The 461,373-nt window shown below is 43.8% G+C and carries 385 protein-coding genes, 3 tRNA genes, 3 rRNA genes, 14 pseudogenes and 1 riboswitch (2 of these 406 only partly in view); of the genes and pseudogenes, 188 read left to right on the top strand and 217 right to left on the bottom strand.

The window, feature by feature from the left end; translation table 11 throughout:
• From B0X70_RS02745 to B0X70_RS02735, 3 genes are all read left to right on the top strand, one after another.
• Positions 1-818 carry the final stretch of an acetyl/propionyl/methylcrotonyl-CoA carboxylase subunit alpha gene (locus B0X70_RS02745; RefSeq protein WP_418889062.1) on the top strand. It extends 955 nt beyond the left edge of the window, so only the last 818 of its 1,773 coding nucleotides appear in the window; its start codon lies beyond the left edge, outside the window; the stop codon is at positions 816-818.
• A 1,300-nt stretch (positions 819-2,118) separates the two neighbouring features.
• Entirely contained in the window at positions 2,119-3,291 is a 1,173-nt protein-coding gene (locus B0X70_RS02740) for an RtcB family protein (protein ID WP_181148295.1), read from the top strand.
• Positions 3,292-3,296: 5 nt separating this feature from the next.
• Complete coding sequence (locus B0X70_RS02735; protein ID WP_105394588.1) at positions 3,297-4,127, top strand: nucleotidyltransferase domain-containing protein; 831 nt, start codon at positions 3,297-3,299, stop codon at positions 4,125-4,127.
• A 151-nt stretch (positions 4,128-4,278) separates the two neighbouring features.
• Here the strand turns inward: B0X70_RS02735 and B0X70_RS02730 are convergent, their stop codons facing one another.
• From B0X70_RS02730 to folD, 8 genes are all read right to left on the bottom strand, one after another.
• Positions 4,279-5,445 (bottom strand): glutathionylspermidine synthase family protein, encoded by a 1,167-nt coding sequence (locus B0X70_RS02730; protein ID WP_217470835.1) that lies wholly within the window; start codon positions 5,443-5,445, stop codon positions 4,279-4,281.
• 128 nt (positions 5,446-5,573) lie between these two features.
• Positions 5,574-6,491, bottom strand: coding sequence for a DUF1190 domain-containing protein (locus B0X70_RS02725; protein ID WP_217470834.1), 918 nt, complete (start codon positions 6,489-6,491; stop codon positions 5,574-5,576).
• Positions 6,492-6,503: 12 nt separating this feature from the next.
• Positions 6,504-6,941 carry a DUF350 domain-containing protein gene (locus B0X70_RS02720; RefSeq protein WP_036811655.1) on the bottom strand — a complete coding sequence of 146 codons (438 nt, stop codon included), beginning with the start codon at positions 6,939-6,941 and terminating at the stop codon, positions 6,504-6,506.
• Positions 6,942-7,604 carry a YjfK family protein gene (locus tag B0X70_RS02715; protein WP_217470833.1) on the bottom strand — a complete coding sequence of 221 codons (663 nt, stop codon included), beginning with the start codon at positions 7,602-7,604 and terminating at the stop codon, positions 6,942-6,944.
• A 65-nt stretch (positions 7,605-7,669) separates the two neighbouring features.
• Positions 7,670-8,353 (bottom strand): PspA/IM30 family protein, encoded by a 684-nt coding sequence (locus tag B0X70_RS02710; protein ID WP_046395228.1) that lies wholly within the window; start codon positions 8,351-8,353, stop codon positions 7,670-7,672.
• A 19-nt stretch (positions 8,354-8,372) separates the two neighbouring features.
• Positions 8,373-8,789, bottom strand: a complete 417-nt coding sequence (locus B0X70_RS02705; protein WP_036811640.1) for a DUF2170 family protein — start codon at positions 8,787-8,789, stop codon at positions 8,373-8,375.
• A gap of 791 nt (positions 8,790-9,580) precedes the next feature.
• Complete coding sequence (ybcJ, locus tag B0X70_RS02700; RefSeq protein ID WP_036811637.1) at positions 9,581-9,793, bottom strand: ribosome-associated protein YbcJ; 213 nt, start codon at positions 9,791-9,793, stop codon at positions 9,581-9,583.
• A complete protein-coding gene (folD, locus tag B0X70_RS02695) occupies positions 9,793-10,668 on the bottom strand; it encodes a bifunctional methylenetetrahydrofolate dehydrogenase/methenyltetrahydrofolate cyclohydrolase FolD (protein WP_036811634.1) in 876 nt (291 codons plus the stop codon). The genes ybcJ and folD overlap by 1 nt, the downstream gene beginning before the upstream one ends.
• 196 nt (positions 10,669-10,864) lie before the next feature.
• On the opposite strand from folD, the gene B0X70_RS02690 reads away from it, so the two are divergent.
• The 6 genes and pseudogenes from B0X70_RS02690 to B0X70_RS02665 form a co-directional block, all read left to right on the top strand.
• A tRNA-Arg gene (locus B0X70_RS02690) sits at positions 10,865-10,941 on the top strand.
• 676 nt (positions 10,942-11,617) lie between these two features.
• Positions 11,618-13,174, top strand: a complete 1,557-nt coding sequence (locus B0X70_RS02685; RefSeq protein WP_217470832.1) for a type I restriction-modification system subunit M — start codon at positions 11,618-11,620, stop codon at positions 13,172-13,174.
• Positions 13,171-14,337: a restriction endonuclease subunit S gene (locus B0X70_RS02680; RefSeq protein ID WP_217470831.1), complete on the top strand. Its 1,167-nt coding sequence runs from the start codon at positions 13,171-13,173 to the stop codon at positions 14,335-14,337. The genes B0X70_RS02685 and B0X70_RS02680 overlap by 4 nt, the downstream gene beginning before the upstream one ends.
• A gap of 1 nt (position 14,338) precedes the next feature.
• A complete protein-coding gene (locus B0X70_RS02675; RefSeq protein WP_217470830.1) occupies positions 14,339-15,493 on the top strand; it encodes an AAA family ATPase in 1,155 nt (384 codons plus the stop codon).
• Positions 15,494-15,518: 25 nt separating this feature from the next.
• A complete protein-coding gene (locus tag B0X70_RS02670) occupies positions 15,519-18,635 on the top strand; it encodes a type I restriction endonuclease subunit R (RefSeq protein ID WP_217470829.1) in 3,117 nt (1,038 codons plus the stop codon).
• Positions 18,636-19,194: 559 nt separating this feature from the next.
• Positions 19,195-19,398 (top strand): annotated as a pseudogene (locus B0X70_RS02665) (helix-turn-helix domain-containing protein); the annotation flags it as partial.
• Positions 19,399-19,474: 76 nt separating this feature from the next.
• On the opposite strand, the pseudogene B0X70_RS02660 reads toward B0X70_RS02665, so the two are convergent.
• Together B0X70_RS02660 and B0X70_RS02655 are read right to left on the bottom strand one after the other, a co-directional pair.
• Positions 19,475-21,114: pseudogene (locus tag B0X70_RS02660) on the bottom strand (SIR2 family NAD-dependent protein deacylase).
• Positions 21,115-21,933: 819 nt separating this feature from the next.
• Complete coding sequence (locus B0X70_RS02655) at positions 21,934-22,806, bottom strand: phosphorothioated DNA-binding restriction endonuclease (protein ID WP_217470828.1); 873 nt, start codon at positions 22,804-22,806, stop codon at positions 21,934-21,936.
• A 616-nt stretch (positions 22,807-23,422) separates the two neighbouring features.
• On the opposite strand from B0X70_RS02655, the gene B0X70_RS02650 reads away from it, so the two are divergent.
• The 9 genes from B0X70_RS02650 (at position 23,423) to crtB (ending at position 34,268) form a co-directional block, all read left to right on the top strand.
• Complete coding sequence (locus tag B0X70_RS02650; protein WP_217470827.1) at positions 23,423-24,532, top strand: S-(hydroxymethyl)glutathione dehydrogenase/class III alcohol dehydrogenase; 1,110 nt, start codon at positions 23,423-23,425, stop codon at positions 24,530-24,532.
• Between the two features lie 120 nt (positions 24,533-24,652).
• The gene (gene fghA / locus B0X70_RS02645; RefSeq protein ID WP_036811610.1) at positions 24,653-25,501 is read left to right on the top strand and encodes an S-formylglutathione hydrolase; all 849 of its coding nucleotides are present in this window, start codon (positions 24,653-24,655) and stop codon (positions 25,499-25,501) included.
• An 808-nt stretch (positions 25,502-26,309) separates the two neighbouring features.
• Positions 26,310-26,639, top strand: a complete 330-nt coding sequence (locus tag B0X70_RS02640) for a hypothetical protein (RefSeq protein WP_036811608.1) — start codon at positions 26,310-26,312, stop codon at positions 26,637-26,639.
• Positions 26,640-26,990: 351 nt separating this feature from the next.
• Positions 26,991-28,478 carry a carotenoid oxygenase family protein gene (locus tag B0X70_RS02635; RefSeq protein ID WP_110085912.1) on the top strand — a complete coding sequence of 496 codons (1,488 nt, stop codon included), beginning with the start codon at positions 26,991-26,993 and terminating at the stop codon, positions 28,476-28,478.
• A 147-nt stretch (positions 28,479-28,625) separates the two neighbouring features.
• Positions 28,626-29,528: a polyprenyl synthetase family protein gene (locus B0X70_RS02630; protein WP_217470826.1), complete on the top strand. Its 903-nt coding sequence runs from the start codon at positions 28,626-28,628 to the stop codon at positions 29,526-29,528.
• Positions 29,529-29,550: 22 nt separating this feature from the next.
• Positions 29,551-30,582 (top strand): type 2 isopentenyl-diphosphate Delta-isomerase, encoded by a 1,032-nt coding sequence (fni, locus tag B0X70_RS02625; protein ID WP_217470825.1) that lies wholly within the window; start codon positions 29,551-29,553, stop codon positions 30,580-30,582.
• A 113-nt stretch (positions 30,583-30,695) separates the two neighbouring features.
• The gene (crtY, locus tag B0X70_RS02620) at positions 30,696-31,871 is read left to right on the top strand and encodes a lycopene beta-cyclase CrtY (protein ID WP_217470824.1); all 1,176 of its coding nucleotides are present in this window, start codon (positions 30,696-30,698) and stop codon (positions 31,869-31,871) included.
• A complete protein-coding gene (locus B0X70_RS02615; protein ID WP_217470823.1) occupies positions 31,864-33,345 on the top strand; it encodes a phytoene desaturase in 1,482 nt (493 codons plus the stop codon). Before crtY ends, B0X70_RS02615 begins: the two co-directional genes overlap by 8 nt.
• Positions 33,342-34,268 (top strand): 15-cis-phytoene synthase CrtB, encoded by a 927-nt coding sequence (gene crtB / locus B0X70_RS02610; RefSeq protein ID WP_105394573.1) that lies wholly within the window; start codon positions 33,342-33,344, stop codon positions 34,266-34,268. The genes B0X70_RS02615 and crtB overlap by 4 nt, the downstream gene beginning before the upstream one ends.
• Before the next feature lie 712 nt (positions 34,269-34,980).
• Here the strand turns inward: crtB and B0X70_RS02605 are convergent.
• From B0X70_RS02605 to B0X70_RS02575, 7 genes are all read right to left on the bottom strand, one after another.
• A complete protein-coding gene (locus tag B0X70_RS02605; RefSeq protein WP_217470822.1) occupies positions 34,981-37,461 on the bottom strand; it encodes a DEAD/DEAH box helicase in 2,481 nt (826 codons plus the stop codon).
• A gap of 11 nt (positions 37,462-37,472) precedes the next feature.
• Positions 37,473-38,399: a HamA C-terminal domain-containing protein gene (locus B0X70_RS02600; protein ID WP_217470821.1), complete on the bottom strand. Its 927-nt coding sequence runs from the start codon at positions 38,397-38,399 to the stop codon at positions 37,473-37,475.
• A gap of 28 nt (positions 38,400-38,427) precedes the next feature.
• A complete protein-coding gene (locus B0X70_RS02595) occupies positions 38,428-38,847 on the bottom strand; it encodes a hypothetical protein (protein ID WP_172909158.1) in 420 nt (139 codons plus the stop codon).
• Positions 38,840-40,873 carry an integrase gene (locus B0X70_RS02590; protein ID WP_172909157.1) on the bottom strand — a complete coding sequence of 678 codons (2,034 nt, stop codon included), beginning with the start codon at positions 40,871-40,873 and terminating at the stop codon, positions 38,840-38,842. The genes B0X70_RS02595 and B0X70_RS02590 overlap by 8 nt, the downstream gene beginning before the upstream one ends.
• Positions 40,866-42,443, bottom strand: coding sequence for a site-specific integrase (locus tag B0X70_RS02585; RefSeq protein ID WP_246593418.1), 1,578 nt, complete (start codon positions 42,441-42,443; stop codon positions 40,866-40,868). The genes B0X70_RS02590 and B0X70_RS02585 overlap by 8 nt, the downstream gene beginning before the upstream one ends.
• On the bottom strand, positions 42,430-43,719 hold the full coding sequence (locus tag B0X70_RS02580; RefSeq protein ID WP_246593417.1) for a tyrosine-type recombinase/integrase: 1,290 nt from the start codon (positions 43,717-43,719) through the stop codon (positions 42,430-42,432). The genes B0X70_RS02585 and B0X70_RS02580 overlap by 14 nt, the downstream gene beginning before the upstream one ends.
• 124 nt (positions 43,720-43,843) lie before the next feature.
• Positions 43,844-44,377 carry a single-stranded DNA-binding protein gene (locus B0X70_RS02575; RefSeq protein WP_036811562.1) on the bottom strand — a complete coding sequence of 178 codons (534 nt, stop codon included), beginning with the start codon at positions 44,375-44,377 and terminating at the stop codon, positions 43,844-43,846.
• A 236-nt stretch (positions 44,378-44,613) separates the two neighbouring features.
• Here B0X70_RS02575 and uvrA point away from each other — a divergent pair, with 236 nt between their 5' ends.
• Entirely contained in the window at positions 44,614-47,448 is a 2,835-nt protein-coding gene (gene uvrA, locus B0X70_RS02570) for an excinuclease ABC subunit UvrA (RefSeq protein WP_217470820.1), read from the top strand.
• A gap of 18 nt (positions 47,449-47,466) precedes the next feature.
• Here the strand turns inward: uvrA and B0X70_RS02565 are convergent, their stop codons facing one another.
• Together B0X70_RS02565 and B0X70_RS02560 are read right to left on the bottom strand one after the other, a co-directional pair.
• Positions 47,467-48,450: a pseudouridine-5'-phosphate glycosidase gene (locus tag B0X70_RS02565; RefSeq protein ID WP_217470819.1), complete on the bottom strand. Its 984-nt coding sequence runs from the start codon at positions 48,448-48,450 to the stop codon at positions 47,467-47,469.
• A 2-nt stretch (positions 48,451-48,452) separates the two neighbouring features.
• Entirely contained in the window at positions 48,453-49,538 is a 1,086-nt protein-coding gene (locus B0X70_RS02560) for a PfkB family carbohydrate kinase (protein ID WP_040153841.1), read from the bottom strand.
• Positions 49,539-50,197: 659 nt separating this feature from the next.
• On the opposite strand from B0X70_RS02560, the gene B0X70_RS25870 reads away from it, so the two are divergent.
• Entirely contained in the window at positions 50,198-50,323 is a 126-nt protein-coding gene (locus tag B0X70_RS25870) for a hypothetical protein (RefSeq protein ID WP_418889050.1), read from the top strand.
• Positions 50,324-50,398: 75 nt separating this feature from the next.
• Here B0X70_RS25870 and B0X70_RS02550 read toward each other — a convergent pair.
• From B0X70_RS02550 to dnaB, 4 genes and pseudogenes are all read right to left on the bottom strand, one after another.
• Positions 50,399-50,652 (bottom strand): annotated as a pseudogene (locus tag B0X70_RS02550) (cloacin immunity family protein).
• A gap of 188 nt (positions 50,653-50,840) precedes the next feature.
• Complete coding sequence (locus B0X70_RS02545; RefSeq protein ID WP_217470818.1) at positions 50,841-52,037, bottom strand: amino acid aminotransferase; 1,197 nt, start codon at positions 52,035-52,037, stop codon at positions 50,841-50,843.
• Positions 52,038-52,090: 53 nt separating this feature from the next.
• Entirely contained in the window at positions 52,091-53,170 is a 1,080-nt protein-coding gene (gene alr / locus B0X70_RS02540) for an alanine racemase (protein ID WP_217470817.1), read from the bottom strand.
• Positions 53,171-53,209: 39 nt separating this feature from the next.
• Positions 53,210-54,619 (bottom strand): replicative DNA helicase, encoded by a 1,410-nt coding sequence (gene dnaB / locus B0X70_RS02535; protein ID WP_011148449.1) that lies wholly within the window; start codon positions 54,617-54,619, stop codon positions 53,210-53,212.
• 172 nt (positions 54,620-54,791) lie between these two features.
• Here dnaB and B0X70_RS02530 point away from each other — a divergent pair, with 172 nt between their 5' ends.
• Complete coding sequence (locus tag B0X70_RS02530; RefSeq protein ID WP_217470816.1) at positions 54,792-55,775, top strand: quinone oxidoreductase; 984 nt, start codon at positions 54,792-54,794, stop codon at positions 55,773-55,775.
• A 150-nt stretch (positions 55,776-55,925) separates the two neighbouring features.
• Here the strand turns inward: B0X70_RS02530 and B0X70_RS02525 are convergent, their stop codons facing one another.
• The 5 genes from B0X70_RS02525 to B0X70_RS24965 all read right to left on the bottom strand — a co-directional run bounded on the left by B0X70_RS02525 (position 55,926) and on the right by B0X70_RS24965 (position 58,717).
• A complete protein-coding gene (locus B0X70_RS02525) occupies positions 55,926-56,303 on the bottom strand; it encodes an ASCH domain-containing protein (protein WP_217470815.1) in 378 nt (125 codons plus the stop codon).
• On the bottom strand, positions 56,281-56,670 hold the full coding sequence (locus tag B0X70_RS02520; protein WP_217470814.1) for a hypothetical protein: 390 nt from the start codon (positions 56,668-56,670) through the stop codon (positions 56,281-56,283). The genes B0X70_RS02525 and B0X70_RS02520 overlap by 23 nt, the downstream gene beginning before the upstream one ends.
• A gap of 319 nt (positions 56,671-56,989) precedes the next feature.
• Positions 56,990-58,027 (bottom strand): tRNA dihydrouridine(20/20a) synthase DusA, encoded by a 1,038-nt coding sequence (gene dusA, locus B0X70_RS02515; RefSeq protein WP_217470813.1) that lies wholly within the window; start codon positions 58,025-58,027, stop codon positions 56,990-56,992.
• 351 nt (positions 58,028-58,378) lie between these two features.
• A complete protein-coding gene (locus B0X70_RS02510) occupies positions 58,379-58,561 on the bottom strand; it encodes a helix-turn-helix domain-containing protein (protein ID WP_336246308.1) in 183 nt (60 codons plus the stop codon).
• Between the two features lie 24 nt (positions 58,562-58,585).
• Positions 58,586-58,717 (bottom strand): type II toxin-antitoxin system RelE/ParE family toxin, encoded by a 132-nt coding sequence (locus B0X70_RS24965; protein WP_256448180.1) that lies wholly within the window; start codon positions 58,715-58,717, stop codon positions 58,586-58,588.
• Positions 58,718-58,806: 89 nt separating this feature from the next.
• Here B0X70_RS24965 and B0X70_RS02500 point away from each other — a divergent pair, with 89 nt between their 5' ends.
• Positions 58,807-59,124: a helix-turn-helix domain-containing protein gene (locus B0X70_RS02500; protein ID WP_217470812.1), complete on the top strand. Its 318-nt coding sequence runs from the start codon at positions 58,807-58,809 to the stop codon at positions 59,122-59,124.
• Positions 59,125-59,271: 147 nt separating this feature from the next.
• Here the strand turns inward: B0X70_RS02500 and nadS are convergent, their stop codons facing one another.
• The 5 genes from nadS to B0X70_RS02475 form a co-directional block, all read right to left on the bottom strand.
• A complete protein-coding gene (nadS, locus tag B0X70_RS02495; protein ID WP_040154031.1) occupies positions 59,272-59,568 on the bottom strand; it encodes a NadS family protein in 297 nt (98 codons plus the stop codon).
• Between the two features lie 49 nt (positions 59,569-59,617).
• On the bottom strand, positions 59,618-59,935 hold the full coding sequence (locus B0X70_RS02490; RefSeq protein ID WP_217470811.1) for a type II toxin-antitoxin system RelE/ParE family toxin: 318 nt from the start codon (positions 59,933-59,935) through the stop codon (positions 59,618-59,620).
• 174 nt (positions 59,936-60,109) lie between these two features.
• Positions 60,110-60,688: a VOC family protein gene (locus B0X70_RS02485; RefSeq protein WP_036811542.1), complete on the bottom strand. Its 579-nt coding sequence runs from the start codon at positions 60,686-60,688 to the stop codon at positions 60,110-60,112.
• A gap of 166 nt (positions 60,689-60,854) precedes the next feature.
• Positions 60,855-61,280 carry a tail fiber assembly protein gene (locus tag B0X70_RS02480; protein WP_217470810.1) on the bottom strand — a complete coding sequence of 142 codons (426 nt, stop codon included), beginning with the start codon at positions 61,278-61,280 and terminating at the stop codon, positions 60,855-60,857.
• A 2-nt stretch (positions 61,281-61,282) separates the two neighbouring features.
• On the bottom strand, positions 61,283-62,119 hold the full coding sequence (locus tag B0X70_RS02475; protein ID WP_046396145.1) for a gp53-like domain-containing protein: 837 nt from the start codon (positions 62,117-62,119) through the stop codon (positions 61,283-61,285).
• A gap of 498 nt (positions 62,120-62,617) precedes the next feature.
• Here B0X70_RS02475 and B0X70_RS02470 point away from each other — a divergent pair, with 498 nt between their 5' ends.
• Positions 62,618-63,808 (top strand): lactate oxidase, encoded by a 1,191-nt coding sequence (locus B0X70_RS02470; RefSeq protein WP_228998671.1) that lies wholly within the window; start codon positions 62,618-62,620, stop codon positions 63,806-63,808.
• Positions 63,809-64,010: 202 nt separating this feature from the next.
• Here B0X70_RS02470 and B0X70_RS02465 read toward each other — a convergent pair whose 3' ends face one another.
• Positions 64,011-65,153: a DUF1266 domain-containing protein gene (locus B0X70_RS02465; RefSeq protein ID WP_036811537.1), complete on the bottom strand. Its 1,143-nt coding sequence runs from the start codon at positions 65,151-65,153 to the stop codon at positions 64,011-64,013.
• A gap of 219 nt (positions 65,154-65,372) precedes the next feature.
• Between B0X70_RS02465 and zur the strand changes: the two genes are divergently transcribed.
• Positions 65,373-65,885, top strand: a complete 513-nt coding sequence (gene zur / locus B0X70_RS02460; RefSeq protein ID WP_036778114.1) for a zinc uptake transcriptional repressor Zur — start codon at positions 65,373-65,375, stop codon at positions 65,883-65,885.
• Positions 65,886-66,040: 155 nt separating this feature from the next.
• Here the strand turns inward: zur and lexA are convergent, their stop codons facing one another.
• On the bottom strand, positions 66,041-66,646 hold the full coding sequence (gene lexA, locus B0X70_RS02455; protein ID WP_036778115.1) for a transcriptional repressor LexA: 606 nt from the start codon (positions 66,644-66,646) through the stop codon (positions 66,041-66,043).
• 119 nt (positions 66,647-66,765) lie between these two features.
• Positions 66,766-67,137 carry a diacylglycerol kinase gene (locus B0X70_RS02450; protein WP_040154037.1) on the bottom strand — a complete coding sequence of 124 codons (372 nt, stop codon included), beginning with the start codon at positions 67,135-67,137 and terminating at the stop codon, positions 66,766-66,768.
• A gap of 129 nt (positions 67,138-67,266) precedes the next feature.
• Here B0X70_RS02450 and plsB point away from each other — a divergent pair, with 129 nt between their 5' ends.
• Complete coding sequence (gene plsB / locus B0X70_RS02445) at positions 67,267-69,723, top strand: glycerol-3-phosphate 1-O-acyltransferase PlsB (RefSeq protein ID WP_036778119.1); 2,457 nt, start codon at positions 67,267-67,269, stop codon at positions 69,721-69,723.
• A gap of 49 nt (positions 69,724-69,772) precedes the next feature.
• Here plsB and ubiA read toward each other — a convergent pair whose 3' ends face one another.
• The 3 genes from ubiA to pgi form a co-directional block, all read right to left on the bottom strand.
• The gene (gene ubiA, locus B0X70_RS02440) at positions 69,773-70,627 is read right to left on the bottom strand and encodes a 4-hydroxybenzoate octaprenyltransferase (RefSeq protein ID WP_217470809.1); all 855 of its coding nucleotides are present in this window, start codon (positions 70,625-70,627) and stop codon (positions 69,773-69,775) included.
• Positions 70,628-70,654: 27 nt separating this feature from the next.
• Positions 70,655-71,167, bottom strand: a complete 513-nt coding sequence (gene ubiC, locus B0X70_RS02435; RefSeq protein ID WP_217470808.1) for a chorismate lyase — start codon at positions 71,165-71,167, stop codon at positions 70,655-70,657.
• A 188-nt stretch (positions 71,168-71,355) separates the two neighbouring features.
• Positions 71,356-73,002, bottom strand: a complete 1,647-nt coding sequence (gene pgi / locus B0X70_RS02430; RefSeq protein WP_217470807.1) for a glucose-6-phosphate isomerase — start codon at positions 73,000-73,002, stop codon at positions 71,356-71,358.
• A gap of 298 nt (positions 73,003-73,300) precedes the next feature.
• Here pgi and lysC point away from each other — a divergent pair, with 298 nt between their 5' ends.
• The 5 genes from lysC (at position 73,301) to B0X70_RS02405 (ending at position 79,398) form a co-directional block, all read left to right on the top strand.
• Positions 73,301-74,680, top strand: coding sequence for a lysine-sensitive aspartokinase 3 (lysC, locus tag B0X70_RS02425; RefSeq protein ID WP_217470806.1), 1,380 nt, complete (start codon positions 73,301-73,303; stop codon positions 74,678-74,680).
• Between the two features lie 656 nt (positions 74,681-75,336).
• Complete coding sequence (locus B0X70_RS25865; protein ID WP_217471658.1) at positions 75,337-75,471, top strand: phosphopantetheine-binding protein; 135 nt, start codon at positions 75,337-75,339, stop codon at positions 75,469-75,471.
• Positions 75,468-76,670 (top strand): D-alanyl-lipoteichoic acid biosynthesis protein DltD, encoded by a 1,203-nt coding sequence (locus tag B0X70_RS02415; RefSeq protein WP_217470805.1) that lies wholly within the window; start codon positions 75,468-75,470, stop codon positions 76,668-76,670. The genes B0X70_RS25865 and B0X70_RS02415 overlap by 4 nt, the downstream gene beginning before the upstream one ends.
• A gap of 143 nt (positions 76,671-76,813) precedes the next feature.
• Positions 76,814-77,938: an MBOAT family O-acyltransferase gene (locus B0X70_RS02410; RefSeq protein WP_217470804.1), complete on the top strand. Its 1,125-nt coding sequence runs from the start codon at positions 76,814-76,816 to the stop codon at positions 77,936-77,938.
• Positions 77,935-79,398 (top strand): AMP-binding protein, encoded by a 1,464-nt coding sequence (locus B0X70_RS02405; RefSeq protein ID WP_105394552.1) that lies wholly within the window; start codon positions 77,935-77,937, stop codon positions 79,396-79,398. The genes B0X70_RS02410 and B0X70_RS02405 overlap by 4 nt, the downstream gene beginning before the upstream one ends.
• 171 nt (positions 79,399-79,569) lie before the next feature.
• Here B0X70_RS02405 and B0X70_RS02400 read toward each other — a convergent pair whose 3' ends face one another.
• From B0X70_RS02400 to B0X70_RS02370, 7 genes are all read right to left on the bottom strand, one after another.
• Positions 79,570-80,607, bottom strand: coding sequence for a phosphatidylglycerol lysyltransferase domain-containing protein (locus B0X70_RS02400; protein WP_217470803.1), 1,038 nt, complete (start codon positions 80,605-80,607; stop codon positions 79,570-79,572).
• A complete protein-coding gene (locus B0X70_RS02395; protein ID WP_217470802.1) occupies positions 80,591-83,158 on the bottom strand; it encodes an aminotransferase class III-fold pyridoxal phosphate-dependent enzyme in 2,568 nt (855 codons plus the stop codon). Before B0X70_RS02395 ends, B0X70_RS02400 begins: the two co-directional genes overlap by 17 nt.
• Positions 83,159-83,247: 89 nt before the next feature.
• The gene (locus B0X70_RS02390; RefSeq protein WP_217470801.1) at positions 83,248-84,294 is read right to left on the bottom strand and encodes an acyl-CoA dehydrogenase; all 1,047 of its coding nucleotides are present in this window, start codon (positions 84,292-84,294) and stop codon (positions 83,248-83,250) included.
• A 50-nt stretch (positions 84,295-84,344) separates the two neighbouring features.
• Positions 84,345-85,241 carry a hypothetical protein gene (locus tag B0X70_RS02385; protein WP_217470800.1) on the bottom strand — a complete coding sequence of 299 codons (897 nt, stop codon included), beginning with the start codon at positions 85,239-85,241 and terminating at the stop codon, positions 84,345-84,347.
• Positions 85,242-85,287: 46 nt separating this feature from the next.
• Entirely contained in the window at positions 85,288-85,671 is a 384-nt protein-coding gene (locus B0X70_RS02380) for a membrane protein (RefSeq protein WP_036778138.1), read from the bottom strand.
• A complete protein-coding gene (locus B0X70_RS02375; protein WP_217470799.1) occupies positions 85,664-86,500 on the bottom strand; it encodes an alpha/beta fold hydrolase in 837 nt (278 codons plus the stop codon). Before B0X70_RS02375 ends, B0X70_RS02380 begins: the two co-directional genes overlap by 8 nt.
• Before the next feature lie 677 nt (positions 86,501-87,177).
• Positions 87,178-88,677: a M28 family metallopeptidase gene (locus tag B0X70_RS02370; protein WP_217470798.1), complete on the bottom strand. Its 1,500-nt coding sequence runs from the start codon at positions 88,675-88,677 to the stop codon at positions 87,178-87,180.
• Between the two features lie 620 nt (positions 88,678-89,297).
• On the opposite strand from B0X70_RS02370, the gene iclR reads away from it, so the two are divergent.
• Positions 89,298-90,128 (top strand): glyoxylate bypass operon transcriptional repressor IclR, encoded by an 831-nt coding sequence (iclR, locus tag B0X70_RS02365; RefSeq protein ID WP_036811496.1) that lies wholly within the window; start codon positions 89,298-89,300, stop codon positions 90,126-90,128.
• A 263-nt stretch (positions 90,129-90,391) separates the two neighbouring features.
• On the opposite strand, the gene B0X70_RS02360 is transcribed toward iclR, so the two are convergent.
• From B0X70_RS02360 to metA, 5 genes are all read right to left on the bottom strand, one after another.
• Positions 90,392-90,961 (bottom strand): hypothetical protein, encoded by a 570-nt coding sequence (locus tag B0X70_RS02360; protein WP_217470797.1) that lies wholly within the window; start codon positions 90,959-90,961, stop codon positions 90,392-90,394.
• A 418-nt stretch (positions 90,962-91,379) separates the two neighbouring features.
• Positions 91,380-93,137 (bottom strand): bifunctional isocitrate dehydrogenase kinase/phosphatase, encoded by a 1,758-nt coding sequence (gene aceK, locus B0X70_RS02355; RefSeq protein WP_217470796.1) that lies wholly within the window; start codon positions 93,135-93,137, stop codon positions 91,380-91,382.
• A gap of 99 nt (positions 93,138-93,236) precedes the next feature.
• Positions 93,237-94,544 (bottom strand): isocitrate lyase, encoded by a 1,308-nt coding sequence (gene aceA / locus B0X70_RS02350; RefSeq protein WP_217470795.1) that lies wholly within the window; start codon positions 94,542-94,544, stop codon positions 93,237-93,239.
• Positions 94,545-94,632: 88 nt separating this feature from the next.
• Entirely contained in the window at positions 94,633-96,231 is a 1,599-nt protein-coding gene (aceB, locus tag B0X70_RS02345; protein ID WP_040154064.1) for a malate synthase A, read from the bottom strand.
• 298 nt (positions 96,232-96,529) lie between these two features.
• Positions 96,530-97,459, bottom strand: coding sequence for a homoserine O-acetyltransferase MetA (gene metA, locus B0X70_RS02340; RefSeq protein WP_036811487.1), 930 nt, complete (start codon positions 97,457-97,459; stop codon positions 96,530-96,532).
• 404 nt (positions 97,460-97,863) lie between these two features.
• On the opposite strand from metA, the gene B0X70_RS02335 reads away from it, so the two are divergent.
• Positions 97,864-98,007 carry a hypothetical protein gene (locus tag B0X70_RS02335; protein WP_217470794.1) on the top strand — a complete coding sequence of 48 codons (144 nt, stop codon included), beginning with the start codon at positions 97,864-97,866 and terminating at the stop codon, positions 98,005-98,007.
• 80 nt (positions 98,008-98,087) lie between these two features.
• Here the strand turns inward: B0X70_RS02335 and rrf are convergent.
• The 4 genes from rrf to B0X70_RS02315 form a co-directional block, all read right to left on the bottom strand.
• Positions 98,088-98,203, bottom strand: a 5S ribosomal RNA gene (rrf, locus tag B0X70_RS02330).
• A gap of 145 nt (positions 98,204-98,348) precedes the next feature.
• A 23S ribosomal RNA gene (locus tag B0X70_RS02325) occupies positions 98,349-101,257 on the bottom strand.
• 185 nt (positions 101,258-101,442) lie between these two features.
• Positions 101,443-101,518 (bottom strand) — tRNA-Glu (locus B0X70_RS02320).
• Positions 101,519-101,600: 82 nt separating this feature from the next.
• Positions 101,601-103,145: ribosomal RNA gene (locus B0X70_RS02315) — 16S ribosomal RNA — on the bottom strand.
• The 16S, 23S and 5S rRNA genes sit together here with 1 tRNA gene alongside, the layout of an rRNA operon.
• A 585-nt stretch (positions 103,146-103,730) precedes the next feature.
• Here B0X70_RS02315 and purH point away from each other — a divergent pair.
• The gene (gene purH, locus B0X70_RS02310; RefSeq protein ID WP_217470793.1) at positions 103,731-105,320 is read left to right on the top strand and encodes a bifunctional phosphoribosylaminoimidazolecarboxamide formyltransferase/IMP cyclohydrolase; all 1,590 of its coding nucleotides are present in this window, start codon (positions 103,731-103,733) and stop codon (positions 105,318-105,320) included.
• 22 nt (positions 105,321-105,342) lie between these two features.
• A complete protein-coding gene (gene purD, locus B0X70_RS02305; protein ID WP_217470792.1) occupies positions 105,343-106,626 on the top strand; it encodes a phosphoribosylamine--glycine ligase in 1,284 nt (427 codons plus the stop codon).
• A gap of 18 nt (positions 106,627-106,644) precedes the next feature.
• On the opposite strand, the gene B0X70_RS02300 is transcribed toward purD, so the two are convergent.
• The 6 genes from B0X70_RS02300 to nudC form a co-directional block, all read right to left on the bottom strand.
• Positions 106,645-107,286 carry a DUF1481 domain-containing protein gene (locus B0X70_RS02300; RefSeq protein WP_036781115.1) on the bottom strand — a complete coding sequence of 214 codons (642 nt, stop codon included), beginning with the start codon at positions 107,284-107,286 and terminating at the stop codon, positions 106,645-106,647.
• A gap of 68 nt (positions 107,287-107,354) precedes the next feature.
• Positions 107,355-107,627, bottom strand: a complete 273-nt coding sequence (gene hupA, locus B0X70_RS02295) for a nucleoid-associated protein HU-alpha (RefSeq protein WP_012776594.1) — start codon at positions 107,625-107,627, stop codon at positions 107,355-107,357.
• 186 nt (positions 107,628-107,813) lie between these two features.
• Positions 107,814-108,404: a YjaG family protein gene (locus tag B0X70_RS02290; RefSeq protein WP_036814772.1), complete on the bottom strand. Its 591-nt coding sequence runs from the start codon at positions 108,402-108,404 to the stop codon at positions 107,814-107,816.
• 76 nt (positions 108,405-108,480) lie between these two features.
• On the bottom strand, positions 108,481-109,149 hold the full coding sequence (nfi, locus tag B0X70_RS02285) for a deoxyribonuclease V (RefSeq protein ID WP_217470791.1): 669 nt from the start codon (positions 109,147-109,149) through the stop codon (positions 108,481-108,483).
• Positions 109,150-109,153: 4 nt separating this feature from the next.
• Entirely contained in the window at positions 109,154-110,218 is a 1,065-nt protein-coding gene (hemE, locus tag B0X70_RS02280) for a uroporphyrinogen decarboxylase (RefSeq protein ID WP_217470790.1), read from the bottom strand.
• A gap of 109 nt (positions 110,219-110,327) precedes the next feature.
• A complete protein-coding gene (gene nudC / locus B0X70_RS02275) occupies positions 110,328-111,095 on the bottom strand; it encodes an NAD(+) diphosphatase (RefSeq protein ID WP_036781129.1) in 768 nt (255 codons plus the stop codon).
• Positions 111,096-111,255: 160 nt separating this feature from the next.
• Between nudC and B0X70_RS02270 the strand changes: the two genes are divergently transcribed.
• On the top strand, positions 111,256-111,918 hold the full coding sequence (locus B0X70_RS02270; RefSeq protein ID WP_217470789.1) for an HAD family hydrolase: 663 nt from the start codon (positions 111,256-111,258) through the stop codon (positions 111,916-111,918).
• A 259-nt stretch (positions 111,919-112,177) separates the two neighbouring features.
• Here the strand turns inward: B0X70_RS02270 and B0X70_RS02265 are convergent.
• Positions 112,178-112,462 (bottom strand): annotated as a pseudogene (locus B0X70_RS02265) (ISNCY family transposase); the annotation flags it as partial.
• Positions 112,463-112,517: 55 nt separating this feature from the next.
• Positions 112,518-113,492, bottom strand: a complete 975-nt coding sequence (locus B0X70_RS02260) for an Rpn family recombination-promoting nuclease/putative transposase (RefSeq protein WP_217470788.1) — start codon at positions 113,490-113,492, stop codon at positions 112,518-112,520.
• A gap of 728 nt (positions 113,493-114,220) precedes the next feature.
• Positions 114,221-114,346: riboswitch (TPP riboswitch) on the top strand.
• A 104-nt stretch (positions 114,347-114,450) separates the two neighbouring features.
• Here B0X70_RS02260 and thiC point away from each other — a divergent pair.
• The 8 genes from thiC to B0X70_RS02220 all read left to right on the top strand — a co-directional run bounded on the left by thiC (position 114,451) and on the right by B0X70_RS02220 (position 121,781).
• Entirely contained in the window at positions 114,451-116,388 is a 1,938-nt protein-coding gene (gene thiC / locus B0X70_RS02255) for a phosphomethylpyrimidine synthase ThiC (RefSeq protein WP_217470787.1), read from the top strand.
• Positions 116,372-117,022 (top strand): thiamine phosphate synthase, encoded by a 651-nt coding sequence (gene thiE, locus B0X70_RS02250; protein WP_046396163.1) that lies wholly within the window; start codon positions 116,372-116,374, stop codon positions 117,020-117,022. The genes thiC and thiE overlap by 17 nt, the downstream gene beginning before the upstream one ends.
• An 11-nt stretch (positions 117,023-117,033) precedes the next feature.
• Positions 117,034-117,783, top strand: a complete 750-nt coding sequence (locus B0X70_RS02245; RefSeq protein WP_046396162.1) for a HesA/MoeB/ThiF family protein — start codon at positions 117,034-117,036, stop codon at positions 117,781-117,783.
• Complete coding sequence (gene thiS / locus B0X70_RS02240; protein ID WP_046396161.1) at positions 117,780-117,980, top strand: sulfur carrier protein ThiS; 201 nt, start codon at positions 117,780-117,782, stop codon at positions 117,978-117,980. Before B0X70_RS02245 ends, thiS begins: the two co-directional genes overlap by 4 nt.
• A gap of 1 nt (position 117,981) precedes the next feature.
• On the top strand, positions 117,982-118,749 hold the full coding sequence (locus B0X70_RS02235) for a thiazole synthase (protein WP_036814780.1): 768 nt from the start codon (positions 117,982-117,984) through the stop codon (positions 118,747-118,749).
• On the top strand, positions 118,749-119,888 hold the full coding sequence (gene thiH, locus B0X70_RS02230; RefSeq protein ID WP_217470786.1) for a 2-iminoacetate synthase ThiH: 1,140 nt from the start codon (positions 118,749-118,751) through the stop codon (positions 119,886-119,888). The genes B0X70_RS02235 and thiH overlap by 1 nt, the downstream gene beginning before the upstream one ends.
• Before the next feature lie 618 nt (positions 119,889-120,506).
• Entirely contained in the window at positions 120,507-120,983 is a 477-nt protein-coding gene (locus tag B0X70_RS02225; protein ID WP_036814783.1) for a carbohydrate binding domain-containing protein, read from the top strand.
• 312 nt (positions 120,984-121,295) lie between these two features.
• Entirely contained in the window at positions 121,296-121,781 is a 486-nt protein-coding gene (locus B0X70_RS02220; protein WP_046396159.1) for a hypothetical protein, read from the top strand.
• A 62-nt stretch (positions 121,782-121,843) separates the two neighbouring features.
• Here the strand turns inward: B0X70_RS02220 and B0X70_RS02215 are convergent, their stop codons facing one another.
• From B0X70_RS02215 to B0X70_RS02195, 5 genes are read right to left on the bottom strand one after another with little or no spacing between them, the layout of a single operon-like run.
• A complete protein-coding gene (locus tag B0X70_RS02215) occupies positions 121,844-122,425 on the bottom strand; it encodes a DUF1349 domain-containing protein (protein WP_217470785.1) in 582 nt (193 codons plus the stop codon).
• A 14-nt stretch (positions 122,426-122,439) separates the two neighbouring features.
• A complete protein-coding gene (locus B0X70_RS02210) occupies positions 122,440-123,591 on the bottom strand; it encodes an MFS transporter (RefSeq protein ID WP_217470784.1) in 1,152 nt (383 codons plus the stop codon).
• A gap of 59 nt (positions 123,592-123,650) precedes the next feature.
• On the bottom strand, positions 123,651-124,283 hold the full coding sequence (locus B0X70_RS02205) for an HAD family hydrolase (protein WP_046396156.1): 633 nt from the start codon (positions 124,281-124,283) through the stop codon (positions 123,651-123,653).
• Positions 124,284-124,296: 13 nt separating this feature from the next.
• Positions 124,297-125,358: a zinc-dependent alcohol dehydrogenase gene (locus tag B0X70_RS02200; protein WP_217470783.1), complete on the bottom strand. Its 1,062-nt coding sequence runs from the start codon at positions 125,356-125,358 to the stop codon at positions 124,297-124,299.
• Positions 125,358-126,608 carry a class-III pyridoxal-phosphate-dependent aminotransferase gene (locus B0X70_RS02195; RefSeq protein ID WP_046396166.1) on the bottom strand — a complete coding sequence of 417 codons (1,251 nt, stop codon included), beginning with the start codon at positions 126,606-126,608 and terminating at the stop codon, positions 125,358-125,360. The genes B0X70_RS02200 and B0X70_RS02195 overlap by 1 nt, the downstream gene beginning before the upstream one ends.
• An 816-nt stretch (positions 126,609-127,424) precedes the next feature.
• Here B0X70_RS02195 and B0X70_RS02190 point away from each other — a divergent pair.
• A complete protein-coding gene (locus tag B0X70_RS02190) occupies positions 127,425-128,618 on the top strand; it encodes a multidrug effflux MFS transporter (RefSeq protein ID WP_046397178.1) in 1,194 nt (397 codons plus the stop codon).
• A 7-nt stretch (positions 128,619-128,625) separates the two neighbouring features.
• Here the strand turns inward: B0X70_RS02190 and malT are convergent, their stop codons facing one another.
• Positions 128,626-131,340: an HTH-type transcriptional regulator MalT gene (gene malT / locus B0X70_RS02185; RefSeq protein ID WP_217470782.1), complete on the bottom strand. Its 2,715-nt coding sequence runs from the start codon at positions 131,338-131,340 to the stop codon at positions 128,626-128,628.
• Between the two features lie 422 nt (positions 131,341-131,762).
• Here malT and malP point away from each other — a divergent pair, with 422 nt between their 5' ends.
• Positions 131,763-134,165 (top strand): maltodextrin phosphorylase, encoded by a 2,403-nt coding sequence (gene malP / locus B0X70_RS02180; RefSeq protein ID WP_217470781.1) that lies wholly within the window; start codon positions 131,763-131,765, stop codon positions 134,163-134,165.
• Between the two features lie 9 nt (positions 134,166-134,174).
• Positions 134,175-136,262, top strand: a complete 2,088-nt coding sequence (gene malQ, locus B0X70_RS02175; RefSeq protein ID WP_217470780.1) for a 4-alpha-glucanotransferase — start codon at positions 134,175-134,177, stop codon at positions 136,260-136,262.
• Positions 136,263-139,731: 3,469 nt separating this feature from the next.
• Here the strand turns inward: malQ and B0X70_RS02170 are convergent.
• From B0X70_RS02170 to B0X70_RS02145, 6 genes are all read right to left on the bottom strand, one after another.
• Positions 139,732-140,004, bottom strand: coding sequence for a PAAR domain-containing protein (locus tag B0X70_RS02170; protein WP_217470779.1), 273 nt, complete (start codon positions 140,002-140,004; stop codon positions 139,732-139,734).
• Between the two features lie 3 nt (positions 140,005-140,007).
• Positions 140,008-141,153 carry a DUF3396 domain-containing protein gene (locus B0X70_RS02165; protein ID WP_217471657.1) on the bottom strand — a complete coding sequence of 382 codons (1,146 nt, stop codon included), beginning with the start codon at positions 141,151-141,153 and terminating at the stop codon, positions 140,008-140,010.
• 37 nt (positions 141,154-141,190) lie between these two features.
• Positions 141,191-142,339 carry a DUF3396 domain-containing protein gene (locus B0X70_RS02160; protein WP_217470778.1) on the bottom strand — a complete coding sequence of 383 codons (1,149 nt, stop codon included), beginning with the start codon at positions 142,337-142,339 and terminating at the stop codon, positions 141,191-141,193.
• Between the two features lie 15 nt (positions 142,340-142,354).
• On the bottom strand, positions 142,355-143,713 hold the full coding sequence (locus B0X70_RS02155; protein WP_217470777.1) for a VRR-NUC domain-containing protein: 1,359 nt from the start codon (positions 143,711-143,713) through the stop codon (positions 142,355-142,357).
• A 2-nt stretch (positions 143,714-143,715) separates the two neighbouring features.
• Positions 143,716-145,830 carry a type VI secretion system tip protein TssI/VgrG gene (gene tssI / locus B0X70_RS02150; RefSeq protein ID WP_217470776.1) on the bottom strand — a complete coding sequence of 705 codons (2,115 nt, stop codon included), beginning with the start codon at positions 145,828-145,830 and terminating at the stop codon, positions 143,716-143,718.
• Between the two features lie 671 nt (positions 145,831-146,501).
• The gene (locus B0X70_RS02145; RefSeq protein WP_217470775.1) at positions 146,502-147,377 is read right to left on the bottom strand and encodes an arginase family protein; all 876 of its coding nucleotides are present in this window, start codon (positions 147,375-147,377) and stop codon (positions 146,502-146,504) included.
• A 290-nt stretch (positions 147,378-147,667) separates the two neighbouring features.
• Between B0X70_RS02145 and B0X70_RS02140 the strand changes: the two genes are divergently transcribed.
• Positions 147,668-149,683: an LTA synthase family protein gene (locus B0X70_RS02140; RefSeq protein WP_217470774.1), complete on the top strand. Its 2,016-nt coding sequence runs from the start codon at positions 147,668-147,670 to the stop codon at positions 149,681-149,683.
• Between the two features lie 55 nt (positions 149,684-149,738).
• Here B0X70_RS02140 and malG read toward each other — a convergent pair whose 3' ends face one another.
• The 3 genes from malG to malE all read right to left on the bottom strand — a co-directional run bounded on the left by malG (position 149,739) and on the right by malE (position 153,521).
• Complete coding sequence (gene malG, locus B0X70_RS02135) at positions 149,739-150,629, bottom strand: maltose ABC transporter permease MalG (RefSeq protein ID WP_105399391.1); 891 nt, start codon at positions 150,627-150,629, stop codon at positions 149,739-149,741.
• A gap of 12 nt (positions 150,630-150,641) precedes the next feature.
• Positions 150,642-152,198, bottom strand: a complete 1,557-nt coding sequence (gene malF / locus B0X70_RS02130) for a maltose ABC transporter permease MalF (protein WP_217470773.1) — start codon at positions 152,196-152,198, stop codon at positions 150,642-150,644.
• Between the two features lie 123 nt (positions 152,199-152,321).
• A complete protein-coding gene (gene malE, locus B0X70_RS02125) occupies positions 152,322-153,521 on the bottom strand; it encodes a maltose/maltodextrin ABC transporter substrate-binding protein MalE (RefSeq protein ID WP_217471656.1) in 1,200 nt (399 codons plus the stop codon).
• Between the two features lie 377 nt (positions 153,522-153,898).
• On the opposite strand from malE, the gene malK reads away from it, so the two are divergent.
• From malK to abiEi, 4 genes are all read left to right on the top strand, one after another.
• A complete protein-coding gene (malK, locus tag B0X70_RS02120) occupies positions 153,899-155,008 on the top strand; it encodes a maltose/maltodextrin ABC transporter ATP-binding protein MalK (RefSeq protein WP_036813586.1) in 1,110 nt (369 codons plus the stop codon).
• Positions 155,009-155,044: 36 nt separating this feature from the next.
• Positions 155,045-156,331: a maltoporin gene (locus B0X70_RS02115; protein WP_105396672.1), complete on the top strand. Its 1,287-nt coding sequence runs from the start codon at positions 155,045-155,047 to the stop codon at positions 156,329-156,331.
• 129 nt (positions 156,332-156,460) lie between these two features.
• Complete coding sequence (gene malM / locus B0X70_RS02110; RefSeq protein WP_217470772.1) at positions 156,461-157,393, top strand: maltose operon protein MalM; 933 nt, start codon at positions 156,461-156,463, stop codon at positions 157,391-157,393.
• 297 nt (positions 157,394-157,690) lie between these two features.
• Positions 157,691-158,224 carry a type IV toxin-antitoxin system AbiEi family antitoxin gene (gene abiEi / locus B0X70_RS02105; RefSeq protein ID WP_217470771.1) on the top strand — a complete coding sequence of 178 codons (534 nt, stop codon included), beginning with the start codon at positions 157,691-157,693 and terminating at the stop codon, positions 158,222-158,224.
• A gap of 11 nt (positions 158,225-158,235) precedes the next feature.
• On the opposite strand, the gene B0X70_RS02100 is transcribed toward abiEi, so the two are convergent.
• The 11 genes and pseudogenes from B0X70_RS02100 to B0X70_RS02050 all read right to left on the bottom strand — a co-directional run bounded on the left by B0X70_RS02100 (position 158,236) and on the right by B0X70_RS02050 (position 166,335).
• Complete coding sequence (locus B0X70_RS02100; RefSeq protein ID WP_046397724.1) at positions 158,236-158,433, bottom strand: hypothetical protein; 198 nt, start codon at positions 158,431-158,433, stop codon at positions 158,236-158,238.
• 71 nt (positions 158,434-158,504) lie between these two features.
• The gene (gene waaB, locus B0X70_RS02095) at positions 158,505-159,584 is read right to left on the bottom strand and encodes a lipopolysaccharide 1,6-galactosyltransferase (protein ID WP_217470770.1); all 1,080 of its coding nucleotides are present in this window, start codon (positions 159,582-159,584) and stop codon (positions 158,505-158,507) included.
• A gap of 10 nt (positions 159,585-159,594) precedes the next feature.
• Entirely contained in the window at positions 159,595-160,374 is a 780-nt protein-coding gene (locus B0X70_RS02090; RefSeq protein WP_105396668.1) for a PIG-L family deacetylase, read from the bottom strand.
• Between the two features lies 1 nt (position 160,375).
• Complete coding sequence (locus B0X70_RS02085; RefSeq protein ID WP_217470769.1) at positions 160,376-161,122, bottom strand: hypothetical protein; 747 nt, start codon at positions 161,120-161,122, stop codon at positions 160,376-160,378.
• Positions 161,115-161,759 (bottom strand): nucleotidyl transferase family protein, encoded by a 645-nt coding sequence (locus B0X70_RS02080; protein WP_217470768.1) that lies wholly within the window; start codon positions 161,757-161,759, stop codon positions 161,115-161,117. Before B0X70_RS02080 ends, B0X70_RS02085 begins: the two co-directional genes overlap by 8 nt.
• A 279-nt stretch (positions 161,760-162,038) precedes the next feature.
• Complete coding sequence (locus B0X70_RS02075) at positions 162,039-163,196, bottom strand: aminotransferase class V-fold PLP-dependent enzyme (protein WP_217470767.1); 1,158 nt, start codon at positions 163,194-163,196, stop codon at positions 162,039-162,041.
• On the bottom strand, positions 163,178-163,852 hold the full coding sequence (locus tag B0X70_RS02070) for a hypothetical protein (protein WP_110086721.1): 675 nt from the start codon (positions 163,850-163,852) through the stop codon (positions 163,178-163,180). Before B0X70_RS02070 ends, B0X70_RS02075 begins: the two co-directional genes overlap by 19 nt.
• Positions 163,853-163,863: 11 nt before the next feature.
• Entirely contained in the window at positions 163,864-164,742 is an 879-nt protein-coding gene (locus tag B0X70_RS02065) for a hypothetical protein (RefSeq protein WP_217470766.1), read from the bottom strand.
• A 567-nt stretch (positions 164,743-165,309) separates the two neighbouring features.
• Positions 165,310-165,610 (bottom strand): annotated as a pseudogene (locus B0X70_RS02060) (helix-turn-helix domain-containing protein).
• Between the two features lie 133 nt (positions 165,611-165,743).
• The gene (locus B0X70_RS02055; protein ID WP_217470765.1) at positions 165,744-166,025 is read right to left on the bottom strand and encodes a type II toxin-antitoxin system RelB family anti-toxin; all 282 of its coding nucleotides are present in this window, start codon (positions 166,023-166,025) and stop codon (positions 165,744-165,746) included.
• The gene (locus B0X70_RS02050; RefSeq protein ID WP_040148997.1) at positions 166,012-166,335 is read right to left on the bottom strand and encodes a type II toxin-antitoxin system RelE/ParE family toxin; all 324 of its coding nucleotides are present in this window, start codon (positions 166,333-166,335) and stop codon (positions 166,012-166,014) included. Before B0X70_RS02050 ends, B0X70_RS02055 begins: the two co-directional genes overlap by 14 nt.
• Before the next feature lie 160 nt (positions 166,336-166,495).
• On the opposite strand from B0X70_RS02050, the pseudogene B0X70_RS02045 reads away from it, so the two are divergent.
• Both B0X70_RS02045 and B0X70_RS02040 read left to right on the top strand, forming a co-directional pair.
• A pseudogene (locus B0X70_RS02045) lies at positions 166,496-166,838 on the top strand (type II toxin-antitoxin system RelE/ParE family toxin).
• A gap of 5 nt (positions 166,839-166,843) precedes the next feature.
• Positions 166,844-167,146 carry a transcriptional regulator ProR gene (locus B0X70_RS02040; protein ID WP_046397659.1) on the top strand — a complete coding sequence of 101 codons (303 nt, stop codon included), beginning with the start codon at positions 166,844-166,846 and terminating at the stop codon, positions 167,144-167,146.
• 271 nt (positions 167,147-167,417) lie between these two features.
• Here B0X70_RS02040 and rpoC read toward each other — a convergent pair whose 3' ends face one another.
• The 17 genes from rpoC to fkpA form a co-directional block, all read right to left on the bottom strand.
• The gene (gene rpoC, locus B0X70_RS02035; protein ID WP_217470764.1) at positions 167,418-171,638 is read right to left on the bottom strand and encodes a DNA-directed RNA polymerase subunit beta'; all 4,221 of its coding nucleotides are present in this window, start codon (positions 171,636-171,638) and stop codon (positions 167,418-167,420) included.
• 130 nt (positions 171,639-171,768) lie between these two features.
• Positions 171,769-175,797 (bottom strand): DNA-directed RNA polymerase subunit beta, encoded by a 4,029-nt coding sequence (gene rpoB, locus B0X70_RS02030; protein WP_036779928.1) that lies wholly within the window; start codon positions 175,795-175,797, stop codon positions 171,769-171,771.
• A gap of 339 nt (positions 175,798-176,136) precedes the next feature.
• The gene (rplL, locus tag B0X70_RS02025; protein WP_036779931.1) at positions 176,137-176,502 is read right to left on the bottom strand and encodes a 50S ribosomal protein L7/L12; all 366 of its coding nucleotides are present in this window, start codon (positions 176,500-176,502) and stop codon (positions 176,137-176,139) included.
• A 63-nt stretch (positions 176,503-176,565) separates the two neighbouring features.
• Positions 176,566-177,063 (bottom strand): 50S ribosomal protein L10, encoded by a 498-nt coding sequence (rplJ, locus tag B0X70_RS02020; protein ID WP_036779932.1) that lies wholly within the window; start codon positions 177,061-177,063, stop codon positions 176,566-176,568.
• 307 nt (positions 177,064-177,370) lie between these two features.
• Positions 177,371-178,072: a 50S ribosomal protein L1 gene (rplA, locus tag B0X70_RS02015; protein ID WP_036813538.1), complete on the bottom strand. Its 702-nt coding sequence runs from the start codon at positions 178,070-178,072 to the stop codon at positions 177,371-177,373.
• 3 nt (positions 178,073-178,075) lie between these two features.
• Positions 178,076-178,504, bottom strand: coding sequence for a 50S ribosomal protein L11 (gene rplK / locus B0X70_RS02010; RefSeq protein ID WP_036779946.1), 429 nt, complete (start codon positions 178,502-178,504; stop codon positions 178,076-178,078).
• A 160-nt stretch (positions 178,505-178,664) separates the two neighbouring features.
• Positions 178,665-179,210, bottom strand: a complete 546-nt coding sequence (nusG, locus tag B0X70_RS02005; protein ID WP_011144820.1) for a transcription termination/antitermination protein NusG — start codon at positions 179,208-179,210, stop codon at positions 178,665-178,667.
• A 1-nt stretch (position 179,211) separates the two neighbouring features.
• Complete coding sequence (gene secE, locus B0X70_RS02000) at positions 179,212-179,595, bottom strand: preprotein translocase subunit SecE (RefSeq protein ID WP_217470763.1); 384 nt, start codon at positions 179,593-179,595, stop codon at positions 179,212-179,214.
• Between the two features lie 274 nt (positions 179,596-179,869).
• Entirely contained in the window at positions 179,870-181,054 is a 1,185-nt protein-coding gene (gene tuf, locus B0X70_RS01995) for an elongation factor Tu (RefSeq protein ID WP_049584863.1), read from the bottom strand.
• Between the two features lie 71 nt (positions 181,055-181,125).
• A complete protein-coding gene (gene fusA / locus B0X70_RS01990; RefSeq protein WP_046395806.1) occupies positions 181,126-183,234 on the bottom strand; it encodes an elongation factor G in 2,109 nt (702 codons plus the stop codon).
• An 81-nt stretch (positions 183,235-183,315) separates the two neighbouring features.
• Positions 183,316-183,786: a 30S ribosomal protein S7 gene (rpsG, locus tag B0X70_RS01985; RefSeq protein WP_011144816.1), complete on the bottom strand. Its 471-nt coding sequence runs from the start codon at positions 183,784-183,786 to the stop codon at positions 183,316-183,318.
• 97 nt (positions 183,787-183,883) lie between these two features.
• Positions 183,884-184,258: a 30S ribosomal protein S12 gene (gene rpsL / locus B0X70_RS01980; protein WP_011144815.1), complete on the bottom strand. Its 375-nt coding sequence runs from the start codon at positions 184,256-184,258 to the stop codon at positions 183,884-183,886.
• 135 nt (positions 184,259-184,393) lie between these two features.
• The gene (tusB, locus tag B0X70_RS01975) at positions 184,394-184,681 is read right to left on the bottom strand and encodes a sulfurtransferase complex subunit TusB (protein WP_046395805.1); all 288 of its coding nucleotides are present in this window, start codon (positions 184,679-184,681) and stop codon (positions 184,394-184,396) included.
• A 20-nt stretch (positions 184,682-184,701) separates the two neighbouring features.
• A complete protein-coding gene (gene tusC / locus B0X70_RS01970) occupies positions 184,702-185,061 on the bottom strand; it encodes a sulfurtransferase complex subunit TusC (RefSeq protein WP_217470762.1) in 360 nt (119 codons plus the stop codon).
• Between the two features lie 9 nt (positions 185,062-185,070).
• On the bottom strand, positions 185,071-185,466 hold the full coding sequence (gene tusD, locus B0X70_RS01965; RefSeq protein ID WP_217470761.1) for a sulfurtransferase complex subunit TusD: 396 nt from the start codon (positions 185,464-185,466) through the stop codon (positions 185,071-185,073).
• On the bottom strand, positions 185,466-186,188 hold the full coding sequence (locus B0X70_RS01960; RefSeq protein ID WP_036779966.1) for a helix-turn-helix transcriptional regulator: 723 nt from the start codon (positions 186,186-186,188) through the stop codon (positions 185,466-185,468). The genes tusD and B0X70_RS01960 overlap by 1 nt, the downstream gene beginning before the upstream one ends.
• 288 nt (positions 186,189-186,476) lie before the next feature.
• Complete coding sequence (gene fkpA, locus B0X70_RS01955; protein WP_217470760.1) at positions 186,477-187,241, bottom strand: FKBP-type peptidyl-prolyl cis-trans isomerase; 765 nt, start codon at positions 187,239-187,241, stop codon at positions 186,477-186,479.
• Positions 187,242-187,553: 312 nt separating this feature from the next.
• On the opposite strand from fkpA, the gene B0X70_RS01950 reads away from it, so the two are divergent.
• Positions 187,554-187,772: a protein SlyX gene (locus B0X70_RS01950; protein ID WP_036779968.1), complete on the top strand. Its 219-nt coding sequence runs from the start codon at positions 187,554-187,556 to the stop codon at positions 187,770-187,772.
• 102 nt (positions 187,773-187,874) lie between these two features.
• Here B0X70_RS01950 and slyD read toward each other — a convergent pair whose 3' ends face one another.
• The 4 genes from slyD to kefG form a co-directional block, all read right to left on the bottom strand.
• The gene (gene slyD / locus B0X70_RS01945) at positions 187,875-188,453 is read right to left on the bottom strand and encodes a peptidylprolyl isomerase (RefSeq protein ID WP_036779972.1); all 579 of its coding nucleotides are present in this window, start codon (positions 188,451-188,453) and stop codon (positions 187,875-187,877) included.
• A gap of 88 nt (positions 188,454-188,541) precedes the next feature.
• A complete protein-coding gene (locus tag B0X70_RS01940; RefSeq protein WP_036813523.1) occupies positions 188,542-188,745 on the bottom strand; it encodes a YheV family putative zinc ribbon protein in 204 nt (67 codons plus the stop codon).
• Positions 188,729-190,573: a glutathione-regulated potassium-efflux system protein KefB gene (kefB, locus tag B0X70_RS01935; protein WP_217470759.1), complete on the bottom strand. Its 1,845-nt coding sequence runs from the start codon at positions 190,571-190,573 to the stop codon at positions 188,729-188,731. Before kefB ends, B0X70_RS01940 begins: the two co-directional genes overlap by 17 nt.
• A gap of 3 nt (positions 190,574-190,576) precedes the next feature.
• Complete coding sequence (kefG, locus tag B0X70_RS01930; protein ID WP_046395800.1) at positions 190,577-191,128, bottom strand: glutathione-regulated potassium-efflux system ancillary protein KefG; 552 nt, start codon at positions 191,126-191,128, stop codon at positions 190,577-190,579.
• A 121-nt stretch (positions 191,129-191,249) separates the two neighbouring features.
• Between kefG and B0X70_RS01925 the strand changes: the two genes are divergently transcribed.
• Positions 191,250-193,175: an ABC transporter ATP-binding protein gene (locus B0X70_RS01925; RefSeq protein ID WP_036813518.1), complete on the top strand. Its 1,926-nt coding sequence runs from the start codon at positions 191,250-191,252 to the stop codon at positions 193,173-193,175.
• 207 nt (positions 193,176-193,382) lie between these two features.
• Here the strand turns inward: B0X70_RS01925 and B0X70_RS01920 are convergent, their stop codons facing one another.
• From B0X70_RS01920 to B0X70_RS01885, 9 genes are all read right to left on the bottom strand, one after another.
• Positions 193,383-194,273: a LysR family transcriptional regulator gene (locus B0X70_RS01920; protein WP_105395786.1), complete on the bottom strand. Its 891-nt coding sequence runs from the start codon at positions 194,271-194,273 to the stop codon at positions 193,383-193,385.
• 540 nt (positions 194,274-194,813) lie between these two features.
• Positions 194,814-195,215, bottom strand: a complete 402-nt coding sequence (locus B0X70_RS01915) for a DUF1240 domain-containing protein (protein WP_217470758.1) — start codon at positions 195,213-195,215, stop codon at positions 194,814-194,816.
• A gap of 47 nt (positions 195,216-195,262) precedes the next feature.
• A complete protein-coding gene (locus tag B0X70_RS25720; RefSeq protein WP_336246318.1) occupies positions 195,263-195,523 on the bottom strand; it encodes a DUF1240 domain-containing protein in 261 nt (86 codons plus the stop codon).
• 157 nt (positions 195,524-195,680) lie between these two features.
• On the bottom strand, positions 195,681-195,974 hold the full coding sequence (locus tag B0X70_RS01905) for a DUF1240 domain-containing protein (protein ID WP_336246307.1): 294 nt from the start codon (positions 195,972-195,974) through the stop codon (positions 195,681-195,683).
• 143 nt (positions 195,975-196,117) lie between these two features.
• The gene (locus B0X70_RS25715) at positions 196,118-196,315 is read right to left on the bottom strand and encodes a DUF1240 domain-containing protein (RefSeq protein WP_336246306.1); all 198 of its coding nucleotides are present in this window, start codon (positions 196,313-196,315) and stop codon (positions 196,118-196,120) included.
• Entirely contained in the window at positions 196,312-196,518 is a 207-nt protein-coding gene (locus B0X70_RS25710) for a hypothetical protein (protein ID WP_336246305.1), read from the bottom strand. Before B0X70_RS25710 ends, B0X70_RS25715 begins: the two co-directional genes overlap by 4 nt.
• A 47-nt stretch (positions 196,519-196,565) precedes the next feature.
• Positions 196,566-196,967: a DUF1240 domain-containing protein gene (locus B0X70_RS01895; RefSeq protein ID WP_113026440.1), complete on the bottom strand. Its 402-nt coding sequence runs from the start codon at positions 196,965-196,967 to the stop codon at positions 196,566-196,568.
• A complete protein-coding gene (locus B0X70_RS01890; protein WP_246593416.1) occupies positions 196,957-197,826 on the bottom strand; it encodes a hypothetical protein in 870 nt (289 codons plus the stop codon). Before B0X70_RS01890 ends, B0X70_RS01895 begins: the two co-directional genes overlap by 11 nt.
• Positions 197,827-197,906: 80 nt before the next feature.
• Positions 197,907-198,119 carry a hypothetical protein gene (locus B0X70_RS01885; protein ID WP_036780271.1) on the bottom strand — a complete coding sequence of 71 codons (213 nt, stop codon included), beginning with the start codon at positions 198,117-198,119 and terminating at the stop codon, positions 197,907-197,909.
• A gap of 343 nt (positions 198,120-198,462) precedes the next feature.
• Between B0X70_RS01885 and B0X70_RS01880 the strand changes: the two genes are divergently transcribed.
• From B0X70_RS01880 to murP, 3 genes are all read left to right on the top strand, one after another.
• On the top strand, positions 198,463-198,942 hold the full coding sequence (locus B0X70_RS01880; protein WP_217470757.1) for an Hcp family type VI secretion system effector: 480 nt from the start codon (positions 198,463-198,465) through the stop codon (positions 198,940-198,942).
• A 285-nt stretch (positions 198,943-199,227) separates the two neighbouring features.
• The gene (gene murQ, locus B0X70_RS01875; protein ID WP_217470756.1) at positions 199,228-200,133 is read left to right on the top strand and encodes an N-acetylmuramic acid 6-phosphate etherase; all 906 of its coding nucleotides are present in this window, start codon (positions 199,228-199,230) and stop codon (positions 200,131-200,133) included.
• Positions 200,134-200,162: 29 nt separating this feature from the next.
• Positions 200,163-201,614: a PTS N-acetylmuramic acid transporter subunit IIBC gene (gene murP, locus B0X70_RS01870; protein ID WP_217470755.1), complete on the top strand. Its 1,452-nt coding sequence runs from the start codon at positions 200,163-200,165 to the stop codon at positions 201,612-201,614.
• A gap of 29 nt (positions 201,615-201,643) precedes the next feature.
• Here the strand turns inward: murP and tauD are convergent, their stop codons facing one another.
• The 5 genes from tauD to B0X70_RS01845 form a co-directional block, all read right to left on the bottom strand.
• On the bottom strand, positions 201,644-202,513 hold the full coding sequence (gene tauD / locus B0X70_RS01865) for a taurine dioxygenase (protein ID WP_217470754.1): 870 nt from the start codon (positions 202,511-202,513) through the stop codon (positions 201,644-201,646).
• On the bottom strand, positions 202,506-203,354 hold the full coding sequence (gene tauC / locus B0X70_RS01860; protein WP_217470753.1) for a taurine ABC transporter permease TauC: 849 nt from the start codon (positions 203,352-203,354) through the stop codon (positions 202,506-202,508). Before tauC ends, tauD begins: the two co-directional genes overlap by 8 nt.
• Positions 203,351-204,118: a taurine ABC transporter ATP-binding subunit gene (gene tauB, locus B0X70_RS01855; RefSeq protein WP_217470752.1), complete on the bottom strand. Its 768-nt coding sequence runs from the start codon at positions 204,116-204,118 to the stop codon at positions 203,351-203,353. Before tauB ends, tauC begins: the two co-directional genes overlap by 4 nt.
• Positions 204,105-205,124 (bottom strand): taurine ABC transporter substrate-binding protein, encoded by a 1,020-nt coding sequence (gene tauA, locus B0X70_RS01850; RefSeq protein ID WP_391528390.1) that lies wholly within the window; start codon positions 205,122-205,124, stop codon positions 204,105-204,107. The genes tauB and tauA overlap by 14 nt, the downstream gene beginning before the upstream one ends.
• Before the next feature lie 124 nt (positions 205,125-205,248).
• Complete coding sequence (locus tag B0X70_RS01845) at positions 205,249-205,857, bottom strand: LysE family translocator (protein WP_217470751.1); 609 nt, start codon at positions 205,855-205,857, stop codon at positions 205,249-205,251.
• Between the two features lie 104 nt (positions 205,858-205,961).
• Between B0X70_RS01845 and B0X70_RS01840 the strand changes: the two genes are divergently transcribed.
• Genes B0X70_RS01840 through B0X70_RS01830 form a run of 3 tightly spaced genes read left to right on the top strand, consistent with a single transcriptional unit; the run spans position 205,962 to position 208,045 of the window.
• Positions 205,962-206,942: a hydrolase gene (locus tag B0X70_RS01840; RefSeq protein WP_105398707.1), complete on the top strand. Its 981-nt coding sequence runs from the start codon at positions 205,962-205,964 to the stop codon at positions 206,940-206,942.
• A complete protein-coding gene (locus tag B0X70_RS01835) occupies positions 206,939-207,157 on the top strand; it encodes a YheU family protein (protein ID WP_036813476.1) in 219 nt (72 codons plus the stop codon). Before B0X70_RS01840 ends, B0X70_RS01835 begins: the two co-directional genes overlap by 4 nt.
• Before the next feature lie 18 nt (positions 207,158-207,175).
• Positions 207,176-208,045 (top strand): phosphoribulokinase, encoded by an 870-nt coding sequence (locus B0X70_RS01830; protein WP_036813473.1) that lies wholly within the window; start codon positions 207,176-207,178, stop codon positions 208,043-208,045.
• A 125-nt stretch (positions 208,046-208,170) separates the two neighbouring features.
• On the opposite strand, the gene B0X70_RS01825 is transcribed toward B0X70_RS01830, so the two are convergent.
• Entirely contained in the window at positions 208,171-208,578 is a 408-nt protein-coding gene (locus B0X70_RS01825) for an OsmC family protein (RefSeq protein WP_036813470.1), read from the bottom strand.
• A 318-nt stretch (positions 208,579-208,896) separates the two neighbouring features.
• On the opposite strand from B0X70_RS01825, the gene crp reads away from it, so the two are divergent.
• Entirely contained in the window at positions 208,897-209,529 is a 633-nt protein-coding gene (gene crp / locus B0X70_RS01820; protein ID WP_010848517.1) for a cAMP-activated global transcriptional regulator CRP, read from the top strand.
• Between the two features lie 49 nt (positions 209,530-209,578).
• On the opposite strand, the gene argD is transcribed toward crp, so the two are convergent.
• Both argD and B0X70_RS01810 read right to left on the bottom strand, forming a co-directional pair.
• Positions 209,579-210,790, bottom strand: coding sequence for a bifunctional acetylornithine/succinyldiaminopimelate transaminase (gene argD / locus B0X70_RS01815; RefSeq protein WP_217470750.1), 1,212 nt, complete (start codon positions 210,788-210,790; stop codon positions 209,579-209,581).
• 123 nt (positions 210,791-210,913) lie between these two features.
• Positions 210,914-211,489: an aminodeoxychorismate synthase component II gene (locus tag B0X70_RS01810; RefSeq protein ID WP_040149023.1), complete on the bottom strand. Its 576-nt coding sequence runs from the start codon at positions 211,487-211,489 to the stop codon at positions 210,914-210,916.
• A gap of 244 nt (positions 211,490-211,733) precedes the next feature.
• On the opposite strand from B0X70_RS01810, the gene B0X70_RS01805 reads away from it, so the two are divergent.
• Positions 211,734-212,084 carry a YcgJ family protein gene (locus B0X70_RS01805; protein ID WP_036780235.1) on the top strand — a complete coding sequence of 117 codons (351 nt, stop codon included), beginning with the start codon at positions 211,734-211,736 and terminating at the stop codon, positions 212,082-212,084.
• Between the two features lie 86 nt (positions 212,085-212,170).
• Here the strand turns inward: B0X70_RS01805 and ppiA are convergent, their stop codons facing one another.
• Positions 212,171-212,740 (bottom strand): peptidylprolyl isomerase A, encoded by a 570-nt coding sequence (gene ppiA, locus B0X70_RS01800; protein WP_217470749.1) that lies wholly within the window; start codon positions 212,738-212,740, stop codon positions 212,171-212,173.
• 307 nt (positions 212,741-213,047) lie between these two features.
• Between ppiA and yihA the strand changes: the two genes are divergently transcribed.
• The gene (gene yihA, locus B0X70_RS01795) at positions 213,048-213,680 is read left to right on the top strand and encodes a ribosome biogenesis GTP-binding protein YihA/YsxC (RefSeq protein WP_036813461.1); all 633 of its coding nucleotides are present in this window, start codon (positions 213,048-213,050) and stop codon (positions 213,678-213,680) included.
• Positions 213,681-213,761: 81 nt separating this feature from the next.
• On the opposite strand, the gene spfP is transcribed toward yihA, so the two are convergent.
• The gene (spfP, locus tag B0X70_RS26075) at positions 213,762-213,809 is read right to left on the bottom strand and encodes a small protein SpfP (protein ID WP_438361642.1); all 48 of its coding nucleotides are present in this window, start codon (positions 213,807-213,809) and stop codon (positions 213,762-213,764) included.
• Between the two features lie 905 nt (positions 213,810-214,714).
• On the opposite strand from spfP, the gene B0X70_RS01790 reads away from it, so the two are divergent.
• Entirely contained in the window at positions 214,715-216,016 is a 1,302-nt protein-coding gene (locus B0X70_RS01790) for an RCC1 domain-containing protein (RefSeq protein ID WP_217470748.1), read from the top strand.
• 161 nt (positions 216,017-216,177) lie between these two features.
• Positions 216,178-216,783, top strand: a complete 606-nt coding sequence (locus tag B0X70_RS01785; protein WP_217470747.1) for an RCC1 domain-containing protein — start codon at positions 216,178-216,180, stop codon at positions 216,781-216,783.
• A gap of 90 nt (positions 216,784-216,873) precedes the next feature.
• Here B0X70_RS01785 and polA read toward each other — a convergent pair whose 3' ends face one another.
• From polA to B0X70_RS01770, 3 genes are all read right to left on the bottom strand, one after another.
• Positions 216,874-219,663: a DNA polymerase I gene (polA, locus tag B0X70_RS01780; RefSeq protein WP_217470746.1), complete on the bottom strand. Its 2,790-nt coding sequence runs from the start codon at positions 219,661-219,663 to the stop codon at positions 216,874-216,876.
• Positions 219,664-220,069: 406 nt separating this feature from the next.
• Positions 220,070-220,693 (bottom strand): thiol:disulfide interchange protein DsbA, encoded by a 624-nt coding sequence (dsbA, locus tag B0X70_RS01775; RefSeq protein WP_217470745.1) that lies wholly within the window; start codon positions 220,691-220,693, stop codon positions 220,070-220,072.
• Positions 220,694-220,713: 20 nt separating this feature from the next.
• A complete protein-coding gene (locus B0X70_RS01770) occupies positions 220,714-221,706 on the bottom strand; it encodes a serine/threonine protein kinase (RefSeq protein ID WP_217470744.1) in 993 nt (330 codons plus the stop codon).
• Between the two features lie 323 nt (positions 221,707-222,029).
• On the opposite strand from B0X70_RS01770, the gene mobA reads away from it, so the two are divergent.
• Positions 222,030-222,620, top strand: a complete 591-nt coding sequence (gene mobA / locus B0X70_RS01765) for a molybdenum cofactor guanylyltransferase MobA (protein WP_217471651.1) — start codon at positions 222,030-222,032, stop codon at positions 222,618-222,620.
• Entirely contained in the window at positions 222,617-223,135 is a 519-nt protein-coding gene (gene mobB, locus B0X70_RS01760) for a molybdopterin-guanine dinucleotide biosynthesis protein MobB (protein WP_217470743.1), read from the top strand. Before mobA ends, mobB begins: the two co-directional genes overlap by 4 nt.
• Positions 223,136-223,155: 20 nt before the next feature.
• On the opposite strand, the gene B0X70_RS01755 is transcribed toward mobB, so the two are convergent.
• The 4 genes from B0X70_RS01755 to B0X70_RS01740 form a co-directional block, all read right to left on the bottom strand.
• Complete coding sequence (locus B0X70_RS01755) at positions 223,156-224,547, bottom strand: amidohydrolase family protein (RefSeq protein ID WP_105395809.1); 1,392 nt, start codon at positions 224,545-224,547, stop codon at positions 223,156-223,158.
• 314 nt (positions 224,548-224,861) lie between these two features.
• Positions 224,862-226,214, bottom strand: a complete 1,353-nt coding sequence (gene gorA, locus B0X70_RS01750) for a glutathione-disulfide reductase (protein ID WP_217470742.1) — start codon at positions 226,212-226,214, stop codon at positions 224,862-224,864.
• 110 nt (positions 226,215-226,324) lie between these two features.
• Positions 226,325-227,167 (bottom strand): 23S rRNA (adenine(2030)-N(6))-methyltransferase RlmJ, encoded by an 843-nt coding sequence (locus B0X70_RS01745; RefSeq protein ID WP_214039960.1) that lies wholly within the window; start codon positions 227,165-227,167, stop codon positions 226,325-226,327.
• A gap of 638 nt (positions 227,168-227,805) precedes the next feature.
• Positions 227,806-228,324, bottom strand: coding sequence for an Hcp family type VI secretion system effector (locus B0X70_RS01740; protein WP_036780207.1), 519 nt, complete (start codon positions 228,322-228,324; stop codon positions 227,806-227,808).
• Between the two features lie 924 nt (positions 228,325-229,248).
• Between B0X70_RS01740 and tssB the strand changes: the two genes are divergently transcribed.
• From tssB to B0X70_RS01580, 33 genes are all read left to right on the top strand, one after another.
• Positions 229,249-229,746, top strand: a complete 498-nt coding sequence (tssB, locus tag B0X70_RS01735; RefSeq protein WP_036813439.1) for a type VI secretion system contractile sheath small subunit — start codon at positions 229,249-229,251, stop codon at positions 229,744-229,746.
• Between the two features lie 23 nt (positions 229,747-229,769).
• Positions 229,770-231,248 (top strand): type VI secretion system contractile sheath large subunit, encoded by a 1,479-nt coding sequence (gene tssC, locus B0X70_RS01730; RefSeq protein WP_036813437.1) that lies wholly within the window; start codon positions 229,770-229,772, stop codon positions 231,246-231,248.
• Between the two features lie 6 nt (positions 231,249-231,254).
• Entirely contained in the window at positions 231,255-231,695 is a 441-nt protein-coding gene (tssE, locus tag B0X70_RS01725; protein ID WP_046395774.1) for a type VI secretion system baseplate subunit TssE, read from the top strand.
• Between the two features lies 1 nt (position 231,696).
• Complete coding sequence (gene tssF, locus B0X70_RS01720) at positions 231,697-233,544, top strand: type VI secretion system baseplate subunit TssF (protein WP_217470741.1); 1,848 nt, start codon at positions 231,697-231,699, stop codon at positions 233,542-233,544.
• On the top strand, positions 233,508-234,560 hold the full coding sequence (gene tssG / locus B0X70_RS01715; protein ID WP_040149039.1) for a type VI secretion system baseplate subunit TssG: 1,053 nt from the start codon (positions 233,508-233,510) through the stop codon (positions 234,558-234,560). Before tssF ends, tssG begins: the two co-directional genes overlap by 37 nt.
• Positions 234,561-234,565: 5 nt before the next feature.
• Entirely contained in the window at positions 234,566-235,852 is a 1,287-nt protein-coding gene (gene tagH, locus B0X70_RS01710) for a type VI secretion system-associated FHA domain protein TagH (RefSeq protein ID WP_046395772.1), read from the top strand.
• Positions 235,852-236,418, top strand: a complete 567-nt coding sequence (tssJ, locus tag B0X70_RS01705; protein WP_044467020.1) for a type VI secretion system lipoprotein TssJ — start codon at positions 235,852-235,854, stop codon at positions 236,416-236,418. The genes tagH and tssJ overlap by 1 nt, the downstream gene beginning before the upstream one ends.
• A 2-nt stretch (positions 236,419-236,420) precedes the next feature.
• Positions 236,421-237,773 carry a type VI secretion system baseplate subunit TssK gene (tssK, locus tag B0X70_RS01700; RefSeq protein ID WP_217470740.1) on the top strand — a complete coding sequence of 451 codons (1,353 nt, stop codon included), beginning with the start codon at positions 236,421-236,423 and terminating at the stop codon, positions 237,771-237,773.
• Between the two features lie 14 nt (positions 237,774-237,787).
• Entirely contained in the window at positions 237,788-238,543 is a 756-nt protein-coding gene (gene icmH / locus B0X70_RS01695) for a type IVB secretion system protein IcmH/DotU (protein ID WP_217471650.1), read from the top strand.
• 11 nt (positions 238,544-238,554) lie between these two features.
• Positions 238,555-241,215, top strand: coding sequence for a type VI secretion system ATPase TssH (gene tssH / locus B0X70_RS01690; RefSeq protein WP_217470739.1), 2,661 nt, complete (start codon positions 238,555-238,557; stop codon positions 241,213-241,215).
• A complete protein-coding gene (locus tag B0X70_RS01685; RefSeq protein ID WP_217470738.1) occupies positions 241,212-242,012 on the top strand; it encodes a helix-turn-helix domain-containing protein in 801 nt (266 codons plus the stop codon). The genes tssH and B0X70_RS01685 overlap by 4 nt, the downstream gene beginning before the upstream one ends.
• Positions 242,009-242,656 carry a type VI secretion system-associated protein VasI gene (gene vasI, locus B0X70_RS01680; RefSeq protein WP_046395769.1) on the top strand — a complete coding sequence of 216 codons (648 nt, stop codon included), beginning with the start codon at positions 242,009-242,011 and terminating at the stop codon, positions 242,654-242,656. The genes B0X70_RS01685 and vasI overlap by 4 nt, the downstream gene beginning before the upstream one ends.
• A gap of 5 nt (positions 242,657-242,661) precedes the next feature.
• A complete protein-coding gene (tssA, locus tag B0X70_RS01675) occupies positions 242,662-244,095 on the top strand; it encodes a type VI secretion system protein TssA (RefSeq protein ID WP_217470737.1) in 1,434 nt (477 codons plus the stop codon).
• Entirely contained in the window at positions 244,092-247,637 is a 3,546-nt protein-coding gene (tssM, locus tag B0X70_RS01670) for a type VI secretion system membrane subunit TssM (RefSeq protein WP_217470736.1), read from the top strand. Before tssA ends, tssM (B0X70_RS01670) begins: the two co-directional genes overlap by 4 nt.
• 79 nt (positions 247,638-247,716) lie before the next feature.
• Positions 247,717-249,042: a VasL domain-containing protein gene (locus B0X70_RS01665; protein ID WP_217470735.1), complete on the top strand. Its 1,326-nt coding sequence runs from the start codon at positions 247,717-247,719 to the stop codon at positions 249,040-249,042.
• Between the two features lie 21 nt (positions 249,043-249,063).
• Entirely contained in the window at positions 249,064-250,968 is a 1,905-nt protein-coding gene (locus B0X70_RS01660; RefSeq protein WP_217470734.1) for a type VI secretion system Vgr family protein, read from the top strand.
• A gap of 45 nt (positions 250,969-251,013) precedes the next feature.
• Complete coding sequence (locus B0X70_RS01655; RefSeq protein ID WP_217470733.1) at positions 251,014-251,433, top strand: DUF1795 domain-containing protein; 420 nt, start codon at positions 251,014-251,016, stop codon at positions 251,431-251,433.
• A 21-nt stretch (positions 251,434-251,454) separates the two neighbouring features.
• Entirely contained in the window at positions 251,455-255,831 is a 4,377-nt protein-coding gene (locus B0X70_RS01650; RefSeq protein ID WP_246593415.1) for a PAAR domain-containing contractile injection system baseplate protein, read from the top strand.
• Positions 255,831-256,163, top strand: coding sequence for a hypothetical protein (locus tag B0X70_RS01645; RefSeq protein WP_112896816.1), 333 nt, complete (start codon positions 255,831-255,833; stop codon positions 256,161-256,163). Before B0X70_RS01650 ends, B0X70_RS01645 begins: the two co-directional genes overlap by 1 nt.
• Positions 256,164-256,234: 71 nt before the next feature.
• Positions 256,235-256,459 (top strand): AHH domain-containing protein, encoded by a 225-nt coding sequence (locus tag B0X70_RS01640; protein ID WP_217470732.1) that lies wholly within the window; start codon positions 256,235-256,237, stop codon positions 256,457-256,459.
• Complete coding sequence (locus tag B0X70_RS24960; protein ID WP_246593414.1) at positions 256,459-256,839, top strand: Imm43 family immunity protein; 381 nt, start codon at positions 256,459-256,461, stop codon at positions 256,837-256,839. Before B0X70_RS01640 ends, B0X70_RS24960 begins: the two co-directional genes overlap by 1 nt.
• Before the next feature lie 16 nt (positions 256,840-256,855).
• The gene (locus B0X70_RS25860) at positions 256,856-257,119 is read left to right on the top strand and encodes an Imm43 family immunity protein (RefSeq protein WP_418889049.1); all 264 of its coding nucleotides are present in this window, start codon (positions 256,856-256,858) and stop codon (positions 257,117-257,119) included.
• 289 nt (positions 257,120-257,408) lie between these two features.
• Complete coding sequence (locus B0X70_RS01630; RefSeq protein WP_336246304.1) at positions 257,409-257,558, top strand: AHH domain-containing protein; 150 nt, start codon at positions 257,409-257,411, stop codon at positions 257,556-257,558.
• Positions 257,545-257,784 carry an Imm50 family immunity protein gene (locus B0X70_RS25855; protein ID WP_217471649.1) on the top strand — a complete coding sequence of 80 codons (240 nt, stop codon included), beginning with the start codon at positions 257,545-257,547 and terminating at the stop codon, positions 257,782-257,784. The genes B0X70_RS01630 and B0X70_RS25855 overlap by 14 nt, the downstream gene beginning before the upstream one ends.
• A gap of 310 nt (positions 257,785-258,094) precedes the next feature.
• Entirely contained in the window at positions 258,095-258,484 is a 390-nt protein-coding gene (locus B0X70_RS01620; protein WP_217470731.1) for an Imm50 family immunity protein, read from the top strand.
• Between the two features lie 597 nt (positions 258,485-259,081).
• Positions 259,082-259,324, top strand: a complete 243-nt coding sequence (locus B0X70_RS01615) for a hypothetical protein (RefSeq protein WP_217471812.1) — start codon at positions 259,082-259,084, stop codon at positions 259,322-259,324.
• 253 nt (positions 259,325-259,577) lie between these two features.
• On the top strand, positions 259,578-259,940 hold the full coding sequence (locus tag B0X70_RS01610; RefSeq protein ID WP_418889061.1) for a type VI secretion system domain-containing protein: 363 nt from the start codon (positions 259,578-259,580) through the stop codon (positions 259,938-259,940).
• Entirely contained in the window at positions 259,937-263,482 is a 3,546-nt protein-coding gene (gene tssM / locus B0X70_RS01605) for a type VI secretion system membrane subunit TssM (RefSeq protein WP_217470730.1), read from the top strand. The genes B0X70_RS01610 and tssM (B0X70_RS01605) overlap by 4 nt, the downstream gene beginning before the upstream one ends.
• A 79-nt stretch (positions 263,483-263,561) precedes the next feature.
• Entirely contained in the window at positions 263,562-264,905 is a 1,344-nt protein-coding gene (locus B0X70_RS01600; RefSeq protein WP_217470729.1) for a VasL domain-containing protein, read from the top strand.
• A 21-nt stretch (positions 264,906-264,926) separates the two neighbouring features.
• Positions 264,927-266,855 carry a type VI secretion system Vgr family protein gene (locus tag B0X70_RS01595; protein ID WP_217470728.1) on the top strand — a complete coding sequence of 643 codons (1,929 nt, stop codon included), beginning with the start codon at positions 264,927-264,929 and terminating at the stop codon, positions 266,853-266,855.
• Between the two features lie 62 nt (positions 266,856-266,917).
• Positions 266,918-267,370: a DcrB-related protein gene (locus B0X70_RS01590; protein WP_217470727.1), complete on the top strand. Its 453-nt coding sequence runs from the start codon at positions 266,918-266,920 to the stop codon at positions 267,368-267,370.
• A 15-nt stretch (positions 267,371-267,385) separates the two neighbouring features.
• Positions 267,386-271,969, top strand: a complete 4,584-nt coding sequence (locus B0X70_RS01585; RefSeq protein WP_217470726.1) for an RHS repeat-associated core domain-containing protein — start codon at positions 267,386-267,388, stop codon at positions 271,967-271,969.
• Between the two features lie 3 nt (positions 271,970-271,972).
• The gene (locus tag B0X70_RS01580) at positions 271,973-272,500 is read left to right on the top strand and encodes an SMI1/KNR4 family protein (RefSeq protein WP_217470723.1); all 528 of its coding nucleotides are present in this window, start codon (positions 271,973-271,975) and stop codon (positions 272,498-272,500) included.
• 264 nt (positions 272,501-272,764) lie between these two features.
• Here B0X70_RS01580 and B0X70_RS01575 read toward each other — a convergent pair whose 3' ends face one another.
• The 3 genes from B0X70_RS01575 to B0X70_RS01565 form a co-directional block, all read right to left on the bottom strand.
• Positions 272,765-272,962 carry a DUF7706 family protein gene (locus B0X70_RS01575; RefSeq protein ID WP_046397398.1) on the bottom strand — a complete coding sequence of 66 codons (198 nt, stop codon included), beginning with the start codon at positions 272,960-272,962 and terminating at the stop codon, positions 272,765-272,767.
• 14 nt (positions 272,963-272,976) lie between these two features.
• The gene (locus tag B0X70_RS01570; protein ID WP_046397397.1) at positions 272,977-273,297 is read right to left on the bottom strand and encodes a SymE family type I addiction module toxin; all 321 of its coding nucleotides are present in this window, start codon (positions 273,295-273,297) and stop codon (positions 272,977-272,979) included.
• Positions 273,298-273,375: 78 nt separating this feature from the next.
• Entirely contained in the window at positions 273,376-273,708 is a 333-nt protein-coding gene (locus tag B0X70_RS01565) for a helix-turn-helix domain-containing protein (protein ID WP_046397400.1), read from the bottom strand.
• 136 nt (positions 273,709-273,844) lie between these two features.
• On the opposite strand from B0X70_RS01565, the gene B0X70_RS01560 reads away from it, so the two are divergent.
• The 4 genes from B0X70_RS01560 to B0X70_RS01545 all read left to right on the top strand — a co-directional run bounded on the left by B0X70_RS01560 (position 273,845) and on the right by B0X70_RS01545 (position 280,459).
• Positions 273,845-276,757: a CHC2 zinc finger domain-containing protein gene (locus B0X70_RS01560; protein WP_217470725.1), complete on the top strand. Its 2,913-nt coding sequence runs from the start codon at positions 273,845-273,847 to the stop codon at positions 276,755-276,757.
• A 711-nt stretch (positions 276,758-277,468) separates the two neighbouring features.
• Entirely contained in the window at positions 277,469-278,500 is a 1,032-nt protein-coding gene (gene xerC, locus B0X70_RS01555) for a site-specific tyrosine recombinase XerC (RefSeq protein ID WP_246593513.1), read from the top strand.
• 993 nt (positions 278,501-279,493) lie between these two features.
• A complete protein-coding gene (locus B0X70_RS01550; RefSeq protein WP_228940464.1) occupies positions 279,494-279,928 on the top strand; it encodes a DNA/RNA non-specific endonuclease in 435 nt (144 codons plus the stop codon).
• Between the two features lie 3 nt (positions 279,929-279,931).
• Positions 279,932-280,459, top strand: a complete 528-nt coding sequence (locus B0X70_RS01545; RefSeq protein ID WP_217470723.1) for an SMI1/KNR4 family protein — start codon at positions 279,932-279,934, stop codon at positions 280,457-280,459.
• Positions 280,460-280,723: 264 nt separating this feature from the next.
• Here B0X70_RS01545 and B0X70_RS01540 read toward each other — a convergent pair whose 3' ends face one another.
• From B0X70_RS01540 to B0X70_RS01530, 3 genes are all read right to left on the bottom strand, one after another.
• On the bottom strand, positions 280,724-280,921 hold the full coding sequence (locus B0X70_RS01540; RefSeq protein ID WP_046397398.1) for a DUF7706 family protein: 198 nt from the start codon (positions 280,919-280,921) through the stop codon (positions 280,724-280,726).
• Positions 280,922-280,935: 14 nt separating this feature from the next.
• A complete protein-coding gene (locus B0X70_RS01535; protein WP_046397397.1) occupies positions 280,936-281,256 on the bottom strand; it encodes a SymE family type I addiction module toxin in 321 nt (106 codons plus the stop codon).
• 78 nt (positions 281,257-281,334) lie between these two features.
• Positions 281,335-281,667, bottom strand: a complete 333-nt coding sequence (locus B0X70_RS01530) for a helix-turn-helix domain-containing protein (protein WP_046397400.1) — start codon at positions 281,665-281,667, stop codon at positions 281,335-281,337.
• Between the two features lie 136 nt (positions 281,668-281,803).
• Between B0X70_RS01530 and B0X70_RS01525 the strand changes: the two genes are divergently transcribed.
• The 12 genes and pseudogenes from B0X70_RS01525 (at position 281,804) to B0X70_RS01470 (ending at position 294,309) form a co-directional block, all read left to right on the top strand.
• A complete protein-coding gene (locus tag B0X70_RS01525) occupies positions 281,804-284,716 on the top strand; it encodes a CHC2 zinc finger domain-containing protein (RefSeq protein ID WP_217470722.1) in 2,913 nt (970 codons plus the stop codon).
• Positions 284,717-285,455: 739 nt separating this feature from the next.
• Complete coding sequence (xerC, locus tag B0X70_RS01520; RefSeq protein ID WP_256448179.1) at positions 285,456-286,445, top strand: site-specific tyrosine recombinase XerC; 990 nt, start codon at positions 285,456-285,458, stop codon at positions 286,443-286,445.
• A 958-nt stretch (positions 286,446-287,403) separates the two neighbouring features.
• Positions 287,404-287,793, top strand: a complete 390-nt coding sequence (locus B0X70_RS25850) for a hypothetical protein (RefSeq protein WP_217470720.1) — start codon at positions 287,404-287,406, stop codon at positions 287,791-287,793.
• Positions 287,790-288,284 carry a hypothetical protein gene (locus B0X70_RS01510; protein ID WP_040154291.1) on the top strand — a complete coding sequence of 165 codons (495 nt, stop codon included), beginning with the start codon at positions 287,790-287,792 and terminating at the stop codon, positions 288,282-288,284. The genes B0X70_RS25850 and B0X70_RS01510 overlap by 4 nt, the downstream gene beginning before the upstream one ends.
• A 149-nt stretch (positions 288,285-288,433) precedes the next feature.
• Positions 288,434-288,616, top strand: a pseudogene (locus tag B0X70_RS26070) (RHS repeat-associated core domain-containing protein); the annotation flags it as partial.
• 18 nt (positions 288,617-288,634) lie between these two features.
• Positions 288,635-288,976, top strand: coding sequence for an HNH/ENDO VII family nuclease (locus tag B0X70_RS01500; protein WP_472853262.1), 342 nt, complete (start codon positions 288,635-288,637; stop codon positions 288,974-288,976).
• 2 nt (positions 288,977-288,978) lie between these two features.
• Positions 288,979-289,410 carry an SMI1/KNR4 family protein gene (locus B0X70_RS01495; RefSeq protein ID WP_157297593.1) on the top strand — a complete coding sequence of 144 codons (432 nt, stop codon included), beginning with the start codon at positions 288,979-288,981 and terminating at the stop codon, positions 289,408-289,410.
• 384 nt (positions 289,411-289,794) lie between these two features.
• Positions 289,795-290,457 carry an Imm43 family immunity protein gene (locus B0X70_RS01490; RefSeq protein WP_246593413.1) on the top strand — a complete coding sequence of 221 codons (663 nt, stop codon included), beginning with the start codon at positions 289,795-289,797 and terminating at the stop codon, positions 290,455-290,457.
• 288 nt (positions 290,458-290,745) lie between these two features.
• Positions 290,746-290,982: an AHH domain-containing protein gene (locus tag B0X70_RS01485; protein WP_217470718.1), complete on the top strand. Its 237-nt coding sequence runs from the start codon at positions 290,746-290,748 to the stop codon at positions 290,980-290,982.
• Between the two features lie 755 nt (positions 290,983-291,737).
• Positions 291,738-291,977: a hypothetical protein gene (locus B0X70_RS01480; protein WP_040154694.1), complete on the top strand. Its 240-nt coding sequence runs from the start codon at positions 291,738-291,740 to the stop codon at positions 291,975-291,977.
• Between the two features lie 1,711 nt (positions 291,978-293,688).
• On the top strand, positions 293,689-294,057 hold the full coding sequence (locus B0X70_RS01475) for a hypothetical protein (RefSeq protein WP_217470717.1): 369 nt from the start codon (positions 293,689-293,691) through the stop codon (positions 294,055-294,057).
• Positions 294,058-294,114: 57 nt separating this feature from the next.
• The gene (locus tag B0X70_RS01470) at positions 294,115-294,309 is read left to right on the top strand and encodes a DcrB/PsbP domain-containing protein (RefSeq protein WP_110086685.1); all 195 of its coding nucleotides are present in this window, start codon (positions 294,115-294,117) and stop codon (positions 294,307-294,309) included.
• 808 nt (positions 294,310-295,117) lie between these two features.
• Here B0X70_RS01470 and B0X70_RS01465 read toward each other — a convergent pair.
• The 3 genes and pseudogenes from B0X70_RS01465 to B0X70_RS01455 all read right to left on the bottom strand — a co-directional run.
• Positions 295,118-295,609: pseudogene (locus B0X70_RS01465) on the bottom strand (aminotransferase class I/II-fold pyridoxal phosphate-dependent enzyme); the annotation flags it as partial.
• Between the two features lie 11 nt (positions 295,610-295,620).
• Positions 295,621-296,337 (bottom strand): annotated as a pseudogene (locus B0X70_RS01460) (PTS transporter subunit EIIC); the annotation flags it as partial.
• A gap of 448 nt (positions 296,338-296,785) precedes the next feature.
• Complete coding sequence (locus B0X70_RS01455; protein WP_217470715.1) at positions 296,786-297,514, bottom strand: LuxR family transcriptional regulator; 729 nt, start codon at positions 297,512-297,514, stop codon at positions 296,786-296,788.
• 510 nt (positions 297,515-298,024) lie between these two features.
• Here B0X70_RS01455 and B0X70_RS01450 point away from each other — a divergent pair.
• The 3 genes from B0X70_RS01450 to B0X70_RS01440 all read left to right on the top strand — a co-directional run bounded on the left by B0X70_RS01450 (position 298,025) and on the right by B0X70_RS01440 (position 305,458).
• Positions 298,025-298,615, top strand: coding sequence for an inclusion body family protein (locus tag B0X70_RS01450; RefSeq protein WP_036783173.1), 591 nt, complete (start codon positions 298,025-298,027; stop codon positions 298,613-298,615).
• A gap of 667 nt (positions 298,616-299,282) precedes the next feature.
• Complete coding sequence (locus B0X70_RS01445) at positions 299,283-300,950, top strand: ShlB/FhaC/HecB family hemolysin secretion/activation protein (protein ID WP_217470714.1); 1,668 nt, start codon at positions 299,283-299,285, stop codon at positions 300,948-300,950.
• 65 nt (positions 300,951-301,015) lie between these two features.
• Positions 301,016-305,458 (top strand): hemagglutinin repeat-containing protein, encoded by a 4,443-nt coding sequence (locus B0X70_RS01440; protein ID WP_217470713.1) that lies wholly within the window; start codon positions 301,016-301,018, stop codon positions 305,456-305,458.
• Positions 305,459-306,165: 707 nt separating this feature from the next.
• On the opposite strand, the gene B0X70_RS01435 is transcribed toward B0X70_RS01440, so the two are convergent.
• The gene (locus B0X70_RS01435; protein WP_217470712.1) at positions 306,166-306,639 is read right to left on the bottom strand and encodes a hypothetical protein; all 474 of its coding nucleotides are present in this window, start codon (positions 306,637-306,639) and stop codon (positions 306,166-306,168) included.
• Entirely contained in the window at positions 306,603-306,773 is a 171-nt protein-coding gene (locus B0X70_RS01430) for a DUF2778 domain-containing protein (RefSeq protein ID WP_144408144.1), read from the bottom strand. Before B0X70_RS01430 ends, B0X70_RS01435 begins: the two co-directional genes overlap by 37 nt.
• A 228-nt stretch (positions 306,774-307,001) precedes the next feature.
• On the opposite strand from B0X70_RS01430, the gene yhjD reads away from it, so the two are divergent.
• Positions 307,002-307,994 (top strand): inner membrane protein YhjD, encoded by a 993-nt coding sequence (gene yhjD / locus B0X70_RS01425; RefSeq protein WP_217470711.1) that lies wholly within the window; start codon positions 307,002-307,004, stop codon positions 307,992-307,994.
• Between the two features lie 53 nt (positions 307,995-308,047).
• Positions 308,048-308,254 (top strand): 2-hydroxymuconate tautomerase family protein, encoded by a 207-nt coding sequence (locus B0X70_RS01420; protein WP_036814360.1) that lies wholly within the window; start codon positions 308,048-308,050, stop codon positions 308,252-308,254.
• 42 nt (positions 308,255-308,296) lie between these two features.
• Here the strand turns inward: B0X70_RS01420 and B0X70_RS01415 are convergent, their stop codons facing one another.
• Together B0X70_RS01415 and B0X70_RS01410 are read right to left on the bottom strand one after the other, a co-directional pair.
• Positions 308,297-309,787 carry an insulinase family protein gene (locus B0X70_RS01415; protein WP_217470710.1) on the bottom strand — a complete coding sequence of 497 codons (1,491 nt, stop codon included), beginning with the start codon at positions 309,785-309,787 and terminating at the stop codon, positions 308,297-308,299.
• 178 nt (positions 309,788-309,965) lie between these two features.
• Complete coding sequence (locus B0X70_RS01410; protein ID WP_036779816.1) at positions 309,966-310,673, bottom strand: HAMP domain-containing protein; 708 nt, start codon at positions 310,671-310,673, stop codon at positions 309,966-309,968.
• Between the two features lie 545 nt (positions 310,674-311,218).
• Here B0X70_RS01410 and B0X70_RS01405 point away from each other — a divergent pair.
• Entirely contained in the window at positions 311,219-312,244 is a 1,026-nt protein-coding gene (locus tag B0X70_RS01405; protein ID WP_052739564.1) for an AraC family transcriptional regulator, read from the top strand.
• Here B0X70_RS01405 and B0X70_RS01400 read toward each other — a convergent pair whose 3' ends face one another.
• From B0X70_RS01400 to dppA, 9 genes are all read right to left on the bottom strand, one after another.
• A complete protein-coding gene (locus B0X70_RS01400) occupies positions 312,245-313,888 on the bottom strand; it encodes an OPT/YSL family transporter (protein ID WP_246593412.1) in 1,644 nt (547 codons plus the stop codon).
• Between the two features lie 134 nt (positions 313,889-314,022).
• Entirely contained in the window at positions 314,023-315,543 is a 1,521-nt protein-coding gene (locus tag B0X70_RS01395) for an MFS transporter (protein WP_217470709.1), read from the bottom strand.
• A gap of 176 nt (positions 315,544-315,719) precedes the next feature.
• Positions 315,720-316,460: a tRNA-dependent cyclodipeptide synthase gene (locus B0X70_RS01390; RefSeq protein WP_217470708.1), complete on the bottom strand. Its 741-nt coding sequence runs from the start codon at positions 316,458-316,460 to the stop codon at positions 315,720-315,722.
• Positions 316,461-316,493: 33 nt separating this feature from the next.
• Positions 316,494-317,465: an isopenicillin N synthase family dioxygenase gene (locus tag B0X70_RS01385; protein ID WP_217470707.1), complete on the bottom strand. Its 972-nt coding sequence runs from the start codon at positions 317,463-317,465 to the stop codon at positions 316,494-316,496.
• 357 nt (positions 317,466-317,822) lie between these two features.
• Entirely contained in the window at positions 317,823-318,842 is a 1,020-nt protein-coding gene (dppF, locus tag B0X70_RS01380; RefSeq protein WP_036814335.1) for a dipeptide ABC transporter ATP-binding subunit DppF, read from the bottom strand.
• Complete coding sequence (gene dppD, locus B0X70_RS01375) at positions 318,839-319,819, bottom strand: dipeptide ABC transporter ATP-binding protein (RefSeq protein WP_036814330.1); 981 nt, start codon at positions 319,817-319,819, stop codon at positions 318,839-318,841. The genes dppF and dppD overlap by 4 nt, the downstream gene beginning before the upstream one ends.
• Before the next feature lie 12 nt (positions 319,820-319,831).
• Positions 319,832-320,731 (bottom strand): dipeptide ABC transporter permease DppC, encoded by a 900-nt coding sequence (gene dppC, locus B0X70_RS01370; protein WP_046395273.1) that lies wholly within the window; start codon positions 320,729-320,731, stop codon positions 319,832-319,834.
• 10 nt (positions 320,732-320,741) lie between these two features.
• The gene (gene dppB / locus B0X70_RS01365) at positions 320,742-321,761 is read right to left on the bottom strand and encodes a dipeptide ABC transporter permease DppB (protein ID WP_036814325.1); all 1,020 of its coding nucleotides are present in this window, start codon (positions 321,759-321,761) and stop codon (positions 320,742-320,744) included.
• A gap of 227 nt (positions 321,762-321,988) precedes the next feature.
• On the bottom strand, positions 321,989-323,596 hold the full coding sequence (gene dppA / locus B0X70_RS01360; RefSeq protein ID WP_040153045.1) for a dipeptide ABC transporter periplasmic-binding protein DppA: 1,608 nt from the start codon (positions 323,594-323,596) through the stop codon (positions 321,989-321,991).
• A 1,006-nt stretch (positions 323,597-324,602) separates the two neighbouring features.
• Between dppA and B0X70_RS01355 the strand changes: the two genes are divergently transcribed.
• Positions 324,603-325,985, top strand: a complete 1,383-nt coding sequence (locus B0X70_RS01355; RefSeq protein ID WP_217470706.1) for a DHA2 family efflux MFS transporter permease subunit — start codon at positions 324,603-324,605, stop codon at positions 325,983-325,985.
• Positions 325,986-326,037: 52 nt separating this feature from the next.
• Here the strand turns inward: B0X70_RS01355 and B0X70_RS01350 are convergent, their stop codons facing one another.
• From B0X70_RS01350 to B0X70_RS25700, 3 genes and pseudogenes are all read right to left on the bottom strand, one after another.
• The gene (locus B0X70_RS01350; protein ID WP_105397624.1) at positions 326,038-326,250 is read right to left on the bottom strand and encodes a hypothetical protein; all 213 of its coding nucleotides are present in this window, start codon (positions 326,248-326,250) and stop codon (positions 326,038-326,040) included.
• A gap of 1 nt (position 326,251) precedes the next feature.
• Positions 326,252-327,172 carry an EamA family transporter gene (locus B0X70_RS01345; RefSeq protein WP_217470705.1) on the bottom strand — a complete coding sequence of 307 codons (921 nt, stop codon included), beginning with the start codon at positions 327,170-327,172 and terminating at the stop codon, positions 326,252-326,254.
• A 95-nt stretch (positions 327,173-327,267) separates the two neighbouring features.
• A pseudogene (locus B0X70_RS25700) lies at positions 327,268-327,471 on the bottom strand (cysteine synthase family protein); the annotation flags it as partial.
• 728 nt (positions 327,472-328,199) lie between these two features.
• Here B0X70_RS25700 and B0X70_RS01340 point away from each other — a divergent pair.
• Both B0X70_RS01340 and B0X70_RS01335 read left to right on the top strand, forming a co-directional pair.
• Complete coding sequence (locus B0X70_RS01340; protein WP_246593411.1) at positions 328,200-328,976, top strand: tRNA-dependent cyclodipeptide synthase; 777 nt, start codon at positions 328,200-328,202, stop codon at positions 328,974-328,976.
• Positions 328,977-329,061: 85 nt separating this feature from the next.
• A complete protein-coding gene (locus B0X70_RS01335) occupies positions 329,062-330,297 on the top strand; it encodes a cytochrome P450, cyclodipeptide synthase-associated (protein WP_036814311.1) in 1,236 nt (411 codons plus the stop codon).
• Between the two features lie 401 nt (positions 330,298-330,698).
• Here the strand turns inward: B0X70_RS01335 and B0X70_RS01330 are convergent.
• From B0X70_RS01330 to glyQ, 3 genes are all read right to left on the bottom strand, one after another.
• Positions 330,699-330,775 (bottom strand) — tRNA-Pro (locus tag B0X70_RS01330).
• Positions 330,776-330,975: 200 nt separating this feature from the next.
• Positions 330,976-333,045 (bottom strand): glycine--tRNA ligase subunit beta, encoded by a 2,070-nt coding sequence (glyS, locus tag B0X70_RS01325; RefSeq protein ID WP_217470704.1) that lies wholly within the window; start codon positions 333,043-333,045, stop codon positions 330,976-330,978.
• 9 nt (positions 333,046-333,054) lie between these two features.
• Positions 333,055-333,969 (bottom strand): glycine--tRNA ligase subunit alpha, encoded by a 915-nt coding sequence (gene glyQ, locus B0X70_RS01320; RefSeq protein WP_036814305.1) that lies wholly within the window; start codon positions 333,967-333,969, stop codon positions 333,055-333,057.
• 195 nt (positions 333,970-334,164) lie between these two features.
• Between glyQ and B0X70_RS01315 the strand changes: the two genes are divergently transcribed.
• The 3 genes from B0X70_RS01315 to B0X70_RS01305 all read left to right on the top strand — a co-directional run bounded on the left by B0X70_RS01315 (position 334,165) and on the right by B0X70_RS01305 (position 337,139).
• Positions 334,165-334,722, top strand: a complete 558-nt coding sequence (locus B0X70_RS01315; protein WP_110087121.1) for a DNA-3-methyladenine glycosylase I — start codon at positions 334,165-334,167, stop codon at positions 334,720-334,722.
• A gap of 206 nt (positions 334,723-334,928) precedes the next feature.
• A complete protein-coding gene (locus tag B0X70_RS01310; protein ID WP_036814394.1) occupies positions 334,929-336,182 on the top strand; it encodes a valine--pyruvate transaminase in 1,254 nt (417 codons plus the stop codon).
• A gap of 636 nt (positions 336,183-336,818) precedes the next feature.
• A complete protein-coding gene (locus B0X70_RS01305; protein WP_036779848.1) occupies positions 336,819-337,139 on the top strand; it encodes a YceK/YidQ family lipoprotein in 321 nt (106 codons plus the stop codon).
• 62 nt (positions 337,140-337,201) lie between these two features.
• Here the strand turns inward: B0X70_RS01305 and B0X70_RS01300 are convergent, their stop codons facing one another.
• Positions 337,202-338,491 carry a YidR family protein gene (locus tag B0X70_RS01300; RefSeq protein ID WP_217470703.1) on the bottom strand — a complete coding sequence of 430 codons (1,290 nt, stop codon included), beginning with the start codon at positions 338,489-338,491 and terminating at the stop codon, positions 337,202-337,204.
• 134 nt (positions 338,492-338,625) lie between these two features.
• Between B0X70_RS01300 and B0X70_RS01295 the strand changes: the two genes are divergently transcribed.
• Positions 338,626-339,243 carry a trimeric intracellular cation channel family protein gene (locus tag B0X70_RS01295; protein WP_036779852.1) on the top strand — a complete coding sequence of 206 codons (618 nt, stop codon included), beginning with the start codon at positions 338,626-338,628 and terminating at the stop codon, positions 339,241-339,243.
• Here the strand turns inward: B0X70_RS01295 and ligB are convergent.
• The gene (ligB, locus tag B0X70_RS01290) at positions 339,237-341,129 is read right to left on the bottom strand and encodes an NAD-dependent DNA ligase LigB (protein ID WP_246593410.1); all 1,893 of its coding nucleotides are present in this window, start codon (positions 341,127-341,129) and stop codon (positions 339,237-339,239) included. The genes B0X70_RS01295 and ligB overlap by 7 nt on opposite strands.
• A gap of 87 nt (positions 341,130-341,216) precedes the next feature.
• Positions 341,217-342,101 (bottom strand): IS982 family transposase, encoded by an 885-nt coding sequence (locus B0X70_RS01285; protein ID WP_217470702.1) that lies wholly within the window; start codon positions 342,099-342,101, stop codon positions 341,217-341,219.
• A 25-nt stretch (positions 342,102-342,126) separates the two neighbouring features.
• On the opposite strand from B0X70_RS01285, the gene B0X70_RS01280 reads away from it, so the two are divergent.
• Positions 342,127-342,384, top strand: coding sequence for a type II toxin-antitoxin system RelB family anti-toxin (locus tag B0X70_RS01280; protein WP_246593409.1), 258 nt, complete (start codon positions 342,127-342,129; stop codon positions 342,382-342,384).
• A 40-nt stretch (positions 342,385-342,424) separates the two neighbouring features.
• Here B0X70_RS01280 and B0X70_RS26065 read toward each other — a convergent pair whose 3' ends face one another.
• Positions 342,425-342,610 carry an AAA family ATPase gene (locus B0X70_RS26065; protein ID WP_236548324.1) on the bottom strand — a complete coding sequence of 62 codons (186 nt, stop codon included), beginning with the start codon at positions 342,608-342,610 and terminating at the stop codon, positions 342,425-342,427.
• The gene (locus tag B0X70_RS01275; protein WP_046397878.1) at positions 342,607-342,861 is read right to left on the bottom strand and encodes a hypothetical protein; all 255 of its coding nucleotides are present in this window, start codon (positions 342,859-342,861) and stop codon (positions 342,607-342,609) included. Before B0X70_RS01275 ends, B0X70_RS26065 begins: the two co-directional genes overlap by 4 nt.
• Positions 342,862-343,298: 437 nt before the next feature.
• Between B0X70_RS01275 and relB the strand changes: the two genes are divergently transcribed.
• The 9 genes from relB to B0X70_RS24950 all read left to right on the top strand — a co-directional run bounded on the left by relB (position 343,299) and on the right by B0X70_RS24950 (position 352,639).
• Positions 343,299-343,739: a type II toxin-antitoxin system RelB family antitoxin gene (gene relB, locus B0X70_RS01270; protein ID WP_046397879.1), complete on the top strand. Its 441-nt coding sequence runs from the start codon at positions 343,299-343,301 to the stop codon at positions 343,737-343,739.
• Positions 343,739-344,011, top strand: coding sequence for a type II toxin-antitoxin system RelE/ParE family toxin (locus B0X70_RS01265; RefSeq protein WP_046397880.1), 273 nt, complete (start codon positions 343,739-343,741; stop codon positions 344,009-344,011). Before relB ends, B0X70_RS01265 begins: the two co-directional genes overlap by 1 nt.
• 503 nt (positions 344,012-344,514) lie before the next feature.
• Positions 344,515-344,835 carry a type II toxin-antitoxin system RelE/ParE family toxin gene (locus B0X70_RS01260; protein WP_217470701.1) on the top strand — a complete coding sequence of 107 codons (321 nt, stop codon included), beginning with the start codon at positions 344,515-344,517 and terminating at the stop codon, positions 344,833-344,835.
• Complete coding sequence (locus tag B0X70_RS01255) at positions 344,832-345,110, top strand: type II toxin-antitoxin system RelB family anti-toxin (protein WP_217470700.1); 279 nt, start codon at positions 344,832-344,834, stop codon at positions 345,108-345,110. The genes B0X70_RS01260 and B0X70_RS01255 overlap by 4 nt, the downstream gene beginning before the upstream one ends.
• On the top strand, positions 345,079-345,465 hold the full coding sequence (locus B0X70_RS01250; protein WP_336246303.1) for a KilA-N domain-containing protein: 387 nt from the start codon (positions 345,079-345,081) through the stop codon (positions 345,463-345,465). The genes B0X70_RS01255 and B0X70_RS01250 overlap by 32 nt, the downstream gene beginning before the upstream one ends.
• 672 nt (positions 345,466-346,137) lie before the next feature.
• Complete coding sequence (locus tag B0X70_RS01245) at positions 346,138-347,451, top strand: RCC1 domain-containing protein (RefSeq protein WP_217470699.1); 1,314 nt, start codon at positions 346,138-346,140, stop codon at positions 347,449-347,451.
• A 609-nt stretch (positions 347,452-348,060) separates the two neighbouring features.
• A complete protein-coding gene (locus tag B0X70_RS01240) occupies positions 348,061-348,756 on the top strand; it encodes an RCC1 domain-containing protein (RefSeq protein WP_217470698.1) in 696 nt (231 codons plus the stop codon).
• Between the two features lie 81 nt (positions 348,757-348,837).
• Positions 348,838-350,256, top strand: coding sequence for an RCC1 domain-containing protein (locus tag B0X70_RS01235; RefSeq protein WP_217470697.1), 1,419 nt, complete (start codon positions 348,838-348,840; stop codon positions 350,254-350,256).
• A 790-nt stretch (positions 350,257-351,046) separates the two neighbouring features.
• Entirely contained in the window at positions 351,047-352,639 is a 1,593-nt protein-coding gene (locus tag B0X70_RS24950) for an RCC1 domain-containing protein (protein WP_246593408.1), read from the top strand.
• A gap of 664 nt (positions 352,640-353,303) precedes the next feature.
• On the opposite strand, the gene B0X70_RS01225 is transcribed toward B0X70_RS24950, so the two are convergent.
• The gene (locus tag B0X70_RS01225; RefSeq protein ID WP_217471811.1) at positions 353,304-353,702 is read right to left on the bottom strand and encodes a hypothetical protein; all 399 of its coding nucleotides are present in this window, start codon (positions 353,700-353,702) and stop codon (positions 353,304-353,306) included.
• A 205-nt stretch (positions 353,703-353,907) separates the two neighbouring features.
• Here B0X70_RS01225 and B0X70_RS24945 point away from each other — a divergent pair, with 205 nt between their 5' ends.
• Positions 353,908-354,300, top strand: a complete 393-nt coding sequence (locus B0X70_RS24945; RefSeq protein ID WP_246593407.1) for a hypothetical protein — start codon at positions 353,908-353,910, stop codon at positions 354,298-354,300.
• 926 nt (positions 354,301-355,226) lie between these two features.
• The gene (locus B0X70_RS01215) at positions 355,227-356,012 is read left to right on the top strand and encodes a hypothetical protein (RefSeq protein ID WP_246593406.1); all 786 of its coding nucleotides are present in this window, start codon (positions 355,227-355,229) and stop codon (positions 356,010-356,012) included.
• 240 nt (positions 356,013-356,252) lie between these two features.
• Here B0X70_RS01215 and B0X70_RS01210 read toward each other — a convergent pair whose 3' ends face one another.
• A complete protein-coding gene (locus B0X70_RS01210) occupies positions 356,253-356,690 on the bottom strand; it encodes a type II toxin-antitoxin system HicB family antitoxin (RefSeq protein WP_217470696.1) in 438 nt (145 codons plus the stop codon).
• A 31-nt stretch (positions 356,691-356,721) separates the two neighbouring features.
• Positions 356,722-356,862, bottom strand: coding sequence for a type II toxin-antitoxin system HicA family toxin (locus B0X70_RS01205; RefSeq protein ID WP_336246302.1), 141 nt, complete (start codon positions 356,860-356,862; stop codon positions 356,722-356,724).
• 173 nt (positions 356,863-357,035) lie between these two features.
• Between B0X70_RS01205 and gmk the strand changes: the two genes are divergently transcribed.
• Genes gmk through spoT form a run of 3 tightly spaced genes read left to right on the top strand, consistent with a single transcriptional unit; the run spans position 357,036 to position 360,124 of the window.
• Positions 357,036-357,659, top strand: a complete 624-nt coding sequence (gene gmk / locus B0X70_RS01200) for a guanylate kinase (protein ID WP_046395304.1) — start codon at positions 357,036-357,038, stop codon at positions 357,657-357,659.
• 54 nt (positions 357,660-357,713) lie between these two features.
• Positions 357,714-357,989 (top strand): DNA-directed RNA polymerase subunit omega, encoded by a 276-nt coding sequence (gene rpoZ, locus B0X70_RS01195; protein ID WP_011144672.1) that lies wholly within the window; start codon positions 357,714-357,716, stop codon positions 357,987-357,989.
• Between the two features lie 17 nt (positions 357,990-358,006).
• A complete protein-coding gene (spoT, locus tag B0X70_RS01190) occupies positions 358,007-360,124 on the top strand; it encodes a bifunctional GTP diphosphokinase/guanosine-3',5'-bis pyrophosphate 3'-pyrophosphohydrolase (protein WP_036813825.1) in 2,118 nt (705 codons plus the stop codon).
• Positions 360,125-360,162: 38 nt separating this feature from the next.
• Here spoT and B0X70_RS01185 read toward each other — a convergent pair whose 3' ends face one another.
• The 12 genes from B0X70_RS01185 to B0X70_RS01130 form a co-directional block, all read right to left on the bottom strand.
• Entirely contained in the window at positions 360,163-360,549 is a 387-nt protein-coding gene (locus tag B0X70_RS01185) for a hypothetical protein (protein WP_217470694.1), read from the bottom strand.
• A 99-nt stretch (positions 360,550-360,648) separates the two neighbouring features.
• Complete coding sequence (locus B0X70_RS01180; protein WP_217470693.1) at positions 360,649-361,140, bottom strand: CaiF/GrlA family transcriptional regulator; 492 nt, start codon at positions 361,138-361,140, stop codon at positions 360,649-360,651.
• Between the two features lie 131 nt (positions 361,141-361,271).
• The gene (locus B0X70_RS01175; protein WP_217470692.1) at positions 361,272-362,633 is read right to left on the bottom strand and encodes a hypothetical protein; all 1,362 of its coding nucleotides are present in this window, start codon (positions 362,631-362,633) and stop codon (positions 361,272-361,274) included.
• A gap of 121 nt (positions 362,634-362,754) precedes the next feature.
• Positions 362,755-365,490: a fimbria/pilus outer membrane usher protein gene (locus tag B0X70_RS01170; RefSeq protein WP_246593405.1), complete on the bottom strand. Its 2,736-nt coding sequence runs from the start codon at positions 365,488-365,490 to the stop codon at positions 362,755-362,757.
• A gap of 88 nt (positions 365,491-365,578) precedes the next feature.
• Complete coding sequence (locus B0X70_RS01165; protein ID WP_040151270.1) at positions 365,579-366,373, bottom strand: fimbrial biogenesis chaperone; 795 nt, start codon at positions 366,371-366,373, stop codon at positions 365,579-365,581.
• Between the two features lie 28 nt (positions 366,374-366,401).
• A complete protein-coding gene (locus B0X70_RS01160) occupies positions 366,402-367,139 on the bottom strand; it encodes a fimbrial biogenesis chaperone (RefSeq protein ID WP_246593404.1) in 738 nt (245 codons plus the stop codon).
• A gap of 149 nt (positions 367,140-367,288) precedes the next feature.
• Positions 367,289-367,855: a fimbrial protein gene (locus tag B0X70_RS01155; protein ID WP_217470690.1), complete on the bottom strand. Its 567-nt coding sequence runs from the start codon at positions 367,853-367,855 to the stop codon at positions 367,289-367,291.
• Between the two features lie 59 nt (positions 367,856-367,914).
• Positions 367,915-368,613: a fimbrial protein gene (locus B0X70_RS01150; protein ID WP_217470689.1), complete on the bottom strand. Its 699-nt coding sequence runs from the start codon at positions 368,611-368,613 to the stop codon at positions 367,915-367,917.
• Between the two features lie 62 nt (positions 368,614-368,675).
• Positions 368,676-369,296 (bottom strand): fimbrial protein, encoded by a 621-nt coding sequence (locus B0X70_RS01145; protein WP_246593403.1) that lies wholly within the window; start codon positions 369,294-369,296, stop codon positions 368,676-368,678.
• Positions 369,280-370,026, bottom strand: a complete 747-nt coding sequence (locus B0X70_RS01140; RefSeq protein ID WP_236548202.1) for a fimbrial biogenesis chaperone — start codon at positions 370,024-370,026, stop codon at positions 369,280-369,282. Before B0X70_RS01140 ends, B0X70_RS01145 begins: the two co-directional genes overlap by 17 nt.
• A 114-nt stretch (positions 370,027-370,140) precedes the next feature.
• On the bottom strand, positions 370,141-370,767 hold the full coding sequence (locus B0X70_RS01135; protein ID WP_046395295.1) for a fimbrial protein: 627 nt from the start codon (positions 370,765-370,767) through the stop codon (positions 370,141-370,143).
• 426 nt (positions 370,768-371,193) lie between these two features.
• Complete coding sequence (locus tag B0X70_RS01130) at positions 371,194-371,760, bottom strand: tyrosine-type DNA invertase (protein WP_217470688.1); 567 nt, start codon at positions 371,758-371,760, stop codon at positions 371,194-371,196.
• A gap of 443 nt (positions 371,761-372,203) precedes the next feature.
• Here B0X70_RS01130 and recG point away from each other — a divergent pair, with 443 nt between their 5' ends.
• The 3 genes from recG (at position 372,204) to B0X70_RS01115 (ending at position 375,576) form a co-directional block, all read left to right on the top strand.
• Positions 372,204-374,285 carry an ATP-dependent DNA helicase RecG gene (gene recG / locus B0X70_RS01125; protein ID WP_217470687.1) on the top strand — a complete coding sequence of 694 codons (2,082 nt, stop codon included), beginning with the start codon at positions 372,204-372,206 and terminating at the stop codon, positions 374,283-374,285.
• Positions 374,286-374,940: 655 nt separating this feature from the next.
• On the top strand, positions 374,941-375,219 hold the full coding sequence (locus tag B0X70_RS01120; protein ID WP_214040102.1) for a hypothetical protein: 279 nt from the start codon (positions 374,941-374,943) through the stop codon (positions 375,217-375,219).
• Positions 375,220-375,315: 96 nt separating this feature from the next.
• A complete protein-coding gene (locus B0X70_RS01115) occupies positions 375,316-375,576 on the top strand; it encodes a hypothetical protein (protein ID WP_046395291.1) in 261 nt (86 codons plus the stop codon).
• A 575-nt stretch (positions 375,577-376,151) separates the two neighbouring features.
• On the opposite strand, the gene B0X70_RS01110 is transcribed toward B0X70_RS01115, so the two are convergent.
• From B0X70_RS01110 to B0X70_RS01090, 5 genes are all read right to left on the bottom strand, one after another.
• Positions 376,152-377,462, bottom strand: a complete 1,311-nt coding sequence (locus tag B0X70_RS01110; RefSeq protein ID WP_217470686.1) for an RCC1 domain-containing protein — start codon at positions 377,460-377,462, stop codon at positions 376,152-376,154.
• Positions 377,463-377,543: 81 nt separating this feature from the next.
• Positions 377,544-378,758, bottom strand: coding sequence for an RCC1 domain-containing protein (locus tag B0X70_RS01105; protein ID WP_217470685.1), 1,215 nt, complete (start codon positions 378,756-378,758; stop codon positions 377,544-377,546).
• Between the two features lie 876 nt (positions 378,759-379,634).
• Entirely contained in the window at positions 379,635-379,943 is a 309-nt protein-coding gene (locus B0X70_RS01100; RefSeq protein WP_036813791.1) for a type II toxin-antitoxin system RelE/ParE family toxin, read from the bottom strand.
• Between the two features lie 17 nt (positions 379,944-379,960).
• Positions 379,961-380,425, bottom strand: coding sequence for an antitoxin PaaA2 family protein (locus B0X70_RS01095; RefSeq protein WP_217470684.1), 465 nt, complete (start codon positions 380,423-380,425; stop codon positions 379,961-379,963).
• A 263-nt stretch (positions 380,426-380,688) separates the two neighbouring features.
• Entirely contained in the window at positions 380,689-380,892 is a 204-nt protein-coding gene (locus tag B0X70_RS01090; RefSeq protein ID WP_217471810.1) for a hypothetical protein, read from the bottom strand.
• On the opposite strand from B0X70_RS01090, the gene B0X70_RS01085 reads away from it, so the two are divergent.
• Both B0X70_RS01085 and B0X70_RS01080 read left to right on the top strand, forming a co-directional pair.
• Positions 380,867-382,036 (top strand): RNA-guided endonuclease InsQ/TnpB family protein, encoded by a 1,170-nt coding sequence (locus B0X70_RS01085; RefSeq protein ID WP_217471640.1) that lies wholly within the window; start codon positions 380,867-380,869, stop codon positions 382,034-382,036. The genes B0X70_RS01090 and B0X70_RS01085 overlap by 26 nt on opposite strands.
• Positions 382,037-382,213: 177 nt before the next feature.
• Positions 382,214-382,576: a type II toxin-antitoxin system RelE/ParE family toxin gene (locus tag B0X70_RS01080; protein ID WP_217471639.1), complete on the top strand. Its 363-nt coding sequence runs from the start codon at positions 382,214-382,216 to the stop codon at positions 382,574-382,576.
• Here B0X70_RS01080 and B0X70_RS01075 read toward each other — a convergent pair.
• Entirely contained in the window at positions 382,573-383,316 is a 744-nt protein-coding gene (locus tag B0X70_RS01075; protein ID WP_036813781.1) for a class I SAM-dependent DNA methyltransferase, read from the bottom strand. The two genes, B0X70_RS01080 and B0X70_RS01075, sit on opposite strands and share 4 nt — an antisense overlap.
• Positions 383,317-383,845: 529 nt before the next feature.
• On the opposite strand from B0X70_RS01075, the gene B0X70_RS01070 reads away from it, so the two are divergent.
• Entirely contained in the window at positions 383,846-384,139 is a 294-nt protein-coding gene (locus B0X70_RS01070; protein ID WP_217470683.1) for a HigA family addiction module antitoxin, read from the top strand.
• A gap of 55 nt (positions 384,140-384,194) precedes the next feature.
• The gene (locus tag B0X70_RS01065) at positions 384,195-384,512 is read left to right on the top strand and encodes a HigA family addiction module antitoxin (protein ID WP_217470682.1); all 318 of its coding nucleotides are present in this window, start codon (positions 384,195-384,197) and stop codon (positions 384,510-384,512) included.
• A gap of 116 nt (positions 384,513-384,628) precedes the next feature.
• Here the strand turns inward: B0X70_RS01065 and gltS are convergent, their stop codons facing one another.
• Positions 384,629-385,837, bottom strand: a complete 1,209-nt coding sequence (gltS, locus tag B0X70_RS01060; RefSeq protein ID WP_217470681.1) for a sodium/glutamate symporter — start codon at positions 385,835-385,837, stop codon at positions 384,629-384,631.
• A 242-nt stretch (positions 385,838-386,079) separates the two neighbouring features.
• On the opposite strand from gltS, the gene B0X70_RS01055 reads away from it, so the two are divergent.
• A complete protein-coding gene (locus B0X70_RS01055) occupies positions 386,080-387,465 on the top strand; it encodes a uracil-xanthine permease family protein (protein ID WP_217470680.1) in 1,386 nt (461 codons plus the stop codon).
• A gap of 86 nt (positions 387,466-387,551) precedes the next feature.
• Here B0X70_RS01055 and B0X70_RS01050 read toward each other — a convergent pair whose 3' ends face one another.
• Positions 387,552-389,093: a 4-hydroxyphenylacetate 3-hydroxylase family protein gene (locus B0X70_RS01050; protein WP_418889060.1), complete on the bottom strand. Its 1,542-nt coding sequence runs from the start codon at positions 389,091-389,093 to the stop codon at positions 387,552-387,554.
• 568 nt (positions 389,094-389,661) lie between these two features.
• Between B0X70_RS01050 and B0X70_RS01045 the strand changes: the two genes are divergently transcribed.
• Both B0X70_RS01045 and B0X70_RS01040 read left to right on the top strand, forming a co-directional pair.
• Entirely contained in the window at positions 389,662-391,371 is a 1,710-nt protein-coding gene (locus B0X70_RS01045) for an AsmA family protein (protein WP_246593401.1), read from the top strand.
• A gap of 170 nt (positions 391,372-391,541) precedes the next feature.
• Positions 391,542-391,964, top strand: coding sequence for an NUDIX domain-containing protein (locus tag B0X70_RS01040; RefSeq protein WP_036778425.1), 423 nt, complete (start codon positions 391,542-391,544; stop codon positions 391,962-391,964).
• A 58-nt stretch (positions 391,965-392,022) separates the two neighbouring features.
• Here B0X70_RS01040 and fabY read toward each other — a convergent pair whose 3' ends face one another.
• The 3 genes from fabY to yihX form a co-directional block, all read right to left on the bottom strand.
• Positions 392,023-392,940, bottom strand: coding sequence for a fatty acid biosynthesis protein FabY (gene fabY / locus B0X70_RS01035; RefSeq protein ID WP_046394769.1), 918 nt, complete (start codon positions 392,938-392,940; stop codon positions 392,023-392,025).
• A gap of 72 nt (positions 392,941-393,012) precedes the next feature.
• On the bottom strand, positions 393,013-393,450 hold the full coding sequence (dtd, locus tag B0X70_RS01030) for a D-aminoacyl-tRNA deacylase (protein WP_217470679.1): 438 nt from the start codon (positions 393,448-393,450) through the stop codon (positions 393,013-393,015).
• Between the two features lie 169 nt (positions 393,451-393,619).
• Positions 393,620-394,246 (bottom strand): glucose-1-phosphatase, encoded by a 627-nt coding sequence (yihX, locus tag B0X70_RS01025; protein ID WP_036813763.1) that lies wholly within the window; start codon positions 394,244-394,246, stop codon positions 393,620-393,622.
• Positions 394,247-394,402: 156 nt separating this feature from the next.
• Between yihX and B0X70_RS01020 the strand changes: the two genes are divergently transcribed.
• From B0X70_RS01020 to B0X70_RS01015, 3 genes are all read left to right on the top strand, one after another.
• The gene (locus tag B0X70_RS01020; RefSeq protein WP_105397653.1) at positions 394,403-395,857 is read left to right on the top strand and encodes a carbon starvation CstA family protein; all 1,455 of its coding nucleotides are present in this window, start codon (positions 394,403-394,405) and stop codon (positions 395,855-395,857) included.
• Between the two features lie 767 nt (positions 395,858-396,624).
• Positions 396,625-396,783, top strand: coding sequence for a DUF5993 family protein (locus B0X70_RS24940; protein ID WP_219847094.1), 159 nt, complete (start codon positions 396,625-396,627; stop codon positions 396,781-396,783).
• Positions 396,784-396,797: 14 nt separating this feature from the next.
• The gene (locus tag B0X70_RS01015) at positions 396,798-397,367 is read left to right on the top strand and encodes a disulfide bond formation protein B (RefSeq protein WP_217470678.1); all 570 of its coding nucleotides are present in this window, start codon (positions 396,798-396,800) and stop codon (positions 397,365-397,367) included.
• Between the two features lie 62 nt (positions 397,368-397,429).
• On the opposite strand, the gene typA is transcribed toward B0X70_RS01015, so the two are convergent.
• Positions 397,430-399,268 carry a ribosome-dependent GTPase TypA gene (gene typA, locus B0X70_RS01010; RefSeq protein WP_036778438.1) on the bottom strand — a complete coding sequence of 613 codons (1,839 nt, stop codon included), beginning with the start codon at positions 399,266-399,268 and terminating at the stop codon, positions 397,430-397,432.
• 398 nt (positions 399,269-399,666) lie between these two features.
• Here typA and glnA point away from each other — a divergent pair, with 398 nt between their 5' ends.
• The 5 genes and pseudogenes from glnA to B0X70_RS00985 form a co-directional block, all read left to right on the top strand.
• Positions 399,667-401,076: a glutamate--ammonia ligase gene (gene glnA, locus B0X70_RS01005; protein WP_217470677.1), complete on the top strand. Its 1,410-nt coding sequence runs from the start codon at positions 399,667-399,669 to the stop codon at positions 401,074-401,076.
• Positions 401,077-401,229: 153 nt separating this feature from the next.
• Complete coding sequence (gene glnL / locus B0X70_RS01000; protein WP_217470676.1) at positions 401,230-402,279, top strand: nitrogen regulation protein NR(II); 1,050 nt, start codon at positions 401,230-401,232, stop codon at positions 402,277-402,279.
• Positions 402,280-402,288: 9 nt separating this feature from the next.
• On the top strand, positions 402,289-403,758 hold the full coding sequence (glnG, locus tag B0X70_RS00995; RefSeq protein WP_217470675.1) for a nitrogen regulation protein NR(I): 1,470 nt from the start codon (positions 402,289-402,291) through the stop codon (positions 403,756-403,758).
• A gap of 174 nt (positions 403,759-403,932) precedes the next feature.
• A complete protein-coding gene (locus B0X70_RS00990; protein ID WP_217470674.1) occupies positions 403,933-405,612 on the top strand; it encodes a ShlB/FhaC/HecB family hemolysin secretion/activation protein in 1,680 nt (559 codons plus the stop codon).
• A gap of 29 nt (positions 405,613-405,641) precedes the next feature.
• Positions 405,642-406,683 (top strand): annotated as a pseudogene (locus B0X70_RS00985) (filamentous hemagglutinin N-terminal domain-containing protein); the annotation flags it as partial.
• 2,730 nt (positions 406,684-409,413) lie between these two features.
• On the opposite strand, the gene hemN reads toward B0X70_RS00985, so the two are convergent.
• Together hemN and yihI are read right to left on the bottom strand one after the other, a co-directional pair.
• Positions 409,414-410,787 carry an oxygen-independent coproporphyrinogen III oxidase gene (gene hemN, locus B0X70_RS00980; RefSeq protein ID WP_217470673.1) on the bottom strand — a complete coding sequence of 458 codons (1,374 nt, stop codon included), beginning with the start codon at positions 410,785-410,787 and terminating at the stop codon, positions 409,414-409,416.
• Between the two features lie 193 nt (positions 410,788-410,980).
• Positions 410,981-411,490 (bottom strand): Der GTPase-activating protein YihI, encoded by a 510-nt coding sequence (gene yihI / locus B0X70_RS00975; RefSeq protein ID WP_217470672.1) that lies wholly within the window; start codon positions 411,488-411,490, stop codon positions 410,981-410,983.
• A 192-nt stretch (positions 411,491-411,682) separates the two neighbouring features.
• On the opposite strand from yihI, the gene B0X70_RS00970 reads away from it, so the two are divergent.
• On the top strand, positions 411,683-413,146 hold the full coding sequence (locus B0X70_RS00970) for an ArnT family glycosyltransferase (protein ID WP_217470671.1): 1,464 nt from the start codon (positions 411,683-411,685) through the stop codon (positions 413,144-413,146).
• Positions 413,147-413,201: 55 nt separating this feature from the next.
• Here B0X70_RS00970 and B0X70_RS25555 read toward each other — a convergent pair.
• A pseudogene (locus tag B0X70_RS25555) lies at positions 413,202-413,329 on the bottom strand (amino acid ABC transporter substrate-binding protein); the annotation flags it as partial.
• Positions 413,330-413,578: 249 nt separating this feature from the next.
• Here B0X70_RS25555 and B0X70_RS00965 point away from each other — a divergent pair.
• The 5 genes and pseudogenes from B0X70_RS00965 (at position 413,579) to B0X70_RS00950 (ending at position 421,640) form a co-directional block, all read left to right on the top strand.
• Complete coding sequence (locus B0X70_RS00965) at positions 413,579-415,258, top strand: ShlB/FhaC/HecB family hemolysin secretion/activation protein (protein WP_217470670.1); 1,680 nt, start codon at positions 413,579-413,581, stop codon at positions 415,256-415,258.
• 29 nt (positions 415,259-415,287) lie between these two features.
• Complete coding sequence (locus B0X70_RS00960) at positions 415,288-420,504, top strand: DUF637 domain-containing protein (RefSeq protein ID WP_217470669.1); 5,217 nt, start codon at positions 415,288-415,290, stop codon at positions 420,502-420,504.
• Positions 420,501-420,851: a ribonuclease toxin immunity protein CdiI gene (gene cdiI, locus B0X70_RS00955; protein ID WP_217470668.1), complete on the top strand. Its 351-nt coding sequence runs from the start codon at positions 420,501-420,503 to the stop codon at positions 420,849-420,851. Before B0X70_RS00960 ends, cdiI begins: the two co-directional genes overlap by 4 nt.
• Before the next feature lie 56 nt (positions 420,852-420,907).
• A pseudogene (locus B0X70_RS25690) lies at positions 420,908-421,384 on the top strand (hypothetical protein); the annotation flags it as partial.
• Positions 421,347-421,640: a hypothetical protein gene (locus tag B0X70_RS00950; protein WP_235319498.1), complete on the top strand. Its 294-nt coding sequence runs from the start codon at positions 421,347-421,349 to the stop codon at positions 421,638-421,640. The pseudogene B0X70_RS25690 and the gene B0X70_RS00950, both read left to right, overlap by 38 nt.
• Before the next feature lie 1,130 nt (positions 421,641-422,770).
• Here the strand turns inward: B0X70_RS00950 and B0X70_RS00945 are convergent.
• The 10 genes from B0X70_RS00945 to ompR form a co-directional block, all read right to left on the bottom strand.
• Complete coding sequence (locus B0X70_RS00945; protein WP_036813701.1) at positions 422,771-423,514, bottom strand: amino acid ABC transporter permease; 744 nt, start codon at positions 423,512-423,514, stop codon at positions 422,771-422,773.
• 1 nt (position 423,515) lies between these two features.
• Positions 423,516-424,253: an amino acid ABC transporter permease gene (locus B0X70_RS00940; protein ID WP_036813699.1), complete on the bottom strand. Its 738-nt coding sequence runs from the start codon at positions 424,251-424,253 to the stop codon at positions 423,516-423,518.
• 79 nt (positions 424,254-424,332) lie between these two features.
• The gene (locus B0X70_RS00935; RefSeq protein WP_046396391.1) at positions 424,333-425,169 is read right to left on the bottom strand and encodes an ABC transporter substrate-binding protein; all 837 of its coding nucleotides are present in this window, start codon (positions 425,167-425,169) and stop codon (positions 424,333-424,335) included.
• A gap of 152 nt (positions 425,170-425,321) precedes the next feature.
• Positions 425,322-426,041 carry a phosphate signaling complex protein PhoU gene (gene phoU, locus B0X70_RS00930; protein ID WP_036813694.1) on the bottom strand — a complete coding sequence of 240 codons (720 nt, stop codon included), beginning with the start codon at positions 426,039-426,041 and terminating at the stop codon, positions 425,322-425,324.
• Between the two features lie 14 nt (positions 426,042-426,055).
• Positions 426,056-426,832 (bottom strand): phosphate ABC transporter ATP-binding protein PstB, encoded by a 777-nt coding sequence (gene pstB / locus B0X70_RS00925; protein WP_036813691.1) that lies wholly within the window; start codon positions 426,830-426,832, stop codon positions 426,056-426,058.
• Between the two features lie 26 nt (positions 426,833-426,858).
• Entirely contained in the window at positions 426,859-427,743 is an 885-nt protein-coding gene (gene pstA / locus B0X70_RS00920) for a phosphate ABC transporter permease PstA (RefSeq protein ID WP_217470667.1), read from the bottom strand.
• Between the two features lies 1 nt (position 427,744).
• Positions 427,745-428,701, bottom strand: a complete 957-nt coding sequence (gene pstC / locus B0X70_RS00915) for a phosphate ABC transporter permease PstC (RefSeq protein ID WP_105397664.1) — start codon at positions 428,699-428,701, stop codon at positions 427,745-427,747.
• A gap of 148 nt (positions 428,702-428,849) precedes the next feature.
• Complete coding sequence (pstS, locus tag B0X70_RS00910) at positions 428,850-429,890, bottom strand: phosphate ABC transporter substrate-binding protein PstS (protein ID WP_040153394.1); 1,041 nt, start codon at positions 429,888-429,890, stop codon at positions 428,850-428,852.
• Positions 429,891-430,106: 216 nt separating this feature from the next.
• Positions 430,107-431,438, bottom strand: coding sequence for a two-component system sensor histidine kinase EnvZ (gene envZ, locus B0X70_RS00905; protein ID WP_217470666.1), 1,332 nt, complete (start codon positions 431,436-431,438; stop codon positions 430,107-430,109).
• Positions 431,435-432,154 (bottom strand): osmolarity response regulator transcription factor OmpR, encoded by a 720-nt coding sequence (gene ompR / locus B0X70_RS00900; RefSeq protein WP_036813676.1) that lies wholly within the window; start codon positions 432,152-432,154, stop codon positions 431,435-431,437. The genes envZ and ompR overlap by 4 nt, the downstream gene beginning before the upstream one ends.
• A 922-nt stretch (positions 432,155-433,076) precedes the next feature.
• On the opposite strand from ompR, the gene greB reads away from it, so the two are divergent.
• A complete protein-coding gene (greB, locus tag B0X70_RS00895; protein WP_217470665.1) occupies positions 433,077-433,550 on the top strand; it encodes a transcription elongation factor GreB in 474 nt (157 codons plus the stop codon).
• A gap of 314 nt (positions 433,551-433,864) precedes the next feature.
• On the opposite strand, the gene B0X70_RS00890 is transcribed toward greB, so the two are convergent.
• Entirely contained in the window at positions 433,865-434,029 is a 165-nt protein-coding gene (locus B0X70_RS00890) for a hypothetical protein (RefSeq protein ID WP_181147758.1), read from the bottom strand.
• A gap of 548 nt (positions 434,030-434,577) precedes the next feature.
• Here B0X70_RS00890 and B0X70_RS00885 point away from each other — a divergent pair.
• The 5 genes from B0X70_RS00885 (at position 434,578) to B0X70_RS00865 (ending at position 441,699) form a co-directional block, all read left to right on the top strand.
• Positions 434,578-435,627: a 3-oxoacyl-[acyl-carrier-protein] synthase III C-terminal domain-containing protein gene (locus tag B0X70_RS00885; RefSeq protein WP_217470664.1), complete on the top strand. Its 1,050-nt coding sequence runs from the start codon at positions 434,578-434,580 to the stop codon at positions 435,625-435,627.
• Between the two features lie 611 nt (positions 435,628-436,238).
• The gene (locus tag B0X70_RS00880) at positions 436,239-438,575 is read left to right on the top strand and encodes a Tex family protein (protein ID WP_036813669.1); all 2,337 of its coding nucleotides are present in this window, start codon (positions 436,239-436,241) and stop codon (positions 438,573-438,575) included.
• Positions 438,576-438,851: 276 nt separating this feature from the next.
• Complete coding sequence (feoA, locus tag B0X70_RS00875; protein WP_036813666.1) at positions 438,852-439,085, top strand: ferrous iron transporter A; 234 nt, start codon at positions 438,852-438,854, stop codon at positions 439,083-439,085.
• Between the two features lie 52 nt (positions 439,086-439,137).
• Positions 439,138-441,450, top strand: coding sequence for a Fe(2+) transporter permease subunit FeoB (gene feoB / locus B0X70_RS00870; RefSeq protein ID WP_217470663.1), 2,313 nt, complete (start codon positions 439,138-439,140; stop codon positions 441,448-441,450).
• Positions 441,451-441,459: 9 nt separating this feature from the next.
• Positions 441,460-441,699, top strand: coding sequence for a FeoC-like transcriptional regulator (locus B0X70_RS00865; protein ID WP_036813661.1), 240 nt, complete (start codon positions 441,460-441,462; stop codon positions 441,697-441,699).
• Between the two features lie 209 nt (positions 441,700-441,908).
• Here the strand turns inward: B0X70_RS00865 and B0X70_RS00860 are convergent, their stop codons facing one another.
• The 5 genes and pseudogenes from B0X70_RS00860 to B0X70_RS00840 all read right to left on the bottom strand — a co-directional run bounded on the left by B0X70_RS00860 (position 441,909) and on the right by B0X70_RS00840 (position 448,718).
• Entirely contained in the window at positions 441,909-442,892 is a 984-nt protein-coding gene (locus B0X70_RS00860) for a putative type VI secretion system effector (protein WP_036813658.1), read from the bottom strand.
• Positions 442,889-445,531, bottom strand: coding sequence for a T6SS effector BTH_I2691 family protein (locus tag B0X70_RS00855; RefSeq protein WP_217470662.1), 2,643 nt, complete (start codon positions 445,529-445,531; stop codon positions 442,889-442,891). The genes B0X70_RS00860 and B0X70_RS00855 overlap by 4 nt, the downstream gene beginning before the upstream one ends.
• A complete protein-coding gene (locus B0X70_RS00850) occupies positions 445,531-446,565 on the bottom strand; it encodes a DUF4123 domain-containing protein (protein WP_214039762.1) in 1,035 nt (344 codons plus the stop codon). Before B0X70_RS00850 ends, B0X70_RS00855 begins: the two co-directional genes overlap by 1 nt.
• 458 nt (positions 446,566-447,023) lie before the next feature.
• A pseudogene (locus B0X70_RS00845) lies at positions 447,024-447,350 on the bottom strand (zinc ribbon domain-containing protein); the annotation flags it as partial.
• Positions 447,351-447,539: 189 nt separating this feature from the next.
• On the bottom strand, positions 447,540-448,718 hold the full coding sequence (locus B0X70_RS00840) for an MFS transporter (RefSeq protein WP_110086688.1): 1,179 nt from the start codon (positions 448,716-448,718) through the stop codon (positions 447,540-447,542).
• An 812-nt stretch (positions 448,719-449,530) separates the two neighbouring features.
• Between B0X70_RS00840 and B0X70_RS00835 the strand changes: the two genes are divergently transcribed.
• Both B0X70_RS00835 and B0X70_RS00830 read left to right on the top strand, forming a co-directional pair.
• Complete coding sequence (locus B0X70_RS00835) at positions 449,531-450,700, top strand: RNA-guided endonuclease InsQ/TnpB family protein (RefSeq protein ID WP_113027221.1); 1,170 nt, start codon at positions 449,531-449,533, stop codon at positions 450,698-450,700.
• Between the two features lie 96 nt (positions 450,701-450,796).
• On the top strand, positions 450,797-451,759 hold the full coding sequence (locus tag B0X70_RS00830) for an Abi family protein (RefSeq protein ID WP_040154174.1): 963 nt from the start codon (positions 450,797-450,799) through the stop codon (positions 451,757-451,759).
• A 147-nt stretch (positions 451,760-451,906) separates the two neighbouring features.
• Here B0X70_RS00830 and bioH read toward each other — a convergent pair whose 3' ends face one another.
• Positions 451,907-452,683 carry a pimeloyl-ACP methyl ester esterase BioH gene (bioH, locus tag B0X70_RS00825; protein WP_036815092.1) on the bottom strand — a complete coding sequence of 259 codons (777 nt, stop codon included), beginning with the start codon at positions 452,681-452,683 and terminating at the stop codon, positions 451,907-451,909.
• A gap of 39 nt (positions 452,684-452,722) precedes the next feature.
• Between bioH and gntX the strand changes: the two genes are divergently transcribed.
• From gntX to glpD, 6 genes are all read left to right on the top strand, one after another.
• Entirely contained in the window at positions 452,723-453,406 is a 684-nt protein-coding gene (gntX, locus tag B0X70_RS00820; RefSeq protein ID WP_036815094.1) for a DNA utilization protein GntX, read from the top strand.
• Between the two features lie 59 nt (positions 453,407-453,465).
• Positions 453,466-454,041, top strand: a complete 576-nt coding sequence (gene nfuA, locus B0X70_RS00815) for a Fe-S biogenesis protein NfuA (RefSeq protein ID WP_046396408.1) — start codon at positions 453,466-453,468, stop codon at positions 454,039-454,041.
• Positions 454,042-454,168: 127 nt separating this feature from the next.
• Entirely contained in the window at positions 454,169-454,504 is a 336-nt protein-coding gene (glpE, locus tag B0X70_RS00810) for a thiosulfate sulfurtransferase GlpE (protein ID WP_046396409.1), read from the top strand.
• A gap of 9 nt (positions 454,505-454,513) precedes the next feature.
• Entirely contained in the window at positions 454,514-455,362 is an 849-nt protein-coding gene (gene glpG, locus B0X70_RS00805) for a rhomboid family intramembrane serine protease GlpG (RefSeq protein WP_036815101.1), read from the top strand.
• 17 nt (positions 455,363-455,379) lie between these two features.
• Entirely contained in the window at positions 455,380-456,138 is a 759-nt protein-coding gene (locus tag B0X70_RS00800; protein WP_036815103.1) for a DeoR/GlpR family transcriptional regulator, read from the top strand.
• 232 nt (positions 456,139-456,370) lie between these two features.
• Positions 456,371-457,864, top strand: a complete 1,494-nt coding sequence (gene glpD, locus B0X70_RS00795) for a glycerol-3-phosphate dehydrogenase (RefSeq protein WP_040154172.1) — start codon at positions 456,371-456,373, stop codon at positions 457,862-457,864.
• 569 nt (positions 457,865-458,433) lie between these two features.
• Here glpD and B0X70_RS00790 read toward each other — a convergent pair.
• Positions 458,434-458,667 carry a ribbon-helix-helix protein, CopG family gene (locus B0X70_RS00790; RefSeq protein WP_229000188.1) on the bottom strand — a complete coding sequence of 78 codons (234 nt, stop codon included), beginning with the start codon at positions 458,665-458,667 and terminating at the stop codon, positions 458,434-458,436.
• Positions 458,668-459,019: 352 nt separating this feature from the next.
• Between B0X70_RS00790 and B0X70_RS00785 the strand changes: the two genes are divergently transcribed.
• The 5 genes from B0X70_RS00785 to B0X70_RS00775 all read left to right on the top strand — a co-directional run.
• Complete coding sequence (locus tag B0X70_RS00785; protein ID WP_217470661.1) at positions 459,020-459,907, top strand: alanyl-tRNA editing protein; 888 nt, start codon at positions 459,020-459,022, stop codon at positions 459,905-459,907.
• A gap of 4 nt (positions 459,908-459,911) precedes the next feature.
• Positions 459,912-460,286, top strand: a complete 375-nt coding sequence (locus B0X70_RS24930) for a LysE family translocator (RefSeq protein WP_246593400.1) — start codon at positions 459,912-459,914, stop codon at positions 460,284-460,286.
• Positions 460,287-460,293: 7 nt separating this feature from the next.
• Positions 460,294-460,545, top strand: coding sequence for a LysE family transporter (locus B0X70_RS25510; protein WP_251073237.1), 252 nt, complete (start codon positions 460,294-460,296; stop codon positions 460,543-460,545).
• Positions 460,546-460,625: 80 nt separating this feature from the next.
• Positions 460,626-460,967, top strand: a complete 342-nt coding sequence (locus B0X70_RS24925; protein WP_246593399.1) for a hypothetical protein — start codon at positions 460,626-460,628, stop codon at positions 460,965-460,967.
• 23 nt (positions 460,968-460,990) lie between these two features.
• On the top strand, positions 460,991-461,373 hold the 5' portion of the coding sequence (locus B0X70_RS00775; protein WP_246593398.1) for a TauD/TfdA family dioxygenase. The gene runs 928 nt beyond the window's last position; the window shows 383 of its 1,311 coding nt (coding positions 1-383); its start codon is at positions 460,991-460,993; its stop codon lies beyond the right edge, outside the window.

Here is a 461,373-nt window from a genome sequence, read left to right as displayed (position 1 = left end):
TTCGGATTGCAGAAGGTAAACCTTTATCCTTAACCTCAACACCGCTCCCTTTAGGCCACTCTTTTGAATTCCGCATTAACGCAGAGGATGCGGGTAAAGGATTTTTACCGACGCCCGGAACGGTGACGGTATTTTCTCCCCCTTCCGGCCCAGGCATAAGGTTGGATTCTGGTGTTGCAGCAGGTTCCACCATCCCTGACACCTTTGATTCTCTGATGGCTAAGCTGATTGTCACCGGAACAACCCGCCAACAAGCTATTGCCCGTGCGCGACGTGCATTACAGGAATTCAGGATTGAAGGTGTTGCATCAGTATTGCCTTTTCATCAAGCAGTAATGGAACATCCTGATTTTATTTCCGATGACACATTTAACGTCCATACACGTTGGATCGAAACTGACTTTATCAATGACATAAAAATATCTCCGCGTCAGGAAAACCATTATCCAGAACAGGTAACACGTACTTTTATTGAAATTAATGGCCATCGGCATGAACTGGGACTACCTGCCGAATTATTAAAAGGGCTTTCATTGCTTGATTCTGGGCAAAATTCCATCACTGAGAACAAAGGTAGTGAAACTGGGGAGGCAATAACAGCACCAAATCCCGTCTCAGCACCAATATCTGGCGTTCTACAATGCTGGTATGTGCAGGAAGGTGATGAAGTTAAACAAGGCGATGTCATTGCTGTCATGGAGGCAATGAAAATGGAAACGCAACTTACCGCACATCGTTCCGGGAAAATCGTTATCTATACAGAAGAAGGCGGTTATCAACAGGCAGGAAATGTACTGGCAAGTATTAACGATGATTAATAATAATGATAATCGCCAAATTAATCACAATTAATTAGCTCATTTGACACATAAATTCACATTACCCAACACAACATCAAATTGTGCGGATAATTTCCGCACAACTTTAATTAAGAGGTTAAATCTAAAATGCAATCAATATCGTGAAAAAGAAGATAATTACCCCCTTTATGAATAGGATAAAATAACTATTAAGGGCAGTTTTTTAATCATTTCGTTAAGATTGACAATAAGGAAAATAAGCCATCACACAATTTAACAACTGTTTATTTGTCGTACTCCGCAAATTATTAACAAAACTCTTTTTTTATCTGAAAGAAATGTTTACTAAATGTTTTTAATATCATGCTTTTCAATTTAAAATTGAGAGATTATTAAAGCCAATAATAAATAAAAAAAAATATAAGAACCAAATAAAGAATAAAAAACCGTAATTTATTTATAATTATAAAGTGATAACAGCCATATATATTTATCTAGTTAATGACAAATGGCATGATAATCCGTGACTATTTTCACATATATTTAAACAATAAGAAATCATTAATTCATTATAAATTATCGGTTATAAATAGTGTAGAGGTTTATTTTCCACACTTGGCAACACCAATAAATACACAAAAATAAAAATACAATAAAAACATATAGTTATAAATATTTTCATATCAATAGGATACAAGTAAAACTTAATAAGAATAAATAAAAACGCCATAGTCCATACACTACACACATTGATATCCCCAATAAATACATTAAATTCAGACTATTATTTTATTCTAACCATATAAATATTATTTCATCAAAAGATAATATTACTCATTTAATAATTACTCATATCCATATGATAATTATGCACATATATACATCTATTTGAATAGTATATACACTTACTATTACAACAACATCATAATATTAAATAATTTAATTGTTTTACATTTCCTTTACAATTACCAACATAATTTAAAACTATAATAAATCCATATATATTTTTACAAACACATTTTTATATAGATTAGCATCACAATTTCAACATTACTCAACAAAACAATAACTCAAATAATTGCAATTACCATTAAACAGAATACTATATTAATAGTAAAATAAAACTTTTATTTACAATATTTTCCTGATGGTCCAAAAGAAGACTAAGTTAAAAAACAAATTCAGAAGCATTGATTAAAAAGAAAAAATATTCGTTACTTTAAATTATAATAATAGTGACAGCTAAGTAACCCAGGAGAATAATGTGATAACAAACGATTACGAGTTGATAACCGCGCCAAACAGTGTACCAGTGAAAATGTGGACTCATGGTGTACCGGTAGAAGCGGAAGCGCGTGAACAACTGTTGAACACAGCAAAAATGCCTTTCATATTCAGCCACTTAGCCGTTATGCCTGATGTACATCTTGGTAAAGGTTCAACCATCGGCAGTGTCATTCCAACTCGTGGGGCGATTATTCCAGCCGCAGTAGGCGTAGATATCGGCTGTGGCATGATGGCAGTATGTACCTCATTGCATGCCAAAGATTTACCGGACAACCTATATGCTATCCGTCATGCTATTGAAATTGCCGTACCACACGGACGCACAGCAAACCGTAGTGATAAGGATAAAGGCGCTTGGCAGCAACCGCCAAAAACCGTCGATCACCATTGGAGCGTGTTGCAGACCGGATTTAAACGGTTAACCGATAAATATCCACAATTACTGAAAACTAATAACCAACAGCACTTAGGGACACTAGGTACCGGTAATCATTTCATTGAGCTGTGTTTGGATGAATCTGACCGGGTATGGGTAATGCTGCATAGTGGATCACGCGGTGTAGGAAATGCCATTGGCAATCTATTTATCACTCTCGCCCAACAGGACATGAAACAGCATATCGCTAACCTGCCTGACCGTAACCTGGCCTATTTTGAGGAAGGCAGCCGTCACTTTGCCGACTATATAGAAGCGGTCGGTTGGGCGCAAAACTTCGCCCGCCATAATCGCGAAGTCATGATGCAGCATACATTGGCAGCACTGGCGACGGTAATAACAAAGCCGTTCACTGCCATAATGGAAGCGGTAAATTGTCACCACAATTATGTGCAACAAGAGCAACACTTCGGCCAAAACGTGTTAGTCACACGTAAAGGTGCGGTCGCAGCACACCAAGGCGTCATGGGCATCATTCCTGGCTCAATGGGTGCGAAAAGCTTTATTGTACGTGGTCTGGGAAATGAACAGAGTTTTTGTTCATGCAGTCACGGCGCTGGCCGAGTATTAAGCCGCACAGCAGCGAAAAAACGCTTCACAATAGAGGATCAGAAGCGTGCCACGGCACACGTGGAATGCCGCAAGGACAGCGACGTCATCGATGAAATTCCGATGGCCTACAAAGACATTGAGGCCGTAATGGCCGCTCAGTCTTCACTAGTAGAAATCGTTCACACCCTGCGTCAAGTGGTTTGCGTAAAAGGATAATCAAGATGAAAGAAAAATTTGGTATCAGTGACATCATGAAACAACACATATGCCAAAAACTGGCGCAACTTGAGACAGAGCTGCAAATACGAATACTCTACGCCTGTGAATCAGGTAGCCGCGGTTGGGGATTTGCCTCAACAAACAGTGATTACGATGTACGTTTTATTTATGTACATACTCCATCATGGTACTTACGCGTCGATCCCTCTCGGGATGTCATTGAACTACCGATCAGCAATGAGCTAGATATCTGTGGTTGGGAACTGCGTAAAACTTTAGGGTTGCTGAAACGAGCCAACCCAACACTGATGGAGTGGGCAGACTCACCGGTAATTTACTACGAAGACGTGGAGTTTATGGCAGCGCTACGTGCCCTATTACCAGACTATTTCTCCAACAACAGAGCGCGATATCACTATCTGTCGATGGCAAAGAAAAACTTTCGTAGTTACCTGCAAGGCGAGAAAATTCGGCTGAAAAAATACCTTTATATACTACGTCCATTGCTGGCGGTACGTTGGATCGAAGCTGGTAAAGGTGTGCCACCGATGCGCTTCGACACCCTGCTAGCCGGAACTGTTACAGACGCGGCGCTGATGCAAGAGATACAGACTCTACTTGCCATCAAGCGTAACGCTGACGAAACGGAGTATAGTCCACGTTTTAAACGCATTCATAACTTTATCTGCCGCGAATTGGATGATTCAGTTACCCGCTGCGAACTCAAAGACAAAAAACATCTCCCAGATACCGAATTGGATCTACTTCTGATGCACACAGTACTTCACAATAATCATAAAGAAGAAGGAGAATACCTGTTAAAAAACGGATAAGAAATCATACATATATGACATTTCAGCGATAAAGCTGGATGTTTACAAAAAGCCAGAAAGCAGGGTCTTCCACCCTGCTCCAGAAATAAACAGATCAATTCTCTATTTTAGGCTGGAAATTTATTCAAAAAAACAGACAGTTATAGAATCATTAACCTAAAATAATATGAGGCGCAAATCGTGATGTATCCTTCGTGATCCTGCCAATATCTTCCCTGACCGATAGACCAGCAGGCGTGTCATTAACGAGCCAACTACCGATAAGAACATGGCTATCGCCAATCTTTGGCAATGGGGTATATTGCTGCACAATGTAACCCTCCTCACCGTAAGGACCCTCTACTTCTTCAACCACCTTGCCATCTTTATGAATACTAATATTTGCTCCCTCACGGCTGAATATCGGCTTCATAACGTAGTGAGTTAAGCACTTGGCTTGCGGATCATCGGCAAAATAAGCCTCAAGCAGATTTGGGTGTCCTGGAAACATCTCCCAAAGCAATGGCAAAATTGACTTATTCGAGGTGATGCATTTCCACATTGGCTCAAACCAGTTAACACCCGCCGTAACCAAGTGTTGAGCGTATTCCTCACGAAACATGAACTCCCACGGATACAGCTTGAATATAGAATCGATAATCTTGTTATTACTATCCGTAAACTTACCACACTCGCTGAGTCCAATATCTTCAATATAGACAAACTCGGCATGAATACCTGCGTCTTTGGCGCAATCAGCCAAGTAATCAACCGAACCTTTGTCTTCTTCCGTGCCCTTACAACAGGCAAAATGAAGCGTGTTGAATGGCAAAAAAGGTTTCAATTCACAGAAGCGATTAACAAGCAGTTCCTGTAGTAAGTTGAACTGATCAGCAGCATGAGGCAATTCACCACGGTTAACTTTATCTTCCAACCATAGCCAGCTAAAAAAACCATGTTCATAAATAGAGGTCGGCGTATCTGAGTTAATTTCCAATAACTTTGCCGGGTTTTTACCATCATAAGCAAAATCAAGACGACTATAGAGGCTTGGATCTCTGCGCTTCCAAGATGCGCGAACCAGTGACCGCATCGCTTCTGGAATTTGGAATCTAGCCATCAATTCATCACTGTTAACCACTTGCTCTACTGCTTGCAGACTCAACCGATGGATTTCCGCTGTCGGAGCTTCAATATGTTCTTCAATCTGCTTGAGAGTAAACTGGTAGTAACGGTCTTCCGTCCAGTACGGTTCATTATCGATTGTATGAAAACCAAACCCAAATTCTTTTGCTCGCACTTTCCAATCATGACGAGGTGTGGTTGGGATCTGAAGCATGATGTTAACCCTTGATAATGCTTATTTGAATCTTGGAAAAAATCATCGCACAAACGCTTAATTCAGCAATCATGCCTCGATGCAAGACACTGATAACAAAAAGCCTGCGAATAAAATGTCAACACCAGTTAACCACCCCAACTGTATTTAGCGGAAGATGTTGAACCAAAACCACCAGAAGATTTAGTGGTGACGATTGGCTTGCTATCATAGCCGCCAGAATAACGGGAATCGCTGCTTTTAAACCTCTGTTCCTTTTCACGTATCAAGCGTTCTCGATACATTCTCTCCCTGTGTTTACGTTCTGAATAATCGCCGATTTCATCAACGATCCCAGATGCAATATAAGCAGTTGATCGGGGGTTCAGTACAGGATTTATACCTGTAACTACATTTCCAGAATTTGCATACAAAGCGCCATGTGTATTTGCTGTAGTCTGAGAAGCTTCTTTCTCAATTGGCAGACGAACCGTCTCCAGCGGCTGCAAATAACGTCGGTTCATCTCGTACTGGATATTGCCAATATCAGAATAGGCGCCAATGACCTTGCCATCAGCAAAAAAAAGCTTACCGTACAGGTCGCTATAGCCTGATGTTGAAGTAAATAGCGGCTGGTAAAACACGTTGCGATACTTTTCAGCCGCCATATCATATCGGCTAAACTGTTCCGGCTTCACCTCCGCCATCATAAAGGCGGCCATCTTCGGTCGATAACCTACAGCCCCCGGCATTGCTTCACACTCACCATACTCAAGCTCACACATGGCTTTCTTACGAAATTTCTGCGACGTACGTTCCGCTTCACGTAATGCCGCTTGATATGTGGTTTCACACTGAGCCGCGATCGTATTCTTTGGATTATTCTGACAAGACGCCAGGTCCTTATAGACATTGATTGACAGTTCATCCGCCGATTGACCGCAACCCACGAGTGAACCCATACTGAGCACCAATGACGTGAATGAGAACCCACGCCAATATTTACGTTTACTCTCAATGTTGATGACAGTGCTGCGCATTCTGCGCTTTTTGTTCCCGTTCGTCATACGATCCCCAAATCAGTAAGTCATGCAGGCTGCGTTTAAAAGACCAACAGAAATTGACACCGACGCCAGCACAACCGCAGCAGGGACCTCATTATTCTCGATGCGAGATACAATCTTTGGCATCATAAATATGCGAACCATAAAGAAGCCAACAATCTGAGCCAACAACGCAACAACACTCCACATCACGAAATCAATAACCCCCACAGAGTTGCTTGCCGCACTTGCAATGGCGATGCTGTAACCAACCAGCGCGCCACCAAGCGATATCGCAGCGGCACTATTCTTCTCTTGCTTGATAAGTTTCCACTCATCGTGCGGAGTAATTATTGTGTAGATAAACTTGAAAACGATGAAAAAAACCAGCGCCAACCCAAAACACAAGCCAAAATTGCCTACACCATGCATAAATTGAGAGAAAGCCTGTTCTTCATTTTCCAATGTGATCATTTATGCCACCACTTTAAAATCAGTTTGGTTAAGTTGAATACCGGTGCTCAGTACCATCAATCTATCCAGGTTACTCCCTACCACTTTTTCTTCTCCTACAACTTGAAGTTCTTCTGTTCGGTTATGAGCAACCTGACGCGTATACACCATCACAAACTGATCAGTTTCAGTTATATTCCCCTCTTTAGTGTAAGTTTTCTCGGTAACAGCTACAGGCTTAACATTGTCCCACAACCGCGAGAACTGGGTGCCGTCGAGATCATATTCTCCATTTGGCGTGACGATACCGTTTTTAATGAGCGCATCCCATTGAGCTTGCGAATCTATCGGTTTAGTTTCGTAAAAATACCACAGGCTCACTTCCTTCACGCCATCATCCCCCTCCCCTTCTTGAAGTACTTGAAGATAACCTTCGTCATCGGTGTAATAACGAACCAAACGTACGTTATCACCTAAGTCGACAACACCAACGGAACATATAAGCTGAGTTGAAGCCGCATTTTCGATCGTTAGGTCAGATTCAATCAGTTTTAGCATCAACGGGTCTATCTCAAATACACCACCGATACGCAAACCTAATACTTCCGGCACCTTTGGCACCACAGGCGCAACTGTCTTGCTCCCGAATGCGCTCTTAAACGCATCTGCGATTTTGGAAAGCATAGAAATATCTCTTGATAGGAAGATCCCACTTTAAAAAGCAGGATCTTGATTTAACAACTTGGTATTTACTTGCCAAGGATACGAGCAAGTTCATCTTCCGCGGACATAGCGCTTGAAGTTATACCTGCCTCTTTAAGCTTTTTATCTAGATCGCTAGAAGTCATACTATCGTGAAGCTCTTGCTGAGCTTCGAACTGAGCCGCTTTCTCAGCCTGACGTGACTTGATGCGTTCAAGGGAATCAAGGGCGGTAGATGTTTTTGAAGAAGCGCCAACGACAGAGTTATGAGTCGCAGCTTGGGCTTTCTGCACCTGTTCAGTTGCTTTAACCAAATCAACTTGATTCTCAAGCTGAGACACCTTCTTTTTCGCTTCTTGCACATTGTGTCGGTGCGTCGCTTCAGTCTTCTGAAACGATTCAAACAACGCTTGCTCTCTTTCCAGTTCATCACGCAGGGTCGCAACTTTCTGAGCACACTCCAGAGCAAGCCCATTGTCGCCTTTACCCGCGGCAGAGCGAGCATAACCCTCGTACTCTGTGATACTGTTTTTGATATCAGCAACCTTTTTCTCTGCCATTTTTCGCTTAGCAATCATGCTAACCAGGCTTTCATCCGCACGGCGGATTTCTGCTTTTGCTTCTCGGATTTCCTGATCAAGAATCGTCAGTGCGTTGCCATCAGCGACAGATTCTGCCGCATTATTTACCGTTCCTTTAATTGCCTTAAAAAGCTTTTTCCATACATTCATTGATATTTCCCCTACACTGTTATTTTAGGAACTCAGAATACGCATCAAGAAGCTCAGTGATGTTGGTAAACAGCATAGAGACTTCGATGACAACGCTTTCTTGTTTTGATTCTGATGACAATGAACCAAAAGCGGTATAGTAAGATTGACCATCGACTTTAGTTATTCCAACTGAAGTCAAAGGAATCATTTTGTGCGTTTCTAAAATAAACTGATTTAAAGAAGCGGGATCTAAAACATTCTCTTCCGAAAACAGTAATGCCTCCACTGTAATTTGCCTGCCGCAAATCGCCAGATGTGCTTTAATTCCGTCTTCGTTAGTAATTGCAAGACATTCACCTATTTGCTCTACAGTCCAGTCGTTACCAGATTCATTAAGAGCTTTAATCACTTGATTTAATTCCAAACTATCTACTCCACTGGTTTGTTTTATCATTAAAATCAGCACATTAAGTTTAAATTATCATCAGATTATACATTTTTCAATAAGTATTACGTTAAAATAGCCCAGTATTAAACCTAAAATACTCATAAGCATGGTAAATACTAAAAACGCATAAAACCTTAAATACAGCATTACTGAACATTATTAAAACCTTATACCCTTCGCTTAGTGACCCTGTGCTATCTCAATACCTCCCGCACAAAACACCATGAGAGTATTCGCATGAAAAAACTTATCCTGAGGGATGATTAAAATCACGCTTAACTAGGTTGCTTTATAGATTTGGCGTATCACAGTAAATAAAATAGAGAATTGCAGGCTAAAATAAAAACTTCCAGTAAAATCAACCGATATTGATAAAAGTATCCCTTTTGGTTATCAACTCATTTAACCTGCTAATATTGAAACTAAAATCTTTTTCAAACTCCCATTTATCTCCGACATAAAAAAGCTTTTCTACTTAGCGCTTCTTACATTCAACAGAGATTAACCTTATGCATTAACTATCAGATTTAACCTTTATTTACCGTCATAATCTTTTCATCACCATTTAAACTATCTGTTTTCACTTCATTTGAAAACTAAGAAAGCCGATTTATACAATAAACAGAAAAGCGATGATTATAGATATTAAAAGGGTGATAAAACGTTTATATTTTTACTATTTTACATTGAGATATCTTTTAACGACAGATAGTTAGGTTCACGGACAGTAAAAGCTTATCGGAAAGACTTTACCTGCAATCTGCGGCTCCCTTCATTTTTAAGGGAGCCCGCTTTAATCATTCTTTAATATGAACAGATTTACCATTAAAGGTAACAACCTGCCCGGCTATCGCTTTATAACGTTTACGGGTTTCTATCTGACTATTAACTTCAACTAGACCTTCAGCAATAACCGCTTTAGCGCTAGCACCGCTTTCACTCCACCCTTGAAACTTCAACAGATCACACAACGCCACATAAGGGTGGCCTTCTAAATAAAAAATTTCCATCAACAACCTTCAATTGTTTCCACATCATGGTATTCCTCGCAGGCTTGCAAGGTATTCTGAATAAGTGTCGCGACTGTCATTGGGCCAACCCCTCCCGGAACCGGAGAGATCCAGCTTGCCCGCTCTGATGCAGTTTCAAAATCAACATCTCCGATGACTTTTCCATCTTCCAGACGATTAATTCCGACATCAATAACAATAGCGCCGGGTTTAATCCATTCACCGGGGATAAAGTTGGGTTTACCGACAGCCACAATGAGTAAATCCGCATGCTCCACATGATGACGTAAATCTTTAGTAAAGCGATGAGTCACCGTAGTGGTACAACCAGCTAATAACAACTCCAGGCTCATTGGACGACCAACAATATTTGAAGCGCCGATAACGACAGCATTCAGCCCATAAGTATTGATTCCACAACGCTCAAGCAACGTTGCGATACCGCGCGGCGTACAGGGACGCAACTTTGGCGCACGTTGACACAAACGACCAATATTATAGGGATGGAAGCCATCAACATCCTTATCAGGCTGGATACGTTCCAGAACTTTGACATTATCAATACCGGCAGGTAAAGGGAGCTGAACCAAAATTCCATCAATTTCTGAATCATTATTAAGCTGATCGATAAGATTCAACAACTCTGCTTCACTGGTGGTATCTGGCAGATCATAGGAACGGGAAACAAACCCGACTTCCTCACAGGCACGGCGTTTACTTGCGACATAAATCTGAGAAGCAGGATTTTCGCCGACTAAAACAACGGCAAGACCAGGAGCACGTCTTCCCGCAGCAACACGTTGTTGAACACGCACTGCGACTTCACTTCTGATTGTCTGCGCAATCGTTTTCCCATCAATAATTTTTGCTGGCATGTACGAATAAATCCATAAATCAAACATTGGGATACTGCCTATTTTGTCAGAACATGAACGTGCTGTCAGTTTTATTGATAATCAGAAAATAGCCAGATGAAGACTTATAAGCAGAAAAGCCATTGACTCAATGGGTTGTCACCGTATAATCTCTCCCCGCATCAGAGCATTACTGATGCAGCTCATCTCTCAAGATGCGCCCTTAGCTCAGCTGGATAGAGCAACGGCCTTCTAAGCCGTAGGTCACAGGTTCGAATCCTGTAGGGCGTGCCATATCAACCTTTCTCATCGTCTAGTAAAGCTCATAAAACCCCAGTAAACACAAAAAGTTAAGCTCTCCTTGTTCTCCAGAAGTCTGGTAAGGTTCTCTGAAATCTACATTGTGGGGGTATATTTGGGGTACGTTCAGGTTCAATGAAGTGAGATACCCCCTGATGAAGCTAATATTATAGGATGTGCGGAATTCAACCCTGTTCACTTTTTTTGGTTTGAGGTGAACGGTTGGATGAAGAGTAGTGATGAGCCTATTTTCAAGTCATCATCATTTAACAAAATGAATTTAAATAAAAATATTTAAAGGTGAATAGGTGAACAGTTTTACTCCTAATTCTTTAATAGGGTGAGGTAAGCGAAAAAGTTTTCTCTGGCAGGTGTTTTTCAGCTCTCCGATTTACCGAGTTAATTTATTAGCCCGGTAAATCGAGAAGACAAGCGCAGCGCATCAGTTTCTCGCCTTAAGCAAACCAAAATTAGTCTGCCATATCAAGTTGCTATGAGCAAAATATAGGACAGTATTGCCTATCAGTGTTGGAAGCAGTCCAAAATGACCCAGAGATGACGACTAAACTTGTAGCGATTCAAAATGATGAGAATGTCTTTACTCGTTATAATACTGGGATGATTATGGGCCGATGGCCATTCAAAAACGTATTAAAAGTGGAGTTTCACAATGACAAGTACCCAACAACGCGCCGAACTACAGCGTCAAATCTGGCAAATCGCCAACGATGTGAGAGGTTCAGTTGATGGCTGGGATTTCAAACAGTATGTACTAGGTACGCTGTTTTATCGCTTTATAAGTGAAAACTTTGCAAACTACATTGAAGGCGGTGATGAGAGTATCAACTATGCTGAGCTTTCAGATGATATTATCACTGACGATATTAAAGATGATGCTATTAAAACCAAAGGCTATTTTATTTACCCAAGCCAGCTGTTTGTTAATATCGCCGCAAGTGCTAATGAAAATGACAATTTAAACAAAGATTTAAATTCCATTTTCGTCGCTATTGAAAGATCAGCCAGAGGTTACCCATCTGAAGCTGAGATTAAGGGTCTTTTTGCCGATTTTGACACCACCAGTAACCGTTTAGGTAATACCGTTAAAGACAAAAACACCCGCTTAGCCGCCGTATTAAAAGGCGTGGCAGGGCTTCAATTTGGTCAGTTTGAAAATAACAAGATTGATCTGTTTGGTGATGCTTACGAGTTTTTAATCTCTAATTACGCTGCTAATGCAGGTAAATCAGGCGGTGAATTTTTTACACCACAACACGTGTCCAGGCTAATCGCTCAGCTCGCCATGCACGGGCAAACCAGCGTGAATAAAATATATGATCCCGCCGCTGGTTCGGGCTCACTGCTATTACAGGCCAAAAAACATTTTGATGCCCACATTATTGAAGACGGTTTCTTTGGTCAGGAGATTAACCATACCACCTATAACCTTGCGCGTATGAATATGTTTTTACACAACATTAACTACGACAAGTTTAATATTATGTTGGGCAACACCTTAACCGAACCACATTTTGGTGATGACAAACCGTTCGATGCCATCGTCTCTAATCCACCGTATTCGGTGAAATGGATTGGCAGTGATGATCCAACGCTAATCAACGATGAACGCTTTGCTCCCGCTGGTGTATTAGCGCCGAAGTCCAAAGCCGACTTTGCCTTTGTTCTGCACGCATTGAGTTACTTATCCAGCAAAGGCCGCGCGGCAATTGTTTGCTTCCCGGGTATTTTTTACCGTGGTGGAGCTGAGCAAAAGATCCGCCAATATCTGGTAGATAACAACTATGTTGAAACCGTGATCTCATTAGCACCTAACCTGTTTTTTGGCACGACCATTGCTGTAAATATTCTTGTGCTGTCTAAACACAAAATTGACACCACTACTCAGTTTATTGATGCAAGCACTCTGTTTAAAAAAGAAACCAATAACAACATACTTACCGACAATCATATCGAACAAATTATGCAGGTATTTGATAGCAAAGATGATATTGAACATTTGGCAAAATCAGTCAGTTTTGAAGCCATCGCCGCTAACGATTACAACCTGTCGGTGAGTAGCTATGTCGAATCTAGAGACAACCGCGAAGTAATTGATATTACAAAACTCAATGCCGAATTAAAGATCACTGTTAAAAAAATCGACCAACTGCGAGCGGATATCGATGCCATTATTGCTGATATTGAAGGCACGGAGAATAAGGCATGAGCAATATGAGCTTTATGGAAAAACTGCTTGATGGCGTTGAAGTGGAGTGGAAGACTTTGGGGGAGCTTACAGAGTATTCAAAAACTCGTATTTGCTTTGACAAACTTGATAAATCAAATTACGTGGGAGTTGATAATCTCCTACAAAATTGGGCAGGGAAAAAAGAGTCTACTTATGTGCCAACCGAAGGTAACTTAATAGAGTATCAAAGTGGTGATATTTTAATCGGAAATATTCGCCCCTACTTGAAGAAAATATGGCACGCTGATCGTATCGGTGGCACAAATGGCGATGTACTGGTTATACATCTGACTGATGAAACGATAACACCTAGGTATCTATATCAAATTTTAGCGGATGATAAATTTTTCGACTATAACATGCGGCATTCTAAAGGGGCCAAAATGCCACGCGGGAATAAAACAAAAATAATGGAATATCCAATTCCTATCCCATCTCTCAATATCCAAACCGAAATCGTCCGCATTTTGGACGCCTTTACCGAGCTTACCGCTAAGCTTACCGCTAAGCTTACCGCTGAGCTTACCGCACGCAAAAAACAATACAACTACTATCGCGACCAGTTTTTGAGTTTTGAAGAAAGTGAGGTGGAGTGGAAGACTTTGGATGAGCTTGCGAAGAATCTTGATTCAATGCGTAAACCGATAACGAGTGGTTTAAGAGAACCTGGTGAAATTCCATACTACGGAGCATCGGGCATTGTCGATTATGTTAAAGACTATATTTTTGATGGTGATTTTCTACTAGTTTCTGAAGACGGTGCAAATTTGGTTGCAAGAAATACTCCAATAGCATTCAGTATTAGTGGAAAAAGCTGGGTAAACAATCACGCACACGTACTCAAATTCGAAACATACGCTGAACGAAAATATGTTGAATATTATCTAAATAGTATTGATTTAACAGCGTATATCTCAGGTGCAGCTCAGCCTAAACTAAATAAAAAGAATTTAAATAGCATTAGTATTCCAAACCCTTCTCCTGAAGAAAAAGAACGTATCGTCTCTACCTTAGATAAATTCGACGCTTTAACTAGCTCCATTAGCGAAGGTTTGCCCCGTGAAATTGAATTGCGTCAAAAACAATATGAATATTATCGCGATCTGCTATTGAGTTTCCCCAAACCAGAGGTAGAGGCATGATATGAGTAAAACGCTAACGGAGATAGCACAGCAATTAAAAGAGGCCAATAAGAAAGTGCAACTGATCTATGCCTTTAATGGTACGGGTAAAACCCGGCTTTCGCGGGAGTTTAAACAGCTAATTGCGCCAAAAATTGATAATGATGAAAGTAGCAACAATGAAGAACTATCATTGACGCGTACTAATTTTTTGTATTACAACGCCTTTACCGAAGACTTGTTTTACTGGGATAACGACTTATCTGAGAATACCGAACCTAAACTCAAAATCCAGCCAAATTCATTTACAGATTGGGTGCTGAAAGATCAGGGGCAAGACCAAAATATCATTACTAACTTTCAACGCTATACGGATGAAAAATTAACTCCACATTTTAGTGAAAATGGTTCGGAGGTTACATTTTCTTTCGAACGTGGCAATGAAGCACCAACTGAAAATGTTAAAATATCAAAAGGCGAAGAAAGCAACTTTATCTGGAGCATATTTTACACACTAATTGAGCAAGTAATCAGCGTGCTGAATGTTGCTGAACCTGGTGAGCGAGAAACAGATCAGTTTAATCAATTGCAATACGTCTTTATTGATGATCCTGTGAGTTCGTTAGATGAAAACCATTTGATTGAGTTGGCAGTACATCTTGCTCAACTTATTAAATCTAACGAGTCTAGCGTTAAATTCATCATCACGACGCATAACCCTCTTTTCTATAACGTGCTACACAATGAGCTAAACAGCGATGATAAAAGCTATAAAAAGAAATGGTTTGAGAAATACAGGCTGACAAAGCATGAAGATGGCACATATCAGTTAGCAATCCAACCGAATGATTCACCATTCTCATATCATCTTTATCTGAAGTCAGAACTCGAAAAAGCCATCGAAAGCGGTCAAGTAAGCAAGTATCACTTCAACTTTTTAAGAAATATATTAGAAAAAACCTCTACTTTTCTTGGCTATAAAAAGTGGGGTGATTTATTGCCAAAAACCGATGATGGCAGGCCCAATCCTTATGAGGCTAGGATTATTAATATCTCTAGTCATTCAAAACATGCAGGTGAAGAGGTCGCCGAGCTTACGGAAGATGACAAGCGTGTTTTGCGCTATCTGGTTAATGAAATTAACACTATGTACCGCTTCCAACAGGCAGAAAATTAGAGTGAATCGAATTTATAGGTGAAGTATGAACGAATACAAAACTATTGCTGAATCAAATAACTTTATCGTACTGGATAAATACACCAAGGAATTGCAGCTAAATGAAACCTACCAAAGCGAAGGTGATTTAGAACGGGAATTGATCGACGATTTAGTCAACCAAGGTTATGAATATGTTTCTGGCTTAAACACGCCCCAAAACATGCTGGCCAATGTGCGTGAGCAATTGCAGATACTGAATAATGTTGATTTTTCAGCAAGTGAGTGGCAACGCTTTGTTGAACAGTACTTAGATAAGCCCAACGATAACAGCATAGATAAAACTCGTAAGATTCATAATGATTATATCCACGACTTTGTTTTTGATGATGGACATATTGAGAACATCTATCTAGTCGATAAGAAAAACATTGCCCGTAATAAAGTACAAATCATTAAACAATTCAAGCAAACAGGGGCGCAAGCGAATCGATACGATGTAACCATTTTGGTTAATGGCCTGCCATTGGTACAAGTTGAGCTTAAAAAGCGCGGAATTGCTATCCGTGAAGCCTTTAACCAAGTGCACCGTTATAGTAAAGAAAGCTTTAATACAGAAAACTCACTGTTTAAATACTTACAACTTTTTGTGATTTCAAACGGTACAGACACTCGCTATTTTGCCAATACTACCAAGCGAGATAAAAACAGTTTTGACTTCACCATGAATTGGGCCAAATCTGATAATACGCTGATTAAAGACCTAAAAGATTTCACAGCTACATTTTTTCAGAAAAATACCTTGCTAAATGTGTTAATTCATTATTCTGTATTTGATGTTAGCAATACTTTATTAGTGATGCGCCCCTATCAAATAGCGGCTACTGAACGTATTTTGTGGAAAATTAAAAGTGCGTATCAGGCTAAAAATTGGAGTAATACTGAAAGTGGAGGCTACATTTGGCATACCACGGGGTCAGGCAAAACTTTAACTAGTTTCAAAGCGGCACGTTTGGCTACTGAGTTGGATTTTATCGATAAGGTGTTTTTTGTAGTCGATCGTAAAGATCTGGATTACCAGACCATGAAAGAATATCAACGTTTTTCGCCTGACAGCGTTAATGGTTCGGAGAGTACCGCAGGGCTAAAACGGAATATTGAAAAAGATGACAATAAAATTATTGTTACTACCATTCAAAAATTTAATAACTTAATAAAAAGTGAAAGCGATTTACCAATATACAATAAACAAGTAGTGTTTATTTTTGATGAGGCACACCGCAGCCAGTTTGGTGAAGCACAAAAAAACCTAAAGAAGAAATTTAAAAAGTATTATCAATTTGGTTTTACGGGCACGCCAATTTTCCCGCAAAATGCTTTAGGAGCAGACACCACCAGTAGTGTATTTGGCCGAGAATTACATTCGTATGTGATTACCGATGCCATTCGTGATGAAAAAGTATTGAAGTTTAAAGTTGATTATAACGATGTAAGACCACAGTTTAAGTCCATTGAAACCGAACAAGACGAGAAAAAGTTAACAGCGGCAGAAAACAAGAAAGCTTTTTTACATCCCGTTCGTATTCGTGCAATTTCCCAGTATATTTTAAATAACTTCAGGCAAAAAACACATCGTCTCCAAGCTGGCGGCAAAGGCTTTAATGCCATGTTTGCGGTCAGTAGCGTAGATGCCGCCAAAGCTTATTACGAAGCATTCAAGCATTTACAAAAAGAGACTGAAGAAAATAAAGCAAATAAAAAACCGCTTAATGTCGCCACTATCTTCTCTTTCGCCGCTAATGAAGAGCAAGACGCTATTGGTGAGATTATTGATGAAAGTTTTGAGCTCACCGCAATGGACAGCAGTGCCAAAGAATTTTTAAGCGCAGCCATTGATGATTATAATGCAGCGTTCAAAATGAATTTTGGTGTAGATAGTAAAGGTTTCCAAAACTACTACAAAGACCTTGCTCAGCGAGTGAAAAATCAAGAAGTAGATTTACTGATTGTTGTTGGCATGTTCTTAACAGGATTTGATGCGCCGACATTGAATACTTTATTTGTCGATAAAAATCTGCGTTACCACGGCCTAATGCAAGCTTTTTCACGCACTAACCGTATTTATGACGCCACGAAGACCTTTGGCAATATCGTCACCTTCCGTGATTTAGAACAAGCTACGGTTGACGCTATCACTTTGTTTGGTGATAAGAACACCAAAAACGTGGTGCTGGAAAAAAGCTATAAAGAATACATGGAAGGCTTTACTGATTTAGTCACCGGCGAAGCACGTCGCGGATTTTTAGAGGTAGTGACAGAGCTACAAAGACGCTTTCCTAACCCTGATGATATTATTAAAGAGCAAGATAAAAAGGATTTTGCCAAACTATTTGGTGAATATTTGCGTGCGGAGAATGTACTGCAAAACTATGATGAGTTTGCAGGATTAAAGGCTCTACAACATGTAGATATTAGTAATCCGGAGGCTGTTGAGGCATTTAAGGCTAAATACTACCTGAGTGATGAAGATATCGCCGCGATGCAAGCGATTGAGATGCCAACTGAGCGTACTATTCAAGATTATCGCTCAACCTATAATGATACGCGTGATTGGTTACGCCGTGAAAAGTCGTCTAACGAGAAAGACAAATCTACTATTGACTGGGATGATGTCGTCTTTGAAGTGGACTTACTCAAATCGCAGGAAATTAATTTAGATTACATTCTTGAGTTGATTTTTGAAAACAATAAAAAGAATAAAAATAAGGCAGAGTTAATTGATGAAGTTCGCCGTTTAATTCGTTCCAGCCTTGGCAATCGAGCAAAAGAAAGTTTAATTGTTGACTTCATTAATCAAACTAACTTGGACGAAATTATCGACAAGGCCAGTATTATTGATGAATTTTTCAAATTTGCTCAAGCTGAACAAAAACGTGAAGCAGAAGAGTTAATTAGCTCGGAGAAATTAAATGAAGATGCGGCTAAGCGCTATATTACAGCATCATTAAAACGAGAATATGCAAGTGAAAACGGCACAGAACTCAATTCCACTCTACCTAAGTTAAGTCCACTTAACCCGGAATACAGAACGAAAAAGCAGGCTGTTTTCCAGAAAATTGCTGCATTTGTTGAGAAGTTTAAGGGGGTAGGTGGGCAAATATAGGTGTGAGCTAATATACAGAATTATTTACAGGGTCCAGTCGATCTACCACTCGCTATTATAAGCCACTTACCAACCATCTAAACACCTTGACGTTTAGATGGTTAATACGCTATTTTTCCCTCTTCCATTTGTATCATTATCTCACCTTTCCTCGGCTCACAAATTAATGCGTCTCAATAGTTTTAAACACCACAACAGATTGTAATTATTGTGAATTTTTACTATCAAAAAAATTGAGCTACGTCTTGATCTCATTTCACTTTATACGTGCAGGGTGGCTTTCACTCATACAGCTTACACCTCTAGCTATATCTAGTTGAAATATTCAGTGGATGGTTTCTCTACACCCAAACAATTAACTTATTGCAGCTACCTGACACTTAGCCTTGCACCGTTTTGCTGTGCCTGTTGGTATTTTAATGCTCGCACTACTTTTGCTAACCGTTCGCAGAACTTAAGGCGTCACTTTTGCAGGTTTACCGCTGAAAGTGACGCCGCAGCAAAAGGGCAACATGATTCTTACAGGCTCACGCCTACATCAAGCGGATATCATTGCTGTCGAGGAACAACCTTAGCGGCTGTTCCTCGTGAAGCGGGAGTCAGTTCATCTACATTAGCCAATACGCCCAGTCGGCCTTGGCCTAAAGGTGAATGGACTATTGCTAACTATCTCGAAATTCATCCCCCTGGAATTTGGCCTAGTCGGTATTTTGACATGTACGGTCAGCTTATTGAGCGAAAGGCTAGAAAAGAATTTGACTAACAATAGCTTGAATTAAAAAGATATTTTCTGGTGGGGGTACTAAGCCCCCCACCAATTGATAGTTAGAATATTTCTTTTAGTTAAGAAAAGTTAAGTCGCCTTGTTTTAATAAATCTAAACTTACATCTCCATGTATGAATAAATCAAAAGCTAAAAATAACTTTCTTAAGTCTGATTTTAAATGATCATCCTTTCCACTTCTTTTAAATAATGGAAAGGCTTCTTCTTGGATATATTTCCTTAATTCATCTTTACTTATTGATTTTATATTCTTTATTATAACCAATAATTCTTTGTTTTTTAATAAGTTCTCGTCTTTGATATCTTCAATTGATCTAAACCCAATACTTGAGTATTTTTTGTCCAGATTAACAGATTTAACTAAGTTATCTATTTTTCCATGTATCTTTATTCTTTTTTATATTTTTTCATTTCTTTTTTTGATATTTTTATATTATGGAAATCACAAGATTTTATTAACTTTGAGAAAGGAGTTCTGGCATGAAGAGGATAATCGATAAGAAATTCAATAGCTGATTTATTTGGTATTTCACTTTTATCAAAGATATAATCTTCTAAATATTCCATTTCTTTTACTCTAATATAAACAAGTTGTTTATCACCTAAAGCAACAACTAAATTTTTACCAGAATTGGCATGTTTCTCTAATTCATCCAAATCAGAAGGTGTGACTAATATACTACCTAGATTTCCTTTTTCCCCCTCTTCTAGTATAAGTTGCTTTATTACCCTTTGATATCTAAGGATATCATATGGCGGCAACCCTTCATCTATATTACTTATTTCATCATATATCTTTTTATAATTATCTGTTTCTATAGATGTATACGTTATTTGTGATTTATCATCTGTTCTATGTGTTTTTATAATATCCATTTCATCTTTTTTAAACTCAATAAAAATAATTCTTTCAGCAGATTTTCTTTTGTCTTCTTTCGGAAGTTGTGAAGAAAAATCAATCAGTAGTTTTTTTACATTTCTATCTGTTAATGAATATCCAATAAAAATTATCGAGCTTTTTATCATACTTGATAATATTTTTGCGCTAATCAGTATAGATTTACTATCATATCTTTCATAATCATAACTATTAATTACTATTGAATTAGGTAATTCTATATCTCCGTGTATCTTATATAACTCACTCCATCCAATAGTATCATCAAAAAAACCGTCATTGCCAATATACATTTTAGGTTCAACATTTTGTTCTGACAAAAGTGTTTCAATAAATGAATCGTAATTTGTTGTAATGATCATTTTTGCATTTTTTAAAAATTTCTTAAATGATTCAAGTTCATCTTTTTTAATATTTTGTTTTAATTTATTTTGTTTAAATCTTTGGCATAAAGAATACTTAAATGGTGATATATCCTCATCAAAAACTCTTTTTGATGTCAATCCTTCTAATGATATTTTCCCTGAATTAAATAATCCATTGAATTTTTTTTCAATGTAAGTTGCTGCGTCCGAATATATTTTATGATTTAAATCAGGATCATTTTGTTTTTCTTTATATTTATCCTTTATTTCCGATAAGTAATTATAAAAACCTTGACCATTGTTATCAATTTTACTCCAGTATTCTTCCAGCAACTCAGGCCATGTTGGAGAATTTTCCAAGTATCTTTTAGACATTCCAGATCCAATAAATACTATTGGATAATTTTTGAAGTTAAAAATAGAGTCAGACATTTTAAGCCCTTTTCATAAAGATCAGCCGACCACTGGTATACTGCATATAGTAAAACATACTAAATCACTTTTTCTAATATTTTGATCAGAGCTTACTTAATTTGTGAGATATGTTGGCGATTAAAAAACAAACCAATGTTATAATAATGATGATTATTAATTTATGAAATAAATTCCTGTTGCATAGTAACAATTTGTTATTTTAAGGTGCAATATATTGACTCAGAGAAAGTAATACCATAATGATACTATCAGCACAAAGTTTGACAACCTCTTTTATATGACAGACACATATATGAGTTTATCCAAGGATAACCAAACGCTAATAAAAAGTGAGTAATGAACCACCCTGAATAAGAAATAATCAAATATAAGATGTAGTTCAATGATTATTTTTATACAAAATTACTGCTGTTTCCCTTTCTCATCGATTTAAATAATGAGAAAGCTCCCATTCTTTATATTGCTGATTAACTTCTTTCACTGACATGAGTTTTATCTTGGGAATTGACAAGCTTTCGTAAATTTCAGTATGACGTTTTCTGCTTTTGGGTACGGCGAAAATAATGTGATGTATCATCTCCCATTTTATGCGTTCTTTAGCTCCGGAAAGACCACCATATCGGTAACTTTGGAGTAAAGTCCTGTTCATATATCGAGACAAACTCATACGGTTTGGATTGATGTTACAGTGGTATGAAGTTATTCAGATGGGATGGAAAAGGGCGGGAAAAATAATGTGAGGGAGTTGGAGAAAAACGCATGATATAAACATCAAAATGTCTAGATGATTATATCTGCAACACAAATCGACTTTATTTATGCCTTAAACACCTGTGTCTGGTGCCATTCAATAAATCTATCTGCCGGATAATACTGACGATTACGCGGCAGATAAAGGCTTTCGCCATCTCTGGCCCAGAACAGTTGCTCAACAACCGGGCTACGATTGACCCCATCAGAAATTTTAATCTTCAGATTCTCGTCTATGCCGATTGCACCTCTGTCAAAAGCGGAATGATGAAGTGTGCAAAGTGCCAAACCATTCTCCACTAGGCAAGGGCCACCGAACTGTTTCCATTTGATGTGGGCGGCTTCCAGACCGACCAGTGAGCCATCCAGACGTAAATCATAGCCACAAACGGCGCAGCGGTAGTGATAAGCGCGTAAAACCATACCACGAAAACGTGGATCACGGCTATTTAGCCCCTTGTTAATATCAAAACCTAGTCGCTCAGCCAGGCTTACCTGAACGCTTTCAGGGAAATGTTCATTAAGGATCTGTTGTGCCAGTTCATCAACTAGTGCAGGCTGACAGCGCAATAACTGAAAATTGGCTGAATCAAAACCTCCGGCAACCTGATGCTCAATAAGTTCTTGTTTTGGTGGCTCTTTGCTTCTCGGACGTGGTGTGCAATGTTCTGCATTTTCCAGTTCCCAGAAGCCATCTCCCCGTAAACGCCAGAAAGGCATTGAAGGATAGTGTTTTTTGCGACTGGGACCAAAATCGGTGAGTAATTGTAATAGTGGTTGGTGGATTTCATCACCGTAATTAAATAGTTGCCCATGCCCTTTTTTGTACTCAGACAACACATACAATAGCAGTAATGGCTTATGTGGTGCGCGTTGATCGCCTTTACGCCAGACGGTGAGTTTTGATATCGCTGTTTGCAGTGCTGCGGGTGAAGTCATAACTATTAGCTAAATTGGTGAATGAACTGCGATCATGCTCGCAAAAGTGAATGAGTTCAATACATAGTTGATGCTGAGTATTGAACAGTCTGTTCAGATAGGAAAAGAAAAGACCAAAATAGGTCAATTATTTATGAGGACCTTTTTTATAAATTAATTACATTTCACATATTATCCTTCAATTACAGCATACCTGATAAAACTAGAAATTTACCCCTGAGGAAGCATTGAAGTCACTCTTATTCCAGTAGACATTTCTGGCTTATTTGTGAATAACTCCCAAGAATTTCATTATCTAGCCGATACTTTGCCAGCCAGTAGAGCTATGTTGGATATTATGGAACTCGCAATGAATAGTGCAAAGTTAGGTTATTTCCCCGCAACCCGCCTTTTCCTGAAAGAACATCTATGCCCATCACGAATCACTGTTTTCCAATTATCTCTAGTAAGTTATCTTAAAAACACGTATTAATGTTAAAATTTTTGTACCATTTCTACAGAAGCGAAATCATATTTTTAACAAACTATTACAAAGATATCTTCGCTGACAACTCGCTTGACTTTATTAATCTGTATTCGTAAACACATAGCACTGTCTATTCCAAAAGGAGAGATTATGAAATCACGAGCCGCTGTTGCATTCGGACCGGACCGCCCCCTTGAAATCGTCGAAGTCGATGTGGCCCCACCCCAAGCCGGTGAAGTGCTGGTCAAAATCAGTCATACCGGCGTATGTCATACGGATGCCTTCACCCTGTCAGGGGATGATCCGGAGGGCGTTTTTCCTGTCATACTCGGGCATGAAGGCGCCGGCGTAGTCGTTGAGGTTGGTGAAGGCGTCACCAGCGTTAAACCCGGTGATCACGTTATCCCTCTTTATACCGCAGAATGCGGAGAATGCCTGTTCTGCAAATCAGGAAAAACCAATCTGTGTGTGTCCGTGCGAGCAACTCAAGGAAAAGGCGTAATGCCGGACGGCACAACCCGTTTTTCCTACAAAGGGCAGCCTATTTATCATTATATGGGATGCTCCACATTCAGCGAATACACAGTCGTAGCCGAAGTATCACTGGCAAAAATCAACCCGGAAGCAAACCATGAAGAGGTGTGCCTACTGGGTTGCGGTGTCACTACCGGCATCGGTGCCGTGCATAATACCGCTAAAGTACAGTCCGGTGATTCTGTTGCCGTCTTTGGACTCGGCGGCATTGGCCTTGCCGTAATACAAGGCGCTCGTCAGGCAAAAGCTGGCAGGATCATTGCCATTGATACAAATCCGGCAAAATTTGAGCTGGCAAGACAGTTCGGCGCGACCGACTGCCTGAATCCGAATGATTACGACAAACCTATCCAACAAGTGATCATTGAGATGACGGAATGGGGAGTGGATCATACCTTCGAGTGTATTGGTAATGTCAATGTGATGCGCGCCGCGCTCGAAAGCGCACACCGTGGTTGGGGGCAATCAGTGATTATTGGTGTGGCTGGTGCAGGACAGGAAATATCAACCCGACCATTCCAACTAGTCACCGGTCGTTCGTGGCGAGGCACCGCTTTCGGTGGTGTTAAAGGCCGCAGTCAGTTGCCTAAAATGGTAGAAGAGGCAATGAAAGGTGAAATTGAGTTAAAGCCCTTTGTGACTCACACCTTGCCGCTCGAACGCATTAATGAAGCATTCGATCTGATGCATGAGGGCAAATCCATTCGCACAGTCATCCATTACTAAGCTGTTCTAAGGGAGTTAAAAACCATTCAGTAATAGGCAGTTTTTAACAAAACAGGAAACGATAACCCCAGGTTCACCGTGAGATAAGTGAACCTGTATGTTTTACAGAGAGGAAAAAGAATGGAGAGGATTGAGCGCCACGCTTGTTTTGGGGGATGGCAGGATGTTTATCAGCATGAATCGGCCGTGCTTGGCTGTACCATGAATTTTGCAGTCTACCTTCCTCCTCAGGCTGAACATCAGAAATTACCGGTGCTGTATTGGCTCTCGGGCCTAACATGTAATGAACAGAATTTCATCACTAAAGCGGGAGCTCAACGCTATGCTGCCGAACAAGGTATTATCCTTGTCGCCCCAGATACTAGCCCTCGTGGTGAGAAAGTTGCAGATGATAGCGCTTATGATTTGGGTCAAGGAGCCGGTTTCTACCTCAACGCAACACAGGAACCTTGGGCGCCGCACTATCGCATGTATGATTATGTGGTGTCAGAGCTACCGGCACTGATCGAAACACACTTCCCAGTAACAGGCGCTCGGGCCATTAGTGGTCACTCTATGGGCGGTCATGGCGCACTGATGATCGCGCTACGCAATCCAGATCGTTACCACAGCGTATCGGCCTTTTCACCGATTGTTGCTCCTTCTCAAGTTCCTTGGGGAGAAAAAGCTTTTCGCGCTTATCTGGGCGAAGATCGTGAAACATGGAAAACCTATGACACAATCGAGCTGCTAACCAATAGCGCCAAATCATTGCATATGTTAATTGACATCGGGACCGATGACCCGTTTCTTGAAGAGCAATTACGTCCTGAGCTGTTGAAGGATGTATGCGAAAACACCGGGCATCCCTACACATTGAATCTGCGCACTGGTTATGATCATAGCTATTATTTCGTCGCCAGCTTTATCAGCGAGCATATCGCGTATCATGCCAAGGTATTGAAGGGAATTTGTTCTGATAATCAATAAATTAGATACGAGTTCAGACAAAAAGTCCCACACTAGAGGCATTAAGAAATTTTTTACCCTATTTACCTTAGGTCAATTCTGTAGAGCAGGCCGCTGGTTTGAAGTGAGTTCTCCAGCGGCATCCCATCAACCTCCTGCAACAACTTTATGAAGAATTACTTGAACAACTTAAAATGGCAGAAGAATTAGGAAACAGACTTTTCATCGGTGGCAAAATGGAAAATAAGATTCGTTATGAACAAACTGAATAATCGCCCACATCAGACATTGGAATACAAAACACCTAATGAATTATTTTTAAATCAAAAAATCATCTTATAATATTAGATAAAGTCATTTGCACTAATTATGCAAATGTACAGATTTTAATTAAGCATTAATAGATAAATTATGGTCATAAACTAATTAGATAATCGACTACGGAAAAATCAGGATGGGAAAATACCCAATGAATTATTAAATAAATACGAAATTATTTACTCACGATGTAATTATTTCGCAATTACCATGATAAATAACCAAACATTATAAATTGAAATTACCACCAATTGAAACAATAAAGCTGTTATAATACAAAACAAATATTTCGTTGTATTATAAAGAAAAAATACGAACCAAATTAAATGTCTAACGAAAATAAATTATTTATTCTTCGTGATCATCAAGATAATTTTTATTTTTTCATAGAATTCATATGATAATTATTTGTTATAGTGGCTTTAATGTGTTATTTATTTCACTCGTAAGATTTATTTTTATTTAACACATCTTAAACTACTTATATAGTTGGATAGCTAAGGAGACTGTAATGACATTGCAAGAAATTGGCAAGATGAGTCTTAAAAATTCAGGTGGATTTGTTGCCAGAATCCAATTTAGTTATATGGATGGAGATGGTGAAAAGCATTTAAGTCAGCAAGGTAATAATATTACTCTTGGATTAACAGATACTGTTGACCCTGGCGATCTTGGAGTTCCTGATGGCTCAATAGTTTTTATGCATGTATTCGTGGTATGGGGAAATGATAATGAAGCCCGTAAAGCTTTTTTATACAAAAAAGGAAGCCAAGCACTTGCCAGCTACAATATCAGTGGTACGACATTAAGCAATGATCTTGGTTTGATCGATGTCTCGTAATACATATATACCCTGCATTTTTAAACTGCCCCCTTATGTACGGATTGGTGTCCAACATTTGGGGGACAGTTCATGCTTATACTCTCTCACGCTCCGAACCTGAGAACACGTTTATCTGGCATTGCTCCTAATGTTTCAGTCACCCTTCTACATGTACACCATCACACCAAAGGTGTGTTAGTTAGTAACAGAACTCTTTTTTGTGATTTCAGTTATAAAAATTCATTTGAAAAAAAATAGTACTGTTCATCTTCAGCGCAGTACTGTTACTTTAGTATCGTTGTATCTTTTTATAGAGCTCCAGTATTAAATCATTACCTATTATTCGGTTGTAAATATAGAGGTGAAGGCTTGAGCGATTTTGTATTCTCGAAAAACCATATGAATCCCTTTCAATCTCAGTTGGAGGAACTTGATTCAAAATTAGTTCCTATTGAGGGAAAGGTTCCTTCAGAGTTAAAAGGTACTTTCTTTAGAATTGGTCCCGGTCGCCTGCATAGAGGAGACGAATATTATAATCATCCATTTGATGGGGATGGGATGATATTTAAAGTAACGTTCAGTGATAATGGGATATTCTATAGAAACAGACATGTGTTAACAAAGGAATACTTAGAAGAGGAAGAAGCTCAAAGGTTACTTTATCGCTCCGTTGGAACCGTCCCCAGAAAACTAAAACTCAGGATGAGATTTTTTATTATTAAAAATCCGGCAAATACAAATATTGTGTATCACTCTCATAAACTTCTGGCGTTATGGGAAGGAGGAATGCCACATTTAATTAATCCGGTAACTCTTGAGACAATTTCAAAATATGACTTTTCTGGAAAGTTAAAAGCACGATTTTCTTTCCTTCCCAAACTTAACCTTCGTGAAGTACCATTTACAGCACATCCTAAAAAAATACCAAACGATGATAATTTATATGGATTTGGTGTGACATATGGTATTGGATCTAAGTTGACGCTATACAAAATAGACAGTGCCGGCGACATGACGGTTATACGCAACATTCCGCTTAAGAAAAGGTATTTAATTCATGATTTCATAGTGACAAAAAATTACTTTTTATTTTTTTTAGGTGGGCCGCATATAAATCTTAAGTTGAGGAATGTAATTGGCAATGAAAGCATCCTTGCATCCATGAATTCACGTGAAAGTGAAGATGGCCGGGTTCTTTTAGTTTCAAGAGAATGCCATGATGCGAAATTCTATGATGCAGTTCCTGGATTTATTTTTCATTTCGCAAATGGTTATGAAGATGCCGATGGGAATGTGATTTTCGACGCTTCATTTTGGAAGTCATTCCCAGTATTTACACAGAATATATTTAAAAATAATAGTTCAGAACTTTGTCGTTTTACTTTATGCACTGCATCCGGGAATGTTGATAAAGAAATTTTATTCAAGGGGAATACTGATTTCCCAGCCATAAACCCGACAGTCTGTGGTAGACAGCACAGATATGCCTGGTTCGTTTGTTGGGGGGATTCTGAAAGTGAAGGGAGATCAATAATTAAATTTGATTGTTTTGATAAGAGTGTATTAAGCCACAGTTTTGATAATGATTTGCCGGAAGAACCTGTTTTTGTAGCCAAACCGGGTTCTGTTAAAGAAGATGATGGTTGGCTTATTTTTAAGGTTTATGTCGAAAAATTGCACTGTACAGATGTCGTAGTTTTAAATGCTGATGATCTCTCAATGGCGTGCAGATTACGTTTGCCGCACCATATTCCTATGGGAATGCATCACTGCTGGATAAATGAAGTTATGCTATACCCTATGGATTTCAAGATGCATCGCGACGGCAAGGGAGTGAATCCCCGGGAGCATAGATAACTATGTGACCGGGGTGAGCGAGTGCAGCCAACAAAGAAGCAACTTGAAAGATGACGGGTATATAAGCCTGAAGCCTATTGTAATATAAGCTTATTATTGTTTTTCAAATGGCTTAGTGAAATTATTTACGTGATTCGGGAAATATTTATGAACGTCAGTACCGCACGAGCTATGAATTACGAAGAGACATTAATGGAGCTACAGAGTGCGCTACAACAGCACCTAGAACGGGTACTTCCTTCTGGAGCACCAGATGATAAAGTCTGCGCGGCCATGCGAGAAAGTACACTGGCGCCTGGAAAACGTATCCGCCCCCTCTTATTGCTACTCATAGTCCTAGATCTTGGAGAAAACCCCTGGAAGACTGACTTTCTACAGTTGGCATCTGCAATTGAAATAGTGCATGCCGCCTCATTAATTTTAGACGATCTTCCCTGTATGGATAATGCTGAGTATCGGCGCGGACGCCCGGCTATTCATCGGCAGTATGGTGAAAGTGTAGCGATCCTAGCGGCTGTAGCCTTGTTGAGCCGGGCTTTTGGCCTCATTGTAGAAACAAACCTTTCTGAACACGATAAATCCGCTGCTGTCGCCATACTTTCCCATGCGGTTGGTTTAAACGGTCTTGTCCAAGGACAGTTTCGCGATCTGAACAACACATTATGTGCTGGTAATTATCATGCCATTGCTACCACCAACGATTTAAAAACGGGTTTGCTTTTCGACACAACATTTCAGTTAGCGGCAATTGCTGTGAATGCGCCTGATATAACTCGTCAGGCATTGCGTCATGTATCACAACATCTGGGACAGGCGTTTCAATTACTGGATGACTTGAGCGATGACCTGAATAATACAGGGAAAGATATGTATCAGGATAAGGAAAAGTTAACAATGGTTACGCTACTTGGAAAATCTAAAGTGCATAAACACTTACGCAGGCACATCAGATATATTGATAAATATTTGGCGATAGTGTATCGCAGAAATTTAGCTTCACAATATTTTATACGACACTGGTTTGATAAAAATATTGCGATGTTTAATTAATTTCAACCTTGGCCCGAAAAAAATGAAAAAGATCGATCACACTCAGCGTAAGAATGAGCATCTGGATATTATATTCCGTCCTCCTCAAACTGAGCTCCAAGTAAGAACGGGGTTTGCTGAGTGGCGATTTCAGCATTGCGCTCTGCCAGAATTGGATCTGGACAGTATAGATCTTAAGTATTCCCTCTTTGGGAAAATTTTGCAGGCGCCACTGTTCATAAGCTCTATGACTGGAGGGGTTCATCGTGCTCATGCGATTAATCATCATCTTGCAGAGGCAGCTCAAGTATTGGGAATTTCAATGGGGGTTGGGTCGCAACGTGTTGCTCTTGAAAATGAAGCAAACGATGGGCTTAATCGCTCACTACGCCAGATAGCTCCTGATATTCTCCTTTTCGCTAATCTCGGGGCAGCCCAAATTCGTGGCGAACGCGGGTTTAATTATGCTCTGCGAGCAGTACAGATGATTGAAGCCGATGCTCTAATTATCCATCTGAATCCGCTACAAGAGGCGCTGCAACAGGAAGGAGACCGTAACTGGCGCCATATTCTATATGCTATTGAACAACTCGTAACAAAACTTGGGGTTCCTATAATTGTTAAAGAAGTAGGTTCAGGTTTATCGCTTCCTGTCGCACGCCAATTGGCAGAAGCTGGAGTCAGTATGCTGGATATAGCCGGGGCTGGGGGAACCAGTTGGGCAGCGGTTGAAGCAGAACGAGCATCCACACCGTATCACCGCGCATTAGCAATGGCATTTGCTGACTGGGGAATTCCGACCGCGACAGCACTGCGTGAAATACGCGAAGCACTCCCAAATATGCCACTGATCGCCTCTGGCGGTATCAGAAATGGTGTTGATGCCGCCAAAGCTTATTGCATGGGGGCACAATTGGTCGGCCAAGCCGCTGCCGTCATACATAGCGCCGCCCTCTCCACAGATGCAGTTATAGAACATTTCCAATTAATTATTGAGCAGATAAAAGTCGCCTGCTTTTGCACAGGGAGCGCCGATATTGCCGCGCTGCGTACAGCTGTTTTGCTACCAACATGAGTCTTTCCGCTATGACTGAATATCTTTGATCTCTTTCAACAAACACGAATTTCCGTGATGTATATGACTCTTGGTGAGGTTAATAACTTTGTGATTGTCGGAGGATCAACAAAATGATGTACGACTGGGATCTGATTTTGGTGGGAGGAGGATTGGCCAACGGGCTGATCGCAATGCGTTTCCAGCAGTGTAAACCACATCTGCGAGTGTTGCTTATTGAAAACACAGAAACAATAGGAGGCAATCACACGTGGTCATTTCATCAACATGATCTTACTGAGGCGGAACATGAGTGGATAGCACCGCTGATCACCTATCACTGGTCAGGTTACGACGTCATTTTTCCAGCATTTCAACGCACATTGCCACATTCATATTTCAGTATCACATCCCAACACTTTGCAAACATACTCCATGCGTATTTGGGCGAGCGTATACAGACTCGTGTATTGGTACAGGAGCTAACTCCACAGAAAGTCTACTTACAGGACGGCACATCTCTAAGTGCCGGCGCAGTCATTGATGGGAGAGGCTGGCGACCAGGACCATTTATGGGGAGTGGCGCCCAGGCATTTTTTGGTCAGGAATGGGAGCTGGAAGAGGCGCACTCTTTAACCCACCCGATTTTAATGGATACCAGTGTGGGGCAGGATACAGGTTATCGATTTATCTATGTCCTGCCGTTCTCCTCAACTCGTCTGCTGATAGAGGACACTCATTACGTTGATCGGGGGCCACCTGATAAAACCTTGTCGCAAGCAACTATCGCAGAGTACGCGAAGAAGCATGGCTGGAAACTGGGTAAACTCATTCGAGAAGAGAGCGGTTGTCTTCCAATTACACTTACGGGAGATTTTACCTCTTTCTGGGCACAACTAGCAGGACAGCCCACCTGTGGGTTGCGTGCAGCTCTGTTTCACCCCACAACAGGCTACTCTCTGCCACACGCCATTCGGTTGGCAGATCGTATTGTCGCTCTGCCGGAGCTTACCGATACCTCCTTATTTATTACCCTCAAGGATTACGCACGACAGCAGTGGCAACATCAGCGCTTTTTCCGTCTTCTAAATCGCATGCTCTTCCTAGCTGGAGCTCCACAACAACGTTGGCAGGTAATGCAACGTTTCTATCAACTTTCCCCAGATCTGATTGCACGTTTCTATGCGGAGCAACTTAATTCCGTCGATAAGGCCCGGATTCTCATAGGGAAACCACCAGTGCCGATAAAGGATGCCTTAAAGGCAATGTTTAAACAACACAAGAAGCTTCAGGATTTTTATCATGATTAAAGCGCTGGTAATTGGTGCTGGTTTTGGTGGGCTGGCACTAGCAATAAGGCTCCAGTCTGCGGGAATTCCGACATGTATTTTGGAGCAACGGGATAAACCAGGTGGACGCGCTTATGTTTATAAGGAACAGGGGTTCACCTTCGATGCCGGCCCCACCGTAATCACCGCTCCCAATGTCATTGAAGAATTGTTTACACAGGCTGGTAAACGTATGACTGATTACGTCGATTTACTTCCCGTTCGCCCTTTTTATCGGCTCTGTTGGGAGTCGGGTAAGATATTTGATTACGACAACGATCAGCAACATCTGGAAGCACAAATCCATACATTCAATCCAAGAGATGTTAACGGGTATCGACGCTTTCTGGATTATTCCCGGGAAGCCTTTAATGAAGGCTACCTGAAACTTGGAACGGCGCCCTTCCTCTCTTTTCGCGACATGTTGAGCGCGGCTCCACAGTTGATACGTCTACACGCATGGCGTAGTGTTTATAGTCAGGTGGCACGCTTTATCAAGGATGAAAGCCTGCGCCAGGCATTTTCATTTCACTCGCTACTGATAGGAGGCAACCCCTTTGCTGTATCTTCTCTCTATACTTTGATCCACGCGCTGGAACGAGAATGGGGAGTTTGGTTTCCGCGTGGAGGAACCAGCGCCTTGGTTGAGGCAATGGTGAAATTGTTTACTGACATTGGTGGCAAAATTGAGCTTAATGCAAAGGTAAAACGCTTCACCACCCATGCCAATCGGGTCACAGGTGTACAATTAACTGATGGACGAAATATGACATGTGACGTTGTGGCCTCAAATGCCGATGTTATTCATACCTATAAGCACCTGCTGGGTCATCATCCGGTCGGAATAGCCCGCGCCCGAACACTAGTGCGTAAACGAATGAGCAACTCACTGTTCGTGCTTTATTTCGGTCTGAACCATCACCACGCTCAATTAGCCCATCATACAGTTTGCTTTGGTCCACGCTATAAGGAACTCATCGAAGATATTTTTTACCATGACCGACTGGCGGAGGATTTTTCACTCTATCTCCATGCCCCCTCTGTTACTGATCCATCCCTTGCTCCCCGAGGATGCGCAAGTTACTACGTTCTGGCCCCTGTACCACACTTGGGGACAGCTAATTTAAACTGGGATATAGAGGGGCCACGCTTACGTGACCGTATTTTCGCGTATCTGGAAAAGCACTATATGCCCGGTCTGCTCAAGCAGTTAGTCGTTCATCGTATTTTTACCCCATTTGATTTTCGTGACCAACTAAATGCCCATCTAGGTTCGGCTTTCTCCTTTGAACCGTTGCTGACACAAAGCGCCTGGTTCCGACCACACAATCGGGACAGCCGCATTGATAATCTGTACCTCGTCGGCGCAGGCACGCATCCTGGAGCAGGTATTCCCGGCGTGATTGGATCAGCAAAAACCACAGCCACATTGATGTTAGAGGATATCGTTAGATGAATCCCGCGTTACTTAAACACGTTACTCAGATAATGGAGCAAGGCTCAAAAAGTTTTGCCAGTGTCACCCGACTTTTCGATACAGCAACACGACACAGCACAATGATGCTGTACGCCTGGTGCCGTCATTGTGATGATATAATAGACGGGCAAGAACTGGGGAAACAAATAAGCAGTGTTGATAAGTATAGCACCCGCGAGAAACTTCAAATGCTGCAATACCTGACGAGGCAGGCTTATGACGGTTTGCCAATGACCGAACCTGCTTTTGCAGCCTTTCAGATAGTAGCTCTGAGTAATGAAATCCCTCAGCAACAAGCCTTCGAACATCTGGAAGGATTCGCAATGGATGTACTCTGTGAGCCTTACAGAACGTTGGATGATACTCTGAGATATTGCTACCATGTCGCGGGAGTGGTTGGGCTGATGATGGCAAGGGTTATGGGGATTCGCGAGGCGAGTGTGCTGGATAGGGCCTGCGATCTAGGAATTGCTTTTCAGTTAACTAACATTGCTCGGGATATTATTGAGGATGCGAAGGCTGGTCGTTGCTATCTTCCGCTAGAATGGCTTTACCAAGAAGGGCTAATGCCAGACACACTTATTTATACCGAAAACCGTCCTGCGCTAGCTCGGGTGGCATCCCGATTGATTGTAGAAGCGGAGTCTTATTATACCTCCGCTCTAACAGGACTTGTTGGTTTACCTTTGCGTTCAGCCTGGGTCATAGCTTCTGCTCATGGTATCTATCGTGAAATCGGCATTAAAGTGCAACAAGCAGGAGTACGGGCCTGGGAATGCAGACAAAGAACTAACCGTGGAGAGAAGGTTACCTTATTAATGGCTGGCGCAATGCAGGCGCTTATGTCTCGGGTGGCAATAACAACGCCTCGCGATCCCAAATTGTGGCAGCGACCTCATTAAAAATTAACTCCACTTATGGTAAAAGAATCTGTTTATGTAAAACAAGAGTGGCTGGCGCAAAGTAGGTTATTTCCCCGCAACCAGCCTTTTCCTGACATGCTGCACTCCCCTCCCTCTTTCGAAGTGCAAACCCATTACTGAGTAAGAATTTTAGTCAGGCTCTCAATAGGCACTCCAACAGCCTATGATTATCACAGAAAAACATAATAACCATTTGTTTTATAAAGAAAAATATCGAACTCAGAACGGTTGTTCTTACCTAATACTAAAGATATAACCATAACAAATTGTTTTATAATTAATTTTTTAATAAATCATGATAAATGTAAAATATATTGTTAATTTATAAGGAAAATCAATCTGAATTTTTTACAAATAATCTAAATATCAAACATCTTTATTCACATCGCATGCAGTACTAGATCAGAATTATTTTTTAGCTAAGCTTCAGATCCGCTAAGTGCCTTTTTATAATCCGATACTTTATAGGGCTAGACTCCAGCATTTTTAGACGCTCGGCTCCATAAACTTTGCAGGAGCAGTTTTATTTTCATCGCTCTAAGCTACATGTAATGGTCCAAAAAAGTGGGCCATTACATTCTGATACTTAGAAAATAATCAGTTCAATTTAAGGGTGGGTTTTCTTGATCACGAGCCACTATCACAGCCTAATTTTATATAATCATTCAAAAAATTAATGGGTTAATTCATATCAAGATAAATGTTCCACCTGCTTCCGTTCCCAATAATTTAATTTTGATAAAACTTTACCGAGATCTAACGATCTCTGATTGTTATGAAGGGCGCTAATTTTTATAGCGGTCTCTCTGGGAACACCTCTATCTGAAAGAAATCTAGCCATAGGTGTATACATGCCGAGTTCTATGTTCATTATAATACTTGATTCATTACTACCCATATCTGCTACCGGCTTCAATAACATGGGTAAACCGAAGCTAACATGCTTTGTTAATTTCTCTATTTCACCATCAATTTTATCATCAATTCCATCTGCATCAGCTCCAAATCTATCCAACAAGATAGATTGTAATGTCTTCTCTCGTACCCAGTTCTCTGCACCTTTAGCTATCCCATACATGTATTTTGGATCGTCAATATTCCCAAAGAATTTCGTGAAATAGTAAGGAAAATTTTTACTAAGAATTTCCATCCATTCAAGAAAATTCTGACACATTCCAGATTGATATGGCGTTAAAACCAAAGGGTTATTTATGTGATTATATATAACATATAACTTATCTAAGTCCAATGGATCCCAATACCGATTAGATAAAACGACTTCCTTCGGGATTGATATCTTTTCTAAGCTAGCCTTGGTTGCCGAAATTAAAGAATCATCAATGCTGATACCAACATCGCGCAACCTTGAAACAGCCTTATCACCGTGTCGATATAACATTTGCCTAATGTGAGTTATTAAAGCTTTTGAAGGGGCATCTTCTACAATATCTGCGTTAGATAAAGAGTCACCAATAAAGTCCGAATTTCTGTCATAAATCTCATGATATCCGGTACTTATATCCTTATATTCATCAGGGAACATTGAGTTTTCTTCATTCTGACTAGAGCCTGCAAAAGAACTTTCATCAAGAACAATGGTTCGACCAATAAAATCAGTCAATAACCTTCCTGCTCGCCCACGTAAATTTGCAAACTCATAACTAGATAAAGATACGGACTCACCACGCTTCCTTGTGAACAGATGCGGGTTTCTCACAACAACATTCTTTGCTGGCAAGTTGACTCCTTGCATTAAAGTTGTTGTGCAAAACAGCTGCTTTATTAGTTTTTCTGAAGTTGCATGTTCTATGCTTTTCCGTACATGCATTGGGGTTTTACCTGTATGGTAAGCTACCCCAGACTCAACTATAGATGCCAATTCATATTTATTATGTACAGAGTCCCTGAAGTATTTACCTAAGCTATCAAGACTTTGATTTTTCTGTGAGTTTCGAAAAATAGAATATGCTTTTGCAGATTTTCTTGCTTGATTCGAGGTGGGAGAAAATATAACACTCACATCATCATTTAATTCAGAAAGGATTCGATGAAGATATTCGTTAAATTTTTCAGTATATGAAACTTGCCCAAACCCATTAATATGAAACGTATTTTGAATGGCAAACTGCAAGGGAGTATCGAATAATGGAGAATACTGATTGAATATATATTTATCATTCTTTTTTGATACAGAATAAGTCAAACTCAAAACAGGGGGAGCTTCAGTAGATTTTTCAGAGGATGGTTCCCCGAATATTTGAAACCCTAAATTTCCTATATTTTTCAGCCGAGGGCCACTAAGGATTATTTTATCAACTTCAATATCATTCCTCACATCAATTAAAACATCATATAGGATTTTCGAACGACCTTCGCCTTCATTTGCTACTCGCTCAATATTTTGTATTTCATCTACAACGAGCAAATCAATACTACTAATAGCATCTTCTGAAAATAAAATTATAGCTCTTTCTTGTGTCACAACATAAATAAATTTATCTAAATCACTCACATATGAATTGAGGATTTCGATATCATTTTGATGATGAGTCTTTAGTAACTTAGCAAGATCTGAAGAAACCTGACTAATCAAACTTAATGTGGGAACAACATATATAATACGACTAGCTCCTTTGACAATTAAATCAATAATCTTTAAATAAATTAAAAAAGACTTCCCTGCTGATGTTGGAGCAGATATTCCGATTAACTTATTTTCATCAATATTTTTCCAGATATCAGTTTGGAAAGAAGTTAATGTATAACTTTTCTTATTGACCGTAACTTGATTTTTCAAGTCATGAGCTAATATTCTTATTTTATCAAAATAACTAGATAGTGGAGAATAAACACCTGTTTCCTTCAGGTTAGTATCTAACATCATACTACTTGGAGAGAATCCAATTTCAGATAGTATAGGTGTAATTATTTGCCTTAAGTTGTCTTTAATCTCAGTTTCAGAATGCGTCCACAAAACAGATACTGCAATTATAGACAATTGACGACTAAAATCGGTTATTTCACCGTTAGAAATCTCCTTCAATAAATTCAATGCAGACAAGCACAATTGATATGGCACAGTCTTTCTCTCTGAATTAATCAATTTAAGTTGACAAGCAAAGTTATGATGCTCAATTTCTAGTAGCTGTCGTATAATAGTTCGGTATGACATTGAAATTCCCTTTAAAATTTAGCAAGTAGTTGGTCTAGCGACCATGTTGGAAAAACTATATAGTGTATTCTGTCAATCACGACATCTCTTCTCAAACTATATAAATTTTCATCTACATTGTTCCATCGACTAGTCAAACATTCTTTAATTTTTTCCAAAATTTCTTCTTGGGAAGGTGCGTCAATTTTTTGATTTTCTTCGTAAGCGATCAAGCAGACCAATTCAAATCTTGGGTTTAATATTTTTCCATCTTTTAAAGATTTCGCAATTTTTTGTAATTCAGGTTCAATAAAATCATCATGTTGGTATAAAACTAATTCATTATCTATATTCTCGAACGAATCAATAATACTTTTAACGGATGCTTCTAATGCCTTGTTAAAACTATATTTAGATTCGTAGCATTTAGATTCACCTAAAATAAACAACTGTTGATGACTATCTTCTCGAAAATGAATAGCATCAGCTCCGTGCCTCTCAATGCCTGGATTTGTAGTAATAGACATCTTTCTTAACAATGGTGGAGCTTTAAAGAAGTGTTGAATGAAGTTAAATAAAAGTAGTTCTCCATATTGCCCTTGTGGATGTCCTTTCCTAAATTTTAGGTCTGCAACTTCAGCAATATAAGCTGCTGTGTTTTGATAGTCATCATTTCTTTTAGACAGCTCATCATCGAAAATTTCTTTATATTTTGACTTTGAGTAGACCCAATTGGTTGCTGTACTTTTTAATTCTCTTATAAACCCACCCCTTAATTCTTTAATATCTACATATTTTATGGCTACCCCCCTGTGCGAAGCAGCTCTAGGTGATGATATTTTTTGCTCAAACCAAAACATTTGGTTGAATAGAGATTCCGTATTTGTCAATAGGTGATCAAACTTCAAGATATTGCTCCTCACTACATCCCACCATACATTACCTGTTAAATGGCTCATTACGCAACTCTAATATAGAACCTACTAATTACCGAGTTTCTTTATCCGAACGTTCACGATCAATTTTAGGCATTGCCATATTAAGCTGCGATTCCTTCATTCCATGCTTGTAAGCGTTATATTGCCAAACAACAAACAGTTGCTTGTATTTACGATTCTGCTCTTTCAACTCTGCTAATTCAGCCTCTAAATTTGCGATACGCGATGCCGCTGCATTTAAACTAGCAGGACGAGGCTTTTTAGGTGCTTTCCCTTTTAATGCATCCTTTTTTGTCTGATACGCGGTCGTAATAGCATCATGAGCATTAAGTGATTGCCTGGTTGGTAACTTTCCAATTAGTGGTTGTGCTTCAGAGCAGATCGCTGACCACGTAAGTTTAGAATCTTCCCAACCGCGAATAAGATTTACGATCGCTGCGATGTCTTTTTTGCTGAGATGTTTAGCCAAAACCGCCTCCAAGCATTTTCGTCAAATCTTCTAGTATCGAAGCTTCTTCTTTATTATCAGGACTATTCTTACTAATTATTTCTAAAGTTTTTTTCTTGGCAACACGACGTAATTGACTGAAGTCATTACCTCGCAATTTTACCTGCGCGCCATCTTTGATCTCTGGATTTTCCAAAATGCTTACAAGTTCACGCAACCTAGTTGCCGTTTTCTGATGATATGTCATCCATCTGTCAGCTCCCATATCTCCTTCTTCAACCGCCTTTTCAGCATTGAATAGCAGTTTTTGAGTTCTCTCCAGCCGTTCTTTCATACGATCCAGTTTGTCAGAATCGCCTTTAACACAAATTTGCTCAGTACAATTAATACAATCCCGATATTTTTCACAGGGACTCATTGTGTAATCGTGGACGCAGAAACCATATTCGGTTATGTGAGCAGCAGCTTGTTCCAGCGTGTTAAATTCTTGAGCTGTTACTGGCAGGTGTTTCTCGACCTTTCCAACAGGACCAAACATTGTTTTTGATGTATCAATACGCTCTGCCATTGCGACCATTTCATACTCAGTCATGTGATTGTAAGTACGGTTTTGTTTTACATCAGCTCGCCCTGACCACTTAGCAATTTCAAGATTTGAAAGACCACCACGTTGCCCAATGGTATTAAGTAAATGTCTGGCCTGATGTGATGTCACCTTCAAGCGCTCCCCCGTCTCGGAAACATACCCATGGCGATCAAATATGCTTCTATGTACCCCTTCTAATGATTTTCTTGGACTTAAATCATTATTGAAGAAGCTATGCATTGGCTTCATTATTTCGACTGGGGACTTAGATCTGTTGCCGTGAAATTGATTTTTGTTAAGCGCAAACAATGCATTGTTGTACTTAATACCTTTGTCTTTATCAAACCACGGAAAATCCTTAGGTAACCGCTCTTTGACATGTAGCCAAAGGCTGTTCAGAGTATGAACACCATCTTTCATTTCTAACTTTCTTCCGAATAAACCTGATCTACAGTTTTTAACAGTGTCACTTGCCAACCCTAATGCTTGGCATGCTTGCTTCATAGTTAGCGGAGTATCATCAGATATATTAGGACAGTCTTTGTGACGGTAAAATTTGTTAGGATTTTTCTCTATCCATTCAGCTAGTTTTCGAGCTTCTAAAGAAAGTTTCTTTGCTCGCTTGACCGCGATCTTTGCAACCTCTGCCATGACAGAGGGTATCCATTTAATGTCTCCCTCATACCCTTTTTCTGCGAAAAATCGCCAACCGTAACGTTCAACACCCTTTTTATCTTTCTCTATCACTTCACAGTCCACAGGCAAGGCAAGCACCTCAGAAATACGAGAAGGTGCTGACATTAACATTGCGAATACGGATGTTGTGAAAATGTCTCGGTCATCAACCGGTTGATTGGCAAATATTTCAGCCAACGCATTTAGCGCAATTTCATTTGGGAGTTTTTTCTCTCTTGCGATTTTCGCTTCTTTGCCCGTTTTAATTGTGTCAGCCGGACGAGGAATGGGACTGTTCCACGTTTTTAAATTGGCAGGAATTAAGTGATTAACAGAAACAAACTCTGCCAACCTTTCGATTTCTCTTCCGCAATGGTAAGCAGCACCCGCTGAATAATACTGTTTCGCTAATACGACAGCTTCATCTAAGCAGGTAATAGATAAGCCTGCAATTAACGCGTTTCCATTTACCTGAATTAGAGCAGACTCAAGTACTCGTAACGCTTTGAGCTCATTTTTTGTCCCGGTGGGATTATGGCCCTGTTGATAACGAAAATACGCTTTTCCAAACTCAACAAAATCCTTACTCATCAATTGTTCAGGCTTTGGTTTACGAGTAGTCACACCCAGCTTGGCGAATACAGCAACTTTTGGCCAGACACAGGCATTCCACTCCAAGTCAGAGCCAAATACAGTAAGTTCGTCACGACATTTTGCTATAAAGGCGTTCAAGTTGGCCTCTCCGGTTAATTCAGTTTTTGGTTTAAACTGAAAGATATCAGCCATTTTCTAATACCTCTTGCTTTTCTAGCTCTGTCCGCCGTTTCTCGCACTGTAAGATAACGCCAGCCACGGCGACTATACTTCTGTCGAGTACTGCTGCAACTTCAATATCGCCAGTGATCTCTTTAACTCGTTCCCTGTCATCAAGTAGATCCTGATATACCTCATTATGTGGGCCGTCTAGCCAAGGCTGGAAATGAATACATGTATAACAGGGGATGGGAACATTAGCCCCACAAAATCCATGCTCACCACATGTGCCAACACCTTTGCCAATACCTGTGCGAATGCGGCTACTGGGATCATCACCACGTTTAGCGTCTTTTTCTGAATCAACCAAAACACCAGCAAATGCTTGGGCATAGGGCGCTAATTGAAATCCAACAGCCTCATCAAGTCTCTCCACATGCTCAGGGATATTTTTGACGTATACACCAGCATTTTGAGTATCTCTGTGATCCAAAAGTTCTGCAATGACCAACTCACCAAATCCCTCACGAGCTGCTCTGGTTCCAGTGGTGTACCTGAATCGTCGAGCATTAATAAACAGGTTTTCACCTGTTCGCTCGGACTTAACTCCAGACGCTTCTGCTACAAACTGAAGTGTATCTGTCACTTCAACAGCAGAAATATGGAGTTTGTCACTGGTAAGCAATGATCTGTATTCAGCCGGAGAGATAACTCGAAGTGCCACGTTATGATCAGGAAACAGAGGCACTTGTTGCCGGTCTTGTTCTTGTAATTGAAACCCCAGCTTTTTTTCGATTAGCGAAACTGCATTCTTAGCTTGAGCAGACAGAATCGCCCACAATTCCTGAGTAATAGCAAAGGGCTTAAACTCGGCCCTAAAACCTTCACCATGCTTACCTCTGGGGACATTAAGCACATAGAAGGGTTCTCCTTTGTTGTTCGTACCACAAAGGACATCAATAACTCTTAGATGGGAAACCTGGATTGGCCGACGACCAGTATTGCTAGTTGTCAGTGAGATAGCCAATTCGGAAAGTGTTATCAGATCTAGCTCATACACTTTTACAGCACCTTCGTTGAACGCCTGCAACTCATTGTCAGTTAACGGTCCTTGAGTGGGATCTTTACGCTTTACTGCATCTCCCTTCCGGTTGCCTTTGATTTTCCAGCCATCAAGCAATTGAATAATATCTTCGCTTACACCAAAGTATCCAAGCTTATGCCATCTCCTCAAAAAACCTCTGATGGTTCCTAAATACCACTCTGTTGCTTTGGTCAGTGAAGCACGGTAATTGATTAGTACCGTGTCAGTAATTTCATCAGCACCAGTTTCTCGAAGCATGTGCTGAAATCGTTCGATGACATTTTTGGTATGACTAGCTGAAAGGTTTGAAGCATAAAAACCTAAGGTTTTGAGACAACCCTTAAGTATTTCTCCTGATAGCTTTTCATGTATAACCGCCAGATTAGTGGACGTGTTTTTGTCTAACCTCCATACGGACTCATCAAGGTTAAAATGATAACCTCGCGCTTTCGCTGGAATATCTACTACCTCATTACTTTGATTAGTAGTGACTGATACAGATAACTTATTCGCCGTCACCTTTCAACTCCTTAGGTAAGCGAATTCCGCTACTTGCTTGCAGGGCTAAAGCAGCTTTATTTGCCTGCTCCTGTTTAAATCGTTTGTTGTAGTGCGCAGCAGAGCCTGAACCGGGCTTCCAACCCATTAAATACGAGCGAATTTGTTCCTGTCTTTCTTCGCCCAGCGGAGTACCCATCGAGTCCATTTGCTCTGAAAATTTTCGATTCCATGTATGACGTAACATATGACCTGTGAGAGCATACAACTGCGGAGATACAGCTTTGACGACCAATAAGACTTTATGATAACCAGATTTAGATATCGGCTGACCTACCGTAGGACCTGATTTATGTGTCACGAAGAGGAAACTATTCCTTTTTGCGTTCGGAACCTTGCGGCGATCTTTCGTAACATAATCATACAGTTCTTTACTCAAGGTTTCGGCCATCGGAATGGTTCTCTCAAGTGTTTTCGCATTAGGTTCCTTGATACGATGATCATCCGCTTCGTCTGCTCGCCTAACCACTTTTACTTGGTGTTTAGAAAAATCGATATCTTCAATCTTCAGATTGAGTAACTCTCCCCCTCTAAGACCTAAATGATAAAGCATCAAAACCATTAGTCGGTTACGGCTTTGTACTTCAACACAAAATGGATTGTGTTGGGAGTCAATCCTGAGCACTTCAAATAAGGCTTCAACTTGAATATCATCCAGTGAACGATCTTTATCTTGATTGCGACTTTTCTTCGACGGACGTCTTGATTTTATTTGTGCTTCTATCTTATCTATCAGATTGGATTCATTTGCATCTGGCTTTGAAATTATATGGTTTGCAAACCAGCTAAAATACTCCGCAATAGTGGTCAAGCGCATATATTGGGTCACAGATTCAACAATGCCCCTGGTTTCCTCCAATTCATCCAAACTGAACATGTTCAAAACTGTCTCATCAACAGGCTTGGTCAAAAATTGGCGCTGAGTAAAATCTCGCAAATCATCCAGTTCATGTATTTCAAAAAACTGTCGGTTCAACACGCGGTCTTCAAGATTAATTACCCGTCGTTCCAAAAATCGGAGAAAAACAACTAAATTATTAGCTGCCGATACAATAGATGAATAAGAGTAGGATTTACTGTTACGCAACTGGGTGGTGAGAAATAAATTTGGGTAATGCAGTGGCAAGCCACTTGCGCGATCTATAACCAAGCAGTATCGCTCACCACTATTCATCAAAAATGTCGTTGTTCCATAATCTGTACTCATGACGACCTCTATTTCTTTACGCTTTTTCAAGGTACACCATATACAAAATATGAACAACTTATTTTTTACATAAAAATTTCATTATAAAAATAAAAAGCCCTTATAAATAAGGGCATTGATTTAATTTCTTTACACTTTCACTCTTAGGTGAACTCTAGAACGGAATATCGTCATCAAAATCCATTGGCGGCTCACTGCTTTGTGGAGCAGAGGATTGAGCTGGGCGCGAAGGAGCGCCGCCACCGCTGAACTGCTGAGATTGTTGCTGTGGTTGTGGCTGCTGTGGCTGTCCCCAACCGCCGCCTTGCGGTTGGCTATCCTGGAAATTACCACCACCAGCACGACCACCCAACATTTGCATGGTTCCGCCCATGTTTACCACTACTTCTGTGGTGTAACGCTCTTGACCGTTCTGATCCTGCCATTTGCGGGTTTGCAGAGAACCTTCAATATAAACCTGTGAACCTTTACGCAGGTATTCACCCGCCACTTCCGCCAGTTTGCCAAACAAAACAACCCGGTGCCATTCAGTCTTCTCTTTCATCTCGCCGGTCTGTTTATCGCGCCAGCTTTCAGAAGTCGCCAGAGTAATGTTAGTCACTGCACCGCCGTTTGGCATATAGCGGACTTCCGGGTCTTGCCCCAGGTTACCGATTAAAATAACTTTGTTTATGCCTCTGCTGGCCATTGGGAATACTCCTGATGAAATGAATTTCTACAATTATTAAGCAACACAGTTTAACATGCGATACTAAAAATGAAACGCAGCCGCTTTAGAACGAACTTTGCGAAGCTCACCGTAATTTAATTCCGTACTTATTACATTATTTCACTTAAATACTGTATATCTAATCAGTCAACTCTGTGTAATAATAACTCACTTATTATTATTTATGCACGTATGAATAACCCGGGAAATGGTTCATGGATAACATCGAAGTTCGGGGCGCACGTACCCACAATCTCAAAAATATCAATCTGATAATCCCCCGAGACAAGCTGATAGTTATCACCGGTTTGTCCGGTTCAGGTAAGTCTTCTCTAGCATTTGATACGCTTTATGCCGAGGGGCAGCGTCGTTATGTGGAATCGCTTTCAGCTTATGCGCGTCAGTTTCTGTCACTGATGGAGAAACCTGATGTTGACCATATTGAAGGATTATCCCCGGCTATTTCTATTGAGCAGAAATCTACTTCCCATAACCCACGTTCAACTGTGGGGACTATTACCGAAATTCATGATTATCTGCGTTTGTTGTTTGCCCGTGTAGGTGAACCACGTTGCCCAGATCACGATATTCCATTGACGGCACAGACTGTTAGTCAGATGGTAGATAATGTGCTAACTCTGCCAGAAGGTCATCGCCTGATGTTACTGGCGCCGATCGTGAAAGAGCGAAAAGGCGAACACACTAAGTTACTAGATAATCTGGCAGCACAAGGTTATATCCGCGCCCGTATTGATGGTGAAGTCTGTGATCTATCCGATCCGCCGAAATTAGAATTACAGAAAAAACATACGATTGAAGTGGTCATTGATCGCTTTAAAGTTCGTGCCGATCTGGCACAACGCCTGGCCGAATCTTTTGAAACAGCGCTGGAACTTTCAGGTGGTACCGCTATTGTCGCCAATATCGATGATAATACAGCCGAGGAGCTGATTTTCTCTGCTAACTTTGCGTGTCCTGCATGTGGCTATAGCATGAGTGAGCTGGAACCTCGCCTATTCTCTTTTAACAACCCAGCCGGGGCTTGCCCGACTTGTGATGGTTTAGGTATTCAGCAATTTTTTGATCCCGATAGAGTCATTCAGAATGGTGATATCTCCCTGGCTGGTGGTGCAATTCGTGGCTGGGATCGCCGTAATTTTTACTATTTCCAGATGCTACGTTCATTGGCAGAACATTATAAATTCGATATCGAAGCACCCTTCAATTCCCTCAGCGCCAATATTCAGAAAGTGGTGTTGTACGGTTCCGGTAAACAATCCATCGAATTTAAATACACCAATGACCGTGGCGATACCACGGTACGCAATCACCCATTTGAGGGTGTACTGCATAATATGGAACGCCGTTATAAAGAGACGGAATCCACCGCTGTCCGGGAGGAGCTGGCGAAATATATTAGTAACCGCTCGTGTATTTCCTGCCACGGAACCCGCTTACGTAAAGAAGCCCGCTACGTATTTATTGAGAATACCACTCTCCCGGAGATCTCAGATTTCAGTATCGGCCATGCGATGGATTTTTTTCAAAACATGAAACTCAGTGGTCAACGTGCGCAAATTGCTGAAAAAGTACTGAAAGAGATCCGCGACCGTCTGAAATTCTTGGTTAATGTTGGTCTGAATTATCTGACTCTCTCTCGTTCTGCCGAAACTCTGTCCGGTGGCGAAGCTCAACGTATCCGCCTTGCCAGCCAGATTGGCGCCGGTTTAGTGGGAGTGATGTATGTACTTGATGAACCTTCTATCGGGTTACATCAGCGGGATAATGAACGCTTGCTGGAAACGCTAATCCACTTACGCAATCTGGGAAATACCGTGATTGTGGTTGAACACGATGAGGATGCCATCCGGGCTGCCGACCATATCATTGATATCGGTCCCGGTGCCGGCGTGCACGGTGGTGAAATCGTCGCGGAGGGCACAGTTAAAGATATTATGGTGAGCAAAGATTCACTAACAGGTCAATTCCTGAGTGGAAAGCGTGAAATTGCCATCCCAGAGAAGCGTATCCCGGCAGATCCAAAAAAGATGCTGAAACTGATTGGAGCAAAAGGTAATAACCTGAAAAATGTGACGTTCAATCTGCCAGTTGGGTTATTTACTTGTATTACCGGGGTTTCTGGTTCCGGTAAATCAACGCTAATTAATGATACTCTGTTCCCCATCGCCCAACGCCAGTTAAATGGCGCGACCAATATCACTCCTGCCCCTTATATCGATATTCAAGGGCTAGAGCATTTCGATAAAGTGATTGATATTGACCAGAGTCCGATTGGCCGAACTCCCCGCTCTAACCCGGCAACTTATACCGGCGTATTCACACCAGTCCGTGAATTGTTCGCTGGCGTACCTGAATCACGCGCCCGTGGTTACACACCTGGACGATTCAGTTTTAACGTTAAAGGTGGGCGCTGTGAAGCTTGCCAAGGTGATGGCGTTATTAAGGTAGAAATGCACTTCTTGCCTGATATTTATGTCCCTTGTGATCAATGCAAAGGTAAGCGTTATAACCGTGAAACACTGGAAGTAAAATATAAGGGCAAGAATATCAATGAAGTATTGAATATGACGATCGAAGAAGCTCGTGAATTCTTTGATGCAGTTCCTGCCCTAGCCCGTAAACTGCAAACCCTCATGGACGTTGGCCTTTCTTACATCCGTCTGGGTCAATCAGCAACAACGCTATCAGGTGGTGAAGCGCAGCGAGTAAAGCTGGCGCGTGAGCTATCCAAGCGCGGAACCGGGCAGACGTTATATATTCTTGATGAGCCAACAACAGGTTTGCATTTTGCTGATATTCAGCAACTATTAGCGGTTCTGCATCAGTTACGCGATCAAGGGAATACCATTGTGGTTATTGAACATAACCTTGATGTAATTAAAACCGCTGACTGGATCGTGGATCTTGGCCCGGAAGGAGGTAGCGGTGGCGGCGAGATTCTGATTTCGGGTACACCAGAAGAGGTCGCCAAATGTGAGAAATCACATACTGCACGTTTCCTGAAACCTCTATTAAAGAAACAAGCATAATCGGCAAACAGGGGCGATTTAAGCCCCTTTTTCCTGTGTTCTGTTTCCTGTTCTCTGTTTTCTGTAACGACTGCTTTCCCAATAACAACAGGCAATTTTTGCCGCCAGTTCAGCGTTATTAAGTACCAACTGAATATTGGCAGACAAGCTATCTCCCCCAGTTAACTCAGCCACTCTGGATAACAAAAACGGCGTACACGCCTTTCCATTTACTTTCTGTTCTATGGATTCGTGCACCGCCTGTTCGATAGCAGCATTGATCTCCGCTTCCGGCATAGCGTATGGCTCAGGGATAGGATTGGCAATCACCAAACCTCCCTGTAATCCAGTATCCCATTTTACTGCCATCGCCTGAGCTATCTGTTCTGGGGAGTCCAGACGAATATTGACGGGAAATGGGCTAGTACGACAGAAAAACGCCGGTAAAGAGTGAGTCTGATAGCCAATTAATGGTACGCCATGAGTTTCAAGATATTCTGTTGTCAGGCCAAGATCCAGAATAGATTTAGCGCCAGCACAGACTACTGCGACACTGGTTTTCGCTAATTCCTGTAAATCCGCCGAAATATCAAAAGTCTGTTCCGCTCCCCGGTGCACACCGCCAATACCGCCGGTAGCGAAGATTCTAATCCCGGCCATTGCCGCAATAATCATGGTAGAAGCTACCGTCGTCGCGCCATTTTTTCCAGCCGCGATAACAAAGGGTAAATCACGACGACTAACTTTAGTTATCTTGTCACCTTCTCTACCCAAAAATTCGATCTCTTCATGAGATAGTCCTGTTTTCATCATCCCATTGATAACAGCAATTGTTGCAGGAATAGCGCCATTTTCCCTGATTTTCCGCTCAACTTGCAGCGCAGTCTTTACATTTTGCGGGTAAGGCATTCCATGAGCAATAATGGTAGATTCCAACGCCACAACCGGTCGGTTATGCTCTAAAGCCTCTGTAACTTCCGGGGAAATATCCAAATATTTATTGCTAATAGCATGATTTTTCATGATTATAATTCCAACAGTTTTTGGACACTGCCATTTGACAGATTTGGATTATTGGTAAATTCGCAAGAGAGCGTGAGCGCAGAGCACCCCTGAGCAAAGCGAACACTTTCTGCCAGCGTCATATTTTCTAGCCAGCAGTTCACTAATCCGGCCATCATGGCATCTCCGGCACCTGTTACATTGACAATCTTGATACTGATGGGAAGTGACCAGCCTGCCACACCATCGCTTTCACTAAAGTAGACACCCTCTACGCCCATGCTGAGTACCAACCGCTGCACACCTTGATCGTGAAACCACCGCGCCACTGCCGGAACATCGGTAGGTTGGGTGATTTTCATTCCACTCAGTGCTTCCGCCTCCAGACAATTAGGTTTTAAGGTGTGAATATAGGAAAGCCAGTTTTTAATCTTAGGCGCTTTAAATGCGGATACTGTATCCACAAATACCGGCACCGTTCCAGCGTTAGTCAACAACCAAACCAAAGCTTCTTCAGATAAATTGCAATCAATAACCAGTACACCGGCATGCCGAATAAGATCATAATGATTCGCTAGCAACGATGGCGTCAATTTTTCCAAAATATGCATATCATTGATGGCAACCAACATCTCACCACCGTCATCTAATAAGGAGACATATGTCGAGGTATTTTCACCATAAAGTTTATAGCAGTAGTCGACATTAACCCCTGCGCATCTGGCCTGATCCAGTAAAGTGCTACCATAGAAATCATCGCCAACAACAGAAATAAGATGGCACTCTTTACCTAATAATGCGATATTTTGGGCAATATTTCTTCCTACACCACCCGGGGTACATTTTATTTTTCCTGGGTTAGAATCTTGATAAATAAGTTTATCCGATGCATAACCGCAAACATCCATATTAATAGAACCAACCGTCACCACATAATTATGATCAGATAAAATATAACCTTTCCCTTTTATATATCCCTTATTCATTAAATTCATAATATGGCCAGCAACACCAGAGCGACTTATACCTAAAATATCGGCAATTTCCTGCTGTGGGATCAACGGATCTCGTCTCAGAAGTTGTAATATTTGTTTTTCCCGATTCGTCATTTTTGGACACTTGTTTGTTCTTAAACACGCGTTTGTTTTATGTGTTAAAGGAAAAATAGTAAAGTGGGATTTTTTACTTTACAACGAAGTTGGGAGAACGATCGTAAGAGTATATGACTGGATTATCAGCCCTATTTTATGTGATAACCATCAAGTTAAATCCTGCTAAACAATCCTTTTTGCTGCATATTAATAATCAACCGGTATTTTGTGCCAGAAATAAATTCAATAAAACAAAGCATTAAGTAAAGCCTTATCGAAAGCTAACAAATGTTTGGATATACCTTGAAATGGTGAAGATTACTTTTCACCATCTGAAACATGTTTCATGAAAAATTGATCTGTTTCACATTAAAAAACATACTTCATAACCGTAAATATCCACGAATAAATTATATACGCTGCAATTAGAATAATTCTCACATTAGATTCCATCTTATAAAGAACAAATATAAATATTTATAACGCTATTATTCTTATAAACAAAAATGCTTATAAACCTCTTGCTCATATAAATAAAAATGTTTATTTTCAAATTAAACAAACAGGAGGAGGCAGTGAAGCAAAGCGAATTTCTCCGGTAGCTTAAAGCTCAAGGAACAGAATTTAAAGATGGGACTAACCACTTGAAAGTTTTCTTGAACGGTAAGCAAACCACGATGTCAAGGCACCCTAGTAAAGAAATTCCAGAACCGCTGAGGAAATTAGGTCACAGCACTAAAATTGACACTATCGCGAATGCGTTAAATGCCTTGGGTAAACATCTGGAACTTGTCGCCATTTAAACATCGCTATCAAATAGTCTTAAACCTTGCCACAGCAAGGTTTAAGTAAATGACTAAATTTAAATTACGGCCTCATTACCATTTATCTCGATAGTCAAATGATATTTGATACCAATATTTATCTGTTTCAATTTTATTTTTAAAATATGATTCAAGTGTTGGCACCCATTATTTTTTACATCGAATGCACCATTATTAATATTATCTTCAATAGGAAGCCCTAATTTTTCTATTATTGAACCATCATCTCCCAAATCTCTAGAATATTCCTCACCAATAAACTCTTCCGTTTTTTTATCAAACCACGCAATATTTAACTTTAATCCCATAACTTACCTCATAAAAATTTTTAATGCTACGTTCTGATCAGCCGTTGCTAATTACGCGCCACATTAAATTAATATTAGGAAGGAAAATAAGCGCACCATAAATAGCGCGCTTCAAGGATGTATTTACTGCTATTTTACAAATTTATCGATCATTATCATCGATAGCAGATTATTTACATCAGAATTTATTACTTATTTACCGCCGCAAATGTCTCAGCAACACGTGCAACATTACGGTGATTAACACCCGGTATACAGACTCGGCCATTACCGACCAGATAAACAGCAAATTCTTTGCGTAAGCGATCCACCTGCCGCTGGCTAAAACCGGTATAGCTGAACATCCCGCGCTGTTTCAGAAAATAATCAAAATTTTTCTCTGGTAGTGCGGTTTTCAAAGCATCCACCAGCACCGTACGCATTTCCAAAATACGCAAGCGCATATGTTCAACTTCTGTCAACCATTGTGCCTTCAAAGCAGGATCAATCAGTACTTTCGCCACAACCTGCGCACCAAAATTCGGTGGGCTAGAGTAGACGCGACGCACACCCGCTTTCAACTGCCCTAATACCCGCTCTTTGGTCTGTTCATCATCGCAAATGACAGACAAACCACCCACTCGCTCACCATACATAGAAAATATCTTGGAGAAAGAGTTACTCACCAGACAAGGCAAACCAGCGTTCGCCATTGCACGAATGGCATAAGCATCTTTTTCCATACCACCCGCAAGTCCCTGATAAGCAATATCAAGGAATGGCAGTAATTCTCTCTCTTTAACAATCTGAACAACTTGATCCCATTGATCATCGGTCAGATCCGATCCAGTTGGGTTATGGCAACAAGGGTGCATCACAATAATGCTTTTTGCCGGCAATTTCCTGAATGTTTCCAGCATTTCATCGAATTTTACCCCTTTAGTCTGTGTATCAAAATAAGGGTAATAGTTCACCTTAATACCAGCCCCCGCAAAAATAGCCGCATGGTTTTCCCAAGTTGGATCACTGCACCACACTTCTGAATCAGGGAAATAGCGACTCAAAAAGTCAGCTCCAATTTTAAGAGCGCCAGAACCGCCTAATGATTGAATCGTTGCCACTATCCGTTGTTTCAACACCGGATGATCTTTACCAAATAACAGTTCCTGAACCGCAAGACGATATGATTCCAATCCCTCCATTGGTAGATAAAGAGAAGCAGTCTGTGACAACGCTCTAAGTTGTTCTTCCGCGGTAGCCACCGCCTGCAATTGCGGAGTCACACCCTGCTCATCGTAATACAGCCCGATGCTCAGATTAACTTTTTCCGCACGAGGATCTTTTTGAAATTCTTCAGCCAGCGAAAGAATAGGATCACCAGCATAAGCATCAACATTCTGGAACATCAGGCTCTACTCCTTATCAGTCAGTTATTTAATAAACCATATAATCTACAACATCATTCGTCCAGATATTCCATCACCACTCTGGAAGTAAGCTTAGTCACCAGCTCATAAGTAATGATACCAGTGCATTCAGCAATCCGTTCCACCGGCAGTACATCTCCCCAGAGCACCACTTCATCACCCACTTTATCTGTCGCATCAGGCCCCAAATCAACCGAGATCATATCCATCGAAACTCGGCCAGCAATCGGCACTTCACGGCCATTAATATATATTGGCGTTCCCGAAGGCGCACTGCGCGGATAACCATCACCATAACCGATAGCCACAACCCCAAGACAAGTATCACGTTCACTGACCCAGGTCCCACCATAGCCAACCGACTCGCCAGCGTTATGCTTACGAACAGCAATTAAGCTCGATTTTAAGGTCATCGCGGGGATCAGGTTAAAATCCACGGCCGTTTTATCAGACAATGGCGATACACCATACATCATCAGCCCAGGACGCACCCAATCTTGATGAACTTCCGGCCACAACAAGATACCTCCCGATGCATCAATAGATTTTTCTCCCGGTTTGTCCGCACAGAAAGCCTGAAAACAAGCTATCTGCTGGCTAGTTGTATCTACCATTGGCTCATCAGCCCTGCCGAAATGGCTGACAATATTGACGGGCTGCTGTACATTTTTACAACGACTTAGCCGTTGATAAAATTCTTCGGCATCTTCCGGCCGTACACCTAAGCGATGCATCCCGCTATCTAGTTTCATCCACACTTTTACCGGATGGGATAACTTAGCCTGCTCCAGTGCTTCCAACTGTTCAATGCTGTGAACCACAGTTTCAATATAGTTAGCAACCAGTACTGGCAGGTCAGACGCATCAAAGCATCCTTCCAGTAACAGAATCGGTTTGACGATACCACCATGACGCAACGTCAATGCTTCACCAATTCGCGCTACACCGAAACAATCGGCGTCGTCCAGCGTATGTGCTGTCTCCAGTAAACCGTGGCCATAAGCGTTTGCTTTCACAACTGCAATCAGGTTGCTTTTAGGAGCGAGCTCCCTTACCCGTTGCAAGTTATGTCGCAGAGCGCGGCGGTCAATAATTGCGGTTGCCGCTTTCATTCTATTCCTTAAATTTATTAATTCTTTGGTGGTTAATACTTATTCGTCGTCATAACTTGGTCCGGCATAGTTATCAAACCGCGACCATTGACCATTAAACGTTAGGCGAACTGTACCAATTGGGCCGTTACGCTGCTTACCAAGAATGATTTCAGCCACACCTTTCATGTCGCTATTCTCATGGTAAACCTCGTCACGATAGATAAACATAATGAGGTCGGCATCCTGCTCAATAGAGCCGGATTCACGTAAATCAGAATTAACCGGGCGCTTATCTGCCCGCTGTTCAAGGCTACGGTTGAGCTGAGAAAGTGCAACCACCGGCACTTGAAGCTCTTTAGCCAAGGCTTTTAGTGAACGGGAAATCTCCGCAATTTCCAAAGTACGATTATCGGATAAGGCCGGAACCCGCATTAATTGCAGGTAGTCGATCATGATCAGACTTAATCCACCATTTTCGCGGAAGACGCGCCGAGCCCGGGAACGGACTTCGGTAGGCGTCAGGCCAGACGAATCATCAATATACATATTGCGTTTTTCCAGCAATATGCCCATCGTACTGGAGATCCGCGCCCAATCTTCATCATCAAGCTGACCGGTACGGATACGGGTTTGATCCACCCGTGAAAGGGACGCCAGCATACGCATCATGATCTGGTTGCCGGGCATCTCAAGACTAAAGATCAAAACAGGCTTATCCTGCATCATGGCTGCGTTTTCACACAGGTTCATGGCAAAAGTGGTTTTACCCATAGAAGGACGCGCAGCCACAATGATCAAGTCTGATTTTTGTAAGCCTGCGGTTTTCTTATCCAAATCCTGATAACCGGTTGAAACACCGGTTACACCATCATGAGGGCGTTGATAGAGCTGCTCGATACGCTCGACGGTTTCTTCAAGGATCTGTTCTATTCCTTTCGGCCCTTCATCTTTACTGGCACGATTTTCAGCGATCTGGAACACCCGTGATTCGGCCAGATCCAATAATTCTTCGCTGCTTCTTCCTTGAGGATCATAACCCGCATCTGCAATTTCATTTGCAACAGCGATCATCTCGCGGACAACAGCACGTTCGCGGACAATATCCGCATAAGCATTAATGTTCGCTGCACTTGGCGTATTTTTAGATAATTCAGCCAGATAAGCAAAACCCCCTACATTATTTAGCTCCCCGCTCTGTTCAAGGGATTCCGATAATGTAATCAGGTCGATAGGATTGCCCATCTCCAGCAACCGCTGCATTTCAGCAAAAATGCGCCGATGTGGACGGCTGAAAAAATCATTGCTAGTAACACGTTCGGAAACATTATCCCAACGTTCGTTATCTAGCATTAAGCCACCTAACACAGACTGCTCTGCTTCCAAAGAGTGCGGCGGAAGTTTCAGCCCTTCCATTTGGCGATCTTTTGGTTCAGCCATTTTGTTGTGAGTTGATTTTTTTCCCGCCATGAATCCTGCAATAATCCACTGATAAATTTACAACAGCACAGAGTATACGCTATGAAGTGCCTTGAGTAATTACATATAGTTTGTAATTATTTCTGGCACATTAAAGCCTGTTTACAATGAATTCAACTACTACGTGCACACACATTCCCCCTTATATTGATGAGGTTGAGTCATGGCAAAACATATCGAATTTTCCTCTATTGGCAGCCCCGAGGTCCTGCAATATTGTGAATTCACCCCCAAAGCTCCTGCTGACGATGAAGTACAAGTAGAAAATAGAGCGATTGGAATCAATTATATCGACACTTACATTCGTAGCGGGCTATACCCGCCGGCACAACTACCAAGCGGCTTGGGCACTGAGGCCGCAGGCGTAGTGACCAAAGTGGGTTCTGCTGTGACTACCATAAAAGTGGGTGACCGTGTAGTTTACGCGCAATCAACTTTAGGCGCTTACAGTGAGGTGCATAATGTCGCGGAAAACAGAGTCGCTGTTCTGCCGGATACCATCTCCTTCGAACAAGCTGCGGCTTCTTTTCTAAAAGGGCTGACAGTCTACTATCTTCTACACCGTACCTACAAAATCCAGTCAGGCGAACCCTTTTTATTTCATGCCGCCGCCGGTGGAGTTGGGCTAATTGCCTGCCAATGGGCAAAAGCTTTGGGTGCAAAACTGATTGGAACAGTCGGCTCTGAAGAAAAAGTACAACGCGCTAAAGAGGCCGGCGCATGGCAAGTTATTAACTATAACCGTGAAAATATTGTCGAACGAATTTATGAAATCACCAACGGTGAAAAAGTCGGTGTAGTTTATGATTCTGTTGGTAAATCGACCTGGCTGAACTCGCTGGATTGTCTGAAACGCCACGGATTAATGGTTAGCTTTGGCAATGCATCCGGGCCAGTTACCGGTGTTGATTTGGGGATTTTAAATCAGAAAGGCTCACTGTTTGTTACCCGCCCTTCTATCGCCGGCTATATTTCAACGCGCGAAGAGTTGGATGAGGCGAGCAAAGAATTATTTGATCTGATTGCCAACGGCAAAATTAATGTGGACGTACCAGAAAATCAGAAGTTCCCGCTAAGTGAAGCGACAAAGGCACATCAGATTCTGGAAAGTCGGGCAACGCAAGGATCAAGTTTACTGATCCCTTAACAGTAAGATGAACGGGTTATTAACTAAGCCTGCAAGTCTAATACCTCATTATGCCGCTATTGCCTGCACGAATAACCTTAGACCGGAGGGCAATGCTGGCTGAATATATGAAAGATAAAACAATACCCCTCTTGGTAGGGGTATCACACCTCAGGCAGATAAATAACGATAAGATTGAGGCGCTGTTATCCCTTGACCAAACACATTTAAAGGCAGAGGTTTATCGTATTTTTTAACATTACCAATACTGATTGCGATAGCCTTCTCCCTTCCTTCAAAATAACTATCAAAAAAATCCTTTGTTGTACCTGCAAATTGATGAGTCATTTCCCATACAACGGAAGGAGCGTCAGAAATAATATCTTCAATTTCAAACTCGCCAACAACCATACCTATCGGCATAGTTGCATATATAACAACGGATTGAACCTGATTATTTTTAAAGGCAACTTTCCTAAATTCAAATTTCTTTGAACCATCAAGTATTCTATCAACATACTCTGGTTTAATTGATAATAAAACTTTCATTGGCTTCGCTCAGTTTGATAATATTATTAAATTGATCATCAGTCAATCTCATGATTCCCCAATAATCACTTTTATTTAAACCGACTTCGTTAATGAGTCTATCACGAATAATCCTTTTAGGTAAAGCCACATTATAAGTAAATCTTACTATGTATGGATACTGCCGTCTTCTATATATTTCAGTTAATTCATTTACACTAAAGACACTAAATTTACTACAATAATCAATATAGCTTTCTAGCGTTGGGAACTCATTAATAACCCTGACTTCTTCAACAACGCAAAGTGAACTAATCACAGATTTATATCGTGCTAGACCTTGTTTATCAGCCGTTCTATATATAACAATAATATCCCCTCTCTTCATATGAAGGACATCTTTCATTGCACATATATATATTTTATGAATACTATTGTTGCTATATACTTACTATCAGCAAGAATCACGTAAACTGGGATATTATTGCCAAGAGCAGTTGTTCAGATTCTAATATAACAAAATGAATTTATTCGAACAGCATCACAATATTTCGCAAAGATATATGGATATCTATTTTTGTCCGATAATGAAAAACTAACTCGAAAAAACAGATTAAAGCACAGTAAAAAATCACGCAATATCCATAAATATTTTAGTGCTCAATTCTCATATATGACTGTGCCTTTAACAGTAAAATGAGCGGATATTACATCCGCTCAGTCACCATAGCTAACGCCTGTTCCACGACAGAAACATCCGCGCCCGGTTTATGTGCATTTTCACTAAGATGACGACGCCATTGACGTGCCCCCGGAATCCCCTGGAAAATACCTAAAATATGGCGGGTAATATGCCCCAGATATGTTCCTTTTGATAGTTCTTGCTCTATATAAGGATAAAGTGCTTTAACCACCGCAACGGTATCAACTACCGGCATTGAAACATCAAACAATTCATGATCAACCTGTGTCAAAATAGACGGGTTCTGATAAGCCTCTCGCCCAACCATAATTCCATCTACATATTGTAAATGCTGTTTCGCTTCTTCCAGCGATTTAATACCGCCATTGATAGCAATCGTTAATTGAGGAAAATCCTTTTTCAATTGATAAACTCGTGGGTAATCCAGCGGGGGAATCTCACGGTTCTCCTTTGGGCTTAAACCAGAAATCCAAGCTTTACGGGCATGAATGGTAAATATATTGCAACCACTGCGTTGCATAACAACATCAATAAAATCACATAGGAATTGGTAACTGTCCTGTTCATCAATACCGATACGGGTTTTAACTGTCACCGGCACATTAACCACATCCTGCATGGCTTTGACGCAATCAGCGACCAGTTTAGCTTCCCCCATCAGGCACGCACCAAAACGGCCATTTTGCACCCGGTCAGAAGGACAACCGACGTTTAGGTTAATTTCATCATAGCCACGTTCCTGTGCAATCTTCGCACAATGCGCCAACGCCTGCGGATCACTGCCACCCAATTGTAATGCTATCGGATGTTCTTCTTCGCTGTATGCCAGATAATCGCCTTTACCATGAATAATCGCCCCGGTTGTCACCATTTCGGTATATAACAGCGTTTGCTGACTTAATAAACGATGGAAATAACGGCAATGGCGATCTGTCCAGTCCAACATAGGAGCTACGGAGAAACGGTTAGGACTATATTTGACTGTTTCTCTATCTTTCTCGCTGAATTTAAACGTTTTTTGAATTTCTTTACTTTGGTGCATTGCTATACTTTTTTAGATTATTTTGGCATTCTCAGTACCCCATAAATAAGGGAATATACTGCGGAGAATGATATTAAATTACGGCCTACTATAGCATAGTGAAACGTCCCCGTACTGATGACACTATTAGGTATCGTTGACAATTGACGTTAAGAAGTATCACAGGTGATTTAATGTAGAGCCGTACAATTTGCTATCAGGAATATTTTGGGGAAACGCAGAGTACGTTGACTTTAGCGTAATTATTTCAGCTAAAGGGATAAACGGGACCAAAGTCCCATTCCTTTTACTGATATTGAACGTTGAAGTTAATAACCGCGCCACGCGCTGCCGCATAACGTTCCAAGGTCTTCATACTTGCGCCAAGAGGATTTTTTCAAGCCGATTGATACCTGATGGTTTGATACCGATTTTATCTGCCAGCTCAGTCTTTGACATGCCAGAACGTTCACGCATCTCAAACAATATCTGTATCAGTTCCAATTCCTTGTCGGCCTCCTTATACGCAGCGATAGACTCCGCGTCATTCAACATCAACTCCTTCAATTCGTTCAGGTTTCATTTGAACTCCTTAAGCCTCGTATGGGCTGTCTTGATGGCTGCTGCCGGGGTTTTGTCGGTCTTCTTCACGAATGCATGTAGCAGATAGATATTCTGACCTCTTGCAAACGCATACAGTGACCGGGCAATGTCTTTATCTCCTACCCTTTCGAAGGAAAAGATGGATAAAATTCGTGAACGATTGAAAATCGCAGAAGACCATGCCAGAGGAACATAATATGAACCACAATATCGAAGTCAGTATCGGTAACATTTATGCCGATCTCGGTACGGCAGATGCCGAAGAAATGCAAGTCAAAGCACAACTTGCTACCACCATCGGCAACATCATTAAAAGCCGCCGCCTAACACAGGAAAAAGCCGCACAATTGTTAGGCATGACTCAACCCCGCTTATCTAACATGCTACGTGGGCAGCTCCGGGGGATCAGCGAGGCAAAAATGCTAGATTACCTGAATCGACTAGGGCGGGACGTTCAGATTGTGATCGGGAAACCACGCCGAACACCCGGTAACCTTAAAGTCGTTTTTTCTTAATACAACTTTCACAATAGCCCAATCTTCTGGGCTATTTTTATCTGTCGTGCATATACTCAAGCTCAGTTCTTGTCAACAGATCTGACTGGTACCGAACCTTTTACTACAGCCCTTTTTCGTACAGTTCCTAATCCTGCTGTCGCTCAATTAAATCATTTTAAGCTGGTTGATAATAAAAGGATTCGCCTGAAGCAACAACAACAGTTTTCTTGATGCGCCAGTGGGATAACGGCGTTGGCTTTCCCAACTTTTCACCAAGTCATAACTTACCCCGACCGCCACAGCAAAATCTTGCTGCTTCAAGCCGGTAGCTTCGCGTATTGCTTTAACATCAATCTCGGTGAAAGTATGAACATGTTCTGGTTTCGGTGTCAGCTCACCCTTCTCAATTTTCACCATTTCTTCTGCACTAGCCAGCAGATCGGCAAATATTTCATCTTTCATGCGATTTCTCCGCCCTTTGGCGCGGGAGTTACTCCCATAAATAATGCAACTAATTCAGCCTATCCGAAAGTTGCTTAAGCATTTTTTTCTGCTCATCAGTCAAATTATCTTGCTCATTCTTCGGATAGACCAACGCCAGATAAATTCGACCTTTACTGGTAACATTATAATAAATAACTCTAACTCCCCCACGTTTGCCCATCCCCGAACGACTCCAACGAATCTTACGAAATCCCCCCGTATTCGCAATGGTATCTCCAGCATCAGGATCATTAATTAGCGTTTCTTGAAACTCCCGATATTCATCATCGGGTAACAATTCTAGTCGCCGCTTACTGAAGCCTTGCAGCTCAATAAAAGTAAACATCGTGCTCCCGGTCTGATTATTATCCTTTCATCCATAGTAAGTGTACCCAGTACACAAATCAAGCCATATTGGCGTACAAGGTACACTTTTATTAACTCAGATACCTCACTACACTTGTAACGACACTATCTACTGTTCCAGCCAGCAGATCGACAAATAATTATTCAGCACTACTTAATCAGTGCCAATATCATCATGGCCTTCTTCAAATTCCCATTGAATATTATATTTGTCGATAAAATAAAAATATCTTATCTTGCCCATAATCTCGCAAGTTTCTTGTTTTAAAACAGAGTTTTTTTCATCCTCCTCGTTAAAGAACATAAATTCATCACTGGTAATTTCATCTATTTTGTATGGCTTATATAATGGTGATGAATTTATCAATCTTACATCAGGAAAGTTTTTTATATATTCAAATACACTATCTATATTTTGTATTCTAAGACAAATATGCCCAATACCACCAATATCATTAGCTTCCTTTATTTCAACCCTTTTTTCTCCCGTCGGATGATGATATTCCATTAACTCAATAAAAACCCTAGCTCCAGGAATTTCCAAAAATGCCATTGATACATCAATCTGTTCAGGGTTATCAATAAAACCCGCTGACTTTGCAAAACCCTTATTTTTAAAATGAGGAAAGAATTGTCTTGGTATTGCCCCAAATAGATTTTTATAAAAGTCTATTGCTGCCATCATATCATCTACAACAATATTAATATGACCTAACCCTTTAAAGTCTATCATTATTTTCTCCATTATTTTATATAGAATATAATCTCATATAAAATAAAGAATAATAAAATTAGCCTACAGAAGATAATCAACAATTAAGATTTAAATTGGAAGCCAGAGATACCCCCAAAAAATCAAACAGGTCAATTTTGGGGGTGGATTAAAAAATCGCGTCTATTTATCCCTTAGGTTTTTCCGGCCAATCAATATCCATTGCCTGTGAAACATCTATCCGATTAAGTATTACTCTGTATTCTTTCCATGCCAATAAAGCTATTTTCTCTTCCTCAGTTGCAATACCTAAATCAACAGCGTCTTGCAGTGGTGCAATTTGATTGGTTGCCTCAGCAATAAGTTGTTGTTTTTGGAATTCAGCATGTTGCCGTAATTCATCTTTCGTTGGCGGGGGAATATCTGCCCACTCCGGCAAACCGTTTTTATTTGCTACACGGTGTTTCCCTTCTGGAGCATGATTAGCAGCATATTCCTGATAAATATCATGACTGACTTCTATAATATCATCAGGCAATGAACCAGCAGCAATATAATTTTGTTCCAATTCTACCGGGTAGAAAGCATTCGTTTTTGCACTGTAATAATACATAATTAATATCCTATCGCTATCCAAAAGAATGGGCTATCCCATTTGGCATTTACCCAAGAATTTAATAAATCGAAAGATGAATTATCAATTACATTTACATAGCCAACAGATGCCCCCATAAAACCCATTTTACTTTGAATAGAATTAATATTGACGGCATAATGCGTATTGGAAAAACTAATTGGCAATTGAATACGTTCTATACGGCCAGCATCAATGACCTTAGTACGCCCCCATTGGTAAATAACGCCTGTATCTCCACATTTCCACCAACCATTAACCGCTTTACTGGCAGTATTCCTATTACCTTTGGCATTAACTTGGTTATCTACTTCTTCTTTTGTGTACACCCCAATATCCACAGCATCCAGATCAATATTCTCAGATAATTCCTTACCATTCACTTGCCGAATGTTGGGCACTCTGCTATTAATATTTTCACCAAGCGAATTTACTATTTTCTGAGCAAGCTTTTGCGTAACAGCTAATATGTCACTATCACCAAGTACATCTGTAAGTTGAATAACACCTTTTTGTGTTAATGAAGCACTTGGAATTTCTATTAAAGCTTTTTTCTCTAAAGCTGTATTTAATTGGGCAGTGAGCTTATCTATATCACCGTCATCCAAAACATCATCACCACATTGTGTATAAATAAAATTAGCCACCACTGATGATATGGTTGACGATTGACGCAAGACCTTATTTAATAAATCAATGGAAATAACATTGGGAAGAATTCCCATATTCAATTCCTGACTCTCTTCATATTCTTCCTGAGAAACAATATTCGCATCTGGACTAATAGAAAAGGCTTTAAAGTCATTCTTATTACTCATGAGTTCTCCTTAAGGAAAAAACTTATGTTTTCATTAAATAAGACTTTGAGATAATGAAAATTAAAATATCCACCTGTTCATCGCATATAATTTTAGAATGCATTTCAATAATAGCCTTTTTCTGATAATGAATGATGAAATATTTTTATAACTTAGTGAAATTAACTATTTTATTATAATTAATAAAGATAACAATTAAATATTTTAAGCCAAATTTATACCCAAGCCGCTCATTTACATTCAGCATCCACGCCCCCTCTGTTTGAACTATTCTCCAAAAACTCAGGTAAGCAAATAAAATAAGCCATTTTACTTTAATCTGAGTTTTGTGATGTTGCTCTCACAACAAAGAATCGCCAGTTCCAATAGGCTTTGTCAGCTTATAAAAACATTCTTCAGGATTTATTAGCTTGAATTATCCAGAATAGGTCTATTCTTAATATGTGGACAAATTCTATTGTCAATACTTATTAAACCTACTAAGTAAGGGAAAATTATATGCCATCAAGAAGAGACGTCATAGTTGGAGGATTAAGTCTTGCTGCTGCCGGTACGCTATCCGCTGTATCCTCAGCCAACGCCGCAACTGCTAACATAAAACTGACAGGAGCCTACAAAACAAATAGTTCAGAAAAATCCCTTGATATTATTAATCTTTATGATCTGGAAGAAGAAGCGCGTAAATTGATTCCTGCGCCCCAATTTGGCTATATCAGCGGCGGTTCAGGTGATGAATGGACTCTACGTGAAAACACCAGAGCCTTCGACGATTTCCAAATTATTCCCCGCTATCTCGCCGGAGTAAAAGAGCCTGACACCACAACCGAGTTGCTCGGTAGTAAAGTGGATATGCCTATTTTCATTCCCCCAATGGCAGCACATGGGCTAACTCATACTACTGCTGAATTGGGCACAGCAAGAGGCGCCGCCAATGCCGGCACACTATTTACCGCACAAACTCTAGCCAATTCACCTCTTGAAGAGATAGCAAAAGTGAGTAATGGCCCTAAATGGTTCCAAATTTATTTTACCAAAGATATGGGCATTAACCGCGAAATGATACGCCGAGCCAAAGCGATGGGAGCAACCGCAATCGTCTTTACGGTCGATTTAGAGTGGAGTGGTAATAGAGAAACCGATAAACGTAATAAATTTGTTTTCCCACATTCATTACCATTTCCGAATATTCCAGGCGTTCCCGCAGGAGCAACCTTAGCAGAGATTACAGCGCTCTTTAAACGGGATCTTGATTTTAATGACCTGGAGTTCCTTGCCAAAGAATCAAGTCTGCCAATCATCGTAAAAGGTATTCAATCTGCCGAAAATGCTAAAGAATGTGTTGACCACGGCGCCGCAGCAATTCAAGTTTCTAATCACGGTGGCCGGCAGTTGGATACTGTCCCGGCAGCAATCGCTTCATTACCGCACATTATTGAAGCTGTCGGATCTAAAATCCCAGTCTATTTAGATGGCGGCATCCGCCGTGGTACCCATGTGTTTAAGGCTCTCGCATTAGGCGCCAAAGCTGTCGCTATCGGTAGGCCCATTTTATATGCGCTGGCATTAGGTGGAGCACCAGGAGTCACTTCTGTTTTAAACCTACTTAAAGATGAGCTAAAACTCTGCATGAAGTTGGCAGGATGTGCGGCCATTAAAGATATAGAGAGAAAATTTATTAATTTGATTTAACCCATTAACTAATAAAGCAAATATTGGCCCCGTTTCATTTGAAACAGGTGATTTCAGGAAACGGGGTAAATTATGTTGCCTTTAGAAATAATGGATACCATAACGAAAAAATCCGTTCTCTCACTTATTACACCATATTTCCTATATTAATTATTTATTTCCCTTTGAAATGTTCTTCAAAGGGAAACATTTCATGTAAATATTAATGGAGTACACGAGACGCTGACAGCTCAGTAATATCAAATTCATAACTTTGTTGCTCTTCCATGTTACTGCGTAAAACATCTTCTACTAATGCAGAAAAACCTGTCATCATCTGCTTTTCCATCATGACGCCTTTTGGCTCAGGCCACGGCAAACTAGCAATTGGCCAGTCACAATGTGACTTATAATAATTAAATTGTTCCAACCGCTCTTTAGACCGATCAAAATCATTACTCCAGTAAGCATTGCCCAGCCGAAAATTTGTATAAAATTCATCAAAACTACCGAAGATTTCATAAACATAATCAGCGGTTTTCAGCATATTTTTCCATGCCATTTCTTCACTGATATAACCGGCGCAAAAACAGTTACGACTTAAAACAATCGCAAGCCACAAATCAAACCCCCACACTAATGCAGGAGGGCGTCGATTAATAGGTTTGGCACATTTATGAATATAGTCAGGTGTTACTTCAACTAATTTGGCCAGCACTTTAAACATTTTCCCATCACTAAGAGCGGCATCAATCGCAAAATGTTTTGAATGCACCCCCTCCCACAAACCCGTTAGCATTTTCATATACCCTTCTTCATCAATAATTCCCCAGTCGCTATATAATTGGGATTGATGCTCTTGGGTCAGAGATAATGGAAGCAGACAGTAACGATAGTTATCATGGGCAACCCGTGACTGTAGGGGATAATGCTCTAGAGTTTCACTCCAAAAACCTAGCCAATAGTCACTAACAATATTTAACCGTAATGCCTGACGCTTCTCTTCTGGTAAAAGAGATAAACCTGCTTGTTGATAATAACGCCGTTGTTCCCATTCAGGCCGCTTAACAATGCGATAAATAATAACAGAAAGCAACATTACACCTAATAATGCTACACCTCCTACTTGTGCCAGAAGTAAATAATCGGCATCAGGGACAGATACATTACCTATTATAAATAAAACAATTGCTACAGATAATACAATACCCATACATACTGCAATTACAAATAAAATATTAATCAATGCATATAATGCTCTTAGAAAAGGTAACTTTCTTTTTTCACAGATAATATGCTTCATTACCTGATAGCCTTTAACTGGGAACTGTCTATAATGAGGCTGATTTTGTAAAAGCTCTTTCATCACAAATGCTTCCTTTCCGAAAATTATCTGTCATATACGATAATTCTTGTCTGTATTATCATAAACTTCAAGAAAACATTATTTTTGCTATTGAGTACCAATTTAGCCAAATTAACTCCATCAGGGGACAATCACAATGAACTTTACTGGATAATATTTTCTATTGAAGAAACATGATAACATCACAATATTATCATCGTACTGGTTGTAAGAGGCGCAATGAAATTGATTAATCAAAAAAAGTTACTGGAACAGGCCGAAGTTATTTGCCAGGCTCGTGGAGTCCGCTTTACTCCGCAGCGGCTTGAGGTTTTGCGTCTCATTTCAGAACAGCCAGGGGCAATCAGCGCTTATGATTTACTGGATTTGCTACGGGAAGCAGAGCCGCAGGCCAAACCGCCTACCGTATACCGAGCACTGGAATTTCTGCTGGAACAGGGGTTTATTCATAAAATAGAATCCACCAACAGTTATGTCCTATGTCACCATATCGAACAACCAAGTCACACTTCAGCGATGTTTATTTGTGACCGTTGTGGTTCTGTTACGGAACGAGATGGTGGAACCGTCGAATCCGCCATCCAACAACTAGCAAAAACAGCCGGGTTCAGTTTACGCCATACCATTATCGAAGCACATGGCTTATGCTCATCCTGTGAAGAGATCGAATCCTGCACTAAACGAGATGAATGCCAGCATGACCACCGCATTGAAGTAAAAAGAAACAGATAGTAAGTAAATACTTACTTTTGGTACAGAGCCAGACTGAAATAAACAACCGCAGAATCACGTTTAAGATAATCACAACGATAAATTCAACAACATGATTCTGCCGGAATATTGCAATTCTTTAACAATCTCAAAAACAACAATTTGATATTTTATTATCAAGACCAGTTGCCGCTACGAATCACCCCAACCGCCAATCCTTCAATTGTCAGGCTCTGCTCACGCAAATCCACCACAATTGGCTTAAATTCAGGGTTTTCTGCCAGCAATTCAACTCTGTTTCCAGTCTGTTTAAAACGTTTTACCGTCACTTCATCTTCAATGCGAGCAACAATAATCTGCCCATTACGAACATCTTGTGTTTTATGCACGGCCAACAGATCACCATCCATAATCCCAACATCTTTCATAGACATGCCGCTGACCCGCAACAGGAAATCTGCACTTGGCTTAAACAGTGCCGGATCAACCTGATAATGACTTTCAATATGCTCCTGTGCCAACAGTGGTTCACCTGCGGCGACACGGCCAATTAACGGTAAACCAGATTCTTCAACCAGCAAACGGATACCTCTAGATGCCCCAGCGACAATCTCTATCACCCCTTTACGAGCCAATGCTTTCAAATGCTCTTCAGCCGCGTTAGGTGAACGAAAACCAAGACGTGCTGCAATTTCAGCACGCGTCGGCGGCATCCCCGTTTGCGAAATATGGTCACGCACCAAGTCATAAACTTGCTGCTGCCTTGCGGTAAGTGCTTTCATTTCGTCCCCTGTTTGTTTATACAGTCAATATGTGAGTATATACAGCTAAATAACGATTGGGAACCTACCAGGGTAGAAAATTAGCCAATTATAATATAATACCTAACTATTAAACTAAATCAGGCCATAAAATAGCGCCAAAGGATGGTCCCCCAGACAATTAACGACAGAATCATTGTTAGAAAGACAGCCGCCGATCCCATATCTTTCGCGCGACCGGACAGTTCATGGAACTCACTGCCAATACGGTCAACCACGGCTTCAATAGCACTATTCAAGATTTCCATAATCAACACCAGCATCACGGAACCAATCAGTAAAATGCGTTCAATTGCGCCGATATCCAGATAAAATGCAACCATCATAGCCAATATCGCTAAAACTATTTCCTGACGGAAAGCCGCCTCATTTTTCCATGTTGCCCGAATGCCCTTCACCGAATATACGATCGCTTTAATGATACGGGTCAAGCCCTTGGATTGATTCGCCATAAATTATTCACACCAAATGTAAGGTTATTTGACACTTTCCCCTTTTATTATTGTCTTAACACAACAGATCTCAACATCTGTTTCTGGTATGCTGGCAACGTGTTGCTAACAAGAGGCTTCAAGATATTTATGTCAAGTTGGCGTAAAATATATTATAAATTATTGAATTTACCACTAAAAATACTGGTAAAGAGCAAACTTATCCCCACAGATCCTATTACCGAATTGCGACTTGATACGACACGCCCGATTCTGTACGTGCTGCCGTATCATTCCAAAGCAGACTTACTGGCATTACGTCAGCAATGTCTTGAACAGGATCTGCCGGACCCATTAAATTCACTGGAGATTGGTGACACTGAACTTCCTAGCTATGTATTTATCGATAATGGCCCACGTGTATTCCGCTATTGTGCGCCAAAGCAGGAATCCGTGAAAATTTTCCATGATTACCTAGATCTTCATCGCAATAATCCAAATCTGGATATCCAACTGCTGCCAGTTTCTGTCATGTTCGGCCGTTCCCCGGGACGCGAAGGGCAGAGCGCTCCACATTTGCGGCTACTCAATGGTATCCAAAAATTCTTTGCCATTCTCTGGCTAGGCCGAGATAGTTTTGTGCGCTTTTCAAACACAGTATCTCTACGCTATATGGCAACTGAGCATGGCACTGACAAGACGATTGCCCATAAGCTGGCTCGCGTGGCACGAATGCACTATTCACGTCAACGCCTGGCAGCCGTTGGGCCACGCCTGCCGGTTCGTCAAGAGTTGTTTAACAAGTTACTGGCATCGAAAGCAATAGAAAAGGCGGTCTCCGATGAGGCCCGCAGCAAGAAAATCTCACATGAGAAAGCCCGACAAAATGCCATTAATATGATGGAAGAGATTGCGGCGGATTTCTCTTATGAAACGGTACGGCTGTCAGGCCGCGTACTGGGTTGGACCTGGAATCGCCTGTATCAAGGGATCAATGTTCACAATGCTGAACGCATCCGCCGTCTGGCACAGGATGGCCACGAACTGGTTTATGCGCCCTGCCACCGTAGCCACATGGATTATTTGCTGCTCTCCTATGTGCTCTATCATCAAGGCTTGGTGCCGCCCCACATCGCCGCTGGCATCAACCTGAATTTTTGGCCGGCAGGGCCAATATTCCGCCGCCTTGGCGCATTTTTCATCCGCCGCACTTTCAAGGGTAATAAACTCTACGCCACGATATTCCGGGAATATCTAGGTGAGTTATTTGCCCGAGGTTATTCTGTTGAATACTTTATGGAAGGCGGTCGCTCCAGGACTGGTCGTTTACTCGATCCCAAAACGGGTACGCTGTCCATGACGTTACAGGCGCTGTTGAGAGGCGAATCACGCCCAATTACCATTATTCCGATCTATATCGGCTACGAACATGTGATGGAAGTTTCCACCTATGCCAAAGAGCTGCGTGGCGCAACCAAAGAGAAAGAGGGCTTTTTCCAGATGATACGCGGTTTGCGCAAACTTCGTAATCTGGGGCAAGGCTACGTCAACTTTGGCGAACCCATCCCGTTGATCCAATACCTTAACAACCATGTTCCTAGCTGGCGCGATTCTATTGATCCAATAGAATTCCATCGTCCCGAATGGTTCAATCCGACAGTCAGTCAACTGTCTGAAAAGATTATGGTAAGCATTAACAACACTGCGGCGGCTAACGCGATCAACTTATGTTCAACTGCCCTGCTTTCGTCACGTCAGCGAGCACTAACTCGTGAGCAACTGCTTGAGCAACTGGATTGTTATATACAGCTCATGAGCAACGCGCCCTACGCTGCCGATGTCACTGTACCAAAGAAAACCGCAGAGGAGTTGTTAGAACACGCTCTGCAAATGGATAAGTTCGAGGTAGACAAAGACAGTATGGGTGACATTATCATTCTGCCGCGTGATCGGGCAGTTTTGATGACCTACTACCGCAACAATATTCAACATCTCTTAGTACTGCCATCGCTGATTGCCTGCATCGTGATTCATCATCGCCGCATCAGCCGCGAAGCGTTGTTAAACCAGGTCGCGATCATTTATCCACTCCTTAAAGCCGAGCTGTTTATGCGTTATAGCAAAGCAGAATTGCCAGAAGTGGTTAATACACTGATCAACGAACTGACCCGCCAGTGCCTTATCTGCAACAAGGAGCATGGCATGCTGGTGCTTAATCCAGCACGTATCCGCCCCCTGCAATTACTGGCAGCCGGTGTCCGTGAAACACTGCAACGTTATGCCATCACCCTCTCTTTACTGAACGCCAACCCAATAATCAGCCGGGGAGCGCTGGAAAAAGAGAGTCGGATGTTAGCGCAACGTCTGTCGGTATTGCATGGCATCAACGCACCTGAATTCTTTGATAAGGCGGTATTTACTACGTCGGTAAATACACTACGTGAAGAAGGTTATATCAGTGACAGTGGCAATGCGATTACAGCAAATACCCACGATCTGTATCAGGTATTGGGTGAACTGATGTCACCTGAGATTCGTCTTACGATCGAGAGTGTTAGTTTGCCGCCAGAGCATAACGATACCGAAGAGAGTGCCAAGGAAGGATAATCTTCTTAAATACTGGTGATAATGGTTATTCACATTATCACCAGATATTTCAGACATAGCTGAAAAAAATGCCAAGGAATAGCACCAGACCTACATAGTTATTATTGAGGAATGCCTGGAAACACAGTGTTCTTTCCCGGCCGACGATCAGTTTCTGCTGATAAATAAATAGCGTACCCGCAAGCAACAGTGACCAATAGTAGATACCGCCCAGATTCATCATATAACCCACCAGCGCTAGCACCAGTAACATAGCGAGTTGCAATAACCCTATAATCAATTTATCGAAACGACCAAACAGGATAGCTGTGGACTTAACGCCAATTTTTAAATCATCGTTTCGATCGACCATCGCATATTGTGTATCATAAATAACCGACCAGAAGATATTAACCAGGAATAATAACCAACACTCTAATGGTAAAGACTCACTAACCGCAGCAAATCCCATAGGAATAGCCCAACCGTAAGCTGCCCCTAGCACAAACTGAGGAAGATGACTAAACCGTTTAACAAAGGGGTAAAACCAAGCCAGAGCCAACCCAACAACTGACAACCCGATCGCCATTTTATTCAAGGTCAGCACCAGCCCAAAAGAGATCAGCGCCAGCACGGCAAACAGGAGCTTACTCTCTTTCTCACTGATGGACCCACTCGGCAGAGGACGTGCTTTTGTACGTTCTACGTAACCATCAAATTTTCTGTCAGCAAAATCATTGATTACACATCCCGCTGCACGCATCAGAAATACACCGGCAGTAAAGACCAATAATATGTGCATATCCGGAATCCCTTTCCCGGCCATCCACAAGGCCCAGAAAGTCGGCCACAACAACAATAATGCACCTATAGGCTTATCAATACGCATTAAACGGCAATAGGCCAGCCATTTACTTTGCGCCATACTTCCCGCCACTTCGGTTTCCCCCTTTTAAATTTTACCTTTATATACAGGTGATTCAGGTAAAAAGACTTCGGTTAATAATAATGGCTTGCCTGATAACCTTAGCAATGATCGTCTTGCCCAACGGTTTACCTGCTGCCCCACATGAATATAGTCCCGCGTCAATTTATTACCACTAAAAAGATATCGCCCCAGTGGGACTGTTCCTAAATCAACCAAACTTTCATCAGGGCCGGTTAATGTCGCTTCCGGGATTAACGTCCGCCCCAATAGCCAAGGGATATTATCGCCACACAGCACGATCTCACGCAGCCAATATCTTTGACTCGTTGGCAAACACTCACTTTCATCAGAAAGTTGTTCGGCGGTAATAAAACATTCTCTGAATGGTATGATACACACACGATTACAATATTGCTCAAAACGGCGAGTCATTGAGCCCAATTCCATCAACCAATCTAAAATCTCATCAGACAAAATGGGCGAATCCACCGAAAGCCATTGAATAGGCGCCGTTGTTAATATTGAGTCAGTTGACATACGATTTTCCATTAGGACAAATTTCTTTTATCCGGAAGTACAATTGATAACCGCTGAGAATACCACGTTGTAGGTATACAGAATAAAAAGTTATAACAAATTATATAAATATTATTGAGTAAAAATAAGCGAATTATGATGAACATAATTCGCTCATATCAATTAACTTTCTGATTCAGAGTAAGTGATTAACGCCATGCTTTAAAACGATTAATCAATCCATTTGTTGAACTATCGTGGCTGATAACTTCTTCACTATCCTCAAGCTCCGGTAAAATACGGTTAGCCAATTGCTTACCTAATTCAACTCCCCACTGATCAAAAGTAAAGATGTTGAGAATCGCCCCTTGTACAAATATCTTATGTTCATACATGGCAATCAACGCCCCCAAACTAAATGGGGCAATTTCACGTAACAGAATAGAATTAGTCGGGCGATTTCCTTCAAACACTTTAAATGGCGCAACATGTTCAACTTCAACCGCACCTTTACCGCTAGCAACAAATTCAACATCCACCTGCTCACGAGATTTACCAAAGGCTAATGCTTCCGTCTGAGCAAAGAAGTTAGATAACAATTTGTTGTGATGGTCGCTCAATAGGTTATGGCTGATGGCTGGCGCAATAAAATCGCAGGGAATCAATTTAGTTCCCTGATGAATAAGCTGATAGAACGCGTGCTGACCATTCGTTCCAGGTTCTCCCCAGATGATTGGGCCAGTTTGGTAATCTACTGGATGACCATTGCGATCGATATATTTACCGTTAGATTCCATATTGCCTTGCTGAAAATAGGCAGCAAAGCGATGCATATACTGATCGTATGGCAGAATCGCTTCAGTTTCCGAGCCAAAGAAATTGTTGTACCAAACACCAATTAACGCCAGCAATACAGGAATATTCTGCTCAAATGGGGTATTGGCAAAGTGCTGATCCATTGCGTGCGCCCCACTAAGCAACTGTTCAAAATTTTCAAACCCGACAGAGAGTGCAATAGATAAACCAATCGCTGACCACAATGAATAACGGCCGCCAACCCAATCCCAAAACTCAAACATATTTTTGGTATCAATACCAAATCGCTTAACTTCCTGCTCATTTGTAGAAAGTGCCGCAAAATGCTTTGCAATATGTCCTTCATCACCCGCACTTTTTAGGAACCAGTCACGGGCAGAGTGAGCATTGGTCATCGTTTCCTGAGTAGTGAACGTCTTGGAAGCAATGAGAAATAGCGTCGTTTCTGGGTTAAGCGCTTTCAAGGTCTCCGCAATATGGGTTCCATCAACATTAGAAACAAAATGCATATTCAAGTGATTCTTATAAGGTTTCAGCGCTTCCGTCACCATATAAGGGCCAAGATCTGAACCACCGATACCGATATTCACCACATCAGTAATCACCTTACCGGTATAACCTCTCCACTCGCCATTAATCACGCGCTCACTGAAATCTTTCATTTTTGCCAACACCGCGTTGACCTGCTGCATAACATCTTCCCCGTCAACCACAATCGGGGTATTACTGCGATTACGTAGTGCAATATGCAATACAGCGCGATCCTCAGTACGATTAATTTTCTCACCAGAAAACATACTCCGAATAGCCCCGGCAACATCCGTCTCTTTAGCAAGCGCCTGTAATTTTTCTAATGTCTCCGTTGTGATGCGATTTTTTGAAAAATCTACCAGAATCTGGTCATCGAATGTCGCTGAGAACTTAGCAAAACGATTTGGGTCCTGTTCAAACAATTCACGTATGTGAATATCCTTTATCTGCGCAAAATGCTGTTCTAACGCTTTCCAAGCTGAGGTTTGACTAGGATTAATATTTTTCATAGCTATGCTCTCTATCAACTGACTGTAATTAATTGGGAGTAAAGAAAGATTGTAACCTGTAATTCTATGATTCGAGCCTCTTTTCCTTTAATCACTGATATTGGTCAAAACGATTAGGTTTTTCTAGTTCTATTTGCTGAGGTATACAAAAAATAATTACTGTTCTCTACTATCCTCAATTTATTTTATGATTCTTATCGCGTCATGAAAGATATTGATGTCACTCTTCACCCCGTTGACTCAAACCCGTTAACCCGATATTTCTAAAAGACTATCCAGTTAACAGAAGGTTATCGCAATGAGTGCTGTTTCATCCCAATGCCCAGAAATTGGCGGGCATGTAGTCGCAAAATTTGGTGGTACCAGCGTGGCAAATTTCGATGCCATGAATAACAGTGCAGATATCGTACTGGCAAATAAAGCAGTACGTGTAGTTGTGCTGTCTGCGTCCGCCGGTATAACCAACTTATTAGTTGCATTAGCGGCAGGCTGCGATGCAGATAAGCGGGTTGACTATTTGAAACAGATCCACGCCATTCAATACGCAATAATTGATCGCTTGCATGAATCCGATGCGATTCGTCAAGAGATTAATCGTCTACTGGAAAATATTAAAACCCTTGCTGAAACCGCGTCTCTGGCAACCTCTGCGGCTCTGACAGATGAATTAGTCAGCCACGGTGAACTGATGTCCACACGATTGTTTACCGAATTGCTTCGCCAACGCGGTAAAGATGCCGAATGGTTTGATATACGCAAAGTGATGTATACCGATGATCATTTTGGCCGTGCTGAACCAAACCATGAACAACTTCAATCGTTGGCAACAGAACATCTCTTACTACGTCTAAAAAATACCCTGGTTGTCACCCAAGGCTTTATTGGTCGTGAAGAGAACGGTCGTACCACTACACTGGGGCGCGGTGGCAGCGATTATACTGCGGCGCTCTTGGGAGAAGCCCTTGGCCTGAAACGCGTTGATATCTGGACAGATGTTCCGGGCATTTACACCACTGATCCACGAGTTGTTCCAACCGCCCAACGAATTGATCAGATTGCCTTTGATGAAGCGGCGGAAATGGCAACATTTGGCGCCAAAATTCTACATCCGGCAACGCTGTTTCCTGCTATTCGCTGTGGCATTCCAGTATTTGTCGGCTCTAGTAAAAACCCACAGGCCGGCGGTACGCTGGTCTGTGATACCACAGAAGCCCCACCACAGTTCCGCGCTATTACCCTGCGCCAGAAACAGACGTTACTGACATTACACAGCCTGAAAATGCTACACGCACAGGGATTTTTGGCCGAAATATTTACTATTCTGTCACGTCATAATATCTCGGTGGATTTGATCACCACCTCGGAAGTCAATGTGGCATTAACACTCGACACCACTGGCTCCACCAGCACGAATGGCAGCCTGCTGACCAATGCGCTTATGACGGAGCTTTCGACGCTGTGTCGGGTTGAAGTGGAAGAAGATCTGGCGCTGGTGGCAATTATTGGTAATCAGCTTTCTCAAACCAACGGATTAGGAAAAAAGGTTTTTAGTGTGCTGGAAAGATTCAATCTCCGCATGATCAGTCATGGCGCCAGTAACCATAACCTGTGCTTGCTTGTTCAAGGCAAAGATGCAGAACAAATTGTTCAAATCCTTCATCAGCGTTTGTTTGAATAAGTATAGTTTTTCAGGTAATTGATATCCTTCTCAGTCAGAAGACTGAGGGGATATTACGGTAAGTCCATCATTTGACTTAAAAATTAATTGTGTAGGAATATCTGTTTTTCATAATAGCGAGACTTCCGTTTTCTTCATTATTGTTTTTACTTCATTCTGGCAAGATCAGAAAAAGTTTCTTTTAATTTTTACCATTTATTTTTAAATAGCTTTCTGCTGCAAATCTCCGTGTGAATTAGTTAGCATTTTCACTTACATATTTAACTATATTGAGGGACAGTAAATCATAGGATATTTTAAAAAAACGTTATTTTTCTCATTTATTAGGGAAATTATACGTAGAACAATTATATTATCTTGATAAAGAAAGGGCTATCAATTAGTATGCATAACGATTAAAACTGAAACATCGATATTCCATACTGTTTAATAACATATGTAAAATCAATCAAATTAACTGAAAAAACAACAGTTATATTAGCAAGCAAATGTGTTCTAGCTTGTGCGGTAGCTATCATGAATATCAATAAATCATACAAATACAATCTTAGTATAAAAGGATAATATATGGAACTTGAACAGCAAGTATTATCGATAGTCAACAAAATTGCCAGAAAAAATGTTGAATTAGATGATGAACTTTTAAAAAAAATCTAATAGATTCAATCACTACTGTCGATCTCATCCTGGAATTACAAGCAGAATTCGATTGCCACATATCAGCAACTGACGCTGAATCTATTCTCGAAACCCCTAAATCAATCATCAACTATTTAAACAGCTTAAAATGATGTTAAAAAAGATATCTATTAATATTTCAGCATTATTATTCGCAGCAATTATTTTTTCATCGATTATAGTATTTATTAATAGTTTCAATTCGAAAATAGTAGAATACAAATATATTAAAGACGATAATAAATCAACCAACTATCTGCCTACTATTACAGATCAACACAATGCTATTGACTTCTCAAAAGAAAAATCACTTGAATATGGGTTTAAAAATAATCATGTCATTTTATTTGGATCATCTGAATTAACAAACAGAACGCATAAATTTATGTCCTATAATTTCTTAACAAAAAATTTAAATATTCCGACAATCGGCGTTGGTAAAGCGCACTTTGAATTATTAGCAATTTATGGTTATTTATCAGCTTATCAAGAATATTTAAATAAGGATAGCAGAATAGTCATTATCCTATCACCAGGATGGTTTGAAAAAACAGATCTTCTGCCACAAGCATACAATTCTCATTTTCCATCCTATATCGCAAATAAACTCGCAAGTGATGAAAATACAAAAAATATATTTTCCAACTATCTCAATGAAAACAAAAATGACTTTAAAAATTTAAACTCCACCCAATTAAAATTAATTTATAAAGACAATATAGTCTTATCATCAGTTACAAATGCTTTAAATTATATATCAAACGCAAGAGTAAACATCCAAAATATAATAAATGACAATCATAAAATTAAAGCTGAAAATATTTATGTATCTCATGAATATCCTTTAATGAAAAAACAATTTAAAATTGCCAATACCGAAGTTCAATGGCAAGATCTAGCTAATGATGCTAAAAATATTGAACTTAACAATATGAGTAAAGAGACACAATGGGTAAATAAAAAATACTATGAAAAGTATGTAAAGGATAAAAAGATTAAAAAAGCATTCCCTAATGGAGTCAATTACAGCAAAGAAATGCACGCCCTTGACCACTTATTGAATTTATTAGCGAAATATAATGTCGATGCTCTATTTATTATGCAGCCATTAAACCCTTATGTATACACAGATACCAATAACTTTAATCCCGTTGAAAATATTATATCAGAGAAAATAAAATCTCATGGCATGGGGTATTTAAATCTTATTGAAGAGCAATATCAACCAGGAGTATTAACTGATATTATGCATATGGGGGAATATGGTTGGTTATTAACTGATAAGGCTATTGTGGAACATTTTGCGAAATGAAATATTTTATAAAGGCTTTTTTATTATATCTTTTTCTAATGCTTACCTTATTTTATCATTCTGATTCTATCGTCAATGGTAGCAGTGAAGTTAAAGTAAAATATGAATATCAGCAATTTTAGAATAAATAAGGCATAAAAAACATGTTTGCAAATTTTAACTTTTTCATTTATCTATTTTCAGCCTCATTTATTTTTTCCTTATTTTTTCTATTTTTTAATAAAAAAATAAATTCTAAAATTGCATTAAGTGTATTTTCTATTATTTGCTGGTGTATTATTTTCAGATATAAAATTTATATACCTATAGCGTTATCTGTTTATTTCTATTTAATAACTTTAATTTTCAAAAAGAATATAATTAATAAATTAGTATCTTCTCTGCTAATCATTTTACCTTTATTTTTAGTTAAATTAAATTTGGAATTTAGTCATCTACTCGGAGTTATCGGTTTATCCTTTTTTACATTCAGGGCTATAGATGTCATTTTATTCTCCAGTAAACAGCAAAAAATAGTAATTTACGAATATTTTGCTTATTTATTCTTACCATTAGTTTGGCTGGCTGGCCCTATGTATAGATGGAACAGCTTCAAACGTGATTTACTTGAATTACAAGTGCCAGTTTCTTTAGATAAATGGTTTTCCGGTGCCGGACAAATACTATATGGTGTAGTTCAGAAATTTTTATTCGCCGCCATTATCTATAACGTCTTTTTATCTGACTATATTAATAAAGACACTATTGAATCATACTTAATCGTTGCTATAAGTTATAGTTTTTACTTATATTTTGATTTTGCAGGTTATACCAATATGGCTTGTGGCGCAGGCAAGCTATTTGGCATAAACTTACCTATTAATTTCCATTATCCAATTTTAGCCAAAAACCCACAGGACTTTTGGCGTAGATTTCATATTAGTTTATCTGAATGGTTAAGAGACGTCATCTTTATGCCATTATATAAGATGCTAATGGAGAAAGAATTTTTCAAAAACCATAGACTTCTTGCCCAGAATATCAGTATTTTTATCACATTATTTTGTATGGGTATTTGGAATGGGCTAGAGCTTAATTATATTATAAGTGGTGCTTTATTTGGTTTTTACTCTGTAATGCATAATTGTTTAATTAATTACACCAGAGATAAAGAAAACCTCACTAATATCTTAGATACAAAACTCATCTCTTTCTTTGGCAGACTGATAACTTTAACTTTAATTTGTTTCTCTTTATATATATTTAGTGGATACAGTTTTATAAAATGAAATATCTCAACGAATATAGCGAATCAAACTTTGACCTATTGATTAACGATAGAATAATAGCACCTTCTCATCCAGACAATCCCGCCATTGTAGGTTCAGATCAAGTCATTTATTGGCGCGATTTATATGATGAAATTAAAAAGTGGCATTCTAAATATTTAGAACTAAATTTAAACCGCAACACGCCATTGATCTTATACGGACATAAAGAAGCTAATTTTTTAGTTTCAATTTATGCATGTATAACCTATAAGATCCCATTTATTCCAATCGATATAATTTATCCAACGCAACGTTTGTTAGAAATTGCATCACTATCCAACACGCCTTATTACTACGATGTTATTAGCAATACATTCAAAACGACAAACGTTGATTATATTGAGTTTGATGAAGACAGTGTTGCCTATATAATGTTTACATCCGGTAGCACAGGAAAACCTAAAGGCGTCGTCATTGGACGTGAAAGCGTTTATGATCTTATGCGATGGATGTACAATGATTTCAAGCTTGGTGAAAAACCTGTTTTCATGAATCAAGCACTATTTAATTTTGATTTATCCATGTATGAAACATTTGGTACATTGGTATACGGTGGTACATGTATTTGCATTTCTCAAGAAACAACCACTGATTCTGAAAAATTCTATCAAGCTTTAAATTATTATCAGCCAACGGTATGGGTTTCCACACCTTCTTTTTCTTATAAGCAGTTATTATCTCAGGATTTCAATTCCTCCTTTTTAAAAAATCTAAAACATTTCCTATTTTGTGGCGAAATTCTAAGTAAAAATCTCGTTAAGCATTTAAGGAAAAGATTTCCATCTGCCATTATCTATAATACTTATGGTCCCACAGAAGCTACCGTGGCAACAACGTTAATTGAAATTAGCGATCAACATCTCCATTCGGAAATGGAATTATTGCCAATTGGAGAATCAAGATCAGGCTCGACTCTGACATTGGAAAATGATGAAATTGTTATCTCTGGCGCTCATGTAATGAGAAAATATATTGGCGCCAAAGCGGAAGATAATAATAGATTGACAATTAATCAAGATGGGATGAGAAGTTTCCGAACCGGAGATATCGGCAAATTAATTGATAATATCTGGTATTGCTTTGGCAGGGAAGATAATCAAATAAAACTAAATGGATATCGTATTGAGCTACATGAAATTGAAGAAAGGCTGATGAATCTTCCTATCGTTGATAGCGCTGTTGTTTTGCCATTAAAAAAAGAAGATGGTTCTATTGTTCGCTTGGTTGCTTTCTGTAAATTCAAAACCATTATTGATAAGGAAAATTTAGTTAACCTTCTTAAAAAGAATTTACCTTCCTATATGATACCCAGTGAATTTATCAATATTGATAACTTTCCAGTCACCAATAACAGTAAAGTTGATACAAAATCTTTACTGTCAAGATATAACAATAATGAATGTGAAATTATAAAATAATTGACATAAAGCCGAAAATAAAAAGAAAAGCAATTTCAAATATAGACGCTCAGTAAAATAGATTTACCATATAAAACATATCAATAAGCGAGCAATTATACCCTATGACAGGTGATCAGCGCAGTATTTTTATCCCCGACTGATCACCTGTTACCTAACATTAAGAAAAGGCTAAATACTATTAGTCGTTCGCAATGTTGACCATAATGCTTTCATAGCTTTTCCTCGGGGGAAAGCAATATATTCCGGTTCAATTAACGATGGCCGCCAGCTCATTTTATATTGACGTTGCGAAGCCGCAGGATAAACAATACCGCCTTTTGATGACAACCATTTGGCAACTTTATAAAAGATCGCTGAGTCATTAATGTATCCCTCCTCGCCGAACTCCACCAAAGGGGTGAAGCCCAAATGCAAGTAGGAAACTATCCCCTCTTTCAGGAAGTCATTAATCGCAGTTTCATTAATAAATTGCATCGTGCCGTCGGGTATATCCGGTTTTTTTCGAGATAGGTTATGAAACCATCCCGATGTCTCCCCCCAAGTATAGCTATAAACAATATATGCCTGAATTTGTTCTCCCTGTGCTGCAACATAGACTCTGTGCTCGCCTGAACTCACTTCTACGGTGTTGAAATCAATCACCAATTTTTTCAGGGCCTTCGCATGTTTTTCTTTCAACCAAAGCTGATTAATATGTTCTAGTTGTGGTTTAAATCGATAATATTCCTCTTGCGAGCAGATCTCTCGAACGGAAATCCCCGCTCTTCTGGATTTACTGATTTTATTTCTAAGCTGCTGAAACCGTTTGCCTTGCATATTATATCCATCAAGACTCAATGAATAACTCGCGCCAAGCTGGTTCACAGAAAAGCCATTATTTTTCAACAATACAAAATCACTCTCATCACCGTGCAGAAAAACCGGGAAAGCCCGCTTTTCTTTGGTGAAGTTGAGAAAAGAGTGCAAAAGTGCAGCTCGTTCTTCTCCAGGAGCCAAAATACCACCTACACACATATGCAGATTTTTGTCCTGAAAGAAACCAATAGCCCCCTTTTGATTAGTAAACCAATACGTTTCACTATTGAACAACAGGCTACTCAACGGGTGCTTTGCATAGCAAAGCATTTTTCTGAGATGACTGTTGCCAAGAACATCCTGAGCGTTCCCGGTGGCAATTATCTGAGGAGCATCAAGCAACATACTCATAACGCTCACCTTGATTATTTCGGGAATACTGGACAGGAATGAACCCATGCTTCCTTGCGATATCCCGAATCGCCAATGCATCATTATAATCAATAGATTTACCGATGCTTTGATGAACACTCACCCCTTCAAGCGCCACAGCGATAGTTTCTGATAAGCAGGCAAGATTTACCCCCGCAGGTACATCGATCACGTTGCAATCGCTATAAGTCACTTTCTCAGGCTGATAGACCAATCCCCCCTCGTAAATTTGATGATTGCCATCCCGAATGAAATCGAAAGGTCTGGCCGCATCAAAAACGATAGCGGAATCTTTTAAGTAATGCGTATTCAAGAAAGGCTTACCTTCACTCGTTGCCGAAACGATAAAATCCGCCTGACTCAAGAAGTGCTCATAACTCTCTATCGCCTCTAAACCAAAAGTATCAACGACTTCAAGAACTTGCTGATGTAATACTTGAGCATCTGTCACCCCCGGATTTTGTTTAAACAGCCATTTTCTCATCTTATCCATGACCGAATCCGGCTGGATAACATCATGTGTTCTTAACACTGCGGAAAGAAGCGCTTTGGTCAGTTCAGAGAGCAAGATGCGCGCTTTATTAGGACGGCTAACCAAAATAATCCGACCAAAGTTATGGGCTAAACCCGTGACTGAAAGCCTGCCTACCGAGCCTCTAGCGCCCACTACCGCCAAGGTTTGCTGAGATGCATTTTCCGTCAACATTGAGCGTATCCCCTCAATCACCGCCACCGCTGTCAGAGAGTTGCCATTAGTCAATATCCTGCCCTGCCGATTATTCACCAAACTATGACCACCGTTAGTAATAACCGAGGTGTAAGCCCCTAAACCGACGATTTCAGCGCCATTTCTCTCCGCCACATCAAGATATTCCTTCATCAATACCGCCCGTTCTTTCGCCGATAATGCCATCATATCTTCGGGACTGATAGGTGAGAAAAGGAGCATACCATTCGCATATGCCGCTGAACTTTCGACACCAAACTCAATAGCGACATCAGGATTAAAATCAATCGAGGAAACCTGCATGATCCAGTCACTGAGCTGTTTCTGCTGCTCCAGCGTGTAATTCTCCTTTATTGACAGGCAATAAGTGTGAGCAAGCTCATTGACCGAAGTAGTATGCATCAAGAAAGCGAATTTCTTACCCTCCGCCAATCCAGAGACAGGCGCTTTAATCTGAGCAATATTATTGTTTCTTGAAATGGGATAACTCACCGAAGGCGGCGGGAGATTCGCAACAGGTACGTCTATCAAGTGTGAAAAAAGAATGTCATATCGTCCATTCTGAACCAGTTGACATACCTCATCAAAAGCCGTGAAAAACGTCTTGATATCCTCTTTGGAAACGTTAAGCGGTGGTTCAAAACGTACAGAACAAGGGCGAGACATTAACGGCATGGTGAAAAGGCCATAATATTTCAATAAGAAACTACAAATGATATAAGCCAGACCACCGCTTCTTTGACTGAAATTGATAAAGATATTGGAAGCCGCTTTGCTGTCCTGTATTTCAAGACCACGCATCAACCCAGCCCCTTGCCAGTAAAAATGCTCCGGGTATTTAGCAGACAATTGTTCAAGACATTCATCAACATAGCGGCTGACTTCTTGAATATGGGTTAACGCTTTACCATCATCTTTAGTCAGATGCTCGATAACAGCAATCCCCATCGTCGCCGCCAGAACGTTATTGGCAAAAGTAGAGCTATGTTTCCTATCAAACTCGGATAAATAAAGCTCATGTGAATACAACATCGCGCCAATCGGCGAGATACCTGCTCCTAACGCCTTGGAAAACAGGATCACATCCGGTTTCAAAGCATAGAGCGTGGCTGCACAGAATGACCCAAGCCTACCGATACCCGTCTGAACTTCATCAAATACTGACAATGTGCCATTCCCTTTACACAGTGCCAAAATCTTGGACAAGGTATCTGGTGGAATAACTTTCATTCCGCCTTCTCCTTGCACCGGTTCAATGATAAATGCGGCAAACTCCCGGCTCTCCAGCTTTCTTTTTATTTCATCTAAATCTTCACTATCAACCTGCTCATATAATTTATCATCGTAAATGAAATCAGCCTTAAACCGATGTGATCCTGTAGCGGATAATGCCGAATAAGTTTTACCATGAAAACTGCGATGCAAACTTAAAATACGCTTTCTGCCAGTAAACAAACGGGTAAATTTAATCGCAGCTTCTACTGTTTCAGCGCCGCTGTTAGTAAAAGTACAGTGGGTATATTTTTCCTTATCTATTTGCTCTGCAAGCATTTCAGCTAATAGCCGTACCTTTTTGTGAATATTGGGCTGAAAGAAGATAGGTTCTTTATTTTCAGTGAATCTATTAATTTCAGCGATAGCGAAATCAGGATTATGCCCAAATGGCAGTGCGCCATATTGAGCCAAAAAATCCTTAACAACCTGGCCATCCGATAATGTAAGCCGATTATCTTGAGCAGACTTAATGTCCAATTCAAGGCCCACAGAGCTTAATAAATTCTCACGATATTGATTAACAAACATAGTTTTCTCTCTTTTTTTAGGTGCACAAAGTCATGCTGTAAACAGCATGAAAAAATCCTTGAGCTATAAATAGGTGATTATAAAAGTAATTAATCTTGTTGCATGATCTGGTTAATCATTTGGAATTCTCCTATCGGATGAAATTTGAATAACTGTACTGCCAAATAGAAATTCATAATTTCTGGTGTTGTCATTACCTTAACCCCACCGCAACATCGGAATATGAAACCGGCAGTTTCCTCAAGGATCTTTTCCAAGGTATAACGTAACGCGAGAATCTTATGGACGGCATGTTCATCCTGGCTAGCATAAAAGGCAATAATCAACATCTGACCGAGAATAACATTAATCTTATAATCAGCTTGAGTCAGGGTATATTTAATTGGCCGCTGTTCTACTACCTTCTCAGGAATAAACCGAGTAAGTCCATCAAGAATTCCAGAATAAGTATTAGCGGCAAAATAATTAAATAGTGATAAACCGCAGGAAAGCACCATCTGTTGTTCAATCCCCTTATAATGGGAAAGTCGTTTAGGTGATACTTCGGCATCTAAGAATTTGATTTCTTGATTATCACTTTCAGTCAAAATTCCCAATTTCCAAAAAGGAATAACCTTGGAGTTCTGCGCCGATTTAGAAATCAGCACAACTCTCATCTCATCGTCATTATCGGTATCGCAGACTGATAACACATAATAGTCAGCAATCGAAGATAGAGAACAAGGTTTTTTCGAACCATTAACAAACAGCTTTCCCTCTTTTGAATGCATTTTAAGTGATGGTGTAAAAATATTCATTCCAGGTAGTCCTTCTGCAAAAGCAGAAGCAACCAACGCTTTTGATGCCATAACTTCATTCAATAATACGTTGCTGTCTTCGAATATGTCAGGAAACTTACTGCAAGCCAGCACAATATGATTATGCATTGTTAAGGCAATCCCAACAGCGGGAAGCCACGCAGAAGCTTCACGGATAGTATTACCCACTTGATGAAGTCCATCTATACTGGATTGAGCCATCAAACGCAGGCATTGTGAGGCGGCCTCAGAACCCAATAACAATCTTTTCAATCTATCTGGTGTCAAATGTTGGTATTTCCCGCTATTCTTCCTGAGTTCTTCAACAATATTTGTCATTTTTAATTCTCCTTTGCCTATTCAAACAACCTGCTGAATAAGGCCAATATCTACGCTAAGCCCATGTATTTAAGGCGTGACTGCTGCATCTGTTCAACCAAAGAATGAGATAGTTCAAGGCGAGATTCCACCGTAGAATCGGACAACAACACCCCAGGCGCTAATTCATAACCTTCAATCAAGCGCAAATGGTTCTGCATACCCCGTTGATAGAACATTTCACGCTCCACAAACAAGTCATCAACAGATACCTGGTTCCATAACGCCAATCCTTCTTCTATACACTCAAGAGCCGATGGCTTTAGAGAATTATCATTTTCAAGCGCCATCTTGACGATATTTGCACACACCGTCAGATGTCTTAATTCATCAGCATTCGCTCTGGCCTGTGTCTCAGCCGCCGTAATATCAAAGGGACGCCACTTGATTTCGCTGAGTTCCGAAGTTGGCGCAAGTACGCCTTCCAAAACGACAGTAATAATCAACACACCTGCAATATAATCATTTTTCAATACCACCCATTTGTCGAAATAGGTTCTTAATGTCTCCAACATATTGGTCATTTTTCCTCGTAAGAGGCTTTCCATCTTTCCGGCCACATTGTCGATGTTCGCAAAGCCTATTCTGACCAGATGTTCTCTGAATAATTTAGCATGTCTGCCTTCATCAAATATCTGAGTCAGCATATAATCGAAGTTGATATTGTCAGGTGCCTTATCTGCAAGTAACAATAACGCTTTCGTTGCTTCATATTCCGAAATCGATTTAAAAGAAAGCTCCCGGATCAGAGACTCCCGTAAATCACCCGGCAAATAGGTTAATTTAGGATCATTGGCATAATGGCTTCTTTTTCTTTGCTCAACACTTATCTGTTCAGTGAACCACTCATCCAAACCCCAATCTTTTGCCTGCATTTCTATTTCCGATGCCTGTTTAATTAAACTCATAAATAAATGCCCCTCCAAGTAAGTTATCTCTTTACAATGATTTATTTCAATGAACAGTTGGTTGTTTAAATATATTAATAGATAACTTAGGAAAATTTCCCAGTACACCACGATCCAGACAGATATGGACAAATAGTGCAATAACGCTGTAATTGTCCTTAAAGAACCAGATCCAAAGCAAACTAATCACACTGAGTGTGAATAAATTGTGGCAGATATTATAAATGGTATAAAAAGCTGAAGGTGGAGTTTCTTTTTTATTCAACAAACTCCAGATCCGCCCTGGGTAATAACCAATAATATCAATCAGAAAAAACAACAAAATAAATTGCCACCAATTTATATAACTTTCAAGCTGCCAGGTCAGAAATAAACTGATAAAAAACAATCCTAGAAATTCCCAACGCAGAATTTTCAATGTATTAATCATCTCTATTCTCCATTATTTCTCTTTTCATGATTGCAATAAGATCTCCTGGCTGTTTAATCCAGGCGCTGTGAGGATTACCTTTGAAAGATAAAGTTATTTCCCTAACTTCTGCGTTAGGTATAAGACTTGCTAGTACTTGAGTAGACTTTAACGGAGCCCAATTATCTCCTTTAAAACAGATATAAACAGCCTTGGATAAATTTTTATTCTCCTTACCCTTATAAGCACGGACATGATCATAATTTCCCGCACAAGCGGTTCTGGCCCAATCCCGCATTAATCCCTTAGCTTCTCTTATGCCAAAACCAATCTTTTTCCCGGGGAGATAACCATATAACGCAGTCAGAATGTTAAAAATAATGGCTGCTGTTATTATCTGTACCCTCCCCATTCCCTGCCAATTCTTATACCATACGTTCCCGGTTGCCACACAAAACAGAGAAAATGGCCTGTCAGTCGAGCAGGCAAAGAGCGTCGCAATATGCCCCCCGAGACTGTGACCAAAAACAATAGGAATTTTATTGCTATTTAATTCAATAGCCTTATCTAACATTGCCGGCAGATAATCTCGCAATAGATCGGAATAATCATAGTCATTTTCTCGACTTGGTTTAGGTTGACTGTCTCCATAGCCTGGCATATCAGCAGTGACAACCTGAAAACCCTCTTTTACCAATTGTTGTATTAAAGTTTCATATTTCCTGATTTCCACACCAATAGCAGGTAACAATATAATAACTCTGCCATCACTATCTCCCCGATAAACTTTATAATTACAGAGAAAATTACCAGCCACTTTAAAGTAATTACCGTTAATATTATTTTTCATATCTATATGCTCTCAACAACTACATCACACTCCAGTGACTGACATTGGCGATAGATCCGCCAAAAAAATTTATATTTTAAATGCGATCGGTGTCAAATAATTGTCCATCTCGCCAAGCTACTAGTGATTTTTTAATTTGTTATTAACCAATACAAAATCCCCTTATACTTTCTTAGTAATAGGCTATAGATAAATCAAGGAACATATATTATTTTATAAATTATTTGCTGGAAAAATTATTTTACACATCAAAAAAATTTAGTTTTAAATGTAAATCATACCATTTAAATATTAATAAATAAGTTATTAATCAATAATAAAATATCAATTTTAAATGTATTGAATCTATATGAAACAATATTGATAGAAAGCTATAACCACATAAAATCACAAACAGTTAATAGTAAGAAGAGATAATCTTAGTTTAAATAATACATAAGAACAATGAAATTTATTGATGAATCAATTCAAAAATATATTCGAAAAATTATTTCCTAACATTACTTTAATAAGTTAATTTATATTATTTTTATCTATATTTTACATGATGATATAATTAATGTTCATTAATTATATCATTACTACTATTTAATTAACGAAATTAACCAGCCATTCTATTCTTTTACTCAATAACTGGTTTTATATTAGTTTTAATTATAACGAATAATTTTATATATTTAAGTTATTCGTTTCCAAAGACTGACTATACCAGCACCTAAAATAAGTATTGGCAGCAGGGCGAGAATACCGCCCACTATAGGAGCCTGCAATCCGATAGAAACAAGGTATATAATCGGAACATAGAGAATAGATGTAATATAGGTACAGATAATTAATAAAATCAATGCAACGCTAAATTTATTGAATTCCCGCAACATCAAGTCCGTTAATAAAAACAATAAAACAGGTAATGTGACAAGATAAGATGCGGTAGGTACAATTAATGCGACGATAAGGCTAAGTAATCCAGCAACTATCCTTAACATGCTCCGAATATTTGATACCGTTTGGGGTGAAGATGAAAACCATATATTTCTTATCGCTAATGAGATAGAGAATAAAAATGTTAAAATACCTGTAACGAAAGCGGTAAATACAGACATGATAATCAGCCCAATATAGGGTACAGGAAAGTAAACTGCATCTACACTTTCTTTAAATAAGTTAATCTCATCTTTTACCGCGAAATGCACTCCCAAATCCCGAATCGTTCGCTGATATCGCCACAAAGTTCCAAGGTTAAGATTCTCAACAGTATCACTCATACGGTGGTAATGCTCGTAACCCAAGATGGTAGCAAAATTCATCCCAGTAAACCCTCTATCCAGAAAGACGCTAAAATCTGTGTTATTCTGCAACATCTGGTACACGATAGGGCTAAATGAAAAAGCTACCGGCTTATAAGCATTCCGATTCCATTCTGAAACAAGCGCAAGATTTTTTGCCGATGTCTCAAATAAGAGTGGCACGCCATTATTCCCTCGAGCATCAAAATTAAAAACAACATCTATTGGTTGAGTAGCAATTTCATTAATATTCTTAACAAAGTGATGCACGCCAAGTAATCCCAACTCTTCAGCATCAGAGAATAAGAATATAACGTTGTTTTTTATATCTTCTCTTTCAGCAAGATCCCGCATTAACTGGAGTACCGAAGCGACGGCCATACCATTATCGCTGGCTCCTGGCGCAGTTCTAACACTGTCATAATGCGAAATGAATAATAAGGTTCCTTTTGGCGAAGGAACCTCCAACTTTGCGATAAGATTCGTTCCAGTTAATTCCGATTGATCCTCCACTTGTTTCGCAAAATTGCCTGTATTTATCCTGGCAAACTCTTTATCAAAAGCTCGGCGTTGTTGACTATTGAAGCCTGAATATATTCTCTTCTGCCGAGAGGCCAAATCATCCACCGAGTAATGAAATGTATGTTCAGTAACGTTATATCCCATATTATTCATTTCGTTAATCAGGTAAGCCCGAATTAACGCTTGCCGTGTTGAAGCCGCAGGATGAGGTTCCGCAGCAATAACACCAAGTGTTCTCATCACATTCTTAAACCCACTCTCTTTGAAATATTCAACAGGAACTTTATCAGGAAGTACCAAACCGATACCCTGAATAATCGCTACAATTAAAGTTGTTAGAAAACAGATAATCAAAAAAATGCGTTTCATTAAATTCTCCCATTCCGAAAAAATAGTAACAAAATATTATCCTTGATATAATTAATAATATTTTCTCATGTTTTTACAATTCAAATGAAAATATAAAAAATTAATTAAAATAATTACGACCAATTTAAAACAATATAAAACATTATTTTTAACAATAACAGACGCTCTTTTATAATTATATAATCAAAAAATAGTTAGATAAAAACCATATTACCTATAAATTCCCCAAGGTATTATTCACACATTCTCCCTGCTTAAATACGACTAATATCATTAGCTAATTTCTAAAAAGATCGCTTATTCCATTCTACAAAGATTACCCAAGTAACAGGAATTCCAGTTTATATATAGAAAGTATTCGCAAACTTTAGCAGTTTATATCGTGCCGAACCAACAATATCAGCTCGTTATATTTATAGATAGTAAACCATTACCATATTAATAATATTGTATATTTACAGTGAATTAACTATCATAACGATTCTAGGCAAAATTTTGAGATTTCTTCAAATCTCAATGATAGGTAGCATTTTCCACACATCGGATGAGTGTTTTTCAGGTTTATCGTCCATAATGAGAAATGAAAATGAATTCCATCTTATTATTCAGAGGGTATTTCGATGAGCACTGCCGTTACCAGTAAAAAAACAAAAAAAACTAAGATTACGGCGAATAATGCTGTTGCTAACGGGCAAGTACAGTCATTAAGTCGCGGTCTGACGCTTTTGGAATATATTTCCGAGTCACCCGGTGGTATCGCCTTGACTGATTTAGCCCAACAAGCCGGATTACCAAATTCCACCACTCACCGACTTTTGACCACTTTGCAACAGCACGGTTTTGTCCGTCAGATTGGCGATTTAGGGTTGTGGGTTATCGGTTCACACACTTTTATTGTCGGCAGCAGTTTCTTACAGAGCCGAAATTTATTGGCACTCATTCACCCGATTCTCCGCCGCTTGATGGAAGATTCCGGTGAAACGGTTAATTTAGCGATTCTTGATCACAGTGAATATGAAGCGGTTATTGTCGATCAGGTACAGTGTAATGCATTGATGAGAATGTCCGCCCCTATCGGAGGTAAATTGCCGATGCATGCTTCCGGAGCTGGCAAAGCATTTCTTTCAACATTGTCAGATAACCAACTGGTTCAATTACTACATAAGAAAGGACTTCATTCTTACACACAACATACCAAGACAACCCCTTCAAGTTTAAAAGAAAATCTGGAACAAGCACGTAAACAAGGATATTCGTTCGATGATGAAGAGCATGCTTTAGGTCTGCGCTGTATTGCTGCCTGTATTTATGATGAGCATCACCAAGCCTTTGCGGCTATTTCCATTTCCGGCCCAGTCTCACGGATCACTGATGATCGAATCACTGAACTTGGTGCTTTGGTGATCCGGGCAGCAAAAGAGATCAGTAAAGAATATGGCGGGATTCGTTAATTCTTTTTCTTAAATTATCATATGATTCTCAGGGCATTAATTTTTTCGTGCCCTGTCTTTTCAGACCAATAAATTCAACTTAATTTATCATCCCTCTGAAAATATTATCGTCAATATAATAGAATAACAACGAAATTATTTAACCAGTTTAGAAATAACATCAATGACAAATAAGATAAAGAATCCGAAAATAATTATATTTCCGGATTCTTACATATATAAGAATTAGTTAATGGGACACTAATCGATGAGTATCATCCTGATTAAATCGCTTTTGATAAATTCCAAGTACCTGTTCCATTGCCCCGGTTAGAAAGACGTGAAGTATATACATTATATACCGCGCCAGCAGCAGTAGCATTGAAACAAGTATCGAGAAATCCTCCACTTACGTTATTATAACCATTCAGAAAACGGATAACATCACCTTCACGAACTTTGCCATCATATCCACTGGTTGTATCTGAAAAAATATACCATGTCAGAGTATCAACTGGACGCGCAGCTTTATCCGCCGTATAAACATTATAAAGTTCAGGTGACGGCGCATGACCATTAGTGCCGAGATATCCCCCATTATTCTGGTAAAGATTGAAAAGAAACACAGTATCACCACTGTAAACCTCTGTCCCTATGGCTTTTCCGCTCGTAGACAAAATTTGCCATGTCCCCGTACCTGTACCCGGAGCGCGGTTCGGCGAAGCAGCCGTGTATACGTTATATTTTGCGCCTTGCGCGGTTGCATAACCATTAGTGTCCAGATAACCACCATTTCCATTATTATAGTTGTTTTTAATATGAATTTTATCACCGTATAAAATTACACTAGCCATGATTATATCCTTAAATACTTTCGCGAAGTTATATGTATGTTATATGAGAATTTTCATGTATTTAATTTAGAGTCAAAAATATCAATTCTTTTTATAACCGCTAGCCGTGGCTAAAAATCCTTGATTCCCAAACTCTATAAAATTATAGAACTTCCACAAATAAGTGGATCTATTCTTATTTCTTAAAGAAATCATTAAATATATGTTTTTAATTCACATTCCAATTATGCCTTCATAATAAGAAATATATTTCATATTGAATCCCAAGTTTATTTTTATTAGGAATATTCATACCCCGCACAAGAACAAATAGGGATTAATTTATATTTAATTTAGAGAAATAATTTAATGAGGATAATAATATTAGCTATTGGTGAAAATGGCGATCGCTAACAGCAATCGCCAATTCCCAATAAAATCAGGCTGGAACTTTAGCAATAGAGTAAGTTTCTATCTCAGTACGTTGACTAAACCGCTGTTTGCGGCGATACGCAAACACATCTTCCACATGACCATTTCTAATCCGTTCCTGTAACGCCCGCCAGTAGTCTGCTTTAAATAAATCACTATGCATCTCTTCAAAATAACGACGAATATGATTGTCAGTGCAAAGAAAATGTCGGAATTCCTCAGGAAAAACATCATTTGCCGCCACGCTGTACCACGGTTCACCAGCAAGTTCATCTTCTGGATAACGCGGTGGCGGTATATCCCGGAAATTAACCTCTGTCATATAACAGATTTCATCATAGTCGTAGAACACCACTCGTCCATGTCGTGTCACACCAAAGTTTTTGAACAGCATATCGCCAGGGAAAATATTCGCCGCTGCAAGTTGTTTAATTGCATTACCGTACTCTTCGATAGCATCTTTCAGCTTCTGCTCTTCTACCTGTTCCATATAGATATTTAACGGTGTCATCCGCCGTTCCATATACAGATGTTTAATCAGGATTTTATCACCCAAATCTTCTAGCTTTTCCGGCACTTCTTTCTGTAACTCTTCCATTAGTTCAGGACTAATGCGGGCTTTATCAATAACGAAATTTTCAAATTCCTGCGTGTCGGCCATTCTCCCCACCCGGTCATGCTCCTTGACCAGACGGTAACACTCCTGTACCCGCTCCTGCGTCACCTCTTTCTGCGGCGCAAATCTATCTTTAATCACCTTAAAGACGCGATCAAATGAAGGCGAAGTGAATACCAACATCACCATCCCTTTAACTCCGGGGGCAATCATAAATTTCTCTTTGGAGAAGGTAATAAACGCCAGATATTCCCGGTAATATTCTGTTTTACCATGCTTTTGGCAGCCGATTGCCATATAAAGTTCAGACGTTGATTTGGCGGGCAGAATTTCTCTCAACCACTCAACTAAAGCCGCAGGCAAAGGCGCATAAACCATAAAATAGGAACGGGCGAAACCAAATACAATGCTGGCATCAGCATAATCAGTCAGGCAGGTATCGATAAATATCCCGCCAGATTCATTATGATGGATCGGCAACAAGAAAGGGTAAACTTGACTTCCCATGCGGATCTTACCTACCAGCCAAGCCGCTTTGTTACGATAAAACAGTTCATTAGCTATCTGGAAAGTTGCCTGTAATAATTCTTCGACTGGAAATGTTTGTTGTAGATAGTCCGTAATATAATGAACATCTCTCGCTAAATTTTCCCAAGGCAAACGTAGCGGCAGATCATTAAGGATTGTCCGTAACATTGAGGCAAGATCGCCATTAGGGAAAAAATCACGCGACAACGGACGGGGAATGTCCCGGAATCTCCGGGCAGGCTGAGAAGTAAAAATAAATAATTTATCCGGTGTCAGATTACGATGCTCAAACAGACGGCAATAAACAGAATTAAAAAAACTCTCGGCAATTTCAAACCGGGGATAATCCGGCAATAAACTGGTATAAACAACTTTTACTTTGCCAATGTACTCTTCATCATATCCGAAAGCGCCATGTATGCATTTAAGCTGCTCAACCACCAACCCAACATGATGATCATAAAGATTGATGCGCTTTTTCATCGCTTGCTGAACAGCGAGCCAGTCCGCCTGTTCAAAGCGTTGTTGTGCACCTGAAGTCACTTCCAGAAAGCGACCATATTGTGCATCGAATCCCTGTAAAATAGTCTGCGCTATCAGATGTGCCGAATCTATCCCCATCGCAACTCCTCAATATATTCAGCCTGCAATCGGCAGGCTGAATAGAATCAGAAATATACCCGTCATCTTTCAAATTGAAATCCATAGGGTATAGAACAATCAGAACTGCTGCTCTTCTGTGGAACCTGTCAATGCGGTTACTGACGATGTTCCCCCTTGAATAATCGTTGTGACTTTATCGAAATAACCTGTGCCAACTTCCTGCTGATGAGAAGAAAAAGTATAACCACGGTTAATTGATTCAAACTCTCTTTCCTGTACTTTCTCCACATAATGTTTCATGCCTTCACCCTGCGCGTAAGCATGCGCCAAGTCGAACATGTTGAACCACATACTGTGGATACCCGCCAGAGTAATAAATTGGAATTTATACCCCATTGCTGACAGTTCATCCTGGAAACGTGCAATCGTCTTATCATCCAGATTCTTTTTCCAATTGAACGATGGAGAACAGTTGTAAGCTAGCAATTTACCGGGATATTTAGCATGAATCGCCTCAGCAAAACGACGGGCCATTTCAATATCAGGTGTTGATGTTTCACACCATATCAAGTCAGCATACGGCGCATAAGCCAAACCACGACTAATCGCTTGATCGATCCCCGCACTGGTGCGGAAGAACCCTTCAAAAGTCCGCTCGCCAGTAATGAATTCACTGTCATAAGCGTCACTGTCAGAAGTTAACAGATCGGCCGCATCAGCATCCGTACGAGCAATCAACAGGGTAGGCACGCCAGAAACATCCGCCGCCAAACGCGCAGCGACCAATTTTTGAATAGCCTCTTGTGTCGGAACCAGAACTTTACCGCCCATGTGACCACATTTTTTCACCGCAGCAAGTTGATCTTCAAAGTGAACAGCCGCAGCACCCGCTTCAATCATGGCTTTCATCAATTCAAAAGCATTCAGAACACCACCAAATCCTGCTTCCGCATCCGCCACAATTGGCAGAAAATAATCGATATATTCCTGATTATCAGCATCAATACCATTTGCCCACTGAATTTGATCTGCCCGACGGAAACTGTTGTTAATACGTTTTACCACCGCCGGGACTGAATCCACCGGATACAGGGACTGATCAGGATACATACTGGATGCCGTGTTAGCATCAGCCGCAACCTGCCACCCAGAAAGATAAATCGCCTCAATACCCGCCTTTGCCTGCTGTAATGCTTGCCCGCCAGTCAATGCCCCCAATGAGTTGACATAGCCTTTCTTAGCTTTGCCATGTAGCAGTTCCCACAGCTTTTTAGCGCCAAACTGTGCCAGTGTATGTTCTGGATTAACCGAACCACGCAATTTAACTACATCTTCCGCACTGTACGGGCGAATAATTCCATTCCAACGGTCACTTTTCCATTCTTGTTCCAGTTGAGCGATTTGTTGAGTTCTGGAGATTGTCATAACTTCTACTTCCTACCTTTAGTTAAATTAATCGGATAATGGTGTTTTGTTATTATTCGTTTCTTAAATTTTTCTAATGGGATTGGCTCTAATCAAGCAATTGATATCCCGGCAACGTCAGGAAATCTATCAACTCGTCCTGAGTGGTAATGCGCTCCATCAACTTGGCCGCATCGCTAAATCGCCCTTGGCTGAAACGTGTTTCTCCAACCTCTTGCTTAATAACCTCCATTTCCTCTGCCAACATTTGACTGAACAAACTTTTTGTCACTTTTTTACCGTTGGATAATGACTTTTCGTGATGAATCCACTGCCAAATGGATGTCCGGGAAATTTCGGCTGTCGCAGCATCTTCCATCAAACCATAGATAGGCACGCATCCATTTCCTGAAATCCACGCTTCAATGTACTGAACGGCTACACGAATATTGGCTCGCATACCTTCTTCAGTACGATCGCCTGGGCAAGGTTCCAGCAATTGAACCGCGGTAATCGGTGCATCTTCTTCACGGAAGATATCTAACTGGTTTTGCCGCTCCGCCAAGACCTTATCGAAAACCTCCACCACCGTGTCGGCAAGACCTGGATGGGCAATCCATGTACCATCATGACCATTACGTGCTTCCAGCTCTTTATCCGCCCGGACTTTATCTAGTACCCAGTTGTTGCGTTCAATATCTTTACTGGGGATAAAAGCAGCCATTCCCCCCATCGCAAATGCTCCGCGCTTATGGCAGGTTTTGATCAACAGACGGGAATAAGCGTTGAGGAAAGGTTGATCCATCGTGACAGATTGACGATCAGGCAGAACCCGATCACTATGATTTTTCAGTGTTTTAATGTAGCTGAAAATGTAATCCCAACGGCCACAATTAAGGCCAACGATATGGTGCCGAAGATGATAAAGAATCTCATCCATCTGGAATACAGCAGGCAGAGTTTCAATCAATACCGTTGCTTTGATTGTGCCCCTCGGTAATTCAAAACGATCTTCGGCAAAACTGAATACATCACTCCACCACTGAGCTTCATGGTAGGACTGAATTTTTGGTAAATAGAAATAGGGGCCGCTTCCCTTTGCCAACAATTGTTTATGGTTGTGGTAAAAATAGAGCGCAAAATCAAACAATCCACCGGCGATTGGCTCATGCTGATAAAGAACATGTTTTTCCGGTAAATGAAGTCCTCTTACCCGTGCGATCAGAACAGCCGGGTCAGGTTGCAATTGATACTGCTTACCTTGCTCATTAACATAAGAAATTGTGCCATTAACCGCATCACGCAGGTTGATTTGCCCTTCAATCACCTTATCCCAAGCCGGCGCTAAGGAATCTTCGAAATCCGCCATGAAAACTTTTACGTTAGCATTCAAGGCGTTGATAACCATTTTCCGTTCTACTGGTCCAGTGATTTCTACTCTGCGATCACGGAGATCCGCCGGAATATTTTGAATTTCCCACTCACTCTCGCGAATGGAACTGGTTTCCGAAATAAAATCAGGCAATTCACCATCATCAATTTTCTTTTGCCAAATATCCCGATCGACTAACAATTTTTTCCGTGCATCAGTAAACCGAACAACCAGATCTTTCAGAAAATCTACTGCCTCAGGTATCAAAATCTCCTGCTCTGCCGCTCCAAATCGTTTAATAAACGATAATTCAGTCGCTAAAGTTTGCTGCGTCATTCATCTATCCTCATTTTAAAGCCACCTGAATAAGAGTAATAGATATTTAAAATAAATCAAAAACGATTTCCATTTTTTTAAAAATTTATTTTTATCCAATAAAAAACAATTAGTTATAAAGAAAATTACCTATTTTAAATTAGAGAAATTGATTCCATAAATCATAAGATCATTTGGTTAAGTTTTTGTTATATAAGATAAACTACAAAAAGTGCGATATTTTGATAGGTACTAATGACAGGAGATCAGAAAAAATCAGAAGGGTTAAATGGCTGAATTTCAGCCATTTATAAAGATATTAATCCAATGTTGGATTCATGTAGGTAAGATCATATGGCGTGATCTGGTACACATAATAATTTAGCCAGTTGGAAAATAATAAATGCCCGTGACTACGCCATGATGCCAGTGGTTTTCTTTCTGGATTATTATCTGGAAAATAATTTATTGGGATCTTTGGCTCCAAACCTGCTGCTAAATCGCGTAAATATTCACTCGCCAGCGTTCCGGCATCATATTCAGGATGCCCAGTGACAAATACCATACGCTTATCTTTACTCGCCAGTAAATACACCCCCGCATCCTCAGAATTGCAAAGAATATCCAGATCAGTATGTTCACGAATAACCTGCTCAGGAAAATCTGCATAGCGAGAATGAGGCGCAAAAAAAGATTCATCAAAGCCGCGAGTCAATAATGCTAAAGGCTCCAAAGTAGAATGATAATAAACACCGGATAGTTTTACTTCTCTGGTAAGCTTCGGTAAGTCATACAAAATATTCAAAGCTGCTTGCACAGCCCAACAAATAAATAGAGTAGAAGTGACATGCTCCTTCGCCCAACGAATTATTCTCTCTATCTGCTCCCAATATGCCACATCTTCGAATTCAACTAATCCTAATGGCGCACCAGTAACAATTAAGCCATCAAAATTTTGATGTTTTATCCGTTCGAAATCACAATAAAAGTTATTCAAGTGCTCAGCGGGCGTATTCCTGCACTTCCGGTTATCTACTCTCAGTAGCTGGATATCTACCTGTAAAGGCGTGTTGGATAATAATCTTAGAAATTGATTTTCAGTCTCAATTTTCTTTGGCATCAGGTTAAGCAGCAATACCTTTAGTGGACGTATATTTTGAATATTCGCACGGGTAGATGTCATTACGAACACATTCTCATTTCGTAAAAAATTCACTGCGGGTAATTCATCCGGTATACAAATTGGCATGCTATGACCTCGATTCTTTATCCATTTACACGTTTAGACTTCCAGACAGCTAAATCTAACTAAGTATTAACAGAATGTCGAGGCTTTACAAGTAAGCTGAAATTATTTCATTTTTGGTCATATTTCGATATTCAATATATAAATAATTAATATTTTTTAATATTATAAAAATGAAATAATTTCAATTTATTTTATAACAAAAGACATCAAACTAACATTAATTAAATATTTAAAATAAATCACCTAAAATTCAATGATATTATTGCTAAGAATCTAATAATTCAACATAAAATGACGCAATATATAAATAATTCAATTTCAAAACTATAAATATAAAAACAATATATTCTAATAAAGAAACAAAATTATTTTATGAATCGATAATGTATTAAAGTAATTTCGGGATGCAAAGTATCGAGGGCAACATAGCCACAGCAACCGCAGGAATGGCTCACAAGGGAATCAATCCGAAACTACCAGCCGCAGATGGTAAAAACGCTGGAGATAAAGGGATGATTAACAAAAGCAAATTTCGACAAGCATCGTAACGTTTATGGAGCCAAAGCAGCGGCTGTCTTACAAACGCAAAAACCCCCAGCTTACGCTGAGGGTTTCCACTGTATTTAAAGCCTGGCAGTGTCCTACTCTCACATGGGGAGACCCCACACTACCATCGGCGCTACGGCGTTTCACTGCTGAGTTCGGCATGGGGTCAGGTGGGACCGCCGCGCTATCGCCGCCAGGCATATTCCGTTTTATTCCAACCCTTGTCTGACTCTCCGTCAACACAACCATTGGAACCAATCTCTGAACAAGCTGAAATCTGTCTCTCTTCTGTCTTCCGACTTCTGTTTGCTGTCTTCCGACACCAAAACCCCTTCGGCGTTGTAAGGTTAAGCCGCTCGGTTCATTAGTACTGGTCAGCTCAACGCATCGCTGCGCTTACACACCCAGCCTATCCACGTCTTCGTCTTAAACGTTCCTTCCGTGACTCTAAGTCAAGGGAAGACTCATCTCAAGGCAAGTTTCCCGCTTAGATGCTTTCAGCGGTTATCTCTCCCGCACTTAGCTACCGGGCGATGCCATTGGCATGACAACCCGTACACCAGCGGTGCGTCCACTCCGGTCCTCTCGTACTAGGAGCAGCCCCTTTCAATCTTCCTGCGCCCACGGCAGATAGGGACCGAACTGTCTCACGACGTTCTAAACCCAGCTCGCGTACCACTTTAAATGGCGAACAGCCATACCCTTGGGACCTACTTCAGCCCCAGGATGTGATGAGCCGACATCGAGGTGCCAAACACCGCCGTCGATATGAACTCTTGGGCGGTATCAGCCTGTTATCCCCGGAGTACCTTTTATCCGTTGAGCGATGGCCCTTCCATTCAGAACCACCGGATCACTAAGACCTACTTTCGTACCTGCTCGAGCCGTCACTCTCGCAGTTAAGCTGGCTTATGCCTTTGCACTAACCTCACGATGTCCGACCGTGATTAGCCAACCTTCGTGCTCCTCCGTTACGCTTTGGGAGGAGACCGCCCCAGTCAAACTACCCGCCAGACACTGTCCTCAGCCCGGATAACGGGCTTAAGTGAGAACATCGAGCATTCAAGGGTGGTATTTCAAGGATGGCTCCATGCAGACTGGCGTCCGCACTTCCAGGCCTCCCACCTATCCTACACATCAAGGCTCCATGTTCAGTGTCAAGCTATAGTAAAGGTTCACGGGGTCTTTCCGTCTTGCCGCGGGGACACTGCATCTTCACAGCGAGTTCAATTTCACTGAGTCTCGGGTGGAGACAGCCTGGCCATCATTACGCCATTCGTGCAGGTCGGAACTTACCCGACAAGGAATTTCGCTACCTTAGGACCGTTATAGTTACGGCCGCCGTTTACTGGGGCTTCGATCAAGAGCCTCGCCTTGCGGCTAACCCCATCAATTAACCTTCCAGCACCGGGCAGGCGTCACACCGTATACGTCCACTTACGTGTTTGCACAGTGCTGTGTTTTTAATAAACAGTTGCAGCCAGCTGGTCTCTGCGACTGGCTTCGGCTCCGGAGGCAAACTCCTTCACCTGCCGCCAGCGTGCCTTCTCCCGAAGTTACGGCACCATTTTGCCTAGTTCCTTCACCCGAGTTCTCTCAAGCGCCTGAGTATTCTCTACCTGACCACCTGTGTCGGTTTGGGGTACGATTCAATGTCACCTGATGCTTAGAGGCTTTTCCTGGAAGCCGGGCATCAACCACTTCACTGCCGTAGCAGCTCGTCATCACGCCTCAGTGTTACAGAAGAGCGGATTTGCCTGCTCCTCCCACCTACACGCTTAAACCGGGACGACCGTCGCCCGGATGGCCTAGCCTTCTCCGTCCCCCCTTCGCAGTCACATTCAGTACAGGAATATTAACCTGTTTCCCATCAGCTACGCCGTTCGGCCTCGCCTTAGGGGTCGACTCACCCTGCCCCGATTAACGTTGGACAGGAACCCTTGGTCTTCCGGCGAGCGGGTTTTTCACCCGCTTTATCGTTACTTATGTCAGCATTCGCACTTCTGATACCTCCAGCGGGCCTCACAGCGCCACCTTCAACGGCTTACAGAACGCTCCCCTACCCAATGACACCTGAATGTCATTGCCGCAGCTTCGGCGCATGGTTTAGCCCCGTTACATCTTCCGCGCAGGCCGACTCGACCAGTGAGCTATTACGCTTTCTTTCAATGATGGCTGCTTCTAAGCCAACATCCTGGCTGTCTGGGCCTTCCCACATCGTTTCCCACTTAACCATGACTTTGGGACCTTAGCTGGCGGTCTGGGTTGTTTCCCTCTTCACGACGGACGTTAGCACCCGCCGTGTGTCTCCCGTGATAACATTCTTCGGTATTCGCAGTTTGCATCGGGTTGGTAAGCCGGGATGGCCCCCTAGCCGAAACAGTGCTCTACCCCCGAAGATGACTTCACGAGGCGCTACCTAAATAGCTTTCGGGGAGAACCAGCTATCTCCCGGTTTGATTGGCCTTTCACCCCCAGCCACAGGTCATCCGCTAATTTTTCAACATTAGTCGGTTCGGTCCTCCAGTTAGTGTTACCCAACCTTCAACCTGCCCATGGCTAGCTCACCGGGTTTCGGGTCTATACCCTGCAACTACTTCGCCCAGTTAAGACTCGGTTTCCCTGCGGCTCCCCTATGCGGTTAACCTTGCTACAGAATATAAGTCGCTGACCCATTATACAAAAGGTACGCAGTCACCCCTATAAATAGAGGCTCCCACTGCTTGTACGTACACGGTTTCAGGTTCTCTTTCACTCCCCTCGCCGGGGTTCTTTTCGCCTTTCCCTCACGGTACTGGTTCACTATCGGTCAGTCAGGAGTATTTAGCCTTGGAGGATGGTCCCCCCATCTTCAGACAGGATTTCTCGTGTCCCGCCTTACTCGTCGAACTCACAGCCATGCCACCTTCGAGTACGGGGCTGTCACCCTCTCTCGCCGGCCTTTCCAGACCGTTCCTCTGATGCTATGGCTGATGCTGGTTCTGGGCTGCTCCCCGTTCGCTCGCCGCTACTGGGGGAATCTCGGTTGATTTCTTTTCCTCGGGGTACTGAGATGTTTCAGTTCCCCCGGTTCGCCTCATTAACCTATGGATTCAGTTAATGATAGTGCAACGCATTGCACTGGGTTTCCCCATTCGGACATCGCCGGCTATATCGCTTCATATCAGCTTACCGACGCTTTTCGCAGATTAGCACGTCCTTCATCGCCTCTGACTGCCTAGGCATCCACCGTGTACGCTTATTCGCTTAACCTCACAACCCGAAAAAGTCTCGGATTGCTCAGCTTGAGAGACGCCTCAATAATACCTTGTCGATATTACTGAGTGTTTCAATTTTTCAGCTTGTTCCAGATTGTTAAAGAGCTTATATCGCTAAACAGATTCCTAAAATCCGCTTAAAGACACATCGACAACGCCTTTCACCCGTTATCCTGCAAGTGGCGTCCCCTAGGGGATTCGAACCCCTGTTACCGCCGTGAAAGGGCGGTGTCCTAGGCCTCTAGACGAAGGGGACCCTATGGTCGGCTTCGCAGACTCCCTTGCTCTCGACTTTCATCAGACAATCTGTGTGAGCACTGCACTTAACCTATCTCAGGTAAGGAGGTGATCCAACCGCAGGTTCCCCTACGGTTACCTTGTTACGACTTCACCCCAGTCATGAGCCACAAAGTGGTCAGCGCCCTCCTCGCGGTTAAGCTACCGACTTCTTTTGCAACCCACTCCCATGGTGTGACGGGCGGTGTGTACAAGGCCCGGGAACGTATTCACCGTAGCATGCTGATCTACGATTACTAGCGATTCCGACTTCATGGAGTCGAGTTGCAGACTCCAATCCGGACTACGACAGACTTTGTGTGTTCCGCTTGCTCTCGCGAGGTCGCTTCACTTTGTATCCGCCATTGTAGCACGTGTGTAGCCCTACTCGTAAGGGCCATGATGACTTGACGTCATCCCCACCTTCCTCCGGTTTATCACCGGCAGTCTCCTTTGAGTTCCCACCTCGACGTGCTGGCAACAAAGGATAAGGGTTGCGCTCGTTGCGGGACTTAACCCAACATTTCACAACACGAGCTGACGACAGCCATGCAGCACCTGTCTCTCAGTTCCCGAAGGCACTTCGCTGTCTCCAGCAAATTCTGAGGATGTCAAGAGTAGGTAAGGTTCTTCGCGTTGCATCGAATTAAACCACATGCTCCACCGCTTGTGCGGGCCCCCGTCAATTCATTTGAGTTTTAACCTTGCGGCCGTACTCCCCAGGCGGTCGATTTAACGCGTTAGCTTCGGAAGCCACAGCTCAAGGCCACAACCTCCAAATCGACATCGTTTACAGCGTGGACTACCAGGGTATCTAATCCTGTTTGCTCCCCACGCTTTCGCACCTGAGCGTCAGTCTTCGTCCAGGGGGCCGCCTTCGCCACCGGTATTCCTCCACATCTCTACGCATTTCACCGCTACACATGGAATTCTACCCCCCTCTACGAGACTCCAGTCAACCAGTCTTAGATGCCATTCCCAGGTTGAGCCCGGGGATTTCACATCTAACTTAATTGACCGCCTGCGTGCGCTTTACGCCCAGTCATTCCGATTAACGCTCGCACCCTCCGTATTACCGCGGCTGCTGGCACGGAGTTAGCCGGTGCTTCTTCTGCGGGTAACGTCAAAATCCAACTCTGTTCAAGCTAAATTCTTCCTCCCCGCTGAAAGTACTTTACAACCCGAAGGCCTTCTTCATACACGCGGCATGGCTGCATCAGGCTTGCGCCCATTGTGCAATATTCCCCACTGCTGCCTCCCGTAGGAGTCTGGGCCGTGTCTCAGTCCCAGTGTGGCTGGTCATCCTCTCAGACCAGCTAGAGATCGTCGCCTAGGTAGGCCATTACCCTACCTACCAGCTAATCCCATCTGGGTTCATCCGACGGCGTGAGGCCCTTTCAGGTCCCCCACTTTGGTCTTGCGACATTATGCGGTATTAGCCACCGTTTCCAGTGGTTATCCCCCGCCCTCGGGCAGATCCCCAGACATTACTCACCCGTCCGCCGCTCGTCAGCAAAAGCGCAAGCGCTTTCCTGTTACCGCCCGACTTGCATGTGTTAGGCCTGCCGCCAGCGTTCAATCTGAGCCATGATCAAACTCTTCAATTGAAAGCTTGATGCTCAAAGAATTCTGACTAATTAGTTCGTAATGAATTAACTGTTGTTCACTCTTCAAGACTTTAAAACATATTTTTTGTGATACGGTCTTGTGAGTGCCCACACAGATTGTCTGATTAATTGTTAAAGAGCAGGCTGAATCAAAAAATAACATTCTCGTTCAGCCGGGCTGCGTATATTACGCTTTTCGCCCGCAGAGTCAAGCGCTTATTCGCTTTCTCTCTGCCTGACCTCACAATGTTTATCAGCGTTGTGTCGGTCAGTGGTGGCGCATTATAGGGAGTTCTCTGGCGCTGGCAATAATTATTTTGAAAAAAATTGATCGTTTGATTAATTCCACAGCAACACCCCGCCTTATACCTACTTACCAACAGATTTATCCACAAATGGCTAGTTGGATGAAAATTTATCGAGCATCACGCAAACGTTTTCGTTACAATCCGTTGGTTAAAATCATCAAGCGATTTTATCTGACTATATTGAAATGTTATTGCAGTGCCCATTTTTTATGTCCTGATATAGTGGGTTCTTCCCAATAACATGTTACTGCCTTACAAAATCCAAGGGATCAAATCAATGCAACAGCTTCGTCCAATCCGTCGTGCCCTGCTTAGTGTTTCCGATAAATCAGGGGTTGTTGAATTTGCAAAAGCCTTATCTCAACGCGGTGTCGAATTGCTTTCCACTGGTGGCACAGCTCGTTTACTCGCTGAATCAGATCTAAAGGTTACTGAAGTTTCAGATTACACCGGCTTTCCTGAAATGATGGATGGCCGTGTTAAGACGTTGCATCCTAAAGTACATGGCGGAATCCTTGGCCGCCGTGGACAAGATGATGAAATCATGGCACAACACCAAATCTCACCGATCGATATGGTGGTTGTGAATCTATATCCATTCGCCCAGACCGTAGCTAAACCCGATTGCACTTTAGCAGATGCTGTTGAAAACATTGATATCGGCGGCCCAACTATGGTTCGTTCTGCGGCTAAGAACCATAAAGATGTAGCAATTGTGGTTAATAGTAATGATTATGAAAAAATCATTGAAGAGATGGATAACAATCAGGGGTCATTAACACAATCGACCCGCTTCGATTTAGCCATTAAGGCTTTTGAGCACACCGCCGCTTATGACAGCATGATTGCTAACTATTTTGGCAAGCTGGTTCCTCCTTATTATGGCGATACTACTCAGCCATCAGGACGTTTCCCCCGTACTCTGAATTTGAATTTTATTAAAAAACAAGATATGCGCTACGGTGAGAACAGTCATCAGGATGCTGCCTTCTATATAGAAGAAAATCTCTCTGAATCATCTATTGCAACTGCAACTCAGTTACAAGGTAAAGCTCTTTCCTATAATAACATTGCAGATACAGATGCAGCCCTGGAATGCGTTAAAGAATTCACCGAGTCCGCATGCGTTATTGTTAAGCATGCTAACCCCTGCGGTGTAGCCATTGGGAAAGATATTCACGAAGCTTATGATCGCGCATTCAAAACAGATCCAACCTCCGCTTTCGGCGGTATTATTGCTTTCAACCGTGAACTTGATGCTAAGACCGCACAAACCATTATCGACCGCCAATTTGTAGAGGTGATTATCGCCCCCTCAGTGGATGAAGAGGCATTGCCGATATTGGCTACTAAGCAAAATGTCCGCGTTCTGGTATGTGGTGAATGGGAAACCCGAATTGCTGGCCTTGATTTTAAACGAGTTAACGGAGGTCTACTGGTACAAGATCGCGATCTTGGAATGGTAGCAGCAACTAACTTACGTGTAGTTTCCAAACGTCAACCTACTGAGCAAGAAATGAAAGATGCTCTGTTCTGCTGGAAGGTTGCTAAATTTGTCAAATCCAATGCCATTGTTTACGCAAAAAATGATATGACCATCGGTATTGGCGCAGGCCAAATGAGCCGTGTCTATTCCGCAAAAATTGCAGGGATCAAAGCAGCCGATGAAAGCTTGGAAGTTCAGGGATGTGCAATGGCGTCTGACGCATTTTTCCCATTCCGTGACGGTATTGATGCCGCCGCAGTTGTCGGCGTGAGTTGCATTATCCAACCCGGCGGTTCAATCCGTGACGACGAAGTGATTGCCGCGGCTGATGAACACGGTATTGCTATGATTTTCACCGGCATGCGCCACTTTCGCCACTAATCAATAAGCAGGAGTTAATCTGATGAATATTTTAATTGTTGGTAGCGGTGGACGCGAACATGCTCTGGCATGGAAAGCAGCCCAATCTCCTTTAGCTGATAAAGTCTATGTCGCTCCAGGAAATGCGGGAACGGCTCTAGAAAGCAATCTCGAAAATATTGACATCTCAGCGACAGATATCAACGGTTTGTTGGTATTTGCACAAAGCCATGATATTGGGCTGACTATCGTTGGTCCTGAAGCGCCACTGGTAATAGGTATTGTCGATGCATTCCAAAAAGCCGGGTTAACTATTTTTGGCCCAACTCAAGCGGCCGCTCAATTAGAAGGTTCAAAAGCCTTCACCAAAGATTTTCTGGCTCGCCATCAAATCCCAACTGCGGCTTATCAGAATTTTACAGAAATCGAACCGGCTCTTAACTACTTGGATAAAATCGGCGTCCCTATTGTTATAAAAGCTGACGGGCTGGCTGCGGGTAAAGGTGTGATTGTTGCGATGACACTGGAAGAAGCCCAATCCGCCATCAAAGATATGCTAGCAGGAAATGCGTTTGGTGATGCAGGCCACCGTATTGTTATTGAAGAATTTTTAACGGGTGAAGAAGCTAGTTTTATCGTTATGGTCGATGGCAAGAATGTTATTCCAATGGCGACCAGTCAGGATCATAAACGCATAGGTGACGGTGACACGGGTCCAAATACCGGCGGTATGGGAGCCTATTCTCCCGCTGCGGTCGTCACCGATGAAATCCACCAGCGTATTATGGAAGAGATTATTTATCCTACCGTTAATGGTATGGCTGCTGAGGGGCATGTCTATACCGGTTTTCTTTATGCCGGCTTGATGATCAACGAAAATGGCGAACCAAAAGTCATTGAATTTAACTGTCGCTTTGGCGATCCGGAAACTCAACCCATCATGATGCGCATGCGTTCTGATCTTGTTGAACTCTGTCTAGCTGGCGCAAAAGGAGAGCTTGCGAGTAAAACTTCTCATTGGGATGAACGCCCTGCTCTGGGCGTGGTACTCGCTGCCGGCGGGTATCCTGCTGATTATCACAAAGGGGATATTATTCATGGCTTGCCCCAACAAGAAAATGAAAGTAGCAAGGTTTTCCATGCAGGTACGGCAGTGAAAGGTAGTGAAGTTATTACCGCCGGTGGACGCGTTCTGTGTGTTACAGCATTGGGTGAAACCATTATAGATGCACAGAAAAATGCCTACCAACAAGCAGAAGAGATTGAATGGAATAACTGTTTTTACCGTAAGGATATCGGATATCGAGCAATTAACCGATTGAAGTAATCATAAAACTGACGAAGATCAGAGGCTGTCCTTCGTCGGTTCCCAACGACAAAAGTCATTATTGGCTACCAACAATAATTCTCGGCCAACAGGCGCTTCCAACCAAGCAATGGTTAATTGGCCGTAGCTGCTTTTTTCGCGCTGTTCAAGCCATGACCTCGCGTAAGGTTCAAACTCTACAGAAATCGTTTCACCTGCACAGGTAGTAACTTTACCGTTATTCCAGTGCCCTTGCATCAAACGTACATTTCCCACGATCAACGCGTCACTTAATTCAAGCGTTCGTTTAGCGTCAAACTGCATACGAACAATATCATCGCTGGAGAGGAGTTCACGCCGCGCTTTCGACTGCTTTTGCATAAAAATCACCTCACCGGATTTATCCAAACGAAGTTGTTCAGACAGTGGATTTTTATCACTCAAAATTTCACGACGAATTTGGCGCAAATCGCCCTGTTTATATTCATAAAAAGTCACGACGGTATTGTCATTACGGTAGGGGCTGTAAACACTCATCAGCACCCGAGGTTTACTATCCTGATCGTTGAGACGCCACAAGCGGACAACGCCATCATCTGCAATGAATCCACTTGCGCTGAAAGAAGGTTGTTTAGGTTGATTGGTACAGGCGCTGAGCGCGAAGACGAATCCTAGTGTCATCAGCCCCTGACGAACCAACAAAAGGGGATAAATAATACCCCTTCTATTTTTTCTTTTTTGCAATGAAATTATTTAACTGCGTCTTTCAAAGCCTTACCAGCAGAGAAAGCAGGTACGTTTGCAGCCGCGATTGTAATTTCTTTACCGGTTTGCGGGTTACGACCCGTACGTTCTGCACGATGGTTAACTTTGAAAGTCCCAAAACCTACCAGTTGTACTGAATCACCCGCTTTCAGGGATTCGGTGATTGCATTCAAAGTTGATTCCAGAGCAGCCTTTGCCTGAGCTTTAGTCAGGTCTGTGCTTTCTGCGATTGCATCAACTAATTCAGTCTTATTCATAGATTATCCTTACAGTGTGTTTATCGTTTGCAAAGCATCGAGTGCGACGGATATGCCGAATGACAGCACCCCTGCATACACGCACCGATAGCCACTTCTTTTCACCCCCCAAATGTAGAACAGAGTGGGGGCAAAAGTGAAGCCTTTGAACATGGCATTTAAAGCATTAAATCACGTTTTTTCACTTTACTGCGTTAAATTTATGCCAATGTTGCTCGTTCCTGACTCCCGGAGGTCAGCTTTCAATCCTTTAATCAACTCAATATCCCGCTCTTCGCAGCTAACCAATAAGCGATAAATTTCCCATTGGATATCCCACTCTTGTTCAATAGCAGGTAACATTTTCAGTTCTTCATCGGTCATTTCTTTCCCGGCCTGAGTCATTTCAAGCATAGCAACGGTGCGAATTGAAATTTCACTCACTGCAATTGCATGCTCCAATGTTTCACCACTCAGACGAGCATGAACAGTTTCCCCTAATGCAATACATGCATCAATTGCCGGGTACACACCGTAAATATCGTAATCATCCGCTGAGGGAATAGCTTGTTCCAACTTTTCCAACTGATTATCAAAATTCACTTTGGCATCTTTTACAACTAATATTTCCCACACCAAATCCAGAATACGGCGGTAAATAGCCGGTTCTGCAAACGCTGTCTGAAGACAGAACATCTGGTAATTTGGATACATCCGTTCGCACAGACTTGCCATAAAGGTCAGATGCTGCCAGCTTTCAAGTTTTTCCAGCCGTAAATGTATCGGGTTTCGTAACATTAGTTTTTACTCATTATGCACAATTTGCTCCGCAGTTTACCTGAAATTCAAGAATATCCACACGCTTACACCGAATTTAAGGATTTTTCTGTGTCATTTGTTCAAAAAATGGCCTATTTGAGGCTGCGCCATCTGCCCAACGGGTTGTTTCAGGCAGACGATAGCCTTTCATACAACGTTCCACCCATAGCAATGCACTATCAAGACTGATTCGGTGCCCTGTAGAAATATACAACGGATTACAACGTTTTTTACTCCGCCATACCCAACCAATCTGCTCTTCTTTATCAATCAAAGGTTGACAACTGCCGGGCTGTTCTCCCAATAGTTCACTTTCACCACATAAACGACGTTTTGCCACACCAATTGTAGGTACATTTGCTAATAAACCAAAATGGCTGGCAACACCTAAACGGCGTGGATGAGCAATGCCATGACCATCCACCATCACCAGATCAGGTATGTGTTTCAACAACTGCCAGGCAGCCATTAATGCAGGGTATTCACGGAAAGAGAGTAAACCGGGAATATAAGGCAGAGTAGTTTCAATTCGGGCTATCTGATATTCCACCAGTTCAAGGGCAGGATAAGAGAGAACCGCTATCGCCGCCCGAGTGATCGTCCCTTGCTGTTCAAAGCCCACATCAGCGCCAGCAATCAATTTAGGTGGGGGAAAATCATCATAACGAATAACCTGTTGAGCCTTTGCTATTTGCTCCTGGCGTAGCGCTTTCGTATTAATCATATGCTTACTGATGATATTTAGTTGAAAGGTTATGTACAGCCTCAACAAATACACCTGCGTGTTCCGGCAGTACATCCTGATGGATACCATGACCAAGGTTAAAGACATGACCAGAACCCGCGCCAAAACCTTGCAAAATTGTCGAAACTTCCTGTTCAATGCGCTCTGGAGAAGCGTATAACATGGATGGGTCCATGTTGCCCTGCAAAGCAACTTTATTTCCCACACGACGACGTGCATCGGCAATATCTGTCGTCCAATCCAGACCAAGCGCATCACAACCGGTTTCAGCCATTGCTTCCAGCCATTGTCCGCCACCTTTAGTAAACAGTGTCACCGGCACACGACGACCTTCATTTTCACGGATCAGGCCATCAACAATCTTGTGCATATAATGCAAGGAAAATTCCCGATAATCCCGCCCCGTCAGCACTCCGCCCCAAGTATCAAAAACCATTACAGACTGAGCGCCTGCTTTAATCTGAGCATTGAGATAAAGAATAACGCTGTCTGCCAGCTTATCCAGCAATAGATGCATTACGGCAGGTTCGACATACATCATTTTTTTGATTTTAGTGAATGTCTTACTGCTGCCACCTTCCACCATATAAGTCGCCAGTGTCCACGGACTACCGGAAAAGCCAATTAGAGGAACCTGCCCCGCCAGTGCCTTACGAATCGCACGTACTGCATCCATCACATAACCCAGCTTCATTTCCGGATCAGGCACCGACAGTTTTTCCACATCGGCGCGATTTAAAATGGGAGATTTAAAACGCGGACCTTCACCTGCTTCAAAATAGAGTTCCAGTCCCATAGCATCAGGAATGGTGAGAATATCAGAGAAGAGAATCGCTGCATCTAGCGGATAGCGCCGTAAAGGTTGCAAAGTGACTTCGCAGGCAAGTTCCGTATTTTTACATAGAGAAATAAAATCACCGGCTTCAGCACGGGTAGCTTGATACTCAGGCAAATAACGACCAGCCTGTCTCATCATCCAAACAGGTGTAACATCAACGGGTTGACGTAATAAAGCTCGCAAATAACGGTCGTTTTTCAGCTCATTCATGGCAGGCTCCATCTATTTATTGGCCGCAATATAATCTGACTACAATTGATTAGGCGTCATTGTAACATGACAGGTAGATCTCTCCCGTTGAATTGCGCCAAACTGTAGATTACGCATTTCGGCACAGAACAATCGTATCTTCAATCAACCGACGAGCAATAGTATTGGGTGGTGGAATCAATGGCAGTTGCTCATAGTGATACCAATCCGCACTAATCAGCTCTTTCGGATCATGACAGATCTCCCCACTGTCATAATCAGCCAGAAATGCCATCATCAATGAATGAGGAAAAGGCCACGGTTGAGAAGCCACATAACGTAAGTTGCGAATTTTAATATTACTCTCTTCCATCACTTCACGAGCCACAGCTTCTTCCAGTGTTTCACCGACTTCAACAAATCCCGCAAGTACGGTGTAAATGCCTCCACGATGGCGTTGATGTTGAGCCAACAAAATATGATCATCCCGACGAATACCGACAATAATACAAGGCGCTATCTGCGGATAATAACGTTCGTGGCAGTGATGACACAGACAAGCCCATTCACTGACACAATGGTACATTTTATTACCGCAATAACCACAATATTGGTGAGAGCGATAAAACTCCGCCAATTGCACTCCTCGGCCAGCTAATTGAAACAAGCCACGATCATCTTTAACAATCTGCCGTAAAGAAACCATATTTGCAGCCATTTTCTGACGAATAAGCCAAACTTTCTCACCTTGCCACTCACCAATAGGCAAGGCTATTTTTTCTTGTAGTGACCATTGAGTTGCCATTCCAAAAGGTAATTCGCCTTTAGGGAGCCAAATACGATTTTCATCGCTGATAACCCACCAGCCACGTTCTGTACCTGTAATTTGTTGTTGCATCATCACTATGACATCTTAATTTTAATATCTGTATAAATCATACACTTTTTAATCAAAAAAGCGTGCTTTATTATTATCGTCAAGATCGTATTGCCCGCTTTGACAGTAATCGGCATTATTCTCAACTATTAATATTCTTTGGCCCGAGGAGCACAACACCATGCCACAACTGCTTGCCGTGTTTGATCTGGATGACACCTTAATTTCCGGTGATTCCAGCGCTATATGGACCGAGTTTTTATGGGAAAAAGGCATCATTACCGATCCAAGCTTTATTGAAGCAGATAAAAAAATGATGGCTGATTACGGCGCAGGCTCACTGGATATGAGTGGTTATCTAGCATTTAGTCTGCAAACACTGCATCAAATTCCACAAGAACAAGTTGATCTTTGGCTGACTGAATTTGTTAACGAAAAAATTAAACCGCGATTTTATCCACAAGCCAAAGCCCTAATTACAGAATATCAACAGCAACAAATTCCAATCATTATTATCTCAGCTACTGTCTCTTTTATTGTAAAAAAGATTGCTACTGAACTGGGTATTCACACGGTACTGGGCATTGATATGGTAATGGAAAATGGCTGTTATACCGGCAAAATAGATGGCATTGCGACTTTTCGTGAAGGTAAAGTAAAACGGATAAAACAGTGGCTGGAACAGCAAAATAGCCATCCTGAAATTATCCGCTTTTACAGTGATTCAATTAATGATCTCCCAATGTGTCGGTTTGCCGATGAAGTCATTACGATCAATGCCGATGCCCGTTTAAAAGCCGAAGCACAACAATATGGCTGGAAACAATTAACCTGGTCACTGTAAATGCTTTCGATCAGTAATGGGTTTATGGTTTCCATAATCCCATCTATACCCGTTATCTTTCAACAGGCAACCCAATTGCTGGGGAGAATATTGCAATAAAATTGAGGTCTTGACGAAACAAAGCAAGTCATTTTGTTTCCGCAAACAACCCACCTAATCGCGTTCCCTATGCTCTTAAGGTGTCATTTCGCTCCCTATAAATAAAAACAAAAATGCCGATCTTGAATATCGGCATTTTACTGTAAAAGAGAAGATTAATTTAATGCTTTAACGCTTCAATTTTATCCCGGCTTAGTCCGGTACTGGTGACAATAATATCCAAACTCACGCCATGCCGTAATAAGGCACGAGCCGTTTCCACTTTACCTTTCTCTCGGCCTAGCTCAATACCTTCTTCTCGACCTAGTTCAATACCACGCTCAAGCCCTTTTTGTTCAAGCTGTTCTGCAATAGTCATCAACATCGTTTCATGCTCCGGAGATTGTTCAATCAGTTGATGGACAAATTGGGAGAGATCCAGCGTATGCCCACTCAGTAAAAATAAAAACAAAAATGCCGATCTTGAATATCGGCATTTTGCTGTAAAAGAGAAGATGAATTTAATGCTTTAACGCTTCAATTCTATCCCGGCTCAGTCCGGTACTGGTGACAATAATGTCTAAACTCACGCCATGCCGTAATAAGGCACGAGCCGTTTCCACTTTACCTTTCTCTCGGCCTAGTTCAATACCTTCCTCTCGACCTAGCTCAATACCTTTCTCTCGGCCTAGCTCAATACCTTCTTCTCGGCCTAGTTCAATACCACGCTCAAGCCCTTTTTGTTCAAGCTGTTCTGCAATAGTCATCAACATCGTTTCATGCTCCGGAGATTGTTCAATCAGTTGATGGACAAATTGGGAGAGATCCAGCGTATGCCCATTCAGTAAAATATAGCGTAACACCACATTGCGCTGTTCGGTTGTATTATACCCTGCATTCAAGAGTTCCACCAATTGGAGGAGCCATTCCTGCATATCCCGGCAGCGGATGTGTTTTTGCACCAGTTCCATCAGGGCAACGCCTTTATGCGTCAGGATCTCTTCATCGCTGAGCGCACTGACGTCCACCAACGGAAACGCCTGATGGTATAAACGGGCAGCCTGTTCAGGGAGCGTAAAACAATCCAGCCACCGGTTTGAGTAAGGATATGGCCGAACCTCCCCATGATAAAACAGCAGCGGCGCCACCAAAGGGAGTTCAGCATGGCCTTTTTTCAGGTGAGCCGCCATAGCTGACATGGCATAATGCATCAGCCGCCAGGCCATCAGCGGGTCAGGGGTGGACTGATGCTCAATCAGACAATAGATATAGCCCTGTCCCCGGACCGTTTCAACCGAGTACAGCACATCACTGTGCAGTTGACGTAAATGCCGATCCACAAAACTGCCGGACTCCAGTTTCAATGTGGCTAAATCACACAACAACTGAACCTCTTCGGGCAGATAAAGGGATAAAAACTCTTTGGCCGTTTCAGGCTGCGTTAAAAAATGCTTGAATAACGAATCATGGTGAGGCTGTTTTTCTTTCTTTGCCACAATCTGTTTCTCTGTCTTTATCAGTTAGTCATTACCACTCATTGTCAAGGTATAGTATTTCTACCAAGTTACAAAAAACATTGTCTCAGATTTCCTCAGGCAAATCTTTATCGAATGCATTAATAGAAGAGCCTAAAGAATAAAATATCAGAAAATAAAAAACGATCAAATATTATATTTACAACAACTACTTTATGAAATCCATTCATTTAAATGAATTTTTAACTTGCATTCGCATAATAACCTCCCTCATCAAAATATCGATTACTTATATGTCCGTTAATCTTGGATGTTCAGATCGAAAAAATTGGACTGAATTCCCGCCAGATGATCTATTATCTCTTTTGTATCCAAAAATTTTTTCAATGCAGTATTAAACCGTAATCTAATTTCTTCCTCATAAATATCGAAATATATATTAGACATTTTATATAAAATTTGACAAATACAGTTAGGTACAAAATAGGCATGAAATATATCGAACATTGGTCCACCATCTTCATGAAACAACCCAACCCGACAATGGTAATTTAACTTTAACCACTTTAGATGAATCAAAGTTTTTCATGCCTTATTTCCTTAACAAGTTGTAGTTAAAAAATTAATAAACATGACAAATCGATCACAAAACAATCAGCAACATAGCTAAAAAAAATTAACCTGGTCACTGTAAATACTTTCAATCAGTAAGGGTTGTAGTTTTCATAATCCCTTCTATACTACTGTTTGCTTTCTTGTCGGAGTGCCTAGCGTAAGCTGTTTTATCGCAGCATACACAGGCTGAGACCGTTAATTCGGGATCCGCGGAACCTGATCGGGTTAATACCCGCGAAGGGAACAAGAGTAATCAACCGCTGTTAGCCCACCCAATTTTTTACGGGCCTGTCCAGCCATCAACCATTACTCCCTGCGAGCTCCAGACAAGCAACTTTCCCAATAACACAGTTAGGAATTTGCTATGTCTCATAATACTTTTATCCCTACAACCGATATTTCACCAAAACCCAATCCGGCACGCCCGCGTAAAGCTCAACGCGATGCCGCTCAGGAATTTATTAATTCTATTCAGGGCGTGACGTTCCCAAATTCACGACGAATTTATCTTCAAGGTTCCCGTGACGATATCCAAGTTCCAATGCGCGAAATTCAGTTATCGCCCACGTTAATTGGCGGAACCAAAGAAGAGCCTCAGTATGAGGAAAATGAAGCCATTCCGGTTTATGATACTTCCGGCGCTTATGGCGATCCTGATGCCAAACTGGATGTACATGTAGGGTTAACCAAGCTACGCCAACCGTGGATCGATGAACGCCAAGATACTGAACCTGTTGCCGCCCTCGGCTCCGATTTTACTCAGCAACGCCTGGCGGATGCCGGTCTCGATCATTTACGTTTCAATCATCGCCCCCATCCATTAAAAGCCCATGAAGGCAAATGCGTTACTCAACTGCACTATGCCCGCAAAGGCATCATCACACCGGAAATGGAATTTATCGCACTGCGGGAAAATATGGGGCGCGAACGTATCCACGGTGATGTGCTACGCCAACAACATGCTGGACAAAGTTTTGGCGCTCAGTTGCCGGAAAATATCACACCAGAATTTGTCCGTCAGGAAGTCGCAGCCGGTCGGGCTATTATTCCTGCCAATATTAATCACCCTGAATCAGAACCGATGATTATTGGCCGCAATTTTCTGGTTAAGGTTAACGCTAATATCGGTAATTCTTCCGTCACCTCTTCTATTGAGGAAGAAGTAGAAAAGTTAATCTGGTCTACTCGCTGGGGCGCAGATACGGTCATGGATCTCTCCACAGGCCGTTATATCCACGAAACCCGCGAATGGATCTTACGTAATAGCCCGGTACCTATCGGCACAGTCCCTATTTATCAGGCGCTGGAGAAAGTCAATGGCGTCGCGGAAAATCTCACCTGGGAAATGTTCCGTGATACCTTGCTGGAACAAGCGGAACAAGGAGTTGATTACTTCACCATTCATGCCGGTGTATTACTGCGCTATGTACCGATGACAGCCAAACGCCTCACCGGGATTGTCTCCCGCGGTGGTTCAATTATGGCGAAATGGTGTCTGTCTCATCATCAAGAAAACTTCCTCTACCAACATTTCCATGAAATTTGTGAAATCTGCGCCGCTTATGATGTTTCCCTATCATTGGGAGACGGTCTGCGCCCCGGTTCTATTCAGGATGCTAATGATGAAGCGCAGTTTGCAGAACTGCACACATTAGGTGAACTGACCAAAATTGCCTGGGAATATGATGTTCAGGTGATGATAGAAGGTCCTGGGCATATTCCTATGCAGATGATCCGCCGCAATATAACGGAAGAATTAGAGCATTGTCACGAAGCCCCTTTCTATACTCTTGGCCCACTGACAACAGATATTGCACCGGGTTATGACCATTTTACTTCCGGTATCGGCGCAGCCATGATTGGCTGGTTTGGCTGCGCCATGCTCTGTTATGTGACGCCAAAAGAGCATCTCGGTTTGCCAAACAAAGACGATGTTAAACAAGGGCTGATTACCTACAAAATCGCTGCTCATGCCGCCGATCTCGCCAAAGGTCATCCCGGCGCACAAATCCGCGATAACGCGATGTCCAAAGCACGTTTTGAATTTCGTTGGGAAGATCAATTTAATCTGGCGCTCGATCCCGATACTGCTCGCGCCTATCACGATGAAACTTTGCCACAAGCGTCCGGAAAAATTGCGCATTTCTGTTCTATGTGTGGACCTAAATTCTGCTCTATGAAGATTTCTCAGGAAGTACGCGATTACGCCGCAGGTATGGAACAGATGTCTGAAGCATTCCGCGCCCACGGTGGCGAGTTGTATCACAGCGTAGAGGATGTATCCCATGAACAATCTGCCTAACGCGCCATTTGCCCCAACTGAATACAAATTGGGCCTATATCCCGTCGTGGATTCGCTAGAGTGGATTTCCCGTTTGTTAAAAGCAGGCGTCACCACAATTCAGTTGAGAATTAAAGATCGACCAGAAGATCAGGTGGAAGAAGATATTCAGCAAGCCATTATGCTCAGTCGCCAATACAACGCTCGTTTGTTTATCAACGACTACTGGCGACTGGCAATAAAGCACGGCGCTTATGGTGTCCATCTTGGGCAGGAAGATTTAGTTATCGCTGATCTGAACGCCATCCAAACAGCGGGATTGCGGTTAGGAATCTCTACCCACGATGAACAAGAGCTGACTCGAGCAAAATCCCTGCGTCCATCTTATATCGCTCTCGGCCATATTTTCCCAACCACGACCAAAGAGATGCCATCTTCCCCGCAAGGACTGGCAGCCCTGAAACGGCAGGTAGAAAGCACGCCAGACTATCCCACTGTCGCCATCGGAGGCATCTCTCTTGAACGCGTACCGGATGTCATTGCAACGGGAGTCGGCAGTGTGGCACTGGTTAGTGCCATTACCAAAGCAAAAGATTGGCGTCAGGCAACCGCACAACTGCTTCATCTGGTTGAAGGCGTTGAATTGAAGGGATAGAGGAGGTTCTTATGTTAAATGATCAAGAATTTATGCGTTACAGCCGACAACTGTTACTCGAAGATATCGGCCCGGAAGGGCAGGAAAAACTGAAATCCAGCCGCGTACTGATTGTCGGACTGGGAGGGCTAGGCGCTCCCGCTTCTCTCTATCTGGCCGGGGCAGGTGTGGGAACAATTTATCTCGCTGATGATGACCAATTGCACATTTCCAATTTACAACGGCAAATACTTTACCGCACCGAAGAGATCCCTGCCGCAAAAGCTGAACTTGCAGCCAATCAACTCAATGCATTGAATCCGCTGATAAGAACAATGGTCCTTAATCAACGACAGGACCTGGAATCTCTGACAACAATCGTGAAGCAAGTCGATCTGGTTCTCGATTGCTGTGACAACATGACAACCCGCCACGCTATCAATGCCGCTTGTGTGGCAACACGAAAGCCATTGATTAGCGGCAGTGCTGTCGGTTTTAGCGGCCAACTTATGGTATTTGAACCCCCTTATCTTCATGGCTGCTATAGCTGTCTCTACCCTGAACAGGAAGAACCACTACGAAATTGCCGGACTGCGGGTGTATTAGGTCCGGTAGTCGGTATCATCGGCACATTACAGGCATTGGAAGCCATCAAAATGTTAACCGGGCTTCCTTCCCCGTTAAGCGGCAAGCTCCGACTGTTTGATGGTAAACAGCAAAGCTGGAGCACACTACAACTTAACCCGTCGCAACAATGCCCGATTTGCAGAGATATTGCATGAAAATTACGGTAAACGACCAGCCGATGGAGCTTATGGCTCCTCTGGCTATACAGCAATTGCTAGAACAACTTAAACAAACACAACCGGGAATGGCACTGGCTATTAATCAAACCATTATTCCGCGTTCAGAGTGGAATACGCATCAGATCAATGATGGAGACAATATCCTTTTATTTCAGGCTATTGCTGGAGGTTGATATGTTAAAAATTGCTGATACGACTTTTCATTCCCGCCTATTTACCGGTACAGGCAAATTCGCCAACGCAAATGTAATGACTCAAGCTATAGCCGCCTCCGGCAGTCAGCTTGTCACGATGGCAATGAAACGCATTGATTTGCAAAGCGGTAATGACGCTATTTTGGCGCCATTGCAAAAACTTGGCGTCAAATTGCTGCCAAATACTTCTGGGGCCAAAACCGCAGAAGAGGCTCTGTTTGCCGCCCGTCTGGCCCGTGAAGCACTGGCAACCAACTGGATCAAACTGGAGATCCACCCGGATGTGAAATACTTATTGCCTGACCCGGTTGAAACACTCAAAGGCGCGGAAATGTTGGTCAAAGATGGGTTTGTCGTTCTGCCCTATTGCAGTGCTGATCCCGTTTTGTGTAAACGTCTGGAAGAGGTGGGTTGCGCGGCGGTCATGCCTTTAGGCGCGCCGATCGGCTCTAATCAAGGGCTACTAACGCGAGATTTCCTGCAAATTATTATTGAGCAAGCACAAGTGCCGGTGGTTATTGATGCCGGCATCGGCGCACCAAGCCATGCGCTGGAAGCGATTGAACTAGGAGCTGATGCCGTATTAGTCAACACCGCAATTGCCGTTGCACGAGATCCCATAAAAATGGCTCAAGCTTTTAAAATGGCGATTGAAGCAGGCGAATTATCCTCTCAAGCTGGTCTGGCAAGTCCAAAACAACATGCTGTTGCATCCAGTCCGCTGACTGATTTCCTGAGAGTGTTGTGATGACAAATCATCTTACAAACAGCCATTTTAGTTACCGCTGGCAGCAGTTGGACTGGGATGACATTACCCTTCGCATTAATAGCAAAACCGCGCAGGATGTTGAACGAGCATTAAGCAGCAACAAATTAAATCTGGACGATTTCATGGCTTTGCTCTCTCCGGCTGCGAAATCCTATATCGAACCACTGGCACAACGGGCACAGAAACTGACTCGTCAACGCTTCGGTAACACCGTCGGTTTTTATGTACCGCTTTATCTCTCCAATTTGTGTGCCAATGACTGCACCTATTGCGGGTTCTCAATGAGTAACCGCATCAAACGCAAGACACTGAATAAAGATGAAATTATTGCCGAATGTCAGGCGATTAAAGCGCTGGGCTTCGACAATCTGTTATTAGTCACCGGAGAACATCAGGGCAAGGTCGGTATGGATTATTTCCGCCGCTATCTGCCACTTATCCGCGAATATTTCAGCTCAATAATGATGGAAGTCCAGCCTATGACACAGGAAGAGTACTCAGAATTAAAAACGCTGGGGCTAGATGGTGTGATGGTTTATCAGGAAACCTATCATGAGCCAACTTACCTGTTGCATCATCTACGGGGTAAGAAACGGGATTTTCACTGGCGACTACAAACACCCGATCGTCTTGGTCGGGCAAAAATCGATAAAATCGGTTTAGGAGCGCTAATTGGCCTCTCTAATCATTGGCGGACAGACTGCTATATGGTGGCGGAGCATTTATTCTTTCTACAACGTACATATTGGCAGAGCCGTTACTCTATTTCATTCCCACGTTTGCGACCTTGTGCTGGAGGCATTGAGCCTGCATCGCTGATGAGTGAAGCAGAACTGGTACAACTGATTTGTGCTTTTCGTTTATTGGCGCCAGATGTTGAGCTTTCTATTTCTACCCGCGAATCTCCATTCTTCCGCGATCATGTCATACCACTAGCGATTAATAATGTTAGTGCCGGTTCTAAAACCCAACCCGGTGGTTACGCAGATAATAGCCGCGAAGAATTGGAACAATTTATGCCGCATGATAACCGTTCTGTTTATCAGGTCGCGGAAGTATTAATTAAAGCCGGGTTACAACCTGTCTGGAAAGATTGGGATGGTTATTTAGGCCGATAATTTAATTTTCTCTCTTCTCAAATAATTCGATTTTAAGTAAAAGCCCTTAATAGGTAATAACTCCAGAAAAATAGGATTTAATATAGAAAACTGTCTGGTGCTAATACCAGACAGTAATATAACTCGATGAGATAAACAATAAAACAACTCTCATTTAAAATATATTTTCTGAATTTTGAATAAGAACTTCCCAATCGAATTCGCCTACTATTTCAACACAATCACTTTGCGCAAACTTAAATTTAACCTTTAATATACAAATAAATTACTTATCAAGATACAAATTATCCACATAAAGAAAAAAATCGTACATCTTAATATTCATTAAATAGGCAATACATTCTTCATAGACAGATTAATTACCTATTTCCAGAATGGAATTCAACATTAAACTCCAATTAATACCGAAAAATAGCGATAAAACTAAATAAAATACACCACACATATTGAAATTCACCCTAATTTATTCCATATTTTTATTAATTTACACAAATTACAATTCACCACCAACAAAAAATACAATTGAGTATTATCCCATTATTGATAAAGTGCCCCCCCGAAAAACAAAGCGCTGAAAGAAATTAAACTCATTTCTATCTATTTAAAAAGGACTAATATATGAACGTACAAGAAATCCTGAATAATGAAGATTATTCTGATAGCAAGAAAAACTCTCATAAAGAACTGGTAAACGGCTCATTCGAAGAAGGATATAACGGCTGGAGAATCCCAGCTCCTGAATCAGTAGAAATCTTATCTGAAAATGGCGTGCACTTTATCAGAATCCAAAGCGTTACCGGTTCAGGCGTCATTGATCAAATTATCGAAGGATTAGAACCTAACACTAAATATAAACTAACCGGTACAGCTCGCGTATCAGCAGAATGGGCCTCATCAGCTTATTTTGGTTTACAGAGCCATACCGATGGCCCCAACTCTTTTGCTGTAAACAGCACCGATTTTACAACAGGTTCGGTAGAATTAAGTACAGATCAAAAGGGACTTTTACGCGTTTATTTATTGAAAGACCAAGTTGGCCCTCGCCCAGACGGAGAAACCGCTGACTTTACCGGTTTTATTTTAGAGAAAGCCTAAGCATTTAACTTCGATATATTTTAACATTTTAAACACCCAGAGTTCACTGCTCTGGGTGTTTAAATATAGGTTGAAAAAATAAACTTAAAAATTACAAAGTGATATTTTAACTAGAATATAGCTCAATTATTTAAAAATAAATCCCCATCGTAATAATTTCGTCACCTCATTTATTTTCACACTAATTATCACAGACATAATATTCAATTGAAAAACACCATTGAATATTTCCCCATTATTGCTAAAGTACTTACAGAAAAAATTATTAAGAAAAATAAAATTCAATCGTTATTCATTTAACAGGACTCATATATGGATATGAAGAAAATATTAAATCGCACAGATTATTCTGATACAAAAAACGCTAATAAAGAACTGGTTAATGGCTCATTTGATGAAGGATATAAAGGCTGGAGAATTCCAGCCCCTGAAACTGTAGAAATTTTATCCGAGAATGGGGTTAATTTTCTTAGCATCCAAAGCTATTCCAGCTCTGGCGTCATTGATCAAATTATAACAGGATTAGAACCTAACGTTAGATATAGACTGACGGGTACAGCACGCTTATCGATAAAAAAAATACCACAAAGGGCATTGCCAGCTTATTTTGGTTTACAGAATCGCACATTTGGCCCCGAATCCTTTGTTGTAAATAGCTTCAATTTTACGACCGGTTCAGTTGAATTAAACACAGATGAAGAGGGACTTTTACGTGTTTACATACTGAAAGAACAATTTGTAGAACTTCCAGAAGAAGCAACTGCTGACTTTACCGGTTTTATTCTAGAAAGAGTTTAAACATCTGACTTGATATATAACACCCGAAGCATATTGCTCCGGGTGCTTTAAAGCATGTCTGGCTAACTTAAATCATGCAATGGTTTTTTTATTGGCGGTGCCAATTGGAAATCAGAAAACCTCACCTGTAATCCGTGCCGTTCTGGAGAACAACACATTGCACCAACAAAGACGGGTTGTTTATCTTCAAAAAAAGGAGCCAACCTCAACAATGGCCACCGTAAACCATCAGTGGAATATTGCAATCTTAAATACCCCTCTTCACGAGTCAAACGTAACCAGAATTTACTAGAATCACCGGGAAATACGCCCATAGACCAATCAGAATGATGACGTGTCAGCACACTACCAATCGTGGCATGACCATCAGAATATTCAATTCCGCCTTTCAGCCAATGTTTCTCATCGACTAATAGCATGACTCCTGCTTGATCGTATAAATGTTCAAAACAGCCTTCAATACAGAGTTGAAAGGTGAAATCATTCTCAACATAACGCCCAAAAACATGGCCATTATGACGTTCAAAGCCATACCATGTTTTCTGCCAAAAGTCGGTCTTATGATCTGTGGTGACATTAAGCCAATCAATGCCACATTGCCAATCGGATGGTTCATTAAGCCAATGATATTGTGACAAACTCATAGGAATTTCCTCTATTATCTTCCGCTCGAATTAATCAATTTATATCCTGCAAATAAGGAGATAGAGAGTAAAGCAATACAAGCAAAAGCGCCGTGTAATGTCACAATATGCGCTAATCCACCAATGATTGCAGGTCCCAGCAAAATCCCTGAATATCCCATTGTAGAAACCGCGGCAACCGCCAGCGAATCAGGCATAATTTTCTGTTGACCAGAAGCGGTAAAAAGCATTGGCGCTATATTGGATAATCCGGCGCCTATCATCAGGAAAGAGAGTCCTAATATCATTGCGGTTGATGCTGAGTAAATAAGAATAAACCCAACAGTCGCCAATAAAGCACTGCTGATAAAAACTCGTTGATGTCCATAAAGGGCAATAATCTTATCACCCATAAAGCGGCCCGATGTCATAGCAATAGCAAACAGGGTATAACCGATACCAGCCTGATGACTACTGATATTATGTACGCTGGTTAATAATATACCGCTCCAGTCCAGCATTGATCCTTCCATGATATAAGCGACAAAACAGAGAAAGCCCAATAAAATCACGATCCCATGAGGCACAGCAAAGAATGGCGTATTACCCGCTTCGGCTTCGTTCAATAACCCGCCCCATACCGGCAATAGCAATAAAATAATCAGTAATACCGCCATTACCATCACCTGGAGAGGAGATATTCCCAGAGACAATAATGCACTCACCGATCCTGCGCCGGCGATCCCGCCCAAACTAAATAACGCGTGAAAGCCAGACATAATTGGCCGCTGAGCCATTTTCTCGACCATGACGGCATGGATATTGACCACAACATCCATTGCCCCAATACCTGCACCAAAGACAAATAAAACGCAAGCCAGTGTCAACGGTGTCGGTAATACACTTAACCCTGGCAACATCACTAGCACGACCAAAGCACATAAAGTGAAAATGTTCCGGCAACCGAAACGTGCGGCTAACATGCCCGCTATTGGCATCATGATGAAAGAACCAATGCCGAATGCCAACATTAGAAGCCCCATAGCGCCATTATCAAGTTGTAACCGTTCTTTAGCTAAAGGAATAAGGGGAGCCCAACTTGCAAGACTAAAACCAGCAATAAAAAAAGCGGCGCGCGTCGCCATAATGGGTTGTTTTACCAAAGAGATAATATTTTGATCAGACAACTCATGTTCCTTCTATGTCAATAAAATGCCCTCCGCTATCACTAACGGAGAGCATTAAGTTACCCAAAATTAATTTTAGAAAATTGCGGAATATCGGTCAGCGCCCCAATAATACGAGTTGCCTGTTGATACTGTTCCGCAACCGATAAAGCATGGGGCCAAGCATACACATAGGGAATACCTGCCTGCGTTGCTGCTGTAATACCCAAATCGGTATCTTCAATCACTAATGTTTGATGAACATCCATAGACTTCAATTTCAACATAGCAAGATAGGGATCTGGATGAGGTTTCGTCCTCGCAACATCATCACCAGAGATTAAAGCCGGGCTTTCATTCAACTCCAGTAATCCAATATTCGCCAAACAGACTTCCCGCGGCGCAGTAGAAACAAAGCCAAAAGGGATACGGTGCTGTTGTAAGGCCGCTATCAACCTGGAAATCCCTGGACGAAGGTAACTTTTAGACAGCTTATCTTTGTAAACAGAGACGATTTGGGCAGTGATCTCTTGCTGTTGCTGAGCTGGCACCCCAATGTAATCTAACGTTTCCTCCAGACTCAGGCCAATAAGTTGCTGTGGTTGTACATGCTGTGTGTAATCAGGAGCCAAATCACAAAGAACATCAAAGTGCAGTTGTTCACTGTCAACAATGACTCCATCGATATCAAAAATCACATTAAATCTATCCATGTGAAACATTCCATTATTTTAGATCGGAAATACGGATCAGCACTTTACAGTTCGGAGTAAACAGTGGTTTTTGGCTTTTGCACGCAATATCACAACCCACAGTGAGAAAAGCCTGCAAGTAATCATTAAAATCAAAAATTTGGCTGACCAGACGACCGGCTGGAATAACACCATCACGGATCATGGTATAAGCACGCTCAAAACTGTTATTCAGAGAATCAATGGAACCAATCACGGAAAGGCTCTTATCAGCAATTTTCAAGATATCAAGATTGGCATGCTTATCTTTAAGCGCGACATTCAACAATTTTCCGCCAGGCGCCAAATGGTCAAAAATGTATTCGGTTAACTGGCCGGTCGTATCCACACATAGATCGATAAGCGCTAATTTATCACCATATTGTTGCGCCAATGCCTCATCAAAATCAGTATACAGCTCACATTCCGGCGGCAGATTTTCTTTGGCAAATTGAACACGACTTTCGTTTTTCTCGACCATGAAAGCCTTAACGCCTTTGGCATGTAAAGCCCAAATGTAGAGCATTCCCATTGGGCCTGCGCCAGCGACCGCCGCACGAATATTAGTATGAGTAATGCCCAGTTTATCAACCCCGGTCAGTGTGCAACTGAGTGGCTCAGTCAATGATGCCTCTTCCATACTGACATGATCATCCAGCTTTATCAGTGAACTCTCTTTAGCCAGATACTGTTCAGCAAATGCCCCGTCATAGGAAACCCCCGCTTCGGTTCCCAATTTTTTCTCACAATGATTTGGACTACCTGTCTGGCACATCCGACAATGCCCACAGGAATAGGTCGGATTGATGACAACACGGTCCCCCACATTAAAATGAGTGACACTCTTCCCTATTTGCGCAACAACTCCCGTTGTTTCATGGCCCAGAGTGGTTCCCGGAATAGCAACAGGATAAGATCCGGTGATAATCCCAACATCCGTACCACAAACGCCACACACCGCAATATCAACGACAACATCATCAGACTCAACACAGCGTAACGGTTCAATATCCTGGATTTGCACATCCCACACCCGATTAAATTTAAGTGCTTTCATTACGCTACCTCCTTGTTGTCAAACATATTTAATGTCATATCAGCAAAAGTCAGATCAAGTTTATGCAGAATTTCGTTTAAATGCTCCTGAGTACAAATTAGCGGTGGACGAACTTTAAGCGCACGACCTTTACCATAACGAGAACCACGGATGATCAAGTTATGCGAGTTCGCTATTGCAATCGCTTGTGCCGCAAATTCCGGTGATGGCGTATCAAAGCCAAACATATAACCGACTCCCCTAACACCGGTAATCTCTGGGTATTTATGCTGTAATGCTAATAAGCCATCACGTAAATAAGCTTCATGACGTTGCACATTCTCCAGAACCTGTTCGTCTTCGATAATATCGATAATTTCGTTGAGAGCTGTTAATGAAAGAGGGTTAGCGCCTGATGTACTGGAATGTTCGAATGACTCTAATACATCCAATGAACTCCGCATCAGCACGCCACCGGTAGGAATACCTATGCCACCAGCGCCCTTAGCGAAAACAATAATATCTGGCTCTAATTCTTTGGCATAACCGGTTGAAGCAAAAAATGTCCCGGTACGGCCAAATCCAGTCTGTACTTCATCTGCAATAATAATAATGTCATGTTTATGGCAGATGTCTCTGATCTTACGGTAAAAATCGACAGGGAAAACGTTATTCCCGCCGTTTCCTTGAATAGGCTCAATAATAAGACAAGCAATATTGTCATTTGAACCTAATTGAATAAATTGCTCCAAGTCAAAATATTGATTGGGTTCTGTATTCGGTTCAAATTCTGACATGACACTCGCAGGGGTTGGAACTTTTAAAGAACCATCAATGTTGACATGGAAATCTTTAATTCTAAAAGCATTGCCCGAAATTTGCGCCGTGGCTAAAGATTGGCCATGATGAGCCAGAAAGAAAGAGATAACTCCTGAACGCCCTGTTGCTTTTTGCGCGATACGAATTGCACATTCAACTGCCCCAGAACCGGAAACATCACGCAACCATATTCTATTAATTCCTTCAGGAGTATGTTTAACTAATTTAGCCAAAATATATTGGGACATTTCATGGGTATAAGCTGAACTTAGATGTGTACATCTATCGATCTGCTGTTTTAATTTTTCTGCTATTCTACGATTAGTGTACCCAAGTGGAAGGTTAAATGTTCCAGAGGCCGCATCGATATACTTTTCACCATCAATTTCCAGATAAGGGCCGTTCCCAACAAAACGAGAAAGCATATCTTCAAACCGTTTGCTATTTTCCATCATTTCATTACCTTAATTAATCATTTCTAACTATAAGAAAGCACAATAATCTTCAACAGGTAAGAGAATATTTACTAAAAATTAACTTAGATCAACAAAGAACATATAAAAACCCAAAAAACATTTAAAAAATTAAAGTATTTTATATAAAATACATTATTATTTTGAATGATTGATTAATGACATGCAGAACTGCTGATCTATCGGGTTATGACAAGAAATTCTGTTAAAAATCCTGCAAAACTGTACCGGAAATCTCTCACTTTACGACTTTTGCTCTGAAGATAAGGGCATTTCTATCTCTCGTGGCTATTTTCTGACAGGTGATAAGATGTAATAAAAAATTCTCTATTATTTCTGATTTGTCTGAAACGGTGTATTTTTTCTACACCGAATATAGCCAGACTCTTGACTGATATTCATAATATCGAGTACAGAACGCACTGATATTTCGGCGCGATATTATTTGTCTGCATTTATAATATTTTGACATTAAAAATAATTAAATATTACTATCAGGTATAGCCTTTTGATGTGATGTATCAGGTATTTTTTTCCTATATAAAATTCTTTTAAAAATACCCACACAAGCTGGTTGGTTTACACCAGTGAATAGCTCGTATAAAGTTCAGTCTTTAAAAAAAGTAAAGGGTTCAGTCTGTGGGTGATCCTTGAACATCCCTATCGCTAGCTTGAAATGACTTGCCAGTAGATTTCTGGTGTATCCAAGATCTTTGGTCGCACTAAAGAATGAATTCCACTGAGCCTATTCACCAATAAAACCACCACCATTATTGAAATATCAAAAGAACACACATGCAAAATTATATTCTTCTTCTACTTAGCCTGGCACTTTTTGGACCTTTGGGTGTCGATGTATTCTTGCCTACAGTCCCTGCCATCGCCGAGGATTTTAAAGTTAACAATGAAGTTATTCAGTCGACGATTTCTTTGTTTTTATTAATTATGGGGCTAGGCCAGTTAATCGCCGGACCACTGGTAGATAAATTCGGCCGTCGGCCAGTGGCCCTAACGGGTATTACCTTATATATCATCGGTTCTGTGATCGCAGCGCTTTCTACTTTTCCCGAAATTTTTATTGCCGCGCGAATTATTCAAGGATGCGCAGTCTGCTGTACCAGTGTCGTCTGCGTTAGCGGTGTGCGTGATCGCCTAAACGGTGATGAGGCGGCCAAAGCCTATGGATTTATTAACGGTACGCTAAATATTGTTCCGGCTCTCGCCCCATTACTTGGCGGTATTTTGGCCGAAATTTTCAACTGGCGGGCGCCATTTTGGTTTTTGACTTGCTACTCGGTTATTACACTACTGATCATTGCCGCCTGGTTACCAGAAACGCGCCCCGCTAACACTAAGACTGTTCACGGGCTACCACTGAAACAATACTTTCAAATTCTCAGTAATGCCCAGTTTATGCATTTTGCCCTGGTTAACGCCGGCGTTATGGGCATAGTCATTACCTATGTGTCATTTGCCCCTACCGTGCTGATGACCGAGGGCCATGTATCACCGCTAGCCTTTTCATTGATTTTTGGCGGCAACGGACTCTGGGCGATGATCGCCTTCCTAACCGTAAACAAAATCATCCATCGAATTGGTCGCCCTGGCTGCCTGCTATTAGGAGCAATTCTGATGGCGCTGGCTAGCCTGTCTCTATTTTCTGGCATGCATCTGCCGACTGTCGCCAGCCAGCACTGGCTAAGCTACATGTTACCGGTTGCTTTCGCTTGTACAGGTATGGCATTTGCTATGGGGCCTGCGACCAGTTATGCGCTAGAACCTTATTCTGATGAAGCCGGTGTCGCTTCTGCACTGATAGGATTCGTCCAGATGGCTGTCGGCTCCTCTCTCTCACTCATCGCGATGGTATTGCCATTTTCGCTCAAACAGTCACTAGTGTTAATCATGCTACTCGGTACCGCGCTAACCCTGTCAGCACACCTACGCAGTCGTAACCTGAAAGGGCGGGTAGTTTCGCTAGAATCTTAAATATCTGTCACACACCTAACCCCATCATCTGCATCAGTTGCTGTGCTTGCTGAATCGCCTCCTGGCGATTCGCAATTCCTAGCTTCTGATACAGATTCCGTATATGCGTCTTGATAGTTGTCGTCGCCACATCCAACTCTGCGGCAATCTGATCATTACTGTAGCCTGAGTAAATCAACCCCAACACCTGCCACTCACGCTGTGTGAGCGGGCTATTGCGAATAAGCTCAGGAACATCGGGATGTGTTAGCAACTGTGTGACAAAACTTTCATCAAAATGGGCGAATTTATGACGATGTTGACGATTAATATCCCGCAAAATGCGCTGCGCCCGATGCAACTCCAGCTCAGACAAGGTATTGAGCTGAATAAGCTGACGTAGCTGTTGAGCCATCAACTCGCCTTCAATGACAAAATGGCTAATAAATCCGGTACGGTTAGCCAAAGACAATGCCTCAATGAGTACACTCTGTGCTTCGCTTTTGCGTCCGATATGCCAGTAAAGCAAGTTACACAACAATAAATTACGATTCAGATCGCTGATTAATTGCAATTCTCTCGCATGTTGATTCAGTGTATCCAAAATGGACTCAGCTTCATCATACAAACCAAGCAGAATCTGAGCACGAGCAATATTGCGCCACTGGCCCTGATTAAAATGATTACTGACGCTTTCTGGCCGCTCAGTCTGTGCCAACCACTGAATAGCGGCGCTTTTGTCGTCCATACTCTGCCAAATGATGACTCGCAGCTTGTCAGTATTCGTGCGCCAATCTCTATGATATTGCCCATTATTTAGCAGGTTTTCACAACGCGCCAGATAACGGCGGGCATTATCAATATCTCCTCTGGTCAGAGAACATTTAGACAACTGGGTCAGACACTGCAACTGCTGCTGAGGTTGGAAGTTAGACAACACCTCCAGCCCACGACGCGCAGCCTCTTCGGCTTCATCAAGACGAGACCAGCACCACAAAAGCTGTGAACGGATACGCAACAAAAATTCATGCATTGGCAACTGCTCCAAATGCTGTTCACGGATCAATTCAAACGCCTTGCTCTGCGTTTCATAAGCCGTCTGCAAATATCCCTGAGCCAATAAAATCTCACTTTGCTGCAACAGCGCCCACAACGCATAGTGATGAACATGGAAACGACGCGCCAACTGCTCGGTTTGTTGCATCCGCGCTAATGCATCAGCCAACTCACCTCTACAATGTAATACTTCCCCTTCCACGGAAGTCGCAACAATACGACTGTATTCATTCTGAGGAAGCAGTGCCGCCAAAGCTTGTTTCGCCAACTTATCAGCCATCTCCGGCTTACCACTGTTCATCGCCACCTGAGCCCGTAGCGCGTCGAATTCAGCTAACAGATCCGGCTCAATAGAAATTTGTTTCTGTTGCAACGCCTGTTCCGCCTGATTCAACAGTGTATTGACCTCTGAATAACGATGTTGGCTTTGAGCCAGCCAAGCCTGGAGCAACACCAGACGCGGACTCTCCAATAGCTGCTCATAAGGCAACGCATTCATACACTCTTCCAACAGAGATAACTCACTGTGGTTAAATAGCGACCAAGCATGCTGCAACAAAATATCGCGTAACATGGCAGTATCACCCGCCGCCAAGGCATGATGAATCGCCTCGCCCGGATACCCTTGCGCCAGCCAACCTTCTGCGGCCGCGCGATGCAACTCCGGCAATTGCAACGCCATTTCCCATTGACAGCGTTGACGTAGAAATGAAGCAAAAAGCGGATGAAAACGAAACCATTCGCCAGAATCATCCATACGCTGAATAAACAGCCCCTGACGTTCGGTTTCCTCAAGGCGCTGCTGACCATTCTCTTCACCGGTTAGACGAACAATCAAACCATCATTCATGGAACGTAGGATAGAACTGCGCAACAAAAATTCACGCGTCGAACTATCCACCTGATTAAGTACCTCATCCACCAAATAATCGGAAAGATGGCTGGCGTTAATGCCCGACAAACGCTTAGCCGACAGTTCAGCGGCATCACACGACTGCCGCGCTGACAGCGCAATAAGCTGGAGCGCCGTCGCCCAACCCGCGACTTCATTGCATAGGCGCTTACAATCGTCAGCGTCAAGGGATGTGGTTAAACGCTTATCAAAAAATTGCTGTGTTTCTTGATAATCAAAAGCCAGTTGCTGGCTGTCAATTTCCAGCAATTGCTCACGCACCCGCAGATTAGCAATCCCAAGAGAAGGCAGATTACGCGATAAGATAGTTAATGTCAGATTCTCAGGCTGGTGACGCAGGAAAAACCGCATCGCCTCATGAATAATGCTATTGACAATCAGATGATAATCATCAATCACCAGAAAAATGGGTCGCCGCCATTCATTAAGTTCAATAAATAATTGAGCGAAAAGCGCGGGTAAATTGGCATATTGATGTTTTTGGGCCAACACTTCACTTTTAACACAGTGTCCCTGCGTAGCCTGCTGCAACGCCGCGATAAGATAGCTGGCAAAACGTTCCGGCTGATTATCGCTCTCATCCAAAGAATACCATCCCAGATTATCCTGCCCGGCGGCCCACTGAGAGACCAATGTAGTTTTGCCGTAACCTGCGGGACTCGTTACTAGCACAAGACGATAGTTAAACGACTCATTCAATCTGACTAACAGGCGCTTACGCAAGACTGTATTATTCAGACGAACGGGACGACTCAGTTTTGATGGGATAAGCATTAATTTCCGTGCCCAAAGAAGCGATAAGTAAAACCAGCGCCGGAACCATGTGTAATGTTATTAGAAATTTATTTCACGGTCCGTAATGACGTCATTAATCAGCCCAACCAAATTTAGTGAAATAGATGACTTTTGCAAATATGTTTACGAACCCCATAGTATTAAGTTGCGTGCCCTATCACATTCTTGAACAACAAATTCCATTTTCTACAGATAAGTTATGGAAGCGATTAGCAAATTACCTTAATCGATCCGCTGGAAAAAAATGAACTCAATAAATGCAAAAATGATACGCAATATAGTTACTGGCTACGCCCTTCTACTCCTCCCTGACTAATACCTCTCCAGGATGATGCTTTAGATCCTGAGAGCATTCAGCATAGTGCTTAAATTTCCCTTTTCAGCTACAGGATGAAGACTCCATGCAACAGCCCAGATTAGATAAAGCCCAGTTTCAGGCTGCGCTGACACGTCAATGGCAGCGCTTTGGCCTCGGTTCAGCACAGGAAATGACCCAGCATCAGTGGTGGCAAGCCGTTAGCGCGGCCCTGTCAGAGCTGTTGCCCGCATGCCCTGTCATCGATCATTCCGACCAACAACGCCATGTGAACTACATCTCGATGGAGTTTCTGATTGGCCGTTTGACCGCAAACAATCTGCTTAACCTTGGTTGGTATGAAGACGTTCAGGCTTACCTGGCAGAAGAAAATATTATTCTCAGCGATCTTCTGGAACAAGAAACCGACCCCGCTTTAGGTAACGGCGGATTGGGACGGCTCGCCGCCTGTTTTCTTGACTCTATGGCAACCGTCGGTCAGCCGGCAATTGGCTATGGTCTGAATTATCAATACGGCCTGTTCCGCCAATCCTTTGAACAAGGGCAACAAATTGAAGCACCAGACAATTGGGAACGAGAATCCTATCCCTGGTTCCGCCATAACACTCAGTTAGATGTTGAAGTGAATTTCGGTGGCAAAATCGTCATAACCGATGATGGACGCGAAATCTGGGCGCCTGACTTTACCTTGATTGGAGAAGCCTGGGATCTACCCGTCATTGGTTACCGTAATGGCATTACCCAACCATTGCGCCTGTGGCAAGCAACCCATGCCGAGCCATTTGATCTCGACAAATTCAACGCTGGGCAATTTCTGGCCGCGGAACAGCAAGGTGTTGAAGCCGCTAAGCTAACGAAAGTTCTCTATCCGAATGATAATCATCAAGAAGGCAAACGCCTGCGCCTGATGCAACAATATTTCCAGTGTGCCTGCTCCGTCGCAGATATCCTGCGTCGCCATCAGCTGGCGGGCCGCAAAATGGAAGATCTGCCTAAGCATGAAGTGATCCAGCTTAACGATACCCATCCAACGATCGCCATCCCTGAAATGATGCGCATTCTACTGGATAAACACCAGATGAGTTGGGAAACGGCATGGGAGATAACCAGCCATACTTTCGCCTATACCAACCATACCCTGATGCCAGAAGGTTTGGAATGTTGGGACGAGGATCTAGTCAGCCACCTGCTGCCACGCCATTACAGCATCATTAAAGAAATTAACTACCGGTTTAAAAAGTTGGTGGACAAAAACTGGCCCGGCGAGCAAGCCGTATGGGAAAAATTAGCCGTACATTATAACCATCAGATACGCATGGCGAATCTTTGCGTTGTCGCGGGCTTTGCCGTAAACGGGGTAGCCGCGCTGCACTCACAGCTCATCGTTAAGGATCTGTTTCCTGAATACCATCAACTATGGCCGAATAAGTTTCTCAACGTGACAAATGGCGTTACCCCGCGTCGCTGGATCAAACAGTGTAACCCGGCACTGTCAGGATTACTTGACCGTACGCTTAATCGCGAATGGGTTAACGATCTTGATGCTCTTAAAACACTTGAACCCTATGCAGATGACGCCGCTTTCCGCGAAGAGTACCGAGCTATCAAACAAGACAACAAGATCCTGCTATCCAATTATGTCAATAAAGTGATGGGGCTTAAGCTAGATCCAAGCGCCATTTTTGATGTGCAAATTAAACGCTTGCATGAATATAAGCGTCAGCATCTGAACCTGTTGCATATCCTATCGCTCTATAAACAAATTCAGGAAAACCCGGCGCTGGATATCGTGCCGCGCGTGTTCCTGTTTGGCGCAAAAGCCGCGCCTGGCTACTATTTGGCAAAAAATATTATCTCTGCCATCAATCAGGCGGCGGAAAAAATCAATAATGATCCTATCGTACGAGATCGCATTAAGATCGCTTTTATCCCCGATTACAAAGTTTCTGTCGCAGAACTCATGATCCCGGCTGCCGATGTTTCAGAACAAATCTCCACTGCCGGTAAAGAAGCTTCCGGTACCGGCAACATGAAACTGGCGCTAAATGGCGCCCTGACCATCGGAACACTAGATGGAGCGAATGTCGAAATTGCCGAACAGGTCGGGGATAACCATATCTTCATTTTCGGGCATACCGTAGAAGAAGTGAAAGCCTTAAAAGCTGCCGGTTACGACCCGCTGAAACTACTCAAGGAAGATCAGCATCTGGACAACATCCTCAAGGCGCTGGCTAGCGGCGAGTTCAGCTATAGCGACAAACGAGCCTTCGATATGCTGCTACATAGTCTGATTGAAGGTGGCGATCCTTATCTGGTATTAGCTGATTTTGCCTCCTATTGTGACGCGCATAAACGAATCGATACCTTGTACCGCGATACTCAAAGCTGGATACGCAGCGCCATTCTAAATACCGCCCGGATGGGAATGTTCAGCTCTGACCGGACAATCCGTGATTATCAACAACGCATCTGGCAAGCAAAGAGATAAGGAAAAATCATGGAGGAAAAAAGCCTCGATCATTTAGCGACCGAGGCTGGCATTGTCGCCAGCTACATTAATGCTTATGGCAAACCGCAAGCGATTCCGGCAGAAACCCGACACTACTTGTTGGATGCGATAAGTGAAAATAAACCGGCCAGCGAGCCGGTTTCCCCCTTGCCGACAGTAAAAGTTTTTACTCAAGGCGAGCGCTTCACCATCACCCTGAAAGATGAAGAGCACTACCAATGGCAGATACAGACAGAACAAGGAGAGGAATTTCAGGGGCATTGCCGCCACATATTGACGCTACCTGATACGCTTGCTCTGGGCTACCATCACCTCACTTTGACACAAGAAAACCAATGCTGGTCTATGCGGATTATCGTGGCGCCCAAACGCTGCTACGAACCAGATGCCCTGCAAAGAAGAGAAAAACTTTGGGGCGCCTGTGTGCAACTCTACACTCTGCGATCAGAAAACAATTGGGGAATCGGCGATTTTGGCGACCTGAAACACATGCTGAAAGAGATAGCAGCACGCGGAGGCGCTTTCATCGGGTTGAACCCATTGCATGCATTGCACCCAGCCATGCCAGAAAGCGCCAGCCCCTATAGCCCCTCTTCACGCAACTGGCTTAACGTGATTTACATTGACGTTAATCAGGTTGAAGATTTCAAACTCAGTGAAGAGGCACAGAGTTGGTGGCAATCACCAGAGACTCAACGCACGTTACAGTATTCCCGCGGCACAAAATGGGTGGATTACACCACAGTGATGGCGTTGAAAATGGCGGCACTGCGTCTGGCACATCAACAATTCAGCACACGCCCAGAACATGATTCATCAAAAACCGCTTTCCGCCAATTTGTCATTCAGGGTGATGAATGTCTCTACTATCAAGCCGCTTATGACGCTCTGCATTGCCGACTATATGCCGAAGACAACTCCTATTGGGGCTGGCCGGTATGGCCGGAAAAGTACCGCGATCCGCACAACGAAGCCGTACAAACATTTTGCCAGTCTCACCCGCAGGAAGTGGAATTTTTCCTCTGGTTACAGTGGCTGGCCGATACTCAACTTGCAGACTGCTTTGCACAAAGCCAAACAAGCGGCATGCCGATTGGGCTTTATCGTGATTTGGCCGTTGGCGTAGCGGAAGGCGGATCGGAAACCTGGTGCAACCGAGTTGTCTACTGCACTAAAGCATCAGTGGGAGCGCCACCGGATGCTCTTGGACCACTGGGTCAAAACTGGGGCCTCCCCCCGATGAATCCTCATGTTTTGCAAGCCCAGGCTTACCAACCGTTCATTCAACTGCTACGCACAAATATGACCTATTGCGGCGCGCTACGCATTGACCACGTGATGTCGATGCTCAGACTCTGGTGGATTCCCTACGGTGAAACCGCCGACAAAGGAGCATATGTACACTACCCGGTTGATGATCTGATGGCGATTCTGGCATTAGAAAGCCAACGCCATCGCTGTCTGGTTATTGGTGAAGATTTGGGAATTGTACCGGAAGAGATTGTCGGCAAACTGCGCGACAGCGGAGTCTATTCTTATAAAGTGCTCTACTTTGAGCGTCATGGCAATGGAGAATACCGTGCGCCTGAGGATTACCCGATACAAGCAATGGCGACCATCACCACCCATGATTTACCGACCTTGCGTGGATTTTGGCAAAGCAACGATTTGACACTTGGGGAATCACTCAAGTTATATCCTGATAAAGACCTGCTTCAAGGGTTACATACTGACCGTCAAGCGAGCAAACAAGGGTTATTAGAAGGCTTACATCGCTACGGCTGTATCCCGGAACATATCGGTGACATGGCAAAAGAGGTAGACATGTCACCGATAATAAACCAAGGGCTACATCGTTATATCGCCCACAGTGCCTGCGCACTACTGGGCCTACAACCCGAAGATTGGCTGGATATGGACAAACCGGTCAATATTCCAGGTACGGTAATGGAATATCCTAACTGGCGACGTAAACTGAATACCACATTGGAAACCCTGTTTGGTGATGATCATGTCAATCAATTGCTGAAAGATGTAGATAAATGTCGTAAAAAAGCGGGAATAGCCAGAGGTTAAATGCCGTAACGTCTATTTCTCCTCCGAAAGCATTATCCTGTCCAGTTTAAAGGATGGTTTTAATCTATAAACCATCCTTTATATTGCTGACTGTTAACACCTTGATTACCAACGTTGAGTTTTCATCAATGATAAAACAGGCATTCAGAAAAGCCTTTTTTATCTGTCAGTGTGGTTTTAAAAGCTGGATAAAGAGGCCAAGCGTACCCCGGAAAAAACAGATAAAAACTTTAATCATCAAAAGTAAAAAGCAGTGATTAAGGCTTTTTTAAAGTGGGTAAAAAATCCAATACCATACTGATATTAGAAGAGAAAACATTAGAAAAAACAGGTTTTAGATTGATTAAATAAGGCGAAAAAAAATAACAGCGTTAAACCGATAACAAGAATATATCTTAGCAAAACATTTAACAGTATTAACAGCATTAAACGCATTAAACGCATTAAACGCATTAAACGCATTAAACGCATTAAACGCATTAAACGCATTAAACGCATTAAACGCATTAAACGCATTAAACGCATTAAACCTATTTTATTAAATAAAAGATTTTTCCTGACTGCAACAAGTTTACGAAAAATAAGAGACTATAATTGTAGAAAACCGAGCGGCATTTAGATTAACCCCTAAAAAGCACGAGTATTTAGTAACATTAAAAATGATTAAAGAAATCGGCGTTAATCTTAATACCGTTAGCTATCTGCCACCCTCATTGGTTTTAAACCTAAAAATCAAATATAGAAAAAGGAGAAAACAGAAAACTTAAATATCAGTTTAATGAAAATAAGAACGTTAAATACGATTCATAAAATGTAAAAACCATTAAACCTACCACAGTTAATCAATAAAAATCATTTATTAAGCAGATTTAAAATTAAAAAAAACAGCCTGTAAGAATGAGAACCACAGTTCAAGTTTATCATATTTTTAATATTATTTTTTTACTTACATTTCCATTTTACCGGTGATTAACCAGATAAGGATTAAGAAAATGAGCACTTCATTAATGCCAACTTTTTAAAAGGTATAGCGTGACTAAAAACAGCCTCTTCTTTACTATGTTTAAACATTTATCAGCAATACTATTACATTTAGTCGAAATTCACTAACCATTAACCGAGAGTTGAAAAGCAATAATCACGTAAAATAACATTAATGGAATAGATTAACGCTCAAGTATTTTCTCACCATCATTTTACGAACAAATCAATAAAAAATGTGATAAAAAAGAGATAAAACGATTAATCTAGCCGGATTTAAATGCTAGAAAAGAGTTATCCTAAAAAGCATTAATGGTGTTTTTATACTATCAAACTATTGATTAGTGATTTATAAAGAAAAGATAAAGGGTGATGATTTACAAAAAACGCAGAATTGCCAGTAAAACAGTATTGGTAAAACAATGTGGGTAAAATTATGTCGATAAAACCATGTCGATAAAATAATATATATAAAACAATGTCAGTTAAAATAAATCGGATATGATTAACGTTCATTTAAACGTAAAACCACGATATATCATAATGCTTAAATTTCGCAAAAAGCATATAGACAAAAGATAAAAAACGGTTAAAACCAGATACCGATTAAAATCATACGTTAAAAAAATAACTTTTAATCCCAGTTTAAAACCTGCTCTGGTTTTACGGGTATTTCAATTAAAGGCTTTATACCCTATGAATTTCAAGTTGCATCGCGGCGGAATCCCCGGGAGCATAGATAACTATGTGACCGGGGTGAGTAAGTGCAGCCAACAAAGAAGCAACTTGAAAGATCACGGGTATATAAACCATCCTTCATATCGCTGACTGTTAACACCTTAATTACCACCACTGAGTTTTCATCAATGATAAAACCGGTATTCAGAAAAGCCTTTTTTATCTGGTCAGTGTGGTTTTAAAAGCTGGAAAAGAGGCCAAACTAACCACGAAAAAACAGGTAAAAACTTTAATCATCAAAAGTAAAAAGAATTGATTAAGGATTTTTAAAAGCGGGTAAAAAATCCGATGGCATTCGGACATTGGAAGAGAAAACATCAGGAAAAACGGGTTTTAAACTGATTAAAAAAGGTGAAAAGATGACAGTGCTAACCTAATAACAATAATATATCCTATCAATCAGAGACCATAATTGTAGAAAACCGAGCGGCCTTTAGATTAACCCCAGAAAAGCAAGAATGTTTAGCAACATTAAAAATGATTAAAGAAATGGGCGTTAATCTTAATACCGTTATCAGTTCTGCCACCCTCACTGGTTTTAAACCTAAAAGATAAAATACAGAAAAAGGAGAAAACAGAAAACCTAAATATCAGTTTAATGAAAATAAGAACGTTAAATACGGTTCAGTAAATGTAAAAACCTTTCGTCATGGCCGATTTATAATTAAAAACAAACACCCCCTCAGAATGAAAACCGCTGTATAAGCTTATCATATTTTCAACATTACTTTTTTAACTTACATTTCCCTTTTACCGGTGATTAATCAACTAAGGATTAAAAATAGGTAGCCCATTAATGTCAGCTTTTTAAAAGGTATAGAGTGACTAAAAACAACCTATTCCCTGCTATGTTTAATCCACTTATCGGTAAATTGGTAATACTACACTCCACTTATTTTACATTTGCCTAACCCGCTATGACTATTTAAAAAGACAAACAGGGAGAGGTTAAATACTTCATTCAACAGACTGATTTAACCAATAAAATAAAAATCTTCAGTAGCGTGATTAATTACATTAAGTCTAAATCCACTAATCATTAACCGAGAGTTGAAAAGCAATAATCACGTAAAATAACATTAATAGAATAGATTAACGCTCAAATATTTTCTCACCACCATTCTACGAAAAAATCAATAAAAAATGCGATAAAGAAGAGATAAAACGATTAATTTAGCCGAATTTAAATGCCAAAAAAGGCGTTATCCTAAAAAACATTAACGGTGTTTTTATACTATCAAGCTATTGATTAGTGATTTATAGAGAAAAGATAAAGGGTGATGATTTACAAAAAACGCAGAATTGCCAGTAAAGCAATACGGGTAAAACAGTATTGGTAAAACAATGTGGGTAAAACTATATCGATAAAACTATGTCGATAAAACCATATCTATAAAACAATGTCAGTTAAAATAAATCGGATATGATTAACGTTCATTTAAACGTAAAACCACGATATATCATAATGTTTAAATCTCGCAAAAAGCTAATATCCAAAAGATAAAAAAAACGATTAAAACCAGATACCGATTAAAATCATACGTTAAAAAAATAACTTTTAATCCCAGTTTAAAACCTGCTCTGGTTTTACGGGTATTTCAATTAAAGGCTTTATACCCTATGGATTTCAAGTTACATCGCGGCGGCCAGGGAGCGAATCCCCGGGAGCATAGGTAACTATGTGACCGGGGTGAGTGAGTGCAGCCAACAAAGAGGCAGCTTGAAAGATGACGGGTATAGCATTGGAGAGTTATGACCGTACCTGTAATCGACAAGCGCCGGTCGGACAACCACAATTAACAAGGTGTCCCTCCAGCGCGACAGGTATTCCTTGTATATTGAACAAGTTAGAACCTTCCGCAATCGCGCCGGTTTGTTTACAGGCGGGACAAAACACCGGGGCACCTTTACAGGCAACCGAGAGTTGTTGGTTTACCAAATCGGAACCATTTAAAACCTCGCCTCCGGTTGTTGTGGTATCGCCTTTAAGGATGATTTTTTTACTTTCCACGATACTGCGCATTATTTACTCCGCTATATTTTCCGTTTCTCGTATTAAATGCCAAACGGTTGTGCCCGTCTCTGCACCTTCAACATCAAAAGACATCGCTCCCTGAGCAAAGAAGTACTGTTTGCCCGGCAGGCTATCGGTTCGCCAGATACCGCTAACCAAAGCGGGTTCGCCGCCTCTCAAAGGGGTCACTTGCAGCGGACCTCGGTCATAACGGGCATACCAGGCTTGTGTGGAAATATCATCAAAATGACCTTCACCATAAAAATGCAGGGAATCACCTTCTCCCGGAACAAAACGTATCGGACGTATCAGTTGGTTAATGGCAAAATAACTCTCCGGGACACTGCCCGGGAGCGGCGTTAAGTCCGGGTATTGACCGGCCCGGATTATCAGACCATTGGAATAAGAACTAATCACCACATCCCGGTAGGGGCGCAGCACCTGACGTATCCAGTACTCCCCACCCAGCCGGTTTACAAAGCGTTTGGAAAGTAAGGTGATCCAGTTAATGCCCCGGATGGAATGTTCATACTGTAATACCGCAGTATGAACCGCAGAATTGACTTGCAGGGAGGGGTAACGTTGCGCCAACTGGTACTCTAAGGGAAAGTAGCCATAGAAGTCGTTGGGTAAGACCAGACAGTAGCCACAGTCCCCACTGTCCGGTTCGAGTTGGTCACATAGAAACTCCAGCCAAGCCATAAACCGGGTCATTCCATCCTGTCCTTTCAGATAATCCCAGGGCAGCACCAGACTCAGATAGGAGCTACCATCGTCACCATCAATTTCTCGGGAATCCAGATAACGCATCAGATAGCGAGGGGCTTCATAGATATTTTTAGCATCACTGACGACCCAACTAGAAGGCTGATTTTTTTTCTGATTAAGAATGCCCTCTTCCACTTTAGCAATATTTTCCGGTGAATATTTTCTTAACCCTTTCAGCTCATGACGGTGAAAACGCAGGTAGGTACCAAACTCTTCGCAAAAGCACCGGTAGCAGGCCAGAATGCGTTGCTTTTTCTCTTGAGTGTAGCCCTGTTTAAAAAACAGGGTAATTGAGATACCCAGGCGGGAAACAGTCAGCCCATCGGCATTACTAAAAAGAAAAGAGGTCAGTTGTGATCTCAACTGTGCAAAGTCATCTGAAATTTCCATCATTTTCTCGGTTAGTTGTAAGGCAGTAGATAATCTGTTATTCCCACATATTTGCCGCTTCTCGTATCAGATGCCAGAGGGTTGTGCCCGGTTTTGTACCTGGAACATCAAAAGACATCGCCCCCTGAGCAAAGAAGTACTGCTTGCCCGGCAGGCTATCGGTTTGCCAGATCCCGCTGACCAGTGCAGGGTGGTTGCCTCTCAAAGGGGTCACTTGCAGCGGTCCCCGGTCATAACGGGCATACCAGGCTTGCGTGGAAATATCATCGAAATGACCCTCTCCATAAAAATGCAGTGAATCACCTTCTCCCGGAACAAAACGTATCGGACGTATCAACTGGTTAATGGCAAAATAACTCTCCGGGACACTGCCCGGCAGTGGCGTTAAGTCCGGGTATTGACCGGCCCGGATAATCAGGCCATTGGAATAAGAAGTAATCACCACATCCCGGTAGGGGCGCAGCACCTGACGTATCCAGTATTCCCCACCCAGTCGGTTTACAAAGCGTTTGGACAGCAGGGTGATCCAGTTAATGCTTCGGATGGAATGGGCATAATCGTCCAGCGTGGTGTGAACAGTGGAGTTGACTTGCAGGGCAGGGTAGCGCAGGGCCAGTTGATACTCCAAAGGGAAATAATCATAGTAGTCTTTAGGTAAGACTAGACAGTAACCACAATCTCCCCAGTCAGGTTCAAGCTGTTCACACAGAAAGTCCAGCCAGGCCATAAACCGGGTCATGCCCTCTTGTTCTTTTAGATAATAATCCCAGGGCAGAACCAGACTCAGGTAGGAGCTACTATCGTCACCATCATCCTCATCAGAATCCAAATAACGCATCAGATAATGAGGCGCTTCATCTTCGTTTTTAGCATCACTGACGACCCAACCACAAGGCTGATTTTTTTTCCTAGCGAGAATGCCTTCCTCTATTTTAATAATATTTTCTGGAGAATATTTGCTTAACCCCTTTAATGAATGACTATGAAAACGCAGATGAGTACCAAACTCTTCGCGAAAGCGGTTATAACAGGCCAGAATGCGCAGTTTTTTCTCCTGAGTATAGCCCTGTTTAAAAAACAGGGTAATTGAGAGACCCAGGCGAGAAACAGTCAGTTCATCGGCATTGCTAAAAAGAAAAGAGGTCAGTTGTGATCTCAGTTGGGCAAAGTAATCTACAGTTTCCATCATTTTCTCCGTTAATTATGAAGCGGTGGCGAGTGTCACACTCGCCAATATTGCCAGGACGGCAGCTAACGCGGCGGCGCTGACTGCGGCAGCGGCAGCTAAAATTTCCACCAGTGCAATCAGCGCGGCAGCGACGGCAAGGGTGACAAGGATAACAACGGCAACGCCGGCAATAATCACCACCACTTCCAGCATGCCTTCACCCACCTCTTTCAATATCTGCATCCAGCTAATGTTTTTAAGCTCTTCCAAGGTGATATCTGAGCCCTGTTGCACCGTCTGCCAGCGGGCTTTTATCTCACTCTCCGTCCAGGTTACGATTTTCCCTGTTTGTGCACTGACCCAGGAAAAAGCGTAGCTGATTTGATGAGTGACCGGATCAATAATCTCTTCACACACCCACTTGCCGGCTTGATTTAACCAGGTACCAAACTGGGCAAGGAGTTCGCGGGTACTGTCGCGGACATAATTCAACCCGTTTTCGGCCAGACCCGCCACTTCCTGTCCGAGGATAACCCAGTCTTCATAGCTGGGTAAGAAAGACCAGCGGGAAGTACTGAGAAGCGGTGGATTTTTTGTCAGCGGCTGCGGAATAGTCCCCGGCACACCCTCTGCGGGCGGGGTGGGTAAAGCTTCCTCATCAGGCGGCGAACCCGGCGGTAGCGGGGCCAGTGGGATGGGATTTTTATAGTGTTGGGAGCCGGGTTGATAATGTTTTCGCCATGCTTCATCATACTGTTTTTGCTCTTCGGTGCGGTTATCGTCGATGCGCATCACCCCAAAGCGAGAGCGGGTCGCAATCCGGATATAATCTTTTTCTTGATCTTCACTAAGCTTATCCCCCGGAAATTTCACTTCAATCAACATCTTTAGATTATCGGGGTGTACGGAGCCATCGAAGTAGGTGGCATTTCTGCCCGGCCAGCGGAGGACTTCATCTTTAACCAGAATAATATCGGGACGGCGAATGCGTAAAACACCAAATTTCTCTGCGTCTTCGGCAGAAGGCCGGGCAAACGGATTACTGGATTGCGGTAAATTATCGCCATAACGCTGCTTAGAGTCTTGGCTAGTTGCCAGCATGGGTAAGGGGACATCTTGCTCTCCTCGGATAGCAAACACCACTTCCGCTTTATAAGACCACAGAAAATCATGCTTAAGCTCCTCAACCTTAATCAACCCACTCATAATAATTTGATTAAGAAAGCGAATGACTCCCTGTTTGGTGATAATCATTGCCGGCAGACGCAGGGCATATTCGGCTTTTCTCGCCAGATAACAGGGATCTTCATCGGCGGGAAAGACGCCTATTTCCATCGTACAGTTAATTGAGGTGACAGCCGGGCACATCTTGCCACTGTTGGATATTGCCATACTTATTCCTCCGTAAATTCCATCACATGCTCTACCGGTGTGTTATCACTGGCCTGATATAAGGTTTGCTTCGGTTTCGGTGGGGCTTCCGGCGAACTCAGTTGTAGATTTTCTTCGGCCTCACTCCGTACAGTCATCGTTCTGCCCAGCGCATCGGTTTTACCGGAAAGGGTCTGACCGCCAGCGGTGGTAATGGTATAGCGGGTATGCGCCAGGGGTTTACCGCTCTGTTCACTGAGCAAGGTATAGCGAGCGGAGTAGTCAAACAGCGCGCCGGCGGATTTTCTTCCTGTCACATGGTCAGTCATGGTGATGCTGACCCCTTCGATACGAATATTGCCCATCGGGTCAATAACTATCTGCCCGCCCGCGTTCCCAATGATGATTTGCCCGCTTTCCGAGTGCACAGTGATATGTTTACCCACGGTAATTTGTTGGTTATCTTCGATGTTTAATTGATGGCTTTTACCAACGGAAACGACTTGTTGGCCTTTAATGGTCACTGTTTGATTTTGACCGACTTCAAGCGTCTGGCAGCCCTGCACCGCTTCATCATCCTCGTTTTTAATTATCGCCGCGCGGTTATGCGCCACTTCTGTTTGCTGGTCATGGCCTATCTGCGTGGTTTTATCCCAGAGGATCTGCGTTTTCATATTCCGTTGAGCATGAATAAACACTTCCTCGCTGCCTCTTTCATCCTCAAAACGCAGTTCATTAAATCCCTGTCCTCCGCGAGTCCGGGTTTTAAAGGTGGTACGGGTTTTCTCCAGCGGTAAATCAAGCGGCGGACGGTTGAGGCCATTGTAGGTACACCTCGTCACAATCGGGCGGTCGATATCGCCGTTGAGATAGCTGACGATCACCTCCTGCCCGACGCGCGGTATCGCCATAAAACCGAAACCGTTGCCGTTCCAGCCCTGGGCCACCCGTACCCAGCAAGACGCGAGGTCGTCCGCTTTATCGTAACGGTTCCAGTGGAAATGAATCCGTATCGCGCCGTGTTCGTTCACATAAATCTCTTCGCTTCCCGGCCCGACTACCGTGGCGACTTCATCACCGTCCGCCAGCGGTTTGTAGCGGTAAGGGGGCCGCCAGTCCTTGTTTCCTGGAATAAAGGCGACTTCGTTTGTCAGGGTGGTTCCTTCGCCGCCGTCGTCCGACGCGACAGGTTGCTGCCCGTAATGCGTGACAGACAGCACCTGCCAGCGGTCGTTCATGGCCTCTATGGGATGGGATTGCAGGGTAAAAATTTTGCCCGGACGCAGCCGGATACAGTTGGTTTTGGCGGTGCCGACTTTGCTGTAGTTTCGTAACTGTTCCAGCCGCAGTTGGGTAAACGGTTTTGCTTCCTCGTCCCACTGGAAACGGCCGTAACTTTCAAACACCGAGTTGTGTCCGCTATCGTCGGATTGCGTCTGATGCTCGAGCGAATATTTGGGGTTAAGAAAGTTATGGTCTTTCTGGACCGTGCCGTTCGAGCACAGGTATTCGCCATAACTCCACTGGTACGCGGTGGTATCTGTCTCGTCCGTTTCAGGGTGCGTATTGTAAGTCAGTTCGATATCCGCCTGCATGCCCAGGCGGCAATCACAGAACAACGTCTGTTTTTCCTCAAACCAGAAGGTAATGCCCTCTTCCGCCGCCAGCCGACACCAAAAATCATAGGCGGATTCGCGTTTTTGCGTGGTGTATTCCCGTTCGACATGGCGTTTATAGAGCGTATCGCGGGTAAATAAAATACGATGCTCTTTAAGCAGGATCGTTAAGATTTCCGGTACGGACTTCCGATGGAAAATACGGCTGTCCTGATTGAGCGTCATCAGCCACATTGTGGGGCGGACAGTGAAAATATAAAAAGTCCGGCGGCCATCGGTATTATCCTGTTCAGCCCCGGTTATCAAGCCATTAATGGTCCGTTCGGTGACGCCATTGCGGGTAATGGTCAGTGACGCGCTGTCCCCCAGTTGTTCATTCAGGGGAATGTCATCACGTGAGCTCACCACTTTTAACGTCAGGCGATAAAGCTGTGACAGCTCTTCCTGTAAAGTAAATTGCGCTACCTGAAAGGTGGTTTGGGGCAGCGCGCCAATTCGGCAGGTGAAAACTAATCCATCCATATTTGAAACCCTACATAATTGAGCCATTATCCTGAGATGGGGATAACGCAAGAAGCCATTAAACGAGCCATTACAGCGGCTCTTTTAAATAGCGCCGGTCTGTTCCGCGGTAAAAAAATGACAGCGTAAAATAGCCATCATTTAATACGTGGCGTTAGAGAGAACAACAGACCGCTTCCAACTGAGTAGGATGGAGTGGAGACAGATAACAGATAACAGATAACAGATAACAGAGAATTTCGCTCTCTAAATATTATGACCACAAGATCACGATATTTATCAGATGAACATGAAGAAAATGTGATTAATGTCACGCAAAATGGCTAATTAATCGCCATCCATATACGGAATGAATAAAAATCGCCGTAAATTTTCATCTGATGCAGAGGCAATATAAAACCCCAAAAGCGTCAAGATATTAATCCGGTATATTGGAACTGGCGACAAATAAGCTTTCATCTTGGCAGTACACGCATTTTTTCATTCCAGGCTGTTGTTGTAACGAAAACGCCTTCGTGAACTCTTTCACATACTTAAGTCACTGCCACATTTTATTGCTCCTTAAAGCACCAGTCCGCGCCGATTTTGGGGTTAAGGTCAATATCCACTTCGATGACTTTTCGTATAAAGCCGCCGATATTGACCCCAGATAAAACAATTCGATATTTCAACTAATCTGAACGCCCTATTAAAGGAAGCTGTTCCAGCATATCTTTAAGATTCATAGCATCCCAAGGAAGGTGTTCTGCAATCCCAAGCCCAACCACTTTAGCCCGAGAGGCTGCCTTTTGGATCAGAGCCAGCACATCGGGAATGTTAAGTTTACCTTTGGCGATACCACCGAAATCATGCTCACAGGCACCCGGACGAGCGAATAATACGGAACGGAAGTTATTTTCATCCAGTACATCCAAATCGATATGAATTGCCAGACATTCGATTTTCTCTTCTTCAATCCATTTCATCACCGACTCGCATCCCGCTCTGACATCATTCGGAGAACAGGTTCTGATTGCGTTATCAGCAATGAACTTTTTCTCATATTCCAGCGGGCTGTGTATTCCTGCGATCATGATTCTCTGGGAAGGTACTGGGCAAACCACGGTGGTTGTCAGATCGGGATCGCCATTGCCCATCAGTGCGCCAAGAACATGAGCGTGAGCATTCTGAAATTGAGCGGGAGTCATAACATCAGGATGCGAATCAATCCACAGTATCCCTAGCTTTTCTCCCCAGCGCTCACTCAGCCAGGCAAAAGGGGCGAGATCAACCAGACAGTCACCACCAAACGTGACGATATTATCTGGCTTATATTCACGAATAATTTTCCAGACGCTACTAAGCTGAGTTTTAAGTGCTTCCCTGCCGATAATGCCATTTTCTACCGAGAGAGGCTCGGCGGGTTCCTGAATGGGTACATGAATAACAGGCGCATCCGTTTCCGGTGCAAGCCAGTTCAGCATTTCCGCACCAAATTTGTATGCCGGGTTATTTCCCCCTTGCCACTGCGGCATAACCAGCCTGATAGTATTTGAACAGTTAGTCATTACGATACTCCTTTGCATATATGTAAAGTGTATTCAAAATCAGCCAGGCTGACGCCTCATCGACACTCCTTTCCCGCCTTATGTCGGCTGGAGTGCCTTTTCGAGGTAAAGATGATTTTCAGTCTGAACCATCCTTCAATCGCTTCTATCTGACCAATAACCACTCTACTGCAAAAAATAGCAAATAAAATAACCCAATGGGATAGGCAGTAAATTGCTGAATGAGATAGGATCTTGACCTGATAAACACTAAATTAACCTTATCAATCTATTACCAATAAGAAGGCATTATGTGGTTTTCCAGATTTAAACTGGCTTTTATCGCACTTTTACTTCCTTGGTTGCTAACGGTAGCAACACAAATGGCGGGAAGAATCTATCTTCTCTTAGCTTATGGCAATCATCAGCTTCTTGTTGATTCTACTCAAGACGTGGAACGCATGTTCTGGATCGGCGGACTGTTTGATATTCGAATTGCCAGTTTGCTGTTTGTGCCTTGTCTGCTGATTGCTAGCTTATTTGCCATTAATAAAAATAGCTTCAACATATGGCAACACGCCTATCCGTGGTTGGCAACAATACTCAATACCGTGGTCGGGGCTTTGACGGTAAGTAATGTTTACTACTATGCCACTTATGAACGGTCGTTCGATATTTTCATCTTCGGCTTAGTGGAAGATGATACGCAAGCCGTGCTATACACCTTATGGAACGATTATCCTGTTATCGAAAGTTTGCTCTGTTTAGCGCTGTTCGCAATGACTGTTTTCTGGTCCTGTCTGCTCTGGCAACGCTACCTTATTGCACGCACAGAGCGCAAAACCAGTCTGCCCGTTTCTGCTATCGCGACGCTAGTTATTTTGACTGTCTGTTTCGTTGGCATGCGTGGCTCCATAGGTACCTTCCCATTACGTCAGGCCAATACACAGGTTTCAGAAGTCAAAATGCTTAATATGTTGACGCCTAATGGTCCAATGGCACTGAACTGGGCGTTTAATGATCATTACAAAAATAGCTACTTCCCAGAAGCAACAGATGAACAAGGTAGCTGGTTATTAAACCATTTTCTGGAGAAACCAACCCCTGCAAATCTGTCACCGTTTATGACTAAAACTGCCGACAACCCTACCGCTCAAAAAAATCCGCCTAATGTAATATTTAACGTCATGGAGAGTATGGGTTATCACCTACAAAGCTTGGATCGCCCAGATCTTGATGTTTTTGGCACCCTACGCCAGCACTGGCAAAACGACTGGCGTTTTGAACGTTTCGTTTCCGAAGGCGATGGCACCATTGACAGTTTGAGCCGTTTCTTGATCCGCAGCCCAAACAGCGCAGTCAGTCAATCCACCGCGCAGGATCTCGATTTCACCAGCAATATGTTCAAACCCTATCTGGCGAATGGTTACAAAATTATCTTCGTCACATCCGGTAACGGCGCATGGCGTAATTTGAATCAGTTCCTGCCAAATCTGGGAGTCAGTGAATTTATCGATCAGAATGGGCTGAAAAAACGCTATCCAGAAGCCAAATTTGGTACTTGGGGCGTGCCTGATGAGTTTATGTTCCGTTATATTGAAGATCGCCTGACTCAGGCAGAAAAGAACGGGGAACACGTTCTGATTATGTCATTGTCTACGACCCATCATCCTCCGTATAAATCACCAGAAGGCTATAAGAAAACCGATATTAAGCTGAACGATATAGAGAAGCAGCGTTTAAGTCATTTGGCTAGTGGTGATGAACTACAAGAGGTTTTCCACACTCTGCGTTATGCTAACGATCAATTAGGGCAGTTTATTAGTTGGGTGAAATCCCAGTCATTGGCTTCCCATACCATTATTGCGGCAACCGGTGACCATAATATTCGAGGTATTAGCTATCCAGATGCTCATGAACTGGCAATCGGCCACGGCGTACCGTTTTATCTCTACGTGCCGCCCGCTTATCGCCAAAACGCAATTTTTGATGCGGCCAGAGTCGGCAGTCATAAAGACATTTGGCCAACCCTCTACCATTTGAGCTTGTCACATACGGCTTACTACCGTACCGGCTGTAATTTGCTGGCTAAACATCTAGATCCTATCTGGTGCCAAGGATATAACCCGGAAGTCACTATTACACCACAAGGGGCCTATATCATGATTGGCAAAGGTGAATTTCGACCGTGGGCAAATCAAACGGGATTATTACTCGGTGAACCCCAGCCAATGACAGCCGACCAAACCAAACAGTTCCAACGTTGGCAGGTATTTACCGATCTCCTTGCATGGCAATTAAATCGTCAAGTTCACCACCAGCAATAATTGATACTTCCGTGAATCCCTTTAATCTCAATGTATTAAAGGGACTTACATGTAATCAACCTTTAACTCCCCCGGCGGTCAAACCATTGACCAACCAGCGTTGAGCAACCAAGAAAACGATGGTAATAGGGAGTGCTGAGAGCACAGCGGCAGCGGCAAAATCTCCCCAAAGATAGTTCTGTGGGTTAAGGTACTGCTGCATGCCCACCGCCAAAGTGTAATTGTTCACATCTCGCAGAAGCAGTGAGGCAACAGGCACTTCCGTAATCACACCAATGAAGGAAAGAATGAATACCACTGCCAGAATCGGTACCGAAAGCGGTAGCAGCACCATACGGAAAGCTTGCCACGGTGTCGCGCCATCAAGCGCAGCCGCCTCTTCCAAGGAGCCATCAATGGTTTCGAAATAGCCTTTAATTGTCCAGACATGCAACGCAATGCCCCCTAGGTAGGCAAAAATCACACCACCGTGGGTATTAAGGCCGATAAACGGTACATATTCCCCTAGTCGATCAAACAGGGCATATAGCGCCACCAAGGAAAGGACCGCCGGGAACATCTGAAAAATTAGCATGCCTTTCAGTAAGGTGCTTTTACCGCGAAAACGCATACGGGCAAAAGCATAAGCACAGGTCGTTGATAATGTTACGATACCTACAGCGGTAATAAAGGCGACCTTAACAGAGTTCCAGAGCCATAGCATAACGGGGAAAGGTGGCGGTGTAACACGGCCATCCGGTGATACCACACTGTAGCCAAGCGCCAATTTCCAATGCTCCCAAGAGATACTTTCCGGGATCAAACTCCCCGTAGCAAAGTTCCCCGGTCTCAGGGAGATAGTAATAACCATCAGCAACGGGAATAAGATCATGGCAATAAAGGTTAACATCAACAAATGTGTCGCCAACAAACGCCATTTCTGCGATTTGGGTTGAACCATCGCCATTGCATTCCCTCCTTAGTCAAATTTAATGCGGGTCGCTTTCAGGTTAATAACCGCCAGTGCGCCAACCAACAAAAAGATCACTGTAGCAATGGCCGCAGCCAAGCCAAAGTCCTGACCACTACTGCCGTCGAAAGCAATACGGTAGGTGTAACTCACCAGTAAATCGGTATAGCCTGCTGGCGTCGTGGTGCCAATGCGATCTGGTCCACCAAGGGTTAACAACTGAATCAGAACAAAGTTGTTAAAGTTAAAGGCAAAACTGGCAATCATTAGCGGTGTTAATGGCTTAATCAGCAACGGGAAGGTAATCTTAAAAAAGTTCTGAAACGGTCCTGCGCCATCCATTGCCGATGCTTCATACAGATCATCTGGTATTGCCTTCAACAACCCCATGCAGAGGATCATCATGTAGGGATACCCAAGCCAAGTATTCACCACAATCAACATGGTTCGCGCCATCGTCGGATCGGTAAACCAAGCAGGTTTAAGACCGAATAGACCGTTAAGCAACAGATTGATCTCACCAAAACTCTGGTTAAATAACCCTTTGAAAATCAAAATAGAAATAAACGATGGCACTGCATAGGGTAAGATCAACAACACGCGATAAACAGCACGACCTTTCAGCGATTCCCACTGCACGATGCAAGCCAAAGCCATGCCAACAGCAACTGTCAGCACTACAGTGAGTAGAGAAAACACAACCGTCCAAACGAAAATAGCGAGGAATGGTTTCTGAATACCTTCATCCTGTATCACACGCAGGAAATTTTTCCAGCCGATGGAAACAGTAAATCCTGGCGTCAAAGTCTCATTTCCCCATTGCCCATCAGCATTGACAGACTGATAGAAACCAGTATCGGTATTGGGGCGATAAAGCGTGCCTGTTTGATTATCAGTGAGAGCCTTACCATCTTCCCCAAAAGAGTATTTAGGATGTACGCCAGAGAATTGACGTAGCGAACTCATTTTCAGTCGGCTGCCATCCGGTAAAACAGCAACCAACTGGTTCAGAGCCTGTCGATTCTGGGTGATAGTGCGCAATGTCGCCGCTTCACCGTGCTGGATGCTATCCTGCTCATACAAATGCAGAGTCGTCTCTTTCGTCGCTGACAGAGAAAATGGCTCTGATACCAGTTGTTTAGCCTGATTCGGTACGCTCAGCGCCAAAACCCATAGCTCCGATTTTGGATAGAGCTTAAAAGTCAATGTTTGCCCCGACTGATACTGACGGCTCATCAGGACAGATTGTGCGCGTTCAAAAGTTAGTTGATTGATACTACTATAGTTGGTGAAGGCGATAGCAATGGTGCAAATGAGCGGAAACAGTACAAACAATCCCATTCCTGCTACACCCGGATAGGTATAGCGCCAGGCATAAGTATTGCGGTTGGAAAAAACATAAATCCCCATACCTAACAATACCAGTGTCAACATTGCGAACAGATACTCTCCCTGTGAGTACATCAATACCACCAGATAACCGGTAAAGAGTACACACAAGCTTACTGCAAACCATTTCAGAGCAGAATGCTGCCACCATGATGTTTTTTCGAGCGTCGCTGACATAATGCTCTTCCTTTTTACTACGACGTAACAGCTTTGCGGATAGCTTAATCAATCTTCCTGCAAACAGGCATCCTTACTGGTTGCAGGAAAGAGACGCCCTTTCAAAAGAAGAGCGCCCACAAGTTACTTAGTTATACGGGCTTCTGCATCACTTAGCGCAGCATCAACGGCCTGACGGCCAGTCAACGCATTAACAATAGCGTTGCGCATGGCATACCAAAAACTACTCATTTGTGAGACGTTTGGCATGATTTCGCCTTTTTGAGCATTTTCCATCGTGGCAGCAATACGTGGGTCCTTAGCCAGAATATCGTGATAGGATTTTAATGACACAGCTCCCAACGGCTTATCCCTATTCACCATCTCCAGACCTTCGTTAGTCAGCAAGTAGTTTTCCAAGAACTCCTTCGCTAACTCTTTATTCGGGCTGGCAGCATTGATGCCTGCCGTTAATACGCCAACAAACGGCTTAGATGGATGGCCTTTAAAAGTCGGCAACAGCGCCACGCCGTAATTTATCTTGCTCTTGTCGATGTTAGCCCACGCCCACGGACCATTGATGGTCATCGCCGTTTCACCTTTGTTGAACGCCGCTTCAGCAATGGAATAGTCAGTATCCACGTGCAGATGCTTATTTCTCACCAAATCTATCATGAAACGCAGCCCTGCTTTGGAGCCCGCACTATTCACTCCGACATTCTTCACATCATATGCGCCATTTTCCAACTTGAACGCATATCCTCCATCCGCAGCAATCAACGGCCAAGAGAAATAAGGCTCTTGCAGATTAAACATGATGGCACTTTTGCCTTTGCTCCTCAGTTCCTTATCCAAAGCCGGGATCTCTTCCCAAGTTTTTGGTGGCGTCTTCACCAAGTCTTTATTGTAGATAAGAGAGAGGGATTCAACTGCGATAGGATAACCGACTAGTTTACCGTCGTAGCGTACAGCATCCCAAGTGAACGGGAATAGCTTATCTTTGAAGCTTTGATCCGGTGTGATTTCCGTCACGAGACCAGACTGCGCGTAGCCGCCAAAGCGGTCATGGGCCCAGAAAATAATATCCGGCCCATCGCCGGTTGCTGCAACTTGTGAGTATTTTTCTGCAAGCTTGTCTGGATGTTCAACGGTAACATTGACGCCCGTATCTTTTTCAAACTTCTCACCAACTTGTGCCAGGCCATTGTAGCCTTTATCACCGTTGATCCAGATAACCAGCTTACCTTCCTCTATTTTTGCAAAAGCAGAGGCAGATAACGCTAGCGTGGCTAAGGCAGAAAGCGCTAAGGTACGAACGCTCACTTTTAAAGTTGTTTTTATCATCATTCCGTCCTCATAGTTTGAAAGGTTCAGAGTGAACTGTTTTGTTACATTGGCGGAGGGTATTAAGCTAGTGTGCGATCAACAATGAAAAGACTCATCCTCCCCTACTCTACGCCCTACCCGGAATGGCTGTGATCTCTATTCCAAAAACAGAAGAACCGTGCCGTCGACCACAAAAAGGGGCATCTTTTTTTGCGATAATTATCACAAATTATCCCTTAACTCATACCTCACCACCTCAGTAACGCTTATCTCATCCTCCTCACTCCTCCCCCATAAAAAACTTCGGTATGGAGGATTTACTCCCCCGTTATCTTAAACACACTCTGGTTTATTATTTTTCACCGCGAATTGCGGTGATAAGTCCGAGGGAACACATGTCGAGCGTCACACTACATAATGTATCGAAGGCTTATGGTGAAACTATTATTTCCAAGAACATCAACCTTGAGATACAAGAAGGGGAATTTATCGTTTTTGTCGGTCCGTCAGGTTGTGGGAAATCGACAATATTAAGGATGATTGCGGGTCTGGAAGATGTCACTTCCGGTGACTTGCTGATCAATAACATCCGAATGAACGATGTGCCACCCGCCAAACGCGGCGTTGGAATGGTTTTTCAGTCTTATGCACTGTATCCCCACCTGTCTGTTGCAAACAATATGTCATTCGGCATGAAGCTGGCTGGCGCTAAAAAAAGTGATATTCAGCAACGGGTAACGCAAATTGCCGAGATGCTTCAACTCGCCCACCTGCTTGATCGCCGCCCTAAAGCCCTATCAGGCGGGCAACGTCAACGTGTCGCTATTGGCCGTACTCTGGTTGCTGAACCCAGTGTTTTTCTGTTGGATGAACCTCTTTCCAACCTGGACGCCGCGCTGCGCGTCCAAATGCGCATTGAAATCTCACGCCTGCATAAGCGTCTGAAACGCACGATGATTTATGTCACTCACGATCAGGTTGAAGCGATGACGCTAGCCGACAGAATCGTAGTGCTGGATGCCGGGGATGTTGCCCAGATCGGCAAACCACTTGAACTATACCACTATCCGGTTAACCGCTTTGTCGCCAGCTTTATTGGCTCACCCAAAATGAATTTCCTGCCAGTTAAAGTCACGGCTACCGCTATCGATCAGGTACAGATTACTCTGCCCAACCGACAACAAATCTGGCTGCCCGTAGAAAGCAAGGGAGTAAAAGTAGGCAGTAATGTCTCTCTGGGAATACGTCCTGAACACCTTCTGCCAAGTGATATCGCGGATGTCACATTGGAAGGCGTAGTGCAGGTTGTCGAGCAGTTAGGCAATGAAACCCAAGTTCACATTGAAATCCCGGCCATTCATCAAAATCTGGTTTACCGCCAACCTGATGTTGTGCTGGTGGAAGAAGGGTCCACCTTCACCATCGGGCTACCCCCTCACCGCTGCCATTTATTTCGGGAAGACGGAACGGCATGTCAGCGTCTGCATCAAGAACCCGGTGTTTGAGCCTGAGCTAACTAAGAAACGACAGGAGAATAATTGATGAAATCAATGCGTATACTACCTATCTCACTAACCATTATGGCCGGATTACTGTCTATTCAGGCATCAGCCGTAGAATTCCACGGCTACGCCCGCTCTGGTATTGGTTGGACCGGCAGCGGCGGTGAGCAACAGTGTTTCAAAAGCACTGGCGCACAGAGCAAATACCGTTTAGGTAATGAATGTGAAACCTATGCTGAACTTAAGCTAGGTCAAGAGCTATGGAAGGACGGTAATAAGAGTTTCTATTTCGATACCAACGTGGCTTATTCCGTGGCGCAACAAAATGACTGGGAATCCACCGATCCCGCGTTCCGCGAGGTCAATGTTCAAGCGAAGAACGTCATCGATTGGTTACCCGGCTCAACACTGTGGGCAGGTAAACGCTTTTACCAGCGCCATGACGTACATATGATCGATTTCTACTATTGGGATATCTCAGGTCCGGGCGCTGGTCTGCAAGATATTGATCTCGGCTTTAGCAAGCTCTCTCTGGCTGTTACCCGTAATACCGAATCTGGCGGTTCTCATGGTTGGATTGCCGGTCAACGCGATCAAATACCCACCTCCAATGATGTCTACGATATACGTCTATCCGGCCTGGAAGTTAACCCAGGCGGCAATCTGGAGCTTGGTTTTGACTATGGACGCGCCAACGCGCGAGATCACTACAAACTTGACCGTAATGCTTCCAAAGATGGCTTCATGTTTACCGCCGAGCATACACAGAGCATGTTAGGAGGCTTTAACAAATTTGTCGTACAGTACGCAACCGATTCCATGACCTCCTCCAATAGTGGTCATTCCGAAGGCGCTAGCGTAAACAATGACGGTTATATGTTACGCATTCTGAATCATGGCGCGGTTAATCTCGCAGAAAAATGGGATCTCATGTACGTAGCGATGTATCAGGATACTGACCGTGATAACAACAATGGCAGCACATGGTATACGGTCGGGGTACGTCCAATGTACAAGTGGACGCCGACGATGAGCACTCTGCTGGACATCGGTTATGATAACGTCAAATCCCAACGTACCAACGACACCAATGATCAGTACAAAATCACCCTAGCCCAACAATGGCAGGCCGGTGACAGCATTTGGTCCCGTCCGGCTATTCGCCTGTTCGTCACCTATGCAAAATGGGATGAAAAATGGGGTCATGCGAACAACAACGACGGTTACATTAATGGCATGGCCTACCGTGATACGGCAACGCATAAATTCAGCCGTGGCGACGATGATGAATTCACCTTTGGCGCACAATTCGAAGCTTGGTGGTAATCCGGTTACAACGATTTGATCTCAGATCAATCAAATGATTTGTAATGGTTAACGCCTTTTAGACTGATATGCCTCCTAACCGTGGGGTGGGTATCAGTCTCTTTTTTTCAACCGAACAAGGGTAAGAAGATGAAAACTAAACTGCTCTCATGTTGCCTTAGCGCGGTACTCTGTAGCACATTTCCTCTTATAGGATATGCAACGCCCATTACCGCGACTCAAACACCTATAACAACTCAAACAACCACGACACAGGATATTGTTGCCCCTTCCCTCTCAATAACAGCATTGCAAAAACTGAGCTGGCAACCGATTAATACCAGCGATACTCAGACTATTATCCTCAATGCGGCCTCTCAGCATCTTAATGAGGGAGATATTCAAGGGCCGATAGCAGCATTCGCGCTGCCGGCAAACCGAGGCTCTCTGGATATTACCCTGAGCAGCTTAGTACAAGACAAACAAGTTTATGTGCCAAATGTTTTAGTCCTGGATCAAGGGTTACGCCCTGCCGCATTTTACCCGAGCAGTTATTTTCCCTATGAACGTCCGGGGGTCATGTCCACCGATCGGCTGGAAGGCACACTAAAGCTAACACCAGCACTGGGACAACAACAAATTTATATACTGGTCTACACTACCCGCACCGATTTGCAGCAATCTACACAAATGGTTGATCCCGCCAAAGCTTATGCTCAAGGCGTCGGAAATGCCGTTCCCGCTATTCCCGATCCCGTTGCCCGCCATGCGCAAACAGGTACGTTGCAACTGAAAGTGAGATCGGAACAAAACGCAGGTAATATCACGATTGGTCAAGTTTTCTCAAGTCCAGCACAAGAACCGATCATTGTCGGGCCAACACAGGCCACCGTAATGCCGCCTACTCCGCCAAAAGTCAAACCAGTCCTGAGTGATACAGAGCGTTATTTCAGTGATGCAATTAAAAAGGAAATTAGTAACGGCAATATCGATAAGGCACTTAAATTGCTGGATGAAGCGGAACGCCTTGGGTCTGCAACCGCACGAGAAACGTTTATCAATAGTGTCAAAAACAAGGGGTAAACCAGACATTAATTCATTCAATACAAATGCTCTTCGAAAAGGAGGGCATTGGGTCTAACCCCTTTTTACACACATCCCCCAGAAATGGGGTTTTATACCCTATGGATTTCAAGATGCATCGCGACGGCAAGGGAGCGAATCCCCGGGAGCATAGGTAACTATGTGACCGGGGTGAGTGAGTGCAGCCAACAAAGAGGCAACTTGAAAGATGACGGGTATATGTATACAAATAATTGTCATGATGGATATCTATACACAAAACACCCTTTAAAGGGGTTTTACAGTAGAGATAATAAAATGGATAGGCTCACAGCAATTAACAAATTAGATGAGTTCAGCAAAATGGGAAGAGCCATTTTCCTTTTACAGGATTTGGAAGTTATCTTTGCTGACGAGACTTCTCGAACATTGCAAAAATCTATTGATCGCCTCATCAAAGCCGGACTGTTATTTCGCATTACCAAAGGGGTTTATGTCTATACGCGGGCCAGCATGGGAAGCTATCCCCTAGAGACTATCGCTAAAAATATCCGACGAGGCGAATATAATTACATCAGCTTAGAGTCAGCTTTATCTCAATATGGGTTCATCTCACAAATCCCAATCGACCGCCTGACAATCATGTCTACTGGCAGAGCTGGAGAGTTTAAAACACCGTGGGGAGTCATTGAAATCACCCACACCAGCAGAGAGCCTAGCGAAATTCTGAAAGCAACGTTAGAAAGCCGTGGCCCCCTGCGTATCGCAAAAAAAGAGACTGCTCTGCGTGACCAAAAACGAGTGGGGAGGAATATGCATTTAGTTCAAATGGAGGAACTCAACTATGTCTAGCCAGGTTAACTTTAACGCCATTGTTGCTGCCACTGAGCCGTTTGCGATGAATGCGACTTAAGAGTTCCTTCTATTTCCTCTGTTTGTTGAATCAGTATCAGCCAATCTTCATAGAGTTGTTTCAAAACCCTGAGTTCAATAGCAGTTAACCCATTATTTACGTCCTCAAGTGCTTCAGGCAGCGGAGCATTGCGGAAAAACGATGCCATATTCTGCTGCCAATCCTCCGATTTGACTAGAGATAGATAGCAACGCGTTTTTAAACTATAACTGTCGTACACTAGATCTGAGCTAATACAGGTAAAGCCTTAGTGATTCTTAACAGGAAATTATATTCGTAAAGAAAGGCAATAGAATTTTTTATTGCTTGATGATCTCTGATTTTATATTCGTCAATAATGAGTTGTAATTTTTCAGACAACTCAATAATACTACCTGATTTATAAAGCTCACCATTTAAATTATTAATAATATCGCTTGGACCACACTGGCAATCTGAGCTTATACAATAAATACCATAAGATATTGCTTCCGCTAATACCATGCCAAAACCCTCATATTTTGATGTTAAAATAAAAGCGGATACTTCTTTTATGTTATCCATCACAAACTCCCAAGGCTGATCTTGCCAACCGTGCCAAATAATATTGTTATTTATATTGAGTTGTGAAGATAGTTCTCTTAAATAACCCTCATCATCTCCAGAACCTACCATATGTAACTCCCAATGACCATGCAATTGTGAAAGAGCTAAAAAGAGTTCAGTTAAATTTTTCGACTTATAAGCAAGAATTCTTCCAACATATAAAAATCTAGCTATGTGTTTTGGTTGAGGAATTATAAAGGGATTCATTTTGATAGGATTGAAAATAAGATGAAGCTTCTCTGGTTTTATTCCAAAGGATAACATTTGATCTCTTAAACCAGAACTGATGACAAGGTGCTCGTCGGCACAGCATAAATCTTTAATTTTCTGTGGGGTAGGATTCCTAATTGAAGTATGCAGCCAAGAATAAACTTTTGCCGGAAAATTAATCTTTTCACAAGAAAGTCGAGTAATATTACAGGATGTCGTGTCTAAACTTATTAAAATATCCGGGCAAAATCTTTTTAATATCAAAGATAATTCACATGCAATATCCTGGCGAGATTTCTCACTGTTTGACATTAAAGAGATATGTTGAGCATTGGATAACCAAGCACGACTTTCAATTCTGTTTATCTCATTTAGAGATATAAATATGAAATTAATTTCAATATTGGCACGATCAAGCAAATTTATTAAATTTGAACATACCGTTTCTACCCCGCCATATCCATTCAAGAAAAGATCATGGTATATTATAAATATATTCTTCATTATTAATCCTTTACTGAATTAACCAAAAACGTTCTTGTATTTTGGATTTATTAATAGAGTGATGATATTTATCCAATGAAATTAAAAGATTTGATTCATTCCCAAACAGAGGTTCTAATTGAGACTCATAAAACAGGATGTTTTGCATTTTTTCTTTTAAATTAATATCCACCAATATAGCACGCATATCAAATTTATTATTTCGTAATAAAGCACTTTCCAAGCTGTCGGGATCAATAGTAGGGTATTCCCCTAAAACATAGGGAAAATCTTCATAAAGCAATATTTTTAACTTATGTGAGCCTTTTATATTATGGACAAGATTATTTATTATAATGTGGTCTACATGTCGACCTATTCCCAAAGGGGCATAGATATAATCAGGCTGATAATTTAACAATATTTTATCGATAAGATCTTGAGCCATATAGGATGCATAATCTGATTTATGTATCAGGCCACTATAAATCACGGCAGAATTATTATACATAGGTTCACCGCATTGATCGGTTCTATAAATGCAATCTAAAATTTTACCATGTATTGGAATCGCTGATAATTTATTGCAAAAAGCAATATCTTCATTAGCTCGCTTTGAATACAATTTTATAAATGAATTCATATTATCATTATGTGCAGAGTGTAAATAATGAGATGTAAGATTTTCGTCATATTCAGTAAAAAATGTTAAAACAACCACCTGTTGATTTTCTGAAACCAATTTATGTATTAAACCACCAGCGCTTAAAGCCGCATCATCTAAATGGGGGGATAGAAATAAATGCATCATTTTAAATCTCCATACAAAGGCTGTTATATTTTATTTCCATGAGTACGATGTAAATAGCGGCTAAATCAATGCGTATTCCATCTCTGTTTTTTATAAAATCTGAATTATTAATATTTGGCTTTTCTTTGGACTGAACTCTTTCATCATCGGCATAAAATTCTTTCATTATATCAAACCAACTGGCATGAATTCTTTCTGCCGCAATTTCTATTATACTGTCACTGTGGCCTAATATTGTCATTAAATCTGAAAAAATGGCATCGTTTGTAGAAAGTAACATCTCATAATTGAAATTGTCGGATGCAATATTGTCATCGTATAAATAAATATTTTTCATCACTGCCGATATAATACTCAAGTCGCTCTTGATTAGCCTTTTTTCAAACTTCTTCTCTTTTTCTGTGAATGCTTGATAAGGTTTTAAAAAATTAACTTGCAAGTTGTACTCAATTTCAAGTTTTGTGATTGAATCTTGCGTAGCGGTTCTATTATCGATTAAATATTTTGCACACCATAAATCATGTATGCAAGAGGCAAGAATATCTAAATTACCGTCCTGTTCCAAGAACGAGCATATCTCAGAAAATAATTTAATTTGTGAACCATTTAGCTGGGTATTTAAAGTTACATGGCCAGGGTTAAATATAAATGAAGCTTGTTTTAATCTTCTTTGAATCTCTTTGGTTAGATATGTTGAATTTGAATTAATTTCATTATTCAACAGATTTTTGTTATTTTCTTTATTCATGACTCATCTCCTTTTCTTTGTTCATTAACCTTATTTCCGTTGATGATATATCTAAACGAAATAGATTTTCTGGAATAGATTCAAATAAAAAACGGTGTTCCTTTCTAATATTCACCAAATCATCAACTGCATGATATTTATTATTAAAAAAACGCCCAGCCACCAGAAATCGACAATCATTACTATTAATTGTCATAAGAGATTTTTTTAATCCCTCTTCACCGCCATAATAGACAGGGTTATTAATTTCTTGACATAAATCAGCGCCAATGACGAAAATTGCTCCTTGATAAATATGCGATTTATCAGTAAAAAACGTAGCGTCACTTAAAATTACATCACCCTTCTCCTTGAATTGCCCTATCCTCTTAAAAACTTCATCGGTTGAAATGGTCAGTTTTACCGCATTTTTAATTGACAGTTCATAATAGGGCTTTCTTTTAGTCATCGTTGTAGAGATTTCTTTTAATTCTTCATGACCTTTATGAAGTGGATTGAAAGAGCCAGATAAAATTAAAGTATCTTTCCAGTCTATGTTTGTATTGCTAAAGTCCCCTTTTCTATCAATATGTATATAATTCAACTTGCCATCAATTAAATTGTTTATATAACGATCATTATTGTTAGGCATATTCATATATATTCCCACATGTTATTATTGCTAATAAAATATATATCACTTACTTATGTTCTCATATATTTCTAAAGTTATATTATTGTATTCTTTACTAATGATGATTAACGACCATATTTATTTGATTGAAATAAATATCAAATTAATTTACTTAACTATTTGTCAGCAGAGAATCCCTGTGTTTTAACATCGTTTTAACATCAACGCTATGAACTTTAAATGTTTTACTCACAGCTCCACTTATTGCTGAATCGCCTAAGTTATCTGAGTTATTCTCATTAATTATTCACTATTTCCTTCACAACTTCCCTCAGTGATTTCAATCAAGGCAGATTTTATTTTTAAAATATCTTCCGTTGTATGCGACGTATCAAGGCTAACCCGAACAGCGCCATCAGGATAAGTGCCAAATTTTTTATGAGCTAATGGCGCGCATTGCAATCCAGGACGGGTAATAATATTATATTTGTTCTCAAGTATATAAGAGACTTCCCCGGGATGATAGCCTTCTACTGTCAAAAGAATTGTTGGTAATCCTACTTTATGTTTACAGATTAATTTGATCTTCTTTAATTGTGATAACTCATCTATAAGAGTTGTACGCAGAATTTGTAATTGATTTTGAATATTCTCTATGCCAATTTTTTTCAAACGCTTTATGGACGCCAACAATGAAAGTATGCCAATAGTGTTTTGTGTTCCTGATTCATACTTGTATGGTATTCCAGTTGGCTGCGTTGTTAATTTTGATAATACACCTGTCCCACCTTGAATTAATTCATTATGAGAGAATCCATTATCAAGCATAAAGTACCCCCCAATACCTGATACTCCTCCTAAGCTTTTATGCCCGCTAAAAACAAGGTAATCAATATTACCTTTCGATAAATCAATTACTTGTGAACCAAAAGATTGTGAACCATCAACTAAAACCATCGCACCGTATAAATGCGCAAGTTTTCCTGCCTCATCTATATTGCAGAATGTACCAATAGTATTGGAGCAACTATGAACCACTACTAACTTCGTTTGCTTATTCTTTAATAAAGATTCCAAATGCGACATATCAATTTCACCATCTGTCACATCGATAAATTGACTAGTTACCCCAATATCTTTTAAATGCTCTAAGGGCCTAAGTACTGAATTATGTTCTAAATAAGTAGTAATGACATTATCACCCGGTTTAAGCGTACCTTTCATACATTCGTTGAGTGAATACGTTGCTCCTGAGTTAAAAATGACTGTCCCATGACCATTTAATCTTGTTTGTTCGATGAATTCATGTCGGCACTCTTCAACCAGTTCAGTAACCTTTTTAGATTGTTGCGATAAAGATCGCCCTGGAGTTACCCCAAGCGTGTCTAAGTACATATTTATTATATCTTTCACTTCTTGTGACTTTGGCCATGAAGTAGAAGCTACGTCTGCATATAACATTCTTCAATCTCCATATGATCATTAATATATAATTTAAATTTTTTAGCAGTCGCATCCATCTCCCTTATTCCTTCATTATCTCTCCAATCAGATCTTTCAGGCACATTTAAACTATTTGCCAATACTGTTCTTATCATTCCTCTCTCAATGAAATCTGACTCACCTATCGTAAAAACATATTTACTACCACTGTCTTCAACGTAAATATAGGGGCCAATCTCACCGAACATCTTAAGTTCATCCAATGAGTTTATTGTATGCATTTTAAATTGATCCTTTAATTTATTATGAAGATCAATCTCCGAGGGGAAACAACATAAGTGTGCATGATAACAATACTTTTGATTTGGGTCCATGACGATACAACCACCGGCTCGTCCATTTTCATAACAAAGAGGATTGTTTATATTGTAATATTCGCGATAAAAATCATTTATTATATTCTTAAACTGTTTCAACTCTTTTATTGCCTCTTCATCGTATATCTCTGCAAAGCACCGGTATCCCCCTGAATCAGTCTCACATTTGTTAGTGGCAATGATAATATAGCCCTCAATTATCTGGCCTTTGGGTACGAACGCATAGAAATATTTTCCTCGTAAAAGTATTTTATCTTTTTCAAAGGAAGACTCTGGGTGACAAAAAATACATCCCATATTAAACTCCTTTATCGCTTGTCTATTCTGCTGATAAATATATTTTCATGACACAAATTGAAATCTTCTTCGGTATGCCAGGCAATCATCATGCTAAACCTATTTATAATGCTATATTTTCCCAGTCTGCTTTGCAGTTCAGAATAAATAGGATTTGGTAAGATTATTCTGCATTTCCCCCTAATAGCGAGACAAGAATCAATTATAGCTAGAACTACATAGGGAGCTGTGTTTGACAAACCTATCACTTCTACCGTGGTATCATCAAAACCTAGTATCGCGACTTCTTCTCCAACAGTTAATAACTTAATATCTCTATAGCGAGGACACTGCTTTGCGTAAGCAATCCAATTGTTATTTACTTTCCTGCCGAAAAAATTGATTTTATTAATATTATCTATTTCATTAAAATCATTCAGATCTACATCTATTTTGGTATCTCCTTCCACTACTATTTCTGTAAAATCAAAAACGTTCACTTTGCTACAGATATATTTCTCAAAAATTTTTGAATAACATTTGATCTTTCTTTCATCTGAGTAACAAATCGTCGCATCGATATCATCACGGTGTGTTTGTCTCACACTTTCTATTACCAAAGTTCGCGATTTTACACTTTCATTCACACCAAAATCGCTAAGTATATTAACGGATACTCGTCTGTGTTTAAGATTAAACTCACACTTTCTTGTTATAACAATTGACAAGTATATATCGTTTATCTTATATAAACATGCTTTTATCTCACTAGAAAGATTAAATTTCTTTTCTTTCAAATTTTTCCAAATAAAATAATCCAAGCTGCCTATATCACGCTTATAAAAATCATTGATTAGAATATAATTATCTTCCGTTATATCTTCATAGACTAGGGTTACTCCATTCTCCATTATTTTGTCCCATCATTTATATTGGCGACAATTGCTTTTCATTTTCAGTTTATATTCATTTCCGAGCATATGAAATCATGAAATATTGTATTTTATGACCTGTATCATAATTTAAAGATACAACAGGATAAAAAACTGCGATTATTTATCCTGAGAAATCAAATTGAAGTCTCCATCAATCATGCAAGAATATGGATAAAAATAGGGTCTTTAAAGAGAATAATCTTTCATAAATTCTATGTGATGGGACTTTAAATGAAATAATCACATTAACAAGCCCCCTGAATTAAATACGATAAGCTATTTCTGCATGCCGAATAATATTCTTTACGATAGCCAAGGTGATTTTGCCAGCACCAAATTCATGGAATACTTAATCATCAGTGTATATTTCGACGTGCATGAGCGCAGCTTGAATCACTGCACGATCAGCTATCCTGTGACGATTTCCCGCCCGACTGAACCCGAAGATTCCCACTTCATTGGCTGTCTTTCTCATGCTTGACAAGTCTGACACAAGCCTCAGTGGGCAGAACGACGAGTTCTGCCCACTGAGGCAACGCCATATCAAATATGGACTACGATACGTTTACCATCAGGAAGTTGAACATCAAGGCTCAACTCTCCACCTAACGCTGCAACGTAGCGTTTCAATGTTGAAAGTTTAGGGTTATTACCAGGCTGTTCTATTTTAGCAATAGTCGGTTGCTTGACTCCAAGCGCAGTTGCCAGCTCAGTTTTGTGAAACATCGAAAGCCTCGCGGATTTGATAAAGCCCTATCTCCCGTTTCATTTCATCAACTTTTTTAGCAATCCTACGGCGGCTTTCAGGGCTGCGTTTTTCAAGCAATTCATCAAGTGTGATCATACTCAGTTTTCCAAGATGGGTAGGAAATTAATTCACACGATTATTTTACCTCCTGCTTTTACAAGAATTTCATTAATAGAGTCAAAATATGGAAGGAGGGGTTAATAATGCCCTAACCCCATAGCACAGAGAATTACAACGTAATTTGTGGGTTCTGGATACCACAGGCTTGCGCATAGCGCGCTAATGTTTCTATACTAGCTTTTGTTACATTATTTTCCATTTTCGTCACCGTTGGCGGCGTAACCCCCATTCTTTCCGCGACTTGCGAGCGAGTAAGTCCAGCAAACTTACGCCACTCTGCAAGTGTTTCTTGCAATCTTTCCTTACGTTCTTCAGCTTCATAAGCGGCTTTAAATTCAGAGTCTTTCATCATTTCTGCCAGAATCTCTGAATGTGTCTTATATTTCTTCATGTTTCATTTCCTCCAATCTGCGAAATGCTAAAGCTATCTCACTTGGGTTGATTTTTTGTGTTTTCTTTATATAAACTCGCAGAATATATATTTGCTTACCTGTCTGATATACCCATAATCCGCGTGCTATATCTCCCCCCATTGTTCGAACTTCGTAAAGACCATTTCCCAAATGTTTTGTGTCCGGTTCACGTAGTGAGCGAGGATCTTTTTCTAGCTTTCCAATCAACCTTACAAGTTTTACCCCTACTTTTGCTGGCAAAGACTTAATTTCTTGTTCGGCCTCATCATGGTATTTAACTATAAACACTCTAATTTCCTCCTAATGCAAAAAATTAACTCAAAGGGCAATTTTCATCAAGAGGAAAATTGCATTTTAATGAAATATCACTTCTGACTAGATTTCTTGACCATAGATTCCATCTATATAGCATTTGACCTATATTGAACAATAAGTAATCATGTAGACTATCGAGACGACGGACATCTTTTGATACGTTGTTCGATGCTTTAGATGGCACCGACAAGGCCAATGTGCTGGCTTCAATAATAGCACTTCGGGAAAGAGGCCCTATGTTACCCAGGCCATACGCAGATACTGTGAACAGTTCATGCCACAGCAATATGAAAGAATTACGTGTCCAAAGCAAAGGCGATCCGCTCCGAGCATTCTTTGTGTTCGACCCCAAGCGGAGAGGAATTTTGCTTTGCGCCGGTAACAAAACCGGAAACGAGAAACGGTTTTATGAAACGATGATTCCGATTGCTGACCGTGAGTTCACGGCACATCTGGAAAAGCTAAAAAAGGAGTAAACACTATGGCAAGAACTCTTGATCAAATATTAGCAAATGAAAAAAACGAAGTTGTTGCCAATGCACAAGCTGCGGCAACGGAGATGTTGCTAAACATCCATCTGGCAGAACTCCGTGAGCGGGTACAGAAGACCCAAGGAGAAATAGCTCTGGCTCTTGGCATCAAGCAACCCACGGTTTCTGACATGGAGAAACTTGGCCGCGACTTGAAATTGTCTTCCCTCAAACGTTACGTTGAGGCAACGGGTAGCAAGCTGCGTCTCGATATCGAGTTACCCGACGGTACCCACTACGGATTTTCCGTTTAACCACAAACGCCCCGGCAGCCCTCGCGGATATATTCAAGATCAATGTCCGCATCGACTTTACGTGCCAGATGATTGTGAGGAACAAGGTCTCAAGTGAACTCTTGTCGGAAAGAAAAATTTGGGAAGAGGATTTTTAACGTGGCGGCAAGTTCCATTTTGTAAACGAAACCCGATTAAAACAGAGCGCCAAGTAAAAAATTGGCACGTTATCAAAAAGTTGAAATGCCCTCTCAAAAAGGAGGGCATTTAGTTAGCTAGCGTGTTCTAAGAATTACTTCTTATCGCCACCAAAACCGGCATTCAATAGTTCTGCCAAGTTTGCAGTTGCTTCATCTACACTCACTTGTGGTGCTTCAGAAGACTCATTCAACTGACGACGACGCATGCGATCCTGATGGTAAGCATAACCGGTACCGGCAGGGATCAGACGACCGACGATGACGTTTTCTTTCAAGCCACGCAGTTCATCACGTTTACCCGCAACCGCAGCCTCAGTCAGTACGCGGGTCGTTTCCTGGAACGATGCCGCAGAGATGAAGGATTCAGTTGCCAGAGACGCTTTGGTGATACCCAACAGGTCACGGCCATAAGTTGCAGGCACTTTACCTTCTTGCTCCAGCTTACGGTTTGCCACTTTAACGCGGGCATATTCAACCTGTTCGCCTTCCAGGAACTCGGAACTACCTGCGCTTTCAATGGTCGCTTTACGCAGCATCTGACGAACGATAACCTCAATGTGTTTATCGTTAATCTTAACCCCTTGCAGGCGGTAAACTTCCTGAACTTCGTTGGTGATGTAACGGGTAACCGCATGAACACCACGCAGGCGCAAGATGTCGTGTGGAGATTCTGGACCATCAGAGATCACGTCACCACGTTCAACCACTTCGCCCTCGAACACGTTGAGCTGACGCCATTTAGGGATCATCTCTTCGTAAGCATCACCACCATCTAATGGGGAGATAACCAGACGGCGTTTACCCTTGGTTTCTTTACCGAAGGAGACAATACCGCTGACTTCAGCCAGGATAGCAGGCTCTTTCGGACGACGCGCTTCGAACAAGTCAGCAACACGTGGCAGACCACCGGTAATATCTTTCGTACCGCCGGATTCCTGAGGAATACGCGCTAAGGTGTCACCCGCAGAGATGCTGACGCCATCGTCTAACTGAACAATCGCTTTGCCCGGCAGGAAATATTGAGCAGGCATATCAGTACCTGGAATCAATACATCATCACCATTGGCGTCAACGATTTTCAGCGCTGGACGCAAGTCTTTACCACTACCGGTACGCTCCGCACTATCCAGAACAACCAGTGAAGATAGACCTGTCAGTTCGTCCGTCTGACGGGTAATGGTTTGACCATCTATCATGTCAGCGAAACGGATGATACCAGATACTTCACTGACAACCGGCATGGTATGTGGGTCCCAGTTAGCAACGGTTTCACCGCCGTTAACTGTTTCGCCATCACCTTTACCCAGTACCGCACCGTAAGGTACTTTATAGCTCTCTTTAGTACGGCCGAATTCGTCGATCAAACACAGTTCGGTGTTACGGGAAGTAATCACCAATTTACCTGCGGAGTTGGTCACGGATTTAGCGTTAAACAGTTTCAAGCTACCTTTGTTACGCACCTGAATGCTGGATTCGGCTGCCGCACGAGATGCCGCACCACCGATGTGGAACGTACGCATCGTCAGCTGTGTGCCCGGCTCACCGATGGACTGAGCCGCAATAACACCAACCGCCTCGCCTTTATTGATGATGTGTCCGCGAGCAAGGTCACGACCATAACAGTTCGCGCAAACACCGAAGTCAGTTTCACAACTTACAACGGAGCGTACTTTAATGCTGTCAACGGAGCTTTCTTCTAACAGATCACACCATTTCTCGTTCAGCAATGTATTACGCGGCACCAGAATGTCAGCAGTACCTGGTTTCAGAACATCTTCCGCTGTCACACGACCCAATACACGCTCACGCAGCGGCTCTTTAACATCACCACCTTCAATAACCGGCGTCATCAGAATACCGTCGTGCGTACCACAGTCATCTTCTGTAACAACCAAGTCTTGCGCCACGTCAACCAGACGACGAGTCAGGTAACCGGAGTTCGCTGTTTTCAGTGCGGTATCCGCCAAACCTTTACGAGCGCCGTGGGTTGAAATGAAGTACTGGAGTACGTTCAAACCTTCACGGAAGTTCGCGGTAATTGGGGTTTCGATGATGGAGCCGTCTGGCTTAGCCATCAAGCCACGCATACCCGCCAACTGACGGATCTGAGCGGCAGAACCACGCGCACCAGAGTCAGCCATCATAAAGATGCTGTTGAAGGAAACTTGTTGCTCTTCTTCTCCATCACGATTAGTGACTGTTTCAGTAGACAAGTTTTCCATCATCGCCTTAGCAACACGCTCGTTTGCCGCAGCCCAGATATCGATAACTTTGTTATAACGTTCACCGGCTGTAACCAGACCAGACTGGAACTGTTCCTGAATTTCAGCAACTTCTGCTTCGGCTTCTGCAATGATGCCCGCTTTTTTCTCTGGGATAACCATGTCATCGATACCAACAGACGCACCTGAACGCGCAGCGTAGGCAAAGCCGGTATACATGATCTGGTCAGCGAAAATAACCGTTGGTTTCAGGCCCATCACGCGGTAACAGGTGTTCAGCATTCTGGAGATAGCTTTTTTACCCAGTGGTTGGTTAACCAGCGAGTAAGGCAGACCTCTTGGTACAATCATCCACAGGATTGCACGACCAATGGTCGTATCAATCAAACTGGTATTAACTGTGATATTGCCTTCGCCATCTTTCACTTCTTCAGTGATACGCACTTTAACGCGGGCATGCAAAGAAGCCAGCCCTGCGCGGTATACGCGTTCAGCTTCTTTAGGCCCAGTCAGCACCATGCCTTCGCCTTTGGCGTTAACACAGTCACGGGTCATGTAATACAGACCCAGAACAACGTCCTGAGATGGAACGATGATTGGCTCACCGCTCGCTGGAGACAAGATGTTGTTGGTAGACATCATCAGCGCACGCGCTTCTAACTGGGCTTCCAGTGTCAGCGGTACGTGAACAGCCATTTGGTCACCGTCGAAGTCGGCGTTATATGCCGCACACACCAGTGGGTGCAACTGAATCGCTTTACCTTCGATCAGAACCGGTTCGAACGCCTGAATACCCAAACGGTGAAGTGTCGGCGCACGGTTCAGCAGAACCGGGTGTTCACGAATAACTTCATCCAGGATATCCCATACCACCGCCTCTTCACGCTCAACCATCTTTTTAGCGGCTTTAATCGTAGTCGCTAAACCACGCAGTTCCAGCTTGCCGTAGATGAATGGCTTAAACAGCTCCAGCGCCATCTTCTTAGGCAGACCACACTGATGCAGACGCAGGTAAGGACCTACCGTGATTACAGAACGACCAGAATAGTCAACACGTTTACCCAACAAGTTCTGACGGAAACGACCTTGTTTACCCTTGATCATATCAGCCAAGGATTTCAACGGACGTTTGTTAGAACCGGTAATGGCACGACCGCGACGACCGTTATCCAGCAAGGCATCAACCGCTTCCTGCAACATACGTTTTTCGTTACGCACGATGATATCTGGCGCAGCCAGATCCAACAGACGCTTCAAGCGGTTGTTACGGTTAATAACACGACGATAGAGATCGTTCAGATCTGAAGTGGCAAAACGGCCGCCATCCAGTGGAACCAATGGACGTAAATCCGGTGGCAGAACTGGCAGAACCGTCAGAACCATCCATTCCGGCTTGTTGCCAGACTGAATAAAGGCTTCCAACAGTTTAATACGTTTGGTCAGCTTCTTACGTTTAGTTTCAGAGTTAGTTTCATTTAACTCTTCACGCAACGTTTCACACTCATTTTCCAGATCGAGATTTTTCAGCAAAGACTGGATAGCTTCCGCTCCCATCTTCGCATCGAATTCATCACCAAACTCTTCCAGTGCATCCAAGTATTGCTCTTCTGTCAGGATCTGACTGCGTTCCAGGCTGGTCATACCGCCTTCTACAACCACATAGGATTCGAAGTACAGTACACGCTCAATATCACGCAGTGGCATATCCAGCAACAAACCGATGCGGGATGGCAATGATTTCAGGAACCAGATATGTGCCGTTGGAGAAGCCAGTTCAATGTGACCCATACGTTCACGACGAACTTTAGTCTGGGTAACTTCTACACCACACTTCTCACAAATTACACCACGGTGTTTCAAGCGCTTGTATTTACCACACAAGCACTCATAATCTTTTACCGGTCCGAAAATACGGGCACAGAAAAGGCCGTCACGCTCAGGTTTGAACGTACGGTAGTTAATTGTTTCCGGCTTTTTCACTTCACCGAATGACCACGAACGGATCATATCTGGCGAGGCCAGAGCAATTTTGATCGCATCAAACTCTTCGGTCTTAGTTTGCGCTTTCAGAAACTTCAATAAGTCTTTCACGAAATGGCTCCTGTCGGAGTTAGACCTGTCAGGAGAACAGCCCATGCCGCTCCCCCCTATGACCAGTGCAACCACTGGCTGGTAAACTGCCCGTCATATCCATTCAGGGCAGTACCAGCGGGAATACGATTTATTCGTCTTCCAGCTCGATGTTGATACCCAGAGAGCGGATCTCTTTCAACAATACGTTGAAGGATTCCGGCATACCTGGCTCCATCTGGTGGTTGCCATCCACGATGTTTTTATACATCTTGGTACGGCCGTTAACATCGTCGGACTTGACGGTGAGCATTTCCTGCAAGGTGTATGCGGCACCATATGCTTCCAATGCCCACACTTCCATCTCACCGAAGCGTTGACCACCGAACTGCGCCTTACCACCCAGCGGTTGCTGAGTAACCAGGCTGTACGAACCGGTTGAACGGGCGTGCATTTTGTCATCCACCAGGTGGTTCAGCTTCAGCATATACATGTAGCCAACGGTAACCTGACGCTCAAATTGCTCACCAGTACGACCATCAAACAGAGTAATTTGACCAGAAGTTGGCAAGTCACCCAGTTTCAGCAGCTCTTTAATTTCTTTCTCTTTCGCACCATCAAACACAGGTGTCGCAATTGGCATGCCTTTTTTCAGGTTTTCTGCCAAACGCATAACTTCTTCATCAGAGAAAGTGTTCAGATCAACTTTCTGACGGGTTTCATCACCCAGATCATAAGCTTTCTGGATAAATTCACGCAGTTTGGCAACTTCCTGCTGCTGTTTCAGCATCGCATTGATCTTGTCGCCAATGCCTTTCGCAGCCATACCCAGATGCGTTTCCAGGATCTGACCAATGTTCATACGTGATGGTACGCCCAGAGGGTTCAGTACGATATCTACCGGAGTGCCGTTTTCATCGTAAGGCATATCTTCGATCGGGTTGATCTTGGAGATAACACCTTTGTTACCGTGGCGGCCCGCCATCTTATCACCCGGCTGAATCTGACGTTTAACCGCCAGATAAACTTTGACGATTTTCAGTACGCCCGGCGCCAAATCATCACCCTGAGTGATCTTACGACGTTTAGCATCCAGCTTTTTCTCGAACTCAGCTTTGAGTTCGTCATACTGTTCAGCCAACTGCTCCAACTGATTCTGTTTCTCTTCATCAGCCAGACCCAGCTCTAACCAACGCTCACGAGGCAGTTTATCCAGCTTCTCAGCTTCGATGCCGCCAGCAATCAAAACAGAACGGATACGTGCAAACAGGCCAGCTTCAAAGATTTGCAACTCTTCTGTCAGGTCTTTCTTCGCCTGACGCAGTTGCATCTCTTCGATTTCCAAAGCACGTTTATCTTTCTCTACGCCATCACGGGTAAATACTTGTACGTCGATAACCGTACCGGATACGCCATTTGGTACGCGCAGAGAAGAGTCTTTAACATCAGACGCTTTCTCACCGAAGATAGCACGCAGCAATTTTTCTTCTGGCGTTAGCTGAGTTTCACCTTTAGGTGTCACTTTACCAACCAGAATGTCACCGCCGGTCACTTCCGCACCGATATAAACGATGCCAGACTCATCCAGTTTGGAGAGCGCAGCTTCACCCACGTTAGGAATGTCAGCAGTGATCTCTTCAGGCCCTAATTTGGTATCACGCGATACGCAAGCCAATTCCTGAATATGAATAGTTGTAAAGCGATCTTCCTGGACGACACGCTCAGAAACTAAGATGGAGTCCTCAAAGTTATAACCATTCCACGGCATGAACGCTACGCGCATATTCTGACCAAGCGCCAGTTCACCCAAGTCAGTGGATGGGCCATCAGCCAGTACGTCGCCGCGTTCCACCGGTTCGCCCAAAGAGACGCACGGCATCTGGTTAATACAGGTGTTCTGGTTAGAACGGGTATATTTAGTCAGGTTATAAATATCAATACCTGCTTCACCCGAATACATCTCATCTTCGTTTACTTTAATAACAATACGAGATGCATCAACGTACTGAACCACACCACCGCGTTTAGCAACAGAAGTTACACCGGAGTCAACCGCTACTGCGCGTTCCATACCTGTACCAACCAGCGGCTTATCAGCACGCAGCGTAGGAACAGCCTGACGTTGCATGTTTGCACCCATCAATGCACGGTTTGCGTCATCGTGTTCCAAGAATGGGATCAAGGAAGCACCAACGGAAACCACCTGCTGGGTAGAAACGTCCATATATTCAACCTGTTCACGGTTAAATAAGCTGGATTCGCCATAACTACGGCAAGTTATCAGATCTTCAACGAAGTGGCCTTCATCATCCAATACGGTGTTTGCCTGTGCGATAACGAAGTTACCTTCTTCAATCGCAGACAGATAATGAATTTCATCCGTAACAACACCATCACGAACCAGACGATATGGGGTTTCAAGGAAACCATACTCGTTAGTCTGCGCATAAACAGACAATGAGTTAATCAGACCGATGTTCGGACCTTCCGGAGTTTCGATTGGACATACACGGCCATAGTGAGTTGGATGTACGTCACGCACTTCGAAGCCAGCACGTTCACGAGTCAAACCACCTGGGCCCAACGCAGAGATACGGCGTTTGTGAGTGATTTCAGAAAGCGGGTTGTTTTGGTCCATGAACTGAGATAGCTGGCTGGAACCAAAGAATTCTTTCACTGCGGCTGAAATCGGCTTAGCGTTGATCATGTCCTGAGGCATCAGCGTATCCAGATCACCCAGAGACAGACGCTCTTTAACCGCACGCTCGACACGTACCAGACCAACACGGAACTGGTTTTCCGCCATCTCGCCGACAGAGCGGATACGACGGTTGCCTAAGTGGTCAATATCGTCGACTTCGCCTTTACCATTACGGATATCAATGAGTTTCTTCATGACATCAATGATGTCATTTTTACTCAGAATACCAGAGCCTTCGACTTCTTCCCGGCTCAATGAGCGGTTGAATTTCATACGACCAACCGCAGAAAGATCATAACGATCTTCTGAGAAGAACAGATTTTCAAACAGATTTTCTGCTGCTTCGCGGGTCGGCGGCTCCCCAGGACGCATCATGCGGTAAATCTCAACCAAAGCGCCCAAACGGTCATTGGTTGGATCAACGCGAAGTGTCTCGGAGATATACGCACCATGATCTAAATCGTTGGTGAACAGTGTTTCGATAGATTTGTGACCAGCCTGGCTCAAACGTGCCAGCAGATCTAAAGAGAGCTCCATGTTGGCAGCACAGATAATTTCACCTGTATTGACATCAATGTAGTCTCTTGCAACAACTTTACCCGCAATGTATTCAACAGGAACCTCAATACGGTTCACTTCGTCTTTTTCTAACTGGCGGATATGACGTGCGGTAATACGGCGGCCTTTTTCAACATAAACCTTGCCGTTTGCTTCAATATCAAAAGAAGCGGTTTCACCGCGCAAACGTTCTGGCACCAGCGTCATTTGCAGTCTGTTGTCACGAATTTCGAAAATCGTTTTACTGAAGAACAGGTTCAAGATCTCTTCAGTGCTGTAATCCATTGCCCTCAGAATAATCGTTGCCGGCAATTTACGGCGGCGGTCAATACGTACAAACAGATTATCTTTTGGATCGAATTCGAAATCTAACCAAGAACCACGGTAAGGAATAATACGCGCGTTATACAGCACCTTACCGGATGAGTGAGTTTTACCCTTATCGCTGTCAAAGAATACACCAGGACTACGATGTAACTGGGAGACAATAACCCGCTCAGTACCATTGATAACAAAGGTACCGTTGTCAGTCATGAGCGGAATTTCACCCATGTAGACTTCTTGCTCTTTGATGTCTTTGACCGTGCCTTCCGGTGCTTCACGTTCATAGATAACCAGACGCAACTTAACGCGTAGAGGCGCAGAATAAGTTACACCACGAATCTGGCACTCTTTAACATCAAACACTGGCTCACCAAGACGGTAGCTAACGTATTGCAGCTCCGAACTGCCGCTGTAGCTCTGAATTGGGAATACAGAACGGAATGCCGCTTCTAAACCATTCTGGCCTTCTGGATCTTGCTCGATAAACTTCTGGAACGAGTCAAGTTGGATAGAAAGGAGATAAGGTACGTCCAACACTTGGGGACGCTTACCAAAATCCTTACGAATACGTTTTTTCTCGGTATAGGAGTAAACCATAGGGTTCCTCAGCTCGCTGATCAGTGACCCACTCTGCCCGCCCTAAAGGACAGCTCTTTACGACACTGTTTTTTCGAACAGAAAATTGAATTATTTTCCGTAATACTCATTGCTATTACTCTTAAATCATTTCATTGCGTTACCTTACTACCGAGCTACCCGAGTGGATCGTAGCTGAGAACGCAGTATATTAAGTCGTCAATAGGAAAAAGTATTTGGGGGTTAATTAACAGCCAAACAGTGGAAATGCTGCTAATGCCCTACAGCGCAAAAAGGCTGGTGACTAATAAATCACCAGCCGTCAGCCTTTAAAGTCAGGCTGCTAACTCAAAACTGAACTTACTTAATCTCAACAGAAGCACCAGCTTCTTCCAGAGATTTTTTCAGTGCTTCAGCGTCATCTTTGCTGATAGCTTCTTTCAATACAGCTGGAGCGCTTTCAACCAGGTCTTTCGCTTCTTTCAGACCCAAGCCAGTTGCGCCGCGTACTGCCTTGATAACAGCAACTTTGTTACCGCCGATAGAAGACAGAACAACGTCAAACTCGGTTTTTTCTTCAACAGCTTCAGCCGCACCAGCAACAACAGCTACCGCTGCCGCAGCAGAAACGCCGAATTTCTCTTCCATCATGCTGATCAGTTCAACAACGTCCATTACGGACATTTCTGCAACTGCGTCCAGAATTTGTTCTTTAGTGATAGACATAACAAGTGTTCCTAAAATTCAGAAATAATTTATACGTTAAAAAGCAACGAAGGAAATTGGCAATTAAGCTGCTTCTTTCTGATCGCGTAACGCAGCCAGAGTACGAACCAGTTTGCCTGCTGAGGCTTCTTTCATGGTTGACATCAGGCGTGCGATTGCTTCTTCGTAAGTTGGGAGTGTTGCCAAACGGTCAATATCGGCCGCAGAGATAAACTCACCTTCAAAGGCTGCTGCTTTAATCTCGAATGCTGGATTCGCTTTCGCGAACTCTTTGAACAGACGAGCAGCGGCGCCCGGATGTTCGTTAGAGAAAGCAATCAAGGTTGGACCAACAAACGCTTCTTTCAGGCACTCATAAGCAGTACCTTCAACAGCACGGCGGATCAGCGTGTTACGCACAACACGGATATAAACGCCAGCTTCGCGACCTGCTTTACGCAGTTCAGTCATTTTATCTACGGTAACGCCACGGGAATCCGCAACAACCGCAGACAGCGCGCCTTTGGCTACTTCGCTAACTTCAGCAACAATCGCTTGTTTGTCTTGAAGATTTAGTGCCATTAGCTTCTTGCTCCTGGATTAACCGGGAAAAACCCGGAACTCACATCACTCATAACACTAAAAGTGCCTGAGCTCTAAAACACGGTGAGCAGAATCCAGAAATGAATGTCATTTGGCTCTGTCACCGTCTACGCAGGGATATTAAGTAATTACTTACACCTGCGGTCTTGGACGGGGCTTGGATTAGGCCAAGCTCCAACCGAAAATTTTTTATTTAGCTAATAAAAAACTTACTAGCCAAATACAAGGCGCCAAATTTTAGACAAATCTGACGCCAAGGTAAAGCGATAATCACATTCAGCTAAAATTAAGCTGAAGCGTTCAGACCTGACTGGTCAATCGCAACACCTGCGCCCATAGTAGTGGACAGGCTAACTTTCTTAATGTAAACACCCTTAGCAGAAGATGGTTTGGCTTTTTTCAGCGCAACCAGCAGAGCTTCCAGGTTTTCTTTCAGTTTGTCAGCATCAAAGTCGACTTTACCAATGGTGGTGTGGATAATGCCGTTTTTATCATTACGGTAACGAACCTGACCCGCTTTAGCATTCTGTACAGCTTCAGCAACGTTAGGAGTTACAGTACCTACTTTAGGGTTTGGCATCAGACCGCGTGGACCCAGGATTTGACCTAATTGGCCAACAACGCGCATTGCATCTGGAGAGGCGATAACAACGTCAAAGTCCATTTCGCCTTTTTTAACCTGCTCAGCCAGATCTTCCATACCTACCAGCTCAGCGCCCGCTGCTTTAGCTGCTTCTGCATTTGCGCCTTGGGTAAATACAGCTACGCGAACGGAACGGCCAGTACCGTGAGGCAGTACTGTTGCACCACGTACGTTCTGGTCAGATTTACGAGCGTCGATGCCGAGGTTAACAGCAACGTCAACGCTTTCTACGAATTTAGCAGTAGCCAGCTCTTTCAGCAAAACAAAGGCTTCGTTAATGTCATACTGCTTAGTTGAATCCACTTTCTCGCGGATTGTGCGCATGCGCTTGGTCAGTTTAGCCATCGATTAACCCTCCACTACCAGGCCCATGGAACGAGCAGTACCTTCAATTGAACGCATCATTGCTTCAACGCTGGCACCTGTCATATCCGCAGCTTTAGTTTCAGCAATTTCACGAATCTGTGCGCTGGTTACTTTACCAACTTTGTCTTTATTCGGTTTGCCGGAACCTGATTTAATGCCCGCTGCTTTCTTCAGCAGAACAGCCGCTGGTGGGGTCTTAGTAACGAAAGTGAAAGAACGATCAGAATAAACAGTGATCACAACAGGAATTGGCAGACCTTTTTCAATGCTGTCAGTTTTAGCATTGAACGCCTTACAGAATTCCATGATGTTGACACCCTGCTGACCGAGAGCAGGACCTACTGGAGGGCTTGGGTTAGCCATACCAGCCGCAACCTGCAACTTGACATAGGCTTGTACTTTCTTAGCCATTGATAATTTTCCTCTATATGGGTGGTATCGCCTTTGTTTAAAAGGCTCCCCTGTCATTTCAGTCCCGCCTTATTTCAGGCCAGACTACTAAAAAACAAAAGGCGCGAAATTGTATGTTAATTTCTCACCTATTGCAAGCCAGCAAAAATACGTTCAAAAATTACGCCTTTTCTACCTGGCTGAAATCCAGCTCAACGGGGGTCGCGCGACCAAAGATAGAAACCGAAACTTTCAGGCGGCTCTTCTCGTAATCGACTTCTTCCACAACACCATTGAAGTCTGCGAATGGACCATCGCTGACACGAACCATTTCGCCTGGTTCGAACAATGTTTTTGGCCGGGGTTTATCACCAACCTGCTGAAGACGATTCATAATCGCATCAACTTCTTTATCACTGATTGGCGCCGGACGGTCAGATGTGCCACCGATAAAACCCATGACGCGTGGTACGCTGCGAACGAGATGCCATGTTGCATCGTTCATGATCATTTGTACCAGCACATACCCAGGGAAAAATTTGCGTTCACTTTTGCGACGCTGGCCGCTACGAATCTCAACAACTTCCTCTGTTGGCACCATTACTTCGCCAAAAGAATCTTCCATATCATGTAATTTGATATGTTCACGTAAAGATTGTGCAACGCGACCTTCAAACCCAGAAAATGCCTGTATAACATACCAACGTTTTTTTGGGGAATCTGACATCTTAGAACCTCAGGCCTGTAATAAATGAAACTAAACGCACCAGGATACCGTCAAGACCCCATAGGATCAAAGACATCAATGCAGTGACTGCCGCAACAATCAAAGTTGTATGCAGCGCTTCCTGGCGAGTTGGCCAAATAACCTTACGCATTTCAATGCGGGCTTCGCGGGCGAAAGCCAGTGTGGTTTTCCCTTTCGCAGTCCAGAGCGCAACTGCTCCCGCAAGAGCAACAATAACAACAACCGCCATCGCACGTAGAGGAAGGCTATACTCCCGATAAAGGTAGTTTCCAACGATAGCAACCATTAATAAGGCTGCCACTAATAGCCATTTCATTACCTCAAGACTACGCCTGCTTTCTTGAGCATCGCTATTCGCACTCATAAACCAACCTGTAACTATGATTTAAATAGATAGCCAGCTTGCCTCGCAAGAGCAAAACAAATCAGACCGAACCAAAAGATTTGAGTGATTGTATCTGACTTGGCGCCATAATTCAGTATGACATTGTATATCTGAGAGAGATATAGCCAATTCGTTGCATCAGAGCCTATCTCACCAATAATTAAAAGCAACTATTGATGAGATAGGTTCTTATTAAGACAACGTATAAAAAGGGCATCGGTTGATGCCCTTTTAGTGTAATCACATCAAAAAATTACGCGATAATTTTAGCAACAACACCAGCACCTACGGTACGGCCGCCTTCACGGATAGCGAAGCGCAGACCCTGGTCCATTGCAATTGGCGCAATCAGGGTAACTTTCATCTGAATGTTATCACCTGGCATCACCATTTCCACGCCTTCTGGCAGCTCGATTGTGCCGGTTACGTCAGTTGTACGGAAGTAGAACTGTGGACGGTAGCCTTTGAAGAATGGCGTATGACGGCCGCCTTCGTCTTTGCTCAGAATATAAACTTCTGATTCGAAAGTGGTGTGTGGCTTGATTGAACCCGGTTTTGCCAGTACCTGACCACGTTCGATTTCATCACGTTTGGTACCACGCAGCAGAACGCCAACGTTCTCACCCGCACGGCCTTCGTCCAGCAGTTTGCGGAACATTTCTACGCCGGTACACGTGGTTTTCGTGGTGTCTTTGATACCCACGATTTCAACTTCTTCACCCACTTTAACAATACCGCGCTCTACACGACCGGTTACCACTGTACCACGGCCTGAAATCGAAAATACGTCTTCGATTGGCAGCAGGAATGGCTGGTCGATTGCACGCTCTGGTTCTGGGATGTAGCTGTCCAGGGCTTCTGCCAGCTCCAGGATTTTGCTTTCCCACTCGGCATCGCCTTCCAGCGCTTTCAGCGCAGAACCACGGATAACCGGAGTGTCGTCGCCTGGGAAATCGTACTGAGACAGCAACTCACGCACTTCCATCTCAACCAGTTCCAGCAGCTCTTCGTCGTCTACCATGTCACATTTGTTCAGGAATACGATGATGTAAGGAACGCCTACCTGACGACCTAACAGGATGTGCTCACGAGTCTGTGGCATTGGGCCGTCAGTCGCAGCAACTACCAGGATTGCGCCGTCCATCTGAGCCGCACCGGTGATCATGTTTTTCACATAGTCGGCGTGGCCTGGGCAGTCAACGTGCGCATAGTGGCGGCTTGGGGTGTCGTATTCTACGTGAGAAGTAGAGATGGTGATACCACGCGCTTTTTCTTCTGGCGCGTTATCGATTTGGTCGAATGCACGAGCGTTACCACCGTAGGTTTTAGCCAGTACAGTAGTGATAGCAGCAGTCAGGGTAGTTTTACCGTGGTCAACGTGGCCGATAGTACCAACGTTAACGTGCGGTTTTGTACGTTCAAATTTTTCTTTAGACACGACTCTATTCCTTAATATCGCTCCCTCATCATAGGGGAGGGAGCTGAATCTAGATATTAAACCCGAAAAACTTATTTAGCTTTACGAGATTCGATAATAGCCTGAGCGACGTTGCTCGGCGCTTCATTGTACTTCAGGAACTCCATAGAGTAAGAAGCACGACCTTGGGTCTGAGAACGCAGGTCAGTAGCATAACCAAACATTTCAGATAATGGTACCTGAGCACGTACGATTTTGCCGGTAGTCATATCTTCCATACCGTCAATCATACCACGGCGGCGGTTTAGGTCACCGATAACGTCACCCATGTAGTCTTCTGGTGTTTCAACTTCAACTTTCATGATAGGCTCCAGCAGAACTGGTTTCGCCTTCATAAAGCCTTCTTTGAAGCCCATAGAACCTGCGATTTTGAACGCCATTTCAGAAGAGTCAACTTCGTGGTAAGAACCATCGAACAGCGCCACTTTAACGTCAACAATCGGGTAACCGGCCAGAACACCATTTTTCATTTGTTCCTGAATACCCTTATCTACTGCCGGGATATATTCTTTAGGAACAACACCACCAACGATTTCGTTAGCGAATTCGTAGCCTACGCCACCTGGTTCCATTGGCTCAATACGCAGCCATACGTGACCAAACTGACCACGACCACCAGACTGACGAACAAATTTACCTTCTTGTTCAACAGTAGAGCGAATGGTTTCACGGTAAGCAACCTGAGGTTTACCGACGTTCGCTTCAACTTTGAATTCACGACGCATACGGTCAACCAGGACATCCAAGTGAAGTTCACCCATACCAGCGATAATAGTCTGACCAGATTCTTCATCGGTAGACACGCGGAATGATGGGTCTTCCTGAGCCAGACGGCCTAAAGCGATACCCATTTTTTCCTGGTCAGCTTTAGTTTTTGGCTCGATAGCAACAGAGATAACTGGCTCTGGGAACTCCATACGCTCCAGAATAATTGGTGAGTTGATATCACACAGCGTATCACCAGTCGTCACGTCTTTCAGGCCAATCGCAGCGGCGATGTCACCTGCACGAACTTCTTTAATCTCTTCACGTTTATTAGCATGCATCTGAACGATACGGCCAAAACGCTCTTTTTTGTCTTTCACTGGGTTAAGAACGGTATCACCAGAATTAACTACACCAGAGTAGACGCGGAAGAAAGTCAAGTTACCAACGAATGGGTCAGTCGCGATTTTAAACGCCAGCGCTGAGAATGGTTCGTTGTCGTCAGAATGACGTTCTGCCGGCGTATCTTTACCGTCTGGCAGAATACCTTTAATAGACTCAACATCCGTTGGTGCTGGCAGGTACTCAACAACCGCATCCAGCATTGCCTGAACACCTTTGTTCTTAAATGCAGAACCACAGGTAACCAGGATGATTTCGTTAGTCAGAACACGATGACGCAGACCAGCTTTGATCTCTTCTTCAGTCAGTTCTTCACCGCCAAGGTATTTTTCCATCAGCTCTTCTGATGCTTCCGCAGCGGCTTCAATCAAATTGTTACGCCATTCTTCCGCCAGATCTTGCATCTCAGCCGGGATATCTTCATAAGTGAAGGTGGTTCCCTGATCTTCATCGTTCCAGTTGATGGCTTTCATTTTCACCAGGTCAACAACACCGGTGAAAGCATCTTCTGCGCCAATGGCTAATTGCAGAGGTACTGGGTTTGCCGCCAAGCGAGTTTTGATCTGCTCAACAACGCGTAAGAAATTCGCTCCCATACGGTCCATTTTGTTAACGAACGCGATACGTGGAACTCTATATTTATTTGCCTGACGCCATACGGTTTCGGACTGTGGCTGAACACCACCAACCGCACAATAAACCATTACCGCACCGTCAAGAACACGCATGGAACGTTCTACTTCGATAGTGAAGTCAACGTGCCCTGGGGTGTCGATGATGTTGATACGGTGCGCGTCAAACTGCTTAGCCATACCTGACCAGAAAGCAGTTGTTGCTGCGGAGGTGATGGTAATACCACGCTCCTGCTCCTGTTCCATCCAGTCCATAGTAGCAGCGCCATCATGAACTTCACCGATCTTATGGTTTACACCAGTGTAGAACAGAATACGTTCGGTAGTGGTGGTTTTACCGGCGTCGATGTGTGCACTGATACCGATGTTACGGTAGCGTGCAATGGGTGTTGTACGAGCCATTTGATTCCTCTATATCCTAGGACGTTCAATGTAAATCTGGGTGGCAGAACCGCCACCCAGGGCATCATCACTACGATGGGATTACCAACGGTAGTGTGCGAACGCCTTGTTAGCTTCTGCCATACGGTGAACGTCTTCACGTTTCTTAACGGCAGTGCCTTTATTTTCGGCTGCATCAGATAATTCGTTCGCCAGGCGCAGAGCCATAGATTTATCACCGCGTTTACGAGCAGCTTCAACGATCCAGCGCATTGCCAACGCATTGCGACGAACCGGACGAACTTCAACTGGTACCTGATAAGTAGAACCACCAACACGGCGGGACTTAACTTCCACGGTTGGACGCACATTATCCAATGCAAGTTCAAACGCTTCCAGATGTTCTTTACCAGAACGCTGAGCCAGGGTCTCAAGCGCACTATATACAATTGCTTCCGCAGTAGATTTTTTACCATCTACCATCAGGATATTGACAAATTTGGCCAGTAATTCAGATCCGAACTTTGGATCTGGCAGAATTTTACGCTGACCAATTACACGACGACGTGGCATGGAAATACTCCGTTTCGAATTCAGGGTTGTCCAAAACTCTACGAGTTTATTTTGACATTAAAGTAAATAATGTTTGGCCTTACTTAACGGAGAACCATTAAGCTTTTGGCTTCTTCACACCGTACTTAGAACGACCTTGTTTACGGTCTTTAACACCGGAACAGTCCAGTGCGCCGCGAACAGTGTGGTAACGCACACCTGGCAAGTCTTTAACACGACCGCCACGGATCAAAATTACGGAGTGCTCTTGCAAGTTGTGGCCTTCACCACCGATGTAAGAAGAAACTTCGTAACCGTTAGTCAAACGCACACGACATACTTTACGCAGTGCAGAGTTTGGTTTTTTAGGGGTGGTGGTATATACACGAGTACATACGCCACGCTTCTGCGGGCAAGCTTCCAGAGCAGGAACGTTGCTTTTTGCAACCTTCATGCTACGGGGTTTGCGCACCAGCTGGTTAATAGTTGCCATTATTAAAAAAACTCCTGGTTTTTTTGCTTCGTAAACACGGATTAAATCTCTTGTCTGCCCAACGGCGAAACACGAGGACGCAGAATTTTATGGCTGACTCGTCAGGGTGTCAAGAAATATACAGCGTTTTCTCAACTACCAGGCGAATTGTTGATGGTGTTTTACCGTCAGGTTAACAAAGTCAGTATAGTCGATCACTTGCACTTTGTCTGAAACCTGCCCGTTCAATCCCCGCGCCTCGATATCTTCTTTCAGCGCATACAAGGCAGCGCCACAACTGATCAGATTCGGCAGATAACAATTACCGTCAATTCCTGCCAGTACGCCATCCTGAATAAACAGGATGTCATCACCACGGGCAAGCAGCTTGAATATCGCATTGAAATCACATTGATAAGGCGATCGGCCAACAGTATATAGCATATTATTGTCCTTCCAATAGCTCAGAATGTCAGCACAACATCATAGTCAACCAACTTCTCACGGATTGTTTCTGCGGGTATCACTTCCGTATCCAGAACAAAACGATTGATTGAGCTTAACCCACGCATCATAAGGTCTTCCTGGCACAAATAACATTCTTCGATATCGTACAAAGGCAACACCTTAAAAGTAGCGATATAGTTTCTGACAAGGATTCTGTCAGGCTGCTGATTCGGTAGTAATTGGAGTACGCCGTCAGAAATAAAAAATACACCTATCTTTTCTGTTAATGCCGAAGTTGCCAGCAATGCGTCTAAACCTTCTCTACCCCCTGCGTCACCATGAGGCGCTTTAGTGAAGACAAAAGCAATTTTTTTCATTTTCGCCTCTCAGAATTGCACTACACGGTCGCAAGTCAACATAGCCTCAGCCAGTGTTCCCAACCCACTTAATTCAAACCCTTCAGCCAAGTTCGCTACCGGTAAATTCAACTCATTCGCCTGCTGAGCATCAAGAACACCACGGCGCAGGGCAGCGGCAATACAAATATGCATGCTAAACCGGTGCTCCTTTGCCATCACTTGCCATGCAGTAACCAAGTTAAACTCATCACCGGCTGGTGCAGTCAACTGATTGCCGTTATAAACCCCTTCCCGATAAAAAAATACGGTATTAAGTTTATGCCCCATCGTAATTAAGGCTTGCGCGAATTGGTAAGCGCTGCTGGCTTGTTGGGCGCCATATGCGGGCCCCGTCACCAGCAGACAATAAGACAACGAAGACATTACCGCTCAGGCCCTAAACATTCACCATTTTTAAACTGGCGAATATAGAGATAAACAGTATGTTTAGAAATATTTAAACGCTCAGCAACCTGATTGATTGCATCTTTAATATCAAAAATGCCTTTCTCATAGAGATTCAGAACCACCTGCCTATTCTTGGCATTATTGGATACACTGCGATCAATATTGACTTCTTCGATAGTATATTCCAGCGTTTGCGCGACCAAATCATCCACGGATGAGGCAAAATTTACATTTGGTGCGACATCATGTGTTTCCTCTGGAATAAATGTTTGAATAATTTCAGAGAAAGGAACATCAAGATTCATATTAATGCACAGGAGGCCGATCACTCGGCGATTCCGATTTCGGATCGCAATCGTGACTGATTTCATCAATGAACCGCTTTTCGCCCGGGTGAAATAGGCTTTGGATGCACTACAATCTTCGTCTGTAATGTCATGCAACATGCGCAACGCAAGATCAGTGATAGGTGAACCTATTTTACGACCTGTATGTTCTCCGTTAGCTATTCTGACGGCTGAACATTTAAGATCTTCCAATGAGTGAAGGACAATCTCGCAATGCCCACCAATCAGCATAGCCAAGCCATCAACCGCGGCTTCATAAGATTTTAAAATTTCGTGGTCCGTTTCAGTAAACGGTTGGTTTTCCAGTAAATCGACATCACTGATATCACCAGATAATAACGGGTTAGACATTCAATACACCATCCTTCAAACGCAGACAATAACGTCTTGCTAAAAACACAACGTGATAAACCTATAAAAATTTCTTGTGAAAACTCAATTGTTGCAGCTTAACAGAGATCCCAATCAAAGATCTTTGCATTCACATGAAATATTGACGTTAAAACCACATGACATCATCGTCAAGCCATTGCAGCTCAGACATTTGGTCTCTATCACAGCTTTCAGCAATAAAAAACCGTTGACAGAATCTCTACCAACGGTTTTATCCGTATTGATCAAAGATATTTAGCTGACAGCTTACTTGGCTTTGGTATCCGCTTTAATATCCAACAACTCAATATCAAATACTAATGTAGAATTTGCAGGAATACCCGGCAGATCCGCTTTACCATAGGCCAACTCTGGTGGAATAACCAGTTTAATTTTTCCACCTTTTTTCACATTCTGTAAACCTTCTGTCCAACCTGGAATAACGCCATCCAGACGAATAGAAAGCGGCTCATTACGCTTATAGGAACTATCGAATTCTTTACCATCAATCAATGTTCCTCGGTAGTTCACAACTATCGTGTCGCTTGCCACAGGTTTCTTACCACTGCCGTCCTTCTCTATTTTATACAAAAGGCCGGTTTTGCTCTTAACGATACCTTTTTCCTTAGCAAATTCTTCACGATATTTAGCACCTTTAGCTTCATTCTCGCGAGCTTCTTTTTCCATCTTAGCTTCAGCGGCAGACTTCACTTTCCCTTCAAATGCACGCAGCGTATTTTCAATTTCGCTGTCAGTCAGTTTGCTTTTGTTATTAAAAGCATCCTGCACACCCGATAACAATTGATCTTTATCCAATGGGATACCCAGAGATTTCTGTTCTTTCAGGGTGTTTTGCATATAACGCCCTAAAGATGCACCCAGAGCATAAGCATTTTGCTGATCTTCTGTTTTAAATGCGCTGTTCAATTCTGTGCTACTCTGACTATCCGCTTTAGCCGCCAACACCTGAGGGGCGCTGAAAGCCATCGCTAATGTGGTAGCAAGCAGGGTAACTTTAAACAATGATTTCATCTGTTTCTCCAATAGCTTTGGGGGATTTTACCGTCAGCAAAAGTTATGCAATCAAGCCACTATAACTGCCTACAGGAGCACAACACAATATTTGTTGAACACAATATTTGTTGAACACAATGTTTGTTGAACATAATGTTTATTGAACACAATATTTGATGTTTTAGTGCCCCAAACCTATTAGGACAACATAAATGGCAAGAGGTTTCATAATAACCGCATTTCACAGAATATTCTGGGCATAGTAGGCCACTCTTAATTAATATGGGGCATTTAACACTGGCAATACAGGGCCTGAAATGGGAGGAGATCATGGATCTGTCAGAATTTGAGCAACGGCTTGAACATTTGGAAAGTCGAATTGCCTTTCAAGATATAACTATCGAAGAATTAAATCAGGTAGTAACTGAGCAACAAAGGGAGATCGCCAGATTAAAAGAGCATTTGCGGTTGATGACAGAACGATTAAAAGCCACTCAACCCTCAATGGTCGCTTCACCATCTGAGGAGACGCCTCCGCCTCATTACTAGAAAAACATTAAATTACAATAAATCAGGGCAAGCATCGAAACTGAATTCTCCGAACTTGCCCCGCTTTTTTAAATATTAAAATGCACTATCCGCTTTAGCTTATCAGTGACAACTGCCGCCACCGCAACATCCGTGTCCTTCATCATGATGGTGATGATGACCGTCGTCATGGCCGTGACCACCACAGCAACCGCCCTCGCCATGCTCGTGACCATGAGCGCCATGAACATGACCATGAGCCAATTCTTCTTCAGTCGCTTCACGAATGGCAATGACTTCAACATTGAATTTCAGGTTCTGACCCGCCAGCATATGGTTGCCATCAACCACAACATGCTCATCTTCAACCGCTGTAATTTCTACGGGTACTGGCCCCATATCGGTATCAGCCAGGAAACGCATGCCAACTTCCAGCTCATCAACACCAACAAAGACATCTTTTGGCACACGCTGAACCAGATTGTCATCATACTGACCATAGGCGTCATCAGCCTGTACGCTAACATCAAAACTCTCACCAGCCTCACGGCCTTCTAGCGCCTTTTCCAAACCGCTAATCAATGAACCACGGCCATGCAGATAGTCCAACGGCGCACTCGCCGGTGACTCATCAACTAAAACACCATCTTCCGTTCTTACTTGATAAGCCAGGCTGACTACCAAGTCTTTTGCTACTTTCATGACATCTCCTACCCGTGGGTCTAAAAATTTTTACCGATTGTAGCGGAATTTTCAGTCTCTGTACTCACTCGCGCTAATATTCACATAATTATTGTGGGGTAAAAATACCAATAACCTGCTCCTGCTTTCTGACATGAGAGGTCACTTTCTCATCAGTCTGGCGTTGTTGGTGACCACAATGGACACATTCCACCACATCTACCTGATCTTCTTGCCACATTGCTAGTGTGTCCTGAGAGTGACATTCTGGGCAGACAGCACCAGCAATAAATCTTTTACGACTTACTGACATGATTTGCTCCGCTATTATTCATGTATTCATGCTCATTCCAACCATCCGGTTGGCGGCGTTCATTGAGCATTTCCCGTTCGAACAGCTCTTCCAGTTCCCGCCGCGCCTCTTTTATACGAGATATGTGAGCGACATCACCCTGTAGCTGCGGCATAAGTTCTCTCAGCATCCGCATATCCAACCGCTGGAAATGTTGTTTCGCGCGATTAGCTTTATGCGGATGCATTCCCAATTCAACTAAGGTTTTACGTCCTAGCTCCAGAGCACTGGAAAAAGTTTCACGGGTGAAATTTGTTACTCCATTTTGCAGCAATTCGTGCGCTTCCAAGCGTCCTCTGGCCCGCGCCATGATATGCAGATTCGGAAAATGTTTCTGGCATAAATGAACGATCATCATGGTATCTTCCGGCTCATTACAAGTGATGACTATCGCTTTGGCTTTATCCGCACCCGCCGAACGTAGCAACTCCAATTCAGCCGCATCACCATAATAAACTTTATAGCCATAACGCCGCATAGTACTCACAGCGCTGACATCACGCTCTAACACCGTTATACGGATTTTATTCACCATCAGAAGACGACCGATTACTTGTCCGAACCGGCCAAAGCCCACTAAAATCACCTGCGGATCATCATTTTCCACAAAGGGCTGTTCATCAGTCTCCTCTTGGGCATTAAAACGGCGTGCCAGAATAGCATCTATCAATTGCATGACAAGCGGCGTTGTCATCATCGATATTGTCACCACGACCAGCAGCAAAGCCATCTGCCCGCTGTTAAGCACATTCTGGCTCAGCGCGGCGGAAAACAGAACAAAGGCGAATTCTCCCCCCTGACTGAGTACGCCGGAAAATTGCAGACAGGATGAACCCCGTAAGCCAGCGCTCATTGCGATAAGATAAAGAACAATGCCTTTCACAATCACCAAAACCAGCACACCAAGTAACACTTCGGGCAAATGTATCAGTAACACCCCCAAATTCAGCGACATACCGACCGAAATAAAAAACAGCCCCAATAGTAATCCTTTGAACGGTTCTATGGATATCTCCAGTTCATGGCGATATTCACTATCTGCCAATAATACTCCGGCGATAAAGGTTCCCAGCGCCATAGAAAAACCGAGCGCCTCCATAAACAACGCCGAACTGAGTACCACCAGTAACGCCGCCGCCGTAAATAACTCACTAACTCCAGCTCTAACAACCAAACGAAACAGAGGACGTAACAGATAACGGCCACCGAGCAACATGCCAGCAAAAGCAGCAATTTTTAATGCTATTCGATACCAGTCGCCGGATGCCGTTCCGCCGGCCAACAGCGGAATCAATGCCAAAGCCGGGATGACCGCCATATCTTGAAATAGCAAAACCGAGAAACCAAGCTGCCCGCCTTCATTGCGGTTCATCCCCTTCTCTTTCATGAGTTGCAGGGCCATTGCCGTTGAGGACATCGCCATACCGATACCGCCAATAACCGCTGCTTGCCATGAAAAATCAGTCAGATAAAGCAGCACGGCCAGCACACTCGCCGTGAAAATAACTTGAGCCGCACCGACACCAAAAATAGATCGCCTGAGTTGCCAGAGTTTAGCCGGATTAAGTTCAAGCCCGATGATAAACATCAGGAAAACAATCCCCAACTCAGAGAAATGAAGAATATCATCAACATCCCTGATAAAACTCAACCCCCACGGCCCCAGGACAATCCCCGCCAACAAATAACCTAATACGGCTCCAATCTTGCATTTCTGTGCGATTGGCACTGCCACAACGGCAGCAAATAAAAACAATACACCGGCGCTCAATTGCGCTGAATGCTCCATAACTTATAGCCCTCCTAGTGACAATGGCGATTTGAGCCATTCACGATAATCATTAGCATGGATGGCAAGAAGTTCAGGTTTTTGGCGACGCGCCCAATAAATAATAATCGGTGATAACCAATACATACGGCACATCGCTGCGGTGAGTTCAAAAGGACGAAGGATCTCTTCCATTGGATAGAGATTATACCCATCGGCCCGGAAAGTGCTTTCCGGTTCCCCTGTAGTAATCACTGAACGCCAATATTTTCCCTGTAATGCCAATCCAGTAATACCACTGGCAAACCCCCGAGTCAGTACACGATCCATCCACTCCTTTAATAAAGCGGGGCAACTGTAGGTATACAGTGGGTGTTGAAAAACAATCACCTGATGCTCTCGAAGCAGTTGCTGCTCATAATGAACATCAATAAAAAAATCTGGATAAGCTCCATATAAGTCGTGAACTGTGACATGCTCTAAACCCTGCACAGGTTGTAACAAAACACGATTTGCTACTGAATCCTGTGGCTCAGGATGGGCATACAGCAGCAGGACTTTAGGCGGCTGTAACATCGTTCCCTCCTCAAGAACGTGTCAGGACACGTATTTTCCGTTAACATGCATACAAAGTTATAAAATAAGACGCTTATTATCTGTTACTGCTAATTTAACATATTTTATACAAACGATACTTATGATTGTTTTCTCTTCATTACAAATTCGTCGCGGAACCCGTGTCTTGCTGGATAATGCCGGCGCCACTATTAATCCCGGACAGAAAGTGGGTCTGGTAGGGAAAAATGGCTGTGGCAAATCTACCCTACTTGCATTATTAAAAAATGAACTTCAGGCTGAGGCAGGAACATTCACTTTTCCCAGTAACTGGGCGCTGTCTTGGGTGAATCAAGAAACGCCCGCCCTAGAAATACCTGCTCTGGAGTATGTTATTGATGGTGATCGTGAATTCCGCCAACTGGAACAACAACTGCGGATAGCCAATGAAAAAAACGACGGCAATCTGATTGCTCACCTGCATAGTCAACTGGACACAGTTCAAGCCTGGACAATCCGTTCAAGAGCATCAAGTTTGTTGCACGGCTTAGGTTTCTCTCAGGAGCAACTTGATCAACCGGTACGTGCCTTTTCCGGTGGATGGCGTATGCGCCTCAATCTAGCTCAAGCACTACTCTGCCGTTCTGATTTGCTGTTGCTTGATGAACCAACTAACCATCTTGATCTGGATGCAGTTATCTGGTTGGAAAAATGGCTGAAAAGCTACCCCGGAACATTAATCCTTATCTCCCATGATCGGGATTTTCTCGACCCTATTGCCGATAAGATCCTCCATATAGAGCAACAATCTCTATTTGAGTACAGCGGCAACTACTCATCTTTCGAACGCCAACGCGCGACCAAGCTAGCGCAACAACAGGCCCTTTATAAAAGTCAGCAAGAGAAAGTCGCCCATCTGCAAAGTTATATTGACCGCTTCCGAGCCAAGGCCAGCAAAGCCAAACAGGCTCAGAGCCGTATCAAGATGTTAGAACGGATGGAGTTGATCGCCCCTGCCCACGTTGATAACCCATTTCATTTCAGTTTCCGTAAACCGGAGAGTCTGCCCAACCCACTCCTGAAAATGGAAAAAGTCAGCGCAGGCTATGGTGAACGGACTGTTTTAAACTCCATCAAACTGAATCTAGTTCCCGGCTCTCGCATTGGTCTGCTTGGCCGTAATGGCGCGGGTAAATCCACGTTGATTAAACTGTTAGCTGGAGAACTGCAATCTCAGAGTGGAACCGTAGAATTAGCTAAAGGGATCAAACTGGGGTATTTCGCCCAGCATCAACTGGAATATTTGCGTGCTGATGAATCACCATTACAGCATTTAGTCCGCATTGCGCCACAGGAAACAGAACAACAACTCAGAGATTATCTGGGAGGCTTTGGTTTCAAAGGCGATCAAGTGACTGACCCAAGTGGACGTTTCTCCGGGGGAGAAAAAGCGCGTTTGGTTTTGGCATTAATGGTCTGGCAACGCCCTAACCTTCTGTTACTTGATGAACCAACAAACCATCTCGACTTGGATATGCGTCAAGCACTGACAGAAGCTTTGATCGACTTTGACGGTGCATTGGTTGTAGTTTCCCATGACCGACATCTATTACGTTCAACAACAGATGAATTGTATTTGGTTCACGATGGCCAGGTAGAATCGTTCAATGGCGATTTAGAAGATTATCAACAATGGCTGACAGATCAACAACGTCAACAAAATCAGCAACTACGTGAAAACAACGACAAGGAAAAAGAGTCATCCAGCCAAAGCGCTCAGGAAAGAAAAGATCAAAAACGGCGTCAAGCTGACTTCCGTAACCAAACGCAACCATTGCGCAAACAGCTTGCTGATCTGGAAAAACAGATGGAGAAACTGGGTAACGAGCTAGTTGCACTAGAAAACCAACTTTCAGACAGCGCTATCTATGATAACAGCCGTAAAACCGAATTGACTGAATATCTGCAAAAGCAGAATCAGACCAAATCAAAATTGGAAGAAATTGAATTATCATGGATGGAAATTCAGGAACAACTTGAAAAAATGACGCAAGAGTTTGAAGGATAAATGATTTCATAAATTATCATTCAATAAAAATAGAGCGGAGAAAATAATCCGCTTTATTTTTCGATAATAGTCATATTATTTCATTTAAAACAGCAATAGATAAATCCAACCATAATACCCCATATATATTTCATCTTTATCCACAATAATATCACCACACAATTTCAATATAATCATCCCTATATAAATAACAGCTATCTTTCTGATTCACATATTATCGATTAATGAAGAGAATAATTCCGCTTCACTTACCAACTCATAATCGATAACAGGACTCCATAAGATACCAAAGTCAATCTCCATATCAGTTTTCAACACCTCTAATGAATCCAGATATTGTGATGGAATTGAGCGAATAACTTTTTCCGGCACTAAAGAAAAACCATTGCGTTTAATGATCAACTCAATCATGACCATAATATCATTAGTTCTTAACATTAAATTCATACTATTATTATAAATAGAAAATGTACTAATACCATCGGTAAAATCAAACGACATATCACCCTCATTAGTATCAATAAAGTGATATAATGACATTATTTCCTTATTTAACTCAGCAAAATTCTGATTCCAATCACTGCCTTTTTTAAAAAGATAAACAAGTTTTTCAGTAAAAACCTTCCTTGGCATAAGTGATGAAGTTAACGGTAGAGGAACAATGGCGATATGTAATAGACCTGAGTTTAATAGATTCATTTGCTGCTCAAATGTCAGCCCCGTCATTAGCACAAGCACAACCTTTTCCTTACTACCTAGAAAAAGCCGCTCTTCCATTTTCCCGGAATCATAAATAGGAAAACAAGAGCTAACATAGAGGTAATGTGGCGAATCATATTGCAAATCATGACTAACCTGAGTCTGAAACTGCTCAAAATGACCTAATAACTTCTGAGCACTCTCAAAGGTCTTTTGCCCAAAATCAGTCAATCTAGTACCATTCGGCCCTCTGGAAAACAAAGAAGCCCCAAATTCTTCTTCCAGCGCATTAATTTTCTTAGTCAACCCAGGTTGTGAAATATGTAGTATTTGAGAAGCCTGATGATAATTAAGTGTTTCAGCCAACACGATAAAAGCTTTGAGATTACGTATATCCATATCTCCACCATTCGAGTTTATCTTTCAAACTTTGCTTGCGTTATTATTTCAACAATAGACTAAATGACTTAGACTTAACTGAAATTAATTAAATAGAGATTAAACAACAATTATAAGATGATCAATTAATTTATTATAAAAATGTTGATAAAAATTTATTTGTACCATAATTCCTTTCTACTCCTTGAGGTAAATGACTAAATAATCCATCTAAATTAAACGCTTTAAAATATAATGAATTTTACGCTTTTTAGGTGTTTTACCTATAGCAATCCCTATACATCCTGTGACATACATTCGCTACTACACAAGGTAGATAAATATATCCAGTGAATATCATTATGAAAACATCGCTATTGGCCTTAATTTTTAAATAACATAACCAAAGTCAGCGATAATATAGAGGTATTTATTATCTATAAATGATGATATATCATAAAATACGCCATTATAGATAAATCACTATTTGATTCTTATTTTTTCGATAAATAATAATCAAATCACATCGTATAAAAATACTCCTATATAACCAGACTAATATTAATCACACAGTTTAATATCTTTTACATAGGTATTAGGCGACTTCCAAGAGATTCTTGGACATACTAAATAGCCATCACTTTTTAACTTATAATGAACATACAAAGATGTAGGAAAACTTAAAAAAAGTGAAATAATGGCTATCGTTCCAAAGTACTTATTAAAACTATCATGATACTTAGGATAGCGACCAGTTATACTGACAAAAATAATAAAGAAGAAAGAATAAAAAAGCAGAGGAGAAAAAAATAATATAATAATAACACTACTTGAGAATGTTATTTTCTCATCCATTTTGACTAAAGAAACTAAATTTTCCCCTGCCAAAAAGACAGCGAATAACGTCAAAATAAAAATAGCAAGAGTACCGATAATACGTATAATCTTTTTTTTATTTTCCATACTGCCCCCGATTATGAAGAAATTGATTGAAGTCAAATACAACAATATCAATCACATAGCTTCATATCTTTCACATAAGTATTAGGCGACGTCCAGGAAATTCTTGGACATACCAAATAGTTATCACTTTTCAGTTTATAGTCCACATAGAAGGAGACGGGAAAGCTCAAAAAAACTGAAACAATCGCTATCACAAATAAATATTTTGCACAGGTGTCATAGTGTTTTGGATAACACTTTGCGAAAGAAAGATAAACAGCCGAAACCACAAAATAAACAATAAAAGGGAATGAAAAAAAGAATATCATAACATTACCTGAAAATGTTATTTTTTCATCCATTAAAATCAACGAAAGCAAATATTCACTTACTATATACATAGAAAACGACATCAAAGACAATATGAAAATCGCGCAAATAATGTGTATTATTTTTCTTTTACTATCCACAACCATATCACTCATATCAATCACATAACTTCATATCTTTCACATAAGTATTCGGCGCCGTCAAAGAGATTCTTGGACATACTAAATAGCCATCACTTTTTAACTTATAATGCACATACAAAGATGTAGGAAAACTTAAAAAAAGTGAAATAATGGCTATCGATCCAAAATATTTATTAAAACTATCATGATGCTTAGGATAGCGACCAGTTATACTGACAAAAATAATAAATAATAGAGAATAAAGAATCAAAGGAGAAAAAAAGAATATAATAATAACACGACTTGAGAATATTATTTTCTCATCCATTTTAACTAAAGAGACTAAATCTTCCCCTGTCAAAAAAAAAGTGAATGACGTTAGAATGAGAAAAAAAAGAGCGCAAATGATATATATAGCCTTTTTTTATTTCCCATAACTCCCCCAGTTACTAAAAATCAAACACAAAAATATCAATCACATAACTTCATATCTTTCACATAGGTATTAGGCGACATCCAAGAAATTCTTGGACATACCAAATAGCCATCACTTTTTAATTTATAATGCACATAGAAAGATATGGGAAAACTTAAAAAAAGTGCAACAATAGCTATCGAAAAAAAACATTTAACAAATTTATCATTATGCTTTGGATAATGATCAGTCACAGTAAAAAAATAATAAGAAATGTAGTATAAGAAATCAAAGGAAAAGAAAAAAATATTATAAAAACATTACTTGAGAATGTTATTTTCTCATCCATCTCAACTAAAGAAATTAGATTCCCCCCTGTTAAAAAGAGTCCTAATGATGCTAAAATAAAAAGAGCAAGAGCACCGAGGATCTGTATAGTCTTTTTTTTATTTACCATAAGTCCCCCAGTTATTAAGGAATTGATTGAAGTCAAATACAACAATATCAATCACATAGCTTCATATCTTTCACATAGGTATTAGGCGACATCCAAGAGATTCTTGGACATACCAAATAGTCATCACTTTTTAACTTATAATGCACATACAAAGATGTAGGGAAGCCTAAAAAAAATGAAATAATAGCTATCGTCCCAAAACAGTTAACAAAACCATCATGATGCTTTGGATAACGGCCAGTTATATTAACAAAAATAATAAAAAAAACATAATAAAAAACCAAGGGAGAAGAAAAAAATATCATAAAAACACTGCCTGAAAATATTATTTTTTCATCCATTTTAATTAAAGAATTTAAATTTTCACCTGTCAAAAAAGAAGTGAATGACGTTAGAATGAGAAAAAAAAGAGCGCAGATGATATGTATAGCCTTTTTTTTATTTCCCATAACTCCCCCAGTTATTAAGAAATTGATTGAAATTAGCTTCTGGAATTCTTGGTTTCCTCTCCATTTCTTTTCTAATTAAATTAATAACAGTTTCGCTAATTTTAAATCTTTTATCTATAATATCAAGTGCATATGTCATACCAAAACCTACAATAAATACAACAAAAGCCACACCAACTACACTGGCACCAGCAATAGATGTAGCTATCATTATAGACCCAAAAGTCCAAGCAACACAGGCTATTATTACTGTCTTAGCCAGATCTACCGCAATATTACCTAGAAAATCAGCCAGTGTGTATTCATCCTTAAACATAAGCTCAATCGTTCGATAAGCCGCGGAAAAGAATATACTAAACTTCATTCCTTTAACTATGCCGCTATTTAGTCCTTGCTGCCCAATCCCCATAGATATCACCTTCATATTAGAAGCTTTGTATCTTGAAGCAGTGATGATCTTTCTAACTCCCGCATAACCTGATATTTTAATATATCTGTTTCCATCTTTACCCACATACTCTGTGGCTTTAATTCCTAATGTTTTAAACTCACCTATAACATTAAAGAGATCAAAAGAATCATGTATGTTACCTGCATAAGGTGATATGGGATCGGTAATCTCAAATATCTTCTTTATAAATGGACTTTTTGTCTTCGGAGAATCAAGCTCCTCCAGAACATCTTTCGCTTCATCTAACGATAGCAGCGCAATATAGGTTGTATTCTCTCTTAACTGCTTTTCAAGACCAATGGCATCAAAGAATTCATGCTGAGGTTTTAATTGGTTAACCCCAACCTGACCTCTCAGGAAATCCCCCATATAGCCCTCTGGCGAGGGGTTGTATTTTTTATATGTCATTGTGAAACCCTTTTAATATTCTTACTGCCTATCCCAATAAGACTATTGGGATAGGCACTTTAAAATCAAAAATCATCACATCAGTGCTTAACCGCCGGAGCTTCCATTTCCAATTTGAGTGAAAGGACGCGGCCATCTGAAGTCTTCATATCAATCGCACTGGCTTGAGTTGACAATAATAGCTGAAAACACTGCATCATCATCATTGCCAGTTTTTCCTCTGGGATTAACGGACTATTCATTAATACGTCGGTAAGCTGTTGTAATAACTGTTGTCTATCTCTATCGTTCATACGGCTAATCCCATTAACAATTAAAGGTTCAAATACCGCACTATATTACATAAGAAATAGGCCATGTCGACCATATAATAGCAAAAAATTAAACAACCGTAGAATACCAACAGTTAAGTTCCTGTATAGCAATACAAAAACAACAGCTGATGTTTAAGCGTGAAAGTAATAAATACATCATCAAGCAAACAAGTTTTTTCTTATATCACTAATTCTATCCTTTAAGAAAAAAACCAACATTGAACTCTTAATTTCTTTATATTTTAGTGGTAAGGTCGTACCTTGACAGCCTAAACATATCGTTCTAGGTAACTTAAATAAAGAATTTGCATGGTAATCGCTTATGTCACATATAATCTATTTATCGTTAAATGGTAAGAATCAAGGTTTAATTTCTGCCGGTTGTTCAACGCTAGACTCGATAGGGAACCGATATCAAAATGGGCACGAAGATCAAATACAAATATTGAGTTTAAAGCACTCGATAGCTCGCCAACAACATGTCGATCATCACCCTATACAATTTCTCAAGCCAATAGATAAATCATCCCCGCTGTTAGCCTCCGCAATATCGTCAAACGAGCTAATCAATGCGATTTTCTTCTTTTACAGAACAAATCTGGCTGGGCAATTAGAACTTTTCTATGAGGTCAAATTAACAGAAGCGAGTATTACTGATATTGCTTGCGTTTACCCGCACTCAATAAATGATCATGAAATGATGCCGTACGAAAAAGTCTTTCTCAAATATAGATCCATATCCTGGAGTCACATAACCGCCGGCACATCTGCCTATAGCATATGGGATGATAGAATTTATTGAAAATAAACCGAGTTAAGCGTATACAAATATATATGCTTAACTCTGCTTACTCACACATTAATTATTTTAATAATTGTAGCGACAACACCGCCTTCGTTTCTTTTTTCCAATAAATCCAACTCTATTCTGATAACTCAAGTTCAACCAAAAAATACAACGTTTTTAACTTCGAGCGGTATAACGCCCGGTAAAAATTTCAAACAATTAACACCGTGATAATAATCACACTTTAAGAATAAATGATTTTTTATTATCAATTACAGAATGCTCCCTTAGGAAAATAATATGAAAATCAATCTCAACAGTATGGTCACTGAAAGCCGCAATCCCGCCAGTGCCAATATTGATACTTTGCCGACCCTTGAAATGCTAAAACTGATTAACGATGAAGATAAAAAGGTCGCACTGGCTGTAGAGCAAACTTTGCCGAAAATCGCTGAAACGGTAGATAAAATTGCCGAAGCTTTCCATCAGGGAGGCCGTTTAATTTATATCGGTGCCGGGACATCGGGCCGATTAGGGATTTTGGATGCCAGTGAGTGTCCGCCTACTTATGGCGCCAAACCGGAACAAGTGGTTGGATTAATTGCCGGCGGGCATCAGGCCATCCTAAGCGCCGTTGAAAATGCAGAAGATAACCAACAACTGGGCGTAAATGATCTTCAAGCGCTAAACTTTAATGCAAAAGATGTACTGGTTGGCATTGCCGCCAGCGGCCGTACACCTTATGTCTTGGGTGCAATGGCGTATGCGAAATCCGTCGGCGCCACCGTCGCCTGCATTAGCTGTAACCCGGAAAGCCCGATGACACAAGCAGCCGATATCGCCATTACACCGATAGTTGGGCCGGAAATTGTCACAGGTTCGTCACGTATGAAAGCCGGTACCGCGCAAAAGTTAATTCTGAATATGTTGACCACCGGCGCCATGATTCGTATAGGCAAAGTTTATAGCAACCTGATGGTGGACGTAGAAGCGACGAATGCCAAGCTGGTTGAAAGGCAGAAAAATATCGTTATGGCCGCCACAGAATGCAATCGTGAACAAGCAGAGCAGGCATTAACGGAATGTGATGGGCATTGTAAAACCGCCATTGTGATGATTCTGGCTGGAGTCAGCGCTCAACAAGCAAAGTCTTTACTGGAAAAACATCACGGTTTTATTCGACCGACGATCTCAGCCGTTCGGTAACGATTTCCCTGCTGAGAAGGAGTAATAAGATGGCTAAAATTAATCAGACAGTCATTGCCCAGATTCTTAAAGCTATCGGCAATGCGGATAATGTGGCGCAATGCGGTAACTGTATGACCCGTCTGCGATTGACATTGCATGATAATACTCTGGTGGATAAAGCCGCGTTAAAACAGATCCCCAATGTGTTAGGTATTATTGAAAGCGATGATCAGTTTCAGATTGTGCTTGGGCCGGGAAAAGCTCAAGCAGGGGCTGAAATAATGAATGAATTGCTAAATTCTTCTACTCCTACAACACAATCGAAACCAAGCGACACTGATTTAACCAATATTGCTTCTGCGAATAAAAAGCAACTTAAAGAGAAACAGGTAAGTGCGGTACACAAATTTCTGACCAAGTTCGCTACCATTTTTACCCCACTGATCCCCGGTTTTATTGCCGTTGGCTTGCTTCTCGGCTTTGCCACTTTACTCGAACAGATAGCTATTCAAGGCGTTAAACATCCTAATACTGTTTTGGTTGAAATCATCGGCTATATGAAAGTTTTCAGTAAAGGCATGTTCAGCTTTCTGAGTATTCTGATCGGTTATAACGCGCAAAAAGCATTTGGCGGTTCGGGAATAAATGGCGCCATTATCGCTTCGCTGTTTGTACTCAGTTATAACCCAAACGCCACCAGCGGTTTTTATTCCGGTATTTCCACTTTCTTTGGTTATGGCATCGATCCACGCGGCAATATTATCGGCGTTCTTATCGCCGCTATTCTGGGAGCATGGGTAGAACGGCAGGTTCGTAAGATTATTCCAGACAATCTGGATATGATCCTTACCTCGGCTATTACGCTGCTAATCGTGGGAGCAATCACCTTTATTATTATCATGCCATTGGGGAGTTATCTGTTTAGCGGCATGTCATGGCTATTCCTTCACCTTAACGGTAATCCTTTTGGTACGGCGATATTGGCCGGGCTATTTTTACTCGCGGTTATGTTTGGTGTTCACCAAGGGTTTGTTCCGGTCTATTTCGCACTAATGGACGCACAAGGCTTTAATTCTCTGTTCCCAATCCTGGCAATGGCGGGCGGCGGACAGGTTGGTGCGGCGCTGGCGCTGTACATCAAGGCGAAAAAAGATTCTCTGCTACGCACACAGATAAAGGGCGCCATTATTCCAGGCTTTCTCGGCATCGGCGAACCCTTGATTTATGGCGTCACACTCCCGCGGATTAAACCTTTTATCACCGCCTGTTTGGGTGGCGCCGCCGGTGGTTTCTTTATCGGTTTGGTAGCTTATTTAGGATTACCTGTCGGGCTGAATACGGTTTTTGGTCCATCGGGATTGGTTGCACTGCCGTTAATGACTTCCAATAGCGGTATTTTTGTCGGAATGGCCGTGTACGCCGCTGGACTAGCAGTTGCTTATATCAGCGGTTTTGTCATGACTCTGCTATTTGGCAGTAAAAATGTCGATTTAACCTGATGATAGTGAATGACTCCCTTCATTCGCTATTAACTCACTTTTTCATTGGTTCTATAATAATAACGCGGTTTGTCACCCAGAATCGTTGCTCGGTGCATAATCCTGCGCTGAGGCAGATAATCCGCGTTGGCGTAATGTTGAGTCACCCGGTTATCCCAGATAGCAATGTCATTCTCCTGCCAGCGCCAACGCACCTGAAATTCAGGTTTTGTGACATGGGCAAATAGAAAGTTCAAAATCGCTTCACTCTCCTTATCACTGAGACCAACAATCCGGGTAGTGAAACCTTCATTAACAAACAGCGCTGAACGACCAGAAACGGGATGTGTTCTGACAACCGGATGTAGCAAAGGCGGGTTTTTCTCTTTACCCGTTAGCCAGCGCTGATGTTGCTCTTTAGAACCACGATGCCGATGTTCAGGAAAAGACTTAGTGAAATCATGTTCCGCCTCAAGCCCTATCAGCAATGTTTTGAAAGGCTCTGACAATGCTTCGAACGCCGCGATGCCGCTGCACCACAAGGTATCTCCACCAAACGGCGGAACTTTTTTAGCCGCCAGAATGGCGCCCATCGGTGGTGTTTCAATGAAAGTCACATCCGTATGCCAGTTATCATTATCCGGCGGATTGTTGTCATGAGTATCCAAAACAATAATCTCTTCACTTTCTGGCGTATGAGGATAGACCGGGTGAATATGTAAATCACCAAATTGGCCTGCTAAATCACGTTGCTGTATTGGCGTAATAGGTTGATTACGAAAGAATAATACCTGATGCTTTAACAGCGCGTGATACAGTTGTTCAAACTGAATATCCGTCATCGGCTTAGTGAGATTCGTCTGTTCCACAAGCGCGCCAATATAAGGTCCTAACGGGACGATTTTCAGACGTTCATTCATGATTGTTTACCCCATGCCACGGCATTAAGTGACGTTGAATAGCCCGCAATCCCAACTCCAAGCCACATGCAATTAACGCAATTACAATGATTCCCGCCACCACCATGTCAGTTGCCAGAAACTCACCCGCCGATTGCACCATAAAGCCTAACCCTTGTGTGGCGGCAATCAGTTCCGCGGCCACTAAAGTCGACCAGCCAACACCAAGCCCGATACGCAGACCGGTCAACAGCTCCGGCAAAGCATTAGGAAGAATAACGTGTTTCAGTAGTTGCCAGCGACTAGCGCCCAACGCCTGTGCCGCCCTTATTCGCACTTGCTCAACATTTTGTACCCCCACCACGGTAGATAACGTCACCGGCGCAAAAATGGCTAGCCAGATCAGTAAAATCTTTGAGGTTTCTCCGATCCCAAACCAGATGACAATCAAAGGTAAATACGCCAACGGAGGAACCGGTCGGTACAGCTCAATCAAAGGGTCCATCACCGCTCGGATTTTTTCATTCAGCCCCATTGCTATTCCTACCGGAATAGCAATAGCTACCGCGGCTAATAAAGCCAGTAACATTCGGCTCAAACTGGCTGCCAAATGTTGCCACAACGTCGCCCCCATAAACCCTTGTTCACTGGCTGCGGTTATGAGTTGATGTACCACCTGACCCGGCGCCGGCAATAATACGGATTCAATCCAGCCGAATGTTGTCACTAGCCACCAGATAAATAATAAAGTAACAACGGTAACTAATCGCCATAGCACCCCGACAGGAATTGGTTTAAAACGTCTTTTACTATTTTTCAGCAGAGCCACCACACCGGCTTCCTGTTCCTGATAAAGAGTCATACCAAAGCCCTCCGGTATCTGAACACGCGTTCCAACACATATTCACGGCAGATAATAAAATTGGGATCAGATTTAATGCTGCGGCTACATTCTCCATTTGCAAATCGTCGGCCAAAGTCGAGGGTAATCCGTTCAACAATTCTTCCCGGTGAAGATCCCATTAAATAGAGATCAGTTGCCATAAATATGGCTTCTTCAATATCGTGAGTAATCAACAGACACTGTTTTTTACTGTCACGCCAAATAGTCAGCAACAGTTCCTGCATCTGTTCTCTGGTATAAGCATCAAGCGCTGCAAACGGCTCATCCAGCAGTAATAGTTGAGGTTCAACCGCCAATGCACGCGCAATACCCACCCGCTGTCGCTGGCCGCCAGACAGTTGCCAAATATATTTATCTTCATAATCACTCAAACCAACTTGATGAATGATCTGCCGAGCGGTCTCCAATCTCTGTTTTTTAGGCACACCGGCAAATTTCAGCCCCAAAGCCACGTTATCCAGTACCTTCAGCCACGGCATCAATCCTTCATGTTGAAACACCACACCACGCTCTACACCGGGGCCAGTTACCGGTTTACCATTCAGCCAAATATCACCGGAGAAAGGGGTGAGAAAACCCGCGATCAGATTTAACAAGGTTGTTTTGCCACAACCAGATGGCCCTAGGATCACCACAAATTGCCCGGCTGTCATATCAAAACTGATATCACGAAGAACTTCTTGGTCCTGATATCTGGCGGTTAAACCACTAATTTGTAGCATCGTTCCCTCCAGCCATTTTCGATGGAATGATCGCCTTGATAAATTTATCCGTCACATAATCCTGATAATTATCAGCAACCTGTGAAACTTTACCCTGTTGTTGCAGAAATCTAGCCGTATCACGAATCACTTTCGCCATTTCTGACTTTAATAAATTCAATTGCTGATCAGCATTCAGATAACGATTGGTGAGTATCCATTGACTGATTTTGTCTTCCGACAAGCCACTCAATCTCGATACCGCAGCAATATTCTTGTTATTTGCCAGCCATGTTTCAGGAGAAGTCAGATAGCGCTGATTTTCATCCAGTACACTTTTCACGAATATGGTGACCAATTCAGGATGTTGTTCCGCGAAATCATTACGGACAACCCATACGTCCAGCGTTGGCGCTCCCCATTGGGCAATTTGCGCTGCATCGGTCAGCACGCGGCCCGTTGCAGCTAATTCATTCACGGCCGGTAACCAGACAAAAGCGCCATCAATATCACCGCGCTTCCATGCGGCAACAATCGCCGGTGGTTGTAGGTTAATAATCTGGATCAGCTTTGGATCTATCTGCCAGTGATGCAATGCGGCTAACAGGCTGTAGTGGGCGGTGGAAATGAAAGGAACAGCAATTCGCTTGCCGATAAGCTGAGAAGGTTCAGTGATTTTTTGATTAACAATCAGCGCTTCCGATTGCCCTAACTGGGAAGCAATGAGAAAAATTTTCACCGGCAGTTTTTGGCTGGCAGCAACCGCTAACGGGCTGGAACCCATATTGCCTATCTGCACATCACCAGAAGCTAACGCTCGCAACACAGCGGAACCACTGTCAAATTTTCGCCATTGAACATCAGCACCCGATTGCCGGGCAAAATCGCCGTTATACTGAGCAACTTTTGCCGGCTCTGGTGAAGTTTGATAAGCAATCGTGACTTGCTGACTGTTCGCCTGAACAGCGGGAGCCAATAGCAAGAGCGCCAGAAAAAAAAGATAAACCACAAGAGCGGATCTACCCACTTAAACACCTCCAATGTCATAATTAAAGACGAGGTACATCAGAATAAGTATTGTAGATATTTGCCAAAGTAAAAAAGAATAAAATAGTATTTTCTATAACTAAAAACGCAATTAACTGTCTGAATTATCCAATCCAAATCAGTGGCACACAAGTTGCCGTTAATACTCCCATCATGATATTGAAAATAAACCAAGCATTGCGACTACGGAGTAACGTCCCTATCAATGAACCAAAACCCGCCCACACCATGCCGCCCAAGAAATTAATAAACATCACCGCGATACTGATCACGATGATGGAATAGAGGTAGTGATCACCGGCAATACTGTAGCTGCCAACCGCACCCACCCCCATCAGCCAGGCTTTCGGATTTAAAAACTGCAACAACCAACCTTGATACCACCGAACCGGCTTGATAACAGCGCTGTCTTTGGTATCCAGACGCCGGTAACTGGCCGTTGTTGTTTTCCATGCTAACCACAGCAAATAGAGGCTACCTGCTATTTTCATCACCGTGTGAATAGCAGGATAGACCAACAGCAATGCCGCTATTCCGAAAGCAGCCAGATATAAAATCGTCTGCATGCCCAGAACAACGCCAAAGAGCAACCCCAAAGAGCGGGTAAAACCGAAGTTAGCGCCCGATGAAGTCAGCAACATGTTGTTTGGACCCGGGGTAATGACAGAAATAAACAAGAAAGTCGTTAATGAAAAAATCAGGCTTGCTGTCATGAAGAGTTACCTTTCATCCTGAATATTGGCGTTTCCCTTTCACAGAAAATATCAGTATGTTATTCACCATACAAGATAACTAATCAATTTAACTCGAAACCATTATGACTGATATCTTTCGTCCTCTAACCGGAGCCAGTAATCCGCATGTGCAGACACTACTCCCGCGTCTGGTGCGGCGGTATCCTGAACTGCAACCATATTGGCAACGACTTAATTTACCGGATAACGATTTTGTTGATCTGGCGTGGAGTGAAGATCCCGCCAGCGCAACACATAAGCCACGGCTGATCCTGTTTCATGGTCTGGAAGGCAGTTTCCACAGCCCCTATGCCCACGGTTTGCTTCATATCTGCCGGGAAAAAGGCTGGCTTGGCGTTGTCATGCATTTCCGCGGATGCAGTGGTGAACCAAACCGCCAAAAGCGTCTCTATCATTCCGGCGAAACAAGCGATGCCCGTTATTTTCTGAACTGGTTAAAACAGACTTACGGTGATGCACCCACCTCAGCCGTAGGTTATTCAGTCGGCGGTAATATGTTGGCCTGCTATCTGGCAGAAGAAAAAACAAACGCCCAGATCAATGCTGCCGTCATTGTTTCCGCCCCTTTAATGCTGGCAGCCTGTTCCCTTCGGATAGAAAAAGGATTTTCTCAGGTTTATGAACGCTATTTACTTAATAGCCTGAAACGTAATGCCACCCGTAAATTATTACGCTACCCCGGTTCCCTCCCCATCAATCTGTCTCAGGTAAAAAGATTGAAACATATTCGAGAATTTGATGAAATTGTAACCGCAAGAATCCACGGCTTTAAAAATGCAGCGGACTACTACCGCCAGTGTAGCGCTCTGCCGCGTCTGCCTGATATTACTGTGCCACTGCTGATTATTCATGCTAAAGACGATCCCTTTATGACACCGGAAGTTGTTCCTGATCTCAAAATGTTACCCAAGAATATTGAATACCAAATGACAGAATATGGTGGACATGTGGGCTTTGTCAGTGGTTCGTTGAAGAAACCACAAATGTGGCTGGAACAACGCATCCCAAATTGGCTGTCATCTTATCTGGAGCAACCACAATGATTATTCCGTGGCAACAACTGGAGCCAGAAACTCTGTTAAATTTGATAGAGAGTTTTATCCTGCGGGAAGGCACTGACTATGGCGAAGATGAAAAATCGCTGGAACAGAAAGTCACTGACATACGCCGTCAGTTGGAACAGGGAGATGTTATGCTGGTGTGGTCTGAACTGCATGAGAGCATCAATATTGTGCCAAAAGAAATGTTCCATTCTTAACATTATGGAGTTTACTGTATGTCTGCCAAACATCCGATTATTGCAATTACCGGCTCCAGCGGCGCCGGAACCACCACCACCAGTTTAGCGTTCCGTAAGATTTTCCAGCAACTTAACATCAGTGCGGCACAGATAGAGGGAGATAGTTTCCACCGCTACACTCGCCCTGAAATGGATGCCGCAATCCGTAAAGCCAAAGAACAAGGCAGGCATATCAGTTATTTTGGGCCGGAAGCCAATGATTTTGGCATGCTGGAAAAAACCATGATTGACTACGGTGAAACCGGTGAAGGCCGCCGTCGGAAGTACCTTCATACCTATGACGATGCCGTCCCTTACAACCAGCTCCCCGGTACATTTACGCCGTGGGAATCTTTACCCAAGCAGACAGATGTGCTGTTTTATGAAGGCTTGCACGGCGGCGTTGTCACACCGCAACATAACGTTGCCAGTCATGTTGATCTGCTAGTGGGAGTCGTGCCGATTGTCAACCTTGAATGGATACAGAAACTGATCCGCGATACCGGAGAACGAGGGCACTCGCAGGAAGCTGTGATGGATTCCGTCGTGCGTTCTATGGATGATTATATCAACTACATTACGCCACAATTCTCGCGAACACATATCAACTTTCAACGTGTCCCCACCGTTGATACATCCAATCCATTTTCAGCTAAAGCCATTCCATCATTGGATGAAAGTTTTATCGTCATCCGCTTCCGTGATCTGACTCAAATTGATTTCCCATACTTGTTAGCCATGTTACAAGGCTCATTCGTTTCAAGCATTAATACCATCGTGGTCCCCGGCGGAAAAATGGGATTAGCAATGGAGCTAATTATGACGCCATTGGTACAGCGACTGCTGGAAGGGGGAAAAATTAGTTAATCAGCGCCTGAGATAAATCGAGAAAATCCGGCACTTAAAATTTACATCTTATATTATTCAGTTAAAAAAACAGGTAACTGAGATATTAGTTACCTGTTGTTATTTTCCAACCAAGAAATAATTTTTCAATCTATATCTTTAATTTCAAAACTGTGGGTAATTTCAACCGATTTCCCCAACATCAATGAAACAGAGCAATATTTTTCCGCGGACAACATGACGGCGCGTTCCACCGCTTTATCTGCTAAATCCTTACCCGTAACAATAAAATGCAGATTAATATGAGTAAACAAGCGTGGCGCCTCTTCACGACGGCGGGAAGTTAATTTTACTTCACAATCTCTTATGTCGTACCTGCCTTTCTGCAAAATAGAAACTACATCAATCGTACTGCAACCACCGGCTGCCATTAATACCATTTCCATTGGGCTTGGCGCCTTATCGCCGGCATTACCATCCATCATGACCTGATGACCGGAAGATGACTCCCCCAAAAGAGACAATCCTTCAACCCATTTTACCCGCGCTTGCATAAATACCTCTTAAGTCGTTCTTTGCATCCAAGCCTACTCTTTCAGTATTAAACTGGCAATCTAATGAGCGGTTTATTATGCTGAAACAATACAAGACGAGACAGAAGCCTTTTCCTGTGTTAAAAACAGAAGCGGGCCAAGTATATAGGTTAAGATCAATACGTAAGACTCAAATTTCAGATAACCTATATAAAACCCTTATCTGTCGGTTTTTCAACAAACTAATATGTTAAGCTAGTGTCTTTATAAGCCAGCCTGACGAGAAACTTTTAGATTCTCGTGTTATTTAGGCAGCGATAACAACAGAGGATGAAACGAATGGTTCTCGGCAAGCCACAAACAGACCCGACTCTTGAATGGTTTTTGTCACACTGCCATATTCATAAATATCCATCTAAAAGTACGCTTATTCATCAAGGCGAAAAAGCAGAGACGCTTTACTACATCGTAAAAGGCTCTGTTGCGGTTTTGATTAAAGATGAAGAAGGCAAAGAGATGATCCTCTCCTATTTAAATCAGGGAGATTTCATTGGTGAACTTGGATTATTTGAAGAGGGGCAAGAGCGTACAGCCTGGGTACGGGCCAAAAGCGCCTGTGAAGTGGCTGAAATCTCCTATAAAAAATTCCGTCAACTGATTCAGGTAAACCCGGATATTTTGATGCGTTTATCTGCCCAAATGGCAAACCGTTTACAAACAACTTCTGAGAAAGTCGGTAATTTGGCTTTCTTGGATGTTACTGGCCGGATTGCCCAAACTTTATTGAATCTGGCGAAACAACCAGATGCAATGACCCACCCGGACGGAATGCAAATCAAAATCACGCGTCAGGAAATTGGTCAGATTGTTGGCTGTTCCCGTGAAACGGTTGGTCGTATTCTGAAAATGCTAGAAGATCAAAACTTGATCTCCGCACACGGTAAAACTATTGTCGTCTACGGTACACGTTAACGCTTGATTAATCAGCGCATAATCCTGCGCTGATTTTTCTTGTACTTAATTACACCATCTGATTAATTGCCTGTTCCAGCCGTTCCATGCCCTGAGCAATCTCTTCTTCACTGATAATCAACGAAGGCGTGAAACGCAATACATCACCACCCGCACTCAACAACATCAAACCATTGTCAGCCGCTAGTTGCAGAATATCTTTTGCTTTTCCCTGATACGGCGCTTTGAGTTCCGCGCCAATCAGCAGGCCCTTTCCTCGGATTTCACCAAATATCGAATATTTCTGATTGATATCATTCAGAAAATTCACTATCAAATTATGGCGTTTTTCAACTCCCTCCAGAACCGCTGGTGTATTGATAATATCAAAAACAACATTTGCAACCGCACAAGCCAACGGATTACCGCCATAAGTTGTACCGTGAGTTCCCGGCGTCATCGCCAAAGCAATATTCTCTGTCGTCAGCATAGCGCTGATAGGAAAGCCATTTCCCAATGCTTTTGCTGTGGTAATGATGTCCGGCGTAACATCATAATGCATATAAGAAAATAGTTTACCGGTACGTCCCATCCCACTTTGTACTTCATCAAACACCAACAATACCTGATGCTTATCGCAAAGCTCACGCAACCCACGAATAAATGCCGGTGCTGCCGGAGTAACTCCCCCTTCTCCCTGAACAGGCTCCAATACAACAGCACAAGTATGGTCATCTATGACGGCCTTAACTGCGTCTAAATCATTAAAAGGCACATGAATAATATCCGCGGGTTTTGGCCCAAAACCATCAGCATATTTTGGCTGACCACCCACAGAGACGGTAAATAAGGTGCGACCATGAAAACCCTGATGAAATGCGATAATTTTGGTTTTATAGGGGCTGTGACGAGTAATTGCATAGTGGCGAGCCAGTTTAAATGCCGCTTCATTCGCTTCCGCGCCTGAATTGGCAAAAAATACCCGTTCAGCAAAAGTAGCATCAATCAGTTTCCGCGCCAGAATCAAAGCCGGTTCATTGGTGAAAATATTACTGATATGCCAAAGTTTCTCCCCTTGCTGCTTCAAGACATCCACTAACGCAGGATGACAATGGCCCAAAGCCACAACAGCAATCCCACCCGCAAAATCAATATATTCTTTCCCTTGCTGATCCCATACACGGCTACCTTGCCCTCTCACCGGAATAAACTGCGCCGGTGAATAAATTGGCAACATAACTTGATCGTATGTGTTTCTATTTACTGCGGCATGCCCCTTCATTTTCCCACCCGTTTTTTATATATACACCATTCAGAAGTGAAATCATAATCACTGAATATGCATAAAAAATCAAAGATGGGCAAATGAAAAAGGTGGATAAATGAAGAAATTATCGATATCTGGTTAATATCTCAGAAAGTTGCTCAGTAACTGGTGACCTTGTTCACTGAGAATACTTTCAGGATGGAACTGTACCCCTTCCAACGGTAGAGTGCGATGACGAATGCCCATAATTTCATCGACATTGCCATTATGCTGGCTCCATGCGGTGACTTCAAATGAGGCCGGTAATGTCTCTGCGGCAATCACCAATGAATGGTAACGCGTCGCGGTTAATGGCCGGTTAAGACCTTTGAACACACCTTGCTGATTATGGTGAATAGCAGAAGTTTTTCCATGCATCACTTCCCTGGCTTTTACCACGCTGGCGCCAAACGCCTGCCCAATTGCCTGATGCCCAAGGCAAACACCAAGAATCGGCAATTTATCCGAAAAATGAGAAATCGCCGCCAGAGAAATTCCGGCTTCATTTGGGGTACAAGGGCCTGGGGAAATCACCAAATGAGTAGGCATCAACCTCTCAATATCTTCAAGTTGCAATTCATCATTGCGCTTAACTAAAACATCTGTACCCAATTCACAAAAATATTGATATAAGTTATATGTAAAAGAATCATAGTTATCTATTATTAGTAACATAGGAGTCTATCCTACTCATTTTTATCGCTGTATTTGTTGCCCTGCCACTCCTGCAATTTGTTTATCCTGCACAACATGGCTCCAGGTAAAACGGCCTCGCGACAACGGGGCGGCTATCATAGCACATCAATATTTGTAGCATAGTATAACAAAATAGATGGCTATTTTTTCCTCAATCAACCTACTCTCATACCCTACAAAACATAGGCTCTATTTTGATATTCAATAAGTAAAGGTAATTGTTATGAAGACAAAACTGATTATAGCATCTCTTTTTTTACTGTCCTTCTCCACGCTGGCTGTGACTAAAACTGCCAACATTTTCTTCCCGGAAAAAGGGGTGGTTTGTGATAAAAAAGGAAAATATTGCGCTGATCAACAAGGGGTATCGATAAAATTAACCGAAAGGTATTTAGGGAAAAAAGCCGCAGGACGCCTGAAAAAAGAGTTTGGTGATGGGCAATATATTGACTTTTCATCTTACACTTTAAGTAATGGGGTACATTGTGAGAGTAAAGAGAAAAAATGTTACAAAGACAGATATTATCCACAAACCGAAGTAAATAAAGAATTTACCCAAAAGATGTATGAATAACGGCGAAACTGGCCTTCATTTAATGCAGGCCAGTTTTTCAATCTGATGAGAGTTAACTAGAAACTACCACAATCAAGATAATAAAATTAAGGAATAATCTCCGCAGATAGAATAACGACAGGCTTAACCGGTACATTCTGATATGGACCAACGTTTCCCGTTTTGACTTGAGAGATTTTATCCACAACATCCATGCCTTTTACGACCTTACCAAATACTGCATAACCAAAGTCACGCTGACCGTGATCAAGGAAAGCATTATCCGCTACATTAATAAAGAATTGACTGGTCGCACTGTCTTTATCGGCGGTACGTGCCATAGAGATAGTTCCGCGTAAATTACGCAGTCCATTATCTGCCTCATTTTTAATAGCGGCTTTAGTCGCTTTCTGCTGCAAATCTTTGGTAAAACCGCCACCCTGCACCATAAATCCAGGGATTACCCGATGGAAGATTGTATTGTTGTAATAACCCTCATTGACGTATTCAATAAAGTTTTTCGTTGTAATTGGTGCTTTCTGGTCATTTAATTCCAGTTCAATATTACCCTCCGTTGTGGTCAGCTTCACATAGGTTTCTCCCACAGCCAAAGCCAGAGGCGCCATTGCGCTCAGAGAACATGCAGTTACAAGTGCTACTAAAATACGTTTAAACATTCTGGGTTCCTATATTATTAAGGTCAACAACACAAATTAAATCAATTCTAATAATCTCTTCAACATCGTGCTCAATATTTACCTACATTTACGCTATCAATCGACGGGGGCTTTAAAGAAAAATTTATCCTTTCAATAATAGGTTAGATTTTATTTCACAAACCGGATCACCATCGATAACAAAATAGTAAGCTTGGTTCAACCCATCAGAAATATGTCATTATTTTTAATCCTGTCAACCAACAGTGGCTATCGGTATAATCTCCTTTGCCATATATTCAGTGCATTTCTCAGGGAGATAATCATTTTGACCATCAAAAACCACAACTATCATATGACCCGTTTTATCACGAGTGCGCCTGATATTCGCCATCTGCCTCAAGATATGGGCATTGAAGTCGCGTTTGCCGGTCGCTCAAATGCAGGTAAATCTAGCGCTCTGAATGCTCTGACAAAACAGAAAAGCCTCGCCCGTACCAGTAAAACCCCTGGCCGAACTCAACTCATCAATCTATTCGAAGTAGAAGAAGGTATTCGCTTGGTTGACTTACCGGGTTATGGCTATGCCGAAGTGCCGGAAGAGATGAAACGCAAATGGCAAAAAGCATTGGGTGAATATCTGCAAAAACGCGAATGTCTGATCGGACTGGTCGTACTAATGGATATCCGTCACCCATTGAAAGATCTTGATCAGCAGATGATCCAATGGGCAGTTGCAATGCAGGTACCGGTTATGGTGTTGTTGACTAAAGCCGACAAATTGGCGTCTGGCGCCCGTAAAAGTCAACTGAATAAAGTTCGTGACGCCCTACTGGCGCTTAATGGGGATATTCAAGTGGAATATTTCTCGACCCCGAAAAAAATCGGTATCGATAAACTACAACAGAAATTGGATATATGGTTCAGCCAGAAAGCCGTTCAAGTTGAAAACCATAGTTAATCCATCCTTTCTTTATACACTTACGTGTTAAATTCAGTTGAAAAAAATGCCCCAGTCAAAATTGACTGGGGCAGCTAATATTCAGCTAAATCCGATTACGTGAAGTAAAAGGTCTGAAAGATAGAACATCTTACCTCTGTACCCTACGCCAATAACTCTACCCTATTTTATTTCTTAGAAAAAGCCTTTTTGTAATTTATTTTCAGAAATTACCTCGATTCAGCCGGTAATTTTGTTCATTTTGACGCCATTAAATGTAGTTTAATTACATATTTATGCGATCTGGATCTAATATGCATTACATGGACAACAAATCAGTACTAATGAGTATAAAAAATATTACATTAGTTATGTTGACTTTACAGCAATACATGAACTTAAAACCGCCAAGTAACCTTTTCACATTACACTTATCTACCCTTTCATTCTGCAATTACCCAGCTACAAGATATCGGTCAAAGAAGGAGAAACCATAAGAGCCAAAACCAGGATTGAAATTGGATCACATAGAACCACAGATATTCCGAGATAATATCAGGGTAAAAACATGTGAGGATGACTCAAAAGAAGAAATTTATATGATTTATCTGATCCTTAGTTGCCATGCAAAAAAGTCATTATTAACGATGAATTCGAAACTTATGCGTAGGGAGGAAAGATGATTTATATAAGTATTATTTAAATGAATAAACTAAAATAACGTTAAAACAAAAAAATCTAATTTAGAAACAATCGTTGTATCTCCCCAGTTAGAAAACTAGGGAAACACGAATAAACTGGATACAATTTGTTTTATTTCAAATACTTAAACAAATACCAAACATAATATCACAGCTCATGAGAGCTTTGTTTTGCAAAAATATATCAGCCATACAATCATCTGATAGCTTTTTCTTATTACACTTTTCCACATTAACAAATTAATATTACTTAATTAAAGTAGCAATATAACTTAGCCCACAAAGGGTAAGTTTCACTGTACAGACTCCCTGCGGGCAAAGGTAAATCCAATACAACCTTATCAGGAGAGCAATATGAACCAACATGATAACTCATCACCGAATACAAGTAATGATAATAGTTCTTCTTGGGGAGGATATACACTTGAAGATAATTGGGAAGCTTATTGGAAAAAATATTCATTCGACAGCAATAACAGAGTGATTGCATCTACTCTCTCAGCAACTGCCATGCTATTGAAAAATGGCAGAGTCATCGCCTGGGGGAATACAATGTTTGGCGGCTATATTCCGCCTGAAATTGCTCAACTACGGGATATCGTCAGCCTGAGTTCAACCCTTTATGCTTTCGCAGCGCTACGGACGGACCGTAGTGTGGTTGTTTGGGGATATATCAACCCAATTTCACCCGAAATTACCCAACTAAAAGATATCGTCAGCCTAAGTTCAACCCCTTTTTATTTCATAGCGCTACGAGCGGACCGCAGCATAGTTGCCTTGGTAAGTACAATTCCACCCGAAATTGCCCAACTAAAAGATATCGTCAGCCTGAGTTCAACAACTTCTGCTTTCGCAGCGCTACGGGCGAACCGTAGCGTAGTTGCCTGGGGAGATCTGAGTTCCGGTGGTAATCTCCCATCCGAAATTGCCCAACTACAGGATATTGTTAGCCTGAGTTCAACAGGACGGGGATTCACAGCTTTACGGGCAGACCGTAGCATGGTTGCCTGGGGAGATCTGGGTTATAGTGGTAATATCCCATCCGAAATTGCCCAACTAAAAGATATCGTCAGCTTAAGTGTAGCTCACTATACATTCGCGGTGCTGCGGGCGGACCGTAGCGTAGTTGCCTTGGGAAGTAGAATTCCACCCGAAATTGCTAAACTGAACGATATTGTCAGTCTGAGTACGACAAATCAAGCATTCGCGGCGCTACGGGCGGACCGTAGTGTGGTTGCCTGGGGACTTCCGGATCATAATGTCCGTATCCCACCCGATATTACCCAACTACAGGATATTGTCAGCTTGAGTACAACAGCAGATGCATTTACAGCTTTGCGGGCAAATCGTAGCATAGTTTGCTGGGAAGATTCGGGTAAGGATAATCGAGTTCAAATTCCATACGAGATTTCTCAACTAAAAGATATCATCAGCCTAAGTTCAACAGAGGGGGCATTTGCAGCACTGCGAGCAAACGGTAGTGTAGTCGCCTGGGGACACGGACAACATGGTGGTTATGTTCCCCCCGAGATCGCAAAATTAAAAGATATTGTCAGTCTGAATTCAACAGCCACTTCTTTTTCAGCTTTGCGGGTGGACGGCCGGAGAGTCGGCTGGGGCGGAGGAGATCTTTTAGAACATGGAGAATATAATTAGCTGGCTATTAGACATTATTTTTTCATCACAAATAAGAAAACCATTAATATCCCTAAACGAAAGCTGCACCTCAACTTAGCCCGTAAGGGTAAGCAGGTTTCACGGCAACAAACTCCCTATGGGCAAAGGTAAATCCGATACGACCTTATCAGGAGAGTAATATGAATCAACCTAATGATTTTTCACCAGATATAAATACTGACGATAGTTTTATAAAACAATACTGTAAATCTGCAAGATATAGTAATGAAAGTAACATTGATCATAATAATAGCTATATTGTCACCAATGAAAGAGTAACCGCCATGTTATTACAAAATGGCAGTGTAATCACTTGGGAAAGCCCCTTTTACTGGTGGGACGGTGACAATCATGGCAGCCTAATCCCCCCTGAGATTATTGCATTGCGAGATATCACCAGCTTGAGTGCAACTAACCGTGCATTCGCAGCTCTACGGGCAAACCATAGCGTAGTTGCCTGGGGAGATGAAAATTATGGTGGTCAGCTCCCACCTGAAATTGCCCAACTACAAGATATCGTCAACCTGAGTTCAACACGTGGAGCATTCGCAGCTCTGCGGGAAGATCGCAGTGTGGTTTCTTGGGGAGATCTTTATTTAGGCGGAAGAATGCCACCCGAAATTGCCAAATTGAAAGATATTATTAGCCTGAGTGCAACACAATTGGCATTTATAGCCATACGGGAAAATGGCAAGAGAGTAGCTTGGGGAGGCGGTGACACCAGAGCTCATGGTGACTATGATTAGCAGAGCTATTAAACATTGCTGTGTATTGTGAACAGTTCAAAAAAGACTGAGCCAAATACACAGCTCAGCCATCACTGTTAATTCAAAATATCAATGCGCTTGATCCCAATTGTCACCGATACCTACATCTACTTTCAGTGGAACATCAAGCACCATACTCTTCTCCATCAATTCACGAATTTTCTGTTCTGCATTTTCAAGTTCTGATTCATGGACTTCGAATACCAGCTCATCGTGAACCTGCATAATCATACGAACTTTCGGCGCTTCACTGACAATCCAGTCATCCACCGCAATCATCGCTTTTTTGATGATATCCGCCGCAGTTCCCTGCATCGGCGCGTTAATAGCTTCACGTTCTGCTGCCTTACGGCGCATGGCATTGCGAGATTTGATATCTGACAGATAAAGACGACGGCCATCCAGCGTTTCAACGTAACCCTGCTCTTCCGCTTGTTTACGAGTACGCTCCATATACGCCAATACCCCCGGATAGCGCTCAAAATAGAGATCCATATAGCGTTGAGCTTCACCGCGAGGAATACCCAACTGACGGGAAAGGCCAAATGCACTCATTCCATAGATCAAACCAAAGTTAATCGCTTTGGCACTACGGCGCTGCTCACTGGTTACTTGTTCCAGTGGCAAACCAAAGACTTCCGCCGCCGTTGCCCGGTGAATGTCTTGCCCCTCAGCAAAAGCCTTCAACAACCCTTGATCCTGAGATAAATGGGCCATTATCCGCAACTCAATCTGAGAATAGTCAGCGGCCATAATCCGGTAACTTTCAGGTGCCACAAATGCCTGACGAATGCGGCGGCCCTCTTCATTACGGACAGGAATATTTTGCAAATTAGGATCACGTGAAGAGAGACGCCCGGTTGCCGTTACCGCTTGGTGATAGGAAGTATGCACCCGTTTGGTCAGCGGATGGACCATCTGTGGTAATTTATCGGTGTAAGTGGATTTCAATTTTGCCAACCCACGATGCTCCAAAATCACTTTCGGCAACACATGATTATCCGCTAACTCTTCCAGCACTTCTTCATTCGTAGATGGAGCGCCGCCCGGCGTTTTCTTTACCACTGGCAATTGCAGTTTTTCAAACAATATCGCCTGTAACTGTTTTGGCGAAGCCAGATTGAAAACCTCACCTGCCAATTCATGTGCTTCTTTTTCCAACTCATCCAAACGGGCTGTGATCTCTTTTGAATGCTCAGCCAAAATATTCGCATCAATTAGCACACCTGTACGTTCCATACGGGAAAGCACCATGACCAGTGGCATTTCTGTTTTCAGAAATACCTTTTCTAGCGTCGGCGCTTTCTCCAATTGCGGCCACATAGCCTGATGCAGCAATAAAGTAACATCTGCATCTTCTGCGGCGTACATTGCGGCCTGTTCCACCGGGACCTGATTAAAAGTAAGCTGATTTTTACCTTTACCGGCAATCTCTTCAAAAGTCGTGGTCTTATGATTCAAATGACGTTCAGCCAAGCTATCCATATCATGCCGACCCATGCCTGCAACGCTATTAAGTACGTAAGATTCCAGCATGGTATCGTAAGCAATGCCTTGCAGTTCAATGCCGTAACGCGCCAACACGCCACGATCAAACTTAATATTCTGACCAATTTTCAGCAGGTTACTATCTTCAAGCAGCGGTTTTAATGCAGCCAACACAACTTCTCTGTCAAGTTGTTCAGGCGCGCCCAGATAGTCATGGCCTAGAGGTAGATAAGCCGCATCGCCGGCAGAAATCGCGAATGACATTCCCACCAAATTAGCAGTCAAAGTGTCAAGGCTGTCAGTTTCAGTATCAAAAGCAAAAACCGGCGATTTTTTCAGTTTCTCAATCCACTCATCAAAGCTTTTCTGATCAAGAATAGTCTGATAATTATCAGAAGAGAGTGTGGCCGCAACAGATTTATCTTCCGTCGGAGATGATTCATCATTACCAGTGGATACCGGTTTTTTGCCTTTCTCTGCCAGCCAATCGCCGTTTGCCACATCACTTAACCAACGTTTGAACTCATAACGAGAAAACAACTGATGCAGCTTCTCCGTATCAAGCTCTTTGACTGACAAAGCAACGCAGGTTTTATCCAACTCAACATCGGTTTTGATAGTTGCCAGTTGATAGGAGAGATAAGCGACATCTTTATGCTGCACCATCTTATCCGCCAGCGTTTTCGCCCCACGGAAACTAAGCCCGGCAATTTTATCCAGATTGGCAAAGATATCATCCATGCCACCAATCCCTTGCAGTAATCCCAGTGCGGTTTTTTCTCCCACCCCAGGTACGCCAGGAATATTGTCAGAAGAGTCTCCCATTAATGCCAGAAAATCGATAATCAAATCTGGCGGCACACCATACTTTTCAACGACTTCTTCCGGTCCCAAGATGGTGTTATTCATGGTATTGATAAGCGTGATATTCGGCGTTACCAGTTGCGCCATATCTTTATCGCCAGTACTGATAAGTACCGCACGCCCCTCTTTTTCTGCTTGTAACGCCAAAGTCCCGATAACATCATCAGCTTCTACTCCTGGCACCACCAGCAATGGTAATCCCATAGCTTCGACCATCTGATGTAGCGGTTCTATCTGAGTACGCAGATCATCCGGCATCGGAGGACGATGAGACTTATACTCAACGAACAATTCATCACGAAAAGTTTTGCCTTTAGCATCAAATACCACCGCTACATGGCTTGGTTTATACTGCATTATCAAGCTGCGTAGCATATTCAATACACCATACATGGCTCCGGTCGGCTCTCCTGCGCTATTCGTCAGCGGAGGGAAAGCATGATAAGCACGATAAAGGTATGAGGAGCCATCAACCAAAATCAGGGGATTGTCTGCTATCTGAGCCATAAATCTTCTTCATTATCTGTATTTATTACGGGTGTGATAAGGAACTAGGATGCCACAGCAAGAAGTAGGAAACGAATTTTATGTGAATTTTCTTTGCTGAAACCCGATTCAGATATTCACACTCTACTATAAATTCTGTGGATAACTTTGTGTATAGATATTACAAGTTTTATTTAGCTATTGATCGTTGATAAAAAAAGCTTATCAACCTCAGGTAAAAAATCAATGACTTATAATCTTAGTCATTAAACTGTCATATTGTCTTATAGATCACAGAGTTGTGGATATAACCAGAGTTTGTTTTACAAAAAAGTCTTTCTGACATGCAAGTCTTTCTGACACACATTGTGCCAAAGGTTCTCACTCCGGCACATGCTTACGTCATTCTATTTCAGCACCATCAACATTACTTCTGATTTAACAGGAAGTTAACAACGTCTGAATAGGATTTTGCATAATTATCAGCAGAAGAGGCATCAATGCCGTCATTTTTCACCATATACTTGCCGTTAACAAACATTGCCGGTACACCTCGCAGTTGCAAATCCTGCGCGGCTTTTTGCTGCTTAACAACTAAGGATTTCACCACAAAACTACTCATGGCAGCATCATAATCCTCAGCCGTCACCCCAGCTTTGATAAAGGCATTGCGAATATCATTCGTAGTCTTAATAGCCAGTGTTTTCTGAATACCCTCAAACAGCACTGGAGTCACTTTGTCTTCAACCCCCATTGCCATTGCCGCAGCCCAGGCAGTAGTCAATTCTTTACCCAGTGGCCCTAAAAAATCCACATGATAACGGACAAGTTTTGTCCCTTCCGGTAAATGCTGTTTCACCGTCTGAGGAACTTTAAAAATCTCTTCAAACTGATAACAGTGGGGGCAATAGAAAGAGAAGAATTCTAACACCGGTGGTTGATCCGCCACCGGCGACTTCAATTCAACATACTGTTTTCCTTCTGTAAAATTGGCGGCAGATGCGCTAAATGCCATCACCATTCCGACTAAAGCTAACCAAAACTTCTTCATAACTATCTCCATGATAAACATTAATACATCGGGTTAAGCTGCAAAGGTGGTTCCTGCAACAGCTTAATCTGTTCAGAAAAAAGTAACGTCTGTTTTAACCAAAAATCGGTATCTGTCATCCAAGGAAATGCTTTAGGGAAAGCAGGATCCTGCCAACGTCGGGTAACCCATGCTAAATAATAGACCATCCGCATGGCACGTAATGGCTCTATCAATGACAACGCCTTTGGATCAAAATCTGCAAATTCACTATAGGCTTCCAACAGTGTATCTAACTGCAATAGTTGTTCCTGACGAGCGCCATGAAGCAACATCCATAAATCCTGAATTGCCGGACCGTTACGCGCATCATCAAGATCAACAAACCAAGCTTCGTCACGCCACAAGATATTACCCGGATGACAGTCACCATGAAGCCTCAATATTTGCCAATCATCGCGCCAATATGATGCTACGACATCTATCAAATCATCCAATACTGCCAAAAATTGCCTTTTCTGTCCCGCAGGAACCAACTCACATGCAGCCAAATCTTGTCGTGGTTGATGCAGATACTCATTTAACCCGATAGTTGGACGAGAAGTGAATTTTTGTCGACAGCCAATCTGATGAATTCTCCCTAGCAAACGCCCTACATCTTCTAACTGAAAGAGATTATCGGATTCATACTGACGCCCCCCAATGCTTGGAAAAACGGCAAAAAAGAAATCCTTAAACGTCAGTAAAGTTTGCTTATTAAATACCAAAGGTGCCGCAACAGGTAAATCAGCCTGTTGTAACGCCAAAGCAAAATCGTGCTCTTCCTGAATCTGCTGCTGGTCCCAACGTAGTGGCCGGTAAAATTTCACAACATAACGTTTACGATCTTCATCCGTAAACTGATAAACACGGTTTTCATAACTGTTTAATTCTGTCAGCCCGGAATCGACATACAGCCCGGTCTGCACCAATGCATCCATAATCAAATCCGGCGTTAACTCCCGGAAATTAAAAGCAGACTGGTTTGCTAGCACATTCTATTCTCTTGATTAATCTGTAATAACGCCACGGCACACAATAGCGCAGTTTGAAATCCACTTGTAATCCTTATTTCAGCCATTATCCAACACAGATAAATGACATTGCATACCGAATCCCTCACAAATAAAGCCTATACAAATTAACAGGGATGACCGCCTAGAGAAAGGATTGCTCTGTCAATAAGCGTAAAGATGACTCTTTTATCAGCAAGTTATCCCGTGCTCCTATTTTAAAAACACGTGGCTGAGCCCAAATAATCAAGCTAAAAGAGGTTATATTAGCGTTGATAACTACCTCAGTTGATAACTTGAACATTATGCAACCAAAAATAAGCGGAGTGATCCTTGCAGGAGGTCGCGCCACCCGTATGGGCGGCAATGATAAAGGGTTAATTTTTTTAAATAAAAAACCACTGTATCAACATATTGCGGATAAGCTACTTCCACAAGTGGATGAATTAATTATCAACGCCAACCGCAATCTGGATATTTACCGACAAAGTGGTTATCAAATTGTTCCAGATTTAACACCAGACTTCTCTGGCCCCCTTTCAGGAATGCTGACAACCCTAAAATCAGCTAGTCACGACTGGGTTATGTTTGTTCCTTGTGATGTACCAAATCTCCCCACTGATTTGGTCACTCGCTTATGGCAAGGAAAACAGCAAGCATTAGCAGCCTACGTAAATGATAGCAACCGAGCTCACCCTACCATCGCTTTACTACACCGCAGTCTTTTTTCTCAATTAGAAAATTATCTGGCTGATGGTGAGCGCAAATTGATACTGTTTATGCATAAGATCAAAGCGACAGCGGTTCAGTTTGATGATAATCCCATCGTCTTTACTAATCTGAACACACCGGAAGATTGCCAACATTGGGAGCATATACAGGAGATCAGAAAATGAGTACAAAACCGCTTCCGCTACTGGGTATAACAGCCTATAGCGGAACAGGAAAAACAACACTTCTCAAACACGTGATCCCACTATTACGTCAGCGGCAAATCCGGGTCGGTCTGATAAAACACACCCATCACGATATGGATGTGGATAAACCGGGCAAAGACAGTTATGAGCTGCGCAAAGCTGGCGCAGAGCAAACTCTGGTTGCCAACCAGCAACGCTGGGCATTAATGACGGAAACGCCAGATTTGCAGGAATTAGATTTGAACTATCTTGCCAGCCGTTTTGATCCAAATTCACTGGATCTGATTCTAGTGGAAGGTTTTAAAGATGAACCAATCAATAAGATCGTTCTATACCGCAACACTCTTAACCACCGATTAAGCGATCTGCTTGATCAACATGTAATTGCTATTGCCAGTGATGAAAAACTGGAGACTATTTTGCCACAATTGAATATCAATCAGCCTGAACAGGTGGCTGATTTTATTGTCGAATGGCTGAAACTGGAGCGCTAAATAGTTGTACTTTTATTTGATCACGCCTTAACTATCGCTCCAGACACCAAACACCCTTTATGGAACGTTGCCTGACGGGCAGGTAAGCGTGCCACGGCCTCGGCAGAACAACTAGCTGTCACCAAGACAAATTCAGCCTTATCACCTACTCGCGGCCAAATACGCTGCCCTTGGTCATTAAGGGGCAACACACCGCCAGTAGCAATAGCCATAGAGCGGGAAAGGTGAAATTCATCTGAGCCGCGGTACAATTGTGCGTACAAATTCGCTTTTTCCAACATATCGCCGGTGCCAAACGGCGACCAGTGATCAATCACACTATCAGTACCGGTCATAATAAATACCCCTTTATCTCTGAGTTGCGGCAACGGCATCATTAAGCTACCGATCGGCACTGTAGAAGCAATCGTGATTTGCTGTTCCGCCAAGCGGGAAGCAGTCTCTGTTAGTTTCCCCTCATCCAATGTGGTCAGGGCAAAAGCGTGACTGATAGTAACTTTGCCCCGCAAAGCGGATGTTTTTTCCACTATATCAATCATGTAGTTGATAGCCGCAACACCTGCTGGACTTGTCTCATGCAGATGAATATCCACACCTGCGTTATTATCGAGAGCAATCTGGAACATGGTATCCAGTGATTTCTCCATCGCAGCATCTACATTAGTAGGATCTAGCCCACCAACATACTGTACCCCCATTTGCATCGCCTCACGCATCAGCCCCTCCACTTTAGAGTGCAGCAAACCGTGTTGAGGAAAAGCAACGATTTCACAACTGAAATCATCACGGTGATTATCTAATGCATACTGCAAATGCTCCAAACTCTTCAAACCACTAACCGGATCAATATTACAATGGCTACGGGCTACCGTACTGCCCTTCGATTGCAACAGAGCGATCAAACCCTCTGCTCGCTGCTGAGAGGTAGGCAACAGCTTGGGGATCAGAGTTTGTTCTTGAGCGATCATATCCATAATGGTTTTACCCTGGCGAGGTAACGGTGCCTGCCACGGACCACCGTAGAAAGTCTTATCTAGATGGATGTGCATATCACGAAAAGTAGGCAACAACAGTTGTCCCTGCGCTTGATAGCACGGCAAATGCGTATTTAGTAGCACACTCGCAGCATGGATTGCAGCGAGCCGACCATCTTTAATTTCCAATGTATATAATGCGGTATGCGTGCCAATCACAGTATCGCCATTATATTCAAACCCATCCTCCAATAGCACATCTCTCAGATAGTAATGGCTATCAGTAAGGGTAGTCTGCATCAATGATGTATTAGCGGCAGTGGTTGATGGTATAGCCTGTACGATCCCCCCGGTCAAGGAAACCGCCGCACAAGCGGTAGTGAATTTACCCGTTTGGCTAAGAAAAGCTCTTCGGCTTTGCTGTTGAGTTTTTTCCACATTTAAGTCCTTATTTGAATCCTCAAAAAAGCTCACTGAATGTGACTGCTTCCTACCCTATCGAGGGTTTACGGCAGTTTTTACTAAAGAATTAGACATTGAATAACAAGATAATTGCAGTATTTAGCCAACCACGTCAATCAGCCTGTAATGAACAGGTATAATGTTAAATCTACACAAATAATATGCGCTTCCGTGTGTTTCATTCGTTTGTGCGCAAATCCTTACACCTAACTCCGATAAGAGAGATTGATAAGAGAAAGGCCGAATGGAATCGGCCTTTAGAAAAATATTATAGATAGGGTTCAACAATATCACCGCATCGTTACAAACTCTTCCGCCGCAGTGGGATGAATCGCAACCGTGTTATCAAAGTCTTTCTTCGTTGCCCCCATCTTTAATGCAACAGCAAAACCTTGCAGCATTTCATCCATTCCGAAGCCGATACCATGAATGCCAACAATTTTCTCTTCCGGCCCGACACATACCAATTTCATCCGGCACGGCTGGCGATGTTGAGTGACAGCGGTATACATCGCAGTAAAAGAAGATTGATAAGTTTTCACCTGCTCTTCACCAAATTGCGCTTTCGCCTGAGGTTCAGTCAGCCCCACCGTACCAATAGGCGGATGGCTGAATACGACGGTTGGAATATTGGTGTAATCCAGATGTTCTTCTGGTTTATTATTAAACAGACGCTCAGACAGACGACGACCTGCTGCAACTGCAACGGGAGTTAATTCCACTGCACCGGTGTTATCACCTACTGCATAAATACCTTTCACATTCGTGTTCTGGTATTTATCAACTCTGATGTAGCCTTTTTCATTCAACTCAACACCGGCTACAGACAGGTTCAGATTATCCGTTGCAGGTTCCCGGCCAATAGCCCAGATTAGGGTATCAACGGTTTGTTCTTTGCCGTTCTGCAATTGCAAGGTCAAGCTGCCATCCGCATTTTTACATACTGATTTTGGCACCGATTCTGTATGCAAAGTAGGTCCTTCGGTATTGATAACTTCCAAGAGTGTTTCAACAATCATCGGATCAAAAGAGCGCAACGGTGCATGTTGACGCACAAATAGATGGGTTTCACTACCAAGCGCATGCAATACACCGGCAATTTCTACAGCAATATAGCCTGCGCCAACAACTGCAACCCGCCTTGGCATTTCTTCCAATGCAAAAAAACCGTCAGAATCAATACCATATTCTGATCCTGGTATATCAGGCCGCACAGGACGGCCGCCTGTCGCAATCAGAATATGATCTGCGGTGATTTTTTCACCATTCACTTCAACAGTATGTGCATCAACAAAACGGGCAAACCCTTGGATCACATCAACTTTATTGTTACCCAAGCCACGTTCATAAGACTGGTGGATACGATCGATATAAGCAGTGCGACTGGCAATGAGCGTCTTCCAGTTAAAGCGGTTGATTGTCGTATCAAAGCCATAATCTGGCCCATATTGGTGGATAGATTCAGCAATTTGCGCCGCATGCCACATCACTTTCTTCGGCACACACCCCACATTGACACACGTTCCACCCAATGCCTTGGCTTCAATTAAGGCACATTTCTGCCCGTACATAGCCGCACGGTTAATTGATGCTATGCCGCCACTGCCACCACCAATCGCTATATAATCGTAATGTTTGCTCATCCGGATTGTTTCCATCTAATCAATTCAAGGGAGTTAATACCCAAAGCCTATTATGGCAAAAAATATCAAGCAGTCGCGATGGTTCTGGCTCTCGCTGCCATTGCTAAAAGCTATTCTGGCACCACCCATTTAACCAAGGTGTGACCAATTCCTTCCGGCACCAGAACCTGATGTAACCACGGCAACACCGATTTCATCTGCTGTTCCAGTTTCCAAGGCGGGTTAATCACGATCATGCCAGAGGCGGTCATTCCTCGTTGATCGCTATCAGGCCGGACAGCCAACTCAATCTGTAGAATACGGCGGATGCCGGTTGCTTCCAGCTCTTTAACCAGTCGTTTGATCTGCTGGCGTAATACCACTGGGTACCACAACGCATAAACACCGGTTGCAAAACGCTTATAACCTTCCTGAATTGCCTGTACAACCGCCTGATAATCCGATTTCAGTTCATAAGGCGGATCAATAAGAATGAACCCACGGCGACTCGGCGGCGGCAATTGTGATTTTAATTGCTGATAACCATCTTCACGCACAACCCTGGCGCGGTTATCGCGGGAGAATTCATTACGTAATAAAGGAAAATCACTCGGATGCAGTTCTGTCAGATTGAACCTATCATCCTGCCGTAGTAAATGGCGGGCGATAAAAGGCGATCCCGGATAGTAACGTAAGTTGCCACTCTGATTCAGTGCGGCCACTGTACTTATATAAGCGTTCAATTCCTGCGGTAAATCTTCACGCTGCCAAACGCGGGCAATCCCTTCCAAGTACTCACCAGTACGCTCAGCATGTTCACTGCTGAGTTGATAGCGCCCCGCACCAGCATGAGTATCCAGATAGAGAAAAGGTTTTTCTTTTTCTTTAAGAGATTCAATGATTAAGCTTTGTACAGTGTGCTTGAGCACATCGGCATGATTACCAGCATGAAAACTGTGGCGATAACTTAGCATTAATTTCAGACCCCAGAGCAGAGAATAGGTTGATTGTCAGATAGAGTACCTGACAACTAAAAACCCATCCCAGTAGATGGGACAGATAGTAAGGCCTTATTATAGCCCCATTAACGACAAAAATGTCAGGCTCCTCATCTTTCTCCTGACGATCCCTTTAATCATATTAATAAAAATTTAGGATAAGTGAAAAACTCTGCCCAGACCAACACGATGTTTAATTAAGTAATACTATTTACATTTTCACTGATAATCATAAGTAATACTTACGTAATTACAAACAATAAGAATTGTGCAATTAAAAAAACAAGACATCAAACGAACAATTAAATATACGAGATTTTATGTTAATGCTCACGAAATCACCAATCAGGAACAGAGATTGGAAAATGTTAACTCTCGCTTATGGAAAAATGATCAAAAGAAAAACCAGAAAAAATAACTTAATGTTATCGAGACTATTAAGCAATATCGTTAAATAGTACGTGTAAAAAATTGAAGGGAAAATAAAGAAGAAAATCAAAAAAGCTGAAAAAAGTTGAAGACAGTTATTAGAAATCTTCAACTTAAAATAAAGAAAAATTAAGTGTTTCAGCCAATGAAGAGATATTTCATTGGCTGAATAATTATATTACCTATCAGGCAACAATAGGCGCACGCCAATCATCTGCGCCGGAAGTACCTGCGGTTGTATGCTCCCAGTTAATCTTACGATAAGACAGAGAAACACGAACCAACTGAGTAAATTCAGCTTTTGTTGGGTCCTGGCAATGAGGCATATTGCAATCGATGTCGATAATAGTGGCATCTTCCAACTGCGTCGTGAAGAAGTGTTCTTGTTTCCCTTCAACCGAAGTGCGATACCATTTCAATACTACACTTGTCAGCATTTCACCCGAAGCCAATGCGTTATAAAGCAATGGAACAGATTTATTTAATGCCACGGTAAAACGGAATGGTTTATGAGCACGCTGACCTGATGGCTGACCTGATTGAGGATCAGTTGGTACGGTGACGACATGATCAAATGCTTGAACCAGCATTTCATCTTCATGGCCCTGAACATAAATATTACCCACTGATTCAGCAGTGAATGAACCCGCGGTAATATTACCCTGTGTTTTTCCAGTGATGGAAATATAACATGGAGTAGGCATTGCAAATATCCTTTATAGAGATTGTGTCAACATTAAGGTAACGCTCACATTACTTTCAATAGTGATTATTTCATCTTGGAAAAAATCACTTACAATGTATTGAACGCTGAAACGAATAATAAATACCAACCAGCTCATTTCAAAATAAAATCTAAATTGCAAAATTATCAACCTATCATCAACAAATGAAAATATTATAATTAATGCTATTTTAAAAAATAAATTTAAAATTGGCTATATTGGTAGAATAACTAACTGTTCACACTCATTTGATTTAAAGATGAAATGTCATATCCATATGAAATACAACAATTTTAACAATGCCAATCTAAATTATATTTTGATCAATCAAAAATTGAGATCTGGGTCAAAAAAAATAAGCCCATCCACTTAGTTAAGTGCAAAACTAATATTTACAAGATGAAACTAATTCTAAAATGTAAACAAAAATACATCTAGAAATACTTTGTTACACAATGAAACAAAAAATCACAAATACAAAAAAACAGATGATACTCAATAACTATATAGAGTTCTTTTACCAATAAACAGCTTAAGAAAACACCTAATTGTAACTTATTGCCAAATATCATAAAATCATCAAAATGCCGAATAGGGGGGTATACCTATATATATTTTAGCTTTACAATAAAAAAACAAAATGCGAGACTTTGCTTTGCAAAGTGTTCTATATTGATGCTATTGTTCGATGAGTAAGAATATTCTGAATTTCGTATTTATCTATATGCTCATAGAAAGTCAGCTTACTATCCAATTCAATGCAGTGAATCTCCCGCTCCTTAATCCGGGAGAATTTTATGGTCTCCGTCACATATAGGTAGGTATCTAAGGGCAACTCTCTCATCCAATATTGTTATCAGATAATTCCTAATTGCCTAATTGTATTACCCAAAGGATTCTAATATGAGTAAAGATAGTTCAGGTAGCGTAGCGCCAAAAGAAAGGATTAATATCAAATACGTTCCGAATACCGGTGATCAAGTAGCCGAAATTGAATTACCTCTCAACCTGCTTATCGTCGGTGACCTTAAAGGAACAAAAGAAGATATGCCCATTGAAGAACGGCAAGCTGTTTCTGTGCACAAAAATAACTTTAATGCCGTGATGAATGAAGCCAATATCAATCTCACTTTTAGTGTCCCCAATCGCCTCAACGATAATAACGGAGATGACCTGCCGATTAACCTGGAAATAAAATCACTCAATGATTTCTCACCCGACAACGTAGCGAAGAAAGTGCCTGAATTAAATAAACTTTTAGAGCTACGTGAAGCGCTTGTCGCACTAAAAGGGCCATTAGGAAATATTCCGGCATTCCGCACCCGCTTACAGGAATTATTGGGTGATGAGAAAGTCCGCGAACAACTTCTAAAAGAGCTTGAAATCGTCAATCAAAAGTAATTGACTGAAAAGGAGTTTTTAACATGTCCTTGCATGAAGAGAGCAGTACAACATTAACCCCAGGGTCCACTACCTCTTTGCTTGACGAGATTATGTCTCAGGCAAGAATGACGCCGGAAAATGATGGCTACCACATCGCGAAACAGGGTGTAGCCGCCTTTATCAGCAGCATTTTGGATACCGGTACTAGCGAAGAACCTGTCAACAAGCTTGTCGTTGATAGAATGATTGTTGAGCTTGATAAAACACTCAGCACTCAAGTTGATGAAATTATGCATGCCAAAGAGTTCCAAGAACTGGAATCATCCTGGCGTTCGCTGAAATTGCTGGTTGATCGTACCGATTTCCGTGAAAACATCAAAATCAACATCATCCACGCGACCAAAGAAGAGTTACTAGAAGATTTCGAATTTTCACCAGAAATCATTCAATCAGGCTTATACAAACATGTCTACTCGACAGGTTATGGCCAGTTTGGCGGCGAACCGGTCGCTGCGGTCATCGGTAACTATGCATTCAGCAATAGCTCACCCGATATCAAACTAATGCAATACGTCAGTGCGGTTGGCGCAATGGCTCACGCGCCATTCCTCTCTTCCGTTTCACCTGATTTCTTTGGTATCAGCAGCTTCACCGAGTTGCCAGCGATTAAAGATCTGAAATCTGTCTTCGAAGGTCCGGCACACACTAAATGGCGTTCGCTGCGCGAATCGGAGGATGCACGTTACCTTGGTCTGACAGCGCCACGCTTCTTGTTGCGTCTGCCTTACTCAACTGTCGAAAACCCAATTAAAAACTTTAACTATCAGGAAGATGTCAGCAAAGATCACGAACATTTCCTATGGGGTAATACCGCTTATCTGCTAGCGACGTGTTTGACTGACAGCTTCGCCAAATATCGCTGGTGTCCGAACATTATCGGTCCACAAAGCGGGGGGACTGTCAGCGATCTACCGGTTCACCTATTCGAAGCAATGGGACAGATCCAAGCCAAGATCCCGACAGAAGTTTTAGTTACCGATCGCCGTGAATTCGAATTGGCAGAAGAGGGCTTTATCACCCTGACAATGCGTAAAGGCAGTGACAACGCCGCATTCTTCTCTGCCAACTCAGTCCAGAAGCCAAAAGTTTTCCCGAATACTCGCGAAGGGAAAATGGCTGAAACCAACTACAAACTGGGTACTCAACTGCCCTATATGTTCATCATCAACCGTCTTGCACACTACATCAAAGTGTTGCAGCGCGAGCAGATTGGTTCCTGGAAAGAGCGTCAGGATTTGGAGCGTGAACTGAACACCTGGCTGAAACAGTACATTGCCGATCAGGAGAACCCACCAACGGATGTCCGTAGCCGTCGCCCTCTGCGTTCTGCCCAAATTCAGGTTTTGGATGTGGAAGGAGATCCAGGCTGGTATCAAGTGGCAATGCAGGTTCGCCCTCATTTCAAATATATGGGAGCTAGCTTTGAGTTGTCACTAGTAGGCCGTTTGGATAAGGAGTAATGAGTTATGGCTACGCTGTACAGTTGGAATAGAGAAGGCTCTGCCAGCTTGTTCGAGCGTATTCAGGGGAAGAACTCCGGTTCTTCCCGCCAATCAAGAATGCGTGAACTGCTCAACTCCATAAAACGGCACCTGAATCATGTTCTCAATACTCATCCGGGCGCTTGTCAGAGTGCGGCTGATCTTGGCGTCATTGATCTCAATGACGCCACAACCACGGCAACTGACTTTAAACAGAGTATTGAGCAAGCAATAGTGCATTGCATCACAAATTATGAACCAAGAATATCGTCAGTCACTGTCAGTGCAATTCATGATGATAGTGATCCGCTGTTGTTACGTTTTCACATCAACGCGCAGGTATCCCTGGATGATATTCATGACGCTGTTGAATTTAACATTCAACTGGATAACAACCGGCGTTATTGCTTAGAGAGGACTCAATAAAATGTCACTTGAAAAATATTTTAGAGAGGAATTGGATTACATTAGGCAATTGGGGCGACAAGCTGCAATTGAACATCCTCACCTCGCCTCATTTTTGTCTGAACAAGGCTCTGACCCGGATGTTGAGCGTTTACTAGAAGGATTTGCCTTTCTCGCGGGTAATTTACGGGCAAAAATTGATGATGAATTCCCTGAACTCACTCATGGATTATTGCATATGCTATGGCCAAATTACCTGCGGCCAACGCCTAGCATGACCATTATCCAATATACACCTAATGATAATGCCATCACAAAAGCAACGCAGATCCCGCGTGGAACTCAAATCAAAAGCCGTCCGCTGGCGAATGATAGCGAAAATGATGAGGATGAAGATAATTACTTAAGCAATACCAATACTCAAAAAACAGACCAAGACAATCATCGCTGTACTTTCACTTTATGCCGTGATGTCTGGCTGTTTCCGATGTCTATCCGAAACATTTCGGTCAATAATAGTAATGAGCAGGGTGTCATCGGCCTGAATTTCACCTCAAAAACAGAGCTTAACTTACAAGAACTGCAACTTGATAAACTGCGTTTTTATCTAAGCGGCGATGATTACAGCAGTACACAACTCTATTTCTGGCTCAGTTACCATCTTGAAGACGCAAAACTTGTCGTAGGCGATACCACGATTCCATTACCGGATTTCGACTTCGTTCCAGTGGGTTTCAATCGGGAAGACGCCCTATTGCCTTACCCGAAAAATGCCTATATGGGTTATCGCGTCTTACAAGAGTACTTCTGTTTTTCCGAAGGTTTTCTGTTTTTCGATGTCATTGGTTTCCCTAAGTTACCAGCAGATCTTAAAACCCAAGATTTCACGTTGAATCTCTACTTCTCAGAAGCATTGCCTCCAGAAATCAAAATCCGTCAGGATACTTTTAGACTGCATTGTGTCCCAGCAATCAATCTCTTCCCGATGGATAGCGAAGTTATTCAACTAAATGGCAGTCAGTCTGAATATCCATTAAGAGCCAGCTATAGTCATCCCAATCGTTACGATATTTTCTCTGTGGATAAAGTAGAAAGCTGGCTAGTCGGACCTGATGGTAAACCCAAACCAAGCCGCGATGGCAGACGGGCTTATGTACCATTTGAAAGCTTTCATCATCAGATCGAACATGAAAGCGAGCTCAATACTCGCTATTTCCGTATCAGAATCAAAGAATCTCCATTTCGTAAAGGTCTTGAACACTACATCTCTTTTGTCCGTGGTGATGAATCTCAGCTTCTACTAAGTGAAGAAAATGTCTCTATTCAACTGACTTGCACCAATCGCGAACTGCCACTGCAACTCCGGGTAGGTGATATTGATTATCCTTTATCGGGAAGCTCGTCATTTGCGACATTCCGCAACATAACCCGCCCATCCGTTCCACTCTATCCATTGATGAGCGGTGAGTATCACTGGTCGCTTATTTCCAATATGTCACTGAACTATATGACATTATTGGACAAAGACGCACTAAAGGCGGTACTAAGAACTTACGATCTCCCCAGCCGATATAACCGACAATCCTCACGCTCATCCCAAAAACGGCTAGATGCAATTGAACGGATTGAAACGAGGCAAATAGACCGACTATTTAAAGGTCTCCCGGTACGTGGTTCGGAATCAACATTGTATATCCGGCAACAGGCTTTCTGTTCTGAAGGCGAGCTTTATCTGTTCTGCAACATACTGTCACGCTTTTTTGCCTTATATGCCAGCGTTAACTCCTTCCACATGTTGAAGGTGATCAATTTAGATAATCAGGAATGTTATCAATGGCCGGAACAGACAGGTCAACATGCGTTGATGTAGCGAGCGAAAACTCGCCAGAAAATCAGACACTGGATGTGTCAAGGTATAACTTTTATCAGTTGGTTGAGTTACTCAACCAACTGGCGGTAGCGTGGGAAAAAACCGGGCAAACCAACCGCCCGGACCGTGAAGCAATCCTATTTAAATCCAGTGCAAGCTTGGCTTTCCCAACCAGAGACATTACCTCTGTGAAACGTTCTAAGGAGGGTCGCTTCCAGGTGGAAGTCTCTTTTCTTGGACTACATGGCAGCCAATCACCTATGCCAGGTTATTACCTTGATTCGTTGGCATGGGAAGACGCTCAGGATGAAAATCGACTGACTGATTTTCTGAATATTTTCAATCACCGTTCAGTCGTCATGCTTCATCAGATTTGGCGAAAATATCGCTATTACATCTGTTTTGACAAAAACGGGCAAGACGGATTTTCTCAGCGCATGTTTGCGCTGGTGGGACTTGGTAGTGATGTTAATCGTTCTCACTTGAATATCAATCACAGCAAAATGCTGGCCTATGCCGGTTTGTTAGCCAGTCCTGGTCGATCACCAGCAGTGATATGCAGCCTGGTTTCACACTGTTTTGATCTACCCGATGTAACGGTACGCGGTTTGCAGATCAGAAAAGTCGCTATTGAGCCATCGCAACAAAATCGCCTAGGTGGAACACTGAAAATAAAGGGACGGAAACAAAAGGTTGAACAATCCGTAATGGGAAAGAATTTTTTCCTCGGTTCATGGGTGAGAAGCTGCGATAGTAAATTTACTTTATGTATCAATAATCTATCACGAGAACACTTCCTATCATTTCTCCCGGACGGTAAGAATTTCCTGCCACTAGTGATGTTTCTCTGTTTTGTCCTACGTGATCAATTGGCCTGGGATCTGCGTCTTGGTCTGGCCGAAAACCAGGCAGGCGGCATGGTACTTGGCACGAAACTAAACAATAACCTGGGGTGGACCAGCTTTCTCGGCGAGCCGGAAAAGAAACCCTTTATCACGATTTCAGTGAATGGATAAAGACGATGGAAAAACAACAGCCAACTCTCTCATTACGAGTGATCAACAGCGATCAATTGGAAAGCGGCAAAGCGGCTAGCTGCCTATTCTCGACTCAAGGTGGCACAGTTGGCAGCAGTGAAAGCCATCTTTGGTCCGTTCAGGATCTGCAAGGAAATATCAATCCATCACAATTTACTATCCAGTGGCGTGATGGTGCATTCTGTCTGCAAATGATTGCGGGTCCCCTGTTTGTGAATCAGTCACCCCTGACTGCTGACGCTGGTTTCATCCGCCTGCAACAAGCGGATGAAATTACCATTGGTAAACTAGTGATCAAAAGTTATATCAGTTTTTCCGATGCAGATCGCATTGATCCCATGACGGTATCACCGGAATCACTGGTTTCCAGCTATAGCAATCCACTGGACGCTATGATGGAAAAAGATCCCGCTCAAGATTCCGCTTTCACTGATCATGGTTCTTTGGCCCCCACGATCAAACACGATTTCAGCCATGATCCACTCAAGGTTCTCGATAGCGAAAATCTGACCACTCTGGACCAGACGTCAGTGAGTAACGAGGTAGACCAAAGCCTGCAACAAGACCACTACCGCACCCCATTATTTTTCTCTTCCCTCTCAGATAACAGAGGCAATGCTATGGATCAGGATTTTGTTGATTTACCCGGTATCTCTTCGCCTTTTAATGAACAGTATCAGGACATGGAACAGCAACATGTTGCTATCACACCATTGATGCGAGGATTGAACACACAGTTGCCTTTGCATAACAGCCAACAGGCCAACGACTTTCTGGAAGAAATGGGTAAGACCATGAAAGCGGCAATTGAAGGTCTACTGGTACTGCAACGTACACAGCATGGGCTGCGTGATAAGCAATTGCGTCCTATCGAAGATAATCCGCTACGGCTGAACATGGACTACAACACCACTATGCAGGTGATGTTTGCGGATCAAAAAAGCCCAGTCCATCTCTCTGCTCCTTCCGCTGTCGCTGAAAGCTTACATAACCTGCAATTACACTATCAGGCTAACCGGATTGCGATCACTGCCGCCTTGAACACCATGCTGGATGCTTTCTCACCGGAACACCTACTGAGTCGTTTTGCCCAATACCGCCGCAGCAATGAGACACAGGAAAAAAATGCAACCTGGGCATGGGAAATGTACACCAGTTACTACCGCGAATTGGCTTCCAGCCGCCAACAGGGATTCGAAAAACTGTTCGGTGAAGTCTATGAACAAGCTTATGACCGTGCTCTGCGTCAAGGTTTAGAGGATAGCCAGTAATGAAACGCTCCGGCTGTAACACCTCATGGTCCGGTAGTTATACCGTATGGTTCGTATTGCTGGCAGCGCTAATATTAAGCGGCTGTAGCAGTGCATGGCAAGCAACGAAGAAAGTCGGACAGGTAGTCTGGGACCCATCAACTCCTGTTGGTCAACCTGCGAACTTACCTTCCACCGTCGCGATCACTTTGCTGGCAGAACCTGATATTAACCCCAATAAAAATGGAGAAGCCACTCCGGTTGAAATGCATCTGCTCTATCTCAGTGAAGATTCCCGTCTACTTGCCGCTGATTATGACCAACTGGCGAGTGACAAACTGGATAAAGCGCTGGGGAAAAATTACATCGACCATCAGGATTACACCTTATTGCCGGGGCAGTACAAACCACTGCCAGTCATCCCGCTGGAAAAAAATAGCCGTTACATCGGCGTTATCGTTCGCTATGCCGATATTAATCAATCCGAATGGAAAAAGGTCATCCGTGTGAAAGACACAGGACAGCAATACCACATTCTGGTGCACATCAGAGCGAACGAAGTTGAACTTAGAAAAGAGGAACAATAACTATGTCAGGTAAGAATCGGGTGATTTGGCGTGAAGGATTATTCATCAAGCCACAACACTTTCAGCAACAACAAAAACATAATGACTATCTGGCTCATAGTCGCCAGACCTCCTTAACCAGTTATAGTTATGGCTTCAGTTCTTTGACGCTGGACGAAGACCTTCTCGCTCTGGGACGCATCGGTATCATCGAAGCCAGCGGTATCATGCCAGACGGCACAGTGTTCTCTATTCCTCATCAGGATGCAACTCCTCAACCGCTTGATGTTGTGAATATTCACGAAAACAACAGTAAAAATATCTATCTGGCACTGCCAATAGCCAACGATATTCTCAATGAAATCTCTCATTCAGAATCCAATCGTGCAGGAGCTATGCGCTACCGTGAACACATGGAAGATATCCGTGACCTGCATACAGATGGCGGTGATATCTGCCAAGTCATGCTGGCACAACTGACGCCGATTCTGAAACAGGGCTCAGAAGATCTCAGCGCTTTCTCTGTACTACCGCTATGCCAGATAATAGAAAAGCGCCCTACCGGAACTATCATACTGGATGAAGAGTTCGTACCAACCTGTACATCGATCAGGGTCTCTACTCAATTAAAAAATTATATGGATGAAGTGGATAGGGCGATGACAGAACGAGGTAGATCACTCGCTAACCGGATTGGTTCTCCCGGCCAGCAAGGGGTCGCTGATGTTGCTGAATTTATGATGCTCCAGCTAGTTAACCGAGTTCAGCCGTGGTTTACCCACTACGCCGGACAAGCCATTTTACATCCGCAAGATTTTTTCACTCAGTTGATCCAAACCTGTGGTGAACTGAGAACATTTACTCATGAATCCCGTCAGGTCGGCGATATGCCGATTTACAAACACGACAATCTGACGGAAACATTCAAGGAAGTCATGATCCTCATGCACGAAGCAATGGGCGTTGTACTGACTCCGCGGGCGATCCCAATTAAGCTACAAACTCAAGCCAATGGTATCCGGGTGGCACACATCCATGATCGCAATGTTTTGACAAACGCGGAATTCATTCTGGCAATCCGTGCGCAAGTTCCGCATGATCAATTACTCCGCCAGTTTGCCCAACAGACTAAAGTTACATCGGCTGAAAGGATCCGCGAAATGGTCAGCATCCAGTTGCCCGCTGTAGCACTGGTTGCGCTTCCCTCTGCCCCACGTCAGTTGCCTTATCATGCTGGTTACACCTACTTCCGGCTTGATCAACAAAGCGACGCATGGAAAGACATTCTAAAAAGTAACTCCATCGCCTTTCACGTTTCGGGAGAATTCCCAGGATTAGACATGCAATTCTGGGCGGTTAGGAATGGGAGTGCCTAATGAAAACCGAAGCCATGAGTGACAACACCATTCTGATGCAGACAGAAACCGATACGATTCTACATCGTCAGTATCAGTTACCGTTACGCGGAGAAAGCCTGAACCCAATGATTGATGCCGCCACACCGCTGCTTGGTATGGTCATGCGTCTAAAAGACATGGGTGATCAGCCACTGCCGGACCAGCTTTACCCACAGGTCGTTACTGATATCCAAGCAATCGAACAACTTCTACAAACCAAAGGCTATGAGCCGGGGGCAATTGTCTCTTTCCGCTACATGCTCTGTACCTTCATTGATGAAACCGCACTGGGGCATGGCTGGAACAGCAAGAATGAGTGGCTACAACAATCACTGCTGGTGCAATTCCACAACGAAACCTGGGGTGGTGAAAAAGTCTTTCAGTTGTTGGATCGTCTGATGGGTGAACCTCAGCGCTACCAACATCTACTGGAGTTTATCTATCTCTGTTTCTGCCTCGGTTACCGTGGTCGCTATAAAGTTGCTTCGCAGAAAAGTGATGACTTTGAACGTTTATTCCGTCGATTACACCAACAACTGCACGCGCTGCGGGGCGAAGCACCCCCCATCATTCTCCACAATAACGCCAATGAGCGTAATGATCGCTATCGCTTGGGTAAGCGTCTGACTATTAAACATCTGTTCTGGAGCGGTATTACTCTGCTCGCTATCGTTTATAGCTTCTACGCTATCCGTCTGCACAACCAAACCCAGAACATCTTACAACAACTAAATAACTTACTGAGCTAGGAAAGAAACCGATGATTCAGATTGATCTACCTACATTAGTTAATCGCTTAAATCCGATGACTCGGCACGCTCTGGAAGCGGCGGCGGCGCAGTGTGTCAGCCAACAGCAACCTGAGATCACGGTTTCTCAGCTATTGTTGCAAATGATCAACACCCCTCTCAGTGACGTCAGAGCGATCTTCAATCAAGCAGAAGTGGATAGCGATTTACTGAAAGAACAACTTGATCAGGTGATCCCTCACCATCAAGCAATGGTTCAAGCCTATCCTAGCTTCTCTCCAATGCTGGTGGAGTGGTTACAAGATAGCTGGCTGTTAGCATCGACTGAGATGCAGCATCAGGAATTACGCAGCGGCGTCATGCTGATGACCTTGCTGTTCAGCCCATTACGTTACCTGACGCCACAATCCGCACGTCTTTTATCGGGAATAAACCGCGAATTGTTACGCCAGAATTTTGCCCAATGGACCGCAGGCTCTGCCGAACAACCGGTTGTGGAAAACGATCAAAACGGACAAGGCAAAGCTGCCGCCAGTAGTGACAGCCTGCTCGCCCGTTTTACTCAAAATATGACAGAACAAGCTCGTCAGGGAAAACTCGATCCTGTTCTATGCCGTGACAAAGAAATCGACCTAATGATCGATATTCTCTGCCGTCGCCGTAAAAATAACCCGATTGTGGTGGGTGAAGCAGGAGTCGGTAAAAGTGCGCTCATTGAAGGGTTGGCTCTGCGCATTATCGACAACCGAGTACCAGAAAAACTGCGTAACAGTGAATTGATGACGCTGGATCTGGGCGCACTACAAGCGGGTGCGGCGGTAAAAGGTGAATTTGAAAAACGTTTCAAAGGCATTATGAGTGAAATAAATCAGTCATCCGTACCGATTATTCTGTTCATCGATGAAGCTCATACCCTGATTGGCGCAGGTAATCAACAAGGCGGACTAGATATCTCCAACCTGCTAAAACCCGCTCTGGCACGTGGTGAATTGAAAACCATTGCTGCGACCACTTGGGGCGAATACAAAAAATATTTCGAAAAAGATGCTGCCCTCTCCCGCCGTTTTCAATTAGTTAAAGTGGCCGAACCGACCGCGGAAGAAGCCATCATTATTATGCGTGGCCTGCGGGCAATCTATGAACAATCTCATGGCGTATTAATCGATGATGAAGCGCTAAAAGCCTCTGCGGTATTAAGCGACCGTTACCTCTCTGGACGCCAGTTGCCAGACAAAGCCATTGATGTGCTGGATACCGCCTGCGCCCGCGTCGCCATCAACTTGACTTCACCACCGCGCCAAATTTCTGCCCTGAAAAACCAACTACATCAGCAGAAAATGGAATCAGACGTGCTGACAAGAGAACAGCGCATGGGACTCAACCAACACACTGATCGACTGGATGAACTGCGGCAACAACAGCAGGAAACCACGGAGAAATTAGCTGAACTGGAAGCTAGTTGGCAGCAACAGCAACAATTAGTTCAGCAAGTTATTGAACTACGCCGTCAGCTATTAACCGACGAAACAGAATTAACTGAAACAGAATTCACTAACGAAACAAAAGAGAGCGAAACATCGGCCGAAATGACAACTGACGAGTTGATTGCACAATTGGCTGAACGCAATGAACAGTTGGAACAATTACAGCAACAACAAACGCTCGTTTCTCCTCACGTGGATAAGAACCAGATTGCGGCGGTTATCGCTGAATGGACTGGCGTACCCCTTAATCGCCTGTCACAAAGTGAACTCTCCGTCGTGACTGAACTCCCAACTCATTTGGGACACAGCATCAAAGGACAAGATCTCGCGATTAAATGCCTGCATCAACATTTGTTGACTGCCAGGGCGGACCTACGCCGTCCCGGTCGTCCATTGGGCGCCTTCTTGCTGGTAGGGCCCAGTGGCGTCGGTAAAACCGAAACCGTTTTACAGATTGCAGAATTGATGTTTGGCGGACGTCAATATCTGACCACTATCAATATGTCGGAATTTCAGGAAAAACACACCGTTTCCCGCCTGATTGGCTCACCTCCGGGCTATGTTGGATATGGGGAAGGAGGTGTACTCACCGAAGCTATTCGCCAGAAACCTTATTCCGTCGTTCTGCTTGATGAAGTAGAAAAAGCCCATCCTGATGTACTGAACCTGTTCTACCAAGCTTTCGACAAAGGTGAGTTGGCCGATGGGGAAGGCCGAGTGATTGACTGTAAAAATGTGGTCTTCTTTTTAACTTCCAATTTGGGCTATCAAACTATCGTCGATAATGCCGATAAACCGGAAGAGATGAATGACCTGCTTTATCCTGAACTGGCGGCCTTCTTCAAACCCGCATTACTGGCGCGAATGGAAGTGGTGCCTTATCTACCATTGGGACACGACACCCTGAAAACCATTATTCAGGGCAAACTGGCGCGCCTCGATAACCTGTTGCGTCAACGCTTCAACGCCGAAGTCACCCTAAGTAACGACGTGGTTGAAGAGATACTGCAACGGGCAACCCGTGCTGAAAATGGCGCACGCATGCTGGAATCGATCATTGACGGCGCTTTGTTGCCACCGCTATCTCTGCTGTTGTTGCAAAAAATGGCTGCCGGAAAGCAGATCAGCACTATCCAGCTAACCGTTAACGACCATCAATTCAACGCGGTGGTTGAGGAGATACCATGAAACAACGGCTGAAAAGCGCATTAGCGTTATTGGAAAATGACTCTATCGAGCAACTGGTTCATCACTTTCTGCAAGTGAATCACCAACGCCAGCGTTTTGACGCCTTGCTGGTCTCTCTGCTTAACGTGAATGAAAACCGTCTGGAATGCCACCGGCTGCCGGCGCCAAACCAGATAAGCGCGCTGCAACTGGATGTCAATATCGGTGATATTAACCATCCACTGATACAAATCCTGTACAAAGGTACCCCTACGACCTGGGAATCACTCAATCAGGGAGTACGAATAGACAATCGAAACTTTCGCATTTTCGTCGAAGAACTCCCTAATCGCTGCGGCCTACATGCTATCCCGTTGTTTAATTGCAACGGGCAAGCGTGTGGCGTGATTGCTGTTTTCGCCAAAGATGTCCGTCGTTTTGCTGACGATAGCAACATGTTTTACATCTACTGCCTCGTCATGCAACACCGATTGAAAAAATTGCAGGAACTGGAACAACTGCGTGAACAATTACGCCAGATCCGCCAGGTTTTTCAGACACAACGCCAGAAAGAAAAACAGCTTGACGAGTTGCTGGCTTCGTTAAGTACCACAGCAGAAAACAAAACATCAGCCAGCGTCTCCCACGATTACAGCAAAATCGACGACTTATCTCAGGCGCTCGAAGAGTTCGAATGCGCAGTACTGATACAACGCCAACATATTTACGGCAATAACACCAAACAGATTGCCGAAAGCTTAGGTATCGCACCCCGTACACTGACTTACAAACTGGCGAAATACAGGTGTAAATTATGAGTTTTCTGTTAATGGTCAGTTCACTAATCGCCTCTCTGACAGGCAAACCCGATATTCAGCCAGATCAGGAAACCACAACAGCGCCCTCACTACCCGCTTTGCTGCAATGCCGGGCGGAACCGTCGCCGTTGGTCAGACTCGATTGCTACGACCGTCTATTGGATAAAGTCGATAATATTGCCGTTATCCCGTTAGAAAAAACTGGCCCTGTCTGGAGACAGGCAATGGAACAGGAGATGAAACGAACTGACCATTCAACCGGTTTTATCACCACCCAATCTGAAAGTATACCGACTCGCGTCATACTGACTACCCCCGCAATTGGTGTTCCACCACCACGGCCAGTACTGATGCTGAGTTGTATCGATAGCATTACCCGAATACAAATTGCCCTGGCTAAACCACAAGATAGCGGCACGGTGATGATTTCGACAGAAATCACCCAATTCAGTGCTGACTGGTTCTTGCGTGAAAACGGCTACCTGCTGGAATCCAGCCGTGGATTGCCGGGCATTGAAGAACTAAAACGACTGATGACAGGAAAAACCCTGACCATCAAAACCGGCAACGGAAACCGAATGACATTCAACATTTCTCAACTGGAACAGGCGGTGAAACCTTTACGCTCCGCCTGCCGCTGGTGATCCCAATGGATATCAGGAAACAATTTGACTGGCAGGGCCTCCTGCTGACGCCCCTGTCGGATGAACTTATCAGCCGGGAGCTGGATGAAAACGAACCCGCCTGGGAATATATCGATGGAGAGATGGTTAAGCTGGGATCGCTGGCTCATTCCAGCATCAATATTGAAGAGATCCAGCGTCAGGCACTGCAACTGTTCAGCGAAAAAAGCAAAGATTTCAGACTGATGGTTCATTTACTGCGCACACTGCAACACGGCAGTAATCCCGCTGAACTCATCCTGGCAATGGAGCTGTTAGCCGATTACATCCGGCATTACTGGCAGACAGCCTGGCCACAAAAACCGTTGCTCAAACGCCGCCTGGCACAACAAGTGATTAAACGTTTTGGCTCTGCGCAACCCGGCTTCTGCGAACAGGCTGATGAGACTCAGCGCGAAGAGGCACAGGGCGCACTGGCTCATCTGGCACAATGCTGGCATACCGATGAGCCGGCACTGGCTAAAGAGATTGACCAGTTACGCCCCCGCTATGCCCGTAAACCTGAGCCAAAACCGGCAGCCGCACCGACTGAATCAACAGAAACGACAGCACAATCTGCAAACACTTCAGCACTGACATCCACACCCATACCGGATGTCGCCGTAGACAGTTCCGGTGAAAAAGCCTGGAAGCAGACGCTCCTGACCGTGGCCGATCTGCTATGCGAACGCCAGCCTGATTCTCCTGTGGGTTACCGTCTGCGTCGTTATGCGATATGGCACACCCTGACCACGGCGCCGATGGCAAATGGCGCAGGCAAAACACCGCTGGCGCCGACTGCGGCAGACCGTACCGCAGATTATCTGACGAAACTCCCGGCGGCGGACAAATCCCTGCTGCAACAGATAGAACAGAGTCTGACACTGGCCCCTTACTGGCTGGACGGGCACGCTATCGCGGCTCAGGCGGCCGAAAAACTGGGGTACCGCCCTGTCGCTGACGCTATCCGCGATGAACTCCGGGCCTTTCTTGACCGCCTGCCGGTCCTGCAAAACCTGTCTTTCTCCGATATGAGCCCCTTTATCTCAGACGCCACGCTGAACTGGCTGCATCCGCCGGCGACCGCCGCCGTCAGCCGCGGCGCCACGCAGGAACAGGACGCCATCTGGCACTGTTTTCAGCAACACGGCCTGGAAGCCGCCCTCAACGCCGCAGAGCACTATCAGCAACAGCTGACCGAACCCCGGGATCAGTTTTACGGTCAGCTGCTGACGGCACAGTTACTGGAACAGGCGGGGATGAGCGCGCTGGCACAACAACATTACCGACAGCTGCTCCGGGCAGGACGACACCTGTCACTCGCCGACTGGGAGCCCGGCCTGCTGGCGGCACTGGCAGAAAAAGCCCCGATGACCTCCCCCTCAAAAGAGACGACCGCAAACAGGAGCGTTAACCCATGAACTGGCTTTCTCTACTGCTGAAAAATATCAAAAAACCGGCGATGCCGCGTCTGCCGCCACTGAAAGCCGCCGCCTCGCTGATACTGGCCCTCCTGCCCTGTCTTGCCCTTATCTGGCTGTGGTGGTGGGGACCCGGCTGGCAGTTTAAACAGACCCGCCCGCTGGAAACCCTGTCTGCCCGCTGGCTGGCGACGGTCATCCTCCTCCTGCTGGCCCTGAGCGTTGTCGGGATAAAAATCTGGCGCCGCCTGCGCCAGCTTGAAAAGCTCAGGCTGGATGGGGAACTGAAAGCCGTCGATCCGGCGCTGGCCGATATCACCCGTCAGGACAGTTATCTCCATCACTGGAAAGCCCAGCTGCAACGCCATCTGGGGACCTGGGATTATCTCTACCAGCGCCCCTGGTACCTGGTGATGGGCAACACCGGCAGCGGCAAAACCACACTGATTCAGGAAGGCTGCCGGCTGACTGACATTGCCGCGCCGGACACCCTGACCGGGGAAGAGGCGCTGCCCCTGCATCTGCGCTGCTGGCTGGGGGAGAAAGCCGTCATCATTGACCCGGACGGCTTCCTTATCGACCAGATATCGCCGCCGGACACCCCCAAACCTCAACTGCCCGCCCGCCTGTGGCAGGCTCTGCTCGCCTGGCTGACCGAAAACCGTCAGCGCCAGCCGCTCAACGGCATCATCCTGACGGTGGACATTCACCGCTTACTGACCGACAACAAAGCGCAGCGGGAACGGGTTATTGCCGCGCTTCACCTGCGCCTACAGGATCTGCGATTAACCCTGCATAACCCTCTGCCCTGCTATCTGGTACTGACCAAACTCGACCGGCTGCACGGTTTCAGCGCCGCCTTCCAGTCGCTGGACAGATCGCAGCGCGCCCAGATCCTGGGCGTCACCTTTAGCCTGAATGCGCAGGATGAGCACAGCTGGCGCACTGAACTGGCACAGTTCTGGCGCCAGTGGATGCAGCAACTCAACGCGGCCATGCCGGACATGATGCTCAATAAAGTGGATATCAGTCAGCGCAGCCCCCTGTTCAGCTTCACCCGCCAAATACAGGGGCTGCACAGCGCGCTGGTACCGCTGCTGGAGGGGCTCCTTTACAACGGCGGTCCGGCCCAGCCGGGCCTGCGGGGGGTTTATCTCACCTCGTCTACACAAATCGGCCAGATGGATGACATTTTTACCCAGTCTGCCGCGGTACAGTATCACCTCGGGCCACAGGCATTTCCCACCTGGCCGGTGGCGGACACCGCGCCCTACTTCACCCACGCGCTGTTTGAAGAGGTCCTGCTGGCCGAGCCGAATCTGGCGGCTGAAAACCGCCTGTGGTTAAACCGCCACCGCCACACACTGCTGACCTTCTCCACCGTGGGCGCCGGGGTGGTGCTGGCCCTGTGGACCGGCTGGCACTACTACTATCAGAAGAACTACCGGGCCGGCGACGAGGTACTGGCGCAGGCTAAAACCTTCCTGTCCGTGCCGCCCCCCCAAGGCGAAGACCGTAACGGCAATTTACAGCTTCCCCTGCTCAATCCTGTCCGTGAGGCCACGCTGGCCTACGGGGATTACCATCAGAAAGGGCTGCTGGCGGATATGGGGCTTTATCAGGGCGCGGCGGTCGGCCCGTATGTGGAAAACACCTACCTGCAACTGCTGTCTCAGCGCTTCCTGCCCGCCTTAATGAACGGCCTGCTGGATGACCTCAACCGGGCGCCTAAAGGCAGCGAAGAAAAACTGGCCGTCCTGCGCATCATGCGGATGCTGGAAGATGGCAGCGGCCGCAATAAATCGCTGGTGGAACACTATATGCAGGCGCGCTGGAGCCAGGCTTTTAATGGCCAGCGGCCGTTACAGGCGCAGCTACTGACTCACCTGGACTACGCGCTGGATCACACCGACTGGCGGGCGGCGCGGGAGGCGGGCGATCAGGCCGCGATCCGCAGCTTCGCGCCTTACAAACTGCCGCTCATCAAGGCGGAGAAAGAGCTGAGTCAGCTCTCCATTTATCAGCGGGTCTATCAGAACCTGCGCATTAAAGCCCAGGATTCACTGCCGCCGCCCCTCAACCTGCGCGACCAGATTGGCCCGGGCTTTGACCGCCTTTTTATTGCCAATAATGACAACCAACTGATTATCCCGCAGTTCCTGACGATAAACGGCCTGAACAACTACTTCGTCAAACAGGACGACCAGCTGATCGACCTCACCGTCATGGACAGCTGGGTCCTGAACCTGTCGCATAACGTGCAGTACAGCGACACGGACCGCAAAGAAATCCAGCGACAAATCACCGAGCAGTACCTGGGGGACTACACGGCCACCTGGCGCGCGGCCATGAACAACCTGGATATTCGTGATTTTACCGATATCCCGCAGGCCATCAGCGCCCTTGAACAGGTTATCAGCGGCGAACAGCCCATCAGCCGCGCCCTGCAAATCCTCAGCGACAACACCCGTCTGCCGGAGATTGACGAGACGCTGCCGGCCAAAGCCCAGCAGCCGTTACGTGATACCCCGGATTACCGCCTGCGGGCGCGTATTCACCGGGAATTCGCGCCGGAAACCGCGGTGCTGGTGGAGTACGGCGACAAAAACAGTACCTTGCAGGAGGTTTACCAGAAACTGGTGGCGCTGCACCGTTACCTGCTGGGCATTCAGAATGCCCCGGTACCGGGTAAAGCCGCCCTGAGCGCCGTGCGGCAGCGGCTTGAGCAGCATAACAGCGACCCGATTTTCGAAGTGCAGCAGCTGGCGAAAAACCTGCCGGCGCCGCTTAACCGCTGGGTCGGCGAACTGGCCGAACAGGCCTGGCGGGTGGTGATGAGGGAAGCCATCAGTTCGCTGGAAATCGAATGGCGCGACACCGTGGTCAGACAGTACCAGACCTATCTGGCCGGCCGCTATCCGTTCAACCCGGAAGCCGCCCAGGATGTGCCGCTCAGTGAGTTCGAGCGGTTCTTCCGGCCCGGCGGCACGCTGGATGCCTTCTATCAGCAAAACCTGAAACCGTTTGTGGACAACAACCTGACCCACAGCGCTGACGGCCAGCAACTTATCCGCCAGGATGTGCTGGAACAACTGAAACTGGCCGACCGTATCCGCGACACCTTCTTCTCGCCGCAAAACGGTCTGGGCACCCAGTTCGCCATTGAGCCCCTCAGCCTGACCGGCAATAAACGCCGCAGCCTGCTCAATCTCGACGGCCAGCTGCTCGATTATGCTCACGGCCGCGGCAGCATTGTACACCTCATCTGGCCCAACTCGATGCGGGCCGGGGTGGAAAGCCAGCTCACGCTGATACCGGACGCCAGCGGCAAATCCCCGCGCGCCATCAGCTTCACCGGCCCGTGGGCTCAGCTGCGCCTGATTAACAGCGGCAAACTGACTAACGTGCGTCAGGATGCGTTTGATGTGCGGTTCACGGTGGACGGCGGCGACATGACCTACCGTATCTACGTGGATGAATCCGACAACCCGTTTGCCGGCGGCCTGTTCAGCCAGTTCAGACTGCCTGACACGCTGTATTAATGGCAAATTTTATTCATTGCAAAATAGAAACCCACCCTGTCCTCCGCGCCGACGGAGGCAGGTGAAAGGATGAACGGCCATGAGTGAACACCCTGAAAACCTGATTATCCGCGCCGGCAGTAACCCGATGAATCTGCCGGCGTTCACGGCAATACGCGAGGAAATCAATAAAATCAACCACCCGTCTCAGCCGGCAGTGAACTGGCCGCTTATCGAATCCCTGGCCCTGACGCTGTTTCGCACCCACGGCGTCGATTTGCAAAGCGCGATTTACTACACCCTGGCCCGGATGCAGCTCAGCGGCCTGGCGGGGTTTACCGAAGGCTGTGAGCTGCTGGCCGGGGTGATGGTCAGCCAGTGGGATGCACTGTGGCCCCCGCAGCCGGCGGTCCGCACTGAGATGCTGGACTGGTTTAACACCCGCTGCGGCAACGCGTTACGCCAGCACGACTATACCCCCCGTGACCTGCGGATGATTTACCGGGCCGAGCGGGCCTTACAACTGATAGTCGACCGGCTCCAGCAGTCCGACCTGAAACGCCTGCCAAAAGTCGAAAACCTGTTGTGGTTCTTCCAGAACACCGCCAAAAAACTGGAACAGACCCGTATCCTGCCCAAACCCGCCGCCAAACCCGTGCAGATGCCGCCGCTGGTTTACCTCGCCGGCACTGAACCGGACACTGACGACGACGCGGGATACGACCCCCGTCAGCCTAAAGTCCAGGTCCGTTTCCCTGAACCGCCCCCGCGGCCGATGAGCGCACTACAGGGGTTTGGCCTGGGTCTCTTACTGGGCGTGTTTGTCCTGACCGGCAGCTGGCTGGGACTTTACCGGCCGCTGCAACAGCAGCTCACCGCCCTGACTGACACCCCGGACGGGGCCAGACTGGCCTGGTTATCTCATCCTGACCTGCCAACCTATGCCCAGCAGTTAACCCGGCTGGCGGACACCTCCCCGCTGGTGGTGCTGCAACAGGCTGAGCAGCTGACCGATAGGGCACAAAAAACCTGGCCGCAGGACAGCCGGCAGCAGCGTGAAACGCAGCGCTGGCAGCAGTTACAGACCATCCGGCTGGAAAACGCGCCGGTCTCCGGCAGCTGGCAGCAGACCCGGCATCAGCTCCAGTTACTGGCGGACAACATCCTGGCGCAGGAGCGCAACCGGGGCAGTCTCACCCTCTCTTACCTGAAAACGGCGATTTACCAAATCCAGCACAGCCACAACCGTGACCGCCCGCTGGAAGAGCTGCTGCGCCAGCTTGCCGCCGCCGTCGAGCAGGGACAGCCCGTCTCACCGGCGCTGATAAAAAAGACCGACGACCGGTTTAACGCCCTGCTCAGCCAGTATTACGCGTTGCAGAAAGCCGCCGGGCTGACCGCGCTCCCCGGGCAACCCCGCCCGTAAATTCAGAGAAGGAATCCCCCTATGTCATTCCAGAAAAAAACCGCCGGCCAGGCCGGCGCCAGAAACATCGCTCAACAAATCGCTGACCGGCTGAGTCCCCAAAGCGCCAGCGGCTTACAGTTTACCCTCACCGCCGGCGGCCTGCCGCCGCACACCTTCGTGGTGGCCGGCTTTACCCTGCGCGAGGCCCTCTCCACCCCGTTCACGCTGACGGTCAGTTTAGCCAGTGCCGACCCGGCCATTGATTTCACCGCCGTCCTCGACAAAAGCGCCACCCTGACCATCCTGCGCGCCGGTAAAGTCGAGCGCACCGTCACCGGCATGGTCGCCAGCTTTGTCCAGGGCAATACCGGCAAACATCAGACCCGCTATGACATGACCATCCGGCCCGATATGTGGCGCGCCACCCTGCGCCAGAATGCCCGGATTTTTCAGCAGCAGGATATCAAAACCATCATCACCACCCTGCTCAAAGAGAACGGCGTCCGCGATGTGGCGTTCAGTCTGCGCAATCCGCACCCGGAACGGGAGTTCTGCGTCCAGTACCGCGAAACCGATTTTGAATTTCTGCAACGGCTCACCGCCGAAGAAGGGATTTTTTACTTCTTTGAGTTCACCGGCAATAAAAACACCCTGGTGTTTGCCGACGATGCGGGCTCTGTCGTCAAAGGCCCGGTGCTGCCCTATCACCCCGAAGAGGCCGAACAGGCCCAGCAGCTGTGCATTACCCGGCTGACCCGCCAGGCGCAGGTGCGGCCGGCGGTGGTCGAGCTCAAAGATTACACCTTCAAAAACCCGGCCTGGGCGGCGGAGTTCCGTCATCAGATGCGGGAACAGGACCTCCAGCATACCGGCTATGAACACTTCGATTTTCCCGGCCGCTTCAAAGACGAACAGCACGGCGCGGATTTCACCCGCTACCGGCTGGAAGCCCTGCGCAACAACGCCCTGACCGGCGACGGGGAAAGTAATGCCGCCACCATGCAGCCCGGCGTGCTGTTCACCCTGACTCACCATCCCCGGAATGACCTCAACCGGCTCTGGCAGCTGGTCAGCGTCACCCACCGGGGCAGCCAGCCGCAGGCGCTGGAACAGGCTGCCGGGGAGAGCGGCACCACCCTGAGCAACGACTTCACCTTCATTCCCTACAATCAGCACTGGCGCCCGACCCCGCTACCCAAACCGGCGATGGAGGGCCCGCAGATTGCCAAAGTCGTGGGTCCGGCCGGCGAGGAAATCTATTGCGACTCCTACGGCCGTATCCGCCTGCAATTCCTCTGGGACCGCTACGGCCAGAGTAATGACCACAGCTCCTGCTGGATACGGGTCACCCAGCCCTGGGCCGGTCAGGGCTGGGGCATGCTGGCGATACCGCGTATCGGTCAGGAAGTGGTGGTGGACTTTCTTAACGGCGACCCGGACCAGCCGATTGTCACCGGGCGCACCTACCATGCCAGCAATCTCCCGCCGGGGGACCTGCCCGGCAGCAAAACCCGGATGACCTTTCGTTCCAAAACCCATAAAGGGGAAGGCTACAACGAGCTGCGCTTCGAGGATGCCAAAGGCAGTGAAGAGCTGGCGCTGCATGCCCAGCGGGACATGCACACCGTGGTACTCAATAACCGCGAAACCCGGGTCATGAACAACCATACCGAAAGCATCGGCCATAATCAGATGCTTTCGGTCAGAAACGACCGCCACAAAGAGGTGACAGGCAATGAAGTCAGCGCTATCACCGGCCTGCGTCAAATCACGGTCGAAAAAGACAGCCTGCTGAATGTCAAAAATAACATCCAGATACATTCCCAGGCGGGGGGTATCGAAATTGCGACGGCCGGCGGCAGCATCACCATCGACAATGCCGGCAATATCAGCATTCAGGGGGCCAATATCACTATCAATGGCAAACAGGTCAATGTGAACTGACCGTTACTGACTATCAACTTAATTTCAATCAACAACGGAAAAAACATGGAAAACATCACCTATCAAATGAATGAAGGCTCACTGACTATCCCGGGCAACTGGCGGGATGAATCCATGAATGTCTTTGTGCTGCCGGACGACAGCGGCATCAATCTGGTGGTCAGCCGCACCCCGGTCCCCGCCGGCATGGATAACCACGCTTACTATGAACAGACCCTGGAACAGTTTTGCGCCCATCTGCCCGGGTACCAGGAGCATCAGCGCGGCGAAATCACCCTCAGCCAGCAACCCGCCCGCCGTCTGGATTACCAGTGGAAAAGCCCGGAAGGCGACATGCACCAGACCGTGATACTGCAAATCCGGGGTCCGCTGCTGCTGACCTTCAACCTGACCTCCCCCGCGCCTTTTGAAGACGGTCAGCGTGAGGCGTTGCTGGCGGTTATCCACAGTTTTCAGGCGGTCTGATGACCTGACAGGAGGAACACCATGTCACTTGGCGATGAAATCGTCACCCGGATAGCGCGGGTTGGCGCCCAGCACTCGGTACGCGTCTCCCCGCCACAGGGCTCCCCCGGTCCGGCCGCCGCCCGTGAGGGCGACCCGATTAAACATGCCAGCTTCCTAGGAGCGCTGGCGGGCGCCATTACCGGCGCATTGATAGGGGCGGCGGTCTTTGCCGCGGCCTCGGCACTGGTGGGGCTGACCGTCCTTACCGGCGGGCTGGCTACCGTCGCCGTCATCGCCCTGGGAACCGCGGCCACATTCGCCCTTGGCGATGTCATCAGCGCCGCCAGTTCGGCCGTCACGAAAATGGTGGACAGCATCGGCCCGCCGAGCGGTACGCTGGCAAGTGGTTCGCCCAATGTCTTTATCGAAGGCAAACCGGCGGCCAGAGCCACGACCGATATCGCCGCCTGTAGTCAACACCCGGCGCCGCCCCTGATTGCCCAGGGCAGTGAAACCGTGTTTATCAACGGCTCGCCGGCGGCCCGGGTCGATGACAAACTGGCGTGTGGCGCCACCATAAAATCCGGGGCCAAAACGGTGTTTATCGGCTCCGGTCAGGGAACTTACCTGGCTGTCGCCGAAGAGTTTTCCGCCTGGGAACGGGCGATACTGATGGCGGTTGAATTTCTGGTGCCCCCTTCCCGAGGCGCCCTTAAAGGACTGGGTAAACTGTTTACCCGACAGGCCGGTAAAAAGGCCGTCAGCGGGGCGATTGCCGGTGCCCGGCATGCCGGAAAAGTGATATCGGGTAAAACCTTCTGCTGTGCCAAAACCGCCTTTAAAGAAACTCAGGGGGTGAAACGTTACCGGGAAGCGACGAAAAAATTCTTTACCGGCGACCCGATTGACGTCACCACCGGCCAGCTGTTTGACCAGCGGACCGATATCACCCTCGGCCAGACCCTGCCGCTGGTGTTTCTGCGCAGCTGGGCGCCGGGGGAACAGGGCTTACTGGGGCCGGGCTGGACGGACAGTTTCTCCGAATGCGCCCTTGCCACCGGCGACCGGGTAGAAATCCGCACCACCGAAGGGGCTTCCCTCTATTTTGCCTTACCGGCCGCTTATACCCACAGCGTCAACCCGGACCACCCGGATTTCACCCTCAGCCGGGGAGAACAGGGCTATATCCTCCGGCACCGGGATTCACCGGTTTGTAAGTATTTTGCGCTGGCCTCCCCGGCCTCACCCGAAGGGACACAGCGCTGGCAGCTCACTGAACACCGGGACGTGTATGACAACCGGCTGCGGTTTGTCTATAACGAGCACGGTCAACTGACACAGGTTCTCCACAGTGACGGGCCGGAGCTGACGCTGCTTTATAACCTGCGCGGACAACTGACCGAGATACTCCGCACCGATGAAAGGTTACAGGAAGTGATGGCCCGTTATCACTACCATGATAACGGCCGGCTGGCGGAAGCGGACAGCGCCCAGCATTTTCATCTGTACTATGAATATAATGCGCAGGGCCTGATAAGCCGCTGGTCCGATGGCGACCAGACCTGGGTGGATTACGGTTATGATAAACAGGGGCGCTGTACCGACAGTGTGGGGGCTGGCGGCTTCTATCCGGTTCACCTGGATTATGCCCCCGGCATCACCCGCTCCACCACCCCGCAGGGGCACACCACCACCTGGCATTACAACGACCAGCAATTAATCACTGAAATCCACACCCCGTGCGGCGGCGTGACCCGTTATGACTATGACCGCTGGGGCAATCTGGTCAGACAGAGATTACCGGAGGGGGAAACCCTGACGCTGACGTATCTGGCCGATACCGGTCGGGTCACTTCGCTGACGGAGGCCACCGGCGCGGTATGGCAGTACAGCTATGAGGCTGACAGCCTGCAACTGACCGGCATGACCGACCCGCTGCAACGCACCTGGCTGCCCCGGTATGATGAACAGGGCCAGCCCGCCGGATTTATTGCGCCGGACGGCCGGAAAACCACGCTGACCCGCAATGCCTTCGGGCTGGTAACGGCCGAAACCGACCCGGACGGCAACCGCCGTATACAGGAATATGATAAGCATCAGCGGCTGGTGCGGGTGCTGGATGAGGAGAACCGGACCGTCAGTCTGGGTTATGACAGTCAGGACCGGCTGCGCAGCCTGACCGCGGCGGGGGCGCTGTGGCGCTGGCGTTACGACCGTCATCACCGGGTGGCGGTCAGTGACCGGCCGGACAACCAGCTGGAACACTTCACCCATGACCGCCACGGCAACTTAACCTGCTGGACCGATGCCCGCGGCGTAGAATGGCAGGTCGAATACGGCCCGTTTGACCTGCCGGTCGCCCGGCGTGACGGCGAGGGGCATCGCTGGCAGTATCGTTATGATGCCGACACGCTGCAACTGACGCAGGTGATTAACCCGCAGGGGGAAACTTACACCTACACCCTGGATGCGGACGGGCGGGTTATCACCGAGCAGGATTATGCCGGCACGCAGTGGCATTATCGCTACGACCGGTCGGGGAACTGCATTGAAAAGCGGGACGGGGAAGAGAACGTGACCCGCTATGATTATGATGCCGCGCACCGGCTGACGGCGCTGCACGCCCCGGAAGGGACCACCCGTTATCATTACGACATCCTGGGCCGGCTGTTAACCGTGGAGTCGCCGGACAGCGCCCTGCATTTTGACTATGACGAGCAGGACCGGATAGTGCGGGAAATTCAGCCGCACGGCGAGATTCTGCGTCACTACCCGGATAACCGCGCGGTAGAACGGCAGTTGCTGACCGGCGAAAAAACGCCGGTCACCGGTCCTGCCCGGTTTACCGGCCAGACCCACCTCTGCCGGTGGCAGAGTCGCCGGGAAGTCAACCGGGTGGGGGAACTGATTACGCTGGCGCTGGAGGAACAGGCGCCCCTGACCATCGAGCGGGATGACGCCGGCCGGGACACGGGCCGTTATGTGGACGGGGGATTTATTCTGCGTCAGCAGTACAGCCTGATGGGCCAGTTAACCGCGCAACGGGCAGGCCGTAATCCCCATTTCTTCCGGCCGGCAGAACTCGACGAGCTGGCCGGCCCCGCTTACGCCGGGGTTGACCGCCGGTATGAACATGACGCGGCGCTGAACCTGACCGCCGCCAGTGATAACGGGCAGCAGCTGGACTACCTTCTCAACGGCAACGGTCAGGTGATGTCGGTGGGAGAAGGCCGGACACTGCGGGAGCATTATCAGTATGATGAAACCGGGTACCCGTCAAGACGGTTTGACGGGGTGCAGGAGATTATGGGGGAAACCCTCTATCAGGAGGGCCATCGCCTGAACTGGGTGGGCTCGCACCGGTTTGTTTACGACCGGGCCGGCCGCATGCAGGAGAAGCAGTTTTTAGCGGAAGGTTGCCGGCTGGCGCTGACAAAATACCGGTGGAACAGCCAGAATCAGCTGACCGGCCTTATCACCCCGGACGGGATAGCGTGGGAATATCGCTATGATGCCTTTGGGCGACGGATAGAAAAACGGTGTATCCAGAGCGGTAAGCGGACCACCTATATATGGGACGGCGATGTGCCGGCGGAAATCCGTGAATACCAGCACGGCCGGCTGAAAATGATCCGCCATCTGGTGTTTGACGGCTGGGAACTGGTGGCGCAGCAGACGCAGCAGTTTACGCTGAATCTGGACAACCGGGTGGAACTGATGGCCGGGGAGGTGGAGACCCAGTACGCGGTCAGCGCCCCGACCGGCGAGCCGCTGGCGCTGTTCGACCCGGCAGGCAAGCGGGTGTGGCGGCGGCCGAAGCAGTCCCTGTACGGGCTGCGGCTGGGCGGACACGGCGAGAACCCGCACCTGGACCCGGGCCTCCGATTCGCCGGGCAACTTTTTGATGAAGAAAGTGGTTTATTTTATAATCGGTTCCGCTATTATTTGCCGGAAGCAGCGTGCTACCTCAGCCCTGACCCTTTGGGGTTAGCAGGAGGAGTAAATCCTTACAGTTACGTGCATAATCCGACGGGTTGGATCGACCCTCTAGGATTGTCTTCTAAGAAATGTATACCGAATAAAGTAGCAGGGACAGCCAGAGAAAAAAGAGCGCAAGCTATATTTGAAAAACGTTATGGCAAGGAAAACGTCATAAGTGAACGTTACTTACGTGATGCTAATGGCAAGTCAGTTAAGGATCCTTTAACCGGAGAAAGGAGGAGGATTGACTTTGTGATCAAGGGGCAAGATGGAAAATGGAGCCCTGTTGAAATAACTAGTCAAACAGCACCAAAAGTCGGACAATTAGCTAAAGAACAACGCATTCAACAAGCTGGAGGGATATTTGTCAGAAATCCAAATACCCGAGAGTTAATAGAAATAAATGATATATCAAAAGTGATTAGGGCAAGATAATGACTGATTTCGATTTACATAATATCCCAATGTTACTGGGAGCAAATAAAAGTAAAGATTATCAAGAGCAAATAATTAGCTTATCCAATGCATTAATGTATTTCTTAAAAGACAATAACTTACTAATAAATATGGAACCATTTGCTGAAAATGGAGATGTTAAAAAAGATCTTATACTGAAAATGTCTCATGTCACACCAGAAGGACTAGAACTTTTTAAAAAAGTAATTCCTGGCTGGCTTAGTTATCTTGATAAAAGTACCAAACCTGAGAAATATCAGAATATTAGCCGTCTTGAAAAAGGTTTGGCTAAGTTACGTGAAAATAAATGATACTGAAATTATAATCCAAGCCGGAAAGATCTTTCGAGATCTTCCGGCCTTTTCCGGGCAGTAAATCCGCCATGAAAGCAGATGTCGGAAAAGGAATGAAAGTTTTCCACAGCAGCAATCATAATAATTATTCTGATGAAGTGCGAGGAAGAATAAGGGATATAAGAAACCAGTATTCTAATAATAGTATTAACGAGCGAGAAGCTAGAGATGCTATTAGAAAGCTTCAGATGGATATGAAAAATAAAATATGGTCTGGTCAAGTATCTACAACCAAATGTGGGAGAGTAAATTAATGAATTATTATGTATTAATGAACGATTATAATTCTTCACTAATGCCAAGATATCTTCATGCTATAGTAGATACTGAGAAGCAGATTAATGAAAAATGGGATTATGAAGGCTCCAAGCATGATATATCTTATTATCTATTAGATAAGGAATGCCCTAACACCTTGTATCTATTATGTAATAAAAATATTGGGAAATTGGGATTTAATTATTATCAACACAATATGGCTCATATCCTATCTGATAAATTTCTTAATATTATAAATGATTTTAAATTAAGCGATCATGTTTTAAAAAAATTAATTGCCACATCTATTAAAGATGGGAAAATCATCAATAACTCATTGAATTACCTTTTTTTACTGATAAAGAATTATTTCTAAATAAAAAAATTCAATATTGGAAAAAGATAAATATGGCAACTTAATTCCTCATAAATTATCTTTTCATAATGAATTATTAAATTATGATATTTTTTCAATACGGACTACTTTATTAGCAGGATTTATCTTTATTTCAGAAAAAGTAGCTAACAGATTAATTAAAGAAAATATCAAAGGAATAAATCTAATTAAATTGGATGAAGTCTTGAATCACTATTGTGTAGATTTTAGGTACGACATTAAAGCTAATGTCAAAAAAGGGAAAATAAAATTACCCTAAGATAATAGTAAAAAGCCGGAAAGATCCCCGTGATCTTTCGGCTTTATTATTTCCATGCTTAAAATAAATATCTTACAAGGTTAGCCTTATATATTAAACATATAACTTAAAAGCACAAAAATATAAAATAAATAAAAAGATAAAAAAAGGAATAATAAAGAAAAATATAATACTCATAGTAAATATATACATAGACTATATTTTAGCTATTTTATTCCGCTTTCTCTCTGAAACAGCAAAAAGCCGGAATCGCTTCCGGTCTGCTTCTTTCTTACCGTGGCGAATACCCATGCCACTCCAACTCCGACTGGTTAATGTAATGGCAAGGCATCAAGGTAATCACAATGATTACTCTAGGGCTATTAAAAATGCACTAGACAAAATAGACTTAAATCAGTCTGTTAGTTTCCAAGGAGATTATAATTATGTGGTTCGATAATGCTATACATAAAGAAAAGATTAAATTCATGTTTAATAATGAACTTTCAATTGACAATGTGGAATTTGAAAACCTTATATATCATGATTTTTCAATTCTTAGGATACAACTACGAGGTAAAAAATTACCAGAAATAGTCCCCAAAAAATGGAGTGAAAACATATATAACTCCTTCGGAATCATATTAACATTCGGAAATGTATCTGCACTCCATATTAATGGATGAAAAGTGGGATTTGAATGCACTCCTATTATTAAATCAGAACGAGAAGAAACTAAATTAACAATAGAAAATAAAGATTTTTATCTTCATTGTGTTGCTGGTTTTATGACAATTGATGATATCACGCCTTATTTAGATCAACGTTGGATCAAATAAATAAAGCCGGAAAGATCCGTGTGATCTTCCGGCCTTCTTATGATCTACCGTGGCGCATATCCACGGTAAGCCAGAGCGGATTGGAACTTAGAAATCGCATCCTTAATCGTAAGGTTCCGGGAACGTCTGAGCATTATGAATTTTAAGGAAACTTATTATGTGGTTTGAAAATGCTATATATAAAGAAAAAATTAAACATATGTTTAACAATGAATTATCTATTGAACATGTTGAAGTTGAGATTGTTTCGTTTTATGCGCATTCTTCACTGAGACTTGGTTTTCATAGTAAAAACATCCCAACAACATTCCCTGATAAATGGAATAAAAGTGAATTTAATGCACTCAATATCTTATTAGAGCTTGGTGATATTATTCATTTTGAATGCAAAGGAATTAGCCTTGGTTTTGAATGCACTCCAACTATCGAATATATAGATAACAAAATACATATGAGTATTTCTCATAATAATTTTTACTTCAACTGTATTGCTCAATTTCTAACAATTAGAGATATAACGCCTTATCTAGATGAAAGGTGGGATTAATATTTTAATTTCTTGTTAATCATTTCAATAAATAATAAAAAGCCGGAAATATTCCCGTGATCTTTCGGTTTTGTTATTTCCGTGCTTGAAATAAATATCTTACAGAGTTAGTCTTATATATTAAATATATAACTTAAAATCACAAAAATATAAAACAAATAATAAGATAAAAAAATGAATAATACAGAAAAATATAAAATTCATAGTAAATATATACATAAACTATATTTTAGATATTTTATTCTATTTTCTTTCTGAAACAACAAAAAGTCGGAATCGCTTCCGACTGATTTCTTTCTTACCGTGGTGAATACCCATGCCACACCAATGCCAACCGGTTAATGTAATGGCAAGGCATCAAGGTAATCACGGATATACTGATGCAATGCTCTGGATAAAATAAATCCAAATCAATCAACTGATGCCATATCGAAACAAGTAGCTAACATTCAAAATATAGCTAAAAAAGGCATGGAGAATGGCAATATTATTAAATCCAAAGATAGGTATAACACTAATATTCAGAGGAAAGACGTAAATTAAAAAGTAAGACAGAGCATCTTTGATCTCTGGAGTAAAATTTTAAGATAATTCAATATGAGTGAGATAATAAATTCTTATATGGAACCCGTTGGATTTTTTAAAAGTTCGGATTTTCTATCCGGTTCTATTGAAGAATTTAATGAATATGAAATGATTGATAATACAGACAGAGTATTAAAGCTGCTTTTCGATCAAGACATACCAGATAACTACATGGTTTGGCGTGATTTTTCTCTGATCGGGTATCCGAGTTTTATCTTCATGAGGATTATAAAAAGCAGAAAAGGATATCCTTGACAGAATAAAAATATCTACCCAGGATCAAGTTAAAAAAACATTAGAAAAGAAAATGATATCTTATAAGAAAGAAACAAGGGTTAGTTGATAACATAGAATACGATTAATTCTCTAAATGAAGTCAATAACGAATATAATGACATGTTAAATATGATAAGCATTTATTGATATTTGTTTTCTTTTAATCAAGACGCTAAATGAGAAGAAATATTTTCTCTGTTTAAAAAAGGAGTTATGCCGTGCGGTATAAAGCCTGAACTGGCTGCATCCGCCGGCGACCGCCACCGTCAACGGCAGCGCCACGCAGGAACAGGACGCTATCTGGCAATGCTTTCAGCAACACGGCCTGGAAGCCGCCCTCCACGCCGCGGAGCACTATCAGCAACAGCTGACCGAACCCCGGGATCAGTTTTACGGTCAGCTGCTGACGGCACAGTTACTGGAACAGGCCGGCATGAGCGCGCTGGCACAACAACATTACCGACAGCTGCTCCGGGCAGGGCAACGCCTGTCGCTCACCGACTGGGAACCCGGCCTGCTGGCGGCGCTGGCAGAAAAAGCCGCTACCCCCTCTCCCGCAAAGGCGACGACCGCAAACAGGAGCGTTAACCCATGAACTGGCTCTCTCTGCTGCTAAAAAATATCAAAAAACCGGCGATGCCGCGTCTGCCGCCACTGAAAGCCGCCGCCTCGCTGATACTGGCCCTCCTGCCCTGTATCGCCCTTATCTGGCTGTGGTGGTGGGGTCCCGACTGGCAGTTTAAACAGACCCGCCCGCTGGAAACCCTGTCTGCCCGCTGGCTGGCGACGGTCATCATCCTCCTGCTGGCCCTGAGCGTTGTCGGGATAAAAATCTGGCGCCGCCTGCGCCAGCTTGAAAAGCTCAGGCTGGATGTGGAACTGAAAGCCGTCGATCCGGCGCTGGCCGATATCACCCGTCAGGACAGTTATCTCCATCACTGGAAAGCCCAGCTGCAACGCCATCTGGGGACCTGGGATTATCTCTACCAGCGCCCCTGGTACCTGGTGATGGGCAACACCGGCAGCGGCAAAACCTCACTGATTCAGGAAGGCTGCCGGCTGACTGACATTGCCGCGCCGGACACCCTGACCGGGGAAGAGGCGCTGCCCCTGCATCTGCGCTGCTGGCTGGGGGAGAAAGCCGTCATCATTGACCCGGACGGGTTCCTTATCGACCAGATATCGCCGCCGGACACCCCCAAACCTCAACTGCCCGCCCGCCTGTGGCAGGCTCTGCTCGCCTGGCTGACCGAAAACCGTCAGCGCCAGCCGCTCAACGGCATCATCCTGACGGTGGATATTCACCGCTTACTGACCGACAACAAAGCGCAGCGGGAACGGGTTATTGCCGCGCTTCACCTGCGCCTGCAGGATCTGCGATTAACCCTGCATAACCCTCTGCCCTGCTATCTGGTACTGACCAAACTCGACCGGCTGCACGGTTTCAGCGCCGCCTTCCAGTCGCTGGACAGATCGCAGCGCGCCCAGATCCTGGGCGTCACGTTCAGCCTGAATGCGCAGGATGAGCACAGCTGGCGCGCTGAGCTGGCACAGTTCTGGCGCCAGTGGATGCGGCAACTCAACGCGGCCATGCCGGACATGATGCTCAATAAAGTGGATATCAGTCAGCGCAGCCCCCTGTTCAGCTTCACCCGCCAGATACAGGGGCTGCACAGCGCGCTGGTACAGCTGCTGGAGGGGCTTCTTTACAACGGCGGTCCGGCACAGCCGGGCCTGCGGGGGGTTTATCTCACCTCGTCTGCACAAATCGGCCAGATGGATGACATTTTTACCCAGTCTGCCGCGGTGCAGTATCACCTCGGGCCACAGGCTTTTCCCACCTGGCCGGTGGCGGACACCGCGCCCTACTTCACCCACGCGCTGTTTGAAGAGGTCCTGCTGGCCGAGCCGAATCTGGCGGCTGAAAACCGCCTGTGGTTAAACCGCCACCGCCACACACTGCTGACCTTCTCCACCGTGGGCGCCGGGGTGGTGCTGGCCCTGTGGACCGGCTGGCACTACTACTATCAGAAGAACTACCGGGCCGGCGACGAGGTACTGGCGCAGGCCAAAACCTTCCTGTCCGTGCCGCCCCCCCAAGGCGAAGACCGTAACGGCAATTTACAGCTTCCCCTGCTCAATCCTGTCCGTGAGGCCACGCTGGCCTACGGGGATTACCATCAGAAAGGGCTGCTGGCGGATATGGGACTTTATCAGGGCGCGGCGGTCGGCCCGTATGTGGAAAACACCTACCTGCAACTGCTGTCTCAGCGCTTCCTGCCCGCCTTAATGAACGGCCTGCTGGATGACCTCAACCGGGCGCCTAAAGGCAGCGAGGAAAAACTGGCCGTCCTGCGCATCATGCGGATGCTGGAAGATGGCAGCGGCCGCAATAAATCGCTGGTGGAACACTATATGCAGGCGCGCTGGAGCCAGGCTTTTAATGGCCAGCGCCCGTTACAGGCGCAGTTACTGACTCACCTGGACTACGCGCTGGATCACACCGACTGGCGGGCGGCGCGGGAGGCGGGCGATCAGGCCGCGATCAGCAGCTTCGCGCCCTACAAACTGCCGCTCATCAAGGCGGAGAAAGAGCTGAGTCAGCTCTCCATTTATCAGCGGGTCTATCAGAACCTGCGCATTAAAGCCCAGGATTCACTGCCGCCGCCCCTCAACCTGCGCGACCAGATTGGCCCGGGCTTTGACCGCCTTTTTATTGCCAATAATGACAGGCAACTGATTATCCCGCAATTCCTGACGATAAACGGCCTGAACAACTACTTCGTCAAACAGGACGACCAGCTGATCGACCTCACCGTCATGGACAGCTGGGTTCTGAACCTGTCGCACAACGTGCAGTACAGCGACACGGACCGCAAAGAAATCCAGCGACAAATCACCGAGCAGTACCTGGGGGACTACACGGCCACCTGGCGCGGGGCGATGAACAACCTGGATATTCGTGATTTTACCGATATCCCGCAGGCCATCAGCGCCCTTGAACAGGTTATCAGCGGCGAACAGCCCATCAGCCGCGCCCTGCAAATCCTCAGCGACAACACCCGTCTGCCGGAGATTGACGAGACGCCGCCGGCCAAAGCCCAGCAGCCGTTACGTGATACCCCGGATTACCGCCTGCGGGCGCGTATTCACCGGGAGTTCGCGCCGGAAACCGCAGTGCTGGTGGAATACGGGGATAAAAACAGTACCTTACAGGAGGTTTACCAGAAACTGGTAGCGCTGCACCGTTACCTGCTGGCGATTCAGAATGCCCCGGTACCGGGTAAAGCCGCCCTGAGCGCCGTGCAGCAGCGGCTTGAGCAGCATAACAGCGACCCGATTTTCGAAGTGCAGCAGCTGGCGAAAAACCTGCCGGCGCCGCTCAACCGCTGGGTCGGCGAACTGGCCGAACAGGCATGGCGGGTGGTGATGAGGGAAGCCATCAGCTCGCTGGAAATCGAATGGCGCGACACCGTGGTCAGACAGTACCAGACCTATCTGGCCGGCCGCTACCCGTTCAACCCGGAAGCCACTCAGGATGTGCCGCTCAGTGAGTTCGAGCGGTTCTTCCGGCCCGGCGGCACGCTGGATGCCTTCTATCAGCAGAACCTGAAACCGTTTGTGGAAAACAACCTGACCCACAGCGCTGACGGCCAGCAACTTATCCGCCAGGATGTACTGGAACAACTGAAACTGGCCGACCGTATCCGCGACACCTTCTTCTCGCCGCAAAACGGTCTGGGCACCCAGTTCGCCATTGAGCCCCTCAGCCTGACCGGCAATAAACGCCGCAGCCTGCTCAATCTCGACGGCCAGCTGCTCGATTATGCTCACGGCCGCGGCAGCATTGTACACCTCATCTGGCCCAACTCGATGCGGGCCGGGGTGGAAAGCCAGCTCACGCTGATACCGGATGCCAGCGGCAAATCCCCGCGCGCCATCAGCTTCACCGGCCCGTGGGCTCAGTTACGTCTGATTAACAGCGGCAAACTGACTAACGTGCGTCAGGATGCGTTTGATGTGCGGTTCACGGTGGACGGGGGCGACATGACCTACCGTATCTACGTGGATGAATCCGACAACCCGTTTGCCGGCGGCCTGTTCAGCCAGTTCAGACTGCCTGACACGCTGTATTAATGGCAAATTTTATTCATTGCAAAATAGAAACCCACCCTGTCCTCCGCGCCGACGGAGGCAGGTGAAAGGATGAACGGCCATGAGTGAACACCCTGAAAACCTGATTATCCGCGCCGGCAGTAACCCGATGAATCTGCCGGCGTTCACGGCAATACGCGAGGAAATCAATAAAATCAACCACCCGTCTCAGCCGGCAGTGAACTGGCCGCTTATCGAATCCCTGGCCCTGACGCTGTTTCGCACCCACGGCGTCGATTTGCAGAGCGCGATTTACTACACCCTGGCCCGGATGCAGCTCAGCGGCCTGGCCGGGTTTACCGAAGGCTGTGAACTGCTGGCCGGGGTGATGGTCAGCCAGTGGGATGCACTGTGGCCCCCGCAGCCGGCGGTCCGCACTGAGATGCTGGACTGGTTTAACACCCGCTGCGGCAACGCGTTACGCCAGCACGACTATACCCCCCGTGACCTGCGGATGATTTACCGGGCCGAGCGGGCCTTACAACTGATAGTCGACCGGCTCCAGCAGTCCGACCTGAAACGCCTGCCGAAAGTCGAAAACCTGTTGTGGTTCTTCCAGAACACCGCCAAAAAACTGGAACAGACCCGCATCCTGCCCAAACCCGCCGCCAAACCCGTGCAGATGCCGCCGCTGGTTTACCTGGCCAACACAACCGAGCCGGCGCCATCGGAACCGGACACTGACGACGACGCGGGATACGACCACAGTCAGCCTAAAGTCCAGGTCCGTTTCCCTGAACCGCCCCCGCGGCCGATGAGCGCACTACAGGGGTTTGGCCTGGGTCTCTTACTGGGCGTGTTTGTCCTGACCGGCAGCTGGCTGGGACTTTACCGGCCGCTGCAACAGCAGCTCACCGCCCTGACTGACACCCCGGACGGAGCCAGACTGGCCTGGCTGTACCACCCCGACCTGCAAACTTATGCGCAGCAGTTAACCCGGTTAGCGGACACCTCCCCGCTGGTGGTGCTGCAACAGGCTGAGCAGCTGACCGACAGGGCACAAAAAACCTGGCCGCAGGACAGCCGGCAGCAGCGTGAAACGCAGCGCTGGCAGCAGTTACAGACCATCCGGCTGGAAAACGCGCCGGTCTCCGGCAGCTGGCAGCAGACCCGGCATCAGCTCCAGTTACTGGCGGACAACATCCTGGCGCAGGAGCGCAACCGGGGCAGTTTCACCCTCTCTTACCTGAAAACGGCGATTTACCAAATCCAGCACAGCCACAACCGTGACCGCCCGCTGGAAGAGCTGCTGCGCCAGCTTTCCGCCGCCGTCGAACAGGGACAGCCCGTCTCACCGGCGCTGATAAAAAAGACCGACGACCGGTTTAACGCCCTGCTCAGCCAGTATTACGCGTTGCAGAAAGCCGCCGGGCTGACCGCGCTCCCCGGGCAACCCCGCCCGTAAATTCAGAGAAGGAATCCCCCTATGTCATTCCAGAAAAAAACCGCCGGCCAGGCCGGCACCAGAAACATCGCTCAACAAATCGCTGACCAGCTGAGTCCCCAAAGCGCCGGCGGCTTACAGTTTACCCTCACCGCCGGCGGACTGCCGCCACACACCTTCGTGGTGGCCGGATTTACCCTGCACGAAGCCCTCTCCACCCCGTTCACGCTGACGGTCAGTTTAGCCAGTACCGACCCGGCGATTGATTTCACCGCCGTCCTCGACAAAAGCGCCACCCTGACCATCCTGCGCGAAGGCAAAGTCGAGCGTACCGTCACCGGCATGGTCGCCAGCTTTGTCCAGGGCAATACCGGCAAACATCAGACCCGCTATGACATGACCATCCGGCCCGATATGTGGCGCGCCACCCTGCGCCAGAATGCCCGGATTTTTCAGCAGCAGGATATCAAAACCATCATCACCACCCTGCTCAAAGAGAACGGCGTCCGCGATGTGGCGTTCAGTCTGCGTAATCCCCACCCGGAACGGGAGTTCTGCGTCCAGTACCGCGAAACCGATTTTGAATTCCTGCAACGGCTCACCGCCGAAGAGGGGATTTTTTACTTCTTTGAGTTCACCGGCAATAAAAACACCCTGGTGTTTGCCGACGATGCCGGCTCTGTCGTCAAAGGCCCGGTGCTGCCCTATCACCCCGAAGAGGCTGAACAGGCCCAGCAGCTGTGCATTACCCGGCTGACCCGCCAGGCGCAGGTGCGGCCGGCGGTGGTCGAGCTCAAAGATTACACCTTCAAAAACCCGGCCTGGGCGGCGGAGTTCCGTCATCAGATGCGGGAACAGGACCTCCAGCATACCGGGTACGAACACTTCGATTTTCCCGGCCGCTTCAAAGACGAACAGCACGGCGCGGATTTCACCCGCTACCGGCTGGAAGCCCTGCGCAATAATGCCCTGACCGGCGACGGTGAAAGTAACGCCGCGACAATGCAGCCCGGCGTGCTGTTCACCCTGACTCACCATCCCCGGCCTGACCTCAACCGGCTCTGGCAGCTGGTCTGCGTCACCCACCGGGGCAGCCAGCCGCAGGCGCTGGAGCAGACCGCCGGGGAGAGCGGCACCACCCTGAGCAACGACTTCACCTTCATTCCCTACAATCAGCACTGGCGCCCGGCCCCGTTACCCAAACCGGTGATGGAGGGCCCGCAGATTGCCAAAGTGGTGGGTCCGGAGGGCGAAGAAATCTACTGTGACCCGTACGGCCGTATCCGCCTGCAATTCCTCTGGGACCGCTACGGCCAGAGTAATGACCACAGCTCCTGCTGGATACGGGTCACCCAGCCCTGGGCCGGTCAGGGCTGGGGCATGCTGGCGATACCGCGTATCGGTCAGGAAGTGGTGGTGGATTTTCTTAACGGCGACCCGGACCAGCCGATTGTCACCGGGCGCACCTACCATGCCAGCAACCTCCCGCCGGGGGACCTGCCCGGCAGCAAAACCCAGATGGCCTTTCGTTCCAAAACCCATAAAGGGGAAGGCTACAACGAGCTGCGCTTCGAGGATGCCAAAGGCAGTGAAGAGCTGGCGCTGCACGCCCAGCGGGACATGCACACCGTGGTGAAACACGACCAGACCCTGGTGGTGGAAACCGGCAACCGCCAGGTGGCGGTAAAGACCGGGGATGAACAGACCCGCGTTGAACAGGGCAGCCTCACCGAAACCATCTGCCGGCTGCGCAGCACCGAAGCCAACCAGATACAGGTCAAAGCCGCCGCGGGCAAAGCCGGCGAGGGCACCCAGTTCTATACGGCCAGCGACAACATCACCCTGACCGTCGGCGCGGGCAGCATTGAGATGACCCAAACGCATATCACGCTCACCTTTGGCGGCTCAGTCATTACCCTGAACGCCGACGGGGTGTCCGTTAACGGCAGCAAAATCGGCCTGAATAACTAATCTGACCTGAATAACGGCCCGGCGACCCGCCGGGCGCCCTGAACACGCACCCGGAGAACCCGATGACGCAGGAAAATACCTTCATCCCTTTTCACTTTAACGCCGGCACCCTCAACGTGCCCCGCGACTGGCGGGATGTCAGCATGCTGGTGCTCACCAGCCCCGAGGACCACAACGGCAGCAGCTTCACCCTGTCCCGCGACACCCTGCCCTGGGGCCTCGACTTCCCCCAGTTTGCCGAGCGCGAAATCACCGCCCTCAGTCAGCAGCTGAAAGACTGGCAGCTTATCGCCCAGGAACCCGGCCAGCTCAATGGCCGCGACACCCTGACCGCCGAGTTCACCTGGTCCGCCCCGCAGGGTCCCCTGCATCAGCTGATGATGATGCTCAACCTGCCACACCAGGTGCTGATTCTGACCGGCACCTGCAACGGCGCCATGACCCCGGCTCAGCGCGAGCAGATGCTGGCCATCATGACCTCGTTTCAGCCCCGCCGGGATGATAACCCACAATAGTGTCCGGGAGGAGCCATGAGCGTATTGATGATGGCCTGGCTGGGGGCCGGCGCCGCGCAGCGTACACCCCAAACAAAGACGGCCGCCGCGGGGAATTCTCCGCCGCCGACCGAAGGCAGCTCTTCTGCCGATACGGTGCTGAATTATCTGGAAAGTGAGGATTTTCAGCGTCATTCGCTGGCGGCGGCGATGACGTATACCGTTGCGGTGGGCGGCGCCCCCGCCGTCCTTCCGCTGGTCGCCGGGGTGGCCGCCGGGAAGCTGGGGGCGCAGATAGGCAGTGATATCGGCGAAAGCCTCACGCATGGCGTGATGTCGCTTTGGGGCCAGCGCACCGTCGCCACCGAAGGCCAGGCCCCGGCCCGGCTCGGGGATGCGATTGCCCACCAGAATAAAAGCGCCGGATTATGGGGGGCGCTGGGCGGCGTGCTGCTCGGCGCGCTGGCGGCGGTGGCCGTCAGCGGGCTAGTTGTGGCGACCGGCGGCCTGGCGATGGCCGTGGTCGCCGGGGCGGCGGTCGGACTGGCGGGCGGTTTTGTCGGCGGACTGGTCTCGTCCGTGGGCGCGGCGCTCGGGCAGTACGGGGCGAATAAAGGCCAGATTGTCGAAGGGTCGCCGGATGTCTTTTTTGAAGGCCGGCCGGTGGCCCGACAGGGGGACAAAATTGTGTGCAGCGACCACCCCGGCCCGGTGGTGATTGCCGAAGGGGCGAAAACGGTGTTTGCCAACGGCAGGCCGATTGCCCGGCTGGGCCACCGCACCGCCTGTGACGCCAATATCAACAGCGCCGCCGCCTCGATTGCCCTCACCACACAAACCGGTGACGCCCTGACTATCCTGACCGCCAGCAACAAAGACCTGCGCTGGCTGGTCGCCATTGCCGGCCTGCTCCCGCTGCCGCTTGGCCGGAAAGACAACGGCGGCAAAGCCAAATCCGGGGCGGAACCCGCCCCGTCGGTGAAAAAAACCGGCTGTGACAGTCAGCTCTGTCACAAAGCCGGCGAACCGGTAGACGTGGCGACCGGCGACTTCCTCCAGGTCTGGCCGGTGCTGGCCCTGCCGGGAGTGCTGCCGCTGACCCTGAACCGGACTTACCGCTCCACCGCCGCCCTGTCCGGGCTGTTCGGCCCCCAATGGGCCGACGACTGGTCGCAGCACCTGCGCCGCGACGGCGAGGAAACCCATTTCACTGATGGCGAAGGGGTGATTTACACCTTCCATACCCCGACGGAAAACGTCTTCTCGGTCAACCTCCATGCCGGGCATTATCTGCTGTACGGCCGGCGCGACGGCGAGCTGCGCCTGTTCAACCGCCGCGCCCAGCAGATACTGAGTTTTGCCGAGGTTCAGGGGGATAAACGCCGCCTGTCCATGATTGAAGACCGCAACGGCAACCAGACGGTTTTTCATTATGATGAACAGCAGCGCCTGACCCGCCTGGTCCATGCCGACACCACGACCCTGGCGCTGCACTACGAGCGCCAGCGGCTCACGGCCATTGACTGGCTGCACGCGGAACAGCGCCAGCGGCTGGTGACTTGCCGCTATGATAACCCCGGGTATCTGGCGGAATGTGACGCCTTTCAGTTTCACCACCTGTGGCATGAATACACGCCGCAGGGGAACATGACCCGCTGGCATGACACCGATAAAACCGATGTCACCGTGCACTACGATAACGCGGGCCGGGTGACGGCCACCACCACCCCGCAGGGGTACTGGCAGGACCGTTTTGAATACGATGACGAACACCGCGTCACCACCTACTTCGATGCCGAAGGCGGCTGTACCCGCTACCACTATAACGCCGACGGCCTGGTGACCCGCCTGGTGGACCCGCTCGGCCATGAAACCCGGACCGAATGGGATTTCAGTTGCAAAGTCGCCGAAACCGACCCGCTGGGCCGGACCACTGCGTATGAGTACAGCCCTTACGGCGAGCTGACCGGCCTGCTGTCATCCACCGGTGACCTCACCGCTTACGATTACAATGAATACGGCCAGCTTACCCAGGTCACTCAGCCGGATGGCGCACGCTGGCGACTGCATTACAACGAACAGGGCAACCTGGACAGCGTTATCGACCCCCAGGGGCGGGTGGAAGAGACCCGTTACGGGCCGCGCGGGGAAATCCTGCGCCAGGTCCTGCCCGACGGCCGCGCCTGGCGCTACGGCTATGAGCGGCAGCAGCTCAGTGAAATTCGGGCCCCGGACGGCGCCCTGACCCGGTTTGACACCGACGGACTGGGCCGGCTGCTGCGGGTCACCGACGCGTTACATCAGCAGACCGACTATCACCACAGCCCGTTTCATGCCAGCCCGGCGGGCAGCGTCAGCGAGATACAGTTACCGGATGGCATTCGTCAGACGATTGACTACGACAGCGAGCGCCGGGTCTCGGCAGTCACCGACGGGGAAGGCCGGACCACCCGCTATACCTATGACGCCTTTGACCGGCTCAGCCGCCTCACCCGCCCGGATGGCGCGGCCCTGACCTTTGGCTACGACCGACTGACCCGCCTGAAAACCGTGACCAATGAAACCGGTGAAACTTACCACTACACCCGTGACCCGGCCGGCCGGGTTATCAGCGAAACCGATTTTACCGGCCGGACGATTCATTATCAGTATGACGCCGCCGGACGCCGCCTCACCGCCCGTTACCCCAATCACCAGCTGCTGCGCTGGCGCTACACCGACGATGACCGCGTTACCCGCCAAGAAGCGTGGCAGGAAGAGAATGACCGGTGCACGTTATGCTCAGTCACCACCTACGACCACGACGCGCAGGGACGACTGGTCCGGGCCGCTAACCCGGACTCGGTGGTGGCGTTTGAATACGATGAAGCCGGCCGCCTGACCCGGGAGACAATTAACGGACGCGCCGTCAGCCATCAGTGGGACCCGATGAGCGGCCTGCCCACCGGATACCAGGCGGACACCCAGCCCGCGGTCAGCTGGTACTACGGCCTCAACGGCCGGCTGATGCAGTGGCAGCTTGACGGCCATGCCCCGTTGCAGATGCAGCATGACGGGCTGGGCCGGGAAATCGCGCGGGAAAGCGCCGCCGGCTTTATCCAGTCACACGCTTACACCCCGGTGGGGCTGCTGGCCCATCAGACCGCCGGGCGCAGCTCCGACTGGTTCAAGCAGACCCTGTACGAGGCCGACCCGCATTTTCCGCCGCGGGGCAGCGCGGTGACCCGCCACTGGCATTACACCCCGGCCTACAACGTGGCCTGCATGGAAGACACCCGCTGGGACGAGACGCGCTACGGCTACAATGTGAATGACCAGGTGGTGACCGCGCAGTTTGGCGGAATGCGGGCCTGTGATGAACTGTTTGTGTACGACGCCGGCCAGCACCTGCATTACCAAAAACGGGTGCCGGAACGGCTCAGTGAAGACCTGCGCCAGAGCTACCACACCCAGCAGGCGGGGCGGGTGATTCAGCACGGCGCCTGCACGTATCGCTACGATGAAAACGGGCGGCGGACAGAGAAAACCGAACAGCGCCGGGGCTACCGGCCGCGGACCTGGCGCTACCGCTGGGACGCGCACGACCGGCTGACCGGGTTTATCAGCCCGGAAGGGACGCGCTGGCGCTATGGTTATGACGCTTTCGGGCGACGGATTAGCAAGCGGAAGGAGACAGACGACACCGGACAACCGGTGAAACCGACCGCGATAATCGGCTATGATTACCTGTGGAGCGGGGAGCAGCTGATTGAAGAGACGCCGGTATATGCGGATGGCACTGTCGGGTATGAACAGAGCATTCACTGGCTGTATGAGCCGGGCGCCCTGACCCCTTCGGCCCGGTTTGAAAAAGGCCGGCTATACTATGTGGTGAGCGATCACCAGGGGACCGTGCGGGAAATTCTGACCGAGGACGGGGAGCTGATATGGGCCGGCCGGTTACTCACCTGGGGCGAGCCGGAATGCTGGCCGGTGCTGACGCTCAATGACCCGCGGAATCTGACGTGTCATCTCCGGTTCGCCGGTCAGTACGAAGACGAGGAAAGCGGGCTATACTATAATCGTTTTAGGTATTACGATAACGAGACCGGGCAATATCTCTGTGCCGACCCTCTAGGGCTGGCAGGGGGCCTGAATCCTTATTCGTATGTCCATAATCCGGCGAACTGGGTTGATCCGCTCGGATTGACGGGATGTCCTAATAGTATTAAATATGGCGAATTAGATCATTTAGGGCGCCCTACAGGAGTTCATGCCACTTTAGATAAAGGTCATATTAATATGGGTACGCACGCTAATCCCGATATACAGCCGCCAGGATTTATTACAGGAAAAGGTTCTAACAGAGCTAGGGGCCATTTGCTCGGACGACAATTAGGTGGTTCTGGTGATGATGTTAGGAACTTGGTTACTCTTCAACAAAGACCTGCTAATACTCCTGTCATGAGTGGAGTCGAAGGTAGAATAAGAAAAGCCTTAGAACAAGGAGAAGTTGTTGAAATGAGTTCTATTCCTATTTATAAAGGACCATCCAGAATACCAGCAGGTATTACAATGAAAGCCGAAGGTTCAGGGGGCTTCTTTGAATATGTCACCGTTCTTAACCCTCCAGGAATATAAACAATGAGTATAGAGAGCTTAAAAAATCTATTGCCCTTACCTGTTCATCCTAATGAAAATGGTGAAGGTAAAACGTGGCCGTTAATAGATGAACAGTGTTCTTTTCCTAAAGACTATATTGATTTTATAACCCAATATGGAACAGGTAGAATTGCTGATTTTATCACTATATTTAACCCATTTAGCGAAGATGATGATTTAAATTTCTTTAGGCAAAAAGAATGGATTGTTGAAGATTTTCAGTCCCTTGTTGAATCTGATCCAGATTATTATCCGTTTATTCTTTATCCCGATATTAATGGATTGCTTCCTATGGGAGTTACAGATAACGGCGATTATATATTTTGGGTTGTATCGTCAGATAATAGTGACTTATGGAATGTCGCTATTATTGCGGCAAGGGCACCAGAAGTTGAATATAGGCAAGAAAATTTCATTGATTTTTTAGAAGGTGTTTTATCAAGAAACGTCAAATGCATGTCATTCCCTGATGGTTTTCCTTCTAAAAATATAGAATTTAGTAGCATTTAAAAATAAGCCGGAAAGATCCCCGTGATCTTTCCGGCTTTATTGTTTTTATACTTAAAATAAATATTTTACAGGGTTGAACTTATATATTAAATATATAAATTAAAATCACGAAAATATAAAATAAATAAGAAGATAAACAAAGGAATAATACAGGAAAATATAAGATTCATAGTAAATATATACATAGACTATATTTTAGCTATTTTATTCTGTTTTTTCTCTGAAACAGCAGAAAGCCGGAATCACTTCCGGCTGACTTCTTTCTTACCGTGGCGAATACCCGTGATATGCCAGTGCCGACTGGAGCCGCCCTATCGCGGCCTTGATAACCCAGGCTTCCGTGTCATCAACCGCACAGGTCCGTATCTCTGCCCAGCTCAACCGCTTAACCAGTTGCGCCAGTGCCATTGCTTCGTCATGGCTCAGGTGCACTTCCTTTAGCTGCTCAATCCCTGCTCTCATGCTATTCCCCTCCTTTAAATGGTTTTGTAGTCGCCAATGAGTTCGCGCATGCGGAGCTTGATATCACTGAGTTGCTCCTGCTGGCGCAGGTACTGTTGCCTGATGGTGTGGGTGTTGTCACTGTCCGGTATTAGCACCAGACAACCATTCATCACCTTCACCGTTAAAGTGCCGCCAATATCAAAGCCTGCGGCCTTAAGCCATTGACCTTTCAGGTGTATCGCAGGCGGTGCTTTAGCCTTGTCGTTTTGCGGCACGTATCCCACGGTGTAATAACGTTCTGTTTTCGCTGCTTTATTTACAGCGACTTCTGCCTTAGAATGCGTCTTAGCCATAATTAACTACCTCGCATAGTTGCTTGTGGTTAGCGGCTGTATCGTGTTGCAACCACGGTAAAGCCGCATTAAATCAGGTCAGCCCAATAACCGTTTTGCCTGATGTTTTAAAATCATTGCATCCAGAACCGAGGTCACAGAACGTCGCTCCTCCTCGTCCATCTGTTTAACCGCCTCAAACTTTAGCTTAAGTTCGTCCTGCGGCTCCCGCTCGCCCTCCTCAAATATCAGCCAGTCTGCTGAAACATTAAACGTAACAGCAATACGTTTAAGAATGTCTAAAGAGGGTTGAGCCTCACCAGATTCATAGCGACGAACTTGTGTCAGATGTATCCCCACCTTGTCAGCCATCTGTGGCTGAGTCAGTCCTTGTTGCTTACGCAGTTGCAGAAAACGGGCAGAAAAGCTCATCCAGAATGTTCCTTTATCAGTCGTGATGGCTTCCATTATCTCCCCCTGTTCTGAATAGACTTGACTAAATAACCTTTATGGGACATATAATAGTATCTATATAGAGCATTGACAAGGATTTAAAAGGAACATTTTTATGGCACGCATTCCCGAAGCAGAATTACAGCACCTGAAAGCCGCCGTCTCCTTAGTCGCCGTGGTGGAGCAACAGGGGCGACAGCTCTTTAAACGCGGCAACGATTACGTGCTGCTGTGCCCGTTCCATCAGGAGAAAACCCCGTCAATGGTCATCTCACCGGCAAAAAATCTCTATCACTGTTTTGGCTGTGATGCCGGCGGCGCCGTGCTGGACTGGGTAATGAAAACCAAGGGCTTAAGTCTGCGCCGGGCTGTGGAACATCTACGTGGAGTACTGGGAGATAACCCCTCGGTGGCCCCGCTGGTGCAACCGGATGAACCGGCCATGCTGGCCGATGATGACGCCGGACGGCAGGCGCTGCTCAGTCGGGTCGTCGGGTTCTACCATCATACGCTGCTGAATGCCCCCGAAGCCCTGGCCTATCTGGAAAAACGGCGGCTCAACCACCCGGAATTAGTCGCCCAGTTTAAACTGGGCTTTGCCAACCGCACGTTAGCCTATCGCCTGCCCATCAAGGCGGTGCAGGCCGGCGCACAGATCCGCGCCCGTCTTCGGGCCGTGGGGCTGATGCGCGACAGCGGGCACGAGCACTTTACCGGCTCGCTGGTCATACCGGTTATCGACCCGAACGGCCAGATCCGCGAGATCTACGGGCGCAAAATCACCGACCGCTTACGCAAAGGAACGCCGCTGCATCTGTACCTGCCCGGCGCACATGGCGGGATATGGAATGAGCCGGCGCTGATCAGTTCAGGGTCGGCTATCCTCTGTGAATCGTTGATCGACGCCCTGTCGTTCTGGGTAGCCGGTCACCGCCATGTTACCGCTGCGTATGGGGTGAACGGCTTCACCGATGAGATGCGGCAGGCGTTCCGGCGGCATGGCGTTAAGCAGGTCTTGATCGCCTACGACAATGATCCGGCAGGCAATGAAGCGGCGGTAAAACTGGCCGCCGAACTGACCGCCACCGGTATCGCCGTGTTCCGGGTGGTGTTCCCCGAGGGCATGGATGCCAACGGCTATCTGTGTCAGGTCGCCGAGCCGGAACGGGCCTTCGGGTTGTTGCTGGACAGCGCCGTGTCGATGCAGGATGCGGCAGAGGTACAGGCAACCACCGCCACAGAGCGGGCCGCGCTGGCAGAACATCAGCCGGTTCCGGTGCCGGAAACGGTCAGCGCCTTAGCCGCCGGAATAGCCGCATTGCCGTCAGTGCCGAATGTAGTCTGGGAAACCGGCGCCAACGGCGAAATATCCCTGACGCTGGGCACACAACAGTGGGGTATCCGGGGCCTGTCACAGGTGAAAGCCGGGGCGGCAGTGATGAAAGTCAATGTTCAGGTGGTTGATACCGACAGCGGCGTGATGTTCGCCGACAGCGTGGACATGATGAGCGCCCGCAGCCGGGGCGGGTATGCGCGGCTGGCCGCCACCGAACTGGGGCTGGCCGAAGGGGACCTGCGGCGTTCACTGGGGCAGGTGTTGCTGGTACTGGAACAGTGTCAACAGGCCGGCGTCGGTGAGCAAACCGAAACCCCGCCGGTTCCCGAACTGAGCGAGGAGCAGCGGGCCGCGGCGTTAGCCCTGTTGCAGGACCCGAAACTGAGCGAGCGCGTCACCGCGGACTTAGCCGCCTGTGGCGTGGTGGGCGAATCCACTAACCTGCTGGCCGGTTACTTAGCCGCCGTCAGTCGCAAGCTGGAGCGTCCGCTGGCGGTGCTGATACAAAGCAGTTCGGCGGCAGGGAAAAGCAGCTTAATGGATGCCGTCCTCAATCTGATACCGGAAGAGGAACGGCTGCAATACAGCGCCATGACCGGCCAGAGTCTGTTCTATCTGGGGGAAACCAATCTCCAGCATAAAATCTTAGCCATTGCCGAAGAGGAAGGGGTGCGGCAGGCCGCCTATGCGCTTAAGCTGTTGCAAAGCGACGGCGAGCTGACCATTGCCAGCACCGGTAAAGACGACGCCAGCGGGAATCTGGTCACCAAACAGTACACAGTGAAAGGACCGGTGATGCTGATGCTCACCACCACCGCGATTGATGTCGATGAAGAGCTGTTAAATCGCTGTTTAGTCCTGACCGTGAACGAATCGCGGGAACAGACCGAAGCTATTCACGCCTTGCAACGTCATAAGCAGACCCTCGAAGGTTTACTGGCCGAGAATGAAAAGGCATATATCACCGAGCTGCATCAAAACGCTCAGCGGCTGTTGCGTCCGCTCAATGTGGTGAATCCTTATGCTTCACAGTTAACATTCATGAGCGATAAAACCCGCACCCGGCGCGACCACATGAAATATCTCACCCTGATACAAAGTATCGCCCTGCTGCATCAGCACCAGCGCGAGGTGAAGACCGCGGAACACCGGGGCAAACGGCTTGAATATATCGAGGTGACCAAAGACGATATTAGCTTAGCAAACCGGCTGGCCCACGAGATATTAGGCCGCACGCTGGATGAAATGCCGCCCCAGACAAGGAAACTGTTGCTGCTGATACAAGAGATGGTGAAAGCGACGGCGGCAGCGCAGCAACGCCCGGTGAAAGATATCCGCTTTACCCGCCGGGACATCCGCAGTTACACCCACTGGAGTGACAGCCAGCTTAAACTCCACTGTCAGCGCCTGAGCGACATGGAATATCTGCTGACACACGGCGGCAGTCGCGGCCATCTGTTGCAATATGAACTGCTCTGGAATGGCGATAAAGCGGAGGAGGCTCACCTGTGCGGCCTGATTGAACCGGAAAATCAGGCTGCCAATAGTGTATATGACTCGCGCAAGTCTGGCCCGGATGAAGGCAAGTCGGGGTCAAGTCTGCCCCAAGTCAGGGCCAAGTCTGGTTCACTAAAACCGGCTGCAAGCCGCAGTGACAAAGGGCTGAACGGTTCGCAAGTCGGGCCAGCCTGAAAAGGACTGTTCCGGCTCCCTAACAATCAGGCCGTCGTATCATACTGCCCCTTCATCAACGAACCCGAAAGCCAGAAAGGAAAGTGTGAATATGACTGGCGCAAGTCTGGCTCAAATGAAGGCAAGTCAGGGCCAAGTCTGCCCCAAGTCGGGGTCAAGTCTGGTTCACCAAAACCGGCTGCAAGCCACAGTAGCCAAGGGCTGAATGACTCGCAAGTCTGGGCAGGCAGAAAAGCACTGTTCCGGCCACTTAAAAATCAAGCCATCGTACCGTAGTGACGTATCACACACCGATAACACTAACCGCTGTTCTCTACAGGAAATCCCATCATGTCATCACCCGTTAAACGTCAATCCCACCCGCTGACCCTGCGCCAGCATCTGGACGCGTATCTGGATAACCTGCTGTTGCAGGGGGCGAGTCAAAAGAGCCAGTCCGCCCGTCATGAACGGCTGTCGCCGTTCGTCAGCTGGTGTGAGGAACAGGGCGTAATCTCCGCGGCTCAGGTCACCGAGCCGTTACTGGCAAACTGGCAGCAGTATCTGGCCCGGTACCGCAAGGCCGGCGGCCAGCCCTATACGCCGGACAGTCAGCGCCGACGCCTGCGGTCCTTACGCCTGTGGTTCGACTGGTTGCAGCAACAGCACGCTATCCCAACCAGCCCGGCGACAACCCTCGCCTCGCCAGACAGAAAAAAACGCCCCTCTGTCATGGAAACCCACGGTCAACCCGACGCCATCCCGGCCCGCTTCGCCACCTTACGCCAGCATCTGGCCGCCTGGCTGGAAGCCGTACAGGGACAGGGCTTAAGCGAACGGACACAGGAAGCTTATGAAGAGCGGCTGTTGCCGTTCGTCACCTGGTGTGAAGCACGCGGAGTGATGACGGCGCCGCAGGTCAGCCTGCCGTTGCTGGAAAGCTATCAGCGCTGGCTGAGAAGCTACCGTAAAACGAACGGTCAGCCCTACAGCCCGGGCAGTCAGCGGGACCGGCTGAGTGTCTTACGTCAGTGGTTCCGCTGGCTGTTGCAACGTCACCATATCCTGTATAACCCGACGGATAACATGGTATTGCCAAGAGAAGAAAAACGGCTGCCGGCGCAGGTGATGAATGAAGACGAAACCCACACGGTCTTAGCCGCCGCCAATATCGACACCCTCACGGGCCTGAGAAACCGGGTTATCCTTGAAGTGTTGTGGAGTACCGGTATCCGGCGGATGGAAGTGGCGAACCTGCTGTTAAGCGAGGTGGACTTCGGACGTGGGGTGGTGCTGGTCAGACAGGGAAAAGGCAATAAGGACCGGGTGGTGCCCATCGGCGAACAGGCGCTGCACTGGTTAAGCCGCTGGCTCAGTGTCCGGCCCGAGTTAACGCGGCGGGGGGACAGCGGTCACCTGTTTATCACTAAGAAAGGCCGGGGACTGGCCAGAGGCACGTTAACCCAGATAGCCGCCGACAGCATCCGTAAACAGGCGCAACTGGCTAAACCGGGGGCCTGTCATCTGTTCCGCCACTCAATGGCAACCCAGATGCTGGAGAACGGCGCGGACACCCGGCATATCCAGGCGATACTGGGGCATGAGAAGCTGGAAACCACGCAAATCTATACACGGGTGGCTATCGGTCACTTAAAGGAAGTGCATGAGCAGACCCACCCGGCAGAACGGCAGTCAAAGCAGGCAACGCTGCCAGACGACAAGCAGGCGAATAGTAACAAGCCGGACAGCCCGAAGCCGGACTGAACGCCCTGCGTTGCCGGACCGTCTTTAATGTTAGCCGGTTCCCTGTAAGCGTGTGGGGCGCAGTGAAAGGCAGACCGCGCGCGTCCCTGCGCACGGACTGCCTCCCTACCATCGGCGTGCCCGGCGGTAAATGCCGGCCGCCCGGCGCTGAACTTCGGCGTTCTCTGTGACAATCGTTGCCGGTCAGCCGCCATTCAACATAATGTGGCATTAAGCGCAATGGGCCTGAACGGCCCGCCGCGCTTAACAAACATTATGTCGGCGCCGCCCACCGAAGGGCGCTGCGCGGCCACCTCAGCCCCGGTGAGCGGCTGGCCGCCGGGTTGAGCTTCTTAGCCCCAGCGGCGCACCGGGCTGCGCCCGCTGCTGTCAGCCTCAATGCAAAATCCCACCGCCGCAGTCGCCGCCATCCGTGGCGGCTCCGGTATCAACATCCGCCTTAAGCCGTTGCCGGTCAGTCCGTCAGGGTCAACAGCCCTGAAGGCAGGCCAGCGAGCTGGCCGCGGTTTATTGCCCCCGCCCCAACCCCGCTGCACTGGCTGCGCCCGGCTCGCAGTCGCAGGCTCCTTGCTCATTCCCGTGCTCGCCATCTCCGCCCCGTGCAGCCCCCAGGGGCTTCCCTGCTGAACAGCTTTACCTGCGGGCCTCGCCGGCCCGCACCCGGCCAACCCGCGTCAGCGGCGCAGACAAGCTGCCCCGCCGCCACGGGTTATCAATAAAACTCGGTTCTGGCAGAAAAAACGGGGCAAAACCCGACACTGACATCGGGGAAAAAGTGAGCTAAAATCGGCCAAGTGCCCGTCGGGGCGAGTTGGCATGTTCTTTAACAGGGTGGGAAAAAGCGGCGGAAAAAAAGCTGTTAAATCAGGGGGAAAAGTCCGCTCAACGGTATGATGGCGTCGGGATAGTCCCTAAGACCCGCTAGGGCTAAATGGGGGTCCGAATCCGTATGCGTACGTCCATAATCCGGCAAACTGGATTGATCCGCTCGGATTGACGGGATGTCCTAATAGTATTAAATATGGCGAATTAGATCATTTAGGGCGCCCTACAGGAGTTCATGCCACTTTAGATAAAGGTCATATTAATATGGGTACGCACGCTAATCCCGATATACAGCCGCCAGGATTTATTACAGGAAAAGGTTCTAACAGAGCTAGGGGCCATTTGCTCGGACGACAATTAGGTGGTTCTGGTGATGATGTTAGGAACTTGGTTACTCTTCAACAAAGACCTGCTAATACTCCTGTCATGAGTGGAGTCGAAGGTAGAATAAGAAAAGCCTTAGAACAAGGAGAAGTTGTTGAAATGAGTTCTATTCCTATTTATAAAGGACCATCCAGAATACCAGCAGGTATTACAATGAAAGCCGAAGGTTCAGGGGGCTTCTTTGAATATGTCACCGTTCTTAACCCTCCAGGAATATAAACAATGAGTATAGAGAGCTTAAAAAATCTATTGCCCTTACCTGTTCATCCTAATGAAAATGGTGAAGGTAAAACGTGGCCGTTAATAGATGAACAGTGTTCTTTTCCTAAAGACTATATTGATTTTATAACCCAATATGGAACAGGTAGAATTGCTGATTTTATCACTATATTTAACCCATTTAGCGAAGATGATGATTTAAATTTCTTTAGGCAAAAAGAATGGATTGTTGAAGATTTTCAGTCCCTTGTTGAATCTGATCCAGATTATTATCCGTTTATTCTTTATCCCGATATTAATGGATTGCTTCCTATGGGAGTTACAGATAACGGCGATTATATATTTTGGGTTGTATCGTCAGATAATAGTGACTTATGGAATGTCGCTATTATTGCGGCAAGGGCACCAGAAGTTGAATATAGGCAAGAAAATTTCATTGATTTTTTAGAAGGTGTTTTATCAAGAAACGTCAAATGCATGTCATTCCCTGATGGTTTTCCTTCTAAAAATATAGAATTTAGTAGCATTTAAAAATAAGCCGGAAAGATCCCCGTGATCTTTCCGGCTTTATTGTTTTTATACTTAAAATAAATATTTTACAGGGTTGAACTTATATATTAAATATATAAATTAAAATCACGAAAATATAAAATAAATAAGAAGATAAACAAAGGAATAATACAGGAAAATATAAGATTCATAGTAAATATATACATAGACTATATTTTAGCTATTTTATTCTGTTTTTTCTCTGAAACAGCAGAAAGCCGGAATCACTTCCGGCTGACTTCTTTCTTACCGTGGCGAATACCCGTGATATGCCAGTGCCGACTGGAGCCGCCCTATCGCGGCCTTGATAACCCAGGCTTCCGTGTCATCAACCGCACAGGTCCGTATCTCTGCCCAGCTCAACCGCTTAACCAGTTGCGCCAGTGCCATTGCTTCGTCATGGCTCAGGTGCACTTCCTTTAGCTGCTCAATCCCTGCTCTCATGCTATTCCCCTCCTTTAAATGGTTTTGTAGTCGCCAATGAGTTCGCGCATGCGGAGCTTGATATCACTGAGTTGCTCCTGCTGGCGCAGGTACTGTTGCCTGATGGTGTGGGTGTTGTCACTGTCCGGTATTAGCACCAGACAACCATTCATCACCTTCACCGTTAAAGTGCCGCCAATATCAAAGCCTGCGGCCTTAAGCCATTGACCTTTCAGGTGTATCGCAGGCGGTGCTTTAGCCTTGTCGTTTTGCGGCACGTATCCCACGGTGTAATAACGTTCTGTTTTCGCTGCTTTATTTACAGCGACTTCTGCCTTAGAATGCGTCTTAGCCATAATTAACTACCTCGCATAGTTGCTTGTGGTTAGCGGCTGTATCGTGTTGCAACCACGGTAAAGCCGCATTAAATCAGGTCAGCCCAATAACCGTTTTGCCTGATGTTTTAAAATCATTGCATCCAGAACCGAGGTCACAGAACGTCGCTCCTCCTCGTCCATCTGTTTAACCGCCTCAAACTTTAGCTTAAGTTCGTCCTGCGGCTCCCGCTCGCCCTCCTCAAATATCAGCCAGTCTGCTGAAACATTAAACGTAACAGCAATACGTTTAAGAATGTCTAAAGAGGGTTGAGCCTCACCAGATTCATAGCGACGAACTTGTGTCAGATGTATCCCCACCTTGTCAGCCATCTGTGGCTGAGTCAGTCCTTGTTGCTTACGCAGTTGCAGAAAACGGGCAGAAAAGCTCATCCAGAATGTTCCTTTATCAGTCGTGATGGCTTCCATTATCTCCCCCTGTTCTGAATAGACTTGACTAAATAACCTTTATGGGACATATAATAGTATCTATATAGAGCATTGACAAGGATTTAAAAGGAACATTTTTATGGCACGCATTCCCGAAGCAGAATTACAGCACCTGAAAGCCGCCGTCTCCTTAGTCGCCGTGGTGGAGCAACAGGGGCGACAGCTCTTTAAACGCGGCAACGATTACGTGCTGCTGTGCCCGTTCCATCAGGAGAAAACCCCGTCAATGGTCATCTCACCGGCAAAAAATCTCTATCACTGTTTTGGCTGTGATGCCGGCGGCTCCGTGCTGGACTGGGTAATGAAAACCAAGGGCTTAAGTCTGCGCCGGGCTGTGGAACATCTACGTGGAGTACTGGGAGATAACCCCTCGGTGGCCCCGCTGGTGCAACCGGATGAACCGGCCATGCTGGCCGATGATGACGCCGGACGGCAGGCGCTGCTCAGTCGGGTCGTCGGGTTCTACCATCATACGCTGCTGAATGCCCCCGAAGCCCTGGCCTATCTGGAAAAACGGCGGCTCAACCACCCGGAATTAGTCGCCCAGTTTAAACTGGGCTTTGCCAACCGCACGTTAGCCTATCGCCTGCCCATCAAGGCGGTGCAGGCCGGCGCACAGATCCGCGCCCGTCTTCGGGCCGTGGGGCTGATGCGCGACAGCGGGCACGAGCACTTTACCGGCTCGCTGGTCATACCGGTTATCGACCCGAACGGCCAGATCCGCGAGATCTACGGGCGCAAAATCACCGACCGCTTACGCAAAGGAACGCCGCTGCATCTGTACCTGCCCGGCGCACATGGCGGGATATGGAATGAGCCGGCGCTGATCAGTTCAGGGTCGGCTATCCTCTGTGAATCGTTGATCGACGCCCTGTCGTTCTGGGTAGCCGGTCACCGCCATGTTACCGCTGCGTATGGGGTGAACGGCTTCACCGATGAGATGCGGCAGGCGTTCCGGCGGCATGGCGTTAAGCAGGTCTTGATCGCCTACGACAATGATCCGGCAGGCAATGAAGCGGCGGTAAAACTGGCCGCCGAACTGACCGCCACCGGTATCGCCGTGTTCCGGGTGGTGTTCCCCGAGGGCATGGATGCCAACGGCTATCTGTGTCAGGTCGCCGAGCCGGAACGGGCCTTCGGGTTGTTGCTGGACAGCGCCGTGTCGATGCAGGATGCGGCAGAGGTACAGGCAACCACCGCCACAGAGCGGGCCGCGCTGGCAGAACATCAGCCGGTTCCGGTGCCGGAAACGGTCAGCGCCTTAGCCGCCGGAATAGCCGCATTGCCGTCAGTGCCGAATGTAGTCTGGGAAACCGGCGCCAACGGCGAAATATCCCTGACGCTGGGCACACAACAGTGGGGTATCCGGGGCCTGTCACAGGTGAAAGCCGGGGCGGCAGTGATGAAAGTCAATGTTCAGGTCGTTGATACTGACAGCGGCGTGATGTTCGCGGACAGCGTGGACATGATGAGCGCCCGCAGCCGGGGCGGGTATGCGCGGCTGGCCGCCACCGAACTCGGGCTGGCCGAAGGTGACCTGCGCCGGGCGCTGGGGCAGGTGTTGCTGATACTGGAGCAGTGTCAACAGGCCGGTGTCGGTGAGCAAACCGAAACCCCGCCGGTTCCCGAACTGAGCGAGGAGCAGCGGGCCGCGGCGTTAGCCCTGTTGCAGGACCCGAAACTGAGCGAGCGCATCACCGCTGATTTAGCCGCCTGTGGCGTGGTGGGCGAATCCACTAACCTGCTGGCCGGTTACTTAGCCGCCGTCAGTCGCAAGCTGGACCGTCCGCTGGCGGTGCTGATACAGAGCAGCAGCGCGGCCGGGAAAAGCAGCTTAATGGATGCCGTCCTCAATCTGATACCGGAAGAAGAACGGCTGCAATACAGCGCCATGACCGGCCAGAGTCTGTTCTATCTGGGGGAAACCAATCTCCAGCACAAGATACTGGCGATAGCCGAAGAAGAAGGGGTACGGCAGGCCGCCTATGCCCTCAAGCTGTTACAAAGCGACGGCGAACTGACCATTGCCAGCACCGGTAAAGACGATGCCAGCGGGAATCTGGTCACCAAACAGTACACGGTGAAAGGGCCGGTGATGCTGATGCTCACCACCACGGCAATAGATGTCGATGAAGAGCTGTTAAACCGCTGTCTGGTGCTGACGGTGAACGAATCGCGGGAACAGACCGAAGCTATCCACGCCTTGCAGCGCCATAAGCAAACCCTCGAAGGTTTACTGGCAGAGAATGAAAAGGCATATATCACCGAACTGCATCAGAACGCCCAGCGGCTGTTGCGCCCGCTGAATGTGGTTAACCCTTATGCCTCACAGTTAACGTTCATGAGCGATAAAACCCGCACCCGGCGCGACCACATGAAATATCTCACCCTGATACAAAGTATCGCCCTGCTGCATCAGCACCAGCGGGAGGTGAAGACAGCGGAACACCGGGGCAAACGGCTTGAATATATCGAGGTAACCAAAGACGATATTAGCTTAGCAAACCGGCTGGCCCATGAGATATTAGGCCGCACGCTGGATGAGATGCCGCCCCAGACAAGGAAACTGTTGCTGCTGATACAGGCGATGGTGAAGGAAACGGCGGCAGCGCAGCAACGCCCGGTGAAAGATATCCGCTTTACCCGCCGGGACATCCGCAGTTACACCCACTGGAGTGACAGCCAGCTTAAACTCCACTGTCAGCGCCTGAGCGACATGGAATATCTGCTGACACACGGCGGCAGTCGCGGCCATCTGTTGCAATATGAACTGCTCTGGAATGGCGATAAAGCGGAGGAGGCTCACCTGTGCGGTCTGATTGAACCGGAAAATCAGGCTGCCAATAGTGTATATGACTCGCGCAAGTCTGGCCCGGATGAAGGCAAGTCGGGGTCAAGTCTGCCCCAAGTCAGGGCCAAGTCTGGCTCGCCAAAACCGGCGGCAAGCCGCAGTGACAAAGGGCTGAACGGTTCGCAAGTCGGGCCAGCCTGAAAAGGACTGTTCCGACCTCCTAAAAATCAGGCCGTCGTACCGTACTGCCCCTTCATCAAACGAACCCGAAAGCCAGAAAGGAAAGTGTGAATATGACTGGTGCAAGTCTGGCTCAAATGAAGGCAAGTCAGGGTCAAGTCTGCCCCAAGTCGGGGTCAAGTCTGGCTCGCCAAAACCGGCTGCAAGCCGCAGTAGCCAAAGGCTGAATGACTCGCAAGTCTGGGCAGGCAGAAAAGCACTGTTCCGGCCCCCTAAGAATCAAGCCATCGTACCGTCGTGATGTATCACACACTGATAATAATAACCGCTGTTCTCTACAGGAAATCCCATCATGTCATCCCCCGTTAAACGTCAATCCCACCCGCTGACCCTGCGCCAGCATCTGGAGGCGTATCTGGATAACCTGCTGTTGCAGGGGGCGAGTCAAAAGAGCCAGTCCGCCCGTCATGAACGGCTGTCGCCGTTCGTCAGCTGGTGCGAGGAACAGGGCGTAATATCCGCCGCTCAGGTCACCGGGCCGTTACTGGCAAACTGGCAGCAGTATCTGGCCCGGTACCGCAAGGCCAACGGCCAGCCCTATACGCCGGACAGTCAGCGCCGACGCCTGCGGTCCTTACGCCTGTGGTTCGACTGGTTGCAGCAACAGCACGCTATCCCGGCCAGCCCGGCGACAACCCTCGCCTCGCCAGACAGAAAAAAACGCCCCTCGGTGACGGAGACCCACGGTCAACCCGACGCCATCCCGGCCCGCTTCGCCACCTTACGCCAGCATCTGGCCGCCTGGCTGGAAGCCATGCAGGGACAGGGGTTAAGTGAACGGACTCAGGAGTCCTATGAAGAGCGGCTGTTGCCGTTCGTCACCTGGTGTGAAGCCCGCGGAGTGATGACGGCGCCGCAGGTCAGCCTGCCGTTGCTGGAAAGCTATCAGCGCTGGCTGAGAAGCTACCGTAAAACGAACGGTCAACCCTACAGCCCGGGCAGTCAACGGGACCGGCTGAGTGTCTTACGTCAGTGGTTCCGCTGGCTGCTGCAACGTCACCATATCCTGTATAACCCGGTGGACAGCCTGGTGTTGCCAAAGGAAGAAAAACGGCTGCCGGCACAGGTGATGAATGAAGACGAAACCCACACGGTCTTAGCCGCCGCCAATATCGACACCCTCACGGGCCTGAGAAACCGGGTTATCCTTGAAGTGTTGTGGAGTACCGGTATCCGGCGGATGGAAGTGGCGAACCTGCTGTTAAGCGAGGTGGACTTCGGGCGTGGGGTGGTGCTGGTCAGACAGGGAAAAGGCAATAAGGACCGGGTAGTGCCCATTGGCGAGCAGGCGTTGCACTGGTTAAGTCGCTGGCTCAGTGTCCGGCCCCAGTTAACGCGGCGGGGTGACAGCGGTCACCTGTTTATCACCAGAAAAGGCCGGGGGCTGGCCAGAGGCACGTTAACCCAGATAGCCGCCGACAGCATCCGTAAACAGGCGCAACTGGCGAAACCGGGGGCCTGTCACCTGTTCCGCCACTCAATGGCGACGCAGATGCTGGAGAACGGCGCAGACACCCGGCATATCCAGGCGATACTGGGGCATGAGAAGCTGGAAACCACCCAAATCTATACGCGGGTGGCAATCGGCCACTTAAAGAAAGTGCATGAGCAGACGCACCCGGCAGAACGGAAGCCCGAACAGAAAACACCGTCAGACAACCCGCAGGCGGAGAGTGATAAGCCGGACTGAACGCCCTGTGTTGCCGGACAGTCTTTAAAGTTAGCCGCTTCCCTGTGGGCGTGTGGGGCGCAGTGAAAGGCAGACTGCGCGCGTCCCTGCGCACAGACTGCCTCCCTGCCTCCGGCGTGCCCGGCAGTAAATGCCGGCCGCCCGGCGTTGAACCCCGGCGTTCTCTGTGACAATCGTTGCCGGTCAGCCGCCATTCAACATAATGTGACATTAAGCGCAATGGGCCTGAACGGCCCGCCGCGCTTAACAAACATTATGTCGGCGCCGCCCACCGAAGGGCGCTGCGCGGCCACCTCAGCCCCGGTGAGCGGCTGGCCGCCGGGTTGAGCTTCTTAGCCCCAGCGGCGCACCGGGCTGCGCCCGCTGCTGTCAGCCTCAATGCAAAATCCCACCGCCGCAGTCGCCGCCATCCGTGGCGGCTCCGGTATCAACATCCGCCTTAAGCCGTTGCCGGTCAGTCCGTCAGGGTCAACAGCCCTGAAGGCAGGCCAGCGAGCTGGCCGCGGTTTATTGCCCCCGCCCCAACCCCGCTGCACTGGCTGCGCCCGGCTCGCAGTCGCAGGCTCCTTGCTCATTCCCGTGCTCGCCATCTCCGCCCCGTGCAGCCCCCAGGGGCTTCCCTGCTGAACAGCTTTACCTGCGGGCCTCGCCGGCCCGCACCCGGCCAACCCGCGTCAGCGGCGCAGACAAGCTGCCCCGCCGCCACGGGTTATCAATAAAACTCGGTTCTGGCAGAAAAAGCGGGGCGAAACCCGGCACTGACATCGGGGAAAAAGTGAGCTAAAATCGGCCAAGTGCCCGTCTGGGCGAGTTGATATGCTCTTTAACAGGGTGGGAAAAAGCGGCGGAGAAAAAGGCTGCTAAATCAAGGGGAAAAGTCCGCTCAACGGTATGATGGCGTCGGGATAGTCCCTAAGACCCCATCGGGTTGCTGGGAGGGGTGAATCCGTATTCGTATGTGCATAATCCAGCGAATTGGGTTGATCCCCTTGGGTTAACAAAAGCCCCTGTTTATGAAAACCCAGGGCATCATGATCCGGGATATTTACCGGATAGGCAAGTGCCATTTAATAGTACCAAGAGTGTAATTCCTCCTAATGCGGCAGAACTTTTTAAACACAGCCAAGTAGATCCTAATGATCCCAAGACTCGCTGGGTAAAAGTTGGTGAAGGCAAAAAATCTGTTTGGCATAGATTCCAAAGTAGTGCAGCAGATGGTTCAGGGGCTTTCCACTGGAATGGGTCAACTGATGGTGTCGATATTAGAGGTAATTCTAGAGCTATAGATACTAAAAATGTACCTAGATTTGCCAGAAACATGGAAGGATTTAAAGGGTGTAAATCATGACAAATATCATAGGAAATAAGTCCACTTTTGCTGTTGAATACTCTCTTGAGAATAAAGAAAAGTTAATTGGTCGAGCAAAACTCTGGATTAACGGGATTTCTTTGGGAAGCTTGGACGATACAATATTTTTTGATGGCTATTTGATTGGTGGGCTTACAGAAATTTTAAATAAAAATAAATTAGATGAAAGATATTTACTTGATGATCACCATTTAATCTATGATTTATTAGAAAAGGATATGAATCTCTTTGATGATGAAAAATATGATTTAGCAAAATCTTTCTCTGTTAATTTAGGTACATGGTCGGATTATTTTGATGTGTACTCATATAAATTAACCGATAATATCGGCATTATTTTGTGGAAATTTATTGGTCATAATGATGCATTGGAAGATTTAATAGGCTATCCGCGCTGTGTATTTTATGAACAGTTTAGATATGATGAATTGGTTAACATAATAAATAAGCTTCATATTGTAGGATCTTAATAGTGAAGTTTTTTGCTATCTAAAATAGTCAGTTATAGCTGAAAAACATGTATATGAAAATTAACTAACTTTAAAAAATAAGCCGGAAAGATTCACGGGATCTTCCGGCCTTATGGAGGATTGTTCATTCAGTTAGCTAATCCACTCTCTATAATCGCTTTAGATATTACAATAACGGGACCGGGCAATATCTCCGTGCCGACCCAATAGGATTAGCAGGTGGATTTAACCCGTACAGCTATGTCCATGATCCAGTCAATTGGATTGACCCTCTGGGGTTGAATCAGTTCTTTGTAGATAAAGTTTCATGGACTTCGACTGCAAATAAAGGGACCGGCTATACATATGATATTTATCAACAACAAATTGATTGGGATCTAAAAGTCAAAGGGAAAACTAACTTACAGCGTGCAATGATGGGAGGTACACCTTATGTAATAAAGGATAGTAAACCTGCTCAACTAAATCTGAATCATTCACGTCAAGATGCCAGGGGGGCTTTGTTTGAAGTTAGTAATATCACCCATAGAGCACGTAGTGGCAAAGGAAAAGAAGCATTACACCCTTATGGAAATAAACAACACCCTGATTACCCAGTCGATAGAAAAGCATTCGATACCGACAGGAAACAATATTGGGAAGAAAGAGCTAGACAAGAGTTAGATCGCAGGAATACTAAATGTGGAGGCTGATCATGATACCAGAAAAAGTAAGTAATTATATTAAGTCCAAAGGTTCGTATATCTTAAGAGAGGATAAAATTAATTGTATTGATACTATACATTCTCTGGATATAGACCTTTCATCAGAGTTCTCATCTTTCTATCAGGAAATATATTGCGATCTGATCAGTCCCAAACCAATAGCTGACTTATTAGATATTGATGATATAAAAGAGCAATTTTATTATGTAAAAGATAGATATGATTTACCTGATGAATATATTCCTTTAACTTCAGATGAAAGTGAGGGTATGTATTTATTTAACAAGAAGAATGGTTCAGTTTATGATTTTAATCTATCCGAATATGATACTTTTATGAAAGGAAAAATAAGCCCACGGTGGAAAACGTTTAACGATTTTTTAATATGGTATTTTGACGAAAGCAACGTGGATGATATTTAAAGGTAATAGAATAATATCGATGTATAGATAAACAATCAAGGCCAGAAAGATCCTCCATGATCTTCCGGCCTTATTATGATCTATTTTGGTGCATACCAACGGTAAGCCAGCGCCGATTGGAGCTTATCGATGGTATATTTATAAGAGAATGAATCCAATGGTTTAATTCCGTCTTAAAAAAATCCAGTTTATTGTCAAGGTTATATTTCTTAGAAAATGAAATTTTCTTTATCCATGAGCAGGACAATATGATTGGAATGATTCTTAATGATGCTTTTCATCCATATGAAGAAAATATGATTTTAAAAACAACAATCAGATGGATATGAAAAATAAAATATGGTCTGGTCAAGTGTCTACAACCAAATGTGGGAGATTAAATTAATGAATTATTATGTATTAATGAACGATTATAATTCTTCACTAATGCCAAGATATCTTCATGCTATAGTAGATACCGAAAAACAAATTAATGAAAAATGGGATTATGAAGGTTCCAAGCATGATATACCTTATTATCTATTAGATAAGGAATGCCCTGACACTTTATATTTGTTATGTAATAAAAATATTGGAAAATTAGGGTTCAATTATTATCAACACAATATGGCTCATATCCTATCTGATAGATTTTTCGATATTATCAATGAGTTTAAATTAAGTGATCATGTTTTAAAAAAATTAATTGCGACATCTATTAAAGATGGAAAAATTATCAATAACTCATTAAATTATCTTTTTTTTACTGACAAGGAGTTATTTATAAATGAAAAATATTCAATATTGGAAAAAGATAAATATGGAAATTTAATTCCTCATAAATTATCTTTTCATAATGAATCATTAAATTATGATATTTTTTCAATACGAACTACTTTATTAGCAGGATTTATCTTTATGTCAGAAAAAGTCGCTAACAGACTAATTAAAGAAAATATCAAAGGAATAAAACTAATTAAATTAGATGAAGTCTTGAATCACTATTGTGTAGATTTTAAGTACGACATTAAAGCTAATGTCAAAAAAGGGAAAATAAAATTACCCTAAGCTAATAGTAAAAAGCCGGAAAGATCCTCGCGATCTTTCGGCTTTGTTATCTTTATGCTTAAAATAAATATTTTACAGTGTTGACCTTATATATTAAATATATAACTTAAAATCAAAAAAATATAGAATAAATAATAAGATAAAAAAAGAATAATACAGAAAAATATAATATTCATAGTAAATATATACATAAGATATATTTTTGCTATTTTATTCTATTTTTTCTCTGAAACAACAAAAAGCCGGAATCGCTTCCGGCGGGATTCTTTCTCACCGTGGTGAATACCCATGCCACGCCAACGCCGACTGATTAGTGCAATGGCAAGGCATCAAGGTAATCATCACGGATATACTGATGCAAGAAGAAATGCTCTGGATAAAATAAATTTAAATCAATCAACTGATACCATATCGAAACAAGTAGCTAACATCCAAAATATAGCTAAAAAAGATATGGAGAATGGCAATATTATTAAATCCAAAGATAGGTATAACACTAATATTCAGAGGAAAGACGTAAATTAAAAAGTAAGACAAAGCATCTTTGATCTCTGGAGTAAAATTTTAGGATAATTTAATCTGGGTGAGATAATAAATTTTTATATGGAACCTGTTGAATTCTTTAAAAGTTCGGATTTTTTATCCGGTTCTATTGAAGAATTTAATGAATATGAAATTATTCATAATAAAGATAGGGCATTAAAGCTTCTTTTCGATCAAGACGTACCATGTAACTTATATGGTTTGGAGTGATTTTTTCTCTGATCTGGTATCCGAGTTTTATCTTCATGAGGATTATAAAACAGCAAAAAAAGGATATCCTTGACAAAATAAAAATATCTACCCAGGATCAAGTTAAAGAAAATATGAGAAAAAGAAAACTATATCTTATAAGAAAGAAACAAGGGTTAGTTGATAACATAGAGTACGATAACTTTCTAAATGAAGTAAATGACAAATGTAATAACAGGTTAAATATAACAAGCATTTATCGATATTTATTCTCTTTTAATCAAGACTCTAAATTAGAAGAAATATTTTCTCTGTTTAAAAAAGGAGTTATGCAGTGTGGTATAAAAAAGATAAAAAGACATTAGTTATTTTTAATCCTATTCTTTTGACGAACAGTTAATAAAGAGTCTGGCGCTGGCCTACTGGGATTACCATCAAAAAGGGCCGCTGGCGGATATGGGACTTTATCAGGGCGCGATTGAATGGCTCCGTGATCATGGATGGACGCCACCAGATTAATATCTTAGTTAATAGTATTAGGGTATAACATGAAAATATATGGTTATGAGTCAGAAGATAGTGACTTGGTTAGCTTGAATGAAATCACGTTTCAAGCATCTGTTGATGAACTTAAGGAATTAGTTTTATTCATAAATCACTCTATTTCTCTAATTGAACTTAATGGCAATACATTTGATCATGAACATCTTAGTGATTTTATTAAAAACAAGGAAAACAAGGAAAACAAGAAACCAGATGTAATAATTACATCAATGAAAAAGCAATAATTTAGTTTTACGTTGCATTAAATAATAAATAAAACCGAAAAGATCCTTCGAGATCTACCGGAAGCATACCTACTTTAAGCTAGCGCACTGGAGCTTATAGATTACGTCCTTCATCTGACAGGCTTACTCTGATTTTAAAAAAGACAGATACAAGAAGATAACCGATCCTAAAATCGATGATCACCCTATTTATGAATAATAAACTCGAAGAGAAGTTATTACTGCTAAGAACAAAGAGATATATTGACAAAATTCACGGGATTTAAAATATATTTATATCTTTATCTAATGAAAAAGAGTTTCAATGGCACCAGGAAATATGTAGCAATATTTTGAAAGAAAAAGAAACGCCAGAATACAAATTAAATATTCCTGCAAAAGAGGAGGGAATGTACTCGTATATGCGTTCTAAAATACATATTGGTGAAGACTATGCTTACTATATTTTTTTGAAGGAATAGTGATATTTTTATTTAATATTGTTGATTTACAAAGATTTTTATCTAGCTGTTATGCATTAAATAGAACGTTCGATGTGTGTATTTTATTACTGAACCCAATGAGAGTTATTGTTATAAGTGAGGAAGAATACGAGTTAAGCATGTACGATAAGACTATATAAACATAGCACATTGCCGGAGGTTCCTGCGATTTTCCAATAAACCTTATTCGTAAACAATACGATAAGGATGAAAATAGAAAAAAATCAGTAAATCAGTAAATCAGTAAATCAGTAAATCAGTAAATCAGTAAATCAGTAAATCAGTAAATCAGTAAATCAGTAAATCAGTAAATCAGTAAATCAGTAAATCAGTAAATCAGTAAATCAGTAAATCAGTAAATCAGTAAATCAGTAAATCAGTAAATCAGTAAATCAGTAAATCAGTAAATCAGTAAATCAGTAAATCAGTAAATCAGTAAATCAGTAAATCAGTAAATCAGTAAATCAGTAAATCAGTAAATCAGTAAAGATAAAAAGCAGGTACTAAAAGTAATAAAAACAACGGTTAAAATTTTATACCGATTAAAACCATAAGTTAAAACAACAACTTTTAACCGCAGTTTACAACCTGCTATTATAAAACTCAGGGCGAACACGATTTTATTTATTTTACTATATTTAATTCATTTATCAACGATTCAATACTCCGATTATTTTATATTTATCTAACTTGCTATTATCATTTAAAAATGCCAACTATAGAAATATTGAAACGTTTATATAAAAGACAGATTTAACTTAACAAATGAAATTTTCACAAAAAAGTTAATTATATTTGATCAAAACCCATTAACCACTAATAAAGAGTTGAAAAACAATTGTCAGTTAAAAGAACAATATCCGAAAAATTAATATTCAGATGTTTTCTTACCGTTATTTCACGAAGAAAACCATAAATAACAATGTAATAAGTCAGGCGTAAAACAGTTAACTTAGCAGGATTTTAGCGCTAAAAAAGAGGTATCTTTATATCATCAGGTTATTGGCTGATTTATGAAGAAAAAAATTAAAAATAATGTCATTTCAGAAGTTAAAAATAATGGTTTTTAATAGCATTTGTTGTCAAAATAATGAAAATGCGAAGACAGGTTATGACAGCATTGATGATATCTGGAAAGTATGGAATAAATCACAAGGTAAGAGCAATCAAGGCTTAATAAACCGACGAGCAGCTGAGTTAAAAATATTTAATAATGGAGTCTATGAAAAATGGTAAAAAAAATGTTTTCTATTCTTATTGGGATTATTTCCATTTCACATTCTTATACATCGTTTTCGTCTTATACTTCATCATTGGAAACAAAGAAATTTATTATCACTATTCATGTTCTTTGTCCCGAAGGTGAAGTCACCTGTGATAACGTGATGTATGCTGGAGTCAGAAAAAAAGATAACGCCACGCTGACGCTTAAAGGGAAAACATTAAATAAAAACTGTCAGACAGGAACCTGTAACTTATATGGTTATGAATTCATGAATCGTGGTACGACATATACAATATATCTCGACGGGATATTAGAAATCACTCAAGGGAATAAGTTGCTTTTATCAGAAGTCGGAAAATGGCACTCCCAATAATGATTTCATATTAAATAAATTGCTTTTTTCTATCTCATTTTTTAGCAGGAAAAGACTATGACTCAGAAAAAGACGTGCATCCCTTTTCACTTTAACGCCGGCACCATCAACGTGCCCCACGACTGGCGGGATGTCAGTATGCTGGTGTTCACCAGCCCCGATGACCACAACGGCAGCAGCTTCACCCTGCCCTGGGCTTCGACTTCCCCCAGTTTGCCGAACGCGAAATCACTTCACTCAGTCAGCAGCTGAAAAACTGGCAGCTTATCGCCCAGGAAAACGGAGAGAAGAGGCTATCCGGATGAGATATCGGCCAATGGCTGATGGGTTATTACAATCAGTGCCGTCCTTACCGCTTTAATGATGGCGCTACCCCGGTAGAGAAAGAGGAATTCTGTAAAGAAGGCTAATAATGTATCCTAAATTAGTGGACCACTACAAATAACATTCTGTTTTCACGGCTTTATTTACCGCCGCTTCTGCTTTAGAACGCGCCTTGGCCATTTATTAACCTACCGAGGCGAAGACTGGAAATTCCTGAAAACATCCTTAATCCCAGTTCAGACATTTAGCCAGCTTCTCTAATAATAGTGCTTCAACGTAAGTTAGATAAATTCCTCTTAAATGTCGAATAACCATAGAAATATATTTATTCGAACTGAAACATACAAATAAACAAATTTCATGATGGTAACTGCACTAACAAATAAACTATTACATTTCCCCTGTTAGCAATATAGGATAGAGCAGAACCTATAATCATTTTATTCTAAATAAGATTATTGTTATAGAAATAATTCATGATTGAAAGATGATTATATAAAATAATTTACCAGACCGTTAATTAAATTATTTTTAAATATTGGCATTCATTCATAAAATGATTTCACACAATTTAACACCTTAATAACAATAGATTACATTAAAATAACATTAATACATTAAACTCTTTGTCTTGCTATTTAATGAAATTATCTTCCCATTATTTAATTAATATTTTATCAAAACATACCTAATGACTATATTATCTAAAATCCGATCTGGTTTTATAATTTTATCTCTTGGTTTCTGGTTGCGATAGCAAAGTTTCAAGTTGATTCATATCGCACACCCAGTTATTGCCTTGTTTCTCAAGTGAGCAAGGAAGCAACCGCCGCTTATTCCCATGAATAACTTTATAAAAACCATCATAAGCAGGAGTGTGAACAACGATATTTTCACCAGGTTTAGACCAAATACGGATTAGTTGCGACACCATGTAAATCACAGAATGACCATAAGCCGCCCAATTTGTATTAATTTCACAATTAAAACGTTGCTGGTACCAATGACGAATAGCACCAAGAAATTCTCCATGCTGCCAACGACTGTAACCAAATACGCCATGATTCAGACGGTTCTGTAACGCCTGAATCACACAGGGAGCAGTAGCAAAATCCATATCAGAGATGGTAAAAGGAAGGAGATCATCAGCACCAAAACGATCTCCAACATAGTCCCATTGGGTACACCAAGTACCACGGCGATTAACCGAGGTGTCAAAGTCAAACATTGTTTTCTTCCTTAAATTAATGCATTAAGTTCATCTTTTACTGATTGTACTTGCGGCCCGATAACGATTTGTAAGTTATGTTGATTGAGGTAAATAATCCCCAGTATCCGTAAGTTCTTCAATTGTTCATTATCAACCAAGGATATGTTTTTAATAGATAAACGTAGACGAGTAATGCAATTATCCAGTGAAACGATATTATCTTTACCCCCTAAAGCAGCAAGCATTGCCGGAATATCATAATCCGATTTATTCGTAACCGCTGGAGGTCTATTCACTTTGTGATTATTGTCAATTTCGCGTTCTGGTGTTTTGATATTAAATCGGATGATAGCAAATCGGAAAATAATGTAATAGGTAACAAACCAAATCACCACAACAACAGGTATTAAAATTAATGTCGTTATGATAGGAACAAAACGTACTCCGCCAAAAAAGGCCAATGCGTCGGGCAATCAGATGGTATTACAACGCTCATGAAGTAGATAAACAATAATGCCGACTATAACTGCCCCCAAAATACCAGTATCAATGGATTGAATACCAAGAATATTTTGGATGTTATTGATTTTCAATATCGTGGGATCTGTCGTTAGCAGGATACCTGTGGTTGTTAAATAAAAGTTTATCCCCAGATGAAATACTGTAAAACCTACGAAGCCGGTAAAAGCTGCCACACCTTTATTTTCGCGTGCCATACCTAGCCGGATAGCAATCGCGAACATAATGAGCATAATGACTCCAGCGGATATTATTAGGAATTATTTAATCAATAGCACTACGGATTATCTGGTGAAATGGTTTACTATTGATAAATATTTTAAGAAGGATTATTAGTTTGCTAGGATCACATAAAAGCTGCTCAAAAAATCATTATTATCCTTTAAGTCGTTCATATATTAAGTAAAGAATAGGCAGAACCGTAATATTAAAATTCTGCCAAAGGAAAAGTGAGTTTGGTTGAGCCTGATTTTATATTTTGAATAGATATCATTGTCATCTTGTCAGGAAAATATCTCCAAATCCTATTTACAATGGCACCAATAAAGATACGAAGGTAAAAAATCAGTTTTTGTTCAAATTCTCCTAATAATCCATTTGAACAATAGGATTAATCATTGAGTTAATTTATAAGATAAAAAATATAATCATCTGATAATTACAAATTGATATTAGTTATATATAGCCAAGTAATGCAGCTTTAGCTATTGCCTGGAATTTATTCTTACAATCCAGTTTTTTGACGATATTCATTAGGTGAAAATCAACTGTACTTTTAGTGACACAAATGGTTGATGCAATTTCAATTGATGTCATCCCATCTGCGGTATACCTTAATACCTCTAATTCTCTATGTGAAAATGAGGTATTATCGATATAGAACGATTGTAAATACTTTGTGTGTGATGTTAAGTATCTTATTATCCTAATATATACTCCTAAAATTTCTCCACTACATTTATACATTGTCTCGTTATCAATAGGCCCCTCTTTTCCCGCAACAGAAAATATTCCATAAGTTCCTGAAAATGCAGGAAGACCAAAGGTGATCCCAGAGCGAAACCCATATTTCTGATTCACATACCAAAGTTCTTGTCCATTAGATTTGGAAAAGAAATCCAAATCCCATATTTTTGAAAAAGAAGGCGGCACTGGTCGGAAATTTAGAACGGGATCAATCATCCAATACTTTTTTTCTATATAAAGGGCCCTCCAAGATTCATGATAATTATTAAAGAAATACACTTCTCGGTTAGATATAGGAAAACGTGCCTTTAATAAAAGGGAGAACAAACTAAACCCCGAAATTTTGTCAATAAGTTCACAAATTTCAGCCACAAAATGGGGATCTACGTCTAATTTATGAAAATTATAAGGTAAGGTATATGGTCGATAAATATTCATTCAATGTCCTCTTGAAAATTAAGAATATTGATAGTGAATCCTAATATTTATTATAGTAGCAGAATTTAAACTTAATAGAGAAAATAATTCTTTACTGTTATACAGAGGCAGAATCTGATAAGCCCCTATGTATTATTCGTAAACAAGAGAAATTATATCAATAGGATTGAAAGTTTAATAATCATGAAAAATAATATATATAAACATATTATAGCCATATGAAGAATATTAAACCATTTTCAAGTCAACATAAGTAATTATTTAATATTTTACTCTAAAAAATTATGTTTTGTTCTTTACAACAATAAATTAATTAAAGTATTGAATCATATGAAGTAATACCTAATAAATATATGAGTAATTTTCCCGTATAAACTATGATTTATACCAGTAGCTGTTTCAACTTTAATAGTTAATTATATAAAAAGAAAGTTATTAGAATAATAATTAGTAAACAAAATAATCTTTCAATTCCTAATAAATAGTTTAAATATGTAAAGAGGTGTTATAATGAGTGAAATCATTCAGGGTAAAGATGATATTGCTATAACCAGGAACGCTGTTACAGCTGATGTGACCTTTGTTATTGATATTGATTCAATAATTGAATATCTTAGCACTAATAATCTTAAAAGTTCTCTGGACCCTAAAGAGCCAACAATTATCCGTCAGCATGTATATATAGCTAATTATACTCCAGAGTTTGGACTAAAAGTGGCGAGTTCATCTGGTGCTCGTGTAACTGTTCCTATTAATGCAAATATTAGGTGGAGGGCGACAACTGTATCCAATAATTTCGACTATACAATTATACTGTATAAATTCAAAAAGCTTAGTACAGGACAAGATGTCGTCTCTGTCCCATCACAAATATGGTCACAGAACCCTATAGGCAAAAAAGTTCCAATGGTCCCTTCAGGAGTTAATGCAAATGAGGATGAACCTAAGGTAATTTTTGTCGAATCTCAAGACAGTTATTTCCAAGCAATAGCTCATAGACCAGGTGTAGAGCAATATACCTGGTTCTTTGCTGCTTATGATGGCAAAAAACTCCTAGGCTATTATCGATATGATCCATATGTTGAAGTAACTAATAACTAATCATTTGTATATTGTCATTTTCTACTGGAAAATTATTTAGATAGTTTTCCAGTATTTTTATTCTTCACTTTACTTAAATATCTGCAATAAACACTAATTTATATAATAATATCACCACCGTATAGAGAAAAACATCTAACATCCAGGTAAGTCTATTCTTCTCCATGAATTTAACAATCTTCCGACAATTATTCTGTTATCTATTCAAATGATTTTCTCTCTATTATCTATTTCTTTAGCTAAAATAACTTATAGGAACTATTACATCTGACATTATCGTCTATCAAGCTAAGTAACAGTGAATTAAAATTTAGCTTATTATTACTTGCTTAGATTAAGCTTTCCTTCCTTTAAAAATCTTCCTAGTAAAACCCACGCTATTATTTAAAAAAACATCACCTGTTACTTATTCCACTTAAGTTAATTCATTAATAAGCAATAAAATCATTGCTCTTATTAACTCATTATTATCCGAATAACCAACTAATTGAAATTTCTAATAGAAAATCGAGATATAAAAGAAACGCCACTCGTTAATCAGAGCAAGATATAACCAGGAGTGTGCTTTAATAACAAATAAACTAGCCAATATGCATGTCATTACTATCGGGCTATCACCCTATATTTATGTTTTATGGAATAAAATATCATCCTTATCGGTGAATGAATGATAAAAAGAATATCTATTTTAATATTGGGTTGTATTTCCTTTCAGATAATCGCTTCACCGGCAGAGGTAAATGATAATCTGCCAATGACTGAGGCTAGAAGAACGCTGCAAGATAGTTCCAGGGAAATTAACCAACTGATAGAACAACGCCGATATCAGCAATTGAAGCAGCAGGCCAATACCGCTCCTGAGTCAACTCCTGCGCCGGTATTGCCGGAATCTAAGCAATGTCTGCCGTTAACCGGTGTTTACCTTAAAGGGATTTCTCTGCTCTCGGTTCGGGATTTAAGTACGCTCAGCGCTTTGTCCCCGGAGTGTATCAGCAGTCATGATATCAACCGGCTCAGCCACGAACTGACTCACCTTTATATCAGTAAAGGCTATATCACCGCCCGTATTCAGTTTATTGCGCCTAATGCCGATGGAGAGTTAGGGCTAAACCTTATCGAAGGGTTTATTGAGAAAATTGAAGGCGGTGATCGCTGGGTGAATAGTCGTATGTTATTTCCCGGTCTGGAAAAACAACCGCTCAATATCACACAACTCGATCAAGGTTTAGATCAGGCTAACCGGCTACAGTCCAATAAAACCACCCTGGATATTTTACCGGGAACGGTGAATGGCGGCTCGGTGATTAAACTGCATAATCAGCGTAGTAAGCCTTGGTTATTGAATATTAAAACTGATAATTATGGGCAAAAGAGCACCGGGAAATGGCTGGTCCGCACAAATGCCAGTTTTGACAGTCCATTTGGTTTATCCGATTTCATCAGTCTGAATGCCAGTAGTACGTTAGATAGCCCATCAAACCGGTATAGCCGTGCTTATACTCTGCTTTATTCAGTACCCTATGGCGCCGCGACATTCAGTGGGTTTGGTAGTTATTCCCAATATACCAGCCGCCCCCATTTACAAATGAGAACCATAAAGATTTATGGTGATACTCAGCAAATCGGCATGCGCTCTGATTTTGCCTTCTATCGTAATCAATCTCAGATTAATAGTGTCAGCGGGCAACTGACTTACAAAAATTACAATAATTACATCAACGATGCCAAGATTGGCGTCAGTAGCCAAACATTGAGTGTCTTTGAGCTCGGCGTTAATCATTTATATATCATTCCAACCGGATTAATCACGCTCAATCTGAGTGTTGAACAGGGTTTACCTTGGTTTGGAGCACAAACCGGCACCTCTTATCTCGATAAACAGTTCACCAAAGGCAAGTTGATGGTCAATCTGCATCAGCGTTTTATGCTGTTCAACTCGCCTTATCAGCTCAATAACCTGTTTTATGGACAATACAACCGGCGCGGTCTGCCCGGCGTCGAATGGCTAAATATCACTGATCGGAATGCAGTGCGGGGATTTAGCAAAAATACGCTATCCGGGGATAACGGCTGGTATCTGCAAAATACGCTGTCCCGGACATTTCCCCTCGCCAGCAGCACATTATCAATGCGTATCGGCATTGATACCGGCCGGGTTCAGGGATATCGCAGTCCACAAGGTTGGCAAAGCAGCGCCGGTATCAGTTCCGGCGCCACGCTGAAATACCAGCGCATGGTATTCGATATAGAAACCAGCCGAGGAAAGTTACTTTCCAATCGCCAAGCATCTGATGAGCCCATTCAGGTGCTAGTCCGTTTTTCTTACACCTTTTGATGGTTTTAAGCAGTACCCAACGCTGTACACACAGCAATATAACTAAATATATAGAGACTTAATGTATGAAAAACAAAAAATTCAGGTTATCCCCTACCGGCAAGCTCGCCGCTTCTATGGCAATCATTCTTGTCTCTTGTTCTACCAGTTTTGCCAGTGAAATCGTTGGTGGTGGCGATCCAGCATACCATCCCGATATTTTCGCGGCCGAAGGTAAAGCAACGGTTGTGAATATCGTGACACCCTCCTCTTCCGGGCTGTCACATAACCAATATCTGGATTACAACGTCGGTCAGATGGGCGTCGTCCTAAATAACGCGTTGAAGGAGGGGCAATCACAATTAGCGGGTCAGCTCGCCGCTAACCCTAATTTAAATGGTCAAGCCGCTAGTCTGATTCTGAATGAAGTTATCAGCAGGAACCCTTCCCTGTTATTAGGTCAGCAGGAGGTATTTGGTATCGCAGCAGATTATGTACTGGCAAACCCAAACGGCATTACCTGTAATGGATGTGGCTTTATTAATACTAACCGCGCTTCTCTGGTGGTGGGTAATCCATTGGTAGAACAAGGTAATTTACAAGGTTTCAGTACATTTAATAATCAGAACAGCCTGAAAATTAAATCGGATGGTTTGATCGCCAATGCGATCCTTGATCTTATCGCACCGAAAATTGATAACCGAGGCTCAGTCACCGCTCAAAAAGAGATTAATGCAATCAGTGGCGAAAATAAAACCTCAGCCACAGGGGAAATCATTGATTCTCAACAAGAGTTAACCAATGTGCTGGATAGCTATTATCTCGGCAGTATGCAAGCCGGACGTATCCGTCTACTTAATACGGCAAAAGGCAGTGGAGTTAATTTGCAAGGTTCTCTCACTGCCAGTGATGAGATTACGGTTAATTCCCACGGTAATCTCAATTTAGAAGCGGCACACCTGCAAGGCGGAAATGTTGCGCTCACAGGTAATAATATTGAAGTAAAAGGTAAAGTCAGCGAATCAGCATATAGCCGTGATGGTAGCAATAATTACCAAAGCTATTTCAGCGGTTCTTATGTCAATAATAGTAAAAGTAGCCAGTCACTTGCCCGTACTAAACTTGAAGGCAAAAATATCTCATTGGTCGCCAACAGTAATAACCGAATTACAGCCACTGATATCGTGGGTGATGATGTTAATCTGAGTGGTGCTAATCTGACTTTAGATGGGCAGCAGTTAAAGCAATCCACTAAAAATATTGATAACCAATGGAGTTATTCCCGGCGACATGAGGTGACTAAGGAAAGTGAAAAACTGCATCAGGCAGGGAATACGATAACCGCCCGGCAGAATGTGAATTTAAATGCCGTTGCAGGCGATGTTAAGATCCGTGGCAGCCAAATAAATGCCAACGATAAGCTGGCCGTTACAGCGAAAAAAGATGTACAGATTGCCGGTTTAACTGAAATAGAAACATCATCAGAAAAAGGCTATAAAAAAAATCACACGGCTAAATTGCAGACTGGAAGTTGGGAAGAGAGTAAACAGACCGAGCGCTTGATTGCCAGTGAATTACAAGCAGGTAGTCATCTTGATATTAAAGCAGGAAATCAAGCCGAGATTTTTGGGGCGAAAGTCCACGCAGGTCAAAATCTAACTCTGGAAGCCGGTAAACAACTGCAAATCGATGTTCAGAAAACGGCTAATAGCGGCGCTGTATATGATGATAAAAGATACTGGGGAGGTATTGGCGGCGGTGGGAATAAAGACAATAGTGAGTTGAAAGAAACCAGCCATGCATCTGAATTAACGGCGAATGGGCGTTTATTGCTGTCAGGCTATGAGGGTATTGCCATTACCGGCAGCAAAGTGAAAGCGACCCAAGGTGCTTTTGTAAATGCTAATAGTGGCAAATTAACCATCGATAATGCGGTCAGTTATATCGACCAGAAAGTTGATGAGCGAACAGGCACCGTACTCAACATCACTAATAGTTCAAAAAGAACCAATAGCCAGCAACAGAAATCTCATGGCAGCGAGTTGGTTTCTGAAGCGGATCTCAAATTACTCAGTGATGAAGATATCAATATTATTGGCAGCCAGGTAAAAAGTAGCGGCGCGCTTAACCTGAGCACATCCGGTAATATCAACGTGCTCTCTTATGGCGAACAGAAACAGGTTGATAAACAAAGCACTTCTCTGGACCCACAAAGCCATTTCCAACCAAAGGGGGATAAACAGTATCGTGCCGGAGTAGGTATTGAACATACCAGTAACAGTCAAAAAAATCAGACGATAACACAGCAAGCTTCCACGTTAAGTGGAGGTAGCATCATTCTCAATGCTGATAAAGATGTCACCCTGCGTGGTTCCAATCTGGTGACGACTACAGGTGATGCTAAGATCACCGGTGCGAATGTTCGTTTGTTAGCCGCGGATAATAAAAAATCCGAAGAGAAATCTCAGAGTAAAAAGTACGTTGGTACCTATCTTACCGGAGGAATCGATAAAGTCGGTTCCGGTATTCATGGTAGTTATGAAGGTAACAACAATAATCATACCAGTACGACTGCCGTTGTTTCCGGTTCTCAAATCGCAGGTAATTTGAATATTAAAGCCAACGGTGAATTGGTTCAGGAAGGGACGAAGCATGAAGTCAATGGCGCTTATACCGCTGAGGCAGGCAAAGTCAGCAATCTGGCCGTATCGAATACGACATCAAATACCAACCACAAACTACAGGTTGGCACAGATATTGGCATCAATGTCGATTATAGCGCGGTCACTCGCCCAATGGAGAAAGTGGTTAAAGAACCAGCTAAATCTGCACTGGATGGCACTTTAACCAAAAAAGGCACACCTAATTTCGGCGCGGATATTGCCGCCAACGGCAGTAGCATCGTAACAGCGAACAAAAAATCCGAAGCGGTTGTGACTTCTGTTCAGGCTAGCGATATCGTCATTAAAACCAACGGCGAACTGTATGACCAAGGTACTCAATATCGTGCTGATAAGGGTAACGTTACACTGACTGCCGGTAGCCATAACAGTGAAGCAGCACAGAATCACCACCAAAGCAGCCACAGTGAAACCCGCGGCAATGCTGACTTACGTGTTTACACCACCACCGGTGAAGATATCTCTGGTAATGGTAAAGGCAAAGGCGGCACACAAAGCAGCCATACTGTGACAACCGAAGCAGTAACCAGCCGGATTACCGCAGCGGATGACATTAATATTCGTGTCGAAAGGGATGCCGAATATCAAGGCACATCTCTGAATGCTGGCGTCGGCAAAGCCAATATCGATGCTAAAGATGATATCCGTTTTGATAACGCCACCAATAGCGTAACGAAAACAGCGACCGGTTATAACGGCGAAGCTTCTGCTAAAGGGGGGAATTCGCCAGAGGGCAAGAATGTTCATCTCGGTCTTGGCGGCGGTTACAACACCGATGGCAAGAATAGTACCACCGCTCAGGTCAGTGAGATTGGCGGTAAGCAAGGCATCACTTTGAGTGCAGGCAATAACTTGACGTTGCAAGGTGCTCAAGTGACCGGTAAGCAAATCGACCTGAACGCTAAACAAGGTAATGTTGAACTGGTATCTGCTCAGGATCGCATTAACAACGATGGTTGGGAATTTAACCTGAAAGGCAATGGGGGGAATGCAAATTCGATCAAGAAAGCTGAGGATGACACTACCACCACGACCACAAAACAGAACTTCGGCGGGGAAGTCAAAGCAGGTATTGATCGCCTGCAAGCAACAACCCAACGTAATAGCCATATCAAAGGTGAAAATGTCGTGATCAATAGCGGCGGTGATACGACAGTTGCCGGAGCACGGATAGAGGCTGATCAGGTAAAAGGCAATATTGGTGGTGATTTACGAGTTGAAAGCCGTAAAGATACTGAACATGGGTTAAATGTCGGTGTTGATGCTGGCATTAATTACACCAAAGAATCCAAAGTAAAAAGTGACGATATTCCTAAAGACGAGGCAACTAAGGATGATTCGTCTAAAGACGATGTGTCGAAAGATGAGGTATTGAAAGATGATCCAGCTAAAAACCCAGCCGAAGAGCCACAACCGAAAGGGTGGCAGGAAAGATTAACCTCTGCATTTGATAGTCTTAATAATATTAAAGGTATTAATGGAGTTACAGGTAAACTTAAAAGCAATGTCGATATTAAAGATCGAGAAAATGTCGGCGAACAATCGGCTATTTCCGGTAATCAAGGGGTTAATTTAGATGTAAAAGGAAATACTCATCTAATTGGCGGACAGATTGGTAGCGAGAAAGGTAATGTCATTCTTAATACCCAAAATGTGGAGCAACAATCTGTTACCGGCTATGACAATAGTAAAGGCGGCAATGTTGCATTACCTGATTCTGTTAGCGGAATTGTTAAGGCAGTTCAGGAAGGTGTATTGTCCGGCAAAATACCTTTGGTGAAAACTTATAGTAATGAAACCGAAACTAGTACCACTAACGGCGAAATAATTAATCGTAAATCTGATTAATTTGTTCTTTTATAAAAGATCCTTCAAATGAGGGATCTTTTTATTGTTCTCTATTTCAATAGTTACAATTGACAATATTAATGCTTTTTCATAATATCAAAAAATTAATAAATGAATTGGAAATATAATTATGTTTAGAATTTACAAGCAAAATTTAGAACATAAGAACTACTATAAGTCACAGATTAGAATAAAGGGAATGTTTAGGAAGGAAACTATTTGTTCAAATATATTTACTGCATATGTTATTTCTATGATCGTATTTAAGTTCAATAATCCATTACTTATATATGTGGATTACGCTATGGCAATAATGCTAGTCACTACGTTAATAAGTATGTCTGTTAAAACGAGCAGAGAATTTAATACATTGATAAATGGATATCAACCAGAGGATATTAATTACTCTAACGAAAAGATAAAAACTTCACGTAAGGTATTAATTTCAATTATATTAATAATTTTTTCAATATTAATGTGGATATCAATCTCATATTTATCTAGTATTATTAGATATAATTTTTCACTAAAAGTGTTTTCACTGATGATTATCAGCATATCAATATATCTGATCATGAAAATGTTTAATCAGAGAGTACTCACTATGCATGAATAGGGGATATTAACTCAATACAAGTACGCTTTATACTTTGAATTGTTAGATAATAAGCCGCCACAATGAAAGCGGCTTTTAAATAAAGTAAGCATCAATATGCTTTTATTTCCTTTGAAATTTGATAAATATTTTCTATACCGATAGAACATTCATCATCTGAAGCTAAAGTCGTTGTTATGAAACTGAGTTTATCCCTAGATTTGCTGGTAAATGTTACATGATACATTTGCCTATAAATCGGCTGAGATAAATAAATATCATCAAATTCATGTTTATCATTCAGTACTTTTTCCCTTTCAGCCTTAGCTATTTCACGTTGTAGAATAATAGCTACTTCACTTTTATTTAATCTCTCAGAAAGAATTAATGATGTTTGCGTTTTATCGAAATCGATATTATTTCTATCAATACCAAAGTCATTCAAACTATTCGCAGTAAGCTGAGTTGCCCATCCGTTTATATCTGAACAATCAGGTCCTGCGGCAATAGCAGATATTGAAAATGATAATATAGCTACCGACAGTAATATTATTCGACCGTTAAATCGTGATCGCCACTGACCCATATTTGTTTCCTGATGGATAAATTAAGAACAATACAACCGTCAGAGCCTGTTCCAGGATGTTTCCTATTATCGCCATGAATTTTAAAAGCATCCCTGCCACACATACTATTACTGCTATCCAAGTATACGGCCATACCAATTACCTCCTAAGTTATTGTTTCATTGGTTAATATTATATCTACAACATTAATAAATGAAAGATTAAATTTCACCCAAGACTATCGCCTAGAAAATCTTTCCTCGTTGGGCTGGTGGCCTATCACTTTGACAAGTGACCTGGATTTGACAACGGAATCATCTCGTAGAAACATGGCATGATGAGATTACTCATATTCAAGCAAGGTAACTATTTGAGGCTATACATGCCAAAGCGCACAGAAAAACAGGAAACAGCCCAACATCAGCCGAAAAGGTTATCCAGAACACCTTTGGAGAAGGGCATTCACCACGGTAAAAAAGCGATTTCCCTGACAGTCAGAGTAGGAAATTATATCCGCAATATTCCTATTATTGCCCACTTTATCCGTGCAACGCTGCGTTTTAATGATCGGATGGGTAATCAGTTTGGCGCCGCAATAACGTATTTTTCCTTCTTATCACTTATTCCCATTCTGATGCTCTCTTTTGCCATTGCCGGTTTTATTCTGGCCTCTAATCCTGATTTATTGGCAAAACTGATTAACGGTATCGCCAACAGTATTAGTGATCCGACTCTTGCTAATACGCTGAAAAATAGTGTCGATACAGCAATTAAACAACGTACTACCGTGGGATTAACCGGTTTGGCAATTGCGCTGTATTCCGGTGTGAATTGGGTCAGTAATTTACGTCAGGCTATTCTTGCCCAGTTCCATCCTGTCTGGGTGAGAAATCAGGAAGATAATGAGAAAATCTATTTTAAATATCTTCGTGATTCTATTTCTCTGATCGGGCTATTATTAGCGCTGGTCATCACGCTATCACTGACCTCTATCGCAGGCTCCGCCCAAGCAACCATTGTCAAGATGTTAGGGTTAGATGGCATTGAATGGCTTCGTCCATCCTGGTTCTTGATTGGATTAGCCATTTCTATTTCAGCTAATTATCTGCTTTTCCTATGGCTATTCTGGGTGTTGCCTCGCCACCAGCCAGAACGCAAGGCACTATTAAAAGGAACATTGATGGCAGCAATAGGCTTTGAAGTGCTCAAATATATTATGACCATGACGTTACCACGCCTCGCCAATTCCCCTTCTGGCGCCGCATTTGGTTCTGTTATCGGCTTGATGACATTTTTCTATCTCTTTGCCCGTTTAACGCTATTCTGCGCTGCCTGGATAGCTACTGCGGATAATAATCATAAAAATACCGAATAAATATGCCCTGGCAGAGCGATCTGCCAATAATAACCGATGAAAAGGAGCTGTTTATGCCATTTGTTAATATCAGAATTACTCGTGAAGGTGCTACAGCAGAACAAAAGAAGCAATTAATTGAAGGAGCCACTCAGTTACTGGTCGATGTATTAGGAAAAAATTCGGCGACAACTTTTGTCATTATTGATGAAGTCGATACTGATAATTGGGGCATCGGCGGTAAGAATGTGACTGAACTGAGAGCTGAGGCTAAAAAGTAGCCTCCAATGATGAAGGGCGGTATTACCCGCCCTTTTACCGCTTTAAGACGCTTTTGCATCAGGCTTAGGTATCGGTGGTTGTGCCGGAATATCAGCTTTATCCTTATATGGTGTCAGCAACATAATCTGATTAAAGCTGTTTCTTAACTGATCGACATCCATCTCCGCTTCCCCTTTCGGTTGAATCAGAATAAATGCAACTTCTTGTGAAAGGATCTGCTTCAACTCACGATTAAGCATTTCAGGGGTCAAAGAAGCTAAAAATGCTTGCCTCAAACGCTGATACTGCTCAGGAGCGATATCCACCACATTGCTCTGTTGAGACAAAAGGCGCTGATTAATCAGAATATCCGTACTGGTATGACCATACATGGCAAACAACTGGCTGAGTTGTGCTTGTTTTTGCGCATATAGTTCATCAAATTGTCCCTTCGGCAATCCTTTATCCCGTAGTGTGACCAATTCAGCCGCCAGATACTCCATTGCGGGTTTTAGATTACCTGCCGCCGTGTTGAGATTCAGGGCGCAACTCGCACGGTGATACTGGACTTTACAATCCAACCCCAGTTTCAACGCTTTATCGTTTTTTCTTTCCAGCCCAAGTTGCAGATAGCGATAAAGTGCCTCGCGAGTAATATCACTGATCCAATAGTGATTAAGCACATGCGAATCATTAATCGGCTGCCAATTGAGATCCCAAATCAAGGATAAAGTATCTTCCTTCTTTTTATCGCTGATAATCCCTATGGTCTCCGGTTTCATTGGTGACAACGCTGCAATGGTGGCCGGAGTATGGCGTTTACCTTTCAATGATGAAAACGCTTGGCTGATATTTTCCGGCAGAGTACGGCTATCCACATGACCCGCAACGTATAACGTCATCATGTCAGGGGTATACCACTGCCGGTAAAACTGCTTAAGTTTCTCCAAATCAATAGGTTGAGGCGCATTTTGCGCCGGATCATGCCCTAACAACGTTGAACCTTTCAAACGTCTACGCCACACGGGATCTTGTATATCCGGTGGATAGGTTGCTACGGATGTATTGGCCATTTTCATGGCATGTTGTAGAGTCTCAGGTGTAAATACCGCTCTGCCTGCTGCATCAGCCAACCAGTTCAACGCGTCTTTTAGTAGTTCAGGCTGATTATGTGGCAAACTCAAGCTATAAAGTGTGAAATCATATGAAACAATAGCTGGAGGCAGTGGGTATTTTGGATCAATAGCGCTGTTCCATAACTGGTCTAATTTGGTGGAAGATAAACTTTTGCTACTAAAGAGCACGACTTTCGGAATCAACCAGGTATAACCCGCCTGTTGGGTTTTCTCCGCCAGTGACCCTGTTTTCACAACAAGGCGCAACTGTATTCTGTCGTTAGGACGTTGCGGCGTCTGCAAGATTTGCCAGTTAAAACCATTTTCCAGTTTACCCTGTTTCCAGGCAGGGTCAGGCTGCAAGGCTTCCGCCTGCGTCTGGCCCGCAATTGCCAGCATTATCCCACCAATAAAATAACGAATTTTCGAACCCTGCATGTGAACCCCTATAGATGTCTATCCTTGGTTTTAGCCTTCGAAGGTTTAACCATTGATGACAGAATATGTTCCCTTCGACCAATAATAACGGAAGAAAAAGCAAAAACCTGAATTTTAACAGGCAAAATCCTGTCAGGATTATAACTGAGGATTAGACCTCAGATCGCCACGGATGGTTTCATGATGACGGAGGTTTATGCTTATCAAATTGACGATTATATCCCCTGATCAGCATACCCAATTCATCATCCTGATGATATTTAGGGCAAGCCATTGGCTCTGATGGTTGATCGTTATTAAGATCCCGAGCAATGTCACGTAATGGGTGCACAATAATCCGGTTGATACACCAGCTTATCGACACCGTAAGGATAAGGGCCAGTAATAAATAAGTTGTCAGCATCAGCGCCAACGTATTAATAGCAAAACGATATACTCGATTGGAATCCACTTGCAAAATCAGATGCCCTAGCGGTTTAGCTCCTGTCGATACTGAACCATAAACATGAAGAGGAATACTCACTTCCACAGGGATACCAAAAACTCGTTTAGCCAGTTCGGGGATTGGGCGATGAGTAGCAAAGCTCAATCGTATCACCCGGATATCCTCCGGCAACACCACATCTGCCCGTCCTAAGATACCTACAGTACGCAGCCCTATCAGCAACTCTTTTGCTTTACTGAGATCGGAATTAAGTAGCGCTTCCGTTAAAGGCGCCTGTACCTGAACTGCCGCATTATTAAGCTGGCTGATATAATCATCTTTACGTTGCTGTATAAAATGACACAATTGAATCGTAATAAAAATAGCAATGGTCACCAGCGTGACGCCGGTCACTGCGGCCATCTGTTTAATGGTTAACGAACGTTTGACACGCAATTTCATTTTCACTTAAACCAATGCCTGTGGATATCGCAGTTATAACACGTGATCTATGGAATTGAGTATACTTGATTTTATCGCCAACGATCCTGTTTCACTTATCCAAGTCGTTATTTTCCTGAAATAATTGCCTTTGGTGGTTATCTGTAACTATTAGAAAAACATATAAATATTCAATTTTCCTATTTAAAAGCGTCTGATTTAACCACAATGTGTAACATTGATGAAACCAAGCCACCAATCAGAAACTTAAATTAGTCACTCTTTTAGCATTATACGAAGAAAAGTATCAAGCCAAGCTACTTGTTTTTTCCTGGCGATCCACCTTTACTTATTCTGCCCAAGACACGTTGCTAATAGTTATGTTGTCGTGATTTAACTCACTGTATACACGACATCATTAAGCAAAACGTAATGAAAGTTTAAATTTATACTATATTCTATTGTATGCGCCTGTTTCGGAGAAGCATATATTAACCACAGTAATTCACTGTATGTCCTGACTCCTCAACATGACACTATTAACCTTGTGTGAAAGGATGGTGTGTATGAGTGATCTTGAAGATTTATACCCCTATCGTTTTTCAGCACTCTCCTATTCTAAAGCTGAACGGTTTGATGCTTGGCGTGAAGAGCACCAGCATCATAATATTTCGCTAAAAATGCGTGAAATTATTATCTTAGATGCTAATTTCTGCGGGATGCATATAGGGGAGCTGATGCTTGGACGTTGGCGTTTCCTTAGCAAGCGCGAGAATACAATCAATAACTTTGCTCATCGTTCATTAGACAAGATTCGCAAGGATAATCTTGACCATTATTATTTTCGCCTTAGCCTTTCTGATACGTGGATTTATAATGATGCTAGCCACCAAACTAAGGTAAGACCTTCGCAATTGGCTGTTATCGATTTAGGTCAACCCTATAATTTGAGCATCGCCGAAGGTGAGGTCATCATGTTGATGGTTCCTCGAGATCTTCTCCCGACAACAACGGCTAATTTCCATGGAGCAGTCTTAAATCACAGCTTGGGACAGCTTTTTGCTGAACATATTAGAGCACTATTTCTACATGCTCCCCACTTGCCTAAGAACGATATGCCACAGGTTATGCAAGCTACTTTGGGCTTCCTGAATGCGACGCTTTCTGCGACCCCAGATAATATTATTCAGGCACAAACTGCTATTGACACGACTTTGTTCAACAGGATCAGACACTATATTGATCAAAATCTTAATTCAAATACACTAAACGTTAACCAGATTTGTGAACAAATCGGTATTTCCAGGAGTCATTTATATCGGCTCTTCGAAACGGTAGGCGGTGTAGCAAGTTACATTTGTTCACGACGTTTATCTAAAGTTCATTCAATTCTGAGTTCCCAAATCACCCCACGTCAACGTATTGCTGACTTGGCTTATCAGTATGGGTTCAGTAGCCCGGTTCAATTTGCGCGTGCCTATAAGAGGAAATTTAGCTATTCTCCAAGCGAAACGAAAAGAATCGTTCTCCCTACCGATGAAGATTCATCTGTCTTGCAGTCTAGTAGCGATTTTTGGCTACGGTCTCGTTGATTAATGTTCGTTTGCGCTCTGCCCTACTGTGGGTGAATGAGTGCTTAACATTATGCTACAAAGAGCATCTCCTGCAATCATCCCGCCCGCGAAAGACTCCAGTCCGTGGGAAGGGTGGTTGCGATACTTGCGTTTTACCCATAAACGACAAATCAACCCAAGGAGAACCATCCAGCCAACAGTAGGTTTAGCTATCAATAGTCCTGTTGCAAGCATGATACCTAATTGGCCTCGAGTGCCGCCAATAACTTGTAGTAGCGCACCCAGTATTACCCAGCTGGTGAAATTCATTAAGTTGCTTTGATCTATACTTGTTTTAATTGCCGCGGCATAAGCCAAATTGACTGGGGCAAACAGGTTATGAGCGAACAAATCCCGCCAGGTCAGTAGAACAGCGATAATCGCTACGCCAAAACCTAACATGCCTGCGATCATTTGTTCCCGCCGCCCTCTTTGCTCAAATATGGGATCACGATTATCACCTCTCAATATGTATCCTGCTTTAAGGTCGTAGCCCATATCAGCAAATGCAGGCCCAGTTGCCGATGTAAACGCTGTTAATACGACCAAGGCTTTTACTGGAAAACCGCTCCAGATACCAATTACCAATGATAGTAGCGCTACACCAAACGCAGGCATCCACCCGGTGTTCATGGCTGCGATTCCCACGATGAGTTCGTGAAGTAGCGCTGAGATCGTGCCAAATACAACAAATCCAATCAACATAGGTAAACTGAGTTGTTCAAACAGACCCGTCCCTAGAGCAAGTATCATCGCCAAAAGCAGATAACCCAAACTACCGATACCGAGTAAAGCCCGAAAAGATGAGGCACCAGGCTGATCAATCTGATGTTGATGACAGCCTGCGGGAATAGTGATGTGTGCCTTTTTCCGCTTGTACATGGAAAGACCAATTTGCAAAGCTGCCACCATACCAGCACCAACCAAAATCCCTTCAGGCATTCTCAGGGTACTGATATCCAATGCAAACACAATATAGAGACAGGGAGCCAATAGCAGTCCAGCCGCGAATGACAGCATAGCCGCAAAGCCCCCGATAAAAGCAATACCGGCAGCCGACATTGGCAAACCTAAAAGACTGCCGATAAACCCACTTATCACCCCACAAATTAATGTGATCGTTCGATAACCTCCTCGATCAGTGGTTTTGATCACCTCAGCGGTAGCCATCCCAAGAGGCCAAGCACCTGATGCTGGAAATACCGGGGAGTCAAACATACGATATAGCAGGAAAGCATCCCACAACATAGCCAAACTTACCCCTACCAGTATCGGCATAATGAGTTCAGGCATCTCCATGACGTACGCGATACCAAGCGGGGCGAGAAGGCTGATAGCTGCCCCAAAAGTGGCAGAGGACATACTGGTTTGCACTAAATTTTGTGCATGAACAGAACGGAAAAGCGTGAATTGATAGATTGGGAGCCGTGCTATCGCCATAGCAACCAGAGCACCAATTATAGATGTGCTTGGTGTGACACCCAGAGTGACAAGTGTTTGGATACCAATGATTGATCCGAGAGAACTTACCAGAATCAATACAACTAACATTAATGGAGAAAACGCCCGTGGGTGAGGTGATGAGATATTCGTCATACGCTGGTGGCTTGATTCTTTCCCCACGGTGCTCTCCCCTAATTTTCAAAGTTGGTAATAGTCACTGTCTCTCTGTTGTTTCATCATCTATTTTCAATTTAAACCGATTTTTAAATCTATTGCAGATAGCCGCCGAACAACGTGGCATCTTCCTGTAATGCCTATTGTTTCGACTGTTGTCGTTTCAATGTCATCCAAAGGATACATAAAACTGAAAGAGAGATAGCTAACAACAACCCCATTGCCGCACGGTATCCCTCAATAAAGAACGTATGAAAAACATTCAGCGCATCTGCAAGGTCAAGACCAGCATGTTGATGCAAAGCTGAAAGCGCCCCTTCTGGTTCAGCGATAACTTTCTCCACCCATTGACCAGGAGTCACGCCAAACGCGCCTAATTTGAGTAATAAGCTGCTGGTAGCAACTTGCTGATAAAGTAACAGGCCAAAAGCAAGCCCTACGGCCCCACCAATATTATGCACCGTCCACGATGATCCCATAGCAACCGCCCCCATACGTTCCGGTACAGATGACAGCGCAGCCACTGTGGATGGCCCCAGTACACAAGCCCAACCAATACCCATAAGCGTAAACGCAATCGCAATACTGAATAGACTGCTGTATTCGGAAAAGAGTGTTTGAAGAAATGCTGAAATAGCAAAAAATAAAAAGCCGCTGACAAGTATTATTTTGACTCCCATTCGGTCAGTAAGCCGACCAACAATCGGTGAAAGAAGAGCAACCATCGCCGTAGTAGGAAGCAACATCATACCTATCTGATATCCCTCAAGATCTTTTATCGTATGTAGGTACAGAGGCATCAGGAAAAAAGCCAGACAGTAAAAAAAGGCCAGTGCCGCATTGGCTATAGCCGCACCAATGAAAGTCCGGTTTTTAAACAGATGGAGTTGAAGGATCGGCGCAGAGACCCGTTGTTCAATATGATAAAATATGACCAACGCGACGACCGATATGATTAAAAGACCTAGCGTAGAGAATGACAGCCATCCCCACTCACTACCTAAGCTGAGTACAACAATGCAGGCCGACAGACCGGTGATCAGAAAAATCAATCCCCCCCAATCTAACGTCGTCCCTTGTTCCTTATTCCTAGATTCTTTGACGCTAACCGTACAGATTAATAGGCTTAAGACAATCAATGGAACGTTTATTAGGAAAATCCAACGCCAACCTAGAGTGCTAACGATGATTCCTCCTATTACCGGGCCAATTGCCAGTCCGAGTCCATTAACCCCAAAGAGCAAACCGATACCTTTTCCACGCTCCTCCTCAGGGAAGGCATTGGAAACTATGGCACCAGAGGCTGTGTATAAGACTGCGCAGGATACTCCCTGAGCAAAGCGAAAAGCGATAAGCCAGTTTATATTTGTAACAAGCCCAGCACCGAGTGATGCCAGTCCGAAGCATATGGCGCCAAGGTAGAGTACGCGTCGACGACCATAGATATCAGCCATACGCCCCATCACAACCATGAAAGCTGATAGTGCCAAGAGAAAAATATTGATAATCCACTGGAGTTCAGCCACTGTAGCATGCAGATCAGCTCTTATTGCGGGCAAAGCCGTGTTGACGATAGTAAAGTCAATACAACCAAGAAAGCTCGCAATACTCACGCCAGTCAAAACCCACCACTTTCTGTGATTCTCTGAGAAAAAAATCATCAAATAGCCTCCTCTGTGTTCAGTAGTTCATCTAAAAAATTCCCGGAACCTCACTGAAACAAGCCTGAGTATCGGCTTAGCATGTGCCGGAAATTTCCTGGAAGGACAGACTATAACCTTACCTTCTTTAGTTATTTCATATCTATCAGATTACTGATGTTTCATGTCTTTTTGATTTATTCCACCATACAATGAATCGCATCTTCCTGAAGGAATGCATTATTAAGAAAATTTGGTATAGACCGCTTCTTAAAGCGTAGAGATAACCAGCGTTCTTTTCCAGGATATTTTTCAACAACGAAACGCTCACGTGTGGCATCCATTGCCGCAGTCATTGGTTGTGGATAGATGATGAAATCGTAACCTTTAGCTGCCCAAATCGGCATGATTATGGGACATTCTTCCATAAGATAATTTAAACAACGTATGAACGCCTGAACGGTATCAATACTTGGGTCCCGCTTTACCATTCGATCAATAAATATGCCTATGGTTTCGTTAATTGCCTCTTTATAAGCAGGATCATTAACATATAATCCTTCTATATCTTCTCGAAATGCCAAATATGATATATCGTTTAAGGCTTCATCCCAGCGGAGAATATTATTGGGAATTGAAAGTGCAGCGAGAACTTCAGAATTTCGAGCGATCCAAGAAGTACCCAATTCATATGTAAAACGATAGGCTGCTTCATAACTCATTCCCAGATAATTATGCCGCTGTAAGGTATCAGCTACCGCGATTGTGCATGAAGAAAATCCACTCTTATTAATCAGATCAATGGTTGCTGCGAGTTTATCGCCTTCATGATATTTTTGGCCGACACTGATAAGTAAGATGACCTTACTACCCGACAAGGCCGTTTTTTCTTTATCAAAATTGAATGCGGCTTTTGAAAAGAATGTGTAACTAGCCATATTCTTGCCCCCAAATTGAAGCTTTATTATCCCCTAAGCACCAATACTGTAATTTGACTTTATTCTCGTCATAAGATGATCTGCATACTCAATACGAGGATATCTTGCCGGATTATCCGCATCCTTAAATATATCTAATGGAGCTATTTGAGCATGCATGCTTGGCTCAAAAAAGAAAGGGATAGCGTATCGTTTCTTTCCAGAGCGATTTATTACCCGATGGGGAGTAGAAATAAAGTTATCGTTAGTCATCCATTTGATCATATCTCCGCTATTTAAGATAAAAGAACCCGGTTCAGGTGGAACATCAATCCATTCTCCCTCTTGATTTTTGACTTGCAGTCCCCCAATGGTATCTTGTGCTAATAAGGTCAAAAATCCATAATCCGTATGCGGGGCAATGCCATACTGGTCTTCAGGAATGATGTCTGGCTGTTCCGGGTAATATTGAAGCCTCAAGAAAATAGTCGGCTCCCTGAAATAATTATCTAATGCATCGGGGCTCAGGCCGAACGCCATTGCAAAAACTTGTACCATCCGTTTAGCCAAAGCCTGCATAGATTTATAGTATGTTGTGATCGTCTCCTTGAACTCCGGCATATCTTCCGGCCATTGATTTGGGCCAGCTAAGTTTTGTTCTAGTTTAAAGTCTTCACTTTCCTCCGATACTTCATTAGCAATAATAAAAGCCTCACTTTGATTAGGCTTATTCGCTTTTTCCAAAGTAGATAATTCAAATCGAGATGTGCTCCTCGGCATATAACCCCGAAAGAACTTATTTTGACGAATTTTTAATTTCTTATTCAGTGGTAGATTGTGGAAATCTTTTGCTGCCTGAAAAGTGGCTTGCACTAAATCTTCTGATATGCCGTGATTAATAAGGTAAGCAAACCCCACATTCGTATATATTCGGCGAACTTGATCAGCAACTGACAATAATCCCGTATCTGTATGGGTAAATATTGGCGCAAGGTCAATATGAGGTATTTTCTCAAAACTTTTCATACATGACTCTCCCTGACGACTCAATGTCAAATAATGATGAATTCTCTCCTTTAGAATATAAATCATAAGAATATTTACAGGGTAAGCATTCCGTCCCAGAAAACGGATATTTCATCCCATAAGGGATTTTTATACGTGTAATGAATGAGTTGCTGAATGGCATTTGTAGCAACAAACCCATCATTGTCAAAGAGTCGATTTTTCTAATCTCTTTTAACTAACTCTTTTTAGGTAAATTGCCGTAGCTTATGTTTGAAAGGGGAAATCAGAAAGAAAAATAGCGTTTATACAAACGCTATTATGGGAAATTAAGGATGGTTCAACCTCACCATCCTTAAAATTTATTAACTTAACCAATTATTCCACTGCAACATTTTCATCCTGATCAACCGCAAAACAGGCGATCAATTGATTACCATATTGATTCAGTTTTGGCTGACGCTGAGTACAAATGCTAAGTGCCCGGCGGCAACGCGCTGCAAACGCACAACCGGGTGGTGGGTTCATTGGGCTTGGCAATTCGCCTGTCAATTTTATCCGTTCACGGCGTAATTCAGGATTTAGCCTTGGCGTTGCTGATAATAACGCCTGTGTATAGGGGTGACGTGGATGACTGAAAATCATCTCTTTACTGCCTTTTTCCACACAACGACCGAGGTACATCACCATCACTTCATCAGCGATATGTTCAACCACCGATAAATCATGGGAAATAAAGACATAAGAGAGTCCCAGCTCTTGCTGCAAATCCATCATCAGGTTTAACACCTGCGCCCGCACCGAGACATCCAACGCGGAAACCGGTTCATCCGCAATCACCACATCCGGGTCCAACATTAAGCCGCGGGCAATCGCAATCCGTTGGCGTTGACCACCAGAGAACATATGCGGATAACGGCTGTAGTGTTCAGTTTTTAGCCCCACTTTATCCATCATCTGCAACACTTTCTCTTTACGTTCCTGTGCGCTCAACTTGGTATTGATCCGCAGAGGTTCCTCCAGGATCTGACCAACTTTCTTACGCGGATTAAGTGAACCATAAGGATTTTGAAACACAATCTGGATTTTCTGACGACGTAGCTTTTCAGCGTCTTTATTTGGCACCAACAGATCTTGTCCCTGATAATAAAGCTCCCCGTCAGTTGGCTTTTCAATCATCGTCAGCAATCGCCCCAGAGTGGATTTACCACACCCCGATTCCCCCACAACTGCCAGCGTTTTTCCTTTTTCCAGTTCGAAAGAGATGCCATCCAACGCTTTTACCGTTCTAGCAGGCGAAAAGAGCCCTCCTTTAATCGGATAATATTTTTTCAGATCTGTCGCTTTTAATAACGGCACAGTGGATATTTGCTGCGCCGGATAAAGATACTCACTCATACTGTCGGCCTCCCCACATCATCCAACGGTATATGGCATTTCACCTGACGTTCCCCTACCGTTCTTAATTCCGGTTCCACCTGACGACAATGGTCATTTGCATATGGACAACGTGGATTCAGTAAGCAACCAACAGGCCGGTCATATTTTCCCGGCACAACTCCCGGTAGAGAAGCAAGACGGGATTTATCCGTGGCAAATTCAGGTAATGCCCGGAGCAATGCCTGAGTATAGGGATGACGTGGCGCCCGGAAGATCTCCGATGCCTTGGCGGATTCCACCACCTGCCCGGCATACATCACGATAATGTGATGAGCGGCTTCCGCCACTAATGCTAAGTCATGAGTGATTAATATCAGCGCCATATTTTCCCGCTGTTGCAACTCCAACAACAGTTCAATAACCTGCGCCTGAATGGTGACATCCAAAGCCGTTGTTGGTTCATCAGCAATCAGTAATTTGGGCCGACAAGCAATCGCCATTGCGATCATCACCCGTTGACTCATACCACCGGATAATTGGTGCGGGTACACATCCAAACGTGATGCAGGATCAGGAATACCCACCAAGGTCAACAGATCAATCGCTCGCTGGCGACGAGTACGACGATTGCCGCCTTGATGCACTTTCAGCGCTTCCATAATCTGAAACCCAACGGTATAGCAGGGATTCAAGCTGGTCATCGGATCTTGGAAGATCATTGCCACTTCCGCACCAACCAGTTGGCGACGCTCTTGTTCGGAAATTTTGGTCAAATCACGCTGGTTAAATTCCAGTTTGTCAGCCATTACCTTGCCCGGATAATCAATCAATCCCATCACCGCCAATGAACTGACCGATTTACCAGAACCAGACTCTCCGACAATCCCGACAACCTGCCCTTGCTCAACTCGGTAACTGATGCGGTCAACGGCGCGGAATGGCGCCTCTTCGTCACCGAAGTGAACCGATAATTTTTCTACATTTAACAGTGCCATTTCACTACCTCACTACTGCTTGAGTTTAGGATCAAGTGCATCACGCAAACCGTCACCCATCAGGTTAAACGCCAACACTGTCAACAAAATTGCTATCCCGGGGAACGTCACTACCCACCAGGCACTTTGTGCAAATTGCAATACATCAGACAGCATTGTTCCCCATTCCGGCGTGGGTGGCTGCGCCCCCATCCCCAGAAAACCCAAAGCAGCCATATCAAGAATGGCATTAGAAAAACCCAGAGAAGCCTGCACAATCAGCGGCGCCAGACAGTTAGGCAGAATATTGATAAACATCTGACGCATGGAACCCGCTCCCGCCACCTGTGAAGCTGTCACATAGTCACGGTTAACTTCTACCAACACCGCAGCACGAGTTAAGCGGATGTAATGTGGCAGAGAGACAAAGGTCAACGCCAACGAAGCATTGACAATCGATGGCCCAAAGATCGCCACCAGCACCAAAGCCAGCAACAGGCTTGGCAATGCCAGCATAATATCAACGATACGCATGATGATAATATCCACCACACCACCGAAATAACCCGCCAGCACACCCAGAACCACCCCCATCAACAGGGATAGCACCACTACCAGACAACCTACCAGCAATGAAAGCCGAGCGCCGTACATCAAACGCGAAAGTAAATCGCGTCCAACATCATCAGTACCCAGAATAAATTGCCAACTTCCTCCGTCCTGCCATACCGGTGGTGTCAGCAAAGCATCACGGAACTGCTCAGACGCACTGTGTGGGGCAAGCACCCCCGCCAACAGAGCGACTAATAACATCAGTACAATATAAACCAGACCAACAACGGCCCCTTTATTGCGCTTAAAGTAATACCAGAACTCCTGCATCGGCGTCATAATCTTAGGCGCACTGCTTGCAGGCTCAGTTACTTGAGACATAATGTGCTCCCTATTTTTTATGCCGGATACGCGGGTTAACGATGCCGTATAGCAAGTCAACTATCAGGTTAACCAAGATGATCATGATCGCCACCAGTAATACGCCTCCCTGCACCACCGGATAATCCCGGCGTTGCAGGGCATCGATCAGCCAGCGTCCCAAGCCCGGCCAGGAGAAGATAGTTTCAGTCAGGATCGCCCCCGCCAGCATAATGCCCACCTGCAAACCGATAACGGTTACAACCGGCAGCAATGCATTGCGAAGTGCATGGACCACAATCACACGAATACGACTCAAGCCTTTAGCGCGTGCAGTACGGATATAATCTTCACCGAGTACTTCCAACATGGAAGAGCGGGTCATACGGACAATCACCGCCAGTGGAATCGTCCCCAAGACAACGGCAGGCAAAATGATGTGCATCACCGCATCTTTAAAATCACCGGCTTCACCCCAGAATAGGGTGTCGATTAGCATAAAACCCGTCAGCGGATAACTGTCATCAAGGAAAACACTGTCGCTTATTCGCCCGGATACCGGCGTCAGATCCAACTGGACAGAAACCAGCATGATCAACATGATCCCCCACCAGAAGATCGGCATGGAGTATCCAGTTAGAGAAAGTCCTATCGCAGTATGATCAAAAACAGAACCACGCTTTACCGCCGCCAGGACGCCAACGGGAATACCCACAGCAATAGCGAACAACATAGCGCATATCCCCAGTTCAAGCGTTGCCTTGAAACGGGGAACAAACTCCTCCCACACAGAGATACGACTTTTCATGGAGATACCCAGATCGCCATGTAACACATTACTGACATAATGAAAGTATTGCTGCCAAAGTGGTTTATCCAACCCCATTTCGGCCATTAGCTGAGCATAGCGCTCAGCAGATATTCCACGTTCCCCGGCCATAATGGTCACCGGATCGCCGGGGATCATATGGACAAAAGCAAAAGTCAGTAAAGTAATGCCAATAAACGTTGGGATTACCAACCCCAGACGTCGGAGTATGAACTGCAACATATCCCAAACTCTCTTTTTTAAATGCCGGTTACAGCTCTCAGGCCGTTTGGCTTGATAAGGGGGAGGACTTTCCCCCTTTGGCTCACAATCTTTTGGCTCACAACGTAATAAACATCTTGCCTCTACTTTTCTTGTTAGTTTTCCACCAGTTATGATCGCTTGGAGAAAACCGCCATCTTCGGTTAGAAATCAGGAAGATGGCGTATCACAACAAAGTAAGAATAGGATTATTCGAGGGACACGTTGCTGAAAATATGTCTGCCCAGAGGATCAACGACGTAACCTTTGACCTCTTTACGTACCGGCTCATAAACTGTGGAGTGAGCTATAATCAGCGCCGGAACCTGTTCGTGCATCACAGCCTGAGCCTGCTTATAAAGTTCAACACGTTTAGCGTGATCAGAAACGATTCGGGCTGGCTGAATGACATCTTCAAACGGCTTGTAACACCATTTAGAGTAGTTAGAACCCCGCTCTTTGGCCGCACAGCTAAATAGGGTTGCGAAGAAGTTATCTGGGTCACCATTGTCCCCGGTCCAACCCATCATCACAATCTGGTGCTCGCCATCTTTAGCTCGCTTCAAATATTCGCCCCATTCATAGCTGACAATTTTGGCCTTAACACCAATTTTTGCCCAATCAGCCTGGACCATTTCAGCCATACGACGGGCATTTGGGTTATATGGACGCTGTACCGGCATTGCCCACAGATCAATGGTAAAACCACTACCCAAACCTGCTTCTTTTAGGAGCTGTTTCGCTTTTTCCGGATCGTACTGGTAATCTTTAAGAGCATTGTCGTAACCCCACATAGTTGGTGGGATCAGATTTTTGGCTTTCTGACCAGCGCCTTGATAAACCGCCTCAACGATAGCGTCTTTATTGACTGCCATCGTCAACGCCTGACGAACTTTGACGTCATCCAATGGCTTTTTAGTGACGTTGAAAGAGACATAACCGACATTCAGACCAGGCTGTTCCAGCAAAACGATATCTTTATCCTGTTTCATGCGGGCAATATCCGCCGGATTTGGATATGGCATGATCTGACATTCATTTTTCTGTAATTTTGCATAACGAACGGATGCATCAGGAGTAATAGAGAAAACCAGCCGGTCAACTTTGGCTTTATCTCCCCAGTATTCCTTGAAAGCTTTATACAGAATGCGAGAATCTTTCTGATATTGCACCAACTGGAACGGGCCTGTACCAATTGGATTCAGATCGACTTTCTCCGGCGTACCGGCTTTCATCATCTTATCTGCATATTCTGCTGACATAATAGAGGCGAAATCCATGCCTAAATCAGCCAGAAATGGTGCTTCCGGGCGGCTCAGTTCAATTCGGACAGTATAATCGTCTACTTTTTCAACTTTATTGATCATCTCACTCATACCCATGCCAATGAAATACTCATAACTGCCGCCTGACACCTTGTGGTATGGGTGGTTTGCATCTTTCTGCCGCATGAACGTGTAGATCACATCATCAGCATTAAATTCTCGGCTTGGTTTGAAGTCTTTGCTATCGTGCCACTTAACACCTTTACGCAGATGAAAAGTGTAAACTTTACCGTCATCGCTAATATCCCATTTTTCAGCCAGACTCGGGGTAATTTCAGTTGTACCTGTTTTGAACTCAACCAAACGGTTATACAGTGGTCTGGAGCTGGCATCATAAGTTGTGCCGGCAGTGAACAGTTGCGGATTAAAGCCTTCCGGTGAGCCTTCGGAACAGTAAACCAATGTTTTTGCCTGAACGCTGGCGGTTACTGCCAATGCAACTAAGCTGACCCCTAGCTTCAATAACTTCGCTCTTTTAGAGAAAGTAGTCATTTCTTGCACTCCATTTGTGATGTTGTTGTGTACAGCCAGAATCTGCACTTCCTGTCCGAAACTGCGCTGTTTAGGTTTTGTTTATTATTTTCAGCTTATCAATTAAACAACTGTTGTCTCTTGCGTCAATAAGATCTCAACAGATGTCACAAACAACAGGAAAACACAAAGGAAACTAATAATTAACATAGTTAGCACAAAAATATGACAAAGAACACATTTTATAGACAAAAAGACCATAAAAAGCACATAACGATAGTACTAATCACTATTAACCTGGGCGCAAAATTTGTGGTTGTTTGATTAATTAGTAAACGATTATTTCACGAGAAAAGATGATAACTGGTATAAAATGCTGTGCTCCGAATAAAATCGGTACCTGAAAAGTTAATCCAATAAGTATAACATCAGTTATATAAATAAATACAAAAACCTGTTACTAGTTTATTTACTTTTCATCACTTTTAATTTCATTAATGATTGATTAGTAAATTAGTGATCATTGCCATTATCAGATCGATATTAATACTAAGTTGGCTACAAACATCTTTAGTTATTTCAATCTCATCTCCTTCATCAACATAAAAAACAGCTTCATAGAAAGAGAGTAATTTTTTCATAATCGTAAATACTGGTATTAGTAATATAGTGAAGAGATATAAAAAAGTTTCATTGTTTTCTGCACGAGATAGATGTTGCCCTAAGCTAAAAATCACTGTGGAAAAGATGGAATAGGAACATAAAGTTCATGTTATGGTGTAACGAGGAGTTCTGTCACCTTAAACTTGTGTGAAATAGTTCAAAAGATTTATTTGAAATACTGATCAAAGGGATGCCAAAGATGGGCATCCCTTGAAATAGTGATACTTAATCCCGAACTAGAGAAAATACCATCAAAACAAGCTGCCTGAAAATCAGCTGAGGTAACAATCGGTATGTTTACCTGGAATTATCTTGTCAATTCCCGTTCAGGTAAGAAAAACTTTATTGGCGGCGGAGATATATCATGACCAAAAATAGTTATTCTGAACAGTCAACACCTTTAAATCGGTACCAACGCTGGGTTATCACATGTCTTGTCATCGGGATTTGTTTGCCTCTATTGGATGCAACAATTATTGGTGTTGCCATTCCATCTCTGACAATTAGTCTTTCCACTTCAGTTGCGCAGTTACAATGGGTTTCAACCCTGTATACCTTGAGCGCGACAGTCACAGTGACACTTTGCGCCTGGGCGACACGCCGAGTGGGGGCCAAGAACCTTTGGTTAACCGGTCTGATCGTCTTTACGTTAGGTTCGTTACTTTGCGGCTTTTCCTCTCAAATTGATTTTCTTTTAGTCAGTAGAATTATACAAGGCATAGGTGCCGGTATTCTGATGCCCGTGATGCAAACCGTATTGGTTAACGCAGTTAGCAAGCAAAATTTAAAAGGGGCTATGGCAACTATTGCTGTGCCTACAGTTATTGCGCCTATCGCTGGGCCTATTGTTGCAGGCTATTTATTGCATATCGGTGATTGGCGTTTAATCTTCTTTATCAATGTACCCATTGGGATAGCAGCCATTGCGCTCAGCGCCGTGTGTATCACCCAAAATGATAAATCGGAATCTATACGTTTTGATCTCATGGGATTTTTACTGCTAACACCATCGCTATTGTTCATGATTTACAGTCTGTCATTGCTGACGAAAGCAGATACAATGAACACCCTCCATTGGTTAATTATGGTTGGAATCTTACTTGCAAGCCTCATATTCATTTTGCTTTTTGTCCGCCATACACAAAATAAATCCTCTAATGTTTTAATTCAACTTGCACCGTTTAAAATAAAGTCTTTTACCGCATCCATTTGGTTATTACTTCTTTCAAGTATTAGTTTTTATGGCGGCCTTTTTGCTTTACCCATTATGTTTATACATGGCTTCCAACAAAGTGAATTACTTGCCAGCATTTGGATAGGTGCTCACGGAGTCGGCGCGCTTCTTTCACGCTCTTACCTTAAATCATTAAGCGAACGTTTTGGTGTCAGTAATACCGCTCTGATTGGAACAATAATGGCTATATTCGGCACAGTGCCGCTATTTCTGCACAATATCCCATCTCATCCAGAAATCATCGTGGTAACAATGCTGCTTAGAGGAGCCGGTATAGGTTTACTTACATTATTAGCGATGTCTCACGCTTACCATGAGTTACCTGCCACTCAAGTTCCAGATGCAAGTGTAATTACCAGAATTGGAACCTTATTTGGCGCATCACTGGGTACGGCAACTGTCGCTGTGCTTTACAGCATTGGTCCAGGTCATGAGAATTTTTTCCTAATTTTACTTGGGCTGCTGTTTATTACTTTCTGTTGTACAATTCCAGCACTCAAACTACGGCATTAATCCCAATATTATACGGGTACATAATTCTGTGCCCGTTTTTCAGACAAATTACCTAGTACATTAACACCTCCACCTTTATCAGCATAAAAACAGCCTCATCAAAAGAGAGAAATTTCTTTAATTCCGTTATAAAATTATTAGCAGTAAATACACCATGACAGTTATTAATTAAACATACATTATAAGAACAATGAATAAGGGAATAATCTTCTCTTTGTATAACCTTACCAAAAGAAAAACCATCTACAATAGCAACCTTTTTCATTCTATACCCTATTTGTCTTTTTTATCTTACTCACACCAAGAATAATTAATAAAGAAACTATAACCGAAGCTGAAATCAAACTTTCAACAGAAAACGCTATACGCGAATCAAGATATTGAAAAATCGTCGTAAATACAGGTAGTAGCAGAAATAACAAAGAGACATGAAGAGGGGTAATGGCATTAATTGTCTTTAATACCAGATAGATTGGAAGTAAATGTCCAACGATAACAAGAATCGACATCGGAAGAATCATATCGATATCTAAACTAAGAGAAACACTGGATACTGAAACATAAAAAAATGAAAGTACTACCATTAAAATACTTCTAACAGACAATATCTCATACGTTTGCCATTTCTCCTTGAATAATTTCTTAGAAAAAATAGTGTATAATACTGTTCCTATGGCGCCAAATATCACACTCACAATACCAATAATCCTGTCCTGAATTGAGGTTGATGAAAACCCACTATTTCCTAAAAATGAATTTACCAGCATCACACCTACCCCAATGAGAACTAACCAGGATATGACAACTTCCAATTTTTCTGTTTTTGCCTCGTCTTTATCGATAAAAGATGAGAGGAGGATAGTGATTGCAGGGCCGCAAGCCACTGAAGCAACACCTACTATTGCAGGCTCAAGAAAGCGTAGCGCAATGATTAATCCTCCCCAATTTAATAAAATTGAGACATTAATAATCACCACCAATAAAACATTTTTGCGGATCTTTTCAATTAATTGATCAATCCCTTTGAAAATGCTTATCATCATAAATAATAAAGTAGATGATGTGAAACAATAGAATATGACAATAGCTGAGTTTATCGATTGTGTTAAATACGCAACAAACACATCAAATGCTGCACTGATAAGACAAAAAATAACCCCATATACTACACCACTATGTGAAGACATATATCACCTATTATTCTCTTATTCCAAAAAGTAAATTTCCGACATTGGATTCCTTTTGTTATTGCGGATTCATCTTTAATCTCACCTGCCTCAATATTTCCTGTCGAACAGTCAATCAATGTCATGTTTGGCCGTATCTTAACTTCTTTTTCTAACGTATTAACGATATGCAAAAATATCCTATCTTTATGTCTACTGATAGAATTTTGATATTCACACTTTGAAAATACTCGATTGCCGTTTATTCTAAACTTATTAATTTCAAGTAAAACTGTGTTACCTATATCATTTAATTCCACATTTACATTCCATTTGATGTTCATAGAAGATAATATTCATACACCATTCTTATGTTTTTTCAATCAAGTCATTTAATGAATGAGAGATATTTCTCAGATGGATAAATTAAATATCACGGATAGTAATTAAATGTTATTTTTTACTATGATATTATTAGTATATACGTAATTTTTCTACAGGATTACTGACACAAGATATTAAATAAAACTCAAGTTAAATAGCATAATTTATATATGGATTTTTTAATTTATCAATAAAAGCCGATAAATTTACTAGCGAAAAATAGTTATATCTTCTTGCCATTATTCTAGCCATATAAACAGAATATCTGTCAATATACTCAAATAAAGTCGCCACATGACTAATATGGCGAAGCATGTTGACATAAAGTTAAAAATACAGCATTAGGTGTTGTTATCTGAACAACCTCCTTATTAAAGAATGCTATCTTGTCTCCAAGGATGACGATGCATTTTTGTACTAGATTTTCGTCTCACTTTCTCAACAGCAACCTGAATCGGTAAAAACTCATTTAACATCAATTTGTTGATCGATTCGAAATGGGGTTTATCTAACTCTGACTTTCGATAATTTTTGACATTTTTACGAGATTAAGTTAGATCAAATTTCTGTATAAATATCTTAATGGAGATGTAATGAACCTATATAAAAATTAAAAAATTCATACCAGGATTATGCGGGATTACATTAAAAAAATGGAAAGTCAATGGAAATGTTATCTACTGAAAAAAAATTCTTAAAAGAAACGAACAATCAGATATTACCACTCCATTCAACATTGCTGCACAAGAATTCACCATCATTTATTGTCCAAGGTGAAACCCCTCGTTGTGGCCAAATTATTCAAAAAGGCGACCACGCGCTAATAGGGATAAGCCCCTTTAACTCGCGTTTTTCAAAGGACTATGTAGTGGACCTTATTCAGTGGTCAAGTCATTACTTCCAGCAAGTCGACATATTGCTACCTTGTGAACGTGAAGCTTCACGCCTTTTAGTCGCTGGTGGAACTGAGAATGCTAAGGCAATCAAGAAAACACAACGAGAAATTAGACGTCATTTATGTAACCTTGATTATGCGATGTCCATAGCAATGCTAAAAAGTAAGCAAATCAGAGTCATTCAATTTAGTGACTTCGCACTAAACCATGACTATCAATCTCTTAAAACACAAGTTGAAAACGCGTTTAATGAATCAGAATCTTTTAAAAAAATTTGTATTGATATGTCCTTTCAAGCCATAAAAGGGCGACTAAAAGGTACCGGGCAATACTTTGGTCTAATTGACCTACAATTAGTATATAAAGCGTTACCATATATTTTCGCTGAAATTCCCTTCTACCTCGATACCCCTCGATTACTTGGGGTAAAATATTCTACGTTACTTTATCATCGTCCTTGGCCAATCGGAAAAGGGTTGTTTAACGGTAGTTATCCTATACAAGTAGGAGATAAACAAAGTTACGGAATCGTTACTCAATTATAAAATCCAAACAGTCTGATGAAATAGTAATTGTATTTAAAGTTAATAAGCTCTTAGTACCAAATATCTTTAGAAAGGAAGCGCAATAATGGCTAAATTAAGTTCTTTTAGTATTCACGAACCAACATTCATAAAAAATCCTTATGATTTTTACGACATCTTGCATAAACAAGATTTAGTTTATTTTGAACAATCCCAAAACAGCTATTTTATCGGCAAATATGAGGATGTTGACGCTATTTTAAAATCCTCAATTTTCAATACTAAGCCATTAACTGCACTTGCCGAACCGGTTATGGGGGATCGCGTTCTTGCTCAAATGGAAGGTGAAGAGCATGCGTGTAAACGAAAACTCATAATGCAAGGACTTTCAAAAGATTATTTTAATCGCTACTACGAACCCATGATTCGAAAGATTACTGAAGATCTCTTACAACCTTATATGGAAAAAGGAAATATAGATATTGTTAATGACTTTGGCCGCGACTATGCCGTATTAGTAACATTAGGTATTCTCGGACTGCCAAGTGATAACTATCGTGATATAGCTGAATGGCACAAGGGTATCGCCAGTTTTATTACCCAGTTTGACCAAACAGAACCAGAAAAAATGCACAGTCTTGAATGTAGTCAGAAATTAATTCGCCTACTAAACCCTATAATAGATCAGAGACGGCGTAATCCTAGCGGGGACATTATATCTATATTCTGTCAAGATACAGGGATGTCCATGAGTGAAATTACAGCACTGTGTTTAAACATTCTATTAGCTGCGATAGAACCTGCTGACAAGATATTAGCAATGATGCTTAATCACTTAATATCTAATCCCAGTATGCTTGATGCAGTGCTCAAAGATCGCAGTCTGGTTCGAGATGCATTTGAAGAAACTTTACGTCTGACATCACCTGTACAACTAATTCCAAGAGAAGCGAGTGAAGACGTCACTATTTCTGGTATCGATATACCTAAAGGCGCTGTAATATTTTGTATGATTGGCGCAGCTAATCGCGATCCATCGGTTTTTCACAAACCAAATGAATTTGATCTATATCGAAGAAAAAATACAACTTCTCAACAGAAAGCAAATCGAAAAAGACATTTAGCTTTTGGAGCAGGTACTCATGCCTGTGCTGCGGCTGCGTTTTCACTCAGTCAGTTGGAAGTCTCATCCAATATTATTTTGGATCGCCTGCACAATTTACGTTTTGCTGATAACTATCATTATCAAGAAACAGGAGTGTATACACGAGGACCTTCTAAACTCCTTTTGAGTTTTGATCCAAAAATATCTTCCATTCCAAAACATGGTAGCCTGATCTGAAAATGACTATGGGAACGATGGAATAAGAACATAAAGTTCATACTGTGGTGTAACAAGGAACACTGTCACCTATATGGGACAGCGACATAATGGTGAGTATGTGGCAATTCTAGAAAAACATCAGACTTGTGTGAAATAGTTCAGAATATCCATCTGAAATACTGTTTAAAGGGATGCCAGAAGTGGGTATCCCTTTTAAAATAGGGTGTATGAATTCAGACCTTTATCTGGCCGGTTATCCACTCTAGTTTCGGTGCTTGTCAGATTATGCAAGTCAATGCACTAAACGGTTGTAACTTTTAGAGTAAACATAAAAAAGACAAAAAGCCTTACAGCAATCACTGTAAGGCTTCTCTATTTCTTCAAGCCTGCGGCTTATTTGACAGCCCCAAACTCTAAATTGGTCGGCGAGAGAGGATTCGAACCTCCGACCCACTGGTCCCAAACCAGTTGCGCTACCAAGCTGCGCTACTCGCCGAAAACGAGCCGAATCTTACTGCGCTCGCTACAGGCCGTCAATACCTTTTTGATAATCATGGGTTAGTTGCTGATAAAAACAGCGTGAACGTCGCTATGCCGCACTTTCATACAGTTTTTATAAAAAATTTTATCTGTAGAGGAAAAACTACGGTTCCGGCGACTGTTTTCACTACCGCCGAAACCGATTATTCCAGATTACTATTGCAGTAACGAAATATCAGCAACTCTCAGGAACAGGTCACGCAATTCACTTAACAGGGTTAAGCGATTTACTCGCACCTGTAAGTCTTCATCCATCACCATCACGTTGTCAAAGAAAGCATCGACAACTTCACGCAAAGATGCCAACTCAACCAGTGCTTCCCGGTAGCATCCTTGAGCAAATAAAGGCGCCAGCTTATCCTGCAAAGCCACCAGATGTGTTGCCAGTTTCACCTCTTCCGGCGCTTTCAACGCAGAAACATCTACCTTCTCGTTCAATGTCTCTTCTGATTTCGCCAGAATGTTAGAAACACGCTTATTCGCTGCGGCTAACGCTGCGGCTTCATCCAGTGTACGGAAGTGAGTCACTGCTTTAACACGAGCATCGAAATCAGCAGGTTGTGTTGGACGACGCGCCAGCACTGCTTGAATGGTATCAATGCTGTAGCCCTGCTCCTGATACCAGGCGCGGAAACGGCCAAGCATAAACTCAACCACATCATCAGTAACCTTGGCATTTGTCAGCTTGTCGCCATACAAACGAACCGCTTCTTCCGTCAATGTCTGCAAATCCAGCGGCAGTTTTTTCTCAACGATAATACGCAGAGCGCCCAACGCAGCACGACGCAACGCAAACGGATCTTTATCACCTTTCGGATGCTGACCAATGCCAAAAATACCCGCCAGAGTATCCATTTTGTCAGCGATCGCTAACGCACAAGAAACGCCGGTAGAAGGCAGTTCATCTCCGGCAAAACGCGGTTGATACTGTTCATTCAATGCCAGAGCAACATCCTCTGCTTCACCATCATGACGGGCGTAATGCATCCCCATCACACCTTGTGTATCGGTGAACTCAAATACCATGTTGGTCATCAAGTCACATTTGGACAGCAAACCAGCACGGGTAGCATGATTCACATCAGCGCCGATCTTCTCTGCAATCCAACCAGCCAACGCCTGAATACGATCTGTTTTATCACGCAAAGTACCAAGTTGTTTCTGGAACAAAACCGTCTCCAGACGAGGTAGATTATCTTCCAGACGCTGTTTACGATCCGTCTTAAAGAAGAATTCAGCGTCAGCTAAGCGTGGGCGGACTACCTTTTCATTACCGTCAATGATTTGCTGTGGATCAGAAGAGTCAATGTTGGCGACAAAGATAAAGTTTGCCATCAGCTTGCCGGCATTGTCGTAAACCGGGAAGTATTTTTGGTCGCCTTTCATGGTGTAAACCAACGCTTCTGACGGCACGGCAAGGAATTTCTCTTCAAATTTCGCTGTCAGCACAACCGGCCATTCAACTAGTGAAGTGACTTCTTCCAGCAAGCTGTCACTGATGTCAGCAATACCGCCCAACTTAATCGCGGCTTGTTCTACATCCTGCTTAATGAGTGCTTTACGGATTGTATAATCTGCCATCACTTTACCGCGTTGCTGCAAAATCGCGGGATACTGTTCTGCATTATCAATCGTAAATTCAGAGTCACCCATAAAGCGGTGGCCACGAATGACACGCGCGGATTTAATACCCAGAATTTCGCCTTCAATCAGTTCATCGCCAAACAACATGGTAACGGTATGAACTGGACGAACAAACTGAGTCTCTTTATCGCTCCAACGCATCAGTTTAGGAATTGGCAACTTACTCAGCGCGTGATTGACCATACCCGACAATAGCTCTGTTGCACGGCGGCCTTTTACCAGCGCGCGATACAATAGCCATTCGCCTTTATCTGTCACTAAACGTTCAGCCTGAGCCGCCGTGATACCACAACCGCGAGCCCAACCTTCTGCCGCTTTTGTCGGTTTACCCTCAGCATCAAATGCTTGAGCAATCGCCGGACCGCGTTTTTCTACTTCACGATCAGCTTGCGCCTCATCCAGATTAGCAACTTTCAGCGCCAGACGGCGCGGCGTTGCAAACCAGCTTACTTCACCATACGCCAAATTCGCGTTATCCAACTCTGCCGCAAAATTAGCAGCAAATGATTCAGCCAATGAACGAAGAGCCTTCGGCGGCAACTCTTCTGTGCCGATTTCCACCAGGAAAGTCTGTTGAGTCATGACAGCCTCTTAGTTCTGATTCTTGTTACACATAGGGAAGCCTAGCGCCTCACGGGAGGCATAATAAGCTTCGGCAACAGCTTTGGTCAGGGTGCGGATACGCAGGATATAACGCTGACGTTCAGTCACCGAGATAGCTTTACGGGCATCCAGCAAGTTGAATGTATGACCCGCTTTGAGAATACGTTCATAAGCTGGCAACGGTAGCGGCGTTTCTAACGCCAGCAGGTCCTGAGCCTCTTTTTCATATTGCTCGAAGCAGGTAAACAGAAAATCGATATCAGCATGCTCAAAGTTATAGGTGGATTGTTCTACTTCATTTTGGTGATAAATATCGCCATAAGTGGTTTTACCCAGCGGACCATCACACCAAACCAGATCATAAACGCTGTCTACGCCTTGGATATACATTGCCAGACGCTCAAGACCGTAAGTGATCTCACCAGTGACAGGCTTACACTCAAGGCCGCCTACCTGTTGGAAGTAAGTAAACTGAGTCACTTCCATCCCGTTAAGCCACACTTCCCAGCCTAATCCCCAAGCGCCTAACGTTGGGTTTTCCCAGTTATCTTCAACAAAACGGATGTCATGAACTGTTGGGTCTAATCCTAGTTCCTTTAGAGAACCTAGATATAACTCCTGAATATTGTCCGGGGATGGTTTAATAATGACCTGAAACTGATAGTAATGTTGTAAACGGTTAGGGTTTTCACCATAACGGCCATCCGTCGGACGACGGGAAGGTTGCACATAAGCCGCGGCAATTGGCTCCGGGCCAAGTGCACGCAGGCAAGTTATTGGATGAGAAGTACCCGCACCGACTTCCATGTCCAGTGGTTGGACAATGGTACAGCCCTGGCGCGCCCAATAATCCTGTAATGTCAGGATCAGCCCCTGAAAGGTCTTGGTATCAAACTTTTGCATGTTAGATCCGCACGCGATACATATGAATTTGAAAGGAAGTTGGTCAGTATACCCTTTGACCTTAAGATATACAGCCCTGAATTCGCTCTTAATTTCACCTTGAAATAAAAAAATCTTAATCGAGTTATTTTACTTGTATATTTATACAGTTAAGGTACTGTCAATTATCAACCACTCATATTGGAAATCTCAACTATGGAATTAACACGCTGCCATTGGGTTACTTCTGACCCGGAATATTTGGCTTACCATGACAATGAATGGGGAAAACCGCTAAAAGATAGCCAAAAGTTGTTTGAAATGATCTGCCTGGAAGGGCAGCAATCTGGGCTGTCATGGCTAACTATTCTGAAAAAACGTGAAGGTTATCGTAAATGCTTTCACCAATTTGATCCGGTAAAAATTGCTGTCATGAATGAAAACGATGTAGAACGGCTGATGCTTGATCCCTCGATTGTCCGTAACCGCGCCAAAATTAACGCGATTATCAGCAATGCGCGAGCCTATCTTAAGATGCAGCAACAAGGAGAAGAATTCAGCGCTTTTATCTGGCGCTTCGTTGATAACAAATCCATTATTAATCAGTGGGAAACCATTACAGAGGTACCGGTAAAAACAGAGATTTCAGAGGCGTTATCGCAAGCGCTGAAAAAGAGAGGATTCAAATTCATCGGCAGCACCACCTGCTACGCATTCATGCAAGCTACCGGTTTGGTCAATGACCATATAATAAACTGTTTATGTAGAAAATAAATTCAGTGAATTACTATCGCACTTAAGATTAAAATGAATAATAAAGCTGGATATTAACCAAACATTCAGTTCTTTATTTTAAATGCTAAATTAAACGCAATATTAAATAACTAATAGTCATAATTTTCCAGATTGCACCCCAATAGTGCGCGGAGTATGGTGTTATGTCTCTTAATCCCAATAACACACCGACAACGAACGCGGCTATGATTTTTTCTCAATTTGGTAACAAGTTCACACAAGATGCAGGCATCACCCGCCTGATGAATGACCTTAATCAAGGGTTGAGGACGCCCGGAGCAATTATGCTAGGCGGCGGCAACCCGGCGCACATTCCAGAAATGGATGACTATTTTCAGCAACTACTGACAGAGATGGTCGCCAACGGCCAACTCACTGACACGCTATGCAACTATGATGGGCCTCAAGGAAAGGATACATTGATTCAAGCATTGGCAGAGATGTTGCGCGAAAAATTGGGTTGGGAGATTGGCACACAAAATATTGCCCTGACCAATGGCAGCCAAAGTGCATTCTTCTATCTATTTAATCTGCTGGCTGGGCGCGGAGAAGATGGCACTGTCCGCAAGGTACTGTTTCCACTAGCGCCGGAATATATTGGTTATTCTGACTCAGGGCTGGACGAAGGCTTATTTGTTGCCAATAAACCCAATATTGAGTTATTGCCAGAAGGCCAATTCAAATATCATGTTGATTTTGACCATCTAAATATTACCGAAGATATTGGCCTGATCTGTGTTTCTCGCCCAACCAACCCAACGGGTAACGTCATCACTGATGAAGAGTTACAACGGCTAGATTGTCTGGCTCAACAACACCAGATTCCATTACTCATTGATAATGCTTATGGCGTGCCATTCCCAGGTATTATTTTTAGCGAAGCTACGCCATTGTGGAATCCCAATATTATTCTGTGCATGAGTTTATCCAAATTAGGGTTGCCGGGTTCACGCTGCGGAATCATTATCGCTAACGAGAAAATCATCAATGCCGTCAGTAATATGAATGGCATCATCAGCCTTGCGCCGGGCGGTGTGGGCCCTGCAATGGCATTGGAAATGATCCGACGCAATGACTTGCTTCGTTTGTCACAGGAAGTTATCCGCCCGTTCTATCAACAACGGGTTCAGGACGTGATCCAAATTATCCGTCGTTATTTGCCGGCAGAACTTTGCCTTATCCATAAACCAGAAGGCGCTATTTTTCTGTGGCTTTGGTTTAAAAATTTGCCGATAACCACAGAAATGCTTTATCACAGATTGAAAAAACGTGGTGTGTTAATGGTTCCAGGTCACTATTTCTTCCCCGGACTGGAACAAGATTGGCCGCATACTCATGAATGCATGCGTATGAATTATGTTCCTGATCCGGAAAGTATTGCCAAAGGGATTGCGATTCTGGCGGAAGAAATTAAATTAGCGCATCAGCAAGCCGCCTGAAATCAATATAATCAAATCAATAATGTAATCATCAATCGTAATAAATATAGTAAAAAAGCTCCTGCTCGGAAATGCAGGAGCTAAATGACAACGAGGACTTTACATAATTATTCTCAGAATTTGTAGAATGCTTTGTGCATAAGAAGAGAAAGAAACACTCCTTGCTTGCCTGCTCTCCTTAAGCAACCTCTATTCAATCAGAAATTTCTAAATCCAATGCCCTGAATAGGCGGGTTTTTGTGCGTTTACTGGCAGTCAAAGTAAAAACGCACTTCTATACCCGTTATCTTTCAAGTTGCCTCTTTGTTGGCGATACTCACTCGCCATCGCGATACATCTTGAAATCCATTGGGCATATACTTAAAAAATATTTAAGTTATAGACTATTCAGATCATTATGATGACTTACATTACTTTTTATTAATTAAAATACAGAAAAAAATCCTGTTACATAAAAAATTCACGACTTTTTGATCTCAACACTATGGTCAACGTTGCGTGACGTGATTATAGTGATTGATGTCAAAACCCTTCATTAAGGGATTTGGATAAATTTGGGGAAATAAAGATCACCCAACAAACTTACTCAAGGGCGAACTATTTCAGCGGCTTAGCTATACGAGATCGATAGAACCGATGAAGAGTAATAAACTAATTCTATTTTGCGTCACATTAGGATGGCTGTTAATCAGCGGGTGTACCAGCATCATGACACATTCCGGGCCTAGCCGCGGTTATTATCCCGGCGCTAAAACTGACATTGAAATGTTAAAAGATCAAGATACAGGCTGGGTAATGAAACCACTACTCGCGATCGATCTGCCCTTTTCCGCTCTATTAGATACTCTGTTATTACCTTATGACTATATAAAATCTGACGAAGATCAATCAGCCAGTTCACCAAAAGAGCGAATTGAAAAAATAGAAAAAGCACAACATCAAACCAAAAACAATTAATTGATAATCCGTTCCGGTTTATTTATTGCCACCAGCAGCAAGTGAACTGGCGGCAAATATATTTATTTCAGTCCTGTTTCCACCAGGAAAATTTGCATATAGCCATCAACTTCACGCATAAAGGCAACATGGTGGTTATCCGGTGAAATCACAACGGCATCCGCGGCAGGCGCTTTTTCTGTACGCTCTGTCAGACGCTGCATTTGACCATTGTTGACATCACACAACATCACACTGTTATCACAAATGAAAGCAACATATTGACCGCTTCGATCCCAACTGAAAGCAGATTGAATACCATAATGACTCTGAGTTATCTGACGCGGTTCGCCGCCATTTGGCGATATTGTCCACAGTTGCACAATGCCATTATCATCTTTCATCAGAAAACCAATCTGCCCACCATCCGGTGAAGCCCGCAACCAGTGGCGTGGATTATTCGCTACCCCCGGCCAACGCCTATGATTGGTCAATGTCAGACGACGCTGCATGATATTAGCAGGCGGTGCAGGTAATGTTGTTTCCGTCCCTTGCAGTGGTTTTTCCCCTGCTACGGCATAATCAGCATCCTGTTCAGGTAGATCAACGATATAAACTTCCGGTACTTTTTCCCCTGTCGCAGAAATAGTATCGCCAATAAATGCCAACGCCCAACGCTGCCAATTTCCATCCGCTTTACGATATCCAGCTTGGCCGACCCAACACTCTTCATAGGCACGGTTAATCTCATCACTACCCGGCTCCGGCTGAAAAGTGGTACGACTGACTACAACGGAGAAATAGCTACCATCATATTCACGGGGATGATGTTTAGGTGGCTCAACTGATTTGAAAGGCACAGCCACGGCGATATTGCGTAAATCCAGCGCTGGATCAAGTTCATGCATAACATGATCGTTATAAGTAAAACTCAGACGGCTACTATCCGGGCTGAATACATGAACGTGGCTGCCTCCGCGCAACGCTCCCGGCGTATAAGGAGCAGTAACATCCATCGCATCCAGAGTGACCGCTTTTCCCGGTAAATCTTCGCTGACAATCACCCCTCGTCGGTGATGAAAATCGTAATGCCATTGCTCATCTGGGAATTCAGGCCCATGAATAAACGCATAACGGACAGGTTCCGTTGGGCTGACTGTCACCACGCCAACATGAGCCCCCTCTTTAGCCTGATAGATAATTTCTGTTTTGCCACTGTGTACATGAATTTTTTCTATCGTTAAACCGGTAAAAGAAGCGCCATGAGGACGTACATCATAAGCTAACCACTGGCTGTCTGGCGTCCAGACATTAATATTGGTAAGCTGGTGGCTGCGATTATCAAACGTGATTTGCCGTTCCTGAAAGGCCATTTTATTATCCTTACATCAGGTTTTTTCGGATAAATAATATTAATCCGAAATGGATGGAACTAAAAAATTTCAGTCGAGACTTTACCACTTCGACATTACTCTTACCTTTTTACGTTATGCACATCGAATAACCTATGTTACTAAGTGTTCTTTATATCATTGGTATTACTGCCGAAGCGATGACCGGCGCTTTAGCTGCGGGCCGCCGTAAAATGGACATGTTCGGCGTGATTATTATTGCTTCGGTAACCGCCATTGGCGGCGGCTCCGTTCGGGATATACTTCTGGGGCACTACCCTCTAGGTTGGGTTAAACACCCTGAATATATCGTCACCGTCGCCTGTGCCGCTGTAATAACCACTTGGGTTGCCCCCATGATGAAGCATTTGCGCCGCTTGTTTCTGATCCTTGATGCCATTGGCTTGATTGTTTTCTCCATTCTCGGCGCACAGATTGCACTGGATATGAACTATAGCCCAATCATCGCCTCCATCGCGGCGGTTATCACCGGTGTTTTCGGTGGCGTGTTACGCGATATGCTGTGTAACACCATCCCGTTGGTTTTCCAGAAAGAGATTTATGCCGGTGTCTCTTTTGCCGCCGCTTGGTTATACATCGGGTTACAGCATACGCCATTACCGCAGGATGGCATTGTACTGATTACCTTAATCGCAGGTTTGACAGCAAGATTGGTTGCTATTCGCTATCGCCTTGGATTACCTGTTTTTAATTATGAACATTCTGATCACTGAGCTATAGCTATACCTACGGGGTTAACCACAGCCCCGTTTTCCCGATCAAACCCCTTGATACCAGCCACTGACAGTTTCTCTGCAATCGTTTTAATCTGCGTGTCATTGACAAAATCAGACAACTTTTTCAATTGCCCGCTAGTGAATTGCTGTTTTAACTGTGATCCGGCTAATTTCTGCTCCAGTTGCCGCCAGTGATCAACATCGTCAGACAACTTATCCATATAAGGCACTCCAATCCCTTTCATCCAATAGGAAAAAGGCTGATTTTTTGCCTTGCTGAATTGTGAATAAATAGCCTGTGCTCGTTTATCTCCAATTCCCGGTAAGGCCGCAATTTGTTGAACTGAAAGCGCCAACCAACCGGTTAAATCAGTGACTAATTTCTGTTCGGCCAACATTGCCCAGCTACCGCTACTGACGCCTGTCATTTGCAAACTTTCACCAAGCCATTTCAGTCGCGCATTAAACTGTTGTTCGCAACCCGCCGTTAATGTCAGGCAACTCAGCACATGATAACGCTGCTTATCTGGCGGCTGAATATTCTGACGCTCTTTAATCCTCCACACCACTTGAGCTAATTTCGGGATACCATGACCGGCCAGCGTGAGAGTCACCTGATCCCCCGGCAACACATCCAACTGTTGCCAACGACGGACTGAGCCAATATTGACTCGGCTGACTTGTCGGTCATCCAATTTCACCTTATCCAGCCCAAGCACAACTGAGATTTTGCCCGTTCTGCCAATAGTAAAACTCACTTCCCTGACTTGTGTTACCTGATGGCGTAAAGGGTGTTTCCATGCCACAGCCCAACTGTTAGATCCAGACCGCCATTGATTCCCTTTAGGTTCAATTTCCTGTTTCAGCACGATACCGTCTGTGGCAAAAGGCATGGATTGTTCAAAATAATGCATCCGTAGTTTCTGTACCTGTTCTGGCCTCTCTATTTTATGGCTGTAGCGCAGCGCTAATGGAAAACCCATACTTGCCAACTTCTGTAATTTACTTTCCATATCAACAGGACCATCCGGCCAGCTCCAGATAAACACACCGACTTGCTTTAATTCCGGCGAATGCTCCTTACGCATCATTAAACCGGCAACACGATTACGAGCGCCATCACTGCCAGAATATTGCTGTATATGCCCGTCCTTATGCAGAAAAAGCTCCCCTTGTAATACCATATAAGGCGGTACCATATAAGGCGGTGCATTTTCTATCTCTTGGGGAATATCGGGAATCTGTCGGCTTTTTGCTGTCCAGTTTACCCCTTCGGCACCATTGCCCCGGCTGATCAATGAAACCAGTTTCCCGTTCTGATAAACCAGTGTTACCGCCACGCCATCAATCTTTGGCTGTAACCAAACAGGTAATCTGCCGTGCAACCATCGGTTAATTTCCCGTTCGTCTTTCAGTTTACTTAATCCGGTATGAGCAACCGGATGAACCAGCTTATTATCCGCAACAACTTCTACCGGAAAGTTCGAATCAGGTGATTGTTTCAAACAAAGCTGCCAATGAATTAGCTCCGACATTAATTGATCATAAACTTCATCATCAATCTCGCTGATCCCTTTCTGACGATAAAGTTGATCCCATTGAGCCATTTGTTGCATCAGACTTTTTGTTTCACGTTGTAATTTTTCCTGCGACCATGCCGGGCAATCTTTCTCTATATTCAATGTCTCAGCCGCAACTATCGGTGTACTGAAAACAATAAACAGAATCAATATCAATAAATTAAGCATCCGTTGCTCCCTGGCTATCCATGCATAACGGCAAAATAGAGGATAAAGAGATGCTGTCCAAGGCAAAGATAATAATTTTGCGAAGCGGTTCGAAGGAATAACTTCCTGAAATCCCAAGATAACGAACTTTTTCATATACTGCACAAAACCGATAATTATGGTGAGAACCTGACTCATTTAACTATTTATTGCATTGCAATTAATAATTAACCCGAATTCTGCTTAAGCCGTCATTGAGAAATCTTCTTCTGAGTAGAAAACTTTCAGTGATGGCTTCTTCAATTTAAGGCAGTAAGCAATCAATCCACCTAAAACGCACAACATAAAACCTTTTATACTTCGGTGGCGGGAATGCTCTATTTGAGAAATAGTTTTTAATTGCCCATTAATCGTTTCAATGATAAAACGCTTTGATAACATTATCTTATCCCACTCGGCTTGCAGGTGAGCTTTCATATTTCGGCGCTTTTGGGTGATGAAAGTGAGCCCCGCTTTAGCTAAATCGTCAGCCAATTCCTGACTGAGATAACCTTTATCGCCGTACAGAGAACCCGTTAATTCTGTTGTTAATTCGCGAACAGGTTCGCGATCATCTACATTACCGACAGTGACTTTAAGCGCCAAAATTTCCCCCTGATGATTGACAACCAGGTGTAATTTGAAACCGTAAAACCACCCCATTGAATTTTTTCCGCGCCTGGCTATCCCCGCAAAGACCTTATGTCGAGGAATGCGAATGTTATGGCAGACACTCAAACGGGTGGAATCAATAAAAGCAATGTCTGTGGGTTTTCCTTTTAATTGCGTCAGATAGCTGCACAGAGGCACCAAAACGGAAGGGGCCACACTGACAAAACGGGGATAGCTGAGTAAGGTGGGAAAATCGTTGTGGTGATATTTCCAAATATGTTCTAAATAAAAATGTTTAAAATCCCGGTAATGCGACCGATGAAAAAAGATCAAAATGGTCATGATTTCACTGGGAGACATGTGACCTTGTCGGCGGCGTAAACGATGCCCGCTATCGAGACAAAATTGTTCCCATTGAGGGATGAAAAAACGGCAAAAATCATCAACATCACAGAAAATTTCAACTAAGTTGTCCATAGCCTGTTCCCCCTCGGAGCTGTTTTTGGGTCTGCACCAAAACTTTGCTCCTGGAACAGGCTTCTCGTCAATTTCTTATCCAGAATTCGAGCTAATTAATACTCTATTACGCATGCGGCATGCCGCTGGCCTAACGCAAAACCAAGTTGCACAACGTATGGGAACAAAAGAAGCGAATATTTCCAGGCTTGAAAAAGGAAATGGAAACCCAACATTTAAGACATTATTGAACTACGCCAAAGCTTGCAATTGTGAACTACATTTTGGCTTCAAAACAATTTAATCCAAACGATAAAAAAAGCATCTTCGGGTATTTTTCATATTTATTTTCTCTTATAACAGCCAACTATATCCGCATTTTTCAGTAATGGATTATGCGGACTGAGTTCTCGTGCTATATCATCGGGATTTACTACAGGAACCTTGCCAGTTAGATGACGTCGAACCAGTGTCGATTTGCCAGCTCCATTAGGTCCTGCAATAACCCATAGCTGAGGCCGATGCGTCACTCTTCCAAAACCTCAACTATCTCCTCGGTACCACTCATAAAACTAGCCAGTTCCCTACGGCCGCCTGGATATTCTTTAATAACCATCCCTGCTGGAGTGTCAAACTCCGCATAATAAATTGGTTCACCTGCATTGAGGTGAGCACGTGCCTCTGAACCATCGTCATTTGCCAGTTGAGCATCAAAGATAGCTATAAAAGCGCACTCTTGCGCCGGTGACATCTCATCTAAATTTTGCAGTTCAAGCCTCATCGCTGTAGCCCCTGTAATTTGCGCCACAAACGTATGGCAGAATAAAATTAACTTAATGATATTAAGGCAATAATTGTTGATAAATTATACACCATAGAATGCAGTGTAAATTCCATTCTTACCCAAGACAACTCTTTTCTGATACATCCATGTGACTACATCAATAAATTAAGCATCCGTCGCTCCCAAGCTATCCATGTAATAACGGCAGCATAGAGGATAAAAAAAGACTGTCCAAGGCAAAGATAATAACTTTGCGAAGCAGTTCGAAGAATAACTTCCTGAAACCCCAAGGCAACGGAATTTTTTATATACTACACAAAACAGATAATTATGGTGAGAACTTGGCTCATTTAACTATTTATTGCATTGCAATTAATAATTAATTGCATATGCTACTCTAAGTACTTGCATATACATAACTCAGGAGAACATTTATGGTCACAGAAACAATCGATCATCCCACACTAAATCGCCTGGTTGAAGCTGGCGCTGTTAACTCGGTACATGTGGTAGGTCATAACGACGGATGGGCTCTGATGGTGAAATATGGCACGGTGGAGCGTCCTTTGGTTGCCCAGCGCAGCCGTCAAGTACGCCTGTTCAAACGGCTGGAAACCCTTGTCACCTATCTTAAAGACGTCGGCATCGCACAGTTCAATGTAGACGCAGCCAATTATAATCTGGATACACCAACGAAAATTGCCCGCCCAGACCGTGCAGAAGCTCTGAAACGGACACATAAGGCAGCTGCTTATGACGCATGGTTCCGTAAGCAAGTTCAGGCAGCTATCGATGATCCCCACCCCAGCATTCCCCATGAGGAAGTTAAAGCGCGGTTTGCAGCCAAAAAAGCGGCCCTACGTAAGGAGATATAATGGAGTTGGAATGGAAGCCAATGGCTCTGGCTGATCGTGAGGCTATTATGGAGTATATCGCGCTGGATAATCCGCTAGCTGCAATTGAACTAGATAATGGATTTGAATTGACGTCAGAAACTGCCTGCCAACACCCCAATATGTATAAACCCGGTAGGGTAAAAGGGACACGAGAGGCTGTCGTTCATCCCCATTACGTTATTATCTACCAAGTTCAGGGAAACCTTTTACAGATACTCAGAGTGTTACATACTGCCCAGCAATGGCCTTAGTTATTTACGACGATAGAATTTTTCTTGCGTTATTTCTAATACATTAATCTAGCTACGAGTAGGTGATTGAATGATCATAGCGCCTGAATATATCACCATGTAAAAAATACCGGCTCAATCAGGACAATTATTCTCTGTATCTGATATCTCAGCCGCAACTATCGGTGTACTGAAAACAATGAACAGAATCAATATCAATAAATTAAGCATCCGCTGCTCCTTGGCTATCCATGCATAACAACAAAATAGAGGATAAAGAGATGCTGTCCAAGGCAGAAATAATAACTTTGCGAAGCGGTTCGAAGGAATAACTGCCTGAAATCCCAAGGTAACGGACTTTTTTATATACTGTATAGAGCGGATATTATGGTGAAAAGCTGATGCATTTAATATTTAGTTCAGGGTTGCCATAACAACCCCCACCCCTGTGGTTTTCATCGAAAACAGAGGTTTGACAACTCACAAACTTATCATATAGGATAAGTCTTAGGACAATATTGAATATGAACTGGAACGTTGAACTCTACGATGGTGTCGAGGATGCGATCCTCAATATGCCACCCAGAATTCAAGCTCGTATGCTGAAACTACTTGAACTCATTGAAGAATATGGCGCTAATCTTGGAGAGCCACACACTAAGTCAATGGGAAAAGGTCTATTCGAGATTCGAGCCAAAGCGCAAGAAGGTATTGGACGCAGATTGTTTTGTTACCTACAAGGCCCAAATATCATCGTCCTTCATGCGTTTATTAAGAAAAACCAGAAGATATTTAAAAAGGATCTTGATCTCGCTTATAAACGAATGAAAGAGGTTACAAAATGAATAGTTTAAAGTCGCTAAAATCCAAAGCATTATCTAACCCAGATGTAAAAGCTGAGTATGATGCGCTAAAACCAGAATTCGAGCTAATTAATACTCTATTACGCATGCGGCATGCTGCTGGTTTAACTCAAAACCAAGTTGCCCAGCGTATGGGAACAAAAGAAGCGAATATTTCCAGGCTTGAAAAAGGAAATGGAAACCCAACACTTAAGACATTATTGAACTACGCCAAAGCTTGCAATTGTGAACTACATTTTGGCTTCAAAACAACTTAATCCAAACGACATAGAAAAGCATCTTCGGGTGTTTTTCATATTTGTTTTCTCTTGTAACAGTCAGCTACATCCGCATTTTTCAACGATAGATAATGATCAGGGCTACATCTCGTTGACCGATATGGTCAAGAACTTTGGGGACGAGAGTATCCTCTATAATTGGCTGCGTAACCGAAATACTATTGAGTTTCTGGGGATATGGGAGCAGCTCTACAATTCAGCCAATTTTAAACCTGTCGAATTCGAGAGGTTTAAAAGCCAGGCGGGTTTGAACAGTTTTCACTACTCAGATGCGTTCCCTGATTGGTCAGCCAGGTGTCAAACAGTTGGCAGGGAGATCACAACAATTACCTGATCCCTCATCAACACAGTAAAGGGATTGAAACTCAAAAGAAAACGGGCAACCGATCGTTAAGCCCTTAGAATTAGATATTAAGGCTCACGGCGAATATAATTAGTTAATCCATTAAGTGAACCATTAACCAATAGCTGAGACAAATAGAATAACTCAGCCTATCGAGTATTCATTTTAAATCTTAGTGCACTCTTCCTCTGTCATCACCAATATCAACTTTAAAATAAATATCAAAAGAAAATAACTTTACGGAATAGTTTTAAAAAAAAACATTACCCCAAAAATAACAAGCTTTTTATAAGTTATATAGAATAGACATTACAACAAAAACATTAATAATTCTTCATTTTCTGTTTTTCGATTAATTATTAATAAATTAATTTACGTGTTCATATATTATTAATAACCATAATAATATATATTTCCTTCAAATTTCCCCAATCAAACTTCAAAATTTTAATTTTTATCACTTATTGGTAGAAAAAATTGAAACTGGATTAAAAAAATAGACTTGTCATTAGGTATTAATTATTTTTCCTATTATATTTAAATAATAGACAACGTTCTTCACATCAGTAGAAATTCAGCTTAACCCACAAGGGATAGGTTTTATGACATAGACTCCCTGTGGGTAAAAGGTAAATTCGATATAACCTTCATTAGGAGAGTAATATGAATCAAAATAACGATTTCTTACCCAACATAGATATCGGCGGTAATCCTATAAAGCAATATTGGCAACCAAGCAGGGGTAATCACGCTGATAATGATACTTCTATCGCCTCTACCAGAGATGCAACCGCCATGTTATTGCCAAATGGCAGAGTGAGCACCTGGGGAAATGGTTATGCTACCCCTGCCCCGCCAGAAATTATTCAATTACAGGATATTACTAGCCTAAGTGCAACAGATAGCGCCTTCGCAGCCCTTAGAGCAAACCGTAACGTAGTCTCCTGGGGAGATAAAGATTCAGGTGGGCAATATCCGACAGGAACTAGTTACTTAATTGATATTGTCAGCCTAAGTGCAACAGATAGCGCCTTCGCAGCCCTTAGGACAGACCGTAGCGTGTTCGCCTGGGGAGATCAAAATTCAGGTGGGAAGCTTCCAGAAGAAATTACTAAATTACAGGATATTGTCAGCTTAAGTGCAACAGACAAAGCATTTGTTGCCCTACGGGCAGATGGCAGCGTGGTCGCCTGGGGAGATCAGAATTTGGGCGGACTGATCCCACCAGAAATTGCCCAATTACAGGATATCGTCAGCCTAAAAGCAGCAAGTTATTACACCTTCATAGCCTTGCGGGCAAACCGCAGCGTGGTCGTCTGGGGAGGTGGACATTCTGTACCTGCTGAGATTGCAAAGTGTCAGGATATTGTCAGCCTAAGTACAACAAATGGCGCCCTCGCCGCCCTGCGAGCAGATCGAAGCGTGGTCACCTGGGGCAATGAAAACTCTGGCGGCCAAGTCACACCAGAAATTGCAAAACTACAGGATATTATTAGCTTAAGCGCAACAAGTGGTGCTTTCGCCGCCCTGCGAGCAGACCGCAGTGTAGTCGCCTGGGGTGATCCGAACTCTGGTGGTCTAATTCCATCCGAAATTGCCGAATTAAAGGATATTGTCAGCCTATATCCAGGTACAAGCCCAGATGTATTAAGAGGCTCATTCACCGCCCTACGGGCAAACCGCAGCGTGGTCTCTTGGGGTAGTATCAGCGTTCCATCTGAGATCGCCAGCTTAAGGGATATTGTCAGCCTGAGTCCCGCAGGTAATAATGCTTTCGCGGCATTGCGGGCAAACGGTAGCGTGGTTGCTTGGGGCAGCCGAAGCTTGAATGTCCAGGTTCCACCCGGAATAGCTCGATTAAATGATATTGTCAGTTTGAGTTCAACAGCACGTTCATTCGCAGTCTTACGGGCGAATGGACAAAGATTAGCTTGGGATATTGATAGTCATATAGTGCATAATGAATATGATTATTAACCTATTGAATACTTTTTTATTATTGTAAAACACGAAAACCAAGGCTGAGCTATAATACCCCGGCTTAGCCTATTGCTTATTCTATTTAAGATATCAACTTACCTGCTTCCTGTTATCACCAATCTCAATTTTCAAATAAATATCAAAATGAAATAACTCCACCAAACAGTTTAGAAAACAAATACCAAAAACCCCAAAAAACAACCAACACCTTCATAAACAGAACAGAACGAATATTACGACACCCACCCGGGCAATTTTTACTCTTTTTTTTACAATTAATACTTAGTAGATTAAGTTACATATTCACGTATTAATTAGAATAGCCATAAAGATGTACATTTCCTCTGAATTCCGTCGTTCAAGCCTCATAATTTTAACCTTCATCACTTATCGATAAAAAATAATCCAAAACCAACTACCAAAAAATCAATTTAGTATTAATCTATAGTTATTAGCCGATAACCTCTCTCTATTATCTTACTCATCAAAGAATGGCTAGTATTAAATCAGCTTAACCCACAAAGGATAGGTTTTATGGCATAGATTCCCTTGTGGGTAATGCAGGTAAAAAGGTCAATCCGATATCACCACCATTAGGAGAATAATATGAATCAAAATAACGATCCCTCACCAAACATGGATACTGGCGGTAATCCTACAAAACAATATTGGCAACCAAGCAGGAATAGTCACGCTGATAATAATATGCCTATCGCTTCTACCAGAGGGGCAACCGCCATGTTATTGCCAAATGGCAGGGTAATCGCTTGGGGAAATGACCCCAGTAGTCAAATCCCACCCGACATTGCCCAATTACGGGATATCGTTAGCCTAAGCGCGACAGATGATGCTTTCGCGGCTCTGCGGAAAAACCGCAGCGTCGTCGCTTGGGGAAACGAAGGTAACGGCGGTCAACTCCCGCCAGAAATTGCTCAATTACAAGATATCGTCAGTCTGTACACAACATCGAAGGCTTTCGCGGCCCTACGGGCAGATCGCAGTGTCGTCGTCTGGGGAGGTAATGATATCAAAACCCCACCCGACATTGCCGCATTGCAAGATATTGTCAGTATCAGCGCAACAGAAACCGCATTTGCCGCCCTACGGGTAAACGGTAGCGTCGTTGCCTGGGGATATGGCAATTATCAAGGCAATCAAGTCCCACTCGGGATAGCTCAGTTACAAGATATCGTTAGCCTAAATGCATCAAGAAACTCATTTACCGTACTGCGGGCCGATGGTCAGAGAGTTGGCTGGGGTTCAGCTAATGATAATAAATTACATTATGAATACGACTATTAATTAATCCATTAAGCAGAGGTTTTACGGTACAGACTCCCTGCGGGTAAGGTCAATCCGATATAACCTTATTAGGAGAATAATATGAACCCAGATAACGAGTTCTCACCAAACAAACTATACCAGCAATCTGGAGATGGGATATGTAGTCACTTTGACAACAAATCCTCCATCGCCTCAACTTACACTGCGAGCGCCATGCTATTAACAAACGGCAGAATAGTCGCTTGGGGAAAGGAGAGCTGTGGAGGCGCTATACCGCCAGAAATTGCCCAATTACAGGATATCGTCAGCCTGAGTTCAACAGGTTACGCATTTGCAGCCCTGCGAGCAGACCGTAGCGTGGTTGCTTGGGGAGATGATCAGTATGGCGGCAATTTACCACCAGAAATTGCTAAATTACATGATATTGTCAGCCTGAGTTCAACAAATTGCGCATTCGCAGCCTTGCGGGCAAACGGTAGTGTAGTCGCTTGGGGAGGTCATACAGGTTACGCATATGGCGGCAAATTACCAGCAGAAATCGCTGAATTAAGGGACATTATAAGCATAAGTTCAATACATAGCATTTCGGATAGTGTCTGTGCAGCCTGGTGGCCAGACCGTAATCAATTCGATTGCAGATATTACGACAACCATGGCGGGCACAAGATCGTTACAGTATATAACTTCACCAATGATACCTTTACCGCCCTTAGGGCAAACGGTAGGGTGGTCGCTTGGGGAAAAGTCCCGGTCCCGCCAGACATTAAAAAGTTAGAGGATATTATCAGTCTCAGTTCAATAAATAATATTTTTATCGCCCGGCGAGCAGACCTCAGCGTAGTCACCTGGCCCGGGTATCCCATACCTCCTGAAATTGCAAATTGGCAGGATATTATCCACCTAGATGTAACAACCTATGCTGTAGCCGCCCTGCGGGCAAACGGTAGCGTGGTCGCTTGGGGGCATCAAAACTATGGCGGCCAAGTCCCACCAGAAATTGCCGCATTACGGGATATTGTCAGCTTAAGTGCAACAAATGGCGCTTGCGCCGCTTTGCGTACCGATCGCAGTGTCGTCGCCTGGGGGGACCCGGACTCTGGTGGTCAGGTTCCACCCGAAATTGCCGTATTAAAGGATATCGTCAGCCTATACTCATCAAGGACCACATTTATAGCTCTACGGGCAGACCGCAGTGTGGTCTCCTGGGGTACTATCAGTGTCCCACCCGAGATTGCCAAATTAAAGGATATCGTCAGCTTGAAAACTACTGATATTGATGATTCAGCGGATCGAGGTAATTACGCTTTCGCGGCTCTACGGGCAAACGGCAGCGTGGTCGCTTGGGGGTTCAAAGAACTTAATATCCAGATACCACCTGGAATAGCCCAACTACAAGATATCATCAGCCTAAGTTCATCAAGCAGCGCATTCGCCGTCTTACGGGCGAATGGCCAAAGATTAGCCTGGGATCTTTTGGATAGGGGGAATAATATAGTGCATAGCGAATATGATGATTAGCCGATTGGTATTATGAATGACTAAAAAACAATAAAACCAAGGCTGAGCCACAATACCTCGGTTCAGCCTATCGCTTATTCCATTTTAAAGATCATCTCACCCACCCGCTGCTATTAGAAAAATCAGCTTGCAAATAAAGATTAAAAAACAATAACTTTACGAAATAGTTCGAAAAATAAATATCAAAGAACCCCAAATAACTGATTTTTTATAAACCACACAAAAATATAATTACGACAAAAACTTAACAACGCCTTATTTTACGACTTACAATAAATCATTAGTAAATTAAGTTATTCGTACACGTAATAAATAATAGTCATAAGACGCATATCCCCGACAAATTCTCCCGCCTAAATCTCATTATCGTCATTTACCTGTAGAAAATAATCTTAAAAACCATCATTCACAATCGGATTTAGCGTTAACCTACAGTTATCATATTCTTTTAATCTTTTTATATTTCTATTATCTTTTTCTTAAAGAGTTGCTAAACTTATTTATGTCTTGTTATTCGCAATAGAAAATCAGCGTAATCCGCAAGGGGTTCAGTTTTGCGGTATAGCTCCCCTGTGGGTAAAAAAGGTCAATCCAATACAACCTTAAATTTAGGAGCACAATATGAATCAAAACGATTTCTCCTCAAACATGAGTTCCAGCAATACTCTTATATAAATGCAACCTGTAATGAGGGACTGCACGGGTAACCCGATGCAGAAAATAATCATTTAAAGAAGGAGCGCCCTTAAAAGGCCAATACAATCTGGCCGGGACAGGGTTATCACAGAGAATGAAAATTTTTAATATACCAACCGGGGAACAATCCCCGCCAGAGTATCCGATGAATACTGAAAAAACGTTCATCAATAGAGTGAAGCAGAATGTTGGCCGAAATCGCCGGTGGTCGGCATGGGTAATGTGCGTATCTATAGGGGCGCTTTTTTTCACCTCGGTATTGGCTGCTACTGAATACCCCAGTAAACCAACACCAGACCTAGGGGACGCAGAATACATATTCAAATCTCTCGGGCAGCCAATAATCAATGGGAAAGACAACAAGGTCTCCATCACCTCCACTTACACCGCAACCGCCATGTTATTAACAAATGGCAGAATGGTCGCCTGGGGAGATGAGAGCGGTGGCGGCTCTATACCGTCAGAAATTGCCAAATTACAAGATATTGTCAGCCTGAGTTCAACAGGTTACGCATTCGCGGCCCTGCGGGCAGACCGTAGCGTGGTCGCTTGGGGAGATGAGAAGTATGGCGGCTCTATACCGCCAGAAATTGCCAAATTACAGGATATTGTCAGCCTGAGTTCAACAAATTATGCTTTCGCAGCCTTGCGGGCAGACGGTAGTGTAGTCGCTTGGGGAGATCAGGAATATGGCGGCAAATTACCAGCAGAAATTGCTGAATTAAAGGACATTATAAGCATAAGTTCAATACATAACATTTCGGATAGTGTCTGTGCAGCCTGGTGGCCAGGCCGTAATCGAGCCCATTGCGAAAATAAGAGCATTGGCAAGTACAAATTCATTGTACAATATAGCTTTACAAATGATACCTTTACCGCCCTTAGAGCAAACGGTAGCGTGGTCGCTTGGGGAAAAGTCCGAGTTCCGCCCGATATTGCCAAATTACAGGATATTATCAGTCTCAGTTCAATAAATAACATTTTCATCGCCCGGCGAGCAGACCTCAGCGTGGTCACCTGGCCCGGATATCCCATACCTCCTGAAATTGTAAAATGGCAAGATATTGTCAACCTAAGTATAACAACTTATGCTTTAGCCGCCCTGCGGGCAAACCGCAGCGTAGTCGCTTGGGGGCATCAAGACTATGGCGGCCAAGTCCCACCAGAAATCGCCTCATTACGGGATATTATCAGTCTAAGTGCAACAAATGGTGCTTTCGCCGCTTTGCGTACAGATCGCAGTGTCGTCGCCTGGGGGGATCCGGACTCTGGTGGTCAGGTTCCACCCGCAATTGCCGCATTAAAGGATATCGTCAGCCTATACTCATCAAGGAACACATTTGTAGCCCTACGGGCAGACCGCAGTGTGGTCTCCTGGGGTCTTATTAGTGTTCCACCCGAGATTGCCAAATTAAAGGATATCGTCAGCCTGAGTACAACCGATCTTGATGATTCCTCGCGAGGTCATTATGCTTTCGCAGCTCTACGGGCAAACCGTAGCGTGGTCGCTTGGGGGTCCAAAGAACTTAATATCCAGATACCACCTGGAATAGCCCAACTACAAGATATCATCAGCCTAAGTGCATCCAGCAGCGCATTCACCATTTTACGGGCGAATGGCCAAAGATTAGCCTGGGACCTTTTGGATCTGGGTGACAATATAGTACATAGCGAATATGATGATTAGCCGATTGGTATTATGAATGACTAAAAAACAGTAAAACCAAGGCTGAACCACAATACCTCGGTTCAGCCTATCGCTTATTCTACTTTAAATATCATCTCACCCACCCACTGTTATTACCAAAATTAGCTTACAAATAAAGATTGAAAAAACAATAATTTTACGAAACAGTTCTCAAAACAAATATCAAAAATCCCAAAATAACTAATTTTTCATAAACCACACAGAACGAGAGTTACGGCAACAACTTAACAACGACTTATTTTCCGTCTTGCGATCAGTTGTTAGTAAATTAAGTTACTCACACACGTAATAAATAATATCCATAAAGATGTACATCCCCGATAAATTATTCCGCCCAAATCTCATTATTGTCATTTACCTGTGAAAAACAATCTTGAAAACCACCACCAACAATCAACTTTAGCGTTAATCTATAGTTATTGGCTGATAATTTTTCGTTATCACATTCTTTTCGTTTTTTGCCTTTTCTATTATCTTTTTTTAAAGAGTTGCTAAACTTATTTATGTCTTATTAGTCGCGATAGAAAATCAGCTTAACCCAAAAAGGATTAAGTTTTTGTTAACGGACTCCCCTGTAGGTAAAAAAGTCAATTCAATACAAGCTTAAATTTCGGAGGGTAATATGCATCAAGACGATTTCTCCTCAAACATAAGTGCCAGCAATACCCTTATATAAATGCAACCTGTAACGTTGGCGCTGGCCTGCACGGATAACCCGATGCAGAAAATAATCATTTAAAGAAGGAGTACCCTTAAAAGGCCAATGCAATCTGGCCGGGACAGGGTTATCACAAAAAATGAAAATTTTTAATATACCAACCGGGGAACAATCCCCGTCAGAATATCCGATTAATACTGAAAAAAAACTCATCAACAGAGTCAAGCCGGATGTTGGCCGAATACGCCGGTGGCCGACATGGGTGATGGGTGTGTCTATAGGAGTGCTTTTTTCCACCTCGGTATTGGCCGCTGCAAAATGCCCCAGTGCACCAACACCAGACCCAATATACCCTGCTAGCCCGCCCTGGGACGCAGAATCCATATTCAGAGCTCTCGGGCAGCCAATCATCAATGGGAAAGACAACAAAGGTAAGCCGGTTCATTACCCAGCAAGGAGGTACACTAACTTAGTAGGTATCTTTCCGCCAGTAGTCGATCATGAGTTTCCAACACCGACCGGAGATTTAAAGTTAAAAGAGGGCCTGTTTTGGATTAGAGCGCCAAACGGAATCTTCAAGGTGCCACATGTGGTAACAGGTAAGTATACCTGTAAGATGACTGCCAAACGTAAAGATGGATCGACCGGGAAAGCCACAGCAACCCTTGAGACGGATGCTGTCGTCGCAAATCAGATCATCCACAGGTTTCAGGGAGACAAAAACGTTCTGGAATCTAATGTGACAGACCTAGTTTACACAGCAGGCTGCAAAGGGACTGGATTTTCATGGGAGCGTAAACCCGAAGAGAAATTTGAATGGGAAAGTGATTGGGACAACCCAGCACTGTTAATTAGAATGCAAGACCTGTGCAATTGGGCTCATGATGTCGCTTTCTGGACACCACCAAGCGACAATCCGAATGATCGGTTTAAAGATCCGGCCGTCATGAGACCGACTAGTACGGATAGCGGCAATAAATAAAAATCGTTAACAAAACAGCCGGGGAGCAATCCCCGGTTAAACACTCAATATTGTTACTAAAACCAAGGCAGAGCCATAACACTCGGCTCTGCCTATCGTTTATTCCATTTAAAATATCGTCTCCCCCTCCCACTGTTATTAGCAAAATCAACTGCCAAATAAAGGTCAAAAACCCCAAAATAACTAATATTTTATAAATCATATAGAACGTAAATTACGAAAACAACTTAACAACACCTTATTTCCAGCCCGACAATAGGTTATTAGTTAATTAAGTTACTCGTTCACGTAATAATAGCCATAAAGATGTAAATCCCGATTAAATTCTTCTATTTAAATCTCATTATTATCACTCTTATCATTTATTTGTGAAAAACAATCTTAGCAACCATCATTAACAATCCACTTTAGCGATAAACTATAGTTATCGGTTGATAACTTTTCGTTATCACATTTTTCTAATCTTTTGCTTTTTCTATTATCTTTTTTTTAAAGAGTTGCTAAACTTATTTATGTCTTGTTAGTCGCAATAGAAAATCAGCGTAATCCGCAAGGGGTTTAGTTTTACGGTACAGGCTCCCCTGTGGGTAAAAAGGTTAATCCACTACAACCTTAAATTTAGGAGGGTAATATGAATCCAGACGATTTCTCCTCAAACATAAGTTCCTGCAATACCCTTATATGAATGCAATCTGTAATGTTGGCCTGCACGGATAACCCGATGCAGAAAATAATCATTTAAAGAAGGAGTACCCTTAAAAGGCCAATACAATCTGGCCGGGACAGGGTTATCACAGAGAATGAAAATTTTTAATATACCAACCGGGGAACAATCCCCGTCAGAATATCCGATGAATACTGAAAAAACGTTCATCAACAGCGTCAAGCAGAGTGTTGGCCGAAATCGACGATGGCCGGTATGGGTGATGTGCGTGTCTATCGGGGCGCTTTTTTCCACCTCGGTATTGGCCGATACTAAATGCCCCAAGAAACCAACACCAGACCCAATATACCCTGCCACTCCTGCCTGGATACCAGAATACATATTCAAATCTCTCGGGCAACCAATCATCAATGGGAAAGACAACCAAGGTAAGCCGGTTCATTACCCGGCAAGAGGGTCCACTAACTTACCGAATGTCTTTCCGCCAGTAATCGATCATGAGTTTCCAACGCCGACCGGAGATTTGATGTTAAAAGACGGCATGTTTTGGGTTAGAGCGCAAAACAGAATCTTCAAGGTTCCACATGTGATCACAGGTAAGTATTACTGTAAGATGACTGCCAAGCGTAAAGATGGCGCGCCCGGCGAAGCCACAGTAGACCTTTATACGGATGCTGCCGTTGTAAATCATAAGATCCACTGGTTCCAGGGGGACCAAAATGTTATGGAATCCAGCATAACAGACCTGGTTTACACAGCAAACTGCCGAGGGGCCGGATTCTCATGGGAACGTAAACCCGAAGAGAAATTTGAGTGGGAAAGTGAGTGGGCAAACGGGGTGCCGTCAATTGAGATGCAAGACAAATGCCATTGGATTCATAATGTCGCTTTCTGGACGCCACCAGACGATAATCCAAATGATAAGTTTAAAGACCCGGCTGTCATGAGGCCGACTAGTGCGGAAAGTGCTAACCAGAAGCAGTCAGCCCCCCATGATAACCCAGATAATCTCCCCTGGAAGAGAAAAGCGGATAGCAATAATCAATAAAGATCATTAATAAAACAGCCGGGGAGCAATCCCCGGTTGAATATCCAAGCAATACAGATAATAGACCGAGTTATAATTCATCTTATTTGCTATTAATCTGAAATATCATAATATTTAATTCCAGTTATTATACTGATTTTCTAATTCATTCACACTTAATCATATTATCCGCTTACTTGTTCATGTTACTCTTTCAATTACTTTCATTCGCAAAATATCTCAATTTATGTGATATTTTATTTAATGATGTAATGTAGTATTAACCGCTATATCTAACTTTCTATTTAACTGATGCAAGGCCAATTCAACAACTTCAACCTTTGATGAATGTTCAACATCAAGAAGCCGATCAATCTGTGGCCCCTTTTGCCCTAATCGTCGAGCAAGATCGACTTTGCGTGTTCCTGTCTCTATCATTGCATTATGCAATGCCGCTTTCATTGCGACCAGAATAGGGAGACTGACAACATATTCACCTGCCTCCAACAGGGATGCTTCAGGTATAGGCCGACGTTTGTCAATTTCTATAGCAATAGCCGTAACCAACCCATCAATAGATTCGAGAAGAGCTTCATCAACTGAGTCACCTACTGAGTTGAATAAGGGAAGATCACGACAACTAGCCACATAACTTCCTGTCGCTTCGTCATATTCTAGTTTTATCGGATAATTAAACATAATACCTCTCTTTAAGATAGATAACCGGAACTTAAAGCCCCAGATCCTTCATTATTTTCTTCCTCAATGGTTCAGGGATCTCTTTGGAGCCATGATCGGGGAAAACCGACGATTTACCATTTATAGATACCTTTCGGTGGCTTCCTCCACCCCTAGCCTTTTCTATCAGCACTCCTTGAGAAGTCACCTCCTAACGATACAAAATACCCATTAGCAATCCTTCGCCAACAAAATTTCGGCAGAAATGCATCGGCAACGCGACACATATAAGCAGGTACGTGTATACTGTAAAAGAATTTTATTCTGCTTCATTGCTATTGTTATCCAATCAACCAAGACACCATCATGATCCAAGGCACGTTATATATTGTCTCTGCGCCAAGCGGAGCGGGTAAATCAAGTCTGATTCAGGCTTTATTAAAAACTCAACCTTTGTATGATACTCAGGTTTCTGTCTCCCATACCACACGTGCAATGCGCCCCGGTGAGAATCATGGTGAACACTATTTTTTTATCACCGAAGAAGCCTTTCGCCAGATGATCGATAATAATGAATTTCTGGAACACGCCCGTGTTTTTGATAATTATTACGGTACATCCCGGAAAGTGATTGAAGAAACGCTTGCCAGTGGGGTGGATGTTTTTCTTGATATCGACTGGCAAGGAGCACAGCAGATCCGCAAACAGATGCCATCTGCCCGCGGCATTTTTATCCTGCCGCCGTCGAAGGAAGAGCTTTGTCGCCGTCTGCGTGGCCGGGGGCAGGACAGTGAAGACGTTATTGAAAAACGTATGGAGCAAGCCGTTGCAGAAATGGCTCACTATAACGAGTATGATTATTTAATCGTTAATGATGATTTCAATACTGCATTGGCCGATCTACACACCATCATCCGTTCAGAACGCCTGCATCGGGAGCGCCAGGCGCAACGGCATGATGCTTTAATCAGCAAATTATTGGCAGACTGAACCCAATTTCAGTATGATGCCCAGTCATTTCTTTACCTGTGGAGTCGCACACATATGGCACGCGTAACTGTTCAAGACGCTGTAGAAAAAATTGGTAACCGTTTTGACCTGGTGTTGGTCGCCGCTCGTCGAGCGCGTCAACTGCAAACAGGCGGTAAAGACCCGCTGGTCGCGGAAGAGAACGATAAAGTGACGGTTATCGCTCTGCGTGAAGTGGAAGAGGGGCTGATTAACGGTAAGATCCTGGATGTCCGTGAGCGCCAGGAACAACAAGAGCAGGAAGCCGCGGAAATGCAGGCGGTTTCCGCTATCGCGGAAAGTCGTCGTTAATCTACGGTAGGTCTGCCTTGTATCTGTTCGAAAGCCTGAATCTGCTTATCCAAAAATATCTGCCTGGGAGTCAAATTGAACTCCTCAAGCAGGCTTACACTGTCGCGCGGGATGCCCATGACGGGCAAACCCGCACCAGTGGCGAACCCTACATTACGCACCCTGTCGCGGTCGCCTGTATTCTGGCCGAAATGCGTCTCGACCATGAAACACTGATGGCCGCTTTATTGCATGATGTTATTGAAGACACGCCCGCCACCTTTCAAGATATCGCCCAACCTTTCGGCCCGGTGGTCGCCGGGTTGGTTGAGGGGGTTTCCAAGCTTGATAAGCTGAATTTCCGCGATAAAAAAGAGGCGCAGGCGGAGAACTTCCGCAAAATGATCATGGCGATGGTGCAGGATATCCGCGTCATTTTGATCAAACTGGCAGACCGTACCCATAATATGCGTACTCTCGGGGCGTTACGTCCAGATAAACGCCGTCGTATCGCCCGGGAAACGTTAGAGATTTACAGCCCCTTGGCTCATCGTCTGGGTATTCACCATCTGAAAACCGAGTTGGAAGAGCTTGGGTTTGAGGCCCTTCACCCTAACCGTTACCGGGTTATCAAAGAGGTGGTAAAAGCGGCCCGTGGCAACCGTAAAGAGATGATCCAGAAAATTCTGTCTGAAATCGCAGGCAGACTAGCCGAAGCCCATATTGAGTGCAAAGTCAGCGGGCGGGAAAAACATCTCTACTCTATCTACCAGAAAATGCACCTCAAAGAGCAGCGTTTCCATTCCATTATGGATATCTATGCCTTTCGGGTCATCGTCAACAATGTTGATATCTGCTATCGCGTTTTGGGGCAGATGCACAGCCTGTATAAACCCCGTCCAGGCAGAATAAAAGATTATATCGCCATCCCTAAAGCCAACGGCTATCAATCCTTGCACACTTCTCTGATTGGCCCTCACGGCGTACCGGTTGAAATCCAGATTCGCACCGAAGATATGGATCAAATGGCTGAAATGGGCGTCGCGGCACACTGGGCCTACAAGGAACAGAAAGAGTCGAGCACCGCCGCGCAAGTTCGCGCACAACGCTGGATGCAGAGCCTGCTGGAATTACAACAAAGCGCCGGCAACTCTTTTGAATTTATTGAAAGCGTTAAATCTGATCTGTTTCCTGATGAGATTTACGTTTTTACCCCGAAAGGGCGCATTGTGGAATTACCCGCGGGCGCTACCCCGGTTGACTTCGCTTACGCCGTACACACCGATATTGGTCATGCCTGTGTTGGTTCGCGAGTTGATCGCCAGCCATATCCATTATCGCAATCGCTGACCAACGGCCAGACAGTTGAGATTATTACCGCGCCGGGCGCTCGGCCAAACGCCGCCTGGCTAAACTTTGTCGTCAGCTCAAAAGCGCGCGCCAAAATTCGTCAATTGCTAAAAAACCTTAAGCGGGAAGATTCGATTGGGCTAGGTCGCCGCCTGCTAAATCACGCGTTGGGCAATGGGAAAAAGCTGGTTGATATTCCACAGGAAAATATCAATAAAGAGTTGACGAGAATGAAACTCGCGACAATAGAGGATCTGCTGGCTGAAATCGGGCTTGGCAATACCATGAGTATCGTCGTCGCCCGCAACCTGCTAGGCGCGCAGGAGAGCAGCGCAAGCACCAGTAGCAATAACAGCGGAGCACGTAAATTACCGATCAAAGGCGCTGACGGTGTGCTGATCACTTTCGCCAAATGCTGCCGGCCGATCCCCGGCGACCCGATTATCGCCCATATCAGCCCCGGCAAAGGGTTGGTTATCCACCATGAATCCTGCCGTAATATTCGCGGCTATCAGAAAGAGCCGGAGAAATTTATGGCGGTAGAGTGGGATAAAGATGTTAGCAGTGATTTTATTGCTGAAATAAAAGTGGATATGTTTAACCATCAAGGGGCGCTGGCAAATCTGACCGCCGCGATTAACGCGGCAAACTCCAATATTCAGAGCATGAACACAGAAGAGAAAGATGGCCGTGTTTACTGCGCTTTTATCCGGCTGACCACCAAGGACCGCATCCAGTTAGCCAACATTATGCGCAAAATCCGCATTATGCCGGATGTGATGCGAGTCAGCCGTAACAGAAACTAAACCGGCCAGACTCCCCTCGTCGCTCAGGGGATCTGGTTTTAATTATTCTTTTCAACTCCGGGCAGCCCGTGCGGATCAACCGGTGAATAGCCAACAGCGCTTTCCACCGCCGCCCCACAAGAGACCACTGTCGATGACGTCGCCGGATACAAAGCCGGCGGCGCATCATGCTGATAATCAAGGAATAGACCCATCAATACGGAATCAACCTCATCCAGTATGCGACCTAACCACCCCTCACCCTCCACGCCAAACATTAACACCAGCCCAACAGCAATAAACAATAGCGGCAAGATCCATGCCCGGTACCAATACGCTAGCAGCATACGGGGATACCGGGAGTAGCGAACTTTGTTACCCAATAACAGCCCACAGACAGTGAACAATACGATGCTGATAACCAATACCACTCGGCTTATCAGCATCCATAAGGCATCACCCACAGAATCGATAAAAACGCATCCTCCACCATATCCCGCCAGACAGCCACCTGTGTCATACTCTTATAAGAAATAAACAGACCGTTAAGAGATAAACGGACCGCTAGCGCGTTGCAAAAACCAACTACGCATATGATTAATCTGTGATGATGTCCGGGAATGCGTCGACTTCACCGTTTTTGTCGCCAGTGTCTGGTTCCTCTGAGGCATAGGTTTAGCGACTGCCGTGACAATCAACATCAGACGCCGACTCCCGTGTTTTTCACGAAAGAAGACTTTTTCACAGGAAATCACATCACTCCGCTCATTGTAGATATAATTCATCACATCCCTTGCCCGGCGTTCCGACACCCGAAACACCTGACTGATTTCACTTTTGGTAAATCCTCGCCCCTTCAATAACCCCCAATACGCGACCGCCATGTACAACGGTGTATCATTCAAATGAGACAAGCAGACAGGCAGACGAAAAGTCCCATGATTACTCTGCTTGCCAGTAATAGTCTGATTTCCGGGCAAATCAGCCTGACTGCCGCTCATTTGAAGCGCCATTGAATCATTAACATTGATTGTCATTTTACTCTCCCCTGGTGACTAACTGGTCGATCGGTTACCACATGAGAAATGAAATAGTGTGATTTATTGAGATGAAGCACTTAGGCGGCTAAGCCACCATGCCATATTTAAATACCCTGCCATCGTAGGCGTTATCGTACGACTAACGTTGCGTTCATAGTGGCCTGAAATTCACCAAAAGTACCAGGGTCTAACGCCTTTACTTGCCAAAGTTGCACATTGAATTGGTTTTCAGATAAATAGATGTTTGGCGTATCACCCACAGTAAAGTACAGAACATCAGCCGGGTTAGTTGGAGGACCCAATTTTACTGGCCTACCCATCGCGTTTGACGCCGCCAGCTTAGTATTCCCACCTATCTTGTTCGGAGTCACTTTTATCCTCAACGCGTCATCGAAGCCAGGCACTACGATACTTTCATTATTATCAGCTAGCTGTGGGGCGGAAAACTGCAAAGTGGCCACGCCTCCGGCACTCTTCTTATCGCTTACAGTACATGTAATGCGCATATTAAAAAATGCAACACCGTAATCCTCGTGGAATCCCCCTGTTGGGAGCTGTATCGGATATGGACCGGGCGACCGGAGCGCCTCATGAAAATTCACTGCCTCCGAATGGTTACCACCTGTACCAGCATCTAAACCACAAACCGGCGGGTCCAGTACTGTTACCGGGTCTTTGATAGGCGGAAGACTTGGTTTGGACCACGACATAAGCTCCTCGCCATTAATTAAGACACTCAAAATTGGTGAGTTATCGTCACTATCAAATTCGACTTTTTCATCAGGGTTTCGCTGCCAGGAAAAATTTACCCCACGACAAGACACGTCAAAATAGAGGTCACTTATTCTTGTATGTACAAGATCATCATCAGCTTCACTATTAGGATTTTCCGGCTTGATCTGTACTGAGTCGGAAAGATTTTCATTAGGGTATGGCTTATCAAGATTCACCGTAAGGTGTTGAATACCTGTTCCCTGTATATGTGGATCATTATCTTTAATCCATCTAGAATATTTAGTTTTGGCTATAATTGTACATTCGTAACTGCCTGAGACCACTTTCGGGACTTTAAAAATTTCCCCACTAGCTCTGAGCTGGAACCGGACCTGATTCAGATTTCTCTGATCATAAGAAGTTGTACGAGGCACCATATCCCTCATACTATGAATTTGAAACAGATCTAAGGTCGCTTTACCCGCTGCCGGGTAATTGATGACTCCATCACTCCGTTTTACCATCCGCTCAGGCCCCAAAGCTTTCAAAGCTACATCAGCATTCCAATTTCGGGACTGATCGGCAAACACTGAGGGAGAAGAAAAAATACCCACGGATAGGCATATCATCCCCACCCATATCGGCATCGACCACCAGCGACAATGAACCACCATCCAACCAATATCCTGTTTTAGCTTGTTAATAAACATCTTCTTCGTATTCATCGGCTGCCCAACCGGGAGTAACTTCCCAGTTGCCATATTAGAAATTTTCATTCGTTGATCTCCCCCCATCCCGGCCAGATTACATCCACCTTTCAGCGGTTCCTCTTCCTCTAATAACTATGGCTTTCCGCATTAAGTTATCTATGCAGACCCACAACACCTTACCTTCATCTTAACGGCAGGTTTCGTTCAATTGCCTCATGGGGCTCCAGCTCTTATCTTGCTTCGCTTTTACCGGCGGCGGCCCCAGGTTAAACACCACCTCGCACTGGCTGTCCGGCGCGCTGCCCCACTTCACTTTGAGTACCCCACTAGGGGGCATACCACTCAGGTACACTTGTCCACCCTCCCCGACGATCGCCGCCAGATTTGTTGCTGTATCCCCTTTAAGCCCCGCCATTGCCCCAAACGGTACCGGCTTACCGTGATAGAGCAAATTCATCAGCAATTGCTGCCCGATACGTACAGGGTAATCCACCATCACAACCGCCCCTTTGGTCGGGAATACGTTCTTGCTGCCTTGTGCCATGTCAGCCCCTTCCGGCAGCGATGACGGATCTAAACTGATACTATTACGGCTGTACGTCTGGGCATAAGGCACCACCGCATATCCCCAGTGATTAGTCGTAATCGAGTTGGAGTTCATCACACGAATACCGCCAACCCCCGATGTCCGCACTAATACCGCGGCATCACCAATACGCGATGCCAACGTGACGCCATGCTGATGGGCGATCAATCCGCCACTAACCCCGTAGTTCACACCCCGCCCTCCCGATGAATCGTAGTTGTATCCCAAGCTGGCCTGCCCAAGGGAACCACTGTATCCCATTGATACTGACCCGCTGTTTCCCTGCCCTTTATTAGCCTGACTTTGCGATACACTCCAGGACAGACTATTGTCATCCAGCAATGAACCGCCCAAACCTAACTGGTTACTGCCGCGCCCCGTGCTATCGTGGAACAAGCTATAGTTGGCATACGCATTGTTCAGAGCCGCATAAGAGCCAAACAGACTCAGAGGAATGTTGACGTTCAATGAAACTTGTCGGTTCTCGGGCCAGTCGCCGTTGCCGCGTATGCGATCGATGCTGTAATTAAGCCCCCAGCCCACACGGTAGAAAGAACCATTCAATCCCATCGACAGGGTGGTGTTAGTTTTAGAACTGCCCCAGTAGTTATCCCGCTGACCACTGAGCCACAGGGAATAGTTACCCGGCAATGACTGGCTCAATCTCATTTGCCAGCTGCTACGACGTCGCTGAGACATCCAAGAGGGAAGCTCCCCCCAAACACTGTAACCTTGGGTATTGACATCGGAAAAACTAAGGTAATTACGGGTGGAATAGCGGTACGCGGTTAAATCCACTGTCGTGCCGGAGGTCAGCATACTTTTCGAATACTTGGCCCGGTAAGATTCTCCGCGCTGAATGTCAGCCATATTCTTCAACCGCGCCCGAGAAGTGGTGATATCCGCGGATAACGCCCCCATCATACCAAGGGAAAGCCCGGTCCCCAGCGCTGCGGACTGGTACGATTGCGCTACCAAACCACCACCATATAATGTGACGTTGCCGGGCAGACCATAAATCATTGAGACCATGCCAAACACCGGCTTACGCCCGCCGCTACTATACCCACTAGTGTGATAGCGCCCTACCGCCGCTTCGTACTTGAATTGCCCCTGCCGCAACATCATCGGCAGGCTAGAATAAGCCTGACTGAACCCATGATGAGTACCATCAGCCTCGGTGATCGTTACCTGTAAATCCCCGCCGGTACTGCTGCCCACCAAATCGGTGATCCGAAATGGACCTGGCGCGACATTGGTTTGATAAATCACACTGCCGTTCTGTGTCACCGTCACCTGCGCGTTAGATTTAGCTATCCCGCTGATAATCGGAGCAAAACCACTCTGCCTACCCGGTATCATCGAATCGCTGGTGGCCAGCCCAATCCCACGATAGGGGAAACCATCAAATACCTGCCCCGCCACACTGCCGGTGGAAGTATCCCCTATCGTCAGATCACTGCGTAACGCCACCACATCCCGCTGCAAATAGGTTTGCAGGAAGTTCCATCTTTGCCGGGATTGGGTGGTTTTTTTCATGGCGTCATTGAGTGAGTCATACCGGTTATAAGTTTGGGTACTATAAGAATAGGTCGCCGTGTTACGAAGACGCCAGGCCCCCAGATTCAATCCAGAATTGAAGCTACCGAACAGGCTCTGATTAGTCTGTTTATTACCAAATTGCGAGCGTTGATTCTGACTGCCATTAACGCTGTAGTTCAATATAAAAGCCGGGATGCCCTCTTGCCATAATTTCGGGTCAACCTGACCATTGGTTGAAGGCTTCATCGCTATTTGGGGTATACTCAAATTTAACCGCATCTGGGAAAAGTTCAGGCGGGCCGTAGCCTGAGGAATCAATTTACCTAACGGACTCCCTATCGGCTTATCCACCGGCAAGGTTTTCAGTGCCGGTGTGTCGCTGATATTGACACCGGCCATATCTAACAAATCTGGAGTAAGCACCGGGACCAGCTCGCTGTCGCCATGACGCTGGAACGTAATATCCCGTGAATCAAAAAAAGTGCCATTCACGTAAATATCAACACGATAAGTCCCAGGCGCCTGACCTCCGGCGGTTTCAAACTGTGATAAATCCACCGTTTGCCCTGAATTCGAACCAAAGTCCAATAAGGCTGGGTCAAAATAGTCACGCGCTAGCGCCTGAGCACTCCATCCAGTCAGAAACGCCAGCACCATCCGACAGAAAACCAGAGAAAGGCGCAATTTCACCGGACACTTTGATAGCGCCAGAGAAATAGAAATATTTTGATTTACACGATGATAAATAGGCGGTCGCTCTAAACGGCAGCTTATCACCGGAATTAACATTTTCATTGTTAAAATCGCCATCTCTTATTTAAATATATTCAACTTAATATCTACTCTGTCGGTATCTGCAATATTGTTATTAACCATATTGCTATTAACCACTGCCAGATACAGCAATAGATCGACTCTCTTCATCGGTGCTTAACCCAAACTCACCAATAGCACGCCACGATACCGTGACATTATTACCAAGGGACATTTTACCCACCGGCAGTGACCAGCTCTGCTGACCAAATGGCGGCACCATCCTAAATAAATCCTGATCCGGTACGGCAAACGAATTCACCTGTAAAGCCTGCAACGTTATCCAAAACGGCGACGGATTAGTCAGCGTCACAACACTCTCTTTTACTGACGCGCTTAATTGTCTCACCGCACCGGCCACTCCCTCTTTTGGCAACCCCTCAGGACGATAGAACACCTTCACCGCCAGCGCCGCCGTCATTTTCACCTTGCCGGAGAAACCCTTAGATGCCGATGACGGTTTCTCAGAAGGCAACATACGCACATTCAGAAAGAACAGAGATTCTCGATCCTTCGGAAAATCTCCGCCGGTACGCAGGATTTTCAGCACCTGCCGTTCATGAGCATCCACCTTAGCAATAGGCGGAATCACGATAAATGGCGCCTTAGCATCCAATGGTAAACCGGTGGCAGGGTCCAATTCCCGTACCGTTGACTGAATCAGATAATTGCTGTCGCTGTTATTAATGAATGTCGAAGGGACGCCATTGTTAAATGATTCAAGGTAAATCACCCGGGCGTCATTGATATATAACACCCCGGCCAGACTCTCTTCCGCCCTCAATGGTAAAACCGGTGATATCATTGCCAGAGCGCATAACACAGACGTCACTCTCTGCTTGATTGAAACCTTACGCTCCGCCATGTGATGCTCTTCCAATCTCAAAATATAGTCAGCCAGCCTGTAACGTACCGCTCTGTAGCTTACTCACCCCGCCAATATCGGTAATCATCGACCATTCCACCTTACCGCCAACCTTTCCTGCCAGAGGAAGAGTCGTCTGGCCGAAAGGCGTCAATATTGACGGGGCTTTGTCAAAATCTACCGCCTTGCCGTCAAGTTTCAGTTGAGCAAAAGTCTGGTAATACGGTGTTGGGTTGGTCACTACCACACTATTACCTGATTGTGTAAACGTCAGCCGACCACGGGCCTGTTCCGGCGTCATCGGCAGCTTATCCGGCCGGTAGATAAGTTTAATATTCATACCTAGCGAGATAGATAGCGACGCGCCAATCTCATCTTGCTTCCCATTGCTATTTTCCTTGCTCTCATCAGTTGTTTTCTTCGCCGGGATCGCATTAATCCGAAAACGAAACAGAGACTCACGATCAGCTGGGAAATCACCACCGGTACGTACAAGGCGCATCACATTCAAGCTATTGCCCTCCATACGGAACAACGGGGGCAGCACCGTAAACTCCGATGAGCGGGTATTTGAGTTATCCCACGGCGTCACCGCAGCTTGTACCAGATAGACCTCTTCACCTGAATTTTGCAGTGAGATGCTTTGCACCTTGTCACCCTGCTGATAAATAATGCGCGTCTTCCTCAACATAAGGCCCGCATGTGCTGATGACGACGCCACAACCGCCCATATCCCCAGCATCCCGATAACTATCAGCTTTCTCATATCCCACTTCATTTCAGACACTATTCCTCAAATACACCTGACTTATAACGTTATCTACTTCAAGTGTTCATACGAAAACTCAAAATGTATCCGCACATTCGCAATTCCTCCGCATAACACATTGGTCTCGTTACTCTCAGTTTTACACGTTACTGGATTATTTTTGTCGCCCCTCCCCCCACATAAGCCCTGAATGTCCTCGTTACTCCATCTTTTGCCAACGGTAACGACACCTGAAACGGCTTATTGCTAGGTTTCGCCTCTACAAACTGCTGGTTGCCAAGGTCCCGTAACCTAATCCCCACTCCCTCGGTAGTACCAGTATTATTTACAGGCATAAACAGTTCCAAATCACCTGAGTTGCTAGCACCATCAGTCCATATGTACAAAGCTGGCGATTGGCCTGGACTACAGTGACTGAGCTGAAATTCCAAGTCTAAGGCGGAGCTTTCCACATATTTGCTATTTCTAAGTTGACTCGCATAGACCTGGGGCATAAGACCGGTATAACCACCACTAGCGCCGCCGTACTTGCCATTTACACTCAATGCACAGGTCGGACGTAACAGATTGCCTTTAATTGTGATCTCAATTGCCTGAGCCGACAAAGCCACACAACCGATGATCCATCCAATCAACACCATGATGAGCCACAAATACTTCGCTCTGCTGTGACATGTTATTAACTCACGCTTTATAAGAGTGTTATTTTTCATTTTCATCTAACTCTCTTCCCCTCAGGTCCACATTTTTATCATCTGTGATCAACCACATATCAGGGATAAGAATAGGTAAACGCGACTCGCGCAATTAACGAGCCAGGTCGAATAATCTTGCTATCCTTTCCACGTGCAACCGCTACCATTACCGGAAGCTGTGCACGACCATCATCAAAAAATAGCGAATCAAGGCGATTCTCATGATTATTTATTACCAAATTATCCCAACCTATTTTCCCTTCATCTCCTAAATGAACAATAAACCCCAACCCCTCAGAGGCGTTATCATCGGAACCAGAGACAGGATCACGAAATACTAAACCTTGTTCAGCGTCGATAGTGTTTCCTGACACAGTGATAACAGGTCCGTTCGGTGAAACATCCGGATCACCACAATGGGTTAATTCCAGAGTAAATCTTCTGGGGTTTGATATATGCCCTGCCTGACTGAACTCCGCCGCCGGCAGCGAGCCGAAATTCAGCTCCGAACCATTGATATCACTACCACTGATCCCTACGTCACAAGATTCAGGCACAACAGTGATAGCCAGATTTACGTTTATCCCACTCGATTGCGTCGGTGGGAATGGCGGTTTTTTAGGATCTTCAGATTCAGCCATAACGCCGCCTGCCAGGCACAACAAAACTAACATCCCGCAACAAAGGCGGAGCATCACCATACGCAACATCGAACAGCCGCCATTACTCAGCAAGGCTGCTTGGTCACTCACTCTGTTTTTTTCTCGCCTTGTCACTTTGGTTCACCTTAAAACTCTCTCGTTCACAGCTATTCTGTTTAATGAATCGCGCAGCAAACTTAACGATAATCAAACGTAAAATTCACGTTGGCATAGATTTTTCCTGGCTTTTTACAGACCATTACCGTCTCCCCTGCCGCCGGGGCGCATACCAGTGAAAACCTCACCGGCACAGAAGGAGTTTGAGCATTTATGACTGTGCCTTTATCCGCCAGATAAAATGGTTCACTATCCGCTATATTTGAGGACCATTCCGTTCCATTAAGCTTCTTCAAGCGCACCGTGACGCCCACCGCCTTTGAAACTGGAGCCTCGGTATTTTGACTACGAAACAGCGTCTTATCATTTGTACCAAAATGCTCTCCGGTAATAGTAATCGCAGGAGCAACCCTGTTTGCATCGATCACATCTGAGCAATTTCTCAGAGTGAGATTGGTTTCCCCGTAGGCGCTCCCTGATACCAGGCTGGCAAATTGCACTTTGCCCAGATCGATATTGTTGTTATCCACAGCGATATCACACGTCCCGTAGGCAATATCGGCCTTAAATGTGACGATGGCAGAATTCTCCGCCCACAAGGGGCCAGAAGAGAGCCACAAAACTCCACCTATGCCGATGTAATTCAGGTACCTGCGTAGACGCTGAACCCTTGAGATACCGGCTTTACTGAATTTCACCATTGAAGTTCTCTCCACCGCCGAGATCGCTGATCACCGCCCATTCCACTCTCTTTTTATTCTGATTATTTTGAGCGGGATAAACATGGCTACTGAAAGGTGCCAGCATTTGTGGATGGCTTTCAGAAAACTTCACCGGTACGCCATCAACTTTGATCTGGGTAAAGCTGATGTGATAAGGCGAATTGTTGCTAACTTGAACGCCCCCGGAAGCATGGGTAAAGCGCAGCGCTTTGTATGCCTGCTCTGGCGTACCCACCAATCCCGTTGGCCGATAAAATAGTTTGATGGTATTGCCGATGGCATAAGTTATCCCACCGCTAATTTTCGCGCTTTCAGAACGCTGGCCTGGCGGATTATTGCTACCGGGAATGGCGGAAGCATTAAAATAAAAGACACTCTCCCGATCAGTCGGCAACTTACTGGTATCGCCTAAGATGCGCAGGACATTGGTTCCTTTAGGGTCCAAACGGAATAAAGGAGGCGTGACGTAAAAAGGCGCTTTACCCTTGCCATCGACGGTGCGAGTAATCTTAGTTGTCACCAAGTAAGGGATATTGGTTGTCGTATTGCGCACCGATACCGTTGTTTCAGCTTTATCCTGTAAGAAAATAATGCGTGTAGCATCAATGCCAAATCCGCCTTCGGCCTGACTTTGTGACGCGAATAAAAATGCGCCCAATACAAGGCTTTTTACTATGACGCTAGGAAGTCGGAGTTTATTGATCATCATTTTTCTCTTTTCACTCAGCCAATAGCGGTTTATAAAGCACCGTTTCAATCATCCAGAATTTGCAATCAAAGAAGCCTGAAGAAAGGCTCCTCAGGCTGGTTATTGAATCAATAATCATTCATACGCTATGGAAAAAGTAAGAGGGGCATGAATGTGCTGAGGAGATGGTTTATCAGTCGTTGACGCCATATAAGCTTTAAAGACCACAGACTTGTTATTAAAATCTGCCGCTTTAGGAGTTTTATCACTTGATGAAGCTAATACGATACGGCTGTCTTTCTTAAAAAGCTCTTCCGTTCCATCAGCAGAACCATCAACCTTATAGGTTAATGCAACACCCGCATTTGGAGTTTGCCCTTCCGCATTACCCTGACCATCATTAAATATGTCAGTGCTTGCTCCTATCGTAGTCCCTGACACCAACAGCTTAAGCGATTTTTTTGCCGTAACAGTACCATCACAGCCACTGACACCAACAGTAAAAGTTTCATATCCATTAACAACATGCATGCCCACAAATTTACCCTCACCAGGCTTGAATTCACCTGGCTTATGGTTACCCAAACTCACATCACCGTTTTTTACACCACTGGTAATGTCACATGTCACATCTGAGACAGTACCAGTAACAGTTACTGTGGCATTATGCCCCCCTTTATTTTCCTCCCCATCTGCCAAAGCTGCCGAAGCTGCCCCCATAACCAACGCCGCCACGACGCTTATCTTTAATATCTTTTTCATTTCATTAATCTCTTTTAACTACCTAACTAAAGTCCGATTCAAACTCGTGCATCATGTTTTGATAAACAGAGGCATCTAGCTGTACAAAAATTTGTCAATTAGGACCATTTTGACTATCGAAACATAGCTATTTTTCTGTATAAAAACAGCACCATACAGAGTTAATATGCGATTATTTCGCAAATTTTAAGGATATCATCTTTACCTATCCTAAAATTAAAAACAAAAATTTTGCTAAAGTGACAACAAAAGGGCAATGTTTTTGCATGTTGTAATAAAAAGAGTGGATTATTGGAATGTTTCTGTGGTAGGATTATTGAGTTTTACAAATATATACAAATCTATCTCTTTTTTTATTAGAAAACTTTTAGTACAATTTCTAGGCGATCGTGTTTCGATAGTCAAAATGGTCCTAACTGTCGTACCTTAACGCCTACCTTTTACGCCCCAAACTCCTTGAAAACGTTCAACATTACTCGCGGTATAACGTACCGTATGGCGAATGTTTTTATGTCCAAGATAGTCTTGTATTAGCCGGGTATCGATTCCTCGATCTGCAAGGGCAAAACCACAGGCATGACGCAACATATGTGGATGAGGCTCTACCGCGATATTCGCCCGTTGCCCTAACTGGTTGATAATCTGATAGATGCGCTGGCGAGTCAGTGGTTTCCCACAACGCGATAGAAATAACCAATCACTATCAGCGCCCTGAAAAGTTTTGCGCACTCTAAGCCATGCCTTAATCGCCTTAACTTCACGCTGCAAAAGGGGATGGTTAGTACAAAACCCGCCTTTTAATCGCCTGATATATAGGCATTTTTCTTTTAACTCCATGTCAGATAACCGCAAATGCCTGGCTTCGCTAACACGAAAACCGTGGATATAGCTCATATACACCAGACAGTAATTTCGTTCTGGATTAGGCCCCACTTTCGCCATTTCCAACATGCTTTCTACTTCTGATTGAGTCAGATATTTTCTTTGGCCCATGATTATTTCTCCAAAATATATATTGATAGCACAACCCGGCGATATCCCGCTTAGAACAGACATAAGCTAGGATAAAATAGACACCGCTACCCAAAACGATGGCCTATTGTTCACCGAGGCTACAAGAGGTTATACAGATATGGGGCAAAATTTAAACACCTTTTTTGATTATTTTTTCACCTCGCAAGCACGTTAGTTTACATTTGACCGACAGGACAGATTATTCAAAACAGGCTACAAGAACCTGTCGTTACAAATCGTCTTTTTCGTTATAGCGGCTTACTCTTAAAGGTATTGATATGGTTTTCAACCAGTTACCGAGGAAAATATTCCATTGATTACGCTAAACTCGCCTGTATTATTATGGCTGGTCAACAGGATCAGGCCACGACCTGTAAAACCTGATGGAGTGCCATGCAATTAACGGAGATAAAAGAAACCTTATGAGAGGCCCATTGCTTGATGCCATCCCTCTGACTTCCCTGCGTGGCGTCGGGGCAAGTCAGGCCGCCAAATTAGCAAAAATAGGGCTGGTTAATTTGCAGGATCTACTGCTGCATTTCCCGCTGCGTTATGAAGACCAGACACGCCTTTATACTATTAATGATCTTTTACCGGGTATTTCCGCCACCGTCACAGGTGAAATTCTTCGTACCGATGTTGTTGTTAGTCGTCGTCGAACCCTGATCTGCAAAATGAGTGATGGCACCGGCGTGCTCACGCTGCGCTTTTTTAACTTTTCGGCGGCAATGAGAAACAATCTGGCGAAAGGGAAACAGGTTGTTGTCTATGGTGAAATCAGAAGAGGCAGTCAGGGCGCCGAAATTATTCATCCTGAGTATAAGATTCAAAATCGTACTGGAAATGTACAGCTTCAAGAGACATTAACCCCCATTTACCCGACAACAGAAGGTGTTCGTCAGGCGACGCTGCGTAATCTCATTGATCAAGCGCTGAAATTGCTGGACACCTGTGCAATCAATGAATTCCTGCCAGAAGAACTTAGCCGCTCCATGATTAGTCTGCCGCAAGCACTGCATACTTTGCACCGCCCGACACCGGATATTGCTCTGGCGGATCTGGAAACCGGCAAACATCCCGCTTATCGCCGTCTGGTTCTGGAAGAACTTTTAGCTCACCATTTGAGTATGCTAGCCGTCAGAGCCGGCGTACAACGCTATCACGCTCAGTCGCTGCCGACTGAGGACAAGTTAAAACCGCAATTCCTTAATCGCCTGCCATTTTCTCCAACTCATGCGCAACAACGAGTTGTTTCGGAAATTGAGCAGGATCTGGCAAAAGATGTCCCCATGATGCGACTGATTCAGGGCGATGTAGGTTCAGGAAAAACGCTGGTGGCCGCATTGGCTGCGTTGCGAGCCATTGCGCATGGTAAACAGGTCGCCTTGATGGCGCCGACTGAACTACTGGCAGAACAGCATGCAAATACATTTCGGCAATGGCTGGAGCCGTTGGGTATTCAGGTCGGCTGGCTGGCGGGTAAGCAAAAGGGGAAAGCGCGTCAGAAGCAACAAGAAGCCATTGCCAACGGTCAAGTCGCCATGATTGTCGGTACCCATGCCATGTTTCAGGAACAGGTGAAGTTTTCCGGTCTGGCGCTGGTGATTATTGATGAGCAACATCGGTTTGGCGTTCATCAACGTCTGGCTTTGTGGGAAAAAGGACGTGAGCAGGGTTTTCATCCTCACCAATTGATTATGACGGCCACCCCGATTCCCCGTACCTTAGCCATGACCGCTTATGCAGATCTCGATACTTCTATTATTGATGAATTACCACCGGGGAGAACGCCGGTGACGACCGTTGCGATCCCGGATACACGCCGTGAAGAGATTATCAAACGGATCAGAAACGCCTGCCTTGATGAAAATAGACAAGTCTATTGGGTCTGTACGCTAATTGAAGATTCCGATGTGCTGGAAGCTCAAGCCGCGCAAGCCACCAGTGAAGAACTTACTCTTGCTTTACCGGAACTGAAAGTCGGGCTGGTGCATGGCCGCATGAAAGCCACAGAAAAGCAGGCAGTGATGGAGGCTTTCAAGCGTGGCGAACTACAGCTTCTGGTTGCAACAACGGTTATTGAAGTGGGCGTGGATGTGCCGAATGCCAGTTTGATGGTTATTGATAACCCGGAACGGCTCGGCTTGGCGCAACTTCATCAATTACGTGGACGAGTTGGCCGTGGCGCTATCGCTTCTCATTGTGTTTTACTTTACAAAACGCCGCTGAGTAGCACTGCCAAAATACGTCTGCAAGTGCTTAGAGACAGTAACGATGGTTTTGTTATCGCACAAAAAGATCTGGAAATTCGCGGCCCCGGGGAGTTATTAGGAACACGCCAAACTGGGAATGCGGAATTTAAGGTGGCTGATTTACTAAGAGATCAGGGAATGTTGCCGGAAGTTCAGCGTATTGCCCGACATCTCCACCAGCATTATCCTGAACATGCCCGTGCCTTGATTGAACGCTGGCTACCAGAACGGGTACATTATGGTAATGCGTGATTGAGGATATATCGGAGCGTTTTTTTGTTTCTCAACGCTGTCAAAAATACAGATATCTGGTTTTATCCAATAATTAAGATGCTCTGCTATAGAGCTTTCTTTTAATTATTCCGTTTAATTGTTAATGTATTATTTCCAAAGGAATGCAAAATAGAACTACGATCATTTCTAAATTGGCACCAGCGTTACAACATATCCCCACAGAATATAAATGGTTTTTTATTATTTTCTTAAAAAATCGAATCTAATACCTCGGGTTAATTGATACGACGTGTCACCATCCGAAGCCTTTTACCAGCTAACTGGGGTAACAGGCGGTTTCGCCATTTTTTATCAAATTCAGTTGATGGTGTGTGCGGTATCAGCGCAACGTTATGCTCAAAGGTTAAAATGGGAATAGATATAAATCTATGATAGGAAATTTTAATTAATGTAACATTGAATTACTAAGTTTAAATAGTAAATATTCCTATTAACTCAATGAATTTAATTTTAAATATTTTCTTTTCGAAGTATAAAACCTTGATGGAGGTCACGCAAATAATAGTAGTTTTATTGGTTTTCTTATCTATACTTATATTTCGTTATGGTACATATTAGGATGTTTTTAAATTAGAACTAAATAAATCTACGTTGATATAATGGAGAGTTTAATATGATTTATGTCAAAAGTCTTTCAGATAATATGGTTAAAGTCGCAATTAGCAAATGGAGTAGTGACGAAGGTAATGACGAATATATTGAAATTAATAAAGGAGAGGTGGCTCAATGGAATAGATCAGATCAGCGCGGTTTTTTAATGTCAGTAGCACGAAAAGATAGTGTTACATTGTTATATTCAGTAAGATTAAACGGCTACATAATTATTTATGATAACTCAGTTGTAAATAACGGTAGCCGGATAGACTCTTTATATTCGATACCATCTGCCTAAAAAATTTATTATCGCACTAGTTTTTTTAATTTAATTTTTGTTCGCATGCCTTTTAATTTAATGGAAAATATTCATTATTGATATAGTGGAGGATTTATGATTTATGTTAAAAACCTCTCAACTGAACCGGTTAAAGTTTCGGTTAATAAATGTGGAGAGGAAAGTAGAGAGGAATATTTAGCCCTTGATTGTGAAGATGTAAATGTGTGGGATCTATCCGATACGCATGGTTTTATATTGTCAGTCATACAGAGAGGTATTGAGAAATCATATTCTGCTTCTCATAACAGTTTTATTATTATTTTTGATGATTATGTACAAGATAGCGGCACCAATATATCTCATCAAGAGAAATAAATAAGAACTTGTCATCCGATTTAATTGAATGTTAGACAAAATTAAATCACCATAATCAGGAATGGAACCTCCATTCCTGAACTATTTATACTCAACGGTTTGCTACTTTTGCCCCTAATGCTTCTTTTATGCTTGATTGATAAAGATATTTCCAGACTAGGTGCTTAGTCCCAATATTTGATGAATAAGATAATAGAAAAAATTATCGCCTGATACCTATAGGTTAATATTAAATTGTTTTTTGGTGGTTGGTTTTAGATTATTTTTATCGATAATGAGTAAAAGTTAAAATTATGAGATTTGAGCAACAGAATTTAGGGGGGATGTACATCTTTATTGCTACTCTTATTAATACGCAAACATGTAACTTAATTTACTAAGCATTAACCATAAAGCAAAAAATAAAAATCATCAAGAGAATCGTAATATATTTTCTGTTTATAAAAAAGTGAGTTATTTTGGTAATAACAGGATGGGAGAACTAATATTTCAAATGGAATAAACGATAGGCTGAACTGAGGTATTATAGCTCAGCCTTGGTTTTAGGTTTTTTAGTAATTTATAATGACAGTGGATTAATCATCATATTCACTGTGTACTATATTATCGTTATTAGTATTCCAGGCCACCATCTGACCATTCCTCCGTAAAGCTGCGAATACATTTTTTGATGCACTTAGGCTAACGATATCTTGTAATCGGGCTATTCCGGGAGGAACCTGGACGTTAGAGCCAGGGATTTTTTCATTATAATCACCCATTTGGTATCCCCAAGTAACCACGCTACCGTTCGCCCGTAGGGCAGCGAAAGCATCCTTTGCTGCACTCAGGCTAACAATATCCTTTAATTTGGCGATTTCGGGTGGAACACTGATATTACCCCAGGAGACCACGCTGCGGTCTGCCCGTAGAGCTGTGAATGAGCTTCCTATATTATATGAGCCTATTGCTGAATGTAGGCTGATGATATCCTTTAATGCGGCAATTTCGGGTGGAATTACACCTCCTGAACTACTATCCCCCCAGGCAACTACGCTACGGTCTGCTCGCAAGGCAGCAAATGCCCTCTTTCCTGCACTTATATTGACAATATCCCGTAATGTGGCAATCTCTGGAGGAACTTGGCGGCCATAGCCGCCATAGCCGCCATAACGTTCATCTCCCCAAGCAACCACGCTACCGTTCGCACGCAGAGCTGCGGACGCGAGATTGTTTGCACTTATGCTGACAATATCTTGCCATTTTGCAATTTCAGGGGGCATAGGATAGCTACCCCATGTGACTACACGGAAGTTTGCTCGCCGGGCAATGAAAGTATTACCTATTGAACTCAGACTGATAATATCCTGTAATTGGGCAATTTTAGATGGGACTTGGCCGCCATAGTCCTGATCTCCCCAAACAACCACGCTACCGTTCGCCCGTAGAGCAGCGAAAGCACCATCTGTTGCGCTTAGGCTGACTACATCCTGTAATCGGACAATATCATCCGGAACTTGGCCGCCATAAGCGACCACGCTACGGTTTGCCCGTAGAGCAGCGAAAGTACTATTTGTTGCACTTAGGCTGACGATATCCTGTAATCGGGCAATATTATCCGGAACTTGGCCGCCATACCACGAATTTCCCCAAGCGACCACGCTACGGTCTGCCCGCAGGCCAGAGAATGCATAATTTGTTGCACTCAGGTTGACGATATCCCGTAATTTGGCAATTTCTGGCGGTACACGGAGTCTCTCCCAAGCGATCACACTGCCATTTTGTAATAACATAGCAGTTGAGTCGTAAGTAGAAGTGATGGAGATCTTGTTGTCAGAGTTACTATGTATTCCAATCCCAGATTGCGGGAATAGGTTGTTTGATGAGAACTCGTTATTTTGTTTCATATTATTATCCTAACAAGGTTATATCGGATTTACCTTACTCACAGGGAGTCTGTACCGTAAAACCTCTGCTTAATGGATTAATTAATTGTTATATTCATTATGCAATTTATTATCATTAGCCGATCCCCAACCAACTCTCTGACCATCAGCTCTCAATACTGTAAATGAGTTTCTTGATGCGCTTAGGCTAACGATATCTCGTAACCGAGCTATCCCAAGTGGGACTTGATTGCCTTGATTACCGTGATCATTGTCTGAATAATTGCCATATCCCCAAGCGACTACACTGCCGTCCATCCGTAGAGCTGCAAATGCGGTTTCTGTCGCGCTGATACTGACAATATCCTGCAATGCGGCAATTTCTGGTGGGGTTTTGATATCATCACCTCCCCAGACGACCACACTACGGTTTGCCCGCAGGGCCGCGAAAGCGCTCGATGTTGTACACAGACTGACGATATCCTGTAATTGGGCAATTTCCGGCGGAATACTGCCACCCGAAGATTGGTCGCCCCAAGCAACAACACTGTGATTTGCCCGTAGGGCTGCAAAAGCAAAATTTGTGGCGCTTAGACTGACAATATCCCGCAATTGAGCTATTTCTGGCGGGATTTGAGTACCTGAGTTCTTGAACCCCCAAGCGACAACACTGCGGTTCGACCGTAGAGCTGCGAAAGCAGAAACTATTGCACTGATACTGACAATATCCTGCAATTTAGCTATTTCTGGCGGAACTTGACCGCCCCAATTTTTAATTCCCCAAGCGACCACGCTGCGATTTGCCCGCAGGGCAGTAAATGCGCTTATTGTTGAACTCAGGCTGGTAATATCCTGCAATTGGGCAATTTCATCAGGTATTTTACCGCCATAAAATTCATCTCCCCAGGCAACTATGCTACCGTTTGCCCGAAGGGCCACGAAAGCAGAACCTGTTGCCTTTAAACTGATAATATCCTGTAATTGGGCAATTTCTGGCGGAATTTCACCACCATTACCTTCGTTTTCATTTCCCCAGGCAACCACACTACGGTTTTTCCGCAGAGCAGCGAAAGCGTCATCGGTTGCACTTAGACTAACGATATCCTGCAATTCGGCAATATCGGGCGGGATTTGACTACTAGGGTCATTTCCCCAAGCTATCACTCTGCCACTTGGTAATAACATGGCGGTTGCCCCTCTGGTAGAAGCGATAGAAGTATTATTCTCAGAGGCGCTACTCCTGTCCGGTTGCCAATATTGCTTGATAGGATTACCTTCGGCATCCATGCTTGGTGATGGCTCGTTATTTTGATTCATATTATTCTCCTAATGATGGTGATATCGGATTAACCTTCTTACCCACAGGGGAATCTATGCCATAAAACCTATCCCTTGCGGGTTAAGCTGAATTTCTACTGCAATTTAGTACTAACTATTCTTTGATGAAGAAGATAATAGAAAAAAATTATCGACTGACAATTATAGGTTAATACTAAATTGATTTTTTGGTAGTTGGTTTTAGATTATTTTTTATCGATAAAGCGTAAAAATTAAAATTATGAGACTTGGGCAACAGAATTTAGGGGGAATGTACATCCTTATTGCTACTTTTATTAATACGCATACATGTAACTTAATCTACTAAGTATTATCTGTAAAGCAAAGAATAAAAATCACCAAAAGGGGCACAATATATTTTCTATTTATAAAGAAATGAGTTACTTTGTTTCTTTAGGATTTACATTAAAAACTATTTCGTAGAGAGCGGGAGTGATAAAATTTAAAGTGAATATTCCATAGGTTGAATTATTATATTTTTCTCAACCATTGGTTAATAACCGACAATAACAAAATAATACTTAATAGATTAACTAAATCGAGAGAGCAATACCCATTCATTATCGACATTCAGAATGATCTATTAGACGATTATGATTCACGGACAATATTACAAAGTCAGTGACAACGGTAGCAAAGAGCAAGTTAAAAGCTGCGGATATCGTCTGTGTGACGAAATGTCGCAGGTCATCTTAAAGCATTAAGCAATAGTAAATGCGGGGCTACGCCAGCCCTGCATTTGTTGGCAGTTATCGCAGCTACCCGGCCACTACCCCTTTTAATTGAGAGCATAAAAAAGTCTGGGGCGCTTTTTTACGCTCTCCATCTCCTGCTGGGAGATCCGCTGTCACCATGTCACGGCGTTTGCTGCGTCGCGTGTTTCACTCGCAAAATTTCGACGGTGCGCGCCTCGTCCAGCACGCGATAAAAAATAATGTAGTTCCGATGCGCGACCAGCTCGCGCACATAATCCGGCAGGCCGGGCCGCCCGGTGCGGCCAAGCTCCGGGTGCTGCGCAAGCGGCAAAGTCTTGTCGCGTAGCTCCTGACCGAAGCTGCGCGCCCTGGTCGGGTTGTCTTTGCCTATGTATCGAACAATGGCGCGCAAATCCTCGCGGGCCTTCGGTCGCCACTCGATGCGGTAAGGGGTCTTTGCTTTCGCCATAAATCAGCCAGCCGCGCTCAAGCGCGCTTCCTTTTGGCGGGCTTGTGTTCGGCGGCCAAGGCGGCAATATCAGCGTCCATCTCGGCCATAACCTCATCGTGTGAAAGATTCGGGCGCGGGTCGTCGATAGCATCCTGAATCTCGGCGGCCAGCCACTCCGAGTAGGCGGCGGCTTGGTGGGCCTTACGCATTGCCTCGGCCCGGCCACGATTGCCAGCGGTTTCTTCTTTCTCGTCCGGGTTCCACTCACTGGCGTCGAACTGGCCGATGGTGATGCCTACGTCGCGCAACACTTTCAGGGCGGCAATGGGGTTGCCGAAACGGCGCGGCTCCTGGCTGCGGGCCTTCGCCAGCAAAGCGGCGACACCGCTGCGGGTTGCGATCTGCACAAGGAAGGTTCCGCCCTGCCCTTTCAGGGTCACACCTTCCACGCCGCCGGAATCGCTTGCGGCGCGTAGCTGCTCAATGGTCATGCTTTTCATGATTCACTCCTTATAGGGTGATGAAAGTAACAGGGTTGATTGTGCATGTTTCCTAGGAAACGCGCAATCACCTAGACAAAAAAGGTTGGACAACATTTAATGGACATTAAGCTCCGTTCACCAAACGGAGCTTAAGAACACCACCTCCCCAGACTATCTCGCCAGAAACGCTCTCACTTGACGAGCGGGTACCCAAAAGTCATCTTGGCTGGCGGTTGGCTATTTTGATGACTGGTAGCTCCATGCACTTTTAACCATAATAGCTATTCGAACCATTTTAGCAAAATCCGCCGTAAACCCTCGCCCAATGCGGGCGGTGATATAAGGCGAAAAGCCCGCAGGGCTTTCAGGTTATTAACCATCACGTTCACTGGCAGCCCGGGGGGGACACGGCCAAAAAAAGCGGTTAAAATACATAAACTATCCCGATGAGCGCTGATGATGTTAAGAGCCACCAAAGTCCGCATTTACCCGACACCCGAACAGGCTGATTATCTCAATGCTCAGTTCGGTGCGGTCCGTTTCGCGTACAACAAGGCGCTCCACATTAAGAAGCACGCTTATCAACGCCACGGGGTGAACCTCAGCCCGCGTAAAGACCTCAAACCCTTACTGTCAGTGGCGAAAAAATCCCGCCGGTATGCCTGGCTCAAAGCGTATGATTCCATCGCCTTGCAGCAGGCGGTGATTAACCTCGATATGGCGTTTTCCCACTTTTTTAATCCGAAGCTGAAAGCGCGCTTCCCGACATTCAAACGCAAGCATGGCAGGCAGTCCAGCTATCATTGTGTCGGGGTGAAGGTGTTGGACGGGGCAATAAAAATACCCAAATTATCGCCGATAGAAGCCCGTCTGCACCGTGAAATGACCGGAGAGGTGAAAAGCATGACCCTGAGCCGTTCAGCCACCGGTAAATACTACGCCTCGATACTCTGTGATGACGGCATGGCCGCGCCCGCGAAACCCGCTTTGATAACCCAGATGACAGGTCTGGATATGGGATTGTCTCACTACGCTGTCAAATCCAGCGGAGATAAGATGGCCAATCCCCGTCATCTTATCAATGCCGGCCGTAATCTGAGGCGTAAACAGAAGGCCCTCTCCCGGAAACAAAAAGGCAGCGCCAACCGCGGTAAAGCACGACAGAGGCTTGCCGCCGTACACGAGCGGGTAGCGAATGCCCGCGCCGATTTTCAACACAAACTGTCTCGTTCAATGGTTGACGAAAACCAAGCGATAATTGTTGAGACGCTGAAATCGGCCAACATGATGAAGAATCCCAGGCTGGCTCGCGCTATCGGCGATGCGGGCTGGCATGGCTTCATCAAGAAACTCGAATACAAAGCCGCAGAGAAAGGGGTTCATCTGGTGAAGCTGGATCAGTGGTTCGCCAGTTCGAAAACCTGCCATTGCTGCGGTTACAAAATGCTGGAAATGCCGCTGCGTAAGCGGCTCTGGCAATGCCCTTTCTGTCGAGTCGAACATGACCGCGATATCAATGCGGCGCTCAACATCCAGCGCAAGGGCATAACAGAATTACAGGCGGCGGGACTCGTCGTCTCTGCCCACGGAGGCCAGCGTAAATCCGTCATAAAGACGGTGGCGGCCTGAGAAGTGGGAAGCCTCGCCGTTTTTACGGCGGGGAGCAGTCACTAAGCATGGTAAGTTACAGAATTTAAAAGCCGTTCTGGCTGAATCTATTGCACAAGCTTATCGTGGCGAATTACATAGTATTGATGATGTATTTGCGCCGTTGACGGTTGATGAACTTGAGGGTAAGGCTTAGGGATAAGTGTCCGGTTTACGAAGAAAGCCAGAGAGCATATTCGTGCAATCAAACTCTATTCTATGCGCCGATGGGGGGCGAATGTCGCGGAAGCTTATTCAACTTCGTTACGTGTGACTATGACGGAAATTCTTGCTCGTCACCCATCCCCCGGTCGTGATCGCAGTGAGGATCTTTATTTTGGTGTGCTGAGTTTCCCCGGCTTAAGTGAGTTATCCGAGCGCCGTTTTCCTCAGAAACCTGAATCCCGGCTGGAGGTCAGGAAGAGTTGTTTTGCAGAACGAGGGAAATTCAAAAAAATCCCTCGATCTTCATCGGGGGATTTGTATAGGAAAGACAACAGATCTCGGGGATTATTTTGTTAAAACTGACAAACAAGAGCTATATCAAGGCAATTTCGTTGATAATCATCCCAAAAACCTGGGGGATGAGCCTCAATATCGCTTTCTAACAACATGGGTTTTTGCCATCTAAATTGTTTGAACCCTGCCTTTTGGATCGCTGCTTGATATTGTTCACGACTCCAACGATACATAGTGAAAGGGCTAGGGGGTGTGGTAAGAAATTCAGCTTTCACGAGAGTGGTGTCTTTCACCGGCTCTTCACTCAAAACTTTTATACAATAATTCTCATAATTCCCTTTCTCTAATCGATAATCAGGTTCAAAGGTATACGCAATTAGTTTACCGGAAGGCTTGAGATGAGCGGCAATGACACGGAACATAGTTTCAAGGTCTTCAAGAGATTCTGCATGGCAAAATAACCAGGCTGCATTAACTATGTCAAATTTGCCAAATGACTCCGACTCCATCTTGCAGACATTTCTTACGTGAAATTCGATATCGTCACCGTATTGTTGTGATTTGCTTTTCGCAATCGCTATCATGTTTTCTGATATATCGACTCCAATGACTTTCGACGCGCCACGATTTCTGTATTCTCGACTAAAGAGGCCATATCCACAGGCTAAATCCAACACTGATTTCCCGTGTATATCCCCTGCCAGATCGAAGATAGTTCTGATTTCTACTTTGATATGGTCAGTAGCATCTGAAAAGCTCTCGTAAAGATGTGCAATAGGGTCATATAAAGCGTTATCTTTCATGTTGTTATCCTTAGCTAAAGGCCAAAATACTCTATTTATCGAAGAAATATATTATTTAGTACGAATTAATAATTACTGAAAGTTTTTCTCTTGTTATAAATAAGATTCCAAAATAGCGCCACATCTTACATCACTCATAATTCCACCTATAACAATAGGTTAGTAAATTCTCGCGTAGCAGAATTATGAAACGTTATTTATATTAATGCGTTAGCGATGAATTAGATATAATTTTTTAATGCTGGTTGATTTTTGGATAAATATGAGGAAATAAGATAAATATAAAACACCTATGATATGTTTTGTGGAAACTATTATTCTTATCATATATAGGATCTTAAGAATTAAGTCTTTCAAAACACGCTTTAGGGGGTAGAGACATATTTTTCTATCCATTACGTCATGGCAAATCTCGCCAATATTTTGACGAATTCGACAAAGGCGGCTTTACGCAAAAAAGATTGTTGCGCGACACTCGATATGCGTTATAACGCCTCTCGTAACGCAATAGGGCGCAAACAATAATTATATGCCGTCCCATCCGGGGCGCTACATCTCTGACGAGATGAAGCATTTAAATATTAGTCTTAGAGTGCTTGCACGTGCGCTTGATGTCTCTCCGTCAACTATTCGGCGTGTGGTTGAAGGTAGCGCAGCGGTAACGCCAAGAATGGCGGTGCGTTTAGCCAACGTGATCGGCAGTACGCCGGAAATGTGGCTGAGACTCCAGGAAGCGCATAGCCTGGCGCAAGCTAAACAGGAAATAGATTTAACTCGTCTAACGCGCCTGTTTACGCCAGTACAGCACCCGCATCATGTTTAATGATGAAAGCGCTGAGGAATACCCATAATTAGACAGAAAGGTAAGAGGTGAAATTATGATTGAAACACTAAAAATTCCCGCTCATCAACCTACCAGTGTGGGCGCTATGCTCAAAGAAGAATTTCTGGAACCCTTGGGTATCACCCAGGGCGAACTGGCAAAAGCTATGGGCGTAGGCCGGAAGACCGTCAATGAGCTGTGCGGTGGTCGGCGTGGAGTGACTGCGGAAACAGCCTTTTTGCTGGCAAAGGTTTTGGGAACCACACCGGAGTTTTGGCTTAACCTCCAGTTCATCAATGACATGTGGCTGGCTCAACATAATGAAGTTTTGGCTGACAAATTGGAACACGCGCAGCCCTTGGTGGCCGCCTAGTTGCGAATATATTGCGTTGTATTGTCGTTTTGACGCTAAAATAAATAATGATCAAAGAACACAAAGACAATACTGCACCAACTACATAGCTGGCGCAGTACCTTGCTAATTTATCCCTACACAGCAGGGAATACCGGCAGTAGCAGATAGAGTTTAATCACAATCGCGTTAACGATATCGATAAAGAATGCCCCGACCATCGGCACCACCAGAAACGCCACATGGGATGGCCCAAAGCGATCGGTAATCGCCTGCATGTTCGCAATAGCGGTAGGTGTCGCTCCTAAACCGAAACCACAGTGACCCGCCGCCAGAACCGCTGCATCATAGTTTTTACCCATCACCCGATAGGTGACAAAAATTGCATACAGCGCCATCACGATAGCCTGGATGGTGAGAATGACCAGCATCGGTAATGCCAGCGATGCCATCTGCCACAATTTCAGGCTCATTAACGCCATTGCCAGAAATAGGGAAAGGCTCACGTTACCCAGTACAGACACCGCTCGGTCAAAAACTCGGTAAAAACCTAGCACCGATAGACTGTTACTGAGGATAACCCCGATAAATAACACACAGACGAATGTCGGTAATTCAAACCATGTACCTTGCAGAAATTCAGACACAAAATTACCGGCCATCAAACAAATAGCAATCAGTGCGATCGTTTCCAGCATCACTAACGCTGTGATCATCCGCCCGGTATAAGGTTTTTCAAATGCCGTCGGCAGTTCGGTATCATCGCCCCTTAGTCCTGGAGTTTTTGTATTTCTCACCAGGAAACGAGCGACCGGGCCACCAATCAAACCACCCAGTACTAAACCGAAAGTCGCACAAGCCATCGCCACTTCTGTTGCATTTTCAAAACCATAACGCTCACTAAACAGCTTACCCCAAGCTGCGCCTGTACCGTGACCGCCAGACAGCGTAACAGAACCCGCCAACAGGCCCATTAATGGGTCCAGACCTAACAGTTCAGCCAGAGCGATACCCACCGTGTTCTGAACCAGCAGCAAGCCAACAACGACGAAAACAAACGTGAACAGGACCTTACCACCCGCTCTCAGGCTGGCAAGATTGGCATTCAAGCCGATAGTGGCGAAGAAAGTTAACATCAAAGGGTCTTTAAGAGATAAATCAAAGTTGATTTCCCAGCCTGTTGTTTGTTTAACCGCTAAAAGAATCAGAGCAACTAACAGGCCACCCGCGACAGGTTCAGGAATGGTGTATTTTTCAAGAAATGGGACTGATTGTACAAGTTTGCGTCCAAGTAATAGTACTAATGCAGACGCAACGAGCGTGCCATAAACATCAAGATGATACATCTATGTACCCCAGCTATATTGTTAAAATTATGTAAGTTATTACGACGTTATACTCATCCTTTAGAGAACGCCAAAAGCAGGCAACGCTGGATTAGAAAAAAAATCTGCAACAAACACAAGTTAAAACATATAAAAATGTGACCAGAGCGAATCACAGCAGCTAACAGGATTTTTAAGCAAACGATTGCTTTTACACAATTGATCATTAAAATGCGTTCTTTGTCAGCCCGGAATTTCACACCATGCTTAGCTCATCCCCCGAACAAGCGGCAACAATACCCCCGAAAAAACCAACTAGTGAATTGATTTATCGCTTAGAAGATCGGCCACCGTTGCCACAAACGTTGTTTGCTGCCTGTCAGCATTTACTGGCAATGTTTGTCGCGGTCATCACGCCAGCAATCTTGATCTGCCAAGCGCTAGGGTTGCCTGCTCACGATACGCAGCGGATTATCAGTATGTCTCTGTTTGCTTCAGGATTGGCATCATTAATTCAGATTCGAACTTGGGGGCCTGTCGGTTCTGGTTTGCTTTCCATCCAAGGGACCAGTTTTAACTTTGTTTCCCCCTTGATTATGGGCGGGCTGGCATTAAAAAACGGCGGGACCGACATTCCTACCATGATGGCAGCGTTATTCGGTACTTTGATGGCGGCATCCGTTACCGAAATTCTGTTATCCCGCGTATTGCATCTGGCCCGGAGAATTATCACCCCGTTGGTTTCCGGTGTTGTGGTGATGATTATCGGTTTGTCTCTGATTCAGGTTGGATTGACCTCTATCGGCGGTGGATTCTCTGCTATCGAAAATCACACTTTTGGCTCTCCAGAGAATCTGTTTCTGGCTGGTGTTGTGTTGGCAGTCATTGTTTTGTTGAACCGCCAGCGTAATCCTTATCTGCGTGTCGCTTCTCTGGTGATTGCAATGGCGGTCGGTTATGTTGTCGCCTGGCTAATGGGTATGCTGCCGCCAGCAACGGTACAGGAAAATAGTTCACTCATGACAATTCCCGCACCACTCTATTATGGTCTTTCCTTTGACTGGAATCTGCTTATCCCGTTGATGCTGATTTTTATGGTGACTTCACTGGAAACCATCGGCGATATTACCGCGACGTCTGATGTTTCCGAGCAACCAGTCAGCGGCCCTCTATATATGAAGCGTATTAAAGGCGGTGTTTTAGCTAATGGGCTAAATTCTATGCTTTCCGCCGTATTTAATACCTTCCCAAATTCTTGTTTTGGGCAGAATAACGGGGTTATCCAATTAACCGGCGTCGCCAGCCGTCGTGTAGGTTATGCCGTGGCGCTGATGTTGACGCTGTTGGGTCTATTTCCTGCGGTGGCAGGATTTGTGCAACAGATCCCTGAACCGGTATTGGGCGGCGCCACTATCGTGATGTTCGGTACAATTGCCGCGTCTGGTGTCCGTATCGTTTCCAGAGAGGCACTTAACCGCCGGGCAATTATGATTATCGCGCTATCTTTAGCGGTTGGTATGGGCGTCGCCCAACAACCGCTAATTTTACAGTTCGCTCCAGACTGGCTGAAAACGTTACTCTCTTCCGGTATTGCTGCCGGTGGTTTGACAGCGATCACTCTTAATCTGGTGTTTCCTCAGGAAAAATAATCTTTTTAAAATCCGATATCGAATTACACATCATCAATTCATCACGCACGTATAAATCACCATCGCGCGTGATGATGGTTTATCTCCTAGCGGTTGGAAGGCCAAATAAAATCGTTACCAACCCAACCATCAAGATCGTATTCACTCATACACTGTTCAGCAAACCCTTTCAATTGATCCACTAAGCCCGAGGCTTGAGAAGCCCATAATACATCGAGTCTGGTGATTTCATGGTTGCCGGCATAATTTAGCTCGTATAATTCATGCCTGTTAGCGAATTCCGTACCAATAGAATCCCAAATCAGTTTCATGAGCTTGACTCGCTCAACTGCGCTGTAACCATTGGAGCCACGCATGTATTTATCAAGATAAGGAGACAGTTCCGGGTTGGAAAAATCGCGGGCATGAGAGTTAATATAAATCAAGGCACTGCCCAGATCCTGTTCAATAATTTCTTTTACCCTCGGGTAACCCTGCGTCATAAACCAACGATAAGCTATCCCATACTCGTACCGAGGCAATAGGGCATCTTCCCCCCAAGGCTCCGGAGATTTAATCATCGCATCACCGAGCGCCCAAAACAGATTACGCCATGACAATACTTCACCAACCCGTGTTTGCACGCCACGAAAATCCTTCGTACCTGTGGCTTCAACTCCCTTAAGGAGCAATCCAGAAATAAAATCAAGTTTAACCGCCAATCGGGTCACACCATGCAACATAGCCCGATGAAAAAAACCCGACTCAGCAAAAAATAACGAAACTTTATCTATATCTCCGTAGATAAATACGTTTTCCCAAGGAACCTTCACTTTATCCAGAATCATTATCGTATCGTTCTCATCAAATCGGGACGAGAGCGGATAATCAAAAGGACTGCCCATTTTATCTGCCGCCATTGAGTAAGAGGGACGACAAATTAATTTCACTCCTGGCGAATTCATCGGCACAGTAAAGACCAATGCAAATTCCCGTTTCTTGATTGGTAAGCCATAATGACCAATAAAGTTGTAATGACACATCGCCGATCCCGTGGCAACAACTTTAGCGCCGCTGACAATTAATCCATCATCACACTCTTTTTCAACATGAACACAAATATCACCAATTTCATCAGGTGATAAATGACGATCTATTGGCGGATTAATAATCGAGTGATTCCAGTAATACACGTTTTCTTGTGAGCGGATATACCAGTTTTTTGCATTACCCGCAAAATCACCATAAATATCCGGTCTTACGCCGAGTGAGGTAAGAAACGAAGCCTTATAATCAGGGCTTCTACCCAACCAACCATAACTCATGCGGGCCCACGCGGCGATAGCATCGCGATCAGCAATTAAATCCTGCTGTGTGTGCGGTATACGGAAAAAGGGATGTGTTACACCAACACTCCCCGTATCTGTAGCCGTAGTCAGTACATCACGATGAGCAGGATCGTGCAAAGCATCGTAAAGTTTCGCAATAGCGCGGGCTGGATTTTGGAAAGCAGGATGGTTGGCGACATTCTGAATGCGTTCACCATAAGCCCAGACTTCCCGACCATCGTTTAGCCCATCCAGAAATTCCTTTCCTGTAAGTGGGCGGGTTGTGCGGATACTACCTTCATTCGACGATTTTTGTTTCATGTTTTCTGACATAGAAGATTCCTTACATTACTTATTTGCCGGAAGATGGGTGAAAATAAACTATGTAGTGTTATTTCAAGCATCAATCAAATTGAGAAAGGAATAGAAAGGAATGACGAAAAAACATCATTATTCCATTTATAGCCATCCATTAATACATTAATTCATTCAGATGTCATTGGCTATATTGTCATGCAAGAAAATATAGATTTAATTACTATATTAATCACACAATATAATTATTAACAAATTCATACAAACACTCTAAGTTACTAATAAGAAAAACTTAGCATGAAAATTAAAATACAATTAAACAAAGATTAATCTCTTAAGTTTATTTTAATAGAATAAAACGATAACAAATAATTTATTATTCCCCTCATTTCATACCCTGAAATTATTAGAAATAACAATCAGTATAGTGACTTATTGGTATTTCTATTGTTAAATTATACAAATGTTACAAATAATAATTTCTCCTCGCTCATAACTTTTATTCACCATCTCTTGAGTGAACGCCAAAATTACGGCATAAAAGGAAGCTATAAGCCGATTAAATTGGAGTCTGATGATGAGATGGTTAAGAAAATCGCTGGTTACTCTGTTATTACTGCTAATCCTGGCCGTAATCGCTGTTTATGTCATGATGCAGACAAACTGGGGAGCGCATCAGATCAGTCAATGGCTGAGTCATCACAGCCGTTATCAGGTTCAAATCGGCAATATCGAACATAGCTGGTCACAGCCGGGCACTTTGGCATTTTCCAATATTGCCATTAGCAATCAGCAACAGACTTTCATTTTAGCGGCTCAAGTTGTCGCATTCGATTTCAACTGGCAGCAACTCACTTCCCCTCGTCATTTTCAGCGTCTGTTATTGCAACAGGGCCAATTAACCATCAAAGGCCAGCCACAATCGCTCCCTTTTAGCGCCAATATTCTGCAACTTAATCAGATGACTATTCAGTCAGAAAATGCGGACTGGCAAATTCAAGGGCAAAACATCACCGGTGGTATCACTCCCTGGAACCCACCATCAAATAAGCTGACAGGGAATGGGGAATTTCAATTCAGTGCTGACAAACTGAATTTCAATGATATTTCTCTTGAAAAAGTCATTATGCGAGGAGATAACCAGCAAAATACCCTGACTATTCGTTCATTTGGTGCAACATTGGCACAAGGTTCAATATCGGGTAATGGGCAACGCCGGCCTGATGGTAGCTGGCAGTGGGGCAATTTACTTATCAGTAATATTCGTTGGCAAACGCCAATGACACTTGAAGAGTTATTGCTAAAAGCGAACACATTACCCGCAGTCAGCATCAAAGATCTCAGCCTGACTAATGCCAAGCTGGAAGGTAAAAACTGGTCTGCTAATTATCTGGATGCCTCAGTCAAAAATGTCGGTTTGGCTAACGGACGCTGGCAAGCAAAAGAGGGCATCATTGATTTCAATGTCATGGATACGACGCTAAATGATCTCCATTTCACCGATGTTATTGGTCACCTTCTTCTCGCAGGCAATGAACTCACTATTTCTAATCTCACTTCCCGTTGGGAAAAGGGATTATTCCACGTCAAAGGACAATGGAATCACCAAACAAAACAATTCAACATCGCCAATGCAACGGTTGCCGGTTTAATTTATACCTTGCCGCAAAACTGGCATCAGTTGTTGAAAAAATCATTGCCTGAATGGATATCCGGATTTTCCATTAACGAGCTGACGATTAATAACAGCTTATTGATTGATATTAACCCCGATTTTCCATTCCAGCTTACCGCTCTCAGCGGTTATATCTATGACATGGAGTTACTGAAAGAGGGGAAATGGGGGATTTGGAGCGGCTCTTCAAATCTCAGTGCCACCAGCGCAACATTTAACAAAGTTGAATTACGTCGCCCTTACCTTAAATTACATACAGAAGGAAATAAACTGATCATCGACCAATTAGACGCTTCTACCGATGATGGATTGCTGAAAATAAAAGGCACAGTAGATCAACTGGTACAGAAGCCATTCACGTTAGATTTCCGGGGGATAGACGCAGATTTAGCGATTTTGCCTCAATGGCGGTGGGTGCCGTTGAAATTACAGGGTAAAGGCAATTTCACGCTGTTAATACAGGGAGATCTTGCTGCTGATGATATTAAAAGTACTATCGATGGTTCATTGACTGCCACGAATAAACAGTCAGGCAACGAAACTCAAGTCATTAATAAGGGGCAAATATCCACATCAAACTGTGAAACTTGTCCGGTTGTTAAGCTATAGTAACGAATATTCGGGTACATATGTGCCCGATTCAATCTTATAATAGTTATTTCCTATTTCAATCCATTAATAAAATCTCCGATCAGTATCAGCCGAAAAACCGTATTAATATTGATATGTTAAAAACGCAATTAAATTTTACCCATTGAAGTTGTGACAAGGTACAAGAAATGATGTGTATACTGCCTGAATCTATTGAAAACACGCTACAAAATTATGACCGTATTGTTGTCGGCGGCATCATCAGAGATCAAAATGGCAATATTCTGTTCTTACAACGAGCGCCTGATGAATCGCCGCCAAATCTCTGGGAAATTCCTTCTGGAGGTGTAGAAAAAGGAGAAAATCTATTACAAGCACTATCTCGTGAAATAGAAGAGGAGACCGGACTACTGCTTGATGATGTTATTGGTTTTCTCAGCGCGGTGGAATATTCTATTAAGGAGGCTCGATGCCTCCAGGTAAATTTTAATGTCAAATGCACAGGTGAAGTTAAGCTTTCGCCTGAACATGCGCAATACCAATGGAGCAATATAGCCAATTTCCGCAGTGAACTTGATGACTTTATGCTGCGTGTACTCAACGAAGCTTAATTTTATAAAAACGACTCTTATTATTGCTACCAGTGGCATATTCATGCCACTGTCAAATCTAAGCGATAGCCGTATAAGCATTCGGCAATACCATATAGGTGCCAGTAAATACCGCACCGATTCCCTGATCACCGCTGACAATCACATCTAACTTTACCCTCGCTTTACTGCCTTGCGCCAAACGAGCCAAATCGCCGCTCATATTTTTAAGATCCGCAACAGATTTTGGCCTGCCGACAACCGGTTTTTTGTAACGGATATCGGCATCAGCCAGAATGATATCACCACCTAGTTGACGTTCCTGTAACAACAGCCAGATCAATCCCCAACCGGTCAGGGTTGCCAAGGAAAACAGACTGCCGGCAAAGATAGTTTGGTGAGGATTTTGATTCCCGGCTTCCGGCATGGTGGTAATAAAGCTCTGACCGGTATATTGAGAAATGCGTACCCCCATTTTTTCACTGAGGGGAATATGTTTGTACCAAGCTTGTTGCAGTTCGTTGCACCAATCTGGCCGGTGGAGAATATCATCCAGTGTTGCAACCGGCTTTATCATCAGAAAATGGCGAACCGGGGTTGTTTGCGGGCTAGTAATTGGCCCTCGGTTTTCAAACCCCAATTTACTGAAAAACTCCACCGCATGTTCACGAGCACTGCACACGACCCGTTTAACACCTTCCTGACGGGCAACAGATTCCAGGGCCATTGCGATTAATTTTCCTAACCCTCTACCTTGCACGTTAGGATGCACTGCCAGAAAGCGGATTGCCCCTTCACTATCCGCATTGATATATAAACGCCCTACCGCCACCGGATTACCTTTCTCATCCACCACCATCTGGTGATGAGCCATCGTGTCATAACCATCTTTCTCAGAGCCTACAGGCTGATGCAATGGTTTACGCAGCATTTCCCAACGAAATCGATAATATGCTTCCAGTTCTTGTTCTGTTTCAGGTACTCGCAGATGATACATAGAAACTGCCCCTTTCTTTTGCTCATGATGTTTAATCGGGGATGGTTGCGTTCTACTGGCTATTTTTGGTTGCTAGACCTGCAACCAGAAAGTGACTGGCCCATCGTTTGTCAGGCTGACTTTCATATCGGCAGCAAACCGTCCGATTTCTGTTTTTACACCACTTTGGCGGCATTGTTCAACAAAATAGCGATATAATTCATCGGCCTTATCTGGGGCGGCGCCGCCAGAAAAACTGGGCCGCATGCCCTTTTGAGTATCGGCAGCCAGTGTAAACTGAGAAACAACTAGCAAACTGCCTCCGATTTGTTGGATATTCAAGTTCATTTTGTCCTGTTCATCACTGAATATCCGATACCCTATCACCTTCTCACACAACCGTTTTGCCTTCTGTTGATCATTTCCTTTCTCAACGCCTAGCAACACCAGCAGGCCGTGACCAATTTCCCCAACGACTTCGTTCTTAACAACAACATTTGCCTGTGTTACCCGCTGGATTAACGCGATCATATTTTTCCTTTATTTAGATAGTCGCATCAGCACGCTATCTTCTATACCCGTCATCTTTCAAGTCGCCTCTTTGTTGGCTGCACTCACTCACCCCGGTCACATCGTTATCTATGCTCCCGGGGATTCGCTCCCTTGCCGTCGCGATCCATCTTGAAATCCATTGGGTATATTATCCATTCAATCCTTCATTTTGTTCAGAGAAACCGCTTGCTTCGAAATAATCCGGCACGGTCTGCCTATCAACAACATGAACGCTATTGATCCCTAACGCCCTGGCTGCTTCCACATTTTCCAGCACATCGTCAAAAAACACGGTTTGATCCGGTGAAAAACCTTCTGTCTGAAGCACATATTTGAAAATATCAGGTTCCGGCTTACGCATTGCCAAATCCTGCGACAAATAGAGGTAATCAGCGGATGCCGCAATTTCAGGATAATTATGCGGCCAGTAATCCAGGTGCAAGCGGTTGGTGTTGGATAACACCACAACCCGGTGTCCCGCTTCACGTAATTTCTTCATTATTTGAATGATTTCAGGCCGAATATCAATAAAAATAGCATGCCATCCCGTGGCAAACTGCTCAAAACTGAGTGAAATATTCATTTCCTGACATAAAGTATCAGCGAATTCCAGATCAGTAATTTGACCACGCTCATGTTTTTCAAACGTTTCTCCCATAGAGAAACTTTTAGTCAAAGTCGCAAGAGGTGTCCCGCTCAAATTACTCCATACCGCTAAAACTCTTTTAAAATCAATCTCAATAATCACATTACCCATATCGAAGATATATAACATAATTACCCCCTGGCTAATTAATAACTTTTTACTTTAATCGTATTTTCAATTAGAAAACAGTACGGACCAGTAAAAAGCGAATCACTTCACGGTATTTTTCTTACGAAACGATAAAGTAGCACCCAGATTAAAAAAGTCGAGTAAGGTGTTATATTTATGTTGTGGTTCCTCCTCTGTATCGGCCTTCTTCTGGCTGGATATTTCATATACGGCAAAATTGTCGAAAAGATATTCACTATTCGACCAGAAAGAAAAACCCCCGCTCTTTCTATGGCTGATGGTGTTGATTATGTTGCTATGTCCACCCCAAAAGTCTGGTTAATTCAGTTACTGAATATCGCTGGCGTTGGTCCGATTTTCGGCCCGATTCTTGGCGCCCTCTATGGCCCGCTTGCTATGCTGTGGATTGTATTCGGCTGTATCTTTGCCGGTGCCGTACACGATTATTTCTCCGGTATGCTCAGTGTGCGCGCCCGCGGCGCATCCGTGCCCGTTATCGTTGGTAACGAACTGGGCAAAACCATGAAGCATTTCATGAATATATTTGCTGTTATTCTGCTGATGCTAGTTGGCGTCGTCTTTGTTTTGAGTCCAGCCGGCTTACTGAATAACTTGCTGAAAGAGGCAATGGGTTGGGATAACATTGCTATCTGGGTCGGTATTATCTTTGCTTACTATATTCTCGCAACGCTGGTTCCTATTGATAAAATCATTGGTCGCCTTTACCCACTGTTTGGTGCATTGCTGCTGTTTATGTCTGTCGCGCTGATGGTCGGTTTAGCGATGAGCGACAAGCCTTTCTATTCTCAAGGATTGGATTTCACCACTAACTTTAACCCGAAAGATCTGCCTATTTGGCCATTGCTGTTCGTCACGATTGCCTGTGGCGCTATTTCAGGTTTCCACGCCACTCAGTCTCCGCTGATGGCACGCTGTATGCAAAATGAAAAAAATGGTCGCTTCGTTTTCTACGGCGCAATGATTGGCGAAGGTATTATCGCGCTGATCTGGTGTACATTGGGCCTGAGTTTCTATGAAGATACTAACGCGTTGCAAGCCGTGATTGATCAGGGTACGGCCTCTCTGGTTGTTCACGAAGTGTCAACTTCTCTGTTAGGTACTGTCGGCGGTATTCTGGCAATCCTCGGCGTAGTGATTTTACCCATTACTTCTGGCGATACCGCGTTCCGTTCCGCCCGGCTGATTATTGCTGAATTCTTGAATATTCCTCAGCAACAAATGGCTAAACGCCTGTTATTAAGTGTGCCAATGTTTATTGTCGGCTATCTGATCACCAAAACTGACTTCAATATTATCTGGCGTTACTTTGGCTGGGCAAATCAAACCACAGCAATGGTCATGCTATGGGCTGCCTCAGCATGGTTGCTGCGCCGCAATAAATTCCATTGGATTACCACCCTGCCTGCCATGTTTATGACAGCAGTGTGCTTCACCTATCTGGCATTTGCGCCAGAAGGTTTTGCGCTAAACTGGAATATCTCCGTTGTTATCGGACTGGCAGCAATGGCAGTTGTCACAATTGCTTTCTTTGTGAAAATCCGCTCTCAATCGGCTTCCGATAATATAAACGCCGAAGCATTAAATGAGTAAAAACCCAAGAAGATATTAAATATCACAACCGCCCCTCACGATAAAAAGTCGAGGGGTTTTAATTGCCGCTCTCCTGTGCCGTGATAAGAAACATTTATTCCTTCCGCAAATATCAGACGAAATAGCACATGAATATTGACAGTTTAAGTGTTACGACCAGAAAAATGAGTGAAGAAAGTATCATTTCCCCATAGAGAATGTCTGGGATAGCTTCTTTATGAAAGCTTAATGCCCACTAAATAGTGACAAGAATAGTGACAAAAATAGTGGCAAACAATGAAAAAGAATTCATCTGGGTAGAGGGTTAATTGTAGAAAATTGGATAGTTTAAGCCCTTTAAAAGCAAATCTATGAATAGTCGTTAAATTAGGAAGTTTCCAGGCAAAGGTACGATTCGTTGTTTCTAATCGTTTCCTGCTTAACTATTAAATAAAAAACAACTCATCGAAACTCTCGCCAAATGATAATCACGCAGATCCTACTGAATAGTGGCAGACATAAATAAGATTGACTACAATTGTTATTAGCAGCACACTACGAATAGTGGGTTAAATTATACACCGTTCGAATACCATGCTTTAATAAATGTAGGTTTGTACGTTTTCAAATGCGATACCAAAGAGAGTGGCACCCATTAATGGACAACGTGCCTTTGGATAATTGATCGCTTGTATCGAAGTAAACGATCCTAAACTGAGCTTGATGAATTCCCTACCCTGAATACGGGGAAAGGTCTTGAATGTTTGTAGAAAACTGGAGAATCAACCATGTATATGTTTTTACCTTTTTTACTCGCATTATTTGCGGCTATTACCACCTTATATGGAAAGTATAAAACCAGTTATACCCTGTGGGGTCTTCTTTTGGTGACGACTGTAGCTTGGTTTATCCATCATGCAACTGATTCGTTAAATCTATCTTTTTAACGGGAGACAATCTGATGAATCAGGTATTAGCAACAAAACAACAGATAAGCGTCGGCATGATATTTAACCTCATTGGGTTATTTGCTATCAGTGCTGTTCTAACCCTTGCCTTCTATTATCAATTGGCCCTTTCAGAACTCCCTTGTCCATTATGTCTGCTACAGCGAGCGGGTATGATCATGATAGGGTTTGGTTTCCTGTTTAATCTGCGTTTTGGTATTAAAAGCGCGCATTATGCCTTGTCACTTCTCGGCTGTATCGTGACTGGCATTGTTGCGATCCGACAAGTGTTTTTACATATCACCCCCGGTGATCTCGGTTATGGTTCCGCCCTTTTTGGTATACATTTCTATACTTGGGCCCTTATTTGCTCAGTTATCGCGATTATCGGCATATCCGTCATGCTGATATTGAAAAGCCTGGAGAAAACAACCGAAGCAAAACAAAAAACGTCTGTTATCGGTCAGATTATTATCGGATTATTTGTCATATTAATTACCGCAAATTTAATCTCCACCATTTTGGAGTGTGGCGGTGGGCAGTGTGATGACAACCCAACGTTCTATCAATTGCTCGGTAAATAATTCGTTTGTTAAAAAAACTCAGGGCGCCATCGGCGCCCTAAGCATGGGTATTACAGGAAAGATTATGCTTCTTTACTGCGATAGGCACGACGGCGTTCATTTTCCGTCAGATGGCGTTTACGCAGGCGAATAGACACAGGAGTCACTTCCACCAGCTCGTCATCATCAATAAACTCCAGAGCCTGCTCCAGGGTTTTCTTAATATGTGGAGACAAGGTTGTCGCTTCGTCAGTACCAGATGCACGGACGTTAGTCAGTTTCTTACCTGTCAGACAGTTAACTGTCAGGTCATTAGAACGAGAATGAATACCAATAACCTGGCCTTCATACACTTCCGCACCATGACCAAGGAACAATTTGCCGCGATCCTGTAAGCTGTAAAGTGCATAAGCAACCGCTTTACCTTGACCATTGGAAATCATCACGCCGTTCTGACGGCGACCGATTTCACCCGCGCGAATATCATCATAGTGGCTGAATGTCGCATACAGCAGACCGGTACCAGAGGTCATCGTCAGGAACTCAGTACGGAAGCCAATTAGACCACGGCTTGGAATAACATAATCAAGGCGCACACGGCCTTTACCGTCTGGCAGCATATCGCGCAGATCCGCTTTACGCTCACCCAACGCCTGCATCACATCTCCCTGATGCTGCTCTTCAATATCCAGCGTCACCTGCTCGAAAGGTTCTTGCTTGCGACCATCGATCTCACGGAAGATAACTTTCGGACGGGATACCGCCAGTTCAAAACCTTCACGGCGCATGTTCTCAATCAGAACAGATAAGTGCAATTCACCACGGCCAGAAACACGGAACGCATCTGGATCTTCTGTCTCTTCAACACGCAAGGCGACATTGTGAACCAGCTCTTTCTTCAAACGCTCAAGGATTTGGCGTGAGGTGACATATTTACCTTCACGGCCACAGAAAGGGGAGGTGTTAACACAGAAATACATGCTCACCGTCGGCTCATCAACCGCCAGCGGCGGCAGTGCTTCAACAGCATTCGTATCACACAGCGTATCGGAAATATTCAGCTCACCCAGACCGGTAATCGCAACGATATCGCCCGCTTCCGCTTGCTCACTCTCGATACGCTCCAGCCCTAAGTGGCCCAGTACCTTACCGATTTTACCGTTCCGGGTTTTACCTTCGCCATCAATAATCGTAACGTTCTGGTTTGGCTTAACAGTACCGCGCTTGATACGACCAATGCCGATAACACCAACATAGTTATTATAGTCAAGCTGGGAAATCTGCATCTGGAATGCACCATTCAGGTCAACTTTCGGCGGCTCTACATGATCGACGATCGCCTGATACAACGGCGTCATATCTTCCGCCATATCTTCATGATCAGTACCGGCAATTCCCATCAACGCCGATGCATAGATAATGGGGAAGTCCAGTTGTTCATCAGTGGCGCCCAGGTTAACAAACAGGTCAAACACCTGATCCACAACCCAATCAGGGCGGGCGCCAGGACGGTCAACTTTGTTAATGACCACAATCGGTTTCAAACCATGAGCGAACGCTTTCTGTGTCACAAAACGGGTCTGAGGCATTGGCCCGTCCATAGCATCGACCAGCAATAATACGCTGTCGACCATAGACATAACACGTTCTACTTCACCGCCGAAATCGGCATGTCCCGGAGTGTCTACGATATTAATACGGTAGTCATTCCATTTAATGGCGGTATTTTTTGCGAGGATAGTAATTCCACGCTCTTTCTCCAAATCATTGGAATCCATCACACGCTCTGTCGCTGTCGCACGGTCACCGAAAGTACCGGATTGTTGCAGCAGCTTGTCAACCAGGGTCGTTTTACCGTGGTCAACGTGCGCGATAATGGCGATATTACGCAATTTTTCGATCACAAACTTTGCCTCAGGCATTTATAGAAATGGCGCGCTATTGTACACACATTGGTCGAAGGACTAAACAGGATCACAATAATCTATGCTTAACAACTTGATAACAATGAAATTGTGATCCCTTTCACGCCCATAAATAGACGCATTTTTGACATAAACGCACTAATATTGTGCGTCTCAGTTATATGATTGCACCAATACAGTGCAATTTCTCCAAATATTCCGGTATCCCATCACCGGGATACCCACGATACAGTATATTGCAAGGTGTTAAAAAGTTGGCATGCTTTTCGCAAACGTTTTTCGTGATTGCAAACGTATAAATAGCCTTGTTAAGGTAAAACGATGTGATTGTGTTTTCTTTTAGTCTTAATCACGACAATTTTATCAAGACCAACACAAACCAGGAGAAACCGAGTATGTCCGTTGAACATGTTTTAACCATGATTGAAGAGCATCAGGTGAAGTTTATCGATCTGCGTTTCACTGATACCAAAGGCAAAGAACAACATATGACCATCCCTGCTCATCAGGTTAATGCAGACTTCTTTGAAGATGGCAAAATGTTTGACGGATCTTCAATTAGCGGTTGGAAAGGGATTAACGAATCCGACATGGTGCTAATGCCAGATACCAGCACCGCCATGCTTGATCCCTTCTTTGACGATGCCACACTTATTTTACGTTGTGACATTCTGGAACCAGGCACCATGCAAGGCTACGACCGCGATCCCCGTTCCATCTCCAAACGTGCTGAAAACTTCCTGCGTTCAAGCGGCATTGCAGATACTGTCCTGTGCGGGCCAGAACCTGAGTTTTTCCTGTTTGATGACGTACGCTTCAGTAGTGCCATGTCCCATTCTTACTATCACATCGATGATATCGAAGCTGCATGGAATTCCGGGACGCAGTACGAAGGCGGCAACAAAGGCCATCGGCCTGCGGTAAAAGGCGGTTATGCTCCGCTGCCTCCCGTTGATTCCTCTCAGGATTTACGTTCAGCGATGTGCCTGACAATGGAAGAGATGGGGTTGGTTGTGGAAGCTCACCATCATGAAGTGGGAACAGCAGGTCAAAATGAAATCGCGACCCGCTTTAACACCATGACCAAAAAAGCTGACGAAACCCAGATTTACAAATACGTCGTACATAATGTCGCGCACAATTTCGGCAAGACCGCCACCTTTATGCCAAAACCTCTGGTCGGCGATAATGGCTCGGGTATGCACTGCCATATGTCTCTATCCAAAAACGGCACTAACTTGTTTGCCGGTGACAAATACGGCGGTTTGTCCGAACTAGCGTTGTTCTACATTGGCGGTATTATCAAACATGCCCGTGCACTAAACGCGTTTACCAACCCGACAACCAACTCTTATAAACGTCTGGTTCCGGGCTATGAAGCACCGGTTATGCTGGCCTACTCCGCCCGTAACCGTTCGGCGTCCATCCGTATTCCCGTTGTTGCCAGCACTAAAGCTCGCCGTATTGAAATACGTTTCCCTGATCCGGCGGCTAACCCTTATCTGGCATTCGCCGCTCAATTGATGGCTGGCCTTGACGGCATCATCAACAAAATCCATCCGGGCGATGCGATGGATAAAAACCTGTATGACCTGCCACCGGAAGAAGCCAAAGAGATCCCTACTGTCGCTTCTTCTCTAGAGGACGCATTGGCGGCATTGGATGCCGATCGTGAATTCTTGACCCGTGGCGGTGTATTCACCGATGACACCATTGATGCTTATATTGACTTGAAAAACAGTGAAATAGAACGTGTCCGTCTGACACCGCATCCACTGGAGTTTGAACTCTATTACAGTGTGTAATTAGCAGCGCCGTTTCCGCTGATCATTTTTTGTTGCCGTGAAACCTTTAGCCCATCTTCGGATGGACCCTTTTCCTGCTATATAAATTTCAGGCTTTGACTGGGTTTCATGCTCGAACATGATAAAGTGCACCAAAAAGGTGCAGGAGTGTGGATGAAAACGGAAAATCTGCCCGACAGCGGGCAAATATTAAATTCACTCATTAACAGTGTATTGGTACTGGATACGGATCTCGTCATCCGTTATGCCAACCATGCAGCACTACAATTATTTGCTCAGAGTGCCCGTAAACTATTCGGTACACCTCTTCCGGTACTGTTTAGTTATTTCTCACTGGATACAGAATTGATGCGCTCTAGCCTGGTCAGCGGCCAGAGTTTTACTGATAACGAAGTAACGTTAGTGGTTGATAACCGCTTTCACATTATGTCGCTCAGTGCCCAACCGATTTCCGAGCAGTTCATCTTGCTGGAACTGGCGCCTATGGACAGTCAACGCCGGTTAAGCCAAGAGCAGGTACAACAAGCTCAGCAGATAGCCGCACGGGAATTGGTTCGGGGGCTGGCGCACGAAATCAAAAACCCCCTTGGTGGATTGAGGGGAGCCGCGCAATTACTGTCAAAAGCACTGCCTGACCCTGCGTTGCAGGAATACACCCAAGTGATTATTGAACAAGCCGACCGATTACGCCATCTGGTAGACAGATTGCTTGGCCCACAGCATCCGGGTGAACGAATTAAACAAAGCATTCATTATGTCGCTGAACGGGTGTCTCAGTTAGTCTCACTGGAAATGCCGGATAACATCACACTGGTAAAAGATTACGATCCCAGTTTGCCAGAACTGGCCCACTATCCTGATCAAATTGAACAGGTGCTACTGAATATCACCCGTAATGCCTTGCAAGCGCTAGGAAAACAGGGAGGGACCATTACCCTCCGCACTCGTACTGCTTTTCAAATTACCTTGCATGGTAAGCGCTATCGTCTGGCTGCCAGAATTGACGTGGAAGACAACGGGCCAGGTATCCCGCCACAAATTCAGGACACCTTGTTTTACCCAATGGTCAGCGCCCATGAAGGTGGAACAGGTCTTGGCCTATCCATTGCTCGCAATTTAATAGACCAACATTCCGGCAAAATAGAATTTACCAGTTGGCCGGGGCACACAGAATTTTCTATCTACTTACCAATTAAGAAATAGAGGATAACGATGCAACAGGGAAAAATCTGGATCGTCGATGATGACAGTTCAATCCGCTGGGTACTGGAGCGAGCGTTAAGTAACGCGGGGATGGAATGTACCAGTTTTGCAGACGCTGACAGCGCACTGACCGCGCTGGCCCAAAACATACCTGATGTACTGATTTCGGATATCCGTATGCCGGGGATGAATGGACTAAACCTGCTGAATAATATCAAACAGAGCAATCCGTTACTGCCGGTCATCATTATGACCGCCCATTCTGATCTGGATGCCGCAGTCAGCGCTTATCAACAAGGGGCTTTTGATTACTTACCAAAACCCTTTGATATTGACGAAGCCGTTGCCTTGCTGGAACGAGCGCTTAGCCACTCCCGCGATCAGAATCAATCAATTAAAAGTCCACAGATCATCACCTCTGTTTCAGACATGATAGGCGAAGCGCCTGCCATGCAGGATGTTTACCGCATTATCGGCCGCCTCTCCCGTTCCTCTATCAGCGTCTTGATTAATGGCGAATCCGGTACCGGTAAAGAGCTGGTGGCCCATGCGCTGCATCGTCACAGCCCACGGGCCAATGAGCCATTTATTGCCCTTAACATGGCAGCCATTCCTAAAGATTTGATTGAGTCAGAGCTATTTGGTCATGAGAAAGGGGCTTTTACCGGCGCTAATCAGGTACGTCATGGTCGGTTTGAACAGGCCAATCGTGGTTCACTGTTTCTTGATGAAATTGGCGATATGCCTCTGGACATACAGACTCGTCTGTTACGGGTATTGGCAGAAGGCCAGTTCTACCGGATTGGCGGCTATGCTCCGGTGAAAGTGGATGTACGGATTATCGCGGCAACCCATCAGGATCTGGAACGTTTGGTACAGAAAGGCAAATTCCGTGAAGATCTCTATCACCGCCTCAATGTTATTCGTATGCAATTACCGCCCTTACGCGACAGAGTGGAGGATATCCCTCGCCTGACTCGCCATTTCCTACAACAGACCGCCAAAGAATTGGGCGTAGAAACCAAGATTCTCCATCGTGACGCAGAAATGGCCTTAACGCGTTTACCCTGGCCGGGCAATGTTCGCCAGTTGGAAAACATCTGCCGTTGGCTGACTGTGATGGCAGCAAGCCAAGAGGTGCTGGTACAAGATTTGCCGCCTGAATTATTTGAACCCCACCATACCGAAACCAGCGCGACAACATCTGTAAATACCGTACCTACAAATACAGTACCCGCAAATACGACATCTACAAACACGATACCGGAAAACTGGTCGCAGCTACTTGCCCAGTGGGCAACAAGTGCTTTGGAAAATGGTCAACAGGATCTGCTATCTGAAGCATTACCGTTATTGGAGCGTACCTTACTTGATTGCGCACTTAAGCATACCAAAGGCCATAAACAAGATGCTGCACGATTGCTAGGTTGGGGACGCAATACTATTACACGGAAGTTAAAAGAACTCGGGTTGGAGTAAGGAGATAATATCTCCAACCCTATAACCATTTTGTGGAATTTAATATATCAAATTCCCCATTAGCAGGATTAAATAACCGATCTCGATCACATTTTATATTATCTATTCAGACAAGAAAACAATAACTCATTAAAATAGTTTAATAATCAAATTATTTAATCATCAAAATCACTTATGGGAAGTCGTTTTCTTTATTACCGAAACCTGACAGGGCTTATCCTGCTGGCAATCTCCAAGCTGGTCTATGCTTCAACACCGATCAGCCCTGCGGCTCAAGAAACGATCATGCAACAACAAAAAGCATTGCTGCAACAAGCCCAACAGCAACGGGAAACACTGCGCAACAACATCACCTTACCGCCATCACCCGATGTAGCGCCGAGTACCGTGGAATCTATCTGCCACACCATTCACCGGATTGAATTTGACGGCGCAAAAAGCCTGCCTCGATCAGTCAAAGAGCACTTAACCCACCCTTATTTATCCCACTGCTTATCTTTGCAGGACATTAATGCATTGGTACGAAAAACCACTCATGCCTATATTGAACGGGGTTATATCACTTCCCGAGCCAGACTCAGAGCACAGGATTTATCCTCCGGTATTCTCATGATTACGGTCAATGAAGGCAAAGTTGAATCAGTCAGTTTGGACGGTGAAACCCCTCTCTCGTTGAAAATGGCTTTTCCGAGCATAGTGGGTAAAACGCTTAACCTGCGAGATATTGAACAAGGCATGGAACGTTTAAACCGCCTGCCGTCTCAACAAGTGACCATTGATATTCAGCCGGGAAAAGAATTGGGTTATTCCGCGATTATCTTAAAACGAACATCGATTCGCTTACCCGTTAGCGCCAGTTTGGGAGCGGATAACAGCGGTCAAAAAAGTACCGGCGCCGGGCAAATCAATGCCAGCGTGAATCTGGATAATCCATTACACCTTGCGGACCGGTGGTCATTATCCGCCAGCCGTAACAGTGACTTCCGCAATAGCCATCAAAGCCGCAGCCTCTCTGCCAATGTGACGGTTCCTTATGGTTACTGGTTATTCAGTTATCAATATGCATGGAATGATTCTTTTCAGAGTATCCCGACGGATTCACAAACCTATCGTTACACAGGTGACAGCCTGACTCACCGGCTGGCAGTCAACCGAACGTTATATCGTGATGGAAAACAGAAACTAGCATTGGATATGGGGCTGACACGCCGTCAGACCACCAATTTACTGGCAGAAGAAACATTATCCATCAGCAGCCCGATACTAAGCATCATCAATCTTGGCGTTAATTACAGCACCGTGCTGGCGGGGAGCTATGTCACTTTTAACTCGATGGTGAGTCACGGTTTACCAGCATTTGGCGCCACCAAAGATGATCCACGTTTTCCAGATGCGCCACGCAGTCAATTTCGCAAATTCAGTCTGAGCGCCAGCTATTTCATGCCTGTCACAGGCTCCGTTTATTACCTCTCATCAATTTACGGCCAGACCACGCCAGACAACCTTTACGCCAGCGAACGTCTCTCTCTGGGCGGACAATATTCCGTTCGGGGATTCAAAGAGCAATATCTTACCGGCAACCGCGGAGGATATTGGCGCAACGAGTTGAACTGGCGGATATCAGAGCTTCCTATCTTAGGCGAACTCGCGTTAACCGGAGCGCTGGATACTGGCTGGTTACAAAAGAAAACCGGACAAATCGAAGGCGGCAATGTTACTGGAACGGCTCTCGGCTTAACACTGACTCACCCGGGATTCAACCAGACCATCACTATTGGGAAACCCCTCATTCACCCTGATCATCTAAGGCCGGATCACTGGGCCGCTTATTGGTCAGTATCACTCACTTTGTAACACTTAAATTAAGAAAAAGGGATAATAAGATGAATAAACGCAAAAACTCTGTGGCAAGAAGCACGAGTTATCTTTTAATTTACCTTACTACAATTCAGCCGTTACACTCGGCGATTGCCGATGGAATAACGCCGGATAATAACCAGACTCAGGTACAAAACCAGGGCAACGTTCCAGTTGTCAATATTGCCACGCCGAACGATATGGGGATATCTCACAATACTTATAAAGAATTCAATATCGACACTCAAGGCGCCGTTCTTAATAACGCCATCCAAGCAGCTGAATCGCAACTGGCAGGACAACTTAACGCTAACCCTAATCTGCATGGCAAAGCAGCAGAACTGATTATTAATGAAGTGACCGGCAGCGGACTATCTAATCTGCAAGGCCAATTGGAGATTTTCGGCAATAAAGCCAATGTGATAATTGCCAACCCTAATGGTATTACTTGTGATGGCTGTGGTTTTATTAATACTTCAAATGCAACACTGACCACGGGTAAACCTCAATTCGATAAACAGGGCGCGTTGGAAGCATTGGAGGTTGAAAAAGGCCAAATCACCATTGGTGGAAAAGGGTTAGATGGCGAGGCGACGGATTATGTCGATATTATCAGCCGAACAGTTGAATTAAATGGAAGAATTCAGGCCAATAACCTGTCTCTGACGCAAGGCGCTAACCGGATCAGCTTAAAAGATGGCACAGTTAAACCTGTCGCTGAAGAAGATACTAAACCTCAATTAGCCGTTGACACCAAAGCATTAGGCGGCATGTACGCCAATAAAATCCGACTGGTTGCAACTGAAGATGGCGTTGGCGTTAATCTGGAAGAGTTAACCAGTAACCAGAGTGATATTACGTTAAACGCCAACGGCGAAATTGAACTGGGAAATATTAAGGCTAAAACGGACCTGAATATTATTGGCGAAGAAATCCGTCTTGCTCAAAATATTAAAATACAAGCAGATCAGAGTATTAACCTGAAAACTACCACACTGGATAATAAAAGCATCGTGACTGCTGATATTTGGTGATACCGTGCTTAATAGCGGCGATAAATCCCCACTTTCTCGTTAATAAAATGACCACTCTCCCTATGTTAGCAGTACGCTAACATAGGGAATTTCATCGTCCGTTACATCAGCAAACACGGTTATCAGGTAAAACTCATCTCTCAGCAGTTTGTTCCCCCGCCTGTTCGTAATAAAAGGCAATTTAGCAAAATCTCCAAATTGATTAACAAAGCCAGCGCTGAGATTCAAGCAGTAAAACCCTCGATATAGAACAGAGATCGTTATAACCGATTGACTGGCTGTATTATATCTGATAAAACCAGTATCAAACGTGATTAATTTACGATCAATCGAGATAATAGAATCGACAAAAGGCAAGATTGAGCAGTATCTATCACCCCCCAATTGAAAACGACAATTTTGTCCAAGTGAACAGAGCGTATCTGAAAAAATAGCGCTTCTTGATAAGGGGAAACTCAGTAACCTCAGAAATCCTGATATACCTAATTGAGAATGTAGGACACACAACCAAAGCAAGGAGTATGTAGCGATTTAACTCTGACCGAATATGGAGGTGTTTTGTGTATCTGTATCGCACAATAAAAAATATTCAAAGAAATACGCGATATTTCAAGCTACTGTTATTGCCTCATTAAGTGAGCAAAAACTTAATTTAAAAAAATCACAACCTCTGTTGTGATTTATATTCAGACTAGTAATTATAAGGTTGGTTTAAGATGATGAAGTGGTGCCGGATTATTTTTGCGATTATTTTGTTTTACTCTCTTTTCGTTGGGATGATGCAAGTATTGTCGATCAATTTTTATGTTTTCCGTGATTACTTTGGATTGTGGGAGATTCCAGCAAAAGTGGCCGCTGTTATAGCATCTCTTTACGTTTTTTGTCTACTTGTTAAGTTTTTGCCTCTTATTATTGCTATTTTTATATGTAGCTTAGTTTTGGTGGTAAATGTATGGCATTGGTCATTATGGATTTCGGTCCTTATACTTATTTGGCCGGTTATTGTTGTTTTAGCTTATTGCGTACTCACCAAAAGCCTGAAATATAACACATCAGATTGATTTTTCTCAGAAAAAATAAATCTGATGTGATATTCAATATTAATGAAAATCGGAAAGTTTAAATACGGTTCAGGAAACGGAAAAAACCATTAGATTTACTAAAACGGTTTAAAAAGATCATTCATTAAATGAGTTTTTAACTAAAAAGCAAGAAAACCCTCGGAATGATAATCTCTTTACAGCTTTACCATCTTTTTAACAGGGTTCACTTTTTCTTTTTACTGCCTTTCCTGTTTTGGCGATCAAAAGCTGTTTTTTTTCGATGATTAACCCGCTAAGGATAAAAAAACATACCCCCCATTAATGTCAGATTCTTAAAAGGTACATAGTGACTAAACACCACCTATTCACTGCTATGTTTAATGTATTTACCGGAGGTTATACCTCAAGTTAATGTTACATTTACCTACCATAACCATTTGAAAACATGAATATAGAGAGATTAAAATTTTTATTTAAGATTCTACTTTAACATAAGTATAATTTTTCAAAATGACAGTTAATTGTATTTAATCACAGTCCATTAACCGTTAACAAAAGTTGAAAAGAAATCAGCAAAAAAATAATATCATCAGATAAAATTAATATTTAAATGCTACCTCTCCATTATTTTACGAGGCCAGCCATAAAAACAATACAATAAAAAACAGTTAAAACAGTTAAAACAGTTAAAACAGTTAAAACAGTTAAAACAGTTAAAACAGTTAAAACAGTTAAAACAGTTAAAACAGTTAAAACAGTTAAAACAGTTAATTTTTCAGTATTTAAGCCCTGAAAAAAGGGAATTATCCGAAAAAGCATAAAAAGGGTATCTCTACATTAGAGAGCTATTTACTAATTGATTTATAAAGATAAAATAAAGGGTAGTGACTTATTAAAACCACTCAGGATTGCCGGTAAAACAACATCAGTTAGAGATAAAATGCGAGCCTGATTAAGGTTAGTTAAATGTGAAATACAATATCCCATGATGATTAAAATTAATAAAAATCAGATGTTAAAAGTGGTAAAAACCCGGTTAAAACCTTATACCGATTAAAACCAGAGGTTAAAACAATGGCTTTTCATAACAGTTTAAAACCTAACCACTATAAAACTATCAGTGAAAAATGAGAAAAAACTAGCTTTGTTAATGCTTTATCCCTCGGAAAAAAAGATAAATAAAAATATAAATCAGATAATCAGGAAATATATTTAAAAAATGAACCGACTTTAATAACGTTTTCAACCGGCGAATAAACTTTTCCATAAACCAGTTAAATCATCGATGATAAAAAATCGGCATAACAAAATCCGCCAATAAATGATTGAATAGAATACAAGCCAAGTTGTTTTCAGCATTATATGTTGTATTTATTATGAAAAATCACAACCCCTTAAATACCCAGACCAAATTTAACCTGATTTTACACTGTCTTAACCCATCCAATCTAATTGCTTTTCTACGATTTGATTTAGCTCTAAAATCGATTTATATTGTTATTTTTATAAACTATTTTGTCATTCCTTACTGATTTCATGATCGCCTTTAATAAAACTAATAAACTTAACACTGTTTTTTATTTAATGAATTAACCACTTTATTTAAATATATATTAGGTAAACGAGGTTAAGTGAAAACCATAAAACGGGATATTCACATGTAAAATAAAAAGATTTTAAAAGAGGTTAAAACCTTTTTACTTAACCCCCCCTCTGAATAATCAAATCACCCTTGAAAACTGACGCTGGCGAACCTGTTGGCGCAAATAAATATCAAAACACATACAGATATTACGAATCAGTAACCGACCTCGTGGCGTTACCCAGATCTGTTTCTCATTCATTTCAACCAGTCCATCTTCAACCAGTGGCGTTAATAATTGCAAATCTTCTGCGAAATAGTGGGTAAAACTCAGCCCATATTGCTGCTCAATATCGGCAAAATTTAAACGGAAATGACAAATTAGCGCTTTAATAACATCACGGCGAATACAATCATCTTGGGACAGCGTTAAACCACGCCATAAGGCATGCCCCTGTTTTTCTAATTCCGCATAATAGGTTTTTAACTCTTTTTGATTTTGGCAATAGCTATCGCCCAACATACTGATAGCAGAAACACCTAAACCCAGCAGGTCACACTCTTCCTGAGTGGTATAACCCTGAAAATTGCGATGTAATTTCCCTTCTCGCTGAGCTACCGCCAGTTCGTCATCCGGGCGAGCAAAATGGTCCATGCCGATAAACTGATAGCCATTGTTTGTCAACGTTGCGATTGTTTCTTGCAATATATCCAGCTTTTGCTCAGCGCTCGGTAAATCATGTTCCTTAATTTTACGTTGAGCGGCAAATAAATTCGGCAAATGAGCATAATTGAAAATACTCATTCTGTCCGGTGATAACGCTAATACTCGCTCCAGAGTGAAAGCAAAACTTTCTGGCGTCTGTTTCGGCAAACCATAGATCAGATCAATACTGGTGGAATGAAAACCCGTTTCGCGAGCACGGGCAACCAAAGCAAAGATAAACTCTTCATTCTGTTCACGATTCACCAGACGCTGTACTTCTTTATTGAAATCCTGCACCCCCATGCTCAGACGGTTAAAACCTTCACCGCGCAGGTGATCAATCATATCCAGTTCAATTTCACGCGGATCAATTTCAATAGAAATTTCAGCATCGGGCAGAAAATCAAAATGTTGGCGCAACAATCCCGTCAATTTACTGATTTGGTTTTTATTAAGATAAGTTGGCGTACCACCGCCCCAATGCATCTGACTCACTTTACGATCAGAAAACAACTTTGCCCGATCATGAATTTCCCGTTCAAGCCATTGCAAATATTCATCCGCTTTATGCTTTTGACGGGTGACCAATTTATTACAACCGCAGAAATAACAGAGCTTATGGCAAAACGGGATATGGAGGTAGAGAGAAAGCTGTCGTTCAGGGTAACGGGTAGCAGCCTGGATAAATGCCGCATTATCATACTGTTGATTAAATTCCAATGCCGTCGGATATGAAGTGTAACGGGGACCGGAATAATTGTACTTCTGGATCAAAGGCAGATCCCAAACGATGGCTTGCTCAGACATGCTTATTCCTTCCGATGTTTTTGCCCACCAAAACGTAACGCTTTCATATGCTTAATATGTTGCGCTGTTGTGACGCTGCGCAGCCGGGTTTTACGCCGCGATAATCGCCATAGTTTACCCAATAACCATAGCAAATAACATACTATTAGTATGGTTATTAGGGTTAATCCACCTTTGATCATGGGAGATTAAATTATTTACCTTTCAGCAGTTGCATAATGTCATCCTGCCGCTCTTCTTCGTTCTCTTCCTCATCCAGTTGAATCCCCAACTCTTCCATCAGAGCGTCAATTCGATCTAGCGTGGTATCAATATAGTCATGCTCTTCTTTAGACAGACTTTCGCCATTTTCCAGACGTTCCAGCAATGCATCCAGACGATCGTCATTTTCCAACATGGCTAATTCTTGCTGTGGCGACAAAAGTGGTTTTGTCTCAACTTTATTAGCAACGACAGGTTTTGTCGGTTGTTCCCCAACAATCAGCGGAACAGGTACTTTACTGCCAAGACGTGGATCACGTTGCTGCTTACCTGACTGATGTTTATCACCACTTTGCTCCTGATAGCGATTACCGGGCGAATTGCCACGATGTTTTTTCTCACGCTTACGTGCACGCCCTTCCGCATTTAATTCTTCGCGACTTTTTCTTTTCTGTTTACCAGCAGATGCTTTGGCTGGTGCTTTTTTCTTTAACGAGTTCATAGCCTGTTACTCAATTTGGTTTATCAGGGTATTGCTGCGCCGGAATCTAACAGAAACCGCACGTATAGAAAAGCGCCGCGAATAGCTCTTTATCTTTAAAAAAATATAGCCAAAATCTCTTATCATTCATGCATGGTTTAATCACCAACGAATATCCTATTAATCTTAACCTTCAATAAATGATCAATCGATATGCCTATTTTTGATACTTCTTGTTATAAATCCGTTTACTTGTGGGTAGTTAGTTATGCTTTGTTATGGATGATAGTGAGTTATTCATTCGATCCAACCGTGCCTTATGATGCCGTCGAAGCATTGAATTGGGGGAAAAACGGCGAATGGGGTTCACCTAAAAATCCGTGGTTAGTTGGTGTAATGATGCTGCCTGCTATCCATATAAGCGGTGTTTCATTGAGTTTTTACTGGTATTTCATTCACTTTACCGCTATCGCGATTGGCATGCTCGGTGTATGGCACCTGGCATTTCGGCTGACAGGGAAAAAAGAGCTGGCATGGCTCGCCATGCTGACATTGAACCTGTCCGGTATTATTAACTTCGATATCATCCCATATAACGATAATTATCTGCTAATTATGCTCTGGCCGTGGATTATGTTGTTCTTTCTGCGAGCCGTGTATGAGAATCCACGTTGGTGGCTGGCATTTGCTCTCAGTTCCGGGCTGGCGACAATGGGAAAATATTCCACATTGGCATTGGTTGGCTCGGTTTTTCTGTTGACGCTATTTGTACCTAAAGTTCGCCAATGTTACCGCCAACCCGCGCTTTATATCGCCTTGGTTATCTGGTTTATGCTGGTCCTGCCTAACTTCTGGTGGTTGTGGCACAATGATTTTGCCGCATTCAAATGGGTAGATTCACAAATAGATAGCGGATTTAATCTACATACCACCCGATCGCTATTATCAGTATTTTATCCACTGATTATCGTTGGCATGATTATTTATCAGCTTGGCGGCCGTATTAGCTGGCCGAAGGAACAACCGAACCGACTGGTAAACATTGTTATTCTGTTGCCATTACTGATTATCTACTGCTGGTTCTCATTCAATAAAGGGGGAAGAATGACAGAATGGCTGCATCCCTTTATGTCTGTTTCATCAGCGCTGTTGGTGGGTTCAATTACCCGTTTTCCACAGAAATCATTACGCAATACTCTGAGAGGGCTGATTATCGTCGCAATATTGATTGCGATGGGATATGTGTTGATTATGGCAACCAATATTCGCGGCGCGGGCCATAAATTCGAAGGCATCAAAGACTTTTCCCGGCAACTGGAACAACGCTGGCATCAACTCTATCCAACTCCGCTCCATTATGTCGGAGGCGAATACTTGCATCAGTGGCTGACTGTCTACGCACCAAGTCAGCCAGAAACGATCCAACCTTGGACGCTGGAAGAACAGGCGCCGAATATCTACAACCGCCATGTTAAGGAAAGCGATATTGCACGTGACGGCGCTATTCTGGTAGGCGCAAAGGGAAAAACCTGCGAGCAAGAAGATTTTCACAGTGTTTTGCAAGACTGGTCAAAATTAAGAATAAATAGCACGGAAGAATTCCTTTTCCAGCCCGAACCTGAAACTAAGCCAACAATAGTCTGTGTAGGTTTTGTGTCACCGGAAAAATATCAGTAGTTTTCTCTGCAAATTGAAAGCCTGATCTTAACAGGCTTTCAACTCTTCATACGCTATTAGCCAACAGGCCGACTAATTTAGCACATCCTGCGTGATGGCTTGTACATTACCGTTACGTAGCGCAGCAAAGGCCAGAGATGTGTCGTCATAAGAGATCACTTTGGCTGTCGGATAATGCTCGCGCTGATACTGCACGATTGTCAGGTCGGAAACGCAATACTATTACACAGAAGTTAAAAGAACTCGGGTTGGAGTAAGGAGATGATATCTCCATCCCTGTCGCCACTTTTCGGAATTTAATATATCAGATTCCCCATTAGCAGGATTAAATAACCGATCTCGATCACATTTTATACTATCTCTTCCAGACAAGAAAATAATACCACATTAGAATAGTTTAATTATGTTATTATTAAACTATCAAGATTATCTATGGGAAGCCGTTTTCTTTATCACCGAAGCCTAACAGGGCTTATGCTGCTAGCAATCTCTGAACTAGCCCATGCTTCAACACCGATCAACCCTGCGGCTCAAGAAGCGATCACGCAACAACAAAAAGCATTGCTGCAACAAGCCCGGCAGCAACGGGAAACGCTGCGCAACAGCATCACCTTATCTCCATTACCCGATGTGGCGCCGAGTACAGCAGAATCTATCTGCCACACCATTCACCGGATTGAATTTGACGGTGCAAAAAGCCTGCCTCGATCAGTCAAACAGCACTTAACCCACCCTTATTTATCCCACTGCTTATCTTTGCAGGACATTAATGCATTGGTGCGAAAAACCACTCATGCCTATATTGAACGGGGTTATGTCACTTCCCGGGCCGAACTCAGAGCACAGGATTTATCCTCCGGCGTTCTTATTATTACGGTCAATGAAGGCAAAGTTGAATCAGTCAGCCTGGACGGTGAAACACCTCTCTCGTTGAAAATGGCTTTTCCGAGCATAGTGGGTAAAACGCTTAACCTGCGAGATATTGAACAAGGCATGGAGCGTTTAAATCGCCTGCCGTCTCAACAAGTGACCATTGATATTCAGCCGGGAAAACAATCGGGTTATTCCGCAGTTATTTTAAAACGAACATCGATTCGCTTACCCATTAGTGCCAGTTTGGGAGCGGATAATAGTGGTCAAAAAAGTACCGGCGTCGGGCAAATCAATACCAGCGTGAATCTGGATAATCCATTACACCTTGCAGACCAGTGGTCATTATCTGCCAGCCACAACAGTGACTTCCGCAATAGCCATCAAAGCCGCAGCCTCTCCACCAATGTGACGGTTCCTTATGGTTACTGGTTATTCAGTTATCAATATGCATGGAATGATTCTTTTCAAAATATCCCGACGGGTTCACAAACCTATCGCTACACAGGCGACAGCCAGACTCACCGGCTGGCAGTAAACCGGACGCTATATCGTGATGGAAAACAGAAACTGGCATTGGATATGGGGCTGACACGCCGTCGGACCACCAATTTACTGGCAGAAGAAACATTATCCATCAGCAGCCCGACACTGAGCATCATCAATCTTGGCGTTAATTACAGCACCGTGCTGGCGGGGAGCTATGTCACTTTTAACCCGACAGTGAGCCACGGTTTACAAGCATTTGGCGCCACCAAAGATGATCCACATTTTCCAGATGCGCCACGTAGTCAATTTCGTAAATTCAGTCTGAGCGCCAGCTATTTCATGCCGGTCACAGACTCCGTTTATTACCTCTCATCGATTTACGGCCAGACCACGCCAGACAACCTTTACGCCAGCGAACGTCTCTCGCTGGGCGGGCAATATTCCGTTCGGGGATTCAAAGAGCAATATCTCACCGGCAACCGCGGCGGATATTGGCGCAACGAGCTGAACTGGCGGGTATCAGAGCTTCCTATTCTGGGGGAACTCGCTTTAACCGGAGCGCTGGATACCGGCTGGCTACAGAAAAAAACCGGACAAATCGAGGGCGGCAATGTCACCGGGGCGGCTCTGGGCTTATCACTGACTCACCCGGGATTCAACCAGACCATCACTATTGGGAAACCCCTCATTCACCCTGATCACCTAAAACCGGATCACTGGGTCACTTATTGGTCAATATCACTCACTTTGTAACACTTAAATTAAACAAAAGGGAAAATGCGATGAATAAACGCAACAACTCGGTGGCGAGAGTCACGAGTTATCTTTTAATTTACCTTACCGCAATTCAGCCGCTACACCCGGCGATTGCCGCGGGAATAACACCGGACAATAACCATACTCAGGTACAAAACCAGGGCAATATCCCGGTTGTCAATATCGCCACGCCGAATAATGCGGGAATATCCCACAACATCTATAAAGAGTTCAATGTCGCCACTCAAGGCGCCGTTCTCAATAACGCCACGCAAGCGGCTAAATCACAACTGGCAGGCCAACTTAACGCTAACCCTAATTTGCACGGAAAAGCGGCGGAACTGATTATCAATGAAGTGACCGGCAGCGGACGATCTAACCTGCAAGGCCAGTTGGAGATTTTTGGCAATAAAGCCAATGTGATGATTGCTAACCCTAATGGCATTACTTGTGATGGCTGTGGTTTTATTAATACTTCGAGCGCAACACTGACCACGGGTAAACCCCAATTTGATAAACAAGGTGCACTTGAAGCCCTGAAAGTAACAAAAGGCCAAATCATCATTGGTAGCAAAGGGTTAGATGGCAAAGCGACAGATTATGTCGATATTATCAGCCGGGCAACGGAATTAAATGGAAAAATTCAGGCGAATAACCTGTCTCTGACACAAGGCGCTAACCGGATCAGCTTAAAAGATGGCACAGTTAAACCTGTCGCTGGAGAAGGCACTAAACCTCAATTAGCCGTTGATACCAAAGCGTTAGGCGGCATGTACGCCAATAAAATCCGACTGGTTGCCACTGAAGATGGCGTTGGCGTGAATTTAAAAGAGTTAACCAGTAACCAGCGTGATATTACCTTAAACGCCAATGGTAAAATTGAATTGGGAAATATTAACGCTAAAACAGACCTGAATATTGTTGGCAAAGAAACCCGTATTGCGCCCAATATTAATGTGCAAGCGGGAAGAGATATTACTCTGGCAAATACCACACTGGATAATAAAGGCAGTGTAACTGCTGGCCGGGATATGCGAATATTTGGCGATACCGTGCGTAATAGCGGTAATAAAGCGTTACTACAAGCCAACAATAATATGTGGATACAGAAAGATGCACAAGGAGATAAAAGTCATCTTATTGAAAATAGATCTGCCACTATAAAGACTAATAAAGGCGATTTAGTTGCCAGATCTCATAAGATGCTCAATATAAGAGATCTTTATCTCCTTTCTAATATTAAACCTGAAAAAAACGATTTTCTTGACTTTAGTAATATTGATGATCTCAGTGACAAGAGAAATTGGTTCTTTATAGAAAATTATGATAGCAGTTTAATTTCATCTGGAGGAAATTTATATATAAATAGTGATAATTTATTAAATATAAACAGTGAAATACATGGAAATAATGATGTATTTCTGACTGGAAGTCATTTTATAAGTACTAAATTTATAAATACTGAAAATCTATATAATGATAATGGAAATACCTACCCACATTTTATAGTAAATAGTTCGCATCCTGTATTTAATAATCCATACTATAAATACAGAAATAGGCAGGAAAACGACAGAGAAATACATGTATTAGATAGAAATAACGCAGATATAAAACAGCAAGATTGGAATCTTATTCGAAGTAATCCTTCTAATGAGAAAAAAATTGACCCATTCACAGATAAGACAATGCTATCTTCTGGAAGGAATTTAGTTATTGATTTTCTTGGCGAGGTTAAAATTACGTCAAATAAGGAACTTATTAATGAAAATGAGTTGAATACGCCGATTACACCTGGCTGGAAAGAAAAAACATTAAATTTATTAAATGCAGAAACTGATGATATCAAAGTTAAAAATAATCTTATATTAAATGCAAATGGATTTACATTAAAATCATCACGATTAAATGCTGAAAAAGATATAAACATTATCTCATCAGATGCTAATTTTGTCGAACTTACCGATTCTAAAATCATATCTAAATCAGGTGATTTATCTATACTTTCAACCTATTATAAAGCACCGTATGAATCTTGGGGTAAATTATTATTTCCAGATGCCATTAATATTTTATCAACGGTATTAAAAGGACATAATGTTTCATTAATAAGCAAAAATTCAGGCATATTCGCTTATAAATCTACAAGATTTAGTATCGGGCCTGATATTGATGATCGAAGTAATATAATAAACTCATCAGGAGATTTAACATTTTATTCAGGAACAAACTTAAATTTAAATTTCATCAATTATTTCACAAAAAACAAAAACACGAATTTAACTGCTGCCAGAGATATTAAAATAAACAGAAGTAGAACCAGTATAGACTCATCCGAATCCATATCCATTAATGGTGGTATAAATCTAGATATTGGTGATATAAAACTCATCGCAGGAAAAGACGTTATATTAAACTCTACTCAAGATTCTAAATTATGGGGAGTTCCTATTACCGCTAATAGTATCTCTATATCGACGGGGAAAGATTTGAATGTAACCAACTCTGCATTGAATGCAACAGAAAACATATTGATGAATTCTGGTGGAGATCTAAATTTATCTGCTGCTTATGGTAATGTAGGCGCTATGATGAGAGAAGGAAGAATAAGCCATATTACCTCTGTTAATGCAGGGAATAAGTTAAATTTAATAGCTAATAATAATATAAAGTTAGAAGGTTCAAGTTTACTTTCCAAGGGTGATATGACCCTCACTTCTGGTGGATATACATACCTTAAATCCGCTGTAGATACTGAAAACACGAACTCCAGATCATCTATTACCCATAAAGAAGCCAGACTAGATAGCGGTAAAAATTTAACCATTCTTACCGGAGAAGGTCTTTTATTTCAAGCAACTAAACTTTTAGCCAAAGGTGTAATAGATATTGCCGCTAAAGGGGGTTATCTTTATGCACAAGCACAAGAAGATGTGACTGAATATACCACCTCCAGCACTAAACGTAAGTGGTATGGTAAAAAGAAGACTTCAACTACCACTCACCATTCAGTCACCAATAAAGTGACTGAATTTATTGCTGATGGCGATATTAATTTACTCAGCCGAGATGACAGTACTTATGAAGCCAGCAAGATTGAAACAAATAAAAATGCCAGACTGACCAGTACACATGGAAAAATAAACTTTAAAGCAGTTAAAGATAGTTCTTTTGAACAAACCATTAGCCAGTCTAAAGGATTTTTCATTAAGAACAGAGATAGTGGTCATCGTGCAGAAACATGGGTGCTGCCTTCGGTTCACATTGGTGGAAAATTAACGATTGAGGCCGCAAATGGAATCAGTGCTGATATCAAAACACAGAAAGGACAATCCTTACAGGCGGTATTGGCTACTCTTGGCAACACTTCTGAAACAGCTTGGTTAAAACAGTTAAGCAAGCGTCAAGATGTAAACTGGAATGAAGTTCAGGATGCTTATGAGAATTGGGATCATAAGAGCCAGCATTTAAATCCTGTCGTTTCTGCTGTTATCGCTATCTCCGTTGCTGTAGTCACAGCCGGGGCCGGGGTAACTGTAGCAGCAGCCAATGGTGCCGCGGGTGCAGCCAGTGGCGCCGCTACCACAGCCGGGGCCAGTGCTGCAACTGCGACAACAGTGAGTACCGCCACATACGGCGCAGTTTCTGCGGGTATCTCATCTCTAGCTTCTACAGCAGCGGTTAAACTTATTAATAATAAAGGAAACCTATCGAAAACCCTTAAGGATATGGGAAACAGTGAGATAGTAAAATCAACCCTCACATCGATGGCGATTGGTGGCGCACTGGCGGGTTTTGATAACGTCATGGGATGGGATAAAGCCGCCAATGGCGCTCAAATTAACCCGGCAAAAGCGGCATTACCTAAACTGAGCAATGGCGACTGGAGCAAAGTGGCTCAACGGATCGCAGGTCAATCCATTATCAGTTCCAGCCTGGGTACAGCCATTAATGGCGGTAGTTTCAAGGACAACTTCACCACCGCATTACTTGCCAATATTGGCAACCAGATTAACGCCGAAGGTGCCGGGTTGATTGGAAAAAACGGTCAGGTGTTAGGTTTACCCGGAAAAGCTATCAGCCATGCGGCGGTTTCTGCCCTTGCTGCGGAAATTGGCGGCGGTGATGCCAAAGGGGCTGCTGCCGGGGCATTAGCGGCAGAACTGGCCGCGATAACATTGGATAAAACATTCAATGATCCAATGAAAATTCAGGCGGGCGGAAAAATCATCGGCAGCGTCGCAGGCGCCATTGCGACCAACAGCGCCAAAGGCGCTAACAGTGGGGCTAATGCCGGAGAAATTGTTATTCTCTTTAACCACCTGAACTCCATGAATGCCTACAATCTGGTCAGAGAGCTACAGGAAGCCAATAAGCAAGGAACGCCTACCGAAGCAATCTGGAACAAATACAACAAACTGAGCGCCGCGCAACGGGCAGAAATGTTGTCTGCCTGTGCCGGGAATGGTGGGTTATGCACACTGACCTATCAGGCCGAAATGGAAGGTGGAACAAAAACAGCGGATGCCATCAGTGGTCTGAGATGGATGTTCGGCCTGTCAGAAGAAGATACCCACCGTATCAGCCAGTTTGTGACGACAGAAAATCAGAACGATTTAGGGCTGTTGTATAACTCGTTGCCTGCCTGGGAAAAAGGTGCACTGATAGCCAAAGAAGCGGTAGAATCTGCTGGTATTGGTGGTGCTATCGGCGGTAAGGCCTCGGTTGCTTCGATTATTGGGAAGAATAAACAACCTTATCAGCCGAATAAGGGCACAGCTGGAAAGGGAACGACTACTTACCCAGAAGGAATTCATTTTAATATTAACCAGAAAAATCACTTAGCCACATTTGATGGAATATCTAAAAAAGGGATAAGTGGTACACATAATGCTAATGCTTTCAATCAAGCGGCATCTGAAAATGGAATTAAAATTGTTAACCAGACACCAAGCAGTGTTAAAGGCATTACGCAAATTGAGTATCAAATACCAGCAAAAGATAGAACCGGAAATGTTATTGGCTACAAAAACCAAATATTCAAGAAAACAGTATATGATCCAAACGTTTTTTCCGACCAAAAAATGTTAGATCTTGGACAGCAGGCTGTTTCTAATGGTTATAAAAATGCAGTTTCTCAAGGTCTACGAGAATATGAATCAACCGCAGGTGGTGTGAAGTTTCAAGTTTATTTAGATCAAAAAACAGGTGCAGTTACTAACTTTTTCCCGGTGACACAATGAGTAATAAACGTCTTTTCGAAAAAATAGATTATGATAATGATTCTAAGTGGATTATGAAGGAGTTTTTTAATTCTATATACTCCCAAGGTGAATTTCTATGGGCTTTACCGCTTGTTCTAAAAAAGGACGGGTGTGGAGTTAATGAAACCTATTGTACTTTCCCAAACTTAGATGATCCTGATCCTGAATATCATTTCGAAGGAGTAATGTTCGGGGTATGGGAAGGTGAAATCATAGTTCCCGAATCTACTTGCTTTGAGTATGTAAAACTAGCCTGTGAGAAATATCTTCAATTACATCCAGAAGATACAGAGCAAGTAAAATCCTTACTTGCTCAACTCCCTTAAACCAGAAAGATCCCAGTACCAAAAGCTGGGATCTTTTCTTAACGTTTGAACAATCATATGACTCGTTGCCCACCTAGGAAAAAGGTGCACTAATAGCCAAAGAGGCAGTAGAATCTGCCGGTATTGGTGGTGCTATCGGCGGTAAAGCTTCAGTTGCTTCGATTGTTGGGAAGAACCGTAATGTTGGCAACACAGTAGGTTCAAGCAAAACGAAAGAAACTCAGATATGGACGGAAACAAAGAAAAAAGAACCTGTAGCAAATGCTTATGGTCACTGGGATAAACATAAAAATGAATTCCCTGAATATCAAAATTCAAAACAATATGTCGAAGCCACCCATGACTTTATTAAAAATCCTCCAAAAGAAACTTTAATCAAAACCCGAGCTAATGGTGATACCTTGTATTACAATCCAAAAACAAATATTTTTGCAGTAAAAAATGTGGATGGCGTCCCGAAAACAATGTTTAAACCAAATCCAGTAGATCATGGATATGAAACAAATTTGGATTACTTCAATGCACAAAAATAATAGATTGTATGTATGCCGTGTGTGTGGCGCAGAACAGTTAGATCCTCCGTGGGGTGCAGATGGTGACTCACCAACATTTGATATCTGTGACTGCTGTGGTGTGGAGTTTGGCTACGAAGACGCTACTTTAGCAGCATTAAAGAATTACAGATCCAAATGGTTGGATAAAGGCGCAAAATGGAACTCTGAAAAATCCAAGCCAGAAGATTGGTCGCTAGAGGAGCAGATATCAAATATACCTAAAGAATATTTGTAAAATTTAAGAACTTGCAAATGGATCTGTGTGCTCTCTTATCAATGGAATGATTATCCTCCCGTGTTAGCAATATGCTAACACGGGGAATTTATAGCCCATCATATCAGCCAGTCGGTTGATTATTAGGAAGAATAAACAACCTTATCAACCTAATAAAGGTGCTGTTGATAATATGGCAGAGTTTTTTAAACAACAAAGATTCACTTTCTCTTTTTACTGGTTTTCCCTTTTTTAGCGATCGCAAGCTGCTTTTTCCGGTGATTAGCCAAAAAGCATATTCCTCATTAATGTCAGATTTTTAAAAGGTGAAGAGTGATTACCCCTCCTATTCACAGCGATGTTTAATGCATGTATCGGAGGTTATTACCTCAGTTAATGTCACATTTACCTAGACTACCACCACCATTTAAAAGCACAAATACAGAAATATTAAATTTTTTATTTAAGATTTAGATTTAACTATAAGTGTGATTTTTTAAAATGACAGTTAATTGCATTTAATCGAACTCCATTAACCGTTAACAAAGAATTGAAAAGAAATCACAACAAAAATAACATCATCCACACAAATTGATGCTTCAACACTCTCTGCGTTACTTTACGAAGCCAGCCATAAAAATAACATAATAAAAAACGGGAAAAAACGGTTAATCTTGCAGTATTTAAGCCCCGAAGAGAGGGAGTTATCCGAAAGATAATAAAGGGGTTTCTTTATATCATCAAGCTATTTACCAGTTGATTTATAAAGATAAAAAGCGAGGCTATTTAAATGTAAAACACAATATCCCATGATGATTAAAATTAATAAAAATCAGATATTAATAGTGGTAAAAACCCGATTAAAACCTGATGCTGATTAAAACCAAAGGTTAAAATAATGGCTTTTCATAACAGTTCAAAACCTGACTACTATAAAACCATTAGTGAAAAATGAGAAAAAACTGACTTTATTAATTCTTTTTTATCCGTAAAAAGACGGATGAAAATGTGAATCAGATAATCAAACAATATATTTAAAAAAATGAGCCGACTTTAATAATGTTTTTAACCGGCGAATAAATTAACATTAACAATCTCCCTATCGTTAAAATAGGGAGATTATATCTTAGATAATTAAGTAAAGAGAAAAACTAACATTGGGGAGCCAAGACTAATTTTTCTTTCCGCCAGAAACGGAAAAGAGATATTTTCCTACGTTGTAGAGTGAAGCGACGAACAAGATAGTTTGCTGTCAATTCCAGTGCCAAACACATCACGAAATAAATTAACGCGACAAATAAAAAGACTTCTGTCGGGTAAACCATGCTGCGGTTATTAACCTGAGTCGCCAGAAATGACAGTTCCGCCACGCCAACGATATAAGCCAAAGAGGTATCTTTTATCAGCGCAATCCACTGATTAATAAAGGAAGGCACCATCATACGCAATGCTTGTGGCAACACAATGTACCAAAGCACCTGCCAGCGGTTGAAACCTAATGATAGCCCTGCTTGCCACTGACCGGCGCCAATCGCAATAATCCCCGCTTTCACCCCATGAGCCAAGTAAGCCGATGTGATCAACGCCAGAGCGCAAACCACCGTGGTAATTTCTGGAATTTCCATACCAAGCATCACCGGCAACAGGAAGTAAGTCCAGAAAATCAACATAATGACGGGAATTGCCCGGAAAAAGCCCAACACTGCCGCTAACAGGTTAACCCAGAAGCCTTTCAGCATTGCCAAAGCAATACCGGCAACCGTACCCAATACAATTGAAATCGCCCCAGCCATCAGGCTAATAACCACTGTCAACGCCGCCCCTTCAAGAGGACCATCAGGAAACGTACCTAACAGTAGATAGCGCCAGTTTTCCACAATGACTGAAAAATCCATTTTAATGTCCTCTCGCTATAGCTTGTTGTTGACGCCATTGCCCCCAACCTTCCATGACGGCAATGGTGGCGATATACAGCACCGTCGCCACACCGAATGCTTCAAACGTTTTCAATGTTTCGGTTTCTACTTGACGGGAAGCATATGACAATTCAGCCACGCCAATTGCCATTGTCAGTGACGAGTTTTTCACAATGTTCATATATTGTCCCAGCAATGGCGGCGTTGCGATCTTCAACGCTTGCGGCAACACCACATAACGCATTGCCTGCCAGCCGGTAAGTCCCAATGCATGAGCTGCATACTTTTGCCCACGCCCTACCCCCTGAATACCAGCACGTAGCTCCTCCGCTACAAATGGTGCTGAATAGAGGGTTAAGCCAATAAATCCAGCCAGGAATTCGAATGAAGGCCAGACCAATGATAGACCTAACAAATTAATTTCATGAGGCGTGTTCAGCCAAAGCATCACCTCTTGCGGCAGTATTTGCCCTGAGGCGAAATACCAGAAAAACAGTTGCACCAGCAAAGGCGTATTGCGAAATAGCGTGGTGTAAGCAGTTACCGACCAACGGAGAATTTTCAGTTGGCTATCACGGGCAGCAGCCAGTGCAAACCCTAGCAAGGTGGAAGCTACAACGGTACAAGCGGATATCCACAGCGTAATCAGGAAACCTTGCCAAAGCCACCCCAAATATTGGGGAGCAAGCAACTGTTCTGTAACAAATAACTCAAACATATCTTACGATTACCAGGTATTACCAATGACAAAGCCCCGCAACAACAGGCGAGGCTAGTTACCAAGGGTTTATCACTTATTAGGACTCTGTTTGCTGCTCCAACGGCGCAAACTTAAAGTCACCTCGCGGTTGGGCGGATTTGGTTTCCGGGCCAAACCAACGGTTATAAATTTCCGCGGCTTCACCCTCTTTTTCCAGTTTCAGCAAAGTTTGATTCACCGCCTCAACCAAGCGCTCTTGTCCTTTCGCCGCAGCCACTGCCTGATATTCACGGGTGATGCTAAAAGGAGAGATCTCAAACTCGGCTTTTTGGGCTTCCGGTACATTAGCCAATAGACCGACTAACTTGGCATCATCCTGCGTGATGGCTTGCACATTGCCGTTACGTAGCGCAGCAAATGCCAGAGGCGTGTCGTCATACGAGATCACTTTGGCTGTCGGATAATGCTCGCGCAGTGTAATTTCCTGTACTGTTCCTTTATCAGCGCCGATACGTAAGTTTTTAATGTCTTCGGGCGATTTTAAAACACCTTTACGGGCAATAAATTTTTGCCCGGTGGCAAAGTAAGGAATTGAGAAATCAACCTGTTTTGCACGCTCATCAGTGACGGTAAAGTTGGCGGCAATCAAGTCAACTTTCTTTGATGCCAACAGAGGTAAACGGTTTGCCGGGTTAGTCGGACGCAGCTCTAATTTAACACCCAGATCATTGGCAATCGCGTTTGCGATATCCACATCATAACCCGCCAGTTTTTTGGTCTGCGGATCAATAAAACCAAACGGCGGGTTACTGTCGAAAACAGCGATCCGCACTGTGCCGGCTTTTTTAATATCATCCAGTTTATCCGCCTTTGCAGCACCAGTAACCAGTGCTAACCCAGCCAATAACGTCGTAATAAGAATACGAGATTTCATTAAACACCCCTGACGGTAATTAATTCTTTATTAATCATCACAAGCTATCAATTTCACTATAGTGCATGAAATAATATAAATAACTATATTTATAACTATTAAGAATTATTAGACAAAAAAATGCTGGCAATAATACCAGCATTGTCAGCAAGTTACTCGTTATCTTTCGTCAACAGCTTTTCCAGTTCATCACCACCTACATGCCGGAAATCCTGCCCTTTAACATAGTAGAAAATGAATTCACAAATGTTCTGACAACGATCGCCAATCCGTTCGATAGAACGGGCACAAAGCAGGACGGTCAGTACACTTGGGATGGTTCGGGGATCTTCCATCATATAAGTCATAAGCTGGCGGACAACACCTTCATACTCTTTATCCACCTTTTTATCTTCATGATAGATACGAATCGCTTCTTCCACATCCATGCGGGCAAAAGCATCTAAAACATCGTGCAGCATCTGGATGGTGTGGCAGCCAAGGGATTCCAAGCTAACCAACAGGGGTTGATGCTGATGTGAGAATTTCTCAAGTGCCGTCTGGCAAATTTTATTTGCCACATCGCCGATTCTTTCCAACTCAGCAATGGTTTTCGAGATTGACATAATTAGCCGCAGATCACTGGCCGTTGGCTGGCGCTTAGCAATGATGCGAACACACGCTTCATCAATCGCCACTTCCATCATATTGACCTTATGGTCATCCTCAATCACTTCACGCGCCAATGCGGCATCCTGATTATGCATCGCGGTAATCGCTTTGGTGAGTTGCTCCTCCACCAGCCCACCCATTGCCATCAGTTCGGTACGGATATGTGCCAGTTCAGCGTTAAACTGACCAGAAATATGTTTATTGAGATTCAGATTGTCCATGTTACGCCCCGTAATCAACCATAACGACCGGTAATATAGTCTTCCGTTTGTTTCATTTTTGGTGTGGTAAACAATGTGTCTGTATCACTAAATTCAATTAATTCACCAAGGTACATAAACGCAGTGTGGTCTGAACAACGCGCGGCCTGTTGCATATTATGCGTCACAATCACCACGGTATATTCAGATTTCAATTCGCTGATCAACTCTTCAATACGACCGGTAGAGATCGGGTCGAGGGCTGAACAAGGTTCATCCAACAGTAATACTTCTGGACGGATCGCAATGCCACGCGCAATACACAAACGTTGCTGTTGCCCGCCAGATAGACTGTATCCGCTCTGATATAGCTTATCCCGGGTTTCATTCCATAATGCCGCTTTCGTCAAAGCCCATTGAACACGTTCATCCATTTCCGCTCTGGAGAGTTTCTCAAACAGACGGACTCCAAACGCGATATTGTCGTAAATAGACATCGGAAATGGCGTTGGTTTCTGGAATACCATGCCAACTTTGGCTCGTAGCAGCGCCACGTCCTGTTTATCAGTCAGGATATTATTGCCATCCAGCAAAATTTCACCTTCCGCCCGCTGTTCACCATACAGTTCATACATTTTGTTGAACGTCCGTAACAACGTAGACTTACCGCAACCCGACGGGCCGATAAAAGCAGTCACTTTATTCTTTGCAATATTCAACGTTATGTTTTTCAGCGCGTGAAATTTGCCATAGTAAAAGTTCAGATTGTGGACCTGAATTTTGCTGCTAGCGATATCATTAACTATGCTCATTTACTTCTCTCTGTTGAAAATATCAGTCAGTGCTTTTTCTTGGCAAACAGCACACGCGCCACAATGTTAATCAGCAATACACACAGGGTGATCAATAATACGCCGGCCCACGCCAGTTGCTGCCATTCTGAGAATGGACTCATGGCAAATTTAAAGATGGTGACCGGTAAGTTCGCAATTGGCTGGCCTAGATCAGTACTCCAGAACTGATTGGAAAGGGAGGTGAACAGCAATGGCGCCGTCTCTCCGGCAATTCGGGCAATAGCCAGCAGTACACCGGTGATAATGCCGGATACCGACGCTTTCAACGTAATGGCTGAAATCATCTTCCACTTTGGTGTGCCTAAGGCATAAGCGGCTTCGCGCAGGCTATCAGGAACCAGTTTTAACATGTTTTCCGTGGTTCTGATCACAATCGGCACCTGTAACAACGCCAAAGCAATCACCCCCGCCCAACCTGAAAAGTGCTGCATTTTCGTTACAACGACAGTGTAAACGAATAAACCGACAACAATAGAAGGGGCTGACAGCAAAATATCGTTTATAAAGCGGATCACCTCTGCCAGCCATGAGCGGCGACCATATTCCGCCAAATAGATACCCGCCATGATCCCCAGAGGCGTACCGATAACCGTCGCCCACAGGATCAATAATCCACTGCCGACAATGGCATTTGCCAAACCGCCGCCTTCCGTATTCGGTGGTGGCGTCATTTCGGTGAACAACGCCAATGACATGCCGTCGAAACCTTTGGTGACGGTCGAAAACAGAATCCACACCAGCCAGAACAGGCCAAACAGCATGGTCGCCATTGATAACAGTAGCGCGAAGCGATTTTTTTGACGACGCCATGCCTGTTTACGGCTACGTACATCTACATCAGTAGGCTTTTGTCTATCTATGGTTGCCATATCAGCGCCCCTCATTCTTCGCCAGACGCATAATCATCAATTTCGACAGCGCCAGCACAATGAAGGTGATTACAAATAGAATCAGACCGAGTTCCATCAATGCTGCGGTATGCAAACCAGACTCTGCTTCCGCGAATTCGTTCGCCAGCGCAGAAGTGATGCTGTTACCGGGCATAAACAGTGAAAAACTGTCGAGCTGGTAGGTATTACCGATGATAAAAGTCACCGCCATCGTTTCCCCCAACGCACGACCAAGGCCCAACATGACACCGCCAATTACCCCATTTCGGGTGTAAGGCAACACGATGTGCCAGATCACTTCCCAAGTCGTACAACCGATACCATAAGCGGATTCTTTCATCATCACCGGCGTTTGTTCGAAAACATCACGCATAACCGAGGCGATATAAGGAATAATCATGATAGCGAGAATGACGCCTGCGGCCAAAATACCGATACCAAAGGCAGGGCCGGAGAATAATTCCCCCACAATCGGCATACTGCCGAGGAGATTGCCGACAGGCTGCTGGAAATAGGCGGCAAATAGCGGCGCAAAAACAAACAACCCCCACATGCCATACACAATACTTGGGATGGCGGCCAGTAACTCAATGGCAATACCGAGCGGACGTTTCAGCCAGTTAGGCGCCAGTTCCGTTAGGAACAGAGCAATCCCAAAACTGACAGGCACGGCGATAATCAACGCAATCAGCGAAGTCACCAACGTACCGTAAATCGGTATTAAGGCGCCAAATTGCTCTGCCGGGGCATCCCACGCTTTCTGCCAGAGGAAAGAGATGCCAAACTGCTGAATACTAGGCCAGGAGGCAATAATCAGCGAGATAATGATGCCTCCTAACAAAAATAAAGTTATCAGCGCAGCTAGCCTAACCAGTGCGCCGAAAATAATATCGCCATTTTTACTGGGTGCTTTCATTGCCGTTTTTTGTTCGGCCATAGAGCTTATTCTCATTCGGGGTTAACTCCCTCCTTAAATGGAGGGAGAAATTAAAACGACAAATTTAATCGATATTTAAAACGATCGATCTTTAAAGCGATCGATATTCAAAACAATCGACAGTTAAAACAATCACTATCAACACGACTTAATACAGGGCTTTACCATTGCTATCTTTTATCTGGGTTTTCCAAGCGGCGCGAACTTGCTCAATCACCTCTTTGGGCAGAGTGGCATAATCCAGATCCTTTGCCTGTTTACTGCCTTTCTCATAAGCCCAATCAAAGAATTTCAATACTTCTGCCCCTTTCACTGCATCTTTTTGCTGTTTATGAACCAGAACAAATGTGGTGGAAGTCATCGGCCAGGCATTTTCACCTTGTTGGTTTGTTAAATCCTGAGCAAAGGTTTTATGCCATTCCGCTTTCTTCGCTGCGGCACTGAAACTCTCTTCTGTCGGGCTAACCACGTTACCGTTAGCAGATACCAGTTTGGTATAAGCCAAATGATTCTGTTTCGCGTAAGCATATTCAACATAACCAATGGAACCCGTCAGACGCTGAACAAACGCGGCAACCCCATCATTACCTTTACCGCCTAAACCAATAGGCCAGCTTACGGTGGAACCGGCGCCAACTTTTTCTTGCCACTCTTTATTCACTTTAGAGAGGTAGCTAGTAAATACAAAGGAGGTACCGGAACCGTCAGCACGACGTATCACAGCAATATCTTGCTCCGGTAGTTTGACTCCCGGATTCAATTGAGTAATTGCTGGATCATTCCACTTTCTCACTCTACCTAAATAAATATCAGCCACCGTTTTACCATCCAGCGTCAATTCTCCGGCCTTAAGCCCTGGGATATTGACCGCCAGTACCACCCCACCGATGACTGTCGGGAACTGAAACAGATCATCAGCAGCTAACTTTTCATCGGATAAAGGGGCATCGGAAGCACCGAAATCAACGGTATTTGCCTGAATTTGTTTTACGCCGCCGGAAGAACCGATGCCTTGATAATTGACTTGATTACCTGTCTCTTTTTGATAAGAATCCGCCCACTTGGCATACACCGGTGCGGGAAATGTCGCACCTGCCCCGGTTAAGCTAGTGGCAGCAAATACAGACAAGGTTGTCAAAGAAAACGTCGCTGCCATTATGCCGGCTACGGTGGTACGCATCAGTTTCATAATCCCTCCTAATGGGATATTGAGAATCAACAAAGAAATCTATTCGTCAAATTCAAAATAAGGTGCAGGAGGGAAAATAGGTTAATTTAATTACAGCAAAATGTCTCAATTATGACATTTTTATGACAGCGCAATGGGCGCTTAACCTGAGACTGACATAAAACTGTCATCTCCACACACCGTTAAAATCGAATATAGGAGATGATTATCAAGCCGTTAAAAATTATCTTCCACGACAGGAATACAGACACGGATAGATAATCCCCCTCTAGGGCTGGCGCCCATTTCAATTTTTCCATCATGAGCATCAATAATTCGCTGAACAATCGCCAGACCTAACCCTGTTCCACTGCTGCTGCGCGCTCTTTCGCCGCGAACGAATGGCTGAAATAACCGTGGCAAATCTTCCTGCTTAATGCCGGCTCCATTATCTTCTACCTGAAACCAGGCAAATTTATTTGTCTGACCACTACTCACTTTAATCCAGCCGTTACCATAACGATTGGCATTAACCAACATATTAGCCAACGCTCGTTTAATAGAAATCGGATTGGCGTTAACGGTTATTGGGTTAAGAGAGAGATGGTTTTCAATATCTTGCTCATAGCCATTCTCTGCGGAAATAACCTCTTTGAGAATAGCGTTCAGTTCGCAGAACTCCATTGGCATCTCTTGCCCGGTACGGAGATAATCAATGAATTGCTCAATAATCGCGTTACACTCTTCAATATCTTTATTGATCGATTCAGACAGATAAGCATCTTCCTTGCTCATCATTTCTGTTGCCAGTCGAATACGTGTCAGCGGAGTACGCAAATCATGGCTTACGCCAGCAATTAATATCGTACGGTCACTTTCCAATAACTTTATCCCGGCGGACATTTGGTTAAATGAGCGAATGGCTGCTCGAACTTCCAGAGAACCCGCTTCCCGCACCGACGGCATCATAATACCTTTACCTGTTTGCCTGGCTGCATACTCCATTTCCAGTAAAGGCCGGTTTTGAAAACGGATATAGAGCCAGATACAACCAAATATCAGTAATAGAATTGCCAGTGTATAGCGAAAAATAGGCGAGAATTGATTTTGTTCGATCTCAGTCAGAGGAACCCTGACCCAAATATCGGGGGCTAAATAGGAATTAAGCCAAAGTATAGGGCTATCTGTGTTTATTTCCAGACGAAGATCGGCACTGCCGCCAAGGTATTCGCCCATCTTCTCACTCAAGAAATCATAACGTCTGGCCCAACGTAAACCTTGTATCTCCGCGTCAGATTCAGAATAGAGCGTAATACCCAATTCTTGATAAATCTCCCGGCGAACTACCGGCGATATCACCAGAAAAGAGCCATCTTCCAGCTTCAACTTCTCAGCCATTAGGGTACGGACTTCATACGCTAATACCTTATTGAATTGCTGCAAGCTTGGCATGATAACGAAATTCACAACAACCAAGTAGCTGGTTACCAGACTGATAAACAGCATAGCCATAATCAGGAATAAAATATGGGTAAACGTGCTGCGAGGGGAAAATCGCAATAATCTCATACACGAATTCCGTCAGGCACAAAGACATAACCCAGACCCCAGATAGTCTGGATATAACGAGGATGTGTAGGATCTTCTTCAATCACACGGCGCAGACGTGAAACCAAGACATCAATAGATCGCTTCATCGTGCTATATTCCCGACCATGAGCTAAACTCATCAGCTTATTACGGGACAGTGGCACGCCAGGATAAGAAACCAGTACTTTCAATACGGCAAATTCCCCACTGGTTAATTGAATATGTTCATCTCCCTGAAACATCTCCCGCGTACTCAAATTGAGGCTAAACTTGCCAAAATTAATAATCGCATCATCCTCAACCGGCAGACCCAATAACTTATTCGCCTGACGACGCAATACCGCCCGGATACGCGCCAATAACTCACGAGGATTAAATGGCTTCGGAATATAATCATCAGCGCCAATTTCCAACCCAACAATACGATCTACCTCTTCTCCCCTCGCCGTCACCATAATAATCGGTACCGGATTACTTTGGTTTCTCAGCCTTTGACAAACAGAAAGTCCATCCTCTCCTGGTAACATTAAATCCAATACGATTAAGCTAACAGATTCCCGTGTCAGTAAACGGTCCATCTGCTCCGCATTAGCGGCACTACGTACCTGAAAACCTTGTTCTGTTAGATAACGCTCTAATAACGTTCGTAAACGCATGTCATCATCCACCACAAGGATCTTGTTATCTACTTGCATTATCAAACTCCAAAAAACACTACATGCTTTGATAAATTTATCATTTTGAAAGAGATTAACCCAAAGATAGAAACCAGATATCTGTATTTTGAGACTATTCCTAATAGGACTTATTTACACTGTTATTAATTATAATGATTAATTTAGTGGTTTATTACTGACAACGAGAACAAAGTAATTCACTGTCAACTATCGAATTTCTACCGCTATTTCGCCATCCGCCAACCTATCAATTAGCGCCCTGGCTACCGGCAAATTGATAGAAATCCATTTATTAGTTGGATTAAATTCATCAGGCAGACTAAACGAAAATTGCCTTTTGCTGCATATTACCTTCTTACCATCGCCACGGTTTTCGGCTATTCCTTACTAACGAGGATCTGGATCGATCATGTTCAGCTCACCAACGTTTGGGCAAGAAACCACTCAGCGGTCGATTTTTCGTCACCTTTCGTTACTATAGTAAACAATTTCGCTTGTTTTTTCTCCACTTAAACCTTAATAGCCTGTCTCATCACCAACAAGATTCACAGCATACATACTATTCAGTACACAGAACCATAAATTATATGATGAACGTTATAAATATTAGAGCCAAATATCATAATGAGTGGACAGGTAAAGCAATCTTGTTACCGATAATGCTAACTCGAAACCGTCTGTTAACCGCTTATCTCTCGTTTTAAACCCGTACTCATCGCAGTGGGAGCCTGTCATATTTGCTGCCATGTAGCCGATAATCCATCAACAGTGATAAATTTATTCAACCAACGACTAGCTGAATGTAACTAATACGTTAATCTTGCAAAACAGCCGGGATTTATTGATTAACGACTAAAAACCGAGTCTTAATTTGACATCTACCAAAATGGGCTGTTTTATACATTTATGAGGTTAACTACGGTATCTACATCAACATAAAATGAAGACTAAACTGATAACCCGCGAAGGCTACAACAAATTAAAGGAAGAATTGGATTATCTCTGGCGTGAAGAGCGCCCAGAAGTGACTAAAAAAGTCACTTGGGCAGCAAGCCTCGGTGACCGGAGTGAAAACGCAGATTATCAATATAACAAGAAGAGGCTACGGGAGATTGATCGCAGAGTCCGATATCTAACCAAGAGCTTAGAAGAGTTGCGGTGTGTTGATTATTCTCCCCAACAAGATGGACGAATATTCTTTGGCGCATGGGTCGAGATCGAAAATGATCAAGGCGAGATTAAACGCTTTCGTATTGTCGGGTACGACGAAATTTTTGGTCGCAAAGACTACATATCAATCGATTCTCCAATGGCCCGAGCTTTATTGAAGAAAGAAGTTGGAGACAGTGCAATCGTTCAGACACCAACTGGAAAAGTGTTGTGGTATGTGAACGAGATCGAATACATGAAATAGCCGGTATACTCTTTCGACATGACGTCGTTAGCACTATATATCGAAGAATCACAACATATCGAAGAATCACAACTGAATGAATCGCACACTAACGATTCATTCACTCTGCGAAGCGGAATTTAATGCAGGCGGCCAGAATTAAATGAACGTGAAATAGTACTATTGTTTTACTCTTATGTATTACTCTTAGCATCACGACCAAGATAATCAATTATATCGCCACATATTTTATGATTATAAAAATCAGTGTAAAAACGACTCCTAATTAGAAGACATTCAAATAAAGTCAGAAATATATACGTAGACCATTAAACTCACCTAGAAACTGGCAACTTTCCGCTTTTAAGAAAATACTGGAAATTCTTATCACCTTGTTCTGCTGCACGTTTCACATCAAAAGCAGCCGTTTTACGTGGGGATTTCTTACGCTTAACGTCGGTTTCTAGTTGTATTGCAGTGTGTGGCAACTGAGCTAACATCGAAACCTCCTTGAGAACAACGATAGTGAATGATTGGCTAACCATACGCCAATTCAGGCTGGTATTTCAGTACCGTGAAATACCAACAAACGTGCTGATTAGCACTTATAGCTGACAACAAAAGTGTATTCCCTCGTTGGATCAGAATGAAAAACATTTTCTTGCCGACGTGTCACATGCCATGCCGCAATGGGTAAAATTGATTATATTTAATTAATAAAAATATAATCACTGATATAAACAAAACAGCACAGTAATAAATGTATTTTAAAGTTTACAAAAATCTAAAATGTAAGGATGAAAAATAGTATCGATACCTTGAATCAGATATAAATTATGATAGAAATATAAATCATCAAGTTATTTCAATGGAGAAAATTAACATTATAAAAAACTCACTAATATGTGAATTTTTATTTAGGTTTTCTGAAAATAGAGTGCCTAATTTTTTAAATAAAAATCTGTGCAAGTAGAAATTAAATTCAATGTAATTATTAAAACACCATAAAAATAGAATATTAAAAATATTTATCCAGAGGAATGTGTAAATGAAAATAGCAGGTATATCAGGATTACTTCCGTCACGACTGGTTACAAATCAGGAAGTTATCGATTTAATTGATCAACACTCAAGAAAAACTTTTCAGGGAAATTTACCTAAAACCTTACAGACGATCAGAAAGTTACTCGATACAAGTGGTATAAAAACCCGGCATTGGCTGAATAAGGGTGAAAAGCCTATGCAACTGATGGAAGCGGCGTTTGACCGCGCTTTAGCGCAAGCTAATATAAGCAAAGCCGAAATTGATCTCTTACTCTACCCCAATGTCACTCGTGGTTTCACCGAGCCAGCCAATAGTACTTTTATTGCAAAGGCTCTAGGATTAAATTGCAGGAATTACGACGTTTCAGACGCCTGTAATGGTTGGGTGACGGCGATGGACATTATCAATAGTAAAATGAAGGCAGGTGAAATACGCCATGCCGCTATTGTTAACATGGAATTTGGTATGTCCGATGGAGGACCTCTCTTTCCAAAGAACTTCTCTTTGTCTTCTCCATCGGAACTGGCTTACAAATTTGCAAGTTTTACCATAGGAGAAGCCACAGCCGTCACCATACTGAGTAATGAATCACCTGATAATTTCAAGTTTTCTTATATCAACAGGCCAGATTTAAGCGACCTGTCGACCATCTCCTTACCGGGCTGGGAACTATTTTGTAATGATTCTGATGTCAAACGCATTTCACCGCTTGGCGGACAATATCTATTTAATTCATATGCAGCCTTGCTAAATGAATATGGTTGGGAAGATGCAATCGGGGTATTTAATCAGCACAATGTTTCCAGCAACGATATTCACAAAATCTTTATTCATACAGGTTCACCTAAAATGTGGCATAAGCTTGGACATTCGATCGGGGTTGATAATAAAATGCATCACGTTGGACATAAAACAGGTAACATTATTACTACATCTATTCCTTTTGGAATCATTGATGCTGTTCATCAAGGCATACTGGAGAAAGACCAATTCTGCATGGGATGGGCCGGAAGTGGTGGAATGGTTTTTGCTGCAATGTCATTTAAATTTTAGGATATATTTTTACCAAGCCAGCTAAAGCGAGTCGCATTGTGCACAAAATTAGGAATATATTCCTGGAGCCATTATATGGCTGACTAAGCTGGAGTCGATGTTCGCCTAAATAATTCAATAAGGCTGGAAGATTAAATAGTCTTCCAGCCTTAATTAACAAAACAATAAAATTACTTTAAAATAATATTCATTTAGTTGGTTATAAATATCTAAGCAGGTCAGAACAATTCCATTAAATAAATTCTTTAGGTAATCTCTCTATTTTTAACGAAAGTCAAAAGTAGATTTATCATTCATTAGCTTACTGACTTCATGGGCGACACTATGAAGCTCAGATTTTTCCTACTTTAGCCGTTCTTTCAGTTGAATTTGTATATTCAGATAAAAGCTCATAGAAAGTTCGGTAACACGCCTATGGTTCCAGCGATAACTTTTCACATTTGAGTTCAATCGCAGTTGCTATAGCGTAACCGGCAACAAATTCGTTGAATGATATCGCAATACGTCAAAATAAGATTAGACGTAAACTGGAAATTATTCCTCTCAAAACGTATAAAGGAGTTTTGTGAATATTTGAAATTTGAAGCTTATCCACCAGAAGAAAACGCAACATGAATCAATCTCTGAACCAAATTATTGCAAGTGAGCTACAAGCGCAGCCACAACAGGTACTTTCTGCCATTAGCCTGCTTGATGAAGGGAATACTGTCCCTTTTATCGCACGATATCGTAAAGAAGTCACTGGCGGTCTGGATGACACTCAACTTCGCCAACTTGAGACCCGCCTTAGTTACCTGCGCGAACTATCGGACCGCCGCCAAACCATTCTTAAATCCATTGACGAGCAAGGTAAGCTGACCCCAGAACTGGCCGCAGCCATTAATGGCACTCTAAGCAAAACAGAGCTGGAAGATCTTTATCTGCCATATAAACCGAAACGCCGTACCCGTGGACAAATCGCTATTGAAGCGGGTCTTGAACCGCTAGCGGACTCCTTGTGGCAAGATCCACAGCAAGAACCAGAGCAGGTTGCGGCTACTTTTATTGATCCTGATAAAGGTGTCGCTGATACCAAAGCTGCGCTGGATGGCGCGCGTTATATCCTGATGGAACGTTTTGCCGAAGATGCCGCATTATTGGCAAAAGTACGTGACTATCTATGGAAAAATGCCCATCTGGCCGCTAAAGTCGTTGCAGGAAAAGAAGAGGAAGGCGCTAAATTCCGTGACTATTTTGATCACCATGAACCTATCGCACAAATCCCTTCTCACCGCGCATTGGCTATGTTTCGCGGCCGTAATGAAGGCATACTGCAACTTTCCCTAAATGCCGATCCCCAGTTTGATGAACCACCGAAAGAGAGTTACGGCGAACAGATTATTACGCAGCATCTTAATCTGCGCTTGAACAATGCGCCGGCAGATAGCTGGCGCAAAGCCGTGGTGAATTGGACCTGGCGCGTCAAGGTATTGCTGCATCTTGAAACTGAATTGATGAGTACCTTGCGTGAGAAAGCGGAAGATGAAGCTATCAAAGTATTCGCCCGCAACCTGCAAGACCTATTGATGGCCGCACCTGCGGGCATGCGTGCAACAATGGGACTCGATCCAGGTCTGCGTACCGGCGTCAAAGTGGCCGTTATCGATGCAACCGGCAAACTAATTGCCACAGACACGATCTATCCACACACCGGGCAAGCGGCTAAAGCCGCCGCCAGCGTGGCGGCATTGTGTATCAAACATCAAGTAGAACTGGTCGCCATCGGTAACGGAACGGCTTCCCGTGAAACAGAACGTTTCTTCGCGGATGTGCAAAAACAGTTCTCAGAGATAAAAGCCCAAAAAGTGATTGTCAGTGAGGCAGGAGCATCGGTTTACTCTGCTTCTGAGCTGGCGGCACAGGAATTTCCCGACCTGGATGTTTCACTACGCGGGGCAGTCTCTATCGCCCGCCGCTTGCAAGATCCTCTCGCTGAATTAGTGAAAATCGATCCGAAATCCATCGGCGTGGGTCAATATCAACATGATGTCAGCCAGACTCAGCTTGCCAAAAAACTGGATGCCGTCGTTGAAGATTGTGTAAACGCCGTCGGCGTGGATCTCAATACCGCTTCTGTTCCACTGCTAACCAGAGTTGCCGGATTGACCCGTATGATTGCCCAGAACATCGTCAACTGGCGCGATGAGAATGGCCGTTTCAATAACCGTACACAATTACTGAAAGTCAGTCGCCTTGGGCCAAAGGCTTTTGAGCAATGTGCTGGATTCTTGCGGATTAATCACGGTGATAACCCGCTGGATGCATCGACCGTTCATCCGGAAGCTTATCCAATAGTTGAAAAAATCTTGGCGGCCACTGAGCAGAAACTCCAGGAATTGATGGGTAACTCTGCTTCACTGCGTGGGCTGCGACCTCAGAATTTCACCACCGAGCAATTTGGTGTTCCAACTGTGACCGATATTTTGAAAGAGCTGGAAAAACCTGGCCGCGATCCACGTCCGGAGTTTAAAACCGCGACTTTCGCGGAAGGCGTGGAAACCATGAATGATCTGCGTCCGGGAATGGTGCTGGAAGGTGCCGTCACTAACGTGACCAATTTTGGCGCATTTGTCGATATCGGCGTTCATCAAGATGGCTTAGTGCATATCTCTTCGTTGTCCGATCGCTTTGTGGAAGATCCTCACACCGTGGTCAAAGCGGGTGATATCGTTAAAGTAAAAGTGCTGGAAGTTGATCTGAACCGTAAGCGCATCGCTCTGACCATGCGTCTTGATGAACAACCGGGAGAAACCCAATCACGTCGCAGTAATAATACGCAAACTGACCGCCGCCCTGAACGTAATGACAGGAACCGTAACACTTCCCGTTCTTCTACCTCAGCTGGTATCTCAGCCGGAAACAGTGCTATGAGCGATGCACTAGCCGCCGCATTCGGAAAAAAACGTTAAGATTCCTATCATTGTAACTTCTATCACTATAAACAGATGCACTGCTTCGGCAGTGCATATTTCACCGTTTCTGTCAGAAAGAAGATTCATGTCAACCTGAGTGACTAAGTGATCAAATTAACACCAACAATGAAAATAGGATTAACATTGAAATTAATGATGGTTATTATTTTTATTTGCAATTAGTATGAATTGGATTAAAAATTACACTTCATAATGAATGAGTGCAACTAATTCTCGGTATTACTTTACTTATCACATATCCCGGAAGGTCATATGCAACTTCTTCCAGACCATAGTTACAAGATCATTGGCTTTTCTCCGAAGATCAGCCCAGCTTACCGACAGAAATTACTGTCATTAGGTATGTTGCCTGGTTCTTCTTTTCATGTTGTCCGCTTAGCGCCTTTAGGTGATCCGATACAAATTGAGACTCGCAGAGTCAGCCTAATTCTGAGAAAAAAAGACTTGGAATTTCTCACATTAGACAACACTCAATGCAACGCATAATCCGTTGCAAGCAACGAAACGGTTACTCCTAATTTAATCTGGCACCAAAAACATGAAAGCACTGACTATTGGCTTAATTGGCAACCCCAATGCCGGCAAAACAACATTATTTAACCAACTTACTGGCTCCCGACAACGTGTAGGCAACTGGGCTGGCGTTACAGTAGAACGAAAAGTTGGCCGTTTTACCACCGCAGAACATAAAATTGAGCTAGTTGACCTGCCGGGAACCTACTCTCTGACCACGATTTCTGAACAAACATCACTGGATGAGCAGATAGCCTGCCACTACATCCTGAGCGGTGATGCTGACATGCTAATCAACGTCGTAGATGCTTCTAACCTTGAGCGAAATCTCTATCTGACGTTACAACTGTTGGAACTAGGCATTCCCTGCATCGTCGCGCTCAATATGTTGGATATCGCAGATAGCCAGCATATCCACATTGATATTGCCGAACTGGAGCAACGCCTTGGCTGCCCAGTCATTCCAATGGTTTCGACCCGAGCAACTGGAGTGAATGAGCTAAAACAGGCGATTGATCGTCATAAGCAGAATGTCAGGCAGTCACTGATTCACTACCCTGACTGCCTGTTGCAAGAAGTTGAGACGTTATCTGGTGCGATTTCAGAAAATTTTCATACTCAACAACGCCGTTGGTTAGCGCTTCAGATGCTTGAAGGGGATATTTACAGCTTGGAACGTTCCGGCCTTACTACCTCAACACTGGCTGAATCCAAACAACGCTTGCAACAACAGCAATATGAAGAACCCGAACTGTTGATTGCCGATGCGCGCTATCAAAGCATCAACACATTGTGCATGGCCGTGATTGATACCCAAAAAGCCATGCCAAATAAACTCACCCAGGCAATCGATAAAATTATCCTCAATCGTTGGTTAGGCGTACCCATTTTCCTGGCTGTCATGTATTTAATGTTCGTACTGGCAATTAATATCGGTGGTGCGTTACAACCTATCTTTGACAGTGGTTCTATCGCGGTTTTCATTCATGGGGTTCAATGGCTTGGTCATACCTTAAATTTTCCTGAATGGCTGACGGTTTTCCTCGCACAAGGTATCGGCGGCGGTATCAACACCGTTTTGCCGCTGGTCCCACAAATCGGCATGATGTATCTATTCCTCTCTTTCCTTGAGGACTCCGGTTATATGGCGCGGGCGGCGTTTGTCATGGATCGTCTGATGCAAGTTTTGGGACTGCCGGGTAAATCGTTTGTACCGTTGATCGTTGGCTTCGGTTGTAACGTCCCATCCATTATGGGGGCGAGAACGCTGGATGCTCCGCGTGAACGTTTGATCACGATTATGATGGCGCCCTTTATGTCTTGTGGTGCGCGATTAGCTATCTTTGCCGTATTTGCCGCCGCATTCTTTGGCAAAAATGGGGCAACTTTTGTTTTTTCCCTTTATATCTTGGGTATTGTCGTCGCTATTCTGACTGGCCTGATGTTGAAATACACCATTATGCGCGGCGAAGCTTCACCATTTGTTATGGAACTTCCGGTTTACCATATTCCACATCTAAAAACCCTGCTTCTGCAAACCTGGCAACGTCTGAAAGGCTTTGTTATCCGTGCTGGTAAAGTAATCGTTATCGCCAGTATGTTCATTGGCGCTCTTAACAGTTTCTCATTCTCTGGTAAGGCGGTAGATAGCATCAACCAATCCGCTCTGGCTTCGGTTAGCAAGATTATTACGCCAATATTACAGCCAATTGGCGTTCACTCAGATAACTGGCAAGCAACTGTGGGTCTGATAACCGGTGCAATGGCAAAAGAAGTGGTGGTTGGGACGCTGAATACCCTATATACCGCAGAAAGCATTGCTAATGAGCCGTTTAATGCAAATGAGTTCAACCTGCTTGATGAGCTGAAAGATGCAATTGGTGAAACTTGGGATAGCCTGAAAGAGACATTTACTCTGAGCGTACTTGCCAACCCAATCGAAGCTAATAAAGGCGACGGTGAGATGGATAGCGGTTCTATGGGAACCATGAGCGCCAAATTCGGCTCCGCTATTTCAGCTTACAGCTATCTAATCTTTGTTCTGTTATATGTGCCTTGTGTTTCGGTGATGGGCGCGATTGCTCGCGAAACAAGCCGTGGTTGGATGACATTCTCCATTCTATGGGGACTGAATGTGGCTTATTCAATTTCAGCTTTGTTCTACCAGATGGTGACTTTCTCACAACATCCACAAAGCAGCCTGATTACCATTCTGACCGTCGTCATGTTTAACGCGCTGGTGTTCTACTTCCTGCGTCGGGCGCGCAGCCGTGTGACGATGAAATTAATCAGCACCCCGGGAAATAGCTGCCACTGCTCCAGTGGAAGCTGTCACTAGGAATTGAAAATGATTAGCCTATTACAAGTAAGGGATGCAGTCGCGCTGAATGGACGGGCAGATGCTAAGTTGTTGAGCCACCAGCTTTCTGCTTCATTATCGATGGTAGAAGCGATGCTTGAACAACTCACCGTAATGGGCAAATTGGAAAAAATTGATGCAACTGCTTGCCTAAGCGGCAGTTGCAAACAATGCCCTGAAACACAGAAATGTGATACGGCGGTTTATCGGATCGCTGGGGAGTGTTGAAATTGTCTAAAACGACTAATCAATGTACAGTCGCCATTTAGACTCGTAAAAATACGATAGATTACTCGAACTAACATCTGCGATAACATCAAATTATCGGCGGGATTAGTGGATTTCTATCTTTTCCAAAGTCGATAAACTCTTTCATTCTCTGAGTTTGGTCATAATACTACCCCAAAACTTCTGCTAACTTTTTACTTTTCTTTTAATTAATAGTAATAAAAAAACTCCAGGCGATACCATTTGCAAGGAATATTTTGCCCTTCGTCACTATCAGGATCGACATATTTTCCTTGTAGTTTTAAACCCTTAAGCTTTTTCTTAGTTGAAATATTTAAATCAACCAAAGATGGTTCAGGAAACCCCAAAGCTATAAATATTCTTTCAGCTAATAGTATTGTCGGTTTTGGATCTTTTTTCTCAAGATTTTTACCTTTAAAATAGAATAAAACATCGACAAGAATAAAGATAAAAACAAGAGACAAGAAAACCACCATTGTCACTTTTTCTGCATTCCCGTAAAGCATGAAAGAAAGAGTCATTAAAAATAAAAACAATGTTAATCCATGATTAACTTTCGTACCAAACTTGATATATCCATCAAGACCACATTCACAACGAGGAGTCATTGAAATAATCCTTGTATAAGGATTAGCTAAGGCATAAACAACATAATGATTATCTTTAGGCGCTACAGCTAATTCAACATAATCACCAACTTTGGCATTGGTCATCCCTAACCAACCATGAAATGGAATACCGTTAATTTTTCCACGAACAAAATCACTAGGATCACTCCTCCTTTCTCGACTCTGTGATGTCACTGCCGCTGCTGCGGCATTCCCTGCGATAGCAAGTAGTAATGCACCTACTTGAGCACGTTTTTCCTGCCGTGCAAATCCCTCCGGATCATATTCACGATCAGTAAAATAACCCCATACTTTTATTACACTAAATTCTTCCAGAGTTCCGGTCACTTTAATCAATGGTACTTTCGGGGGTAATTCTGGCGGTGGCGGCTCTTTAGCAAGTAGCGCTTCTAATTCTGGAATTTTTTTCTCTGCTTCAGCAGCTTTATTTCTTTCCTCAACACTACCATAAGAACTTAATCCCATATAAAATTTTGCATCTGATAATTCGTTTCTGATTTTTTCGAAATTAATAAACTCTTTCATCTCTCTGCGTTTAGTCATAATACTGCCCCCAAAGCTTCGCCTAACTTTTCGCTTTGTTTTTGATAAAGCTCATTACGTTTATCCTGTGTCTCAATCAATATAGTTGAAACGAGATATTTATCCGGTTCTTTACCAAAAACACTATTACGGCACCAATCCTGCAAATCATTATCAATAAAAAGAGTATATAATTCATCAAGAACAAATATTATTATCATGAACTGCCAGCTAGCGAAGAATCCAATAATACGCCAAGCCGCGATCTTACCTATTTGGTCAAATGCTAATTCTATTATCTTATTACTAAACTCACGCTTAACCAACACTTCTAATAAGCCACTCATTGATTTCACAAGTAAACCCACATCCGCCGATGATTTTAGAAGAGACAACCCAAAGAAAGACCAGCGAGTATCTTCTTTTCTCCATTCTCTGACAACATCACTACCATCAATCCCTAAATTCAATACAGACGCTACCGCTCCAGCGCTGGCTCCCACAAATTTAATCGACTTAGTTGCTGCTTGATTTTTTATCCCGAATTCAATAGCTGGTTTGATCACATCAGCAACCGTGCTCAGTGTGCTTAGAAACGCCGAAGTAACCTGAGCATACCCCTTAGCATCTCCTTTACTTTCTTTCAGTTGATCAGCAAACTCCATCCCGTTAAAAAACAGAACCAGAATTTTTATTCGTGAGGCTCTTAAGGTTTTTTCGCCTTCGGCGCTTTGTGCAAATTTATCAAATTGCTGTTTATAATTATTTAGTTTTTCAAGATCTTTCGAAGATTTATAAGTCTGAAGACCACGAGAAATTGCCTGTCTACATGAATTACCACTTTGAATATCTGCAAGACAAAGTTCCTGAATTCTATCCAACGGTACACCAGATGCGACAGAAAATATTGTCTTATTCAGTAATATATTCAAACTATTCAGCGCACTATCCAAACCAGAAAGCCGAAATACACGCTGCCCAATCGTGGATAAACGTCTATCACATGCCAGCATAGCACGAGAAAAAGACGAGTTTGACGATATAGGCGCTTCCAGTGCTTCATTCGCCTTATCATATGCATCAACCAGTTTGCCAAAACATTTCTGCACAACAGAAAGATAATCAGATTCAGCAGCAGGTAATGTATTGTTTTTGCTGGCCTTCATTTTATATAACAACGCTTCGGTCTCAGCCATCACTTCCGGGTTATTCAATAACAGAGAGCGCCAAACAAAATTACCCTCTGGTTTTGCCGAATATTGTCCTATTAATTCATCCAAAAAGGCACTACCGCTATCCGTAACATTAAGTGAGGCCATTGCATAATCCACTACCTCCCGATAACTAAGGTTGTCAGAGACCTGAGTTGAATAAAAATCATGGCAATGAGTTATCAATCGTTCTTCTTTTAACCAGCTTACCCGAAATTCAGCCAAAGACTCTAACTGGCTGGCGATCGTATGGCAGAATTTGTCATAACAATCTGAAAACGCCTGCCGTTTAGCCAGATTCAGTTCTGCCTCATATTTATTCCAACTGGTCGCCAGTGCTATCTCCCCATCCTGTTCCGCGACTTGCTTTGCCTTCACCATCAATGCATCAAGCGTACTTTGCCGCTGTGACATCGCCACCGAGGGGATTTTCACCAAAACCTTGTCCATACCGTAGTTGGCCGTACTTTTATAAGCATCCAACGTCTGCTGCTCTACCCTAGCTTTTTCAACCTGCTGAATTTGATTCTTAGCTCCATTCAGTGATTGCTGGGTCATAAATTCAATCGACAAGTCATCTAACCAAGCAGAGTGTTCTCCAGCGATGTCATCACTCCACCCAGCCAGCTCATGAACAATACCAATCGGATCATGCAAAGCAATTAACACTGGAGAGACCGAACTACCATCCGCTGCCGATCCTCGTTTTTGCATGGCTTTAACGGTAGCCTCTGCATTCCCTGACCGCTTTTCACTCCACGGATAGAGTGTTCCCTGTGGACCAACAGTGTTAGGGTCAAAGGTATAATATGGCGCTTTTTCACTTGTCCGGCTGATCCGTCTCACTTTAGGGTTGTAAGGCAGAATGTATTTAGCGGCGGAGTCATCCTCCTTATGGTAATCCATCACTGTATTCAAGTTATCCACGGTAGCCTGACTGATGCCAACACCCTCAGGCACTCCGCGCCACTGCCACGGTTTCACACACTGCATGCGTTTTTGCCGTGCTTCAGGGTGGTTGTGATAGTACTGGATTGTTTCTTGACTCCAGACAGAGGGAGAAAAGGCCAACCAGACATCTTGACGTAAAGCCATATCTCTCAACACAATAAATTCCACATTAGTACTTTGATGGGTCGGCGCATAACAATCCGCTGTTTTCTTACCAAACACACTAAAGGCATTTGGCTGCTTCCACAGCGCACCATCCTCGCTAACGCTCCAGGTTTCCCAGCAATACTGAACCAAGGGTCCAGAGTTGGTGTAATAAACATATAAAAACCCTTGTCGTAAGGCACGCAGGGCATAATGGTAGCCTTGAGCCGAGGGAGTCAGAGTTTCTGCCCACATCGGTAAAGTTTCACCAACACGATCAGGCACCACGCTATAACGCACGGGCAAAAGCGCCGGTCCGGTTACTTCACACATCTGGCACGATAGTCGATCCATTACAGAATCTCCTTGTTCTTTGAAGGAATAGTAGAAACATTGAGATGGCAACATTCATGGGCCAAAACCTGCCACTCTTCGTCTGTCAGTCTGGCTGTACGCTCGATATAGCTACCAGTACTATTACCCTCTTCGGCAGACAACAGCGACTGTATCCGAGGGTGTAAATCAATCGCTGGGTGATATAACAAACCATGCAATGCACAAACTTCCAGATCCAGAACATCACTAAAGGAATAGTGCTTAGTTATCCGACGCAATAAGGTCAGTATGACATCCAATAGTTCAGTCTCTGTTCGGCGTAACCGGTTACGGTGTGCCTGACGATATTGGCGCAGTGCCCGGTTCATCGGACCTGACCAAGTTATTTCTGTCACTTCTTCCGAGGAGAGGCCCAGTGAAAAGGTGTAAAGTTCCCTCGCAGACTGTGCATTGTCCCGATGCAGTAACTGACCGTCGCCATCAACCAGATACCAGTCTGTCAATGGTCCCAGCAGACGCGAGCGCTGCCAACTATCCAGAATCGGCCATATGGCATTATTCACAGCCGGATCATAAAAACGCAGCATGATTTCCTGTACTGATGATAGTTTCTGTACCGCAGTCATGCTGATATGTTGCGCAATCACAGGGACTGGACTGGTACTGAACAGCCAGCCGCAAACCATCCGGCCACGCCCGGTGATCAACTCTGCGGGATCAGCTTCCTGTAACGCTTGAGTGACGCTTAACACCAACAATTCAGCATCCTCAGACCGATTAATATCTAGCGGTATCAGCCAGGGAGAATAACGAGATGCATAACGGAGATGATTTATTTGGGTCGGTATTGCCGCTGGCTGATGATTAAGGACTGCCTTAGGAAACCATTCTTCCTGACGGCGATCCAGAAAAACCGCCGTATCAACCATTAATAGCCCTTGCCCGTTATGCTGATTAAACACTGTATTTAGATCCGTCAGTAAACAGACTTTCTGCTGGTTTATCATATCGGGAGAAAAATCATAATTAATTTGTGTCTCTATTTCTGTCATCAGATATTCCTGTTATTACATACCTATTTTTAATCTCTTTTTTTTGCCAAATGGAACCTGTGTCATTTAATCCATTGAATCTTTTAGATAAAAAATAGGTCCTACAGATAAGCACATTTCATTTACCTGAATACACAATATAGGCTGATTAGATGATCCACCAATAATTAAATTTTCAGACAAATAAACTAAAGCGTTTGCAGTGTAAAACGAACAAAAAGTGATATGCAACTAAACCAGCGGTTAATAATTGTAAAAATAAGTAAACCTTACGAATTGAATCATATGATTGATAACGAATAATTTTATTGAAATATCCCTTCAAACCTTATGCCATGAAGGAGTTGAAAAGATCGACAGATAGGAATAACACTCCTAAATCATCATAATTTAATCAATTTAGGATTGTTCCTTATTTTAAACTAATATGTGACTGCTTACCGCTCTACCAGCAAGTCTCACGTTATCGGCTGTTGCTCATGCTTGACCAGTCTGACACAAGCCTCAGTGAGCAGAAACGACTCGACTAGTCCCGCCACTCTCAGTTCATCAATATCCTTCTGTTTGATGTTTAACGCCGCATTGATATCTCGATCATGCGCCACTCCACATGCTGGGTATGACCAGAGGCGCACTTTTAACGGCATTTCTGGCATTTTATGACCGCAGCATTGGCGGTTTTTAGAACTCGCATACCACCAGTCCAGTTTGACCAAATAAATGCCTTTCTGTTCCGATTTATAGGCCAGTTTTGACACAAAACTCTGCCATGAAGCATTCGCAATTTTGCTTTTTGACGAGATAAAAATTATGATTCGCTCGCCGCTAATTTCTCAAAGGAGCATTGACTTCTGCCTTTAAATTCTCAGGGATTAAATCTTTCCCAGCCAAGTCCCAATTCAGATTGCTATCCCATGTTTGCTTAGTTTTTCCTTTCAAGTACAAGTCATAGTGTTTTGTATCGATAAAATCTTTTATTTGGACTGTACATACTTATTCCTTTCCCCAGTTAATTTATGCTTTTTAAATAAAAAATACAGGAATATCACCGCAAGCAGAATGCTTGTTAATTTGAAAGTAAACTCGATAGAAATGATTTTTGCAGTATACCCACCAATAACTGGCATCAAAATTGCCACTACAGATGAAATCTTCTGTATGTCTCCAGTCGCTTTCCCTACGTGTTCAAAACCAATGATATTTCTTACACCGTATCTAATTGCGAAAAATGTGACACCAGAGGCCGTACCAACAAGGAAAACCAACAAATAGTATGTAGCATAATGATGTGTTTTTGCGTCTAAAAAACCAAATCCCCAAAAGGCCACAAAATTAATCATAATGGAAAATAACAAAACATTCTTGGCTGACAATTTTTTAAGTAACCCACCAGAAACTCGTGTTCCTACTATGCCACCAACCCCGAGAAGTGAAATTATGTAACCTATGCTACTTTCATTTTGCCCAATCCTCTCAAAGAAGATACCGAGCATATCGTTGCTAAGAAAAAAGGCTAAGTTTGACAAAGTATAGGCCGAAACAAGTAAATATAAATCCGGTTTATTCTTTAATTGCTGTATGAATGAAAAACGTTCTACAGCAGCAGAACTTACGCTTGCATTTATATCAAGCCGAAAAGTATCATCAAAGTATGATGTCAACATGCCAACCAAGTTAAATGTCATTGATAATAACACGACAAACCATAATCCATAGTTCGTGTTTAAATATACAACAAATAAGGGAATGACTATTCTGCTAAAGTTGGTGATATATCCATAAATTTCATAAAATCTTTGAGATTCACTATCATCTACATTCAATTTTGTGTTTGATATTCCAAGCCCACACCGACAGGTTGTTTTGATTAATGTAATAACATAAAGAAATATAATTGGATCAGCTACAGATAAAAAAGGCATAACAATGCCATTAATACAGAACAGCAATGTCCTCCAATTTAGTACATTTCCATTGTCAAACAGCTTGCCGAATAATCCACTTGCCACCAAAAACGGAACAGCGAAACAAGCACCCAATATCCCCATTTCGGATGGAGTCGCATGCAGGCTATATATAGCTATGATGCTTAAAATAGCGTAATCAAGATAAGTATCAAGTTCATGGACACCTATACTAATGTATTTTTTCATTGGTTATCACCCACATGAGGCTAGCCAGATGTTGATATTTACTTATTTCCCGTGAGGGAATTTAAATATAAGCAACAATCTTTCTCCATGTAAATTAGATGTTAAAGTGAAAATTTTATTATTGTGAAACAACTCATGTTTTTTAACCGCCTAACATCTCCATTATCGCCTTTAAAAATCATTTAAATAGTACCATTAAATTATTGTCTGATTTATTTGAGATCATTCAGACCAGGCTTTCTCGTTTGATTTATACAGAATTATTACTTTTATTCCCTGATTTTTTAACTGATTGATTAGAATAATCTTTATCAGCAACAGCCAATATAGCTTCCACTGTTCCAGTAGAAACTGTCACCATGAAGGGATACTTGAACAAATCACCATAATGGACAAACTGGAAAAAGTTGATACAACTGCTCGCCTAAGCGGCAGTTGCAAATAATGCTCAGAGGTACAGAAATGTGATGCGACGGTTTATCGGATCGCTGGGGGATATTGAATAATTAAAAAAATAATCAATTCAATGTGAGATAGTCATCACTTGACCTTGCTAAAAAGATACTATACATTGCGGATATCAACACCCGCGATAGCGTCAATCCACCGACGAGATCAGCGGGTTTTTTTCATGTACAGAAAAAACTTAGCAAAATCCGCCGTAAAACCCTCGCCCAATGCGGGCGGTGACATAAGGCGAAAAGCCCGCAGGGCTTTCAGGTTATTAACCATCACGTTCACTGCCAGCCCGGGGGGGGACACGGCCAAAAAAAGCGGTTAAAATACATAAACTATCCCGATGAGCGCTGATGATGTTAAGAGCCACCAAAGTCCGCATTTACCCGACACCCGAACAGGCTGATCATCTCAATGCTCAGTTCGGTGCGGTTCGTTTCGCGTACAACAAGGCGCTCCATATCAAGAAGCACGCTTATCAACGCCACGGGGTGAACCTTAGCCCGCGTAAAGACCTCAAGCCCTTACTGTCAGTGGCGAAAAAATCCCGCCGGTATGCCTGGCTCAAAGCGTATGACGCCATCGCCTTGCAGCAGGCGGTGATTAACCTCGATATGGCGTTTTCCCACTTTTTTAATCCGAAGCTGAAAGCGCGCTTCCCGGCGTTCAAACGCAAGCATGGCAGGCAGTCCAGCTATCATTGTGTCGGGGTGAAGGTGCTGGACGGGGCAATAAAAATACCCAAGTTATCGCCGATAGAAGCCCGTCTGCACCGTGAAATGACCGGAGAGGTGAAAAGCATGACCCTGAGTCGTTCAGCCACCGGCAAATACTACGCCTCGATACTCTGTGATGATGGCATGGCCGCGCCCGAGAAGCCCTCTTTGATAACCCAGATGACAGGTTTGGATATGGGATTATCTCACTACGCTATCAAATCCAGCGGAGATAAGATGGCCAATCCCCGTCATCTTATCAATGCCGGCCGTAATCTGAGGCGTAAACAGAAGGCCCTCTCCCGGAAACAAAAAGGCAGCGCCAACCGCCGTAAAGCACGACAGAGGCTTGCCGCCGTACACGAGCGGGTAGCGAATGCTCGCGCCGATTTTCAACACAAACTCTCCCGAACAATGGTTGACGAAAACCAAGCGATAATTGTTGAGACGCTGAAATCGGCCAACATGATGAAGAATCCCAGGCTGGCTCGCGCTATCGGCGATGCGGGCTGGCATGGCTTCATCAAGAAACTGGAATACAAAGCCGCAGAGAAAGGGGTTCATCTGGTGAAGCTGGATCAGTGGTTCGCCAGTTCGAAAACCTGTCACTGTTGCGGTTACAAAATGCCAGAACTGCCGCTGCATAAGCGGAGCTGGCCATGTCCTTGCTGTGGTGTCGAACATGATCGTGATATCAACGCAGCGCTCAACATTGAGCGCAAGGGCATACAGGAATTACAGGCGGCGGGACTCGTCGTTTCTGCCCACGGAGGCCAGCGTAAATCCGTTGCATCGACGGTGGCGGCCTGAGAAGTGGGAAGCCTTGCCGTTTACGGCGGGGAGCAGTCACTAGAGTTATTTTGTTAATAACACTTTCTCAACACTAATCATATGAGATTCTATTAAATGTCTGTTTATAACAAACCTTTTTTAACTCCAGCAGAGCTGGTAAATATTCATCTTGAAGATAAAGGTGTTTTATTTACTCATCCCTTTAATAAAGTCTTTGCTGAGAAAGCACTATCCCTAATTAATTGGTATAGATTCAAATCATACTTATATCCTTATTTAAATCATTCAACGAAAGAATATTTACCAGGTACTGAATTTAAAAATGGCTTTGACTTATATTTGTTTGACTGTGAATTAAGAGAACTATGTAACAAATACATATTAAGAATAGAAGTTAAAGCAAAGAGTATTCTTGACCAAGTAATAACAAAGTATCTAAACGACCCTTTTTGGTATCTCAGCGATGATGTATTCACACCAAATAAAGCACCATATCAAGAAAGAATGAAGATAAAAGCGCTCATGGAAAAATCCACTCAGGAATTCGCTGTTTACTATAAAAATAACTATACAAGCACAAAGGAATCTTATAGGCAAAATCCTCCATTTTGGATAGCTATAGAATTAATGTCTTTTGATTCAATGATGAAATTGATTGCCGCTTTAGACACGACAAAATTCACATCCTCAGGAAAAAATCATCTCAATGATTTTGCAACCGCTATGGGAGCCAATACATTTAAAGAAGTAAAATCGTGGCTTTACGCGCTAAAGGAATTAAGAAACAAATCTTCGCATAGTTCCAGGACTTGGAATAGTAATTATCGTTTGCCATCAGGGTTTGTAGATAACAATAATAATATTGTTGGAACTAGAATAACAATCAGGCCAACAATGAAGAATAAAATCTATACTACACTGATTGTTTTAAAAATAATGTCTAAGACTTTGATAAGCCCATCAGAAAAATTCGAAGTTGAATTTAAAAATCTTATAAATAAATACAGTTATATAAGTATTTTAACTCATTCAATGGGAATTCCCTCAGGATGGGACAAGGAAAATATATGGAATTAAAAAGTAGAATTTGCCTTTCTTAGTAACAAATTGAATCCCTGTGATTTATCTCATCGTTAGAAGAACTAACATTGAGCCGCCGCATTCACGCGGCGGACGCTTTACTTTTCCAAACCACACCAATAAAAATCTGTTATCTCATCGACCTTATAATGCTTCTCTGCCAACAAATTCAGTCAATAACCCAACAAACTCATCAGGATGAGAAATAAAAGGCGCATGAGCGGCATGGCGCATCATGGCTGAAACTGAACGCGGCCATTTTTCATCAAGAATGTTGAGGATTTTTCTTGGCGCCAACCCATCCAGATAACCGTAAATCCGCAGGAACGGTATGGCAAGTTCAGCCAAAGGCTCCCTTAAATCTTCTGTACGCAAAATTTCTAGTCCAACATGCAGTACTTCAACAGAAGGCATCGGCTGTGCCAGCACAACGGATTTCAGCAGCCGCGCATCCTGACGAGCGCTATCTGTGCCCAACGTCTGTAAAGCAAGAAAACGCTCCACTGTGCGCTGGAAATCTTCACTAAGCTGATGTTCGAAATCACGCAAAACTTCCGGCTTAATCCCCGGCCAGTCACTTTCTGCGCTGAAATGCGGTGAAGAAGCCACGGTAATTAATCCGGCAACCTTATCCTGATGGTCAAGCGCGATCCGGCTGGCAACTAATCCTCCCAACGACCAGCCTAGCCATAACGCATTTTCAGGCGCATATCGCCAAACTTCATCCGCCATGTCAGCAAGATTCATCGGGCCATATTTCTGGCTACGGCCATAACCCGGCAAATCCACCAGATGTAAACGAAAATGCGGAGCACATCTCATTTCAATGGAACGCCAAACCTCCGCATTCAGCCCCCATCCGTGCAGCAACACAAGATCACGCGAACCTTCATCAGAAGTCTGCCAAAACAGATCAGCCATTGTTATTCTCAACTTTATTTGCCATCAAGGAAGAACTCTATGCTAACAATGGTTGGGTACTGTTGGCTATGCCGTCAGCCTCTTTGGTTTCCACATCATGGAGTATGCAGCTTTTGCAACAAGCGGTTGAAACGGTTAACAAACATGTGCCCGTGCTGCGCTCTGCCCTCAGAACTCCCTTCATTGCCTTGTGGACGCTGCCTCAAAAAACCGCCTCTATGGGAGAATATGATAGCGATTACCGACTACTGCCCACCATTGAGCGGCCTAATTCGTCGCTATAAATATCACAGCACCCCACAACTTGCGTCAGTGCTAGCGCGTCTGTTTCTGCTGCATTGGCAACAGGGCTATCGTGATGGACGATGGCATAAACCCAACATTCTGCTCAGTGTGCCACTGCATCGGCACCGGCGATGGAAACGGGGATTTGATCAAAGTGTATTAATGGCAAAGCTATTATCAGAATGGCTACAATGCGATTACCAGCAAAGCTTTCTACAGCGGACGCATGCTACACTACCACAAAGAAATTTATCGGCGGCACGGCGTAAAATTAATCTCAGGAAAGCATTTCAGCTTTGTGGCCCAGTCGCAGGACAACATGTCGCCATACTGGATGATGTGATTACCACCGGTGCGACCATGACTGAAATTTCCCGTTTGTTAATTCGTGCTGGCGCCCGTTCAGTACAGGTTTGGGCGATTTGTCGAACCTTGTAGTCAATACGAAAATGGGCGTATTATAACCAACTATAGCAGTCAACTATTGAGCAAATGATATGATTAATATTACTGAAGCAGCGCAAGCTCATTTTGCCAAATTACTGGCAAACCAAGAACCAGGCACACAAATTCGCGTATTTGTCATCAATCCGGGCACACCTACCGCTGAGTGCGGCGTATCTTACTGCCCGCCTGATGCCGTTGAAGCGACAGATACTGAACTGAAATTTGATCAACTGTCAGCTTACGTCGATGAACTGAGCGCCCCTTTCCTGGAAGAAGCTGAGATTGATTTTGTCACCGATCAGTTAGGCTCTCAGCTAACATTAAAAGCCCCTAACGCCAAAATGCGTAAAGTTTCTGACGATGCCCCACTTGTCGAACGTGTGGAATACGTTTTGCAGTCACAAATTAATCCACAATTAGCCGGTCACGGCGGCCGCGTCAGTCTGATGGAAATCACTGATAATGGTTTCGCTATCCTTCAATTCGGCGGCGGTTGTAATGGCTGTTCAATGGTTGATGTCACTCTGAAAGAAGGGATTGAAAAAGAGTTGCTAAACATGTTCCCAGAACTAAAAGGGGTAAAAGACTTAACTGAACACCAGCGCGGTGAACACTCTTATTACTGATAACGTATTACTAATAACATATTACTGATAACAAATTTTCCCGTTCGGATAATCGTCGGGAAAACATTATTACAATAATAATCTAACGGGATAATCTCTAAGTTTTCAAGAGCAAGTCAAAATATATATGGAACATTTTCAAACCATCAGCCCTGAGCAGGCTTATCAACACTGGCAAGATAAATTCGCCATTATGGTGGATATTCGTGATCCACAAAGTTTCCGGGCAGGCCATGTCCGCGGCGCTTTTCATTTGACTAATGACACATTGAATGAATTTATGTTGCAGGCCAATTTCGAGCAGCCGGTTATGGTTATGTGTTATCACGGTCATAGCAGCCAGAGCGCCGCTCAGTATTTATTAAACATCGGTTTTGAAACTGTCTACAGCATTAATGGCGGCTTTGAAGCCTGGCGTAGAGACTATCCTCACGCTGTTGACTCCTTACCTAATCCGGCATAACACACCTCTATGATCCGCGTAATCGCTATTTCAAACCCGCGTCTAGCACAAGCCTTTATCGATTATATGGCAACCCATCAGGTCCATCTCACTATGCGTCCCAGCCACGATGGGCAACATGTCGAACTGTGGCTAGAAGATGACACTAAACTGACTATCGTTCAGCAAGAGCTGGAGCAATTTACTCGCGATCCGCTAAATGAACGTTATCAAGCGGCCAGCTGGCAATCTGGTGATGTGAATCACCCATTGAAGTACCACAATAATCTGAATTGGCAATATTTAAGTCGTCAGGCTGGCCCATTAACCATTACCGTTTTACTCCTAAATATCGTCGTTTATCTCTGGATGCAATTTGCCGGGGATTATCAAGTGATGTCTTGGCTAGCCTGGCCTGACGATAGCCAACATATGGAGCTATGGCGTTGGGTCACTCATGGCTTACTACACTTCTCACTGCTGCATATCATCTTTAATCTCATGTGGTGGTGGTATCTTGGCGGGCAAACAGAAAAGCACCTCGGTACAGGAAAACTATTTGTCATTATGATTGTTTCCGCTGTTTTCAGCGGCTGGGGGCAATCATTATTCAGTGGTTCTCATTTTGGCGGCCTTTCTGGGGTTGTTTACGCTTTAATTGGTTATGTCTGGCTAACCGGTGAGCGGGCGCCCGGACAGGGTATTGGCATCCCCCGTGGTTTGATGGCTTTTTCAATCTTCTGGCTGATTGTTGGATACTTCGATGCATTTGGACTATCTATTGCCAACGCTGCTCATTTCTCCGGTTTAATTATCGGTTTACTCATGGCGTTGTGGGATAACCGTCATACATTCAAAAATAATAACCGACACTTTTAGACACTTAGAGGACTATCGTGAAGCAAACTCAACGGCATGATGCAATAGTTGAGCTGGTACGCCTTCAGGGCTACGTCAGCACTGAAGAGTTGGTTGAACACTTTAATGTCAGCCCCCAGACTATCCGCCGTGATTTGAACGATTTGGCAGATAAAAACAAAATACAGCGGCATCACGGCGGAGCCGCATTGCCATCAAGTTCAGTTAATACTGCCTATCACGATCGCAAAATCATGTGGTCAGAAGAGAAAGCACGTATTGCGCAACGTGTTGCTAGCCATATCCCGGATGGCGCAACGCTGTTTATTGATATTGGCACGACGCCAGAAGCTGTCGCTCACGCATTGTTAAATCATAAAGATCTGCGGATTGTCACTAACAACCTCAACGTCGCTACTCTGTTGATGACAAAAGAAGACTTCCGTTTAATTTTGGCGGGAGGGGAAATTCGTTCCCGTGACGGCGGCATTATCGGTGAAGCCACACTGGATTTTATCTCCCAGTTTCGGCTCGATTACGGCATTCTCGGCATCAGTGGCATTGACATGGATGGCTCACTACTGGAATTTGATTACCATGAAGTGCGCGTAAAACGCGCAATTATCGAAAACTCCCGTTGCGTTATGTTAGTCACCGACCATTCTAAATTTGGTCGTAATGCTATGGTCAATCTGGGCAATATGAACCTCATTGATCACCTATTTACTGACCAGCTTCCCCCGCCAAGCATCCATAAAGTCATTGAGCAACATAACGTACAGCTCGAACTCTGCTAAGAATTTTCTCTATATTCGGGGGATAACACTATCCCCTACCTCCCCTTATCGCTCCATAGTTAAACTTCTTTATTAATACCATGTAAATTATATGGGCATGACAATATTTGTTATCTATATCACGTGAACATGTTTTTTCTTAACAAATAGTTGGCTATTGATCGATTTCTGATTACAATCGTGAGCGAAAACGAGCATTAAAGAACTGTTTCGAACATTTTTAGGGGGATGCATGGAAACTAAAGACTTGATTGTGATCGGCGGCGGGATCAACGGCGCCGGGATTGCGGCAGATGCTGCTGGCCGGGGGCTTTCTGTTCTGTTGCTGGAAGCACAAGATTTAGCCAAAGCCACATCATCCGCCAGTTCAAAACTGATCCACGGCGGCTTACGCTATCTGGAACATTATGAATTCCGTTTGGTCGGCGAAGCGCTGGCAGAACGTGAAGTTTTACTGAACCTTGCACCACACATCGCTTTTCCGATGCGTTTCCGCCTGCCGCACCAGCCACATCTGCGTCCAGCATGGATGATCCGTATTGGTCTGTTCCTCTATGACAATTTGGGCAAACGTGTCAGCCTGCCTGGTAGTAAAGGGCTGAAATTCGGTGCCAATTCTGTTCTGAAACCAGAATTGGTCCGTGGCTTCGAATATTCTGACTGCTGGGTTGATGATGCTCGTTTAGTTGTCCTTAACGCTCAGGAAGTTAAAAAACATGGCGGGGAAGTTCGAACCCGGACAAAAGTGACCCGTGCATGGCGCGAACAAGAGGGTTGGATGGTTGAAGCCGAAGATCTGCGGACAGGTAAGACCTATACCTGGCGAGCAAAAGGTCTGGTTAATGCTACCGGCCCTTGGGTTAAAGAGTTCTTTGACGATGGTCTGAAATTGAAATCACCTTATGGTATTCGCCTGATCAAAGGCAGCCATATTGTGGTGCCAAGAGTGCATGATGAGCCGCAAGCTTATATTCTGCAAAACGAAGATCATCGTATCGTATTTGTTATTCCTTGGATGGATGAATTTTCCATTATTGGAACCACCGATGTGGAATATCAAGGAGATCCAAAAGAAGCGAAGATTGACGATCAGGAGATTAATTATCTGCTGAGAGTTTATAACGACCACTTCAAGAAACAACTTAGCCGTGACGATATCGTCTGGACCTACTCTGGCGTACGTCCACTGTGCGATGATGAATCAGACTCACCTCAGGCCATTACACGCGACTATACCCTTGACATACATGATGAACAGGGCAAAGCGCCATTACTGTCTGTGTTTGGCGGTAAGTTAACCACTTACCGTAAACTGGCGGAACACGCAACCGAGAAGCTCATGCAGTACTATCCCAATGCCGGAAAAGCCTGGACCAAAAATGGTCAGTTACCGGGTGGTAATCTGGAAGGGTGCGATCGCGATGGTTATGCCCGTTTATTGCGTAAACGTTACAACTGGTTGCCGGAAGGTGTTGCTGTACGTTATGCGCGTACTTACGGCAGCAACAGCGAACTGATTCTGCAAGGCGCTAATAATCTGACCGATCTGGGCGAATCCTTCGGTCACGGCCTGTATGAAGCAGAGCTTCGTTATCTGGCCGATAATGAGTGGGTTGTTGAACTAGATGACGCAATCTGGCGCCGTACCAAATTGGGTATGTGGCTGAAAGAAGAGCAGAAACAACGTATTGCAACATGGCTGGCGGAGAATGCTAAGCCATTGTGAGTTAAAATTAAATCAATATAAAGATAGCTAATATAAACTTAGGCGCAAAATTATATATTGTGCCTATTTTTTTACTTATTTACGCTCAACTTAACTGTAATTACAGATATCAGATAGACAAATATAATTTTGTTATTTAAATATTCCCCAGTCATTTATTAAAAAAATAATCTCCACCCTACAGAACGAATAACTTATTCAACAAACAACAACATTGTTTATCGAAACGTAAAGTCCCAGAATAAGTTCATCGAACATTTTATATCATGAATAAGGTATAAAACAACCGAACAGATCTCAAAGAAGAATAACCCAATTATCATATTTAGGATTTCTAGTAATCAATAACCACCCATTTTTCTAAGCCGTTGCCCAGATTATTGCATCAGGCAGCTTTATCTTTTTTTCATGACAGACAATTACTGCACGTTTTACTACCTAGATTCTTGTTACATTTTCTTTGTCCCTATCCAGAGTCTTAGCTCCCACCATAACCGTTATCTACATTAGCTTTTTCATATCCATTTAAATAATCAATATATTAGTATCAAATAACGACTTCATAGCAATCATTGCCATTCCTTGCGTAAATTATTTTGATATTCCAATCCATCCAATTTTTTATCCCCCCACAAACCAAAAGCACTGTTATTCTGTTCTGAAATATTAGCATCAAGGTAAGCATCTATTGCTTTCCGGATCTGTGCAGCACGTGACTTATCGGGAGAACGCTCCTTTAAAATCTCGAGCTTTCTAATTGTTTCTTCTGGCAGATCTATATTAATTCTTACCATAGCAACCATATTTATTTCCCCTTATCAGATATCAGGTATATGTATCATATACCTCATTAGTTCGATTGTCTATTTTTTGATCCAAGAAATTATTGTGATAACTAATCAACAGATTTTACTCTGAAAATATCTATTGATCATGTAAACAAAACATTTAAAACATGTGACTTTTCCATTTGCAACAATACCTAAAATAACCTATAAATAAAGCTGTTACATACATATCGGTACTGTTTAACCCTATCTTTGATTAGATAAAAATTCAAATAAAAACAAATTGTTAAGTTATTTTTAGGGAATGAACTTAACAAACAACCTGGTAGCAATAGATGCCCCAAAATTATAACTTGTGAGATATTACATGACTACTGATATAAATATTGATGAACTCTTAAAAGCAGAAGCTTCATTTATGCTAGGAACCCTGACGTTAGAATCCAACATTATCGGGGTTATGAGATACGAAGATGGCACCCTTTTGATAACCCAAGATAGTCCATTCTACCCAAAGAACTATAAGTGGCCAGACCAACTACATGATAATGGAATAATTTCAATAGGCGATAAAGAACTTGCTGTGACAAAAGTTTACACCGCTGGTCTTATTGATAGTCATTTATATATAGATCAGGAAATAACGAAACAAACAACGTCTCCAGACAAAATTATGCCAGCACACTACTTACCTGATTTACACGGAATCTCTGAAAGAGATCTCATAGGGAAAACGGTAACTCTATCTGTGAACGATGAAACAAGGTATAAGGTAAGTGCCGCACACTCGATGGCCCACTTTATGTCCCTTGCTTTAAATAAGGCAACTAATCACATATGGTCCAAAGTATACGATACCGATGATTTAGGGAGTTATAATTTAGATAAAGCCGCCATTTACCAATCTTCTATTACAGAACTTAAATCCGTTGATATTTATCGCTTTGGTAAATCGCTCAAAAAGAAAGGATTTGATAAAAATATATTAATTGAAAATCTAGATAAAATTAATAGAGAAGTTAATAACACACTCAACAATTGGTTATCTCAGGGTGCGGAAATAACCATTGAATATAAATCAAAAGAGATTAATGACACTAGATTATGGAAATCGACTATTGACTCTAAGGTAGTCACTATCCCATGCGGAGGCACACACATAAATAATATCAATGAAGTCAAAGACGTAAATGTTGAAATAAAAATCGGTGAATCTGCTGATTTTATTCAAGTAATAACTCATTGCAGAGTATAAAACCATGAACCTCGACCTACTTTATTTCTATCTTCTTCTGGTTGTTTTATCCTATATAACACCAGGCCCAGACTGGGCTATTATCAGCAAAGGGACATTTAAGTGCAGAAAACATGGGATAGTAACGGCAATTGGCGTACAAGCAGGTCTTGTTTTTCATCTGATCCTAGGATCATTAGGCGCAACTTTAATTTTAGCAACATCAAAAACTGCATTTAATATGTTACAAACCCTCGGTGCCTTATATTTAATATATTTAGGTTATTCCGGATTAAAAGACACTTTTAACAGTCAAAAAAATCATTGGAAATCAAAGCATAAATATAATACAAAAGAACAGCAATCTATTTATTACCGGGCTTTTAGCCAATATCTTTAATCCCAAAGTGGCTATTTTCTTTATAAGTATTCTTCCTCAATTCATTGATCCATCACACCCAGCTTTAAATCAAGTTATCATCCTAGGATTAATAGATATATTGATTGGTGTACTTTGGTGGGTAGTATTTATTTATGGATTATCTTACATACAGTCTGTTTTATTTAATAAAAACGCGCAATTAATTGTTGAATCTATAACTAGTGCATCATTATTATTATTTGGTGTGGCAATGTTTATCGGGATGATTATTAGTTAATTTCTTAAAATATGACTACGTTTATGTATACGCCAATATATTATTATTGGATAACACTCTATTTAAGCAAGGAGAATTCAATGAAAGGCAACATATTATCTATAGTATATGATGATTCTTATATTAACAGCTCAAATCATCGGACAATCAAAAATGCTTTTTTTAATATCATTAACTTCTTAAAATATCATGGTTTTTCTGTACATGACTCAGATTCATTCTTGTCTTATAATAAGAGAAAGAGTGACATAGATATATTCATCACAACAAATGAAAAATCTATAGAAAATGACATCGAATGGCCAAAAATTTCTATTATCTTACCATTACCCAGTAATAACATGAATGAAATAGAAATAACTGATAATAAAGACATTAAAATGTCATATCTTGAATTTCCCGATAGGAAAAAAATTACCTAAGTAGACTAGATGGAAATATAACCGTGAATTTTAAAGGTGAATCCTATCTTCTTCATGGTTATTTAACAACAAAGTTCACATATTATAAAGATTGGCATACTTATCTAACATTCGACAACCATGTCATAGGGGTAAAAAAGGAAATTAATGGGCATCATTTTTACTTCTTAGGAATTATAAATTCTTTTTCATCCAGATATTTTTCAGAAGGTGATAATGAGGAGTTTTTAAAATCATTTTTTTCATCTATGTGTGATCTATTAAACCATAAAATTATCTTTAATCCTGAAACAGATTTTTCTCAAACATCATCGAAATCTTCAGAAAAGAATTTCGTTAGAGACTTAGAAAAATTAAAAGGAGATCACATCCTAAATATAGATCATGATAAACTTATTAAAAAAGG

The sequence above is a fragment of the Photorhabdus akhurstii genome (genome assembly GCF_019090985.1).
In the GTDB taxonomy this organism is placed as follows: Bacteria; Pseudomonadota; Gammaproteobacteria; order Enterobacterales; family Enterobacteriaceae; genus Photorhabdus; species Photorhabdus akhurstii.
The sequence above is the reverse complement of the archived record's forward strand: the minus strand, read 5'-3'. Positions and strand labels throughout refer to the sequence as shown.

What these genes read in the sequence shown, in the direction of transcription:
- B0X70_RS02740 (WP_181148295.1), top strand. Translation starts at nt 2,119, where the DNA reads ATGTGGACTCATGGTGTACCGGTAGAAGCGGAAGCGCGTGAACAACTG.
- B0X70_RS02735 (WP_105394588.1), top strand. Translation starts at nt 3,297, where the DNA reads ATGAAAGAAAAATTTGGTATCAGTGACATCATGAAACAACACATATGC.
- B0X70_RS02730 (WP_217470835.1), bottom strand. Translation starts at nt 5,445, where the DNA reads ATGCTTCAGATCCCAACCACACCTCGTCATGATTGGAAAGTGCGAGCA.
- B0X70_RS02725 (WP_217470834.1), bottom strand. Translation starts at nt 6,491, where the DNA reads ATGACGAACGGGAACAAAAAGCGCAGAATGCGCAGCACTGTCATCAAC.
- B0X70_RS02720 (WP_036811655.1), bottom strand. Translation starts at nt 6,941, where the DNA reads ATGATCACATTGGAAAATGAAGAACAGGCTTTCTCTCAATTTATGCAT.
- B0X70_RS02715 (WP_217470833.1), bottom strand. Translation starts at nt 7,604, where the DNA reads ATGCTTTCCAAAATCGCAGATGCGTTTAAGAGCGCATTCGGGAGCAAG.
- B0X70_RS02710 (WP_046395228.1), bottom strand. Translation starts at nt 8,353, where the DNA reads ATGAATGTATGGAAAAAGCTTTTTAAGGCAATTAAAGGAACGGTAAAT.
- B0X70_RS02705 (WP_036811640.1), bottom strand. Translation starts at nt 8,789, where the DNA reads ATGATAAAACAAACCAGTGGAGTAGATAGTTTGGAATTAAATCAAGTG.
- ybcJ (WP_036811637.1), bottom strand. Translation starts at nt 9,793, where the DNA reads ATGGAAATTTTTTATTTAGAAGGCCACCCTTATGTGGCGTTGTGTGAT.
- folD (WP_036811634.1), bottom strand. Translation starts at nt 10,668, where the DNA reads ATGCCAGCAAAAATTATTGATGGGAAAACGATTGCGCAGACAATCAGA.
- B0X70_RS02685 (WP_217470832.1), top strand. Translation starts at nt 11,618, where the DNA reads ATGACAAGTACCCAACAACGCGCCGAACTACAGCGTCAAATCTGGCAA.
- B0X70_RS02680 (WP_217470831.1), top strand. Translation starts at nt 13,171, where the DNA reads ATGAGCAATATGAGCTTTATGGAAAAACTGCTTGATGGCGTTGAAGTG.
- B0X70_RS02675 (WP_217470830.1), top strand. Translation starts at nt 14,339, where the DNA reads ATGAGTAAAACGCTAACGGAGATAGCACAGCAATTAAAAGAGGCCAAT.
- B0X70_RS02670 (WP_217470829.1), top strand. Translation starts at nt 15,519, where the DNA reads ATGAACGAATACAAAACTATTGCTGAATCAAATAACTTTATCGTACTG.
- B0X70_RS02655 (WP_217470828.1), bottom strand. Translation starts at nt 22,806, where the DNA reads ATGACTTCACCCGCAGCACTGCAAACAGCGATATCAAAACTCACCGTC.
- B0X70_RS02650 (WP_217470827.1), top strand. Translation starts at nt 23,423, where the DNA reads ATGAAATCACGAGCCGCTGTTGCATTCGGACCGGACCGCCCCCTTGAA.
- fghA (WP_036811610.1), top strand. Translation starts at nt 24,653, where the DNA reads ATGGAGAGGATTGAGCGCCACGCTTGTTTTGGGGGATGGCAGGATGTT.
- B0X70_RS02640 (WP_036811608.1), top strand. Translation starts at nt 26,310, where the DNA reads ATGACATTGCAAGAAATTGGCAAGATGAGTCTTAAAAATTCAGGTGGA.
- B0X70_RS02630 (WP_217470826.1), top strand. Translation starts at nt 28,626, where the DNA reads ATGAACGTCAGTACCGCACGAGCTATGAATTACGAAGAGACATTAATG.
- fni (WP_217470825.1), top strand. Translation starts at nt 29,551, where the DNA reads ATGAAAAAGATCGATCACACTCAGCGTAAGAATGAGCATCTGGATATT.
- crtY (WP_217470824.1), top strand. Translation starts at nt 30,696, where the DNA reads ATGATGTACGACTGGGATCTGATTTTGGTGGGAGGAGGATTGGCCAAC.
- B0X70_RS02615 (WP_217470823.1), top strand. Translation starts at nt 31,864, where the DNA reads ATGATTAAAGCGCTGGTAATTGGTGCTGGTTTTGGTGGGCTGGCACTA.
- crtB (WP_105394573.1), top strand. Translation starts at nt 33,342, where the DNA reads ATGAATCCCGCGTTACTTAAACACGTTACTCAGATAATGGAGCAAGGC.
- B0X70_RS02605 (WP_217470822.1), bottom strand. Translation starts at nt 37,461, where the DNA reads ATGTCATACCGAACTATTATACGACAGCTACTAGAAATTGAGCATCAT.
- B0X70_RS02600 (WP_217470821.1), bottom strand. Translation starts at nt 38,399, where the DNA reads ATGAGCCATTTAACAGGTAATGTATGGTGGGATGTAGTGAGGAGCAAT.
- B0X70_RS02590 (WP_172909157.1), bottom strand. Translation starts at nt 40,873, where the DNA reads ATGGCTGATATCTTTCAGTTTAAACCAAAAACTGAATTAACCGGAGAG.
- B0X70_RS02575 (WP_036811562.1), bottom strand. Translation starts at nt 44,377, where the DNA reads ATGGCCAGCAGAGGCATAAACAAAGTTATTTTAATCGGTAACCTGGGG.
- uvrA (WP_217470820.1), top strand. Translation starts at nt 44,614, where the DNA reads ATGGATAACATCGAAGTTCGGGGCGCACGTACCCACAATCTCAAAAAT.
- B0X70_RS02565 (WP_217470819.1), bottom strand. Translation starts at nt 48,450, where the DNA reads ATGAAAAATCATGCTATTAGCAATAAATATTTGGATATTTCCCCGGAA.
- B0X70_RS02560 (WP_040153841.1), bottom strand. Translation starts at nt 49,538, where the DNA reads ATGACGAATCGGGAAAAACAAATATTACAACTTCTGAGACGAGATCCG.
- B0X70_RS25870 (WP_418889050.1), top strand. Translation starts at nt 50,198, where the DNA reads ATGTCAAGGCACCCTAGTAAAGAAATTCCAGAACCGCTGAGGAAATTA.
- B0X70_RS02545 (WP_217470818.1), bottom strand. Translation starts at nt 52,037, where the DNA reads ATGTTCCAGAATGTTGATGCTTATGCTGGTGATCCTATTCTTTCGCTG.
- alr (WP_217470817.1), bottom strand. Translation starts at nt 53,170, where the DNA reads ATGAAAGCGGCAACCGCAATTATTGACCGCCGCGCTCTGCGACATAAC.
- dnaB (WP_011148449.1), bottom strand. Translation starts at nt 54,619, where the DNA reads ATGGCGGGAAAAAAATCAACTCACAACAAAATGGCTGAACCAAAAGAT.
- B0X70_RS02530 (WP_217470816.1), top strand. Translation starts at nt 54,792, where the DNA reads ATGGCAAAACATATCGAATTTTCCTCTATTGGCAGCCCCGAGGTCCTG.
- B0X70_RS02525 (WP_217470815.1), bottom strand. Translation starts at nt 56,303, where the DNA reads ATGAAAGTTTTATTATCAATTAAACCAGAGTATGTTGATAGAATACTT.
- B0X70_RS02520 (WP_217470814.1), bottom strand. Translation starts at nt 56,670, where the DNA reads ATGAAGAGAGGGGATATTATTGTTATATATAGAACGGCTGATAAACAA.
- dusA (WP_217470813.1), bottom strand. Translation starts at nt 58,027, where the DNA reads ATGCACCAAAGTAAAGAAATTCAAAAAACGTTTAAATTCAGCGAGAAA.
- B0X70_RS02510 (WP_336246308.1), bottom strand. Translation starts at nt 58,561, where the DNA reads ATGTTGAATGACGCGGAGTCTATCGCTGCGTATAAGGAGGCCGACAAG.
- B0X70_RS02500 (WP_217470812.1), top strand. Translation starts at nt 58,807, where the DNA reads ATGAACCACAATATCGAAGTCAGTATCGGTAACATTTATGCCGATCTC.
- nadS (WP_040154031.1), bottom strand. Translation starts at nt 59,568, where the DNA reads ATGAAAGATGAAATATTTGCCGATCTGCTGGCTAGTGCAGAAGAAATG.
- B0X70_RS02490 (WP_217470811.1), bottom strand. Translation starts at nt 59,935, where the DNA reads ATGTTTACTTTTATTGAGCTGCAAGGCTTCAGTAAGCGGCGACTAGAA.
- B0X70_RS02485 (WP_036811542.1), bottom strand. Translation starts at nt 60,688, where the DNA reads ATGATAGACTTTAAAGGGTTAGGTCATATTAATATTGTTGTAGATGAT.
- B0X70_RS02480 (WP_217470810.1), bottom strand. Translation starts at nt 61,280, where the DNA reads ATGTATTATTACAGTGCAAAAACGAATGCTTTCTACCCGGTAGAATTG.
- B0X70_RS02475 (WP_046396145.1), bottom strand. Translation starts at nt 62,119, where the DNA reads ATGAGTAATAAGAATGACTTTAAAGCCTTTTCTATTAGTCCAGATGCG.
- B0X70_RS02470 (WP_228998671.1), top strand. Translation starts at nt 62,618, where the DNA reads ATGCCATCAAGAAGAGACGTCATAGTTGGAGGATTAAGTCTTGCTGCT.
- B0X70_RS02465 (WP_036811537.1), bottom strand. Translation starts at nt 65,153, where the DNA reads ATGAAAGAGCTTTTACAAAATCAGCCTCATTATAGACAGTTCCCAGTT.
- zur (WP_036778114.1), top strand. Translation starts at nt 65,373, where the DNA reads ATGAAATTGATTAATCAAAAAAAGTTACTGGAACAGGCCGAAGTTATT.
- lexA (WP_036778115.1), bottom strand. Translation starts at nt 66,646, where the DNA reads ATGAAAGCACTTACCGCAAGGCAGCAGCAAGTTTATGACTTGGTGCGT.
- B0X70_RS02450 (WP_040154037.1), bottom strand. Translation starts at nt 67,137, where the DNA reads ATGGCGAATCAATCCAAGGGCTTGACCCGTATCATTAAAGCGATCGTA.
- plsB (WP_036778119.1), top strand. Translation starts at nt 67,267, where the DNA reads ATGTCAAGTTGGCGTAAAATATATTATAAATTATTGAATTTACCACTA.
- ubiA (WP_217470809.1), bottom strand. Translation starts at nt 70,627, where the DNA reads ATGGCGCAAAGTAAATGGCTGGCCTATTGCCGTTTAATGCGTATTGAT.
- ubiC (WP_217470808.1), bottom strand. Translation starts at nt 71,167, where the DNA reads ATGTCAACTGACTCAATATTAACAACGGCGCCTATTCAATGGCTTTCG.
- pgi (WP_217470807.1), bottom strand. Translation starts at nt 73,002, where the DNA reads ATGAAAAATATTAATCCTAGTCAAACCTCAGCTTGGAAAGCGTTAGAA.
- lysC (WP_217470806.1), top strand. Translation starts at nt 73,301, where the DNA reads ATGAGTGCTGTTTCATCCCAATGCCCAGAAATTGGCGGGCATGTAGTC.
- B0X70_RS02415 (WP_217470805.1), top strand. Translation starts at nt 75,468, where the DNA reads ATGATGTTAAAAAAGATATCTATTAATATTTCAGCATTATTATTCGCA.
- B0X70_RS02410 (WP_217470804.1), top strand. Translation starts at nt 76,814, where the DNA reads ATGTTTGCAAATTTTAACTTTTTCATTTATCTATTTTCAGCCTCATTT.
- B0X70_RS02405 (WP_105394552.1), top strand. Translation starts at nt 77,935, where the DNA reads ATGAAATATCTCAACGAATATAGCGAATCAAACTTTGACCTATTGATT.
- B0X70_RS02400 (WP_217470803.1), bottom strand. Translation starts at nt 80,607, where the DNA reads ATGAGTATGTTGCTTGATGCTCCTCAGATAATTGCCACCGGGAACGCT.
- B0X70_RS02395 (WP_217470802.1), bottom strand. Translation starts at nt 83,158, where the DNA reads ATGTTTGTTAATCAATATCGTGAGAATTTATTAAGCTCTGTGGGCCTT.
- B0X70_RS02390 (WP_217470801.1), bottom strand. Translation starts at nt 84,294, where the DNA reads ATGACAAATATTGTTGAAGAACTCAGGAAGAATAGCGGGAAATACCAA.
- B0X70_RS02385 (WP_217470800.1), bottom strand. Translation starts at nt 85,241, where the DNA reads ATGAGTTTAATTAAACAGGCATCGGAAATAGAAATGCAGGCAAAAGAT.
- B0X70_RS02380 (WP_036778138.1), bottom strand. Translation starts at nt 85,671, where the DNA reads ATGATTAATACATTGAAAATTCTGCGTTGGGAATTTCTAGGATTGTTT.
- B0X70_RS02375 (WP_217470799.1), bottom strand. Translation starts at nt 86,500, where the DNA reads ATGAAAAATAATATTAACGGTAATTACTTTAAAGTGGCTGGTAATTTT.
- B0X70_RS02370 (WP_217470798.1), bottom strand. Translation starts at nt 88,677, where the DNA reads ATGAAACGCATTTTTTTGATTATCTGTTTTCTAACAACTTTAATTGTA.
- iclR (WP_036811496.1), top strand. Translation starts at nt 89,298, where the DNA reads ATGAGCACTGCCGTTACCAGTAAAAAAACAAAAAAAACTAAGATTACG.
- B0X70_RS02360 (WP_217470797.1), bottom strand. Translation starts at nt 90,961, where the DNA reads ATGGCTAGTGTAATTTTATACGGTGATAAAATTCATATTAAAAACAAC.
- aceK (WP_217470796.1), bottom strand. Translation starts at nt 93,137, where the DNA reads ATGGGGATAGATTCGGCACATCTGATAGCGCAGACTATTTTACAGGGA.
- aceA (WP_217470795.1), bottom strand. Translation starts at nt 94,544, where the DNA reads ATGACAATCTCCAGAACTCAACAAATCGCTCAACTGGAACAAGAATGG.
- aceB (WP_040154064.1), bottom strand. Translation starts at nt 96,231, where the DNA reads ATGACGCAGCAAACTTTAGCGACTGAATTATCGTTTATTAAACGATTT.
- metA (WP_036811487.1), bottom strand. Translation starts at nt 97,459, where the DNA reads ATGCCAATTTGTATACCGGATGAATTACCCGCAGTGAATTTTTTACGA.
- B0X70_RS02335 (WP_217470794.1), top strand. Translation starts at nt 97,864, where the DNA reads ATGCAAAGTATCGAGGGCAACATAGCCACAGCAACCGCAGGAATGGCT.
- purH (WP_217470793.1), top strand. Translation starts at nt 103,731, where the DNA reads ATGCAACAGCTTCGTCCAATCCGTCGTGCCCTGCTTAGTGTTTCCGAT.
- purD (WP_217470792.1), top strand. Translation starts at nt 105,343, where the DNA reads ATGAATATTTTAATTGTTGGTAGCGGTGGACGCGAACATGCTCTGGCA.
- B0X70_RS02300 (WP_036781115.1), bottom strand. Translation starts at nt 107,286, where the DNA reads ATGACACTAGGATTCGTCTTCGCGCTCAGCGCCTGTACCAATCAACCT.
- hupA (WP_012776594.1), bottom strand. Translation starts at nt 107,627, where the DNA reads ATGAATAAGACTGAATTAGTTGATGCAATCGCAGAAAGCACAGACCTG.
- B0X70_RS02290 (WP_036814772.1), bottom strand. Translation starts at nt 108,404, where the DNA reads ATGTTACGAAACCCGATACATTTACGGCTGGAAAAACTTGAAAGCTGG.
- nfi (WP_217470791.1), bottom strand. Translation starts at nt 109,149, where the DNA reads ATGATTAATACGAAAGCGCTACGCCAGGAGCAAATAGCAAAGGCTCAA.
- hemE (WP_217470790.1), bottom strand. Translation starts at nt 110,218, where the DNA reads ATGAATGAGCTGAAAAACGACCGTTATTTGCGAGCTTTATTACGTCAA.
- nudC (WP_036781129.1), bottom strand. Translation starts at nt 111,095, where the DNA reads ATGCAACAACAAATTACAGGTACAGAACGTGGCTGGTGGGTTATCAGC.
- B0X70_RS02270 (WP_217470789.1), top strand. Translation starts at nt 111,256, where the DNA reads ATGCCACAACTGCTTGCCGTGTTTGATCTGGATGACACCTTAATTTCC.
- thiC (WP_217470787.1), top strand. Translation starts at nt 114,451, where the DNA reads ATGTCTCATAATACTTTTATCCCTACAACCGATATTTCACCAAAACCC.
- thiE (WP_046396163.1), top strand. Translation starts at nt 116,372, where the DNA reads ATGAACAATCTGCCTAACGCGCCATTTGCCCCAACTGAATACAAATTG.
- B0X70_RS02245 (WP_046396162.1), top strand. Translation starts at nt 117,034, where the DNA reads ATGTTAAATGATCAAGAATTTATGCGTTACAGCCGACAACTGTTACTC.
- thiS (WP_046396161.1), top strand. Translation starts at nt 117,780, where the DNA reads ATGAAAATTACGGTAAACGACCAGCCGATGGAGCTTATGGCTCCTCTG.
- B0X70_RS02235 (WP_036814780.1), top strand. Translation starts at nt 117,982, where the DNA reads ATGTTAAAAATTGCTGATACGACTTTTCATTCCCGCCTATTTACCGGT.
- thiH (WP_217470786.1), top strand. Translation starts at nt 118,749, where the DNA reads ATGACAAATCATCTTACAAACAGCCATTTTAGTTACCGCTGGCAGCAG.
- B0X70_RS02225 (WP_036814783.1), top strand. Translation starts at nt 120,507, where the DNA reads ATGAACGTACAAGAAATCCTGAATAATGAAGATTATTCTGATAGCAAG.
- B0X70_RS02220 (WP_046396159.1), top strand. Translation starts at nt 121,296, where the DNA reads ATGGATATGAAGAAAATATTAAATCGCACAGATTATTCTGATACAAAA.
- B0X70_RS02215 (WP_217470785.1), bottom strand. Translation starts at nt 122,425, where the DNA reads ATGAGTTTGTCACAATATCATTGGCTTAATGAACCATCCGATTGGCAA.
- B0X70_RS02205 (WP_046396156.1), bottom strand. Translation starts at nt 124,283, where the DNA reads ATGGATAGATTTAATGTGATTTTTGATATCGATGGAGTCATTGTTGAC.
- B0X70_RS02200 (WP_217470783.1), bottom strand. Translation starts at nt 125,358, where the DNA reads ATGAAAGCACTTAAATTTAATCGGGTGTGGGATGTGCAAATCCAGGAT.
- B0X70_RS02195 (WP_046396166.1), bottom strand. Translation starts at nt 126,608, where the DNA reads ATGGAAAATAGCAAACGGTTTGAAGATATGCTTTCTCGTTTTGTTGGG.
- B0X70_RS02190 (WP_046397178.1), top strand. Translation starts at nt 127,425, where the DNA reads ATGCAAAATTATATTCTTCTTCTACTTAGCCTGGCACTTTTTGGACCT.
- malT (WP_217470782.1), bottom strand. Translation starts at nt 131,340, where the DNA reads ATGCTTATCCCATCAAAACTGAGTCGTCCCGTTCGTCTGAATAATACA.
- malP (WP_217470781.1), top strand. Translation starts at nt 131,763, where the DNA reads ATGCAACAGCCCAGATTAGATAAAGCCCAGTTTCAGGCTGCGCTGACA.
- malQ (WP_217470780.1), top strand. Translation starts at nt 134,175, where the DNA reads ATGGAGGAAAAAAGCCTCGATCATTTAGCGACCGAGGCTGGCATTGTC.
- B0X70_RS02170 (WP_217470779.1), bottom strand. Translation starts at nt 140,004, where the DNA reads ATGCGCAGTATCGTGGAAAGTAAAAAAATCATCCTTAAAGGCGATACC.
- B0X70_RS02165 (WP_217471657.1), bottom strand. Translation starts at nt 141,153, where the DNA reads ATGGAAATTTCAGATGACTTTGCACAGTTGAGATCACAACTGACCTCT.
- B0X70_RS02160 (WP_217470778.1), bottom strand. Translation starts at nt 142,339, where the DNA reads ATGGAAACTGTAGATTACTTTGCCCAACTGAGATCACAACTGACCTCT.
- B0X70_RS02155 (WP_217470777.1), bottom strand. Translation starts at nt 143,713, where the DNA reads ATGGCAATATCCAACAGTGGCAAGATGTGCCCGGCTGTCACCTCAATT.
- tssI (WP_217470776.1), bottom strand. Translation starts at nt 145,830, where the DNA reads ATGGATGGATTAGTTTTCACCTGCCGAATTGGCGCGCTGCCCCAAACC.
- B0X70_RS02145 (WP_217470775.1), bottom strand. Translation starts at nt 147,377, where the DNA reads ATGACTAACTGTTCAAATACTATCAGGCTGGTTATGCCGCAGTGGCAA.
- B0X70_RS02140 (WP_217470774.1), top strand. Translation starts at nt 147,668, where the DNA reads ATGTGGTTTTCCAGATTTAAACTGGCTTTTATCGCACTTTTACTTCCT.
- malG (WP_105399391.1), bottom strand. Translation starts at nt 150,629, where the DNA reads ATGGCGATGGTTCAACCCAAATCGCAGAAATGGCGTTTGTTGGCGACA.
- malF (WP_217470773.1), bottom strand. Translation starts at nt 152,198, where the DNA reads ATGTCAGCGACGCTCGAAAAAACATCATGGTGGCAGCATTCTGCTCTG.
- malE (WP_217471656.1), bottom strand. Translation starts at nt 153,521, where the DNA reads ATGATAAAAACAACTTTAAAAGTGAGCGTTCGTACCTTAGCGCTTTCT.
- malK (WP_036813586.1), top strand. Translation starts at nt 153,899, where the DNA reads ATGTCGAGCGTCACACTACATAATGTATCGAAGGCTTATGGTGAAACT.
- B0X70_RS02115 (WP_105396672.1), top strand. Translation starts at nt 155,045, where the DNA reads ATGAAATCAATGCGTATACTACCTATCTCACTAACCATTATGGCCGGA.
- malM (WP_217470772.1), top strand. Translation starts at nt 156,461, where the DNA reads ATGAAAACTAAACTGCTCTCATGTTGCCTTAGCGCGGTACTCTGTAGC.
- abiEi (WP_217470771.1), top strand. Translation starts at nt 157,691, where the DNA reads ATGGATAGGCTCACAGCAATTAACAAATTAGATGAGTTCAGCAAAATG.
- B0X70_RS02100 (WP_046397724.1), bottom strand. Translation starts at nt 158,433, where the DNA reads ATGGCATCGTTTTTCCGCAATGCTCCGCTGCCTGAAGCACTTGAGGAC.
- waaB (WP_217470770.1), bottom strand. Translation starts at nt 159,584, where the DNA reads ATGAAGAATATATTTATAATATACCATGATCTTTTCTTGAATGGATAT.
- B0X70_RS02090 (WP_105396668.1), bottom strand. Translation starts at nt 160,374, where the DNA reads ATGATGCATTTATTTCTATCCCCCCATTTAGATGATGCGGCTTTAAGC.
- B0X70_RS02085 (WP_217470769.1), bottom strand. Translation starts at nt 161,122, where the DNA reads ATGAATAAAGAAAATAACAAAAATCTGTTGAATAATGAAATTAATTCA.
- B0X70_RS02080 (WP_217470768.1), bottom strand. Translation starts at nt 161,759, where the DNA reads ATGAATATGCCTAACAATAATGATCGTTATATAAACAATTTAATTGAT.
- B0X70_RS02075 (WP_217470767.1), bottom strand. Translation starts at nt 163,196, where the DNA reads ATGTTATATGCAGACGTAGCTTCTACTTCATGGCCAAAGTCACAAGAA.
- B0X70_RS02070 (WP_110086721.1), bottom strand. Translation starts at nt 163,852, where the DNA reads ATGGGATGTATTTTTTGTCACCCAGAGTCTTCCTTTGAAAAAGATAAA.
- B0X70_RS02065 (WP_217470766.1), bottom strand. Translation starts at nt 164,742, where the DNA reads ATGGAGAATGGAGTAACCCTAGTCTATGAAGATATAACGGAAGATAAT.
- B0X70_RS02055 (WP_217470765.1), bottom strand. Translation starts at nt 166,025, where the DNA reads ATGAAGAAATATAAGACACATTCAGAGATTCTGGCAGAAATGATGAAA.
- B0X70_RS02040 (WP_046397659.1), top strand. Translation starts at nt 166,844, where the DNA reads ATGGCAAGAACTCTTGATCAAATATTAGCAAATGAAAAAAACGAAGTT.
- rpoB (WP_036779928.1), bottom strand. Translation starts at nt 175,797, where the DNA reads ATGGTTTACTCCTATACCGAGAAAAAACGTATTCGTAAGGATTTTGGT.
- rplL (WP_036779931.1), bottom strand. Translation starts at nt 176,502, where the DNA reads ATGTCTATCACTAAAGAACAAATTCTGGACGCAGTTGCAGAAATGTCC.
- rplJ (WP_036779932.1), bottom strand. Translation starts at nt 177,063, where the DNA reads ATGGCACTAAATCTTCAAGACAAACAAGCGATTGTTGCTGAAGTTAGC.
- rplA (WP_036813538.1), bottom strand. Translation starts at nt 178,072, where the DNA reads ATGGCTAAACTGACCAAGCGCATGCGCACAATCCGCGAGAAAGTGGAT.
- rplK (WP_036779946.1), bottom strand. Translation starts at nt 178,504, where the DNA reads ATGGCTAAGAAAGTACAAGCCTATGTCAAGTTGCAGGTTGCGGCTGGT.
- nusG (WP_011144820.1), bottom strand. Translation starts at nt 179,210, where the DNA reads ATGTCAGATTCCCCAAAAAAACGTTGGTATGTTATACAGGCATTTTCT.
- secE (WP_217470763.1), bottom strand. Translation starts at nt 179,595, where the DNA reads ATGAGTGCGAATAGCGATGCTCAAGAAAGCAGGCGTAGTCTTGAGGTA.
- fusA (WP_046395806.1), bottom strand. Translation starts at nt 183,234, where the DNA reads ATGGCTCGTACAACACCCATTGCACGCTACCGTAACATCGGTATCAGT.
- rpsG (WP_011144816.1), bottom strand. Translation starts at nt 183,786, where the DNA reads ATGCCACGTCGTCGTGTAATTGGTCAGCGTAAAATTCTGCCAGATCCA.
- rpsL (WP_011144815.1), bottom strand. Translation starts at nt 184,258, where the DNA reads ATGGCAACTATTAACCAGCTGGTGCGCAAACCCCGTAGCATGAAGGTT.
- tusB (WP_046395805.1), bottom strand. Translation starts at nt 184,681, where the DNA reads ATGCTATATACTGTTGGCCGATCGCCTTATCAATGTGATTTCAATGCG.
- tusC (WP_217470762.1), bottom strand. Translation starts at nt 185,061, where the DNA reads ATGAAAAAAATTGCTTTTGTCTTCACTAAAGCGCCTCATGGTGACGCA.
- tusD (WP_217470761.1), bottom strand. Translation starts at nt 185,466, where the DNA reads ATGTCTTCGTTGTCTTATTGTCTGCTGGTGACGGGGCCCGCATATGGC.
- B0X70_RS01960 (WP_036779966.1), bottom strand. Translation starts at nt 186,188, where the DNA reads ATGTCTAACCCGTTATTATCTGGTGATATCAGTGATGTCGATTTACTG.
- fkpA (WP_217470760.1), bottom strand. Translation starts at nt 187,241, where the DNA reads ATGAAATCATTGTTTAAAGTTACCCTGCTTGCTACCACATTAGCGATG.
- B0X70_RS01950 (WP_036779968.1), top strand. Translation starts at nt 187,554, where the DNA reads ATGGATCTGTCAGAATTTGAGCAACGGCTTGAACATTTGGAAAGTCGA.
- slyD (WP_036779972.1), bottom strand. Translation starts at nt 188,453, where the DNA reads ATGAAAGTAGCAAAAGACTTGGTAGTCAGCCTGGCTTATCAAGTAAGA.
- B0X70_RS01940 (WP_036813523.1), bottom strand. Translation starts at nt 188,745, where the DNA reads ATGTCAGTAAGTCGTAAAAGATTTATTGCTGGTGCTGTCTGCCCAGAA.
- kefB (WP_217470759.1), bottom strand. Translation starts at nt 190,573, where the DNA reads ATGGAGCATTCAGCGCAATTGAGCGCCGGTGTATTGTTTTTATTTGCT.
- kefG (WP_046395800.1), bottom strand. Translation starts at nt 191,128, where the DNA reads ATGTTACAGCCGCCTAAAGTCCTGCTGCTGTATGCCCATCCTGAGCCA.
- B0X70_RS01925 (WP_036813518.1), top strand. Translation starts at nt 191,250, where the DNA reads ATGATTGTTTTCTCTTCATTACAAATTCGTCGCGGAACCCGTGTCTTG.
- B0X70_RS01920 (WP_105395786.1), bottom strand. Translation starts at nt 194,273, where the DNA reads ATGGATATACGTAATCTCAAAGCTTTTATCGTGTTGGCTGAAACACTT.
- B0X70_RS01915 (WP_217470758.1), bottom strand. Translation starts at nt 195,215, where the DNA reads ATGGAAAATAAAAAAAAGATTATACGTATTATCGGTACTCTTGCTATT.
- B0X70_RS25720 (WP_336246318.1), bottom strand. Translation starts at nt 195,523, where the DNA reads ATGATATTCTTTTTTTCATTCCCTTTTATTGTTTATTTTGTGGTTTCG.
- B0X70_RS01905 (WP_336246307.1), bottom strand. Translation starts at nt 195,974, where the DNA reads ATGGATGAGAAAATAATATTCTCAAGTCGTGTTATTATTATATTCTTT.
- B0X70_RS25710 (WP_336246305.1), bottom strand. Translation starts at nt 196,518, where the DNA reads ATGGTAAATAAAAAAAAGACTATACAGATCCTCGGTGCTCTTGCTCTT.
- B0X70_RS01895 (WP_113026440.1), bottom strand. Translation starts at nt 196,967, where the DNA reads ATGGGAAATAAAAAAAAGGCTATACATATCATCTGCGCTCTTTTTTTT.
- B0X70_RS01890 (WP_246593416.1), bottom strand. Translation starts at nt 197,826, where the DNA reads ATGACATATAAAAAATACAACCCCTCGCCAGAGGGCTATATGGGGGAT.
- B0X70_RS01885 (WP_036780271.1), bottom strand. Translation starts at nt 198,119, where the DNA reads ATGAACGATAGAGATAGACAACAGTTATTACAACAGCTTACCGACGTA.
- B0X70_RS01880 (WP_217470757.1), top strand. Translation starts at nt 198,463, where the DNA reads ATGTCACATATAATCTATTTATCGTTAAATGGTAAGAATCAAGGTTTA.
- murQ (WP_217470756.1), top strand. Translation starts at nt 199,228, where the DNA reads ATGAAAATCAATCTCAACAGTATGGTCACTGAAAGCCGCAATCCCGCC.
- murP (WP_217470755.1), top strand. Translation starts at nt 200,163, where the DNA reads ATGGCTAAAATTAATCAGACAGTCATTGCCCAGATTCTTAAAGCTATC.
- tauD (WP_217470754.1), bottom strand. Translation starts at nt 202,513, where the DNA reads ATGAATGAACGTCTGAAAATCGTCCCGTTAGGACCTTATATTGGCGCG.
- tauC (WP_217470753.1), bottom strand. Translation starts at nt 203,354, where the DNA reads ATGACTCTTTATCAGGAACAGGAAGCCGGTGTGGTGGCTCTGCTGAAA.
- tauB (WP_217470752.1), bottom strand. Translation starts at nt 204,118, where the DNA reads ATGCTACAAATTAGTGGTTTAACCGCCAGATATCAGGACCAAGAAGTT.
- B0X70_RS01845 (WP_217470751.1), bottom strand. Translation starts at nt 205,857, where the DNA reads ATGACAGCAAGCCTGATTTTTTCATTAACGACTTTCTTGTTTATTTCT.
- B0X70_RS01840 (WP_105398707.1), top strand. Translation starts at nt 205,962, where the DNA reads ATGACTGATATCTTTCGTCCTCTAACCGGAGCCAGTAATCCGCATGTG.
- B0X70_RS01835 (WP_036813476.1), top strand. Translation starts at nt 206,939, where the DNA reads ATGATTATTCCGTGGCAACAACTGGAGCCAGAAACTCTGTTAAATTTG.
- B0X70_RS01830 (WP_036813473.1), top strand. Translation starts at nt 207,176, where the DNA reads ATGTCTGCCAAACATCCGATTATTGCAATTACCGGCTCCAGCGGCGCC.
- B0X70_RS01825 (WP_036813470.1), bottom strand. Translation starts at nt 208,578, where the DNA reads ATGCAAGCGCGGGTAAAATGGGTTGAAGGATTGTCTCTTTTGGGGGAG.
- crp (WP_010848517.1), top strand. Translation starts at nt 208,897, where the DNA reads ATGGTTCTCGGCAAGCCACAAACAGACCCGACTCTTGAATGGTTTTTG.
- argD (WP_217470750.1), bottom strand. Translation starts at nt 210,790, where the DNA reads ATGAAGGGGCATGCCGCAGTAAATAGAAACACATACGATCAAGTTATG.
- B0X70_RS01810 (WP_040149023.1), bottom strand. Translation starts at nt 211,489, where the DNA reads ATGTTACTAATAATAGATAACTATGATTCTTTTACATATAACTTATAT.
- B0X70_RS01805 (WP_036780235.1), top strand. Translation starts at nt 211,734, where the DNA reads ATGAAGACAAAACTGATTATAGCATCTCTTTTTTTACTGTCCTTCTCC.
- ppiA (WP_217470749.1), bottom strand. Translation starts at nt 212,740, where the DNA reads ATGTTTAAACGTATTTTAGTAGCACTTGTAACTGCATGTTCTCTGAGC.
- B0X70_RS01790 (WP_217470748.1), top strand. Translation starts at nt 214,715, where the DNA reads ATGAACCAACATGATAACTCATCACCGAATACAAGTAATGATAATAGT.
- B0X70_RS01785 (WP_217470747.1), top strand. Translation starts at nt 216,178, where the DNA reads ATGAATCAACCTAATGATTTTTCACCAGATATAAATACTGACGATAGT.
- polA (WP_217470746.1), bottom strand. Translation starts at nt 219,663, where the DNA reads ATGGCTCAGATAGCAGACAATCCCCTGATTTTGGTTGATGGCTCCTCA.
- dsbA (WP_217470745.1), bottom strand. Translation starts at nt 220,693, where the DNA reads ATGAAGAAGTTTTGGTTAGCTTTAGTCGGAATGGTGATGGCATTTAGC.
- mobA (WP_217471651.1), top strand. Translation starts at nt 222,030, where the DNA reads ATGCAACCAAAAATAAGCGGAGTGATCCTTGCAGGAGGTCGCGCCACC.
- mobB (WP_217470743.1), top strand. Translation starts at nt 222,617, where the DNA reads ATGAGTACAAAACCGCTTCCGCTACTGGGTATAACAGCCTATAGCGGA.
- gorA (WP_217470742.1), bottom strand. Translation starts at nt 226,214, where the DNA reads ATGAGCAAACATTACGATTATATAGCGATTGGTGGTGGCAGTGGCGGC.
- B0X70_RS01745 (WP_214039960.1), bottom strand. Translation starts at nt 227,167, where the DNA reads ATGCTAAGTTATCGCCACAGTTTTCATGCTGGTAATCATGCCGATGTG.
- B0X70_RS01740 (WP_036780207.1), bottom strand. Translation starts at nt 228,324, where the DNA reads ATGCCTACTCCATGTTATATTTCCATCACTGGAAAAACACAGGGTAAT.
- tssB (WP_036813439.1), top strand. Translation starts at nt 229,249, where the DNA reads ATGAGTAAAGATAGTTCAGGTAGCGTAGCGCCAAAAGAAAGGATTAAT.
- tssC (WP_036813437.1), top strand. Translation starts at nt 229,770, where the DNA reads ATGTCCTTGCATGAAGAGAGCAGTACAACATTAACCCCAGGGTCCACT.
- tssE (WP_046395774.1), top strand. Translation starts at nt 231,255, where the DNA reads ATGGCTACGCTGTACAGTTGGAATAGAGAAGGCTCTGCCAGCTTGTTC.
- tssF (WP_217470741.1), top strand. Translation starts at nt 231,697, where the DNA reads ATGTCACTTGAAAAATATTTTAGAGAGGAATTGGATTACATTAGGCAA.
- tssG (WP_040149039.1), top strand. Translation starts at nt 233,508, where the DNA reads ATGGCCGGAACAGACAGGTCAACATGCGTTGATGTAGCGAGCGAAAAC.
- tagH (WP_046395772.1), top strand. Translation starts at nt 234,566, where the DNA reads ATGGAAAAACAACAGCCAACTCTCTCATTACGAGTGATCAACAGCGAT.
- tssJ (WP_044467020.1), top strand. Translation starts at nt 235,852, where the DNA reads ATGAAACGCTCCGGCTGTAACACCTCATGGTCCGGTAGTTATACCGTA.
- tssK (WP_217470740.1), top strand. Translation starts at nt 236,421, where the DNA reads ATGTCAGGTAAGAATCGGGTGATTTGGCGTGAAGGATTATTCATCAAG.
- icmH (WP_217471650.1), top strand. Translation starts at nt 237,788, where the DNA reads ATGAGTGACAACACCATTCTGATGCAGACAGAAACCGATACGATTCTA.
- tssH (WP_217470739.1), top strand. Translation starts at nt 238,555, where the DNA reads ATGATTCAGATTGATCTACCTACATTAGTTAATCGCTTAAATCCGATG.
- B0X70_RS01685 (WP_217470738.1), top strand. Translation starts at nt 241,212, where the DNA reads ATGAAACAACGGCTGAAAAGCGCATTAGCGTTATTGGAAAATGACTCT.
- vasI (WP_046395769.1), top strand. Translation starts at nt 242,009, where the DNA reads ATGAGTTTTCTGTTAATGGTCAGTTCACTAATCGCCTCTCTGACAGGC.
- tssA (WP_217470737.1), top strand. Translation starts at nt 242,662, where the DNA reads ATGGATATCAGGAAACAATTTGACTGGCAGGGCCTCCTGCTGACGCCC.
- tssM (WP_217470736.1), top strand. Translation starts at nt 244,092, where the DNA reads ATGAACTGGCTTTCTCTACTGCTGAAAAATATCAAAAAACCGGCGATG.
- B0X70_RS01665 (WP_217470735.1), top strand. Translation starts at nt 247,717, where the DNA reads ATGAGTGAACACCCTGAAAACCTGATTATCCGCGCCGGCAGTAACCCG.
- B0X70_RS01660 (WP_217470734.1), top strand. Translation starts at nt 249,064, where the DNA reads ATGTCATTCCAGAAAAAAACCGCCGGCCAGGCCGGCGCCAGAAACATC.
- B0X70_RS01655 (WP_217470733.1), top strand. Translation starts at nt 251,014, where the DNA reads ATGGAAAACATCACCTATCAAATGAATGAAGGCTCACTGACTATCCCG.
- B0X70_RS01650 (WP_246593415.1), top strand. Translation starts at nt 251,455, where the DNA reads ATGTCACTTGGCGATGAAATCGTCACCCGGATAGCGCGGGTTGGCGCC.
- B0X70_RS01645 (WP_112896816.1), top strand. Translation starts at nt 255,831, where the DNA reads ATGACTGATTTCGATTTACATAATATCCCAATGTTACTGGGAGCAAAT.
- B0X70_RS01640 (WP_217470732.1), top strand. Translation starts at nt 256,235, where the DNA reads ATGAAAGCAGATGTCGGAAAAGGAATGAAAGTTTTCCACAGCAGCAAT.
- B0X70_RS24960 (WP_246593414.1), top strand. Translation starts at nt 256,459, where the DNA reads ATGAATTATTATGTATTAATGAACGATTATAATTCTTCACTAATGCCA.
- B0X70_RS01630 (WP_336246304.1), top strand. Translation starts at nt 257,409, where the DNA reads ATGCCACTCCAACTCCGACTGGTTAATGTAATGGCAAGGCATCAAGGT.
- B0X70_RS25855 (WP_217471649.1), top strand. Translation starts at nt 257,545, where the DNA reads ATGTGGTTCGATAATGCTATACATAAAGAAAAGATTAAATTCATGTTT.
- B0X70_RS01620 (WP_217470731.1), top strand. Translation starts at nt 258,095, where the DNA reads ATGTGGTTTGAAAATGCTATATATAAAGAAAAAATTAAACATATGTTT.
- B0X70_RS01615 (WP_217471812.1), top strand. Translation starts at nt 259,082, where the DNA reads ATGAGTGAGATAATAAATTCTTATATGGAACCCGTTGGATTTTTTAAA.
- tssM (WP_217470730.1), top strand. Translation starts at nt 259,937, where the DNA reads ATGAACTGGCTCTCTCTGCTGCTAAAAAATATCAAAAAACCGGCGATG.
- B0X70_RS01600 (WP_217470729.1), top strand. Translation starts at nt 263,562, where the DNA reads ATGAGTGAACACCCTGAAAACCTGATTATCCGCGCCGGCAGTAACCCG.
- B0X70_RS01595 (WP_217470728.1), top strand. Translation starts at nt 264,927, where the DNA reads ATGTCATTCCAGAAAAAAACCGCCGGCCAGGCCGGCACCAGAAACATC.
- B0X70_RS01590 (WP_217470727.1), top strand. Translation starts at nt 266,918, where the DNA reads ATGACGCAGGAAAATACCTTCATCCCTTTTCACTTTAACGCCGGCACC.
- B0X70_RS01585 (WP_217470726.1), top strand. Translation starts at nt 267,386, where the DNA reads ATGAGCGTATTGATGATGGCCTGGCTGGGGGCCGGCGCCGCGCAGCGT.
- B0X70_RS01580 (WP_217470723.1), top strand. Translation starts at nt 271,973, where the DNA reads ATGAGTATAGAGAGCTTAAAAAATCTATTGCCCTTACCTGTTCATCCT.
- B0X70_RS01575 (WP_046397398.1), bottom strand. Translation starts at nt 272,962, where the DNA reads ATGAGAGCAGGGATTGAGCAGCTAAAGGAAGTGCACCTGAGCCATGAC.
- B0X70_RS01570 (WP_046397397.1), bottom strand. Translation starts at nt 273,297, where the DNA reads ATGGCTAAGACGCATTCTAAGGCAGAAGTCGCTGTAAATAAAGCAGCG.
- B0X70_RS01565 (WP_046397400.1), bottom strand. Translation starts at nt 273,708, where the DNA reads ATGAGCTTTTCTGCCCGTTTTCTGCAACTGCGTAAGCAACAAGGACTG.
- B0X70_RS01560 (WP_217470725.1), top strand. Translation starts at nt 273,845, where the DNA reads ATGGCACGCATTCCCGAAGCAGAATTACAGCACCTGAAAGCCGCCGTC.
- xerC (WP_246593513.1), top strand. Translation starts at nt 277,469, where the DNA reads ATGGAAACCCACGGTCAACCCGACGCCATCCCGGCCCGCTTCGCCACC.
- B0X70_RS01545 (WP_217470723.1), top strand. Translation starts at nt 279,932, where the DNA reads ATGAGTATAGAGAGCTTAAAAAATCTATTGCCCTTACCTGTTCATCCT.
- B0X70_RS01540 (WP_046397398.1), bottom strand. Translation starts at nt 280,921, where the DNA reads ATGAGAGCAGGGATTGAGCAGCTAAAGGAAGTGCACCTGAGCCATGAC.
- B0X70_RS01535 (WP_046397397.1), bottom strand. Translation starts at nt 281,256, where the DNA reads ATGGCTAAGACGCATTCTAAGGCAGAAGTCGCTGTAAATAAAGCAGCG.
- B0X70_RS01530 (WP_046397400.1), bottom strand. Translation starts at nt 281,667, where the DNA reads ATGAGCTTTTCTGCCCGTTTTCTGCAACTGCGTAAGCAACAAGGACTG.
- B0X70_RS01525 (WP_217470722.1), top strand. Translation starts at nt 281,804, where the DNA reads ATGGCACGCATTCCCGAAGCAGAATTACAGCACCTGAAAGCCGCCGTC.
- B0X70_RS01510 (WP_040154291.1), top strand. Translation starts at nt 287,790, where the DNA reads ATGACAAATATCATAGGAAATAAGTCCACTTTTGCTGTTGAATACTCT.
- B0X70_RS01495 (WP_157297593.1), top strand. Translation starts at nt 288,979, where the DNA reads ATGATACCAGAAAAAGTAAGTAATTATATTAAGTCCAAAGGTTCGTAT.
- B0X70_RS01490 (WP_246593413.1), top strand. Translation starts at nt 289,795, where the DNA reads ATGAATTATTATGTATTAATGAACGATTATAATTCTTCACTAATGCCA.
- B0X70_RS01485 (WP_217470718.1), top strand. Translation starts at nt 290,746, where the DNA reads ATGCCACGCCAACGCCGACTGATTAGTGCAATGGCAAGGCATCAAGGT.
- B0X70_RS01480 (WP_040154694.1), top strand. Translation starts at nt 291,738, where the DNA reads ATGAAAATATATGGTTATGAGTCAGAAGATAGTGACTTGGTTAGCTTG.
- B0X70_RS01475 (WP_217470717.1), top strand. Translation starts at nt 293,689, where the DNA reads ATGGTAAAAAAAATGTTTTCTATTCTTATTGGGATTATTTCCATTTCA.
- B0X70_RS01470 (WP_110086685.1), top strand. Translation starts at nt 294,115, where the DNA reads ATGACTCAGAAAAAGACGTGCATCCCTTTTCACTTTAACGCCGGCACC.
- B0X70_RS01455 (WP_217470715.1), bottom strand. Translation starts at nt 297,514, where the DNA reads ATGAATATTTATCGACCATATACCTTACCTTATAATTTTCATAAATTA.
- B0X70_RS01450 (WP_036783173.1), top strand. Translation starts at nt 298,025, where the DNA reads ATGAGTGAAATCATTCAGGGTAAAGATGATATTGCTATAACCAGGAAC.
- B0X70_RS01445 (WP_217470714.1), top strand. Translation starts at nt 299,283, where the DNA reads ATGATAAAAAGAATATCTATTTTAATATTGGGTTGTATTTCCTTTCAG.
- B0X70_RS01440 (WP_217470713.1), top strand. Translation starts at nt 301,016, where the DNA reads ATGAAAAACAAAAAATTCAGGTTATCCCCTACCGGCAAGCTCGCCGCT.
- B0X70_RS01435 (WP_217470712.1), bottom strand. Translation starts at nt 306,639, where the DNA reads ATGGGTCAGTGGCGATCACGATTTAACGGTCGAATAATATTACTGTCG.
- B0X70_RS01430 (WP_144408144.1), bottom strand. Translation starts at nt 306,773, where the DNA reads ATGGCCGTATACTTGGATAGCAGTAATAGTATGTGTGGCAGGGATGCT.
- yhjD (WP_217470711.1), top strand. Translation starts at nt 307,002, where the DNA reads ATGCCAAAGCGCACAGAAAAACAGGAAACAGCCCAACATCAGCCGAAA.
- B0X70_RS01420 (WP_036814360.1), top strand. Translation starts at nt 308,048, where the DNA reads ATGCCATTTGTTAATATCAGAATTACTCGTGAAGGTGCTACAGCAGAA.
- B0X70_RS01415 (WP_217470710.1), bottom strand. Translation starts at nt 309,787, where the DNA reads ATGCAGGGTTCGAAAATTCGTTATTTTATTGGTGGGATAATGCTGGCA.
- B0X70_RS01410 (WP_036779816.1), bottom strand. Translation starts at nt 310,673, where the DNA reads ATGAAATTGCGTGTCAAACGTTCGTTAACCATTAAACAGATGGCCGCA.
- B0X70_RS01405 (WP_052739564.1), top strand. Translation starts at nt 311,219, where the DNA reads ATGAGTGATCTTGAAGATTTATACCCCTATCGTTTTTCAGCACTCTCC.
- B0X70_RS01395 (WP_217470709.1), bottom strand. Translation starts at nt 315,543, where the DNA reads ATGATTTTTTTCTCAGAGAATCACAGAAAGTGGTGGGTTTTGACTGGC.
- B0X70_RS01390 (WP_217470708.1), bottom strand. Translation starts at nt 316,460, where the DNA reads ATGGCTAGTTACACATTCTTTTCAAAAGCCGCATTCAATTTTGATAAA.
- B0X70_RS01385 (WP_217470707.1), bottom strand. Translation starts at nt 317,465, where the DNA reads ATGAAAAGTTTTGAGAAAATACCTCATATTGACCTTGCGCCAATATTT.
- dppF (WP_036814335.1), bottom strand. Translation starts at nt 318,842, where the DNA reads ATGAGTGAGTATCTTTATCCGGCGCAGCAAATATCCACTGTGCCGTTA.
- dppD (WP_036814330.1), bottom strand. Translation starts at nt 319,819, where the DNA reads ATGGCACTGTTAAATGTAGAAAAATTATCGGTTCACTTCGGTGACGAA.
- dppC (WP_046395273.1), bottom strand. Translation starts at nt 320,731, where the DNA reads ATGTCTCAAGTAACTGAGCCTGCAAGCAGTGCGCCTAAGATTATGACG.
- dppB (WP_036814325.1), bottom strand. Translation starts at nt 321,761, where the DNA reads ATGTTGCAGTTCATACTCCGACGTCTGGGGTTGGTAATCCCAACGTTT.
- dppA (WP_040153045.1), bottom strand. Translation starts at nt 323,596, where the DNA reads ATGACTACTTTCTCTAAAAGAGCGAAGTTATTGAAGCTAGGGGTCAGC.
- B0X70_RS01355 (WP_217470706.1), top strand. Translation starts at nt 324,603, where the DNA reads ATGACCAAAAATAGTTATTCTGAACAGTCAACACCTTTAAATCGGTAC.
- B0X70_RS01350 (WP_105397624.1), bottom strand. Translation starts at nt 326,250, where the DNA reads ATGAAAAAGGTTGCTATTGTAGATGGTTTTTCTTTTGGTAAGGTTATA.
- B0X70_RS01345 (WP_217470705.1), bottom strand. Translation starts at nt 327,172, where the DNA reads ATGTCTTCACATAGTGGTGTAGTATATGGGGTTATTTTTTGTCTTATC.
- B0X70_RS01340 (WP_246593411.1), top strand. Translation starts at nt 328,200, where the DNA reads ATGGAAATGTTATCTACTGAAAAAAAATTCTTAAAAGAAACGAACAAT.
- B0X70_RS01335 (WP_036814311.1), top strand. Translation starts at nt 329,062, where the DNA reads ATGGCTAAATTAAGTTCTTTTAGTATTCACGAACCAACATTCATAAAA.
- glyS (WP_217470704.1), bottom strand. Translation starts at nt 333,045, where the DNA reads ATGACTCAACAGACTTTCCTGGTGGAAATCGGCACAGAAGAGTTGCCG.
- glyQ (WP_036814305.1), bottom strand. Translation starts at nt 333,969, where the DNA reads ATGCAAAAGTTTGATACCAAGACCTTTCAGGGGCTGATCCTGACATTA.
- B0X70_RS01315 (WP_110087121.1), top strand. Translation starts at nt 334,165, where the DNA reads ATGGAATTAACACGCTGCCATTGGGTTACTTCTGACCCGGAATATTTG.
- B0X70_RS01310 (WP_036814394.1), top strand. Translation starts at nt 334,929, where the DNA reads ATGATTTTTTCTCAATTTGGTAACAAGTTCACACAAGATGCAGGCATC.
- B0X70_RS01305 (WP_036779848.1), top strand. Translation starts at nt 336,819, where the DNA reads ATGAAGAGTAATAAACTAATTCTATTTTGCGTCACATTAGGATGGCTG.
- B0X70_RS01300 (WP_217470703.1), bottom strand. Translation starts at nt 338,491, where the DNA reads ATGGCCTTTCAGGAACGGCAAATCACGTTTGATAATCGCAGCCACCAG.
- B0X70_RS01295 (WP_036779852.1), top strand. Translation starts at nt 338,626, where the DNA reads ATGTTACTAAGTGTTCTTTATATCATTGGTATTACTGCCGAAGCGATG.
- ligB (WP_246593410.1), bottom strand. Translation starts at nt 341,129, where the DNA reads ATGAAAAAGTTCGTTATCTTGGGATTTCAGGAAGTTATTCCTTCGAAC.
- B0X70_RS01285 (WP_217470702.1), bottom strand. Translation starts at nt 342,101, where the DNA reads ATGGACAACTTAGTTGAAATTTTCTGTGATGTTGATGATTTTTGCCGT.
- B0X70_RS01275 (WP_046397878.1), bottom strand. Translation starts at nt 342,861, where the DNA reads ATGAGGCTTGAACTGCAAAATTTAGATGAGATGTCACCGGCGCAAGAG.
- relB (WP_046397879.1), top strand. Translation starts at nt 343,299, where the DNA reads ATGGTCACAGAAACAATCGATCATCCCACACTAAATCGCCTGGTTGAA.
- B0X70_RS01265 (WP_046397880.1), top strand. Translation starts at nt 343,739, where the DNA reads ATGGAGTTGGAATGGAAGCCAATGGCTCTGGCTGATCGTGAGGCTATT.
- B0X70_RS01260 (WP_217470701.1), top strand. Translation starts at nt 344,515, where the DNA reads ATGAACTGGAACGTTGAACTCTACGATGGTGTCGAGGATGCGATCCTC.
- B0X70_RS01255 (WP_217470700.1), top strand. Translation starts at nt 344,832, where the DNA reads ATGAATAGTTTAAAGTCGCTAAAATCCAAAGCATTATCTAACCCAGAT.
- B0X70_RS01245 (WP_217470699.1), top strand. Translation starts at nt 346,138, where the DNA reads ATGAATCAAAATAACGATTTCTTACCCAACATAGATATCGGCGGTAAT.
- B0X70_RS01240 (WP_217470698.1), top strand. Translation starts at nt 348,061, where the DNA reads ATGAATCAAAATAACGATCCCTCACCAAACATGGATACTGGCGGTAAT.
- B0X70_RS01235 (WP_217470697.1), top strand. Translation starts at nt 348,838, where the DNA reads ATGAACCCAGATAACGAGTTCTCACCAAACAAACTATACCAGCAATCT.
- B0X70_RS24950 (WP_246593408.1), top strand. Translation starts at nt 351,047, where the DNA reads ATGAAAATTTTTAATATACCAACCGGGGAACAATCCCCGCCAGAGTAT.
- B0X70_RS01225 (WP_217471811.1), bottom strand. Translation starts at nt 353,702, where the DNA reads ATGGATTCTGCGTCCCAGGGCGGGCTAGCAGGGTATATTGGGTCTGGT.
- B0X70_RS01215 (WP_246593406.1), top strand. Translation starts at nt 355,227, where the DNA reads ATGTGCGTGTCTATCGGGGCGCTTTTTTCCACCTCGGTATTGGCCGAT.
- B0X70_RS01210 (WP_217470696.1), bottom strand. Translation starts at nt 356,690, where the DNA reads ATGTTTAATTATCCGATAAAACTAGAATATGACGAAGCGACAGGAAGT.
- gmk (WP_046395304.1), top strand. Translation starts at nt 357,036, where the DNA reads ATGATCCAAGGCACGTTATATATTGTCTCTGCGCCAAGCGGAGCGGGT.
- rpoZ (WP_011144672.1), top strand. Translation starts at nt 357,714, where the DNA reads ATGGCACGCGTAACTGTTCAAGACGCTGTAGAAAAAATTGGTAACCGT.
- B0X70_RS01185 (WP_217470694.1), bottom strand. Translation starts at nt 360,549, where the DNA reads ATGCTGATAAGCCGAGTGGTATTGGTTATCAGCATCGTATTGTTCACT.
- B0X70_RS01180 (WP_217470693.1), bottom strand. Translation starts at nt 361,140, where the DNA reads ATGACAATCAATGTTAATGATTCAATGGCGCTTCAAATGAGCGGCAGT.
- B0X70_RS01175 (WP_217470692.1), bottom strand. Translation starts at nt 362,633, where the DNA reads ATGAAAATTTCTAATATGGCAACTGGGAAGTTACTCCCGGTTGGGCAG.
- B0X70_RS01170 (WP_246593405.1), bottom strand. Translation starts at nt 365,490, where the DNA reads ATGAAAATGTTAATTCCGGTGATAAGCTGCCGTTTAGAGCGACCGCCT.
- B0X70_RS01165 (WP_040151270.1), bottom strand. Translation starts at nt 366,373, where the DNA reads ATGGCGGAGCGTAAGGTTTCAATCAAGCAGAGAGTGACGTCTGTGTTA.
- B0X70_RS01160 (WP_246593404.1), bottom strand. Translation starts at nt 367,139, where the DNA reads ATGAGAAAGCTGATAGTTATCGGGATGCTGGGGATATGGGCGGTTGTG.
- B0X70_RS01155 (WP_217470690.1), bottom strand. Translation starts at nt 367,855, where the DNA reads ATGAAAAATAACACTCTTATAAAGCGTGAGTTAATAACATGTCACAGC.
- B0X70_RS01145 (WP_246593403.1), bottom strand. Translation starts at nt 369,296, where the DNA reads ATGGTGAAATTCAGTAAAGCCGGTATCTCAAGGGTTCAGCGTCTACGC.
- B0X70_RS01140 (WP_236548202.1), bottom strand. Translation starts at nt 370,026, where the DNA reads ATGATGATCAATAAACTCCGACTTCCTAGCGTCATAGTAAAAAGCCTT.
- B0X70_RS01135 (WP_046395295.1), bottom strand. Translation starts at nt 370,767, where the DNA reads ATGAAAAAGATATTAAAGATAAGCGTCGTGGCGGCGTTGGTTATGGGG.
- B0X70_RS01130 (WP_217470688.1), bottom strand. Translation starts at nt 371,760, where the DNA reads ATGGGCCAAAGAAAATATCTGACTCAATCAGAAGTAGAAAGCATGTTG.
- recG (WP_217470687.1), top strand. Translation starts at nt 372,204, where the DNA reads ATGAGAGGCCCATTGCTTGATGCCATCCCTCTGACTTCCCTGCGTGGC.
- B0X70_RS01120 (WP_214040102.1), top strand. Translation starts at nt 374,941, where the DNA reads ATGATTTATGTCAAAAGTCTTTCAGATAATATGGTTAAAGTCGCAATT.
- B0X70_RS01115 (WP_046395291.1), top strand. Translation starts at nt 375,316, where the DNA reads ATGATTTATGTTAAAAACCTCTCAACTGAACCGGTTAAAGTTTCGGTT.
- B0X70_RS01110 (WP_217470686.1), bottom strand. Translation starts at nt 377,462, where the DNA reads ATGAAACAAAATAACGAGTTCTCATCAAACAACCTATTCCCGCAATCT.
- B0X70_RS01105 (WP_217470685.1), bottom strand. Translation starts at nt 378,758, where the DNA reads ATGAATCAAAATAACGAGCCATCACCAAGCATGGATGCCGAAGGTAAT.
- B0X70_RS01100 (WP_036813791.1), bottom strand. Translation starts at nt 379,943, where the DNA reads ATGGCGAAAGCAAAGACCCCTTACCGCATCGAGTGGCGACCGAAGGCC.
- B0X70_RS01095 (WP_217470684.1), bottom strand. Translation starts at nt 380,425, where the DNA reads ATGAAAAGCATGACCATTGAGCAGCTACGCGCCGCAAGCGATTCCGGC.
- B0X70_RS01085 (WP_217471640.1), top strand. Translation starts at nt 380,867, where the DNA reads ATGTTAAGAGCCACCAAAGTCCGCATTTACCCGACACCCGAACAGGCT.
- B0X70_RS01090 (WP_217471810.1), bottom strand. Translation starts at nt 380,892, where the DNA reads ATGCGGACTTTGGTGGCTCTTAACATCATCAGCGCTCATCGGGATAGT.
- B0X70_RS01075 (WP_036813781.1), bottom strand. Translation starts at nt 383,316, where the DNA reads ATGAAAGATAACGCTTTATATGACCCTATTGCACATCTTTACGAGAGC.
- B0X70_RS01070 (WP_217470683.1), top strand. Translation starts at nt 383,846, where the DNA reads ATGCCGTCCCATCCGGGGCGCTACATCTCTGACGAGATGAAGCATTTA.
- B0X70_RS01065 (WP_217470682.1), top strand. Translation starts at nt 384,195, where the DNA reads ATGATTGAAACACTAAAAATTCCCGCTCATCAACCTACCAGTGTGGGC.
- gltS (WP_217470681.1), bottom strand. Translation starts at nt 385,837, where the DNA reads ATGTATCATCTTGATGTTTATGGCACGCTCGTTGCGTCTGCATTAGTA.
- B0X70_RS01055 (WP_217470680.1), top strand. Translation starts at nt 386,080, where the DNA reads ATGCTTAGCTCATCCCCCGAACAAGCGGCAACAATACCCCCGAAAAAA.
- B0X70_RS01050 (WP_418889060.1), bottom strand. Translation starts at nt 389,093, where the DNA reads ATGAAACAAAAATCGTCGAATGAAGGTAGTATCCGCACAACCCGCCCA.
- B0X70_RS01045 (WP_246593401.1), top strand. Translation starts at nt 389,662, where the DNA reads ATGATGAGATGGTTAAGAAAATCGCTGGTTACTCTGTTATTACTGCTA.
- B0X70_RS01040 (WP_036778425.1), top strand. Translation starts at nt 391,542, where the DNA reads ATGATGTGTATACTGCCTGAATCTATTGAAAACACGCTACAAAATTAT.
- fabY (WP_046394769.1), bottom strand. Translation starts at nt 392,940, where the DNA reads ATGTATCATCTGCGAGTACCTGAAACAGAACAAGAACTGGAAGCATAT.
- dtd (WP_217470679.1), bottom strand. Translation starts at nt 393,450, where the DNA reads ATGATCGCGTTAATCCAGCGGGTAACACAGGCAAATGTTGTTGTTAAG.
- yihX (WP_036813763.1), bottom strand. Translation starts at nt 394,246, where the DNA reads ATGTTATATATCTTCGATATGGGTAATGTGATTATTGAGATTGATTTT.
- B0X70_RS01020 (WP_105397653.1), top strand. Translation starts at nt 394,403, where the DNA reads ATGTTGTGGTTCCTCCTCTGTATCGGCCTTCTTCTGGCTGGATATTTC.
- B0X70_RS24940 (WP_219847094.1), top strand. Translation starts at nt 396,625, where the DNA reads ATGTATATGTTTTTACCTTTTTTACTCGCATTATTTGCGGCTATTACC.
- B0X70_RS01015 (WP_217470678.1), top strand. Translation starts at nt 396,798, where the DNA reads ATGAATCAGGTATTAGCAACAAAACAACAGATAAGCGTCGGCATGATA.
- typA (WP_036778438.1), bottom strand. Translation starts at nt 399,268, where the DNA reads ATGCCTGAGGCAAAGTTTGTGATCGAAAAATTGCGTAATATCGCCATT.
- glnA (WP_217470677.1), top strand. Translation starts at nt 399,667, where the DNA reads ATGTCCGTTGAACATGTTTTAACCATGATTGAAGAGCATCAGGTGAAG.
- glnL (WP_217470676.1), top strand. Translation starts at nt 401,230, where the DNA reads ATGAAAACGGAAAATCTGCCCGACAGCGGGCAAATATTAAATTCACTC.
- glnG (WP_217470675.1), top strand. Translation starts at nt 402,289, where the DNA reads ATGCAACAGGGAAAAATCTGGATCGTCGATGATGACAGTTCAATCCGC.
- B0X70_RS00990 (WP_217470674.1), top strand. Translation starts at nt 403,933, where the DNA reads ATGGGAAGTCGTTTTCTTTATTACCGAAACCTGACAGGGCTTATCCTG.
- hemN (WP_217470673.1), bottom strand. Translation starts at nt 410,787, where the DNA reads ATGTCTGAGCAAGCCATCGTTTGGGATCTGCCTTTGATCCAGAAGTAC.
- yihI (WP_217470672.1), bottom strand. Translation starts at nt 411,490, where the DNA reads ATGAACTCGTTAAAGAAAAAAGCACCAGCCAAAGCATCTGCTGGTAAA.
- B0X70_RS00970 (WP_217470671.1), top strand. Translation starts at nt 411,683, where the DNA reads ATGCCTATTTTTGATACTTCTTGTTATAAATCCGTTTACTTGTGGGTA.
- B0X70_RS00965 (WP_217470670.1), top strand. Translation starts at nt 413,579, where the DNA reads ATGGGAAGCCGTTTTCTTTATCACCGAAGCCTAACAGGGCTTATGCTG.
- B0X70_RS00960 (WP_217470669.1), top strand. Translation starts at nt 415,288, where the DNA reads ATGAATAAACGCAACAACTCGGTGGCGAGAGTCACGAGTTATCTTTTA.
- cdiI (WP_217470668.1), top strand. Translation starts at nt 420,501, where the DNA reads ATGAGTAATAAACGTCTTTTCGAAAAAATAGATTATGATAATGATTCT.
- B0X70_RS00950 (WP_235319498.1), top strand. Translation starts at nt 421,347, where the DNA reads ATGAAACAAATTTGGATTACTTCAATGCACAAAAATAATAGATTGTAT.
- B0X70_RS00945 (WP_036813701.1), bottom strand. Translation starts at nt 423,514, where the DNA reads ATGGATTTTTCAGTCATTGTGGAAAACTGGCGCTATCTACTGTTAGGT.
- B0X70_RS00940 (WP_036813699.1), bottom strand. Translation starts at nt 424,253, where the DNA reads ATGTTTGAGTTATTTGTTACAGAACAGTTGCTTGCTCCCCAATATTTG.
- B0X70_RS00935 (WP_046396391.1), bottom strand. Translation starts at nt 425,169, where the DNA reads ATGAAATCTCGTATTCTTATTACGACGTTATTGGCTGGGTTAGCACTG.
- phoU (WP_036813694.1), bottom strand. Translation starts at nt 426,041, where the DNA reads ATGGACAATCTGAATCTCAATAAACATATTTCTGGTCAGTTTAACGCT.
- pstB (WP_036813691.1), bottom strand. Translation starts at nt 426,832, where the DNA reads ATGAGCATAGTTAATGATATCGCTAGCAGCAAAATTCAGGTCCACAAT.
- pstA (WP_217470667.1), bottom strand. Translation starts at nt 427,743, where the DNA reads ATGGCAACCATAGATAGACAAAAGCCTACTGATGTAGATGTACGTAGC.
- pstC (WP_105397664.1), bottom strand. Translation starts at nt 428,701, where the DNA reads ATGGCCGAACAAAAAACGGCAATGAAAGCACCCAGTAAAAATGGCGAT.
- pstS (WP_040153394.1), bottom strand. Translation starts at nt 429,890, where the DNA reads ATGAAACTGATGCGTACCACCGTAGCCGGCATAATGGCAGCGACGTTT.
- envZ (WP_217470666.1), bottom strand. Translation starts at nt 431,438, where the DNA reads ATGAGATTATTGCGATTTTCCCCTCGCAGCACGTTTACCCATATTTTA.
- ompR (WP_036813676.1), bottom strand. Translation starts at nt 432,154, where the DNA reads ATGCAAGTAGATAACAAGATCCTTGTGGTGGATGATGACATGCGTTTA.
- greB (WP_217470665.1), top strand. Translation starts at nt 433,077, where the DNA reads ATGAAGACTAAACTGATAACCCGCGAAGGCTACAACAAATTAAAGGAA.
- B0X70_RS00890 (WP_181147758.1), bottom strand. Translation starts at nt 434,029, where the DNA reads ATGTTAGCTCAGTTGCCACACACTGCAATACAACTAGAAACCGACGTT.
- B0X70_RS00885 (WP_217470664.1), top strand. Translation starts at nt 434,578, where the DNA reads ATGAAAATAGCAGGTATATCAGGATTACTTCCGTCACGACTGGTTACA.
- B0X70_RS00880 (WP_036813669.1), top strand. Translation starts at nt 436,239, where the DNA reads ATGAATCAATCTCTGAACCAAATTATTGCAAGTGAGCTACAAGCGCAG.
- feoA (WP_036813666.1), top strand. Translation starts at nt 438,852, where the DNA reads ATGCAACTTCTTCCAGACCATAGTTACAAGATCATTGGCTTTTCTCCG.
- feoB (WP_217470663.1), top strand. Translation starts at nt 439,138, where the DNA reads ATGAAAGCACTGACTATTGGCTTAATTGGCAACCCCAATGCCGGCAAA.
- B0X70_RS00865 (WP_036813661.1), top strand. Translation starts at nt 441,460, where the DNA reads ATGATTAGCCTATTACAAGTAAGGGATGCAGTCGCGCTGAATGGACGG.
- B0X70_RS00860 (WP_036813658.1), bottom strand. Translation starts at nt 442,892, where the DNA reads ATGACTAAACGCAGAGAGATGAAAGAGTTTATTAATTTCGAAAAAATC.
- B0X70_RS00855 (WP_217470662.1), bottom strand. Translation starts at nt 445,531, where the DNA reads ATGGATCGACTATCGTGCCAGATGTGTGAAGTAACCGGACCGGCGCTT.
- B0X70_RS00850 (WP_214039762.1), bottom strand. Translation starts at nt 446,565, where the DNA reads ATGACAGAAATAGAGACACAAATTAATTATGATTTTTCTCCCGATATG.
- B0X70_RS00840 (WP_110086688.1), bottom strand. Translation starts at nt 448,718, where the DNA reads ATGAAAAAATACATTAGTATAGGTGTCCATGAACTTGATACTTATCTT.
- B0X70_RS00835 (WP_113027221.1), top strand. Translation starts at nt 449,531, where the DNA reads ATGTTAAGAGCCACCAAAGTCCGCATTTACCCGACACCCGAACAGGCT.
- B0X70_RS00830 (WP_040154174.1), top strand. Translation starts at nt 450,797, where the DNA reads ATGTCTGTTTATAACAAACCTTTTTTAACTCCAGCAGAGCTGGTAAAT.
- bioH (WP_036815092.1), bottom strand. Translation starts at nt 452,683, where the DNA reads ATGGCTGATCTGTTTTGGCAGACTTCTGATGAAGGTTCGCGTGATCTT.
- gntX (WP_036815094.1), top strand. Translation starts at nt 452,723, where the DNA reads ATGCTAACAATGGTTGGGTACTGTTGGCTATGCCGTCAGCCTCTTTGG.
- nfuA (WP_046396408.1), top strand. Translation starts at nt 453,466, where the DNA reads ATGATTAATATTACTGAAGCAGCGCAAGCTCATTTTGCCAAATTACTG.
- glpE (WP_046396409.1), top strand. Translation starts at nt 454,169, where the DNA reads ATGGAACATTTTCAAACCATCAGCCCTGAGCAGGCTTATCAACACTGG.
- glpG (WP_036815101.1), top strand. Translation starts at nt 454,514, where the DNA reads ATGATCCGCGTAATCGCTATTTCAAACCCGCGTCTAGCACAAGCCTTT.
- glpD (WP_040154172.1), top strand. Translation starts at nt 456,371, where the DNA reads ATGGAAACTAAAGACTTGATTGTGATCGGCGGCGGGATCAACGGCGCC.
- B0X70_RS00790 (WP_229000188.1), bottom strand. Translation starts at nt 458,667, where the DNA reads ATGGTTGCTATGGTAAGAATTAATATAGATCTGCCAGAAGAAACAATT.
- B0X70_RS00785 (WP_217470661.1), top strand. Translation starts at nt 459,020, where the DNA reads ATGACTACTGATATAAATATTGATGAACTCTTAAAAGCAGAAGCTTCA.
- B0X70_RS24930 (WP_246593400.1), top strand. Translation starts at nt 459,912, where the DNA reads ATGAACCTCGACCTACTTTATTTCTATCTTCTTCTGGTTGTTTTATCC.
- B0X70_RS24925 (WP_246593399.1), top strand. Translation starts at nt 460,626, where the DNA reads ATGAAAGGCAACATATTATCTATAGTATATGATGATTCTTATATTAAC.